We start from the raw sequence: 455,799 nt of genomic DNA, 5'->3' as shown, positions 1-455,799 counted from the left end.
CACGTAGGCGCCGTAGGGCACGGCGAACGCGGCCACCGAGACGACGACCGCGCGGATGCTGCGGGCGAGCAGTTCGCGCTTGAGGAACAGCGCGACGACGATCGGGTACGCGCCGGCGTAGATGATCCCGTCCGGCCGGGTCAGCGCGGCGGCCATGGCGATCAGGCCGGTACCGATGGCGACCTGGTGGTTGAGCAGCTTGCCGCTCTGGACGGCGCGCAGGCAGAGCACCGCGATCGCGGTGACGGTCAGCGCGTAGAACGAGTTCTCCAGGCCGGAGAAGCACCAGATCACGAACGACGGGATCGCGGCGAGCGCCGCCCCGGCGACGAAGGTGATCAGGGCGGGCCGGCGGCTGAGCGTCTTCGCGCCGAAGTAGAACAGGACCAGGATGCCGAGGCAGCAGGCCAGGGCGAGGGCCTTCGGGAACAGGATCTGGTCGTTGACGCCGAAGATCGTGCCGTGGTCGAACAGCCCGACGAGCTTGCCGAGCGCGAGCAGGATCATCCAGGTCGGGTTGGAGTAGCCCTCGACCGGCAGGGCGCCGGGCTGCAGCACCGGGCCGAACCCGTCGGCGACGTCACGCGAGTAGGCGAACGTGATCGCCGCGTCGTCGATCAGCCAGTTGCCGTAGAGCGAGGCGTGCGCGGCGATCAGCGCGGTGCCCCCGAGGATCGCCGCGACGGCGGCCAGCTTGGGCCGCCACCCCCGGCGGGTGTCCGCCGGACCGGCCGGCTGGGGCCGATCCGGCTCCGGCTCGGCCAGTGGTCGCGCCTCGGTCGTCTCCGCCACACTCATGCCTCAGGTCCTCCCACGCCTTCGGTCATCCCCCGGACCGGCCGTCAGGCGAACAGGGCGTCGAGCTTGGCCCTGACCCGGTCGAGGTCTTCGCTGTATTTCAGGACCGCACCGAGCGTTCTCGCCGCTGATGCCGCGTCCAGTTCGTCACGGTGGAGAGTCATCAGGGCTTTCGCCCAATCGAGTGACTCCGCTACTCCAGGTGGTTTCAGCAGGTCCATTTGCCGGAGCCGTTGCACCGCTTCAGCGACCTGACGAGCCAGAACTTCACCTATTAGCGGGATCCTACGGCGCAGGATCGTGACCTCTCGAACCAGGTCCGGGTGTTCCAGCCAGTGGTAGAGGCACCGCCGCTTGAGCGCGTCGTGCACCTCACGGGTCCGGTTGGAGGTCAGCACCACCAGCGGCGGCTGCTCCGCGCGGACCTCGCCGTACTCGGGGATGGTCACGGCGTACTCGTCGAGCAGCTGCAGGAGGAAGGCCTCGAACTCGTCGTCGGCGCGGTCGATCTCGTCGATCAGCAGCACGCACGGGGCGCTGATGAGGGCCTGCAGCAGCGGCCGGGCCAGCAGGAACCGCTCGGTGTAGAGGGAGCGCTCGGCGGTCTCGACGTCGATGCCCCCGCTCGCTTCGAGGGCGCGCAGGTGCAGGAGCTGCCGCGGGAAGTCCCACTCGTAGAGAGCCTGGGCGGCGTCGATGCCCTCGTGGCACTGGAGGCGCACGAGCGGCCGATCGAGCGCGGTGGCCAGCGCGAGGGCGAGAGCGGTCTTGCCGGTGCCGGGCTCGCCTTCGCAGAAGAGCGGACGCCCCATCCGCAGGGCGAGGAACCCGGCGGTGGCGAGCCCGTCATCGGCGAGGTAACCGGTCCGATCCAGCGCGGCGGCGAGTTCTTCGGGTGAGGCGAGCGAGTCGGTCACGAACTCGATCGTAGGGGTCGGCAAGCTTCGGCGCGGTTTACGGCCGAGGGGGCTCGGCAGGTCGGGGGGTTAGGAGGGTCGCGGCGAGGTGGTGAGGCTGGGTGGGGCGACTGCGGTCGGGTGGGCGACGGGGTCGGCCGCGGCTGCGACGGCTCGGCAGGTCGGAGCGGTTGTGCAGGGAGCACCGCGGGCAGCCGCGGCAGTGACAGGTCTGCGGGGTGGTGATGCCACGCGGGATGGTTGCGGCCGAGTGAGCGGCGGAGTCGGCCGCGATTGCGACGGCTCGGCAGGGTGCTGCGGATGCGCAGGGGCATCGTGGGCGACCGCAGCTGCGACGGCTCGGCAGGCCGGAGCGGTCGTGGAGGCACGGGCGACCACAGCGGTGACAGTCACCACGGTGGCGCCAGTGGCAGCGAGGCCGCGGTGGCTGCGCCGAGCGAGGCTCGCGGGAGCGGTGCGGCGGGCGGGGGACGTCAGGCCGAGCCGGTGAGGCGGCAAGGTCGGGCGCAATCTCTCAGCGGGGACGGCTCGGCGGGACAGCAAGGTCGCCACGGGGTGGTGGAGGCTGACTAGGTATCAGGTTTTGTCGCCGGGGCCGGGCGGCGCAGGTCGCCCTGGACTGCACAGATCGCGCGGGTCGGCCGATGTCGGGCGGAATGGCTCCGGGGCGACCCAGGCCGGGCTCGTCGGGCCAGGTCAGCCGAGATTGCTGAGCTTGCTGAGCAGCTTGTGCGCGGGATTGCCGCCTGCCGTACGAATGGCTGGGTTCGGCAGGTCCGCGCGGTGGTCTGGGTCGCGGCTGCTGCCCAGGTCGCACCAGCTTGGGCGGGGTCAGCCGGGTTGCTAGAACTTGCTGGGTTCGGCGGTCCGCGCGGTGGTCTAGGTTGCGGCCGCTGCCCAGGTCAGGCGGGTCAGCCGGTTGGTAGGGCTTGCTGAGTTCGGCAGGTCCGTGCGGTCGTCCACATCGCGGCCGCTGCCCAGATTGGGTGGGTCAGGCGGGGTTGGTGGGACTTACTTGGTCTGGCAGGTCCGCTCGGTGGTCTACGTCGCGGCCGTTGCCTAGGTCTGCGCACTCGATCAGTGTCAGGTCCTTGCGGGTTGCCAGCCAGTCTCGGGCTCCTCGGTCGCCTTCCGCCGTTTTGGCTATTTCTGGCCACCAGGTGCGGCCCAGTAGGACCGGGTGGCCCGGGGTGCCCTCGTAGGCTGCGCGGGCGACCGTGTCGGCGGTTGCGTTGGTTGCTACCCGGGTGAGGATTTCGGGGCCTACCCAGGGGAGGTCGACCAGGTGGACCAGGGTCGCGATGGGGCCGTCGAGTCGGTTCAGCTCCGCCAAGCCGGTGCGTAGGGAGGCGCCCATTCCGGTTGCCCAGTCTTCCGCTACTACCGCCATGTCGGGGTTTGGCAGCAGGGCTCGGACCTCGTCGGCTGCTGCGCCTATGACTACTCGGATCGGGGTGCAGCCTGCTTCCTCCATGATCCGTAGGGCGCGTTGGACCAGGGGTTCGCCGTTCAGGGCGGCCAGGGCCTTCGGGCCTCCGAATCTGCGGCCGGCGCCTGCGGCCAGTAGGAGGCCGGCTACCTGCTCAGCCATGGGCTCGGCCTGGGGCTCCTGCCGACAGGTCCGACTCGATCGCGCGAGCTGTGGCCAGCAGGGGTGGGACCAGGTCGCGCTCCACCGACTCGGCCGTGGTGCGGCTCGCGTGGGTCGAGAGGTTGACCGCCGCTACCACCGTGCCTCGGCGGTCGTGGATCGGGGCCGCTACCGAGCGGAGGCCCTCCTCCAGTTCCTGGTCGACCATGGCCCAGCCCTGCTCGCCGACTCTGGCCAGCTCGGTGCGCAGGCGGTCGGGTGAGGTGACCGTGCGGTCGGTGAGGCGGTCCAGCCTCGCGACCACCAGGTACGCCTCCAGCTCCGCGGCGCTGAGACCGGTCAGGAGGACGTGCCCCATCGACGTCGCGTGCGCCGGGAAGCGGGTGCCCACGTTGATGCTCACCGTCATGATGCGCGAGACCGCCACCCGCGCCACGTAGACGATGTCCGTCCCCTCCAGCACCGAGACCGAGCTCGACTCGTGCACGTCGGCCGACAGGTGCTCGAGGTGGGGCTGCGCCACCTCGGGCAGCGTCATGCTCGACAGGTACGAGTAGCCCAGCTCCAGGACGCGGGCGGTGAGCGAGAAGTACTTGCCGTCCGTGCGGACGTAACCGAGGTCGGTCAGCGTCAGCAGGAACCGGCGGGCCGCGGCGCGGGTCAGGCCCGTCGCGCGGGCGACGTCGCTCAAGGTGAGTTCGGCCGCGCCCGCGTGGAACGCCTTGATGACGGCCAAGCCGCGCTCCAGCGACTGCACGTGGTGGGCACCGCGGTGGGCGGGCTCGCCGTCCAGTTCGACGTCGAAGGGGGGCAGACTCGCGTCCATTCCGAAACCCTATCCGGCGTCGGCGGGCAGGGCGCTCGGCTCGCCCAGCTCGGCCAGGGCGCGCTGGGCAATGGCGAACGCCGCGTTCGCCGCCGGCGCGCCCGCGTAGACGGCCGTGTGGAGCAGGACCTCGCCGATCTCGGCCGCGGTCAGGCCGTTGCGGACCGCGGCCCGGACGTGCATCGGCAGCTCGTTGTGCGCGTGCAACGCCGTCAAGGCCGCCAGTGTGACGCAGCTGCGGGTGCGCCGGTCCAGGCCGTCACGGGACCAGACCGTGCCCCACGCGCCCTCGGTGATGTAGTCCTGGAACGGGCGGCTGAACTCGGTCGTGCCCGCGACCGCGCGGTCGACGTGCTCGTCGCCCAGCACCTCGCGGCGCACCTTCATGCCCTGCTCGTGGCGGTCGTCGGTCACGCGGTTGTCTGTCACAGTGCCTCCAGGTGCTCGAGGATCAGCCTGGTGAACTCCTCGGGCTGCTCGTAGCTGCCCAGGTGCGCAGCGTCCGCCACGACCTCCAACCGCGCGCCCGGGATGCCGTCGGCGATCGGGCGGGAGTGCTCCTCCGGCGGGGTGGCCGGGTCGTCGGCGCCCGCGATGACCAGCGTGGGGGCGGCGATCTTCGGCAGCACGTCGAGCAGGTCCATCCGCTCGATCGCGCCGCAACAGGACGCGTAGCCCTCGGCCGGGACCTCGGAGATCATCGAGCGCAGGAACGCGGCGCGGTCGGGGTGCCGTTCGCGGTACGCGGGCGTCAGCCAGCGGCCGACACCCGCGCCGGCCACGGTCGCCGTGCCCTCCGCGCGGACCGTGCGGGCGCGGTCCGCCCACATCTCCGGCGGGCCGAGCTTGGCGGACGTGCAGCAGAGCACCAGGCTCGCGATGCGGTCGGGCGTGTGGACGCCGAGCCACATGCCGGTCATCCCGCCGAGCGACAGCCCCACCAGGTGCGCCTTCGCGACGCCGAGGTCGTCCAGCAGCGCGAGGAAGTCGGCGCCCAGGTCGTCGAGGTCGTACGGGCCGGGCGGCACCGGCGACGCGCCGTGGCCGCGCGTGTCGTAGCGCACCACGCGGAAACCGCGCTCCAGCAACGGAACCACCTGGGGTTCCCACATCCGGAGGTCGCTGCCCAGCGAACCGGCGAACACCACCACCGGCCCGTCTTCGGGGCCTTCGACGACCCGGTGCACCGGTACGGCGTTCACGTTCCCATCTCCGTTCATAGGGCGAAGAACACCGTCTCACCGTCGCCCTGCAACCGCACGTCGAAGCGGTAGCCGTCCGCGGTCTTCGCGGCGATCAGCGTGTCGCGCCGCTCCGCCGGCACCGTCGCCAGCGTCGGGTCCGCCGAGTTGTCCTGGTCCGCGAAGTAGATCCGTGTGACGACCCGGTTGAGCAGGCCGCGCGCGAACACCGACACGTCGATGTGGCGCGCCTGGGTGGTGCCGCCCCCGCCGGGCAGCGGGCCCGGAAGCAGGGTCAGGATTCCGTACGTGCCATCGGTTTCCGTCGGGCAGCGGCCGAAGGCGCGGAACTCGTCGGACGCCTCGCCGCGAGGGTCGTCGGGGTGGTGGAAGCCGCCTTCGGGGTCGGCCTGCCAGGTCTCGATCATGGCGTCCGGAACCGGGTCGCCGGCGCCGTCGTGCACCGTGCCGCGGATCCAGAGCGCGCCGGGGGTGCCTTCCGGGACGACGTACGGGCCGTCGGGCCAGGGCAGGCCGATCGACAGGTACGGGCCGACGGTCTGCGAAGGGGTGGGGAGCAGCCTGGGCATCAGTCCTCGTCCTCTTCTTCCTCTTCGAACACCGATGCCTCGCGCCCGCGCAGCACGATGTCGAACTGGTAGCCGAGCGCCCACTCCGACTGCGTGATCTCGTGGTCGTACCGGGAAACCATGCGCTGCCGGGCCTTCTCGTCCGGGATCGAGTTGAAGATCGGGTCCTGGGAAAACAGCGGGTCGTCCGGGAAGTACATCTGGGTGACCAGCCGCTGGGTGAACGCCGAGCCGAACACCGAGAAGTGGATGTGCGCGGGGCGCCAGGCGTTGTCGTGGTTCTTCCACGGGTACGCGCCGGGCTTGATGGTGGTGAAGGTGTAGCGCCCGTCGCTGTCGGTGAGTGCGCGCCCGACGCCGTCGAAGTTCGGGTCGAGCGGGGAGGGCCAGCGATCGCCGGTGTGCCGGTAGCGCCCGCCCGCGTTCGCCTGCCAGATCTCGATCAGCGAATCGCGCACCGGACGGCCGTCGCCGTCGAGCAGCCGGCCGGTGACGATGATCCGCTGACCCTGCGGCTCCTCCGCGTGCCGGCGGGTGAGGTCGTTGTCGTGCTCGCCGAGCCGGCCGGGGCCGAGCAGCGGGCCGGTGACCTCGGTCAGCATCTGCGGGAGCAGCACCAGCGGTTGCCGCGGGTACCGCAACGCCGTGGACCGGTAGCCGGTGAAGCCCAGCGGCGGGTGCGTGCCTTCGGGGTCCGGCCCGTAGTGCGGCAGCTTGAGTTCGGTCGGAGCAGCCATGGTGCCTCCCTTACCGGCCTTCGAGGACGACGGCCAGGCCCTGGCCGACGCCGATGCAGATGGCGGCGAGTCCCCAGCCCCCGCCGCGGCGGTGCAGATCGTGCGCCAGGGTGCCGAGGATGCGGCCACCGGACGCGCCGAGCGGGTGGCCGATGGCGATCGCGCCGCCGTGGGTGTTGACGATCTCCGGGTCGAGCTTCGGCCAGTCGCGCAGGCACGCCAGCGACTGCGCGGCGAAGGCCTCGTTCAGCTCGACCGCGGCCAGGTCGTCCCAGCCGATGCCGGCGCGCTCCAGCGCGATCTCGGCCGCGCGCACCGGGCCGATGCCGAAGACGTCCGGGTCGACCCCCGCCGCGCCGCGGCCGGCGATCCGGGCGAGCGGCGCCCGGCCGAGCCGGTTCGCCGCCGCTTCGTCACCCAGCAGCAGCGCCGAGGCGCCGTCGTTGAGCGGGGACGCGTTGCCCGCCGTGACGGTGCCGTTTTCCTTGCGGAACGCGGGCTTGAGCTTCGCCAGCTTCTCCGGGCTGGAGTCCGGGCGGATGCTCTCGTCGCGGGCCAGGTCCACGCCCTCGACCGGGACGACCAGGTCGTCGTAGAAGCCCTCGTCCCAGGCCTTGGCGGCATTGACGTGGCTGCGCGCCGCGAAGGCGTCCTGCTCATCACGGCCGATGCCGTACTGCTCGGCGAGCTTCTCGGTGGACTCGCCGAGGGAGATCGTCCAGTGCCCCGGCATCGCCGGGTTGACCATGCGCCAGCCGAGCGCGGTGTTGTAGAGGGTCTGGTTGCCCGCCGGGAACGCCTTCTCCGGCTTGGGCATGACCAGCGGCGAGCGGGTCATCGACTCGACGCCGCCGGCGACCACCAGGGACGCGTCGCCGACCTGGATCGACCGGCTGGCCTGCATCACCGCGTCGAGCCCCGAGCCGCAGAGGCGGTTGACGGTGTTGCCGGGGATGCTCGTCGGCCAGCCCGCGAGCAAGGTGGCCATGCGGGCGACGTTGCGGTTGTCCTCGCCCGCGCCGTTCGCGTCGCCGAGGGTCACCTCGTCCACTGTGGACGGATCGAGGTCGTTGCGGGACCGGATGGCCCGGAGCGCGGTCGCGGCGAGGTCGTCCGGCCGGACGCCGGCCAGCGCGCCGCCGTAGCGGCCGAACGGGGTGCGGAGCGCGTCGAGGACGTAGACGTCGGTCATGCGGTGGCCTTCCGGGTCACTTGCTTGCCTTTTCGAGGTCTCGCAGCACGGCCAGCTCCTCTTCGGTGGGGGCGGGGGTGACCGTGAGGTCGTCCGCGACCTTCAGTGTCCACCCGGTCGCCGCCACCGCGCGCTCCAGCTCGACGCCCGGGTGGAGCTCGGTGAGGGTGAGCTCCGCGGTCTCCGGGTCGGGGCGCAGCAGGCCCAGGTCGGTGACCACCAGGGTCGGGCCCCGGCCCGGCAGGCCGAGGCGTTCGCGGTCGCCCTTGCCGGTGCCGTGGCCGAAGGACGTCACGAAGTCGACCTTCTCGACGAACGCGCGGGGGTTCTGCCGGAGCACGACGAACACCTCGCGGCAGGACGCGGCGATCTCCGGGGCGCCGCCCGCGCCGGGCAGGCGGACCTTCGGATCGTGGTAGTCCGAGCCGATCACGGTGGTGTTGATGTTGCCGAACTTGTCCAGCTGGGCGGCGCCGAGGAAGCCGACGTCGATGCGGCCGGGCTGGAGCCAGTAGTTGAAGATCTCCGGGACGCTGACCACGGCGTCGGAGGTGTCGGCCAGCTCGCCGTCGCCGATGGAGAGCGGGAGACGGGACGGCTTCGCGCCGAGGCAGCCGGACTCGTAGATCAGGGTCAGGTCCGGGGCGTGGGTGCGGCGGGCCAGGTTGGCCGCCTTGCTCGGCAGGCCGATGCCGACGAAGCAGGACATGCCGTCGCCGAGGGCGCGGGCGGCCGCGACGCTCATCATCTCGTCGGCGGTGTAGTCGGTGGTCATGCCGTTGCCTCCGCGGTGGAGCCGGTGTCGGGGGTGGTCGCGGTGGGGACCGGGGCCGTGGGCGCCGCCTCGGGGAAGGAGGCGGCGACCGCCCGGCCGGACGGGGTCGCGCGAGCCGGGTCCACGCCAGCTCGGCTGAAGACCGCCGCGCCGGAGAAAGGGGCCGTGACCTCGCCGCCGAGCGCCCGGGAAGACGTGACGCCGGTGGGCTGCGCCGGGGAGAACCTACGCTCCACGGCCGGGGTGGGGGTCACGCCGTTACCCCGGTCAGGTCGTTGAGCCACTTCGTGAACGCCTCGCGATCGCGGCCCACTTCGTCCCAAGCCTGGTAGGCCGAGTTGTCGCGTTCGTAGTAGCCCGCCGCGTAGGACGGCTTGGCGCCGCCGGGGACTTCCGACACCGCCGTGACCACCCAGCCCGGGAGGATGACCGCACCGGGGCGGGGTTCCAGGTCGTCGACGATCTCCTCCACCGTGACCAGCGAGCGTTTCGCCGCCAGGACCGCTTCCTTCTGGACGCCGGTGATGCCCCACATCTGGACGTTGCCCGCGCGGTCCGCGCGCTGGGCGTGGACGATCGTGACGTCCGGGTTCAGGGCCGGCACCGCTGTCAGCTGCTCGCCGGTGAAGGGGCAGGTGATCGGCTTGATGGTGTCGGTCTGTGCCGGGAGATCCGTGCCTGTGTAGCCACGTAGGACCGCGAACGGGAGGCCCGACGCGCCCGCGACGTAGCGGTTCGCCATGCCCGCGTGGCTGTGCTCCTCGATCTCGAGGGGCACCGGCCAGTCGTGCTGGACCGCGTCGCGGAACCGGTGCAGCGAGCCGACGCCGGGGTTGCCGCCCCACGAGAAGATCAGCTTGCTCGCGCAGCCGGCGCCGATGAGCTGGTCGTACACGATGTCCGGGGTCATCCGCACCAGCGTGAGGTCACGCCGCCGCTGGCGGATGATCTCCTGCCCGGCCGCGACCGGGATGAGGTGCGTGAAGCCCTCCAGCGCGACGGTGTCGCCGTCGTGCACCAGCCGGGCCACGGCCTCTTCCAGCGACAGCAGCTCCGCCATCCCGCACTCCCACCTGTTCGCATCACGCACACTCGTTCTGTCATCGAACATAACACGATGGCCGGGGCGGCGACCAGACGTCTTCCACCCAATGGATGACGCAGGCACGACGAAGGGGACTTTTCCCGCCGTTCGCGCGAAAAAAGTCCCCTTCGAGAACAACGATCAGCCGATCCGGACCAGCCGCGAGCCGTGAGCCGGAACAGCCGAAGCGGTCCACGAACCCCGGAACCGGCCGAGATCCGTCCGGGCGACCAGGTCACGCACCGGGCTCGACCCGTGACCACCGAGGTCCACCCGGATGTCCGCCGGTGCCGGACCCAGGTTGTAGACGGCCACGTACGTCCGGCCGTCCGGGGCGCGCTTCCGCCACACCTGCAGGTCGCCGCCGGTCACCTGGGTCGGGTAGGACCCGGCCTGGTCGACGCGGATGACCTCGGGATTCGTCAGGATCGACACCGCGGCGGAGTCCAGGAAGCAGATGTCTCCCCCGACGTACAGCGGCGAGGACGCCATCGACCAGAACGTCATCACGCTCTGCCGTTCGACGTCGGAGATGCCGTCCTGGATGCCGCTGCCGGTGTTGTTGCTGATCGGCATCGAGTCCAGGTCCGGGCGGTATTGGGGCCCGAACACGCCCTGCCACGAAGGCAGGTCCGCCCAGCGTGCCTTCACCGAGCTGTCCCAGGAGGACACCGTGTCGCAGTAGCACTCGACGTCGGTGTCGATGCGGACGCCGTTGGCGTGGGGAGCGAGCGCGGGCCCGATGGATCGCGGCACCGGCCACGCGCTCGCCGTCAGCCACATCGGCCGCCGCGCGTGATCGATGGCCGCGGACCAAGCCCTGATGTCGGCGACGTTGTCTGCGGTCGTCCCATCGACCTTGACGAAGTCGACGCCCCAGGACGCGAACCGGGACACGATCGAGTCGTAGTACTTCTGCGCGCACGGGTTCCCGAAGTCGACCTTCCAGTTGCCGCCCCAGCCGTTGGACGGGGTCAGCGGCCGGTACGCGATGTCCTGCGCGTGGCACGACGTCCCGAGGATGGGCGCGTTCTTGTCGTAGACCTCCTTCTCGAGCCCGGTCACCGCGTACAGGCCGAGCTTCAGCCCGCGCGAGTGGACGTAGGAGGCCAACGCGGGGATCCCGGACGGGAACCGGCCCGGGTCCGGCGTCGGAATGCCGTTGACGTCGGTGTGGAACACCCACGCGAGGTCCGCGTTCCAGCCCGAGTCGATGTTGACGTTGGTGTAACCGGCGGACTTGAGCTTGCCCGCGAGGGCGTCGGCCGCGTCGCGGATGTGCCCTTCGTTCAGCCACGAAGTGCCGTAACCCGCGCGGGTCGACGACTCCAGGCTCCAGCTGCTCCAGCCCATGAACGGCTTGACGAACGGCGTCCGCGCGTCGGCCGTGGGCACCAGGAAAGCCAGAAACCCCAGTACAGCGACAAAAACGGAAAGGAGACGCTTCAAGAGAGACACTCCTCGGGTGGGGAAAGGGGGACTACTCCTTCAGGCCGCTCGCCGCGATCCCGCTGACGATGAACCGCTGTGCGACCAGGAACATCGCGACCAGCGGCGCGATGGTGACGAGCGCGCCGGCGAACAGGGCCGGCAGGTTGACCGACTGCGCGGTCAGGAACGTCGAAAGCGCGATCTGCGCGGTCCACGACGACGGGTCCTGCCCGATCACCAGCGGCCACAGGAACGCGTTCCAGCTTTCGATGAACATCAGCGCGCCGAGCGACGCGATCATGCTCCCCGAGTTCGGCAGCACGAGCCGCCGGTAGACGCCGAGGTAACCGAGGCCGTCGAGCCGGCCGGCCTCCTCGATCTCGGCCGGGAACCGCAGGTAGAAGTTGCGGAAGAGGATCACCGTGAACGCGCTGAACAGGTTCGGCGCGATGATCCCCCACTCCGTGTTGACCCCGCCCAGCGAGCCGACGACGACGAACGTCGGCACGAACGTGACCGACTGCGGGATCATCAGCGTGACCAGCACGTACGTGAACACCGCACGCCGTCCCGGCACGTTGATCCGGGCCAGCGCGTAGCCCGCCATCGAACCGAACAGCGTGCCGACCGGTGCGGTCACGATCGCGACCAGGAACGAGTTCCACAACGAGTGCGCCATCGGGACCGACGCGTCGGCGAACAAGTCGCCGAAGTTGACCCACGACAGCGGGTCCGGCAGCCACGACCAGTCCGGCGAGGTGACCTGCTGGCGCGTCATCAGCGCGTTGCGCAGCATGATGTAGAACGGCAGCAGGAAGATCACCGCGAGCACCGAGGCCAGGACGTACTTCGGAGCTTTCCGGGGAACTGTGAGGACGGCCATCAGTCCTTCTTCCCGAAGCCGACGAACCGGCCCTGCAGCAGGGTGATCACGACGATGAGCACGGTCAGCAGGAATGCGCCCGCCGAGCCGACGCCGTAGTTCTGGTCGCCGAGCGCGGAGTCGTAGAGGTAGACCAGCGGCGGCTTCACCGGCGCCGTCGCGGTGCCGGACAGCCCGGTGCCGAACAGGTTGTAGAACTCGTCGAACGCCTGGAACGCCGCGATCAGGATCAGCAGGAGCACCGCGACTGAGGTGTTCCGCAGCTGCGGCAGCGTGATGTAGCGGAAGGCTTGCCACTTGGTCGTGCCGTCCAGCTCCCCCGCCTCGTACAGCGACGGCGAGATCGCCTTCAGCCCCGCGAGGAACAGGATCATGTACAGCCCGACCTGCAGCCACAGCCGCAGCGTCACCACCGCGACCCAGTACACCGGCGGGCTCGTCTCCGACAGCCACGGCACCGGCTCGGCGCCGAACAGCCCGCCGAGCACGTTCGCGACGCCCGAGGGCAGGCCGTTGAACAGCGCCATCTTCCACACCAGCGCGGCGACGACGTACGACACCGCGGCCGGGATGAGGAACACCGTGCGGAAGAACGCCTTGCCGCGGCGGATGCTGTTGATCAGCACGGCGAGGCCGAGCGACGCCACGAAGGTGATCGGCACGATGAACACCGTGAACAGCGCGATCGTCGACAGCGACGTCAGGAAGGCGTCGTCGCCGAGCAGGAACGCGTAGTTGTCGAAGCCGATCCAGTGGCCGATGGTGATGGTGCCGCGGGCGTCGTTGAAGCTGAGCAGGAAGCTCCACGCGATCGCGACGTACTTGAACAGCCCCAGCCCGAGCACCACCGGGCCGGTCAGCACGGCGAACGCGCCGATCGCGCGCCAGTCCCGGCGGCGACGGCATGGTTTCTTCGCCGCCGCCGGGACGGCCGGGGCCTCCATCACGGCCGTCATCAGGCCAGCTGCTTGTCGACTTCGGCCTGGGCCTTCTTCGCCGCGTCCCCCAGCTCGGCCGCCGGGTCCGCCCCGTTCGCGATCTTGGTCGCGGCCTGCAGGAACAGCGTCGCCGACGCCTTGTTCCACAGGCCCGAGTAGGACTTGCCGTTCTGCTGCGAGATCGTGACGGCGTCCTTCGCGGGACCACTGGAGAACTCGGTGGTCTGCGCGGCGACCGGCTTGCGGGCCGGGATGTGGAAGCCGTACTTGACGCACCAGTCCTTCTGCAGATCGGCGTTCTTGATCCACAGCCAGTCGATGAACTTCTTGACGGCGTCGAGGTTCTGAGATTTCGCATTGGCCAGCTGGTACCAGCCGCCGACACGCGCGACCTGCTTGCCGGCGTCGCCGAACTTCGGCCACGCGACGACGCCGAAGTCGTCACCGAGGGCCTTCTTGACGTCCGGCAGCGACCACAGGCCGCCCCACTGCATCGCGGTGGCGCCGTTGGCGAACGCGCCCGGGTCGGACCAGTCGGTCGGGTAGCCCTGGAGCAGGCCGCCGGTGTCGTGCAGCTGCTTGAGCCCGGCGATCGCGGCGACGGCTTCGGGAGCAGCGAACGCGACCTTCTTGCCACTGCTGTCGAAGAAGTCCGCGCCGGACGACCAGAGCAGCAGGGTCGCGGCCTCGCCGACGCCGTCGGTGCCGACGTACAGGCCCTTCTGCTTGCCGGTGTTCAGTTTCCGGGTCGCGTCGAGCAGCTCGGCGAACGTCTGCGGCGGCTGGACGCCCGCGGCCTGCAGCGCGCTCTTGCGGTAGTACAGCATCATGACGTCGTCGATCATCTTGACGCCGTAGATCTTGTTGTCCACCGTCACCGTGTCGAGCGCGGCCGGGCTGAAGTCGGCCTTGGCCGGCGCGATGACGTCGTCGAGCGGCGCGAGCAGGCCGTTCTTGACGTTCTGGTACCGGAAGTCGCCCAGCTCGAACAGGTCCGGCGCCTGCGCGGTGAGCATCGCCGAGTTGAGCTTGGTCTCGTAGTCGCCGGCGATCCAGCTGACGTTGAGCGCGATGTCCGGGTTGGCCTTGGTGAACTCCTGCGCGTACCGCTGGACCGCTTGCTGCGTCCCGGATTCGCCGTACGCGTGGTACCACTGCTGCAACGTGACCTTCGCGCCCGAAGCGGCGCCCGCGTTCTTGTTCAGCGGGTCCGTGGTGCAGCCCGCGAGGGCCGCTCCCCCGGCGAACAAGACGGAACCGACCAGGAAGCTTCGACGATTCATGGGGCTCACGGAGATTCTCCTTAGACGCTCTCGGCGACGAAAAGACTCTGGATGGCGACGGCGGCCGCGCCCCGCGCCCACTCCTCGAACGGCAGCGGCCGGATGACCAGGCCGCAGCGGGCGGCGCTGCCGAACGCCTGGACCGCGAAGGTCCGGCGGATCTGGTCCTCGAACAGGTCGTAGGTGGCGACGCCTTCCCCGGAGACGACGACCCGTTCCGGGCCGAACAGGTTGACCAGCGCGGCCAGGCCGAGCCCGATCGCGTGGCCCGCCGCGGCGAACACCTCGCGCAGCGGCTCGTCACCGCCGCGGGCGCGCGTCACGGCGTCGTCCATGGTCAGCGTGGGTTCGCCGGAGACGTCACGGGCGCGCAGAAGGATCGCTTCGGTGGACGCGATCGCTTCGACGCAACCGCGGCCGCCGCAGTGGCAGAGCGGGCCGCCGTCGGCGACCGGGATGTGCCCGATCTCGCCGGCGACGCCGTGCGCGCCGCGGACCAGCGCGCCGTCGACGACCAGCGCGCTGCCGATCCCGGTGCCCACGGTGACCAGGGCGAACGATGACGCGCCGACGCCCTCGCCGAACCACTGCTCGGCCACGGTCAGCGCCTTGACGTCGTTCTCCAGCGTCGTCGTCAGGCCGGTCGCCTCGTCGAGCAGCTCGGCGAGCGGGACGTCGCGCCAGCCGAGGAACGGCGAGTAGCGGACGATCCCGGACGCGCGGTCGACGTCGCCGGACACCGCAACGCCGAGGCAGTAGGCGCGCTCGCGGAGGTTGCTGGTGCCGTCCGGCGTCGGCCCGGCCAGCAGCTCCCCGACGAGGTCGGCGAGCGCCCGCACGACGTGCTCGACGTCGTGGCCGGCCAGCGCGTGGTGGGCGGTGGCGCGGACGTCGGCGCGCAGGTCGGTGACGACGCCGATCAGGTCGTCGCCGGTGATCTTGACGCCGACGAAGTACTCGCGGTCGGGCCGGATGGCGAGCGGGTTCGCGGGCCGCCCGGCGCCCGGCGTCGTCCGGCCTGCGGAGGCGAGTTCTTCGAGGTAACCGGCGTCGATGAAGGGCCGGGCCGCCTTGGTGACCGCGGCGGAGGAGAGCCCGGTGCGCCGGGCGACGTCGACGCGGGAGACCGGCCCCTCGGTCAGGACCGTGGTGAACACGGTCGCGGCCGCGGGACTGGTGATCGGCGCCCTTGCCGGTGCACTGCGAGGCATGGCCGGAAGGGTAGGCAGGATTAATTAACTTCGTCAAGAATTTATTTTTCGGCTGGTCGTGCCTACGCTCAGGACCATGTCGCTCGTGGAACACGACCCCGCGCACCGGCTGTGGCTGCTGCGCACCCCGGAAAGCTCCTACGCCTTCCGGCTCGACGCCGACGACCGGCCGCGGCACGCCCATTGGGGGCCGCCGCTCACGCTGGCGCAGGCCACGCAGGTCGCCGAGCGCCGCAACCCGGCCGAGAGCAGCTTCGACGAGCCGGGCGACGAGCGGCCCGAGCTGCCGGCCGAGGGCGGCGCGTTCTTCGGCGTCGCGGCGCTGGCCGTGCGGTTCGAGGACGGGACGTCGGCGCTGGAGTGGCGTTACGCGGGGCATTCACTCGAGAACGGCGCCCTGGTGGTGCAGCTGGCCGACCGGCACTACCCACTGGAACTCTCGCTGCACTACCGCGTCCGCGGCGATGTCATCGAGCGCTGGACGACCTTGCGCACCACCGGGGACGCGGAGATTGCCTTGCTGCGCACGGATTCCGCGTCCTGGACGCTCCCCCGGCGCGACGGCGCACGGCTGAGCCGGACGTCCGGTGCGTGGAGCGCCGAGTACGGCGTGCTGCGCGAACCGCTGCCCGTCGGCGAAACCACGCTGACCAGCCGCCGCGGGGTATCCAGCCACCAGGTCAATCCCTGGGTGATGCTCGACGCCGGCGACGCGACGGAGACGTCCGGCGAGGTCTGGTCGACCGCGCTGGCGTGGAGCGGCAGCTGGCGGATCACGGTCGACCACACGCACACCGGCCGCGTCACCTGGACCGGCGGGTTCGGGCACGAGAACGTCTCTTGGCGGCTGAAGCCCGGGGAGACCTGGGAGACGCCGGTGTTCGCCGGGCTCTACGCGGCCGACGGCTTCGGTGGCACGAGCCGGCGCTGGCACGCCTACGTCCGCGAGTTCGTCCAGCCGCACTCCGGCGAGCTGCGGCCGATCGTCTACAACTCCTGGGAAGCGACCGGCTGGGACGTCGACGAGCAGACCGAAACACACCTCGCCGAGGCCGCGGCGAAGCTCGGCGCCGAGCTGTTCGTGATGGACGACGGCTGGTTCGGCGCGCGCGTCGGCGACGCCGCCGGCCTCGGCGACTGGACCGCCAACGAGCAGCGCTTCCCCGCCGGGCTCGGGCCACTCGTCGACGCCGTGCACGCGCACGGGATGAAGTTCGGGCTGTGGGTCGAGCCGGAGATGGTCAACCCGGACAGCGACCTCTACCGCGCGCACCCCGACTGGGTGCTGCACATGGCGAACCGCACGCGCACGACGTTGCGCAACCAGCTCGTGCTCAACTTCGCCCGCCCGGACGTCGCGGACTGGGCGCACAAGTGGCTCGACAGGCTCGTCGGCGAGCACGGGATCGACTACCTCAAGTGGGACATGAACCGCGCGTTCACCGAGGCCGGGTGGCCCTCGAGCGCGGATCCGGGACGGCTGTGGGGCGAGCACGTCCGCGCCGTGTACGCGATCTTCGACCGGCTGCGGGCCGAGCACCCCGGCCTGCGGATCCAGGGGTGCGCGGGCGGCGGCGGCCGCACCGACCTGGGGATCCTCGCGCGCACCGACGAGATCTGGGCGTCGGACAACACGGACGCGGCCGACCGGATCACCATCCAGCACGGCTACGGCCAGCTCTACCCCGCCGGCACGATGTCGGCCTGGGTCACCGACAGCCCGAACCCGACCACCGGCCGGGAGGCGCCGCTGAGCTTCCGGTTCCACGTCGCGATGGCGGGCGTGCTCGGCCTGGGCGGGGACCTGCCTCGCTGGAGTGCCGCAGAACTCGCCGAGGCGACAGCGCTCGTGGCGCTGTACAAGGAGATCCGGCCCGTGGTGCAGCACGGCGAGCTGTACCGGCTGGCCGATCCGGCGCGCTCGGCGCTGACCGCAGTGCAGTACGTCTTGGGTGGTGACGTCGTGGTGATCTTCTGGCGGCGGCCCGCGGAGTTCGCGCGGCCGGTCACGCCGCCGCGCCTGGCCGGGCTCGATCCGACGGCGCGGTACCGGGACCAGGATGGCGTCGTGCACCACGGCGCGGTGCTGCTGAGCCACGGGATCGACGTCGCGCTGCCGGGGAGCGGCTACGCGAGCGCGGTGGTGCGGCTGACCAGGGTCTGAATACCCACGCCGACCGGAGTCACCAGGACGGGTGAGCAGGATTGACTTTCACCGGCTGCGCGTCGAATGTGAAAGGTCTTCACTTCGCCGCTCGCCAACGGAGGCAGCATGCGCAGGCGCCTGTTCACCCTTCTCGCCGTGCCCGCGATCGCCGCGCTCGCCTTCGCCGCCCCGGCGTCGGCGAGCACCAGCTACCACGAGTACGTGGCGCTGGGTGATTCGTGGACCGCCGACGTCTTCGTCACTCTCCCGCCCACGACGCAGTTCACCCCGCTCGACTGCGCTCAGTCCACTTCGGACTACCCGCACGAGGTGGCCGGCGCGCTCGGCGTCGAAACCTTCCGCGACGCGAGCTGCGGCGGCGCCGCGACGCCCGACTTCACGCAGCCGCAGAAGCTGCCGCTCGGCGGGACGAACCCGCCGCAGTTCGACCGGCTCACGCCGACCACCGACCTGGTGACCGTCGGCATCGGCGGCAACGACATCGGGCTCGCCTCCGCCGTGACCAAGTGCCTCAACCTCCTGCCGGTGAGCACGTGCAAGGCGAAGTTCACCGCGGGTGGCGTCGACCAGCTGGAGAACGCCGTCGCGGCGACCGAGCCCAAGATCGCCAACGCGCTGCAGGCGATCCACGCGCGCTCGCCGCAGGCGCGGGTCCTGCTGGTGAACTACCTCGCCGGGCTGCCCGCGAGCGGGAAGGGGTGCTGGCCGGTGATCCCGATCGCCGACGGCGACGTCGCCTACCTGCAGGCGAAGTTCCTCCAGATGAACGCCATGCTCGCGCGGGTCGCCGGGGCCAACGGCGCCGAGCTCGTCGACACCTACACCCCGACCGTCGGGCACGACGCGTGCCAGGCGCCCACCGTGCGCTACGCCGAGGGCCTGATCCCGGTCTCGGTGAGCAACCCGCTGCTGCTGGCCTTCCCCTTCCACCCCAACGGCGCGGGCGCGGCGGCGCAGTCGGAGATCGTTCTCGGGGCGGTCCAGCGCGGCTAGGCGGTGTCCTGCAAGTCTGCTCGATGGGCCGCCTGGGCGCGAAGACCGCGAGCTTGACTTGCAGGACACCGCCTAAGCTGTCCGGGTGCCCAAGTTCGTGGTGACCCGGTGGATTCCCGACGACGCGGTGGCGGTGCTCGCGGAAGCGGGCGAGGTCGTGGTGTCCCCGGCGGACCGGCCGCTTTCGCCCGCCGAGCTGCACGAGTTCGCGGCCGGCGCGGCGGCGGTGGTCGGCATGCTCCACGACCGGCTCGACGGCGCGCTCGCCGACGCCGCCGGGCCGGATCTCAAGGTCGTCGCGAACGTCGCGGTCGGTTACGACAACGTCGACGTCCCGGCGCTGGCCGGACGCGGCGTCGTCGTCACCAACACCCCGGGTGTGCTCACCGACGCCACCGCCGACCTCGCTTTCGGCCTGCTGCTCGCCGTCACGCGACGCCTCGGCGAGGGTGAACGGCTGCTGCGTTCGCGCACGCCGTGGTCGTTCCACCTCGGTTTCCTGCTCGGCGCGGGCCTGCAGGGCAAGACGCTCGGGATCGTCGGGTTCGGCCAGATCGGCCGGGCGATGGCGAAGCGGGCCGAAGCGTTCGGCATGTCGATCGTCTACACCGGACGCTCGACGCAGGGTTCCGTTTCCTTCGAGGAACTCCTGGAGCGCTCGGACGTCGTCTCACTGCACTGCCCGCTGACGCCGGAGACGCGGCACCTGATCGACGCCGCCGCGTTGCGCGCCATGAAACCCGGCGCCTACCTGGTGAACACGACCCGCGGCCCGGTCGTCGACGAGGCGGCCCTCGCCGACGCGCTCGAGGCCGGGGAGATCGCCGGCGCCGCGCTGGACGTCTTCGAGCACGAACCCGACGTCGAACCGCGGCTGCTCGGCCGCGACGACGTCGTGCTCAGCCCGCACCTCGGGTCGGCCACCGTCGAGACCCGCACCGCGATGGCCGTGCTGGCCGCCCGCAACGTCGTCGAAGTGCTCAGCGGGCGTGCCCCGCTGACGGAGGTGAAGCCGTGACCCGCGTCGTCATCGCGCCGGACAAGTTCAAGGGCAGTCTCACCGCGGTCGAGGCCGCGGAAGCCATCGCGCTCGGCGTGCGGGACGCGCTGCCGGACGCCGAGATCGTCACCTGCCCGGTCGCCGACGGCGGCGAAGGCACCCTCGACGTGCTGGAAGCCGCGGGCGCCCGGATCGTCCGGCTGACCGTCCGCGGCCCGCTCGACGAACCGGTCAAGGCGCGCTACGCCGTGCTCGACGGCACCGCCTACGTCGAGTCGGCGCGCGCGTGCGGCATCGAGTTCGTCGAACCCAGCCCGGAAACGGCACTGGCCGCGCACACCTGGGGCGTCGGCGAACTGCTCGGCGACGCGCTCATGCACGGTGCGACGCGGCTGGTCCTGACGGTCGGCGGCACGGCCAGCACCGACGGCGGCGCCGGCATGCTGAGCGCGCTCGGCGCCGGCGTGCTCGACGCGTTCGGCGCCCCGGTCGGCCTCGGCGGCGGCACGCTGTCGCGGGTCGCGTCGACCGAGCTGACGCCGGTGCGAGAGCGGCTCGACGGCGTGCGTGTCGCGGTCGCGACGGACGTGACGAACCCGCTGCTCGGCCCGGACGGCGCGGCGGCGGTGTTCGGGCCGCAGAAGGGCGCGGGCCCCGAAGAGGTGGCGGCGCTCGACGCGGCGCTCGGCCGCTGGGCGCATGCGCTGCAGGTGGGCGGCGCGCCGGACGTGTCACGGGTACCGGGCGCGGGAGCGGGCGGCGGCGTCGCGGCGGGCGCGATCGCGGGCCTCGGCGCGACGGTGGAGTCCGGGTTCGACCTGATCGCCGGGCTGACCGGGGTGGACGCCGCCCTCGACGGCGCGGACCTGGTCATCACGGGCGAGGGATCACTCGACGAGCAGAGTCTCAACGGCAAGGCCCCGGCGGGGATCGCGGCACGCGCCCGGCCGCGCGGGGTGCCGCTGATGGCGCTGGCGGGGCGGATCCAGCTCGACGAGGCCGGGCTGGCGAGCCTGGGCGTCATCGCGAGCAGCGCGTTGATCGACCACGCGGAATCCCTGGACCACGCGCGGGCGAACGCGGCCGAGCTGCTGCGTGTGCGGGCCGCGATCCTGGTCAGCGCCTGGCGGGCTCGCTAGCCGGTCTGCCGCGGCTGGTCGTGAGTGGTAATGCGGGTTCTAACCCGCATTACCACTCACGACCGCGGTCAGCTCGTGTGCTGCGGCAGCACGGCGAAGGCCACTCCGCCGGCGTCGTCCTCTTGGACGTCGAGCACCTTGTCGTCCAGGAGCGCCGCTGCCTGGGGTTCGAGGAACACCTTCGGTCCCTCGTCGGCGCCGAGCACGCTGTCACCCTCCGCGGGTTCCGGCGCCACGGACAACGCCAGCTGGGCGCTTTCGCCCTCGGCGTTCTGGACCGCCAGGCGGAGCCCGGCGTCCCCGTCGCCCTGGCTGGTCAGTGCGGTGATCGCCTCGGCGGCGGCTTCGGTCACGGTCAGCATCTTCGGCCTTCCCTTCGTCGCGGTCCGGTGCACTGGGGTCCCACGCTAAATGCGCCCGAACGGACGCGCAGCGTGAGCGGATCAGCCCTGTCTCGCCTCGCGGATGGCGTCCGCCACGGAGCCGCCCGCGTAGTCCGCCCGCTCGCCCGGATCCGGGTTCGCGTGGCGGTGGGGCACCTCGTCGTCGGGGACGACCTGCTCGTAGTCGGCCGGCGCGTCCTCGACGGTTTCGTCGAGCTCGGCCGCCGGGGTGGCCGCGAGCGGGCGGTCCGGGATCGGGTCCGGCTCGGTGTCCGGCTCCTCTTCCGCGAGGCGCAGGTCGATCGGCTCGCCCTCGCGGACCTCTTCGGGCGTGGTGCCGTACCGGTCGGCGGCGCTCCAGTGCTCGGGCGGTTCGACGCCCTCTTCGAGCGGGTCGACGCGCAGCTCGTCCTCGTCCAGCGCCTCGCTGGGGCTCAGGCTGTCCGATTCGGCCGAGTCGCGGTCACTCACTGGTTTCTCCCGGCGTAGAGGAAGTAGTCAACGGAATAGTCATTGCCGGGGACCTACCCGAGGTGCCGGGGCCCGAAACGCCCGCGGTGTCACCGGGATCACATTTCTTCAACGGGTTTAACATATTCACAAGTTTGTGAAGGCGGAGTAGCTTCGGATCATGGCCACCACCAGGTGCGCACCGGAACACCGGCTCATCGCCACCGACCCGGACCGCCACCACGAACTCGGCACGCACGCGGCGTGGTACGTCGTGGCCGGCGTCGTGACGACCGGCGTCCAGGCGGCCCTGTTCCTCCTGCTGCGCGACCGGCTCGGCTCCCAGGTGGCGAACCTGGTCGCGATCGCGCTGACGACGGTCGGGAACACCGAGTTCCACCGCCGCGTCACCTTCGCCGGGCGGCAGAGCAACGCCGGGAAGCGGCACCTGCAGGACCTCCTCACCTTCGCCTTCTACGCCGGGTACGGCTCGGCGGTGCTGGCGATCCTCGACGCGGTCGTCGACCGGCCGACGTCGTGGGAGGAGACGGGCACGCTGCTGCTGTCCAGCCTGGTCGGCGGGTTCGTGCGGTTCGCGGTACTGCGCTGGTGGGTCTTCGCGCACCGCAGCGAAGAGGCCGAGGCCGCGCACACCGGCTAGCGTGCCGACGTGGCCCCGCGAGAAGACATCAAGCCCCACGAGGGCGGCACCGAACCGGACTACCGCTTCACGCTGGCCAACGAGCGCACGTTCCTCGCCTGGCTGCGCACCGCGCTCGGCCTGCTCGCCGGCGGGGTCGCCGTGCACCAGCTCGTGCCCGCCCCGGCCGGGGCCAGCGCCGCGCTCGCCGGGCTGTGCGTGGCCCTGGCGGCCGTGCTCGCCGCGGCGGCGTACCCGCGCTGGCGGCGTGTGCAGATCGCGATGCGGGCCGGTGAGCCGCTGCCGCGCAGCCTGATGATCGTGGTGCTGACGGCGGGCCTGTTCCTCCTCATCCTCACGGCGGCCGTCCTGCTGGCGCTGTCGTGACGGCCGCCACACCGTTCGGTCACCGTCCGTGGTGCCCTGAAACCGGCGTCTCAGGCCGGCCCGGCGCCCCCGGACCCGTCCCGGCCGCCGGCTTATTGGCAGTCGGATTATCGGCCGTTCGCGACTACTCCGGTCTCACCGCACCGGCGGCACCGTGACTACCCCCGCCGGTGCGCAGGCCGAGCGGACCGGGCTGGCCTGGCGGCGAACCGCCCTGGCCTCCGCCGCCTGCACCCTTCTGCTGCTCCACTCGGCCGCACTGCGCCACTGGGGCCTCGCACTCCTGCCCGTTCTGCTCTCCGCGGCGACGTCCGCCCTGCTCGCGGGGGTCGGCGCGACCCGCGAACGGGCGTTGCGTGCGGCCGAACCGGTGGCCATGCCCCGACTACTGCCCGCCGTGACGTCGCTCGCCGTGACCTTGACTGCCACGTCCGTGATCGCGCTCCACTGACGGGTGAAGTCGGCACATCCTGAAAGCGATTAATCGCAATGTGAGGCGTCTGGTCGCGGTTGCATCACGGTCGCTCCTGCGAACGGGGTATTGGTGGTTGAAATCTGGACTGATGGGCCAGGAGGTGCTTACGATTACCCAGCGTCGCACGGAGCGCAGGTGGGACCGGATCTCCGGGAGTACCTGCGATCACACCGTTACGGAGAGTTGAACCCCCGGCAGCGACGGTCGAGGGTCGGCCGGGGAGACGACCATGACTGCACCGTCCAGGACCACCGGGGAATCCGCCACGGAGGTTCGCGATTATCGCACTCCGGAATCATTGCCCCGACCTGGTGGGCGACTGACCAAGGAGGACCTCGACCCGCTCGTCAAAGACGCGGGCGAGGGCAATCCCGCCGCCATCCACACCCTGCTCAAGATGATCGAGCCGGTGGTCGTGCGGTACTGCCGCGCCCGGATGGGCGGCCGTGACCTCTCGTACCTCTCGGCGGACGACGTCGCCCAGGAAGTGTGCCTCGCGGTGCTGAAGGCCCTCCCGGACTACCAGGACCGCGGCGGTTCCTTCCTCTACCTCGTGCACGCCATCGCGGCGAACAAGGTCGCCGACGCCTACCGCGCCGTGGCCCGCGACCGCTCCGAGCCCGTTCCCGAGCTCCCGGAGCGGCCGCTGATCGGCAACGAGCCGGAGAACCGCGCGCTGTCGCTCGACCTCGGCGCCCGGCTCGGCCGGCTGCTCGCCACGCTGCCCCGGGTGCAGCAGGAGATCCTCGCGCTGCGCATCGCCGTCGGCCTCTCGGCGCAGGAGACCGCCGAAGCGCTCGGCATCTCCGCGGGCAACGTGCGCGTGACGCAGCACCGCGCGCTCGCCCGGCTGCGCGGCATGATCAGCGACGACGAGTTCTAGGACCAGACCAGACCTTCACGCCGCGGGCGTGGGACCTCCTGTACCCCCTGGGGGAGGTCCCGCGCCCGCATCCATGTGTTCAGAGGCCGTAGACCTCGCGCGCGTTGTGCTCGAAGACGCCAAGGCGTTCCGCGTCCGACAGGGACCCGGTCAGCGAGACCGCCGCGTCCAGGACGACTTCGTAGGACGCCGCCAGTTCGCAGACCGGCCAGTCCGAGCCGAACAGCAGCCGCTCGGGGCCGAACGCGTCCAGCACGTGGTCGACGTAGCGGCGCAGGTGCGCGACCTCCCAGCCCGACCAGTCCGCCGCCGTGACCAGGCCGGACAGCTTGCACACGACGTTCTCGCGCTCGGCGAGCGCGGCGATCGCGCCGGCCCACGGCTCCCACTCCCCCGCCGCGATCGGCGGCTTCGCCGCGTGGTCCAGGACCAGCCGCAGCCCCGGCAGCCGCAGCGCCACCTCGCTCGCCGCCGCGAGCTGCGCGGGCCGCACCAGCAGGTCGTAGACCAGACCGGCGTCCCCGACCGCGCTCAGCCCCGCCACGATCTCCGGGCGCAGCAGCCAGTCGTCGTCCGGCTCGTCCTCGACCTGGTGCCGGATCCCCACCAGCGGCCCCCGCGACCGCAGCGCGGCCAGCCGGTCCGTGACGTCCGGGGCGCGCAGGTCGACCCAGCCGACGACGCCCGCGACCACCGGTTCCGCCACGGCCGTCGCGAGGAACTCCGCGGTCTCCTCTTCCGACGACACCGTCTGGACCAGCACGGTCGCGTGCACCCCGGCCGCCTTGGTCACCGCGCGCAGGTCGTCGGCCGTGTAGGGCCGGCGGATCGGGTTCATCGCGCCCCCCGCCAGCCACGGGTACGCCCGCCGCGACGGGTCCCAGAGGTGGTGGTGCGCGTCGATCATGAGACTCCTTCGGCGATGACGGCGTCGGCGCGCAGCAGTCCCGCGTCGACCAGTTCGGCCCACAGCTCCGGCGGCACGACGGCCCCGGCACGCCGCGCGTTCACGCTCACCTGTTCCGGATCATGCGCGCCGACGACGACCGACGCCACCGCGGGATGGGCGATCGGCAGGGCCAGCGCGGCCTCGGGCAGCTCGACGCCGTGCCGCGCGCAGATCTTCGCGATCAGCTGCGCCCGCTCGACGAGCTCGGGCGGCGCCTCGGCGTAGTCGTAGACCCGGCCGGGTTCCGCGGTGGCCAGGATGCCGGCGTTGAACACCCCGCCGGCCACCACCGTGACGCCGCGCTCGGCGCACAACGGCAGCAGCTCGTCCAGCGCGGCCTGGTCGAGCAGCGTGTAGCGCCCGGCCACCAGCACGACGTCGAGGTCGGTGCGGCGGACGAACTCCCCGAGCATCGGCGCCTGGTTCATCCCGGCGCCGAACGCGCCGATCACGCCCTGGTCCCGCAGCTCGCGCAACGCCGGGAAGGCACCACGCAGGGCCTCCTCGAAGTGGTCGTCCGGGTCGTGGACGTAGACGACGTCGACGCGGTCGAGGCCCAGCCGGGTGAGACTGTCCTCGAAGGAGCGCAGGACGCCGTCGCGGCTGAAGTCCCAGCGGCGCTTGTAGGCGGCCGGGACGGCGAAGCCCTCGTCGTCCTTCTCCCCCGCCCCGCCCGGGTTCGGCTCCAGCACGCGGCCGACCTTCGTGGACAGCACGTACTCCTCGCGCGGGAACTCGCGCAGGGCCGCGCCGAGGCGGGCTTCGGACAGCCCGAGGCCGTAGTGGGGCGCGGTGTCGAAGTAGCGGACGCCCTCGTCCCACGCGCGCCGCACGGCCGCGGCCGCCGTCTCGTCGGTGATCGCGTGGTACAGGTTGCCCAGCTGCGCGCAGCCGAGCCCGAGCGGGGACAGGGAGAGGTTCACGCGGTCACTCCTTCACCGGCAGTTCCCAGACCAGCCCGATGCCGGTGTCGTCGCCGGAGTAGTCGTCCTCCACGGCCAGCAGCTCGGCCATCCTGGCCTGCCACGGGACGTTCGCGGGGTGCTCCCGCAACGCCGCGCGCATCGCCGCGTAGTCGTCGACTTCGAGGACGTGGAAAAGGTCGAGGCCGTTACGCCAGATCCGCCAGGTGCGGACGCCGGCCGCGCGCAGCGCGACGTCCAGCTCGGGCGGGATCACGGCGTGGACGGACTCGTACTCGGCTTCCTTGCCGGGTTTCAGCTTCGTGTGCAGGGCCACTCTTTGTGGTGCGGGATCGTGGGTCATGACCACTCCTTCGCCGGGACATGGCACGCTGGGGAGTAACACCCAAACATCCGAGGTCTGTTGCAGGGAAGGGCGGACACGATGCCCGTCACCGATGTCGCGATCGACAAGATCAAGGACATGATCATCTCCGGCGAGCTGGCACCCGGCGACCGGCTGCCGAAGGAGGCCGAGCTGGCCCAGCGGCTCGGGCTTTCGCGCAGCTCCCTGCGGGAGGCCGTGAAGGCGTTGTGCCTGATCCGGGTGCTCGACGTGCGCCAGGGCGACGGCACGTACGTCACCAGCCTCGAGCCGAACCTGCTGCTCGACGCGATGACGTTCGTGGTCGACTTCCACCGCGACGACACCGTGCTCGACTTCCTCGCCGTGCGGCGGATCCTCGAGCCGGCCGCGACCGCGCTGGCCGCGCTGCACATGAGTGACGACGACATCGCGGAGCTGGGCACGCTGCTCGGGGAGCTGGCCGACTCGCCGACCGTCGAGGCCCTCGTCGCCAACGACCTCCAGTTCCACCGCAAGATCGCCGACGGCTCCGGCAACCCGGTGCTCTGCTCGCTGCTCGACAGCCTCTCCGGGCCGACCGCGCGGGCCCGGATCTGGCGCGGCCTCACCCAGGAGGGCGCGGTCGCGAAGACCCGGGAACAGCACTCGGCGATCTACGAGGCCATCGCGGCCCGCGAGCCGGAACTGGCGCGCTCGTGGGCGACCGTGCACGTCGCGGGCGTGGAGCAGTGGCTGCGCAACGCACTGGGCACGGCCGACGACCCGACGTCGGACGCCGCCGCCGACCTGCCCGCCGCGGAAGCTTCCTAGCCGCACTCGCAGCACCTCCTCGTCCCCACTCTCGTGAGTGTTTAGGGCGGTTAGAACCGCCCTAAACACTCACGAGAGCCGCGGCAGACCCTGGAACGTCGGATGATCACGCTTTTGGACTCAGGTCTGGGGCTTTCCACCCGCGTACCGGGCGATGATCAGCGCGACCAAGATGATGGCGCCGTAGATGGCGCCCTGCCACTCCGCCGTGACGTGCGCGTAGTTGAGCAGGCTGGACACCGACGACAGCAGCAGGACGCCGGTCAGCGCGCCGACGAGCGTGCCCTTGCCGCCGTCGAGCGAAACGCCGCCGATCACCGCGGCCGCGAAGACCTGCAGGATCAGCCCGGAGCCCTGGTTCGCGCCCAGCGCGCCGACGTAGCCCGTGTACGCGAGCCCGCCGATCGCGGCGAGGATGCCGGCGACGACGAACACCGCCCACGCGATCCGGTCGACGCGCACCCCGGCCGCCCGCGCGGCTTCGCGGTTGCCGCCGATCGCGTACAGCGCGCGGCCGACGCGGTGGTAGCGCAGCACCCAGCCGGCGACTGCGAACAGCACCGCCGCCAGCCACACCGACATCGGCAGCCCGGCGAACGTCGTGGTCGCCAGGTTCGTGAACGAGTCCGGCAGGTTGAACAGCGTCTTGCCCTTGGTCGAGCCGACCTGCACCCCGCGCAGCACGGTGAGCATGGCGAGGGTGACGATGAAGGCGTTCAGCTTCAGCTTCACGATCAGGAAGCCGTTGACGAACCCGACGAGCGCGCCGCACAGCGGGATCACCAGCAGGCCGATCGCGGTGGGCAGTTCGACGCCGAAGCCGGCCGACGCCGCCGGGATGACCACCATCGCGCCGAGCGCGGGCGCCAGGCCCATGGTGGATTCCAGCGACAGGTCGAACTTGCCGGTGATCAGCACCAGCGACTCGCCCAGCACGACCAGCGACAGCGCGGCCGACGCGGTCAGGATGCTGACGATGTTGCTCCAGCCGACGAACGTGTCGTCGACCAGGCCGCCGATGACGAACACCACGACGAGCGCGGGCAGCAGCGCGAGTTCCCGCAGCCAGAGGGCCTTGCGACGCCGGGGTGGCGCGGGCAGCTCCGTCTGGGGATCGGTCATCACGTCGGTCACGACAGCTCGACTCCTTCGATGTCGGCCACGAGGTCGCCGTCGGACCACCCGGCCTGGTGCTCGGCGACCACGGCCCCGGCGCGCAGCACCAGGACCCGGTCGCTCAGGCGCAGGTCGTCGAGCTCGTCGCTGACGATCAGCACACCCTTGCCCTCGGCGCGCACCCGGTCGACGACCGCGAGCAGCGCCTCCTTCGACTTCACGTCCACCCCGGCCGTCGGGTTGATCAGCACGACGACCCGCGGGTCACTGGCCAGCGCCCGGGCGAGGACGACTTTCTGCTGGTTTCCGCCGGACAGGTCCGACACCGGCTGCTCGGCGCTCGCGGCGACGATGCCGTAGTCCGCCAGTGCCTGGGACGCCTTCGTGAACCGCGTCTTCGGCGACGCGAGCCCGCCGCGGCCCATCTTGTCCAAAATGGACAGTGTGGCGTTGTCCATGATCGGGTGCTCCAGCACCAGGCCTTCGTGGTGCCGGTCGCGCGGCACGCAGCCGATCCCGGCCTTGAGCGCCGTCGGGATGTCGCCCGGCCGCAACGGCTTGCCGTCGACGCGGACCGTGCCCGCCGACGGGCGCCGCAGGCCGTAGACCGTCTCGGCGACCTGGTGCTTCCCGCTGGCGTTGCTGCCCGCGAGCCCGACGACCTCGCCCTGGTGGAGCCGGAAGGAGACGTCCGAGAAGCCGTCGCCGGACAGGCCGTCGACCGCGAGGATCTCCGGCGCGTCCGCCTCCAGGGCGTCCCGCGTGGCGGCGTCGCGGACGGACAGGCCGCCCGGTTCGCCGGTCATCGCGTCGACCAGCTCGGCCCGGCCGACTTCGGCGACCGGCGCGGTCAGCACGTGCTTCGCGTCGCGCAGCACCGTGACCGCCTGGCAGACCTCGTAGACCTCGTGCAGGTGGTGCGAGATGAACAGGAACGTCACGCCGTTCGCCTGCATCTGGCGCATCCGCTCGAAGAGCCGCTCGATGGCCTGCTTGTCCAGCTGCGCGGTCGGTTCGTCGAGCACGATGAACCGGGCGCCGTAGGACAGCGCGCGGGCGATCTCGACGAACTGCCGGTCCTCGACCGACAGTTCGCCGGCCGGGGTGTCGACGTCGACGTGCACGTCCCACGACCCGAGCAGCTCGGTGGCCTGCCGCCGCAGCTTCTTCCAGCCGATCGAGAACCCGCCGCCCGCCTGCCGGTTCAAGAACAGGTTCTCGGCCACCGTGAGCTGCGGGACGACCATCGCGTGCTGGTAGACGCAGGCCACGCGCGCCTTCCAGTCGTCCTGCTTGGTCAGGGGCGGGGCCGGCTCGCCGCCGAACTCGACGTGCCCGGTGTCCGTGGCGGACAGGCCGGTGAGGATCGAGACGAGCGTCGACTTGCCGGCCCCGTTGCGACCGACGAGCGCGTGCGACTCGCCCGGGTGCACGTCGAGGCTGACGTCGTGCAGCGCCACGGTCGGGCCGTAGCGCTTCCCGACGCCGCGGGCGCTGACCACCGCGGTGGCGGGCGGCGCGATCACAGGTTGTTCCCCCACAGGGCCTTGTCGTCCACGTTGGCCTTGGTGATGACGGGCGCGGGCAGCTGGTCCTCGATGATGCCGGGGCTGATCTCGACGATGGTGCTGTCGTGGTCGGTCGGGCCCGGCTTGAACGTCTCGCCGGCCATGGCCTTCTTCAGCCAGTACAGGCCGTACTTCGCGTACGCGTCGGCGGGCTGGGACACCGTGGCGTCCAGCTCGCCGGCCCGGATCGCGGCCAGCTCCTGCGGGATGCCGTCGTTGGACACGAGCACGATGTGCTTCGGGTCGCCGACCGGGAAGAACAGGTTCTTGCGCTTGAGCGCCTGCTCGGTCGGGGCGAGGTAGACGCCGCCGGCCTGCATGTAGACGCCCTTGATGTCCGGGTTCGCCGTCAGCATGCTGTCGAGGCCGGAGGACGCCTTGTCGGCCTTCCACTCGGCCGGGATGTCCAGCACCTGGATGCCCGGGTACTTCTGCGCCATGCAGGCCTTGAAGGCCTCCGAGCGGTCGCGGCCGTTGACCGAGGCGAGGTCACCCTGGATCTGCACGACCTTGCCGGACTTGACCTTCTCGCCGATCGCGTCGCACGCCTTGGTGCCGTAGGCCTTGTTGTCGGCCCGCACCACCATGGCGACCTTGCCGCTCTCGGGGGCGACGTCGACCGCGACCACCGGCACGCCCTTGTTCTCCGCCTGCTTGAGCCCGGCGACGATCGCCGCGGAGTCCAGCGGCGTCACGACCAGGCCCTTGACGCCCTGGTTGAGGAACGTGCCGATGTCGGTGATCAGCTTCGCCGGGTCGCTGTCGGCGTTGACCGTCGGGAGGACGTCGACGCCCTCGGTCTTCGCCATCTGCGGCACGTAGTTGTTGTAGGCCTGCCAGAACGGCGAGGTCAGCAGCGGCAGGGTCGCGCCGACCTTGCCGCCGGTGTCGCCCCCGCCCGCACTCGGTGCGGCCGCATTGTCCTTAGTGGACCCGCAGGCGGCCAGCACCAGGCCGCAGACGGCGGCCGTGGCGGCCACCTGGATCACCCTGTTGTGCACCGCATCCTCCTTGATGACAGCGAAAAGTCTTATTGGGGTTGCACCGGACCGCGCGGGCGCAGGCCGTACATGCCGCCGTCGACCGCGAGCGCGGTGCCGGTGGTCGAAGCGGACAGCGGGCTGGCGAGGTAGACGATCGCGCCCGCGACCTCGTCGGCGGTGACCAGCCGGCCCATCGGCTGGCGCGCGGCGAGCGCCGCGCGTTCGGCCGCCGGGTCGTCGGCGGAGTCGAGCAGCCGGCCCACCCAGGGGGTGTCCGCCGTGCCCGGGCACACGCAGTTGACGCGGATCCGGTCCGGCAGGTGGTCGGTCGCCATGGCCAGGGTCAGCGAGAGCACCGCGCCCTTGCTGGCCGAGTAGAGCGCGCGGCTGGGCAGGCCGGCCCAGGCCGCGATGGAGCAGGTGTTGACGATCGCCGCGGACGGCGAGTTCCTGAGGTGCGGCAAGGCGGCCCGGGCGAGCCGGACCATGCCGACGACGTTGACGTCGAACACGCGGTGCCACTCGTCGTCGCCGTTGGCGGTGACGTCGCCCTGCGCGCCGATGCCGGCGTTGTTGACGAGGATGTCCAGGCGCCCGAAGCGTTCCACGACGGCGTCGACGGCCGAACGCACTTCGTCGTCCGAGGAGACGTCACAGCGGAAGCCTTCGTCACCCGGTTTCAGATCCAGGACGGCCACCTGCGCGCCGCGCTCGGCCAGCAGGGTGGCCGTCGCCAGGCCGATCCCCGAGGCGCCTCCGGTGACGGCGGCCACCAGGCCCTCGAATTCACTCACTTGCGGTCTCCGTCCACTCGGGACCGTCCGGGAAGCGGAACCGGCGCAGTGTGGCGTCGTGCATGCGCGCGGAGAACCCGGGGGCGGTCGGGGCGAGGTACCGGCCGCGCTGCACGACGGCCGGGTCGGTGAAGTGCTCGTGCAGGTGGTCGACCCACTCGATGGTGCGGTCGGTGTCAGACGCCGACACCGCGACGAAGTCGAACAGCGACAGGTGCCGCACGAGCTCGCAGAGCCCGACACCGCCGGCGTGCGGGCACACCGGCACGCCGAACTTGGCGGCCAGCAGCAGGATCGCCAGGTTCTCGTTGAACCCGCCGACGCGGGCGGCGTCCAGCTGCAGCACGGAGATCGCGTTGGCCTGCAGGAGCTGCTTGAACATCACCCGGTTCTGGACGTGCTCACCGGTGGCGACGCGGATCGGCGCAAGCGCTTTCGCGATGGCGGCGTGACCGAGGATGTCGTCCGGGGACGTCGGTTCTTCGATCCAGTACGGGTCGTACGGCGCGAGCGCGGTCATCCAGGTGATCGCGGCGGAGACGTCCCAGCGCTGGTTGGCGTCGACGGCGATGCGGATGTCGTCGCCGACGGTCTCGCGGGCGAGTTTCATCCGGCGGACGTCGTCGTCGAGGTTGCCGCCGACCTTGAGCTTGATCATGTCGAAGCCGTCCGCGACGGCCTGTTCGGACAGCCGCACCAGCTTCGCGTCGGCGTACCCGAGCCAGCCGGGTGACGTGCTGTAGGCGCGGTAGCCGTGCGCTTCCAGCTGCGCGACCCGCTCGACCCGACCCGGCTCGGCGGCACGCAGGATGTCGAGGGCTTCGGCCTCGGTGAGCGCGTCGGACAGGTACCGGAAGTCGACCAGGCTGACCAGCTCTTCGGGCGTCATCCGGGCCGCGAACTTCCAGACCGGGAGGCCGGCGCGGCGCGCGGCGAGGTCCCACGCGGCGTTGACGACCGCGCCGACCGCCATGTGCGCGACGCCCTTTTCCGGACCCAGCCAGCGGAACTGCGAGTCGCCGACGAGCGTGCGCGAGAGGTCGCCGAGTGCGGCCGCGTCCGCCGGGACGTCCCGGCCGACGACGTGCGGCGCGAGCGCGCGGATCGCGGCGGCCTGGACGTCGTTGCCGCGGCCGATGGTGAACGCGAGGCCGTAGCCGTCCGGGCCGCCGTCGGTGTGCAGCACGACGTAGGCCGCGGAGTAGTCCGGGTCGGGGTTCATCGCGTCCGAGCCGTCGAGCTCCCGCGACGTCGGGAACCGGACGTCGAGGACCTCCATGCCGATGATCTTCGCCATGGTCAGGCCTGCCTCGCGGTCTGGCGCTGCCGGCCGAGGCCGTCGATCTCCAGCTCGATCACGTCGCCGTCGCGCAGGTACGGCTTCGGGTCGGGCTGCCCGAGCGCGACGCCTTCGGGCGTGCCGGTGTTGATCAGGTCGCCGGGGCGCAGCACCATCACCTGGCTCAGGTGGTGGATGATCTCGGCCACGGAGAAGATCATGTCCTTGGTCGACGAGTCCTGCTTCTTCGCGCCGTTGACCCACAGCCGCAGGCCGAGGTCCTGCGGGTCGGGCACCTGCGCCGCGGGCACGAGCGCCGGGCCGAGCGGGTTGAAGTTCTCGCAGGACTTGCCCTTGTCCCACTGGCCGGCGCTGAACTGGAACGCGCGCTCGGAGACGTCGTTCGAGACGACGTACCCCGCGACGTGGTCCAGGGCCTCCTCGACGCTGTCGAGGTAGCGGGCGGTCGTGCCGATGACGACGCCGAGCTCGACCTCCCAGTCGGTGCTGACCGACTTGCGCGGGATGAGGACGTCGTCGCCGGGGCCGACCACGACGTCCGGCGCCTTCATGAACACGACGGGCTCGGTGGGCGGCGTCGCGCCGGTCTCCTCGGCGTGGCGGCGGTAGTTCATCCCGATGCAGACGACCTTGCCCGGCTGGGCGATCGGCGAGCCGACGCGCAGGGCCGTGACGTCCTCCGCCGGCAGCTCCCCGGCGGCGAGCGCGGCGGCCACCCGGGCGAGACCGCCGGTGGCGAGGAACCCGCCGTCGACGTCGGCGGTCAGCCCGCTCAGCCCGTAGGTCGTACCGTCGTCGGCGCGGACGTACGGACGCTCGCTTCCCGGCTCTCCGAGGCGTACCAGCTGCACGGATGTTTCCCTTCACCAGCCCGACCAGACATCCGATGTATATCGCAGACGAGGTCTCCGATCCAGAGCCATCGCACAATCGGCGGGAAAATGATCGGATCAGTGTCGGTGGGAGCCCGGTCGAGCACGGCGTGTCACCAGTCACAGGCGGAATAGGCCCGGTGACCACGTCGCTGCTCCTCGGTGTAACTGGAGGAGGCGCATGACCGACACGGCGGAACCTGCCGCGCCCACCCGGCGCGCGCAGCTGAAGTTCGTCCTGATCCTGGGCGGGCTCTCGGCGTTCGGGCCCCTGTCCATCGACATGTACCTGCCGGCGCTGCCGCAGATGGCGGGCGACCTGCACGCCGCGGACACGACGGTGCAGCTGACGCTCAGCGCGTTCATCGTCGGCCTCGCGGTCGGCCAGCTGGTGCTCGGGCCGCTGTCGGACGCGCTCGGCCGCCGCGGGCCGCTCCTCGTGGGCCTCGTCCTGTACGTCGTGGGCTCGGTGCTGTGCGCGGTCAGCCCGGACGCGTGGCTGCTGGTCGCGGCCCGGGGTGTGCAGTCCCTCGGCGCCGCCGCGGGCATCGTGATCGCCCGCGCCGCCGTGCGCGACCTGTACTCCGGCACCGCGATGACGAAGTTCTTCTCGACGCTGATGCTGGTCAGCGGCCTGGCCCCGATCCTCGCCCCGCTGATCGGCGGCCAGCTGCTGAACTGGACGTCGTGGCGCGGGGTGTTCGTCGTGCTGACGGTGTTCGGCGCGCTGCTGCTGGCCGTGGTCGCCTTCGCGATGCCGGAGCCGCTGCCGGTGTCCCGCCGCTCACCCGCGCGTCTGGGCCGGGTGATGAAGACGTACGGGCGGCTGGCGGTGGACCGGACGTTCGCGGGTTACGCGCTGGCGTCCGGCCTGCTGTTCGCGTCGATGTTCGCCTACATCTCGGGGTCGTCGTTCGCGCTGCAGGGCGTGTACGGGTTGAGCCCGCAGGCCTACAGCGTGGTCTTCGGCGCCAACGGCGTCGGCATCGTGCTGGCGGGTCAGCTCAACGGCCGGCTGGTGGGCCGGGTTCCCGAGCGCACGCTGCTGCTCGCCGGTCTCCTCCTCGGCGCGCTCGGCGGCGTCCTGGTGCTGGTGTCGGCGTTGGCGCACCTGCCGCTGGCCGCGCTGCTGGTGTCGTTGTTCCTGCTGGTGTCGAGCATCGGCCTGGTGATGCCGAACGCGAGTTCCCTGGCGCTGGCCGAACACGCCCGCTCGGCGGGCGCGGCGTCGGCGCTGCTGGGCGTGCTGCAGTTCGTGGTCGGCGGAGTGGCCACACCACTGGTGGGCTTGGGCGGCCCGGGAACGGCCGTCCCGATGGCGGCGACCATCGCCGGGTTCGCGTTGCTGGCGCTGGTGGCTTTCCTGACCCTGACCCGGCCGCCGGTCAGGCCGGATCCGCTGTCGTGAGCCGGCTGTTCTCCCTCGAGCTGTCGTCGATCGAACCCAGGTCGACGCGCATGGCGTTCGTGAGCAGCTCGAACGCGTCCACGGCAGGGTCCCACACGTCGTCGAAGTTCCGTCCCCGCAGCTTCATGTCCGGCCGGGCGAGCCAGTCCCGGGTCGCCCGGAGCCGGCCACCGAAGCCGCGAGCCGCCGACGTGACGTCTTCGGAAGCGACGATGGCGCACGAGGTGACCAGGTCCTGCAACCTGCGCAGCGCCCCGGCCAGCTCGAGAACGGTCTCCGCGTTGCCCTCGGACCGATCGGAACGAGAGACGGAAAGCGCGGTCACGGCGTCCGCGAACACCTGGGTGATCTTCAGGTAGATCTCCGACCTCAACCCGAACAGGAGCTTCCGGCGTTCCAGCTCGCGCTGGTGCTCGAGCTCCTGGGCGAACCGCTCCCGTTGCTGCTCCAGCTCGGTCGCGGATCTCTTGTTCGCGCTTTTCGTCGTCAACCACGTGGTGATCGACGCCGTCAGGAGGGCGACCACCGCTGTCATGCCGGCGACAGCGATGGTCAGCCAAGCGGGAGTGTTGTTCATCTGGGCAGGCTTGACCCTCAGCCGAGGTCCGCGAGATCGCCCGTCTCGAGCTGCTCCGCCGTCACCTTCGTGCGGCCGTCGACCAGCGCGCTCAGCGCGTCGCCGTCGTCCCACATGTTCACGTTCATCGCCGCCGCCACTTCGCCGTCGCGGAGCCAGAACGCCGTGAACTCCCTCGACGCGAGGTCGCCCCGCACCACCAGCTCGTCCGCGGCCGGGTCGGCCAGGCCGCGGTACTCGCAGCCCAGGTCGTACTGGTCGGTGAAGAAGTACGGCGACGCCAGGTAGGGCTCGTTCTCCCCCAACAGGTTCTGCGCCACGTGCGTGCCCTGGTCCTTCGCGTTCTGCCAGTGCTCCACGCGGATGCGGCGGCCGTAGCGCGGGTGGAAGTGGGCCGCGATGTCGCCGACCGCGTAGACGTCCGGGGCCGCTGTGCGCAGGCCCGCGTCCACCGCGACGCCGCCGTCGTCGGACAGCTCCAGGCCCGCCGCGTGGGCCAGCTCGATCCGCGGGGCCGCGCCGACCGCCACCAGGACCACGTCCGCCGGCAGCTCGTCGCCGTTGCCCAGCTTGACGCCGCGGACGCCGTCCGGGCCGCCCGTGATCTCCGCGACCTGCTCGCCCAGGCGCCAGTGGACGCCGTTTTCCGTGTGCAGGTCCCGGAACACCCCGCCGATCGTCTCGCCGATGACCGTCGAGAGCGGGACCGCGACCGGGTCCACCACCGTGACGTCCGCGTCGTGCGAGCGGGCGGCCGCGGCGGCTTCCGAGCCGATCCAGCCGGCGCCGATCACGACCACGCGCTCCGCCTCGGCGAACGCGGACCGCAGCTTGAGCGCGTCGTCGAGGCTGCGCAGCGTGTAGAGGCCCGGCAGGTCGCCGCCGGGGACGGGGAGGGCCTTCGGGCGCGAGCCGGTGGCCAGCACGAGGCGGTCGTAGCGGTGCTCGCCGCCCGCGTCGTCCAGGACCAGCCGCGCGCCCAGCTCGACGCGGGTCGCCGTGACGCCCGGGGTGAACCGGATGTCCTTCTCCGCGTAGTACTTCTCTTCGTGCACCCAATCGGGTTCGTCGGTGGTGCCGAGCAGGACGCCCTTAGACAGCGGCGGCAGCTCGTACGGCCGGTGCGGATCGGCCCCCATAAGCAGGACTTCGCCGGTGTAACCGCGTTCGCGCAACGCGGCCGCGGCGGACGCACCGCCCAGGCCCGCTCCGACGACGACGATCTTCCGCGGCTCCGACATCCTGACCTCCACCGGCGACAGCAAATCCTGGCGCGAACCTACTCCGGAACCCGCCGCACCACATCCCGGTACGCCGGAACCCCTCGTTCCGCAAGGGAAAACTCGCGAGTAGGCAAATCGGGTGAACCGGCGTCATGGCCCCGTGGCGCGGGTCTCCCACCCCCGCACGAAGCAGAACGTCGAGGGAATCGGAGGCGACGACCATGAGTCGGGGCGAGTGGTCGGTCACCTGCCGGGATCTGGCCGGCAGGCGCAGGGACGTGACGGTGTTCGTCAGCAACGACAAGGTGGTGCTCGTCGCGCCACCGGGCGAGGCGGCGGTGCTCGGGCCGCTGGACGTCGGACGGCTGCGAGCCGCCCTGCGTGACGCCATCGTGGCTACGGCGGACGACAAGGTGGAAACCTGACAACTACCGTTCCTACTTTCCAGTAGGTTAGAGTCGGCCCGACGACGTCGAGTGCGAGGGGCCGGCCATGACCACCTACTTCGTGACGGGCGCGACGGGTTTCCTCGGGAAACGCCTGGTCGCCCGGCTGCTGCGGCGACCGGAGACGGCCGCGGTGTACACGCTCGTGCGTGAGACCTCGCGGGAGCGGCTGTCGGTGCTCGCGGAGGGCTGGGCGAACGCCGGCAAGCTGCACCCGGTGGTCGGCGACCTGACCGAGCCGCGGCTGGGCGTCGACGCCGACGGGCTGCCGCACCTGGACCACGTCGTCCACCTCGCGGCGGTCTACGACTTCACCGCGGACGAGGAGACCAACCGGCGCGCCAACGTCGAGGGCACCCGCCACCTGCTCGCCTTCGCCGCGACAGCCGGGGCGGGGCTCGTGCACCACGTCTCCTCCATCGCCGTCGCGGGCGACCACGCCGGGCGCTTCACCGAGGCCGACTTCGACCTCGGCCAGCACTTCGGCTCGCCGTACCACGCGACGAAGTTCCAGGCCGAGAAGCTCGTCCGCGAGCAGCCGCTGCCCTACCGCGTCTACCGGCCCTCGGCCGTCGTCGGCGACTCGCGCACCGGCGAGATGGACAAGATCGACGGCCCGTACTACTTCCTGCCCGCGATCTCGCGGCTGGCGGCGCTGCCCCGGCGTCTCCCGCTCGCCGCGCCCGACCTCGGGGCGACCAACCTGGTGCCGGTCGACTACGTCGTCGAGGCGATGGAGTACCTGATGCACCGGGACGCGCCGGCCGGGGCGACCTACCACCTCGCCGCCGCGCGCCCGCAGTCGCTGAACTCCGTCTACAACGCCTTCGCGCGCGTCGCGGGCGGGCCGGCGATCCGGGCCGTGCTGCCCGCGAAGCCGTCGAACGTGCTGCGGCGGGCGGGCACCCGGCTCGCGCACGCGGCCGCCGCCGGGGTCGACCGCGTGCCCGGCGGGCGCGCGACGCGGGCCGCCGTCCTCGACGAGCTGGGCGTCCCCCTCGAAGTCCTGCCGCACCTGAGCACCGAGGTCGTCTTCGACACCGCGCGCACGACGACGGCGCTGTTCGGCAGCGGCGTCCAGCTCCCCGAGCTGCGCGACTACGCCGCCCCGCTCTACCGCTTCTGGCAGGAGCACCTCGACCCCGACCGCGCCCGCCGCACCCACGGCCTGGCCGGGCGGACGGTATTGGTCACCGGCTCGTCGTCCGGCATCGGCCGCGCGTCGGCGCTCGCCATCGCGCGCAAGGGCGCGAAGGTGCTGCTGGTGGCCCGGCGCGCCGACGAGCTCGACGACGTCCGTGGCGAGATCGCGGCCGCCGGCGGCGTCGCGGCGGCCTACCCGTGCGACCTCACCGACGGCGACGCGGTCGACGCGCTGGTCAAGGACGTGCTGAGCGACCACGGCGCCGTCGACATGCTGGTCAACAACGCCGGCCGGTCGATCCGGCGCTCGGTTTCGCTGTCCACGGAACGGTTCCACGACTACGAGCGCACGATGGCGATCAACTACTTCGGCCCGGTGCGGCTCATCCTCGGGCTGCTGCCGTCGATGGCGCAGCGGCGCTTCGGGCACGTCGTCAACGTCACCACCATGGGCCTGCAGACCGACACCCCGCGCTTCTCCGCCTACTTGGCTTCGAAGGCGGCGCTGGAGGAGTTCGGGCTGGCCGCCGGGCGCGAGACGCTCTCGGACGGCGTCACCTTCACCTCCGTCCGGATGCCGCTGGTGCGGACGCCGATGATCGCGCCGACCGGCTACCGCGGGATCCCGTCGAGCAGCCCGGAACGCGCGGCCGCGCTCGTCGTCAAGGCCCTCGAAGAACGTCCCGCGATCCTCACCTCCCCGAAGGACGGGCCGCCGAGCTGGCGACGCTCGTCGCGCCGCGGCTCTCCCGCTTCGCCGCGCACCTCGCCCACCGGGCGACGCGGGAGTCGGCGCCGGAGGCCCGCGGGCTGCCGGGCCGGCCCGCGCCGGCGGCCGTCGCGGCGGCGATCACCCGCGTGATCTGGCGCCGTCGTGGGTGATCGGTGCGAATTTCCGGCAAAACCCTGGCACCGCGGCGACGGTACTTCTACCCTCGCGCGAGTCTCGTTCATCAGGACGAGCGTGAACTGGGGAGTTCGAAATGCCGGAACGCAGTACTGGGGAACGCACCGCCTTCGCGGATCAGACCGCCGCGATCGGCACCGCCCGCACCACGACCGGGTGACGTCTTGTGAGTGTTCAGGGCGGTTAGAACCGCCCTGAACACTCACGAGCAGGTGGGGGCGGGTGGTCCGGCCGGTATCCGCGGGCGGCCCGGCCGCTACCATCGCTTCCCGGGTGTGATCGGGAGCGGAAGGCGGGCGGCGTGGACGTGGCGAGTCCGGTGCGCGCCACTGCTTCCCCGGAGCCCGCTCCCGCGGAGCGCTCCCGGCCGCTGCTGCGCTGGAGCGTGCACGCCGCCTGGGTCGTGCTGCTCGCGCTGGCCACCGAACTGCGCGTCGGCCGCTTCGGCTTCCACCCGTCCGACCAGGGCTTCATCCTCGCCCAGGCGTGGCGGGTGCTGCACGGCGAAGTGCCGCACGCCGAGATCATCTCCGCGCGCCCGCTCGGTTCGGCGGTGCTGCACGTCGCCGACTTCGCGCTGCCGATGCCGTTGTTCTTCGGCTCGAGCTTCCTGTCCATGATCGAGATCATCGTGGCGACCATCGGGTTCGCCGCGCTGGTCACCCGCCGCCGGGTGCTGGCCTGGGGGCCGGGCATGACGGCGATGGTCGCGGCGGCGTCGCTCATCAACCTCAACGCGTTCCCGCTGATGGCCTGGCACACGGTCGACGGCATCGCGCTCACCGCGTGCGGCGCCTGGGCCCTGGACGCGGGCCTGCGCGGCGGCCACGCGTTCGCCCGGCGCGGCGGCCTGGCCCTGCTCGGCTGCGCGGTGTTCGTCAAGCAGAGCTTCGCGCTGGCCGCGGTGATCGGCGTGTTCTGGCTGCTGCTGCACCCGTCGACGCGGGCCGGCGCGCTGCGGACGGCGCGCTGGTGGCGCCGACTGGTCCTCGACCTGCTGTCCCTCGGCGCGCCCGGGCTGGCGTACGTGGCCTGGGTGAGCCTGGGCGGCGGGTTCGCGGAGATGGTCGAGCAGCTCACCGGCGGCGTGCCCGCGTACGGCCAGCGGCTGCTCGGGCTGTGGCTGGAGGACCCGGAGGTGCTGACCCGGGCGCCGGTGCGGGAGCTGAGCTTCTTCGCCGCGATCGCCGTGGTGCTGCTCGCGGTCCGGCTGCCGGGCGACCGGCTCGGCGCGGCCGGCCGGGTGGCGTCCTGGGTGCTGGTGCTGGCCGGCGCGACGGCCGTGGTCCTGACCGTGGTCGACGGCCGGTTCACCGGCTCGTCGCGCTGGGCGGACGTGCTGTGGTGGATCGTCGCGGTGAGCGTGCTGGTCAACGCGGCCGTGACGCGCAAGGTGCCGTGGGCCGGGCTGCTGGTGCTCGCGACCGGGTTCATGACCAGCCTGTCCTGGGGCAACGACACGCCGACGCTGCTCACCGGGACGCTCGCGCTGACGGCGTTGCTGCTGCTGAGCGCCGTGGTCCCGCCGCGGCCGCGGCTGGCGCGGCGCTGGGTGACGGCGACGGCGGGCCTGACGGCGGTGGCGGTGTGCGGCTGGGTCGTCGTCGCGCGCCACGACCAGGCGGCCTACCTCGACCTGAGCCACGACAAGCTGACCGAGGACCTCGGCGCGGTGACCCCGGCGATGAGCGGGATCCGCACCAACCCCTCGACGTTCACCTACGTCCGGCAGATCCGCGACTGCCTGGCGGAGTTCCCGGCGGCCCGCACGGCGATCCTGCCGGACAGCTCGTTCGCCTACCCGGCGTTCGGCCTGCGCAACCCGTTCCCGCTGGAGTGGCCGCTGCCGCTGGAGATCGTCGGCGACGCCCCGCAGCGCATGCTCGCGGAGGCCGACGACCTCAACCGCGAAGGCGACTACCTGGTGCTGTTCCAGACGGACTCGATCCGGCAGCTCGCCACCGGCGGCCCGGTGCCGGCCCAGATCCCGCTCGACACCCCGGTGTTCGACTACCTGGGGCTGGAGAAGGCGATCCAGGCGAAGCTCACCGGGCGCGCGGTGACCTGCGGCAGCTTCGTCGGGAAGTACGCGCGCTGAGTCACCCGCCGGCGATCTGCTCCTGGATCCAGCCGGCGACGACGTCCACCCGCGCGATGACCTCGAGCCCGGGCTGGGGGCACGCCGGGCCGTCGTTGACGATGGCCACGAGGGTGCCGGTGCGGTCGTCGTCGGAGGTGAAGAACGGGCCGCCCGAGTCGTCCTTGCACGGGCTGTTCTCGACGGTCCGCGTCACGACCGGCGCGGCTTCGAGGGTGGTCTGCCGGATCTTCGCGACGGTGAACTGACCGCGCTTGAGGTGGTCCGAGGGCGCGACGACGGTGGCCGACACCGAACCCCAGCCGATGAACCGCAGCGGCTGCCCCTTCGACGGCGGCTCGGTCGCCAGCTTCAGCGGGGTGATCCCGGTGATGGGCGCGCTGAGCTTCACCACGGCGAGGTCGTTGACCGCGGACTGCCGGACGTCGACGACCTGCGCCGACTCGCCGCCGGTGTCGCTGTCCTTGAGCTTCCCGAGCGTCACGGTCATGTCGTAGCGTGGCTTGCCCCCGACCCGGACGTCGTTGACGTCGTGGAAGCAGTGCCCGGCGGTCACGACCCACCGGGCGTCGATGAGCGAGCCGCTGCAGGCACCGCTGCGGACACCGCCGCCGGGGACCGGGATGTCCGTGGAAGTCAGCTTCGCGTTGAACGGCAGGATGGGATCCGGCACCGGACGACTGAGCACCGGAGTCGTCGGGCTACTCCCGGTAGTACTGCTTTCGGTCACCGCGGTGTGCCGCGGAGCGTCGGCGCTCGCGATCAGCGACGCGCCGAAAGTGGTGTAAGCGCAGGCCAGCCCGGCTCCCACGACAGCCGCGACAGCGGCAGCCCCCAGCCTCGGCCCGCGGCGGCCGCGCGATTTCTTCCTCACTCTTATGAGTACGTACGCCAGGCCGAGATGGTTGCGTGATCTAGTCCACGAGCAAGTCGTCGGGCGTGCCGGACGCCAGCTCGGCGAGGACTTTCAGGGCCGCGTCGAGTGTTTCGGGAGGCGGCGCCGACACCGCGATCCGCACCGCGTTCGGCGCGTGACCCGGCAGCACCGCGAACGCCGACGCCGGGGACAACGCGATCCCGCGCCGCGCCGCCGCCGCGACGAACGTCTCCGCGCGCCACTGCTCGGGCAGCACCCACCAGCGGTGGTACGACGCCGGGTCGCCGTGGACGTCGAACCCGGCCAGCCGCTCCGCCAGCACCGTGGCCCGCGAAGCGGCGTCCGCACGCTTCGCCGTCTCCACCTCCGCCAAGGTGCCCGTCGCGATCCACTGCGTCGCCGCCTCGACCGCGAACCGCGGCGCCGCCCAGCCGCCCGAGCGGACCGCCGACGCCAGCCGGGCCGTCCACGCCGGCGGCGGCACCAGGAACCCCGCCGTCAGCCCCGGCGCGACGCGCTTGGACAGGCTGTCCACGAACACCGTCCGCTCCGGCGCGAACGCCGCGAACGGGCGGACGTCGGCGCGCAGGAACGTGTAGATGCCGTCCTCGATCACCGGCAGGTCCAGCCGCGTCACGACCTCGGCGAGGGCCGCGCGCCGGGCCGCGGGCATCGTCGTGCCGAGCGGGTTGTGCAGTGTCGGCTGGACGTACAGCGCCCGCACCGGGCCGGCCGCCAGCAGCGCCGCGGGCACCAGGCCGTCGTCGTCCGTCTCGATCGGCACCAGCTCCACGCCGAGCCGCGCGGCGACGCCCTTCACCACCGGATACGTCAGCGACTCGACCGCGAGGCGTTCCCCCACCGGCACGAACGCGGCGATCGCCGCCGCGATGGCCTGGCGGCCGTTGCCGGTGAACAGCAGCGTCGCCGGGTCCGGGTGCCAGTCGCCGCGGGTGAGCAGCGCGGCCGCCGCGTCGCGCGCGACCGGGGTGCCCGCGGCGCCGATCGGGTGCAGGGCCGCGGTCAGGACGTCCTGGCGCAGCAACGGTTCCAGCGCGCGGGCGAGGCTCGCGGACTGACCCGGCAGCACGGCGAAGTTGAGCTCGAGGTCGACGCGGGCGTCGCCGGGCTCGGCGAGCGCGGGTTCCGGCGGCGGCTTCGCGGCCCGGATGAACGTGCCGCGGCCGACCTCGCCGACGGCCAGGCCGCGCCGGACCAGCTCGCCGTAGACGCGGGCGGCCGTGGAGTTCGCGATGCCGCGCTCCCGTGCGAAGCGGCGCTGCGGCGGGAGCCGGTCGCCCGGGCGCAGGCGGCCGGCTTCGACGTCGGCGGCGAGAGTGTCCGCGACGACGCGGTAGTCGTCCATGTCCACCTTCCTCCCCGGCCGTCCCGGTCATGATCCCACCGGCGCGGATCCCGCTAGGTTGGGTCCCATGAGCGACAACACCTGGGCCGCGGTCGACGACTACTTCGCCGCCGCCGTGCTGAGCCCCGATCCGGTGCTCGACGCCGCGCTGGCCGATTCCGCGGCCGCCGGCCTGCCGTCGATCGCCGTCGCCCCGAACCAGGGCAAGCTGCTGAACCTGCTGGCCCGCCTCGCCGGCGCGCGGTCGATCCTGGAGATCGGCACGCTCGGCGGGTACAGCACGATCTGGCTGGCCCGCGCGCTCCCGGCCGGCGGCCGGCTGGTGACCTGCGAGTACGAGCCCAAGCACGCCGACGTCGCGCGGGCGAACCTGGCGCGCGCGGGCTTCGGCGAAGAGGTCGTCGACATCCGGGTGGGCGCCGCGCTGGACACGCTGCCGACGCTCACCGGGCCGTTCGACTTCGTGTTCATCGACGCCGACAAGGCCAACCTCGACAACTACGTCCGCGAGGCGCTGGCGCTGTCCCGGCCGGGCACGACGATCGTCGTCGACAACGTCGTGCGCGGCGGCGCGGTGGTCGACGCCGGGAGCACCGACCCGAACGTCCAGGGTGTGCGGCGGATGGCCGAGCTGATCGCCGCCGAACCCCGGCTGGACGCGACCGCCGTCCAGACGGTCGGCGGCAAGAGCTACGACGGGTTCCTGCTGGCCCTGGTCCGCTGAGCCGTCACCGCCGCGGGCGGATCTCCGGCGGCGGCGCGAGCGCCACGCCCCGCTTCGCGTCGCCGAGCGGCCGGATCGGCTGCCCTTCGTGTGCCGCGGCCATGAACGCGCGCCAGATGTCGGCCGGGACGACGTCGCCGGTGAGCTTGGCGCCGGTCGCGTCCTTGAGCAGCCGGTCGTCGTCGGAGCCGATCCAGACCGCGGTCGCCAGCTGCGGCGTGTAGCCGACGGCCCAGGCGTCCTGGTTGTCCGGGGAGTTGCCGTGCTCGGCCGCGCCCAACCGCAGCGCCGCCGGGCGCCCGTCCGGCAGCGACGTGCCCAGCGTCGCGGTGACATCCTCGGCGACGCGGCGGCTCGCGTCGCCGTCGTCGTCGAAGGCGGGCCGCGCGGTGTCGGTGTGCTCCCAGACGACCGCGCCGCTCTCGTCGCGCACCTTCGCCACGAAGTGCGGGGTGGCGCGCTGCCCGTCGGCGGCGAAAGTCGCGTACGCGCCCGCCATGTCCAGCGGCCGCAACGGGTACCGGCCGATCGCGATGCCCGCGCCGATCAGGAAGCCGTCCTTCTCCCGCATGGTCGGCACGCCGTCGACGGCCTCCGGGATGCCCGCCTGCCGCGCGGCCTCGCTCAGCGCGTCCGGGCCGAGTTTCCTGGCCACGGCGATGAACGGGCCGTCGGCCTGGGACTGCATCGCGGCGACCGGCGTGCACTTCGGGCAGACGACCGGGTACTGGAAGCTCTCGCCGAGGAACTCCTGCTTCTCCGGCGACGGGAGCGGCTGGTCGAGGCCGTACCCGCCGCGCAGGGCCGCGGCGAGCGTGAACGGGTAGAACGCCGAGCCGGCCGCGTGCGGGGTGCTCGCGTAGTCGCGGACACCCTGGTCACCGCCTTGGTAAGCGCGCACGGCGCCGGTCTTCGGGTCGACGGCGACGACGGCGCCGCGGAACTCCTTCGGCTCGCCCTTCAGCCTGTCCTGCAACGCTTTCGTCGCGGCGGCCTGCGCGGTCCGGTCCAGCGTCGTCTCGACCGTCATGTTGCCCTGCTGGAGCCGGCCGAGCGGGAAGCCGTCCTGTTCGAGCTCGGCCAGCACCTGCTGCTTGACGTGGAATCCGTCGTAGGTGACGCGGCCGGCGCGGGTTTCCGACGGTGGCTGGACCTCCGTGCCGGGGTAGGCCATGCTTTCGTCGCTCTTCACGTAACCGCGCTCGACGAGCTTGTCGTGCACGTACTGCCAGCGCCGCGCGGCGTGCGCGTCGCCGGAGGCCGCCGGGTCGTGCACCGACGGCGACTGGATCATCCCGGCCAGGAACGCGGCTTCACTCCAGGTCATGGAGTCGTCGAGCTTCTTGCCGAAGTAGGCGTTCATCGCCGCGGCGGGCCCGAACGTGCCGCGGCCGAAGGAGATGATGTTGACGTAGCTCTCGAAGATCTGTTCCTTGCTCTGTTCCTGGGTGATCTTGGTGGCCAGCACGAGCTCGGCGAACTTGCGCCCGACCGTGGCGTCGTCGTCGCCGGTGGATTTCTTGATGTACTGCTGGGTGATCCCGGACCCACCGCCGACGCCGGTCAGGAACGCGCGGCCGATGCCGGTCGGGTCGAACCCCTGGTTGTCCCAGAAGGTCGGGTCCTCGGTGGCGATGATCGCGTCGCGCAGCTTCGAGGGCACCTGTGCGTAGGGCACGAACATCCGGTCGCCGTCGGCCGGAATCACCTTGAGCAGCGGCGATCCATCGGAGTAGTTCAGCACGACGGTCTTGTCGAGCCCGGCGAGCACCTCCTGCGGGCTGCGCACGTCGAGCACGAGGTAGGCGATCCAGAACGCGATCAGCGGCACACCGACGAGGAGCCCGAAGCTCCAGTAACCGATCCGCCGCATCCGCCGCCATCGCCGGCGCCGCGGGGTGTCGGGCTTCGCTTCGGCGTCATCGGCACCGTCGGGTTCCGTCGTCGTCGAGGTCACGAATGGATGACGTCCGGTCGAGTGAAAAGGTTCTGTGGAGAATTAACGGAGTTGTTCGAATCCTGTCAAGACGGCGTGGGCGCCCATGGCCGATCTTGAGCCCTCCGCAGGCTGGCCGAGCCGCCCGCACAGAACAAGGACCTAGACGACAGACAGTCCTTCCTGTAAGTTCCTGTAGAACTAGTACTTACAGGAAGGACGAGCATGGTTCGAGTCACCGTAGGAGGGCGCCCCCTCGATCTGAATCACGAAACCGTGTTGACCGCGATGCGCGAGGTCGCCGCCGAACCGATCCGCGAACATTTGGTCGAGGTTGGGCACACAGTTTTCCCGCCGAAGCAAGTGTTCGCCGTCGTCACAGGTTGGGAGCGGACGACCTACACCACGATGGAAGCCCAACGAGTTCTGACGAAAGTTGGCTTTGTATGCCGTCGCGCGGGACAAGCCGCAGATGGGCGACCAGCTTGGCTCACCCAGCCTGCGCTCGAGACTTCACCAGAGGAGCGAGTCGCGGCACTGGAGGCGGCTTTAATAGTGACTCAGGAGGCCGTTGCCCGGCTGTCGAGCCGCGTCGCCGAACTTGAGAGCAAAATCTGAGAACAGACGACACACAGCATGACCATGAAATAGTTATCTGGTCCGATCGAGCTGAGTCTATTACCTAAGGCGTTCGAGTCAGGCCAGGAAGGCGCGCAGCAGCGAAGCCGTTCCCTCGATGTGCTCCGCCATCGCGTGGCGGGCCGCGACCGCGTCGCCGGCCAGGATTGCGTCCACTATTGCCTCGTGCTGGGCGTTCGAGTGCTCCAGGTTCGGCTGCAGCAGCGGGATCCGGTCCAGCAACTGGTTCACCCGCGTGCGTGCGTCGGCCATCGCCGTGGTCAGTGAGCCGGATGCCGTGACCTCGGCGATCGCCAGGTGGAGGCGGGAGTCCTTGCGGCGGTAGTCGTCGAGGTCGGCGCCCGCCGCCTCGGCCAGGGTGCCCGTGAGGTGCTGGCGGTCGGCCGGGCTCAGCGAGCGGGCCGCGGCCATCTCCGCCGCGCCCGTCTCCAGCACGTAGCGCAGGCTCAGCGCGTCCTCCAGCACCACGGAGTCGACGGCGACCGCGTCGGGTGCGTGTTCCGGCGGGCCGGGGAGGGTCTCGTTCACGAACGTGCCGCCGTAGCGACCTCGACGTGACTCGACGTAACCGGCGTCGGAGAGTGCGCGGATGGCCTCGCGCAGCGTGACGCGGCTGACCCCGAGCCGTTCGGCGAGCTCACGCTCCGACGGGAGCCGCTCCCCCGCGCCGACCACGCCCAGCCGGATCGCCTGCAGCAGCCGCTCGACGGTCTCCTCGAAAGCGTTGCCCGCGCGGACCGGCCGGAACAGCGCTTCGCCGGCATTCACCACCGAGGTCGACTCCATCCCGCGAGTTTAGGCCGCGGGCCACGGTGGCCGGATGGTTCACCCGCCGCGCGCGACCCGGGCACGCTGGGTGTCCGTCACGGTACGCCTCGCACCTTCGAAGTGGACCGAGGCTCGCGCGGCGATCACACTGTGTTCGCGGTGCGAAAAACCTGTGGAACCGAACGGGCACAGTCGGCGACGATGGGCCGCACGACACCGATGAGCGACGCAGGGGGCGAGCCGGTGCACTTTCTGATGGCCGAAGATCTGGTACACGAGCGCGAGAACGAGTTGCGCCACGGCGTGCGCAACCGTCCGCCGGGCCGGGCGACACCACGCCGCCACACCGGAACCCGGCGCCAGCAGTTCGGCTGGACCCTCGTGGAGGTCGGCCTGCGGCTGGCCACCGAGTCCGACGACGAGGCCCGCCGCAACTGACCTGTCAGCACTCGATGACGTTCACCGCCAGGCCGCCGCGGGCGGTTTCCTTGTACTTCACGCTCATGTCGGCGCCCGTCTCGCGCATCGTCTTGATCGCCTTGTCCAGCGTCACCACGTGACTGCCGTCGCCGCGCATCGCCATCCGGGCCGCGTGGATGGCCTTCGACGCGCCGACCGCGTTGCGCTCGATGCACGGGATCTGCACCAGGCCGCCGACCGGGTCGCACGTCAGGCCCAGGTGGTGCTCGACGCCGATCTCCGCCGCGTTCTCGACCTGCGCCGGGGAGCCGCCGAGCACCTCGGTCAGCCCGGCCGCCGCCATCGCGGACGCCGAACCGACCTCGCCCTGGCAGCCGACCTCGGCGCCGGAGATCGAGCCGGTCTGCTTGAGGATCGAGCCGATCGCGGCCGCCGTGAGCATGAACGTGACGATGCCGTCGTCCGACGAGTGCCGGATGAACCGCTGGTAGTAGTGCAGGACCGCGGGGATGATCCCGGCGGCGCCGTTGGTCGGCGCGGTGACGACGCGCCCGCCTGCGGCGTTCTCCTCGTTGACCGCCAGCGCGTAGAGGCTGACCCAGTCCATCGCGTACAGCGGGTCGTCCAGGCCGTCCTCGGCCAGCAGCTTCTCGTGCAGCGCCCGCGCCCGGCGCGGCACCTTCAGCCCGCCCGGCAGCACGCCTTCGTGGACGCAGCCGTTGCGGACGCACTCGGCCATGACCGCCCAGATCCGCAGCAGGCCGTCCCGGACCTCTTCGCGCGAACGCCACGACAGCTCGTTCGCCATCATGATCTCGCTGATCGGCAGCCCGGTCGACGCGCAGTGCCCGAGCAGGTCCGCGCCGGTGCGGAACGGGTACGGCACCGGCGTCGCGTCCTCGACGAACACCGCGTCCGTCTCGTACGACTCATCGCGGACGAAGCCGCCGCCCACCGAGTAGTACGTCCGCTCACGCAGCAGCGAGCCGGACGCGTCGAAGGCCCGGAAGATCATGCCGTTCGGGTGCGCCGGCAGGGACTTGCGGCGATGCATGGTGAGATCGGTGTCCTCGTCGAACGCGATCTCGTGCGTGCCGCCCACCTTCAGCCGGCCGGACTCGCGGATCTCCGCGACGCGCACCGGCACGGTGTCGGTGTCGATGGCCTCGGGACGCTCACCCGAAAGCCCGAGCAGGACGGCTTTGTCGCTGCCGTGGCCGAAGCCGGTCGCGCCGAGCGAGCCGAACAGCTCGGCCTGCACGCGCGCGGTCCGGCCGAGGTCGTCGCCGAGACCGTCCACAAAGGTCAGTGCCGCGCGCATCGGGCCGACGGTGTGGGAGCTCGACGGCCCGATACCGATGGAAAACAGGTCGAAGACGCTGATCGCCATTGATCCGCCTCTCCTATCTCGCCAGCAGGGAGCTGGCTTCTTGCGCGGCCGGCCCCTGGTCGGTGAGGTGCCGCAGGTTCTCCGGCAGCTCTTCACCGCGGTGGGCCTTGGTCTGGGCGTAGAGCCGTCCCGCGCGGTACGACGACCGCACGAGCGGCCCCGCCATGACGCCCGCGAAGCCCATCGCCTCGGCGGCGTTCGAGTGCTCCACGAACTCCTCCGGCTTCACCCACCGGTCCACCGGGTGGTGCCGCGGCGACGGCCGCAGGTACTGCGTGATCGTCAGGATCTCGCACCCGGCGTCGACCAGGTCCTGCATCGCCGGGGCGACCTCGTCCGGGGTCTCCCCCATGCCGAGGATCAGGTTCGACTTCGTGACGAGCCCGAACTCACGCGCCTTGGTGATGACGTCGAGCGACCGCGCGTACCGGAAGCCGGGACGGATCCGCTTGAAGATCCGCGGCACCGTCTCCACGTTGTGCGCCAACACCTCCGGACGCGACCCGAACACCTCGGCCAGCTGTGCCGGGTCCGCGTTGAAGTCCGGGATCAGCAACTCGACGCCAGTACCCGGGTTCAGCGAGTGGATCTGACGGACGGTCTCGGCGTACAGCCAGGCCCCACCATCCGCAAGGTCGTCACGAGCCACGCCGGTGATCGTCGAGTACCGCAGCCCCATGGCCTGGACGGACTCCGCGACCTTCCGCGGCTCCGTCCGGTCCAGCTCGGCCGGTTTACCCGTGTCGATCTGACAGAAATCACACCGGCGCGTGCACTGGTCACCACCGATGAGGAACGTCGCCTCCCGGTCCTCCCAGCACTCGTAGATGTTGGGGCACCCGGCCTCTTCACACACCGTGTGCAGGCCTTCGCGGCGCACCAAGCCCTTCAGTTCGGTGAACTCCGGGCCCATCCGCACCCGCGTCTTGATCCACGGCGGCTTCTTCTCGATCGGCGTTTCGCTGTTGCGGATTTCCAGGCGCAGCAGCTTCCGGCCCTCGGGCAGAGCGCTCACCGGGACAGGTCCGCGTACAGCGGGTGCTTCTTGGCCAGGGTCTCGACGCGGTCGCGCAGCTTCGCGCGGAGGGCGTCGTCGAAGTCGGGCTTGAGGGCCTCGGCGATGACGTCGGCGACCTCGGTGAAGTCCTCGGCCTGGAAGCCGCGGGTGGCCAGCGCCGGGGTGCCGATCCGCAGGCCGGAGGTGATCATCGGCGGGCGCGGGTCGAACGGGACGGCGTTGCGGTTGACCGTGATGCCGACCTCGTGCAGCCGGTCCTCGGCCTGCTGACCATCCAGAGTGGACTGGACGAGGTCGACGAGCACCAGGTGGACGTCGGTGCCGCCGGTCAGCACACGCACGCCGGCCGAAGCGCAGTCCTCCTGCGACAGCCGCGACGCCAGGATGCGGGAGCCGTCCAGGGTGCGCTGCTGGCGCTCCTTGAACTCCTCGCTCGCGGCGATCTTCAGCGCGACGGCCTTGGCCGCGATGACGTGTTCGAGCGGCCCGCCCTGCTGGCCGGGGAACACCGCCGAGTTGATCTTCTTCGCCAGCTCCTGGCGGCACAGGATCAAGCCGCCGCGCGGGCCGCCGAGGGTCTTGTGCGTGGTCGTGGTGACGATGTCGGCGTGCGGCACCGGCGACGGGTGCAGGCCGGTCGCGACCAGCCCGGCGAAGTGCGCCATGTCCACCATCAGCTTGGCTTCCACCAGGTCCGCGATGCGGCGGAACTCGGCGAAGTCGAGCTGACGCGGGTACGCCGACCAGCCGGCGATGATCAGCTTCGGCTTGTGCTCGACGGCGAGACGCTCGATCTCGGCCAGGTCGACGATGCCGGTCTCTTTGTCGACGTGGTAGGCGACGACGTTGTAGAGCTTGCCCGAGAAGTTGATCTTCATCCCGTGCGTCAGGTGGCCGCCGTGCGCCAGGTCGAGGCCGAGGATGGTGTCGCCGGGCTTGAGCACGGCGAACATCGCGGCGGCGTTGGCCTGCGCGCCCGAGTGCGGCTGCACGTTGGCGTGCTCGGCGCCGAACAGCGCCTTCGCGCGGTCGATCGCGAGCTGCTCGACGACGTCGACGTGCTCGCAGCCGCCGTAGTAGCGGCGGCCGGGGTAGCCCTCGGCGTACTTGTTGGTCAGCACCGAGCCCTGCGCCTCGAGCACGCCCACCGGGGCGAAGTTCTCGGAGGCGATCATCTCCAGGGTCGACTGCTGGCGGGTGAGCTCGTCGGCGACGGCCGCCGCGACCTCGGGGTCGACGTCGGCGAGGTGGGCGTCGAAGGTCGTCATCAGCTCTCCTGGGTGAGTGCGGCGTAGGCGGCGGCGTCGAGCAGCTCGGGGACGTCACCGGAGAGACGCACCTTGAGCAGCCACCCTTCGGCGTACGGGTCCGAGTTGATCACCTCGGGGGTGTCCGACGTGGTGCCGTTGACCTCGACGACCTCGCCGGAGACCGGCGCGTACAGCTCGCTGACGGACTTGGTCGACTCGACCTCGCCGAACACCTCGCCCGAGGTGATCGTGGCGCCGACGTCGGGCAGCTGGACGAACACGATGTCACCGAGCGACTCGGCGGCGAAGGCGGTGATGCCCACGGTGGCGACGTCACCTTCGACGTTCAGCCACTCGTGTTCCTTGGTGTACTTCAGGTTCTCGGGGATGCTCACGGTGCAAGAGTCCTTTACGCGCGGGAGTAGAAGGGCAGGGCGACGACCTCGACGGGCTCGATCCTGCCCCGGATGTCGACGGAAAGTTCGGTGCCGGGCTCGGTGTACGCCCGATCGACGTACGCCATGGCGATCGGGTGACCCAGCGTGGGCGACAGCGCCCCGCTGGTGACCTCGCCGATCACAGTGCTGTCCACGCCATCGGCCAGCAGCTTGTAGCCGTGACGCGGAGCGCGGCGCCCCTGGCCCTTGAGCCCGACGCGCACGCGCGGGACGTCGGCCTTGGACCGCTCTTCCAGGGCCGCGCGGCCGACGAAGTCGCCCGGCTTCTCGAACTTGACAACGCGCCCGAGCCCCGCTTCGAATGGGCTCTGGCCGAGGGTGAGTTCGTTGCCGTACAACGGCATCCCGGCTTCGAGGCGCAGCGTGTCGCGGCAGGCCAGCCCGGCCGGGACGAGCCCGTGACCCTCACCGGCCTCGGACAGGATGCGCCACACCGCCGGGGCCTCGTCGGCCGGGACGAACAGCTCGAAGCCGTCTTCGCCGGTGTAGCCGGTGCGGGCGAGCAGGACCTCGTGGCCCTTCACGACCGCCGGCACGCTGGCGTAGTACTTGAGCGCGTCGAGGTCGGCGTCGGTGACCGTACCGAGGATCTTGACGGCGTTCGGGCCCTGGACGGCGATCAGCGCGGTCGTCTCCGACTGGTCGTCGACGACCGCGTCGAAGCCCGCGACCCGCTCGGCGAGCGCGTCCGCGACGACCTTCGCGTTGCCCGCGTTGGCGACGACCAGGTAGTGCTCGTCGGCCAGCCGGTAGACGACCAGGTCGTCGAGCACGCCGCCGTCGGCGTCGCAGATCATCGTGTAGCGCGCCCGGCCCGGCTTGACCCCGGTGAGGTTGCCGACCAGCGCGAAGTCCAGGACGTCGGCGGCCTGCGGGCCGGTGACGTGGATTTCGGCCATGTGCGAGAGGTCGAACAGCCCGGCCGCCTCGCGGACGGCCTTGTGCTCGGCCAGCTCGCTGGCGTAGCGGACCGGCATGGACCAGCCGGCGAAGTCGGTGAACAGTGCACCGAGTCCCTTGTGGACTCCGTGCAGGGACGTTTCGCGAGACATGTTCGCCTTCCGTGGGTGGGGTCGTGAGTGCGTAACAGTGTTAGAACACTGTTACGCACTCACGACCCGTACTCGCTGAGGGGCGGGCAGGAGCAGACCAGGTTGCGGTCACCGCGGGCACCGTCGATGCGGCGGACCGGCGGCCAGTACTTGTTCTTGCGCGACACGCCCGCCGGGAACACGGCCAGCTCGCGGTCGTAGGCCTTGTCCCACTCGCCGACCAGCGTCTCGGCGGTGTGCGGCGCACCGCGCAGCGGCGACGACTCCGCCGTCCAGGTGCCCTTGGCGACCTCGTCGATCTCGCCGCGGATGGCGATCATCGCGGCGATGAACCGGTCGATCTCGCCCAGGTCCTCGGACTCGGTCGGCTCGACCATCAGCGTGCCGGCGACCGGGAACGACATCGTCGGCGCGTGGAAGCCGTAGTCGATGAGCCGCTTCGCGACGTCGTCGACCGTCACGCCGGTCTCCTTGGTGATCTGGCGCAGGTCAAGGATGCACTCGTGCGCGACCAGGCCGTCCTGGCCCGTGTAGAGCACCGGGTAGTGCGGGGCGAGGCGCGAGGCGACGTAGTTCGCGGCCAGCACGGCGACCTTCGTCGCGGCGGTCAGGCCGGGCGCGCCCATCATCCGGACGTAGGCCCAGGAGATCGGCAGGATCGACGCCGAGCCGTAGGGCGCGCCGCTGATCGGGCCGACGCCGGTCGCCGGGCCGGCCGCCTCCAGCAGCGGGTGGTTGGGCAGGAACGGCGCGAGGTGCGCGCGCACCGCGACCGGGCCGACGCCGGGGCCGCCACCGCCGTGCGGGATGCAGAAGGTCTTGTGCAGGTTCAGGTGCGAGACGTCGCCGCCGAACTCGCCCGGCTTGGCCAGGCCCAGCAGGGCGTTGAGGTTCGCGCCGTCGACGTACACCTGGCCGCCGCCGTCGTGCACGATCTTGGCCAGCTCGTCGATCGAGTGCTCGTACACGCCGTGCGTCGACGGGTAGGTCACCATGATCGCGGCGAGCGTGTCCCGGTGTGCGTCCACTTTGGACCGCAGGTCGGCCAGGTCGACGTTGCCCTCGTCGGTGCACTTGACGACGACCACGCGCATCCCGGCGAGCACCGCGGACGCGGCGTTGGTGCCGTGCGCCGACGACGGGATCAGGCAGACGTCGCGGGCGTCGTCGCCGTTCGAGCGGTGGTACGCGCGGATCGCGAGGAGCCCGGCGAGCTCGCCCTGGCTGCCCGCGTTCGGCTGCAGCGACACCTTGTCGTAGCCGGTGACCTCGGCCAGCCACTCGGCCAGCTGCGCGACGAGGACGTGGTAGCCCTCGGCGTCCTCGGCCGGCGCGAACGGGTGGATGCCGGCGAACTCGCGCCAGCTGATCGGCTCCATCTCGGTGGTGGCGTTGAGCTTCATCGTGCAGGAGCCGAGCGGGATCATGCCGCGGTCGAGCGCGTAGTCCTGGTCGGACAGCCGGCGCAGGTAGCGCAGCATCGCCGTCTCGGAGCGGTGGCTGCCGAAGACCTCGTGGCCCATGAAGCCGCTCTCGCGGGCCAGGCCGTTCGGCAGCGCGACGCCGTCCCGCGCGTCCTCTTCGACGCCGAAGGCCTTGAGGACCTTGGCGGTGATCGCGGGGGTGCTGACCTCGTCGAAGGCGACGCGGACGTGGTCGGCGTCGACGTGGCCGAGGTTGACCCCGGCCGCGCGGGCGGCGGCGTGGACGTCGGCCGCCTGGCCCGGGACGTGCGCGACGACGGTGTCGAAGAAGGACTCGTGCACGACCTCGACGCCGGTCTTGCGCAGCGCGTCGGCGAAGCCCGCGGCCAGGCCGTGGACGCGCTGGGCGATCCGCTTGAGGCCGTCCGGGCCGTGGTAGACCGCGTACATCGCGGCCAGCACGGCCGGGAGGACCTGCGCGGTGCAGATGTTGGACGTCGCCTTTTCGCGGCGGATGTGCTGCTCACGCGTCTGCAGCGCGAGGCGGTAGGCCGGGTTGCCGTCGGCGTCGACCGAGACGCCGACCAGGCGCCCGGGCAGCGAGCGCTCGAGCCCGGCGCGGACGGACATGAACCCGGCGTGCGGGCCGCCGTAGCCGAGCGGGACGCCGAAGCGCTGCGTCGACCCGGCGGCGACGTCGGCGCCGAACTCGCCGGGTGAGGTGATGAGCGTCAGCGAGAGGAGGTCGGCGGCGACGGTGAACAGCGCGCCCGCGGCCTTCGCCGACTCGGAGATCGCGTGGTAGAAACCGCGGCCGCGCAGCACGCCGGACGCGCCGGGGTACTGGACGACGACGCCGAAGAAGTCCTCGGGCAGCCCGGTGAGCAGGTCGCGGACCTCGACCTCGATGCCCAGCGCCTCGACGCGGGTCCGCACGACGGCGATGGTCTGCGGCAGGCACTCGGCGTCGAGCACGACCTTGTTCGACTTCGACTTGGACGCGCGGCGCATCAGCGTGACGGCCTCGGCGACGGCGGTCGACTCGTCGAGCAGGGACGCGTTCGCGGTGGCCAGCCCGGTCAGGTCGGCGACCATCGTCTGGAAGTTGAGCAACGCTTCGAGGCGGCCCTGCGAGATCTCCGGCTGGTACGGCGTGTAGGCCGTGTACCAGGCGGGGTTCTCGAGCACGTTGCGCCGGATCACGCCGGGGGTGACGGTGTCGGAGTAGCCGAGCCCGATCATCTGCGTCATCGGCCGGTTACGCGCGGCGAGCGCGCGCAGCTCCGCGGTGGCGTCCTCTTCGGACGCGGCGGGCGGCAGAACCAGGTCGCGAGTGACGCGGATCGCACTCGGCACAGCCGCTTCGAGCAGCGCGTCGAGGGATCCGTAGCCGCACTCGGCGAGCATCTTGGCGCGTTCGGCCTCGGAGGGGCCGATGTGGCGGGCGTCGAACTGCGTAGAGGTGATCGGGAGCTCCTCGGGCCGGGCACCGGACACAACGGTGCGCTGGGAACTCCCCCTCTGTCATGGCACCTGAGAGTTTCACCGTGTGAGACACGGCTTTCACCTTGGGTGAGGCGCGGGTGCGCCTGCTTTCCAGAGTGGCCTCGCACGAAGCGGTAGCAGGTACCTGAGAGATTCCGGGGAGTTTGCTCCTTCGGTGCCCCACTGACTTCGTGAGGGCTCTCCCGCCTCGGCTCGACGGCCCGATCTGCAGTTATGGCGGCTACCGTACCTGCCGGGTTCAACCCCCGTCTACTTCACCCGGCCAACACCACACCAGCCCTCGAGCCCGCCTCGACCGCCCCTGGCCCGAACGGGATCAGCGGCCGGTGACCCGCCGGGTGACCGCGCTAGCCAGCGCCGGTGGGCGGCGGACCCGGCCCGAGGGCAGCACCAGCCGTTTCAACGGCCCGCCCAGCGGGACCGGTGGTAGGCCCGCGCCCAGCAGGACGTGCTCCACCACCTGCTCCGCGAGCCACGCCACCGAGTCGTTCAGCCGATCCAGGGACGGCCGGTCGCCGTCGAAGACGTCCGTGTCGTCCAGGACCACCTCGAAGTACTCGCCCGGCAGCCGGGCGACCACCGCGTCGACGGCCGTCTCGATCGCGCGGGCGCCGTCCGCCGGGTCGGTGAACCCCGCCTCGAGCAGCGGCTCGCGGTAGATCCGGGCGGCGCGGGCGCGCATCCGCGGGCCGTAGCGGACCACGACCGGGAGCCGGCCGGTCAGGTCCGGCACCTCGAGGCCGTGCAGCAGCATGATCGGCGGCACCGCGTGCACCAGCCGCGGCGCCGGCTCGGCCAGCTCGCGCGCGGTGATCCGGAGCCGGCCGGCCATCGCGTCCGGCAGGCCGAAGTAGCGGAAGTCGACGTTGCCGAACCCGAGGCCGTCCGCGACCAGCGACGCGAGCAGCTCGCCGTAACCCCAGATCGGCGACAGCACCACGACCGGCGGCGCCGTCACGAACGGCGGCGACGGTGACGGCGGGCGGGACGCCTCCTGCTCGGGCACCTGGATCACCAGCCGCGGCGGGTCGTCCCAGTCGTGCGGCTCGGCGACCCGCCAGTACAGCCCGAGCGGCTGCCAGAGGCCGCCGAGGATCTCGTGTTCGATGATCCGGCGCGCTTCGGCGTCGGGGTGCGGGAAGTCGCGGGGCGGCACGATCCCGACGTAGTGGTGGTAGGTGACACGGATCTCGTCGCCGCGGGTCGCCGAGCGGATCCGCATCTCCCAGTCGATCGGCGACGCGGCGATCGCGTTCGCCACCTGCGTGCCGGGCGAGGAGTAGACGAGCGCCGTCGCCTGCCGCAGGAAGTCCCCGGCCCGCTCGATGCCTTCCCGCAGCGACTTCGCGGCCTGCGCGACGTGCACCGGCGTGGCCAGCGACTCGGGCAGCACACCGGCGACGCGGAGCAGCTCGGCCTCGCCGAGCCCGGTGACCTCGGCGAGCTGCGCCCAGTGGTCGAAGACGGTCACCTTCGGCGCGTGCCGGTGCTCGACCCAGCTGCGCAGGGTGGACGTCGGCACGCCGATCCGCCGCGCGGCCTCGTCGAAGGAGAGCCCCCGCGCCCGGATCCCGGCCCGGACCGCTTCCGCCCACTCGTCGGCGCGCCAGTGCGTCACCTCACAAAGCTAACGAAACCCGCTAGCTTTGCGCGGGGACAAACCGCCCGCACCGCGTCGACGCTGGTGAGCATGACCACCACCGTCCTCGCCCTGACCCTGATCGTCGGCGTGCTCACCTTCGCCGCCGGGGCGTTCCTCGCCGCCGAAACCGCGGTCCGCGTGCTTCGCCGCCGGGAAGCGCGAGTCGCCGCCGAGCGGAAGTCGCTCAACGCCGCGTGGAAGTACCTGCGGGAGGTGTACGGCCTCAAGAAGGCGTGGTTCCCCGGCGAGAAACCCGCCGGGAACCGCAAGCGCCGTTAGATCGGGGTGACGTACGCGCCGGAGATGCCGCCGTCCACCAGGAACTGCGACGCCGTGATGAAGCTGGCGTCGTCGCTGGCCAGGAACGCGACGGCAGCCGCGATCTCGTCGGGCTCGGCGAACCGGCCGACCGGGACGTGGACCAGGCGCCGCGCCGCGCGTTCCGGGTCCTTCGCGAACAGCTCCTTGAGCAGCGGCGTGTTCACCGGCCCCGGGCACAGCGCGTTGACGCGGATGTTCTCCCGCGCGAACTGCACGCCGAGCTCGCGGCTCATGGCGAGCACGCCACCCTTCGACGCGGTGTAGGAGATCTGCGACGTCGCCGCGCCCATCACCGCCACGAACGACGCCGTGTTGACGATCGAGCCCTTGCCCTGGCGCTGCATGTAGGGCAGGACCGCCTTGCAGCACAGGTAGACCGACGTCAGGTTGACGCGCTGGACCCGTTCCCAGGCCTCGATCCCGGTGGTCAGGATCGAGTCGTCCTCGGGCGGCGAGATGCCGGCGTTGTTGAACGCGACGTCGATCGAGCCGAACTGCTCGGCCGTGGTCCGGTAGAGGGCTTCCACCTGCTCGGCGTCGGTGACGTCGGCCTGCACGAACAGGCCGTCGACCTCGTCGGCGGCGGCTTTGCCGGATTCCGGCGTCAGGTCGGCGATGACGACCTTCGCGCCTTCGCTCGCCAGACGGCGGGCCGAGGCGAGGCCGATGCCGCTCGCGCCGCCCGTGATCACCGCGACGCGGCCTTCGAAACGCTGGACCATTACTCCTCCGTGCTGATGAAAACGTTCTTGGTCTCGGTGAACGCCGTCGGGGCGTCGGGGCCCAGCTCACGGCCGAGGCCGGACTGCTTGAAGCCGCCGAAGGGCGTCCAGTAGCGCACCGACGAGTGCGAGTTGACCGACAGGTTGCCGGCCTCGACGGCGCGCGCCACGCGGAACGCGCGGCCGGTGTCGCGGGTCCAGATCGAGCCGGACAGGCCGTACTCGGTGGTGTTGGCCTGGCGCACCGCGTCCGCTTCGTCGGTGAACGGCACGACGGCCACGACCGGGCCGAAGACCTCGTCGGCCGCGGCCGGGTGCCGCAGGTCCGGCGGGGTCAGGACAGTCGGCGGGAACCAGAAGCCAGGGCCGGCCGGCGCGGTGCCGCGGAACGCGACGGGCGCGTCGTCCGGCACGTAGGACGCGACCTTCTCCCGGTGCGCCGCGGAGATCAGCGGCCCCATCTCGGTCTTCTCCTCGGCGGGGTCACCGACGACGACGCCGTGGACGGCGGGTTCCAGCAGCTCCATGAACCGGTCGTAGACGCTGGCCTGCACCAGGATCAGCGAGCGGGCGCAGCAGTCCTGGCCGGCGTTGTCGAAGACGCCGTAGGGCGCGGTGGCCGCGGCTTTCTCCAGGTCGGCGTCGGCGAAGACGACGTTCGCGTTCTTGCCGCCCAGCTCCAGCGTCACGCGCTTCACCCGCGCCGCGCAGCCGGCCATGATCTGCTTGCCGACCTCGGTGGAGCCGGTGAAGACGACCTTGCGCACCGCCGGATGATCCACGAACCGTTGTCCGACAACGGATCCCTTGCCGGGCAGCACCTGGAAGACGTCTTCCGGGATGCCGGCCTCGCGCGCCAGCTCGCCGAGCCGGATCGCGGTGAGCGGGGTCAGTTCGGCGGGCTTGAGCACGACGGTGTTGCCGGCGGCGAGCGCGGGCGCGAACCCCCAGCCGGCGATCGGCATCGGGAAGTTCCACGGCACGATCACGCCGACGACGCCGAGCGGCTCGTGGAAGGTGACGTTGACCCCGCCCGGCACCGGGATCTGCTGCCCGATCAGGCGTTCCGGCGCGGCGGAGTAGTAGTTGAGCACGTCGCGGACGTTGCCCGCCTCCCAGCGCGCGTTGCCGATGGTGTGCCCGGAGTTCTCGACCTCCAGCCGCGCGAGGTGCTCGATGTCCGCCTCGACGGCGTCGGCGAAGCGGCGCAGCAGCCGCGCGCGGTCGCCGGGGGCGACGTCGCGCCAGGCCGGGAACGCCGCCTGCGCACCGGCGATCGCCGCGTCGGTCTCGTCGGCGCTGGTCAGCGCGACCGACCGCACCACCTGCTCGGTGGCGGGGTTGATCACCTCGAAGCTGGTCATGCCCTCTCCTTGCTCGCCGCGACCAGGGCCTGGAACAGCCGGACGTCGTCGGTGTGCTGCTCGGGGTGCCACTGGACGCCGAGCAGGAAGTCCTCACCCGGCGCTTCGGCGGCTTCGATGGTGCCGTCGGCGGACCAGCCGACCGGATCGAGGCCGTCGCCGAGCCGGTCGATCGCCTGGTGGTGGTAGCACAGGGTCTTGGTCTCCGGCCCCAGGATCCGCGCGGCGCGGCTGCGGCCGGCCAGCGTGACGACGCCCTGGCCGAACGTCGCCGGCGCGGGCTGGTGCTCGGTGGATTCGCGGGCCTCGGGCAGGTGCTGGACCAGGGTGCCGCCGAGGGCGACGCTGATCACCTGCAGGCCACGGCACACGCCGAGCACGGGCTTCCGTTGGCGACGCGCCGCGTCGAACAGGCCGAACTCGAACGCGTCGCGCTGCGGACGGACGTAGGTCTTGGGGTGCTGCGTCTGGCCGTAGCGCTGCGGCTCGACGTCGGCGCCGCCGGTCAGCACCAGGCCGTCCACTGTGGACATCAGCCGATCGTACGCGTCACTCATCGGTGGCAGCAGCACCGGGATGCCGCCCGCGGCGACGACGCACTCGACGTAGACGCGGTGCAGCAGCGCGACTTCCGTGTCCCACACGAGGAACTTCGCGGGCTCGAGGTAGGTGGTCAGCCCGATGATGGGCTTAGAGGCGCTCGAAGCCACGAACCCGCTCCCAGTCGGTGACGGCGGCGTTGTACGCGTCCACCTCGATCTTCGCCGCGTTCAGGTAGTGCTCGACGACGTCCTCGCCGAAGGCCGCGCGGGCCAGCTCGCTGCCCGCGAGCGCGGCGGCGGCTTCGGGCAGGGTGGTCGGCACCGTGTCGCGGCCGGAGTTGTAGGCGTTGCCGGTGAAGGGTTCTTCCAGCTCCAGCTCGTTCTCGATGCCGTGTAAACCGGCCGCGATCAGCGCGGCGACGGCGAGGTACGGGTTGACGTCCCCGCCCGGCACGCGGTTCTCGACGCGCAGCGACTCGCCGTGCCCGACGACGCGCAGCGCGCAGGTGCGGTTGTCGGTGCCCCAGGCGATGGCCGTCGGCGCGAAGCTGCCGGGCACGAACCGCTTGTAGGAGTTGATGTTCGGCGCGAGGAAGTAGGTCAGCTCGTGCAGCGCGGCCAGCTGGCCGGCGAGGAAGTGCTCCATCAGCTTCGAGAAGCCGTGCTCACGGTCCCCGGCGAGCACCGCGCCGCCTTCGGTGGCGCGCAGGCTGATGTGAATGTGGCAGGAGTTGCCCTCACGCTCGTTGTACTTCGCCATGAAGGTGAGGCTCTTGCCCTCCTGTGCGGCGATCTCCTTGGCGCCGTTCTTGTAGACGCTGTGGTTGTCGCAGGTGGCGAGCGCGTCGGTGAAGCGGAAGGCGATCTCCTGCTGGCCGGGGTTGCACTCGCCCTTGGCGGACTCGGGGTAGAGCCCGGCGCCGGCCATGTCGTTGCGGATGCGGCGCAGCAGCGGCTCGAGGCGCGCGGTGCCGAGCATCGAGTAGTCGACGTTGTACTGGTTGGCCGGCTTGAGGCCGTGGTAGCGCTTGTCCCAGGCGGCTTCGTAGGTGTCGTCGAAGACGATGAACTCGAGCTCGGTCCCGACGAAGGCGCCGAGCCCGCGCTCGGCGAGCCGCTCGAGCTGGCGGCGCAGGATCTGGCGCGGCGACACCGACACGGGCCCGCCCTGCACGCGCTCGACGTCGGCCAGCACCAGGGCAGTGCCCTCCTGCCACGGCACCAGTCGCAGGGTTTCGAAGTCGGGCCGCAGCACGAAGTCGCCGTACCCGCTGTCCCACGACGAGAGCGCGTAGCCGTCGACGGTGTTCATGTCGACGTCCACGGCGAGCAGGTAGTTGCAGGCCTCGGTGGCGTGCCCGACGACCTCGTCGAGGAAGTACTCCGCCGCGCAGCGCTTGCCCTGGAGCCTGCCCTGCATGTCCGTGATCGCGACGAGCACGGTGTCGATCGTGCCCGCCTCGACGAGCTCCCGGAGTTCGTCGAGGGTGAGCATGCCTCGCCTGCGTGCCATCAGCTACCCCAAAGGTTTGATGCGAATCCTTTGCCGGTCCTTCCTACCCTGGTGGCGCGCGACGGGTCAACCCTCGAAAAGGTATTTTCTTGACCCATTACAGTGACGTTCTCGCGGCGTGGTGGAATGTCCGGGATGCCCGGCTGAGAAGAGTCTGTGAATCCCGTCCGACCGGGAGGAATCCGGGGTACTCCCACGTTGTACGGGGCAAGAGAGGTGAGATCGATGACCACAGCATTCACGCAGAGCACGATCGGGCAACAGCAGCAGGCCCGGCCTCAGCTGCCGACCCTGCCCACGGGCTGGCCGATCGGTTCGTACGAGTCCTACGAGCAGGCACAGCGCGCGGTCGACCACCTCGCGGGCACGGACTTCCCGGTCACCGACGTCACGATCGTGGGTGTCGAACCGCTGCTGGTCGAGCGGATCGCGGGCAAGATGTCGTGGAGCAAGGTCCTGAGCAGCGCGGCGATGTCGGGCGCGATGTTCGGCCTGTTCCTCGGCCTGGTGCTGAGCCTGCTCAACCCGGGAGCCGGCCTGGTCCCGATCGCGATCGGCCTGATCGCCGGTCTGGGGTTCAACCTGCTGTTCGGCGCCCTGGGCTACGCGACGAACCGCAACAAGCGCGGGTTCATCTCGCAGAGCCAGCTGGTCGCCCGCAGGTACGACGTCCTGTCCCAGCCACGCAACGCGGAGAAGGGACGTGCGCTGCTGGCCGACCTGGCCGCCCGAAGCGCATTCGGCCACTGACGGGTTTCCTTTCGAAGGCCACTTCCCAGATAGGGAGGTGGCCTTCGGCGTGTCCCCGCTCGGGGTGGCCTTCGGCGTTCCCTCGGCAGGTGACCTTCGGCGCGTCCCCCGGGTCGCTCCCGCGCTGAACTGTCGGTGCCCGCCGGTAACGTGGGAATTCAGGGGGTGCTCGATCAGCTCACCCGTCTCCCACCTGCGCGCCGTAGTCGGCTGGTGCCGCGTTCGACCGTTCGCACCCCGTTGAACGGCTGCCGAGCGCGTCGGCGGGCTCGCGCCAACGGTGGATTCCGGCCTCCAGCGGCGCGCCCATCAGCTCCGCGGCCGCGGGTCATGCGCGCTCGCCCAGCGACTCCGGCCCCAGGCGGCGGACTCGCGCCAGACTTCCGACCCCAAGCGGCGGCATGCGCGCCACCGGCGCGGCCATCAGCTCCACGCCCCGCGGGTCGTGCGCACTCGCCCAGCGACTTCCAGTCCCAGGCGGCGGTCTCGCACCAACGGTCACTTCCGGACCCCAGCGGCGGCACGCGCGCCAGCGATGCGCCCATCAGCTCCGCGGTCCGCGGGTCGTGCACGCTCGCCTAGCGACTTCCGGTCCAGGCCGCGGGCTCACGCCAACAGCGACTTCCGGACGCAAACGTCACCGATTCGCCGGAGCCAGACCGCGACCACCAGGAACCGTCGGTGCCCGCCGGTAGCGTGGGAAACGGGGGCTGCTCAGGTGCCCGACGAGACCGTCGGGGTGCCGGGGGCGTCCTCCGGGTCCGGCAGGTCCGCCGGGCGGCCCGAGCGCAGCAGGTCACCCCAGCGGGAACGGTCGTGGTGCGCCGCCGGGGTCGTCGTCAGGAACTCGCGCAGGATCTCCAGGAACCGCTTCGGGTCGGAGCGGTGCGGGAAGTGCCCGGCGCCCTCGAACAGCACCAGCTTGCTGCCCGGCATCGCCTGGTGGGCACGCAGCGCGTGGCCGCTCGGCACGACGACGTCGTCCGTGCCCCACACCAGCAGCGTCGGGATTCCCTCGGTCAGATAGCACCGATCGAGCATGTTGACGACCTGGCCGCGCCAGTCGACGACCGAGCGGAGCGTCCGCAGGAACGCCGTCCGGCTGCTCGGCTGGAGCAGGCGGACGTAGCGCGTCAGCACGTAGTCGAGGTCCGGGCCGAGCCCGAGGCCTTCGGAAATCCGCAGCAGCTCGGCGAACCCGCGCATCGCGGCCAGCGCCGGCTTGGTGCCCAGCAACGGCATCACCAGCCCCGCGCCGGGCGCCGCCGCCAGGCGCAGCAGCGGGTGGACGCTCGCGCCGACCCCGCCCGAGCCCACCAGCACCAGGCGTTCGCAGCGCTCCGGGAACTGGTACGCGAACTGCATCGCGACGCCGCCGCCGAGCGAGTGCCCGACCACCGTCACGCGGTCGATGTCCAAAGTCGTCAGCAGGTCCCGCATGCCGCACGCGTAGGCGGCGACCGAGTAGTCCGCGCGCGGCTTGGCCGACGCGCCGTGGCCGAGCAGGTCCGGCGCGATCACCGTGTAGTCGCTCGACAGCGACGCCAGCAGGTCCAGCCAGGTCGACGAGTCGTCGCCGATGCCGTGCAGGAACAGCAGGGCCGGCCCGCGCCCGGCCATCCGGTACGCGCGCTCGTACCCGTGGACCACCCGTATCCGTGGGGCGAAGGTGTCCGCCCCGATCCCCGTGAGTGCCGGCACCCACCCAGATCACCACGCCGGCGTTCGCGGCACGTTTCGGGCAGGTTCGGATCGGGTGAACGCCAGGAGCGGCCCCGACCTCCGCTCCTGGCGTCCGTTTCCCCCTACCTCGTCGGCGTCGTCGTGGGTGGCGCCGTGGGCGCCGACGTCGACGAAGGAGCACTGGGTGAAGGCGGCGTCGTAGGCGACGCCGTGGGTGGCGTCGTCACCTTCGGGATCGCCGCGCTGAACGGCACGTTCGGGTCTTCGCGGCAGGCGGAGCGGTAACCGTTGTAGCCGTCGAAGTTGCCTTGGTCGTCGGTGACGCCCTGCTGGATCCGCGGGCGCGGGAACCGGTTGTCCGAACCGATCTTCTCCTTGGTGCCGGACGAGCGTTCACAGGCGTAGCGGGTCAGCGTGATCGGCCGGCCCTCCTCGTCGTAGAGGTAGACCTCGGTCAGCGGTTTGCCTTCGGCGTCGAAGGCGTAGACGTTGCCGATCGACTGACCGCCGTAGGACAGCTGGTCGTTGCCGTACGGGTCGGACGACGACGGGTAGTACGACGACGCGCTCTGGTAGGCGTTGCGGTTCGAGATGAGGTCGACCGCGGCACCGAACCCGCCCAGTGACCCGCCGATGACGAACGCCGACACCGGCACGGCCACCCACAGCAGCCGCCGGTCGGCCCGCACCCGCGGCCCGGCCCACACGATCGCGACGCCCGCGAGGAGCAGGAACGGCAGGAGCAGCACCGCGTCCCGGTCGCGCAGCATGAGCAGCACCCCGAAGGCGAGCAGCGCGAGGGCGCACAGCACCCACCACGCCGGCTTGAGCGAACCGAGGTAGCCCAGGAACTTCCCGCCGTCCTCCTGCTCGCGCACCTTCGTCAGCGAGCCGCGCAGCCAGGCGAGCTCCGGCAGTGCCAGCACCGGTTCGACGCCGCCACGCAGCAGCAGTACCAGGCTGATCAGGAACACCGGGGCCACCACCAGCAGGCCGGCGAGGACGTCGGGATTGACGCTGACGGCGGCGCCGAAGGCCAGCAGGGCGAGCGCCACCGCGCAGAGGATGAGCCCCCACAACGCGATCCGCGGCTTCACCCGGCTCGGTGACGCCGGCGCCGCGGTCAGCACGGTCGTCGCCCCCTCCGCGGCCGGCGGATAACCGCCGGACGCCCGCAGTTCGGCCGCGTAACTCTCGGGCGTGCCGAGGCGTTCGATGAGGGCCTCGACGCGCGCGCCCTCCCCCAACTCGGCTTCCAGTTCCGTCAGGTGCGGGCGGACGTCTTCGAGGATTTCTTCGATCTCGCTCGCGGGCAGGTCGGCGAGCGCGGTCCGGACCCGCGCCAGATACACCCGCACGGCGGTCGGCTTGTCGCTCATGCTGCCTCTCCCAAAAGCACGTTCATCGTCGAAGCGAAGCTGTGCCAGGTCTTGCCCGACTCCGCCAGGCGGAGCCGGCCCGGCTCGTTCAGGCTGTAGTACTTGCGGTGCGGCCCCTCTTCACTGGGCACCACGTACGAGGTGAGCAGGCCGGCCTTGTAGAGCCTGCGCAACGTCCCGTACACCGACGCGTCCCCCACCTCTTCGAGGCCCGACGCCCTGAGTCTTCGCAGGACGTCGTACCCGTAACCGTCTTCCTCGCGGAGCACCGCGAGGACAGCGAGGTCGAGCACACCCTTGAGCAGCTGACTGATCTCCACTGCACCCTCCAGTCGTACGCTTAGGAAGGTACCACGCATTGCGCAGTAGTGTGCACGGCGGAGGGGCGCCGCGAGGTCAACCGGGGTCGACCGGCCGCTCGAAGAAGGACTCCAGCACGACGATCGTCTGCGTCCCGGTGACGCCGTCGATCGTGAACAGCCGTTGCAGCGCCGCCTGCAGCTCCTCGGTCGACGCCGTCCGCACCTTCACCAGCAGCGACGCCGGACCCGCGACGACGTGTGCCTCGATGACCTCGGGCAGCGCTTCGAGGGCAGCCTTCACCGAGCTGTCCCCCATCCAGGCGTTGGCTTCGACGAGGACGAACGCCGCGACTCCCCGGCCGACCGTGGCCGGGTCGACCTCCACGGTGGTCCGCCGGATCACGCCCTGTTCGCGCAGCTTGCGCACGCGCTCGTGGGCCGCGCCGGCCGAGAGCCCGACCGCGCGCCCGAGCGCGGTGTACACCTGAGCCGCGTCCCGCTGGAGTTCCGCCAGCAATTTCCGATCCACGTCATCCACCTCTTGACCATACCAGGTTCGGTGTACGATGATCGAAGCAGGATGACATTCGGACTCGGGAGGTGAGAGATGGATCTGGTCAAGGCGGATTTCCAGGTGCTCGACGAGCGGTTCACACCCGTCAACGGCGACGAGTGGATGCAGCGCCTGCACACCGGCTGCCGCTGGACCGAGGGGCCGGCGTACTTCCCGGCCGGGCGCTACCTGGTGTTCAGCGACATCCCGAACAACCGCACGCTGCGCTGGGACGAGACGACGGGCCAGGTCGGCGTCTTCCGGCAGCCGTCGGGCTACGCGAACGGGCACACGGTCGACCGGCAAGGCAGACTGATCAGCTGCGAGCAAGGTCCCCGGCGGGTGACGCGCACCGAGCACGACGGGTCGGTCACCGTGCTCGCGTCACACTTTCAGGGGAAGAAACTGAACAGCCCCAACGACGTCGTCGAGCACTCCGACGGCTCGATCTGGTTCACCGACCCGAGTTACGGCATCGACAGCGACTACGAGGGCTACCGCGCGGAGAGCGAGATCGGCGCGTGCCACGTGTACCGCGTCGACCCGGCGGACGGCGAGGTGCGCATCGTCGCCGACGACTTCTCCCGCCCGAACGGGCTCGCCTTCTCGGCCGACGAGTCACTGCTGTACATCGCCGACACGCGCCAGGAACCCAGCCACATCAGGGTGTTCGACGTCCGCGCCGACGGCACGCTGACCGGCGGCGACATCTTCGGAACCTGCGACAGCGGCGGCTTCGACGGCGTACGAGTCGACAGCGAGGGCAACGTCTGGGCGGCGGCGCACGACGGCCTGCACTGCTTCGCCCCGGACGGCACCCGCATCGGCAAGCTCCGGATGCCGGAGGTCTGCTCGAACTTCACGTTCGGCGGCGAGAGGAGGAACGAACTGTTCGTTACCGCATCAAGCTCGCTGTACACGCTACGGGTGACGGTGAACGGCGCCCGCTACCCATGAGCCCCGGCGGCTGTCCTGGCTCGGCGGCGGCGGCAGGCGCGGCCGGAGCAGGGCACGTGAACGCTGCGGTTCGGAGTTGGGTTCGGCAGCACCTCATAACCAGGGCCGAAGCCGACACCCGCGGGCGGGCGGCTGAGAACGCAGCAGCCCGAACCTCGTTCGGCGGCACCCGTAGCTGAGACCGAGTTGACACCGCGCGTGGTGGGGTCAGCTGAGCGCGGCTGACCGAATCTGGTTCAGCGGAGGCCGATGTGGCTGGAGCCGACAGGAGGCGGGCCGGCTGAGCGGCGAGGTCCGGACCGGTTCGGCGGGAGCTGGCGTGGCTGGAGCCGACGAGCGGCAGGTCAGCTGAGTGCTGCGGCTCGGACCGGGTTCGGCCGGAACCGGCGCACGGAGCTGGCTGGCGACAGGCAGCGGGACAGCTAGGCACCGCGGCCCGAACCTCGTTCGGTTGGAACCGGCAACTCGAGCCAGTGGGCGACACGAGACGAAGTCAGCCGAGCACCGCAGCCCGAACCGGGTCCGGTTGGAGCCAGCGGCTGGAACCGACGGGCGACACGTGGCGGGGTCAGCTGAGCACCTCGACCCGAACGTGGTCCGGTCGGAACCAGCTACCGAAACCGGCGAGCGACAGGAAGCGGGACAGCTGAGTGCCGCTGTCCGAACCGAGGTCGGCTGGAACCGGCAACTCGAGCCAGTGGGCGACACGAGACGAAGTCAGCTGAGTGCCGCGGCCCGAAGCGGGTTCGGTTGGAACCCGCGACCGGAGCCGGCGGGCGACGGGTGGCGGGTCAGGTGAGTGCTGCTGTCCGGACCTCGTTCAGCAGCGCGTTGCGGCGCCAGGCTCGGCTCACCCGGACGAGCCAAGCTGCCTCGGCTTGGACGTCTGCGTCCACGTCGGCGATGTGCTTTGGCTCCTCGTCGGCCGGGGCGAACTTGTGGCCTTTGCGCTCTGCCTCTATCGCCGCTGCCAGGGTGACTGCCTCCACCGTTGCCGCGACATCGGCTTCCGGGACTCCTGCGCGGCGGGCTTCCTCCTCCGCGCGGGCCGGGAGCTGTGGGTCGAAGTGGGCGCGTAGGGCCAGGTGGCCGTCGCGGATTTCGATGACCCTGCGGTACAGCGCGAACTCGGGGCCGCTCGTCAGCTCGTGGCCCGGATTGAGTGCGATGCCCGGGACGGCCGCGTGCAAGGCCGTCCACAGGGGCTCGATGCGGCGGTACGCCCGGTACGCGCGCACCCGGCCCAGCACCGATGACACCGCCGGCGACCACGCGCTCAGCGTCGCCCCGGCGGTGAGGAAGCTGACCGTCGTCGCCGCGAGGACCGAGGACAGCACGTCCTCGCGGGCGCCGATCCTCGCTGTCCGGAGCAGCTGGCGGACGTCGTCGACGTCCCAGAACGTCCAGGCGAACGCGGCGCCCACCCCGCCCACCAGCAGCCAGAGCCCGGCGCGCAGCGGGCCCGGCTCCGCGTGCCACGCGCTGCGGACGAACACCGTGATCAGCAGGCCGAGGCTGATCAGGCCGTAGGCCAGGAACACGCCCTGGTTGGCGAGCGCGAACGGCAGACCGGCTTTGGAAACGACCATGTCGTCGCCGTCGCGTTCCGGCCCGGACAGCGCGTAACACACCGCTAGCAGCACCATCGCCGCGCCGGTGAACAGCGCGTGCGGGGCGAGCCGGGCGCCTTCGCCGCGCCACACCGACTGGCTGAAGGCGACCGCGAAGCCGATCGCGGCGAACTTCAGCTCGTCACCCACCAGTGGCGCGACCCAGTCGAACACCGGGCCCTGGCCGACGAGGGCCTCCATCGCCGGGGTCAGCACGACGATCCCGGCGGCGATGCAGATGCCGAACCCGGCGAGGAACCACATGGTGCGCACCGGCTGGCTGCGGCGCGCCTCGACAAGCTTGTACCCGAACCCGGCGAATCCCACCAGGCACAGGTGATAGGCCAGCGTCTCGATCACGGCGTACGGCGGGGGCCGAACAGCGAATCGAAGCGTCGGACGCCGTCCGGGACGTCGGCCGCCGGTTCGCGCGGCTCTTCGGGCCGCACGACGCGCTGAGCGAGCAACGTCGCGACCAGTTCCGCCTCGCGCTCCTCGACCTCGGTGTAGGTGGTGCGGCCCAGGACCCGCCGGACCAGCTCGGGCGAGAGGTTCGGCATCAGCTGCCGACCCGCGGCGGCGTCGATGGCCGCGCCGTCGGCGCCGGCGCCGGAACCCGTGTGCCCGCACAGCAGGTGCCCGACCTCGTGCAGCAGGATGTGCCGCCGGTGCAGGGCGGTCGTGTTGGTCGGGTAGAGGATGTAGTCGGCGCGTTCGGTGCTCATCAGCAGCCCGCACGGCGCGCCTTCGGGGGCGCTGACCGGCATCAGCTCGATCGGGCGCCCGCGCACGGCGGCCAGGCCGGCGACGAACGCCTCGGCATCGAACGGTTCCGGAAGGCTGACGGCGTCGGCGACCTCACGGGCACGCCGCCACAACGCACGGCCCGGTCTCCGCGCGGAGAGCCGCGATGGTCGTTCCGCCACGTCAGCCCTCCTCGCATCACGCCGCCACGGCCGGATTCGTCGCGGCAGGCGATGGCGAGAGCCCGCTCCGGGATCCGGTTTTCGTCCGCACCGCCATGCCGACCCCGCGAACCTACCGCGACAACGGGCGCCTCGGGGCCACCACGTCAGTTCTCACCTCACCGCGAGGCCCGAAGTGTGCCCGCGCGGCCCCGAACGACGACGTTGGCTCTCCTCGCGACGCCTTAGTGGCCCGCCGCCGAGCTGATGCCGCGCCAGGTCCCCGACACGACGCCCGAAGTGTGCGTGCGGACCCGAGCCATGACGCAGTGGCACTCCCCCGCAACGCCTCGCCCGACGCATCCACGCAGCCCGAACAACGACGCATCGGCACTCCCTCACGACGCCTTAAGTGATCCGCCACCGAGCTGACACCGCGCCAGCTCCCCGACACAACACCCGACGCAGCCCCGAACGACAACGCATCGGCACTCCCCCGCGACACCTCAAGCGGGTTACAGCCGAGCTGACGCCGCATCCGCTCCCCGACCAGCTCCGACGTGTGCCTGCGGTCCGAGCGATGACCCATTGGCACTCCTTCGGGACGCCTCAAGTGATCCGCAGCTGAGCTGACGCCACGTCGACTCCCAGACACAACACCTGGTGTGCACCCACGCAGCCCCAAGCGATGAGACATTGGCTCTCCCCGCAAGGCCTCGAGTGGTCCGCGGCCGAGTCGACGCCGCGCCAGATCACCGACACAACGCCCGACGCGTACCGACGCAGCCTCGAGCGATGACGTGTCGGCTCTCCCTCACGACGCCTCAAGTGGTCCGCGGCCGAGCTGACCCCGCATCCGCTCCCGACTCAACCCGCCGACGGGTGCCTACGCAGCCTCGAACGAAGACGCAGTGCCTCTCCTCCGCGATGCCTCGAGTGGGTCCGCGGCCGAGTTGGCGCCGCGTCAGATCACCTACACAACGCCCGATCTATACCCACGCGGCCCCGAGGGGTGACGTAGTGGTTCTCCTGGGCCGCCCAGGTAGCGATGCCGTCGCGAAGCCTGGAGGTCGCTGTTCAAGGCAGCGACGCATCACCACACCCGAAGTGCGCCCGGCGGCTCGTCCCCACGTGACGCTCGGGGTGCTTCCGTCGCGACGTCGAAGTGTGGTCGCGCGGTGGGTCAGTTGTCCTTCTTCGGGGCGCGGCTTGCTTCCCTGCGGGCTATTGCGTCGATCATGTCGCTGATCGTGTCCAGGCCGTCCGCTGACAGTGTCACCGCTCGCAGGGCCAGGTCGCGGACGCCCGCGTCGCGTAGGGCGCCCAGTAGGGCCAGTTCGTCGGCTATCTTGCGGCTCTGCTCGTCGTCGAAGAAGTAGGCCGGGGGGACTCCGAAGAACTGGGCCAGGGCTTCCAGGTGACGTTTGGTCGGGTTGGTGCGCCGGCCGGTGCGCAGCTGCCACAGGTAGGTTGTCGAGAAGCTTTCGCCCGTGGCCTCGCGGCAGGCCGTCGCGACCTCCTCGTTGCTGTACGGCTCGCGATCAGACCTGCGGACCACGTGGAACAGCTGGTCGACCTTGTCGGCCAGCGTCGACTTGCCGGGCTCCTTGACCACGTTGCACTCCCTCAGCTACCAGGCGTATTCATCCTAGCTGAAAGGCGAACACCTTTTATCAACGCGAGTTCGCCCTCGGCCGGGGCTGGCACCGCGGGCACGAGAACGACGACCTGTTCATGAACGGCTCCCGCCGGATCGGCGAGCCGCAGCGGTGGCACGGCAGGCCCTCCTGGCCGTACGCGTCGAGCGAACGGTCGAAGTAACCCGACTGCCCGTTGACGTTGACGTACAGCGCGTCGAACGAGGTGCCGCCCTGGCCCAGGGCCGCGTTCATCACGTCCGACGCCGCGGACAGCAGCTCGCGGCACTTCGCGACGGTGAGCTTCTCCGTCGGCCGCGCCCAGTGCAGCTTCGCGCGCCACAACGCTTCGTCTGCGTAGATGTTGCCGATGCCCGATACCAGGGTCTGGTCTAACAAGGCGCGCTTGATCTCGGTGCGGCGGGACCGCAGGGCCTTGACGGCCGTGTCGAGGTCGAACGCCGGGTCCATCGGGTCGCGCGCGATGTGCGCGATCGTGCCGGGCAGCAGCACGCGCTCGCCGATGTCGGTCAGGTCGTCGAGCACCAGGCCGCCGAAGGTGCGCTGGTCGACGAACCGCAGTTCCGGCCCGCCGTCGTCGAAGCGCAGCCGGACGCGCAGGTGCTTCTCGTCCGGCGCGTCTTCGGGCTGGACGAGCATCTGCCCGCTCATCCCGAGGTGGGCGACGACGGCTTCCTTGTCGGACAGCTCCAGCCACAGGTACTTGCCCCGCCGCCGCGCGGCTTCGACGCGGACGCCCTTGAGCCGCCGGGTGAAGTCGTCCGCACCCGGCACGTGCCGGCGGATCGCCCGCGGGTGCAGGACCTCGGCCTCGCGGACGGTCCGGCCGGCGACGTGCGCTTGCAGGCCCACGCGGACGACTTCGACCTCGGGAAGTTCGGGCATGACGTCATTGTGCCCGGGGGGTACGACACTTTTCGCAGGGGCGGTGCCGAGGGCAAAAGAAATCCGCCTGTCTCCCGGAGGATTCGTGGCGGATGGCCACGAACGCCTCTGGGCTACAGGCGGATCAGGGGAACGCGAGGCTTCAGGCGTCCCCGGTGTCCTTCTTCTCGGCCTCGAGCTCGGCCGACAGCGAGCGCCAAGCCGTCTCGGCGGCCTTCTGCTCGGCTTCCTTCTTCGTCGAACCCGAACCCGTGCCGAGGGGACGGCCGCCGATGAGGACGGTGGCCGTGAACTCCTTGCGGTGGTCCGGGCCTGTGTCCTCGACGCGGTACTCGGGCACACCGAGACCGGCCGACGCCGTCAGCTCCTGCAGGCTGGTCTTCCAGTCGAGACCGGCACCGCGCAGCGGAGCTTCGGCGAGCAGCCCGTCGAAGAGGTGGTGCACGAGCTTGCGGGCGATCTCGATGCCGTGCGCGAGGTAGACGGCACCGATCACCGCCTCCAAGCCATCGGCGAGGATGCTCGCCTTGTCCCGGCCGCCGGTGAGCTCTTCGCCCTTGCCCAGCAACAGGTGCGCCCCGAGCCCGCCCTCGCCCAGCCCGCGCGCGACCCGGGCCAGCGCGTGCATGTTGACGACGCTGGCACGGAGCTTCGCGAGCTGACCTTCGGGCAGGTCGGGGTGTGTGTTGTACAGGTGATCGGTGACGACCAGGCCGAGCACGGCGTCACCGAGGAACTCCAGCCGCTCGTTCGGCGGCAGGCCCCCGTTTTCGTACGCGTACGAACGGTGGGTCAGCGACAGAACGAGTAGCTCGGGGCCGAGTGTGACTCCGAGCGCTTCGAGCAACGCCGCCGAATCGGCTGGTGGTCCCCCGGGCGTCTTGCCCCCCATATCGGCTACCCGATCAGGCGGGCTCGACGACCTGGCGGCCGTTGTGCTGGCCGCACGACGGGCACGCGATGTGCTGGAGCTTCGGCTGCTTGCAGGCGCGGTTGGAGCAGGGCACCAGCTGAACCGGAGCCGCCTTCCACTGGCTGCGGCGGGCGCGCGTGTTGGATCGCGACATCTTCCGCTTCGGGACGGCCACGAGTAGATCTCCTTAAGACGGTCTGCTCGCGGTGCGAGCGAACTTTCCTCACCGACGAGCTGGACGCTCGTCAGGCTTGCTCTTGCTCAGCGGGGTCCTGCGCAGGCTTTTCGCCCGCATTCTCGTCGAAGCGCTCGACCAGTGCGGCCCACCGAGGGTCTATCTTCTCATGCCCGTGTCCGGGCTCGAGATCGGCCCACTTGACGCCGCAGCCGATGCAGAGCCCGGCGCAGTCTTCGGTGCACAGCGGCGCCAAGGGCAGCGCCAGGACGACGGCGTCGCGGACGGTCGGTTCGAGGTCGATGCGGTCGTCGACCAGCCGCGGGATCTCGTCCTCGTCGGTGGTCTCCTCGGTGACCGAGCCCGGGTAGGCGAACAGCTCCTGGACCTCGACCTCGACCTCCTCGACGACCGGGTCGAGGCAGCGCGCGCAGTTGCCCTTCGCGGTCGCCGTCGCGGTGCCGCTGACGAGCACACCTTCGACGACGGACTCGAGCAGCAGGTCGAGCCGGAGCTCGGAGCCGGCGTCGATGGTGATGACATCGGGGACGCCCAGGGGCGTCTCCACCGGCACGCTGCGCTGGAGAGCGCGGCTGAGACCGGCGTGACGGCCGAGCTCACGGGTGTCGATCACCCACGGGCTGCGGCCATCGAGCTGGGGGGTCTTGTTCTCGGACATCCAGTCCAGAGTACGCACGGGGTGCCGGCCCGTTCGAGCTGGCACCCACGCACGTCACCAAGCGGCCGAGAGGCTCGTCACACCTGATAGTCGTAGAGCGTCGGGCGGCCGCCGCTGTTGGGCAGGTTCGCCGGGGAACGCAGGTGGTTGCGGCCCGAGTCGACGGTGCGCAGCGTCGTCGCCAGCAGCTCCGAGAACTCCGCGAGCTTGCCGTCGACGTACGCGTCGCAGTCGCCGCGCTGGCGGTCCGCTTCCGCGTGCGCCTCGTCGACGATGCGGGCCGACTCGGCGTGCGCCGCCTGGACGACCTCCGTCTGCGCCACCAGCCGGGACTGCTCGAGGCGGCCGTCTTCGATGGCGCGGTCGTAGGCGTCGCGGCCGGCCTGGATCATCCGCTCCGACTCGCCGCGGGAGCGGTCGGTGAGGTTCTGGTACTCGGCCTGGCCCGCCGCGACCGTGCGATCGGCCTGGTCGTGCGCGTCGGCGAGCATCTGCTCCGCGCGGGCCCGGGCGTCGGCCAGGATGCGCTCGGCCTCGTCGGTGGCCTCGGCGATCGCGCGCTCGGCCTCGGAGTTCGCCCCCGCGACCGTCTCGCCTGCCTCCTTGCGGGCGGCGTGGATCAGGTCGTCACGCTTGTCCAGCACGTCCTGGGCGTCGTCGACCTCCGCCGGCAGTGCGTCGCGGACGTCGTCCAGGAGTTCGAGGACGTCGCCGCGGGGCACCACGCAGCTGGACGTCATCGGGACGCCGCGCGCCTCCTCGACGATGGTGACGAGCTCGTCGAGCGCCTCGAAAACCCGGTACACGGCAACTCCAATCCCCTGTCGCTGGGACCAGTCTGCCCTCATCCGGCGCCGAAGCGGTGAAGGCGCACGGCGCCGGGCGTGTCCGCGCTTCACGACAGGGTGAACGCCGGATCGGTGATCACCTTCACGAGCTGGTCGTGGGTCGCGCCGGGTCTCCCCCGTCCGTGTCCCGAATGACCACGGACGAGGGAGTCACCGCGTTCAGGCGTTCAGGTCGACGGCCTTGAAGGTGACGTAGCGGTCGGGGGTGTAGGCCAGCTCGCCGGCCTTGCCGGAGATCACGCGGTCGTTCGTGCCGACGGCGAACAGCTTGTAGTAGCCCGCCGCGCAGGCCGGGAGCACGCCTTCGCGGTTCTCGTAGGTCGTGCCGGTGGACGCGCCGCCGCGGACGTTGTCCACCACGGTCTTCGCGGCCGCCGAGAGCTGGGAGTAGCCGATCTTCGCCAGGCCGGAGAGGTTGCCGCACTGCGACGGCGTGCCGCCACCGCCGATGTCGACGACCTGGAAGGTGGCGTAGTGGTCGCCGGTGTAGAAGTACTCGCCGCCGCTGCCGGTCACGATGCGGCGCGTGCCGCGGTTGCTCGCGCCCGGGGTCGGCACCGTGTACTCGTGGTAGTAGCTCGTCGCGCAGGACGGCAGGATGCCCTCCCGGTTGTCGAACACGACGCCGTCGTTCTGCGGGTAGGGGAACGGCCCGCCCTTCTTGATGAGGTTGTAGGTCGTCGTGGCCTCGGCGGGCAGCGACGAGAGCGCTTTGTGCGTGAACCCGGCGAGGTTGCCGCACTGGTTCTGCGCCGCGACGGCGGGTGCGCTGGTGACCGCTTCGGCGGCGGTGACCCCGGTGAACAGCGTGGCCAGGAGCGCGAAGACAACCGCGACCAGGCGAGATCGGGAGTTGGTCATTTTCGGACCGTAACCCGATCGAGTGATCGTCAGAAGACGGGAATGTGAACTCCGCCGCTGCCGGCCCGAAGTCCCGACGTTCGTAGGGGGCCGATCGACGGGAACCGGACGCGCGGGGCTCTCTTGTGGAGCGTCAGCGGCCGAGCGCGGGGAACTTCGCCGACAGCCGCTCGTAGACGATCTCGGGCACCAGGTGCTCGATGTCGCCGCCGAGGGCCGCGACCTCCTTGACCAGCGAGCTCGACACGAACCCGTACGCCGGGTTGTTCGCCATCAGCAGCGTCTCGACGCCGGTGAGCTCGCGGTTCATCTGCGCCATCTGCAGCTCGTAGTCGAAGTCGCTGACCGAGCGCAGGCCCTTGGCGATCGCCGCGATGTCGTTGTCGCGGCAGTAGTCGACCAGCAGGCCTTCCCACGAGTCGATCCGCACGTTCGGCAGCTTCGAGGTGATCTCGCGCAGCATCTCCAGGCGCTCTCCGAGTTCGAAGAGGCCCTTCTTGCTCTTGTTCACCCCCACCGCGACGACGACCTCGTCGAACAGCCTGCTCGCCCGCTCGATGATGTCGAGGTGCCCGTTGGTGGCCGGATCGTAGGAACCGGGACAGACCGCACGCCGCATGGCGCGGACGCTACCGTGCCCGCGCGCTCCACGCGGGGTGGTTCACACCACAGCCGCGAATTCCGCCCAGTACACCGCCGTGTCGCCGTACTTCTTCGCGCGCGAGGGCTCGAAACCGGCCGGCCAGTCCGGCTCGCCGTCACGCGCGGCGCGTTCGACGACGACCAGCGCGCTCTCGCCGAGCCAGCCGCCCTCGGCCAGCGCCGCGAGGACCTTGCCGAGGGCCGCGGCGTCCACGGCGTAGGGCGGGTCGGCGAGCACCAGGTCGTAGGCCCGCGGCGCCGGCGCGGCGACCACCGCCTCGACCTGGCCCGCGCGGACCGTGCCGCCCAGGCCCACCGTCGCGACGTTGGCGCGCAGGACGTCGACGGCGCGCCGGTCGGACTCGACGAACAGCGCGCCGGCGGCGCCGCGGGAAAGCGCCTCCAGGCCGAGCGCGCCGGAGCCCGCGTAGAGGTCGAGCACGTGCGCGCCGTCCAGCTCACCGGCCGTCCCGAGGGCGTTGAACAGGGCCTCCCGCACGCGTTCCGACGTCGGCCGGGTGCCCTTCGGGGGCACCTTCAGCCGCCGGCCGCCCGCCGTTCCGGCCACGATCCTGGTCACCCCCTGATTGTGCGGGGATGACACGGAGCACGGATGGCCGGGACATTGGTGAACCCGCCGGACGCAACGCGTAGAGTCGTTCTTCGCCCTCGGAGGCGATCCAGAGCTGTCAAGGAGCCATGCGTGTCGGAACCTCGGGTCAGACGGGCCGAGATCGCCATCGAACAAGCCCACGTCGATCACGTCTACACCCGTCTGGACGAACTGCGGACCCAGGCCGAGGCGATGCGCACCAAGGGCTACGAGCTCGGCCAGGGCGCGCAGCGCGAGGCGATCTTCGAGCAGGCGTCGATGCTGTTCGAGCGCGACATGATGGTGTACCACGCCAACCAGACGCTCCAGTCGCTCGACGCCGAGTACGAGGGCCTGGTGTTCGGCCGGCTCGACCTGCGCGAGGACAACGAACGCGTCTACGTCGGCCGGCTCGGCATCCGCGACGCCGAGTTCGACAACCTCGTCACGGACTGGCGCGCCCCGGCCGCGGCGGCGTTCTACCAGGCCACCGCCGAAGAGCCGATGGACGTCGTGCGCCGGCGGGTGATCCGCTGCTCCGGGCAGAACGTGCTCGACGTCGACGACGACGTGCTGATGGCCGACGCCGTGCCCGAGGACATGCAGATCGTCGGCGAGGGCGCGCTGATGGCCGCGCTGGGGCGCTCGCGCGGCGAGAAGATGCGCGACATCGTCGCGACCATCCAGAAGGAGCAGGACGAGGTCATCCGGGCGCCGTGGCGCGGCGTCACGGAGATCACCGGCGGGCCGGGCACCGGCAAGACCGCCGTCGCCCTGCACCGCGCCGCCTACCTGCTCTACCGCCACCGCCGTCAGCTCGGCGGGGCCGGCGTGCTCGTGATCGGGCCGTCCGGGGTGTTCACCAGCTACATCTCGCGCGTCCTCCCCTCGATGGGTGAGACGAACGTCGAGCTGCGCGCGCTCGGCGAGGTCCTCGACGGCCTGGAGGCGACGCGGCAGGACGCGGCGCCGCTGGCCGCGATCAAGGGCTCGCTGCGGATGCGGCGGGTGCTGCTGCGCGCGCTGCGCGACACACCGCCGGACGCGCCGGAGGAGATGCGGATCGTCTACCGCGGCGAGGTCCTCAAGCTGGACGCGCGCGAGCTGGAGAAGGTGCGTCGCAAGGCCCACACGCAGGGCGCGCCGCCGAACCGGTCGCGGATCCGGGCGGCGGAGATGCTGCTGGACGCGCTGGCGACGAAGGCCGAGGGGTACGCGAAGGCCGACGGCAAGCCGTTCGAACGGGCCGACCTGGTCTCCGACCTCGGCGAGCGGATCGAGTTCCACCGCTTCCTGGTCGTGTGGTGGCCGGTGCTGTACCCGGCGCAGATCCTGAAGTGGCTGGGCGAGGAGAAGCGGCTGGCGGCGGCGTCGAAGGGCGTGCTGAACCGGCCGGAGATCTCGCTGCTGGCCGCGGACCTCGCGGACCGCTCGCGGGGCTGGTCGATCGCGGACGTCGCGCTGCTCGACGAGCTGCGGGTGCTGCTCGGGCCGCCGCCGAAGCGCAAGCGCCGTCAGGTGGTCGAGGGCGAGGTCGAGCGCGGCGGGGGCGGCACCACCCGGCCCGAGCACTACGACGAGTACTCGCACGTCGTCGTCGACGAGTCGCAGGACCTGTCGCCGATGCAGTGGCGGATGGTCGGGCGGCGCGGGAAGTACGCGAGCTGGACGGTCGTCGGCGACCCGGTGCAGAGCTCCTGGCCGGACCCGGCGGAGGCGGCGCAGGCCCGCGACCAGGCGTTCGGGATCAAGACGACCCGGCGGCGGTTCACGCTGCGCACGAACTACCGGAACTCGGCCGAGATCTTCGACCTGGCGGCCAAGGTGGTGACCGGCCACGCGGAGGCGGGCGAGCTGCCGGTGGCGGTCCGCAAGACGGGTGTCGAGCCGGACGTCCGGCCGGTCGAGCCGGCCGGCCTCGCGTCGGCGACCCAGGCGGCGGTGAAGGAGCTGCTGGGCGCGGTCGAGGGCACGGTCGGCGTGATCACGGCGATGGATCGCGTCCCGGAGGTCGCGGGCTGGCTGGCGGACCAGGCGGACGAGCGGCTGAAAGTCGTCGGCAGCCTGGATTCGAAGGGCCTGGAGTACGACGCGGTGGTCCTGGTCGAGCCGATCGACCTGGTCACGGAGTCGACGACCGGACGCCGGGTGCTGTACGTGGCGCTGACCCGCGCGACGCAGCAGCTGACGGTGCTGGCCTCGAACCCCGACTGGATCCCGGCGGGCTGAGCCGCTCGGTCTGGCGCTCCCGGGGAGCGGCGAGGTCGGGCCCGAGCGGACACGGCGGGGGCGGGAATGGCTCGCGTGGCCTGAAGCGGAACTCACGTGATCCGGGCCGGAACTCGCGTGATCCGAGGCGTGACTCGCGTGATCACGGGCGGAACTCGCGTGATCCGGGCCGGAACTCGCGTGATCCGAGGCGTGACTCGCGTGATCACGGGCGGAACTCGCGTGATCCGGGGCGTGACTCGCTTCCTCGCGGATCCCAGCCTGCTTTGCGCGAGAAACGCTGAAGGGCTCCTTCGAGGGGCGGGAGGCAACTTCCCGTGCCCTTGAAGGAGCCCTTCAGACCCCCGGTGAGCGAAACGTTCGTGGGACGCGTCCGTCCGAGGGCATGTCTAGTCGATCCGGGTTGTTCGGTGTCCGCGAGCGGCTACCGAACAACAATGCCGAACAATGTCGTTACGCCGTTCAGGTGCACGGCGGGGCGTAGTCCAGGCCCGGCAGGCTCGCCGTCCACTCGTCCGGGGTGATGCGCGGGGCCGCGATCGCGCAGATCCGCTCGGCCGCGCGATCGGGATCCGTTTCCTGCACCCGGACCGTGCCGTCCGCGATGGCTGCGGCGAGCGTGTGACCGTCCGGGGCGTACCGCACGGCGTAGACGCGGTCGCGTTCCTCCGGCAGGACCGCGCGCGGCGCCGCCGTGTCGACGTCCCACAACCGGATCGTGCGGTCGTAGCCGCCGGAGGCGAGGGTGTGGCCGTCGCCGCTGAACGACACCCCCATCACGATGTCGGTGTGCCCGGTCAGCACCGCTGCCGGGCGCGCGGGGGCGACGTCCCACAGCCGGACCGTGCGGTCGGCGCTCGCCGTGGCGACGCGCCGGCCGTCGGGGCTGAAGGCGATCGAGAAGATCGTGTCCGTGTGCCCTTCGAGCTTCGCCAGCGGCTTCGGCGCGCGCGGCGCCGAGACGTCCCACAGCCGCGCCGTGTGGTCCCAGCCCGCGGTGGCCAGGGTCCGGCCGTCCGGGCTGAACGCGAGGGTGTGGACGTCGTCGACGTGGCCTTCGAGCCGCGCGATCTCCACCGGGTGCGCGCGGTCGGCGAGGTCCCAGAGCCGGGCCGTGTGTCCTTCGCCCGCGGTGGCCAGGAGCCGGCCGTCCGGGCTGAAGGCGACCGCGTCGATGTCGTCACCCGGCCGCGAGAACACCACCGGCGGCCCGGGTTTCGCCGGGTCGGTGATGTCCCGCAACGTCATCGTGTGGTCCCAGCTGCCGGTGGCCAGCGTCCGGCCGTCGGGGCTGATCGCGACGCCGCAGACCGCGTCGCCGAAGCCGTCGATCGTGGCCAGGGGACGCAACGTGCCCAGGTCGCGCAGCCGCACCGTCTTGTCGTAGCCGCCGGTGACGAGCAGGCCGCCGGGGCCGAAGTCCACGTCGCACGCCTTGTCCGTGTGCGCGGGGACGGCGGGGCCCGGCAGGTCCCAGAGCCGGGCGGTCTGGTCGTCGCTGGCCGTGGCGAGGGTGCGGCCGTCCCGGCTGAACACCGCCGAGCCGACGGCGCCGGTGTGCCCCGGCAGCGGCGCCAGCTCGCGCGGCCGCCGCGGGTCGGCGACGTCCCACAGCCGCGCGGTGCGGTCGAACCCGGTGGTCGCGAGGGTGCGCCCGTCGGGGGTGAACGCGACCGACCGCACGATCGCCTTGTGCGCGAGGAGCGCCGAAAGCTGCGCCGGCCGGGCCGGGTCCGTGACGTCCCACAGCCGCGCGCTCTGGTCGGCGCTCGCCGTCGCGAGCGTGTGGCCGTCGGGGCTGAAGGCCACCGAGTGCACGACGTCGGTGTGCCCGGTCGCGACGCCGAGCGGGCGGCGGCCGGCGACGTCCCAGAGCCGCGCCGTCTTGTCCGCCGACGCCGAGGCGAGCAGCTTGCCGTCGGGGCTGAAGGCCAGGTTGTTGACGTACGACGTGTGCCCGGTCAGCTCCCCCACCTGCTTGCGGCTCGCGGTGTCGTACAGCCGGAGCGTGCCGTCGACGTCGCCGGTGGCCAGCAGCGGACCGGCGGGGCTGAACGCGACCGCGTACGCCTTGCCCTCGTGGCGTTCCACGACGACGCCAGGCCCGGGCCGGTGCGGGTCGGTGACGTCCCAGACCCGGACGGTCCCGTCGAAGCCCGCGGTGGCGACGGTCCGGCCGTCGGCGGCGAAGGCGACGTTGTTGACGTTGCCGGTGTGCCCGCTCAGCGTGGCGAGCGGCGCCGGGTGGTGCGGGTCGTGGACGTCCCACAGCCGGGCCGTGCCGTCCCAGCTCGCGGTGGCCAGCACCTGCCCGTCCGGGCGCAGGGCGACGGTGTTGATCCGGCCGGTGTGCCCGGTGAGCCGCGTCGAATACGGCGTCGCGAACACGCCGAGGACGGCGCCGCGCGCATCGGCGGCCGGGTCGAGGCGGTACGCGGCGAGGGCGAGCTGCGCGGCGAGCGCGGGGTTGGTGGCGCGCATGGCCAGCGCCTGGCCGGCGACCTTCTGGGCGAGCGCGCTGTTGCGCTGGCCGGTGGCGGTGGACTCGGCGCGCACCGCGTAGGCCGTCGCGCCGACGGCGAAGACCAGCAGCACGGCCAGGAGCGCGACCAGCTGGCGCAGCCGCCGCGTGCGACGGCGTTCCCGCTGCTGCTCGGCGTGCTCGACGGCGAGGCTGGCGTCGAGGAACCGCCGTTCCCGCTGGGACAGCACGGAGTCCTGGCGCGCGGCCCATTCCCGCGCGATCGCGAGCCGGGTGCCGCGGTAGAGCCAGCCGGGGTCGCGCTCGACGGACTCCCAAGCGTCGGTCGCCTCGGTGAGCTGCCGGTGCACGCGCAGACCTTCGCGGTCTTCGGTGAGCCATTCGCGCAGCCGCGGCCAGCCGCGTATGAGGGCCTCGTGCGCGATGTCGATGCCGGTGTCGTCGAGGGTGACCAGCCGGGCCGCGGCCAGTTCGGCGAGGACGACGGCGGTGTCGTCGTCCTCGGTGTCGAGCTCGTCGCGGCTGAGCCGGCGCTTGGTGTCCTCGGTGCCCTCGCCGAGCGCGGTCATCCGGAGGAAGATCTGCCGCGCCAAGCGTTGCTGGCGCGCGGAGAGCGTGGCGAACGTGCCTTCGGACGTCTGCGCGACGGCCCGTTCGATACCGCCGGTGGACTCGTAACCGGCGAGGGTGAGCGTGGTGCCGCGACGACGTCGCCACGTCTCGAGCAACGCGTGCGAGAGCAGCGGCAGCACGCCGGGCTGGCCGGTGGCGTCCGCGACGAGCCGCGAGACGAGGGCGTTCTCGACGCGGTAGCCGGCGTCGACGGCGGGGCGCGAGATCGCCTGCCGCAGCTCTTCGGTCGTCATCGGGCCGAGGAGGACCTGCGCGTCCTGCATGGCTTCGGCGAGGTCCGCGTGACGCGCGCAGTGGGTGTAGAAGTCGGTGCGGATGCCGAGCACGACCCGGGTCCGGCTGCCGGGTTCGGTGGTCGCGGTGACCAGCGCGGCGAGGAACGCGGCGCGCTCGCCGGCGTCCTGGCAGAGCGTGAAGACCTCTTCGAACTGGTCGACGACCAGGACGACGTCTTCGCCGCCGCCGTCGGCCAATTGCCGTGCGGCGAGGCCGAGGTTGCGCGGGTGGGCGGTGAAGTCGTCGAGCAGCGCGCCGGGCGCGACCCCGAGCGCGGCGGCGAACTTGACCGCGCACTCCTGCAGCGGCCGGGCGCCCGGGGTGAGCAGCACGACGTGGCCGCGGACGGCGGGGAGGAGGCCGGCGCGCAGCAGCGAGGACTTGCCCGAGCCGGACGCGCCGAGGACGGCGAGAAAACGCTGTCTCGACAGGCGGGTGGTGAGCTTTTCGACCAGCCGTTCCCGGCCGAAGAACCGGCTCGCGTCGGCGGCCCCGAACGCGGCCAGGCCGACGTACGGCGGCGATTCCCCGGTTTCCGGCTCGGCTGGTGAATCGGCGCCGCTCCGGTCGTCCGCGACCTCGTGCCAGCGCTTTTCCCAGTCGCCGGCGGTGCCGCCGCAGGCGCGGACGTAGGCCAGAGTCACGGCCAGGCTGGGGAGTTTCCGCCCGCCGGCGGCCTCGGAGAGCGTGCCGGCCGAGTAGTGCGCGCGCCGGCCGAGCTCGCGGTAGGTGGGATTCCCGGCGCTCTCGCGCAATCGCCGGAGATCGGCGGCGAAGTCGGTGAGCAGGTCGTCCCCGGGATCCAGCGGTCGCTCCGGACGCGGCACCCGTCCTCCTTTGCGGTTCCGGTGCGCCACACGGTATCCGGTCGGACATGCCTCAGAGGGAAAAGGCGGATTTCACAATCGGCGCCGGACTTCCTGCTGGTCGACGCCGAGCGCGGCGAACAGGTCCGCCGCCGGATCCGGCGGGGTCACCGACAACAGCGCCCGCAGCAGTTCCACCGGATCCCGGCGGCGTGGCACACCGCGGATCGCCTCGTTGACCACCGCCCGGGCGTTCGACGTCAGCGCTCCCGGCGTCAGCTTCGCGCGTCGCCGGGGGGCGGGTGCCGGGCGGAGGCCTTCGACGTCGATGCCCAGGGCCGCCAGGGCTTCGCGGTCCAGGCGGTCGAGGGCGGCGTGGGCCGCGGCCAGGTCGACGCCGAGGGCCCGCGCGCAGTCGGCGTTGTGGAGCAGGCCGAGCAGCAGGTGTTCGGTGCCGAGCCGGCGGTCGCCGCGACGGCGGGACTCTTCGAGGGCCTCCGCGACGACCGAGGCGAACGGGCTCTTGGTGATCATCCGGCCCTCACTTCCCGTGCTTCGTGTGCACCGACTGCCGGGCCACGCCCAGGGCGTCGCCGATCTGCTCCCACGACCAGCCGCGGTCCCGGGCGTGCGCGACCGCCGCCGTCTCGACCTGCTCGGCGAGCCGGTGCAGCGCGCCGACGGCCCGCAGCGCGACCGCGGGGTCGGTTTCGGAAACCCGGCCCGAAAGCTCTTCCGCCTCCATGGCATGTCAGTCTAGCCTGACACCAGACGTCAGTTCAAACTGACAAGAGGAGAGACGTCATGGATGTAGCGGTGATCGGAGCGGGCCCGGTGGGCCTGATGCTGGCGGCGGAGCTGCGGCTCGGCGGGGTCACGACCGTGGTCCTCGACCGGCGGGCGACGCCGGACGAGCGGCCGCGCGCGAACGGGCTCGGCGGCCGGATCGTCGAGCAGCTGGACCACCGGGGGCTGTTCGAGCGGTTCGCGGCCGAAGCGGCGTTCGCCGGGCCGTTCCCCGGGTTCCCGTTCGGGCCGGTGCCGCTGGACTTCACGAAGCTCGGCAGCCCGCCGCTGCGTGGGCTGATGCTGCAACAGCCGCGGATGGAGGCGCTGCTCGCCGAACGCGCCGTCGAACTCGGCGTCGAGATCCGGCGCGGGCACGAATTCGTGGACGTCGATACGGTTCGCGGCCCGGACGGCGAGTACCGGCCGGCCGCGCAGTACGTCGTCGGCTGCGACGGCGCGCACAGCCGCGTCCGCGCACTGGCCGGCATCGGGTTCCCCGGCACGACCGACGACGAGCTGCTGCGGTTCGGGCACTTCCGGACGGACCAGCCGTTCGACCTCTTCACCACGGCCCACGGCCTGCGCCGGGGCTGGAACCGCCGTCCGGCCGGGCGGGTGCTGGTGACGTCGCTGACGCCGGGTGTGGTGATCGTCGGCGTCCGGGAGGTGACGCCGGAGCCGTCCGGCGAGCCGACCCTCGACGAGTTCCGGGAGAGCGTCCGGCGCGTGCTCGGCGCCGACCTGCCGCTGGGCGAGCCGCTGTGGCTGTCGCGGACGGTCAGCCAGGCTCGGCTCGCCGAGCGCTACCGGGCCGGGCGGTTCCTGCTGGCCGGCGACGCCGCACACCTCTTCCCGGCCGGTGGTTCGTCGCTGAACGTCGGGCTGCTGGACGCGGTCAACCTCGGCTGGAAGCTCGCCGCCGTCGTCCGCGGCGAAGCCGGTGACGATCTGCTCGACAGCTACGGTTCCGAACGCCGTCCGGTGGCCGCGCGGACGTTGACCCAGACGCGCGTCCAGGCCCTGCTCGAACGGCTGACCGGCGAGGACGGCGACGCGCTGCGGACGCTCTTCGGCGAGCTGGCCGCGTTCGAGGAGCCGACACGGCACCTCGCCGGGCTGCTGCGCGACGCCGACGACCTGCCGTACGTCCCCGACCTGGCGCTGACCGTCGGCGGCGAGACGACTCGCGTGGCGGAGATCATGCGGGCCGCCCGGACCGTGCTGTTCGACTTCGCGGACCGCGCCGACCTGCGGGAAGCCGCCGGATCGCGCGTGAAGATCGTCACAGCCACCTGCGCGGCGGCGACGGAGGACGCGCTTCTCGTGCGTCCGGACGGCGTCGTGGCGTGGAGCGGCGGCGATCCGGCGGCGTTGCGGGAAGTTATCGGGACACCGGGGCGTTGACCCCGGTTGTGAGCTCACTGCCTGATGTGCCGCTGTCCGTGCTCGATCTGTCCCCGGTGTCCGAGGGGATCAGCATCGGGGAGACGTTGCGCAACACCCTCGACCTCGCCCGCGCCACCGAGCGGCTGGGCTTCAACCGCTACTGGCTGGCCGAGCACCACAACATGCCCGGCATCGCCAGCTCGGCGACGGCGGTGCTGATCGGGCACGTCGCCGACGCGACCGAGCGCATCCGCGTCGGCTCCGGCGGGGTCATGCTGCCCAACCACGCGCCGCTGGTCGTCGCCGAGCAGTTCGGCACGCTGGAGGCGTTCCACCCGGGCCGCATCGACCTGGGCATCGGCCGCGCGCCGGGCACCGACCAGCGGACGGCGCTCGCGCTGCGCGGGCCGGGCGGGCTGTCGGCGGAGAACTTCCCGGAGCACCTGCAGGAGCTGATCGGCTACTTCACCCACTCGGAGGCCCGCGGGGTCAACGCCGCCGTCGCCGAGGGCAACCAGCCGCCGGTCTGGCTGCTGGGTTCGAGCGGCTTCAGCGCGCAGCTCGCCGGGCGGCTCGGGCTGCCGTTCTCCTTCGCGCACCACTTCGCCGCGGAGAACACCATCCCGGCGGTGCAGCTCTACCGCGACAACTTCCGGCCCGGCGCGCTCGACGAGCCGTACGTGATGCTCGGGACGTCCGTGGTCGCCGCCGAGACCGACGAGCGCGCCCAGTTCCTGGCCGGGCCGTCCGGCCTGACGTTCCTCAGCCTGCGCCGCGGCCGGCCGATCGCCATGCCGACGCCCGAGGAGGCGGCGGACTACCCGTACACCGAGATGGACCGCGCGTTCCTCGCCGACCGCTTCGGCTCGAGCATCATCGGCTCGCCGGAGACGGTCCACAAGGGACTCCAGCAGCTCCTCGACGACACGGACGCCGACGAGCTGATGATCACGACGATGGTCCACGGCCACGCGGACCGCGTCCGGTCCTACGAGCTGATCGCCGGCCTCAAGTCCTGACGGGCTTCCGGCGGACGCGTGATCCGAGGGTCGACACGCGTGATTGAGGAGCCGACTCGCGTGATTGAAGGGTCGACACGACGCGGCATCGCCCGCACCGCCGTGTCGACCTCCTGATCACGCGTGTCGACCTCCTGATCACGCGTGTCGGCTTTGCGATCACGCGGGCCGGCGTTCCGGACAACTCCGGCGAACACGCGTACCTGGAGGGTCGGGTTGTGTGGCTGGACGGACGTCGCTCTTGCACCTACCCTGCCGGGCAATCTTCCGGCAGGGTTGATGTGTCGTCCGTTCGGGTAGACGTGCGTGCCGGGAATGGGCCGGACTGTGCAGGGGTGAACAGTGCGTGAGCCCGGAGCCGTAATTTCCTTTCCTCGGTTGACAACAAGATCCGGGCCGTTTGTCAGTAATCGACAAGAAATGCGCGGTTACCAGGCCGTGACCGCGTGATCATGCTCAAGTTCTTGTCTCCCAGCAGGGCCGTGGTTAGCGTACCGACCAGTAGGAAACGGCACGGTGACCCCCGAGACCGTGAATGGCCGACATGAGATAGCCCGTTCGGACCAGTTCATTTGCTCACCTCGGGTGTATTCGTCGTGCCCGCGAAACACTGGGGAGGCACTCGAATGGCCGAACGGACGACGACGACGTCGTTCCCCGGGGCCGCCGCACTGCGGCAGACCGGGCGGCTTTACGCGCTCGGCCTCGACGTCGTCCGGCTGACGTTCCGGCGTCCCTTCCAGACGCGCGAGCTGATCCAGCAGTTCTGGTTCATCGCGAGCGTCTCGATCCTGCCGACGGCCCTGGTGTCGATCCCGTTCGGCGCGGTCATCGCGCTGCACATCGGGTCCCTCACCACGCAGATCGGCGCACAGTCGTTCACCGGCGCGGCGAGCGTGCTGGCCATCATCCAGCAGGCCGCCCCGATCGTGACGGCCCTGCTCATCGCCGGCGCCGGCGGCAGCGCGATGTGCGCCGACCTGGGCTCGCGGACCATCCGCGAAGAGATCGACGCGATGGAGGTGCTCGGCGTCTCGCCGGTCCAGCGCCTGATCGTGCCGCGGGTGCTCGCCGCGATGGGCGTCGCGATCTTCCTCAACGGCATGGTGAGCGTCGTCGGCGTGCTCGGCGGCTACTTCTTCAACGTCGTCATGCAGCACGGCACCCCGGGCGCGTACCTGGCGAGCTTCTCCGCCCTCGCCCAGCTCCCCGACCTGTGGATCAGCGAGATCAAGGCGCTCATCTTCGGCTTCGTCGCCGGGGTCGTCGCCTCCTACCGCGGGCTCAACCCCAAGGGCGGGCCGAAGGGCGTCGGCGACGCGGTCAACCAGTCCGTGGTCATCACGTTCCTGCTGCTGTTCGTGCTGAACCTGGTGCTCACCACCGTCTACCTGCAACTCGTGCCGCCCAAGGGGAGCTGAACGTGACCACCACGGAAGTCCCCAAGTCCGCGCGGGTGCGCGAAGCCGTCGACCGCCGGTTCGGGTTCCTCGACACCCTCGGCGACCAGATCCTGTTCTTCCTGCGCGCGATCGCCTGGATCCCGCGCGCGCTGCGCCGCTACCTGCGCGAAGTCGTCCGGCTGCTGGCCGAGGTCAGCTTCGGCAGCGGCGCGCTCGCCGTCATCGGCGGCACGATCGGCGTGATGATCGGGATGACCGTCGCCACCGGCACGGTCGTCGGCCTGCAGGGCTACTCCGCCCTCAACCAGGTCGGCACGTCGGCGTTCGCCGGGTTCGTCTCGGCCTACTTCAACACCCGCGAGATCGCGCCGCTCGTCTCCGGCCTCGCGCTGAGCGCCACCGTCGGCTGCGGTTTCACCGCGCAGCTCGGCGCGATGCGCATCTCCGAGGAGATCGACGCGCTGGAAGTCATGGGCATCCCGAGCGTCCCGTACCTGGTGACGACGCGGGTGATCGCCGGTTTCCTCGCCGTCATCCCGCTCTACGCGATCGGCCTGCTCTCGAGCTACCTCGCCTCGCGGCAGATCACCGTGTGGTTCTTCGGCCAGTCCGCGGGCACCTACGACCACTACTTCCTGCTGTTCCTGCCGCCCGGCGACGTGCTCTGGTCGTTCGGCAAGGTCCTGGTGTTCAGCGTCGTCGTGGTCTTGGCGCACTGTTACTACGGCTTCCGCGCGAGCGGCGGCCCGGCCGGCGTCGGCGTCGCCGTGGGCCGTGCGGTGCGCACCGCGATCGTCGCGATCAGCGTGCTCGACTTCTTCCTGTCCCTGGCCATCTGGGGCGCGACGACCACCGTGCAGGTGGCCGGATGAGACGCGATACCCGCCGGAAGGCCGGGGTCCGCACCGCCGGGGTGCTGTTCCTGGTCGTGATGGGCGTGCTGGTCACGCTGTCCATCAAGGTCTACGACAAGGACTTCGTCGCCACGGTGCCGGTGACGCTCAAGGCGAGCCGCATCGGCAACCAGCTCTCCCCCGGCGGCCAGGTCAAGGCCCGCGGCGTGCTGGTCGGCGAGATCCGCGACGTCAAGGCGACGCCCGAGGGCGCCGAAGTCGCGCTGGCGCTGGAGCCGGACAAGGTGTCCCTGCTGCCCAAGGACGTCTCCGCGTTGCTGGTGCCGAAGACGCTGTTCGGCGAGCGGTACGTCCAGCTGTCCATCCCGGACGGCGACCGGGGCCCGCACCTGAGCGCGGGTGACGTCATCGCGCAGGACCGCTCGGCCAACGCGATCGAGCTGGAGCGGGTGTTCGACAACCTGCTGCCGCTGCTCAAGGCCGTCCAGCCGCAGAAGCTCGCGACGACGCTGACCGCGGTGTCGACGGCGCTGCAGGGCCGCGGCGAGCAGCTCGGGCAGACGATCGACACCGCCGCGAGCTACCTCAAGGAGTTCAACCCCAACCTGCCGCAGCTGACCTCGGACATCCGGGACCTGGCGACGGTTTCCCAGGTGTACGGCGACATCGCGCCCGACCTGCTCGACGCGCTCACCGCCTCCGCCGTCACGCTCAACACGGTCAAGGAGAAGCAGGCGGATCTCGCCGGGGTCTACCAGCAGGTGACGTCGTCGTCGCAGGAGATCACCACGTTCCTGCAGAACAACCACGACAACCTCATCTCCCTGGCCGCCGACAGCCGCGCGCCGCTGGAGATCGCCGCGAAGTACTCCCCCAGCTTCGCCTGCACCCTCGCTTCGCTGAACGCCCTGAGGGGATCCATGGACAAGGTGCTCGGCGCGGGCACGAACGAACCGGGCCTGCACGCCGAGGTCGCGGTGACCGCCGACAGCGGCAAGTACCTGCCCGGCAAGGACGACCCGCGCTTCACCGACGGCGGCGAGCCCCGCTGTTACCCCTCCGGCGTCGCCCCGACCGCCGGCACCGCCGCGGCCACCCCCGGTGCCACCGGCCACCCGCTGCTGCCCGGCGGCCAGGGTGACCTCGGCGTCGCGAACTCGCCGCAGGAACAGCAGCTGCTCGCCACCCTCGTCGCGCCGTCGATCGGCGTCCCGGACGCCCAGGTGCCCGGCTGGAGCAGCGTGCTCGTCGGCCCGCTCTACCGCGGCACGGAGGTGAAGCTCAAGTGAGGAACATCGCCTCCCCGCTGATCAAGAGCCTCATCTTCATCGTCGTCACCGCGCTCGCCACGACGTTGCTGGCCATCTCCATCACGAACTCCGGCCTCGGCGACTCGAAGCCGTACTCGGCGAAGTTCCTCGACGCCACCTCGCTCAACGTCGGCGACGACGTGCGCATCTCCGGCGTCCGCGTCGGCCAGGTCGAGTCGCTCGACATCAGCGACCACAACCGGGCGCGGATCGGGTTCTCCCTCGACAGCGGCCGCCGGCTGCCCGCCGACGTCCACGCGGTCATCAAGTACCGCAACATGGTCGGGCAGCGCTACATCGCGCTCGAACGCGGCACCACCGGGACGCGGGACCAGCTGCCCGAAGGCGGCGAGATCCCGCTGGACCGCACGACGCCCGCGCTGGACCTGACCGACCTGTTCAACGGCTTCAAGCCGCTGTTCCAGGCGCTCTCGCCCAACGACGTCAACGAGCTCTCCGGCGAGATCGTCCAGGTGCTGCAGGGCGAAGGCGGCACCGTCGAGAGCCTGCTCGCCCACACCGGCTCGCTGACCACCACCCTCGCCGGGCGCGACCAGGTGATCGGCGAGGTGATCGGGAACCTCAACACGGTCCTGAAGACGGTCAACGGCAAGGGTGACGCGCTCGCGAACCTCGTCTCCACGCTGCGGCAGCTGGTGTCCGGGCTGGCCGGCGACCGCGCCGCGATCGGCGACGCCATCAGCGGCATCGGCGACCTCACCCAGTCCACCGCCGGGCTGTTCGAGCAGGCCCGCCCGCCGCTCAAGGCCAGCATCGCCGGGCTGCAGGGCGTCGCCGGGAACCTGGCCCAGAATCAGTCCGATGTGGACGGTTTCCTGACCAACCTGCCGGTCAAGTTCACCGAGATCGGCCGGGTCGCCTCCTACGGCAGTTGGATGAACTTCTTCCTCTGCCGCGCCACCCTGGAAACCACGCCCCAGCGCGGTGTCTACGTCCCGACGCCGAGGTGTGAGTCGTGAAGTCCTTCAAGGAGCGCAACCCGCTCGTCCTCGGCGTGCTCGGCAGCGTCGCGCTGGCCGCGCTGCTCACCGTCACGTTCAACTACGACAACCTGCCGATCGTCGGCGGCGGCACGACGTACGAGGCCGAGTTCTCCGAGGCGGCCGGCCTGCAGGCCGACGACGAGGTCCGGATCGCCGGCATCAAGGTCGGCGAGGTGCGCGACGTCGCGCTGGCCGACGACCACGTGCTCGTGTCGTTCCGGGTCAAGGACGCCTGGGTCGGCGACCGCACGTCCGTCCAGATCAAGATCAAGACGTTGCTGGGCCGCAAGTTCCTCTCCCTCGACCCGAGCGGCGACGCTGTGCAGAACCCGGACCAGGCGATCCCGCGCACCCGGACCGTCACACCCTACGACGTCACCGACGCCTTCAACGGCTTGGCCAACACCGTCGGCTCGATCGACACCAAGCAGCTCGCGGACAGCTTCACGACGTTGTCGGACACCTTCCGCAACTCCCCCGAGCACGTCCGCAGCGCGCTCGACGGGCTGTCCCAGCTGTCGAAGACGGTGTCGAGCCGCGACAGCCAGATCTCCGAGCTGCTGGCCAACGCCCGGACGCTGACCACGACCCTGGCGAACTCGAACGACGACTTCGAGAAGCTGATCGACGACGGCAACCTGCTGCTCACCGAGCTGAACCGGCGCCGCGACGCGATCCACGACCTGCTCACCGGCTCGGCCCGGCTCGCCGACCAGCTCAGCGGGCTGGTGCAGGACAACACCGCGCAGCTCAAGCCGGCGCTGCAGGCGCTCAACCAGGTGACGGACCTGCTCAAGCGGCAGAACGACAACCTGACCAAGGGCCTGCAGCTGGCCGGGCCGTACTTCCGCGTCGTCACCAACACGACCGGCAACGGCCACTGGATCGACGCCTACCTCTGCGGCCTGCTGCCCGAGAACCACGACCCGTGCGTCCCGCCGAAGAACCCGGGAGGGACCAAGTGAGCGCGCTGACCACCACCAGGGCCGGGGTCCTGACCAGCCGGTTCATCGCCGCCGCCCTGCTGCTCGCGCTGGTCGTCACGGCCGCGCTGTGGTGGGTGTTCGCCGGCAGCGGCCAGCACCACGTCACGGCGTTCTTCTCCCGCGCGGTCGGCGTCTACCCCGGCTCCGACGTCCGCGTGCTCGGCGTCCGGATCGGCGAGGTCGACGCCGTCACCCCGCGCGGCGAGCAGGTGCAGGTCGACATGAGCGTCGACGGCTCGGTCGGCGTCGCCCAGGACACGACGGTCCTGGTGATCGCGCCCAGCGTCGTCGCCGACCGCTACGTCCAGTTCGCCAAGCCGGCCCGCGGCGGGCCGCGGCTGCCGGACGGCGCGTCGATCCCGGTGCAGCGCACGGCGACGCCGGTGGAGCTCGACCAGCTCTACGCCAGCCTCGACTCGCTGACCAAGGCCCTCGGCCCGAACGGCGCGAACTCTCAGGGCGCGCTGTCGGACCTGCTGAAGACCGGCGCGGCGAACCTGCAGGGCAACGGCCAGGCGTTCAACGACAGCGTCAAGAACTTCGCGCAGCTGGCCCGCACGCTGGCCGGCAACTCGGGCGACCTGTTCGGCACCGTCGACGAGCTGCAGCAGTTCACGACCATGCTCTCGACCAACGACCAGCAGGTCAGCAGCGTCAACCAGCAGCTCTCGCAGGTGTCGGGCACGCTGGCCGCCAACAGCGGCGAGCTGGCCCACGCCCTCGACGGCCTGGGCCGCGCGCTCGGCGACATCCAGGGGTTCATCCGCGACAACCGTGGCGCGCTCAAGGCCAACGTGGACAACCTGGTGACGACGACGCAGACGCTCGTCGACCAGCGCGCGTCGCTGGCCGGCACGCTCGACGCCGTCCCGCTGGCCGTGACGAACGTGCTCAACGCGGTCGACCCGGACACCGGACGGCTGCTCGGGCGCGCGAACCTCGACTACTACCAAGAACTTCCGCTGCCGGTCACCGGCGACGTCTACACCAACGGGGGTGGGCGATGAAGCGGGCCCTCGCCGCCGCGGTCGTCGGCTGCCTCCTGCTCACCGGCTGCTCGTCGGGTGAGTTCAAGGGCGTCTACGACCTGCCGCTGCCCGGTGGCGCCGACGTCGGCGCCCACCCGTACGACGTGACCGTGCAGTTCGCCGACGTCCTCGACCTGGTGCCGCAGGCCGCGGTGAAGGTGGGCGACGTCCCGGTCGGGCGCGTCCGGGAGATCCGGCTCGGCACCGACGGCTGGACGGCCGAGACCGTGCTCGAGGTCAACGGCGACGTCGTGCTGCCCGCCAACGCCGTCGCGCGGCTGCGCCAGTCCAGCCTGCTGGGCGAGAAGTTCGTCGAGCTGGCGCCACCGGACGACACGGCGACGGCGTCGACCGCGGGCCCGCGGCTCGCGAACGGCGCCACGATCACCCTCGACCGCACCAACCGCAACCCCGAGTTCGAAGAGATCTTCGGCGCGTTGTCCCTGCTGCTCAACGGCGGCGGGATCGGGCAGCTGCAGACGATCAACCGCGAGCTGTCGAAGGTGATGGACGGCAACGAGGAGCAGATCCGCTCGTTCCTGGGCGGGGTCGACAGCCTGATGACCGACCTGGACGCGCACCGCTCGGACATCACCGAAGCGCTCGACGGCCTCAACCGGCTGTCGGCGACGCTGGCCAACCGCCACGAACAGGTGTCCGGCGCGCTGACCGACCTGACGCCGGGCCTGCAGTCGCTGACCGAGCAGCGCACGCAGCTCGTCTCGATGCTGCAGTCGCTCGACCGGCTCTCGACGGTGGCCACCGACGTCGTCGACCGCAGCCGCGACGACCTGGTCGCCGACCTGCGCTCGCTCGCGCCGATCCTGCAGCAGCTGGCCAAGGCCGGGGACGACCTGCCGCAGTCGCTGCAGATGCTGCCGACGTTCCCGTTCCCCGACTCGGTGCTCCCCGCGGTGAAGGGCGACTACATCAACGTCTACACGTCGATGATCCCGGCGGCCGGCGTGCCGCTGCCGCCGCCCGGCCAGGGCGTCCCGCCCGGCCTGCCGACGCTCCCGCTGCCGAGCGGCGAAGCCCGCGTCTCCGGAGGCCGCTGATGCTGACGCGCAGAGTGCGGATCCAGGTGGTGCTGTTCGTCATCATCGCCCTGGCCACCACGGCGTTCGTGGGCGCGAACTACGCGGGTCTCGGCCGGTTGTTCGGTTCCGGCAGCTACACGGTCAAGCTGGAACTGGCCGAAGGCGGCGGCCTGTTCACCAACGGCGAGGTGACCTACCGCGGCGTCGCCGTCGGCCGGGTCGGCGAGCTGCGGCTCACCACCACCGGCACCGAGGCCGACCTGCTCATCGACGACGGCGCCCCGCCGATCCCGGAGAACTCCCAGGCCGTGGTGGCGAACCGGTCCGCGGTCGGCGAGCAGTACGTCGACCTGCAGCCGCGCACGTCCGACCGGCCGTACCTGGCCCAGGGTTCGGTGATCCGGCGCGAGTCGACGACGCTGCCGCTGCCGGTGAACAACCTGCTGACGGACCTGGACTCCTTCACCGCGTCCGTGCCGACGCAGGACCTGCGCACGGTGGTGAACGAGCTCGACGACGCCCTGCGCGGCGCCGGCCCGGACCTGCAGACGCTGATGGACTCGGCGACGACGTTCACCCAGGAAGCGAGCACGCACCTGCCGCAGACGTCGAAGCTGATCGGCGACGGCGCGACCGTGCTGCGCACCCAGGTCGACTCCGCGGCCGAATGGCGCTCGTTCAGCAGCAACGCCAAGGTGTTCGCCCAGCAGCTGGCCAGCTCGGACGGCGACCTGCGGCGGCTGATCGCGACCGCGCCGCCCGCGGCGTCCGAGCTTTCGAGCCTGCTGAAGGAGAACGACCCGGGCCTGCCGATCCTGCTGGCCAACCTGCTGACGACGTCCCGGGTGTTCGCCACCCGCACCGACGCCGAGCAGCAGTTCCTGGTCAACACGCCCAAGGCCGTCGCGGCCGTCGGCTCGGCGCTGAACGACCAGGGCAACGCGCTGCGGATGGGCCTGGTGCTGAACTTCGACAACCCGCCGCCGTGCCGGCAGGGCTACGAGGACACCCCGCACCGGGCGAGCACCGACGTCTCGCCGCTGCCGTTCCGGACCGACGCGGCGTGCACGCTGCCGTACGGGAACGAGAGTTCGGTGCGCGGCACGCAGAACGCCCCGCACCCGGCCGTGCCGGCTCCGGCCGTGCCGGGCGGGCTGACCGGCCCGCTCGGGTTCGGCACCCAGGCGACGTCGACGAGCCTCGAGGAGATGCTGTGGCTGCGGTGAAGTTCCTGCCCTTGGTGCTGGTGGCGGCGGCCGCGGTGTTCGCGGGCGGGTCGGGCTACGCGTGGTACTCGGCGTCGAACGACCCGGCCCTGACCTACGGCGCCGCCCGCGACGACGCCCTCTCCAGCGGCCGGACGCTGGTGACGGAGCTGAGCAGCCTGGACTACCACGACGTCGACGGCGGTCTCGGCCGCTGGCTGGCGGCGTCGACGGGCCCGCTGCACGACCAGCTGGCCCACACCGACGACACGACGAAGAAGACCCTCGCGGCGAACGCCACGGTGGCGACGGGCCGCGTCCTGGACGCGGCGTTGAGCGAGCTGGACGAGCACGCGGGCACAGCGAAGCTCCTGGCCTCGGTGGAGATCACGATGGCGAAGCAGGGAACGGCCCCGGCGGTCAAGCGCAACCGGTTCGCGGCGGCGCTGACGCGCACGCCGGACGGCTGGAAGCTGAGCGCGCTCGACCAGCTGCCGGTGGGTGCGTGATGAGCCGGACAGAAGAGATCACGGCGATCGAGGAAGCCGACGAGCGCGACCTCGTCACCGAGCCCGACACCAACACCGACGCCGACGCCATCGAGACCGAGACCGACGACTACGACGTCGTCCCCGAGGCAGCTGATGCGGACGAAGCGGATTCCGCCGAAGCGGCACTTTCACGTGAAAGTGCCGCTTCGACCCGGCGGCCGGCCTGGCTGCGGCTGCCCGCGCTCCTGCTGGCCGCCGCCCTCCTGCTGACCGGGGCCGGCGTCTGGTTCACCCTCGAAGCGCGGTCCGCCTCGGGGAACCCGGCCGCCGACAACCTCGCCCTCACCGACGTCGGCGCCACCGCCGACGTCACCTCGGCCGTCACGCTCGCCATGAACCGGATCTTCTCCTATTCCTACGACAAGACCGACGTCACCGAGAAGGCCGCCGCGGCCGTGCTGCGCGGTTCAGCGAAGGATTCCTACGACAAGCTCTTCGCACAGGTGCGTGAGAAAGCACCCCAGCAGAAACTCGTGCTCACTTCACGCGTTTCGGCGATCGCCGTGCAGGATCTCCGGAATGGTCACGCGCGGTTACTCGTCTTTCTCGATCAATCAGCCGTCCGGGCCGACAACAATGCGACCGACAGTGCCGCGGCCCAGCTTTCCGTGACCGCGGAACACACCGGCGACGGCTGGGTCGTCACCGAACTCGAACCGCGCTGAGGCCGTTCCACCGAATAGCGCACTTCACCGGTTCCGGAAGCATCCGGAACCGGCCGGGAAAATCGCAAGGGAGAACAACTATGTCCGTGGCAACGCAGCTGAAGAGACTGGCTGTGCTCACGTCGGCGGCCGCCGTCGTGCTGACCGGGGTCGCCGTGACGCCCGCGTCGGCCGACATCATTCCCATCGCGGTGTCCTACAAGGTCACCGGCTCCACCACGGTCAAGAAGACCGGCAGCGCCATGAAGCTCGGCCCGGGCAGCCTCAAGGGCAACCTGCTGATCGACGACCAGACCGGGTCGGTCGGCCTCAGCGCCGACCTGGCCCTGCCGCCGGCGCAGGCCGACATCTCCCTGCTCTCGGGCATCTTCCGCATCAAGGCGAAGGTGAAGGTCACGCCGCTCGGCCCGGCCACCGGCACGATCGCCGACGGCAACATCGTCACCAAGGCCAAGGCCAACATGGAGATCTACGACATCTGGGCCGGCCCGATCGTGCCGATCATCCCGCTGCCGACCGTGCCGGGCAGCTGCAAGACGAAGACCCCGCTCGACCTGACGCTGTCCGCGCAGGACGTCGACATCACCGCGCCCTCGTTCACCGTCAAGGGCACCTACACGATCCCCGAGTTCACCAACTGTTTCATCGCCGACATCGCACTCGGCGCGCTGATTTCGGGGCCGGGCAACACGATTTCGCTCGACCTCGCCAACGACGCCACCTGATCCGGCCGCGGGTGGCGGGCTTCCGGGCCCGCCACCCGCAGCTTCAGCAGGCCGCGGCCGGGTCCTCCTTGAGCGCGAAGCTGTCGTTGTCCCCGGCGGACACCCCGAAAACCGGGCCGCACCAGATGAACGTCGACTCGCCGACGACGTTGGAGCCCCAGCTCACCACCGTTCCGTCGGCCTTGTAGGCGACGTTGTGGTTGAACCCGGCGTCGACGCCCACGACGCCCGACAGGGCCTCCGGCGGCACCTCGGTCTGGTGCAGGCTGTCGCGGCCCCACGCGTAGACGCGGCCGCCCTTGAGCGCCAGGCTGTGGTTGAACCCGGCGGACACCGCCGTGACGCCGGACGTGAGCCCGGCCGGCACCGTCGCCTGGCCGTAGGTGTTGCTCCCCCAGGCCAGCACCCCGCCGTTCTTGATGGCCAGGTTGTGGTCGCCCCCGGCGGAAATCGCGGTGACGCCCGTCTGCGCGGCGGCCGGCACGTCGGTCCGCGTCCCCCAGCTCACCACCAGCCCGCCCTGCTTGAGGGCCAGGCTGTGCATGTTGGACGTCGAGATCGCGATGACGCCGCTGCTCACCGACGCGGGCAGGGTGGTCTGGCCGTACCAGTTGTTCCCCCAGGCCAGGACCTTCCCGCTCTTGAGGGCCAGCTCGTGCCCCCAGCCGGACGCGATCTGGCTGACCCCGGACGTCGCCGCCGCGGGGATCTGGTTGGCGCCCCAGTTGTTCGCGCCCCACGCGAGGACCGCGCCGCCCTTCAGCGCCAGCGCGGTCGTGCTGCCCGCCGACACCGCGGTGACCCCGGTCAGCGCGTCCGGCGGCGGGATCGTGACGTCGTAGTCCGGCTTGCCCCAGGCGAGCACGCCGCCCACGGTGGCCGCGTTCGCGGGCAGCGCGCACAGCGACGCCGCCATAACCGCGGACACCGTGAATACGGCTCCGCCGAGCGATAGCCGTCCACAACGGGAAGTACCGGGCACGGTAGCCTCATTTCTCCGGTTTCGTTATCCGGGATTGCCTCGGCAAGATCACAAATGGTAGACCGTTCGGCACAGCGGTTCGCCGCCGTGACCGCACTTTGTCACAATCCGCCAAATCCGTGACCGAGCCTACGCGGCGGGACACAAGAAATCGATACACCCGCACGGGCCCTCACCCACGCAAGGACGAAGTCTTGTTCCGTACTGAACTGGCGAGTAGCCTCGATTTCGGCAGATGGACCTCCACCTCGCACGCCGGTGAATCGCGTCCCGCCACCCGGGGCAATGGGGTCGGGTGAACGCGATGGGGGCACGGCGGCGAGAAATCGATCAGCCAAAGCCGAGACTGAACTGAATCAAAGGAGATGAAGCCATGTCCCGACTCAGCAGGCTGTCCGCCGGTATCGCCACCACCGCGACCGCCATCGGCGCCATCGCGGTGCTGACGGCCGGCGTCGCGTCGGCCGCGACGATCACCTACACCGCCGGCGGCTCGACGCCCGTCACGTACAACTGCACCTTCCCGGGCATCTCGCCGCAGCCGGTCACGGTCGTCGCGCACCTGGACGCCCCGAGCTCGGTCGTGCACAGCACCTCCGTCACCCCGACCAACGTGAACGGCACGGCGACGATCAGCGCGACCGTCCACTCGCTGCTCACCGCGGTCGGCTACGACGGCATCCGGGGCACGGCGTCCGTGCCGGTCTCAGTGTCGTCGGGCACGCTGTCGCAGCCGGCGGCGACCGGGCTGAACATCCCGCAGGTGATCTACCCGACCGGCGGGGCGATCACGGTGAACATCGCGCAGGTCGCGACCTCCAGTATCCCGACCTACACCGCCCCGGCCGCCGCGGGCACCTCGACGCTGTCGCTGACGAGCTCGCTGTCGGCGGCGCTGGAGTTCCACAAGAAGTCCACCGGCGCCTGGACGCCGTGGGCGATGAGCTGCACCCTGAAGGTGACGAGCCCGGCGCAGAACACCGCGTTCAGCCCGAGCATCACCGTCTCCTGACGCGACGTCCCGGTGCGGGCCCCCTCGACGGGCCCGCACCGGGACTTCCCGTCCCCGCTCGCGAACCACCCGAGGAACCCGATGCCCCGTCGAGTCCGGCCCCGCACCCTCACCGTTTCCGCGCTGGCGGCCGTCGGCCTGCTGTCGGCGGTGAACGGCGCGCTGACGGGAGTCGGCTCGGCCGCGCCCGCACCCGCGGTCCCGCCGGACACGAACGCGAAGACGTCGGTGACGGTGACCTGCCCCTTCGCCGATCCGCTCGGCGCGCGCAAGCTCACCACCGAGACGGCGGCCACGCTGCCGGCGCAGGCGAAGACCGGGACGTCGGCGACGATCCGCGGGTTCGCCACGAAGCTCACCCTCCCCCGCGACGTCGCGCTCTCCTTCCTCCCGGCCGGGGCCACCGCCGGGTCGCTGCAGGGGAGCCTGGACGTCGACCTCGCCGTGCACCAGGGCGACCGCGCGGACAAGGTCCCGGTCCCCCTCACCGTGGCGGCCACCCCGCTGCCGGACACCGGGGACGTCACCCTGACCGCCACCGGCGCCGTGCCGGAGATCGCGCTGAACACCGTCGGCGCCGTCACCTTCGACGTCACCGCGCCGACGCTCTCGCTGACGACGGTGCCGCCGGCCGGCACCGTGGCCACGCAGCCGGCGCCGCTGATCGCGTGCACCCTCGATCCCGACCAGCAGACGACGCTGGGCAAGGTGCTGGTCCTCCCGCCGGTGAAGCCGGGGACAGCGGCGAAGAAGCCGGCCGCGGCCGCCGCCGAAGCCCCCGCTCCGGGCGATCCGCCGACCGAGGACGAGTTCGCGGTGCCGCTGAGCCTGGTCACGATCATGACGAGGTCGACGGTCAAGAAGCTCGGCGCGACCGTCACCGCCGATCCGTCGTTCCTGATCAACGGGCTGTTCATCCTCAACCTGAACGACGGCAGCTCGCGGGTGACCGGGTCGACCACCTTCAACCGGGCGACCACGTCGTTCCTCGGCTTCGGTTTCGTGCCGACGACCGCGACCGTGGAGTTCCTGCCGGTCGACTACCGCAACAGCAAGATCATCGAGGTCGCCGGGAACATCACGACCGACCCGGACACCGGGGCCACCTTCCTGAACACCACGCTGCAGGTGATGGCCCGCCTGAGCAACGCGAAGGTCAACGGCGTCCCGCTCGACCTCGGCCCCGACTGCGTGACGGCGCAGACGGTGACGCTCACCCTGGACGGCCCGTACGAGGCGTTCGGGGTCGGGCACATCCAGACGGACCCGGAGAAGGGTTTCCGCCTGCCCGCATTCACCGGCTGCGGCACCGGCGGGCAGGACCTGTCGCCGCTGCTCACCGGCATGAGCTCCGGCGACGGCAACCAGGCCTACGTGGACACCTACAACCTGGTGGTGTGCACGGATCCGGACAGCACCCAGTGCCCGCCCGGCTCCAACGGACCGCCGCCGGACGCGCTGAAGGCGGCCGCGAAGCACGCGGAGAAGGCCGTCAAGAAACCACACTGAGGGGGAAGCTCATGAGGGGGCTCGGAACGGCCGTCGTCGCGGCACTGCTCGTCACCGGCGTGACGGCGGGAACCGCGAGCGCGACCACGCTGGCGAAGACCGGCTCGCTGACCTACAACTGCCCGTTCCCGGGCATCACGCCCCAGCCGACGACGGTGGCCGCGAAGCTGTCGGTCACCGATCCCCACCCAGGCCTGCCCTTCACGGTTTCGCCGTCCCTCCAGCAGACCTTCCCCACCAGTGTGCGAACGCTGCTGAACGCGATCGGTTACGACGCGGTGCGCGGGTCGCTCAGCGCGGCGTTCTCCGTCACCGACGCGACACCGGCGGCCGGAGTGATCGCGGGCGGTTTCCCCGCTCAGCCGTTCACCACCGTCACCGTGACCGGCGCGCCGCAGACGTTCACCGCCGGCACGGCCGGTTCAGTCGGCTTCTCGCTGGGCGCGAGCGTGAGCGGGCTCCTCGAGTTCCACAAGGCGTCCACCGGGGCGTGGACCCCCTGGACGGCGAACTGCACGCTCAAGGTCACCAGCCCGGCGCAGAACACGGCGTTCACGCCGAGCGTCCCGATCACCTGACCCGGGAGGAAACCGTGAAGATCCGCCGCCCGCTCGTCCTGGCCGCCGCGACGGCCGCCGTGCTCGCCGGAACGGCCGCGCCGGCCGGGGCGGTCACGACGACGTTCCACTCCGCCTCCGGCGTGGCCCACAACTGCACGTTCCCCGGGATCGCCGCGCAGACGCTGTCCGCGGTGGAGCAGTTCGACGGTCCCGGCTCGATCCCGCACGGCACCGCTCCCGGGATCACGAACATCTCCGGCAGCCTCGGCATGACGACGACCCTGAAGAACCTGCTGCACGCCGCCGGGTACGACGGCGTCCGCGGCAGCGGCATGATCCCGGTGAAGCTGACGGGCGCCACCGTGACCTCGAGCACGCCCGGCGTGATCGCCCCGACCATCTGGAGCGGCACCACGGCGGCGATCACCTTCACCGGCGGCGCGGAGACGTTCTCGGCCGTCTCGGGGGCCAGCTCGGCCACGTTCGCGATGAACCCGCCGTTCAGCCTGGCCCTGGAGATGCACAAGTACACCACCGGCACCTGGACGCCGTGGACGATGAACTGCTCGCTGAAGGTGACCAGTCCCGCGCAGAACACGGCGTTCAGCCCGAGCCTGATCATCACCTGACCGCGGCCACCGTCCACAGGGGAGCAACCACGACGGTGCGCCGTGCCCGGACCACGGTTCTCGCGACCGTGACGGTCTTCGCCGCGGCCGCGGGGCCGGCCCGGGCGAGCACGATGCAGCTGTCGCCGCACCGGGTGCCCGGCACCACGGGACCGACGGGTTACGCGCCGACCTGCACGCAGCAGCCCGGCCAGGACGGCGCGTTCACGCCGGCCCTGCCGATCCGGCAGCACCCGGCCGCCCGCCGCGGCGAGCAGCCACTACCGCTAGCTCGGCGTCCACTGTGGACGGATCGCGCCCGTGCGCGGGACCGGCAGCAGGTCGCTCACCGGGTAGCGCAACGGCAGCGGGGCCGCGCCCGCGCGCAGCGCCAGCTCCATCTCGAAGCGGGCGCCCGGGTCGCGGAGGCTGTCGCCGAAGGTCGCCTGGAGCTGGCGCATGCGGTAGCGGACCGTCTGGGGGTGGACGCCGAGGCGTTCCGCGATCTCCACCACGTTGCCCTGGCTGTCCAGCCACGCCCGCAGCGTCTCCAGCAGCCGCTCCTGCTGCTTGCCCGTCATGTCCGCCAGCGGCGCGAACAGGCGGTGCCGCAGCGTGCCGACCAGGCCCGTGTCGGAGTTGACCAGCAGCGTCGCCAGGTGCTCCTCGGCCCGCAGCACCGGGCGGGGCACCAGGACGCCGCGTTCGGTGAGCTGCAGCGCGTTCCGGGCCCAGCGCAGGGAGTCCGCGACCGAGGCCAGCGGCACGCACGGACCGATCGAGAGGCGGCAGTCCGGGAGCGCCACCTGCAGCGTCGCCAGGCGGGCGCTGCCCAGCTGGCCGGGCACGACCAGCTTCGGGTCGGGGGTGTCGAGCTCGGCGAGGACGTCGGCGTCCAGGCCCGCGTGCCGCCGGGCCGGGGCGACGCCGTCGGCCGGGCAGACGGCCACCGGGGTCGCGTCGGTCGGGACCGTCCAGCCGATCAGCTGGGCCAGCTCGGCGATCGCCTTCGGTGACGCGGGCGGCGTCTCGAGGATCAGGTGCAGCAGCTTGCGGCGCCAGGTGTCGAGCGCGCCCGCCGTGCGTGCCTTCGCTTCCAGGTAGCCGTCGAGCGCGACGGAGGCGAGCTCGTCCATGAACGCCAGCATCGCGTCGGCCAGCTGGGACATCACCGCCGACGAGAGCCCGCTCCGCCGTCCGACGCGCATGATCCGCCGCCACGACACCCGCGCGCCGACCCGGTAGGCCGACTGCAGCGTGTCGAGGCTGCGGCCCTCGCGCATCTCGTTCTGCCCGAGGCGGTGGTGCACGTCGTGGGACTGTTCCTTGGACACCGTCGGGTCGGCGATCTGCGCGACGAACAGCGTGATCGCGTATTCGACGCCGGCGCGGATCGACTTGCCGTAGGGCCCGTCGAGCGGGCGGGCGTAGGCCGGGATGGTCGCGCGGATCTCGTCGACGATCTCGGCGGCGAGGCTGGCCAGCTCGGGCCGGAGGATGTCGGCGAGCTTGCGGGGCAGTGCCGCGGGTGGTGCCGGATGGTCGAATCCGCGCTCGACCGACATCGCAGCTCCTTTGCTCCGCCCCAGAGGCCCCGCTCCACGCGCGGCCGAGCACCCCGCGTCCGATGCGGGGTGACACCGGACACATCGAAAAACTAGCCCGGAACGTGTCACACCTTCGAAGGGAAACCGATTTCTTGTCATCTTCGTGACAAGTTCACGGGGACTCCATGCGCAACGCTGACAACTACCCCGCCGACTGCACCCGGATGTACGTACGAACGGACGAACTCCGCGCCCGCCGCGCACCCGGACACGGCCGCTTGTATCGTGTGGTTGATACAAGCGGGAGGTACGACATGGCGTGGGACAACATGCTCGCGGTCGGGCTCTTCATGGGCCTGGTCGGCCTGGTGATCCTGATCATCCTGTGGCCGAACGACAAGCGCGGGGCCCGCCTGCTCGTGCGCTGGGGGGTGCCGGACCCGGACGCCGCTGAAGTGGCGCTGGCCGTCCGGTACCTCAAGCGGCGCCGGTTCTGGTACCCGTGGCTCTACCTGGCGCTCCCGCTGCTGTTCGGCGGCAACAACGACGGCGCCTCGATCGCCGGCACCCTGCTGCTCGGCGGCCTGATCGCCGAACTTCTGGCCCAGCGGCCCACGCGTGGCCCGCGGCGGGAGGCGGTCCTCGTCCGGCGGCGGCTGCTGGACGTCGTCCCGGCCTGGGCCCTGGTGCTCAGCGGGCTGGCGTCGGTGTCCGCGATCGCGCACCTGGCCCTGATCACGCAGTGGAAGCTGCTGGCGGTGGCCGCGGGCACGACGGCCGTCTGCTGGGCGATCACCCTGCTGGCCGTGCGGCGCCCGCCGGCCGGGGAGCCGCGCGCCGACCTGGCGCTGCGCTGCCGCAGCGCCCGCGTCGCGATCGGGCTGGGCATCGGCACCTGCACGGCGATCGGCTGGACGCAGGGCAACCTCGGCTCGCTCCTGATCGTCGTGGTGGGCATCGCCGCGTTCCTGGCCGTCACCGCCCCGTTGAAGAGGCTCCCGGCTCTCGCGTGAAGATCGTCGTCGACACCGAGAACGGCCTGGCGCCCTGGCGGCAGGTGCACGACCAGATCATCCGCGCGGCCACGGCGGGCGCGCTCCCCGAGGGGACGCGCCTGCCGCCGATCCGCCAGCTGGCCCGCGACCTGGGCCTGGCGTCGGGCACGGTGGCCCGCGCGTACCGCGAGCTGGAGGCGGCGGGCTGGGTGGAGACGGCGCGGGCCCGCGGCACGGTGATCACGATCCCCACGGACCGTCCGGACCCGGCGGCCCTGCTCCTGGCCGCGGCGGCCGAGTACGCGACCCGGGCCCAGGACCTCGGCGCGAACCTCGACATCGCCCTCGACGCGGTCCGCAAGGCCTACCCGTCGTGAGTGGTAATGCGGGTTAGAACCCTAATCACCACTCACGAGAAGCCGGCCCAACGCAGCCAGAACCGGCTGAAGGACCTCGACCTCGCCTGAGTTGCCCACGCACTCGGTGACGCCCGCGCCGACGACGTCGTAGGCCGCCAGCGCGTCCAGCGACGACACCAGCCGCGCGATCGTCCACCCGTCCGGCTCGGGGTAGTTGAGGCCGCCGAACTCCGACGGATCCAGCACGTCGAGATCCACGTGGACGTACAGCTTCTCCGCGCCCGCCAACGCATCGACCGACGTGACCGCCAGCCCACGCGCAACCGCCGCACGCTCCTCCGGGTCGAACACCCGCGTCCCCAGCAGCACCGCGCGTCCCGGCTCCAGAGCCGGCGCCGCCGCGAACTCCGGGTCGCCCTCACCGAGCAGCGACCGCAGCACCATCCCGTGGAACGCCCCCGACGGCGACGTCGACGCGGTGTTCAGGTCCGCGTGCGCGTCGAACCACGCGACGCCCAGGCCCGGGCCGTACCGGTACCGGGCGACGCCGATCGGGACCAGCTCGACGCCGCAGTCGCCGCCGATCGTCAGTACCGGTCCACCGGGCGCCTCCAGCGCGGCCAGCTGGGCCGCGCGGTTGGGCCCGGTCAGCACGGCCCGTGACGCGATCCCACCGTCCACTGAGGACAGTTCACGGGACTGCGGGACGTGGTGCACGGGCCGGCCGAGCACGTGCCCGGCCAGCTCCGCGAGGGCCACGCAGCCCCCGGGCAGGTCGCCCGCCCGAGGGCCCACCGCGCCTTGCCGCTGCGGTACGGCGTTGATCAGCAGGGTCACTCCAGGACGAGCAGGAGGTCGCCGCCCTCGACCTGCTGGACGGCGTTGATCGCGCGCCGCGCCACCTTGCCGCCCGCGGACGCCGTGATCGACGCCTCCATCTTCATCGCCTCGATCGTCGCGACCGTGGCGCCGGCCTCGACCGTGTCACCCTCGTTGACCTGCAGCGTGACCACGCCGGCGAACGGCGCCGCGACCTGCTTCGGGTTGCCCTTGTCCGCCTTCTCGGTCGCCGGGATGTCCGACGCGATCGAGGTGTCGCGGACCTGGATCGGGCGCAGCTGGCCGTTGAGCGTCGACATCACCGTGCGCAGGCCGCGCTCGTCGGCCTCGCCGATCGCCTCCAGCTCGATGAGCAGCCGCACGCCCGGCTCGAGGTCGACGGCGTACTCCTCCCCCGGGCGCAGGCCGTAGAAGAAGTCCTTGGTGGGCAGCACCGAGGTGTCGCCGTAGGCCTCGCGGTGCGCCTCGAACTCCTTGGTGGGGCCGGGGAACAGCAGCCGGTTGAGCGTCCGGCGGGGGTTCTCCTCCAGGGCCTTGCGGTCCTCTTCGGACAGTTCCTGCACCGGCTTCGGGTCCGCGCGGCCTTCGAGGGCCTTGGTGCGGAACGGTTCCGGCCAGCCGCCCGGCGGGTCGCCGAGCTCGCCGCGCAGGAAGCCGATCACCGAGTCGGGGATGTCGAACTTGTTCGGCTCCGCCTCGAAGTCGGCCGGGGAGACGCCCGCGCCGACCAGGTGCAGCGCGAGGTCGCCGACGACCTTCGACGACGGCGTCACCTTCACCAGGTGCCCGAGGATCTTGTCGGCCGCCGCGTACATCGCCTCGATGTCCTCGAAGCGGTCGCCCAGGCCCAGCGCGATGGCCTGGGTGCGCAGGTTCGACAGCTGCCCGCCGGGGATCTCGTGGTGGTAGACGCGCCCGGTGGGCGAGGCCAGCCCGGCCTCGAACGGCGCGTAGATCTTGCGCACGCTCTCCCAGTACGGCTCCAGCTCGCCGATCGCGTCCAGGCTCAGCCCGGTGGTGCGGTCGGAGTGGTCGGTGGCCGCCACGATCGAGGACAGCGACGGCTGCGACGTCGTGCCCGCCATCGACGACACCGCGCCGTCGACGGCGTCCGCGCCCGCGTTGATCGCCGCGAGGTAGGTGGCCAGCTGGCCGCCCGCGGTGTCGTGGGTGTGGATGTGCACCGGCAGGTCGAACTCCTTGCGCAGCGCGGTGACCAGCCGGGTCGCCGCGGGCGCGCGCAGCAGCCCGGCCATGTCCTTGATCGCCAGGACGTGCGCCCCGGCGCCGACGATCTGCTCGGCCAGCTTGAGGTAGTAGTCGAGCGTGTAGAGCTTTTCGCCCGGGTCCGACAGGTCCGAGGTGTAGCAGAGCGCCACCTCGGCGACGGCGGAGCCGGTCTCGCGCACGGCTTCGATGGCCGGGCGCATCTGCTCGACGTCGTTGAGCGCGTCGAAGATCCGGAAGATGTCGATGCCGGTCTTCGTGGCCTCCTGGACGAAGGCGTTGGTCACCTCGGTCGGGTACGGCGTGTAGCCGACGGTGTTGCGCCCGCGCAGCAGCATCTGCAGGCAGATGTTGGGCACGGCCTCGCGCAGCGCGGCGAGCCGCTCCCACGGGTCCTCGGCGAGGAACCGCAGCGCGACGTCGTAGGTCGCGCCGCCCCAGCACTCCAGGGACAGCAGCTGCGGCACGGTGTTCGCGACGACCGGCGCCACCGCCAGCAGGTCCTTGGTGCGGACGCGGGTGGCGAGCAGCGACTGGTGCGCGTCGCGGAACGTCGTGTCGGTGACGCCGATGTGCGGCGACTCCCGCAGCCAGCGCGCGAAGCCCTCCGGACCGACCTCGACGAGCTTCTGCTTCGAGCCGGCGGGCGGCTGCGCGTCCTTCGCGAGCTTCGGCAGCTTCAGCGTCGCGTCGGGCGTCTTCGGGCGCTCGCCGTGCGGCTTGTTGACCGTCTGGTCGGCGAGGTAGGTCAGCAGCCGCGTGCCGCGGTCGGCGGAGTGCCGCGCGGTGAGCAGGTGCGGCCGCTCCTCGATGAACGACGTCGTGACGCGCCCGGCGCGGAAGTCCGGGTCGTCGAGCACCGCCTGCAGGAACGGGATGTTCGTGGCCACGCCGCGGATCCGGAACTCGGCGACGGCGCGGCGCGCGCGGCCGACGGCGGTCTCGAAGTCGCGCCCGCGGCAGGTGAGCTTCACCAGCAGCGAGTCGAAGTGGGCGCTGATCTCGGTACCGGAGAAGGCGGTGCCGCCGTCGAGCCGGATGCCGGAGCCGCCCGGCGAGCGGTAGGCGGAGATCATCCCGGTGTCCGGGCGGAAGCCGTTGGCCGGGTCTTCGGTGGTGATGCGGCACTGCAGCGCGGCGCCGCGCAGGTAGATCTTGTCCTGGCTCAGGCCCAGGTCGTCGAGGGTCTGGCCGGAGGCGATCCGCAGCTGCGACTGCACGAGGTCGACGTCGGTGACCTCTTCGGTGACCGTGTGCTCGACCTGGATGCGCGGGTTCATCTCGATGAAGACGTGGTTGCCCTGCTTGTCGAGCAGGAACTCGACGGTGCCGGCGTTGCGGTAGCCGATCTGCTTCGCGAACTTGACCGCGTCGGCGCAGATCCGGTCGCGCAGCTCGGGGTCGAGGTTCGGCGCCGGGGCCAGCTCGACGACCTTCTGGTGGCGCCGCTGCACCGAGCAGTCGCGCTCGTAGAGGTGGATGATGTTGCCCACGGCGTCGGCGAGGATCTGCACCTCGATGTGCCGCGGCTCCACGACGGCCTTCTCGAGGAACACCGTCGGGTCGCCGAAGGCGGACTCCGCCTCGCGCGCCGCGGCCTCGATGGACTCGCGCAGCTGGGCCGGCTCCAGGACGCGGCGCATACCGCGCCCGCCACCACCGGCGACGGCCTTGACGAACACCGGGAAGCCCAGCTCGTCGGCCGCCGCGACCAGCGCGTCGATGTCGCTGGAGGGCTCGGACGAGCCGAGCACCGGGACGCCGGCCTCGCGCGCGGCCTTGACCGCGCGGGCCTTGTTGCCGGTGAGCTCGAGGATGTCGGCACTCGGGCCGACGAAGGTGATCCCCGCTTCTTCGCACGCGCGCGCGAGATCGGGGTTCTCCGACAGGAAGCCGTAACCCGGGTAGACGGCGTCGGCCCCGGCCTTCTTGGCCGCGGCGACGATCTCGTCGACCGAGAGGTAGGCGCGCACGGGGTGACCCGGCTCGCCGATCTCGTACGCCTCGTCGGCCTTCAGCCGGTGCAGCGAGTTGCGGTCTTCGTGGGGGAACACGGCAACCGTGCCGGCCCCCAGTTCGAAGCCGGCGCGGAACGCGCGGATCGCGATCTCACCGCGGTTGGCCACCAGCACCTTGCGGAACATGCCCGGTCCTTCCCGTTTGGATCGGTAGTCAGCGCACGTTACCCGGTTTTTCCCGCTGGGCGGGAGCTGCATACCAGGTGATGGACATCATGCGCGTGGAAAGATTGGCCGATCAGCGCTGGTGGCACCTCCCTGCCGGAGTCTCAGGACGCCTGCGGCACGTAGAGCAGCCGGTTGGCCGTGCCTGCCGGGACGCCCTTCAGCGCGTCCGGCGTCGCGGCCTGAACGAGGGCCTGGTCCACCTGCGCGGGCGTCGAGCCGGGGTGCTGGGCCAGGTAGATCGCCGCCGCGCCGGCCGCGAACGCCGCGGCCACCGACGTGCCCGACTCCGGGCCCGCGGTCGTGCCGCCCGCGATCGGGCTCGGAACGGCGACACCCGGCGCGTACAGATCGACGTCCTGGCCGAAGTTGGACGCCTTGTCCGGGTGGTCCTGGTCGTCGATCGCCCCGACGGTCAGGGCCTCGGTCACCCGGCCCGGCGAGAAGCCGCTCGCGTCCGCCGTCTCGCTGCCGGCCGGGACGGCGATCGGCAGCACCGTGGCCAGCCGCTTCACGGCCGCGTCGAGCTGGTCGTTCGGGACGCCGCCGATGCCGAGGACGGCGACCGCGGGCTGCCGGGCGTTCTGCGCGACCCAGTCGAGCCCGGCGATGATCTGTTCGGTCGCGCCGCCGCCGTCCTTGTCGAGCACCCGCACCGGGACGATCTGCGCACCCTTCGCGACGCCGTAGGCCTGGCCCGCGGCGATCCCGGCGAGCCGGGTGCCGTGGCCGTTGGTGTCGGTCGTGTCGGTGCCGCCGCCGAGGAAGTCCCGCCCCGGCGCGACGCGGCCCTGGAAGTCGGGGTGCTGCGCGTCGACGCCGCTGTCGATCACGTAGATCGTGACGCCGGCCGCGTCGTCGCCGTAGCGGTAGGCGTGGTCGAGCCCGGTGCGCTGGTCGATCCGGTCCAGCCCCCAGCTGGGCGGATCCTGCTGCACTCCCCCGGCGGCGGCCGCCGGCGCCTGCCCGGCGAGCACGATGGCCACGGCCGCGAGAACACCCCGTCGTTTCCTCATGATCAGCGTGGTACCCGCGAGCCGGGGCAGCGACAACTCAGGGCTGTCGCCCGATCGGCTGATTCCGGCGGGCCCGGACCGACTGGACCACGGCGACGATCGCCAGCACTACCAGCGCCATCGCCGCGATCACCTGACCGGTCTGGGTCAGGGACGAGTGCTCCTGGATCGCGTCGAACGTCGGCACCATGACGCCTGCCAGCGCGGCGATCCCCACGGCCAGGACAGCGCGGCCCACCGCGGCCGGACGCAGGATCGCGGCGGCGCCGGTGACCGCGACGGCCAGCAGCGCGCCGAGCACGAAGTACGCCGCCGCGCGGCCGCCGTCGTCGGAGTCGTAGACGGTCAGCTCGACGAGCTGGGTGATCCAGCCGGCCGCGATCGTCACGCCGAGAGCGATCACCGCCCAGGCCGTCCGGCCTTCGACCTTGGCGGCGCGCAAGGCGTCCGCGGGGTTCCGGCGAAGCACCGTCAAAGCACCCGGCGCCACGGCCACCAGCGCGATGTGGCCGAGCAGCTCGAGGGTGAAGCCGGCCGCCAGACCACTGTCCTCGTAGGGCTGCGAGAGGGTCGTCGCCTCGCCGAGGAAGCGCGCCAGCCCGAAGACGGCGGCGAGCGCGGCACCGAGCAGCACCGCGGGACCGGTCCGCGCCCTGGTCCGCGGCACCAGGGTCAGCACCACGCCGAGCAGCGCGCACGCGGCCACGAACGTGACCACCTGCTGCATGCCGGGCCGGTACTGGCCGAGGAGGTAGCCGTGGCGGTACTCGAGGAACATCCCGGTGACCACCAGCACGACGCCGACGAACGCGGTGACCGCGGCGAACCACCCCGCCGGATCCACCGCGGCGGCTTTCCGCGCGGCTGCCCCGGGTTCGGGTGCCGGGTCCGCTTCGGGTGCGGGCACCGCCGCCGCCGGCTCGGGCTCGACGACCGGCTCGGGTGACGGCGGCAGGACAGCCACCGCGGGCTCGACCGTCGGCTCCGGCTCGGCCACCACGTCGGCCACCGCAGGCTCGACCTCCGGCTCCGGCTCGGCCACCGGCTCGGGCACGACCTCCGGCTCAGGCTCCGGCACCGTCTCGATCTCCACCGCGACGACCGTCTCGCCCGTGAGGCCGGTGACCACGACCTTCCCCCGCCGCACTCCCGATTCCCCGGCCATCACCGACAGTTCCGCACCGTCCGCCGTCTCCACGACCTGGATCCACGCGTGCGACGCCTCGAACCGCACCTCCCGGGCCACCGGCGGCCCGGACGCCCGCACCGTCTCGACGACAACCGAACCCGGTGCCGCCGCAAGACGCACCGCCGGCGGATCGACCCGGACCGCGGCCCGGCCGAGTGCCTCCTGCGCCGCCTCGGCGACGTGCTGGACGTCCGTCGACGACATCATTTTGAGCGCCTCGAACGCTCCCACCGCGACCTCGAGGTTCGCGCTCGTCAAGCGGCGGCGCAGTTCCGCCACCGCGCCCAGCCTGGTGAACGGGTTCTCCGCCGCGATCGCGGCGGCGAGGTCGGCCGGGACCGGGGACGGCTTGACGCGGCGGCGCCGGCTGCGGGCCAGGTACAGCTCGCCCTGCATCTCGATGTCGCGGCTCGGCGTCTGCTTCGGGTTGCGCTCGCGCACCCGGTCGAACAGGTACTCGTACAGCTCGCCCAGCGCGATCCAGCCGTCCTCGTCGCGGTCGGCCTCGCCCGTGCGCAGGCCCTCCACCAGCGCGGAGGTGAACACCGACGGCTGCGCGACCCCGCCTTCGGCCAGCCGGGCGCCTTCGAAGGCGTACTCGATGGAGTTCGACGCCGTGATCACCGCGCGGCCGCGGCCGCCGCGGAAGCTGTCCAGGACGTTCGCGTCCCCCGACGCGCGCACCGCGACACCCTGGCCGAACGCGCCGCCGTAACAGCAGTCCAGCAGCAGCACGACACTGCGCGAACGGCTCTGCTTCAGGCACTGCTGGACGAAGTGCGCGGGCACCGCCGTCGAGCGGAGCCGGTCCGGGCGGGTGTTGCGGGCGGCGAAGAACAGCTGGCCGGAGTCGTCCTTCAAGCCGTGGCAGGAAAAGTGCAGCAGGAGGACGTCGTCGGGACGGCCCTCGGCGCAGAGGTCCTCGACCTCCGCCTGCACCACGTGCGCGGTTTCGTTGCGCACCACCCGGACTTCGAAGTCGCTGATCGCGCGGTCGGACAGCACACCGGCGAGGGCGTCCGCGTCCGCCGCGGGTGAGCCCAGCCGCTGCAACCCCGCGTTGTCGTACTCGCCGTTGGCCACGATCAGCGCGCGCCGCCGCCCCGCCATACCAGGCAGGAAACGCTCGCGGACCGGGTCGCGGCAAGCAGCCGAACGGGCACACGTACCCCGCGGCGGTCCGGTGAATGGTTCCTGCCCTTTCGGGCGGGCATACTGGACGGCACTAACGCAACGGGAGTGGCACTTGGAGACCATCGGCACGCAGCGCCCCGGCGGCCGCACCGAGCGGACCCGTCGCGCCGCCCTCGACGCGACCCTGGAGCTGCTCGGCGAGCGCGGGTACGCGGAGCTGACGGTCGAGGCCGTGGCCGAACGCTCCGGCGTGCACAAGACGACGCTGTACCGCCGCTGGGAGTCCGCCGAAGGCCTGGTCGCGGCGGCGCTGCTGATGGGCACCGAGCAGGAGTGGGCCGCGCCGGACACCGGGTCCCTCGAAGGCGACCTGCGCGAGGTCAACCGGGAGCTGGTGCACTTCTTCACCGAGCCGGGCCTGCGCGAGCTGCCGATCGCGTCGATCTCGGCGGCGTTCCTCTCGACCCGCGCGGCGGCCGCCCTGGAGGAGTTCTACGTCGACCGCCACGCGCGGTCGGCCCCGATCGTCGAGCGAGCCGTGGCCCGCGGCGAGGTTCCGGCCGGGACGGACGCGGTCGAAGTCGTGCGCGTCGCCTGCGGGCCGGTCTTCTACCGCCTGTTCGTCTCCCGCGAAGGCGTGACGCCGCGAGACGCCGACGTCGCCGCGGCGGCAGCGGCGGCCGCCGCGAAAGCCGGGGTGTTCGTCACGGCAACGGACGGCTGAACCGCAGCTCCTCCAGCGAAACCGCGCCGCCGTCGATCGTCTCGGTGCGCGTGCCGCCGTCGAGCGACCAGCCCGCACGCTCGTAGAACGCCTTCGCCCAGGCAGCGGCTCATGCTTCGAGGTGCAGGTCGATCACGTATAGCGCGCCGTCGTCCGGTCCGTCGCGGCGCGGGCCGAACGCGGCGGACCCGACCACGGCCGAGTCTTGCACCACCAGCACGCGGCCGCCGGCGCGCAGGGAACGCGCCCACTCCGCCGTCCGGTTCTCGACCGACCTGCGGGTGAGGAAGTCCGCCGGCATCAAGCGGCGGGCCGGACCACGGCGGTCACGACTTCTCCAGGTACTCCGCGCGCTCGACGTCGACGACGTCGGCGACCATCTGGGCCAGGCCGGGGAACTTCGAGATCGCCGGGTCCTTCTCGACGATCTCCTGCGCCCGCGCCCGCGACTCGGCGATGACGTCTTCGTCCCGCAGCAGGGAAAGCAGCTTCAGCGTGGACCGTTTCCCGGACTGCGCGGCGCCGAGGATGTCACCTTCGCGGCGCAGCTCCAGGTCGAGACGGGACAGCTCGAACCCGTCCGTGGTCGACTCGACCGCCGCCAGCCGTTCGCGGGTCGTCGTGCCGTCGAGGGCTTCGGTGACCAGCAGGCACAGCCCCGGCACGCTGCCCCGGCCGACGCGGCCGCGCAGCTGGTGCAGCTGGCTGATCCCGAACCGGTCGGCGTCCATGATCACCATCGCCGTCGAGTTCGGCACGTTGACGCCGACCTCGATCACGGTGGTGGCCACGAGCACGTCCAGCTCCCCCGCGGCGAAGGCGCGCATCACGGCGTCCTTGTCGTCCGCGGGCATCCGGCCGTGCAGCACGGCGAGGCGCAGGCCCTTGAGCGGCCCCTCCACCAGCTGCGGCGCGATGTCGAGGACGGCGACCGGCGGCCGCTTGTCGCTCTTGTCCGACGGCGGCTCGTCGCCGATCCGCGGGCACACGATGTAGGCCTGGTGCCCCTTGGACACCTCTTCGGTGACACGCTGCCAGACGCGGTCCATCCACGCCGGCTTCTCCGCCACCGGGACGACCGTCGTGCTGATCGGCGACCGGCCGACCGGCATCTCGCGCAGCGCGGAGATCTCCAGGTCGCCGTAGACGGTCATGGCGACCGTGCGCGGGATCGGCGTCGCGGTCATCACCAGCACGTGCGGGCTCGTGCCCTCGGCGCCGCGCGTGCGCAGCGCGTCGCGCTGTTCGACGCCGAAGCGGTGCTGCTCGTCGACAACGGCCAGGCCGAGGTCGGCGAACTGCACGGTCTCCTGGATGAGCGCGTGCGTGCCGACGATGATGCCGGCCTCGCCGCTCATGGCCTCCAGCAACGCTTTCTTGCGTTCCTTCGCGCCCATCGACCCGGTGAGCAGCGTGACGCGGGTGGCCTTCTCGGCCGCGCCCAGCTCGCCGGCCTGCGCGAGGTCGCCGAGCATCTCGCGCAGCGACCGCGCGTGCTGCGAGGCGAGCACCTCGGTCGGCGCCAGCAGCGCGGACTGCCGGCCGTTGTCGACCACCTGCAGCATCGCCCGCAGCGCGACGATCGTCTTGCCCGAGCCGACCTCGCCCTGCAGCAGCCGGTTCATCGGGTGCTCGGTCGCCAGGTCGGTGGCGATCTCGTCGCCGATGCCGCGCTGGCCCGCGGTGAGGTCGAACGGGAGCCGCTTGTCGAAGGCGTCCATGATCCCGCCGTCGACGTGCGGGTTCGCCTTGGCCGGGCGGGAGATCGCGGAATGCCGGCGCTGCGCGAAGATCAGCTGCACGGCCATCGCTTCGTCCCACTTGAGGCGCTTGCGCGACGCCTCCAGGTGCGCCCAGTTCTCCGGGCGGTGGATGCCGCGCAGCGCGTTTTCGAGGTCCCCCAGGTGCTGGAGCCGCAGCAGCTCCGGCGGCATCGGGTCCTCGTCGACGTCGAGGACGTCGAGCACCTGGCGGACGCACTTGGCGATCGACCACGTCGGCATGCCTTGCGCCGCCGGGTAAACCGGGATGATGGCGGCCAGGAAGTCGTCCATCGCCTCGGCTTCGCGATCGGCCTCGAACAGCTCGTACTCGGGGTTGGTCAGCTGCAGGGTGTCGCGGAACGCCGAGACCTTGCCGGCGAACAGGCCGGACTTGCCCGGCACCAGGTCCTTCTCCCGCCAGGCCTGGTTGAAGAAGGCGCACGTGAGCCGGCGCTTCCCGTCGGTGATCACCATGTCGATGATGGTCCCGTTGCGGGCCTTCATCCGGCGCTTGCTCACCTTTTCGATGCGCGCCAGCACGGTCGCGTGCTCGCCCAGCTCGAGGCCGGCGATGTCGGTGAGCTCACCCCGCTCGGCGTAGCGGCGCGGGTAGTGGCGCAGCAGGTCGCTGACCGTCTCGATGTCCAACGCCGTGGCGAGCGCCTTCGCCGTCTTGGCACCCAGCAGCAACGGCAGCTTGTCGCGCAGTCCGGCCATCGCTATTCGACTCCCATCAGCAGCACGGCGTCCGCCTGCCCACCCGCGTACCCGGCCAGCTCCACCTCGGGGTGCTCCACCCGAAGCTGCTCCGCGAGCTCTTCGGCGACCCCCGGCGGCGCGGCCGCCCCGCTCAGCACCGTCACCAGTTCCCCGCCCAGCGCCAGCATCCGGTTCAGCACCTTCATCGCCGCCGCGACGAGGTTGGTCTCCGACGCCGGGGCGGCCTCGATGAGCACCACCTCGTCGTCGACCAGGCCGACCACGTCGCCGGACTGGGCCCGGCCCACCCAGGTTAGCGACTCCTCCTGCGCGATCCGCAGTTCGCCACGCCTGGTCGCGGCGGCCGCCTCGGCCATCGCGACGACGTCGTCGTTGGTGCGGCGCCCGGCGTCGTGCACGGCCAGCGCCGCGAGCACCTGCACCGGCGACGTGCACGGGATGACCACGACGTCCCGGTCGGCGGCCATCGCGTGGCCCGCCGCGGTGTCGGCCGCCGCGGTCAGCGCGACCCCGCCCGGCAGCACCGTGACGTGCCGGCCGGCGGCCTCGTTGAGCAGGCCGATCATGTCCTCGACGCTCGGCGTGGTGCCTTCGGGCACTTCGAGGACCGGGATGCTCTCGGCGCGCAGCACCTCGGCCAGCCCGCCGCCGTGCACGACGGCGACGACGGTGCGGTCGATCCCGCCGCCCGGCTCGATCGGCGTCGGCGTGAGCAGCGGTTCGACGCGGATCCGGCGCGGCCGCCCCAGCGTCAGCCCGGCTTCGATGGCGGCGCCGATGTCGGCGCAGTGGACGTGCACGGCGTGGCTGCCCGAGCCGTCACCGGCCACCGTGACGCTGTCGCCGAGGCCGCCCAGCTCCTTGCGCAGGATCGGCAGGCTCGCTTCGTCGACGCCGTCCAGCAGGTACATGACCTCCCAGGCGTAGACCTCCTCCGCCACCACCGGCACTTCGAGCGCGTGGTCCTGCTCGACCGCGGTGCCGGTGAGCACCCCGACCAGCGCGTCGAGCACGGCGACGAGCCCGCGGGCCCCGGCGTCGACGACCCCGGCCTTGGCCAGCGCGGGCAGCTGGAGCGGCGTCTTCTCGAGCGCGTGCGCGGCTTCCTTCGCGGCGGTTCGCGCCACTTCGCCGAGCTGACGCGTATCGCCGCGGACGGCGAGGGCGACGGCGTGCAGCACGGTCAGGATGGTCCCGGCGACCGGCCGGCTCACGGCCCCGGTGGCGACCTCGTCGGCGTGCCCCAGCGCGGCGGCCAGCCACGGGCCGTCCAGCTCGCCCTCGGCGCGGTCGGCCAGCCCGCGCACGACCTGGGAGAGGATCACGCCGGAGTTGCCCTTGGCCGAGGCGACGGCGCCGCGCGCGAGGACCCTCAGCGCGTCGGCGGCGGTTTCCGGCGCGGCGACGTCGAGCTCGGCGGCCGCGCCGGTCATCGTGAAGAGCATGTTGGAGCCGGTGTCGGAGTCCGCCACGGGGTAGACGTTGATCCCGTCGATGGCCGGCCGCAGGCTCGCCAGGCTGCGCACACAACCCGCAGCCCAGGCCGACACCGCCGCCGCGTCCAGCACCCGCACCCCGTGACCTCCTCGCCGTTCCCGGGGCGAGCGTATCGACCCCGTGCGGAACCCGGCGGAGCCACTGGTTACTATGGTCGAGTTGCCCAGTCCGTCTGGGCTCATTTCTATGACCCAGATCCAAAGGAGTTCGACGTGGCTGCCGTGTGCGACGTCTGTGGCAAGGGACCCGGCTTCGGCAAGTCGGTCTCGCACTCCCACCGGCGTACCAACCGCCGGTGGAACCCGAACATCCAGACCGTCCACGCCAAGGTGGGTATTTCCCAGCGCAAGCGCCTGAACGTGTGCACCTCGTGCATCAAGGCGGGCAAGGTCGTCCGGGGCTAAGGCGAAACTTAAAGGTGGCGAGTGCTCGTGGAGAGCACTCGCCATTTTTTTCGCCTTAGGTGTCTTCTGGGGGTCGAACCCCCAGGCCCCCGCCAGGGGGCAAGCCCCCTGGACCCCCGGCGGGGTCACCTGAGCGGTCAGCTCACTTGTAGAACTCCACCAGCAGGTCGCGCAGGGACTCCGGGTGCTGCAGCACTCCGTGGTCCTGGCCCGGGAGGGTCTCGTGACGGGCACCGGGGACCGCCGACGCCGCGACGCGGGCTCCTGACTGCAGCTTCTCCGGGCTGGCGCCGCCGCCGATCACCAACGTCGGGGCCGTGATGCGGGCCAGGTGGTCCTTGCGCGGGTGGGCACCCGGGCCGCAGATCTCCAGGTCGTACGGGAGCGTGTGCGCCAGCGAGGTGAACCAGCCCCACACCGGGGCCCGCTTCATCCCTTCGATGACCTCCGGCGGGGTGCCCGCGACCTCGAGGAACGTCGCCGCCGCGCCGTCGCGGTCGCCCGCGGCGATCTGCGCGGCCACCTTCTCCGTGACGTCGGGGCGTGACTCCGCGTCGGTCGCGTACGGCGGTTCGTACGCCACCAGCTTCTCGATCGCCAGGCCCGCTCCGGCCGCCTCCAGGGCCAGCACCGCGCCCGACGAGTGGCCGAACACCGACGCCGAGCCGCCGACCTCGGCGATCAGCGCCGCGATGTCCTCGATCTCCCGCTCGACCGCGTACGGACCGGTGTCACCGCTGTCGCCACGACCACGGCGGTCGTACGCGATCGTCGTGAAGTCCGCAGCCAGGACGTCGGCCAGGCCGGCGACCGTGGTCCGGTCGTTGAACGCGCCGCCGACCAGGATCACGGGCGCGCCCGTGCCGCGCTGGTCGTAGGCGATGGTCGTGCCGTCGGCCGATGTGACGATCATGTGCCCTCCAAAGGTTTCCCCCTGGTCGGAGCCGTCACTCCGATCCGGACACCGAACCTACGGGAGCTTCCAGTCGACCGGCGCGGCACCCTGCTGCTCCAGCAGCTCGTTGGCGCGGCTGAACGGGCGCGACCCGAAGAAGCCGTTGTGCGCCGACAGCGGGCTCGGGTGCGCCGACTCGATGCACGGCACCTCGCCCAGCATCGGGCGCAGGTTGCGGGCGTTGCGGCCCCAGAGGATCGCCACCATCGGCTCGGACCGGGCCGCGAGGGCCTTGATCGCCTGCTCGGTGACGTCTTCCCAGCCCTTGCCCTGGTGCGAGTTCGACTTGCCCGGCTGCACCGTCAGCGCCCGGTTGAGCAGCAGGACGCCCTGGTCGGCCCACGGCGTCAGGTCGCCGTTGGCCGGCAGCGGGTGGCCGAGGTCCTCGGCGTACTCCTTGTAGATGTTGACCAGGCTCTTCGGGATCGGCCGGACGTCCGGCGCCACCGAGAAGCTCAGGCCCACGGCGTGCCCGGGCGTCGGGTACGGGTCCTGGCCGACGATCAGCACCCGGACGTCGTGGAACGGCTGCTTGAACGCCCGCAGCACGTGTTCACCCGCCGGGAGGTACGTGCGGCCCGCGGTGATCTCCGCGCGGAGGAACTCCCCCATCGCGGCGACCTGCGGCGCCACCGGTTCCAGGGCCTCGGCCCAGCCTGCCTCGACGATGTCCTGCAGCGGTCGTGCGGTCACGGGCGGCGAGCTTACCGGCCGTGGCCGCCGTCACTCGCGCGGGTCGAGCCGCCGCAGTTCGACGCGGAACCGTTTCGCCCGCTCGACGTACGAATCCACCACGAGAGCGATGCTCTCCGGCCCGAAGGACTTGTTCTCCCGCGTCTTCGCGGGCACGCCGAGGGCGATCTCGCCGGACTTGACGTACGAGCCGTACGACAGCACCGCGCCCGCGCCGACCATGCCGCCGTCCTCGACCACCGTGCCGTTGAGCACCACCGAGCCGGACGCGATCAGGCAGCCGGTGCCGATCTTCGCGCCCTCGATGTGCACCGCGTGCCCCACCGCCGACGACGGCCCGAGGATCGTCGGGTGCTGCTCGGTGCAGTGCAGGACGCAGCCGTCCTGGACGTTGGAGCGCTCGCCGATCTCGATGTACCCGTGGTCGCCGCGCAGCACGGTCTGCGGCCACACCGACGCGTGGGCGGCGATCCGGACGTCGCCGATGACCGTCGCGTCCGGGTGGACGTAGGCATCGGGGTGGATCGTCGGTTCGAGCGAACCGAGCGCGTAGATCGGCATGCCGCCTCCGGTGACTGCGGTTTCACGTGCAATGCGATTGGATCACGTCATCGACCCGAGGCAGCACACCCGTCCGAGAAGCACGCTCCTCGTGCTCCTGCTCGTCGTGCTGACCTGGCTGTTGAGCGCGCCCGTCGCGTCACCGGCAATGGCGAACGGCCTGGCCACGACGCCGCCGATGGGCTGGAACAGCTGGAACCAGGTCCGCTGTTACGACCTCACCGAGGACGTCGTCAAGCAGGCCGCCGACGCGCTCGCGGACGACGGCCTGCGCGACGCCGGGTACCGCTACGTCGTCGTCGACGACTGCTGGCAGGCCCCCGCGCGCGCCGCCGACGGCTCGCTGCAGGCCGATCCCACGCGGTTCCCGCACGGCATCGCCGACCTCGCCGACTACGTCCACTCGCGCGGCCTGCTGTTCGGGATCTACGCCGTGCCGGGCAGCCGGACCTGCGCGATGGCCAACGACGCCTACCCCGCGGCCGGCATCGGCTCGCTCGGCCACGAGCGGCAGGACGCCGAGACGTTCGGCCGCTGGGGCGTCGACTACCTCAAGTACGACTGGTGCAATGCCGACACGGTCGACGGCCTGGACCGGCGGGCGGCGTTCGAGAAGATGCGCGACGAACTGGCCGCGCTCCCCCGCCCGATCGTCTACGCGATCTCCGAATACGGCGTCTCCAGCCCGTGGACCTGGGCGCGGCCGGTGGCGAACCTGTGGCGGACCACCTACGACCTGACCCCGACCTGGGACTCCGTGCTCGCGACGATCGACCAGCAGGCCGCCGTCGCCGTCCACAGCGGCTCGCCCGGCGGCTGGAACGACCCGGACATGCTGCAGGTCGGCAACGGCACGCTGACCGCCGACGAGGCCCGCGCGCACTTCAGCGTCTGGGCCGTGCTGAACGCGCCGCTGTTCGCCGGGACCGATCCGGCGAAGCTGGGCGACGACGACCTCGCGACGCTGGGCAACCCCGAGGCGATCGCCGTCGACCAGGACTTCGCGGGCGGCCAGGGCCGTCAGCTCGCGGCCGGGCCGGGCTACCAGGTGTGGGGCAAGCCCCTGTCCGGCGGCGGGTTCGCGGTGGTGCTGCTCAACACCGGCACCACCACCGCGACCGTGTCCGCGACGCTCCCGGGCGCCTGGAACGTCCGGGATCTCTGGGCCCACCAGGACGTGGGCACCGCGGTCTCCGCGTCCCTGCGCCCGCACGCCGCGGCCCTGCTGAAGCTCACGCCCCGCTGAGGTCCTTGGCGTAACACCGGCTGTCCGGCTCGTTCTTGTAGATGCCGAAGCCGGGGATCTCGACGTAGCCCGATGACGCGTAGAGCGCGATCGCCTCCGGCTGCTTGGTGCCGGTTTCCAGCACCGCGCGCTTGCGGCCGGACAGCGCCGCCGTGCGCTCCAGCTCGAACAGGATCATCCGCGCGAACCCGCGACCACGGGCGGAATCGGCGACGTACATCCGCTTGAACTCGGCGTCGCCGTCCTGGAAGTCGGGGGCGGGGCCGTCGTGCGCGCGCCACGCTCCACAAGCGACGGCTTCCTCGCCCTGGTAGCCGATGAGGAACAGGCCCTGCGGCGGGTCGAACTGCGCGGGGTCCATCGGGGTGGCGTCTTCGTCGCCGTAGCGCTCGACGTAAACCTGTTGCACCGCGGCCATGAGCTTGGCCGCGTCGGGGTGGTCGTAGGGGACCGGAACGATTCTCACGTTCGCAGAGCCTAGATCAGCGCCAGTGGGTCCAGCCGCCTTCTCGCGTCGAAGGCTTGCCGTCCACGGTGATCCCCGAGTCCGGCATGGTCGCGACGCCGATGGTGCGCCAGCCCTCCGGCAGTTCGGCGAACGACGGGAACGTGGCCACCAGGGCGTGGTCCTCGCCGCCGGTGAGGACCCAGTCGAGCGGGTCCGCGCCCAGCGCGGCGCCGACCTCGGTGAGCCGGGCGGGGACGTCGAGGTCGGCGGTGCGGACGTCGATGCCGACCCCGGACGCCTCGGCGATGTGCCCCAGATCGGCCAGGAGCCCGTCGGAGACGTCGATCATGGCCGTGGCCCCGGCGAGCGCGGCGCGCGGCCCGGCTTCGTACGGCGGCTCCGGGGCGCGCTGGGCGTTGACGACGCCGACCGGGGACCGGAAGCCGCGGCCGAGCACGGCCAGGCCCGCGGCGGCCCAGCCGAGCTTCCCGCAGACCGCGACGACGTCGCCGGGGCGGGCCCCCGAGCGCGTCACCGGTTCGCGGTCGCCGAGGTCGCCGAGCGCGGTGACGCTGATCACGAGCTGGTCGGCGCGGACCATGTCGCCGCCGGAGACGCCGACGCCGGCGCGTTCGGCCTCGGCCCACATGCCGTCGGCCAGCGCGGTGATCACCTCGCGCGGGGTGTCGGGCGGGCAGGCGATGCCGACGAGGACGGACGTCGGCGCGGCGCCCATGGCGGCGATGTCGGCCAGGTTGACCGCGACGGCCTTGCGCCCGACCTGCTCCGGGGCGGACCAGTCGAGCCGGAAGTGCACCCCTTGCACCAGGACGTCCGTGCTGGCGACCACGCGCCCGTCGGGGGCGGCGATCACGGCGGCGTCGTCGCCGGGGCCGAGCAGCGTGCCCGGGGGCTGGCGGCGTCCTTCCGTGACGGCTCGGATGAGCGCGAACTCCCCGGTCTCGGCGACCGTTGCGTCGTTCGGTGACACCGGTCACCTCTGCTTTCTCTACCGGGACAAAGATCGATCACCGATAGTCGGATGCCCTATGTTTTTGCGTGAGCTGGCGATACGTTGCTGGCTGAGAACGTTCCTGCTCCCAAGTTCCTACCCTGAGCCGATCGATCCCGACGAAAGGGCGCGCCGTGGTCCACGCATACATCCTCATCCAGACCGAGGTCGGCAAGGCGGCCGCGGTGGCGGCCGAGATCTCGAGCATCCCTGGTGTGACCAGCTCGGAGGATGTCACCGGCCCGTACGACGTCATCGTGCGCGCGGCCGCCGACAGCGTGGACCAGCTGGGCCAGCTCGTGGTCGCGAAGGTGCAGAACGTGGAAGGCATCACGCGGACGCTGACCTGCCCGGTCGTGCATCTCTGAGCAGTGGTGTAGTGGTCCGGTGCCTGACTCCGACACCGGCGCCCCACCCAGGGTGGTGCTCGTCACCGCGGCCGCGCTCGCCGTGGCCCTGGCGGTCGCCGTCGCCGTCTTCGCCCTGACTCACCGTTCTCCGGATCCCGCGGCCGGCCCGTTGCCGCTGGTCTCCGTGCCCGCCCCGGCGGCGGCGTCCCCGGCGTGCAAGACGCTGCTGGGCGCGGTGCCGACCGAGCTGACGTCGAACGGGTCATCGCTCTCGCTGCGCACCCTGGCGGACCCGGCCCCGCCGGCGACGGTGGCGTGGGGCACGACCGACCCGCTGGTGCTCCGGTGCGGGCTGGACCGGCCGCCGGAGCTGACCCCGACGTCGCAGCTGAGGCTGGTGAACGGCGTCCAGTGGCTGCAGGTCCCGGGCGACGGCGCGTCGACGTGGTACGTGGTGGACCGCGAGGTCTACTCGGCCCTCACGGTGCCGGACAGCGCCGGAACGGGCCCGTTGCAGCAGATCTCGGACACGGTGGCCGCGAAGCTGCCCGCGCGCCCGCTGCGGTTCTCCTGAAAGCCGTGAAGGTCTCCTTCCCGGCTCTTATGGCCGGTAAGGAGGCCTTCACGGCTTTGGGCTAGCGCAGGCCGGTGCCGCGAGCGATCGCCGTCTCGATGAGCGTGGTCAGCAGGGTCGGGTAGTCGACGCCGGTGACCTCCCACATCTTCGGGTAGGCGGACTTCGTCGTGAAGCCGGGCATCGTGTTGACCTCGTTGATGCTCGGTTCGCCGTCGGCGCCCACGAAGAAGTCGACGCGGGCGAGGCCCTGGCAGTCCAGCGCGCGGAAGGCCTCGACGGCCATCGCGCGGAGCTTCTCGGTGACGGCGTCGTCGAGCTTGGCCGGGATGTCCAGCTCGGCGTCGTCACCCAGGTACTTGGTTTCGAAGTCGTACCAAGCGTTTTCGTCCTCGGACAGGACGCGGATCTCGGCCGGGAGCGACGCCTCGACGCGGCCGTCCGGGAACTCCAGGACACCGCACTCGACCTCGCGACCGACGACGGCCGCCTCGACGAGAACCTTCGGGTCGGTGGCGCGGGCCAGCTCGATGGCGGCGTCGAGGTCGTCCCAGGACGTCACGCGGCTGATGCCGACCGAAGAACCGGCGCGCGACGGCTTCACGAACACCGGCAGGCCGAGCTGGGTTTTGGCCTCGTCGTCCAAAGTGGACTGACCCCGGCGGAGTGCGGCGAAGGTGCCGACCGGAAGCCCTTCGGCGGCCAGGAGCTTCTTCGCCGTCTCCTTGTCCATGGCGGCCGCGCTGGCGAGCACGCCAGGGCCGACGTACGGGATGCCGGCGAGCTCGAGCAGGCCCTGGATGGTGCCGTCCTCGCCGAAGGCGCCGTGCAGCACCGGGAAGACGACATCCACCTGGGACAGCAGCTCACTTTCCCGCCCCGGCTCGACGGCGACGAGCCCTTGGCTGGAGGGATCCCCGGCGAGCACGAGGCTCTTGCCGTCTTCGACGGAAGGCAGCTCACGGCCGCGGATGGCGAGCTGCGCGGAGTCGCCGGTCCCGAGCACCCAGCGCCCTTCACGAGTGATGCCGACCGGGACGGCTTCGAACCGCTCCGGGTCGAGGTTCCCCAGGACACTGCCCGCGGACAGGCAGGAGATGGTGTGCTCGCTACTGCGCCCGCCGAACACGACCGCCACCCGGATCTTCTCGCTCATGGTGAGCCACCGTACCCGGTGACCTCGACGAACACCCCAGCCCCGTGCGGCGGGCGAGACCCTCAGAGCGCCGAACGCAACCCTCGTGGCCCAGGGACGTCGTTACCTACGAGGGGCATTGTCAGCGCAGCAGCAACACCGATGTCAGCAGCAACACCGGCACCAACACCAGCACCAACGCGGCATCGCCGCGCCGAGCGCCTCCCGCGCAGCCGACTCGCCCTTTGCGGGCCGCACGCGAGTGTTGGCCGTCCATGAGTGTCAGCCTTACGCGAGTGCCGGCCATCCGTGAACGGCCCGACTGACCCGCCCGACCCCCTGGCCGGCCTGTGCATCCGCTCGGCTGGCCCGCCCGCCCGAACACAGCGCCCGCCCTCCCAGGGGGTCCATCCCCGCTCCAGCGTATCCAGGCCGACCGACGAAAATTCGGAAAAGCCCTCGCCAGGGCCCGGTTATCCACATCACGGCCAGGTTGTGGACAACGACTGGACCGCCGCCCGGCACCCGGCCGCCATCACGCGGGCTCAGAAGGTCGACACGCGTGATCAAAGCCGGAAACTCGGCGCTTGAGAGCGGAGCAGCGTGACGGCAGGCGAGACTCGCGTGATTGGGAACGGAACTCGCGTGATCGGAGCCGGAACTCGGGTGCTTGAGAGCGGAGTCGCGTGACGGGCGGCGAGACTCGCGTGAGTGGGGACGGAACTCGCGTGATCGGAGGCGGAACTCGCGCTGCTGGAGACGGAACTCGCGAACGTGGGCCGGCGGCGGACTGCTGGCGAGCCGGCCGCCCGCAAACCGTCAGCGCAGCAGCGAGACCAGTGTCGGCAGCGCCGAGACCAGTGCCTCCCGCGTGCATCCCGCGTACCCGATCGCCACTCCGTGCGCCGTCGGGACTCCGGCGAAGTGCCGCGCCAGCCCGTCCAGCCGGATCCCTCGCCGCTCCGCCGTCGCGATCACCGACGCCTCCACCTCAGCCGACGGGAACGGGACCACCAGGTGCGCCCCGGCGTCGTCGCCGCGGAGGGGGATTCCTGCCGTTGCCAAGGCGCCCGCCAAGAGCGTTCGGCGCTCCGCCATCTCGCGGCGGATCTTGCGCAGGTGCCTTCCCAGGTCTCCGTTGCGCGCGAACTCGTACAGCACCCGCTGCCCCGCCGGCGACGGCCGCGTGCCCGTCAGGTCGCGGTACGCCAGCACCGCCGACGTGATCGCCTCCGGCGCCACCATCCAGCCCGCGCCCAGCGTCGGCGTCAGGATCTTCGACGTCGTCCCCAGGTGCGCGACGACGTCCGGGGCAAGCGAGGCCAGCATCGGCAGCGGCGCGACGTCGAAGCGCAGCTCGCCGTCGTAGTCGTCCTCGATCACCAGCATCGACGACGCCCGCGCCCGCTCGACCAGCGAAACCCGCCGCGCCGCGCTCAGCCGGCTGCCCATCGGGTACTGGTGCGCCGGCGAGCAGTACACCGCCCGCGCGCCCGCCGGGATCGCCTCCGGCCGCAGCCCCTCCTCGTCCACCGGGACGCCGACGACCCGCATGCCCGCCCGGAGGAACGCCTGCACCGCGCGCTGGTAGCCGGGCTCCTCGACGGCCACGACGTCGCCGCGTTCCAGCACCGCCGAGGCCAGCTCGACCACCGCGGCGGTCGTCCCGCCGGTGGCCAGCACCGAACCCGCCGCCAGGCCGCGGTGGCGCAGCAGGTGCTCCGACACGGCCGCGCGGTACTCCGGCAGGCCCGCGCGGTGGGCGCGGATCAGCGGGTCCGGGTCGGCCGCGGCCCGCCAGGCCCGGCGCCACGCCGCGCGGTCCAGCCCGGCCGCCCACGGTGTGCCCGGCCCGAGGTCCAGCAGCGACGGCGGCTCGACCTCGGCCGAAGGCGCGACGCCCGGCGCCGGGACCTCCGAAGCCGAAAACGACGGCGGCGTCGTCACGTACGTCCCCGAGCCGTGCCTCCCGGCGATCCAGCCCTCCGCGTGGAGCTGCTCGTACGCGGCCGACGTCACCGTCCGGCTGACGCCGAGCCGCCCGGCCAGCGCGCGGGTCGACGGCAGCCGGTCGCCGCCGCGCAGGTGCCCGGACGCCGCCGCCTCGCGCAGCGCGTCCGCGAGCTGGACGGCGAGCGGCGTGACGGACGCGCGGTCGAGGCTGACCGGGAGCGCGGTGTCGGCGTGGGTCACGGGGACCTCCTCAAGTGGACTTCCCAAGTGTACGAGAAGTGGACGTTTTCCGATGCCACTGCCGGGAGAGACGCTGGTCGCATGCTCTCCACCACGCCCCGCACCACGCTCGGCCGCAAGAAGAACCGGGCCGTCACCGACCGCGCCGTGCTGCACGCCGTGCTGGACGACGGCCTGATCTGCCACCTCGGCGTCGTCCGCGACGGCGTCCCGCTGGTCCTGCCCACCGGCTACGGCCGCGACGGCGACACGCTCTACCTGCACGGTTCCACCGGCGCGTCGAGCCTCCGGAAAGCCACCCAGGACCTCGACGTCTGCGTCACGGTGACCCTGCTCGACGGCATCGTCTACGCGCGGTCGGTGAACAACCATTCGATGAACTACCGCAGCGCCGTCATCCTCGGGAAGGCGAAGCTCGTCACCGACGCCGAGGCGAAGATGCACGGCCTCGAGGTGCTCACCGACCACCTCGCGCCGGGTTCGTGGGCGCACGCGCGGGAGGTCAACGCCAAGGAGTTCGCGGCGGTGAGCGTGCTCTCCCTCGACCTCGCCGAGGCGTCGGTGAAGATGCGCGCGGAAGGTCCCGACGACGAGCCGGACGACGTCGGCGCGGACACCGCGTGGGCCGGGGTGCTGCCGGTGCGGACCGTCTTCGGCGCGCCCGAGCCGTCGGCCGACCTCTCCCCCGGCTGGGTGATTCCGCCACACGTCACCGATCGGGAGTAGCACGCTGTCGATCCGCGCGGTGGCCGTTCGTATAGGCGGCGACAGACCGAAGCGGAAGGAAACCCCATGCGCGAACTCAGCGTCACTATGAACGTCACCCTCGACGGCGTCGTCCAGGGCCTCGGCCGGCCCGACGAGGACACCCGCGGCGGCTTCACCCACGGCGGCTGGGGCGGCCGCTACCAGGACGAGGTCCTGGGCCAGGAGATGAGCCAGGGCATGGGCAAGCCCGGCGACATGCTGTTCGGCCGCCGCACCTGGGAGGACTTCATCGGCGCGTGGGCCGGGCAGACCGACGGGAACCCGTTCACCACGCACATGAACGCCGCCACCAAGTACGTCGCTTCGACCACTTTGGACGACGTCGGCGCGTGGCAGAACTCCGTGCTGCTGCACGGAGACGCGGCCAAGACGGTGGCCGAGCTGAAGGCCACGCCCGGCAACGACCTGTCGGTCATCGGCAGCGCCGCGCTCGTGCGCGCGCTGCACGCGGCCGGGCTCGTCGACCGCTACACGCTGCTGATCCACCCGCTGACGCTCGGCCGCGGCGCGCGGCTGTTTGACGACGCCGCGCCCTTCACCGAGTTCACGCTCACCCGCAGCGTCGCGACCACCAAGGGCGTGATCATCGCCTACTACGATCGGCGCAAGTCCTCGTGAGTGGTAATTCGGGTTAGAACCCTAATTACCACTCACGACCGGGCCAGCGGGAGCCGGACGGTGAAGGTCGTGCGGCCCGGGGCGGACTCGACCGAGACCGTGCCGCCGTGCGCCGTGACCAGGGACTGCACCACCGACAGGCCGAGGCCGGTTCCGCCGCCCGAGCGGGTGCGGGAGTCGTCGACGCGGAAGAACCGGTCGAAGATCCGCTCCTGGTCGGCCGGCTCAATGGCGGCAGGCCCGGCGTCGGTGACCCGCGCGACGGCCCCGGCGCCCTCGACCGCCACCGCGACGTGCACCGCGGTCCCCGGCGGCGTGTGCACGGCCGCGTTGGCCAGCAGGTTGTCGAGCACCTGCCGCAGCCGCACCGGGTCGGCGTCCACAAGCGCCGGATCCAGGGAAGTCGTCACCGGGTGGTCGGGCCGGCCGGCGGCGAACGCGTCCGCCGCGTCGCCGGCCAGCTCGGCCAGGTCCGTCCGCTCGGGACGCAACGGCGTCTCGGCCGCCCGCGCGTCGAGGCGGGCCAGCAGCAGGAGGTCGTCGACGAGCACGGTCATCCGCGCCGTCTCCTCGCGGATCTTGCTCAGGTGCGCTTCGCGTTCCGCCGGCTCGTTCGCGGCCGCGTAGCGGAACAGGTCGGCGTAGCCCCGGATCGACGTCAGCGGGGTGCGCAGCTCGTGGGACGCGTCGGCGACGAACCGGCGCAGCCGCTCGTTCGCCTCGGTCTTGGCCGCCAGTGACGTGTCGATGTGCGCCAGCATCACGTTGAACGCCGTCCGCAGCTCCTCCACCTCGACGCCGCCGCCGCTGCCCGACGCGCGCACCGGCAGGTCGGGGTTCGCGGTGAGGTCGTGGGCCGCGATGTCGTGCGCGGTGCCGGCCATGTCGGCCAGCGGGCGCAGGCCGCGGCGCAGCACCAGCCGGCCGACGACCACGAGCACCGCCAGCGCGAGCGCGAACGCGCCCACCTCGACCCAGACCAGCTGCCGGACGGTCCCGTTCAGGTCCCCCTGCGGCGCGGCGCTCAGCAGCACCGAATCGGTGTCGACCGGGCAGGCCCGCACCCGGTAGGGGCCGTCGTCGTAGAGGTAGATGTCGCGGGTGACGTCGCCGCCGACGGCGTCGGCGGCGATCTTCGCCAGCTGCTTGCCGTCGCCGGGCAGCATCCCGCCCGGCTCGGGCGTCGCGACGCCGTCGCGCACCGAGTACAGCGCCGAGTACCAGGAGTAGACCGACTGCGGCGAGCCGTGCGTCTCGCGCAGCGTCGGCACCTGGGTGTTCTGGCTCTTGGACAGCTGCTCGTCGAGGCGCCGGTCGAGGTAGCCGTGCATGATCCCGACGGTCGTGACGCCGACGGCGGCGAACACCACCAGGGCGAGCGCGCCGAGGCCGAGCGTGATGCGGGTGCCGAGCCGGGTGCGCCGCCAGGCCCCGTACCACCGGCGGAAGAAGCCCCTCACCGGTTGACCTGACGCACGACGTACCCGACGCCGCGCACGGTGTGGATCAGCGGTTCGCCCGCGCCCGCGTCGATCTTGCGACGCAGGTGCGAGATGACGAGTTCGACCACATTGGACCGGCCGCCGAAGTCGTACTCCCAGACGTGGTCGAGGATCTGCGCCTTCGTCAGCACCGACGGCGAGCGGCGCATCAGGTAGCGCAGCAGCTCGTACTCGGTCGGCGTCAGCTCGGCCGGCGCCCCCTCGCCGCGGCGGACCTCGCGGGTGTCCTCGTCCAGCGTCAGGTCCCCGACGCGCAGCACGGCCCCGCGCGCGGCGGCCGGGAGCGCGGCGCCGGTGCTGCGGCGCAGGACCGCCCGCAGCCGCGCCATCAGCTCCTCGACGGAAAACGGTTTCACCAGGTAGTCGTCACCCCCGCGGGTGAGCCCGGCGATCCGGTCCGCCGTCGCGTCCTTGGCCGTGAGGAACACCACGGGCACCGCGCTGCCGTTCGCGCGCAGCCGGTCGAGCACCGTGAAGCCGTCGAAGTCGGGCAGCATCAGGTCCAGCACCACGATGTCCGGCGCGAACGCCGCCGCCTCGCTCAGCGCGGCCTTGCCGGAGCCGGCCGTGACCGCCTGCCAGCCCTCGTACCGGGCGACGGTGGCGACGAGGTCGGCGATGTGCGGCTCGTCGTCGACGACGAGCAGGCGCACGGGTTCGGAGGGCTGCACCACCCCATCTTCTCCCGGCGCGCGAGCGGGCGGCGAGGCGGTGACGCGGGCCGACAGGAACCCGACAGCCGGCACCCAGACTCGCCACAGGCTCGGTGACGAGGCTGGCCTTCGTGAACCGAACCGACGAGGGATCCGTGTGACCAGCATGACGCAGACCGCCGAGGCCACGCGCCCGGCGATCCGCCCCCGGATCGCCGCGAAATCCGGCCTCTTCCTCCTCCTGGGCGCCAACGTGGCCGCCGTGACCACCCTGTTCGCGCAGGCCGGGCTCTCCGACGACGTGCTGATCAGCATCGGCAGGCTCGCCGGGCTGTACGGCGCGCTCGCGATGGCGTTCCAGCTGCTGCTGGTGGCCCGGCTGCCCTGGCTGGACCGGCGCATCGGCATGGACCGGCTCACGACGTGGCACCGCTGGACCGGCTTCACGATCCTGTGGACGCTGCTCGCGCACCTGGTGTTCATCGTGTTCGGGTACGCCGAGGTCGAGCACCACGGCGTCGTCGACGAGCTGGTGGACATGGCGAACCAGCTGGAGGGCATCCTGCGCGCGCTGGTCGCGTTCGCGGTGATCCTCATCGTCGGGGCGGCGTCGGCGAAGTTCGCGCGCCGGCGGCTGGCCTACGAGACGTGGCACTTCATCCACCTCTACACCTACGCGGCGGTGTTCCTCGCGTTCACGCACCAGATCGCGCTCGGGACGTCGTTCGCCGGCTCGCCGATGGCGAAGAGCTACTGGTGGACGCTCTGGCTCGGCGCCGGCGCCGCCGTGCTCGCCGGGCGCGTGCTGCTCCCGCTGTGGCGGAACCTGCGTCACCGCCTGCGCGTCACCGCCGTCGTTTCCGAGGCCCCGGACGTGGTTTCGGTCTACATGAGCGGCAAGCACCTCGACCGGATGCCGGCCCGCGCCGGCCAGTTCTTCCTGTGGCGGTTCCTCACCAAGGACCGCTGGTACCAGGCCAACCCCTTCTCGCTGTCCGCCGCGCCCGACGGCCGCACGCTGCGCCTGACCGCGAAGGCCCTCGGCGACGCCAGCGCGTCGCTGCGCAACCTCCGCATCGGGACGCGGGTGTTCGCCGAAGGCCCGTACGGCGCGTTCACGACGATCCACCAGCAGCGGCCCGACGCGCTGCTCGTGGCGGGCGGCGTCGGCATCACGCCGATCCGCGCGCTGCTGGAGGACATCCAAGGCCACGTCGTCGTGCTCTACCGGGTGCGCACGCAGGCCGACGCGGTCCTGCTGCCCGAGCTGAACCAGCTGGCCAAGACCCGCGGCGCGATGGTGAGCGTCCTCACCGGACCCGACCAGGCCGTCGGGCCGCGCGGCACGATGCTCGGCCCGGCGAACCTGCACATGATGGTGCCGGACGTGCACGAGCGCGACGTCTTCGTCTGCGGCCCGCCCGGGATGACGTCGGCCGTGCTGCGCAGCCTGCGGGAGCTGCGCGTGCCCAAGGCCCAGGTCCACGCCGAACGCTTCAGCCTCGCGGCCTAGGGGGACTCGTCATGAAGAGAACCATCTTCGTCGTCGCGCTGTCGATCGCGGGCTTCATCGCGGTCTGGCGGTTCGAACCCGGGCCGCCGGTGCAGAACACCGCCGTCGCCCAAGCGCCGCCGGCCGTCGTCGCACCGTCCACTCCGGCTCCTACAACGGCGCCTTCACCGTCCACTTCGGCCGGTGGCCCGACCGGTGGCACGTCGAACTCCCCTGCGACGTCCGCGCCGCCGCCGTCCACTTCGGACAGTGCGAAAGCGACGGTGACCACGCAGGGTACGGCCGAGTGGAGCACCTACGGGACCGTGCAGGTCCAGGTGACCTTCGCCGGGACGCGGCTGGCCGCGATCACCCTGCTGCAGGCGCCGGACGGCGGGCGCGCGCTGACCGCGTTGCCGAAGCTGCAGGAAGAGGCGATCAAGGCGCAGAGCGCGAAGATCGACACGGTGACCGGCGCGACCGAGACGAGCGAGTCGTACAAGACGTCGCTGCAGGCCGCCATCGACGCTCGGGGCAACTGATGACGAACCGCGTGGAACAGGTGATGGGCCTGCCGATCTCCCTCGACCTGCGGGACAGGGACGACACCGGCGACTTCGCCGACGTCGTCGACGACGTCTTCGCGTGGTTCCGCGACGTCGACGCCCGGTTCAGCCCGTTCAAGCCGGACAGCGAGGTCAGCCGCTACGACCGCGGCGAGCTGCCGGCCGAGGACCTGAGCGACGACCTGATCGAGGTGCTGGAGCTCTGCGCGTACTACGAGCAGCTCTCCGGCGGCGCGTTCCGGGCGCGGCTGCCCGGGCGCGGCCTCGACCCGTGCGCGGTGGTGAAGGGCTGGGCGGTGCAGCGCGCCGCCGACATGCTCAAGGCCGAAGGCGCGACGACGTTCTGCCTCAACGCGGGCGGCGACGTCGTCACGGCCGGCGAGCCCGAACCCGGACGGCCGTGGCGGGTCGGCGTCCGCCACCCCGAGCAGCCCCTGGCCGTGTGCGCGGTGCTGGAGTCGCGCAACGGCGCCATCGCGACGTCGGCGGCCTACGAGCGCGGCTCGCACATCCTCGACGGCCGCGACGGCACCCCGGCGACCGGCCTGATGAGCGTCACGGTGGTGGCCGGCGACCTGGTCACGGCGGATGCGCTGGCCACGGCGGCGTTCGCGATGGGCGCGGAGGGCATCACGTGGGCGGCGGACCGGCCGGGCTGCGAGATCCTCATCGTCGACGACAGCCGCCGCATGCACCGGACCGCGGGGCTCGCGGTCGCTTCGTAAATCGAGTCGCTCCGGCGTGGACACTCGGCCAGACTCGGGGCATGCCTTCCGCCGTGCTGAACGTGTCCGTCGACTGCGCCGACCCGTACACCCTCTGCCAGTTCTGGAGCCAGGTCACCGGGAAACCGATCCCCGACGGCGACCACCCGGGTGACGACGAGGTCGGCATCGAGCTGTCCGACGGCACCGCCTTGCTGTTCCTGAAGGTGCCGGAACCGAAGACGGTCAAGAACCGCCTGCACCTGTGCCTGCAACCGGACGTCCCGCGTGACGAAGAGGTCGCACGCCTGATCGGGCTGGGCGCCACGCTGGTCCACGACCGGCGCAACGAGGACGGCACCGGCTGGGCCGTGCTCGCCGACCCCGAGGGCAACGAGTTCTGCGTGCTGCGCAGCAAGGCCGAGCGCGCGGCGACGTCGTGACGGACTCGTTCGCGGCCTCTTTCGGGGTGAACAAGGCCAACTGGGACGACCGCGCGCCGCTGCACGCGTCCTCACCGGACTACAACTTCGCGGACTTCGCCGCCGATCCGGCGTACCTGAGCGCCGTCGTGCGGTTCGACCGGCCCCGGCTGGGTGACATCGCCAGGCTGCGCGCGGTGCACCTCCAGTGCCACCTCGGCACGGACACGGTGTCGCTGTCCCGGCTGGGCGCGCGGGTGTCCGGGCTCGACTTCTCGGGCGCGGCGCTGACCGAGGCGCGGCGGCTGGCCGAGGCGGCGGGCGCGGAGATCGACTACCACGAGGCCAACGTCTACGACGCCGTCTCCGTGCTGGGCGCGGAGGGCTTCGACCTGGTCTACACCGGAATCGGCGCCCTGTGCTGGCTGCCGTCGGTGGCGCGCTGGGCCGAGGTCGTCGCGGGCCTGCTGCGGCCGGGCGGGCGGCTGTTCATCCGCGAGGCGCACCCGATGCTGCAGACGCTCGACGAGACCGTCGACCCCGCGCTGCCGCGGTACCCGTACTTCGAGCAGGCCGAGCCGCTGGTGTTCGACGAGCCGGGCACCTACGTCGAGGTCGCCGGCGCACTGACCCACACGGTGACCCACGAGTGGAACCACTCGCTGGGCGAGATCGTCACCGCGCTGCTGGCCGCCGGGCTGACGCTGACCGGGCTCACCGAGCACGACAGCGTGCCGTGGAACGCCATCCCGGGCCAGATGGTGCACGACGAGGCCGTCGACGAGTGGCGGCTGAAGGACACGCCGCAACGGCTCGCGGCGAGCTACACGCTCCAGGCCGTCAAGTGACCGTGATCGCGGTCGCCACCCTGGGCGGCACCATCTCGATGGCCCCTTCCGGCGGCTCCGGGGGCGCGGTGCCGCGGTTCGGCGCCGCGGAGCTGCTCGCCGGTCTCGGCGACCTGCCGTTCGAGGTGCGCGCGGAGACCTTGGCGGGCATCGGCAGCGCGTCGCTGGACTTCGCGACGCTGCTGCGCTGCCGCGACTGGGGGCTGGCCCAGGACGCCGACGGTTTCGTGGTCGTCCAGGGCACCGACACCCTCGAGGAGACGGCGTACTTCCTCGACCTGTGCTGGCCGTCGGAGACCCCGGTGGTCATCACCGGCGCGATGCGCAACGCGGGCCTGCTCAGCCCGGACGGCCCGGCGAACCTGCGGAACGCGCTGACCGTCGCGGCCGATCCCCGCGGCCGGGGGCGCGGCGCGATGGTGACGCTGAACGACGACGTCCACGCGGCGCGGTGGGTGCGGAAAGCGCATTCGAGCCACCTGGAAGCGTTTTCGTCGGCGCCGGCGGGCCCGCTCGGCATGGTCGTCGAGCAGGCGGTGCACTGGTTCCACCCGTCGCCGCCGCGGCCGCCTGTTCTCTCCGGCGACGACTTCACCGGGCTGGTGCCGGTGGTCGAGTCCGGTCTGGACGACCCGGGCGCGGTGCTGGAGCTGGTCGCGGCGGATCCGCGGGTGCGCGGGGTGGTGCTGGCCGCGGCGGGCGCCGGACACGTCTCGGCGGGCGCGGCCGACGTCGTCGAGCGGCTGGTTCCGCGGCTGCCGGTGGTGGTCGCGTCCCGGACGGGCGCCGGGCCGACGCTGCGCTCGACGTACGGCTTCCGCGGTTCGGAGTCGAGCCTGATCGCGATGGGCGCGACGATGGCGGGCTGGCTGGACGCCCGCAAGTCCCGGATCCTGCTGGCCACGCTGCTGGCGGCGGGCGCCGACCGCACGCGCATCGAGCAGGAGTTCCGCCTCCGCGGCGACCTCGGCTGACCCTGGCAGGTCAGTCGCGGATCGGACCGCTCAGCGGGTCCAGGTGGTACGGGCGCATCGCGCGGCCCGCGTCGCGGTAGACGTGGACCGAGACCGCCGGGTCCGGGCCCTCGTTGCGGACCTCGTGCACGTACCCCGGGCCGAACACCCGCGACTGCCCCGCGGCGAGCGCGTGCAGCTCGGTGATCGCGCGGCCGTCGGGCGCGCGGCGGGCGACCGCTTCCGTCAGGTGGCCGCTGACCACCGTGAACGCGCCGCTGGCGATCGCGTGGTCGTGCAGGTCGGTGCGCTGGCCGGGCAGCCAGCTCATCAGCCACACCTCCTGCTGCTCGTCCTGGGAGACGAGCGTCGCGTAGCGCTCTTCCGGGTCGTAGCGCAGCAGGTGCTTCCAGCGGTCGCGATCGGCGGCGACCTCCAGCGCGACGCGCACGGGGTGGCGCAGCGCGGGGTTCTCGGGACGCAGCAGGGTGTTGTCCGGGACGGCGAACATGAGGGTCCTCACGGGAGAAAAGGGGTGTCGAGCTGGGCCGGGGCGGGGTTCACCGACAACAGCGACACGCACACATGACGGCGCGGAGGTCGTGACGACCCCGCGACTCGATCATGGTTGGCGCGAACATGGCGCCTACGGTTCCAGCCACCCGGAGACCGGTCAAGCGGCTCCCAGCATCCGGGCGGTACGTGCCCCGCCCGCCCGGTGCCGGAAGGCCGTGAAGGCCTCCTTCCCGGCCTTTAGCGCCGGTAAGGAGGCCTTCACGGCTTTTCGCTTTACGACCACTCGTGTTTTTGGGAGCGGCCCAGCAGCTCCGCGCCGGCCTGGCGCGGGTCGACGCCTTCGTGGCAGACGCGGTGCATCGCGTCCGTGATCGGCATGTCGACACCGAGGCTCCGCGCGAGTGCCCGGATCGACGAGCACGACATGACGCCTTCGGCGACCTGCCCGCCGGCGGCGGCCTGGGCCTGCTCCAGCGTGTCGCCGCGGCCGAGGCGCTCGCCGAACGTCCGGTTGCGCGACAGCGGCGACGAGCACGTCGCGACCAGGTCGCCGACCCCGGCGAGCCCGGCGAACGTCAGCGGGTCGGCGCCGAGCTTCGCGCCGAGCCGGGCCATCTCGGCCAGGCCGCGGGTGATGAGCGTCGCCATCGTGTTGGTGCCGAGGCCGAGGCCCGCGGCCATCCCGGTGCTGAGCGCGATGACGTTCTTGCACGCCCCGCCCAGCTCGCAGCCGACGACGTCGGTGTTGGTGTAGGGCCGGAAGTAGGAGTTGGCGCTGGCGCGCTGGATCGCGACCGCGCGCTCGTGGTCGGCGCAGGCGAGCACCGACGCGGACGGCTGCCCCGCGGCGATCTCCTTGGCCAGGTTCGGCCCGGTGACGACGACGACCTCGCCGGCTGGGATTTCGACGATCTCGGCGATCACCTCGCTCATCCGCTTGAGCGTGCCGAGTTCGACGCCCTTGGCCAGGCTGACGAGGATCGTGTCGGCCGGCAGCAGGGGCCGCCACTCCGAGAGGTTGGCCCGCAGGCTCTGGCTGGGCACGGCCAGCACCACGGCCTCGGCGCCGTCGAGGGCCTCGGCCGGGTCGGCGGTCGCGGTGATGTTCACCGGCAGCGCGACGTCCGGCAGGTACGCGGAGTTGGCGTGGCGCTCGCGGATGTCCGCGGCGACCTGCTCGCGGCGCGCCCACACGGTGACGTCGCGCCCGGCGTCGCCGAGGACCTTCGCGAACGCGGTGCCCCACGAACCGGCGCCGAGCACGGTGACCCGCTGGACGTCGGCGCGCATCAGGCGGTGTCCCCCGGCTTCGCCGGCGGCGGTTCTTCGTGCCGGATCTCGCCGAGCAGCCGGGTCACGTCGTCCATCATCACCTTCGTGACCTCGCGCAGTTTCGCCGCGCTGCGCGTGTTGCCGCCGCGGTAGGCGGACAGGTCGAGCGGGTCGCCGACCGAGTGGGTGACGGTCTTGCGCGGGAACGGCGTGAACTTCTTGGTGTAGCCGTTGAAGATCTGGCTGGTGCCCCAGCGCGCGATCGGGATCACGGGGACGTCGTTCTGCAGCGCGAGCCGGGCGGCGCCGGTGAAGGACTCCTTCGGCCAGCCGGCCGGGTCCTTGGTGATGGTGCCCTCGGGGTAGATCACGACGAGCTTCCCCGCGGCGAGCGCGTCGTGGGCGGCCTTGAGACTGTCACCGGCGGCGGCCGAGCCCCGCGAGACGGGGATTTGCCCCGCGCCGACGAAGATCTTCCCGAAGATCGGCGTCCGGGTCAGCGACTCCTTGCCGAGGAAGCGGGGAACGCGCTTCTGACGGTGCACGAACACGGCGTCGACGACGGGGTCGAGGTGCGAGATGTGGTTCATCACCAGCAGCGCGGGCCCCTGCCGGGGAATCTTCTCGGTCCCGGCGTACACCCGCCGCCCGATCCCGGTCACCGGGTAGAACAGTACGGCGGCGAGCCCCACCCAGAAGCCGCCCTTTTCACGCCGGGCCACAGTCTTCCTCCTCCACAGCTCAAGTCCACCCTTGATCCTGCCGCGCCGGCCTCAGAGCGGTCCAGGGAGGGTGGCCGACGGCCCCCGAACCCAGGTGAAACACCCCGACCAGCACAAGTCGGCAGGACCCGGCTGAGCGGACCGGGCTGAGCGGGCTGGGCGGGCTGGGCGGGCCGGGGCTGGGCCGGGTGGGCCTGGCCGGGCTCGGCCGGCCAGGTGGGTGGGCCGGGCCGGGCCGGGTGGGCTCGGCCCGGCTGGGCAGGGTCGCCCGGGGTGGGCGGTGGGGTGCCTCCCGGAGCGGCCCCCGGCCCCCGGAGCAGGCGGCGGTCTCGGCGCTGGTCCACACCTGGCAAGGCTGCGCGGGCTCGGGGTCGTGAGTGTTTAGGAGGGTTAGAACCCTCCTAAACACTCACGACCAGCCGCGGCAGACCGGGACAGCAGACCTAAAGCGCGCCCCCGCGGCGGCCGAACGAACCGCAGATCCCCAGCAACAGGCCCAAATTCGCCGCCATTCCCGCCCCCGGACAGAGCCCACCCTCCCTGGGGGCCACCCCGTCTCAAGCGTATCGACCGGCCCGGACGAAACCCGCCTCGCACGCACCCCCGGCCTGGAGTTGTCCACATCACGGCGAGCCTGTGGACAACCGCCCCGCTCGCGCCCCGGCCGTCGGGGTTTCGGGTAAAGATGGACGGGTGGACGTGGACCTGGTCGTGCCGATGAAACACCCTCGCGATGGCAAGTCGCGGCTGCGTGGTGCCGTGGACACCGAGCGCCATCCCGGGCTGGTGCTGGCGCTCGCCGCCGACACGCTCGCCGCCGTGGTCGCCACCGCGAACGTGCGGCGGGTGTTGCTCGTCGCCGCCGATCCCGATGCCGTCGCCGAGCTGCGGGACCTCGGGATCGAGATCGTCGGGGAAGGAGGCGGAAGAGGCCTCAACCAAGCCTTCCGGCACGGGGCCGACCTGCTCCGGCGGGACGACCCGGGCGGCGTGGTCGGCGCGCTGCAAGCCGACCTCCCCGCACTGCGGGCCGGCGATCTCTCGGCCGCACTCGTCGAGGCCGCGGGGCGGCGGGCCTTCGTCGCCGATCGGCAGGGCACCGGCACCACGCTCCTGCTGGCCGCCCCCGGCGCGCCGCTCGACCCGCGGTTCGGGCCCGGCTCCGCGCGGGCGCACGAGGCTTCCGGAGCCGTCCCGCTCCGGGGCGGGCTGCCGTCGCTGCGCAGTGACGTCGACACGCCCGAAGACCTCGCCCACGTACGGACCCTCGGTGTCGGAAAACACACCACCGCCCGGCTAGGGGAACCATGCGCCGCACCCGGCTGAGCTGTTCATCTGACCTTCACCACGCTCGGAGCAAATCCGCGTGGCTTAGTGAAGAATGGGTCCCGTGAGCACAGACGACGGCAGCACGCCCGCACCGCGGAGGCGACGGAACACGACGACCGGGTCTTCGGAAACGCCGAAGGAAGCACCGAAGAAGACCCCCGCGGCCAAGAAGGTCCCGTCGAAGTCCACCGCCCGCGACACCGCGGCCCGTGCCACCGCCGGCAAGGCCAGGGTGCGCAAGAGCACGCCCGCGGCGTCGACCCCGCGCCGCCGCAGCGCCGCGCACGGCAACGCGCGCGGGGCCGAGGAGTTCCGGGCCGTCCCGTCGGCGCCGCCCGCCGTCACCACCACCTCGCCGACCGCGGCCGAGACGCTGCCGGACGACCGGTACTTCAACCGCGAGCTGTCGTGGCAGGACTTCAACGCCCGCGTGCTCGCGCTGGCCGAGGACGAGTCGCAGCCGCTGCTCGAACGGACGAAGTTCCTCGCCATCTTCGCGTCCAACCTGGACGAGTTCTACATGGTCCGCGTCGCCGGCCTGAAGCGCCGCGACGAGACCGGCCTGCTGGTGCGCAGCGCGGACGGGCTCACCCCGCGCGAGCAGCTGGACTACATCTCCAAGCGCAACCAGGACCTGGTCGAACGGCAGACCGGCGCGTTCGAGAAGCACCTGCGCCCGCGGCTGGCCGAGCACGACATCCGGATCGTCGGCTGGACCGACCTCACCGGCGCCGACCAGCTGCGCCTGTCCAGCTACTTCTCCGAGCAGATCTTCCCGGTGCTGACGCCGCTGGCCGTCGACCCGGCGCACCCGTTCCCCTACATCTCCGGCCTGTCGCTCAACCTCGCCGTCACGGTCCGGGACCCGGAGGGCGGCACCGAGCGGTTCGCGCGCGTGAAGGTGCCGAGCAACGTGCCGCGGCTGATGCGCGTCGAAAACGAGCGCACCAGCCGCACCGCGACCTTCCTGCCGCTGGAAGAGCTGATCGCGGCGCACCTCGGCGAGCTGTTCACCGGCATGGACGTCACCGAGCACCACGTCTTCCGCGTCACCCGCAACGCCGACTTCGAGGTCGACGAGGACCGCGACGAAGACCTGCTCCAGGCCCTCGAACGCGAGCTGGCGCAACGCCGGTTCGGCCCGCCGGTGCGCCTTGAGGTCGCGCTGGACATGAGCGAGCACATGCTCGAGTTGCTGCTGCGCGAGCTGGACGTCGACCCGGCGGACGTCGTCGAGGTCCCCGGCCTGCTCGACCTGACCTGCCTGCACCAGCTGTCCGGGGTGGACCGCAAGGAGCTCAAGGACCGGCCGTTCGTGCCGGCGACGCACCCGGCGTTCGGCGAGCGCGAGACGCCGAAGAGCGTCTTCGCGACGCTGCGAGAGGGTGACGTCCTGGTCCACCACCCGTACGACTCGTTCTCCACGAGCGTGCAGCGGTTCATCGAGCAGGCCGCGGCCGACTCGAAGGTCCTCGCGATCAAGCAGACGCTGTACCGGACCTCGGGCGACTCCCCGATCGTCGACGCCCTGATCGACGCCGCGGAGGCGGGCAAGCAGGTCGTCGCGCTGGTCGAGATCAAGGCCCGGTTCGACGAGCAGGCCAACATCACCTGGGCGCGGACGCTGGAGCGCGCGGGCGTGCACGTCGTGTACGGCCTGGTCGGGCTGAAGACGCACTGCAAGGTGTCGATGATCGTGCGCCAGGAGGGCTCGACCATCCGCCGCTACTGCCACATCGGCACCGGCAACTACAACCCGAAGACCGCGCGGCTCTACGAGGACATCGGCCTGTTCACCGCCGACCCCAGCATCGGCGCCGACGTCACCGACCTGTTCAACGTGCTCACCGGCTACTCCCGGCAGGACACCTACCGGACGATCCTGACGTCGCCGCACGGCATCCGCCGCGGCATCGTGCGCGCGATCGGCGAGGAGATCGAGCTGGCCAGGGCCGGGCAGCAGGCCGGCATCCGGATCAAGTGCAACTCGCTGGTCGACGAGCAGGTCATCGACGCGCTCTACCACGCGTCGCAGGCCGGGGTGCCGGTCGAGATCGTGGTGCGCGGGATCTGCACGCTGAAGCCCGGCGTCGAAGGCCTGTCCGAGAACATCCACGTCCGGTCGATCCTCGGCCGGTTCCTGGAGCACTCGCGGATCTTCAACTTCCGCGCCGGCGGCACGCACTGGATCGGCAGCGCGGACATGATGCACCGCAACCTGGACCGGCGGATCGAGGCGCTGGTGCGGGTCAAGGATCCTAAGCTGACGCGCCAGCTCGACGACATCTTCGACTCGGCGTTGGACCCGGCGACACGCTGCTGGGTGCTCACCGCGAGCGGCGAGTGGTCGCCGTTCCCGGCCGACGGTTCGCGGGTGCGCGACCACCAGCTCGAGCTCGCCAAGCTGCACGGGGCCGCCGGATGACCGAAGAGGTACGGGCGGCCGGCGCGGTGCTGTGGCGCCTCGCCGGGAGGGTGACCGAGGTCGCCTTGGTCCACCGCCCGCGGTACGACGACTGGTCGCTGCCGAAGGGAAAACTCGATCCGGGCGAGACGACGGCCGAGGCCGCCGTGCGGGAGGTCCGGGAGGAAACCGGGTTCCGCGCGGTCCTGGGCCGGTACCTGGCCCGGACGTCCTACCCGGTGCCCGCGAAGCACGGGTCCGGCACGGTGCCGAAGACCGTCGACTACTTCAGCGCGGAAGCCGTCTCCGGCGCGTTCGAGGACAACGACGAGGTCGACGAGCTGCGCTGGCTGGCACCGACCGCCGCGGAGAAACTGCTGACGCGGCACGAGGACGTGCGCGTGCTGCGCGCGTTCTGCGAGCTGCCGGTCGGGCTGACGACGCTGCTGCTGGTGCGGCACGCGAAAGCCGGCAAGCGCGACGGCTGGAACGGCGACGACGACCTCCGCCCGTTGTCCGAAGCGGGACTGCGGCAGGCGGCGGGACTGCGCCGGGTGCTGGCGTTGTCCGGCCCGGACCGGGTGCTCTCGGCGCCGCGGCTGCGCTGCGTCCAGACGGTGCACGGGATCGCCGAGGACATCGGCGCCGAGGTGCGGCACGAACCGCTGCTGTCCGAAGAGGGTTACTGGCCGGACCCGGTCCTGGGTGTCGCGCGGCTGCTGGCGATCGCCGGTGACGGCGGCACGCCCGTGGTGGCCAGCCAGGGCGGCGTGATCCCGGACCTGGTGAGCGCGCTGGCCGACCGCGACGGCGTCGAGCTGAGCGCGGCGCGCGGCGGTGTGGTGCCGAGCAAGAAGGGCTCGTTCTGGGTCCTGTCGTTCCGCCCGCCGACGGCCGAAACCGGCCCGGTGCTGGTGGCGGCGGACTACCACCCGAGCGCGCTGCCCGCCCCGGCTCCCAGCCGGCACTGAGCCGATCGACGCCGTCGAAGACAGCGCCGTGACAGTGGATGTTGGTGTACTGGTTCCGGTCCCCCGCTGGGCCGCGCCGGGCTAGGGGTACGGCGCGTCCTTCGCCGGGGGCTCTTCTGGTGGCACCGTGGCCAGCAGTGCCTGGATCTCCGGAACGCGGGGATCTCCGAGGCGCTGGCTGGCGGCCAGCGCCTCGGCCCAGTGGCCGCCGGCCTCGCGCGGCCGGCCCGTGTAGAGCTTGAGCCGGCCCAAGGTGATCTGGACGTCGATGGTGCCGTAGTCGGCGTTGAGCTCCTTCAGCTCGGCGAGCGCGTCGAGCCCCGCTTTCTCCGCTTCGTCGTGTCTGCCGGCGCCTTCGAGCGCTTCGGCGACGTTCCCGAGGGCCAGCGCCGCGTGGTAGCGGTCGCCGAGATCCGCGAAGGCTTCGTGTGCGGCCTGGGCGGCTTCGGCCGCGTGGTCGTAGTCGTGCAGGCCGATGCGGCTCGCGCTGACGTTGAGCAGCGCGTGCGGGACGAAGGCGCGCTGACCGCGGTCGCGCGCGAGGTCGACGGCCTTGAGGGCGTAGCGCTCGGCTTCCGCGTACTCCGCGCGGACGTAGTAGGCCCCGGACAGGTTGGACAGGATCGCGACGGTCAACGCCGTCCCGTTGCCGGTCTCGGACGCCGTCCGCGCTTCTTCCAGCGCTTCGAGGGCCTTGTCGGGCTGGAGGGTGCGCAGGTAGGCCGAGCCGAGGTTGTTGGCGCTGTACTGGAGTCCGGTGTTGTCGCCGGCGTCGCGCGTGGCCGCGACGGCGATGCCGGCCGTCGCGATCCAGTCCTCGCGGTCGTGGCGTTCGGCGAAGAACCCGCGCAGCAGCCAGGCGAGCTTCCACGCGTGGGCGACCCAGCCGTGCTGCGCGGCGACGCCGACGAGCGCGGTCAGCGCCGGGCGTTCGGCGGTGTACCAGGCGATCGTGTCCTCGTGCTGCGCGAACCGGACGGCCGGCAGCGGCACGGGTTCGAGCGTGATGTCGTCGGTGAGCAGGTCGGGCCGGACGAGCTTGTTCGCCTCCGCGACGCCGGCGAGGTACCAGTCGACCAGGCGCCGCAGCGCCGCCTCCCGTTCCGGCGCGGTCGTTTCCGTCTCGACGAGCTCGCCGGCGTAGACGCGCAGCAGGTCGTGGAACTGGTAGCGGTCGGTGCTGGGCTGGTTGAGCAGGTGCGCGGCGGCGAGCTGGTCGGCGAGCTCACGCGCTTCGCGCAGGCCGGCGCCGGCGAGCGCGGCGGCCGAGGAGAGGCTGAAGGCCAGGCCCGGGTGCAGGCCCAGCAGCCGGAAGAACCGGGCGGCGGCCGGGCGCAACGCCTTGTAGGACCAGGAGAACGCCGCGCGCAGGTCGGTGCCGGCGTCCTGCGGGTCGCGCAGGGTGTCCAGCCGCAGCTTCTGGTCGCGCAGCTCCTCGACGATCCCGGCCAGCGAAACGCCGGAGAAGCGCGACGCGCGTTCGCCCGCCAGTGCCAGCGCCAGCGGGAGCCGGCCGCAGAGCTGCACGAGCTCCGCGACGGCGTCGGGTTCGGCCGCGATGCGCTGCGGCCCGACGCTCCCGGCGAGCAGCGCCTCGGCGTCGCGGTCGTCGAAGGAGCGCAGGGCGATGCGGCGCGCGCCGTCGCGGGCGACCAGGCCGCGCAGCTGGTTGCGGCTGGTCACGACGACGAGGTTGCCGGTGCCGGGCAGCAGCGGGCGGACCTGGTCGGCGTCGCGGGCGTTGTCGAGCAGCATCAGCGTGCGGCTGCCCGCCAGCCGGCTGCGCAGCAGGCCGGAGCGTTCCTCCACTGTGGAAGGCCACGTCTCGGGCGGGACGCCGAGCGCGCGCAGGAAGCCGGCCAGCGCCGTCTCCGGCGTGACGGGGGTGCCCGCGGAGTGCCCGCGCAAGTCGAGGAACAGCTGGCCACCGGGGAACCGGTCCCGGACGCGGTGGGACCAGTGCACGGCCAGCGACGTCTTGCCGACGCCGGCGGTGCCTTCGATGACGACGATGCCGGACGCGCCGCCGGGCGGGAGGCGGTCCAGCTCGGCGAGTTCGGGGCCGCGGCCGGTGAAGCCGGCGACGTCGAAGGGCAGCTGACGCGGGACTTCGGTGCGGGCGGCGGGTTCGGCGTCGGCGGCGAGCAGCTCGGCGTGCAGGCGGCGCAGGTCTTCGCCCGGTTCGACGCCGAGCTCGTCGGCCAGCAGCGCGCGGAGCCCGGCGTAGCGCGACAGCGCCTCGGCGCGGCGCCCGGACCGGGCGAGCACGCGCACCAGCCGTTCCCACAAGGATTCCCGCAGCGGGTGCTGCGAGACGAGGTCGGTGAGCTCGGCGATCAGCCGGGCGTCGGGGACGAGCCCGCCGTCGAGGTCGATCCGCTGCTCGACGGCGAACAGGTACCGCTCGGTCAGCAGCGGCCCCCATTCGGCCGTCAGCGCGGGCGATCCGACGCCTTCGAGCGGGGAGCCGCCCCAGGTGCCGAGGGCGGTGGTGAGCAGGGTGCGGCGGTGCGCGGGCTCGGTGGTGGCCGCGGCCTGGTCCAGGGTGCGCAGGAAGCGCAGGGCGTCCACCCGGGACGGGTCCACGACCAGCCGGTACCCCTCCGGCTCGGTGACGACGGTGTCCTCGCCGCACAGGCGGCGCAGGCGCATCACGTACGTCTGCAGGCTCCCCCGGATGTGCGCGGGCGGCGCTTCGCCCCAGACGCCGCGCGCGAGGGTGTCGATCGAGACCAGGCGGCCCGCGGCCAGCGCGAGCGTCGCGAGCAGCGCGCGCTGGCGGGAACTGGTGAGCAGGACCGCTGAACCGTCGACGAGCACCTGGAAGGAACCGAGAAGCCGGATGTCGATGGTGGTCGCCCCCAGGTTCGCCTAGCTCGGCCGGCCCGCCCGACGCGGGTTCCGAGAAACGCAGCGTGGCATCACTCGGCCGGGCGCTCAAGCGACTTGGCGGAATTGATCGGAACCGGTCCCGGCGACGCGAGAGTAGCCCGAGTGGCGGTGTGCGTGTTCCTTTCGGGAAAGGCGTCCTCGCCGTGAGTAACTCTTACGACACACGCGAATACGGCTCATGTTTCCGCAGAGTCGGCTCACGTACCGGAAGGGTCGGGGCGGGATTGCTTCTGGCGCACCGGGGGTGCGAACCAGGCAGGGCCCCGCGCTCGGTTGCGCGGGGCCCTGCCTGGGAAACTCGGTTGCCGCGGGTCAGCTCTTCTTGGCCGCGGTCGACGTCCGCCTGGCCGGTGCCTTCGCCGCGGTCGTCTTCGCCGCGGTGGTCGTCTTGGCCGCTGTGGTCGTCTTGGCCGCTGTGGTCGTCTTGGCCGCTGTGGTGCGGGTGGCGGCGGGCTTGCGGGCGGTGGTGGTCTTCGCCGCCGTCGCCTTCGGGGCCGCCTTCGCCCTCGTGGTGGTCGTCTTCGCCGGTGCGGCCTTGGTGGCCGTCGCCTTGGCCGCGGCGGGCTTCGCCGCTGTGCGGGTCGTGGCCGGCTTCGCCGCGGTGGCGCGGGTCCGCGTGGCCGTAGCCCGTGCCGTGGCGGGCTTCGCCGTGGCCGCGCGGGGTGTGGTGGCCCGCGTGCTGGTGGCCTTGGCCGGCGCGGACGCCTTGGCCACGGACGCGCGCGTCGTCGTGGACGCCGCCGTGGCGCGCCGGACCGGAGCGGCCTTGGCCAGCTTCTTCGCGCCGGAGATGACGTCCTTGAAGGTCGTCCCCGCGCGGAAGGCGGGCACGTTGGTCTTCTTGACCTTCACGGCCTGACCGGTGCGCGGGTTGCGCGCGGTGCGAGCGGCGCGGGCGCGCTTCTCGAACACGCCGAAGCCGGTGATGTTCACCTTCTCGCCCTTGTTGACCGTCCGGATGATGATGTCGACCAGACCGTCAACGGCCTGCGAAGCCACCTTCTTGTCGCCCAGACGCTCCGACAGCGCCTCGATCAGCTGGGCTTTGTTGGCCATCCAGTCCTCCAAGAAGGAAGTACCCGTCCACGGCCACCTCGGCCGACTAGCGACACGGTATTACCAACGCAGCACAAATTCCAACGGCTCGCGGAAACCTTCCCTTGCCCCGGGACGGGTTCCGCCTCGCGGACGAGCCCCTTGACGGGGCGCCGGAGGGCCGTTGGAAGCAGTGTGGCAGCGAGCCGCGGAGGGCGGGATTCCCGTTGCGGGGCAAGGGATCCCGCCCCCGCGGCCGGCCGGAGCCGGGCTAGCCGGCGGCGATCGGCGTGGTCGTCGGCTTCCAGGACGGACGGGTCGTCTCGAAGCCGTCGATCTCACCGGCATGGCGCAACGTGAGAGCGATATCGTCGAGTCCTTCGAGCAGCCGCCAGCGGACGTATTCGTCGATCTGGAACGGCGCGGTGAAGTCCTTGGCCCGCACGGTCTTGGTCTCGAGGTCCACCGTGACCTCGGTGCCGGGCTCGTTCTCGAGCAGCTTCCAGAGCAGTTCGACGTCGTGCTGCTCGCACTGGGCGGCCACCAGGCCGCCCTTGCCGGAGTTGCCGCGGAAGATGTCGGCGAACCGGGCGGAGATGACGGCCCGGAAGCCGTAGTCCATCAGCGCCCAGACGGCGTGCTCGCGGGAGGAGCCGGTGCCGAAGTCCGGTCCGGCGACGAGCACGCTGCCGGCGTTGAACGGCTCCTGGTTGAGGATGAACTGCTCGTCGCCGCGCCAGGCGGCGAACAGGCCGTCCTCGAAGCCGGTCCGGGTGACCCGCTTGAGGTAGACCGCCGGGATGATCTGGTCGGTGTCCACGTTGGACCGGCGCAGCGGGACGCCGACGCCGGTGTGCTGGGTGAACGGTTCCATGGTGGGAGCTCCTCTCGGGAGATCGGCAGTGGTCAGCGGGTGGCGGTGACGAGGTCTTCCGGCGACGAGAGCGTGCCGCGCACGGCCGTCGCGGCGGCGACCAGCGGCGAGACCAGGTGCGTCCGGCCGCCCTTGCCCTGCCGGCCCTCGAAGTTGCGGTTCGACGTCGACGCGCTGCGCTCGCCCGGCTTCAGCTGGTCCGGGTTCATGCCGAGGCACATCGAGCAGCCGGCCTGCCGCCACTCGGCGCCCGCCTCGGTGAAGACCGTGTCGAGGCCCTCCTCCTCGGCGGCCTTGCGCACCCGCATCGAGCCGGGGACGACCAGCATCCGGACCGAGTCCGCCACCTTGCGCCCGCGCAGCACCTCGGCCGCGGCCCGCAGGTCCTCGATCCGGCCGTTGGTGCAGGAGCCGAGGAAGACGGTGTCGACCGAGATCTCGCGCAGCGGCGTCCCGGGCTTCAAGTCCATGTAGGACAGCGCTTTTTCAGCGGCGATGCGGTCGTTCTCGTCCGGGATCTGCTCCGGGTCGGGCACCTCGGCGCCCAGCGGGAGGCCCTGGCCGGGGTTGGTGCCCCACGTCACGAACGGCGTCAGCGCGCTCGCGTCGAGGTGCACCTCCTCGTCGAACTCCGCGCCGTCGTCGGTGCGCAGCTGCCGCCAGTTTTCGACCGCGGCGTCCCAATCGGCGCCCTTCGGCGAGTGCGGGCGGCCCTTGAGGTACTCGAACGTCGTCTCGTCCGGGCCGATCATCCCGGCGCGGGCGCCGGCCTCGATCGACATGTTGCACACGGTCATCCGGGCTTCCATCGACAGGGCTTCGATGGCCTTGCCGCGGTATTCGAGGATGTAGCCCTGGCCGCCGCCGGTGCCGATCTTCGCGATCACCGCGAGGATGACGTCCTTGGCCGTGACGCCGGGGCGCAGCTCGCCGTCGACCGTGATGGCCATCGTCTTGAACGGCCGCAGCGGCAACGTCTGGGTGGCCATGACGTGCTCGACCTCGGACGTGCCGATGCCGAAGGCGATGGAGCCGAACGCGCCGTGCGTGGACGTGTGGCTGTCGCCGCAGACCACCGTCATGCCGGGCTGGGTCAGGCCGAGCTGCGGGCCGATGACGTGCACGATGCCCTGCTCGGCGTCACCCATCGGGTGCAGCCGGACACCGAACTCCTTGCAGTTGCGGCGAAGGGTGTCGACCTGCGTGCGCGAGACCGGATCGGCGATGGGGAGCTCGATGTCCACGGTGGGGACGTTGTGGTCCTCGGTCGCGATGGTGAGGTCGGGGCGGCGCAGCGGCCGCCCGGCCAGCCGGAGGCCGTCGAAGGCCTGCGGGCTGGTCACTTCGTGCAGCAGGTGGAGGTCGATGTAGAGCAGGTCCGGTTCGGCGCCTTCGCCTCGGCGCACGAGGTGGCTTTCCCACACCTTCTCCGCGAGTGTGCGGGCCTTGCCGGTCGGGCTGGTCATCTCCGGCTCCTTCCACGGTTCATTGTGGTGGTGGAACTCGGGCGCACACCTGCGGAACTGGTGCGAGCCGCGAAGGGAGGGCGCAGCTCGAGTTCGGGTTTCCCAGATGCTGGACTTCCCAAAGTGCGGGACGCTAGTATCGGGTCGTGGGACAGCATAGCGGTATCGGAGTACTGGACAAAGCAGTGGCCGTTCTGCAGGCGGTCGCCGACGACCCCTGCGGCCTGGCGGAACTGTGCACGCGGACCGGGTTGCCGCGGGCGACCGCGCACCGGCTCGCGGTCGGTCTCGAGGTGCACCGCCTGCTGCGTCGCGGACCGGACGGACGCTGGCGCCCGGGCACGGCACTGGCCGAACTCGCGGGCGGCTCGACCGACCCGCTGCTCGACGCCGCGGGCGTGGTCCTGCCCAAACTGCGGGACGTCACCGGCGAAAGCGTGCAGCTGTACCGGCGTGACGGCGTCCAGCGCGTGTGCGTCGCGACGGCCGAACCGCCGTCGGGTCTGCGCGACACGGTCCCGATCGGCTCCCGGCTGCCGATGACGGCGGGCTCGGGCGCGAAGGTGCTGGCGGCGTGGGCGGATCCGCACACGCAGCGCACGATCCTGGCGGACGCGGTCTTCGGCGAGCGCACGCTGCTGGAAGTCCGCCGCCGCGGCTGGGCCCAGAGCGTGGCCGAGCGCGAGCCCGGAGTGGCGAGCATCTCGGCGCCGGTCCGCGACTCGGCCGGCACGGTGGTCGCGGCGGTCTCGGTGTCCGGCCCGATCGAGCGCATCGGCCGCAAGCCGGGCGCCCGCTGGGCCGCGGACCTCCTCGCGGCGGCCGACGCGCTCCAGGAACGTCTCTGACGTCACTCCCGCCTCAGGAGTCACACAAACGCCGTGAGGGGCACCTTCAGGGACTCAGCGTCCCTGAAGGTGCCCCTCACGGCGTTCGGGGTTAGGCCTGGCCCGTTTCGAAGCGGGCGACCTTGCCGTCGCGGACCGTGAAGCTCCAGCGGGTGCGCATCGCGCCCCACGTCGCGTTCGAGTAGCTCGCGACGAACGAGCGGCCGTCGTCCTGCGCCTTCTCGACCGTCAGGTGGCCGTCGCTGGCGAAGATCTCCCGCTCGGTCCAGTCGCCCAGGTCGCGCTCGGTGCCGTCGTCGGACATCGTCGCGTCCGGGGTCAAGGCGGCCTGGAACGCCGTGCGGTCGCCCGCGTTCAGCGCGTCCACGAAGGCGCGCACCGCCGGGTCGCCGATCTGGTCCGTCATGGCTTCATCCCACCAGGCGGCGGCCCGGCGTGCACCTTTTCGGGGGAACCTGGCCGCGGTGGCGTATTCGGTGACCGCGGTCACGTCTCCTTCCCGACGGAACCATGGAGGGGGCACACCATGTCCACCACGCTGTCCACCACGCTGAACCGCCGGGCGCTCGCGATGCTGCGGGCCGTCGGGGCCGGGCGGGCCGAGCTGACCTGCAGCTGCGAACCCGACCTGCGCGTCGACGGCCTGCCGTGCTGCGACCAGGCGACCGCGCACGACCTGGCCCGCGCCGGGCTGATCCGGCCGGCGCTCGGCCCGGCCGTCGCCGTCGGGCAGTGGGCGCGCGCGGAGCTGACCGACGACGGCCTGCTCGCGCTCGGCGCGGCACTTGCCGCCTGAGAGGCAACCGTTCGCCCGCCTCGCGCGTGTACGCGGCAACGGAGCACCGCGAGGGGGAAACATGAGGATCGCCGTGGGCCTGCTGGGCGTGGGCCTGGCCCTGACCGCCTGTACCGGACCCGGGGCGGAACCGGCCGCCCCGACCGTGACGGTGACCTCGCCGTTCCCGGTGGCGCCGACCGCGGATCCGGCCGTCCTGAGCTGGGTGGACGGCTTCTGTTCCGCGATCAACGGCTACCGCGTGCGCAACAACGCCGAGACCGGGCCGCCCGGAGCCCCTCCGACGACGGTCGCCGAGGCGCAGAAGGCGCTCTCCGCCCAGCTGGGCGGGATCGCGAACCGGACCGGCGAGGTGGTGGACAAGCTGGCGGCGCTGCCGCCGGCCCCGGAGCCGCTGGCGGAGCAGGTCCGGACGGCGTTCGTCACGAAGTTCACGACGTCCCGGGACCGCGCGGCCTCGGCGAAGACCGAGCTCGACCGGGCGAAGCCGGGCGACCAGGCGTCCCAGGACCCGGCGGGCGACGCCCTCGACCTGGCCCAGAAGGACATCGACGGCGTCTACGACCCGGTGGCCCCGCTGGCGGAGTCACCGCAGCTGATGGCCGCCGCCGCGGCCGCACCCGGCTGCAAGGCCTAGCCCGCGCGGGTCGCCCCGAAGTCCGTGAATGCCACATTCACGGACGCTAGGTCCCTCGATGTGGCATTCACGGACTTGCGTGGGTCAGCGGTGCAGGGACGCCTGCAGCGGCAGGGAGCGGGACGAGTCGCCCACCTGGATCGTGAAGCCGCCGTGGACCGGGCGCCACGCCTTGTCCCAGATCGAGAAGTCGCGGGCGTCCAGCTTGATCGTCACGCACCGGGCCTGCCCCGGCGCCAGCTGCACCCGCTCGAAGCCCTTGAGCTGGCGGGGCGGTTCGCCCGCGGCGGCCGGGAAGCCCAGGTACAGCTGCGCGACCTCGGCACCCCCGCGGTGGCCGGTGTTGCGGACCGTGAACGTCGCCGTCGCGCCGTCGCCCGTGTTCCGCACCGACAGGCCCGAGAAGGCGAACGTCGTGTACGACAGGCCGTAGCCGAACGGGAACAGCGGCGCCTTGCCCTGCGCGTCGAACCAGCGGTAGCCGACCTGCAACCCCTCCGAGTACGACGCCACGCCGTCGACGCCCGGGAACTGCTCGGGTGTGTTCGCCGGGGTGTCGGCGTCCGCCGCCGGGAACGTGATCGGGAGCTTCGCCGACGGGTTGCTGTCACCGAAGAGCACGCCCGCCACCGCCGCGCCGTCCTGCTGGCCCGGGTACCAGGCCTGCAGGATCGCGGGCACCGACGACGCCCACGGCATCAGCACCGGGCCACCGCTCTTCACCACGACCACCGTGTGCGGGTTGGCCGCGGCGACCGCCGCGACGAGCGCGTCCTGGTTGCCTTCGAGGGCCAGGCTCGGGCGGTCCTTGCCCTCCAGTTCGTTGTCGCCGACCATCACGACCGCGACGTCGGACGCCCCGGCCAGCGCCGCCGCCCGCGCCGGGTCGCCGCCGTCGTCCAGCGTCACCGCGGCGCCCGGAACCCGCTGCCGGAGGCCCGTCACCGGGTCCACTGTGGACGTCGGGATGACGGCGGAGCTGCCGCCACCGCCGGTCTTCGCCTGGGTCGCGAACGGCCCGATCAACGCGATCGACCGCACCGAAGCGGAGTCGAGCGGCAACTGCGCGTGCTCGTTGCGCAGCAGCACCATGCCGCGCTCGGCGAACTGCTTCGCGGCCGCGTCGTGCTCGGCGGTCGGCAGCGGCGTGAGCACCGGCGGGTGGTCGAACTGGCCGAAGGCGAACATCGTCCGGAACCGCGGCAGCAGCAGTTCGTCGACGCGCTGCTCGGTGACCTGCCCGGCGAGCACGGCCTGCTTCAGCTTGTCGCCGTACCAGGTGCCGTCGATCATCTCGAGGTTCATGCCCGCGTTCGCCGAGCCGACGGTGCTGTGCGCGGCGCCCCAGTCGGACTGCACGAACCCCTTGAAGCCCCAGTCGTCACGCAGCTTTCCCTGCAGCAGCGCGGGGTTCTCGCACGTGAAGACGCCGTTGATCTTCGGGTAGGCGCACATCACCGACCCGGCCCGGCCTTCGGTCACCGCCTGTTCGAAATGGGGCAGGTAGATCTCGTTGAGCGTGCGTTCGTCGATGTGCTCGTCGATGCTCTGCCGCTGCGTCTCCTGGTTGTTCGCCGCGTAGTGCTTGACCTCGGCGATGGTGCCGTTCTCCTGGATGCCGCGGATGTCGGCGGCGGCCAGCGCCCCGGCGAGCACCGGGTCCTCCCCCATCCCCTCGAACGTCCGGCCGTTGCGCGGGACGCGCGCGATGTTGATGTCGGGCGCCTCGGACACGTTGTGCGCGAGCGCGCGGGTCTCACTGCCGATCAGCCGGCCGTAGCGGCGCGCGGCGTCGGTGTCGAACGTCGAGGCCAGCGCCATCGTGGCGGGCAGCGCGGTCGCCGGTTTCTGCGGCTTGTCGTCGGCCGGGCCCATGCCGGCCGGGCCGTTGGCGATCCGGAACCCGGGCACGCCGAGGCGCGGGATCGGCGGCACGAACCGCTGGTGCTCGGCGTCGGGCTGCAGGTGCAGCTGGGAGATCTTCTCGTCCAGCGTCATCGCCGCGACCAGTTGCGCGGCCCGGCGGTCGGGCGGCTGACGCGCGTCGCGCCACGGTTGCGCCGCCGCCATCCCGGTCAGCGGGACCGTCAGCGAAATCCCGAGTAGCGCGGAAAGAACCAGGCGGCCGTAACGCATCGAGTCTCCCTCGCCACTGAACGGGACCAAGCCGGGGAGAAGGTAACGCATACGTGGCAACAAAACATAGACTCGATGGTCGTTCACGTACATGAACATCCCCGGGACTCAACCGTTTTCGCGGCTCACGCGTGGAGGAGGCGAGGAACGAGGGAGGACGCAGGATGCTCGAGAAAACACTGATCGGCGTAATGGTGGCGGGCGCGGCGACGCTGACCCTGGTGGCCCCGGCGAGCGCGGCCGGTGAAGTCAGCTGGGGACTCACCGCACAGGTCGAACCCGGCGGGCGGATCGACGCGGAGACCCACGCGGCGATCGGCAACGGCTGCAGCCCGCGCACGGCGGTCACGTCGAAGGGGTTCGCCGCACCGCTGCAGTTCACCGAAGGCGGCAACTGGGGCCGGGCCGGCGGCCACACCACGGCGATCAAGACCCCGGGGAAGTACACCGCGACGTTCACGTGCTCGGACGGCCGCGTGGCGACGGGCACGTTCACCATCCTGGGCACCCCGCCGCCGACCACCACGACCAAGCCGAAGCCGACCACCACGAAGCCCAAGCCGCCAACGTCGACGTCGGCCAAGCCCGCCAAGCCGGTGAAACCGCAGGTCGCGGTCAAGCCGGCCGGCGCGCCGCAGACCGGGGACGGGTCGCTGAGCTGACCCTCCACAAAGGACCCCCGGGCCGGCCGCATCCCCAGTCGGCCGTCCCGGGGCCCCGGCTCAGCGTGAAGCGGCCAGCCGCAGCGCCCGGTAGACGAACTGCTGGTCGCCGAGCCGGTGCCGCAGGTCGCGCTCCAGCCCGGCGATCGGGTACAGGTTCTGCGGCGCCCGCGAGTCCTTGTACGGGACCGACGCGAAGCGCCCCAGCACCGACTGCGTGACGTTCGCCAGGTCCGTCACCTCTTCGCGCGCGAGGTGCGAGGCCGCCTCGACGCGCACCACCCCCGACCACGGCGGGCCGCCGTCCGAGGGCAGGCGCAGGTACCACGAGTGCCGGACCCACGTCGTGCCCATCAGGAACACCGGCGTGCGCTGGTGCGGGGTGAGCTCGCCGACCATCGCGTTGAGCTCGCCCGGCAGGTACGTCGTCTGGTGGCTCTTGATGAACCCGACGGCCCGGGGCAGGTGCGTGCGGCCGCTCAGCGGGCCGTCGACGACGAGCAGGTCGTGGGCGACGTGCCCGGCGATCGCCCGGCGCGCCTGTTCGGCCGTCTCCAGCTCGACATCGGCCAGCTCGCTCTGCAGTGCCGACGACAGCACCACGGCGAGGGGCTTGTCGTCCTTGGCCGTCGCGCGGAAGGCCTCGTACCGCCCGGCCGTCGTCTCGATGCCGGCGGCCTCCGGGGCCACGGTGAACAGCCCGCGCCGGACGTTGGCGCCGATGACGTGGGCCCGGCCCGCGCAGCAGCACACCACCCCGGCCGCGTAGGACGCGCAGATCCCGATGGACGCGGAGTTCGCGCCGTCCGGGTCGTCGATCCAGACGCGGGCGTCGATGCGGCGGACGCCGTCCACGAACAGCACGGCGTCCGGCGGCGACGGCACCGGCGACGGGTCGATCGGCGCCCACTCGGCCGCCGGGACCTCGACGTCGAGCTCGACCTCGGCCTGCGACCGGGCGAGCTCCTCGGCCTCCATCGAGCTGCCGTACCCCGGGTCCCAGGCGTCGATGTTGAAGCTCATCCCCGCCACCGCGGTCATGCGCCCTCCCTGGTGATGTGCGAGCCGCTGCCGTCGCGGGTGACCAGGAACCGGACCGGCACGCGCTCGGCCAGCGCCGGCACGTGCGTGATCACGCCGACCATCCGCGTGCCGGAGGCCGACAGGTTCTCCAATGTGGACGCTACGACGTCGAGGGTCGCCTCGTCGAGCGTTCCGAAGCCCTCGTCGAGGAAGATCGACTCCAGCTTGGTCGCGCCGGCCACGGCCATGGCGCCCAGCTGCGACGACAGCGCGAGGGCCAGCGCCAGCGACGCCTGGAACGTCTCCCCGCCCGACAGCGTCTTCACCGGGCGGCGGGCGTCGGCCTCGTTGTGGTCCACCACCAGGAAGTCGCCCTTGTCGTGGGTCAGCTCGAACTGGCCGCCGGACAGCTCCAGCAGCGACGCGGACGCCTCGGCGACCAGCGTGTCGAGCGCCCCGGCGATCAGCCAGCGCGGGAACTTGTCCGAGCGCAGGAGATCCGCGAGCAGCTTCGCGACCTGCGACTCCGACTCCGCGCCCGCGATGTCGCCGCGCAGGCCTTCGACGTGGGCCACCCGCCGCCGCAGCTCGGTGTGGTCGGCCTCCGCGCGGGCGCGCGCGGTGGCCAGCGCCACCGGCACCCGGTCGCGCACGGGCCCCGCCGGCAGGGTGATCCCGAGCGCGGTGACGTCGTCGGCGACCTGCTGTTCGGCCCCGCGCAACGCTTCCGCGGCGGATCCCTCGGCGGTCTCCGCGGCGGCCAGCCGCGCACGGCGTTCGGTCGCCTGCCCGGCCGCCCAGTCCGTCAGCGACGTCCACGCGTCCAGCAGGCTTTCGCCGTCGATCGGCGGCGCGCCGAAGCCGACGAGGGGATCGCGCGCCCGGGACAGCTTCTGCCGCTCGGCCTCGACTTCTTTGCTCACGCGCGCCTGGCCGTCGATGGCTTGCTTCGCCGCGGCACGCGCTGTGCGCAGCTCCGCGTCGGCGGCACGCGCGGCTTGTTCGAGCGACGCGACCTGCGCCAGCCGCGAAGTGACGACGTCGGCGGACGGCGCTGCGGCGAGCGTCACGACCAGTTCGTCACGGCGGCGCGTGGTGGTGTCCAGCCGGGTGCGTGCCGACTGCTCGGCCAGGCCCGCGTCGTTCGCCTGCGTGCGGCGGGTTTCGGCGGTCCGCTCGGCCGACGCGAGGTCGTCCGCCGCGACGACGGCTTCCTTGCCCGCGGCTTCGGCGGCCGCTTCGAGCGCCCCCAACGCGGTGCGCCGCGCCTCGAGCGCCGTCGCCGCCCACGCCGTGAGGCGCTGCCAGCCCGCCGCGACGTCGTCGGCGTCGATCCCCGGCGCACCCAGCTCCACCAGCGGATCCCGGGCCGCCCGCAGGGCTTCCCGGGCCGCCACGGCCGACTTCTCGACGACTTCGGCGGCACGCTGGGCCGCCGTGCGCTCGGCGCGGGCCGCCGCCAGTTCGGCGTCGGCGGCGCGGGCGGCCTCGATGACGCGGGCGCGGGCGTCGAGCGTCGCGGACAGCCACTCCCCCCGCTCGCGCACCGCGGCGATGAGATCGGCGAAGTCCTGCTCGGACGCACCGGCTTCGACCGGGCGCAGCAGCAGAGCCGACTCCGGCGGGCCGTCGACGTCCGCGAGGGCCACGCGCAGCTCTTCCGCCTGCGCGGCCGCCGAAGCGGACTGGTCGGCGTCGCGGTCCACGGCCCGTTCCAGCTTGCGGACGGCGGTTTCGGCCGCCGCGCGCCGCTGCTCCGCCTGGTCCTGGCGCTCGCGGGCCTCGGCGAGGTGGGCGTGGCCGTCGTGCGCCGGCACGGCCGAGACTTCCTGCTCGCACACCGGGCACGGGTGCCCGACGGCGAGCCCGGCCCGCAGGACCAGCGCCTGCCCGGCGCGTTCGGCGTCGGTCACCGCGGTCCGGGCCGCGGCGAGTTCGGCGTCGGACGCGGTGAAAGCCGTCCGCGCCGCGTCGAGTTCCGCGCGGCGGGCCGCGTGCTCCGGCAGGGCTTTGCGCTGGGTCTCGGCCACCGTGTAGAGGGTGCGGGCGTCGGTGCGGGCCGCGGTGAGCGCGGCGCCGTCCGGCTGGGCGGCCAGCGCGGCGCGCGCTTCGGCGTCGGCGGTCTCGGCCGCGGTCAGCCGGGATGCCGCGGCCGTCACGCGCTTCGCGACGCGCGCGGACTCCGCCGACAGGTCACCGAGATCCGCCGGCGGCCGCAGCCCGGCCAGCCGGTCCCGCTCGCCGCGGACGCGCGCGGCGTCGGCGGCGGCGTTCTCGGCGGCCCGCGCGGTGGTGTCGTGGGTCTTGCGGGCCGCGTCGACGATCGCCACCGCGTCGGCCACCGCCGTCGCGGCGGTGTCTTTGGCCTGCGACGCCGTCTTCGCGCCTTCGGCCAGGCCGGGGAGGGCCTCCTCGGCGGCCACGAGTTCCGTGCGGGCGGCGCGGATCCGCTCCAGCTCGCCCCGGTCGGGCGCGGCGGCCAGCGCGGCGCGGGCCGCTTCGTCCGCCGTCTCGGCCGAGTCGAGGGTGCTCCGCGCGGCCGTGGCCGCCTCCGCCGCGGTCCGGCGCCGGGCTTCGAGATCTTCGACGCCGTCAGGGCGTTCGAGCGCGTCGAGGACCGCGAGGTCCCGGGTGAGCGTGGTGACGAGCTGCCGGGCTTCGTCGTGCGCGCGGGTCGCGTCGGTCAGCCCCGGCAACGCCGTTTCGACCCGCGCGTCCAGTTCGGCCAGCGCGGTCATGCGCGCGGCCAGGGCTTCGACGGCTTCCCCGGTGGCGTCGGCGTAACTGCCGAGCTGCTCTTCCAGGACCTTCGCGCGCTGCGCCTGCTGCTCGGCGGTCACGTTGGCGCGGCGGCCGATCCGCTCGTAGACCTCCAAGCCCAGCAGCTTGATGAGGATCTTCTGCCGGTCGGCGGCCTTGGCGTGCAGGAACTCCGCGAAGTCGCCCTGCGGCAGCGCGACGCAGGTGCAGAAGTGCTTGAACGTCAACCCGAGCAGACGTTCGATCGCCGGCGTCACCTCGGAGTCCGCGGCGACGGCGTCGGCCTCGTCGTCCGGGCCGCCGAGCGCGGCGTTGTCGGCGAGCCGTTCCAGACGGACGTTCTTCACGCTGACCGTGGGTTTCTTGCCGCCGCTGCGGCGGACTTCGCGCACCACGTGGTAGCGCGTGCCGCCCGCGTCGAAGACCAGCCGCACGGTCGCGCGGTTCGCCGTCGGGGCCAGTGCGGGCGCCACGAGACCCTCGTGGTCCCAGCGGGCGACCGAACCGTAGAGGGCGAAGGTGAGCGCGTCGATGACCGTGCTCTTGCCGGCGCCGGTCGGCCCCACGAGCGCGAAGTAGTCCGTGTCCTCGAAGCTGACTTCGGTCTTCTCGCGGAACGACGCGAAGCCGGTCATCTCCAGCAGTACCGGTCGCATGTCACACCCCGCTCGTCTCGTCGTCGTGCAGCCGCGCGAAGAGCGCCTGCACCCTCTTGTCCGCCACCGTCCGCTCGTCGCAGTACGCCGCGAACAGCTCGCCCGGTGACCGGTCCGCCACCGCGCGTTCGCCGCCCGACGCCGTGATCGGCGCCGCGAACTCCGGGTCGATGCGGATCTCCAGGGCGTTGGGCAGGGCTTCCTGGATCTCCTCGCGCAGCCCGGCCCGGGTTGCTTCCCGGACGTAGACGCGGAGGTAGTCCTCGCCGAACTCCGCGGCGCGGCCGACGAGTTCGGCCACCGTGCCGTGGACGGTGCGCAGCTTCCGCCCCGACGTCAGCGGGATTTCGGTGATCTTCGCCGGCGTGCTCGGCGTCACCTCCACCGACAGCACGACGCTCGTGTTGTCCTGTTCGCCGAAATCGACGGGCATCGGCGCGCCGCTGTAGTGCACCGGGCAGGCCGCGGGCAGCGACTGGCGCCGGTGCAGGTGCCCGAGCGCGACGTAGTGCGGGTCGGCGCCGAACGCCGTCGCCGGCACGTGGTACTCGAAGATGGACTGCGCCGCGCGTTCGCCGCCGCCCATCGCCCCGCCGGTCACGGTCAGGTGCGCCATGACGAGGTTGACGGCACCGTCGGTGAAGCCGGACTTGAGGTGCTCCAGGATGTCGCGCACACGCTGGTCGTACTGGCCGACGTTGTCCGCCGGGGTGCCGGCGAGCAGCTCGGCGGCGCGCACCGCGTAGCGCTGGGAAAGGAAGGGCAGCACGGCGACGTTGACGCGCTCGCCCGTCGACCGCGCGTCGAACGACACGACGCCACCGTCGGCGACCGGGCGCGGGTCGCCGGAGAGCTGGATGCCCGCGGCCCGCAGCAGCGGCCGGTACGCCTCGAACGTCGCGGCGTGGTCGTGGTTCCCGGCGATCGCCAGTACCTCGGCACCGGTTTCGCGCAGCGCCATCAGGGCCTGCACCACGAGTTCCTGCGCGGCGGCCGACGGCGCCGACGTCTCGTAGAGGTCACCCGCGATCAGGATCGCGTCGAAGGCCTCCTTCCGCGCGATCCGGACGATCTCGCCGAGCACGGCGCGCTGCTCGTCCAGGCGGTTGCGGCCCTTGAGCGTCTTGCCGACGTGCCAGTCGGAGGTGTGCAGGAACTTCACGCGGCGTCCTTCCGTTCTTCGCCTGTGGCCGGGGGGCTCAGAAAGGTGGTGGGTCGTCGCCGAACGGGTCGCTGCTGCCGCGCGTGGGCAGGCCCGCGAACGGATCGGCGTTCTTGGACGCGGCCGTCGTCGTCGGTACCTGTCCCGCCTCGGAAAGCCGCGTGGCCCAGGCCGGGAACGGGAAGCCGACCGCGATCGGCACCGGGATCTCCGGCTGGCTCACGAACATCGTGCCGGGCGTCGCGAGCGTCGCGCGGACCCGCTGGCTGGCCGGGAGGAAGCCGTACTCGGGGCGCGAGGCCTCCGCGGCGTCGAGGCGGCCGACGATCCGGATCGAGCTGTTGCTGACGATCCGGCGTTCGACCTCGGACGCGGTCTGCTGCGCGCCGATCAGGATCACGCCGAGGGAGCGGCCGCGCTCGGCGATGTCCAGCAGGACTTCCTTGATCGGGCTGCTGCCTTCACGCGGCGCGTACTTGTTGAGCTCGTCCAGCATCGTGAACAGCAGCCCGCCCGCGCCGGCCGCTTCCTTGCGCGCGGTCTCCGCGGCGAGCGTCACGCCGACGACGAACCGCTGCGCCCGCTCGACGAGGTTGTGGATGTCCACCACGGTCACCTGCTGGTTCTCCGTGGAGAGCTTGCGCGCGGCGTGGTCGGTGAGGTCGCCGCGGATGAGGCCGTTGAGCGCGCGCTGGCTCGAGCGCAGGCGGCGGATGAAGGCGTTGACCGTGCCCGCGCCGGTGACCGCACCGGCCCAGCTGGCCCGGGTTTCCTCGTCCGTGACGCGGTCGCAGATGACGTCGATCAGCTCGGCGTAGGTGCGGCACAGCACGCCGTCGACGTTGGCGGCGCCGTCCTTCCCGGCCGGCGTGGTGTCCAGCCGCAACCGGTTCGCGACCTGGTGGATGACCATCGTGTACTGGTTGCGCTCGTCCTCGGCGTCGGCGAAGACGTAGGGCAGCAGGTCGGTCGCGCAGAACTCCGCGATGGTCCACCAGAAGGCGCCGACGCCGGTGGTCCGCCCGGTGACGTAAGGCTTCCCCGTGGTGTCCGACGGCGTCGGCGGCGCGTAGAACCCGACCGAGGCGAAGGGCTCCGCGGGCAGCCCGAGCTTGGCGTACTCCTCCTGCAGCTTCGCGTCGAGGTGGATGTTCGGGGTGTCGAGGAACAGCAGGTCCTCGCCCTTGACCGAGAACACCAGGGCCTTGGCGTTGTGGGCGTTGGACAGGGCGCCGCCGCGGAAGATCGAGTGCAGCAGGAACAACGCGAACGACGTCTTCGTGGCGACGCCGGAGACCCCGCTGATGCTGACGTGCGCACCGCGCGTGCCGTCGAGGAAGTCCAGGTTGAGGAACACCGGTTCGCCGTCGCGGCCCAGGCCGACCGCCACCTGGCGGCTCATGTTGTCGAAGTACAGCGCCTGCGCGCGATCCTCCCCCACCGCACGGGAGACCACGGCGCCCGGCCGCGGCGGCACGTAGCACTCGGGCTCGACGCGGGTGGTCGCGATCTCGGCGATCTCCTGCACCTGCGCGGGCAGGACTCCGTCCGAGATCAGGAAGACGTCGCTGCCGAAGCTGGCGCCTTCGTGCCGCGCGCTCACCTGCGTCACGACGCCGTAGGAGACGACTTCGCCGCGCCCCGGCAGCTCCCGCCGTGTCACGACGACGTCGTCGAGCTGCAGATAGGCTTCCGGATCGATGGCCACGTGGAACTGCAGCGGCGTCGAATCCTCGGTGCCCGCCACCCGTCCGACCACGGTGGTGAGAGTCTCCTGGTCCACGGTTCTCCCTGTCCGCCCGGCGCTTCCTCCGGCCGCAGACTAGCCCGCCGGAAGTCCGCGGCCCCGGCCAACACGGCGTTGCGCCTTCCGCGGTACCGAGGACGTCACCGCCCGCCACGGCTGGGCCGAACGAGTGAGTTCACCCTTCGGGGAAGATCTTTTAGTCACCACAGGCATTTCGGGCGGCACCCGGCCGGGGTCCCGCACGCCGGAAAGGTCGTCCCGGCGGGGCGCGGCGTTACCGCCCGGCGCCGGGCTTCCCCCGGGCCGCCGTCCGGACTTCCGCTGGCTCCAGGGTGAAGCGGCGCCGGCGGCCCTCGCCGCGGGGTCCGGCGGGGCCTCGCGGGGGCCGCCGGCGGGCCCGCGATCCCCGATCGCAGCGCGGGATCGGGGCCGGAGTGGCCTCAGCCACACGCCGGACGCGCCCGGCGCGGCGTGTCGGCGAAAAAGTCTTCCGGGACCCCACCGGTCCTATATGGACGACCACTGTGGACGGCACCGGAACCGAGTTTTGCCTGCTCAGGGCCATGGTCGGCTTCCCGGGACCGTTGCGGGCGGGATCGGGCAAGCCCCTCTCAGGGGGCGGAACCCGCCCCCGTACAAGGAAATATTTCGACCCCCAGTTGGATTTTGTGCGGTATTGGTAATACCGTGTGCAGTGTCGGCCGAGATGGGCCGTGTACAAGTTCCACTATGGAGGACTGGAATGACGAACAAGGCCCAGCTGATCGAGGCGCTGTCTGAGCGTTTGGGCGACAAGAAGGTGGCTTCGCAGGCCGTTGACGGTCTGGTCGACATCATCATCCGGACGGTCAACAAGGGCGAGAAGGTGAACATCACCGGCTTCGGCGTGTTCGAGAAGCGCGCCCGTGCGGCCCGCACCGCGCGCAACCCGCGCACCGGTGAAGCCGTTCGCGTGAAGAAGACCAACGTCCCCGCCTTCCGCGCCGGCACCACCTTCAAGGACGTCATCTCCGGCACGAAGAAGCTGCCGAAGGCGACCCCGGTCAAGCGCGCGACCGCCGCCACCACCACCACGCGTGCGGCTGTCGCCAAGGCGTCCGCGCCGGCGAAGGCCACCAGCACGCGGGCCACCACGCCCCGCGCGGCCGCGGCCAAGCCGGCCACCGCCCGCGCGACGGCCACCCGCACGCGCGCCACCACGGCGAAGCCGGCCGCCAAGGCCACCGCGACCAAGGCGGCGACCGCCACCAAGGCCGCCCCGAAGACCGCGGCCGCCAAGGCCGCCCCGGCCAAGGCCACCGCCGCCAAGGCCACCACCACCCGGGCCAAGGCCGCGGCCAAGCCGGCCGCCACCAAGACCGCGGCGGCGAAGAAGCCCGCCGCAGCCAAGGCCCCGGCCAAGCGCACGTCGGCCGCCAAGAAGAAGTGAAGTAGCTTCTGACGCCGGAAGGGCCCCGCACCAGTGGTGCGGGGCCCTTCCGCATGTCCGGGGGTTGTTCGGGTCTGGGCGTCCGCGGCAGGGTCTGGCATCGCGGCCGGGTCCGGGCATCCGGCTGGGTCCGACATCGCGGCCGAGTCTGGCATCGCGGCCGGGTCCGGGCGTCCGGCAGGGTCTGGCATCGCGGACGGCTGGGCCTGGGAATCCGGCCAGGCCCCGGCATCGCGGCCGAGTCTGGCATCGCGGCCGGGTCCGGGCGTCCGGCAGGGTCTGGCATCGCGGACGGCTGGGCCTGGGAATCCGGCCAGGCCCCGGCATCGCGGCCGAGTCTGGCATCGCGGCCGGGTCCGGGCGTCCGGCTGGGCCTGGCGTCCGGCAGGGTCCCGACATTGTGGCTGGGCCTGGGCATCGCGGCGGGGGGCTGGGCCTACGGCCGGGGCTGGGCATCGGCTGTGTCTGGGCCTCCAGCCGAGCCCGGCATCGTTGGCCGGGCCTGGGCATCGTGGCCGGCCGGGCATGGGCATCGCAGACAGGCCCGAGCATCGCAGGCGGCTGGTTGAAAACGGGCCGCAGTCTGCATCTCGGCCGGGCTGCCGTGTGGCACTGGTCAGGGCTTGCGGGCGCTGCGGGCGCTTGCTCGGTCCTGGTCAAGTACTTGCGGTTCCATGGCACAGCGGCAGCTCGGCTTCGGGGTCGACGCGCGGTTCCCTTGGCTCAGCGACTGCTAGAGCCTGGTCAACACGTGCGGCTCACCGGTGCGAGGGCTGCCCGGTCCCGGTCAGCGCTACGGCTCCGCCGCTACGGCTCCGCCGCTACGGCACAGCTCGGTGCCGGTCAGTCCCTTGCGATTCTGCTGCGACGGCGGCCGCCGAGCCCGGCCGGTCCCTGCGGCTCCGCTGCCCCGACGACTGCCCAGACCCGGTCAGCTTTCGTGCGGGTTTCACTACTGCGCCGACCACTCGGGCCCGTCCAACTGGTGTGGTGCCGCTGACGCACTGGCCAATCGACTCGGTCGACGCTTGCGATCCCGAGGCGTGCGGCAACTACTCGGGCCCAGTCAGCGCCCGAGATACCGCTGGTGGGGCAGCCAATCGAGGTCGGTCAGCGCTTGCGGCTCCCTGCTGAGCCAGCAACTCGGAGCCGGTGATTGCCAGCGGTTCCCCTGGTGCAGCGGCTGCTCAGTCCCGTTCAGCGGGGCGGTACCGCTGGCGCGCTGGCCGATCGGCGCGCGCGGGTCCGCCGATGCGGCAGCAGCTCAAGCCCAGCCAACGCAGGGCCGCTGGTGCACCAGCCAATCGGTGCTGGTCGGTGCGCGCGGTTCCGCTGGTACAGCACCAGCCCAAGCCGGTCGGCGCGCGGCACCGCCGGAGCACCGGCCAAACGGTCCCGGTCAGCACGCGCGGTTCCACCGATGCGGCGGCCACTCGACGCCGTCGGTACCTGCGATTCCGCTGATGCACCGGCCAAACGGTCCCGGCCAGCACGCGCAGTTCCGCCGACGCGGCGGCCACTCGACGCCGTCGGTACCTGCGATTCCGCTGATGCACCGGCCAAACGGTCCCGCTCAGCACGCGCGGTTCCACCGATGCGGCGGCCACGCGACGCCGTCGGTACCTGCGATTCCGCTGGTACAACAGCAGCCCAGGCCTGGTCAGCGCGCAGCGCCGCCGGGGGCACCGGCCACTCGGTCCCGGTCAGGACCTGCAGCACAGCGGCGCAACAGCGGCCCGAGCTCGGCGGGCACGCACGATTCCACCGCTGCTACAGCAGCAGCCCCAGCACCGGTCAGCGTGGACGACAGGCGGGACAGCTCCGTCGCTCGCACGCCGTCTTTCTCCAGGTGGGCCAGTACCGAGCCGTGGCGGGGGTGCAGCTTTGCGAAGAGCTGCACCGCGAACAGCAGCCGCCCGGCCAGGACACCTGGATTCGGGTCGCGTGACCTCTCCGCTGACAGGGAGTGTGGTCAATTATTCCGCGGGCAGTGTGATGGGCGTATGGCCCGATCAGAATCCGGGTTCCCGGCCCGATTTGGAACGAGTCCGTTATTCGGCCGGTGCGAATGTCTCGCGAATGCCCGATGTCCGGGATGAAGCATCCCCCGAATTCTCGAAAGGTGACCGACCCGCGGCCGTCCCGACCGCGTCGCTCCGGTGCGTACCGGAGCGACGCGGCTCCGGTCAGGAGAAGGTGACCGGGATGAACACGTCCGCCGTGCGGTCGTTGGCCGACACGTGGTCACGGCGGGAGACGATCGCGCACGTCACCGACGGGTCGCCGCAGTCCAGGCCGGTGCCGGCCCGGGCTACGCGGATCCGCGTGGTGAACGTGCCGTTGGCCGCGATCGTCGACGTGCCGCCCGGTGAGTTCGTCACCCACGCGGACGGGCCGACGCCGGTGCCGCCCTGGCCGTCGCCGCCCGCGCAGGGGCTGGGCTTCACGCCGTAGCTGTAGTCCTCGGGCACCGCGCACAGCGCGACGTAGTAGCCGTTCAGCGCGCTGAAGCCGCTGCCCGTCACCGTGACCGTCTCGCCCGCGGCGGCGAGGCCGGTGGCGTTGGACGCGGTGAGCGCGAAGCCGTTGTGGGTGGCCGAGCCGCCGGCGGCGGACGCGGGTGCGGCGAGCGCGGTGGCGGCCGCCGCGGCGGTGGCGGTGACCAGAGCGGCGCGGAGCGCGGTGGATCTCTTCGACATGCGGGGATCGTCCCTTCGATCACGACGACGTAACAGGATTAGGTAAGCCTTACCTATCCATCGAGTAATATGGTTAGGCTTACCTAATGTTGTCAAGAGGGTTGCTCCTCGCTGCCGTCACGCTCGCCGTGGTGACCGGATGTTCCGTGCCACCAACGACTTCCGCCCCGGCGGGCGGGCCCGTCGCACCACTCGCCGCGCTGACGCCGTTGCCCGATCCGAAGGCGCAGACCGGCCCCAGCACCGTTGTCCTCGCCCAGCCGGACATCGGCGCCGAGCCGCCCGCGCAGCACCTGCCGGTCACCGTCACCGACCACCAGGGCACGAAGGTGACCGTCACGGACACCCGCCGCATCCTCGCTTTCGACATGGCCGGCACGCTCGCCGCGACGGTCTTCGGCCTCGGCCTGGGCAGTCACGTCGTCGGCCGCGACGTCTCGACCGGCTTCCCCGCCGCGCGGAAACTTCCGCTGGTCACCCGCAACGGCCACCAGCTCAACGCCGAAGCGATCCTCGCGCTGCGCCCGTCCGTGGTGCTGACCGACACCACGCTCGGCCCCTGGGACGCGGTCCTGCAGCTGCGCGACGCCGGGATTCCCGTGGTCGTCCTGGATTCCCGGCGCTCGCTCGACAACGTCGGCGCGCTCGTCCACGACGCCGCCGCCGCGCTCGGCGTCCCCGAAGCGGGACAACGCCTCGCGGACCGGCTGACCGGCGACATCACCGCCAAGCGCACCGAAATCACCCGGCTGGCCCCCGCCGACCCGGCGCGGAAGCTACGCACAGTCTTCCTTTACCTGCGCGGCCAGGCCGGCGTGTATTACCTGTTCGGCCGCGGGTCCGGCGCCGACTCGCTGATCACGGCGCTCGGCGCGGTCGACGTCGCGAGCGAGGCCGGCGTCGAGGGAATGCGCCCGGTGAACCCGGAAGCGCTGATCAAGGCGCGGCCGGACGTGATCCTCGTCATGACGAAGGGCCTCGAGTCGGTCGGCGGACCCGATGGCCTGCTGCGGGTTCCGGGCGTCGCACAGACGCCGGCCGGGCTGCACCGCCGGTTCGTCGACATGGCCGACAGCCAGATCCTCGGCTTCGGGCCGCAGACGCCGGGCGTGCTCGACGCGCTGGCCCGCGCCCTCTACGCGCCGGGGTCGGCCGGATGAGCCGTCCGGTCCGCGTCACCGCTTTGTTCGCCGGGCTCGGCGTCGCGACCGTGGTCGTGGCGTGCGTGTCCGCGGGCACCGGCCAGTTCGCCATCCCGCTCTCGGACGTCGTCGCGTCGCTGCTGCATCGGTTCGGGATCGGGCCGGGCCTGGCCGATCCGTTCGCCGAAGGGACGCTCTGGCAGGTCCGCTTTCCCCGGGTGGTGCTGGCGTTGCTGGTCGGCGGCGTGCTCGGCGTGTCAGGGGCCCTGATGCAGGGCCTGTTCGGGAACCCGCTGGCCGAGCCCGCCGTCGTCGGTGTTTCCGCCGGGGCCGCGGTCGGCGCCAGTCTGTCCATTGTGGCCGGCTGGGTGTTCCTCGGCGCCTTCACCACGCCCGCGCTGGGGTTCGCCGGCGGCTTGCTGACAACACTGGCCGTCTACGGCCTTTCGCGCTCGCGCGGCCGGTCGGAGGTGGTGACGCTCATCCTCACCGGCGTCGCGGTCAACGCCGTGGCGAGCGCGGTGATCGCGTTCCTGATGTTCTCCGGCGACCAGGCCGCGCGCGAGCAGATCGTGTTCTGGCAGCTGGGTTCGCTGGCCTCGGCGCGCTGGCCGTACGTCTGGTCGGTGCTGCCGCTGATGGCCGTCGGCGTCGTCGTGTCCCTGATGCTCGCGCGGCGGCTCGACCTGCTCGCGCTCGGCGAGCGCCCGGCCCGGCACCTCGGCGTGAACGTCGAAGCGCTGCGCACGACCGGGATCGTCGTGGTGGCCCTGATGGTCTCGGCGGCCGTGTCCTACTCAGGGATCATCGGGTTCGTCGGGCTGATCGTGCCGCACGGCGTGCGGATGGTCACCGGGCCCGGGCACCGCGTGCTGGTCCCGGCGTCGCTGCTGGCCGGCGCGTTCCTGCTCGGCGTCGCCGATCTCGCCGCGCGCACCCTGTTCGACTACGCCGACCTGCCGATCGGCATCCTCACCGCGCTGGTCGGCGGGCCGTTCTTCTTCTGGCTGCTGCTGCGGACCCGGCGCCGGGCGGGAGGCTGGGCGTGAAGGCCGCGGCCGAACTCGTCGGCGTCACCTACACGATCGACGGCAAACCCCTGGTGCGGGACGTCTCCCTCGACGTCCGGCCCGGCGAAGTCCTGGCACTGGCCGGGCCGAACGGCGCCGGCAAGTCGACGGCGCTGGCCCTGCTGGCCGGCGACCTGACGCCGGACGCGGGCACCGTCCGGATCGCCGGCGCCGACCTGACGTCCTGGTCGCTGGCGGAACTCGCGCGGCGCCGGGCGGTCCTGCCGCAGCAGCACACCGTGAGCTTCCCCTTCACCGTGGCCGAGGTCGTGCGGATGGGCCGGGCGCCGTGGCGGCGCACCCCGGCCGAGGCCGACGACGACACCGCCGTCGACGCCGCGCTCGCGGCGACCGACCTCGCCGGCTTCGCCGACCGCCGGTTCACGACGTTGTCCGGCGGCGAACAGGCGCGCGCGGCGCTGTCCCGCGTCCTCGCGCAGCACGCCGGCCTGCTGCTGCTCGACGAACCGACCGCGGCCCTCGACCTGCGCCACACCGAACAGGTGCTGACGCTGGCCGCGCGGCGCGCGAGCGAGGGGGACGCCGTGCTCGTCGTGCTGCACGACCTCGGGCTCGCAGCGGCGCACGCCGACCGCGTCGCGCTGCTGCGGGACGGCTCGCTCGTCGCGCTCGGGCCGCCGGCCGACGTGCTCACCGAGGCCGTGCTGAGCGACGTCTACGGCCATCGCGTCGAGGTGTTCCCGCACCCCAGGACCGGAAAGCCCGTTGTCCTGCCTTACCGATCGGCGAAGGAGAGCTGATGCGCAGATCCGCTGCGAGTGTGCTGGTGACCGGGCTGCTCCTGGCGACGGCGTTCCCGGCGCAGGCCGCCGGGGCGCGCGTCCAGGTGTCGCCGGCCGCCGCCGACCCGGACTACGCGACCACGCTGACCGTCCGCGGCAGCGGGTTCCAGTCCGTGCCGAAGGGGTACGGCGGGATCTACGTGCTGTTCGGCTGGGTCGCCGGCGGCGCGTGGCAGCCAAGCAAGGGCGGCGCCGCGGGCGCGACCTACCGGTACGTGCCCGACAAGGAGAGCAAGGACAACCGCGGCTTCCAGCGGTTCGTCGCGTTCCCCGGCAGCGACACGGCGTCGTCGGCCAACGGCGGGCAGCTCTCGGCCGACGGTTCGTGGAGCACGCAGCTCGTCGTGCCCGGCGCCCGGTTCCGCGCGACCGACCGCGACGGCCGGGTCGTCGACGTCGACTGCCTCACCGTCCGCTGTGGACTGATCACGGTCGGCGCACACGGCGTGGTCAACGCGAACAACGAGACCTTCACGCCGGTCACCTTCGCCGTCCCGACGAAGGCCGCGGCACCGCCCGCTCCGGCGCCGGCCACGACGGTCTTGCCGTCCACAAGCGACAGTCCAACACCGACGGTCGCGTCGCCGACGCCGTCGCCTGCGCCGTCGCCGAGCCCGGATCCGACCCCGACTCCGCAGCCCGCGGCCGCCGAAGCCCCGGCGTCACGCGGCGCGCTGTGGTGGGTGGTGTCCGCCGTCGCCCTGCTGGTGACGGCGGCCGCGCTCACCGTCCCGCCCCTCCTGCGGCGTCGCCGCGGGAGCTCCCCCGATCAGGAAGGAACCGATTCGTGAACCTGCGAAGATGGGCTGCCGTCGCGGTGGCCGCGGCAGTGCTCGGCGCCGTCGGTGCGCCCCCGGCCTCGGCCGCGACGGCCCCCGCCGTCACCGTCACCCCGGCCACCGGACTGGACCCCGCGGGCACGTCGATCACCGTCAAGGGCACCGGGTTCGCCCCGGACGCCAACGACGGCAAGGGGTTCGGCGTCCGCGTCGGCCCGGCCAAGGACGACGTCCGCACCCGCACCGCGACCGGGTTCCAGGTCAGCAAGCTGGTCAAGAAGGACGCGGTCGGCGTCCAGATCCCGCTGAACGCCGACGGCAGCTGGGAGCTGACCGTCCCGGTCAAGGCCGAGTACACCTCGGCCGGCGCCACCTACAACGCCGCGTCGCAGCCGTTCAGCGTCTACGTGTTCGGCTGGGACACCCCGGACCTGACCTGGGACAGCACGACCGCGCTGAAGTTCACCGGCGCCGGCGACCCGCCGCCCGCGGCCACGACCGGCCTGGACTGGGGCCTCAAGCAGACCTGGCGGTCCTACATCGAGCGGTTCGGCGGCACGGCGACGGCCGACCGGGGCGCCACGGCCACGCCGTCGCCCTACCGCTGGCCGGCGGGCCCGTCGACGTTCGACGGGAAGACCGGCAAGGGCTCGGTCGCCTTCGGCGGGCGCGTCACCTTCGTGCTGGAACCGCACCTGATCTGGAACTTCGAGCTGTCCAACCCGAAGGTCACCTTCGCCGGTGACGGCACGGGCAAGCTGAGCGCGACCGTCGGCTACTCCTTCTACGGCACCAAGGCCGCGCCCGAGCAGGTGCGGGCGCCGTCCGAAGTGGACTTCGCGGACCTGAAGTTCACGGCAACGCCGCGGCAGGAGGGTGGCAACGTCGTCGCCGACATCGCCTCGGCCACGCTCACCGAAGCGGGCGCGGGCGCGTTCGCCGGGTTCTACCCGGCCGCGGCGGACCTCGACGCGGGCAAGCTCGTCTTCCCCGGCAAGATCGGCGGCACCGAGCCCCCGGCCACGACGCCGCCGACGACCACCCCGCCGCCTTCCTCGACGACGACGCCGCCGTCGACCTGCGCGCTCTCCCCCGGCGCGCTCACGCGGGGAAACCTGTTGTGGGGCTTCAAGAAGAGCTTCCGCAGTTACGTCGGCGGCGGCACCGGCACCACGATCACCGCGACAGAGGGCGCGGAGGTCACGAACGTGGACGAGGTGGCCGGGAAGGCGATCCCGACCGGCGCGTACCGCTTCCCGCTCGGCAGCGGCCAGTACACCGCGGCGGGCGAGTTCACCGCCCGGTTCGGCGGCCAGGTCGCGTTCAGCTACCCCGCGCACTTCTTCACGCTGGTCCTGGCCAACCCGAAGGTCACGGTCGCCCAGGGCAAGGGCACGCTCTCCGCGGACGTCGAACTGCGGACGACCGCCGGAGCGCCGTCGCCGCCGGTGAGCAAACCGGGCGTGGCGCTGGCGAACCTCGACCTGGCCACGGCCACGACGACGCCGGGCGCGGGCACGCTCACGGTGTCGGCGATCAAGGCGGCCCTGACCAGCTCGGACGCCTTCGCGGGCTTCTACCAGGCCGGCGACGCGCTCGACGAGCCGACGGTCACGCTGGCCGCGAGCTGCGCGACACTCCCGCCGGCCGGCAACCCGGGCGGGCCGGGCGCTCCCGGCGGCTCGGGGACAGACCTGGTCCCGGACGTCGCGTTCCGGCCGGACAACCTCGCCTCGACCGGCGTCAGCCTGACGGGCGTCTACTGGGGCCTCGCGCTCCTGGCCGCGGGCGGTTCCCTGCTGCTGTGGACCCGTCGGCGCGCCATCCGCTCCACGAAGTGAACTGACGAGGGCCGGGCGCTGACGGGCGCCCGGCCCTTCTCGCAGTTCGCGTAGTCCAGCACGTTCTAGTACAGTACGTACTATGGCACCACGCGGACACCTCTCCCCGATCGCTGTCGCGGTCTTGGCCCTGCTGGCCGAGGAACCGATGCACGCGTACCGGATGCAGCAGCTGGTCAAGGAACGCGGCGTCGACCTGGTCGTCAACGTCCGCAACCGCTCCGGCCTCCACGCCGCCCTCGATCGCTTGGTGCGCGACGCCCTGGTCGAGGTCCACGCGGTCGAGCGCGACACGCGTCATCCGGAGCGCACGGTCTACGCCCTGACCGCAGCCGGCCGCGAGACGTTGCTGGCGGGCCTGCGGGAGACCGTCGCCACGCCGGCCGCGGAGTTCCCGCTGTTCCCGGCCGTCGTGTCGTTCCTCCACCTGCTCGACTCCGGCGACGTGCGGACGCAGCTGGACCTGCGGGCCGCGGAACTCGAGCGTCGCCTGACCGCGACGCAGGCGGTGCTGACCGCGTCCATCGAGCACCACGTCCCCCGGGTGCACCTGCTCGAACACGAGTACACCCGCGCGGTCACCGAGGCCGAGCTGGCGTGGGTGCGCGGGGTGTCCGCCGACCTCGCCGCCGGGACGCTCGCCTGGGACGCCTACTTCGTCCCGCGAAAGGAGCGATCATGACACCCAAGCCCGGCCTGCTGACCACCCTGCTCGAGATTGCGCTTTCATTCGGCCTCTATTACCTCTTTCGCGCTTTCGGCGTCGGCATCTTCTGGGCGCTCGTGATCCCGGCGATCGCGGTCGGCGCCGTCGCGGTGGCGGTCACGATCCGCCGGCGGCGCATCGACCTGATGGGGCTCCTGGTGCTCACCGAGCTGGCGGTGACGATCACGGTGTCCCTGGCGACGCAGAGCCCGCGCGTCGCGGCCCTGCGCGAAGTGGCTTACATCCTGGTCGGGGGCGTGTTCTGCCTCGTGACGCTCGGCCGGCGCCGGCCGCTCGCCCATACGACGGCGGCGTCGATGGCGAGCTTCGGCGACCCGACGCGGGAGAAGGCGTTCGAACTCGCGTGGACGGAAGAGCCGCGTTACCGCCGGTGGCAGCGGCTGCTCACGGCCACGCTCGGCGCGCTCATGGTGGGCGCCGGCGTGATCCGGGCGTACATCCTTTACGCCGCACCGGACAGCGGGATCGCGCACGCGGTCGACGTCTCCAACGCCGTGGGCACGGTGATGTGGGTGGCGGTGTTCGTCGTCCCCGCCGTCCTCATCCAGCCCGCGCGGCGGATCGTGCAGAACGTGCTCGAACGGCTGCAGGCCACGCCCTAGCGCCTGGCGGTCACTGGAACAGACCAATTTCGCCCCGGCTGAACCGAGCAAGATCTCCCGGCCCTATCGGCGGGTGCTAACGGCGCGCGATCCTCGGAACCTCCGTGCTGACCCCGGGATGTGGCCATGAAACGGATCGCCGTCCTCTTGCTCCTGGCCGTCGCCTGCTTGGTTCCAACGTCGAGTGCCGACGCCGGGCAGACCGGGCTGCGGGCCGCCGATCCGAGCGTGCTGCGCGTCGGCTCCACCTACTTCGCCGCGCAGTCCACCGGGGGCGGGATCGCCGTCCGGGCCGGCTCCTCCCCCGACGCCGCGGCGAGTGCGCCCGCCCGGCAGGTCTGGTCCGACACCCGGGGCCGCGGCGAGGTGTGGGCGCCCGAGATCGTCGTCGACGGCGGGCGGTTCTACATCTACTTCTCGGCCGGGACCGGCACCGCGCACCGGATGTACGTCATCAGCTCCGCCGTCGCCGACAGCGGGTACACCGCCGAGACGCAGCTCGCGCTGCCCGACGGCAAGTGGGCCATCGACGGCACGCTGTTCACCTTCGGCGGGCAACGCTGGTTCGTCTGGTCGGGCTGGGCGGGCGACACGAACGTCGAGCAGAACCTGTACCTGGCCCGGATGAGCGGCCCGACGACGCCGACCGGCGCGCGGTACGTCATCTCGCAGCCGCGCGAGAGCTGGGAACGCGTGGTGGGCAACCCCTTCATCAACGAAGCGCCCACGGCGATCAAGGACCCGAACGGGCAGCTGCACATCGTCTACTCCACCAACGGCAGCTGGAGCGACCAGTACTGCCTCGGCGAGGTCCGGCTGCGCGCCGGCGGCGACCCGGCCTACGTCTGGGACTGGTACAAGTCGAACGGCTGCCTGTTCGGCTCCCACCGCGAGACGATGATGGCCGGCTGGGACCCGACCCTGCACGTCGACGGGCCGGGCAGCCACAGCTTCGTCCTGCTGAACGGCGACATCGCGACGAGCCCGCCCGCCGGGCCGAAGTTCCCGCTGATGTACCACGCCGTGGCCAAGGGCACGCCGTACTCGTGGGCGAACCGCTACTGGTACTCCGGCACGTTCTGCTGGTGGGGCTCGACGACCTACCGCCGGGCCAACGTCCCGGGCGCGACCACCGACACCGGCTGGAGCCTCAAGTTCTTCGAGTGATCTGCCGGAGGTAGTTCACGTTGCCGGGCTGCGCGGTCTTGCCGGCAATGGTGGTCCGCCGCGCGTAGCCGGCCGCCGCTTCGGCCGGCGCGGCCGCGGTGACGACGCCGGGCGACAATGGTCTTCGACGGCGGGGAAAGGGCGGTGCGGACGTGGGAAAGCGCGTGCTCGGCGTCGACCTGCACCTCGACGTCGGGACCGGGCGCCGGGCCCTCGAAGCCGCGCTGCGGGATGCCGTTTCCTCCGGGCGGCTGCCCGCCGGGACCAAGCTGCCCGGCTCGCGCAGTCTCGCCCAGGACCTCGGGGTCGCGCGGGGCACCGTCGTCGAGGCGTACGCGCAGCTCGTCGCCGAAGGTCGGCTCGTCAGCGCGACCGGCTCCGGCACCCGCGTCGCCGATACCCGGCCGCCCGGGAAACCCGCGCCGGAGACACCGTCGCGGGCCGGTTTCGACCTGCGGCCGGGGCGGCCGGATCTCAGCCTGTTCCCGCGCGCCCTCTGGGCCGCCGGCGTTCGGCGGACGCTCGCCGCGGCGAGCCGCGAAAGCATGGACTACAGCGATCCCGCCGGGCTGAAGGGCCTGCGCGAAGCCGTCGCGACCTACCTCGCCCGCGCCCGGGGCGTGCGCGTCGACGCCGGGGCCGTCGTGGTCACCAGTGGCTTCACGCACGGGCTGGCGGTGCTGGCCCGCGCCCTGCGCGACACCGGCGTCCGCACGATCGGCACCGAGGATCCCGGGCTCGCCCACCACCGGTCCGTGATCCACGCGGCCGGGCTGGCGACCACTCCCCTGGCCGTCGATGCGGAAGGCGCCAGCCTCCCCGGAGACGCGGGCGCCGCCTTGCTGACGCCCGCCCACCAGCACCCGCGCGGCGTGGTGCTGAGCCCCGGCCGGCGGGCCGCGTTCCTCGAGTGGGCGCGCGAGCACGACGGGATCGTCGTCGAGGACGACTACGACGGCGAGTTCCGGTACGACCAGAACCCCGTCGGCGCCCTGCAGGCCCAAGCCCCGGACCACGTCGTCTTCGCCGGCAGCACCAGCAAAACGCTCGCGCCCGGGCTGCGGATCGGCTGGCTGGTCGTGCCCGGACGGCTGCGCATCCCCGTGCTCGACGCCGTCGCCGCCACCGGCGCCACGGTCGGCACACCCGCCCAGCTCGCGATCGCCGACCTGCTCGACCGCGGCGACTACGACCGGCACGTCCGCCGCGCCCGCCAGGTCTACCGGAAACGGCGGACCGAGCTGGCCGCCCGCCTCGCCCCGTTGGACGGCATCCCCGCCGGGCTCCACGCGCTCCTGCCGCTCGCGTCCCGGCAGGAGGAGAAGCGCGTGATCGACGCCGGTCTCGCGGCGGGCCTGCGGCTGCAGGGGATCAACGCCGCCGGCTACTGGCATTCCGCCGGCCGCCCCGAATCCGGGCTGATCATCGGGTACGCGACGCCGCCGCAGCACGCGTGGGGGCCGGCCTTGGACGCCCTGGCCGAGCTGCTCGCCGACGCCGCGATCAAGCCCTGGTGAACCCGGCCCGCCAGGACGTCCCGGCTGCCCAGCCCAGCTTCCGCGCGCGGCCGTTGGCGGCCCCGCGGGCCCACCCGGCGCGTTCGCCGTCCACGCGCCGGGGTTCCGGCGCACCGACGCCGGCACAGAAGACGGGCACCCAGTCGTGGCCCGCCGCGGGCTCGTCGTCGCAGACGTTGACCGCGCCCGACGGCCAGTCCAGCGCCGCGACGGCGGCCGTGGCGGCGTCGTCGACGTGGACGAAACTGGAGACATCCCCGGTGGCGGGCAGGTTTCCGGCCTGGGCGAGCTGTGTCATCAGGCCACCGGGTTCGTACCAGGTGCCCGGGCCGTGCAGCGTGCCGTAGCGGAGCACGACCCACTCGGGCAGCTCGGCGACGGCGGCCTCCAGCGACGCGACGCCGTCGACCGTGCCACGCCGTTCGGGCGCGGCGCCGAGGTCGAGCGGCGTGTCCTCGGTCGCGGGCCCGGTGCCCGGTTCGCAGGCCCACGAGATGCTCTGGGCGACGATCCGCCGGACGCCCGCCGCGAGCGCCGCGTCGACGAGGTTGCGCGTGCCGGCCGTGCGCACCTTCGCGTTGGCCGCGCGATCCCCGGCGCCGAGGTCGGTGAGCTGGTGCATCACGACGTCGGGCCGGGCGTCGCGGACCAGGGAGGTGAGCCCGGCGGCGTCGTACACATCACCGACGACGGCGGTCGCGCCCAGCGCTTCGACCTGCGCGGCGGAATGCCGCGTCAGGCCGACGACGTCGTGCCCCCGGGCGACCAGCGCGGGCACCACCCGGCGGCCGACGGCACCGGACGCCCCGGCGAGGAAGATCCGCATCACCGCCCCCTCTCCGCCAGCTCTTCGGCGCTGACGAACGTCAGCATCTCCTGGCCGGGCGCGCAGATCATCACCACGACGAACCGGCTCCACCGGTCGGCGAGGTGGTTCGCCGCCTGGTAGTGGATCACGTCGCCGCCGGGTTCCCAGAACGCTTCACCCGCCTTGATGACGCGTTCGGGCTCGCCTTCGAGTTCGAAGACCATCTCGCCTTCGAGCATGTACCCGAAAACGGGCCCGGAGTGCCGGTGCGGCGGCGTCCCCGCGTCCCCGGGCGGCAGCTCGATCGTGGCGGTCATCACGTGCGCACCGTCCGGAATGGACGGAGCCTGCGAGGCGAGCATCGTGAGCACGGAGTTCGTCCGCGGTGGTGCACCAGTCATGGCTCCCACGCTAAGCCCGGCGATCACCCGACGACTGGTCCACTTCCGGGTGCTCGGGTTGGACCGCTTTCACCCCGCCTGCCCGAACGCGTGAAGTTTCGCCACACCAGGTCGGGTGAACGCCCCGGCACGGGCAGCAGGTTGACGATCAGAGCCGGAACGTAGGCGAAGAGGTACGCCGCTCCCGCTCTCCAGTCCTCTGCCGCGGCTGGTCGTGAGTGTTTAGGGCGGTTAGAACCGCCCTAAACACTCACGACCGCGAAGTCGAACAACAGCAGTGCTTCGCGATACCGAACGCACCAGCCGTTACCCAGCCACTGACCGCTTTCAGCTCGCCTGCCCGAACGCGAACAGCCGCCGGTGCTCCCGCGGTGACACGTTCGTCGCGCGGCGGAACTGTGCTCGCAGGTTGGCCGCCGTGCCCAGGCCGACGGCCCGGGCGATCTCCTCGATCGGCCGGTCCGAGTTCTCCAGCAGCTCCTTCGCCTGCGCGATCCGCTGCTCGCGCAGCCACGACAGCGGCGGCAGGCCCGTCCGCTCGCGGAACCTGCGGTGGAACGTGCGCTCCGACATGCGCGCCCGCTCGGCCATGTCTCGCACGGACAGGTTCTCCCCCAACGCCGTGAGCAGCCACTGCTGGGCCCGCGCGATGACGTCGTCGCCGGGCGGCACCACCTTCTTCTCGACGAACTGCTGCTGGCCGTCCGGCGATCGCGGGGCCATCACGATGCGGCGCGAGACGTGCCGCGCCGCCGTGGCGCCGAGGTCGCGGTGCAGGACGTGCAGGCACAGGTCGACGCCGGCCGTCACGCCGCCGGACGTGAGCACCGTCCCGGTCTCGGCGACGAGCAGCGACCCGTCCACCGTCACCGCCGGGAACCGGGCCGCCAGCTCGTCGCAGAGCGACCAGTGCGTCGTCACGGTCAGCCCGTCGAGGACGCCCGCGGCCGCCAGCGCGAACGCGCCCGAGCAGATCGAGATCATCCGGGCGCCCCGCCGGTGCGCGGCGGCGGCGGCCCGCACCACCGCCCCGGGCAGCTCCCGCTCGGCGGCGCCCGCGTAGCCGGGCACGATCACCGTGGCCGCCTTGCGCAGCAGGTCGAGGCCGCCGTCGGGGACCACGGACGTCCCGCCCGCGACCGGCACCGGGCGGCCGTCGACCGACGCGGTCACGACGTCGTAGGCCTCCGGCGCCTCCCGCGCGAAGACGTGCAACGGGATCGCGTAGTCCAGCGGGAGCACTTCGTCGAGCAGGACGACGACCATCCGGTGACGGGTCATGGCAGGATCGTAGCGCTTGTAGGCAGTGCTGCCACTTCTCGACGGCGACGCGAGCGCCCAGACTTTCCGCCATGACCACCAAGACCATCGTTCTCGTCCACGGCGCCCTGACCGACGCCTCGGTGTGGCGCCACGTCTCCGCGACCCTGCAGGCCGACGGCCACCAGGTCATCGCGCCGGCCCTGCCCCTGCGTTCCCTGGACGGCGACGTCGCCTACCTGCGCCGGTTCCTCGACACGCTGCCCGGCCCGCTGGTCGTCGCCGGCCACTCCTACGCCGGCTCCGTCATCTCCGCGCCGGACGCGCTCACCCCGGCGGTGCGGGCACTCGTGTTCGTTGCCGCGTTCCAGCAGGACGCCGGCGAGACGGCCGGCGAGCTGAACGGCAAGTTCCCCGGCAGCCTCCTCGGCCCCGACAACCTGCTCTTCCGCGACTACCCGGGCGGTCAGGAGGCCTACCTGCGGCCGGCGATGTTCGCCCCGGCCTACGCCGCCGACGTCGAGCCGGCCGAGGCGCGGGTGCTGGCCGCCGCCCAGCGTCCCTTCGACCCGACGGCGCTCTCGCAGACCTTCGACCGGCCGGCGACCTGGCGGACGCTGCCGTCCTGGGCCGTGATCGCGACGTCGGACCGGTCGATCCCGACGGAAGCCCAGCGGTGGATGGCCGAACGGGCGGGCTCGACGATCACCGAGGTCGACGCGTCCCACGCGGTTCCGCTCTCGCAGCCCGAGGTGGTCGCCCGGGTGATCGCCGAGTCCACAAAGGACACTAAAGCTCCGTACTCCGGCTGACGTCTTCCCACCGCGCGAAGTCACGCCGCAGCGCCTCGATCTTGCCGTACGCCACCGTCAGGGCGGCCGCGCCGAGGAGCAGCCGCAACGGCGGCTCGTCGGCCGCCAGCGCGGTGACGATCGCCTCCGCGGCACGCGCCGGGTCGCCGGGCTGGCTGCCGTACGTCGCCAGGGTCGCTTCACGGCGTTTGCCGGCCGTCTCGGCGTAGTCGTCGATGCGGATCGGGGACTGCTTCATCGACGGCCCGGACCAGTTCGTGCGGAACGCGCCGGGCTCGACGATGGTCACGCCGATGCCCAGCGGCGCCACCTCGGCGGCCAGGGACTCCGACAAGCCTTCCACGGCGAACTTCGTCGCGTGGTAGTAGCCCGTGGCCCCGAAACCGGCCAGGCCGCCGAGGGACGAGACGTTGACGACGTGGCCGGAGCGCCGGGCGCGCATGCCCGGGAGCACCGCCTTGGTCACGTCGGCGAGCCCGAAGACGTTGGTGTCGAACAGCGTGCGCACCTCGGCGTCGTCGCCTTCCTCGACGGCGGCGAGGTAGCCGTAACCGGCGTTGTTGACCAGGACGTCGATCCGGCCGAACGCCTCCTCGGCCCGGGTGACCGCGGCGGTGACTTGCGAGGGATCGGTGACGTCGAGGGTGAGGGCGAGCGCGCGATCGCCGTGGCGGCCGACGAGGTCCGCGACGGTCCGCGGGTCGCGGGCGGTGACCGCCGCTCGCCACCCACGTTCGAGGACGTGGGTGGCGAGCGCGCGGCCGAGGCCGGTGGAGCAGCCGGTGATGAACCAGACCGGGGATTCGGTGAGTGTCATGGGATCCACGTTCGCCCCGGCCGGCCCCGGCCACCAGCCGTCGGGTCTTCCTGGGACCGCTGGTACCAGGCACGTCCGACGCCGGCGGCGCACACTGGACCCCATGGCGAACGCGGAATTCGGGCAGGCGGTGCGGCGCTGGCGTGACCGGGTCGCACCGGACACCGCCGGGCTGCCCACCGGCGGCCACCGGCGCGCGGCCGGCCTGCGGCGGGAGGAACTGGCCCTGCTGGCCGGGATCTCCGCCGACTACGTCACGCGGCTCGAGCAGGGCCGCGCGTCGCACCCGTCCGCCCAGGTCATCGAGACCCTGGCGCGGGCGCTGCGGCTGTCGCGGCCCGAGCGCGAGCACCTGTTCCACCTGGCCGGGCTCACGCCGCCCGGCCCCGACACCGTGCCCGCGTACCTCACCCCGAGCGTCCAGCGCCTGCTGGACCGGCTCACCGGGACACCCGTCGCCGTCTACGACGCGGCCTGGACGCTCCTGGTCGCGAACCCGCCGTACGCGGCGCTGCTGGGTGACCCGTCCGGGTGGCGTGGACACGAGCGCAACGCCGTGTGGCGCAACCTGATCGGCCCCGGCACCCGCGTCCGGCACACGCCGGAGTCGCAGCGGGCGATGGAAGCCATGCTGGTCGCCGACCTTCGGGCCGCCGCCGGCCGCTACCCCGCCGACCGCGGCCTGCGGCGGCTGGTCGCCGAGCTGCGCGCGCACAGCGACCGGTTCGGCGAGCTGTGGGACTCCGGCGCGGTCGGTCACCACGAGTCCGCGCGGAAGATCGTCGACCACCCGCACGCGGGACCCGTGACGCTGGACTGCGACACGCTCACCGTGGCCGGCAGCGACCAGCGCGTCATGCTCTACACGGCCGAACCCGGCACCGAAGACGCCGAACGCCTCGCGCTGGTCACCGTGCTCGGCACGCAGGCCCTCACGGGCTAGCTTTCCCGTACATGGCACACACCGCCCCGGTGACCAGCGCCTGCTGCGCGGCCCCGAGATCCGGCTCGAGGAGCCCTTGCTGCTCGGTGACGAACACCTCGGCCGTGCGCGTTCCCGTGCGGTCGGCGAAGAGGTCGGACCGGTAGCCCGGAATGCCGCCCATGTGGCCGGAACCGTCCGCACGGCGTGTTCAGCTGCGCGAGCCCCAGCCCGTAGCTCCCGGCCGGCGGATTCGCCGGGTCGACCGAGATCATCGTCGTCATCTCCCGCAGCTGTGCCGCCGGCACGAGCAACGCCGTGCGGAACCGGTCCCAGTCCCGCGCGGTCGACACGACCCCGCCCGCGGCGCCCGCCCAGTCCGGATCGATCCCCGTGACGTCGGTGTGCCCGTCGTGTTCCGGGCCGGCGGTCCGGGGCGCCGTAGTAAGTGTCCTTCAGGCCGAGCGGCTCGATGATCCGCTGCCGGAACAGCGTGGTCCGCCGTCCACGGCCGCAGCCGGATATCGGCCAGGCCGAGCCGCTTCTCGCCGACGAGCTGCAGCACCATGGTCTTGGTGTTCGACCCGACCCGCAGCTCGTCACCGGCACTCAGCCGGTGGTCGGCCGTGGTCCACGGCGCTTGCCGGGCCAGCTCGACCGGCGGCCCGTGACCGGCGTCGACGCGGACCACGACTCCCGGCGCACCCGCGTCCACCGTCCGCTGGACCAGCGCGGCCGGCCCTACCGGTGCGCGGCGATCTTGTCACTGGTCGTCACCCACACGCCGGGGTGGTTGACGATGTACGCCAGCGCCTGCTCGACGTACTTCACCCGGAACGCCTGCCCCGAGACGTACGGGTGCAGCGACAACGCCATCACCCGCCCGCCGGCCGCCGAGTCCGCGTAGAGCTGGTCGAACTGGTCCCGCACGATCTGGACGTAGTCGGGCCCCGTCATGCTCTTGACGTGGAACAGCTGGGTGTCGGCGAGCTCGAGGGTGTACGGCACGGACCGCAGGCCGGGGACGTTCAGCGCGTACGGCTGGTCGTCGTTGGTCCAGTCGAGCACGTAGTCGACGCCGAGTTCGGCGAGCAGCCGCGGGGTGTCGAACGTCTCGGTCAGCCCCGGGGAGAGCCACCCGCGCGGCCGCCGGCCGGTCGTCTTCTCGATGCTGTCGAGGATTCCGGTGAGGAACGCGCGTTCTTCGTCTTCGGCCATTCCGGTCTGCGGGAGCGAGTTCGACTTCCCGTGGGCGAACCAGGCCCAGTCGCGGTCCCGGCCCGCTTCGACGATCCGCGGGTACCGCTCGCCCGCGTCGGAGTTCAGCAGCGCGCTGGCCCGGATCCCCTGCCGGTCCAGGACGTCGATCAGCCGCCAGATCCCGACGCGGGCGCCGTAGTCGCGCCACCCGTAGTTCATCGGGTCCGGCACCAGCTTCGACGTCGCTTCGTTGAAGCTGACCGACGGGCGGTCGACGTAGAAGTGCTCGATGTTGAGGCCCACGTAGAACGCCACGCGGGCGTCGCCGGGCCAGCGCACCGGGGCGCGGTCGACGATCGGGTCGTAGCCGAAGAGTTCGATGTCCACGGCGCTCACCGCTCCAGCGGGACGGCGATGCCGCCGCCGTAGCGCCGCTGTTCGGCCTCGTCGAGCATCGCGGCCGCCACCGTGGCGCGGCTGACGCGCGCGGGGAAGAACCGCCGCGGCGCGGACTCCAGCGGCACCGTGCGCCGGGCCGGGCTCAGCTCGCCGTCGGACAGCGGCCCCGCGTGGAACACCGTGCCGCCGCCCCGGAGCACGATCGCGTCCGCCGTGGTGCGGTCGTCCAGCTCCTTACGCATGAACGTCTTCAGCAGCCCGCGGGTGAACGCGCCCGCGTGCGGAGCCGAGTCGCCGGTGCCGAACGCGGCGAGCCAGACGACGAAGTCGGGTCCGGCGTCGACGGCCGCGCGAGCACCCGCCGTCAGCACGCCCGGTGCACCGGTGATCCCCAGTCCGGACAGGACGGTCCGGGCGCCCTTGAGCGCGCGGCCGATGGAGTCCGGGTCGAGGACGTCACCCGCGACGCGTTTCAGCCGGCCGGACGGCGGCAGCGTGATCCGGGCCGGGTCGCGGGCGACGGCGGTGACGGTGTGCCCGCGTTCCAGGCCCTGCCGGACGAGTTCGGTCCCGGTGGCGCCGGTGGCGCCGAGAATCGTGAGTTCCATGGTGGTTCCCTTCAGTTCACTGTGGACAGAGTGGCCAGCGCCGCGGCGTGGAGCGCGGGCGCGCTGGCGAGGATGTCGGCGCTGCCGGGCCGCCACGGCTGTCCGGCGAGGTCGGTCACGGTCCCGCCCGCTTCGGTGATGAACAACGCGCCGGCGGCGACGCCGGGCAGCGTGGGCCGGTACTGCCAGAAGAGGTCGGCGTGCCCGGCCGCGACGAGCAGCATCGGGAACGTCGAGGGCACGGTCGCGCGGACCAGCAGCGCGGCGCCGAGCATCGTCGTGATCGACTCGCCGATGCGCCGGTAGGTGTCGCTCTGGCCGGCTTCGGCCTGGCCGGTGGTGGCGATGGCGGCCCCGAGCTCGGCCTTGGCGGACACGCTCAGACGCCGGCCGTTCGCGAACGCGCCGCCGCCGCGGACCGCGCTGTGCACGACGTCGGGGACGGGCTGGTACACGGCGGCGAGCACCGGGACGCCGTCGCGGAGCAGGGTCGCGCTGACGCACCACTCCGGCAGCCCGTGCACGTGGTTGACGTTGCCCTCGACCGCGTCCACGGCCCACCACTCACCCGGCGGCAGCTCGGTGGTCTCCAGCTCGTCGGTCAGCCACTTCGCTTGCGGCCGGGCCGCGGCGAGCGCGCGCCGCAGCTCGTCGTTCGAGGTCCGCTCGTTCTCCCCGGCCGCGGCGAGCAGGCCGGCGCGATCGGCGGGACGAGCGTCCTCGGAGTAGCGCGCCAGCAGGCGGCGACCGGCGTCCCGCACGGCGGCGATGGCGGCTTCGAGCACTGCGGCGTCCTCGATCGTGTTCTCCTGAGTGGTCATGACGTTCCTGTTCTGCCAAGGGGAAGAAGCTGTTGTCTCCGACCGTAGGCAGAAATGCCGATGACTTCAAATGAATGCTTTGCACTCGTTGATTTACCCAGACGCAATCCACATCGCCGGGTCCGCTGCTGGAGGGGCTCGCCATCGTGCTGATCGGCACCACCGGCGGGATCGGCCGGTTCGCGGCGCTGCGCTGGTGGGTCCTCCCGGTCCGCCGCCCCGTCTGAGCGGCCACAGTACGATCCGCGGCATGTACCTGGACCTGAACCTCCTGACGGCGCTGGACGCGCTGCTCGAGGAGGGCAGCGTCGCCGCGGCCGCCGATCGCCTGCACCTGTCGTCGCCCGCGATGAGCCGGACGCTCGGCCGGATCCGCAAGACGACCGGCGACCAGATCCTCGTCCGCACGGGCCGGACGATGACGCCGACGCCGTACGCGCTGGAGATCCGGGCGCAGGTCCGCGATCTGGTGCAGCAGGCCGAAAGCGTGCTCGCCCCCGATCGTGCGCTCGACCTCGCCGAGCTCGACCGGGTCTTCACGCTGATCTGCCACGACGCGATCACCACCGCGCTGGGCCCCCGGCTCATCGCCGCGGTCCACCGCGACGCGCCGAACGCCCGGCTGCGGCTGCTGGCGGAAGGCCGGGCGGACACCCAGGAACTGCGCCGCGGCCAGGTCGACCTGGAGCTCGGCAGCGCGGCGCCGGACTCCCCCGAGATCCGGTCGGAGCTGTTCTTCGAGGACCGCCTGGTGCTGGCCGTCGCGCCGGATCACCCCTTCGCCACGCGAAAACCGACCCTGCGCCGCTACGCCGAGGCGTTGCACCTGCGGATCACCCGCCGGGGCCGGCTCCACGACCCGATGGACGACGCCCTGGCCGAGCACGGTCTCGAACGCCGGGTCGTCGCCACGACCCCGACCACCACGTCGGCGCTGAGCGTCGTGCGGCTCGGCGAGTGCGTCGTGGCCGTGCCCGAACGCATGTGCGCGGGCATGATCGACGCGCTGGGCCTGGTGACCGTGCCACTCCCGATGCCCGTGCCCCCGGCGCCGCTGGTGGGTTCCTGGCACCAGCGCTACGAGAACGACAAGGCGCACCGGTGGCTCCGGGAGCGCGTCCGCGAAGCGTTGCGGGACCTCGGGTAGCCGTCGCCACGGCCGCCGAAAGTACGATTCCACCCCGCACATCTGATACCCCGGGTTGATCCCCGCCCGGCGAAACCGTGCCACGGTCGCGTCCTCCACACCTTTCGGGAGGACTTCAGATGCCAGGTATCCGAGCCGGACTGGTCGTGACGATCGCGGCCCTCGTGGCGGCCGCGACGCCCGCCGCGGCCGCCGACGACCCGCTCGCGCCCTACACCGGACAGCAGCTCACCTGGGGCGCGTGCGCGTTCACGCCCGCCGCCGACGCCAGACCGGCCGAGTGCGCGCTGGTCACCGTCCCGCGCGACTGGGCGAACCCCGCCGCGGGCGTCGACCTGCAGGTGTCGATCAGCCGCGTCGCGGCCACCGGGCAGCGGCTCGGCGCGCTCCTCGTCAACCCCGGCGGGCCGGGCGGGCAGGGCACCTCGCTCGCCGGCGCGCTGGCCGGCCTCGAACCGTCGGTGAACCAGCTCTACGACCTGATCGGCATGGACCCGCGCGGGACCGGCCGGGAAGGCAGCGACGACCACGGCTTCCAGTGCCAGGTCCCCACCGGGCGGCTGCCGGCCGGGCTCGACGCGCGTGACCGGTCGGCGCAGAGCATCGCGCTGCACCAGCAGTCGCCGCGCGCCATCGCCGAGGCGTGCCAGAGCAACGCGCTCACGCCGTACGTCACGACGTGGCAGACCGCGCACGACATGGACCTGATCCGCGCGCTGCTGGGCGACGAGAAGCTGAACTACCTCGGCTACTCCTACGGGACCTGGCTCGGCGCGAAGTACGCGTCGCTGTTCCCGGAGCACACCGGCAAGACCGTGCTCGACTCCAGCGTGAACTTCGAAGGCCGGCTGCAGGCCGACTTCGAGGCGTTCCCGGTGATCGACCAGCGGCAGTTCGACGACGTCTACCTGCCGTGGGTCGTGCGCCGCTACGGCGACCAGCTCGGCACGAGCGTCGCCGAGGTGAAGGCGAAGATCGAGCAGATCCGCGCCTTCTACAAGACCCAGGGCGTGGACGGCGACTCGTTCGACCGGATCTTCGTCGGCAACGGCAGCCAGTTCCAGTGGTACCTCGGCGTGCTGGTCCTGGTCCTCGGCGCGAACTCCCTGGAGCCCGGCGGCGCGGCTCCGGGCGGCGAGCTGGATGCGGTGTCCCGCAGCGCTTTCGGCGTCCCGGCGGCGCAGCTGACGGTCGCGAAGGTCGCGGCCGCCGTGCCCGACTACACCGCGGTCCCCGGCACCCGGTACGCCGTGGCGTGCGGTGACCAGCCGACGCAGTCCGCCGCCTGGTACAAGCGGCTCAGCGACCGGCAGGGCCCGCAGTACCCGTTGTACGGCTGGCTCTACGGCCTCAGCGAGCCGTGCGGGTTCTGGTCCGACGCGCCGCAGCACCCGCTGCCGAACCTGCCGGCGCAAGTCGCGAAGAACGTGCTCGTCGTCCAGGGCGAGTTCGACCCGCAGACGGGTTACGAGCAGGCGAAAGCGGCCTCGCGCGCGGCCGGCGTCCCGCTGGTGTCGGTGGACGACTCGCCGTTCCACGGCCAGTACGCCCTTTCCGGCAACCCGTGTGTCGACGGGATGGTGAACACGTTCCTCACCAGGAACTCCCGGCCGGGCAGCGCCACCTGCCCCGGCGTGCCGCTGCCGGACGAAGACGCCGTCCACCCGGTCACCGGTCCGCTGGGCGCCGCGCACAGCAGCCTCACCACGCGACTCGGCGACACGCATTCCGTGCTGCGCAAAGAGGTTCAGCGCCAGGTCAGCGCGCTGAACTAAACTCCCGGGACGGCTGCTTCGGGCGGGGCGGCCGTCCCGGGCTCAGCCCTGGACGGTCGGGCGGAGGACGATCTCGCCGATTTCGACGTCGTGCGGCTGCTCGATGGCGAACGCGACCGCGCGGGCGACGGCCTCCGGCGCGATGGCGAACTCGTCGATGCCGCGCTGGATCTCCGCCCGCACCTCGAGGTTGTCGATCGAGCCCGCGAGATCGGTCCGGACGAACCCGGGCGAGACCGCCGTGGTCCGCAGCACGCCGTCGGTCGACTCCTGCCGGAGGCCTTCCAGCAGCGTGCGAACGGCGTTCTTGGTGCCGGCGTAGACCGCCATCGTGGGCGTGATCTTCAGGCCGGACGTCGACACCGTCGTCACCAGGTGCCCGCGGCCCTGGCGCCGGAACACCGGCAGCGCCGCGGCGATCCCGTGCAGCACGCCGCGCAGGTTGACGTCGATCATCGCGGACCAGCCGTCGACGTCGAGGTCCGCCATCGGGCCGATCTTGCTGATGCCGGCGTTGCTCACGAGCACGTCGAGCCGGCCGAACTCCTCGACCGCCCGGGCGACGAGCCGGTCGAGGTCTTCCCGGACGGTGACGTCGGTGGTGCACACGATCGCGCGGCCACCCCGGGCGCGGATGTCCTCGGCGACCGCTTCGAGGCGTTCCGTCCGGCGCGCGCCCAGGACGACGGCCGCCCCGCGGTCGGCGAGGGTGCGCGCGATGGCCTCGCCGATGCCGCCGCTCGCTCCGGTGACCGCGACGACCTTGCCGTCGATCTCCGACATGAAGAGCCTCCTCGATGATTGATGTGGACAAGTGTCCGATTGTTTCGACGCTAGCGGACACTTGTCCACTTGTCCACCGGGCTCAGCTGTCCACCGGGCTCAGCGGACGGCGAACCCGCCGTCGACGGTGAGGATGCTGCCGGTGACCCAGGTATTGGCCGGCGAGACGAGGTAGAGCGCCGCGGCGGCGACGTCGGCCGGAAGCCCGATCCGGCCCGCCGGGTACGAGCGCCGGACGTAGTCGTCGTAGTCCGCGCGCTGGTCGTCGCTCATCGGGCCGAGGAAGCGCCGCTCGAACGCCGGCGTGCGAACCGACCCCGGCACGATGGCGTTGACCCGCACCCCGGCCGGCCCCAGCTCGCTGGCCAGCGCCTGGGTGAACGAGTTGAGCGCGCCGCGCGTCGCGGAGTACACCGACGCCGGGCGGCCGTCGACCATCTTCGTGCCCCAGTAGCTGGAGATGTTGACGACGCTCCCCCGCGCCGCGACGAGCCCGGGCAGCAGCCGCTGGACCAGCCGGAACGGCACACCGAGGTTGACCCGCACCATCGCGTCGAAGTCGGCGTCGGTGGTGTCCTCGAGGGACTTCAGGTGGGTGACCCCCGCGTTGTTGACGACGATGTCGACGGCCAGATCGGCGGGGAGCGCGGCCAAGGCGTCCGGCTCGGCGAGATCGACGGCGACGGTCCTGACGGACGCGCCGTGCAGCCGGGCCGCGACGGCGTCGAGCTTGCCGGGGTCGCGCGCCAAGAGGACGAGATCCGCGCCTTCCCGCGCGAAGGCGTCGGCGATCCCGAGGCCGATCCCCTCGCTGCCGCCGGTGATCAGCGCGGTCTTGCCGGTCAAGGTGCCCATGAATGCCCTGCTTCCCAGACGGAGAGTCGTTCTCCGTTTCACGGTAGCACTAGACGGAGAGCGGTTCTCCGTCTAGTGCTAGGCTCGGGAAATGGCCCGGGAGATGCGATCCGACGCGCGCCGCAGCGCCGAGCTGGTGATCGCGGCCGCGCGGACGGCCATCGCCGACCACGGGCTGGCGGTGTCGACCAACGAGATCGTCAAGCGCGCCGGGGTCGGGCCCGCGACGTTCTACCGGCGCTTCCCGTCGCGCCACGCGCTGCTGGAAGCGGTGCTGCTGGAAGTCGTCGGCGAGCTGGTGGAGCAGGCCCGCGAGGCAGCGTCGGCCGTCGATCCGTGGACCGGCTTCGCCGAGCTGGTGCGCGCGCTCGCGTCGGCGCAATCGGAGAACAAGGGCCTGTCGGACGCCCTGGCGGCCGAGCCCGGGGAGAGCGGCTCCGCGGTGGCCGAGGCGTTCGCCGTCCTGCGCGACCACGTCCGCGCGGTCACCGAGCGGGCCCGGGAAGCCGGCGCGCTCCGCCCCGACGTCGCCTGGCAGGACGTCCCGTTCCTCGCCGGCGCGGCCGCCGGGATGTCCCCGCACTGCCTGGGCCTCGACGCGGCGAAGAGCGGCCGCGACCGCGTCATCGCCATCACCCTCGACGGCTTGCGCGCCCCGGGCCGCGACCCCCTACCGGGCGCCCCACCGACCTAGGCTTGGGTGCTCTGCCGCGGCTTGTCGTGAGTGTTTAGGGCGGTTAGAACCGCCCTAAACACTCACGACCGGAGCCGGTGCGCCTGCTCCCGGGTCTCGTCGTTCATCGGGAAGAAGCACTCGATGCGCAGCTCCTGCAGCGTCACGTCCTGCGGCGTGCCGAGCGTCGTCACCGTCGAGAAGTAGTCGAACCGCCGGTCCCCCAGCGCGTACCGGATCGGCACGATCGGCAGCACCGGCGTCGCCGCGTCCAGCGACCGCAGCGACTTCGGCACCCCGGGGTAGTCCAGCACCTCGTCGAGGATGCGCTGGGCCCGCTCGTCGGTGACGCCGCCGATCGCCTCCCGGCGCGCCCGCCGGACCAGGGCCTCGGCGACCTCCGGCCAGTTCGTCACGCGCTGCCGGACGCCGTCCGGGTGGAACATCCGGCGCAGCACGTTCGCCGGCCCGGGCGCGGCCTTCGGCTGCTCGTCCTGGAGGAGGGCGAAGAACCGGCGCGCGGCCGCGTTGGTGTGCCGGATGTCCCAGCTGCGGTCCATCACCAGCGCCGGGAACGGCTCCTGCTGCGCCAGGATCGTGTCGAGCGCGTCCCGGACGGCGGCGAGCGACGGCGCGTCCAGTTCGGACTCCGGGTACTCGGGCGCGAACCCGGCCTTGAGCAGCAAGGTGTTGCGTTCGCGCAGGGGCACGTCGAGCACCTCGGCGAGCTTGAGGACCATGGCGCGGCTGGGGTTCGCGCGGCCGGTCTCCAGGAAGCACAGGTGGCGGATCGACACGGCGGCCTCGGCGGCGAGGGCCAGCTGGCTCAGCCGCCGGGCGCCGCGCCAGTGTTTCAGCAGTGGACCGACGTCAGACACGGCTCGAGTATCCCGCGGTCCACGCGTGCGGGCGCACCGCCGCCTCCAGCGCGGGCCGGGCGAGGTTCGCGGTGTAGTTCGTCATCGCCGAGATCGCCACGCCGGTGATCACCTCGAACACCTGCTCCCCGGTGAAGCCGGCCGCGGTGAACGCCGCGACGTCGGCGTCGTCGAGGTGCCCGCGCTGCTCGATGAACGCGCGGGTGAGTGCCGACAGCGCCGCCATCCGCGGGTCCGCGGGCCGCTCGCCGCGGCGCAGGGCCTCGACGACGTCGGCGTCGACGCCGTCCGCGAGCGACTCCAGCGTGTGGAACGCGACGGCCCACTCGCTGCCGTTCGCGACGGCGTTGGTCAGCAGCAGCACCTGCCGCTCGTCCGGGCCGAACGTGCCGCCGCCGCGGAAGTGCCCGAACGCGGAGAAGAAGGTGTTCAGCAACGCCGGCGAGTTCGCCATCAGGCCGGCCGCGGCCGGGACGAACCCGAACGCTCCCTGCAGGACGGTCAAGGGCTCCTTCGCGACTTCGGGTGCGGTGTCGGCGGTGTGGATCGGGTAACTGGTCATGAACCGAGTCTGGGCCGGTCGCGGCGTCGATCCAATTCCCTGGGAGGTAAACGTGCTCGTGCGACAATCGCCGGATGGGCTTCACGTCAGCAGGGCAGGTCGACACGCCGACCTTGAGCGTCGCGTACGAACACTCCGGACCCACTGACGCGGTGCCCGTGATCCTGCTCCACGGCTTCCCTTATGACGTAAGGGCTTTCGACGAGGTCGCACCGCTGCTGGCCCGCCGCAACGCCTGGGTCGTCGCCCCCTACCTGCGCGGCTTCGGCGCGACGTCGTTCCGCGACGACGCCACCCCGCGGTCGGGCCAGCAGGCGGCGCTCGGCACCGACCTGGTCGAGTTCATGGACGCGCTGGGCATCGAATCCGCGGTCCTCGCCGGCTACGACTGGGGCGGGCGCGCGGCGTGCATCACCGCCGCGGTGCACCCGGAGCGCGTCCGCGGCCTGGTCACCGTCGACGGCTACAACGTCCAGGACATCGCCGCCGCGCACGAGCCCGGCAAGCCGGAATGGGAAGCCACGTACTGGTACCAGTACTACTTCCACTCCGAGCGTGGCCGCCGCGGGCTGGAGCGCAACCGCGAAGAGCTGTGCGAGTTCCTGTGGCGCACCTGGTCGCCGGCGTGGTCCGGTGCCGCCGCGGCGTTCCCCGCGAGCGCGTCCAGCCTGCACAACCCGGACTTCGCCGACGTCGTGATCCACTCCTACCGGCACCGCTACGGCCTCGTCGACGGCGATCCCCGTTACCAGGACCTGGAAGACGTCCTCGCGGGGCAGCCGCCGATCACCGTGCCCACCGTGCTGCTGGAGACCGGCGCCGACGGCCTGCTCGGCCCGAGCGCGGCCGGTGACCGGGAGTGCTTCACCGGCCGCCCGTACGAGCACCGGCTGCTGGCCGGGATCGGGCACAACGCGCCGCAGGAAGCGCCGGAAGCCTTCGCGGACGCCGTCGCGAGCCTGCTTTAGTCCTCAGTGGACAGAAGCCGCGGGAACAGCGCGCGGACGCCGTTCCGGAGGTCGTCGAGCGCGCCTTCGGTGCTCATCAGGTAGCGCAGCAGGGCTTGCTGGAACAGGCCGTCGAACAGCGCGTAGGCCTCCGACGGCGAGCAGTTCGGCGGCGTGCCGGCGAGGTCGGCGTACGCGCTGACGTTGCGCCAGATCATGTCCTGCAGGCTGTCGTCGATCTCGGCGACGTCGTCGCGGAAGGCTTCCTCGAACATCGACTGCGAGCGCAGGTCGTACCAGAGCCGGTGCATCAGCGGCGCGTCGGCGAGCGCGGCGGCCAGCCCGTCCGCGCAGGCCGCGGCGAGCTCGGCGGGCGTGGCCACCTCGCCGACGCCGCCCTCGTAGCGCTGCACGCAAGCGGCTTTGTAGCGCCGCACGCAGTAGGTGATCAGCTCGACCTTGTCGGCGAAGTAGTAGTGCAGCAGCCCGTGGGAGAACTTCGTGTGCTCGGCGATCGTGCGCAGGCTGGTGCGGGCGTACCCCAGGTCGGCGAGCGCCAGCAGCGCCGCGTCGGCGAGTTCCCGGCGGCGCTCTTCGAACTTGTCGACACGGGTCCGGCGCCTCACGGCGGCTGCGCTGGTCACGGGCCGAAGATACCATCGAGCGGTTCTCTGACCAATCGTCCAAGAAAATCTTGACATTCGTCCAAATGGCGGTCAAGGTCGTGACCAGCCGCCGGTGCCGCCGGCGGAGGTTTCGAAGGGACGACGATGTCTCTGTTCTTCTACCTGGAAAAGGGCGCTTCGCTCGACCCCGAGGCGCCTTGCCTGACCCTCGACGAAGTCTCGCTCTCCTACGGTGCGGTGATCGCACTCGCCGAGCGGGTCGCCCGGGCCCTGCGGCGCTCGGGCGTCGCGCCCGGGGACAAGGTCGGCATCCTCTCGGCCAACGACCCGACCGCGTTCGCCTGCGTCTTCGGCATCTCCCGGGCGGGCGCGGTCTGGTGCCCGATCAACCCGCGCAACGCCGCCGGCGAGAACGCGGAACTGCTGGACCTGTTCGACTGCACCACGTTGATCTTCCAGCCCGGCTTCGAGGAGCTCGTCGGCCAGATCGCCCCCAAGCTGCCGAAGCTGACCACGCTCGTCCGGCTCGGCGACGGCGACGACGTCGCCCCGGGCTTCGACGCCTGGCTCGACGCCGCCCGCGACGACCCCGCCGCCGCGGCCGCACCGCCCGACGACGTCGTCGCGCTGGTCGGCACCGGCGGCACGACGGGCCGCCCCAAGGGCGTCATGCTCACCGACCGCAACCTCGAGGTCATGTCGGCGATCACGCTGATGAGCTACCCCTTCGACGGGCGCCCGGTGTACCTCGCCCTGGCCCCGCTGACGCACGCGGCCGGCGTGCTGTGCTTCCCGATCCTCGCCCGCGGCGGCGAGGTCGTGATCATGGCGAAGCCCGACGTCGGCCGGTTCCTGGAGCTGATCGAGCGCCACCACGTCACCCACACGTTCCTGCCGCCGACGTTGATCTACATGGTGCTCGGCCACGAAGCGCTCGCCACCACGGATCTCTCGTCGCTGCAGTGCTTCTGGTACGGCGCCGCGCCGATGTCGACGTCCAGGCTGACCGAAGCGCTCGACCGCATCGGGCCGATGGCGCAGCTGTTCGGCCAATCCGAGGCCCCGATGATGATCTCGACGATGGCGCCCGCCGAGCACCGCCGCCCGGACGGCACCGTCCACACGGGACGGCTGGCGTCGGCGGGCCGGCCGTCTCCCCTGGTCACGGTGGCGATCCTCGACGACGACGGCAATCCGGTCCCGCGGGGCGAACGCGGGGAGATCTGCGTGCGCGGCTCGCTGGTGATGGCCGGCTACTACCGCAACCCGGAGGCCACGGCGGAGGCGTCCGCCCACGGCTGGCACCACACCGGCGACATCGGCTTCCTCGACGACGAGGGCTACCTCCACATCGTCGACCGCGCCAAGGACATGGTCATCACCGGCGGGTTCAACGTCTACTCCGCCGAGGTCGAGCAGGCCGTGATGGCCCACGACGCCGTCCGCGACTGCGCGGTGATCGGCCTGCCGGACGACAAGTGGGGCGAGCGCGTCACCGCCGTCGTCCAGCTCCAGCCCGGCGCCGACCTGGACGCCGGCGAGCTGATCGCGTTCGTCAAGGCCCGCATCGGCAGCGTCAAGGCGCCCAAGCAGATCGAGATCTGGCCGGAGCTGCCGCGCTCGACCGTCGGCAAGGTCCTCAAAGCCGACATCCGCTCCACCTTCACCGAACGCAGCAAGGAGGCTGTCCGACCATGAAACTCGCGCTCTACCTGCCGAACTTCCGGGACAAAGTGACCGTGCGGGAACTCGAGGACCTCACCGCCCTCGCCGAGGACCTCGACTTCGACTCCGTCTGGACGCTCGACCGGATCATCGTGCCGGAGTCCTCGGACCGCGGGGAAATGCAGTACCCCTTCGGGATGCTGGACGAAATGGGCAAGCAGCTCCCGGTGAGCTCGCGGGGCGAGTTCCTCCAGGGCATGCCGCTGCTCCCCTGGCTCGCCGCGAAGACGTCGAAGGTCCGGATCGGCATGAGCATCATCGACACGCCGTACCGGTCCCCCGGCGTCCTCGCCGCGGAACTGGCCACCATCGACCACCTCTCGGGCGGCAGGCTCAACGTCGCCGTCGGCTCCGGCTGGATGCCCGAAGAGTTCGCCGCCGCCAGCGCCGCGCACATCTTTCCCAAGCGGCACAAGCACGTCCGCGAAACCCTGGAGATCATGCAGGGCATCTGGACCAACGAGGTCTTCGAGTACCACGGCGAGTTCGCCGACTTCGAGCCCGCCGGGTTCGGGGCGAAGCCGGTGCAGAAGCCGCACCCGCCGATCTTCTTCAGCGGCCTCAAGGACCCGAAGCGCTCGGCGAGCCGCATCGCCAAGTACAACCTGTCGGGCTGGATCGGGATCCAGGACTCGCCCGAGGACATCCAGCGGTGGCGCACCGAGATCCAGCGTGAGCTCGACGAGCTCGACACCAAGCGGTCGGTCGACGACCTCGAGATCTCCAGCATGATCTGGTTCGTCATCACCGACGAGGACGTGGACCAGAGCCCGCTGGGCAAGGGCACCAACCTGCTCGTCGGGTCGGCGGCGCAGATCACCGACCGGCTCAAGCGCTACAACGAAGCCGGGCTGACGATGCCGTTCCTGTGGCCGCCGTTCCAGGACGTGCCGGTGGCGAAGACGCTCGACGACATGAAGCGGCTCAAGGAAGAAATCCTGCCCAAGATCGACGCGATGTGAAAGGGAACGAGAATGTCCGAGCTTGAGGGAAAGCGCGTCTTCGTCACCGGGTCCGGCGCCGGGATCGGCAAGGCCATCGCGACGCTGTTCATCGAACGCGGCGCCAAGGTCGTGGTCAGCGACCTCAACGCCGACTCGGCCAAGCAGGCGGCCGAGGAGATCGGCGCGGCCGGCGTCGCCAACTGCGACGTCACCGACGAAGCCCAGGTCCAGGCGGCGATCCAGCAGGCGGTCGACCTCCTCGGCGGCCTGGACGTCCTGGTCAACAACGCCGGGATCGAGGTGTCGTCGCCGCTGCTGCAGCAGTCCACGGAGAGCTTCGACAAGATCTTCGCGGTCAACGTGCGCGGCACGTTCGTGGCGATGAAGGCGGCGACCCCGCACCTGGTGGAGTCCAAGGGCAACATCGTCAACATCTCGTCGATCGCCGGCATCGGCGGCAGCCCCCTGCTGGGTTCCTACTGCGCGACGAAGGCCGCGGTCATCCAGCTGACGCGCGTGGCGGCGGTCGAGATGCGCCCGGCGGGCATCCGCGTCAACGCCGTCTGCCCGGGCTTCGCGGACACGGCCATGGTGGAGCGCCTGGTCCCCGACTTCGAGGCGGCGACCCAGGTCCCCTTCGGCGACCTGGTGGCGGCGAAGCAGGGCCGCCTGGGCACCCCGCAGGACATCGCGGAGGTGGCCGCCTTCCTGGCCTCCGACCGGGCCACCTGGATCACCGGAAGCCACTACGTCCTGGACGGCGGCCTGTCGGCGTCCCTGGTCTGAGGCCCGGGGCGGGCCCGGCCATCACTCGTTCGATTGACTCCAGAAAATCTGTGCCAGCCGGGGTAGACATTCCCGAGCGGGCGTGTGTAGTGTTCTGCTCATACCGAGAAAGACAACGTCAAGCAGGCGCGGGAGAGAACGTAACTACCCGCGAGGTGAGACAAGACGGTCAGGCAGGACGGAGCCGATCAAGGAACAGGTTCCGGCTGGTGCCCGTGCGGGTGACGTGTTCCCGCGAAGATCAGCAGTAGTAGTGGTTAGTGCAGGTGCAGGACCGGTCAGGTGGCCGGAGCCGATCGGTGACGGGGCTCCGGGCAGTGACCAGCGGCGTCAGCGTGCTGGGACCGATCAGGGAAAGGGTCCCGGCAGTGGCGTTCGCGGTAAGTGATGGTGCAGTACCCAGCAAGAAGAAATCCCAGGAGAGAAGGGAACGGAACCATCATTGGATCGCCCGCAGCGGCCGGGTAGTGCCGCGCGGGTGCCGCAGTCCCATCGAGTTCGGAGGTGGTGCTCGGTCACGAGTAAGCGATCCCCGCACAACCCGGCTTCACGCCGGACGCGGGTGCAGGAAGCCGTCGTTCGCGTCGGTTGACAATGGTGAAACCCAACCCTTGAGGACCCCGGGTGCCGCAGTGGCACCCGGGGTCCTTTGTGACGTGGAGGCAGAGTGATTCCTGACCAAGAAGGACCGGCCACGCCCAGCGGGGCCGACAAGTTCGACGACGAGCACTACCCCGCCTACACCATGGGCCGAGCCGCCGACATCCTGGGCGCCACCCAAGGTTTCCTACGCAGCTTGGGCGAAGCGGGCTTGATAACCCCCCAACGCTCCACCGGCGGCCACCGCCGCTACTCCCGCCACCAGCTGAGACTGGCCGCCCGAGTCCGGGAACTGGTCGACCAGGGCACCGCCGTGGACGCCGCGTGCCGCATCGTCAACCTCGAAGACCAGCTGCACGAAGCCCAGCGCCGCAACACCGAACTCCGCACCACCGACTGACCCGGCCGTGTAACGCCCCAGCCTCGACTCGGCCGGGGTCTTCGGATTCGTGGGGCAACGACGCCCCGGAAGCCGGCGCGGGGCGCGGTCAGCAGCTGGTCGGCGCGACTCCTCGCCGCGGAGGACCCAGCGTCTGGCTGAAACGCACTCACACGCCGAAGAGCGGACGCCTTCGGAGCCTGGTGGCCGCGCGTGAGCTAAGCCGGCGGTCAGCCGCAGCTCCGCCGCATCGGTCTCACTTACGGGCGCGCTCAAGGAGTAGCCGCAAGGAAGGCTGTCGTCGGCAAAGACGTCGGCGCAAGCGTTTCCGGGCCACCGGGCAACCACGGCGGCCTTCGTAGCGTGCTGGAGGCATGACGTCGTCGAAGTCCTGGCTGCCCGAAGCGGCCCTGTTGTGGCTTCCCCTGGTCGTGCTGATCGGCGGGCTCGCGGTGGTGTGGACCGGCGTTTCCATGGCCGCGGACGTGAACCGGTCGGCGGGGCTCTTCCCGGGGCGGGTCGTCTCGGTCGGGGTCCGGGAGCCCCCGACCGCGGACGTCGAGTACACCGGAACCGACGGGGTGACGAGGTGGCAGACCGTCGAGAACCACCGAGGGCGGCATGCTGTCGTTCTGGGCCGACAGGTGCAGATCCGGGTGTGGCCGGACGAACAGCGCGCGGAATTGGACGCCGGGGACAAGCACACCGGGCCGATCGTGGCCGGCAGCTTGCTGACTCTGCTCGGTGCGGGCGCCACCGTCCTGCTGTTCCTGTGGCATCACGGCGTGAAGATGGAGAGAACCCGGGCACGACTCGAAGAGTGGTGGTCGTTGTCGTTGTGGTGGCTGTCTCGTTGGCTGTGACGTCTCTTCCCTCTGCGCGCCGTCCCGGCGCAGCAGTGTCGCGGCCATGGACATCAGGTTCCGGTGGCCGGAGCAGTTCGAAGGTTTCGGTCGGGTCCCACCGCCGGACCCGGTCCACGCAAGCCAGTTCGCTGCGCTGCGGGACGAGGACTACGACCTCGTCCCGCATGGGCGAAGCCTGGGTGAACCACCGCCACGTGACGTGGCCGTCGGCCGGCCTGCTGGTCAGCCGAGGCCAGGCCGAGCCGCGCGTCTACGGCGTTGAACCGATCCGGATCGCCCGCCGAAGTGACCGGCCTGTGGTGGGCGGCCGCGGCCTCGAATTCCACACCGCATCGGGCCGGTTGGACAAGGTGGCTCTCTGGCCCCGGGGCAAAGCCGGCGAACAGCTGGCCGAGCTCGGCTGGCACTGAAGACGGCCGATCACTGCCGTGCGACGATTTCCAGGTAAACGCCCATGCCGCTGGGTCGAGCGGTCCCAGGCCTCCACCCCTGCCAATGAGCGAGTGTCGCCCCTCGCCGCCCTGTTTGGTCAGAGCAACTCCAGACGGATGCCGTCTCCGGTCCCGTCCCCATCGGGTCCGTGTTCGCGAATGATCCCGACGATCTCATCGAACAGCGTCGGGCCTTCGCCACGCTTGGCGTCGACAACCTCGGCTTGAATGGTCGGACGGTTCGACGGGTGGCAGGTGAGGAGAAGCTGCTCTCGCCTCCGGACCGTCGCCTCGTAGCCGAGCGCGGACCGAGATCTCCCCGAGTTGAGCCACCTCAAAACCCAGCCGTTGTCGGGTGTCCCGAAGCCGCCACCGAGGATGTCGTCGAAGGCGTCCAGATTTCCTCGCCACGTGTAGCCACAGAGCAGCCGTGAGAACTCGCGGGTGAACCCGTCGAAGTCGAGAAAGCAGGCACCATCGATGGTCAACACGGGAAGGTCGTCTCGATGGCCGGCCATGGTCCAAGCATGGCACGCAGTAGCGACGTCGGTGCGTGCCCGGCAGGCGAGACGTCCGGGCAGGGACCAGTTCCGCAGTGTGAAGGCCCGCTCGCCGAGTACTCTCGGCGCGGTGGGGAGCACGAAGATCAGCAGGATTTTGGTCTGGTCGGTAGCCGGGATCGGTGTGTCCACGGTGGTCTGGTTCACCGGAGACACCAGGCTCGCCGGTTACGGCTGGGCCATGAGCGGGGCCGGGCTTGCCTTCGCGCTGTGGGCGATGCGGCGGAAAGCTCACAACCCGAGCCCGGCCCGGTACCCGACGATCCGGGGACACCGGCTGTTCCGCCGGACCAGGACGCTGTCCTCGTGAAGGCCGCGAGTGCCCGAGTCCAGACCGCCCGGTGGGTCGCCGGCGTCGCCGCGGTTGTCGCCGTCGCGCTGGCGGTGGTCGCGCTGCTGCCGCAAGATCCGTGGCGCACGTCGCTCCTCACCTGGGCGGTCATCGCCGGGCTCGGTGCCGTGACCGCGCTGGTCGACTAGATGCGCTTCCGCTTCCGGCTCCCGGCAGCGTGGACGGAACTCCAGGTCCTCGGCCCTGCGGCGGCCAAGCCGTGGCAGCTGGCCCGGACACCCGACGGCACTGAGCTGGCGTTCAAGCTGACCTCGGCCGATGACGTCTTGACCCGCCACATCGAACAGACGGGCCGCCTCCGGGTGATGGGCGAACCCCGCATCGGCGGCCCGGTCCGGATCGCCGTCCCGGGCCACCCACTGCTGGGACTCGCATCGTTCAGCCTGCCCTGACCACCACCGCGGCGACCGGCGACCGGAGTCGAGCACGCCGACGCCGATTTCGACCACACCGCAACCAAAACCGGATCAACGCCGGATGGAGGCGCAGAGCCGGTCCCAGTTGCCCGAGGCGATCTTCAGCCGGTCCGCATCGCTCAGCCCCGCCTCTGCCAGAAAGGCACGCGCCCCGCCCGGCGGTGGGGCGACGAAGGGGTAGTCCGTCGAGAACAGGATCCGGTCAACGCCGGCCACCTCGGTCGCCCACCTCAGGTAGCGGCGGCTGAGGATGCCGCTCGGTGCCAGAAAGATGTTGGTACGGAAGTAATCGGAGACCGGCCGACGCAGCTCGGCCAGCTCGTTCAGGGAATCGATGCGGTCCAGGTAGAACAACACCATCTCGCCCCAGTGGCCGACGATCACCTGCAGGTCGGGGAAGCGGTCGAACACCCCGCTCAGGATGAGGCGGAGGACCTGCACGCCGCTGTCGTAGTGCCACCCGATGCCGTGCGTGGCGAGTGCGGCGTCGACACGCGGGCCGTAGCCGCTGTAGTAGGCACCGCGCACGGCAGCGGGCGGTGACTGCGGATGCAGGTGCAACGGCGCCTTGAGCGCGGCCGCCGCCTCGTAGATCGGCCAGAACTCGGGCTCGTCCATGTTGCGGTCCCTGGTACGCCCGAAGAGCATCGCGCCGTTGAGGCCCAGCTCGGTCACCGCGCGTTCCAGCTCGGCGGCCGCCGCGGCCGGACGCGGCGTGGCCAACGTCGCCAAGCCCTGGAAGCGGTCCGGACGGGCGCGGATCGCCTCGGCGAGGGTGTCGTTGGTGGCGGTCTGCAAGGCGACGGCGTCGGCCGGGATCAGGTTCTGCACGCCCGGGGTGCTCAACGACAACACCTGGACGTCGAGTCCCGCCTTCGCCATCGCGGCGAGCCGTTCGTCGCCGAAGTCGGCCAGCCGGCGGGCGGAATCGCCCCGTGTGGACGGCGTCAGCGACAGATCCTGCCACTCGGGTTCCAGCGCGCACCACGCGTCGACGACGCCGCGGGTCACGAAGTGTTCTTCCAGGCCAATGATTTTCACGAGCTCTCCTTCACGTGCCGAGGAGTTCGGGGACGAAGATGTCCTCGGACGTGAGCCGCCGCCGGGACAGCCCCTGCTCGTGGTGGTAGCGCAGGAAGGTGTCGACGGCCTTGCGGTTGGCGTCGAGGCCGTACGGCCACCAGTCCTCGCCCAGCAGCGCCCGGTTCTCCGCGAACAACTCGCTGAACCAGGGGGTGATCACGGCCATGTGCTGCTTCGCGGCGTTGGCCCGGTACTGCTCCTGCACGATCTCCTTGGCCTGGCCGAACGCCCGGTAGATCGACGCGGCCAGGCCGGGCACCTCGGCCAGTTCCCGGCGGATCGCGACGACGTGCATCATCGGGAAGATGCCGGTACGGCGGTAGTAGTCCCGTTCGACCGCTTCGTAGTCGACGAACAGCCGCCGGATCTTCTTCGTGGAGCCGTCGAGGAGGCTCTGCGGGACGTCGACCGAGAGCAGCGCGTCGATCTCGCCCGCTTCGAGCAGCGCGGCCAAGGTCTCCTCGTCGCCGGCGTGGCGGACGTCGACGCCGTCCGGGACGGGCTGCGGGATCCAGCCGAACGACGGGATCGGGTGGTCGGTGCCGCCGATCACCCAGTTCATCTTCTCGGGCGTCACGCCGTATTCGTCGGCGAGGATGCCCTTCACCCAGACACCCGGGTCGGAGCCGTACAGCGCGAACTCGCCGATCGTCTTGCCCGCGAGGTCTTCCGGCCGCTCGATCCCGCTGTCGGCGTTCACGAACAGGGCCGAGTGCCGGAAGTTGCGGTTCGGGAAGATCGGCAGGGCCAGGAACGGCGAGCCGGCCAGGTCGAACGAGCGCAGGAAGTAGGTCAGCCCGTACTCGGCGACGTCCAGGTCGCCCTCGGCCATGCGCTGGAAGACGTCGGAGATCAGCGGCGACGTCTCCAGGGTGGCGTCGATCGCGACGCGCCCGTCGAACAGCGGCTCGGTGTGCTCGTACCGGTAGACGCCCATGGTGAGCTTCGGGTCGGTCATGACAAGTCCTCCTTCGCCTCGCGGGCCGCTTCCGTGAACGACCTTTCATTTTGATGATGCCGCGCGCCCCCTGCTATCGTCAAGGCGAATGGTCATTCACGGAAGGAGGTGAGCCGTGCCCCGCATCACCGCCGAGCGCCGGGCCGCGAACCGGTCGCAGATCGTGGCTGCGGCCCGTCGCTGCTTCTCGCGCGACGGCTTCCACCAGACGTCGATGCCGGACATCGCCGCCGAAGCGGGCGTGTCGGTCGGCGCCCCGTACCGCTACTTCGCCGGCAAGGAGGAGATCATCCTCGAGATCGCCGGCGACGCCTTCCGGGTGATGTTCGATCCCGTCGAGCAGTTCGTCGACGCGGCCGGCGACGTGACGCTCGCCGACCTGGTCGCGGCGGCGATCGACCCGGTGAGCGGCGAGATCGCCGTCGACGAGACCGGCCAAGCCGTCCCGGTCGACGAGCTCCTGCGCTGCGCCGTCCAGGCCTGGGGTGAGCTGCTACGCCACGAAGGGTTGCGGCAGCAGGCCGAAGCGGGCTTCGAGGGCGTGCGCGGACGCATCGCGGACGCCCTCCGCAACGGCCAGCGGGCGGGCAGCGTCCCGGCCGAACTGGACCCCGACCGCGGAGCGCGCGTGGTCATGGCCGTGCTGCACGGTTTTGTCCTGCAGTACACGGCATTCGGGCTCGACGACACCACCGGCTTCGTCCGCGACGTCCGCATCGCCCTCGGCGACACCGGGCTGCTCCGCGAACGTCGCTGACACCCCGCTCCGGCGCGGTCAGAGTTTTGCGCTGAGAGAACGGAGTTCGGCGACCACGTCCTCGCCGGAGGGTGCGCGCTCGGGATCCACCAGCCACTGCAGCATGAGGCCGGTCATCAGCGCGAGCGGCACCGAGCCGCCGAGTGCGCCCCGGCCCTTTTGCTGCCCGCGGGCAAGGTGTTCGCGGACTTCGGGGGATCGTTCGGCTTGCACGAGGGCCTCGACCTGGGCGACCCACAGCGCCCGGTGGGTGGTGAAGGTGTCGATCAGGACCTGCCAGCCCTGCTCCGGGGTGTCGGCCGTGGCGCGGTCGGCGAGTTCGACGCCGAGTTCGTCCACCGCTTCCACCAGCGCCTGAGTGAGCAGCGCGTCCCGGGACCCGAAGTGGTAGCCGATGGCCGCGTGGTTGACCCCGGCGGCCGCGGCGATGTCCCGCACGGTGGTCCGCGCCCAGCCGCGTTCGACCAGGCACTGCTTGGCCCCGGCCAGCAAGTCCTCTCGGTTACCCATGGCCGGAGTGTACCCACCCGCTTAACCAAATGATTTATCCTTATGGATTGACCATGTGGATAAATCTCGGCTATGGTCAGGACCACGACCAAGCCGACCGGCTGATCCAGGGTGCGGGCCCAGCGCTCGCCTTCCGGTCCGGACGTCATCGCCGGCGAAGTCACGGGAACGCTTCTCCCGCATACGAAACAGTGCTGCAACCAGCCCAAGGCCGACGAGCCGCAATGACGCTCGGCGGCGCCTTCTGCTGCCGCCGACCCTCGCCGGCAGCTCCACATCCCCTGATGGCACCGCCATCGAGAAACCGAAATGAGGAACTCTGGTGAAGAATTCTGTTCGCAGGGCACGAAGATACGCGTGGTCCCGGCAAGTGGTGCTCGTGACCGCGGTCGCCGCGGCACTCACCAGTGGCGGCGTGGCCTCCGCGTCGACCGGCCCCGATCCGGTCGCGCCGAACACGGAAGGACAGGGGACGCTCGCCGCATCGCCGAGGGTCGCGGCCGCCGTCGGTGCGGATCTCTGCGCGCAGGTGGCGGTGAACGCCGGCTTCTCCGGGCACAACCTGCTCGTCGCGGTGTCCGTGGCCCTCGCCGAATCCGGCTGCAACCCCAGCGCCCAGGCCCACAACTCGAACGGTTCGACGGACTACGGGCTGTGGCAGATCAACAGCGTCCACGGCATCGCCGTGTCCTGCCTGCTCGACGCCCAGTGCAACGCCGGCGCCGCCTGGTCCATCTCCAACGGCGGGACGAACTGGGCGCCCTGGACCACCTACAACTCCGGCGCCTACCTGAGTCACGAAAGTGTGGCGCAGGCGGCGATCGACCGGCTCGGGTCGACGCCGCCCGCGCACCGCACCGGCAAGGTGTTCGACAACGTCCTCGACGGCAACGGCGCCTGGAGCGGCGCGGGCGTCTCCGACGGCGGCGGCAGCGTCTCGCAGATCGCGGTCGCCGCACTGCCCAACGGTTCCATGCACCTGGAAACCCTCAGCGGTGGCCTGGTCTTCGACAACGTCCGCAATCCCGACGGCAGCTGGAGCGGCGCGGCCATCTCCGACGGCGGCGGCACCGTCCAGCAGATCGCCGTCGCCGGCCTGCCCAACGGGTCCATGCACCTGGAGACGTTGACCGGCGGCAAGGTCTTCGACCACGTCCGCCGCGCCGACGGCAGCTGGGACGCCGTAACCCTCGCCGACGGCGGCGGCTCGGTCTCCCAGATCGCGATCGCCGCGTTGCCCGACGGCTCGATGCACCTGGAGACCCTCAACGGCGGCCGGGTCTTCGACAACGTCCTGCGGCCCGACGGCAGCTGGAGCGGCCCGGCCGTCTCCGACGGCGGCGGCACCGTGCAGCAGATCGCCGTGGCCGGCCTGCCCGACGGCTCGATGCACCTCGAGACGCTGACCGGCGGCCGCGTGTTCGACAACGTCCGCCTGCCCAACGGGAACTGGACCGGCCCGGCCGTGTCCGACAACGGCGGCACCGTCCAGCAGATCGCGATCACCGGCATGGTCGACGGCTCCCTGCACCTGGAAACCCTGACCGGCGGCAAGGTCTTCGACCACATCCGCAACGCCGACGGCAGCTGGGCCGCGCCGAGCATTTCCGACGGCGGCGGCAAGGTCTTCTTCATCGCCGTCACCGGAATGCCCGATCGGTCCATGCACCTCGAAACGCTCGTCTGACCGAACCGCGTCACGAACACGAGGAGAATACGTTGTTCACCAACACAAAGGGCCGGGCGAGACGGTCGGCGCTGGTCGTGATCGCCTGTGTCGCGGTCGCGATGTCCGCCGCAGGACTGCCCGCAAACGCTTCCACCACAACGGCACCCGCGGCAGCCGCACCGCGGACCACGGCCGCGGTCACCCGCCAGGCGATCGCCGATCTCGCCCACTCCAAGGTGGGCCAGGGCTGCGGCGGATTCGCCGACGCCGGAGGCAAGTCGGCCTGCGCCGATTTCTGGTGCGCGGTTTTCGCCGGCTGGATCTGGCGAGGCGCCGGCGTCAACCCGAGCCCGAACCTGTGGGTGGCCACGAGCGTCGGCGGCTGGGGCATGCAGAACGGCGTGTGGAAGCCGCGGGCGAACGGCACCATGGGCAACCCGGCCCCCGGCGACCTGGTCGTGTTCGGCGCGCCCAACGCGGGCGTCGGCGGGCACGTCGGCATCGTCTACTCGGTCAACTCGAACGGCACGATCACCACCGTCAACGGCGACTACGGCGGCAGCAGCGCGGCGCAGAACCACGTCGTCCAGGAGACGATCAACCCGATCACCGCGGTCTCCGGGGGCAACAGCTGGCCCATCTCGGGTTACGTCAGCCCGCCGGGCGTGTCCGGCGGCGGACCGACCACCGGCAAGGTGTTCGACAACGTCCTCGACAGCACCAGCAACTGGAGCGGCCCGGGTGTCGCCGACGGCAGCGGCCACGTCTCCCAGATGGCGGTCGCCACGCTGCCCAACGGGTCGATGCACCTGGAGACGCTCAGCGGCGGTGTCGTCTGGGACAACGAACGCAAGCCCGACGGCAGCTGGAGCGGCGCGGCCATCTCCGACGGCGGCGGCACCGTGCAGCAGATCGCCGTGGTCGGCATGCCCAACGGTTCGATGCACGTGGAGACGTTGACGGGCGGGAAGGTCTTCGACCACGTCCGCCTGGCCGACGGCAGCTGGACCGCCCTGACGGCGTCCGACACCGGCGGCACCGTTTCGCAGATGGCGGTCGCCGCGTTGCCCGACGGCTCGATGCACTTGGAGACGCTCAGCGGTGGCGTCGTCTGGGACAACGTGCTCGGGCCGGACGGCAACTGGAGCGGCGCGGCCATCTCCGACGGCGGCGGCAGGGTCCAGCAGATCGCCGTGGCCGGCCTCCCCGACGGGTCCATGCACCTGGAGACCCTGACCGGCGGCCGGGTCTTCGACAACGTCCGCCTGCCCAACGGAAACTGGACCGGCACGGCCGTCTCCGACAACGGCGGCACGGTGCAGCAGATCGCGATCACCGGCATGGTCGACGGCTCGATGCACCTGGAGACGTTGACCGGCGGCAAGGCCTTCGACCACATCCGCAACGCCGACGGCAGCTGGGCCGCCCCGACCATCTCCGACGGCGGCGGCAAGGTGCTGTCCATCGCGGTCACCGGAATGCCCGATCGGTCCATGCACCTGGAAACGCTCGCCTGACCCACCGAAAGGATCGGCTTGGGGCTCCTGACACCAGTGGTGTCAGGAGCCCCAAGCCGCGTCACCAGGCGTGAGCGACCCACAAAGCGGGCACGCCACGAGAAGACCCCCGCGACACGAAGGCGATCCCGAAGGTCCGTTCACACAGGGACTTCGACAGAGCCACAACGGCTGGAGGCGCCTGTCGATCGGCTTCCGGAAACAGCACAAGCCGCGGAAGATCTCCGACGCGATGATGCCCACCACGCAAAAAGCCTCGTTGACCAATGGTCAACGAGGCTTGCGTGGTAGCTGTTGTACCCCCGATGGGATTCGAACCCACGCTACCGGCGTGAGAGGCCGGCGTCCTAGGCCGCTAGACGACGGGGGCTTAGGAACTTCCCTGGTCTTCCAGGGGCTTTTCTGTTTTTCTTGCTGGAGAGAACTTACCAGAGGCGATTTCTCGCTCTGCAGGGGGGTCACTCTCCGCAGCTGGGGTACCAGGACTCGAACCTAGACTAACTGGACCAGAACCAGTCGTGCTGCCAATTACACCATACCCCAGTGAGGTACTTTGCCGACTTGAACTACCGGTCTGGCTCAGCACCGCACGAGAAGAAATACTAGAGCACGCCGTTCCGGACGGTGAACGCGGGGGTGTCACTGCGGCGCTGAGCGGGGACGCCGATCGTCGCGTACTCCGAAACCAGCAGCTCAGGCAGCTCGGCGAGGCCGGCTACCGTGTGGACGCCCTCGGGGGCGCGCTCGCCGATGCCGTCGCGGTCCAGCCAGACCGCGCCGAGGCCGGCGTCGCGGGCGCCGATCGCGTCCGTGTCGAGTTTGTCCCCGACGTGCACGGCCTGGGCGGGTGCGCAGCCCAGGCCGAGGCAGACCGTGTGGAACATCACCGGATCGGGTTTCGCCACCCCCAGCTCGCCGGCGATGGCTACGTGATCGAAGAACGGCGCCAGGCCGAGATCGGCGATTTTCTTGCGCTGGTGGACACCTGAGGCGTTCGTCACGGCGGCCAGGACGAGACCGGCGGCGCGCAGCCACTCCAGGCACTCGAGGACGTCGTCGAACAGCTGCCACGACGTGTCGAGCAGCTCGCGGCGGCGGCGTTCGAACGACCGCACCTGCTCGTCGTCGGCGAGGATGCCGAGCTCCGCCAGGAAACAGTCCGTGCGGCGCTGGTGCATGGTCGCGTAGTCGATCTCCCCCGCGACGACGAGCGCGACGTGCTCTTCGGTGATCAGGTCCCACAACGGCCAGAGATCACCCCGGCCGGTGAGGATGTGGAGGCTGCGGCGGATCGCGGCGGTGCAGTCGATGAGGGTGTCGTCGATGTCCAGGCACACCAGCCGGAGCGCCGGCGGCGCCCAGGGCTCGGGCGCCGCCTCGGCGGGGGCGGTTCGCGACGGGGTCCGGGGTGCCAAAGCGAAATCCACCCAGTGAGGCTAGGGCAACGGCAGCGTTCGCGACGCTGCCAAAGAGGTGATTGCCGCTCGCCTGTTCCGGCGTGGTCGCTCTACTCCCAGTTGGCGAACCGTCTTCTTTCGGTTATCCGACCATTGCGCGGCGCAGGCGTCCCAATGAGACGTCGCGGCCGAGCAGCTCCATCGATTCGTACAGCGGCGGGGAAACGGTCCGGCCCGTGATGGCGACCCGGACGGGCGCGAAAGCCTTGCGGGGCTTGAGACCCAGACCGTCCACAAGCGCGTCCTTCAGCGCCTGCTCGATGGCCGCGGTCTCCCACGACGGCAGCGCTTCGAGCGCCGACAGCGCGGCTTCGAGCACCGGCCGCGCGGGCTCGCCGAGGTTCTTCGCCGCGGCGTCCTCCTCCGGCGCGAAGGTCTCCTCGTCCGCGAACAGGAAGCGCACCATCGGAGACGCGTCCGCGAGAAGCGTCACGCGCTCCTGGACGAGCGGCGCGATCGCGTTCAGCCGCGCGACCTGCTCGTCGCTGGGCGAGTCCGGCAGGACGCCCGCCGTGACGAGATAAGGCGTCACCCGGCTCACGAACTCGGCCGCCGGCAAGGCCCGGACGTGCTGGCCGTTGATGGCTTCGGCCTTCTTGACGTCGAAGCGCGCCGGGTTGGCGCTGACCTTCGTGACGTCGAAGGCGGCGATCAGCTCCTCGGGGGAGAACACGTCGCGGTCGTCCGCGATGGACCAGCCGAGCAGGGCCAGGTAGTTCAGCAGCCCCTCGCGGATGAAACCGCGGTCGCGGAGGTTGAAGAGATTCGACGAAGGGTCGCGTTTGGACAGTTTCTTGTTGCCCTCGCCCATCACGTACGGCAAATGGCCGAACCGCGGCGTGAATTCCGCCACGCCGACGCGCTCCAGCGCCGAGTACAGCGCGATCTGCCGCGGGGTCGAGGGCAGCAGGTCCTCACCGCGCAGCACGTGCGTGATCTTCATCAGCGCGTCGTCGACCGGGTTGGTCAGCGTGTAGAGCGGGTCGCCGTTCGCGCGCACCAGCACCGGGTCCGGGATCGTGTTCGCCGGGAAGGTGATGTCGCCGCGGACCAGGTCGGTCCAGCCGAGGTCGGTGTCCGGCATGCGCAGCCGCAGCACCGGCGCGCGGCCCTCGGCGCGGTAGGCGGCTCGCTGCTCGTCGGTGAGGTCGCGGTCGAAGTTGTCGTAACCCAGCTTCGGGTCCAGGCCGGCCGCCTTGCGCCGCTCCTCGACCTCTTCGTTGGTCGAGAACGCCTCGTAGAGCTCCCCCGCCTCGAGGAGCTTCGCGGCGACGTCGGCGTAGGTCGCGCGCCGCTCGCTCTGGCGGTACGGCCCGTACTCGCCGCCGACCTCGGGGCCCTCGTCCCAGTCGAGGCCCATCCAGCGCAGCGCTTCGAGCAGCTGCTCGTAGGACTCCTGCGAGTCGCGCGCCGCGTCGGTGTCTTCGATCCGGAACACCAGGCTGCCCTGGTGGTGCCGGGCGAAGGCCCAGTTGAACAGCGCCGTGCGGATCATCCCGACGTGCGGGGCGCCGGTCGGCGAAGGACAGAAACGCGCGCGAACCACCGATGTCTCACTCATAGCCCGATCAGCGTATCCGTCGCCACATCGCTTGACGCACGGACCGGGGCGGGTGCATCCTCGCTTTATTCAACAGACGATGAAATAGACGGGGAGATGGTGGAGATGACCGAGCGCGCGGGGTGCGTCGTCGTGGGCGGCGGGCCGGCCGGGATGGTCACGGGACTGCTGCTGGCCCGGGCCGGCGTCGAGGTGACGGTGCTGGAGAAGCACGCCGACTTCCTGCGGGACTTCCGCGGCGACACGGTCCACCCGTCGACCCTGACCCTGCTCGACGAGCTGGGGCTGGGCGAAAAGTTCGACGCGCTGCCCCACAGCGAGATGCGCTCGGCGGGGTTCCCTCAGGAGAACGGCGAGCTGATGAAGCTGGCCGACTTCACCCGGCTGAAGGTGGCACACCCCTACGTCGCGATGGTGCCGCAGTGGGACTTCCTCGACCTGCTGGCCGAGAGCGCGCGCAAGGAGCCGACGTTCGTCCAGCGGATGGAGACCGAGTGCACCGGGCTGGTCCGCGAGCAGGGCCGCGTCGCCGGCGTCACCTACCGCACGGTGGCCGGGGAGACCGGGGAAATCCGCGCCGACCTGGTGATCGCCGCCGACGGCCGGTGGTCGCTTGCCCGCCGTGAAGCCGGGCTCGTACCGCGCGAGTACGACTGCCCGTTCGATGTCTGGTGGTTCCGGCTCTCCCGCGGCACCGACGACGTCGACGGCATGCTCCTGCCGCAAATGCGGGACCGCCGCTTCGCCATCCCGCTCCCCCGGCCGGGCTACTTCCAGATCGCCTACCTCGGCCCGAAGGGCGACGACCTGCGTAAGCAGGGCATCGAGGCGTTCCGGGAGAACGTCACGCAGATCCTGCCCGGGTTCGCCGACCGGGTGCCCGAGCTGACGACGATGGACGACGTCAAGTTCCTCGACGTGCGGATGAACCTGCTGAAGAAGTGGCACGTCGACGGGCTGCTCTGCATCGGCGACGCGGCCCACGCGATGTCGCCGGTCGGCGGCGTCGGCATCAACCTGGCGGTGCAGGACGCGGTCGCGGCGGCGACGCTGCTGGCCGAGCCGCTGCGGCGCGGCCGGCCGCGCGAGGCCGACCTGGCGAAGGTGCGTGGCCGGCGGCTGCTGCCGACGCTGCTGGTGCAGGGGCTGCAGCGGCTGCTGCACGGGACCGTGGTCCGGCAGGTCATGGCGGGCAAACGCAACGGCCCGCCGGCCGGGATGATCAAGCTGTTCGCCCGGTTCCCGCGGCTGTCGTACGTCCCGGCCCGGCTGCTGGGCCTGGGCCTGCGGCCGGAGCACGCCCCGGCCTACGCCCGCCGCCCGATGGAGCCGGTGCAGCGGTAGCGCGCCGGAGAGCCGTGAAGGCCTCCTTCCCGGCTCTTAGCGCCGGTAAGGAGGCCTTCACGGACTTCGGTCAGATGCTCTCGACCGGGTTGGTCAGGGTGCCGATGCCGTCGATGGTGATCGAGACGATCTGGCCGCCCTCGATCGGGCCGACGCCCTCCGGGGTGCCGGTGAGGATGACGTCACCGGGCAGCAGCGTCATCACGCCGGAGATGAACTCGACCAGCTCGGGGATCTTGTGCACCAGGTCGGAGGTGCGGCCGTCCTGCTTCAGCTCGCCGTCGACCTCCGAGCGCAGCGCCAGGTCGGACGCGTCGAGGGACGTCTCGATCCACGGCCCGAGCGGGCAGAACGAGTCGTAGCCCTTGGCGCGGCCCCACTGGCCGTCGGACTTCTGCAGGTCGCGGGCGCTGACGTCGTTGGCCACGGTGTAGCCGAGGATGGCGCTCGCGGCGCGCGCGGCCGGCACGTTCTTCACCGGCTGGCCGATCACGATGGCCAGCTCGCCCTCGAAGTCGACGCGGCCGACGCCGGACGGGCGGCGGATGGCCGCGTTCGGGCCGATGACCGAGGTCGACGGCTTGATGAACAGCATCGGCGAGGTGGGTACCTCGTTGCCGAGCTCGGCCGCGTGCTTGGCGTAGTTGCGGCCGACGGCGATCACCTTGGACGGCAGGATCGGCGCGAGCAGCCGGACGTCGGCCAGCGGCCACCGCTTGCCGGTGAAGTTGGGCTGGCCGAACGGGTGCTCGGCGATCTCCAGGACCTGGGCGTCGTCACCGTCCCCTTCGACCGAAGCGAACGCGACACCACCGGGATGAGCAATACGGGCTAGGCGCACGCGGCCAGTCTACGTGCGCGCCTCCCACGGCCTTCGGGGGTTCCGGGTGGCGGAGCCCCCGGCCCGGGCCGGGGGCTCGGATGTCACGGCCTCAGGCCACGGTGGTGCTCTTGTGGACGAGCGCGTCGCACAGGGCCAGCCAGCTGGCCTCGACGATGTTCCCGTGCACCCCGACCGTGGTCCACTCGCGCTCGCCGTCGGTGCTCTCGACCAGCACGCGCGTCACGGCGTCGGTGCCGGGGTGGCCCTGCAGGATCCGGACCTTGTAGTCGGCCAGGTCCACACTGTCCAACCAGGACAGGTGCGGGCTCAGGGCCTTGCGCAGCGCGGCGTCGAGGGCGTGGACCGGGCCGATGCCCTCGGCGGTGGCGATGACGCGCTGGCCGCCGACGTGCACCTTGACCGTCGCCTCGGAGACGACCTCGGCGTCGGCGCGGTGGTCGAGCACCACGCGGTAGGACTCGAGCTCGAACGGCGCCTCGACCGGGACGTCGGCCTCCTCGCGCAGCAGGAGTCCGAGGGAGGCGTCGGCGGCTTCGAAGGACCAGCCCTCGGCTTCGAGGCGCTTGACCTTCCGGAGCGCGCTCGTCAGCGCTTCGGGCCGGCCGGCAAGGTCGACCCCGAGCTCACGTCCCTTGAGCTCGAGGCTGGCCCTGCCGGCCATCTCGGTGACCAGTACCCGCATGTCATTGCCGACGGAAGACGGATCGATGTGGTTGTACAACAACGGATCCACCTTGATCGCGCTCGCGTGCAGTCCCGCCTTGTGAGCGAAAGCCGACGCCCCTACGTAAGCCTGGTGGGAGTAGGGGGCGAGGTTGGCGATTTCGGCAAGGGCATGGGAGACCCGGGTGAGTTCGGCGGCGCCTCCGGTCGGGAGGACGTCCATGCCGAGCTTGGTCACCAGGTTTCCCGTCACGGCGAAGAGGTCGGCGTTGCCGGCCCGCTCCCCGTAACCGTTGGCGGTGCACTGGACGTGCGTCACGCCGGCCTGCACCGCGGCGACGGAGTTCGCCACGGCGCAGGAAGTGTCGTCCTGACAATGGATCCCGAGCCGGAACCCGGTCTTGTCCTTGACCTCCCGGACGGTTTCCGCGAGCCCCAGCGGCAGCTGCCCGCCGTTGGTGTCGCAGAGCACGAGGACGTCGGCGCCCGCGTTTCCCGCGGCGTCGAGGATCCTCAGCGAGGTTTCGGGGGAATGCGCGTAGCCGTCGAAGAAGTGTTCGGCGTCGAGGAAGACCCGCCGGCCTTCTTTCGTGAGGAGCCCGACGGTGTCGCGCACCATGGCGCAGGCCTCGTCGACGTCGACCCGCAGGGCGCGTTCGATGTGCCGCAGATCGGATTTCGCGACGAGCGTGATGACCGGGGCCTCACTGTCGAGAAGGGCCTGGACCTGCGGATCGGCGTCGGCGGTGGTGCCGGCCTTGCGGGTCGAGCCGAACGCGACGAGCGCGGCGTGCTTCAGCTGCAGCTCGCCTTTCGCGGCCCGGGCGAAGAATTCCGTGTCCTTGGGCAGCGCGCCCGGCCAGCCGCCTTCGATGAACCCGACGCCCAGTTCGTCCAGCAGCCGCGCGACGGCCAGCTTGTCCTGGACGGAGTAGGAGATGCCCTCACGCTGCGCACCGTCGCGCAGGGTCGTGTCGTAGAGGTGGAAGGCATCGCCGAGGGGGGTATCGGCGGGCTCCTTGCGGGTCACGGTCTGTCTCCTCGATGCGATGGCGGCGGTTTCGGGCCGTCTCGGGCGGTTCCGAGCGGTTTCAGGCAACAAAAAAACCTCCCGCAGGGGTGCGAGAGGTTGCGCGCCGGGAGCTCTTGTGGAGCTATCGTCCGGCGCGCTCGATGATAATGATCGCGAAGCTGGTCACAGCCGCATCATGCCACAGGCTTTCGACGGAAGTCCACAACCTGGGCCAAGCTCCCACCATCCGGGAACGCCGCGCGCAGACATCCCCCGCCGCGCCCTAGGGGGCCGGCCCCGCATCCAGTTTATCGGCGCCCACGGACAGAACCGCCTGGAAGACCGTTCCGCGGCCGGGTTGTTCACATCACGGCGGTGCTGTAGACAACCCGCGACCGGCTGGCGTCATGCCCGGCACGAGCACCGCACGAGTGGCCCGCTCACGACCAAAACCGCGCCAACGGGCCACTCGCGCGGCCACACCGGCGTCACGAACGGGACGGTCGCCGCGAGACCTGCACCAGCGGACCGTTCCCGGCGCTGCCTGCGCACGAGCGGCCCGTTCGCAACGACACCTGCGCGCGGGCGACCCGTTCGCACCACTAAGCACGGCGCGAACGGTCCGTTCGCGACCGAACCCGCACCGACGGGCCACTCGCGCGGCCACACACAGCAGGAACGGCCCACTCGCGCAACCAGCCGGGCACAAGCGGCCCACTCGCGACCAAAGCCGCACCAACGGGTCACTCGCGCTACCCGCCGAGCATGAGCGGCCCGTTCGTCACCAGACCCGCACCGGCGGCCCACACGCGGCACCAGCGCGCGAAAGGGCCCGTTCGCACCACCTGCGCGCGAACGGGCCGTTCGCGACCGAAGCTGCACCAGCGGTCCACTCGCGACGCCGAAGCGCGAAAGGGTCGTTCGTGACACCAACCCTGCACGCGAGCGGCCCATTCGCGACGCCACCTGCGCACGAGCGGCCCGTTCGTGACGCCACCTACGCACGAGTGGCCCGTTCGCGACCAAACCGGCACCAGCGGCCCACTCGCGACGCCAGCGCGCGAAAGGCCGTCCGCCACACACAGACACACGAAAGAGCCCCGCACCGAATCGCGGTGCGGGGCTCTCCGTCAAGCAGCAGGCAAGTCTCAGCCGGTGCGCACGTTCGACGACACCAGCGCCGCCAGCCGGTCACCGACCGCCGTCGTCGCACCCGGCGACGCCTGGTCCCGGGTCGCCAGATCGAACGCCACCGACGCCTCGATGCGGCGCGCGGCTTCCTTCTGGCCCAGGTGGTCCAGCAGCAGTGCCACCGACAGCACCGCGGCCGTCGGGTCGGCCAGGCCCTGGCCCGCGATGTCCGGCGCCGAACCGTGGACCGGCTCGAACATGCTCGGGTTGCGGCGGGTCATGTCCAGGTTGCCGCTCGCCGCGAGGCCGATTCCGCCCGTCACCGCGGCCGCGAGGTCCGTGATGATGTCGCCGAACAGGTTGTCCGTCACGATGACGTCGAACCGGGACGGGTCGGTCACCAGGTGGATCGTCGCCGCGTCCACGTGCGAGTAGGCGACCGTCACCTCCGGGTGCTCCAGCGAGACCTCTTCGACGATCCGCGACCACAGCGACCCGGCGAACGAGAGCACGTTGGTCTTGTGCACGAGCGTCAGGTGCTTGCGCGGCCGGGCCTCGGCGCGGTTGAACGCGTCCGCGACCACCCGCCGGACGCCGAACGCCGTGTTGATGCTGACCTCGGTCGCGATCTCGTGCTCGGTGTCCTTGCGGATCAGGCCACCGGTGCCCGCGTACGGGCCTTCGGTGCCTTCGCGCACGACGACCATGTCGACGTCGCCGGCGTCGGCCAGCGGTCCCCGGACACCCGGGTACAGCCGCGCCGGGCGCAGGTTGACGTGGTGGTCCATTTCGAACCGCAAGCGCAGCAGCAGGCCGCGCTCCAGGATCCCGCTCGGCACCGTCGGATCGCCGACCGCGCCCAGCAGCATGGCATCGTGCTGGCGAAGCTCACCCAGCACCGACTCCGGGAGCAGCTCACCGGTCGCGTGCCATCGCGCGGCGCCGAGGTCGTAGTTCGTGATCTCCGCCGTAGGTGCCACTTCACCGAGCACCTTCAACGCCTCGGCGACCACCTCGGGCCCGATCCCGTCTCCTGGGATCACCGCGAGCCGCATCCACACACCTCCGTCGACCAGGCCACCGGACGCACCGATGGCCCACCGCAACAAAACGCCAGCAGCCGGAAGGTTACCGGCCGTAGACAAATGGCCGTAGCCGCACCACCCTTATGCCGCATCCTCCCGCAGGGTGAGACACCCGATTGGGTGAATAACAGTGGGGCGCCCCCGGCGGATACCCGCCGGAGACGCCCCTGAACCTGCACAGATCGATCTTCCGGCCCCCTAGTGGCGGCCCGCCCCGATCGGCTGACGGTCATTCCCCGGCCGGGCACCCTGGGCCGCGTCCACCTTGACCACGTTCGCCCGGTTCCCCGCGGCGTTGTGGTGCTCGATGGCGAGCAGCCCGAGCGCGTTGTCGGCCGCGGCCGACGCCGCGTTCCGGGTGACGACCAGCGCCGTGCCCGGCTTGGCGACGTAGCCCAGCGCGGCGTCGCCGCCGCCCTGGACCGCGTAGCCCGGCGCGAGCGCGTCGAACGACAGCGGCGTGCCGACGTAGTCGATCAGCCCGTTCGTCGTGCCCGGAGCGACGTAGAAGCCGCTGACGCCCACCGTGTAGGAGATGCGGTGGGTGTCGGCGGTCGCGTCGATGCCCAGCGCGGCCAGCGAAACCGGCAACGTGATCACGTTGGTGTCGAACACGTTGGTGTCGACGTCGCCGAGCTGCCCGTTGACGGCCTGGATGTCGACGGTCGGGAAGCCCGGGGTCAGCGCGACCGTGACCGCGATCAGGACGTCGGTCGCCGTCGCCTTGGTCACGTAGGTCTCGAAGTCCGGCGCGCCGTCCCCGGTGGTGTCGATGTCGACGAACGGCGACGTGTTGCTGCCGATGTTCGCCCAGTCGCTCCAGGTGGACAGGCCGAACGCGAGGATCGCGTTCTCCGGCTCACCCTGCGCCTTCGCCAGCGGAGCGGTGGAAGCCGCGCCGATGTAGCGGAGGTCGCCGCCCTTGGCGGTCCGGTTCACCGTGCAGTCGGTGACCACGTCCGCGTCGCACTCGGGCAGCTGCGGGGACTCCGCCTGCAGCTCGAGCACGCTGATCAGCGAGCGGTAGCGCTGCGCGCCGGTGCCCTGGTCGACGCCCTTGCCGCTCAGGTTCAGCACGGCCTGGGTGGCGTCGGGGGCGAACTTGACCGACGCCGGGGTCGAGATCGCCGAGACCGGCTTCGGCGCCGCGTAGACCGAGACCCGCAGCGGCACCTTGGCCCCGCTCTTCGGGGTGAAGGCGACGCGGCCGGAGGCGTCCGCGACGAACTGGCGGGCGAGCCCGGCCTGGACGGCCTGCATGGTCGGGTCCATGACCTTGCGCAGGGCCTTCGGGTCGGTGATCTTCAGCGTCACCTTGACTTTGGCGGTGCCGCGCGGCGAGAGCTTCACCGTCGGCGTGTCCACTGTGTACTCGACGCCAGGCAGTGCGTCGACCGCCTGGTAGGCCACCGAGTACTCGGCCGCCGTGATGCCCTTGTTGACCAGCTTGATCGTCTTCGACAACGTCACCGGGCCACCGGCTTCGACCGTCCCGAAGCTGACGCTGACCGCGCCCGGGTCGTCCTGGACGTAGGCGAGCACCTGGTTGTCCAGCGCCGCCTTGGCGTCGATCCGGCCGCTGCCGACGCGCTGCGGCGCGAAGGTGTGGCCGGCGCCGTCGGTGACGTCGTGGCCGGCGGTGTCGATGACCGAGGCCTTGACCTCCTCGACCGACCAGTCCGGGTGGGACTGGCGGACCAGCGCCGTGATGCCCGTGGTGTGCGGGGCCGCCATCGACGTGCCGGACAGCACGGTCCGGCCGTTGCCGCTGCCGCGGAACGCCGAGGTGATCGTGTCACCGGGGGCGGCCACGTCCGGCTTGAGCGCCGGGCCGCGAGTACCGCGCGAGGTGAACGAGCTCGGGGTGTCGACGATCTTCTTGTCGTACGTCTGGATCGACGCGCGACCGGTGCCGTAGAGGCGCACCTGCAGCGTGCCCGCGGTCAGCGACGCGCGCAGCGGCGCGGTCGCGGAGCCGGTGAACTGGAACATCGGGATCGCCGCGTTGCCCGCGATGCCCGCGCTGAAGTGCTCCAAAGTGGACGACAGGAGCGCGCCCTTGGCTCCCGCGGCCTGGGCGTTGTTCGCCCGGACGGCCGAACCGCACGCGCGGGTCGAGTCGTTGTCGTCCCACTCCAGCCAGACGAACTTGCCGGCCGCCTTCGCCTTGTCCGCCGCGGAGTACGCCGCGCAGCCCGCGTTGTTCGCCGCGGACAGCGCGACGACCGGAGCGGTCAGGTTGAGCGTGTCGTAGCCGGCGTAGCTCTGGCTGTACTGGCCGGTCTTCTGGCCCTTGGCCACGGCGGGCGCGGTGACCTCGGCGGCGTCGCGCAGGACGCCCGCGTCCCGCGTGCTGGCCACGGTCAGCGCCTCGGGCGTGTTGCCCGGCGAGCCGGCGATGTCGTTGATGTCCCCGCCGTTGCCCGCGGAGATCACCGGGAGGACGTTGTTCGCGGCGAGCTTGCGCACGAACAGCGAGTCCGGGTCGTCCGGCGCGCCGAAGTCGGAGCCCAGCGACAGGTTGACGATGTCGAGGTGGTCGGTGAAGTCGCCGTCGCCGTCCGGGTCGAGCGCCCAGTCGAGCGCCTGCGAGGTGACGTTCGTCGAGCCCGCGCAGCCGAACACCTTGATGGCGTAGAGGAGCGACTTCGGCGCCGTGCCCGGGCCGATCTGCATCGCGTCGACCTTCTTGGCGTCGAGCTTCTTGTAGTCGCCCTTGAAGGTCTTGCCGTCGGCGGTGACGCCGAAGCCGCCGATGGTGCCGGCGACGTGCGTGCCGTGCTCACCGCAGGCCAGCGGGTTCGGGTCCGGCGCCGGGGTGGTCTTGCCGGGCGTCGCGGCGTCGTAGTCGTTGCCGACGAGGTCGGTGCCGCCGACGACCTTGGCGCTCGGGAACAGCGGGGTCGGCTTGGTGCTGTCGACGCTCTTGTAGGCCGCCGGCGTGCCGGGGCCGCCGAAGTCGGCGTGGGTGTAGTCGATGCCGTCGTCGATGACGCCGACGCGGACGCCGTCGCCGAACTTGCCGGTCTGCTGCCACGCGGCGAGCGTGTTGGTCAGCTGCTCGGCGCTGGCGTTGGTCCGGGTCTTCGGCACGACGGTCCGCACCGAAATGACGTCGGCGCGCTTCGCGACGTCACGCAGCTTCGCGGCGTCGGCGGTGACGACGACGCCGGGGACGGCGTTGGCCGTCTGGGTGACGGTCTGGGGCTGGGCGCCGGCGGTGCGCAGCTGGCCGAGCACGGAGCTCACGGCGGCGGCGGTGTCGTCCTTGGCCGCGCGGGCCGCCCGCTTGGCGGACTCCTTGCCCTGGGGCTGCGCGGCGGTGAACGCGTCGACGGCGGGCTTCTTGGCCAGCTCGACGAACGCGGTGACGCGGCCCTGCGCGGCGGCCAGGCGCGGCTCGACCTTGCCCTGCAGCTTGGCGTCGTCGATCTTCGCCGGCGAGACGCCGTCGGCGAGCGGAGCGTCGGCCGCGCTCGCGACGGGCGCCCCGAGCGCGGCGGCCAGCACGACGGCGAAGGCCGCCGTCGTGGCGCGCGCGGGTAAGCGGGATCTGCTCATGAGTGGGCCCCTTACTCGAGGTCTGGACCCGAACCTGCCTGCCGCTCCTGGCACCCCCGACGGTGAAGCACGGCAACCGCGCCGTGCCCTCGACGACGCGTGGTTCAACCTCGCGGGGAGAACCTAATGCCCCAAAACACCTACTTAGGTAGGCAAAGAAGTCCGTTATGTGAATGTGATTGCCGATACTCTCGTCAGCCATGCACCGCTACGAGCCCCGGAACGACCTCGCGTTCAGTCTGCTGCGCAACGGTCCGGTGACACTGTTCTGGCGGCCGCGGCTGCTGACCGAGACGACGGATTGGCTGGCGGAGCACGGCTACCAGGTCACCCGGCTGAGCGCGCACGAGTGGACGGCCGATCACGACATGCACACCGCCGTCGCCGCGGCGCTCGACTTCCCGGATTACTACGGGCAGAACCTCGACGCGCTCAACGACTGCCTGCGTGACGTCATCGCCCGCGACTACGGGTGGTCGCCGGACTCGGCCGGGCTCGCGATCGTGTTCACCGGCTACGACGCGTACGCCGCGCGCAGTCCGCGGTCGGCCCAGATCGTGCTGGACCTCCTGGCGAGCCACTCACGGGTCGCGATGCTGTTCGGCCGTCCGCTCGTCGTCCTGGTGCAGAGCAACGATCCGGACATCCTCTTCGCACCGGTCGGCGCTTCGTCCGTGAGCTGGAACCGCGCCGAGTGGCTGAACGCGAACCGAGGGCCCGGAAACGCCTGAAGGCCCCCTCGCCGAATGCGGCGAGGGGGCCTTCAGGCCCGGAGACGTCAGCTGAAGTCGACGGCGCGGATCGTGTGCGCGCCCACCGCGGCGCCGATCGGCTCCAGCAGGTGCGCGTCGATGTGGCGGTCGACGCGCAGCAGCATCACGGCGTCGGAGCCGTCGGTGGTCTGGCTGATCTGCGCGGCCTCGATGTTGATGCCGGCTTCGCCGAGCAGCGTGCCGACGCGGCCCATCACGCCCGGGCGGTCCGGGTACTCGACCAGCAGCACGGTGCCCTCGGCGCGCAGGTCGAACCCACGGCCGTTGACCTCGACGAGCTTCTCGGCCTCGTCCTTGCCGGTGACCGAGCCGGACACCGTCAGCGTCGCGCCGTCGGCGTGCACCGCGCGCAGGGTGACCAGGTTGCGGAACTTGGGGCTCTCCGACTCCGTGGTCAGCTGCACCTGGACGCCGAGCTTCTCGGCCAGCTGCGGCGCGTTGACGAACGTGACCTGGTCCTCGACCACGCCGGTGAACACCCCGCGCAGCGCGGCCAGCTGCAGCACGCCGGTGTCTTCGTTGGACAGCTCGCCCTTGACGACGACCTCGACCGACGTCGGCGCCTTCGGGTTGAGCGCGGTGAGCAGCGTGCCCAGCTTCTGCACCAGCGACAGGTACGGGCGGACGTGCTCGCCGACCGTGCCGCCGCCGGAGACGTTCACCGCGTCCGGCACGAAGTCGCCGCGCAGGGCCAGCAGCGTCGACTTCGCGACGTCGGTGCCCGCGCGGTCCTGCGCCTCGGCCGTGGACGCGCCCAGGTGCGGGGTGACGACGACGTTCTCCAGCTCGAACAGCGGGCTGGACGTGGTCGGCTCGGTGACGAAGACGTCGACGCCGGCGCCGCCGACGTGGCCCGAGCGCAGCGCGTCGGCCAGGTCCTGCTCGACGATCAGCCCGCCGCGGGCGGCGTTCACGATGATGACGCCCGGCTTGGTCTTCTTCAGCGCGGCGGCGTCGATGAGGCCCTTGGTCTCCGGGGTCTTCGGCAGGTGGATGGAGATCGCGTCGGCGCGGGTCAGCAGCTCGTCGAGGGTGACGAGCTCGATGCCCAGCTGCGCGGCGCGGGCGGCCGAGACGTAGGGGTCGTACGCGATGAGCTTGGCGTCGAACGCGGCGAGGCGCTGCGCGAACAGCTGGCCGATCTTGCCGAGGCCGACCACGCCGACGATCTTGCCCTGCAGCTCGACACCGGAGAACGAGCTGCGCTTCCACTCGCCGCCGCGCAGGCTCTGGTCGGCGGCCGGGATGCGGCGCGCGACGGCCAGCAGCAGCGCCACGGCGTGCTCGGCGGCGGAGACGATGTTGGACGTCGGGGCGTTCACGACGAGGACACCGCGCTCGGTGGCGGCGGGCACCTCGACGTTGTCCAGGCCGACCCCGGCCCGGGCGACGACCTTGAGCTGGGACGTGGCGGCGAAGACCTCGGCGTCGACCTTGGTCGCGGACCGGACCAGGAGCGCGTCGGCGCTCTTCACCGCCTCCAGCAGCGCGGATCGGTCCGTGCCGTCGACGTGCCGGACCTCCACCTCGTCACCGAACACACTCAGCACGGAGGGGGCGAGCTTCTCCGCGATGAGGACGACGGGTTTGCTGGGCTTGCTCACGATGCGGCTCCCACTATCTGGTCATTTCCAGGACGCTCTGTGTCGACAGACGGTCTCAGCACGTCGTTGTGCGCCAGTCGAGCCGGAGTTTAACGCGCAGGAGCGCGTCCTGGCTTCCCACGGTGTTAACTCGCTCGTAATCCCTCGAAAACAAGGGCCAGCAGGCGCTGCATGCCCGCGTCGCCCGGCAGGTGCGGCCCCGCCCAGGATGCCGCGTGCAGCAACAGAAGCAGTTCGTGCGTGGTGACGTCCGCGCGCAGCTCCCCCGCCACCTTCGCGCGTTCCACCAACTGGGACGCCGCGTCCCGCATGGCGTGACACGAAGCGTACAAGCGGGACGTCTCGTCGTTGAGCGCGTCGGCGGTCAGCTCGGCCAGGCCCCGGAAGGTGCCGGTGGTGTCGCCGAGCCCGAGCAGCCACGCCTGCAGCGCGTCGAGGGGCGCCGGGTCGGTGAGCAGCTCGCGGGCCCGCTCGGCCTGGCCGTCGAACCGGGCCCGCAGGAGGGTCTCGAGCAGGGCGTCCCGGGTCGGGAAGTGCCGGTAGAGCGTGCCGATGCCGACGCCGGCCCGGCGGGCGATGTCCTCCAGCGACGCCTCGACGCCGTGTTCGGCGAAGGCGCGCTGCGCCTCCTCCAGGAGGCGTTCGTAGTTGCGGCGGGCGTCCGCGCGCATCGGCTTGACTTCGGTCATCGCCCTTCCGAGCTTACCGGGTAGCCAATCGGAGGCTGCCTCCGTATATTAACCGGAGGCAGCCTCATATTACTGGAGGGACGAGGATGACCCTGATCGAAGAAACCCGGGCCCGGCTCGGCGCCATCGGCGCCTGGCTGCCGAGTGCCCCGCTGGCCCCGCCGCCGGACGTCGAGCGCGCGGCCACCCGCCGGCTCGCCGAGCTCGGCTACCGCTCGGTCTGGAGCGGCGAAGGCCCCGGCTCGCGCGAGGTGTTCGCCCACTTCGGCGACCTGCTCGCGTCGGTGCCGGACGTCGTGCTCGGCACCGGCATCGCCAACCTCTGGGCCCGGCCGGGGGTGACCGCCGAGAAGGGCGGCGCCACGCTCGCCCAAGCCCACCCCGGCCGGTTCGTGCTCGGCGTCGGCGTCGGGCACGCGTTCCAGGCAGCGAAGGCCGGGGAGGCGTACCGGCCGCTCGACCGGATGCGCGCCTACCTGTCCGAAATGGACACCATCGCCGCGGAAAACCCTTCCCCGGTGGCGTTTCCGCGCGTGCTGGCCGCCGTCGGGCCGAAGATGCTGGCGCTGTCGCGCGACCACGCCGACGGCGCGCACCCGTTCGCCCAGCCCATCAGCCACACGCCGTACGCCCGGGAGATCCTCGGGCCGGACAAGCTGCTGATCCCGCAGCAGACGGTGCTGCTCGGCACCCGCGAGGACGCCCGCGAAAGCGTCCGGAAGCGGGTGGCGCTCTCGCGCGAGCACCACATCGAGGCCTACCTCGCGGGCTGGAAACGGCTCGGCTACACCGAAGCCGACATCGACGGCCCGAGCGACCGGTTCGTCGACGACCTCGTCCTGTGGGGTGACGCGGGAACCATCGCGAAACGCCTGGACGAGCTGCTCGACGCGGGCGCGGACCACGTGCTGCTGACGCCGTCCGCGGCCACGTTCGACTCCACTGTGGACATCCTGGCCGAGCTGGCACCGGCGGTGGTCCGGTGAGCGTCGGGATCTGGCAGTTCTTCGAGGACGCCCCGATCGGCGAGCTGCGGGAAACCGCCGCCGAGGTCGAAGAGCTGGGCTTCGACACGCTCTGGTTCGGCGAGTACGCCGGGCGGGAGGCGTTCACCCAGGCCGCGCTGATCCTGGCGGCGACCTCGCACCTCACCGTGGCCACCGGGATCGCCCGCTTCGACCGGCGGGCGCCGATCACGGCGGAGGCGGCGACGCGGGCGCTGGGCGAGGCCTACCCCGGCCGGTTCACCGTCGGGCTCGGCGGCCACTTCCCCGGCGCGCGCCCGATTTCGGCGATGCGCGAGTACCTGGCCGGGATGGACGCGGCCGAGCTGCCGGGACTGCCACCGCCGGCACCCCGCCCGCGCCGGCTGCTCGCGGCGCTCGGCCCGCGCGCTCTCGACCTGGCGGCCGAGCGGGCGGACGGCGCCCACCCGTACTTCGTCCCGCCGGAGCACACGGCGGTGGCGCGGGAACGCCTCGGCCCGGGCAAGTACCTGGCCGTCGAGCAGGCGGTGGTGCTGGACGCGTCTCCCGAGGCGGCCCGCGAAGCGGCCCGGGAGCACGTCGGCACGTACGTGAAGCTCGCCCCGCACCACCAGGCGAACCTCCGCCGGCTCGGCTTCACCGACGAGGACCTGGCCGACGGCGGCAGCGACCGCCTGGTCCAAGCCCTGGTCGCCTTCGGCGGCGAGCAGCGGGTGACCGACCGGATCCGGGCCCACCTCGACGCCGGCGCCGACCACGTCTGCGTCCAGGTCCTGGCCCGCACCAAGGACTCCTACCGCCAGCTGTCCACACTCGTCCCCTGACCGGCCCCGGATCTCGCGTGACCAGAACCGGAACTCGCGTGATCAGGGCCGTAACTCACGAGTGCCGGGCTCAATCACGCGAGTTCCGGCTTCGATCACGCGAGTTCCGGGCTCGATCACGTGAGATCCGCCGGGAGTCACGTGAGGCCCTGACCGGGGTACGCTGGCGGGACGCGGTGAGGGCCGCGTCCCGTCCGCGGAAAGGGCCGAGCCCACCCCCGCAGCACCGCACCACCAGCTCCGCACCTTCTTTCCTGCCCGGTGCCGGCGGACCACGGGCGCCCGAGGAAAGGAGGCACCATGGGCACGTTGCCCGCCAAACCCAGCCTGGACCAGCTGCGCAAACGCGCGAAAGACCTCGCGCGCGCCGAAACCGTGAAACTGTCCGAAGCGCAGTTCCGGATCGCGCGCGAGCACGGTTTCCCGAGCTGGCCGAAGCTGCAGGCGTACGTCCGGCGCGTCACCGAGCACGGCGAAACCCTGCAGCACCCGTACCACCAGGACGTCCACTACTACGCCGGGCGCGCGCTCGGTCTGCTCGCGTCCGCGGAAGACGAGACGCCCGGCGCGCGGGAGCCGTTCGACCGCTGGAGCCAGCCGGTCACCCGCGACGGCGCCCGCGTGGTCGTCGCCCGCGAACACGGTTTCGTTTCCTGGAAAGCACTTCACGAGCACGTCAAGTCACTTGTGGACAGTGGCGAGCCGTTCGCCCGGGCGTACCGCGCCGTCGAGGCGCGGGATCCCGACGCGCTGGCGACCCTCCTCGACGGGTTCCCCGGGCTCATCACCGCCCGCGGCACCAACGGCAACGACCTGCTCGGCATGGCCGGCGCGACCGGCGACGAGCGGCTCAGCCGGGTCCTGCTGGACCACGGCGCGGACCCGGCGCGCGGCAACGTCCACGGCTGGACTCCGCTGCACCAGGCCACCTACAGCAACCAGGCGCGGCTCGTCGACCTCCTGCTCGACGCGGGCGCGCCGGTCGCCGTCTCCGCGCGCGGAGACGGCGGCACTCCCCTGGTCGTCGCCTTGTTCTGGGGACACCGCAAGGCGGCGGAGAAGCTGGCGTCCCGGGATCTCGCCCCCGGCAACCTGCGCGTCGCGGCCGGGCTCGGTCACACGGCACTCTTGGACGAACTGCTGAAACCTGACGGGACCCTGGCCCCGGCCGCGGGCGCACACCGCGGCTTCTACCGCCCGCACAGCGGCTTCCCGGCCTGGCGCCCGGGCGACGACCCGGCGGAGGTCCGCGACGAGGCCCTGGCCTGGGCGGCCCGCAACGACCGCGCCGGCGCCCTGCGCACGCTCGTCGCGCGCGGCGCCCGCATCGACGCCGACGTCTACCGCGGCACGGCCCTGACCTGGGCGGCCGCGTCCGGCAAGCTCGCGGCGGTCCGGACGTTGCTGGACCTCGGCGCCGACGTGAACCACGCGGGCACGTTCGGCGGCCCGAACCACGGTGAAGGCGCCACCGCCCTGCACCTGGCGGCGCAGTCCGGGCACCTCGACGTGATCCGGGTGCTCGTCGAGGGCGGCGCCGATATCACCGCGCGGGACGCGCTGTTCGACAGCACGCCGGAGTCCTGGGCCGAGCACTGCGACCAGCCGGCCGCGAAGGAGCTGCTGGCTGCTCTGTAGACAACCGGAGTCTGTAGTCCGTATCGTCCAGGCGGACTACAGACTCCGTTTTGTCTTCTGGGAGGACCTTGTGAACTCACCCCGCGACGTGTTCGCCGCGCTGTCCGACGGCATCGGCGAAGGACGGTTCGGCGAGCTTTCCGCGCTCTACGCCGAGGACACCGTCGTCGAGCACCCCCAGGCCGTGCCGCGGCCGACCCGCATCACCGGCCGCGCGGCCGTCCACGAGCGGTTCGCCGGCCCGCTCGCCGGGATGGTCCGGCTCAAGCCCAAGAACGTCGTCGTCCACGAGACCACGGACCCCGAGGTGATCGTCGCCGAGTACGACTACGACGCCGAGTCGGTCGAGACCGGCAAGACCGACGTCACGGCCAACATCCAGGTCCTGCGGATCCGCGACGGCCTGATCGCCGGATCCCGCGACTACCACGACTACCTGCGGCTCGCCGCGATCCGCGACGGCGTCGGCCAGCTGCCGAAGGCGTACGAGCAGGCGCCGCCGCGGGAGCTCTCGCCGGTCACGCCGGAGAGCGCGGGCAGTGTGTTCGAGCGGCTCGTCCACGGCGTCGCGGGCGCGCGCTGGGACGAGCTGCCGGAGCTGTACGCCGAGGAAACCCATGTCACGCACCCGTTCCTGCCGGGCTCGGGCGTGGTGCGGACGCGCGACGAGCTGCGCGCGCACTTCGAAGCCGGGAAGGCGCTCAACCCCGGCTTTTCGGTCGCGGGCCTGGTCACCCACCAGAGCACGGACCCGGAGGTGCTGATCGGCGAGTTCGCCTACCAGGGCGAGTACGGCGGCCGGCCGGTGCGGATCGCGAACATCTTCGTCCTGCGGATCCGCGACGGCCTGATCGTCGAGTCCCGTGACTACGGCGACCACCTCGCCGTCGCGGGCGACACCGGGACGATCCCCGCGTTGGCCGCCCGCCTGGGTTCCTAGGCGCCGGGGAAGTCGAACTCGCCGTCGCGGACGCCCTTCACGAAGGCGTCCCACTCCGCGGGGGTGAAGACGAGGACCGTGCCGCCGGGGTCCGTCGACTTCCGCATCGCGACGTAGGTGACGTCGTCGGTGTGCGGGATGAACGCGTATTCGGCGACCTCGTCGAGCGCGGCGCCCTCGGGCTCGGCCCGGATCCACTCGGCCTCGGTGAAGTCCAGGTGGTGCCGGATGTGCGCCTTGTCGTCGGCCGGCTGCTCGCTCATACCACCAGCGTAACCACCCGGGCACCGAACGAAACCGCTCCCCTGCCCCGGAAAGCCGTGAAGGCCCCCTTACCGGCATCTTGCGCCGGCAAGGGGGCCTTCACGGACCTTGCGGAACTCAGGCGGTCTCGGTGATCGGCCGGTCCACCCACGACATCAGGTCGCGCAGCTTCTTGCCGGTCGCCTCGATCGGGTGCTGGTTGCCCTGCTCCTCGAGCTTGGTGAAGTTCGGCCGGCCGGCCTCGTCCTCGGCGACCCATTCGCGGGCGAACGTGCCGTCCTGGATCTCGCCGAGGATCTTCTTCATCTCTTCCTTGACCGCCGGCGAGATGACGCGCGGGCCGCGGGTCAGGTCGCCGTACTCGGCGGTGTCGGAGATCGAGTAGCGCTGGCGCGCGATGCCGCCCTCGTACATCAGGTCGACGATCAGCTTCAGCTCGTGCAGCACCTCGAAGTAGGCGATCTCCGGGGCGTAACCGGCCTCGGTGAGCACCTCGAAACCGGTCTGCACCAGCGCGGACGCGCCACCGCAGAGCACAGCCTGCTCGCCGAAGAGGTCGGTCTCGGTCTCCTCGGTGAAGGTCGTCTTGATGACACCGGCGCGGGCACCGCCGATGGCCGCGGCGTAGGACAGGGCGAGCGCCTGGGCGTTGCCGGTGGCGTCCTGCTCGACCGCGATGAGCGCCGGGACGCCCTTGCCGTCGACGAACTGGCGGCGCACGAGGTGGCCCGGGCCCTTGGGGGCGACCATGGCGACGTCCACGTTGGACGGCGGCTTGATCAGGTCGTAGCGGATGTTGAAGCCGTGCCCGAAGAAGATCGCGTCGCCGTCCTTGAGGTTCGGCGCGATGTCCTGCTCGTAGATGTGGCGCTGCTTCGTGTCCGGCGCCAGGATCATGATCAGGTCGGCTTCGGCCGACGCCTCGGCCGGGGTGAGCACGCGCAGGCCCTGCTCCTCGGCCTTCGCCCGCGACTTGGACCCCTCGGGCAGGCCGATGCGGACGTCGACGCCGGAGTCGCGCAGGCTCAGCGAGTGGGCGTGGCCCTGGCTGCCGTAGCCGATGACAGCGACCTTGCGCCCCTGGATGATCGAGAGGTCGGCGTCGTCGTCGTAGAAGATTTCCACTGCCATGGGGGTTACTGCTTCCTTTCGAGACTTACTTCTTTAACGCGGTGATGTGGCGGTGATGGAACGGGCGCCCCGCCCCACCGCGACCATGCCTGACTGCACCAGCTCGCGGATGCCATACGGCTCCAGCATCCGCAGCAGGGCACCGATCTTGTCGGACGTCCCCGTGGCTTCGACGGTGAGCGCCTCCGGGGAGACGTCCACCACCTTGGCCCGGAAGAGCTGGACGGTTTCAAGGACCTGGCTGCGCACGGTGTTGTCGGCGCGAACCTTCACGAGCAGCAGTTCGCGCTGCACGGCGGTCGACTGCTCCAGCTCGACGATCTTGATCACGTTGACCAGCTTGTTGAGCTGTTTGGTCACCTGTTCGAGCGGTAGCTCTTCGACGGCGACCACGATCGTCATGCGGGACACCTCGGGGTTCTCCGTGGGCCCGACGGCGAGGGACTCGATGTTGAAACCGCGGCGGGAGAACAGGCCCGAGACGCGCGCGAGCACACCCGGCTTGTTCTCGACCAGGACACTCAGCGTGTGGACGCTCATCTCAGCGCTCACCTTCCCCAGCGGCTTCCGCGGCGGCTTCGGTCGTCTCCACCGAAACCTCGTCGTCGTCGAACAGCGGCCGGATGCCCCGGACCGCCATGATCTCGTCGTTTCCGGTGCCGGCCGCGACCATCGGCCACACCTGGGCATCCTTCCCCACGACGAAGTCGATCACGACGGGGCGGTCGTTGATCTCCATCGCGCGGCGGATGGTGGCGTCGACGTCTTCCTTCGTCTCGCAGCGCAGCCCGGCGCAGCCCAGCGCCTCGGCGAGCAGCACGAAGTCCGGGATGCGGTGCTTGTGCGTGCCGAGGTCGGTGTTGGAGTACCGCCCCGAGTAGAAGAGGTTCTGCCACTGCCGGACCATGCCCAGGTTGCCGTTGTTGATGACGGCGACCTTGATCGGCGCGCCCTCGATGGCGCAGGTGGCCAGCTCCTGGTTGGTCATCTGGAAGCAGCCGTCGCCGTCGATCGCCCACACCTGGGTGCCGGGGACGCCGAACTGCGCGCCCATCGCCGCGGGCACCGCGTAGCCCATGGTGCCGAGGCCGCCGGAGTTGATCCAGGTGCGCGGGTTCTCGTACTTGACGAACTGCGCGGCCCACATCTGGTGCTGGCCGACACCGGCGGCGTACACCGCGTCCGGGCCGACGATCTGGCCGATCCGCTCGATGACGTACTGCGGCGACAGCGAGCCGTCGTCCGGCCACTCGTAACCGGCCGGGTAGTTCTTGCGCCAGCCGTCGGCCTGGGTCCACCAGTCGGTGAGGTCGGGCTTGCCGCCGTGGTCGAACTCGGTCTGCACGGCCGTGATCAGCTCGCCGATGATCTCCTTGCAGTCGCCCACGATCGGGACGTCCGCCTTGCGGTTCTTGGAGATCTCGGCCGGGTCGATGTCGGCGTGCACGATGGCGGCGTCCGGCGCGAACGACGAGAGCTGGCCGGTGACGCGGTCGTCGAACCGGGCGCCGAGCGCGATCAGCAGGTCGGCGCGCTGCATCGCGGCGACGGCGGCGACCGTGCCGTGCATGCCCGGCATGCCGAGGTGCTGCGGGTGCGAGTCGGGGAACGCGCCGCGCGCCATCAGCGTGGTGACGACGGGGATGCCGGTCAGCTCGGCGAGCTGCTTCAGCTGCTCGTGCGCCTCCGCCTTGATCACGCCACCGCCGACGTAGAGCACCGGGCGACGCGACTTCGCGACGAGCTTCGCGGCTTCGCGGACCTGCTTGCCGTGCGGGCGCAGCGTCGGGCGGTAACCCGGGAGGCGCAGCTCGGTCGGCCAGGAGAACGAGGTCATCTCCTGCAGCACGTCCTTGGGGATGTCCACCAGGACCGGGCCGGGTCGGCCCGTGGACGCCAGGTGGAACGCCTCGGCGATGGTCCGCGGGATGTCCGCGGGGTCCGTGACGAGGAAGTTGTGCTTGGTGATCGGCATGGTGATGCCGCAGATGTCGGCTTCCTGGAACGCGTCGGTGCCGATCAGCGCCCGGCTCTGCTGGCCGGTGATGGCCACGACCGGGACGGAGTCCATGTTCGCGTCGGCCAGCGGGGTGACCAGGTTCGTCGCGCCGGGGCCGGAGGTGGCCATGCAGACGCCGACCTTGCCGGTGGCCTGCGCGTAGCCGGTGGCCGCGTGGCCCGCACCCTGCTCGTGGCGGACCAGGATGTGGCGGACCTTCGTGGAGTCCAGCAGCGGGTCGTAGGCGGGCAGGATGGTGCCGCCCGGAATCCCGAAGACCACCTCGGCGCCGACGGCCTCGAGCGAGCGCACGAGCGACTGCGCGCCGGTGACGCGCACCGGGGTTCCCGCCGGTGGCGCCGGCTTCGGACGTGCTCCTGGCGCGCCGGGCGCCGGGCCCGGCTTCGTCGGGTTTGTGGCACTGGTCATCGGTTCTGCCTCGTGGGTCTCGGTGTCACTCGTTCGGGTCGGTTTTTGTGCGGTGGGGCCAGGAATTGCTTCCCTCGGGCAACAAAAAACCCTCGCCGACCGTAAGGTCGCACGAGGGTCGCGCGTCGACGCAGCGGAAAGACTTCCCTAAGCGTCGACGCGCTTGGGAAGTACGAGGCCGGTCAGCGGTGTCACGACGCTGACGCTAGTCCGAAGGTCTCTCAAGTGTCAACTCTGCGGGACGGAGAGTCCGCATCGTGGACACCGGCGCGGCGCGTGTCACGTACGCACCGACCCGGTTTCCCGTGCTCGCGCCGGGCGGTGCACCATTTCGGCGTGGCCGAAAAAGAGCAGGACACGGGCCGGAAGGCCGTCTTCCGCATCCCCCGCACGTCGTTCATGGCGATCGCGCTCCTGACGATCTGTGTGACGCCGATCGCCCTCGGGGAGATCCCGTACCTGCAGTGGCTGTACGTCTTCCCGATCGCGCTGGCGGTGTTCGTGATCCGTACCCGCACCGTCGCGACGCGCGAAGGCCTGGCGACGCGCACGATGTTCGGCCACCGCGACGTGCCGTGGTCGGCGTTGAAGGGGCTGGCGATCACCAAGCGATCCCGCGTCCAGGCGGTGCTGACGGACGACACGAAGGTGCCGCTGCCGACCGTGCGGACCCGGCACCTGCCGGTGTTGTCGCTGGTGAGCGAGGGCCTCGTCGCCGACCCGAGCGGGCTGCTCGACAACGAAGACGTCAAGCCGGCCAAGCCCGAGACGTCGCCCAGCGAGTAACCCCCACGGCGGCGCGGCCCCGTGAAGGTCTAAATTGGTAGGACCAGTTTCTGCGGAGCGTCCCGAACCTCCGCCTGGCCCCCATCCGACCTGGGAGTTCGCCGTGCCGCCTCTCCGTTCCCGGACCACCACCCACGGCCGCAACGCGGCGGGCGCGCGCTCGCTCTGGCGCGCCACCGGCATGACCGACAGCGACTTCGGCAAGCCGATCGTGGCGATCGCCAACTCCTACACGCAGTTCGTGCCCGGCCACGTGCACCTCAAGGACCTCGGCGAGATCGTCGCCGGCGCGGTCAAGGAAGCCGGCGGCGTCGCGCGCGAGTTCCACACGATCGCCGTCGACGACGGCATCGCGATGGGCCACTCCGGCATGCTCTACTCGCTGCCCTCGCGCGAGATCATCGCCGACTCCGTCGAGTACATGGTCAACGCGCACCAGGCCGACGCCCTCGTCTGCATCTCCAACTGCGACAAGATCACCCCGGGCATGCTCAACGCCGCGATGCGGCTGAACATCCCGGTCGTGTTCGTCTCCGGTGGCCCGATGGAGGCCGGCAAGGCCGTGGTCGTGGGCGGCGTCGCGCAGGCCCCGACCGACCTGATCACCGCGATCGCCGCGTCGGCCAGCCCCGACGTCGACGAGGACGGCCTCGACATCGTCGAGCGCTCGGCCTGCCCGACCTGCGGTTCGTGCTCCGGCATGTTCACCGCGAACTCGATGAACTGCCTGACCGAGGCGCTGGGCCTGTCGCTGCCGGGCAACGGCTCGACGCTGGCCACGCACGCCGCGCGTCGCGCGCTGTTCGAGGAGGCCGGCCGGACGGTCGTCGAGCTCTGCAAGCGCTGGTACGAGCAGGACGACGACTCGGCCCTGCCGCGGACGATCGCGTCGAAGGCGGCGTTCGAGAACGCGATGGCCCTCGACATGGCGATGGGCGGCTCGACGAACACGGTGCTGCACATCCTCGCCGCCGCCCGCGAGGGCGAGGTCGACTTCACGATCGACGACATCGACGCGATCGGCCGTCGCGTCCCCTGCCTGTCCAAGGTGGCGCCGAACTCCGACTACCACATGGAAGACGTCCACCGCGCGGGCGGAATCCCGGCGATCCTGGGCGAGCTGTACCGCGGCGGGCTGCTCAACACCGAGGTCCGCTCGGTGCACTCGCCCGACATCGAATCCTGGCTTTCCGCCTGGGACATCCGCGCTTCGTCGCCTTCTGACGTTGCGGTGGAACTCTTCCACGCGGCACCGGGCGGAGTCCGCACCACGCAAGCGTTCTCGACGGAGAACCGCTGGTCGTCCTTGGACACGGACGCCGCGGGCGGCTGCATCCGCGACGTCGAGCACGCGTACACGAAGGACGGCGGCCTGGCCATCCTGCGCGGCAACCTCGCCGAGAACGGCGCGGTGATCAAGTCCGCGGGCATCGACGAAGAGCTGTGGCACTTCGAAGGCCCGGCGCGGGTGCTGGAGAGTCAGGAGGAAGCCGTGTCGGCGATCCTCAAGAAGGAGATCCAGCCGGGCGAGGTCCTGGTCATCCGCTACGAAGGCCCCGCGGGCGGCCCGGGCATGCAGGAAATGCTGCACCCGACGGCGTTCCTCAAGGGTTCGGGCCTGGGCAAGAAGTGCGCCCTGATCACGGACGGCCGCTTTTCGGGAGGTTCATCGGGCATCTCGGTGGGCCACATCTCCCCGGAGGCGGCCGCGGGCGGCTTGATCGCGTTGGTCGAAAACGGCGACAGGATCGTCCTGGACGTCCACGAGCGCCGCTTGGAACTCCTGGTGGACGCGGAGATCCTGGCGGAGCGCCGGTCGAAGATGGAGACGGCGGAGAGGCCGTGGCAGCCAAAGGACCGCGAGCGCCCCATCACGGCGGCCCTGCGCGCGTACGCCCGCATGGCAACATCGGCCGACACGGGCGCGGTCCGCGACCCGAACAAGTAAGCCTCTACTTCAGCCGCCGAAGGCCGCCCCCGGTTTTCCGGGGGCGGCATTCGCGCTTTCCCGACCACGGTTTCCCTGGCGGACGGCCTTCGCGCGTTTTCCGGCCATAGTTCCCCCTGGCGGATCCACAGCTGGCCGTCCGAGTCGGAAGTTGTCCACAGCCCTCTATCGGGTCAGCACGATGACCACGACCGAGGCCGCCGCGGCCAGTAGCAGCGAGACCAGCCCGAGCGGCAACGGCCGCCGTCGCCAAGGCGTGTTCCGCTCCAGCGAAATCGGCCCGGCGCCGGTGAACAGCAGGCTCAACGCGCCAAGACCGAGCACCAGCTCCAATTCGAAGCCCTGGCCCTGCCCCTCGAAAAACCCGCCGTGGAACTTCGCGTAGACGGCGTTCGCGGCCACCCCCAGCAACCCCGCCGCGGCCAGCGGCGTGAACAACCCGACGACCACGAGCGCGCCGCCCGCGAGTTCCGTGATGCCGGTGATCCACGACAGCAGCGTCGTCTGCTTGTGGTAGCCGAACGTCTCCAGCATCCGCGCGAACCCGCCGACGCCCGGCCCGCCGAACAGGCCGAACAGGTGCTGCAGGCCGTGCGCCCCCATGGTCACGCCGATCGCCAGCCGCAGGATCAGCAGGCCGAGCCCGAGCCCGCCCTGGCGGGGACCGTCGTCGGCCGGCCCGTCGTCCTCGACACCCGACAGGACGCTGGTGGGCTGCTGCGAGAAGTCGTCTGCACTGGTCACGCGCGAAGGGTAGGGGATCCGCGCGGGCCTGGCGAGGCAGCGCGCCGCGCTCAGTACTCCCCGTGCACCAGGTTGTCCGGCAGCTCGCCCCCGGCGTACCGCGCGATCTCGGCCGCGGCGACGGCGTACGACCGCCCCCGCACGCCGCGCACGGCGCCGCCGATGTGCGGAGTCAGCAGCAGCCCCGGAACGGTCCACAGCGGGTGCCCGGCCAGCGGTGGCTCCGGATCGGTGACGTCGAGCGCGGCCCGCAACCGGCCCGTGGTCAGCTCGGCGACCAGGGCACCGGTGTCCACGACGCTGCCGCGCGCGACGTTGACCAGCACCGCGCCGTCCCGCATCTCGGCGAGGAAGTCCGCGTCGACCATCCCGCGGGTGCGCGAGGTCAGTGGCACCATCAGCACGACGGCGTCGTGCAGGCCGAGCAGCCCGGGCAGCTCCTGCACGCCGTGCACGCCGTCGCGGGCGGTCAACCCGACCATGGTGCAACGCGCGTCGAACGGCTCGAGCCGCCGCCGCAGGTGCTGCCCGAGGTCGCCGGCCCCGATCACGAGGACGCGCTTGCCCTGCAGCGTGTCGGCGGTCTGCCGCGCCCAGCGGCCCTCGCGGCGCGCGTCGGCGAAGACGTCGAGTTTGCGATAAATCGACAACAGCGCGGCGACGACCCACTCGGCGGTGCTGCCGCCGTGCGCGCCGCGGCAGGTGGACAGCAGGACGCCGTCCGGCACGTTGCCGACCCAGTCCTCGGCGCCGGCGGACAGCAGCTGGATCAGCTTCAGGTTCGGCAGCACGCGCCACAGCTCGTCGCCGGCGCGGTGCTTGCCGGGGATGAGCACCTCCGCCTTAGCGGCCTCGGGTGGCACCGGCTCGCCCCACTGGTAGCGCACCGGGAGCACCCGCGGCACCTCGGCCAGCACGGACAGCCCTTCGTCGTCGGGCACCAGCACGGTCAACGTCATGATCGCCACGGTAATCGAGGAGTACTCACCCATGGTTCACGCACCGGCCCCTAGGCTGGGCGATCATGCGAACCCGGTACCGGTCGGCCTTGCTGGCGATTCTCGCCTGCGGCGCCCTGCTGCCCGCCGGTTGTGCGCGGTTCGACGACACCGCGGCAGGCCAGACGTTCAGCCCAGCGCCGGTCGCGAGCCCCGAATCACCCCCCGAGGTGCAGGGTCCGGGCTCGGACTCCGGTGGCGACGGCAAGCAGGCCCGCCCTGGTCAGCCCGCCACGACGATCCCGCCGCCGCAGGGTTGCAAGGATTTCGACCAGACGGTGATCGCGACCTGCCTGGACACGGTGGCCGCGGTCGCCGGCCTGCCGGGCGACGGCTCCACGCCGAGCGCGCTCGCGGGCGAGCGCAAGAGCGGCCGCGTCCTGCTGGCCACGGCCGGCAAGGACGCCACGGAGTTCGCGAAGCTCGACGTCCAGGCGGCCGGCGACGGCGGCCTGACCGGTCTCGCGCTGTCGCCGTCGTACGTCGAGGACCAGCTCGTGTTCGCTTACGTGACGACGGCGACGGACAACCGCGTCGTCCGCTTCGCGAAGGGCCAGACGCCGAAGCCGGTGCTCACGGGCATCCCCAAGGGCGCGACCGGCAACCGCGGCTCACTGGGCACCGACAACCGCGGCGCACTCCTGGTCGCGACGGGCGACGCGGGCAACCCGAACGCGGCGGCCGACCCGTCGTCGCTGGCGGGCAAGGTGCTGCGGATCGACACGTCCGGCAAGGCCGCGGCGGGCAACCCGAAGGGCGCCATCGCGGTGGCGGCGGGCCTCCACGCCCCGGGCGGCCTGTGCGCCTCGGCCGACGGTGGTCGCGTCTGGGTCACCGACCGGCTGGCCGACAAGGACGCGCTGTACCGGGTCCAGACCGGCCAGCCGCTCACGACCCCGGCGTGGACGTGGCCGGACAAGCCGGGCGTGGCGGGTTGCGCGGATTTCGTCGACGCCAACGGCTCGGTCTCGGTGGGCACGTCCCTGGCCGGAAACCTGCAGAACCTCCCGGTGACGGCAGAGGGCGCGGTCAGCGGCAAACCGACGATCAGCCTCGACGGCAAGACGGGCAAACCCCCGATCACGTACGGCCGCCTCGCGGGCATCAGCATGATCAACCCCCAGCTGGCGGTGGCGGGAACGGTCAACAAAGACGGCGGCACCCCAGTCTCGAGCGACGACCGAGTGGTCCTGATCACACCAGCCACCTCCGGCGGCGGCAACGGCAAGGACTGACCTCCCGCCCTTTGTTCGACGCTGGTGCCACGGTCGTAGTCGCGCCCGAGACAACACCACCGGACCAGTCGCCCGGCGATCCGCTCGCTCCGGCTCAGCGGCGTCGTCGCCTGACCAACCACACCGCCGGCACCCGCATCCGCCCGCCTCAGCCGACCGTCATCCGATCCGGTTCAGCCCTGCCGTCGCCCAACGGACGACAGCACCAACATCCGCGCCTGCTTGCCCCAGCTGGGCGTCGTCAGGTCCGTCCAGCCCTGTCGTCGCTGATCGACCACACCACCGGCACCCACGGCATCGTCAGGTCCAGTTCAACCCTGTCGTCGCCGGACCGACCACGCCACCACCCGCGCCCGCTCGCGTCAGCCGACTGCCGTCAAGTCCAGCTCACCCACCTCGTCGCCCAACGGACCACCACCAGTAGCCGAGCAGCTGTCGCCAGCTCGCCGACCACACAAGCCAGCGGCTCCCGGTCAGGTGAGCGGCTTCAGCTCGACCCGTCGTCCCTCCGCGGACGACGCCAGCCCCGCCTCCGCGAGCTGCAGGCCCCTGGCGGCCGAGAAGAAGTCGTAGCGGTGTTGCCGTCCGGCGACCACGTCGCGGACGAACTCCTCCCACTGCGCCTTGAACCCGTTGTCGAACTCGGCGTTGTCCGGCACCTCGGCCCACTGGTCCCGGAACGCCTCGGTCGCCGGCAGGTCCGGGTTCCACACCGGCTTCGGCGTCGCCGACCGGTGCTGCGCGCGGCACCGCCGCAGCCCGGCCACCGCGCTGCCCTCGGTGCCGTCGACCTGGAACTCGACCAGCTCGTCGCGGAAGACACGCACCGACCACGACGAGTTGATCTGCGCGATCGCCCCCGACTCCAGCTCGAAGATGCCGTACGCGGCGTCGTCCGCCGTCGCCGCGTACGACTCGCCCTGCTCGTCCCAGCGACGCGGGATGTGCGTTGTCGCTTTCGCGGTCACGGCCGAAACCCGGCCGAACAGGTTCTCCAGCACGTAGTTCCAGTGGCAGAACATGTCGAGCACGATCCCGCCGCCGTCCTCGGCGCGGTAGTTCCAGCTCGGCCTCTGCGCATCCTGCCAGTCGCCCTCGAACACCCAGTAGCCGAATTCGCCGCGAACGGACAAGATGCGCCCGAAAAAGCCGCCATCCACCAGTCGCCGCAGCTTTCGCAGCCCGGGCAGGAACAGTTTGTCGTGCACGACGCCGTGACAGATCCCGGCGTCCCGAGCGAGACCCGCCAGCTCCAGCGCGGCCGTCAACGTATCGGCCAACGGCTTCTCGGCGTAGACGTGCTTGCCCGCGGCGATCGCCGCCCGCACCGCCGGCTCGCGCGCCGACGTCAGCTGCGCGTCGAAGTAGATCTGCGCGTCCTCCAGCGCGGTGTCGACGTCGGTGGTCCACGACGTCAGGCCGTGCCGGTCGGCGAGCTCCTTGACCTTGCCGGCGTTGCGCCCCGCGAGAATCGGCTCGAGCTGCGCGCGGCTGCCGTCCGGCAGCGCCACGCCGCCCTGTTCGCGGATCGCCAGCACCGACCGCAGCAGGTGCTGCCGGTACCCCATCCGGCCGGTGACCCCGTTGAGCAGCACTCCGATGGTCTGGTTCATCAACTACCGGCCTCCCACGTCGAAGATTCGTTCCCCGCCGTACGGCGCGGTCACACCGGGGATGTCGTATTCGGCGCGCCGGCCGCACATGCCGTAGCCGTCGGGGTTCGACGGCGTCGCGACCCGCACCCCCGATTGCTCGAGGTGACTCCCGTCGCCGTCGGCGAGCGCCTTGAGGTGCGCGCCGGTCGATTCGGCGGCCTTGAGCGCCCCCGCTCGCCACCGCGGCACCCACTCCCCGACCTTCGGCGCGACGAGCGCGACGGCTGCCCGGTGGAACGCCCGCAGCGGCTCCGGGTCGCCGTCGAGCAGCGCCTCGCGCAGCGGCAGGTAGCCGCGAATCGCCAGGTCACGGCGTCGCCGAGCGGCGTCGTCGGACTTCGGCAACGCCGCGGCCTCGGCGTAGGCGGCGGGGTCGGCGAGCACCGTGGGCGGGAAAGTGAACACGGCGTCGCCGGCCTCGGGCAGGCCGCTGTTCTGCATGAGCACGGTGACGCGCAGGTCGCCGCCCTGCACCATCCGGTGCACGATGCCCGGCGCGAACCACGCGATGACCCCGGCCGCCAACGGCGTCTCGACGTAGCCGTCGACGCTCAGCGTCTGCACGGCGCCGCGCCCACCTGTGACGACGTACGCCTCGGTGCAGGCGAGGTGCAGGTGCGGGCTGCCACCGCAGACGCCGTCTTCGGCCGCCCATTCGTAAGCCCGCAGGTGGGAGACGCCGATGCCACCCGGAAGGGGGAATTCGTCCATGGCTGCCTCTCAGAACCCGTGCGTGCCGAGGTAGCCGGTGACGCGATCGCGATCCCACGCACCATCGGCGACGACGACCCGGTAGCGGTAGGCGAAGCTCTCGCCCGGAGGCAGCAGGAATTCTTCGAAGAACGCCCACGAGATCGCCACGGTCGGCGTGTCCCGCGAACGGACGAACCAGTGCGACTCGTGGATCGAGCTGTCGTTCTCCGGGGCGTGCGCGAACACGAGCGTCGAATGCGCGTCGACGTCGTCGTGTTCGCCGACAAAGGCCAGCCAGGGCGCCTGCCGGCCCATCATCTCCTCGCCGCCCAGCTCGCCGGGCCCGAGGATGCGGCCCCCGCTGAACTCGCGCGGCCCACGCCAGTGCAGCCCGGTGTACCCGGCCATCTCGCGGCCAGCGGTGGTCGGGCTGCCGAACGCGAGCGGCATGTCGCGGATGTTGGTCAGCTCGATCGCCCAGTCGATGGCCCAGGCGCCTTCGTCCGGCTCGACCGAGTGAACGACGATGTCGCGCCGCTCTCGAGCCCACTCCTCACCGCTGTTGGCGACCCAGGTGAGCTGCTCGGTGAAGGTCAGCCGGTCGCCGTCGACGGTGAACCCGGCGAACTCGTCGTGCCGCATCGAGCCGACGCGATCGGGCAGGTCTTGGTACCAATCTCCAGGGACGTAGGTGTGGCCACCCCAGAAGTTCTGGCCGGACAGGTGACTCGACGTCATCTGCAGGCCCTTGTGCCAGCGGTGGTCGGCGGGGCGGTAACCGCTGACGCGCCGTCCGCCGAGGGTGCGCAGCGGATGGGTATAGGGCTTGCGGGACTCGTAGGCCACCGGGTCGGGTTTGTACACATAGGACATCAACTGGACCCCGCCGGCTTCGACGGCGACGTGGTCGCCGTGCCGGTGGGTGACGGTGATCGCCGCGCTCACACCCGCACTCCTTCCTGCTCCACGCCCTGACCGGCGCCGGCCATCGACCGGTAGAAGTCGTCACCTGGCCCGATCTCACCTCGGTGCACCCCGCCCCCGGTGAAAGCCGACTTGTATAACGCCGCGACGAGTTCCAGCACCCGCCGCCCATCCACCCCGCTGCACGGGGGCCGCCGCTTGGCCCGGAACGCGGCCAGGACCGGCGCGAACGCGGCGGTGTGCGAGCTGGCGACGTCATCGTCAGGCGGGCCGGCCCAGCGCGTCGTCCGATCGGCGACCACGTGCGGTGCCGGGGTGTAGCGCCAGTCCCTGCCGCGGTAGCCGTAGAGGTGGGTGAGCTCGACGGTCGCGTTTTCGCAGTCGATCCGGATCCGGCTCACTTCGTCCGGCGACAGGACGCTGTTGACCACGGTCGCCAGCGCGCCCGACTCGAACCGGACGAGCGCCGTGGAGACGTCCTCGGTCTCGACGTCGTGCACGAGCCGCGCGGTCATCGCCCGCACCTCGGCCCAGTCGCCGAGCAGGTGGAGCAGCAGATCCATCTGGTGGATCCCGTGGCCCATGGCCGGACCGCCGCCCTCGCTCGCCCACCTCCCCCGCCACGGCACGGCGTAGTAGCCGGCGACGCGGTACCAGGTCGTCTGGCAATGCGCGACGAGCGGACGGCCGAGTTCCCCGTCCGCGAGCAGCGTCCGGAAGTGCCCGGCGGCCGAGCCGAACCGGTGCTGGAAGACGAAAGCGGCGTAGGGCCCACCGTCCTGTTCGACGGCGGCGATCTCGTCGTACTCGGCGAGCGACCGGCACGGCGGCTTCTCACACCAGGCCCAGGCGCCGCTCTCGAGAACCTTCTTGGCCTGCTCGACGTGCAGTCCGGGCGGAGTACAGATCGAGACGAGGTCGGGTTCCTGCTCGGCCAACAGGGTGTCGAGGTCCAGGTACGGCTTGACGCTCGCGGCCGCGGCACAGAACGCGGCGGCACGCGCTTCGTCGACGTCCGCGACGGCCACCACCTCGACGTCATCACGATGGGCTTCGTACGCGGCCCAGTGACTTTTCGCGATCCCGCCGGCCCCGACGACGGCGACCCGTAAGCGCTTTCCGGTACGCAAGCTCGGACCTCCTCCCCTCCGCGGCGATGCCCGGCAACCGGCCTCCACGTCCCGACATCCCCGGAGTGCGGCCTTCTCGACCGTCGCAGAAAGCGCTTTCTCACGCAACAGGCCGTCCCACTGTCAACGTTGTCAGCGCCTGGTGCACAACCAGAACGGACGAGAACGCACCGGCTCAGACTGGTCGGCCACCGCACTTGTGGGGCCTGGCAACAGCGTCACGATCAGAATCAGCGGGCTGACTTTGCCGTCACGCACGGGTCCAGTAGGTCACCGAAACTGGCCACGACAGCCGACCTCAGGCGGATCGGCGAATGTTGCCGCCAGAGATCGACGGCGGGAGCGATCCGCGGACCTCGTCACTGCAAACCGACGTCAAGCGGATCCCAGCCCTTGCCACCGCAGGCCGACATCAGAAAGATTCGCGGGCTTCGCCACCGCACACCGAGAGGGTCAGACGGTCCACGGACCGTGCGCCCTCTTGCGGGTCAGCGGCTCTTGCCCCGCAGGCTGCGTTTCCGCGGCTGCCGGCTTTCGGCGCGCATCGCCCGCACGTCCAGGAAAGCGACCACCCCGGACGCCAGCGCGGCGAACATCCCCAGGAACCGGCCGAAACCCGGCCCGATGGCGATGCCGGCCGCCTCGAAGATGCCCCGTTGGTCGGCGTCGAACTCCCAGTCGAGCGTGAGCCAGCCGATCGCCATCAGCAGCACCGACGCCGCGGCTACGACCAGCCACAGGTGCGGCAGGCCGCTGACCCGCACGTTCCGGACTCGTCCGAACACGACCACGACCAGCCCGGCCAGCAGCAACGGCAGCGGCGGGCACCAGGCGAAGAAGCTCGAATCCCACGCGTCGCGCACGACCTGGTCGTGCGGCAGCTGCGAGAGGATGTCCTCGATGTCCGGCTTGTTGGTGCTGAGCGTGGTCCACGGGAGGAACGTCGACCCCAGCGCGAGCAGCCCGGCCGCCAAGCCGAGCCACTCGCGCCAGGTGACGCTCTTGACGGAAAACGGCTGTGTCATGAAAGCGGTCAGGAACCGACGCGCTCGATGATCAGCTCGCGGACCCGCTTGGCGTCGGCCTGTCCCTTGGTCGCCTTCATGACCGCGCCGACGATCGCGCCCGCCGCGGCCACCTTGCCGCCGCGGATCTTCTCCGCGACGTCCGGCTGCGACGCCAGGGCCTCGTCAATCGCCGCGAGCAGCGCCGAGTCGTCCGAGACGACCTTCAGCCCGCGCTTCTCGACGACCTCGCGCGGCGAACCCTCGCCGGCGAGCACGCCCTGGACGACTTCTTTGGCCAGCTTGTTCGTCAGCTCGCCGGACGTCACCAGCCCGATCACCTCGGCCACCTGGGCCGGGCTGATGGCCAGGTCGGCCAGCTCGACCTCGCGGGCGTTGGCCTCCTGGGCGAGGGTGTTGACCCACCAGCCGCGCGCCTCGTCCGGCTTCGCGCCGGCTTCGACCGTGGCCGCCACGAGGTCCACCGCGCCGACGTTCAGCAGATCACGCAGGGCTTCGTCGGAAAGCGACCACTCCTGCTGGATCCGCTTCCGACGCTCGGCCGGCATCTCCGGCAGCGTGCCGCGCAGCTCCTCGACCCATTCGCGCGACGGCGCGATCGGGACCAGGTCGGGCTCCGGGAAGTACCGGTAGTCCTCGGCGGTCTCCTTGGTGCGGCCGGGCGACGTCGAGCCGTCGGCCTCCTGGAAGTGCCGCGTCTCCTGCTTGATCGTGCCGCCGTCGGCGAGGATCGCCGCCTGCCGCGTCATCTCGTAGCGCACCGCGCGCTCGACGCTGCGCAGCGAGTTGACGTTCTTCGTCTCGGTGCGGGTACCGAACTCGGTCGCGTCCTTCGCCATGAGCGAGATGTTCGCGTCACAACGCAGCGAGCCCTGGTCCATCCGGACGTCGGACACGTCGAGCGCGCGCAGCAGGTCGCGCAGCGCGGACACGTACGCCCGAGCGACTTCGGGAGCCCGCTCGCCAGTGCCCTCGATCGTCTTGGTGACGATCTCGATCAGCGGCACGCCGGCGCGGTTGTAGTCGAGCAGCGAGTGCTCGGCACCGTGGATCCGGCCGGTGGCGCCACCGACGTGCAGCGACTTGCCGGTGTCCTCCTCCATGTGCGCGCGCTCGATCTCGACGCGCACGACCTCGCCGTCGTCGAGCGTGACGTCGAGGTAGCCGTTGAAGGCGATCGGCTCGTCGTACTGCGACGTCTGGAAGTTCTTCGGCATGTCCGGGTAGAAGTAGTTCTTCCGGGCGAACCGGCACCACTCGGCGATCTCGCAGTTCAGCGCGAGGCCGATCCGGATCGCGCCTTCGACGGCCTTGCCGTTCACCACCGGCAACGCGCCCGGCATGCCGAGGCAGGTCGGGCACACCTTCGTGTTCGGCTCGCCGCCGAACTCGTTGGCGCAGCCGCAGAACATCTTGGTGTTCGTGTTCAGCTCGACGTGCACTTCGAGCCCGAGCACCGGGTTGAAGCGTTCGATGACGTCGGCGTAGTCCATCAACTCGGCCACGGCAGTCACTTCGTTCCTCCCAGCTCCGGGACCTTGTGGACCAGCGAACCGCCGGCGGCGGCGTCGCGGGCGGCCTCGTAGGCGGCGCCGACCCGGTAGAGCCGGTCGTCGGCGAGCGCCGGGGCCATAATCTGCAGGCCGACGGGCAGCCCGTCCTCGTCGGACAGGCCGCTCGGCACGCTCATCGCGGCGTTGCCGGCCAGGTTCGACGGGATGGTGCACAAGTCGGCGAGGTACATCGCCATCGGGTCGTCGACGCGCTCACCGATCTTGAACGCCGTGGTCGGCGTGGTCGGCGAAACGAGAACGTCGACCTTCTCGAAGGCCGAGGCGAAGTCACGCGTGATCAGCGTGCGCACCTTCTGCGCCGAGCCGTAGTACGCGTCGTAGTAGCCCGACGACAACGCGTACGTGCCCAGCATGATCCGCCGCTTGACCTCGGCACCGAAGCCCTTTTCGCGCGTCAGCGACATGACCTCTTCGGCGCTGTGCGTGCCGTCGTCGGCGACGCGCAGGCCGTAGCGCATGGCGTCGAACCGGGCGAGGTTCGACGAGCACTCGCTCGGCGCGATCAGGTAGTACGCCGGCAGCGCGTAGGTGAAGTTCGGGCAGGACACCTCGACGACCTCGGCACCGAGCGCGCGCAGCTGCTCGACCGCTGCCTCGAAGGACCGCAGCACGCCCGGCTGGTAGCCGTCGCCGCCGAACTCCTTCACCACGCCGACGCGAACGTCGGACAGGTCGCCGTTCGCGCCCTGGCGGGCCGCGGCGACGACCGGCGGGACCGGCGCGTCGATCGACGTCGAGTCCATCGGGTCGTAGCCGGCGATGACCTCGTGCAGCAGCGCGGCGTCGAGCACCGTGCGGGCGCACGGCCCGGCCTGGTCGAGCGACGACGAGAAAGCGACGAGGCCGTAGCGCGAGACGCCACCGTAGGTCGGCTTGACGCCGACGGTGCCGGTGACCGAGCCGGGCTGCCGGATCGAGCCACCGGTGTCGGTGCCGATCGCCAGCGCGGCTTCGAAGGCCGCGATCGACGCCGACGAACCACCGCCGGAACCGCCCGGGATGCGGGCGTGGTCCCACGGGTTGTGCGTCGGGCCGTACGCCGAGTTCTCCGTCGACGACCCCATGGCGAACTCGTCCATGTTGGTCTTGCCGAGGATGACGACGCCGGCTTCGCGCAGCTTGCGCGTCACCGTCGCGTCGTACGGCGGGATCCAGCCCTCGAGGGTCTTCGACCCGCACGTCGTCGGGATGCCTTCGGTGGTGAGGACGTCCTTCAGCGCGAGCGGCACGCCGGCCAGCGGCGACACGGGCGCCTGGCCACCGGCGATGCCCTCGTCGACGGCCTTGGCCGCGGCCAGCGCGCCCTCGGTGTCGACGTGCAGGAACGCGTGGACGTGGTCGTCCACCTCGGCGATCCGGTCCAGGTGGGCCTGCGTGACCTCGACCGCGGACACCTCGCGCGTGTGGATCTTCTCCGCCAGTTCCGCGGCGGTCAGCTTGATCAGCTCGGTCACTGCTCTTCCCCCAGAATCCGCGGCACCCGGAACCGGCCCTCTTCGGCGGCCGGCGCACCGGCCAGGGCCTGCTGCTGGGTGAGCCCGGGACGGACGACGTCCTGCCGGAAGACGTTCGTCAGCGGCACGGCGTGCGAAGTGGGCGGCACGTCTTCGGCGGCGACTTCGCTCACCTTGGCCACCGAGTCCAGGATCTGGTCGAGCTGGCCGGCGAAGACGTCGATCTCGTCGTCGGTCACGGCCAGCCTGGCCAGCTTCGCGAGGTGCGCGACCTCGTCTCGGGAAATGTTGGGCACGCGGGTGACTCCCGGGTTGTGCTGTGCGGGTTGTCTCGGAAGCTGCAAGTCTATGGTGGCGGCGTGGGCGGACTCGACTGGGTTACGCCCGGCGCAAGCCGAGTGCCGTCCGGCGACACCGAAGTCCCGCCCGGCGGACAGTGGGTCCCGCGAGCCGGGTGGGTCTGTCACAATCGGCGACCGGCATCGAGCGTCCCACGGCAAGGCTGGGACGCCAGAGGTGAGAGGGGCGCGTGGTGTCGTTCCTGATCCGGGTCATCCTTCCGGACAGCCCGGGGACCCTCGGCGCGGTCGCCACGGCCCTCGGCACGGTAGGCGCGGACATACTCAGCGTGGACGTCGTCGAACGCGGCACGGGCGTGGCCGTCGACGACCTGGTCGTCGAGCTCCCGTCGGGCCGCTTGCCCGACGCGCTGATCACGGCGGCGGAGAGTGTCGAGGGCGTCGAAGTGGACGCGGTCCGCCCGTACGCGGGCGTGCTCGACACCCACCGCGAGCTCGAGCTCGTCGAAGAGATAGCCGCGCGGCCGAAGACCGGTCTCGACATCCTGGCCGAGGGCGTGCCCCGCATCGTGCGCGCGGGCTGGGCGATGATCGTCGAGTACTCCGAGACCGGCGCCGTCCGGCTGGCGTCGTCGAGTGCCGCGCCGGAAACTCCCATCACGGACCTGCCCTGGCTGCCGCTCGAGCGCGCGACGGTGCTCGACAGCGAGGAGGCCTGGATCCCGGAGACGTGGAAGGAACTGGGTACCGAGCTGGCCGCGACCCCACTGGGCAAGCCGGGCAAGGCGCTGCTGGTGGCCCGCCCGGGTGGACCGAACTTCCGCGCCGCCGAAGTCGCCCGGCTCGCTCACCTGGCGGGGATCGTCGCGGTCGTCCTCGACGGCTGACGCGAGGTAGACCGCGTCGCCCGAATCCGGCAACGCCATCCCGGCCACCCGGCCGGGTGGTTATGCGCGGCCGTTAACAGCTGGTCGTGCATTCGCCGATTTCGACGACGCCCCGAGATCGTCGCGGCGGCCGAATGCCGGAGCGGGTCACGCAATTGCCGGAAAGGGGCGACGTCTCTTCTCAAGACGTCGCCCCTTCGACAACAAACCCTTGTCACCCTCGCCCGGTCAGACGTCGATCTGATACGCGACCAGCGAGATGTGCGGGAACGGCCGCCAGTCGCGTTCGGGCAGCCGGGTGAACCCGAGACGTTCGTAGAGCCGGTGCGCGCTGCGCATCCCGTCAAGGCTGCTCAACACCACCCGGCGAAGCCCCAGCGTCCGGGCGCGATCGAGCACGGCCCTTGTCAGCGCCTCCCCGACTCCACGGCCACGCGCCGACGGCGCCACCGCGAGCATCCGGAACTCCAGCTCGCCCGGACGTGAAATCTCCGCGTACGCCGAACCCGGCCGCACGATCGTCACGCAGCCGAGCACGTCCCCCGCCTCACCGACGGCGACGAGCACCTCGGCCAGCTCGACCCGGCGCGCGACGTCACGCAGCACCGCGTCGTACCCGACGTCTCCGGTCAGATGACCGTCGACGTCGTAGGCCTGGACCGTGACCTCGCCGGCCGCCGCGTACTCCTCCGGCCGCGGTGGCCGGATTTCGACATCACCCATCCGTCTCCCCGGACTCGTCTTCGGTGGTTTCGTCGCCGACCGGCAGCGCCACCTCCCGCGCCGCCTCGGGCCCTTGCTCCAGCAGGACGCGGAAGCCGGCCTCGTCGAGCACCGGCACCTTCAGCTGAATTGCCTTGTCGTACTTCGAACCAGGCGAGTCACCGACGACGACGAACGCCGTTTTCTTCGACACCGACCCGGCCGCTTTGCCACCGCGGGCCATGAGGACCTCCTTGGCCTCGTCGCGGGAGAACCCGTCGAGCGAACCCGTCACCACGATCGACAACCCTTCGAGGTTGCGCGGGATCGACTCGTCGCGCTCCTCTTCCATCCGCACGCCGGAACGTCGCCACTTTTCGACGATCTCGCGGTGCCAGCCGACTTCGAACCACTCCTGGGTCGCGCGCGCGATGGTCGGGCCGACGCCGTCGACGTCCGCGAGCTCCTCCTCGGTGGCTTCCTCGATCCGCTCGACCGAGCCGAACTCGCGAGCCAGCGCCTGCGCGGCCGTCGGCCCGACGTGCCGGATCGACAGCGCGACGAGCACCTTCCACAGCGGGCGGTCCTTCGCCGCGTCGAGGTTGTTGAGCAGCTTTCGCGCGTTCGCGGACAACTCGCCGGCCTTGGTGCGGAACAGCTCGACCTCCGACAGGTTGTCCTCGTTCAGGTCGAAGATGTCACCCTCGTCGGCGACCACCCGCGCGTCCAGCAGCGCGACCGCCGCCTCGTAGCCGAGAACCTCGATGTCGAAACCACCGCGGCCGGCCAGATGGAAGAGCCGCTCCCGCAGCTGCGCGGGGCAGAACCGGGTGTTCGGGCAGCGGATGTCCTTGTCGCCCTCCTTCTGGTAGGCGAGCTCGGTGCCGCATTCCGGGCAATGGGTGGGCATGACGAACTCGCGCTCGTCGCCCGTGCGCGCGTCCACCACCGGCCCGAGGACCTCGGGGATGACGTCACCGGCCTTGCGGATGACGATCCGGTCGCCGATCAGCACACCCTTGCGCTTGACCTCTTCCCCGTTGTGGAGGGTGGCGCGCGCGACGGTCGACCCCGCGACCGTGACCGGCTCGGTAACCGCGAACGGCGTCACCCGCCCGGTGCGGCCGACGCCGACCTGGATGTCCAGCAACGTGGTGATCGCCTCTTCGGGCGGGTACTTGTACGCGATCGCCCACCGCGGCGCGCGCGATGTGGTGCCCAGCCGCCGCTGCAACGACACCTGGTCGACCTTGATGACGACGCCGTCGATCTCGTGCTCGGCGTCGTGGCGGTGCTCGCCCCAGTAAGCGATGTGCTCGGTGAGCTCCTCGGCCGTCGTCAGGACCTTGCTGTGCGGCGACACCGGCAGGCCCCACGCGGCCAGCGCGTCGTACGCCTCGGACTGGCGCTGCGGCTCGAACCCCTGGCGTTTGCCGAGCCCGTGGCAGATCAGCCGCAGCCGGCGTTCCTTCGTGATCTTGGGGTCCTTCTGCCGCAGCGACCCGGCCGCGGTGTTGCGCGGGTTCGCGTACGGCGGCTTGCCGGCTTCGACCATCTTCGCGTTCAGCTCGAGGAAGTCCTCGACGCGGAAGAAGACCTCGCCGCGGACCTCGACCAGAGCGGGCACCGGGAACTGTTCGGTGCCCGTGAGCGTCTCGGGCACCTGCTCGAGCGTGCGCATGTTCAGCGTCACGTCTTCGCCGGTGCGGCCGTCACCCCGGGTGAGCGCCCGGGTGAGATGGCCGTTTTCGTACAACAGGTTGATAGCCAGGCCGTCGATCTTCAGCTCGGCGAGGAACTCGGTCCGGCCGACCTCCTTCTCGACGCGCTCGACCCAGGCCAGGAACTCGTCCCGGTCGAACACGTTGTCCAGGCTGAGCATGCGCTCGAGGTGGTCGTACGCGGTGAACTCGGTCGAGAACGTGCCCCCGACCCGCTGGGTCGGCGACTCGGGGGTGACCAGCGCGGGGTGCGCGTCTTCGATCGCCTGCAGCTCGCCGAGCAGCTCGTCGAACTGCCCGTCGGAGACGATCGGCGAGTCCAGGACGTAGTAGCGGAACTGGTGGTTGCGCAGTTCCTCCGCGAGCGCGCTGTGGCGCTCACGCACGTCGGCCGGGACGTCGGTGACGTCCTCGGCGGCCTCCGGGGCGGCCACCGCCGCGATCTGGTCCTGGGGAAGGTCTGTGCTGCTCACGGGTGGTAACCCTAGTCGGCGGCACCGACATTTTCGGGCGTCCCGCCGCCGAGCCCGCGAACCAGTTCACGGAACTCCAAAAGGGTGATCGCGCCCGCCGGTTCGGTCTCCGCAGTCTCGACACGCCGTAGTCGTTCGGCGGCCAGACGTTCACCCAATGTGGCGTCGAGGGGCAGGAACGTCATGGTCAGCCGCGCGGCCTCGTCGAGGTCCCGGAACCCGGGGTGGAAGACGGCGACGTCGACGACGTCCTCGTCCACCTGCGCGACGACCCGGACATCGGCCAGCGAGATCCGGTACTCGCCGAGGTTGACGGTGACCTCGGTCGGATCCGGCACCGGCGGGACCGAGTCGTGGTACTCCCAGATGGCGTCGTCCGGCGGCGCGGCGGCCCGCCACGCGTCGGTGAACGGCCGCACTTCGGGGTCCTCCTGGCCGGTCACGACCAGGGCGTAGATCGACCGACGACCACGTTCGAGCGAGAAGTGCAGCCGGGGGTGCAAGGCCTCGACCAGCTGGCAGAGCTCGTGTTCGACCCGGTGCGGCTCGCCCTCGCCGAGCGCCGCGCTGACCATCGGGAGCAGGTCGTACCAGCCTTGCCAGAACGTCTCCGCGGCGACGGCCGGGTCCGCCGGCACGTGCTGCTCCGGCCACGCGGTGCGCGGGTCGGGCGGATCGGCGGCGGAGCTCTTGCGGCGGAACAGGCGCATGGCTATCGGTGGTCCTCGTTCGGTCGGCTTCCCCGCCACGTTACTTGGCGTGCCGCACGACGTCGGCGAGTTGCCAGATTCCGTCACCAACGTTCCGGCGGCTCCACGAAGGCCTTGCCCAGCTCGCGGGACAGCTCGAGAGCCCGGCGCATCCAGTCCGGCGTCGCACCGGCAAGACCGCAGGCGGGGGTCGGCACGGCGCGTTCGGCCAGGACGCTTTCGTTGAACCCGAGCCGGCTCGCCAGCCGGAACGGCGCTTCACCGACGTCCTTCAGGCTCAGCGGAGCGGCGGGTTCGGTGGTCGGGATCGCGCCCATGAACAGCGTCGCCCCGCCGTCCCACACCTCGCCGATCTCGTCGAGGAACGCGGCGGACACGCCGTCGAGCACCCGGAGGTCGAACGCCAGGCCGTCCGCGCCGGCCTCGCGCAGCAGACCGAGCGGCGGTTCCGCAGCGCAGCAGTGCACGATCACCGGCTGGCCGGTGATCGCGCGCGCCCCTTCGATGACGGTGGCGAGCAGGTCACGAGCCTCGGGTCCCGGCACCGCCGCGACGTTCCCGTAGCCGGACGGCGTCGACAGCCCGCCGGCCAGCACCGTGGGCAGCGACGGCTCGTCGAACTGGACGACCACGGGAGCGCCGATCCTGGACCGGACCTCCGCGACGTGCTCCGCGAGGCCGTCGAGCAGAGACGACGTGAAGTCCCGCAGGGCACCGCGGTCCGTGAGCACCCGGTGGCCGCGGGGCAGCTCGATCCCGGCGCCGAGCGTCCACGGCCCGGCGAGCTGGACCTTGAAGGCAGGTGGCGTGACCCCGGCCTTCTCCTTGGCCTCCTGCAGCGCGTCCAGATCCCAGCGAAGCAGGTCGACGGCCCGCCGGTGTTCGTGCCCCGGCCGGGCAGTGACGCGGTAGCCGCTCGGCACGACCTCGACGGCCAGGTCGACCAGCAGCGCCGCCGTCCGCCCGAGCATGTCCGCCCCGACGCCGCGCGCCGGCAACTCCGGCAGGTGCGGGAAGTCCGGCAGCTCGCCGAACACGACCGCCGCCGCTTCCGCGGGGTCCGTGCCGGGCATCGAGCCGATCGCCGTCGCAGCACCGCTGGGCCAAGCTTGTTTGCTCACAACCCCGGATTCTGGTCGACCACCGGCCACCGACACCGACCGGGCCACCGCACCGCACTCCACGGAGGCGGACATACGCCGCATTTCCCGTTACGTGGTCCGTGGGCGCGTCCGCGCGGATAGGCTGCCCGGTCATGACGAGTTCGCCACCGCAACCGGGCTGGTATCCCGACGCGCGGGACCCGCGGCTGCACCGCTGGTGGGACGGTCAGGCCTGGACCGCCAACACGCGTCCGGCCCACCAGGTCCCGCCGAGCGACTCCGAGCCGATCGAGCTGGACATCGAACGCGCCCACGACCCGTCGCGGATCCAGAACCAGGTCAGCCGCGCCACCCGCGGCCGCGGCAGCGCGCGCAACGGCGGCGGGACGTTGTTCACCGAGCCGGTTCTGGTGGTGAACCAGCGCGCCAAGCTGATCGAGATGGCCAACGAGTTCGGCGTCTTCGACCAGAACGGCACCCGGATCGGCGGAGTCGTCGAGGTCGGCCAGAGCCCGCTGAAGAAGGCGATCCGGCTCCTGACCAACTACGACCAGTTCCTGACCCACAAGTTCGAGGTCCGCGACGCCAACCACAGCACGGTGCTGAAGGTGACGCGGCCGGCCAAGGTGTTCAAGTCCCGATTCCTCGTCACCCGGGCCGACGAGTCGCCGATCGGCGAGATCGTCCAGGAGAACGTGTTCGGGAAGATCCGCTTCGGCTTCGTCGTCGACGGCCGTTCGGTCGGCGGGATCTTCGCCGAGAACTGGCGCGCCTGGAACTTCTCCATCCGGGACCACACCGGCAACGAGGTCGCCCGAGTGACCAAGACGTGGGGCGGCTTCATCAAGGCCGCCTTCACCACGGCCGACAACTACGTGGTCGAGATCCCTCACCCACTGCCGGATCCGCTGGCCAGCATGGTGGTCGCCGCGGCCCTCACGATCGACACCGCCCTGAAGCAGGACACCGACTGACCTAGTGACCGGTGTCTCATCTCCTCCAGGTGGACAGCGGACCCGGCACGGCTCAGGGTGAAGAAAGGCCGGGACGCCGGAGTCTCGCCGGGACGGAGGTCACCGTGGAACCGTTGCCGGAAAGCAGCGACCGGAACTGGACCGAACCGGGGATCTACGAGGTGTCGGCGGGCGTCTACCGGATCCCGTTGCCGCTGCCCAACGACGGCCTGCGCGCGGTGAACGTCTACGCGGTCACAGACGGCAAGAAGCTGGTCCTGGTCGACTCCGGCTGGGCGCTGGACGTGGCCCGTCAACAGCTGACGGACGCCCTCGGCGGGATCGGCGCCGAGCTCGCCGACGTCAGCGAGTTCCTCGTGACCCACGTCCACCGCGACCACTACTCGCAGGCGGTCGTGCTCCGCCGTGAGTTCGGTTCGAAGATCGCGCTCGGCCAAGACGAAGAGCCGTCGCTGAAGGTCTCGGGCAACCCTGAGCGATTGCCGATGGAAGCCCAGGTCGACCTCCTCTTCAAGGCGGGCGCCGGCGAGGTCGTCGAAGCGCTGGGGCGCGAGTTCGGCACGAACCGGCGTCATCGGGAAGCCGATCTGTGGGAAGCGCCCGACGAGTGGCTGACACCAGGACGCCGATCGATCATGCCGGGACGCGACTTCGACATCGTCGCCACTCCGGGACACACGAGCGGACACGTCGTCTTCGTCGACGACGCGGCCGACCTGTTGTTCTCCGGCGACCACGTGCTCCCGCACATCACCCCGTCCATCGGGTTCCAGCCGGTGCCGGCCGAATTGCCTCTGAACGACTTCATGGATTCGCTGCGCTTGGTGCGCTCCATGCCTGACCGTCGCATGCTTCCCGCCCATGGTCCGGTGTCGGAGAGCGTGCACACACGGGTCGACGAACTGCTGGAACACCACCGTGAACGCCTCGAGACCATGGGCGGGCAGATCGCTGCCGGCGCGAGCACGGCGTTCGAGGCTGCGAACCGCGTCGGCTGGACCCGCCGCAAGCGCAAGCTGTCCGAAATGGACTCGTTCAACCGGATGCTCGCAGTCCTGGAAACCGCGGCACATCTCGACCTGCTGGTTTCGCAAGGCAAACTGACCGCGCAGGTCGTCGACGGAGTCCTGCACTACTCGGTGATCTGAGAACTTCCTGCATACTGGGTGCAATGGATGTCATCAGACGTGCCAGGGCAACGGACATCGAGGCGATCGAGCGCCTGTTCGGCGCACCGGGCGGACCGCTGGCAACCGCACTCCGCGACCTCACGAGCACCCCGCACGTCACGCTGGTCGTAGCTGAGGACGGCAACGGCGTCGTAGGCACCGCGCAACTGACGGTGATGCGAGGCCTGGCCTGGGACGGGGCATCGCGGGGCCTGCTGGAAGGGATCCGCGCTGCCCGACGTGGCGTGACCAGCGCGCTGCTGAGCTGGGGTGTCGACGAAGCTCGCCGACGTGGGTGCACCCGGCTCCACCTGGACTCTGGCCTCGCTCGCGCCGACCTGCGGGAGTTCTACGCGCGTTTCGGATTCGAGCACAGTTATCAAGGGTTCACCCGCGCGCTGTGATACTGGCGCCGTGACCGACTACACCATCCGCAAGGCACGGCGTGACGACGTCGATGCGATAGTGCACATGCTGGCGGACGACCAGCTCGGCGCGACCCGTGACGACCCCACCGATCCAGCTCCGTACCTGCAAGCGTTCGACGTTATCGACGCGGACCCGAACCAGGTCGTGGTTGTGGTCGTGGCCGACGACAAGACTGTCGGAACCCTGCAGTTGACCATCATTCCCGGCCTGGCGAGGCGCGGTGCACTTCGCGGTCAAATCGAGGCCGTACGGGTCCGGGCCGATCATCGGGGTTCCGGCCTCGGCGCCGACCTCCTTCGATGGGCGATCGACGAGTCACGGCGGCGCGGGTGCGCCCTTGTGCAACTCACCTCGGACACCTCCAGAACGCAGGCGCACCGGTTCTACGAGCGCCTCGGTTTCGTGCCGAGCCACACTGGATTCAAGCTGAAACTTTGAACGAGCGGCCGACTCGTCCATCCACATAGGACCATTCACGGTCATCACCCACCCTGGATCTGGCGCTGCATAGGTCCATACACACCGACCATTCCGGAACCAGTCCCGGCGAGTCAAGTCACGGAGGGCACGAACGGACCGTTCGTGCCCTCCATCGCAATTTCGCCGAAAACTGCCGTACGGTCGCGCTCATGTCATCTTCGCGACCACTCCGCAAACTCGACCCCACGACCAATTCCCGGAACGCTCACGACAAGCTTCCCTTCATGCTGCAGACTGTCCGCGCAAGCCCGGATACGTTGCAGCGCATGCAAGACGACCAGGTCGTCGAGTTGATACGCGAAACCGATGCCGAGATCTCCAAGCTCCAGGCACTTCAACTGAGAGCGATCGCGGACCTCAGCGTGCGCCGGAGACGGGCACCCAGCACAGCTTCGGAAGTGGCCTTGGCCCTGTCCATAACGGAACACCGCGCCGGTGCCATTGTTTCCGCGGCCAACGCGCTGATCGCCCGGCTTCCGCGCATGCTCAACCTCATGGACGACGGCAGGCTGGACCTCTATCGCGCCATGAAGGTCACGGACGCCACCGCCTGGGTTTCCGGTGACTACGTGCGCATCGTCGACGAAGCGCTCGAAGACCGGGTTCCCGGACGGAACGCCACCCAGGTCCGTCGGGCGGCCGCGTATGCCGCCGCAAAGGCCGACCCGGAAGGTGCCGCGAGCCGGACCGAGCAGAAGCTCCTCGAACGACGATTCAGCCTGCACCACCAAGACACCGCCGTGACCCACCTGTCGATCAACAACGCTCCGACCGAGAAGGCGACCGCTGTCTATACCCGCATCGACCAGGCTGCTCGCGCCCTGAAGACGCCCGAAGAAGCGCGAACACTGGACCAGCTCCGAGCCGACGTCGCGCTGGATCTGCTCCTGAGCGGCACGGGTGGGCCGAGCGCACGAACCGAAGTGTTCTTGCACGTCGACCTGGCCACCTATCTGAGCCTGAACGATCTCCCGGTGACCTTGGCCGGCCGTGGTCCGATCGCACCCGCGGTCGCCCGCAACATCATCAGCGGGCCCGACACGACGTTGCGACGAGTGCTCACCGACCCGCGTACCGGCCAGGTGGTCGAGCTCTCGCCGAAGCGCTATCCGCTCGACTCGGCACATGACGAGTTCATCCGCGTCCGAGACCAGGAGTGCCGACAGCCTGGGTGCACGCGGCCCGCCCAGAGTTGCGGGATCGAGCCGACTCGAGCGTCAGGCGGGACCGAGGCGGTCGTGCACCAGCCGGTCACCTTCTGCTCCCGCCACCGCAAGTTGAAGAACCAGCCTGGGTGGGCTTACGAGGTCACTCCTGACGGGACCGTGAACGTTGCGACGCCGACCGGCGGAGTTCGCTCGACAACACCACCATCAATGCATCCGATCCGGCGACGAGCGAACCGGTCCTCGAAGAAACCTCGGAAATGACGAGGTCAGCGCGTGCTCGCGATCTTCGCGCTGCCCAGGACGATATCGCCGCCGTCAGAGTCTGGTCGGTAAAGCACGACGACCTGCCCCGGAGCGACCCCACGTAACGGTTCGCGTAGCTGCACGGTCATGGTGTCCGAGTCCACCTCGGCGACCGCATCGACGATTCCGCCGTGAGCCCGAACCTGGACCACGCACTCAGTCGGCTCCGTCAGCGGACGGCCACTGGGCCAGATTGGCCGGTCGGCGTCGATCACGTTGATCCCGAGGCCGGCTACGGAGCCGACCTTGACGGAGCCGGACACCGGCTCCAGGGACAGAACGTAGCGAGGACGCCCGTCCGGTGCCGGTGCTTCGATACCGAGACCCTTGCGCTGCCCGACGGTGAATCCGTGCACACCGGTGTGCTGGCCGAGCACTGCACCGGTTTCCGCGTCGACGAGCTCGCCTGGACGCTGCCCCAGCCGGTTCTCCAGGAACTTCTTGGTGTCGCCGTCAGGGATGAAGCAGATGTCGTGGCTGTCCGGCTTGTTCGCGACGGACAACCCCCGCTGCTCGGCCTCTGCTCGCACCTCGGTCTTCCAGGAGTCGCCGAGCGGGAACATCGCGTGACTGAGCTGCTCCGAGGTAAGGGAGGCGAGCACGTAGGACTGGTCCTTGCCACTATCCGCACTACGGCGCAGCTCGGGCACACCGTCAACTACGGACAGGCGCGCGTAATGGCCGGTCGCGACCGCGTCGAAGCCGAGTGCCATCGCCTTCTCGAGGAGAGCCTCGAACTTGATCTTCTCGTTGCAAGTGACACAGGGATTCGGTGTACGACCGGCGGCATACTCGCCGACGAACGTCTCCACGACTTCTTCGGTGAACCGCTCAGCGAAATCCCAGATGTAGAAAGGGATACCGAGAATATCAGCAGCTCGCCGGGCATCGTGCGAGTCTTCGATCGTGCAGCACCCGCGCGAACCAGTGCGCAGAGTGCCAGGTTTCGCCGACAGCGCCAGGTGCACGCCGACGACATCGTGCCCGGCATCAACCGCGCGTGCCGCGGCGACTGCCGAATCCACTCCTCCGCTCATCGCGGCCAAAACCCGCATTGCCTTACACCTCTTGCTTCTGGGTCTGCTTGCGCATTCCGGCGAGTCCGGCCTGCCTCGCACGTGTGACGACACCGCCGATCTCGGCTGCAACCGCCTCGACGTCAGCGGCGGTGGACGTGTGGCCGAGAGAGAATCTGAGCGAGCCACGAGCGGCCGCCGGGTCCGCGCCCATTGCGAGGAGTACGTGACTCGGCTGGGCCACGCCTGCGGTGCACGCCGATCCTGTCGAGCACTCGATGCCTTTGGCGTCGAGCAGCATCAGCAGGCTGTCGCCGGCGCATCCGGGAAACGTGAAATGGACGTGGCTGGGGAGCCGCTCGCACTCTCCACCATTGAGAACGGCGTCGGGCACCTCGCGTCGAATCGCTCCGATGAGCTCGTCGCGCAGTTCCTCGACGCGCTTCGCGTATTCGATCCGAGTGGAGATGCTGGACTGGACAGCAGCCGCGAACCCGACGATCGCCGGGACGTCCAGGGTGCCGGAGCGGACGCTGCGTTCCTGGCCGCCACCGTGCAACAGAGGTACGCAGGTCACGTCACGGCCGAGAAGGAGAGCTCCCACGCCGAACGGTCCGCCGAGCTTGTGGCCGGTCAACGTGAGCGCAGCTGCGCCACTGGCGGCGAAGTCGACTGGGACCGCGCCGACGGCCTGGACCGCGTCCGTATGCAGCGGGATGTCGAACTCGGCACAGACTGCGGCCAACTCGGCGATCGGGTTGATCGTGCCGACCTCGTTGTTGGCCCACATCACCGTCACCAGCGCGACGCTTTCAGGATCCGAGGCGATAGCGGCACGCAGAACCTCGGACGACACCCGGCCCTGGCTGTCCACGTTCAGCAACGTGATCTCTGCGTCGCAGCGGGCTTCAAGCCACTCGACGGTGTCGAGCACCGCGTGGTGTTCGGCAGCGCCGCACAAGATGCGGCGGCGCTGCTTCTGCTCGTCGTGACGAGCCCAGTAGATGCCCTTCAGCGCGAGGTTGTCGCTCTCAGTGCCACCGCCGGTGAAGATGACTTCGGAAGGGCGGGCGCCCAAGGCGTCGGCGATGGTCTCGCGGGCTTCTTCCACCATCCGGCGGGCTCGGCGGCCCGAGGAATGCAGCGCTGAGGCGTTGCCCACGGTGGACAGCGCCTCGGTCATCGCCGCTATGGCTTCGGGCAACATCGGAGTGGTCGCCGCGTGGTCGAGATAGGTCATCGCTCCTTCAGGGTAGTCCGCTCCAGTGCGTGACGAAGCGCACCCTGACCCTCGAAGTGGCCTGTCACACCTTCGACGGCCAACGTCCGGTCAGCCGCACGCCCAAGAGGGCGAGCGCTATCAAGGCGACTGTGAGCAGGGCCATCGCCGGCGACGGGTCGAGAACAGAGCCCACAGTACCGAGCAAGACGCCGCCCAGACCGATGAGCAGTGCCGATCCGACCCAGTCTGCGAGCTGCATCGCCGAGGTGTTGAACCCGCGTTCACCCTCAGGCGAGTAGCGGAGCAGGAGGACCGAGATCGCAGGCATCGCTATCCCCATTCCCGCGCCGCCGACCGCGCAGGCCACGAACGCCGTCCAGCCGGGGCACCAGGGCTGCGAGACCAGGCCGAAGCAGACCAGGCCGGCCGCCACGAGCCAGAATCCGGTGCGCAGGGATGCTTCTCTCGACCAGTTGAGGTATCGACCCTGGGCGGCAGATGCCGCGGACCAGCCCAGTGCCGTGATCGTCAGGGGCAGGCCGGCTAGGGCCGGGCTGTAACCGTGGACCGCGCTCATCGTCAGGGGTAGGTAGGCCTCCATTCCGGCGTATGCGCCTGCGATCAGTGCCCGGGAGGCGACGACGGTGGGGAGACCTCGGCGGGAGGTCAGTGTCCCCACCGGGAGCAATTTGCGGAGGGCGTAGCCGAGGGCCAATAGCCCGGCGGTGCCGTAGCCGAGTGCGAGGAGTGACTGGTGCTGTGCGGCCCAGGTCAGCGTGGCGATGCCCAGGGCGGCGATGATCGCCTGGACCACGCCTGCGCGGGGGCCGCCGGTGGCAAGGACGTGAGCAGGCAGGCGGCGGACGACCACCAGCAACATGGCCACGCCCACGATCACTAGCGGGACCAGGCCGAGGAAGACCCAGCGCCAGCCGACGCTGGCTGTCAGGACACCGGCCACAGACGGGCCGATGACCGCCGGTAGGACCCAGGCTGCGGCGTTTGCGGCGTAGATCACCGGGCGTTCGTAGTCGGTGAACGTCAACGCGATCAGGAGCGAGACCGAGACCAGGAGCAGTCCCGAGCCGAAGCCCTGCAAGGCGCGGCCGAGCAGGAGTGTCGGCATGCCTGTCGCCGTTCCCGCGACGAGCAGGCCGGCTGCGAACAGTGCCGGGCCGGCGAGCAGGGCCGGTGCTGGGCCGCTGCGGTCGCCGATGCGGCCCGACAGGACTGTGGCGACGACGCTGGAGATCAGGAAGATCGTGAACGGCCACGAGTACAGCGACAGGCCGTGCAGGTCGGCGACCAGGGTCGGCATCGCCGTCGCGACGCCCATGTTCTCGAAGGCGACCAAGGTGACCACGAGCAACAACGCGATCGTCGTCAGCCGGTGTTCCGCGCTCCAGAGCACACTGCGGCGGACGGGCGCGGGGTCGATGGTCGAGGTCATGATCAGCAGCGTGCAACCTCCAGCGCGCTGGAGGTCAAGCCGGTTTCAGGCGGTGTGGCGCGCCGTCGGCTCCAGGCGCAGGTCGCGCGCCAGGGCTGCGGCCTCGCCGCGGGAGCTCACGTCCAGCTTGTCCAGGATGTTGCGGACGTGGAACTTCACCGTGTGCTCGCTGAGCTGCAGCTGCTCGGCGATCTGCCGGTTGCGCAGGCCCTGGGAGATTCCCGACAAGACCTCGATCTCGCGGGGGTTGAGCCGGTCGAGCGGACGCAGCTCGGGCGGTTCGGCGACGCCGAGGGGCAGGACTGCGGTGACCGTCGTCCCCCAGCCCGGGACGGCGTCGACCTCCCAGTGGCCGCCCAGGGTGGTGAGCCGTTCCGTCAGGCCGCCCGCCGGGACAGCCGCGGCGACGTCGGGGCTGTCGTCGCGGACCGTGATGCGGACGACCGAGCCGTCCAGGCGCCAGGACGCCCGCAGGCGCGTGGTCGCCGGGCGGTCCAGGGCGGTGAGCACCAGGCCGCGGGTCAATGTCCGGGCCGTGTGGGCGATGTCCTGCGCGAGCGAGCCCTCGCCGACCGGGCTGACCAGGTCGACTTGGACGTCCGTGTGCCGCACCAGGTCGGCCAGCTGGTTCTTGAGCACGGCGAACGCCGCGCCCGCCGGTTCCGCGGACAGGGCCTGGTCGCGGTCGACGACACCCTTGAGCTCGAGCAGGGCGTCGGCGGCGAGGTCGACTGCCGTCCGGCGGGCGGCGGCGTCGGGGAGGCGGCTGGACCTGAGCACCGCCAGGAGGGTCGACAGGGCCGTCGCGTGGGTCTGGCCGAGGTCGGTGATCGCCTGGGCCCGTGCGGTGGCCGCGGCGAGGTTGCTGGCCAGGACCTCCGGGCCCGGGTCGGTCGCGCGCTGGCCGGCGTCCGTGCTGAGGATGTGCCACAGCCTGGCGGCCAGCTCCAGCTCGGCGGCCGGCGGCTCCGGCGACGAGGGCACCACGGCGAGCACCGCGCCCTTGCCGACCGGTGGCGACGACGCGAGCAGGACGAGACGGCGTTCGACGCCGCCCAGGACGCCGTCGACGACCAGGGCCGTGCCCGGCTCGCTGCGGTCGACCAGCCGCTGCAGCTCGACGCTCGTCAACGCCTGGGCGATCGCCGGATCGCCGACGACCTTGAGCGGGCTGCGCGGGCAGTCCCCCGTCTGCATCGCCGCGGCGCGGTGCGGGACCAGCTTCCCCAGCTCGATCGAGAACTGGGTGAGCAGCCGCGGGCGCGGCGCCGACAACAGCCGTTCGACGACGTCGAGCACGTGTCGCGGATCCGACCAGGAAGCGTCCATGGCTCCAACGTAGGCGTGCTCGCGCGTCGGCGGCCTGCTCGTCCGGCTAGTGAACACTGCTCGTCCGAGCGGTTCGGCGCGCCCGCCGGGCGAGTTGACTCGGTGGCGAGGACATTCGAGCATCGAAGGTCCCGAATCGAGGAGCGCAGACGACACCATGCGAGCTATCACCTTCGCCGAGTACGGCGGGCCGGACGTCCTGAAGCTGTCCGAAGTTCCGGTGCCGGAGCCCGGTCCCGGGCAGGTGCGGCTGGCCGTGCGGGCCGCCGGGATCAACCCGATCGACTGGAAGATCCGCGGCGGTGGAATGGCGCAGAACTTCCCGATCGCCTTCCCCCACACCCCCGGGCTCGAGGTCGCCGGGGTCGTCGACGCCGTCGGTGAGGGCACCGGTCTCTCCGTGGGCGAAGAGGTCTTCGGCTGGTCCGAGACCGGTGCCTACGCCGAATACGCCCTGGGGAAAACGCTTGCGCCGAAGCCCGCGGGACTCTCGTGGGCCGACGCCGCGGCGCTGCCCGTCGCCGGTGAGACGTCCCTTCGCGTCCTGAACCTGCTCGAGATCCGCGAAGGCGAGACGCTGCTCATCCACGGCGCCAGCGGCACGGTGGGCCGGTTCGCGGCGCAAGTCGCTGTCGCGAAGGGGCTGACCGTCATCGGCACTGGTAGTAGCCGGAGTCTCGACGACCTGAAGTCCCTCGGCGTCATCCCGGTCCTTTACGGCGACGGCTGGCCGGAGCGGGTCCGCGAAGCCGCGCCGGGCTCGGTCGACGCCGTTTTCGACACGTCCGGGCACGGTGTCCTGCCGGGCTCGGTCGAGCTGCGGGGCTCGCAGGACCGGATCATCACGATCGCCGACGCCGCGGCGTTCGAGCTGGGGCTGACGTTCTCCAGCGGTGGCGAGCAGTCGCGTGAGGTCCTGGAGGGGATCGCCGGCTGGTTGACCGACCGCGGGGTGACCATCGCGCACGGTAAGAGCTACCCGCTCGCCGACGCGGCCGCCGCCCAGACGGAGAGCGAAGGCGGGCACCCCGGCGGGAAGCTGACGCTCGCCGTCGGCTGATCGCGGACGAGCCTGTTGCCGGAGATCGGCAACACACGGAGCAGGCCTGCCGCCAGCCTTCAGTAATACGCGGAACGGGCCTGCTGCCGAAGGTCGGCAACACACGGAGCGAGCCTGCCGCCAGCCTTCGGCAATACGTGGAACGGGCCTGTTGCCGGCAATCGGCGACAGGCCCGTTCGCGAGCTGACCAGGGCCTGTCGCCGGATCGCGGCGACAGGCTCGGATCACTTCGCGGGAGGCGAAGCCAGGGAGGGCATGGCCTGGGCGGCCACGACCTGGGTCGGCGCGGTCTGGATGGCCCCGGCCCGGGGAGGCATCACGTCAGACGGTGCGGTCACAACCCGGGGAGCCACCGACTCGGGCGGCGTCGCCACAACCCCGCGAGCCACCAGCTCGGACGGCGCGGCCACAGTCCGGCGAGCCACCTATTCGGACGGCATGACCACAGCCCGGTGATCCGCCGACTCGGGCGGCGCGGCCACAACCCCGGAAGCCACCAGTTCGGACCGCGCGGCCACAACCCCGCGAGCCACCGACTCGGGCGGCGTGGTCGCGACCTGGAACATCGTCGCTTCGGACGCCGAGACCTCCACCGCGGCGGCCGGGGTCGGCACGACCTGCGGGCGCGGGGTCCGCCGGCGCTGCTGAGCCGGGATCTGCACCGTTCCCAGCGCGGAATGGACCGCCGCCTCGGCCAGTGCGGCCAGTTCGCGGCGGGTCTCCGCTCGGCCCGGTGCGATCTCCGGGCAGATGTGGACCTCGAGCACCAGGCCCCGCAGTGCCGCGACCCGGCGCAGGGACGCGATCAGCGACTCCGGGCCGATGAACGCCGGGTGGCTGGTCTCGCGGCCGTCGGCCAGGCGGTAGCGCAGGGCGATCGGGCGGACCGGGACGCCGCCGTCGATGGCTGCCTGGAACGTCGCGGTCGTGAAACGACCGGACGCCAGGCCGCACCACGTCGTACCTTCGGGGGTGACGCTCACCAGCGAGCCTGAGCGCAGCGCGTCGGCCAGCTCGGACATCGTCGTGGGCAGCGTCTTCAGCCGCTCGCGGTCGAGGAAGATGCTGCCGCCGCGGCGGACGAGTCCGCCGAGCACCGGCCAGCCCGCGATCTCCTTCTTGGCCAGCGCGCGCATCGGCCGCAGCGCATTGATCGCGACGATGTCCAGCCAGGAGATGTGGTTGTTGACCACCAGCGCACCACGGCCGGCGGGCGCGGTTCGGAAGTCGTCGCCGCCCCGGACGTCGAGGCGGACGCCGAAAGCGCGCAGCACGCCCCGGAAGATCAGGCGGACCAGGCGCTCGCGGCCGCGAGTGACCAGGAGCAGCGGCGACGCCAGCATCGCCGCGAAGACGACCACGATCGCCGAGGCGAACCGCAGCACCCGGCGCGGGAGGCCGACCACCGGGTCGCCCTCGGTGAGGCAGCCGTCGCCGCACGGCGACGTCGGCATCCAGGCGTGGCTCATGCTTGGTTCCCGAGGAAGAACTTCAGGTAGCGCTCGTTGACGTTCTGCAGGTCGAGCAGGACGAAGAAGTCCGCGACGCCGAAGTCCACGTCGAGCGCCGGCGGACCGCAGACCTTGGCGCCGAGCCGGATGTAGCCCTTGATCAGCGGCGGGAGCGTGGACCGCGCCGGGCGCTCGATCGCGGACGTGTCCCACGGGATCAATGGCGAGACGCGCGTCGCCTCGTCCGAGTAGTGCTTCGCGCGCAGGACGTCCCAGACGCCCGCGGCGAACGAGCCGCCGTCCACCAGCGGGACGGACGCGCAGCCGGCGAGGTAGCGGTGGCCGGAGAGCAGCATGTAGCGGGCGATCCCGGCCCAGACCAGGCTGACGACGGCGCCGCTGCGGTGGTCGGGGTGCACGCACGAACGGCCGGTTTCGACCAGGGAGGGACGCAGGGCGTCGAGCGCGGTCAGGTCGAACTCGCTGTCGGCGTAGAGCTTCCCGGCCTGGACGGCGCGGTCCGGCGGCAGCATCCGGTAGCAGCCGACGATGTCGCCCGTGTTGTCGTCTCTGACGACGAGGTGGTCGCAGAACTCGTCGAACTCGTCGACGTCGAGGCCGGGACGCGGGGAATGCAGCCGCGCGCCCATCTCTTCGGCGAAAACCTGGTGACGCAGGCGCTGCGCCGCGACGACTTCGTCGTTCGCGTGGGCGACGAGGAGGGAGTACCGAGGGGCGTCCGCCGGGAGCGCGGAACCCGCCTGATCAGTGCTGACGAGGAGCTGTGACGTCGTCATGGTCAAGGTGTACCCGGGCGTAGGAATCCGCGGAGAGTGCCATCCGATGACCGATTAGTGCACGTTCAGTTAATTGCGGGTTCTCAGGCTTCTCTCAGGTCCCGGAGACGCGCGAAGGGCCTTCCGGGAGCACCCGGAAGGCCCTTCGGGACAGCAGATCAGCCCTTGCGCTTCGCGACCGCTTCGGTCAGCTGCGGCGCGACGTTGAACAGGTCGCCGACGATGCCGAAGTCGGCGATCTCGAAGATCGGCGCCTCCGGGTCCTTGTTGACGGCGATGATCGTCTTCGACGTCTGCATGCCGGCGCGGTGCTGGATCGCGCCGGAGATGCCGAGCGCGATGTACAGCTGCGGCGACACCGTCTTGCCGGTCTGGCCCACCTGGAACTGCGCCGGGTAGTAGCCGGAGTCGACGGCGGCCCGGGAGGCGCCGACGGCCGCGCCGAGCGAGTCGGCCAGCTTCTCGACGACGTCGAACTTCTCCGCCGAGCCGACACCGCGGCCACCGGAGACCACGATCGAGGCCTCGGTCAGCTCCGGACGGTCACCACCGGTCACCGGCTCGACGCCGGTGATCTTGGTGGCCTTCGCCGCGTCGGTTGCGGGGATCTCGACGGTCTCTTCGGCCGCCGCGCCTTCGGCGGGCTCGGCCTCGACGGCACCCGGGCGGATGGAGACGACCGGGACGCCCTTCGACGACTTGGACTTCACCGAGAACGCGCCACCGAAGATCGACTGGTCGATCACGCCGTCGCCGTTGACGCCGACGGCGTCGTAGATCAGGCCGGAGCCGAGCCGGACGGCCAGGCGCGCGGCGACCTCCTTGCCCTCACCGCTGGCGGTGACGAGCACGGCGGCCGGGGAGGCCTGCTGCGCCAGCGCGGCGAGCACGTCCACCTTGGGCGTGACCAGGTAGTTCGCGGCGTCGTCACCTTCGGCGACATAGACCTTGGCGGCGCCGTGCGCGGCCAGCGACTCCTTGGCCTTGGCCGCGGTGCCGGTCGCGCCGACGACGACGGCCGACGGCTCGCCGAGCGCGCGGGCCGCGGTCAGCAGCTCCAGCGTGACCTTCTTGACCTCACCGTCGACGTGGTCGACGAGGACGAGTACTTCAGCCATTGTTCTACTTCCTCCTCGAACCGTTGTCAGATGAGCTTCTGGCCGACCAGGTACTCGGCGACCTTGGTGCCGCCGTCACCCTCGTCCTCGGTCTTCTCGCCGGCGGTGCGCGGCGGCTTCGGCGAGGCCTCGGTCACGGTGGACCAGGCGTTGGCCAGGCCGACCTCGCCCGCGTCGACACCCAGGTCGGCGATGGTGAAGGTCTCGACCGGCTTCTTCTTGGCGGCCATGATGCCCTTGAAGGACGGGTAGCGCGGCTCGTTGATCTTCTCGCCGACGCTGACCACCGCGGGCAGGGTCGCCTCGAGGCGGGTGAGGCCGTCCTCGGTCTCGCGGACGGCCTTGATGGTGGTGCCCTCGACGGTGACCTCACGCGCGTAGGTGACCTGCGGCAGGCCGAGCAGCTCGGCGAGGATCGCCGGGACGGCGCCGCCGCGGCCGTCGGAGGACTCGTTGCCGGCGATGATCAGGTCGTAGTTCTCGACCTTGGCGATCGCGGCGGCGATGACCTTCGCGGTGGCGATGGCGTCGGAGCCGTGCAGGGCCTCGTCGGAGACGTGGATGGCCTTGTCGGCGCCCATGGACAGCGCCTTGCGGATCGCGTCGGTCGCGCGGTCGGGGCCCACCGAGAGCACGGTGACCTCGCCCTCGCCGGCTTCCTTGATCTTCAGGGCTTCTTCGACGGCCTTCTCGTTGATCTCGTCGAGAACGGCGTCGGCGGATTCGCGGTCAAGGGTGTGGTCGGCCCCGCTGAGCTTTCGCTCCGAGTAGGTGTCCGGTACCTGCTTGACCAGGACGACGATGTTGGTCATGGGTCTTCTTCGACCTCCCGGTTGTGGCCCGCGGGCGCGCCACGGGTCAGTGCTCTACTGGCCGGTAGATTAGGGCCATTCCGCCGCCAGGACCCGCCGAGGTGACGCCATTCACCTGGATGCGCAAACTAGTGGGACCATCGTCCCGGTAGTCGACCGGTTACCCCACCTGAACCGCCGTTCGTCCGATCGGACCAACTACGGCCTACTCCCAGTAGGCCATTAGGGGTTAACCTCCGGCACCATGCCAGCGCGCATCGCCGTCATCACCGACTCCAGTTCGTGCCTTCCCGACCTCGTCGCCGCCCGCTGGGCCATCGGCGTCGTGCAGATCCAGCTCAACATGGGAAGCCACTTCGACGACGAAAACCGCTTCGACCGCGGCAAGGTCATCGACACCATGAGAGCCGGCCAGATGATCACCACCTCGCCCCCGGACCCAGGGGCGTTCTTCTGGACCTACCAGGAAGCCGCCGCCTCCGGCGCCACCGCGATCGTCAGCGTCCACCTCTCCGGCCGGATGTCCGACACCGTCCGCGCGGCCCGGGAGGCCGCCCAGCAGGTCCGCATCCCGGTGCACGTCCTCGACAGCCGCACCACCGGGATGAGCCTCGGCTTCGCCGCGATCGCCGCGGCCCGGGCGGCCGCCGTCGGCGGGGACGCCGCCCGCGTCATCGAAGCCGCCGAACGCCGGTGCTTCACGAGCACCGAGTTCATCTACGTCGACACGCTCGAATACCTCCGCCGCGGCGGGCGGATCGGCGCCGCGCAGGCGACGCTCGGCACAGCGTTCTCCATCAAGCCGCTGCTCACGGTCAAGGACGGTGAAGTGGCGCCGCTCGCCCGCGTCCCCGGCACGCGGCGGGCGCTGGCCAAGATGGTCGAGCTCGCCGTGCGGAAGTCCGGTGGCTTCCGCGTCGACATCGCCGTGACGCGGTTCGGCGCCGGCGACCACGAGCTCGAGATCGGCCGGCAGATCGAGCGCCGCGTGTCCGGGATGGCCGAGAGCATGGTTGTCGAGGCGAGCGCGGTCATCGGCGCGCACCTCGGCCCGGGCGCACTCGGCATCACCGTGTCGCCGGTGGACTGACCCGGCGCCCGGGGATCAGCAGCAGCACGATCGGCACCACGACGCCGAGCCCGGTCGTCACGACGATGAGCACCTGGTCGAGTTGCTCGAAGTGCGACACGTGGCCGAGGTGGTAGAGGAAGTGCGGCAGGCCGAACAGCACCGTCGCGACGGCCGCCAGCCGCGCCACGGCTGTGGTGCCGATCACGGCAGCCCCGATCAGGAGGGCCGCGAGGGCCAGGTTGAGCCCGCCGAAGTCGCGCAGGAGGTGCTCGTTGAAGGGCCCGTCCATCGAGACCCAGCCGGTGCGGAAGCCGGGAAAGTCCTGGTAGAAGCCGGCCGGGGTGACCAGTGGCCAGATTCCGGTCACGGCTTCGACGACGCCGAAGAACACGAGGAGTACGCGGGTGATGGTCCGTTGCATGACCACGGAACGAGACGGCCGCGCCGGACGTGACACCGCTAGGGTCGCGGAGGTGACCACCCCAGCCACCCGGGCCGAGGCGCTGCACCTGACCGGCGAACGGACCGTGCCCGGCATCGCCGTCGAGAACTATTGGTTCAGGCGCCACGAAGCCGCGTACCTCGCTCTGCTCCCCCACTGCGTGGACGCGACGGTGCTCGAAGCCGGCTGCGGCGAGGGCTACGGCGCCGGTCTTCTCGCGACCACGGCCCGTCGGGTGCTCGCACTGGACTACGACGTGCCGACCACCGAGCACGTCGCTCGCCGCTACCCCGAGGTCGCCGTCGCGCGCGCGAACCTGGCGTACCTGCCGCTGCGGGACGCCTCGGTGGACGTCGTGGCCAACTTCCAGGTCATCGAGCACCTCTGGGACCAGGGCGGCTTCCTCGCCGAGTGCCGACGGGTGTTGTCGCCAGGAGGAAAACTGCTGGTCACGACGCCGAACCGGCTGACCTTCACCCCGGACAGCGACACGCCGCTGAATCCGTACCACACCCGCGAGCTGGCGCCGGCCGAGCTGGCCGGGCTGCTGGCCGACGCCGGTTTCGACGTCGTGACACTGCACGGCCTGCACCACGGCGAGACCGTCCGCGCGCTCGACGAGCGGTACGGCGGTTCGATCATCGACGCGCAGCTCGACGTCGTCATGGGCGAGCTGCCCGGGCAGGCCGTCTGGCCGGCGGAGCTGCTTGCCGACGTCGCCGCGATCGAAGCCACGGGGTTCGACATCCACGGCGACGACCTCGACGCGAGCCTGGACCTGATCGCCGTGGCGGTGCGCCGATGACGGACGACTACGAGGGCACGTTCTGCCTCGTCCTGCACAGCCACCTGCCGTGGCTGCCGCACCACGGGACCTGGCCGGTCGGCGAGGAATGGCTGTACCAGGCATGGGCGCATTCGTACCTGCCGATGGTCGACCTGCTCGAACGCTTCGCCGCCGAAGGCCGCCGTGACGTGCTGACGCTCGGCATGACACCGGTGCTCGCCGCGCAGCTCGACGACCCGTACAGCATCCGCGCCTGCCACGACTGGCTCGGCCACTGGCAGCTGCGCGCCCAGCACGCGTCGACGCTCTGGCGCGGCGACCCGATCCTGCGCGAGCTCGCGGCGGCCGAGCACCGGACCGCCGTCCGCGCGGCCGAAGAACTCGGGACGCGCTGGCGGCACGGCTTCTCCCCGATCCTGCGGTCGCTGGTCGACAACTCGACCATCGAGGTGCTCGGCGGGCCGCTGGCCCACCCGTTCCAGCCGCTGCTGGAGCCGCGGGTGCGGGAGTTCGCGCTGAACGCGGGGCTCGCCGACACGGCGTTGCGGATCGGCTCACGGCCCGAGGGGATCTGGGCGCCGGAGTGCGGCTACGCGCCTGGTCTGGAAAACGACTACGCCGCCGCGGGCGTGCGGCGGTTCATGGTCGACGGGCCGTCGCTGCGCGGCGAGACCTGGGCCGCGCGGCCGGTCGGCGACAGCGACGTCCTCGCCTTCGGACGCGACCTCGAGGTCACCTACCGCGTCTGGTCGCCGAAGGCCGGCTACCCCGGGCACGCCGCGTACCGCGACTTCCACACCTGGGCGCACGAGGTCGGGCTCAAGGCGTCGCGCGTCACCGGCAAGACCGTCGAGCCGGCCGACAAGGCGCCGTACGACCCGTCGCTCGCCGCGGACGTCCTGGGCCTGCACGTCAAGGACTTCGTCGACACCGTCGTGACGCGGCTGCGGTCGCTGAAAGCGCAACACGGGCGTGAGTCGCTCGTGGTCGCCGCGTACGACACCGAACTGTTCGGGCACTGGTGGCACGAAGGACCGGCCTGGCTGGAGGGCGTGCTGCGCGCGCTGCCCGAGGCCGGGGTGCGGGTCACGACGCTCAAGGGCGCGCTCGAAGCCGGGCACGTCGGCCCGCCGATCGACCTGCCCGCGTCGTCGTGGGGGTCGGGCAAGGACTGGCGCGTCTGGGACGGCGAGCAGGTCAAGGACATGGTCGAGGCCAACACGGCGCTGCAGGAACGGCTGCTGGACCTCGTGGCCGGTTTGGACACCACGGCCCGGGACACCGTCGCCGACCAGGCCGTCGCCGAGGCGATGCTGGCCCTGGAGAGCGACTGGGCGTTCATGGTCACCAAGGACTCCGCCGCCGACTACGCGCGGCGCCGGGCCGCCGTGCACACCGAACGCTTCGACGCGCTGGCCGGCGCGGTGCGCCGCGGCGACCGCGGGCAAGGCGAGGAGCTGGCCGCGGCCTACCGCGCCGACGACGGACCGTTCGGGCACCTCGACGCCCGGGCTTTGAAGCACAAGTGAAAGGGACTCATCGGATGGGGATCCACGAAATTCCGGTCAAGACGCTCGACGGGCAGGACAGCTCGCTGGGTGCGCTGGCCGGCAAGGCGCTGCTGGTGGTCAACGTCGCGTCGAAGTGCGGCCTGACCCCGCAGTACTCCGGCCTGGAGCGGCTGCAGGAGCGCTTCGGCGCCCAGGGCTTCTCCGTGGTCGGTTTTCCGTGCAACCAGTTCGCCGGGCAGGAGCCGGGCAGCGCGGACGAGATCCAGACGTTCTGCTCGACGACCTACGGCGTCACCTTCCCGCTGTTCGAGAAGATCGACGTCAACGGCGACGACCGGCACCCGCTGTACTCGGAACTGACGAAGACGGACGACGCCGAGGGCGCGTCCGGCGACGTCCAGTGGAACTTCGAGAAGTTCCTCGTCGGCGCCGACGGCGAGGTCCTGGCGCGGTTCCGGCCGCGCACCGAGCCCGAGGACGAGGCGGTCGTCAAGGCCATCGAGGCGGCCCTGCCCGCGTGACGGCGGCCCGGGGCATGCTCCCCCGGCGTCACCGGAATTCACCGGATCGACGGGTTTCAGCGGCCGTTCGGGTATCACGGAAACACGCCGGAAAACGGTTTCCGTGAGCCGGACGGTCGAACCGCGGGTGATCAGCCTGCCGTTTTCCCCTTCTCGCGTCGAATACTTTTGATGACGCCATTCCGGCGTCGTCGTGTGCGAGAAGGGATCACCCGATGAGCACCTCCAGACGCCGGGCAGCGCTGGCAACGTTCCCCGTGGCACTCGGGCTGCTGCTGGCCGGGCCCGCGGTGGGCGCCGCCTCGGCCGCGCCGGTCGCGGCACAGCCGGACGCGGCCGGCCAGGCTCGCGACTGCCTGCTGTGCGTCGGTCACCACCACCATCACCACCACGGGCACATCAACATCCTGGGTCTGCACCTGGGACTCTGGTTGCACCTGTAGATCCCGGCTCGCCGTGCCGGGGCGGTGGCCTCCCGCCCCGGCACGTTCACAGGCCGAGCTGAGCGCGTCCGACGTCGTCGAGGTCGTCGGCGGTGGCGCGGCCGGTCCAGTTCACCTCGTAGTCTTCCGGCGCGAAATCGCCCGGGCTCGCGCCGGCCAGAAACGCGCGGCCGCACTTTTCGGCGTACGCGGCGTTCTTCGCGCAATGCGGGCTCGCCGGGATGTACATGACGTTTCCCCAGCGGTCCGGATTGGTGCCGTCGGCGACGGCGTGGATGACGTCGCCGTGCCACCAGACCGTGTCGCCCGGTTCGACGGCGGGGATCGAGGTCAGCGCCGGCAGCAGGTCGTCGTGGTACTTGTCGCCGACGGGCAGGGCCTGGCCGTTGGCCGCGCCGCAGAGGTCGTCGTCGGGGATGTCGTCCTGGAGCGCGCGGAGCAGGACGTACGCGATCGCCGACGGGATCGGCACGACCTGCAGGACGCCGTCGCCCGGGCGCATTTCCGACAACGCCGTCCAGCCCTGGAAGGTGCGGAAGGCCGAGCACATGACCGTGGACGGGAATTCGTCCACTTCGGTGCGGTAGGCGCCGTCCCACGGGTCGTACTCCGGCCAGTTCCCGGCGAAGACGTGGCGAAACACCTGCTGGTAGGCGGGCAGCAGCCAGCGCTCGACCGAGCCGGAGTCGGTGTGGGCCGAGAGCCCGAGCGACGCCGAACCGGGCGCGCGGCGGCGGATGCGGTCGGGGTAGGCGGTGTCGCGATCGGGGTCGAACCAGACGCGGCCTTCGGACTCGTGCCGCCAGAAGGAGTTGAGGAACCGCCGGACGGCGACCATGTGCTCGTGCTGGCGGGCCTGGATCTGCGGCTTCGACCAGTAGACCGGGTAGATCTGCGGCTGGCCGGACGCGAGCCCGGCGAAGACGTCGTCGGCCGGGCCTTGGTAGGTCCCGGCGAAGTCGTTGCCGGCGAGGTACGCGGCGAGCTCGGCGTCCCAGGTTTCGGCCGTTTCGCGCCCGAAGGTGCCCTTGACGACGGCGCAGCCGCGCCGCCGGACGGCGTCCACGGTCCGCTGCGGCACGGTCCCGTCGGCGATGTCGCGAAACCGGACGACGGGGAAAGCGTCCTGGTCGGCGGCGACGACGTCGACCTCCCGCCGCATCCACTCCCGGACTTCGGCGAACGCGCCGGCGACGTCGCCGACCCGGGCGCGCAGCTCCTGTTTGGTCCGCGCGACGGCCTCGGACATGTTCGCCGGCAGCTCGGTGGTGGTCATCGGTTTCCTCCGCGATCTTTTGGTTAGGACTCCTTACTAGAATGCTCTCGCTACGGTAACCCCGTCCGTTCCCGGCCACAAGAGGTGCGATGTCCGACCCCGACCGGCCGCTCCCGCGCCTGGCGATGCTGCGGGCCATGACCGACCGCGCGGTGCTCGACCACGTCTTCGTCCACAACCGGACCACGCGCGCCGAGCTGGCCGCGACCACCGGGATCTCGAAGCCGACGATCTCCGAGTCCGTCCGGCGGCTCGAGACGGCGGGCGCGCTGCGGGCCACCGGCACCGACCAGACCGGCCGCCGCGGGCGGATCGCGACGTTCTACGAGCTGGCCGCGGACGCCGGCCGGGTCGTCGCCGCAGAGGTCAACCAGCAGGGCATCCGGACGGTGACTACCAGCCTGACCGGCACAGTTCTGGCGACCGACCACCACGCTCCTGATGGTCGCCCGATGACCACGGCGGTCCGCGCCGCCCTCGCCGCCGCGAGCGCCGGTGGGTCGGGACCGGTCCGCGCGACAGCGGTCTCGGTGGCCAACCCGGTCGACCCGGTGACGCACGAGGTCGTCGCGCTGCCCGGGTCGCCGTTTCCCGAGGGCACGATCCGGGCCGGCGAGATCGGCCGGGACGTCCTGCTCGACAACGACGTCAATTTCTCGGCACTCGCCGAACGCCGGGAGGGTGCGGCGCGGGACGCGAAGAGCTTCGCCTACGTCTACGTCGGGGCCGGGCTCGGCGTGAGTCTCTACGTCGGCGACCAGCTGGTCCGCGGCGCGCACGGCCTGGCGGGCGAGATCGGCTACCTGGACAGCTCGGGAACAACGCTCGCCGAGACGCTGGCCGGTCAGGGTTTCGGCAGGTCGGACGCGCCTTCGCTGGACGTCGACGCGATTCTGACCACGCTCTCGCGCGCGGCCTCCGGCGACGGCGTGGCCGTCGAGCGGCTACGACTGCTCGGCGCGACGCTCGGCCGGGCCGTGGCCGCGATCTGCACCATCGTCGACCCGGACGTCGTCCTGCTGGGCGGCCCGGCCGGCAGCCGCCCGGGCCTGGTCGCCGAAATCCGCCGAGCGGTCACGGCGGCCACACCGGGGCCGGTCCGGGTGGAGGCGGGCACGGTCACGGACTCGGCGGCCTTGCGGGGCGCGCTATTGTCCGCACTCGACCACGGCCGCGACGCCCTGATCGCGGCGATCGCCGAAAGCTAGCCGCGGCCGCGCGGCCCTGTCGGCTGTCGGCTGTCGGCTGTCGGCTGTCGGCTGTCGGCTGTCGGCTGTCGGCTGTCGGCTGTCGGCTGTCGGCTGTCGGCTGTCGGCTGTCGGCTGTCGAAGAGGAGACAACAGCCTGACGACGAGATGGTCTCCGGGCGTTGCCCGAATCGAACGACAGCCTGGCGGCGACACCACCTCCGGGTGGGTGGCCGAAGTCAGACCAACGCCCGGCCGCGACACAGCGCCTGAGCGTTGCCGAAGTCAGACGACGGCCGGGCGAGGGCACATCACCCGGGCATTGCCGAACGCTGACGACAGCCCCAGCGGCGTCGCGTCCAGGTGTTGCCAGAATCAGTCGGAGCCTGCGTCGATCACCGCGCGGACGCACTTCGCTACCACCGCCGGGTCGAGCTTTGTCACCTGGCGGTCGTACGTCAGCAGGCCGTTGACCTCGTTCTCGACGTCGGTCGTCTGGGTGTAGATCGCGCCGGATAGGCCACGTTCCGCTATCACTCGCTCCAAGCGGGCGCTCACCTCCGCGTAGCGCTCGGTGAGCCGCTCCGGTGTCGGCGTCATCTCGTACGCGTTCGGTGGGCCGGGCCAGCAGTGACCGTCGAGGACCAGGCCTAGGCCGCCGTACTCGCCGTCGACTATCGCGCGGTTGTCCTGGACCGACGGCTCGCCCGGGCCGACGTACGTGTGGTCGTCGTAGACGTCGCCCGCGCCGGTGTCGGGGCGTGAGAAGCAGCAGTTGACGCCGCTGTTCGCGATCACCAAGCGGGTCGGGTCGAGCGTTTTGACCAGTTCCGCGACGCGGGCCGTGTCGTACTCGCCCCAGCCCTCGTTGAATGGCACCCAGCCGACGATCGACGGGACCGCCTGCAGTTGTGTGATCATTTTGATCAATTCTGCCTCGAACCGGTCCCGGGCCTGCGGGACGGGGTCCGGCGCGGGTCCTGGCGGGCCGTCGAACGACACCGTCAGCGATGGCATGTCCTGCCAGACGACCAGGCCGAGCCGGTCGGCCCAGAAGTACCAGCGGGCCGGCTCGACCTTGACGTGTTTGCGGACGAAGTTGAAGCCCAGCTCCTTCGTCTTTTCGAGGTCGAAACGCAACGCGTCGTCGGTCGGCGCGGTCGAGATGCCGTCGGGCCAGTAGCCCTGGTCGAGCGGGCCGTGGAGGAAGGTGATCCGGCCGTTGAGCGCGATTCGCGGACGGCCCTCGGCGTCGGGGACCAGACCGATCGTTCGGAGGCCTGCGTAGCCGCCGACTTCGTCCAGGACCGCGCCGTGGCGGTCCAGCAGCCGGACTTCCAGGGTGTAGAGGTGTGGGTCGTCGGGTGTCCAGAGTTGTGGTTCGGGAACGTCCACGCGGACCGGCGTCCCGGCTTCGCCCGAACCGCGGGCCACCTCGCCGTCGGTGGTCGAAAGCACGACCACCACCGTGGAGCCCCCTGTGACCTGCGGGAACACTGTGACGCCGGTGAGGTCCGGGGTCAGCTCCAGCCGTTCGACGCGGGCGGTGGGCACCGGCTCGAGCCAGACCGTCTGCCAGATGCCCGACGACGCCGTGTAGCAGATTCCGCCGGGGGCGTTGCGCTGCTTGCCGACCGGGAAGGGCTCGATGTCGGTGCGGTCCTCGGCGCGGACGGTCAGCTCTTGGGGACCCGTCGGCCGCAGGACGTCGGTGATGTCCGCGCTGAACGCCGTGTAGCCGCCCTCGTGCGTCGCGACGAGCTGGTTGTTGACCCAGACCTGGGCCTTCTGGTCGACGGCGCCGAAGTGCAGCAGGACGCGGTCGCCGCGCCAGCCGTCCGGGATCTCGACTAGGCGGCGGTACCAGAGGACTTCGTCGCGCCGGCCGATTCCGGACAACGCCGACTCCGGCGGGAACGGCACCAGGATCCGCTCGGCGTAGCCGGACGGTCTCGGCTCGTCCGTGGCCGCCGGCCAGCCCGCGTACTCCCAGACGCCGTTGAGGTTCAGCCAGCGGGGCCGGGTCAGCTGGGGCCGCGGGTACTCGGGCAGCGCGTTGTCCGGGCCGACTTCAGCGGACCAACGGGTCGGCAGGACGGGGTCGACGCGGCGCCAGCCGGTGTCTTCGGGGGAAGTCATCCCGGCCGATGATGGCAGAGCCGCGGCCACGAGCCAGTGATCGACGTCACAGGCGAAGGGGTCCGGTGGACCGCCGCCGGGCTCTTGCGACTCGCGAGTAACCTCTGCCCATGCGTGTGCTGATGCTGTCCTGGGAGTACCCGCCAGTGGCCATCGGCGGCCTGGCCAGGCACGTGCACGCGCTCGCCTGTCACCTGGCCGGACAGGGTCACGAGGTCGTCGTCCTGTGCCGGCACGCCGCCGGGACCGACGCCGGGACGCACCCGCGCAGCGACCGCGTCGTCGAGGGCGTGCGGATCATCCGGGTGGCCGAAGACCCGATGCACGTGACCTTCGAACGCGACCTCGTCGCCTGGACCCTCGCCATGGGGCATGCCATGGTCCGCGCCGCGCAGGACCTGCTGCGGAGCTGGCAGCCGGACGTCGTCCACGCGCACGACTGGCTGGTCGCGCACCCGGCCATCGCGATTGCCGAGGCCGCGCGGGTGCCGCTGGTCGGCACCGTCCACGCCACCGAGGCCGGCCGGCACTCCGGCTGGCTGTCGCACCCGCTGAACCAGCAAGTTCACTCGGTCGAGTGGTGGCTGGCCAACCGCGCCGACGCCGTGATCACCTGCTCGCAGGCCATGCGCCGCGAGGTCGCGCACCTCTTCGAGATCGAGGCCGACGACGTCACGGTGATCCACAACGGCATCGAGGAACGCGGCTGGCAGGTGCCGGCCGACGAGATCGCCCACGCCCGCGAGGTCTACAGCCCGGCCGGCGCGCCTCTGTTGCTCTATTTCGGCCGGCTCGAATGGGAGAAGGGCGTCCAGGATCTGCTGGCCGCGCTCCCCCGCATCCGGCGGCGCCACCCCGGCACGCGCGTGGTCGTCGCCGGGAAAGGACGACACTTCGACGAGCTCGTCGAGCAGTCGCGGAAGCTGCGGGTGCGGCGCGCGGTCGACTTCGTCGGGCACCTGTCCGACCGGGACCTGCGCGCGGCGCTGGCCGCGGCCGACGCCGTGGTCCTGCCCAGCCGGTACGAGCCGTTCGGGATCGTCGCCCTGGAGGCCGCGGCCGCGAAGGCGCCGCTGGTGGCGTCGACCGCCGGCGGGCTCGGCGAGGTCGTCGTCCACGGTGAGACCGGGCTGGCGTTCAGTCCCGGCGACGTCGGCGCACTGGCCGACGCCGTGACGGCGGTGCTGAACGACGCCGACGCGGCGGCGCGGCGGGCCCGGGCCGCGCAGGCCAGGCTGGCCGCCGACTTCGACTGGGGCCGGATCGCCGAGGCGACCGTCGCGGTCTACCGGCGGACGAAGGCAGGCGAGCCGGTGGAGCTGCCCCGGCCGAAGATCGCCACCGGCAACGCGTTCGAACCGGTCGCGGCCGGGATCCCGGAACTGTAGGTAGCGGCCGCGTCAGAAGTGGCGGACCTGGACGCGGTCCGTGTGGGCCGCGGGCACGGCCGTGGCCGCGGCGGCGACGGACGCGCAGGCGAAAAGGGCGACGAGCGCGACAAGGACAGCGCTCAACTTGCTGGTCATCGGGACTCCTCGGGGAGCAGTGGCGCGACAGGCACCACGCAGCGAGCATCCGCGCACCCTCCCGGCGAAACAATAGGGAGAACACCACGGGCGGCTACGCATTCGCCTTCCGTGACCGGTTCGCCCGTCAATGGACGCCGGTCAGGATCCGGACCCGGACGTGTTCGACCACCGGGCCGTGGGGCTCGACCGCGCACCGGACGCGGTCGGCGAACCCGGGCCGGGACGCCGGGGGCGGGAGCTGGTCCGGGCTCATCGCCGAAAACACGCCACCGGCGATCTCCTCGACGGTGAGCGTGGCCGAGTAGTCGACAACCCGCAGGTCGACGGCGTATCCGGCGGCCGAGAGGGCGTCGCGGTAGCGCTCCTGGCTCGCCGTGTCCGTGCCGCACGTCCGGTGCAGCGGGACGCCGAGCTGGTCGGACAGGACCTGTCGCAGCGCCGCCGACCAGGCGGCGTCCTGGAGCCACAGCGGCTCGCCGTTGGTCACCACCACGACACCGCCGCCGGCGCGCAGGAGCGGGCGCGCCGCCGCGAACAGCCGTTCGTGGTCCATCCAGTGCAACGCCTGCGCCACCGTCACCGCGCCCAGCCGGCCGGGGCCGATGGACGCCGTCAGGGCGCCGAGGTCGGTGTCCGCACCAAGCAGCCAGCTGACGTTCGGCTCGGCCGTCGCCCGGCGGGCCTCGGCCAGCATGTCCGGTTCCGGGTCCATCCCCAGCACGGCGCCGGTGCGCGGCGCCAAGGCGCGGGTGAGCTGGCCGGTGCCGCAGCCGAGGTCGAGCACGACGTCGTCGCGCGTGAGACCACACGCGCTGACCAGGGCGTCGGCGACTTCGGGCGGGTAGCCGCGGCGGAACCGCTGGTAGTACTCGCTCACTTCGCCGCCGAACGCCGGTGCCGTCATGACCCCGAGGATGCCGTCGGAAGCGGCCGGGCGGATGTGGTTCCGCTGCGGGCGGAAGCGGCTAGAAGACCGGCAGCAGGACGCCGTGCTCGGACTCCGGGCGCGGGCCGAAGATGCGGCGATCGGTCTCGGCGATCGGGACGTCGTTGATGCTCGCCTCGCGGCGGCGCATCGGGCCTTCGTCGCTGAACTCCCACAGCTCGTTGCCGTAGCTGCGGAACCACTTGCCGGCCGCGGTGCGGGACTCGTACTGGAAGCGGACGCCGATGCGGTTGCCGCGAAACCCCCACAGCTCCTTGCGCAGCGCGTAGTCCAGTTCGCGCTCCCACTTCGCAGTCAGGAACTCGACGATCCGCGCGCGCCCGACGACGTGCTGGTCGCGATTGCGCCAGACCGAATCCTCGGTGTAGGCCAGCGAGACCCGCTCGGGGTCGCGGGTGTTCCAGGCGTCCTCGGCGGCCTGGACCTTCTGGCGGGCGGTGTCTTCGTCGAACGGCGGGAACAGCGGGCCCGGGGTCATGGACGGCTCCTTCCGAAACCCGGAGAACGGCCGTTCTCCGAACTGCCGCTAGAGTAGAGAACGCTCATTCTCCGCACCAGAGGCAGGTGACATGGATCCCACGGAGGCGACCGGCCGGTTGCTGGAGGCCGCCGAGGAGCTCTTCTACGCCCACGGCGTGCAGGCGGTCGGGATGGATGCCGTCCGTGCGCGCTCCGGCGTCTCGCTCAAACGGCTCTACCAGTGCTTCCCGGCCAAGAACGACCTGGTCGAGGCCTACCTCCTGCGCCGCGACGAACGCTGGCGGCGGTCGTTGCGCGAATTCGTCCACGCCCGCGGCGACGACCCGCTCGCCGTGTTCGACTGGCTGCACGACTGGTTCCGCGAGCCCGGCTTCCGCGGCTGCGCGTTCGTCAACTCCTTCGGCGAGTTCGGCGAACCGGCGCCCGGGATCGCCGCCGCGATCCGCAAGCACAAGGACGAGCTACGCGCCTACCTGCGTGGTCTCGTCGCCGACCACACCACCGCCGACCAGCTGTTCTCGCTCGTGGAGGGCGCGACCGTGCTCGCCGCGATCACCGGTGACCCGGGCGAGGCGAGCACGGCCCGTGCGGCCGCGAAGGTCCTCCTGGCCGCTCAGGGGTAGGGCGTCAGCCGGGCGGCGAGCTTCGGGCAACGACGACGGGAACACGCTGCGGCAGACCGGGCGTACGCGGTGTTTTGACGTCGTGAACGGCACGACCGGGCCGTTCGCACCGCTCACTCGTGGCAGTAGCCGAGCTGCTCGTCCCAATCCGCGCCACGCCCGTGCGGGGTGAGGTCGAACAGGTTCCACACCGGCTCGATCGTCCCGACGTGGCGCGGGTCCTGGCCCGGTTCGGCCGGCTCGTACAGCAGCTCCGAACCCCAGAAGTGCCGGATCCCGTCGTCGTCGCGGCGGAAGACGTTGAGCATCGGGCGCGGGCTGCCGTCGGCCGCTTCGCCGTGGTAGTCGCGGCTGAACGTGGTGCCCGCGCACGAGAACAACCGCAGCCGGCGCCAGCCGCGTTCAGCGGCGAACGTCCGCAGGTGCCCGATCGGCGCCCGCGCGACGACGGCGAAATCGGCGTGGGGCGAGAAGTGCTCCACGGCGCCGTCGAGCTGGTCGAGCAACGCCGTGCAGGACGGGCACGGGCCCTGCTCCAGCGTCAGCTGCGCGCTTTCCCCCGACGTCGGACCGGGCCGGTCGTCGTCGGGATCGCGCGGGAACATGTAGTGGTAGACGACCAGGGTGTCGTGGCCCGGCGAAAACAGGTCCGACAACCGCACTTCGCCGTTGTCGCCCTGGAGGACGTAGTCCTCGGGCACCAGACCGCCGGGTGGCAGGTCGCGGCGTTGGACAGCCACCGCCTCCAGTTCGCGACGCAGCGCGGCTTCCCGTTCGAGCAGGCGATCACGCGCGGCGCGGTACTCGGGCGACTCGCCCGGGAAGCTCAGGCTCATCCGGGAAACCTACGCGTGAAACTGGTCCGACGGCGGGGAGCCACCGCCGTCGGACCAGTTCCGGACCACACCATCCCGAGATGGGTGTGGTGCCGGCCGTCCCTCGTCAGGTAGGGACGGCCGGAGCTCGAAGCACTCTCGACCGCTGAGAGCGCATCAAGCACTGCCCTGCTACCGGGCGTCCGTGAGGTACCGCGCGTAGGCACCGGTGGTGAGGAAGCTCGGCAGTTTCTCGCCGAGCGCGGTCTCGGTGAAGATCTGGTACGCGTCGCCGAGGCGGTGGCCGTCGCCGAGTTCGGCGCGGACCGACGCCAGCTCGTCGTCCAGGAACTCGACCGCCAGCTCGCGGGTCAGCGCGGTGCCGTCCTCGAGCTTCGTGCCGTTGCGGATCCACTGCCAGACCTGGCAACGCGCGATCTCCGCGGTGGCCGCGTCCTCCATCAGGTTGTGGATCGCCGCCGCGCCGGTGCCGCGCAGCCACGCGTCGATGTAGCGCAGCGCGACGTTGATGTTCGCGCGGACACCCGCCTCGGTGACCTCGCCGCCGGCGCTCGCGACGTCGAGCAGGTCTTCGGCGGTGACGTCGACGTCCTCGCGGAGCTTGCCGAGCTGGTTCGGCCAGCCGCCGAGCACACCGTCGAACACCTCGCGGCAGACCGGGACCAGGCCGGGGTGCGCGACCCAGGAGCCGTCGAAGCCGTCGCCGGCCTCGCGTTCCTTGTCGGCGCGGACCTTCTCCAGCGCGGTCGCGGTGACCTCGGGGTCCTTGCTCGGGATGAACGCGGCCATGCCGCCGATGGCGTGCGCGCCGCGCTTGTGGCAGGTCCGCACCAGCAGCTCGGTGTAGGCCCGCATGAACGGCACGGTCATGGTGACCTGCGCGCGGTCCGGCAGCACGAAGTCGGCGCCGTGCGCGGCGAAGTTCTTGATCATGCTGAAGATGTAGTCCCAGCGCCCGGCGTTCAGGCCCGCCGCGTGCTCGCGCAGTTCGTAGAGGATCTCGTCCATCTCGAACGCGGCGGTGATCGTCTCGATCAGCACCGTGGCGCGGATCGTGCCGCGCGGGATGCCGAGCTCGCGCTGCGCCAGCAGGAAGACGTCGTTCCACAGCCGCGCTTCGTGGTGGTTCTCGAGCTTCGGCAGGTAGAAGTACGGGCCGACGCCGCGGGCCACCAGCTGGCGGGCGTTGTGGAAGAAGAACAGTCCGAAGTCGACCAGGCTCGCCGACACCGGACGGCCGTCGATGCGGATGTGCTTCTCCACCAGGTGCCAGCCGCGGGGCCGCGCGACGATCGTGGCCGGGTCGTCCCCGATCGTGTACTGCTTGCCGGCTTCGGTGGTGAAGTCGATGTTGCGGCGGATAGCGTCGAAGAGGTTGAGCTGGCCGTCGATCACGTTGTGCCACGTCGGCGACGTCGCGTCCTCGAAGTCCGCCAGCCAGACCTTCGCGCCGGAGTTCAGCGCGTTGACCGTCATCTTGCGGTCGGTCGGGCCGGTGATCTCGACGCGGCGGTCTTCCAGACCCGGCGCGGTCGGCGCGACGTTCCACGACTCGTCGTCGCGGATCCGGCGGGTCTCGGGCAGGAAGCCGAGCGGCTTCTCCCCCGACTGCAGCTCCTCGCGGCGCACGCGGCGGGCGTCGAGCAGCTCGCGCCGGCAGCCGGCGAACGTGTTGTCGAGCTTGGCCAGGAAGTCGAGTGCCGCCGGGGTGAGGATCTCGGCGAACCGGCCCTCGACCGGACCGGTGACCTCGATGCGGTAGTTCAGTCGATCAACCATGGGGTGCCTCCGCGAGCAGAGCTGTGCAGGGAAGGGAAGGGAAGTGGGGGTCACGGGCCGGCGGCGCAGGGGTCGCCGCCGGCCCGCGAAGAGCGTCAGAACTGGGCTTCCTCCGTGGAACCCTTCAGCGCCGTGGTGGAGCTGGTCGGGTTCAACGCGGTCGCGACCTGGTCGAAGAAACCGGTGCCGACCTCGCGCTGGTGCTTCGTGGCGGTGTAACCACGGGCCTCCGACGCGAACTCGCGCTCCTGCAGGTCGACGTAGGCGGTCATGCCCTCACGGGCGTAACCGTGCGCCAGGTCGAACATCGAGTAGTTCAGGGCGTGGAAGCCGGCCAGCGTGATGAACTGGAACTTGTAGCCCATGTGGCCGAGCTCGCGCTGGAACTTCGCGATCGTGGCGTCGTCCAGGTGCTTCTTCCAGTTGAACGACGGCGAGCAGTTGTAGGCCAGCATCTGGTCCGGGAACTTCGCCTTGATCGCCTCGGCGTACTTGCGCGCCACCTCGAGGTCCGGCTTCGAGGTCTCCATCCAGAGCAGGTCGGCGTACTGGGCGTAGGCCAGGCCGCGCTCGATGCACGGGTCGATGCCGTTGGTGACCTCGTAGAAGCCCTCGGCGGTGCGGCCGCCGGTGAGGAACTGCTGGTCACGCTCGTCGACGTCGCTGGTCAGCAGCGTCGCGGCCTGCGCGTCGGTGCGGGCGACCACGAGGGTCGGGACGTCGAGGACGTCGGCCGCGAGGCGCGCGGCGTTCAGCGTGCGCTCGTGCTGCTTGGTCGGGATCAGCACCTTGCCGCCTAGGTGGCCGCACTTCTTCTCGGACGCGAGCTGGTCTTCCCAGTGCACGCCCGCGGCGCCGGCCGCGATCATGCCCTTCATCAGCTCGAACGCGTTGAGCGGGCCACCGAAGCCCGCTTCCGCGTCGGCGACGATCGGGGCGTACCAGTCGATGTCGGTGTTGCCTTCCGCCCAGTTGATCTGGTCCGCGCGGCCCAGCGCGTTGTTGATGCGGCGGACCACGGCCGGCACGGAGTTGGCCGGGTAGAGGCTCTGGTCGGGGTAGGTCTGGCCGGCCAGGTTGGCGTCGGCCGCGACCTGCCAGCCGGACAGGTAGATCGCCTGCAGGCCGGCGCGGACCTGCTGGACGGCCTGGTTGCCGGTGAGCGCGCCCAGCGCGTGGATGTAGTCCTCGGTGTGCAGGAGGTCCCACAGCTTCTCCGCGCCGCGGCGGGCGAGGGTGTGCTCTTCGACGACGCTGCCGCGCAGCTTGACGACGTCCTCGGCCGAGTAGGAGCGCTGCACGCCCGCCCAGCGGGGGTCGTTCGCCCACTTCGCGGTCAGCTCCGCGGCCGCCTGCTTGGCCTGTTCGGTCATCGGACTCTCCCGGTGTTGCGAAGTTTGCGATTGCTCGCCTTGCTTGGCCTGACCCTCGCACGCCAGTGGAAATCCGATCCAGTCGTCCAATTTGCCAATTTGTGCGAAGGGTACGTACGCTCTTTGCAAAGGTTGCGAATCGCTGGTTCGCAACAGCCACGAAAATCCGCGTTCTTGACCGTTCACGTAACCGTTCAGGACCGGAAACCTTCCGGAAAGGCGGGCTCGGATGGAGAAGACTTTCGCCGGAGCGCGGCTGCGGCACCTCCGCGAAAGCCGGGCGATGAGCCAGGCCGACCTCGCCCGTGTGCTGGAGATCTCACCGAGCTACCTCAACCAGATCGAGCACAACTCGCGCCCGCTGACCGTGCCCGTCCTGATGCGGATCACGCAGGCGTTCGGCGTGGACACCGAGTTCTTCGCCAACAACGACACGTCCCGGCTGGTGGCCGACGTCAAAGAGGCGCTGCTCGACGAGTCCCTCGGCGTCGACGTCACGACGAGCGAGCTCAACGAGCTGGCGACGAACCTGCCGGCGATCGCGCAAGCCCTCGTCAAGCTGCACCGCAGCTACCGCAACGCCGTCGAGAACACCGCCGCGCTGACCACCGAAAACGGCCTGGGCCTGCACGGCAGCGCAGCGTCGGCGCTGCCGCACGAAGAGGTCCGCGACTTCTTCTACGAGCGCGAGAACTACGTCGCCGAGCTGGACGAACGCGCCGAGAAGATGGCGGCCGACATCCCGCTGCAGCGCGGCCAGGTGCTCAGCGCGTTGAAGGACTGCCTTTCCCAGCGCTACGGCGTCGAAGTGACCAGCGACGGCATCGACGAAGCCGCGGGTCAGCAGCACCGCTACGAGCCGCTCAGCCGGACGTTGCGCCTCGCGCCGAGCCTGCGCGTCGGGCAGCAGGCGTTCCGGATGGCTTCGCAGATCGCCCTGCTCGAGTACGACGACCTGATCACCGAGCTGGCCGATTCGTGGGCGTTTTCCGGCCCCGCCGCGCGCTCCCTGGCCCGCGTCGGCCTGGCGAACTACTTCGCGGGGGCGCTGATCCTCCCCTACGGACCGTTCCTGGCCGCGGCCGAGCGGTTCCGCTACGACATCGAGCGGCTGTGCGACCACTACGGCGTCGGCTTCGAGACCGTCTGCCACCGGCTGTCCACCCTGCAGCGGCCCAAGCACCGCGCGGTGCCGTTCTCCTTCGTGCGCGTCGACCGGGCCGGGAACATGTCGAAGCGGCAGTCCGCGGCCGGCTTCCACTTCTCCCGCGTCGGCGGTGCCTGTCCACTGTGGAACATCTACGAGGCGTTCACCCAGCCGGGCAAGATCCTGACCCAGATCGCGACGCTGCCCGACGGCAAGAGCTACTTCTGGATCGCGCGGACGATTTCGCGCAACATCGGCGGCTACGGCAGCCCGGGAAAGACGTTCACGGTCGGTCTGGGCTGCGAACTGCGGCACGCGGGACGGCTGATCTATTCGACGGGCCTGGACCTGGACGAACCGGCGGCCGCCACCCCGATCGGCATGGGCTGCAAAGTCTGCGAACGCCCGGCTTGCTCGCAGCGCGCGTTCCCGACGATCGGCAAGCAGCTCACGGTCGACGAGAACACCAGTACGTTCGTCCCGTACCCGGCCGTGCCGAAGGGGTAGGGGCACCCGGTCGGGTTTCACGCGCGAGTCGTACATTCAACCAGGTGCACGACATCGACACGGTGACCGCGGCGACCATCGAGAACGCCGCCGCGCGGCTGGCCGGGGTGGTGACCCGCACGCCGCTGGAGCCGAGCGCGCGGCTGTCGTCCCGGGTGGACGCCCAGGTCTGGGTGAAGCGCGAGGACCTGCAGACCGTCCGGTCGTACAAGATCCGCGGCGCCTACAACTTCATCGTCCAGCTGGACGACGTCACGCGCGCGCTCGGCGTCGTCTGCGCCAGCGCCGGCAACCACGCCCAAGGCGTCGCGTACGCGTGCCGCCGGCTCGGCGCGAACGGGCGCGTGTACGTCCCGGGGACCACGCCGCGGCAGAAGCGCGAACGCATCGCGACGCTCGGCGGCGCGCACATCGAGGTCATCGTCGTCGGCGAAACGTACGAAGACGCCTTCGCGGCCGCCACCGAGGACGCCGAACGCACCGGCGCGACGCTGGTGCCGGCGTTCGACGACGTCCGGACCGTCGCCGGCCAGGGCACGGTGGCGCTGGAAGTGATCGAGCAGCTCGGCTTCGTCCCCGACGTCGTGGTCGTCCCCGTCGGCGGCGGCGGGCTGCTCGCCGGCGTCGGCAGCTTCCTGCGGGAACGGCACCCCGGCGTCCGGGTCGTCGGCGTCGAACCGGCGGGCGCGGCCTGCATGGCCGCGGCGCTCGACGCCGGGCACCCGGTGCGGCTGCCCGAGCTCGACACGTTCGTCGACGGCGCCGCGGTGCGCGTCGCCGGCAGCGTCACCTACCCGCTGATCCGCGAGAGCGGCGCCGAGCTGACGTCGGTCGCCGAGGGCGCGATCTGCACCGAGATGCTGGCGATGTACCAGTCGGACGGCATCATCGCCGAGCCCGCGGGCGCGCTCGCCGCGGCCTCGCTCGGTTCGGTCGTCGACGTCGAGCCCGGCCAGACGGTCGTGGTCGTGGTCTCCGGCGGCAACAACGACGTCAGCCGCTACAGCGAGATCCTCGAACGCTCGCTGATGCACGAACAGCTGAAGCACTACTTCCTGGTCGGGTTCCCGCAGGAGCCGGGCGCGCTGCGGCGGTTCCTGGAGCAGGTCCTCGGGCCCGAGGACGACATCACCCGCTTCGAGTACGTCAAGCGCACCAACCGCGAGCTGGGGCCGGCGCTGGTCGGCATCGAGATCCCGCGCTCGGCCGACCTGCCAGGACTGCTGGCCCGGATGGACGCGAGCCCGCTGCAGGTGGAGCGGATCGAGCCGGGTAGCCCCCTCTTCCACTTCCTGCTGTGAGCGCTGTGGTCCACTAGACGGATGGTTGTGAAGGTCGACGGAGTCCGCAGTATCGAAGCGTTGCGCGAAAAGGTCCACGAGGGTGCGGAGCCCGAGTACCTGCTGTTCTACGGCCACGCGCCCTCCAAGACGGGGCGCGCGACGGCGAGCTGCCTGAGCCAGTGGTGGGTGGACCCGTTCGAGGCCGGCGGCGTGCGCTACCCGTCCGCCGAGCACTACATGATGGCGGGCAAGGCCGAGCTATTCGGCGACCACGAGAAGGCCGAGCTGATCCGGCAGGCACCCGACCCGAAGACGGCGAAGGTCCTCGGCCGCGAGGTCGCCGGGTACGACAACGAGACGTGGGAGCGGCACCGCTACGACATCGTCGTCGACGGCAACCTGGCCAAGTTCGGCGCACACCGCGACCTGCGCCGCTTCCTCCTCGGCACCGGCGAGGCCGTGCTCGTCGAAGCGTCCAAGAAGGACCTGGTCTGGGGCAGCGGGCTCGCCCGTGAGGAGAAGAACTCGGACAAGCCGGACTACTGGCGCGGGCTGAACCTGCTCGGCTTCGCGCTGATGGAGGTCCGCGAGCAGCTGCGCAACCGCTGACCTGCTCCTGGGGCGCCGGAGTTTCGCGGGTCGTGCTGCGGGGTGATCGGCCGATGATCACCGCCGAACGGCCAGGGGTTTCGAGGATGGGCTCGCGGGCTTCTGGCGTTGGCCGAAGACGGACCACGGTCGCGGCGGTCGAGGTGCGGGCGATTCACGACCACAGCTAAGTCTCGGCCGCGGCTGGTTTCGGCCGCGGCTGGTTTCCGGCCGCGACTGGTTCCGGCCGTCTAGCCCACACGCCCCTCGTCGATCCGCGACGACGGCGGCGGCCTTCAGATGCGGTCGGTTTGCGTCCATGCCGGGCCGCTCGGCTGACGTCGGGTCCGGACCACGCTCCGGCTGGTCCGGCGCCGGTCGATCCGTGACCACCCACGCCCCGGAGCCGTGGTCGTGGACTCGACCACGGGGTGAATCCACAGGTCAGGCTAGGCCGACGAACATCGTCCGGTGCAGGTCTCCCACGTGGTCGCGGGTTATCCGGGTCGCCGCGTCCCTGTTGCCCGAGGACAGGGCCTTCACCAGCTTCGCGTGCTCGTGGTTCGACTCGCGCAGCTTCTGCAACGGGTACGGCAGGTAGAACCGGTACAACTCCGTGAGCACCGCCTCGTACTGGCGGACCGCTGCCGGAGGGCCTGGTGCGGCGACCGTCAGGTGGAACTCGGCGTCCAGTTCGTGGAACTCCGCCCAGCCCGTCGCCGTGTCCATCCGAGCGACCAACGCCCGGAGGCGCTCGACGTCCGGGCGGCGTCTGGCCACCAGCTGGACCAGACCGCTCTCCAGGACCAGGCGGTGGTCGATCAGCTCGCGGACCTCCGCGGCCGACTCGCGGTAGGCGCCGACCTCGCGGACCCGCTCCGCCGGTGGGTGCTCGGCGACCAGGGTGCCGCCGCCGCGGCCTCGGCGTCGCTCGATCAGGCCGTCTTCGGCCAGGCACTCCAGCGCCCGGCGCACCGTGATCTCGGCGACGCCCAGAGCCTGGGCGATGTCGCCGTTCGGCGGCAGGCGCTCCCCCGGTTTCAGCAGGCCCAGCTCGATGGCGAGGGCGATCCGGGCGCGGACGGTGTCCAGCGCCGACAGCCGCCGGATGCCGGTCAGGGCGGGGGCGTCCAGGTCTGCCGTGGCCATGAACCCGACGGTACCGCACAAATTGCTCATCTTGAGCACTCTTGTTTAAGTGTTCAAGGTGGACTATTTTCCGTCCATGCCGCGACCACTCCCGATCGCTCTGGTGCAAGCGCCGCCCCGGCCCGGCTCGGCCGGGTTCGCGGGCGAGGTCGAAGCCGTCCTGGGCCGGTTTCCGGACACGCGCCTGGCCGCCTTCCCCGAGCTGCACCTCTGCGGCGTCGAGGGCGAGGGCGACGAACGCACCGCGCAGCTGCGGGCCGCCGCCGAGCCGCTGCACGGGCCCCGGACGATGGAGCTGGCGGAACTGGCCGGTGACCTGGGGATCTGGCTCGCTCCGGGCACCGTTTGCGAAGAAGGCGACCACGGCGAGCTGTTCAACACCGCCCTGGTCTTCTCGCCGCAGGGCGAGCTGGCCGGCTGGTACCGGAAGGTCTTCCCGTGGCGGCCGCACGAGCCGTACGACCCCGGCACGGAGTTCGTCGTCGCCGATCTGGCCGACGCCGGGCGCGTGGGCTTCTCGATCTGCTACGACGCGTGGTTCCCCGAAGTGACCCGCCACCTCGCCTGGATGGGCGCCGAGGTGGTGCTCAACCCCGTCCAGACCACGACCCCCGACCGCGCGCAGGAACTGGTCCTGGCGCGGGCGAACGCGATCGTCAACCAGGTGTTCGTCGCCAGCGTGAACACGGCCGGGCCGTTCGGCATGGGCGACAGCCTGCTCGTCGGGCCGGAGGGTGACGTCCTCGGCGCGCTGCCCGGGCCCGGCGAAGGCGTCCTCGCGCACACGATCGACCTCGACGAGGTGGCGCGTATCCGACGCGACGGCACCGCGGGCACCAACCGGATGTGGGAGCAGTTCACCCCGGCCGACGCGCCGCTGCCCCTGCCGCTCTACCAGGGCCGGATCGACCCGGACCGCTGGCGTCCACGAGAAGGAGACGACCGATGACCTCCACGGCCGCGGCCCCGGCCGCCCTGCAGCGCCGCCTCGGCCTGCCCGGCGTCGTCCTGTTCGGGCTCGCCTACATGGCGCCGCTGATCGTGCTCGGCACGTTCGGCATCGTCGCGACGACGACCGAGGGCACGGTGCCCTCGGCGTACCTGCTCGCCCTGGTCGCGATGCTGTTCACCGCGGCCAGCTACGGGAAGATGGCCGCCACCCACCCCGTCGCCGGCTCGGCCTACACCTACGTCCGGAAAGCGGTCGACGCGCGCGCCGGGTTCCTCGTCGGCTGGGCGGTGCTGCTCGACTACTTCTTCCTGCCGATGGTGATCTGGCTGATCGGTGGCGCCTACCTCTCCGCCGAGTTCCCCAGCGTGCCCAATTGGATCTGGTTGATCACTTTTATCCTGCTGACGACGATCCTCAACGTCCTCGGCATCAAGATCGCCGAAAAGGCGAACTTCTTGCTGATGGCGTTCCAGATCCTGGTGATCGGCTTCTTCGTCGTGCTTTCGATCAAGCAGGTGCTGCACGTCGGGGACGCGCTGGCGAGCTCGCAGCCGTTCTTCCACCCCGGTGCCACGCTGGGCACGATCTCCGGTGGCGCCGCGCTCGCGACGTACTCCTTCCTCGGGTTCGACGCCGTGACGACGTTGACCGAGGAGACGATCGAGCCGCGCAAGACGATCCCCCGCGCCATCCTCCTCACCGCGCTGATCGGCGGCGGCATCTTCATCGTGCTCGCCTACTTCACCCAGCTCGCCCACCCGGGCAGCGCGTTCACCGACGAGTCGTCCGCCGCGTTCGAGATCGCGACGACGATCGGCGGCAACCTCTTCGCGTCGTTCTTCCTCGCCGGCCTGGTCGTCGCGCAGTTCGCGTCCGGGATCGCCGCGCAGGCGAGCGCATCGCGGCTGATGTACGCGATGGGCCGCGACGGCGTGCTGCCGCGCGTGTTCGGCAAGCTCCAGCCGAAGTTCGCGACGCCGGTGTTCGGCATCGTCCTGACCGGGATCGTCGGGCTGGTCGCGCTGGCCCTGGACGTCAGCACGTCGACGTCGTTCATCAACTTCGGCGCGTTCACGGCGTTCACGTTCGTCAACGTCAGCGTGATCGCGACCTGGCTGCGCGACCGGTCCGGGAAACGGGTACTGACCTGGGTGGTCTTCCCGATGATCGGCGCCGTGGTCGATCTGTGGCTACTGGTCAACCTGGACGGCATCGCGCTGATCTTCGGCGTGGTCTGGCTGGCGATCGGCATCGTGGTGCTGGCGGCGATCACCCGCGGCTTCCGCCGGCCGCCGCCGGAGATGACCTTCGAGGAGTAGTCAGCCGCCCGGGCATTCGGTGCCGCCGCCGCTGCGCTCGACGCAGTGGCGCGGCCCCGGTGGCGCGGGCGGCGCGTGGCGAACGTGGCCGGCCCAGTTCATCCCGGCGACCGCGACGGCCACGAGAAGGCAGATCCCGAAGAACCACGTCCACCCTCGGCGCCGCGTGGCCGCCGCGACGACCACGCCCACCAGCGGCAGCCCGGCGCCGAGCCAGGCCGCCCAGGTCAGGTAGCCGTCGCCCTCGTGCGTGCTCGTGCCGAACACCGGGAAGCTCGCCAGGAACCCCTGCAGGACCAGGAACGGGACGACGAGCAGCAGGCCCACCGCGCACAGCGCCAGGACGACCGAGGCCCAGAGCGTACGGACTTCCCCCACCCGGTCAGTATGGCCGGATCGACGATGACGGGCCTGAGTGGTTCTACTGCTCGCCGAGGGTTTTCTGCAGGGCCTTGCTCGCCTTGCGGGCCATGTCCGCGACGGCTTCGCGGCGCGCGGTGTCGGCGGCGTAGTCGTCTTCGCGGTTGCGCACGACGCGGGCCGGCATGCCGACCGCGATCGAGTAGTCCGGGATGTCGCCGCGGACGACCGCGTGGGCGCCGAGCACACAACCGCGGCCGATGCGGGTGCCCTTCAGGACGCTGACCTTGGTGCCGAGCCAGGTGTCCGGGCCGATGCGGACCGGCGTCTTGACGATGCCCTGGTCCTTGATCGGCACGTGGATGTCCGAAATGACGTGGTCGAAGTCACAGATGTACACCCAGTCGGCGACCAGGGTGGCCGCGCCGAGCTCGATGTCGAGGTAGCAGTTGATGACGTTCTGGCGGCCGAACACGGACTTGTCGCCGATCCGCAGCGAACCCTCGTGGCAGCGGATGGCGTTGCCGTCGCCGATGTGGACCCAGCGGCCGATCTCCAGCCGGCCGTAGCCGGGGCGGCAGTGGATCTCGACGTCCTTCCCGAGGAACAGCATCCCGCGCAGGATGATGTGCGGGTTGGCGAGCCGGAACTTGAGCAGCCGGTAGTACCGGACCAGGTACCAGGGTGTGTACGCGTGGTTGCGCAGGACCCAGCGCAGCGAGTCGGCGGTCAGGAACTTCGCCTGCCGCGGGTCGCGGCGCGCCTGCCGCCAGGCCCGCACCCGCGAAAGAGCGGGCGCACCCCACATCGACGTCATGCCGGTGACCGTAACCTGTGTGCGGGACGGGTTCACAGGCAAGGGGAGCTGGATGGGCACGAAGCTGATCATCGACACCGACCCGGGCGTCGACGACGCGCTGGCGATCGCGCTGGCCGCGGTCTCGCCGGACGTCGACCTCCTGGGCGTGACGACCGTGTTCGGCAACGTGCCCCTGGACAAGACCACGGCGAACGCGCGCCGGCTGCTGGAGCTGTTCGGCCGCACCGACGTGCCGGTCGCGGCCGGCGCTGCCCGCCCGCTGGTCTACTCGAAGCCGCGTGACGCGAAAGAGGTCCACGGCGGCGACGGCCTGTCCGGCCACGCGGACACCCTGCCCGAGGCGACCCGGCCGCTCGACGAGCGGGACGCCGTCAGCCTGATGCTCGCGCTGCTCGACGCGGCCGACGAGCCGGTGACCATCGCGCCGATCGGGCCGCTCACGAACATCGCCGCGCTGCTGGCCGCCCACCCGGGCGCGCGGGAGAAGATCGCCCGGCTGGTGGTCATGGGCGGTGGGGTCACTTTCGGCAACAGCACCGCGGCGGCCGAGTTCAACATCTGGAGCGACCCCGAGGCGGCCCGGCGGGTGCTGGTCGAGGAGGACGTCCCGGTGGTGCTGGTGCCGCTGGACCTCACGCACCGGTGCGCCGTCGACGCCGAGTGGCTGGCGAAGCTCGCCGCGTCCGGGCCGATCGGCGCGACGCTCGAGGGGCTCACCTCGACCTACCGCCGGCACTACACGCGGATCTTCGGCGAGGACCGGATGGTCATGCACGACGCCGTCGCGGTCGCCGAGGCGATCTCGCCCGGGATCCTGCACACCGAGACCTACCGCGTCGACGTCGACTGCGGGCTGGGCCCGGCGCGCGGCCAGACCCTGGTCGACCGGCGACGGCTCGGCGAAGAGGATCCGCAGTTCTCCCCCGGCCGGCTGATCGAGGTCGCGTTGGACACCGACCTCGACGGCCTGCGCGGCTTCGTGCTGGACCGGCTGACCGGAGCCGCGCGGTGAGCGAAGAGCCCGTGGTCGTTCCGGAGAACACGCCGCCGCCGCGCCGCCGCCGCGCCGGGATCGTGGTGGCCGCGGTCGTCGTGATCGCGGCCGCGCTGGTGGTCGCGATCCAGTTCGCGCCGAAGCAGGAGACGGCCGAGAACGCCGCCGCGACGGCCGCGCCGACGCCGTCGGTGGTCCCGACGGTGGTCCCGAAAACGACCACGCCGCCGCCGACGCAGCCGAAGCTGCCGCAGGCGAGCGAGTTCGACGAGTGGGCGTCGAAGACCAGCCAGTGGCTCGACATCCCGCTGCGCGCGATGACCGGTTACGCGCAGGCCACGGTGACGCTGACCAAGGAGATCCCGGGCTGTCACCTGTCGTGGGTGACGCTGGCGGCGGTCGGGAAGGTCACCTCCGACCACGGCCGCGCGCAGGGCGGGCAGCTGGGTGCCGCCGGCGTGCTGAGCAAGCCGCTCGGCACGGTCGAGGTGCGCGACTTCTACAACAAGGTCGTCTCGACGGCGAACGCCGCCGGGCCGATGCAGCTGTCGCCGGCGATCTGGGGGAAGTACAAGACGAGCGCGTCGGGCGGCACCCCGGACGTGCAGAACATCGACGACGCGGCGCTGTCCACCGGCCGCGCGCTGTGCGCCGACGGCCACGACCTCTCCCAGGGGCAGACCTGGTGGGACTCGGTGAGCGCGCTGCAGTCGGCGCCGCTGTTCCTGCACCGGACGCTCGCGACGGTCAACGTCTACGGCACGGTCGGCCAGGGCTCGGCGGCGCCGAACGCCGCGGTGCTGAGCGCGGTCAACTTCGCCATCGACAAGATCGGCCTCCCCTACATCTGGGGCGGCAACGGCACCGGCGGCGGCGACCCGGGCTTCGACTGCTCGGGCCTGACGACGGCGGCGTACGCAAGCGCGGGCGTCAAGCTGATGCGCACGGCGGACACGCAGTACCGCAGCGTGGCGCACGTGACCGAGCCGCAACTGGGCGACCTGATCTTCTACGGCGAGCCGACGACGAAGATCCACCACGTCGGTCTCTACATCGGCAACCAGCAGATGATCGACGCGCCGCAGACCGGCCAGGCCGTGCAGGTCCACACGTACCGCAAGGACGGCGACGACTACGCGGGAGCGGGCCGCCCGACCGCCTGATCCCCGATGCGCGGGCCGGCGACCCTTGGTTGCCGAACGAACCGCGCCGCGCGTCGCTGGGTGCAGCGCGCGGCGTGGCTCGCGCGGCTATTGACGTCCCTGGCTCGCGACGTCGAGGAGCGTCTTCGCGGCTACCGTCGCTCCGTCGTCGCGGATTGTGCTCGCCACCGCTTGGGCCTGGGTCCGCATCTCGGGCGTCAGGGCCGTGGTGAACGCGGCCGACAGTGACTCGGCCGTCGGGGTCGGGCCCTCGTGCGCTACTCCGATGCCCAGCCCGGCCACCCGCTCCGCCCAGTACGGCTGGTCCGCGATCCGGGGTACCACCACTTGGGGCGCGCCCGCGCGGGCGGCTGTGGTCGTGGTGCCCGCGCCGCCGTGGTGGACGACCGCGGCCACCCGGCGGAACAGTGCCTGCTGGTTGACCTCGCCGACTACGAAGCAGTCCTCGGCGTCGTCGATCGCGGTCAGGCCGGCCCAGCCTCGGCCCAGGACCACCCGGCGGCCCTGGGCGCGGGCCGCCTCGGTGGCTTCGCGGGCGATGCCCTCCGGGGCGTACGCGGCCATGCTGCCGAAGCCCACGTAGACCGGCGGTTCACCGGCGTCCAGGAACGCCTCCAGGTCCGCCGGCAGCGGCCGGTCGTCGGGCAGGATCCACGCGCCGGACTGCACGAGGTCGAGGTTCGTCATGCCCTCGGACGGGCACAGCGCCGGGTCCGCCGCCAGCCACGGCCGGTCGGTGAACACGTGGTCGCGGACGTTGTCCACCGGCGGCAGGCCGATCGCCGCCCGCCGGCTGTTCAGCTCCGGGCCGTACAGCGCGTTCACCCGCTCGGCGTCCTGCGCCCACCGCACCTCGAGGTCGGTCTCCTCCTCAGGCGACGGCGTGCCCGGCCGCATCCCCGGCGCGAACTGCCGCGACGGCAGCCCGAAGATGTGGAAACACGCGTACACGTACGGAATCCCCCGCTTTTCGGCCACGTCCCGGGCGCCGGCCGGCAACAGGCCGGTCGCCAGCAGCACGTCACATTCCCCGGCCACCGCGCCGAGCGTTTCGAACCGCGCGGCGACCAGCGCGGGAGCGAGCTTGAACGCGTCCGCTCCGGTCGGCGGTTTCGGGTTGGCGACCACCGAATGCACCGTCGGCCCGAGCGGCACCAGCGGGACCCCGGCCCGCTCCAGCAGCGCCACGAAATCGTCGTCCGGCGGCGCCGCGACCAGCGCCTCCGCCCCCAGCTCCCGCAACGCCACCGCGAGCCCCACCAGCGGTTCGACGTCCCCGCGCGATCCCCACGTCGTCAGCAAAACACGCACTTAAGAATCCCCATTTCCCCTGTTCACGACCTACGGCGGGCCATTCTGCGGCATCACCCCGGCCTTGCCGCAAGCCCCGGGGTCGGCTATAAATTGAAGGGGGCGAGGAAATACTTCTTTCGCGTGCGCGATTTCCGTTCAGCCGAGATGATCGTTCGCACCGCTCACCCAGCCGATGTAGCGCTCCGCGGACCGGCGCACCGCGCCCTTCGCGTCGCCGAGCACCGTCCCGCCCAGCAGGCCGTACAGCCGATCGAACTCGTACGGCTCGAGCCGGTCGACGATCCGCCGCACCAGCCCAGCGGAGAGCGGGATCTTGTTCGGGTAGCTGCGCATGAACGTCACCCACCCCGCGTCGACGACGGGCACGATCGTGTCGCCGGTCAGCAGCACGCCGCCGGTGTCGGTGCCGACGTGGGCCACGGCGGCGCCGGGGAAGTGGCCGCCCGCCTCGACGAGCGTCACGCCGGGCAGGACCCGCTCGGTGCCGGACCACTCCCGCAGCACCGGGTCCTCGCGCCGCACCCACCGCCGGTCGGCGGCGTGCACCAGCACCGGGACGCGCCCGAGGCGGTGGCTCCAGCTGACCTGCGAGCCGTACATGTGCGGGTGGCTGGCCACGATCACCGCGGCCCCGCCCAGCTCCTCGATCTTCGCGACCAGGGCCGGGTCGAGGTGGTTCGGCGGGTCCCACAGCAGGTTGCCACCGGACGTCTGCGCCAGGTGCGTCCACTGGCCGATGCCGAACGGCGGTTCGCGGTTGAACCGGTGCAGGCCCGGTTCCAGTTCGTGGTGCACGACTTCGCGGCTGTCGGCCGCGAGTTTCTCCAGGGTGGTCCACACCTGCCCGGAGGCTGGCACCCATTGCCGTTCGTCCGCGCAGATCGCGCACGCGCCGGCCGGGGGTTGTTCGGTGTCGGGGTGCTCGACCCCGCAGGTTCCGCAGATCCAGATCGTCATGGCGCCAGTCTTGAAGCTCCAGCAAGGTCGAGGTCAAGGAAAGAAGTCAGCAGCGGCACCAGGACGTCCGGGCGGTCCAGCGAGACGATGTGCCCGCAGTCCTCGACGAGGTGCGCCGTGAGGTCGTCGGCGATCGGCCGCAACTGGTTCGCGAGGGTGTCGCCGACCGGGTGGGCGCCGATCGCCAGGGTCGGCACCGTGAGACGGCCGGCCTCCGCGATCTGCGCGGCACTCGCGGGCATGGCGCGGTAGTGCTCGAACGCGCACCGCAGTGACTCCCGCCCGGTGTACGCGGCGACGAAGTGCTCGCGGATCTCCGGTGGTACTCCACGGCCTCGCGTGCCGGCATCGAGGAACCAGCCGATGTAGTCCGCTTCGTGGCCGGCCAGGACCGTCTCGGCGAGGCCGGGCACGGCGTGGAAGCCGAACCACCACGGCGGACCGCCGGCGAGGAAGGCTTCGGCGCCGGGCAGCCGGCCCAGCAGCGACTCCATCAGGACGAGCCGCCGGACGCGCTCGGGGCGTCGCAGCGCGAGCAGGAACGCGGGCGGGGTGCCCGCGTCGATGCCGACGACCGCCGCCGTCGGCTCGCCCAGCGCGTCGAGGAGGGCTTCGGCGTCCAGGGCGAGGTTTCCGGCGTCGTAGCCGCCGTCGGCGCGCGTGGTCGCGCCGAGACCACGCAGGTCCGGCGCGAGGACGCGGTGGTCGCGAGCCAGGTGCGGGATGACCTGTGACCAGAGCCGCCAGGTGTGCGGGAAGCCGTGCAGCAGCAGGACCGCGGGCCCTTCCCCGGCGTCGGCGACGTTGATCTCGATGCCGTTCGCTTCGACCCGATACTCGCGCACGCTGTCTCCTCAGCAGTTACCATTGGTTACTACCAAACGATAGGTAACAGCGTCCGAAGAGCCAAGAAGGCACTTTCACGACAGGTGGTGAGCTCCAGGTGACCCCTTCCGGCCGAGGCGACCTCTTCGACCCGAAGTGCCCGACGCGCCGGCTGCTGGACCGGATCGGCACGAAGTGGACGTCGATGGCGGTCAAGGTGCTGGCCGAGGCCGAGCCGGACGAAGTGCGGTTCGCCGAGCTGCAACGGCGGATGCCGGGTGTCTCGCAGAAGATGCTGTCGGTGACCCTGCAGAGCCTGACGCGCGACGGCCTGGTCGCGCGCCGGGTGGAGGCGACGGTGCCGCCGAAGGTGCACTACCGGCTGACGGATCTGGGCCGGTCGCTCGAAGTGCCGCTCGCCGCGCTGCGGGACTGGGCGGAGGAGAACATGGTGGCCGTCGACCGGGCGCGGGACCTCGACCCGGGATGACGCACGACATTCACCCTTGCCCCTGACATCGATGTCAGGTTTTACCGTAGCTCGCATGACCGACATCCACGGAACGCACGACGCCCGCTTCGACGACGTCCGCGCCGCGCTCGAGAAGAACGTCGACTCCGGTGACGAACTGGGCGCGTCCCTCGTCGTCGACCTCGACGGCGACGTCGTCGTCGACCTCTGGGGCGGCTTCCGCGACCAGGCGCGCACTCTGACCTGGGACGAGCACACCATCACCAACGTGTGGTCGACGACGAAGACCGTGACCAGCCTGGCGGCGCTGATGCTCGCCGACCGCGGCGACCTCGACGTCCACGCGCCGGTCGCGCGGTACTGGCCGGAGTTCGCGGCCAACGGCAAGGAGAACGTCGAGGTCCGGCACCTGCTGTCGCACACTTCCGGCGTCTCCGGCCTGGAGCAGCCCGCGACGGTCGAGGACCTCTACGACCTGGCGACGTCGACCGCCCGGATGGCCGCGCAGGCGCCGTGGTGGACGCCCGGGACGGCTTCGGGCTACCACGCGGCGAACTTCGGGCACCTGGTCGGCGAGGTCGTCCGGCGGGTGAGCGGGAAGCCGTTGAAGGCGTTCGTCGCCGAGGAGATCGCCGGGCCGCTGGGTGCCGACTTCCAGATCGGGGCCGCCGAGGCGGACTGGGGCCGGATCGCGGACGTCGTCCCGCCGCCGCCCGCGGAGTTCGACCTCGTGGCCCTCGGCGCGGACAGCGTGATCGTCAAGACGCTGACCGGGCCGGTCATCGACGCGAACGTCGCGAACACGCCGGCGTGGCGCCGCGCGGACCTGGGCGCGGTGAACGGGCACGGCAACGCGCGGTCGGTCGCGCGGATGCTGTCGGCGCTGGCCCGCGGCGGCACGGTCGACGGCGTCCGCCTGCTCGGCCCGGACACGATCGACGTGATCTTCGAGGAGCAGGCCAACGGCGTCGACCTCGGGCTCGGCGTCCCGTTGCGCTGGGGCATCGGCTACGGGCTGCCGCTGCGGGAGGCGGTGCCGTGGATCCCGGACGGCCGCATCTGCTTCTGGGGCGGCTGGGGCGGTTCGATGATCATCATGGACCTCGACCGGCGGCTGACGATCTCGTACATGATGAACCGGATGGGCCCGGGCGTCATCGGTTCCGACCGCAGCGGCACGTACGTCCAGGCGGTGTACGACGCCCTGGGATGATCCCGGCATGGACTCGGGGACGACCACGCAGCTGATCACCGTGGGCGCGACGCTCGGCGGGGTCGTACTGACCCTGCTGACCACGACGTTCGTGGAGGGTCGCAAGCTGAAGGCGACCCAGCGGACCGAAGCGTTGAAGCGCGCGGCGGACCGCGCCACCTGGCTGCGCGACGAGCGCGTCAAGGCGTACGCCGGCCTCTCGACGGCGAGCGAGGAAGCGTTCCAGCTGATCCGGGCGGAGTTCCCGGAGCTGCTGAAAAACCGGGACGTGATCGAGGACAGGTGGCGCGAACGCCGCGGCGAGCTTCGCAAGGCCTACAACCAGGTGGAACTCTTCGGCACCGACGAGCCGCGCCGGCGCGGCAAGGAACTGTGGAAGGCCGCCCGCGGTGGCGTGAACGCCGTCCTCGCCGAACTGGACGCTGAGGAACCGGTGGTGCGCAAGGAAAGCCTCGACCGGGTGCTGACCGGGATCAGCGAAGCGGGCGAACGGTTCCTGGAGGCGTGCCGCGCCGACGTCCAGGGCACGGCCGAGGAGCACTGACCCTTCGTCAAGCCGGGCCGGCGAGGCCGATCAGGTTGCCTTCCGGGTCGGTGAAGTGGGCGACCACCAAGTCGCGGCCCGGCGCGCGGTCCGGGCCCATGCGGCGCGTGCCGCCCAGGCGTTCGGCCTGCTCCAGCGCCGCCGCGACGTCCGGGACGCCCACGTAGAACACCGTCTGCCGCGCGAAGGACGCGCCGCCGCCGACGCCGCCGGGGATGCCGTCCGTGTCCACGAAGCCGTAGTCGCCCGGCTCCGACACCTGGTCCGACACCGGGCCCGACGTGTCGAACTCCCAGCCGAACAGCTCGCCGTAGTACCCGCGCAGCCGGGCCGGGTCGGTGCCGATGATCTCGAAGTGCACGACCGGAGAGGCCATGACCGGTTCCTTCCGCTCGACGTCCAGAGCCTCACCGTAGGCCAGGGTAGTTGTTAAAAACAACCTCAAGGTTGTAAATTAGCGTCATGCCGACCAGTCGCAGCTACGGAGACGCGTGCGCCACCGCCCGCGCGCTCGACGTCGTCGGAGAGCGGTGGGCGTTGCTCGTCGTGCGTGAGCTTCTCCTGGGGCCGCAACGGTTCTCCGACGTCCGCCGCGCGCTGCCGGGCGCCAGTTCGAACCTGGTCACCGACCGGCTTCGCGAGCTTGAAGGCCGAGGCGTCGTGACCCGCCGGACGCTGCCGCCGCCCGCGGGTTCGACCGTCTACGAGCTGACGGCGTGGGGCCGTGAGCTGGAGCCGATCGTGCTCGCGCTGGGCGCGTGGGCCGCGCAAGTCCCGCTCCCCCGGGATGCGACGCTCGGTGCGACGTCGGTGCTGCTGTTCCTCCGCGGCTCCGCGCGCCCACGCGGGAACGCCTGCTACCGCGTCGAACTGGACAGTCGCGTGTGGACAGTGCGCACCGAACCCGGGCGGCTGACCGTCGAGCCAGGCGAGCCGAACGGTCCGGACGCCGTCGTCCGGACCGACCCGCACACCCTCAACGCGCTGCTCGAAAAGCCCGGCGGCCTCGACGCCGCGCTCGCCGACGGCCGCGTCACGATCGAGGGTGACCGGAAAGCCGTCCGCCGGCTGCTGCGCGAGCACGAAGCCTGAGCGGTCAGCCGAAATCGGCGGCGTGGTCCGCGGCCCATTCCGCGAAGTCACGCGCCGGGCGGCCGGTCACGTCCTGGACCGTCTCCGTCGTCGGCTGGGGCCGGTCCACCAGTGCCGCCAGCCGCCGGATCCGCGCTTCGACGACGTCCGCCGAACCGACCGCGCCCAGCCCCCGGGCTTCGAACGCCGTCGTCAGCTCACGGCGGTAGTCGTCGAGGTCCTGGACTTCGACGCGCACCGGACGGCCGGTGGCGAGACCGATCAGCTCGGCCTGGCGCCGCACCGTCAGCGATTCGGGTCCGGTCAGCGTGTGCTCGGCGCCGAGGTGCCCGGACGCCGTCAGCGCGCACGCGGCGACGGCGGCGATGTCGGCCTCGTGGATCAGCGCCGAGTGCGAGCCCGGGAACGGGTCGCGCACCACTCCGGCCGTCCGGATCGGCTCGGTCCACAGCAGCCGGTTGGCCGCGAACCCGCCCGGACGCAGGAAAGTCCACGGGATTCCCGCGTCGCGCACCGCCTGTTCGGCTTCGCCGTGGGCGCGGGTGATGGCGTCCTCCGACGTCGGGTCGGCGCCCGCCGCGGACAGCAGGACCACCTGCGCCAGGCCGCCCGCGCGGGAGAGGAACCCGCCGAGCCCGGCCGTCCCGGCGTAGAGGAACGCCTTCGTGACGCCGTTCAGCGCCGCGTCCCAGCTCCCGGGCCGGGCCAGGTCCGCCGCGACCACGTCGACGCCGTCGGGCAGCCGGGCGCGGCTCGGGTCGCGGCCGGCCGCGCGCACGTCCTGCCTCGCGTCGAGCAGCTGTCCCACCAGCGCGCGGGCGACGTTCCCGCGGGCTCCGGTCACCAGAATCGTCATGCGTCCAGGCTCGTCCCGATCCGGGTGACCGGGGTAGGCCAACCGGTACCACCCCGGGCCGGGGTGATGATGACACGGTGGACAGCGTGGAACTGAGCGGTTTCCTGCGCAGCCGCCGCGCGCGGCTGCAGCCGGGCGACGTCGGGCTCGTGCCCGGCCCGCGACGCCAGACGCCGGGGTTGCGGCGCGCGGAAGTCGCGCTGCTGGCCGGGATCTCCGTCGACTACTACGTGCGGCTCGAGCAGGGCCGCGGGCCGCGGCCGTCGGAGCAGGTCCTCGCCGCGCTCGGGCGGGCGCTGCGGCTGACCGGCGACGAGCACACCTACCTGCGGCGGCTGGCCCACCCGGCGCCGGTGACGCCGCCGCGCGCAGTGCCCGCCAACGTCCTGCGGCTGCTCGACCGCCTCGACGACGTGCCCGCGATGGTGATCGACGCCGGTTTCGACATGGTCGCCTGGAACCGGATGCTCGTCGCGCTGATCGGCGACCCGGCCGGCTGGCCGGCGCGGCGTCGCAACCGGCTGCGCCGGCTGTTCGACACCGGCGACACGATCACCGGCAACCGGCTGGACCTGGCCCGGCTGTGCGTCGCGGACCTGCGCGCGGGCGGCCGGTACCCGGCCGATCCGGCGGTCCGGTCGCTCGTGGACGAACTGCGGGGAACGAGCCCGGAGTTCGCCCGGCTGTGGGCCGAGCGGGAGGTCGCGGTGCAGCGGACGCTGACCAAGCGGACCGTCCACCCGGTGGCCGGCGCGCTGGAGCTCGACTGCGAGATCCTCGCGGTGCCGGGACACGAGCACCGGCTGCTCGTCTACACCGCGGCGCCGGGCACTCCGTCGGCCGAAGGGCTGCGGCGGCTGGCTTCCCGCAGTGAAGGCGCCAGCGCGAAGATCCCGAGCGTCACCACGACCGCCGACGACAACGCCCAGTGCAGCCCGACCCGCGTCGCCAGCGCGCCGACCAGGACCGGCTCGACCAGGAACCCCAGGTAGCCGCAGGCGGCGACGGCGGCCACCGCCTGGCCCGGCTTGTCCGCCTGCTTGCGGCTCGCCACGCTCCACGCGATCGGCACGATCCCGGCCACACCGAGCCCGACCACCGCGAATCCCAGGATCACCGCCACCGGCCACGGCGCGAGCAGGACCACGGCGAACCCCAGTACCGCGACCAGCGTCGCCGCGCGCGCGAACCGCACCGCGCCCGTCCGGGCCACGACCCGGTCGGCGACCAAGCGGATCGCGATCATCGTCGTCGAGAAGGCGAAGTAGCCCAGGGACGCCAGCGCGGGCGTCGCGCCGGTGACGTCGGCGAGGTACACCGCACTCCAGCTGTTGACCGCGCCCTCGGCGACGAACCCGCAGAACGCGATCACGCCGAGCGGCACCAGCGCGCGGCCCGGCCACGCGAACGCCGCCTCGCCCTGGCCGCGGTCGGCGCCGGTGAGGAACCGCGTGCGCGCCGCCCACAGCGCGAGCGCGAGCAGCACCGCGCCGGCGATCGGGAAGTGCACCGACACCGGGACGTGCGTGGCCTCCATCAGCGCGTCGACACCGGAGCCCGCGAGGCCGCCGATGTTCCAGAAGGCGTGGAACCCGGCGAAGATCGGGCGGCCGTAACCGTCCTCGACGCGGGCCGCGTGCGCGTTCATCGCGACGTCGAGCAGGCTGTTGCCGACGCCGAGCACCACCAGCGCGGCGACGAACACGGGCGCGGACCAGGCGAACGCGACCAGCGGCAGGCCGGCGCACAGCACGACGGCGCCGAGCACGACGGCCGCGCGGCTGCCGATCCGGGCGAGCAGCGCCCCGGCGCCGAGCAGCGCGAGCACCGACCCGGCGGCCAGCCCGAACAAGCCCGTCGCCAGCTGCCCGGTGCTCAGCCCCAGCTGCGCCTGCACCGCCGGCACCCGCGCCAGCCAGGTCGCGAACGCCGCGCCGCAGACCGCGAACACGACCGAAACCCCGAGCCGGGCGCGCTTCAGCTCCCCCGTCATGCGGCCACCCTAGCGATCCTCGCAATCTCGGAAACTTGGCTCAAAAACGGTTAAAGTGCGGTGTTCGCTCCGTATTTGCGGCTTCTGGAGGTCGGATGCTGTTCCGTGTGCTCGCCCTGACGACCGTGCTGCTCGCCGGCACGACGACCGCCGCCGGGGCGTCGACCCGGACGCTCACCGTCGAAGGCGCGGTCACGACTCCGGCGTCCTACACCGCTTCGCAGCTGAAGGCCCTGGGCGAAACGACGTATCCGCGGGTCACCGGCGTCGACCTGACCAAGGTGGTCGCCGCCGCGACGCCGGTTCTGCCGCCGGGGAAGAACACCGCGCTGCGGGTGACGGTGACCGTCACCGGCGCCGCGCACCGCTCGGTCACCTTCGCGCTGGCCGAGCTGGACCCGGCGTTCGGCAACCACCCCGCCGTCCTCACCATCGGCCGCGAGACCGACCTGGTCGTGCCCGGCGACCGGGACCGCAGCCGCCGCGTCGACGACGTCCGGTCGGTGCGGATCGCCGTGTCGAACGCCGCGGCGGCCGAACGGGCGGTGCGGATCACGACCGCGCACCGGTCCGTCACGCTGCCGCCGTCGCTGCTGAAGCTGCTGCCGTCCCGCACCGTGACGGCGACGTTCGCCTCGGGCGCCGGCCAGCAGACGCACACCGAGACCGGGCCGTCGCTGCGGCTGGTCCTGCTGGTCGCCGGCGTGCTGCCGCGGCCGGACACGGCCGTGGTCGCGGTCGGCGACGACGGGTACGGCGCCGCGGTCACGCTCGCCGAGGAGTCCGCGGGCGGCCGTCCGCTGCTGCTGTCCACTGTGGAGGACGGCGCCGCGCTCGCACTGCCGCGGCTCGTCCCGCTCGGCGACGTCAAGGGCGGCCGCTACGTCTCCGGGGTGACGGCGCTCGACGTGCGCTGACGTCAGCCGTGGTGCACCGGCCTGCGCCGCCTTCATGTCCCTGGCACGCTGCCTGGCTTGACCGCACCCGTATAGTCGGAACCGACTAATAGGGAGCGACTGAAGACCATGGCAGCTCGCAAGATCCGCAACACCCTGGCGCTCGCCCTGCTGGGCCTGCTGCTGGAACGCCCGATGCACCCGTACGAAATGGCGTCCACGCTGCGCGAACGGCACAAGGACTCCAGTTTCAAGATCAACCCCGGGTCGCTCTACGACACCGTGGAGTCCCTGGCCAAGCACCGCTGGATCGAGCCCGTCGAGACGGTCCGGGAGGGCAACCGGCCGGAACGGACCGTCTACACGCACACCGAGCTCGGCCGGCAGGAGTTCGTCGCCTGGCTGGACGAGCTCGTGCGCGTGCCCGTCGACGAGTACCCGAAGTTCGTCGCGGCGGTCAGCTACCTCGGCGCGCTCGGGCCCGACCGCGCCGCCGACGCGCTGGAAGAACGCGCCCGCCACCTCGCCGCCCGCGTCGAAGGCGCGGAGACGGCGCTGGCGGACACGGTCGGCCGGGGCGCGCCGCGGCTGTTCATGATCGAGGTCGAGTACGTCCGGCACGCGTGGCAGGCGGAGCTCGACTGGGCGCGCCGCACGGCCGCCGAAATCCGCAGTGGCTCCCTGCCCTGGCCCGAAACCTCCTGAGGGGAAGGCCGTGCCCGATCTCGAAACCGACGTCCTCGTCGCCGGCGCCGGACCCGCCGGCCTGCTGCTCGCCGCGGAGCTCGCGCTGGCCGGCGTGCGCGCCACCGTCGTCGAACGGCATCCGGAAAAGCCGCCGTACTGCCGCGGCTTCAACCTGAACTCGCGGTCGCTGGACCTGCTGGCGCGGCGCGGGCTGGCCGAAGGCCTGGTCGCCGAGGGACACCAGGTGCCGCACGCCCCGGCGACCGGGATGCCCGAGCCGCTGCTGCTCGACGGCACCACCACCGACCACCCGTTCTCCCTCGGCATCCCGCAGACCCGCGTCGAGGAGGTCCTGGAAGCCCGCGCGCTCGACCTCGGCGCGGAACTGTTGCGCGGCCACGAACTGCGGAGCTTCACGCAGGACGCGGCCGGCGTCACCGCGGAGATCCACAATGGACTGACCGTCCGGGCGCGGTACCTCGCCGGCTGCGACGGCGGCCGCAGCACCGTGCGCAAGCGGGCCGGGATCGGCTTCCCCGGCGTCGACGCGCGGTGGTTCGCGCTGCTCGGCGACGTCGAATGCGAACTGCCGTACGGGGTTTCGGCCGGCCCGGACGGCCGGACGCTGTTCGTCATCCCGCGGCCGGGGTACGTCCGGATCATCGTCCGGGAGGACGACCCGCCCGCGGACAAGGACACGCCCGTCACGCTCGACCGGCTCCAGTCCCAAGTGGACGCCGTGCTCGGCCGGCACGTCGAGCTGCGTGAACCACGCTGGCTGACGAGGTTCGGCGACGCGGCCCGGCTGGCCGAGCGCTACCGCGAAGGCCGGGTCCTGCTGGCCGGCGACGCCGCGCACATCCACCCGCCGGCCGGCGCGATCGGCGTCAACGTCGCGCTCGACGACGCGTTCAACCTCGGCTGGAAGCTCGCCGCGACGGTGCGCGGGACCGCGCCCGAGGGCCTGCTCGACACCTACCACGCCGAGCGGCACGCGGCGGGCGAACACATCCTGGCCAACACCCGCGCGCAGGTCGCGCTCTCGGAAGCCGCCGCGGCGGAACCGCTGGCCGACCTGATGCGCCGCGTCGCCACGCACCCCGCGGGCAAGCTCGCGCTGGCCGAGATCATCACCGGCCTCGACGCTCGCTACGAGCCGCCCGGGCACCCGTGGCTCGGCCGCCTCGCCCCGGACCTCCCCCTGCGGGGCGAGGTGAGCCACCTCGCCGCGCTGCTGCACCCCGGCCGTCCGGTGCTCCTCGACCTGACTCCCGAGCGCGCCTTCGCCGCGTGGGCCCCGGGAATCGACGTCGCCGCCGCACAGTCCACTTCGGACATCGGCGCGCTGCTGCTGCGCCCGGACGGCCACGTCGCCTGGCTGACGACCGGCTCGGACGACACCGGTCTGGCCGAAGCGATCCACCGCTGGGTGGGCGACATCCCGATCCCGGCGACAGCGTAAGACGGGTCAGCGCGGGCGGTTCAGCACCGCCCGCTGCTGACGTCGACCGGCGACCGGGAACGTGCTGTGCGGGGCGAACCCGAGTTTCGCCACCACCCGGCCCGACGCCGCATTCGCCGGTTCGTAGATCGCCAGCAGCCGGTCGGCGAAACCGGACGCGAAGACGTGGTCACGCACGGCCGTCGTCGCCTCGGTCGCGTAACCGCGGCCCCAGCACGGCTGGGCGATCCACCAGCCCAGCTCCACCGCGGGATGGCCGAGGCCCGACTCGATGTTGTCGCGGCACACCACCGACACCACGCCGTCGAACGAGCCCGGCGCCGCCGACACCGCGAACCAGCCGAAGCCGTGCTCGGCCCAGTGCTCGAGCGTCGCGCGGTGCTTGGCGAGCGTGTACTCGCGGGTCCACGGCTCGCCGGTACCGACGTACCGGACCGTGTCGGGCACCTGGGCCAGCGCGAACAGGTCGTCGAAGAAGGGTTCGGACCACGCGTGCAACGTGAGCCGTTCCGTGGTGAGCCGCACCACGACGAGTCTAGGACTCGTGCAGCAGCACGGCGATTCCGTCGAGCTGGACCCGCAGGCCGAACTCGAACGCCTCGTCGAGGTCGACGTCGGCCAGCCCGGTGATCGTGTCCGCGAGCGCCGGGAACCGGCCCGACTCGAGGTGCCCGGCCAGCGCCGCCATCTCGGCTTCGAGCCGCTGGGAGCCGGTGATGCCGGTGTCCTGCTCGGTTTCGACCTCGATGGCGTGGCTCACCGCGAGGCCGCCGACCCAGCCGTTGAGCGTCATGATCACCTGCAGCTTCGTCCGCCGGTGCAGCCCGGTGCCGGCCAGCGCCCGCAGCATCCAGTCGACCAGCCGCAGCCCGCTCGGCACCACCGGCGGCCGCACCAGCGAGTTCAGCATCACCGGCGCGAGCCACGGGTGCCGCCGGTAGGCCCGCCACTGCGTCCGCGCGGCCAGCTCCAGCCGCGGCCGCCACCGCGCCGGGCCCGGCTCGGGCAGCTCCTCGGCGCCGAGCGCGGTGTCGGCCATCAGCCGGACCAGCTCGTCCTTGTCCGGGACGTGCCGGTACAGCGCCATCGGGCCGACGCCGAGCTCGGCCGCGAGCCGGCGCATCGACAGCGCCCCGCGGCCCTCGGCGTCCGCCAGCGCGATGGCGGCCCGGACGAGCCGCGCCCGGCCTAGCGGCGGCTTCTGCGGGGTCCGATCGCTCACCACGGTGCCGCTGCCCGGCACCGCGCGCACCCAGCCCTGCTCGCCCAGCACGGTCAGCGCCTTCGCCGCGGTCGCCATCGCCACGCCCCACTCGCGCACCAGCGACCGGGTGGACGGCACCCGCTCGCCGGGCCGCAGCTCACCGGCGGTGATCCGGCGCCGCAGGTCCGCCGCGATCCGCAGGTACGGCGCCTGCTCAGCCACGAACACCCCTCGATCCGTACTAGAACACTTCACGCTGGCGACTAGAACACTTCCAGGGTACTCACCCATTCTTGGCAGCAAGGATTGCCGGGTCTTCGCGCTGGTCCATACGGTGCCGATACAGCGTAAGAGACAGGGGGACGGCATGACCACGACAGAGAAACCGGCGAGCCCGAGCGGGACCCGGCGCGCCACGCCGTGGTGGCGCCGGCCGTGGGTGTTCCCGCTGGGCCTGATCGTCACGGTGTTCCTGGTGTACTCGCTGCCGCCCTACCTCGGGCTGGACCCGGCGGAGTCGCGGATCCCGGCCCCGGACGGCGTCGGCTGGTACTACCCCGTGCTGGTCACGCACATCGGCTTCGCGACCGTCGCGATGGTGACCTGCTCGCTGCAGATCTGGCCGTGGCTGCGGCAGAAGCACCCGGCCGTGCACCGCCGCACCGGCCGCGTGTACGTCTTCGCGGGTGCCATCCCGGCGTCGATCGCCGGGCTCGCCATCGCGGTCGCCGCGCCGTTCGGGCCGGTCGGCGCGGTGTCGAACGTGCTGCTGGCGACGCTCTGGTTCGGCTGCACCGTGCAGGGCTACCGGATGGCGCGGGCCCGGCGCTTCGCCGACCACCGCCGCTGGATGATCCGCAGCTTCGTGCTGTGCATGTCGATCATCAGCAACCGGATCTGGGCGATCGTCTGGTCGGTCGTGCTCCCCGGGCAGCTGGACACGACGTTCGGCGGCAGCGAACTGGCGCTGGGCCAGGCGATCGCCGGGCTCACGACGTGGACCGGCTGGGTGATCCCGTTCCTGATCGCCCAGTGGTGGCTAGACCGGGGACGCCGGCGCGCGACGGTGTGAGAACGGGCGGAACCGGTCGTGAGGGCCGGTTCCGCCCGTCACCCGCCGTCATGCCCCCGAACGGCCTATGGTCCGGACCACATTAATGGTCTATACCAATTAGGTCCGGAATTCCCGCCGCCGCGCTGCTTGTCGTGGAGGTCTCCCCATGCGTCTCCCCCGTCTCCGTCCCCTCCTGGCCGCCTTGGGCGGTCTGGCCGTCCTGGCCACCGGGTTCGCGGCACCCGCCGGCGCCGCGGCCGGCTCGCCGATCCCAGTCGGCCCCTACATCGACATGGGCGCGTGGCCGACGCCCAGCCTCTCGGCGATGTCGGCCGCGAGCGGCGTCAAGGGCTTCACGCTCGCCTTCGTCAACTCCTACGGCTGCAAGGCCAGCTGGTTCGGCGCGTACGACCCGCGCACGGCGTGGCAGAAGGACGAGATCACCAAGATCCGCAACGCCGGCGGCGACGTCAAGATCTCCTTCGGCGGCGCGTCCGGCATCGAGCTGGCCCAGGCGTGCACCACGTCCGCCCAGGTCGCGGCCGAGTACGACGCGGTCGTCAAGGCGTACGGCCTGAAGTACGTCGACATCGACGTCGAGGGCGCGGCCGTCGCGGACCCGGCATCGATCACACGCCGCTCGCAGGCGCTGAAGACGTTGCAGACCAACAACCCGGGCTTGAAGATCTCGCTGACCCTGCCGGTGCTGCCCAGCGGCCTCGACGCGAACGGGCTCAACGTCGTCAAGGCCGCCAAGGACGCCGGGGTGAACCTGGACCTGGTCAACATCATGGCCATGGACTACTACCAGGGCGCGGGCGACCAGGGCGCGAAGGCGATCTCCGCGGCGAAGGCCACGCAGGCGCAGCTGAAGTCGCTGTACGGCCTGAGCGACGCGGCGGCGTGGAAGAAGGTCGGCGTCACCCCGATGATCGGCGTCAACGACTCGCAGAACGAGATCTTCTACCAGAAGGACGCCAAGGCGCTGGTCGCCTTCGCCAAGACGGTCCACCTGGGCATGCTGTCGTTCTGGGAAGCCGGCCGCGACGCGAACGCGTGCACCGGCGCGCTGTACAAGTGCACGAACGTGCCGCAGGCGAAGTACGAGTTCGCGAAGATCTTCGCGGGCTACACGGGCTGAGTCACCACTGAGTCACCAGCTGAGTCACCACCGGGCGGCGTCCGCGAGCAGTGCGTCCCGCACCGCCGCGGGCCCCGCCCGGCAGCGTGAAGCTCATCAGCTCCATCCCTCCCGTCCGTATTCCGCCTTCCATTCCGGTTTCTCGGTCAGCCGTTCGACTTCCCGAAGTTCGCCCGCGGAGTGCATGCCGCCAGCCGGTTTTCGTGGTCCTATACGTTCAAGATCCCCGACTGACGGAGAAGCCGTGCCCGAGCACACCGCGTCTCTGCCTGACGCGCTTCGCGCGGACGTGGAGACGCTCTGGGACTTCCACGACATGCACCACGAACGACACCCCACGGACGTCGGTATCGGACTCGGAAGCCACGACCTCGGCGTCGCCGACTGCGCGGCCGGGCTCTTCAAAGCCGAGTTGTTCCCCGTGATCGTCTTCACCGGCGCGAATGCCCCGACCACGATCGAAAATTTCCCCCGCGGTGAAGCCGTTCACTACCGGGAACGCGCCATCGAACTCGGAGTACCGGCGCAAGCCGTGCTCGTCGAGCCCAACGCGCGAAACACCGGAGAGAACATCATCTTCACGCGGCAAGTCTTGGCGGACCACGGCACCGAAGTCAGCTCTGTCACCCTGGTCTCCAGGCCCTACCAGCAACGACGCGCCTACGCGACTTGCCGGAAGCTCTGGCCGGAAGTCGACGTCACCTGCGCATCCCTCACCCTGCCGCTCGACGAATACATCGCCGGCATCGGAGATGTCGACCGCGTGATCGCCATGCTCGTCGGTGACACCCAGCGAATCACGGTTTACGCCGAAAAGGGATTCGCCATTCCTCAAGCAGTACCCAATCACGTGCGCGACGCCTACGACCGGTTGGTCTCGGCAGGATTTACCCAACGGCTCGTTTGAAAGCGGCTACACGGGCTGAGTCACCACCGGGCGGCGTCCGCGAGCAGTGCGTCCCGCACCGCCGCGGGCCCCGCCCGGCACGGTTCGGTTCTGGTCACCACGAACAGCGTGTTGATCGGCGGTTCCGCCGGGTCCAGCAAAGCGACCAGCGCACCCGAGGCCAGTTCCGCCGCGCACAGGTACCGCGGCAGCACGCTGACGCCGAAGCCGGCGAGCACGCACGTCAGCACGCCCCGCAGGTCCGGGACTACCACCGCGGGCCCCGCCGGCGGCCGGACGCCCAGCACCGAGCGCCAGTAGCGGCGGATGATCGGGAGGTCCTCGGCGTACGCCACCAACGGCGCCGTCCGCGGGTCGCCGGTGAAGCCGCGTGGGCCGACCAGGACGAACTCCTCGTCCGTCAACGGTGTTGCCGCGAAACCGCGGCCGCGGGGGCGGATCGTCGAGACGACCAGGTCGAAACGGCGCTGCGCCAGCCCGGCCAGCAGGTCGTCGGCCAGGCCGAAGCTCACCCGCAGCTTGAGACCGTCGGAAACCAGGTCCGCGAGTGCGGGCAGGACGCGGGCCGTCGTCAGCTCGGCCGGTCCGGCCAAGTGGACCGGCACCGCGAAACGGTCGGCGGGGCCCAGGGCGACGTCGGTCAGCGCGTCGACGTGCGGGGCGATGCGGGCCGCGAGTTCGTCGGCCGCCGACGTCGGCGTGACGCCTCGTGTGCGGCGGACGAACAGCTGCCGGCCCAGCTCCGCCTCCAGGGCCCTGACCTGCGCGGTCACCGTCGGCTGGGACAAGCCCAGTGACGGTGCCGCGCCGGTCAGCGAGCCCGCGCGGTGGACCGCGAGGAACGTCCGCAGCAGGTCGAGGTCCAGGTCAGTCCTCGATCAGCTCGATCGAGTCCACGACGTTCGGGTAGAACGCGACGTGGTCCTTGATCGACGCGACCGCGTCGTACGGCTTCTCGTACGTCCAGATCGCGTTTTCCGCCTTCACGTCACCGGCGTTCAGGCTGTAGTAGTTGCTGTCGCCCTTGTACGGGCAGTACGTCTCGTGGTCGGTCCGCTCCAGCACGCTGAAGTCGACGTCCGCCCGCGGGATGTACTGCGCCGCCGGGTAGTTCGACTCCTGCAGTGTCAGCGCGTTGCGGCTGTCGGCCACCACGCGCCCGCCCGCCTTGACCACCACGCGGGCCTTGGTCGGCTCGACGGTGATCGGGTGGTCCGGTCCCGGGACCAGCACCTTCTTCTCCGGCATGTCAGCTCCTCGACGAAGTCGTGTACTGGGAGCAGCACCCGGGACCCGGCGGTTATTCCGGGTCAGGGCAGGTAGTACATCGGGTTCGGCAGCTTGATCGGCCGCAGCGCGTGGCCGCCTTCGAGGTCGCTGAACTGGTCACCGACGTTCAGCACGATCTTCGCGCCGGTCGCCTCGATGTGCGCCCGCGTGCCCGACTTGTACTGCACGGTGTTGCAGGTCAGGCCGCACGGCAGGTAGTCCGGCGCGGTCACCTTCGGCTTGAAGAACGCAGCCGTCGGGGTCGGGTAACCCTCGTTGGCGAGGTTCTTGAGCGACTGCGGGCCCTGCAGCTCGTTGCGGCCGGTCAGGAAGTACACCTTCACGCCGTGCTGGGCGGCCCAGTTGGTCAGCTCCAGCACCGGCTTGTTCACCTCGAAGGTGCCGTTGTCGATGGCTTGCTGCTGCTTGACCGGGTCGAAGCCGAAGTCGTTGTCGGCCTCCCAGCCGTAGGTGACCTCGGAGGTGTCGTCGACGTCCAGCACGATCGCCGGGTTCTTCACCCGGCCCAGCTGCTGCTGCAGGTAGCGCTTCGCGTCGGAGACGACGTTCTTGGTGTCCTTTACGAACTTGCTCGTGTCGGAGTAGTGGTGCTTGCCCGCGGCGTCGAGGTAGTCGCCGTAGTACGCCTTGACGTCGTTCTTGACCTGGCCGATGTTGGCCGGTTCCTTGGCGCGGGCGGCGGTGGCGTCGTCCGAGCCGGCCAGCGCGGTGGCCCCCGAAGCGACGGTGGCACCGATCGCCGCGGCGGCGGCGAGCTTGACGAGACCTGACCATTTTCCGGACACGGCGACCCTCCAGTGAAGACTTGGCGACTCGGGGAACCTACGTCACGTTCACCCGGAGTTCCACCCTTCGTTGGTTCCTGTTCACTTAGACCCGCTCGGCGCGGCACACGAACGCCACCGGAGCGCGGCCAATCCGCGTCAAAACCACCGATGCTTCCGCGGAGCCGCGTGGTTTCAGCCTGCGGCGCAACGCGTCCGGGTCGACGTCGAGGCCGCGGATCAGGATCTCCAGCCGGCCGACGTCGTGTCGCTTGAGGACGGACTTCAGGGACTTTTCGCTGTACGGGCCCTGCTCCAGGACGCGGAACGCGCGCACGCCCGGCGGCGGTGTGTCACCGGTCAGGTACGCGATGCGCTCGTCCAGCTGCCACAGCCCGTGCCGCGCCGCGTAGTGCCGGACCAGCCCGGCCCGCACGACCGCGCCGTCCGGGTCGACGATCCACTCCCCCGGCTCGCGCGTGGGCAGCTCGTCCGGTTCGGCGTCGGTGACCGTCCACTGCGTCCCGTCCGAGCGCAGCACGCTCGCCCGCCGGGTGACGCCGGTGCCCAGGCCGCGCCACAGGCAGGACTCGCGCACCTGGCCGTCGAGGGACACCAGTTCGACCTCGTCCGCCCACGGCACGATCGCGAAGTCCAAGCCCGGCGCGCACTTCACCGACAGCGGACGCCCCGGGTACGCGTCGACCAGGCCGTCGAGCGGCGGCGTGAAGTCCGCGGGTTTCCAGGCCCGCCGCCCGGCCGCGTCACGTCGAGCCGGATCGGCGACGACCACGGTGTCCCGGCTGACCGGCTTCAGCGCGTCGGCTTGGACGAGCCCGAACGAGACACCCGCGGTGACGCCGTTGTGCCGGGCCATGGCCAGCCGCACCGGGTCCACATCGGACCCGAGCGCGCGCCGCGCCACCCGGGCAATCTCGACCAGGTCCGCGCCGACCGAGCACGTGACGTCGTGGACGTCGAGGCCGGCCAGGCGCCGGGCCCGGTGCCGCGCGACGAGGGACGCGCTCGCCTGCTGGAGCGCGTCCGTGGTGAACAGCCAGTCCACTCCGGACAGCTTGCCGACGGCTTTCCGGCGCAGCACGGCGGTTTCCAGCACCGCGGCCGCGTGCTCTTCGCCGACCAGGCGGCGCACGGCGGCGACGTCGGCGATGCGGTCGGTCAGCGGCCGCGCGGAAGTCTCGGCGAGCGCCGCCTCACCCGCGCCGGAGCGCAGGTAGACGACGTCGTCGAGGCTGAACGCGTAAGGCACTTAGGACGGCCGCTTGGTCCCGGTGATCATCACGTTGTAGAACAGCTCGCGCGGCAGCACCTTCGACAGCAGCTTCTTGTCCACAACGGACAGCCGCAGCCACAGCTTGTAGGCGAACAGCCGCCAGCGGACGGTCAGCTTCTCCTGCGGCACCGCGGCTTCGAACGTCCGGATCGGCCAGCCGGCGAGCGCCGCGGCGAACTCCTCGGTGACCGCGCGGACGTCCTGGGCGCCGGCGCCGCGGGCCCACGACTCCAGCTCCGACGGGTCGAAGGTGTGGATGTCGACCACGGCTTCCAGCGCGGCCGCGCGCGAGGACTCGTCGAGCTCCTCCTGCGGCCGGCGCCAGCCGCTCAGCGCGGGCAGCTTCGTCACGTTGGTCGTCAGGAACCAGGTGAGCTGGCCGAGCTTGCGGGCGTAGGTGTCGCCGATCTTGGTCGGCTCACCGGCGAACACGAACCGCCCGCCCGGCTTGAGCACGCGCAGCACCTCGCGGAACGCCGCCTGGACGTCCGGGATGTGGTGCAGCACCGCGTGCCCGACCACCAGGTCGAACGTGTTGTCCTCGTACGGGATCCGCTCGGCGTCGGCGACCCGGCCGTCGACGTCGAGGCCGAGGCTCTCGGCGTTGCGCAGCGCGACCTGGACCATGCCGGGCGAGAGGTCGGTGACCGAGCCCTTCTTGGCGACGCCGCCCTGCATCAGGTTCAGCAGGAAGAAGCCCGTGCCGCTGCCCAGCTCCATCGCGTGCTGGTACGGCTGGCCGTCATCACCCGCGACGGCGTTGAACACGTCCGTCGCGTAGGAGATGCAGCGCTCGTCGTAGGAGATGGACCACTTCTCGTCGTAGGTGCCGGCTTCCCAGTCGTGGTACAGCACGTTCGCGAGCTTGGGGTCGGCCCAGGCGGCCTGGACCTCTTCCGCGGTGGCGTGCGGGTGCGGTGCCGGGTCGTTCACGTCGGTCAAGGCGTCATTTCCCTTCGAAAGTGGCCTTGCCGGGGCCGTTCTCGATGAACGACTTCATGCCGTTCTGCTGGTCTTCGGTCGCCCAGAGCGCGGCGAACAGGTGCGACTCGAGCTTGAGCCCGTTCGCCAGGTCGGTGTCGAGACCGCCGTCGATGGCCGCCTTCGCCGCGCGCAGTGCCACGGCCGGGCCGTTGGCGAACTGGGACGCCCACTTGTGCGCGGCCGCGTAGACGTCGTCCGGGGCGACGACCTCGTCGACGATCCCCAGCCGCAGCGCCTCTTCGGCCTTGACGAACCGTCCGGTGTAGACGATGTCCTTGGTCTTGCTCGGGCCGATCAGCCGGGCCAGGCGCTGGGTGCCGCCCGCGCCGGGGATGACGCCGAGCTGGATCTCCGGCTGGCCGACCTTGACGTTGTCGCCGGCGACGCGGCGGTCCGCGGTCAGCGCCAGTTCGAGGCCACCGCCGAGGGCGTAGCCGGTGATGGCGGCGACGACCGGCTTCGGGATGTTCGCGATCGCGGCGAGCGTCCCGGTGAGGGTGGCGCCGAACTTCGCGATCTGCGGGTAGGTGCGGGTGGCCATCTCCTTGATGTCCGCGCCGCCGGCGAAGGTCTTCTCCCCGCCGTAGAGGATGACCGCGCGGACGTCGTCACGCTCGGACACCTCTTTGGCCAGCTCCGCGAGCTCGGCGGTGACCTGGGCGTTCAGGGCGTTGACCGGGGGCCGGTCGAGCCGGATCGTCCCGACGCCGTCCTTGACCTCCAGCGATACGAACTCTCCCACGCCCATCCTCCTCATTGACGATCTGCCAGCACGCTACCGGCGGGTAAGGACAGCCTAGCGACGGCGGGCGAAGAAGCGATCCCCGGAGCGTTCGAGCACCAGGTCCTGGTCGAACGTCTTCGAGAGGTTTTCGCTGGTGATGACGTCGTCGACGAGGCCGGACACGACCGCGTGACCGTCGCGGAGGAGCAACGCGTGGGTGAACCCCGGCGGGATCTCCTCCACGTGGTGGGTGACGAGCACCATCGCCGGCGCGTCCGGGTCGAGGGCCAGCGCGGACAGCCGCGCGACGAGGTCCTCGCGGCCGCCGAGGTCGAGGCCGGCGGCCGGCTCGTCGAGCAGCAGCATCTCCGGGTCGGTCATCAGGGACCGGGCGATCAGGGCCCGCTTGCGCTCGCCCTCCGACAGCGTGCCGAAGGTGCGGTCGGCCAGCTGCCCGATGCCCAGCGCGCCCAGCAGCTCGGTCGCGCGGGCGGTGTCGAGGGTGTCGTACTCCTCACGCCACCGGCCCACCACGGCGTACCCGGCGCTCACCACGACGTCCTTCACCAGCTCGTCGCCCGGGACGCGCTGGGCGATCGCGGCGGAGGTGAACCCGATGCGGGGGCGCAGCTCGAAGATGTTGACCTTGCCGATGCGCTCGCCGAGCAGGTCGAGCTCGCCGGTGCTCGGGTGCAGCTCGGCCGCGGCGAGGCGCAGCAGGGTGGTCTTGCCCGCGCCGTTCGGGCCGAGCACCACCCAGCGCTCGTCGAGTTCCACGGACCAGTCGAGGCCGGCGAGGAGGTCGTTTGTCCCGCGGCGGACGCCGACACCGGCCATCCGGACCACGAGGTCGTCAAGTTCGCTGGGCTGGATCGGCTCGCTCACGAAGCCCATTCTGTCTGCCGTCGCGCGCGCGTGCGCACCCGCCCGGGTGAGACGGCCGATCGGCAGGTCGGGGACGTCCACGAAGTGGAACTCCGCACTCCGGAAGTGCCCGGCGCGGCGCGGCTGTGGCAGGATCACGGACATGTCAGCCGACGCGCCCGTGACCCCGGTGACCCGGGGCTCGTTCTGGCGCCGTCGCACGATCGACCTGCTCCTCGTCGCCTCGGCCGGGTGTACCCCGGCACGGCTCCGCTGACCCCGCGCGTCCTTTTCCCGACGTGCGGCCGGTGCCGTGCACGCCCCCGCGTCCCGATCACCTTTCGCGTCCGAGGAGCCCCGCGTTGACCACTTCCATCACCCGTCCCGCCGTCGAGATCCACCCGCAGCTGACCGACCCGCTGCTGCCCGAGCTGCTGCACCCGTCGCGGCTGCTGTGGACCCCGCGTGAGCTGGCGGACCTGACCGCCACCGTGACCACCGAGCTGACCGCGAACGTCAAGGCCATCCTGCGGTTCGACGAGGACCGCCGCTGGTGGGCCCGGCTGGCGCTGACCGACGGCGTCGAGCTGTGGCTGCTGTCGTGGCTGCCCGGCCAGCACACGAAGCCGCACGACCACGGCGGCGCGTCCGGCTCGTTCACCGTGCTGCAGGGCGAGCTGAACGAGGAGTACCGCTACCCCGGCGGCCCGATCCGAAGCCGCACGCACACCGCGGGCGACGGCATCGGCTTCGGCGCCGGGCGCGCCCACCAGGTCACCGGCATCGGCGACCGGCCCGCGGCCAGCGTCCACGCGTACTCACCGCCGCTGGTGGCGACACGCGAGTACACGACGCTCGCGGACGTTCCGGCCGAAATCCCGCCGCTGCCCGCTATCGTCCGCCGATGAGCGCCATCGACACCCTCCTGGCCGCCGCCCGATCCGGCCTGGAGCGGGCGACCCCGGCCCGGGCCCACGAGCTGCAGGAGGCGGGCGCGCTGCTCGTCGACATCCGGCCGCTCGCCAACCGCGAGGCCGAGGGCGAGATCCCCGGGGCGGTGATCGTCGAGCGGATCCACCTGGAGTGGCGCCTCGCGCCCGACAGCGACTGGCGGCTGCCCTCGGTGACGCCGGACTCGACGGTGATCGTGCTGTGCAACGAGGGCTACTCGTCGAGCCTCGCGGCGGCCGACCTGCAACGGCTGGGCCTGCCGCGCGCGACGGACCTCGAAGGCGGCTTCCGGGCCTGGGCGTCCGCCGGCCTGCCCGTGCAGACCGGCGGAAGCCCGGCGGTTCCCTAGGTTTCGTCAGCTCAGCGCGGGCGCGACCTGTGCGGCGAACAGGTCGATGCCGGCGCGGTCGTACGCGGCTTCCGGGAAGTTGAAGATCGCGTAGGACATGCCGAGCTCGCCCATCGCGGCGAGCTTTTCGGTGACCTGCTCGGGTGTACCGGTGGTCGGGCTGTTCTCGAAGTTGGCGAACCACCGCTCGGCCGCGTCCGCCGGGGTGTACTTGTGCAGGTGGGACTTCAGCCACGCCAGCTTGTCCTGGACGTCCTTTTCGGTCTCCCCGATCACGACGTTGTGGTTGACCGAGCGGACGATCGCGTCGAAGTCGGTACCGACGTCCTTGCAGTGCTGCGCGAGGATCTCCGACTTCCGGGTGAACGTCTCGGCGTCGCCGCCGAAGTTCGTGTACTTCGCGTACTTCGCCGCGATCTTCAGCGTCTTCTTCTCACCGCCGCCGGCGATCCACAGCGGGATCCCGCCCTCCTGCGGCGGCAACGGGCGCAGGATCGCGCCGTCGGTCTGGTAGTGCTTGCCGTCCAGTGTGGACGTCCCGGTGGTCCAGAGGTCCCGCATGATCTGGACGCCTTCGTCGAGCTGCCCGAGCCGTTCGCCGGCGCCCGGGAAGCCGTAGCCGTAGGCCCGCCACTCGTGCTCGTACCAGCCGGCCCCGATCCCCATCTCGACGCGCCCGCCGGCGATGGTGTCCGCGGTCGCGGCGACCTTCGCCAGGTAGGCGGGGTTGCGGTACCCCATGCAGGTGCACATCTGCCCGAGCCGGATGGTGTCGGTCGCGGCGGCGAACGCCGAGATCAGCGACCACGCCTCGTGCGTGGCCTCCTCCGTGGGTACCGGCACGGTGTGGAAGTGGTCGTAGACCCAGATCGATTCGAAGGGCCCGGCTTCCGCGTGCTTCGCGAGGCCGAGCATGGTCTTCCAGTGGTCCGCGGGCTCGATGCCGGCGAGGTCGATCCGCCAGCCCTGCGGGATGAAGAGTCCGAAGCGCATACCCCCAACTTAACGCGACCGACGCCGGGACGCGGTGTGGTTTTCGGCGCTGCCCGGCTGGAGCAACTCCAGGTCAGCGGCAGGCTTTCCCGGCGCGGGCGAGAAAGCCGTGAAGGACTCCTTACCAGCTCTTACGGCCGGGAAGGGGGCCTTCACGGCTTTGCTCAGGCCAGGATGACGCGGGCCAGCTCCGCCGGTGTCGCCAGCAGGCCGTGCTTCGGCAGCACTCGGACCGTGTAGCCGATCGCTCCCGGCTGGGGGAGCTTCAGGCGGGCCGCGAAGGCGCCGATGCCGTCGCCCTCCATCGGGACCGTGACCGGGTCGCGCAGCTCGTCGTCGTCGACCACCCGGCCGACCACCGCCTGGATGTCCACTTCGGACGGTTGCAGGCCGGCCAGGTCGATGCGCGCGCGGATCGTCACCTCGGTGCCCACCACCAGCGGCTCGGTCGCCTCGACCTGCAGCTCCGAGTCGAAGATCTTCACCCGCGGCCACGACACCTCGATCTTGGTGCGGTAGTCCGCCAGCGACAGCGCGCCGCGGTAGCCGTCGCCGGTGGCCGCCGCGACCGTGCGGGACGCCGGGAGGTACCCGTGGTCGACGTACTCGCGGACCATCCGGGAGGCCTGCACCCGCGGGCCGAGCGTCTCCAGCGTGTGCCACACCATCGACAGCCAGCCGGTGGGCACGCCGTCGGCGGACCGGTCGTAGAACAGCGGCGAGATCTGCTGGCCGAGCAGGTCGTAGAGGGCCGCGGCCTCGAGGTCGTCGCGGCGCAGCGGGTCGGCGACGCCGTCCGCGGTCGGGATCGCCCAGCCGTTGCTGCCGTCGTAGCTCTCGTCCCACCAGCCGTCGCGGATGGACAGGTTGAGCCCGCCGTTGAGCGCCGACTTCATCCCCGACGTCCCGCACGCCTCCAGCGGCCGCACCGGGTTGTTCAGCCAGACGTCGCAGCCGCGGTAGAGGTAGCGCGCCATCGACATGCCGTAGTCCGGCAGGAAGACGATCCGGTGCCGGACGTCCGCGCCGTCGACGAACCGGACGATCTGCTGGATCAGCTGCTTGCCGTTCTCGTCGGCCGGGTGCGACTTCCCGGCGACGACGACCTGGATCGGCCGGCGCTCGTCGAGCAGCAGCGTGCGCAGCCGGTCCGGGTCGCGCAGCATCAGCGTGAGCCGCTTGTACGTCGGGACGCGGCGGGCGAAGCCGACCGTCAGCACGTCCGGGTCGAACACCGAGTCCACCCAGCCGAGCTCCAGCGGGGACGCGCCGCGCTGCAGCCACGCCGCGCGCACCCGGCGCCGCACCTCGAACACGAGCTTCTCGCGCAGCTCGCGCCGCAGCGCCCACAGCTGGGCGTCCGAGACGCCTTCGCGCAGCGGCTTGTCACCGGAGTCGAGGCCCCACTCGCGGCCGAGCAGCGTGCTCAGCTCGCGCGCCACCCACGTCGGGCCGTGGACGCCGTTGGTCACCGACGAGATCGGCACCTCGTCGTGGTCGAACCCGGGCCACAGCCGGGAGAACATCTTGCGCGTGACGCGGCCGTGCAGCTGCGAGACGCCGTTCGCGCGCTGCGCCAGCCGCAGGCCCATGTGCGCCATGTTGAACAGCCCGGGGTTGTCCTCGGCGCCGAGCGCGAGCACGCGCCGCGGGTCGATGTCGGGCACCAGCCGCCCGTCGGCGAAGTAGCGCTGCACCAGGTCCACCGGGAACCGGTCGATGCCCGCGCTGACCGGGGTGTGCGTGGTGAACAGCGTCCCGGCGCGGACCGCGGGCATGGCCTCGTCGAACGCGAGGCCGTCGGCCTGCACGATCTCGCGGGCCCGCTCCAGCCCGAGGAACCCGGCGTGGCCTTCGTTGGTGTGGAACACCATCGGCTGCGGGTGGCCGGTGATCTCGCAGTACTTGCGGACGGCGCGGAAGCCGCCGATGCCGGCCAGGATCTCCTGCCGCAGCCGGTGGTCGGCGTCGCCGCCGTAGAGCCGGTCGGTGACGCCGCGCAGGTCGTCGTCGTTGGCCTCGGTGTCGGTGTCGAGCAGCAGCAGCGGCACCCGCCCGACGCGGGCCTGCCAGATCTGCGCGCACAGCTCGCGCCCGCCCGGCATCGCGACGCCGATCAGCACCGGCCGCCCACCCACCGTCAGCAGCTCGAGCGGGAACGCGTTGGGGTCGATGACCGGGTAGTGCTCGACCTGCCAGCCGTCGAGCGAGAGCGACTGCCGGAAGTAGCCGTTGCGGTAGAGCAGCCCGACGCCGACCATCGGCACGCCCAGGTCGGACGCGGCCTTGAGGTGGTCGCCGGCGAGCACGCCGAGGCCGCCGGAGTAGTTCGGCAGGGCCTCGGTGACGCCGAACTCCATCGAGAAGTAGGCGACGGCCGGCGGCAGGCCGGCGTCGTCACGCTGCTGGTACCAGCGCGGCTCGGACAGGTAGTTCTCCAGGTCCGCGGCGGCGACGCGGGCCCGGGAGAGGAAGTCTTCGTCGACGGCGAGCTCGTCGAGGCGGGCCGGCGGCAACGCGGTGAGCATGCGCAGCGGGTCGCGGACGGCGTCGAACAGCTCGGCGTCCATCGACGCGAACAGGTCGCGCGTCGGCGGGTGCCACGTCCAGCGCAGGTTGGTGGCCAGCGCGCCGAGGCCGGAAAGGGACTCCGGGAGGCTGGCGCGAACGGTGAACCGGCGGACTGCACGCATGGACAGCGACGATATCGGGCCGCCCCGCGCGCTGCTCGGGGAGTACTTCGGGGATTACGCGCACACGCCCCGTAAGCCCTGGGTATGGTCCTGCCCGTCGGGTACGGGCAGGCTGGGAGTGGAGCGAGTGAAGATGACCTCAGGGGGAGGACGGCGCGCGCTGGTCGCGTTGCTCGCGATCGCGGCGGTCGCCGTGAGCGGGTGCAACAGCAAGAGCGGCTCCGGGAGCGGGCCGGTCAAGGACACCGGCGCGGGCTCCGTCGCCGGGCTGCCGGTGACGCACTTCGAGAGCGGCCTCAAGTCCGGCGCGCCGACCCCGAGCCTCGACGTCCGCAACGCCGACGGCGGCGAGGACGACAAGCTCGCCACCGCCGCGATCGACGACGTCCAGACGTACTGGGGCGAGATGCTCCCGTCGGACTTCGGCGTCCAGTTCGAGCCGGTGAAGTCGCTGCTGTCCTACGACGCGAACACCGACACCGAGGAAACCGGCTGCGGCAGCGTCAAGAAGCTCGTGAACGCGTTCTACTGCCCGACCGACGACTCGGTGGCGTGGGACCGCGGCGTGCTGCTGCCGATGCTGCGCAAGCGGTTCGGCCCGATGTCGGTCGTCGTCGTGCTCGCGCACGAGTTCGGCCACGCCGTCCAGTACCGGCTCGGCGACAAGGCCGGGATCACCAAGAGCACCCCGACCGTGGTGAAGGAGCAGCAGGCCGACTGCTTCGCCGGCGGCTACTTCCGCTGGGTCGCCGAGGACAAGAGCAAGTACTACCAGGTGTCGACGTCCGAAGGCCTGAACCAGGTGATGGCGTCGATGTTCCTGATCCGCGACCAGGCGGGCACCAGCGCCGCCGACCGCGGCGCGCACGGCACCGCGTTCGACCGCACGTTCGCGTTCCAGGCCGGGTTCGAGAAGGGCCCGAAGGAGTGCGCGGCGATGAACACCGACAACGTCAAGGCCCGGCTCACCGAGCGCCCGTTCGACAAGGGCGACACTGGCAAGGGCGACGCGAAGTTCAACGACCAGGCCGTCGAGCTGCTGAAGAAGAGCCTCGACGAGGCCTTCAAGGGCGCCGGCGTGGCCGCACCGGAGATCAACGACGGCGGCAGCTGCAACACGACGGCCCCGGCGTCCTACTGCCCGGACGACAACTCCGTGAGCATCGACCTGGCGAAGCTGGCCGAGCTGGCCCAGCCGATCGACCGCGAGGCCGAGATGAAGGGCGAGGACCCGGGCGGCATGGGCGACTTCGCGGCGTTCTCCGAGGTCGCGTCGCGGTACGCGCTGGGCATCCAGAAGGGCGTGGGAGCGTCGATCGACAACCCGAACGCGGGCCTGCGCACGTCGTGCCTGGTGGGAGCGTGGGCGGCGTTCACGAACCGCCCGGGCGACCTGCGCCTGTCGGCCGGCGACCTCGACGAGGCGATCGCGGACCTGCTGCAGCCGGAGAGCCTGGTCTCGGCGGACGTCAACGGCAAGCGCCCGGACAGCGGTTTCGACCGGGTCGAGTCGCTGCGTCGCGGGTATCTCGAAGGCTCGTCGGTCTGCTCGAAGCAGTACGGCTGAGGTTCCAAGCGGCAAAAGCCGTGAAGGCCTCCTTACCGGCTCTTATGGCCGGTAAGGAGGCCTTCACGGCTTTCCGGGCTCAGAAGAGGGCGCTCGCCAGGTCGCGGCGGGCCTTCATGACCCGGTCGTCGGCCGGGTCGAAGAGGTCGAACAGCGCCACCAGGTGCTCGCGCGCCTTGTTGCGGTCGTCGCCCGCGGTGCGGCGGACCACGTCGATCAGGCGCTTGAAGCTCGCCTCGACGTCGTTCTCCGCGATGTCCAGGTCGGCCGCCGCGAGCTGGGCGTCCAGGTCGGCCGGGTCCGCGTCGGCCTTCGTGCGGGCGTCCGGGTCCGCGGCCTCCGCCCGGGCCGTGAACTTGACCTGGGCCAGCGCGTTCTTCGCCAGCTCGTTGGCCGGTTCGACGTCGAGGATGCGCTCGTAGGCGGCCTGCGCGGCGGCGAAGTCGCCCCGCTCGAAGGCCTCCTCCGCCTCGGTGAAGCGCGGGTCCTCCGGCTCCTCGACCGGGCCGCCGCCGTTGGCCTCCGCCTCGCGGATCGCCGGCAGCTTGTCGCGCAGGGCGTCGAGCAGCGCGTTGATCCACTTGCGGATCTCGGGCTCGGGCAGCGCGCCGGAGAACGCGTCGACCGGCTGGCCGCCGCCGATGGCGACGATCGTCGGGATCGACTGCGCGCCGAACAGCTGCGCGATCCGCGGGTTGGCGTCGACGTCGACCTTCGCGACGATCCAGGCGCCGCCGGACTCGCCGGCCAGCCGCTCCAGCACCGGGGACAGCTGCTTGCACGGGCCGCACCACTCGGCCCACAGGTCGACGATCACCAGCTGGTGCAGGGACCGCTCCACGACGTCGGTCTGGAACGTCGCCTCGGTGACATCGATCACGGCCCCGGACGACGGGGCCGGCGGGGGTGCGTCACCCTCCGGGCCGGGGCCGCTCGCGGGCGGGGCCGGCGGCCGGCGCGCCGTTTCGGCACGGGCCTTGAGCGCGGACAGGTCGACCGCGCCGGACAGGGCGGCGGACAGGGCCGCTGACTTCGCTGCAGATCCGCGTGGTTGTGTCACGGTTCCATCCTGGCACGCGCGCCGGAGTGTTTCACCGGGTGCCCGGCACGTCCGCTTGGCAGGACGGCGTGGCTGGGGCAGGCTCGGCCGCGTGCACATCCGGCGGGACGTCAAAGTGGGGCTTTCGATCGCCGCCGCCGTCCTCTGGATCGGCGCGGTGACGCTGCTGATCGTGCACGAACCGGACCCGGGCGCGGCCACCCCCGCCGAGCTGCGCGACCGCCTGGCCACCGCGCTCGCCGCCCACGATTCGGACGCCCTCGCCGGCCTGCTCGACTACCCCGGCTCCGGCGCGGACGACTTCGCCAAGGACTACGTCGAGGTGCTGGCCGGCAACGGCGTCCACAGCGTCACGGTCCGCCTGGCCCCCGACGAGCGGGCCCCGACCCGCGCCACGGTCGACGGCGTCCTCGCCGACGGCCGCCCGTTCAGCTACCCGCTGACGGTGACGACCGACGACGGCCGCTGGACGGTCGCCTTCACCCCGCCGCTCCCGTAAGCCCGTCGTGAGTGTTTAGGGCGGTTCTAACCGCCCTAACCACTCACGAGCCGTCGCGGAGGTGGGCTTCGATCCGGTCCACCTTGGCCTCGAGCTGGTCGGCGAAGCCGGGGCGGATGTCGGCCTTCAGGACGAGCCCGACGCGGGCCGAGCCCTCCCCCGCGGCCTCGACCGCGCGCTTGACGACGTCCATCACCTCGTCCCACTCGCCCTCGACGTTGGTGAACATGGCGTTGGTCGAGTTGGGCAGCCCGGACTCGCGGACCACCTTCACCGCGCGGGCGACGGCCTCGCTGACTCCGCCGTCCGGCTCCCCGCCGGACGGGCTGACACTGAACGCGACGATCATGCTCGGAAGTCCCTTCTTCGGTGCTCTTTCCGCCGGTCGGGCGACACGCGCCGGTACCCGCTGGTAACTTCGCGTGTCATGAACCGTCCGCTGCCGTTCGACCCGATCGCCCGCGCGGCACAGCTTTGGGAGGCCCGGATCGGGCCCTCCGGCACCATGGCCGCGGTCACCGGCGTGATGCGGGTCCAGCAGATCATCCAGTCCGCGGTGGACGGCGCGCTCAAGCCGCACGGCCTGACCTTCGCCCGGTACGAAGCGCTGGTGCTGCTCACCTTCGCCCGCAGCGCCAGCCTGCCGATGCGGGTGATGGGCGAGCGGCTCCAGCTGCACCCCACCAGTGTCACCAACATAGTCGACCGGCTGGAGCGCGACGGGCTCGTGAAGCGCGTCGCGCACCCGACCGACCGCCGCACGACGCTGGTGGAGATCACCGCCGAGGGCCGCAAGCGCCGCGAGACCGCGACCGCGGCGGTCACCGAGATCGACTTCGGGCTCAACGGGCTGACCGAACGCCAGACCGAGCAGCTGACCGACCTGCTGACGAAGGTGCGCCGCGCGACCGGGGACTTCACCGAGTAGCCGCCCGCACACGAAGAAAGGCCCGCGTCCGAAGACGCGGGCCTTTCTCACGTACTGGGATCAAGCGGCGACGGGCTCGCGCACCTGGAACAGGCCGACACCGCCGTGGGTCAGCCGCTGCGGGCCGTCGAGCTTGCCGTTGCGCAGCGCCCACTTCTCGAACAGCCAGGTGAACAGCGGCGGGATGCTCGCGAGCAGCGCGAGGACCAGGGTCTTGGGGCGCCAGCCGAGCGGCTTCGCCACGGACAGGGAGACGACCACGTACAGGACGAAGATCACGCCGTGCACCATGCCGATGACGGGCACGCCACCCTCACCGGAGGAGTGCACGACATACTTGAGGAACATCCCGACAAGCAGCGCGGCCCAGGAAAGGGCTTCGGCGACTGCGGCCACGCGGAACACTAGAGCGGCCTTGCTGGACACTGCTTCCTCCTGTGGGGTCTCACCACTTTGGTCCTGACACACGAAAAACGCCCGACACACCGTCCAAGGCGGACTGCCCCGGACGTCAACGGCGTTGTCGGACGTGCTGGTACCCAGTGTGAGGCGTGACGGCGCTCACCGGAACACCGGGGCCCGTGACCCTGCTCACGAACGTGGCCCGGACCCCTGTCCATTGTGGTCCGGACCACGTTCGCGAGCGGTGCTATCTAGTCAGAACACGGAGAAATCGGTGCTGAGGACGGCGAAGTCCCCCACGTCGCCTTCGCGGCGTCGGTGGTCAGGCCGAAGTCCAGCGTCGTGCCGCTCTTCAGCTGCTCGAGACCGACGTACACCTTGTCGGACCGCTTCGAGCCGACCTCGAGGCCCGAGACGTACTGCAGCTTCGAGCCGTCCGCGCCGGGCGCCTTGATCGTGACGTCGCGGCCGTTCCGCAGGTGCAGCACGGACCGCTCGAACCGCGGCGCGTTGAGCACGAAGTTCCCAGTCCCTGGGACGGCGGGGTAGAGCCCGAGCGCGCTGAAGACGTACCAGGCCGACATGGTGCCGAGGTCGTCGTTGCCGGTGACGCCGTTGGGCGCGTTCGTGAACAGCGTGTGCGCGGCCCGCACGACCCCGGACGTCTTCGCCGGCTGCCCGGTGAGCGCGTACATCCACGGCGAGTGCAGGTCGGGCTCGTTGTTCGGGTTGTAGCGGAACTGGTCGTAGTAGTCGTACGGCCCGACGACCCAGTTCTCGCGGACCGCCGCCGCCGGGTCCTTCACCAGCTCGTCATAGGCGAAGAAGTCGTCCAGCCGCTTCCCGGTCGCCGCCGGGCCGCCCATCCGCCGGACCAGGCCGGGGACGTCCTGCTGGACCAGCCACTGGTACTGCCAGGCCGTGCCCTCGTGGAAGCCGTCCTGGCTCTGCGGGCTGTACGGCCCGGTGGCGGGGGTGAACCAGTCGCCGCCCGCGACCTTCGGCCGGAAGAAGCCGGTGAAGCCGCGGTCGGTCTGCGACGCGTCCCAGAGCGTCCGGTAGGTCCGGGCCTGCTCCGACAGCGCCGCCGCGTCGGACTTCTTGCCGAGCGCCGCCGCCATGACCGACAGCGAGCAGTCGCCGAGCGCGTACTCGAGGGTGGCCGACGCGCCGTGGTTCGGGTCGGTGTCCTGCCCCTTCTTGGGGAAGTCCGGGTCGTATTGGACAAAACCGTCCTGCTGGTAGCTCGCGTTGCCCGAGCGGCCCTGGAACGGCGACGACGCGGGCGGGATCTGCGTCGAGTTCTGCAGCAACGCCTGGTAGGCGCGCATTTCGTTGCCCGAGAGCGCGCCGAACCGCCAAAGGTCCACCAGGAACGGTGTGACCGGGTCACCGGTCATCGTGTTCGTCTCCTGGCTGGCGTACGCCCACCGCGGCAGCCAGCCGCCCTGGTCGTGGATGGCCAGGATGCTCTTGGCGATGTCCTTCGCGCGGTCCGGCCGCAGCAGCGCCAAGAGCTGGTTCTGCGTGCGGTAGGTGTCCCACAGCGAGAAGAAGTCGTAGTACGTCCAGCCGATCGCGCGGTGGACCTTCTTGTCGAAGCCGTAGTAGCGGCCGTCGGCGTCGTTCGCGGTCAGTGGCTGCAGCAGTGTGTGGTAGAGGGAGGTGTAGAACACCGTCCGGTCGTCGGGCGCGCCGCCCTTGATGTCCACACTGGACAGTTCCCGCCGCCAGGTGCGCTGCGCGTCGGCCTTAGCCGCGTCGAACGACCGGATGTGCTCGGCCGCCAGGTTGACCCGCGCGCCCTGCGCGTCCACCTGGGAGATCGCGGTGGTCGCGGTGACCTGGCCGCCACCGCCGAAGGTCAGCCACGCGCCGCGCAGGCCCGCGCCGCCACTCGACTCGCGCGAACCGGGCGTGCCGCCGGTCGGCGACCACGTGCCCGAGGACTTGAACGGCTTGTCGAACTTCGTCGTGAAGTACGTCGTGTAGGACTTGCCGCCGCAGAACGCCTGCGACTCGACCGTGCCTTCGACGGTCCGGTCGTCCACGACCCGGATGCTGCTGCCGGTCACCGGCTCCTTGTCGTTGGCCTGCCCGACGTTGACGAAGACGTTGGCGTCACCCGGTTTCGTGAAGGTGTACCGCTCGACGCCGGCGCGGGTCGCCGCCGTCGTCTCGACGTCGACGCCGCCGTAGCCGGTCAGGTGGACCTTGTAGTAGCCGGGCTTGCCGACCTCGCCGTCGTGGGTGAACGGCGCCGCGTACTTCGTCTGGTCGAAGGTCGCGGCCTTCGTCGTGTCGAACGCCTTGCCCGGCCCGATCTCGCCGGTCGTGGGCAGCGTCGAGACGAGGCCGCCCTGCTCCCAGCAGCCCGCGCCGGACAGGAAGAAGTGGCCGAAGCCGCGGATCGCGGTGTCGGTGTAGCGGTAGCCGGCGTAGTGCGAGGTGATGGGGCTGACCTGCGTCATCCCGAACGGCGCCGACGCGCCGGGGAACGTGTTGCCCTCGTCCTGCGTGCCGATGAACGTGTTGACGGCGTCGAGGGCGTCCCCGCCGGAGGCCGAAGCGACCGCGGGACTCACCCCCGTCGCCACGACGGCGAGCGTCAACGCGCCCGCCAGGACCTTGCTCCTCATCGAGCTTCCTCCCTGAAACGACGAAAAGCCGTGAAGGCCTCCTTCCCGGCCATAAGAGCCGGTAAGGAGGCCTTCACGGACCACAACTGCTAACCGACGGCGATGGCGAAGACGTGCAGCACGCCGCCGCTGACGTTCGACGGCAGCGTCACGCTGGCCACCGTCTTGCCCGCGTCGAGGGTGATCGGGTTCGTGCCGAACACCATCGTGCGGATCTGCTGCGGGTCAGTGCCCGAAGCGTTGCGGTACGGCGTCGACAGCACGATCCGGTTGCCGAACGACGGCTGCGCGCCGCCACCGCCGAGCGTCCAGTCGGACGTCCCGATCGTGGCGGTCGACTTGCTGCCATCGGTGTAGGTGATGGTCAGCGTGCCCTGCGCGTTGCCGTTCGAGCCGGCGCCGAGCAGCGCGAGCCGGGTGCCCGTGCCGGTGACGTTGACCGTCTGGCCGTTCGCGACCGCGTTGTCGGGGTCGCCGACCGGGAACGACGGCCAGGTGAACTTGATACCGTCACTGGTCACCGTGCCACCCGGGGTGGCGCCGGCCGCGGCCAGCGCGTCGGCCGAGTAGCTCCAGCCGCCGCCGTCGAAGTTGGCCGCCGACGAGTCGGAGTCCGGCGAGATGCCCGCGTTGTCGACCGTGGCCAGCCAGCTGTTCGGCTGGGCGACCAGCACCGTGAGCACCGCTTGCGTCGAAGCCACACCCGGTGCCGAGAACGTCACCGGGATGCGACGCGCACCGTCGGCCAGCCCCGCCGGCACCGAAACCGTCAGGTCGGCGTGCGCCTTGCCGCCCGCCGGGACGGCGATGCTGCCCGTCGCCGGCGTCAGCGTGATCCCGTCGACGCTGCCCGCGGTGTAGGTCCAGGTCCGGGCCGTGCCGGAGAGGTCCTGGACGCCGACCGACGCCTTCGACGTCGAGCCCGCCGGCGTCACCGCGCGCGACGGGTCCACAAAGGACAGGCTCGGCTTCTCCTGCTCGCGGAACGACGGCGGCGCGTCGGCCGCGGCGCTGCCCCACGAGGTGGCCGTGGCGGAGCGGGTGTAGTCGAGCGTGCCACCGCTGGAGATGAGCGCCTCCGGCAGCCACGCCTTCGACGACGCGCCGCCGTTGACCTTCAGGCTGCCCACGTAGTCGCCGGTGCCCGGCGCGTTGACGGTGATCTTCTTGCCCGCGCCGGTGGTGAGCACGGCGTGCTCGAAGCGCGGGGTGACGAGCAGCGTCTCGGCGCGGCCCGGGATCTCCGGGTAGATGCCGAGCGCGGACCAGACGTACCAGGCCGACATCTGGCCGAGGTCGTCGTTGCCGATCAGGCCCTCGGGACGCGGGTTGTACAGCTCGTCCATCGAGCGGTGCACGATCGCCTGGGTCTTGGCCGGGGCGCCGGTGTAGGAGTAGACGTACGGCGCGTTGGAGTTCGGCTCGTTGCCCATGAAGGCGTACGGCTCCTGCGTGCCCGCGTTCAGCTTCGTGAAGAAGGTGTCCAACCGGGACTGCGTCGCCGCCGGGCCGCCGAAGGCCGTCACGACGCCGCCGAGGTCGTAGGGCACCATCCACTCGTACTGCGCGCCGTTGCCCTCGACCCAGCCCTGCGAGCTGGCGGGGTCGTAGGTGCCGGCGAACGAGCCGTCCGCGTTGCGCGGCTGCAGGTGACCGGTGCCCGGGTTGTAGAGGTTCTGCCAGTTCTGCGCGCGCTTCATGAACGTCGTGTACGTCGCGCTGTCCCCGAGCCGCTTCGCGAACTCGGCGATGGAGAAGTCGGCGCTGGTGTACTCGAGCGTGTCCGCGCCGGCGCCCGGCACATAACCGAGCTTCTGGTAGTCGTCGAGGCCCGGCCGCTCGGTGTAACCCTGCGTCGGCTGGGTGGCGCCCTTGATCATGAGCAGCAACGCCTTCTGGGCGTCGAAGTCACGCGCGCCGAACGCGTACGCGCTGGACACGATGATGTGGTACGGGTCGCCGTTCATCACGCCGGTGTAGTCGTTGGCCACCGTCCAGCGGTCCCACGACCCGCCCTGCTCGGCGTAGGCCATCATCGACCGGACGATGTCCGAGGTCTCCTTCGGGTCGATCGTCGCCAGGAGGGGGGCCTCCGAGCGGTAGATGTCCCAGCCGGAGAAGTTCGTGTACATCGCGTGGCCCTTGTCGGCCTTGTGGATCCGCCCGTCGAAGCCCGGGTACTGGCCGTCGACGTCGGAGAAGACGTTCGGCTGGATCAGCGAGTGGTACAGCGAGGTGTAGAACGTCGTCAGGTCGGCGTCCGAGCCACCGGTGACGGCGATCTTGCCGAGCTGGTCGTTCCACGCCTTGCGCGCGGACGCGGCCACGGTGTCGAACGACTTCTTCGTGTTCTCGGCCTTGAGGTTGGCCTTCGCGCCGTCGACGGACACAAAGGACAGTCCGACCTGGACGTTCACCTGCGCGCCGTTGAGGTTGGCGAAGGTGACGTACCCGCCGCTGCCCGGGCCGGACACGGTGGTGTCCTGCTGCTTGGCCTTGGCCGGACGCGCGATCGAGGCGCCGACGCCGTTGGGCTGCGCGACCTTCGCCCTGGCGCCACCGGTTTCGGCGGACTTGCCCGGCGTCACGGCGCCGTTCTTCCAGGTGCCGATCGACTCGAACGGCGTGTCGAACTTGGCCGAGAAGTAGACGCGGTAGCTGTTCTGCGCGCCGCAGAACCGGCCGCTCGTGGCCCAGCCGCTGATGGTGTCCTTGCCGAGGGTGATCGACGCGTCGTCGGTGCCGTTGACCGAGCCGGACGTGTTCACCAGCAGCGTCGAGGACGCGCCGGCCGGGTAGGTCAGCCGCGCCGAGCCGGTGCGCTGGGTCGCGCTCAGCTCGACCTTCGCGCCGCTGTCGAGGGTGACGTCGTAGGCGCCCGCCGTCGCGTGTTCGTTGGCGTGCGAGAACTTCGACGTGTAGTGCGCGGGGTCGGTCGCCGGGGACGTCGAGACCTCGCCGACGAACGGGATGAACGGGATGTCCTGGTAGGTCGAGCAGCCCGCGCCCGAAAGGTGCGTCAGGCTGAAGCCGTTCAGCGCGTTGTCGTCGTAGAAGTACCCGCCGGGCTGGGACTTCACCGTGTCCGGGCTCCACTGGACCATGCCGAACGGCGCGACCGCGCCGGGGAACGTGTTGCCGGCACCGCCACCGGTGCCGTGGTCCTCGCCGCCGGGCCGGGTGCCGACGAACGGGTTGACCCACTTCGCGAAATCAGTCGCCTGAGCCGCGGCAACGGGCATCGCGGGGGCCACCGCGGCCACTACTGCCAAGCTCAGGAAGGTTAAACCGGCTCTCCAGCGCGCTCGCGCCATCGCCATCGCCTCTCCACCACATCAGCGCGACCAGAGGGTGAATGACAACCTTGTCGCGCGCTCGGTCGAACCGGGCCACCTTGGGCAGCGGCTCACGAGACAGTCAAGGGTGCTGTCAACACCTGTCCACTTCCGGACAAGCTGATCAGCCGTCTGACCTACAACTTCCGTAGTCGAATCGGCACAATCCGCGCCCAAGGCGTTGACAAGCACCGGGACCTTGGCGTTCAATCCCGTGCACTATGACAACGTTGTCTCCACCCGGCCGGGACCGGGACGGCAGCACGCGCACCGCGAGCCGCCGGGCCACGATGAGCGATGTGGCCAGGCTGGCGGGCGTGTCCATCAAGACCGTCTCGCGCGTGGTCAACGACGAACCGGCGGTGCACCCGGACACCGCCGAGCGGGTCATGGCGGCCATCGAGCAGCTGGGTTTCCGGCGCAACCTCGGCGCGCGCAACCTGCGCCGCGGGTCGACCACCGGGACCATCGGGCTGATCGTCGAGGACGTCGGCAACCCCTTCTACTCCGAGCTGAACCGCGCGGTGGAACGCATCGCGACGTCGTTCGGCCGGCAGGTGCTCACCGGCTCGTCCGAGGAGAACTCCGACCGCGAGCGCGAGCTCGTGCTGGAGTTCTGCGCGCGGCGGGTGGACGGCATCCTCGTCGTCCCGGCCGGCCTGCAGCACGGCTACCTGGTGCCGGAGATGCGCGCGGGCACGCCCGTGGTGTTCATCGACCGCCCGGCGGGCGACATCGTCGCCGACACCGTGCTCGTCGACAACCTCGGCGGCACCATCGAAGCCGTCACGCACCTGGCGAAACACGGCCACCGGCGGATCGCGTTCCTCGGCGACAGCCCTGACATCTTCACCGCGGCCGAGCGCCTGCGCGGGTTCCGCGAGGGCTGCGTGCGCAACGGCATCTCCTACGACGAGTCGCTGGTCTCCATGCGCACGCCGACCCAGGAGGGCGTCGGCGACGCCGTCAAGCGGCTGCTGCACGGGCCCGACGCCGCCACCGCGGTGATCGCGGGCAACAACCGGGTCGCCGTCCACCTGCTGCGGGCCCTGGCCCACGCCGAGTACCGCCCGGCGATGGTCGGCTTCGACGACTTCGAGCTGGCGGATCTGCTCGACCCGCCCGTCACCGTGATCGCGCACGACGTCAGCGCACTGGGCCACGCCGCGGCCGAGCTGCTCTTCGCCCGTGTCCAAGGAGATCAGTCCCCGCCGAGAAAGGTCGTCCTGCCCGTGCATCTCGTCGCCCGTGGTTCCGGTGAGGTCGCCCCGTGACCCTCGAACCGATCCGGCTTCCGGCCAACCAGCCGCCGCAGTTCTACCGCGGGGGCGACGCCATCGCGGCGTTGCGCGGCGCCTCGCCCGACAAGAAGTTCGGCCCGGAGGACTGGGTCGCCTCGGTCAGCACCATGTTCGGCCAGGAGACCAACGGCCTGACCCGGCTCCCGAACGGCGCCTGGCTGCGCGACGCCGTCGAGGCCGACGCCCCGGCGTGGCTCGGCGCCAAGCATGTCGAGGCGCTCGGGACGTCGACCGGGCTGCTGGTCAAGCTGCTCGACGCGGGCCAGCGGCTGCCGGTGCACTTCCACCCTTCCGACGCGTTCGCGAAGCAGCACTTCGACTCGCACTTCGGCAAGACCGAGGCGTGGATCGTGGTCGGCACCTACGGCGACGACCCGCGCGTCTACCCCGGCTTCAAGGAGACGCTCACCAAGGACACCGTGTCCGAGTGGACGCGGGAGCAGGACGTGCCGTCGATGCTGGGGGCGCTGAACAGCGTCCCGGTGACCGCGGGCGACACCGTCTACATCCCCTCCGGCCTGCCGCACGCGATCGGCGAGGGCGTGTTCGTCGTCGAGCTGCAGCAGCCGACGGACTTCTCGCTGACCATCGAGTGGCGTGACTTCCTCGCTTCGCCGGAGAAGGGCCACCTCGGCCTCGGCTTCGACACCGCGATCCAGGCGCTGGACACGTCCGGCTGGGACGCCGAGCGCCTCGAGACCATCATCAAGCGGACCGCGGGCGACACCGCGGCCACGGTGGATCTGCTGGCCGCCGGATCGGAGCGGTTCTTCCAAGCCGAGCAGCTTCGCACGACCAAATTGACAACGTTGTCACTCGACCCGTCGTTCGCGGTGCTGGTCGTCCTCGACGGCGCGGGCACCCTGCGCACCGAGCACGGCGGCGAGCACGCGCTGGCGAAGGGCGACACCTACGTGGTCCCGTTCGACGCGGGCCAGACCGAGCTGGCCGGCACCGCGACGGTGATCCGCTGCCGCCCGCCGGCCCTCGAAGGGCGGACCGGATGAGCGAAATCCTGCTGGACGCGGTCGACCTGACCAAGCACTACGGGTCGGTCGAGGCGCTGCGCGGGGCGTCGTTCCAGGCCCGCGCGGGTGAGGTGACGGCGTTGATCGGCGACAACGGCGCCGGCAAGTCCACCCTGGTCAAGTGCCTCTCCGGCGCGGAGCAGCCGACGTCGGGGAAGATCCTCCTGGACGGCGCGGAGGCGCACTTCGACTCCCCGACGACGGCCCGGCGCCTCGGCATCGAGACCGTCTACCAGGACCTGGCCGTCGCTCCCGAGCTGGATCCGGCCGCGAACCTGTTCCTGGGCCGGGAAATCCACCGCAAGGGGATCCTCGGCAAGCTGGGCATGCTGGACAAGGCCGAGATGCGCCGCCGGGCGATCGAGGAGTTCCAGCGGCTCGGCGTGACGCTGCAGAGCACCGACGTCCCGATCGGCTCGCTGTCCGGCGGGCAGCGCCAGAGCGTCGCGGTGGCGCGGTCGGTCGTCTGGGCGTCGAAGGTCGTGTTCATGGACGAGCCGACAGCCGCGCTGGGTGTCGTGCAGCGCGAGCGCGTGCTCGACGTCATCAAGAAGGTGCGCGACAAGGGCATCGCCGTCGTGCTGATCAGCCACAACATGCCCGAGGTGCTGTCGGTCGCCGACCGCGTCGAGGTGCTCCGGCTCGGCAAGCGGGTGGCCCGGTTCACCGGGTCCGACACCAAGCTGGAAGACCTCGTCGCCGCGATGACCGGCGCCCTCGTGCAGGAGGAGGCGGCGTGAGCGCCCCGGCCCCGGAAATCCAGTCCACTGTGGAGGAAGGCTTCGGCAAGCGCCCCTTGGGGAAACGCCTCGTCGGTGCCAACACCTTCTGGATCGCGCTGGTGCTGGTGGCGCTGATCATCGTGTTCAGCGTGCTCGCGCCGGACGCGTTCCCGACGGTGTACAACTTCCAGCTGCTGCTCATCGAGACAGCCGTGCTGCTGGTGCTCTCGGTCGGCATGACGTTCGTGATCATCACCTCCGGCATCGACCTGTCGGTGGGCTCGGTGCTCATCTTCGCGGGCATGGTCGGCGGCAAGACGATGGAAGCCATGTCCGGCGGTGACGCCGGCGGCGCGGGCTGGGGCGTGATCGTCGTCGGGCTGGTCGTCGCCATCCTCGCCGGGACGGCGTGGGGCCTGGTCAACGGCTTCCTCATCGCGGTCGCGGGCATCCCGCCGCTGATCGTCACCCTCGGCACGATGGGCGCGGCGCTCGGCGCGTCCCTGCTCATCAACAACGGCAGCGACGTGCGCACGGTCCCGGTGGTGCTCAACAAGCAGCTCGGCTACGGCACGTCGTTCGGCGTCGTGCCGAACCTGGTGCTGATCGCCGTGGTGATCACGCTGATCGGCGCGTGGCTGCTGCACACCACGAAGTTCGGCCGCTACACCTTCGCCATCGGCTCCAACGCCGAAGGCGCGCGCCGCGCCGGCATCGGCGTCACCGCGCACCTGATGAAGGTCTACACGCTGACCGGCGTGCTGGCCGGGCTCGCCGGGTTCCTGTCGCTGGCCTACTACAACTCGACCACCATCACCGGGCACACCAGCGACAACCTCAACGCCATCGCGGCGACGGTGATGGGCGGGACGAGCCTCTTCGGCGGCGTCGGCTCGGTGCTCGGCACCGTGATCGGCGTGTTCATCCCCGCGGTCCTGAAGAAGGGCTTCAACATCACCGGCGTCCCGGACTTCTGGCAGATGATCGCGGTCGGCGCGGTGCTGATCGCGGCCGTCTGGTTCGACCAGCGGCGCCGCCGCCAGCGCAACTCCCGCTGACCCCGCTCCCGAGACTCCCGAGTTCCCCCGAGTACAAAGAGGTGCTTCCGATGAACTTGACCAAGACGCTCGTCGCGGCCGGGGCGCTGGCGTCCGCCGCCGCGCTGCTCACCGCGTGCGGTTCCGGCACGGTGGGCGACACCGGCGGGGGCAGCAGCCAGGCCAACTCGGCCAACGCCAAGAAGCTGGCGCTGATCCCGGGCGTGCAGGCCGAGCCGTTCTACATCTCGCTGCAGTGCGGCGCGCAGGCCGAGGCCAAGAAGCTCGGCTACGAGCTGACCACGCAGGCGCCCCAGAAGTTCGACGCGCCCCTGCAGACCCAGCTCGTCAACGCGCTCGGCGCGAACCCGCCGGCCGCGCTGCTGATCGCGCCGACCGACGACACGGCGATGCTCGCGCCGATCCAGCAGGTCAAGGCACGCGGCACGAAGATCGTCGAGGTCGACACCTCGCTCAAGGACACGAGTGTCGCCGAGTCGTCCGTCTCGTCGGACAACGCCGCGGGCGGCAAGCTCGCCGCGCAGACCATGGTCAAGCTGGCCGCCGGCAAGAGCGGTTCGGTGCTGGTGCTCGACACGATCGCCGGCACGTCGACGACGGCCGCTCGCGTCAAGGGCTTCGAAGAGGAGCTGAAGAACACGCCGGCCCTGAAGTCCATCGGCGTCCAGTTCACCCAGAACGAGCCCGACCAGGCCGCGTCCAAGGTGACGGCCGCGCTGGCCGCCAACCCGGACCTGATCGGCGTCTTCGCGACCAACCTCAACACCGGTGAAGGCGCGGCGACCGGCCTCCGCAACTCCGGCAAGGTCGGCGCGGTCAACCTGATCGGCTTCGACGCCAGCCCGTCCGAGGTCGAGGGCCTCAAGAGCGGCCAGTACCAGGCCCTGATCGCCCAGGACCCGGCGTCGATCGGCACCCAGGGGGTCGACCAGGCCGTCGCGGCGCTCGAGGGCAAGCCGGTGACGCGGAACCTGACCGCGCAGCTGCACTCGATCACCAAGGACGACATGGACGCCAACTCTCAGTACTTCTACAAGCAGAGCTGCTGATCCCTTCCGGTCCGTCAGAGGCCCCGTGAGAGGTGTGCGCACCACTCACAGGGCCTCTGAGCTGGGCTTTCCCTCCCTGCCGGTCACCGTGGTGGGGGAACCGTTCACCGCATGACCCATTCCCCCGGACGGCCGACTTCCGTCACACTGGCTGCACATGCATCAGCACATGCATGTGTCGCCGGGAGGGGTGCGATGAACTACGAACGGCCGGCTGTGCACCGGACGATCTTCGCGGTGGACGTGGAGGGGTACGGCGACCCGCGCCGGACCACGCCGCACCGCCTGGCGCTGCGCGAGGGCCTCTACCGGGCGCTGCGCCGGGCCTTCGACGACGCCGGTGTCCCGTGGGCGGGCTGCCGGACCGAGGACTGCGGCGACGGCGTCTTCGTCCTGGCCCCACCGGAGATCCCCAAGGGGCCGTTCGTCGAGTACCTGCCCAACGCGCTCGCCGTGGCGCTGCACCGCCACAACCGCACGCACCACGCCGAGGCGCGGATCCGGCTCCGGATGGCGCTGCACGCGGGCGAGGTCGCTTACGACGACAACGGCGTCACGGCGCCGGCGATCAACCACTCGTTCCGGCTCCTGGAGGCGCCTCCGCTGAAGAAGGCCCTCAGGACGTCGCGGGGCGTGCTCGCGCTGATCACGTCGGCCTGGTTCTACGAGGAGGTCGTCCGGCACAGCGACGACCTCGACCCGACGACGTTCCGCCCGGTGCGGGTGGCGGTGAAGGAGACGCGCACGACGGGCTGGATCTCACTGCCGGACCGGCCCTTCCCGAGCCGCCTGGCCGAGGTACCGGCCCCCGCGAGCGGCGAATACAGCACGTGGCGCCGCTTCCGGCGGCACGCCAAGGTGCTCGCCGACCAGGACGAGAGCCTCTAGCCGACGGACGGCACCGTAGGATCTACTGCCCTGGACACCGTCGCCGAGGGGAGCCCGATGACCGCGCTGCACCTGCGGGCGGCGTCCCGTGCCGATCCGCTGCCGGTGCTCGCCGCGGCCCGCCGGATCACCGACGACCTGCGCGACGGCCTCTCCGGCACCCGCGCCCGCCGCGCCGCGCACGGCCTGCGGCGGCTGTTCGGCTTCCCCGGCGTCGGCCTCACCGACCTGTCCGGCGTGCTGCTCTGGTCGGGCCGTCCCGGACCGGACGACGTCGTCGCGACGGTGCTGGACGGCGTCCTGCACAGCGAGGAACCGGGCTCCGCCGACGACGTCCTCGTGCTGCCGCTGCACGCCCACGACGAGCTGGCCGGGGCGCTGCTGGTCGTCGGCGACGTCCGGGACGCCGTCGCCGGCCAGGCCGCGGACCTCGTCATCCGGGCGCTGGAACGCGGCCGGCTCGAAGCGTCCGCGGAACAGGCCGCGCAGGCCGAGCTGCGTGCGCTGCGGGCCGAGATGTCGCCGCACTTCGTCTACAACGCGCTCACCGTCATCGCGTCGCTGGTGCGCTCGGATCCCGACCGCGCGCGCGATCTGATGCTCGACTTCGCCGACTACACGCGCTACAGCCTGGCCCGGCACGGCGAGTACACCGTCGTCGCCGAGGAGTTCCGCGCGATCGAGACGTACCTGGCGCTGCAGCGCGCGGTGCTGGGCGAACGGCTGCGCGTCCAGGTGCGGGTGGCGCCGGAGATCCTCGCCGTCGCCGTCCCGTACCTCGTGCTGGAACCGTTGGTGGAGAACGCGATCCGGCACGGCATCGAGCCGCGTCCCGAGGCCGGGCTGGTCCAGGTGCACGGCCAGGCGGAAGGGAACGACTGCGTGATCTTCGTCGAGGACGACGGGGTCGGCATGGATCCGAAGCGGGCCGCGGACCTGCTCGCCGGGCGCGTCGGCGAGGACGACCCGGCCGGTCTCGGACTGGCCAATGTGGACAGACGGCTGCGGGACGTCTACGGCGCCTGGTACGGCCTCACCGTGGAAACCGAGGTCGGGGCGGGCACCCGGGTGATCGTCCGGGTGCCGCTGTTCCAGCCGGGGGTGCTGCCGTGACGGGCCTGCGCGTGCTCGCCGTCGACGACCTGCCACCCGCGTTGGACGAACTCTGCCGGATGCTGCGCGAAGCGCCCGAAGTCGGCGAAGTCGTCGGCGCGAGTGACGCGCTGAAGGCGTTGAAGCTGCTTCAGGCCGACCGGTTCGACGCGGTGTTCCTCGACATCTCGATGCCCGGGCTCGACGGGCTCGAACTGGCGTCGCTGCTGGCGAAGCTGAGCGAGCCGCCGGTGATCGTGTTCGTCACGGCGCACGACGGCCACGCCGTCACCGCGTACGGCATCGGCGCGGTCGACTACCTGCTCAAGCCGGTCCGGGCCGAACGCCTGGCCGCCGCGCTGGCGAAGGTCGGCCGGATGGCGACGCCGTCTTCGCGCTCGACGCCGGACGCGATGGCCGCGCTGCCGGTCGAGTCCGGCGGCCGCACCCGCTACGTCCGCCGCGACGACGTCCTGTTCGTCGAGGCGCACGGCGACTACGTCCGGCTGCACACGCGCGGCGGCGTGCACCTGGTGCGGATGCCGATCTCGCGGCTCGAGGAGTACTGGGAGGGCACCGGGTTCAGCCGGGTGCACCGCGGGTTCCTGCTCGCCGTCGGCGCGGTGCTGGAGCTGCGCAGCGACAGCGCGGGCGGGCTGCTCGCGCACACCGAGGCGGGCGACGTCCCGGTCAGCCGGCGCCACGCCCGCGACCTGCGGGACAGGCTGCTCGAAGCCGCCCAGCGCGGCCGGCTCGGACCGGGCGCGCGATGAGCAGGATCCGGCGGGTGGCCGTGACCAGCCCGCAGACGCGCCTCGCCCACGCACGACGTCGCTCACGCGGCCGCTGGCGGGTCCCGCGGCTGCCACCGGCGGAGACCCAGCGCGCCACCGCGCTGTACCGCGCGCAACGCCGGCACGGCCTCCCCGCGCTGGTGCTGATGTTCGCGTTGCTGCTGGGCCTGCCGGGCGTGTTCGCGATCTTCCCCGGCCTCGACTCCGTGCGGCTGCTGGGGATCCCGCTGTCCTGGCTGATGATCGCGGTCCTGCCGTACCCGTCGATGGCGCTGCTGGCGCGCTGGCAGCTGCGCCGCGCCGAGCGCATCGAGGACGAGTAGTGGGCGTCGCGCTCGCCGTCGCACCGGTCGTGCTCATGACGCTGCTGATCGGCGTCCGCGGGGTCGCCGCGATGCGCACGACGTCGGACTTCCTGGTGGCGTCCCGGCGGATCTCGCCGCTGGTCAACTCGGCCGCGGTGTCGGGTGAGTACCTGTCGGCGGCGTCGTTCCTCGGCGTCGCCGGGCTCGTCGTCAAGGACGGCATCGGCGCGCTCTGGTACCCGGTCGGCTTCACCGCCGGCTACATCGCGATGCTCGTGCTGGTCGCCGCGCCGATGCGGCGCTCGGGCGCGCTGACCGTGCCCGACTTCGCCGAAGCCCGGCTCAACTCGCCCGCCCTGCGCCGCCTCGCCGCAGTCGTGGTGCTGGTGATCGGCACGATCTACGTCGTCCCGCAGTTCCGCACCGCGGGGCTCGTGCTGACGGCGGTGGGCGGGACGCCGTACTGGGTCGGCGTCGTGCTGGCCGGCGCCGCGGTCAGCGTCACGCTCGCACTGGGCGGGATGCGCGCGGCGACGTACGTCCAGGCGTTCCAATTCGTGCTCAAGCTGTTGCTGTTCTTGATCCCGGCGATCTGGCTGGTGCTGCAGGCGGGCGCGGTGAACCGGGCCGACGCGCTGAACCCCGTCGAGTTCACCCACTTCACCCGCGAGACGCCGGTGAAGTTCGAGGTCGACGTCACCATGGTGATCCGCGAACCGACCGCCGTCGAGCGCAACGGCGTCGCGGAAACCTTGCCGCCAGGGGAGTTCACCGCGCACAGCCAGGACGTCGTCGTGTTCGGCGAAGGCACGGCGGTGCCCGCGGTCCGCGGCGGCGCGCCGCTGGGCGGCCCGGACTGGCGGCGCCCGCTGCTCGACCTCGGCGACCAGGGCTACCCGCTGCTGGGCACGTGGTCCGTGCTCATCGCGACCATGCTCGGCACGATGGGCCTGCCGCACGTGCTCATGCGCTTCCACACCAGCCCGGACGGCCGCGCCGCGCGCCGCACCGCCGCGATCACCGTGGCCCTGCTGGGGATCTTCTACCTCTTCCCCGGCATCTACGGCGTCCTCGGCCGCGTCCTGGTCCCCGGCCTGTACCTCTCCGGCGCGACCGACACCGTCGTCGTCGCCCTGCCGTACCAAGTGGACAGTGGCTGGGCCGGCGGGTTCTTCACGGCGTTGCTGACCGCGGGCGCGTTCGCCGCGTTCCTGGCGACGTCGCTCGGGCTGCTGCTGGTGATGTCCGGGGCGCTCGCCCACGACCTCGTGCCGGGTGGGCTGCGCCGGCTGCGGTTCGCCGTGTTCGGCGTCGCCGGCGTGATGGTGCTGCTGGCCCTGCGCTCGGCCGAGCTGGACGCCGGGGTGCTCGTCACGTGGGGCTTCACCGTCGCCGCGTCGACGTTCTGCCCGCTGCTCGTGCTCGGCATCTGGTGGCCGCGGCTGACCGCGGCGGGCGGCATCGCCGGCGTGCTGACCGGGCTGCTCGCGTCGTCCGGCTCGATCCTGTTCGCCCTCGCCGGCCCGCAGCTGCACGGCTGGGTGGCGATCCTGGTGCAGCAACCGGCACCCTGGTCGGTACCGCTGGCGTTCGGCGTAATGGCGTTGGTCTCCCTGCGCGGCCGGCCCCCGCTCTGGGCGACGTCGGCGATGCTCCGCCTGCACCTGGACGAACCCCGTTCGGCCAGGCCGCGCGACCGTTCGTCAACCGTTCGTCGTCTCGCGAGGTTGTTGAGCCGCTGATTCTTCACGCGGGCCTTACTCCTCCCTACGGTGACGCGGACCACATTTCGCAATGCCGCAAGGGAGCAGCATGAGCACGACGGAACCCGGCGGACCCCCGGAAACGGCCGACGCCATCTGGGAACGCGCGCACGAAAGCACCGAGTTCCGGGAGCTGCGCAGCCGCCTGCGCCGGTTCGTCTTCCCGATGGCGGCGTTGTTCCTGCTCTGGTACCTGCTCTACGTCCTGCTCGCCGACTACGCGCACGGCTTCATGAGCACGAAGGTCTTCGGCAACGTCAACATCGGCCTGATCTTCGGTCTCCTGCAGTTCGTCTCGACGTTCGTGATCACCGGGCTCTACGTCCGCTACGCGAACCGCCGTCTCGACCCGATCGCGGAGAAGATCCGCGAGGACATCGAAGCCGACAGCACGAAGGGGGAGCAGGCGTGATCACCACCATCGCCGCGGGAGTCGAAGGCAGCAACCCGCTCCTCAACATCAGCATCTTCGGTGTGTTCGTGATCATCACGCTGGTGATCGTGTTCCGGGCCAGCCGCAACAGCAAGACGGCGTCGGACTACTACGCCGCCGGCCGCGCGTTCACCGGCCCGCAGAACGGCATCGCGATCTCGGGTGACTACCTGTCCGCGGCGTCGTTCCTCGGCATCGCGGGCGCGATCGCCATCTACGGCTACGACGGCTTCCTCTACTCCATCGGTTTCCTCGTGGCCTGGCTGGTCGCGCTGCTGCTGGTGGCGGAACTGCTGCGCAACACCGGCAAGTTCACGATGGGCGACGTCCTGGCGTTCCGGATGAAGCAGCGGCCGGTCCGGGCGGCGGCCGCGACGTCGACGATGGTCGTGTCGTTCTTCTACCTGCTGGCCCAGATGGCCGGCGCGGGCGGCCTGGTCGCGCTGCTGCTGGGCATCGAGGGCAAGACCGGCCAGTCGCTGGTCATCGTCATCGTCGGCGTGATCATGATCGCCTACGTGCTCATCGGCGGCATGAAGGGCACCACCTGGGTCCAGATCATCAAGGCCGCGCTGCTGATCGTCGGCGCGCTGGTGATGACGCTGTGGGTGCTCGGGAAGTACGGCTTCAACTTCTCGTCGCTGCTGCAGGGCGCGGTCGACAAGGCGGGCAAGACGGGTGAAGCGCTGCTCGGCCCGGGCAAGCAGTACGGCGCCACCGGAACGTCCAAACTGGACTTCTTCTCCCTCGGCATCGCGCTGGTGCTGGGCACCGCGGGCCTGCCGCACGTGCTGATGCGCTTCTACACCGTGCCGACCGCCCGCGACGCGCGTCGCTCGGTGGTCTGGGCGATCGTGCTGATCGGCGTGTTCTACCTGTTCACGCTGGTGCTGGGCTACGGCGCGGGTGCACTGGTCGGCCCGGACAAGATCAAGGCCGCCCCGGGCGGCGCGAACTCGGCCGCACCGCTGCTCGCGCTCGAACTGGGCGGGCCGGTCCTGCTGGGCCTGATCGCGGCGGTCGCGTTCGCCACGATCCTCGCCGTGGTGGCGGGCCTGACGATCACGGCGTCGGCGTCCTTCGCCCACGACGTCTACGCCAGCGTCATCAAGAAGGGCAAGGCCACGCCGGGTTCGGAGGTGAAGGTCGCGCGGATCACCGCGCTGGTGATCGGCGCGGTCGCGATCCTCGGCGGCATCCTGGCCAACGGGCAGAACGTGGCGTTCCTGGTCGCGCTGGCGTTCGCGGTGGCGGCGTCGGCGAACCTGCCGACGATCCTCTACTCGCTGTTCTGGAAGAAGTTCAACACCCAGGGCGCGCTGTGGTCGATCTACGGCGGTCTGGCCATCACGATCATCCTGATCGTGTTCTCCCCCGCCGTCTCCGGGAAGCCGATCGACGCCAAGACGGGCAAGAGCGCGTCGATGATCCAAGGCGTCGACTTCCACTGGTTCCCGCTCGACAACCCGGGTCTCGTCTCGATCCCGATCGCGTTCTTCCTCGGCTGGCTCGGCACGGTCCTGTCGAAGGAGCACAACGCGAAGAAGTACGCCGAGATGGAGGTCCGCTCCCTCACCGGCGCGGGCGCCGAAAAGGCCGTCTCCCACTGACGGCCCGCCCGACACCGAAGGCCGCCGCGAGGGTGTTCCCGATCCCCTCGCGGCGGCCTTCGGCCATTCCCCGGTCAGTACGGCAGGGTGCCCTCGGCGACCTCGGCCAGCGTGTCGGCCAGGAACTTCCGGGTGCGGCCCCACAGGCCGCCGCCCAGCGAGATCCGCGCCACGCCCAGCTCGGCCAGGCCGGCGATGCCCGGGCTGCCCGGCCACGCGGGCGCGTTGACCGCGCCGCCGACGCCCTGCACGAACTCCGCGAGCACGTCCGGCGTCTGCAGGTGGATGGGGTAGACGCAGTCGGCGCCGGCCGCGAAGTAGGCCTTCGCCCGGGCGACGTTGCCGGCCAGCACGTCACGGGGGTCGCTCGCGCCGCGGAAGGCGTCGACGCGGGCGTTGATCACCAGGGCGTCACCGGCCGCTTCGCGCAGGGCGGCGATCCGGTCGGCCTGCACGGCCACCGGCCGGACCTGCCCGGTGGCGCTGTCGGTGTCCTCGAAGTTGAGGCCGACGGCGCCGATGTCCAGGAGCCGGCCGGCCAGTTCGGTGCCGGACAGACCGTAGCCGGACTCGGCGTCCACCGTGACGGGCACGCCGACGGCCTTCACGATCCGCGCGGCGGCCGCGAACATCTCGTCGACCGGCGCCTGCTCCCCGTCCGGGAACCCGAGAGCGGCCGCGACGGCGACCGAACTGGTCGCGATCACGGGGAACCCGGCGGCCTCGACGGCCTTCGCGGTGTCGGCGTCCCACGCGTTCGGCAGGACCAGCGGCGTGCCCGGGACGTGCAGGGCCTTGAGCGCGGCGGCGCTCACGCGTCACGCTTCGGCAGCGGCGTGTGGCTGGTGACGGCCACCCGGTTCCAGCTGTTGATCGCGATGACCTGCCACGCGACGGCGCGGTACTGGTCCTCGGTGAACACCCGCACGGCCTCGTCGTAGACGTCGTCGGGGACGCTCTGGGTCGCGGCCAGCTTGGTCATCGCCTCGGTGAGGGCGAGGGCGGCCTGCTCCTGCTCGGTGAACAGGGTCGTCTCGCGCCAGCCGTCGAGCACGAACAGCCGCCGCGGCGACTCACCCGTCTCGAGCGCGTCGCGGCTGTGCATGTCGAGGCAGAACGCGCAGCCGTTGAGCTGCGAGGCGCGCATCTTCACCAGGTCCATCAGCTTCTGCTCGACCCCCGCGTCGGCGGCGGCCTTGTCCACCTCGGCCTGCACGTTCGCCAGTGCCTTGTAGATCCCGGGCGCGTGCCCGAGTCCGATTCGCTTCGTCATGGTTTCACGCTAGCCCGAACTGGCCCACGAGTATGGTCCAGTCACATGGCAGATTCGTGGACCAGTTCCGGCCTCGACGTCCACCTCGACTGGCAGCCGGAAACCGGGCGCACCGGCCTGGCCACGGCGATCCGCGCGGCCATCCGCGAGGGCCGCTGGCAGCCAGGCGCAACTGTGCCGTCGACCCGGGCCTTGGCCCAGGACCTGGGCATCGCCCGCGGCACGGTCACCCGTGTCTACGCCGACCTCGCCGCCGAGGGCTACCTGCACACGGCCCAGGGCGCCCCGACCCGCGTCGCGACGGCGGGCGCGCTCCCCCAGTCCGCGCCCCGGCCGGCACCCCGCGACCCGGCCCCGCGCTGGGACCTGCGGCCGGGCCGCCCGGACCTGACGGCGTTCCCCCGCCAGGCCTGGATCACCGCGACCCGCCGAGCCCTGCTGCGCACCCCGGCGGCGGCGTTCGGCTACGAGTCGGAACTGGGCGCCCCGGAGCTGCGCGACACGCTCGCCGCGTACCTGGCCCGCAGCCGCGGTGTGGTCGCGGACCCGGCGCGAATCGTGGTGTGCCACGGCTATTCCCACGCGATCGCCGTCCTGGCCCGGGCCCTCGCGGATCTCGGCATCGCCGAGATGGCGTTCGAAAACCCGTCCCTGCGCATGTACCGGGACATCGCGGCGGCGCAAGGCCAGCGAATCGTCGGCATCGACGTCGACGAACACGGCATCGACGTGTCCGCAGTGGACAGTCCCGCGGTGGTCGTCACGGCGGCACACCAGTACCCCACCGGCGTGACCTTGGCCCCCCACCGCCGCACCCAGCTGACCCGCTCGGGCGCCCTGATCCTGGAAGACGACTACGACGGCGAGTTCCGCTTCGACCACCAGCAGGTCGGCGCCCTGCAGGCCCTGGCACCGGAACGGGTCATCTACGCAGGCACAGCAAGCAAAACCCTGGCCCCCGCACTCCGCCTGGCCTGGCTGGTACTACCACGTTCCCTGGTAGAGCCAGTCCGCGCGGCCCTATCGGACAGCGGCTCCCGCCCAGCCATCCTGAACCAGCTGGCCCTGGCGGAGCTGATCGACTCGGGCGCCTACGACCAGCACATCCGCCGCAGCCGAGCGGAATACCGAGCCCGCCGCACGCACCTCCTTGCGGCCCTACCGGACTCAGTACGCCCCCACGGCATAGCAGCGGGCCTGCACCTCCTGCTGATGCTCCCCCCAGACGGCCCCACAGAGACAGAAGCAATGGCAGCCTGCCGCCGCCGAGCAATCGGCATAGAGGGCCTAGGCACCTACTGGATGACCCCAAACCGCCCAGGGGGCCTGATAGTCGGCTACGCAGCACCCCCCAAACACGCCTTCAAAGGAGCAGTCCAGACGCTGACAGAAGCCCTATGGGAAATCAACACCTAACCCCACCCACCAGCCACGCCCCGCGCCCCACCTCCCAGCCGCGGACCAACCCCTCCAGGCACGCGAGCCGACCCTCTGGGCACGCGACCCGACCCTCCAGGCACGCGACCCGACTCCCAAACACGCGAGTCGACCCTCCAATCACGCGTGATGCCTCTCCAATCACGCGTGATGCCCGTTCAATCACACGAGATGCCTCGCCGATCACGCGAGTCTCGCCGCCAATCACGCGAGTCCCGCCTCTGATCACACGAGTTCCGGCCCCAATCGCACGAGCCCCGGCCCAGCCATCCCCGGCTCCGGCCCGGCAACTCCGTCCCCGGCCTCAAAACACGAGTCCCGGCTGCAGCCACCCCCGACTCCGGCCCGGCCACCCCGGTCCCGGCCTCAGCATCACGAGTCCCGGCCCCAACCACGCCAGTCACGAGCCCAATCACACGAGTTCCGGGCCCAATCACGCCAACCCCACTCAGCCACCCGAGTTTCTGGCCCCGCCAGCCGAAGCCCGACCCCAATCGCGCCGGTTGCGGACCCGACCACGCCAAACCGCCTCAGCCGCCCAAGTTTCTGGCCCCAACCACATGAATTCCGGCCCCACTCACACCGGCGCGGGCCCCGCCCACACTAGGTCCGCCTCAGCCTCGCGAGTTTCCGGCCTCAACCACGCGAATCCCGGCCCCAATCACGCCAGTGCGGGCCCGACCACGCCATCCGCTTAAGCCGCGCGAGTTCTGGCCTTAACTGCGCGAGTTCCGGCCTCAATCACGCGAGTTCCGGGTCCAACCACATCAGGCCGGCCCAACCAGAAGAGTTCCGGGCTCAACCGCGCCAGATCGACCGAATCACAAGAGAGTTCCGAGCCCGACCACACCAGACCAATCGCGCCGGACCCGCCTCAAATCACGCAAGCTCGCACCGAGCCCGCGGGCTACCCCGTCGAGGTGGCCCGCGGTACCCGTCAGAACCAGCAGTCGGGCCGCACGCGCAGCAGTTCCGTCTTCAGCACCGGCGTCCCGTCGACCGGCGCCGGGTCGTCCGCGGTCGGCTGAATACCGCCGGCGGCGACCTTGTCCAGCGTCCGCAGGCCCGCGGCGCCGACCGTGCCGAACACCGTGTAGTCCGGCCGCAGCGCGGAATCGCCGTACACGACGAAGAACTGCGAACCGTTCGTCGCCGGGCCCGCGTTGGCCATCGCCAGCAACCCCCGCGCGTAAACCCGGCGCGCACCGGTCGGGTCGGTCGGTGCCGGCGGCAGGTCCACCGGCAGCTCGTCCTTGTACTTGTAACCCGGCCCGCCCTCTCCGGTCGCGGTCGGGTCGCCGCACTGCAGGACCTTCAGCGTCGGGTACGACGTCAGCCGGTGGCACACCGTGCGGTCGTAGAACCGGTGCTGCGCCAGGTGCAGGAAGCTCTGCACCGTGCACGGCGCCTTCGCGCGGTCGAGCCGCAGCGGAAGCGCGCCCTGGCTGGTCGGAACTGCGACGTCGACCTTGCCGCGGTCCGGGGTGTGCCGCGGGTCGGGCGGCAGCGGCACCGGCCGGGAAGCCGGCTCGTCCGGCGTCTCGGTGTACTGGCAGGGGCCGTGCGTGGTCTTCGGCGGTGGCGCGGTGTCGTCCGCGGCGGCGACGCCGCTCCCGGCCGCGAACAACGCGCCGACCGCCAGCGCGGTGACCAGTGCTTTCTTCATCCTGCACGCCCTCCCAGTGATCGCCCGGTTCCGGAGCGTCCCGCAGTCTAGGGCCCGGCACCGACAAGAAGAACCGGCAAAAGTCGCCCATGTCATCTACTCGGGTGAACCGCGGCGCCGGACCCCGGAAATTGTCGGACCCCCGGAGCACGATCTCGATCACGCGGCAAAGCGCCGCCCGGCGAAGGGGGAAGTCATGACGGTCCACGTGGTCAACCGGCGAAGAACCACCGTGGCGGCAAGCCATCCCGGCGCGCTGATCGCGGACGTGACGTCGCGCGGACCGGAGCCGTGGGTGCGGTTCAGCCCGTTCTACCCGCACGGCGGGATCCCGGTGCCGTACTCACCGGGCGTCGAGAGCGCGTCGGTCGAAGGGATCTGGCAGGCGCTGAAAGTCTTCCGCGGCACCGGAATCGACGTCGGAAAGCTGGGCGTGACGTCGATGAAGGGTCTGAAGCACACGGTCCGCAAACACGGCGAGGTGGTGGGTCACCGCACCGGCGTCGAAGGCTCGGAGCTGCTGGCGTACGAACAGGCCCGGAGGCGGATCTACCTGCCGTCCTACCGCTGGGTCCTGGAGAACAAGCTGGCCGACCTGGTCGGCGAACTCCGCGAAGCGAGCGCGGAGCGGGACATCGTGCTGCTGGACTACACGACGAACGGCGAGGTCGAGAACCTGTCGAAACCGTTGTCCCACGCGGCATTGCTGAGAACGCACCTGACCGGGGAGTGGCCGTGGGCGCTCTGATCCTCCGGCTCATCAGCCGCGTCGTGCGCCGGTTCCGTCCGGCCGCGGAACCCGCACTAGCTCCGCAGGTCCGCGATCAGCGCGTCCGCGGCGGCGAACGGGTCCAGCTCCCGGGCGACAACCCGCTCGGCCACGCCCGCCAGCCGGCCGCCACCACGCAGGTCGGTCAGCTCGGCCCGCAACTGCCGGAGCGCGATGGCCTCCACCTCGTCGCGGGCCCGCGCCACCCGGCGGCGCCCCAGCTCGTCGTGGGCGACCAGCCAGTCGTGGTGCTCGGCCAGCGCGCGGACGACGTCGTCGACGCCCTCACCCTTGGCCGCGACCGTCCGGACGATCGGCTGGCGCCAGCTCGGCCCGCGGATCTCCCGGCGCGCCAGCGAGATCATCTGCTTGAGGTCGTGCACCGTGGCTTCCGCGCCGTCGCGGTCGGCCTTGTTGACGACGAAGACGTCAGCGATCTCCAGCACCCCCGCCTTGGCCGCCTGGATCCCGTCGCCCATGCCCGGCGCGAGCAGCACCACGGTGGTGTCGGCGAGCTTCACGACGTCCACTTCAGACTGTCCGACCCCGACGGTCTCGATCAGCACCACGTCGAAACCGGCGGCGTCGAGCACGCGCACGGCCTGCGGGGTGGCCCACGAGAGCCCGCCGAGGTGCCCGCGGGTGGCCATCGAGCGGATGAACACGCCGGGATCGGTGGCGTGCTCGGTCATCCGGATCCGGTCGCCAAGCAGCGCTCCGCCGGAAAACGGCGAAGACGGATCGATCGCGAGCACCCCGACCCGCTTGCCCTCCGCGCGCAACGCCGTCAGCAAAGCCGACGTCGAAGTCGACTTGCCGACGCCGGGCGGGCCGGTGAGCCCGACGATCCGGGCCCGCCCGGTGTGCGGCGTCAGCGCTCGCGCGATCTCCGCGACACGCGGGTGGGCGTCCTCGACGAGCGAAAGCAGCCGCGCGACGGCACGGGATTGCCCGTCCCGCGCGCGGCCGACCAGGTCGTCGAGGTCGAGTGCGGCGATCACCTACGCGGACGGCACCCGCAGCAGCAGGGCGTCGCCCTGGCCACCGCCACCGCACAGCGCGGCGGCACCGAGGCCACCACCGCGGCGGCGCAGCTCGTGGATCAGGTGCACGGCCAGCCGCGCCCCGGACGCCCCGATCGGGTGGCCGAGCGCGATGGCACCACCGTTGACGTTGACCTTCTCCGGGTCGATGCCGAGCTTGTCGGTCGACACCAGGCCGACGGCGGCGAACGCCTCGTTGATCTCGATCAGGTCGAGCGCGTCGGCGGTGAGCTTCTCCTTCGCCAGCGCGGCGAGGATGGCGTTCGACGGCTGCTCGTGCAGGCTCGCGTCCGGACCGGCGACGACCCCGTGCGCACCGATTTCGGCGATCGCCGTAAGGCCCAGCTCCTCGGCCTTGGCCTTGCTGGCCACGACCACCGCGGCGGCGCCGTCGGAGATCTGCGAGGCGGAGCCCGCGGTGATGGTGCCGTCGGCGGCGAAGGCGGGGCGCAGCTTCGCGAGGCCTTCGGCGGTGGTGTCGGCGCGGACACCCTCGTCGGTGTCGATGACGACCGGGTCACCCTTGCGCTGCGGGATGGAGACCGGCGCGATCTCGTCGGCGAAGTAGCCGTTCTTGATGGCTTCGGCGGCGCGCTGGTGGGAGCGCGCCGAGAACGCGTCCTGCTGCTCGCGGGTGACGCCGTAGCGGGAGTTGTACTTCTCCGTCGAGGCGCCCATGGCGACCTGGTCGAAGGCGCAGAAGAGACCGTCGTGGGCCATGTGGTCGACGAGGGTGGTGTCGCCGTACTTGAAGCCGGAGCGGGACTTGGGCAGCAGGTGCGGCGCCTGGGTCATCGACTCCTGGCCACCGGCGACGACGATGTCGAACTCGCCGGCGCGGATCAGCTGGTCGGCGAGCGCGATGGCGTCGAGGCCGGAGAGGCAGACCTTGTTGATCGTCAGCGCGGGCACGCTCATCGGGATGCCCGCGGCGACCGCGGCCTGGCGGGCCGGGATCTGGCCGGCGCCGGCGGTCAGCACCTGGCCCATGATCGTGTACTGCACCGCGTCCGGGGCGACCCCGGCGCGTTCGAGGGCCGCTTTGATCGCGACCCCGCCCAGCTGCGCCCCCGTGAGGTCCTTGAGGGACCCCAGCAGGCGCCCGATCGGTGTACGGGCGGCACCCAGGATCACGGAACCGGACACGGCGTCCTCCAAGCTTCGGCGCATGGGCAGTTCGCTCGACCATACCCGGGGGGTGGGCTTCTTGATGGAGCCAGTGTGAGGCGGGGCACGCGACGATTCCGGCTCGACGCCGTGCCGCGGCCGCCTATCCTGCCTCCATGAATGACGCCCTGCGGCCGTTCGTGACGGCCATCGACCACGTCGGCATCGCGGTCCCGGACCTGGACGCGGCCATCGAGTTCCACCGCGCGCACTTCGGTCTCGAAGTGGCGCACGAGGAGGTGAACGAGGAGCAGGGAGTGCGTGAGGCGATGCTGCGCGCGCCCGGCACAGCGGGCACGGAGACACAGATCCAGCTGCTGGCCCCGCTGCGCGACGACTCGGCGATCGGCAAGTTCCTGGCGAAGAGCGGGCCGGGGCTGCAGCAGCTGGCGTACCGCGTGTCCGATGTGGACGCAGCGGCGGCGGCCCTGCGCGATCAGGGCCTGCGCCTGCTGTACGCGGAGGCGAAGCGCGGCACGTCCAACAGCCGGGTGAACTTCGTCCACCCGAAGGACGCGGGCGGTGTCCTCGTGGAGCTGGTAGAGCCGGCCAAGGACGACTCCGCGCACTAGCGCGGACGCGGAACCCCGCCCGGCACAACAGTCCGGCGCGAGATCGCGCGCAAGACACAACGGGGGCGGGGCGGGGCGGGGCGGGGCGGGGCGGGGCGGGGCGGGGCGGGGCGGGGCGGGGAAGCCTGACTCACATCGCCGACCGTGCGCCACCCGGCAGCCGACCGATGCAGCACGCGAAGCCGACGGTTCTATCGGCGCCGCAAGGCCCGGTCGGCCGCCGCTCGCAGGGCCCACGCGCGCCAAGCCCGCCCACTCCGCGCCCATTCCGGACGACCCACTCCGTCCGGAGTGGGTCGTGCTCTCGGTTTCGCGCCGGACTTGGTGTGCCGGGGCCCACTCCGGGCGGCGGCTCAGGTCGGGCGGCTCAGGTCGGGCCTGTCCCGGCTCCGCTCGGCGGGCGCAGCCTCGGCGGGCGCAGCCTCGGCGGGCGTGGCGCCAGGCGATGCGGCCTTGGCTGCGAGCGACTCCGCGATGAAGGTGAGCTCGCCGTCGAACTCGGCGGGAAGGTCGTCGTCGGAGTGACGGGCCGTCGCGTGCCGGTGGCTGACCGCGCGGGCGAGCAAGCCCGACGCGCGGTCGACGTCGGCGTTCGACAAGTGGCCGCCGGTGGCCGCCAGGATCACCGAACGGACCTGCCGTACCAGGACCTGGAAGCGCGCGTGGAGAGCGTCGCGGACGACGTGGTGGGTGTCAGCCTCGCGCCACAGCAGGTGCGAGAGCCCGAGTGACCGGCTGAAGCGGTGGTCCAGTTCACGGACGAGCCGGCGAAGGCTGCCCGCGAGGTCGCCGGGGACGACGACCGCGGCCGGTTCGATGCGCTCGTCGGGCAGCCGCTCGACGAGCGCGGTGAGCAGGTCGGCCTTGTGCCGGAAGTAGTAGTGCACCAGGCCCTTCGGCACCCCGGCCCGCTCCGCGATGCGGGAGGTCGGGGTGGCGTCGAAGCCGGACTCGGCGAAGAGCGCCTCGGCGGCGCAGAGGATGCGCTCTTTCGCCGAATCCTCGGTCATTCCGGTGCCTCCTGGTCGTTCGGTGCCGGTCGTTCGGGGCCGACCCCGCAAGTTGAGCGGTCTGCGCCGGGCGCCCTGTGCGGGACGGCCGGCGCAGACCGCTCAGTGTCGGCCACTCAGTGCGACCGCTCAACTGCCAGTCGGTCAGCGTCGGCCCCTCAGGCACCGGCCACTCAAGCACCGGCCACGGCCGCTGGGCGTCGACTGTCCGTGGGCGGGTCAGTGTTGGCCCGCTGTGCGGTGCGCCGCGGTCGCTACCGGCATCGCCGCCGCGCCGGCGATGACCGTCAGCACTCCGGCGATCCAGGACGTCCTGGACGCGCCGTCGAACGACGTGTAGCCCAGCACCCACGGTGCGATGAAGAACAGCACGCCGAGGGCTATCTGGATGCCTTCGCCGTAGACCGCGCCCGGCACCGCTAGCGAGGCCAGGCCGTCCAGGGCGATCAGCGCTCCCAGGACGACCAGCGTCCACATCGCGGTCGTGTCCGTGCTCAGCCAAAGGGGTGAAAGAGCGGCTACGGCCCCGATGACGACCTCGGCCCAGTCGTGGGGGCGGGTCCATGCGTGCGTGGAGACTTCACTCATTCGTGCTCACCGCCGTCGGTGATCCTGCTGGTCGGGTGGGTGTTTCCTGCTTTGATCGTGCGCTTTGACTGGCCAGCCGGTCAAGAATGCTCCGTCACAGTTCGAGGTGAATTCGTGCTGCTCGTCTCGTACAGTTGTGGACGCGAGTTACCGGCGAGTAATTTCTGCCGCCAACGCCGTTGACCCCGGAGGAATCAATGACGCAGCTCGGCGAGATCCAGCAGGCCATCCTGAACGGCGAGTCGGCCGCGGTCGGCTCGTTGCCCGTGCCGGAGAGCTATCGAGGGGTGACCGTCCACGCGGACGAGGTCGACATGTTCGACGGCCTCGAGAGCCGGGACAAGGATCCGCGCAAGTCGCTGCACGTCGATGACGTGCCCGTCCCAGAACTCGGCCCCGGTGAGGCGCTGGTCGCGGTGATGGCGAGCGCGATCAACTACAACACCGTGTGGACGTCGATCTTCGAGCCGATCCCGACGTTCAAGTTCCTGAAGAAGTACGGGAAGCTCTCGCCGTTGGCGAAGCGGCATGACCTGCCGTATCACGTGGTCGGGTCGGACCTGTCCGGTGTTGTGCTGCGCACCGGGGTCGGGGTGCACACCTGGAAGCCGGGCGACGAGGTGGTCGCGCACTGCCTGAACGTCGAGCTGGAGAGCCCGGACGGGCACAACGACACGATGCTCGACACCGAGCAGCGGATCTGGGGCTTCGAGACGAACTTCGGTGGCCTCGCCGAGGTCGCGTTGGTCAAGGCGAACCAGCTGATGCCGAAGCCGGATCACCTGACCTGGGAGGAAGCCGCCTCGCCCGGGCTGGTCAACTCGACGGCCTATCGGCAGCTGGTCTCGCGCAACGGCGCGGACATGAAGCAGGGTGACGTCGTCCTGATCTGGGGCGCGTCGGGTGGGCTCGGGTCGTATGCGACGCAGTACGCGTTGAACGGCGGCGCCATCCCGGTGTGTGTGGTGTCGAGCCCGGAGAAGGCGGCGATCTGCCGGAAGCTCGGTGCGGAGCTGATCATCGACCGCAGTGCCGAGGCCTACAAGTTCTGGAAGAGCGACACCGAGCAGGACCCGAAGGAGTGGCAGCGTTTCGGGGCGAAGATCCGGGAGCTGACCGGCGGCGAGGACCCGGACATCGTGTTCGAGCACCCGGGCCGGGAGACGTTCGGTGCGTCGGTCTACGCGGCGCGCAAGGGCGGGACGATCGTGACCTGCGCGTCGACCTCGGGATACATGCACCAGTACGACAACCGGTACCTCTGGATGAACTTGAAGCGGATCGTCGGCTCCCATTTCGCGAACTACCGCGAGTCGTGGGAGGCGAACCGGCTGATCGCGAAGGGTCTGATCCACCCGACGTTGTCGAAGACGTATGCGTTGGAGGAGACCGGGCAGGCCGCGCTGGACGTGCACCGCAACGCGCACCAGGGCAAGGTCGGCGTGCTCGCGCTCGCACCGCAGGAGGGCCTCGGCGTCCGCAACGAGGAGAAGCGCGCGAAGCACCTCGAAGGGATCAACGCGTTTCGCGGCGCCTGAGCGGGAAAGGGGCCGGATCGCGGCGTCGGGATCCGCCTGGATCCGGCCCGATCCGGCAAGATCCTTTCGCCGCATCGGGCGGTACTTTCGGCGCAGGCCCCGGGTGCTCACCCTTCCGTGACCCGGCTGCGACTACGGTAGGCGCATGAGCCTTGGCGATGAACGGGAGCTTGTGCCGCTGGGAGCCGGCTTCGACGTGGCGAAGCGCGGGTACAGCCGAGCACAGGTCGACGAGCACCTCGAACGGCTGGACGCCGACCTGAAGATGCTCACCGCGGATCGGGACGCCGCCATCGCGCAGGCCGGCGACCTGGCCCGGCAGCTGGAGATCGCGCGCGGCGAGATCGCGGACCTGCGCGGGCAGGTCGACCGGCTGGCCCAGCCGCCCACCAGCGTCGAAGGCCTCTCGGAGCGGCTGCAGCGGATGCTGCGCCTGGCCCAGGACGAGTCCGCGGACACGCGGGCCCGCGCCGAAGCGGAGGCCGGCCACATCCGGGCCAAGGCCGAGACGGACGCGAGCGCCATGCGCGCCCGCTACGAGCAGCTGCTCACCGAGCTCGACCTGCGCCGCAAGGAGATGGAAGCGGAGCACCGCAAGGTGCTCGAGGACGCCCGCGCGCAGGCCACGGAGATCACCGGCAAGGCCGAGGCCGAGCGCACGAAGCTCGACACCGAGTCGTCGGACCGCCGCACGAAGGTCGAAGAGGACTTCGAGATCGCGATGGCCGCGCGCCGCAGCGAGGCGATGCGGGTGCTGGCCGAGCAGGAAGCGGCGAGCAAGGCCGAGGCCGCGCGCCGCGTCCAGGAGGCGACGCAGGACGCCGCCGACATCCGCACGAAGATCCTCGACGAGGAGAAGTCAGCGAAGGCCGAGATCGACCGCCGTCAGCGGGAGTCGGTCGCGGACGCGAACAAGCGCCGTCAGGACTCGCTCAACGAGGCCAACGCCCGCCTCGCCGAAGCTGCGGACGAGGCCCGGCGCCGCGTCTCGACGGCGACCGACGAGTCGAACCGGCGGATCACCCAGGCGAATGAACGCGTCGACTCGCTGCGCAAGGTCCGCGGCGGGCTGGCCGAGCAGGTGCGCGCGGCGCGGGCGGTGCTCGCCGAGGCGCACACCGTCCTCGGCGACGACGTCAAGGTGCCCGCGGAGGTCACGGCCGATCTGAAGGCGGCGGACCTGAAACCGGACCAGCCGGCGGCGGAATCCGACACCGGGAAAACCAAGCCGGTGAACGACGTCGAGGAGACCATCCGGATCCGGGCCTCGGACGTTCCGAAGCCGAAGCCGGCGGCGAAGCCCACCCCCAAGCCCACACCGAAGCCCAGTCCGCGGCCAAGCGGAGCGCAGAAAGCGACTGGCGAGTAACCTTCGACCCGACACGAGCTCGGACGAGCCCGCGCGGTCGACGCCGACCGTCATCGTCCCTGCTCACGCGGGATCACGTGGAGGTTTTGCGCATGGGTGCGGCATATCGGACCGTGGTGGTGGGCACGGACGGCTCGGAGTCTTCGTTCGCGGCGGTGGACCGCGCGGCGGCGGTGGCCGGCGACGCGGGGGCGACGCTCGTCATCACGTGCGCGTTCTACCCGGCCAGCAAGACCGACGTCGACAAGGCCCAGGACGTCCTGGGTGACGAGGCTTACCAGGTCGTCGGCTCGGCGCCGGCCGAGGACACCCTGCAGTCCGCGCGCGACCGGGCGGTCCGCGCCGGCGCGGAGAAGATCGACACGGTCGCGGTGAAGGGCGACCCGGTCGAATCGCTGCGCAAGGTCGTCCACGAGCGTGAGGCGGACCTGCTGGTCGTCGGCAACCGCGGGCTGAACACGATCGCGGGCCGGATCCTGGGCTCGGTGCCGTCGGAGGTGGCGCGCAAGTCCGGTGTGGACGTGCTGATCGTCCACACGACCTGACGTGACCGATTCGGGCGAAGGGCTTCAGCAGCGGCTCGAGCGGATCCTGCTCGGCGGCCGGCGGAAGTACACCCGGCTCGAAGTGGCCGAGAAGGCCGGCGTGCCCGACGATCGGTCGCGCCGGCTTTGGCGTGCGCTGGGGTTCGCGACCGTCCCCGACGACGAGGTGGTCTTCACCGACGCCGACGTCGAGGCCATGCGGACGGCGGATCAGCTGGTGCGGTCGGGCCTGATCGACCCGAGCATCGAGGTGGCGGTGACGCGCGCGCTCGGCCAGCACCTGTCGCGGCTGGCCGAGTGGCAGGTCGACATGCTGTTCGAGCTGATCAAGGAGCAGCCGGAGCTGGGGCGCAGCGAGCGCCAGGTGGCCCGGCTCGTCGACCGGCTGCTGCCGGAGCTCGAGCAGGTGCAGAACTTCGTCTGGCGCCGGCACCTGGCGGCGTACGCCGGCCGGGCGTTCGCGGCGCCGGACGAGAACCTCGAGACGCGCACCCAGGTGGTCGGGTTCGTCGACATGGTCGGCTACACGCGCCTGACGCGCCAGATCGACGAGGACGAGCTGAGCCGCGTGCTCGACGTGTTCGAGCTGCTGGCGACGGAGACGATCGCCGAGCACCACGGCCGCGTGGTGAAGATGATCGGCGACGAGGTCCTGTTCGTCGCCGACTCGGCGGTGGCCGCGGCGGAGATCGCGCTGGCGTTGTCCGAGCGCACCTCGGCGGACGAGAGCATCCCGGCGGTCCGCGCGGGCATGGCGTCCGGCCGCGTCTTGAACCGCTTCGGCGACGTCTACGGCTCGGTGGTCAACCTGGCGGCCCGCCTGACGTCGGTGGCCCGCCCGGGCACGATCCTGATCGACCGCGAGCTGGCGACCGAGCTGGCGGAGGAACCGGCGTACGAGCTGCGCCAGCGCCGCCCGGTGACGGTCCGCGGCTACAACCGCCTCCGCCCCTCGGCGCTGCGCCGCGCGCCAAAGGTCCCGACGGGCGCCTTCGCAAGCTCACAACAGCTGGCGGCGGAGATGCTGGGCCTCACGGAGCCGAAGACCGCGGAAGACGAGACCGCGCTTGTCGGCGAGGACACCGCCGAGACGCCCCGCTCACGCCGCCGTCGCCGCCGGCGCATGCTCTGACACACCTCACCACCAGCCGAAACTCCCCCACCGCTCCCAGGGGGGCGTCCCCAGGTCCAGTCTAGTGGCGACCACCGTCCGGACCCGGGGAAACGGGTCTGAAGGGCCGAGTTGCCCACAAGTGAGCGTGCCTGTGGACAACACAGGTCTCAGGCGTCGTAGTCCACTGTGACTGTCTCCGAGACCGGGTATGACTGGCACGTCAGGACGAAACCCGCCGCTACCTCGGCCTCCTCCAGGGCGAAGTTGCGGCGCAGGTCCACCTTGCCCTCCGTGACTCGCGCTCGGCAGGTGCCGCACACGCCGCCCTTGCAGGCGAACGGCAAGTCCGGGCGGTAGCGCTGGGCGCCGTCCAGGACCGAGGACGTCCTGGGCAGTGTCATCGTCGAAGCGCGGCTGTCCAGGACCACCCGGACTTCCGAGGATTCTCCGGCGACCTCGGGGTCCACGTGCGCGACCGGCTCCGGCGGGGTGTCCACGTAGAACAGTTCCTGGTGGATTCGTGCGCGCGGCACGTCAAGCGATGTCAGCAGCTCCTGTGCGCCCGTCACCATCTCGAACGGGCCGCACAGCCACCAGTGGTCCACTTCGGACACCGGGACCAGCGAGGAGAACAGCTGCCGCAGCTTCGGGACGTCCAGGCGGCCGGTGAACAGCTCTGCCTCGCGGGGCTCGCGGGACAGGACGTGGATCAGCTCCAAGCGGGACGGTGCGCGGTCCTTCAGGTCCGCCAGCTCGTCCGCGAACATCACCGTGTCCGTGCGGCGGTTGCCGTACAGCACCGTCACCGTCGCGTCCGGGGTGGCCAGCAGCGACGACACGATCGACAGCACCGGCGTGATGCCCGAGCCCGCCGCGATCAGGACGTGGTGGCCGCCCTGCGTCAGGTCCGGCGTGAACGAACCCGTGGGCGGGGCGACCTCGATCGTGTCGCCCGCGCGGACGTCGTTCAGCAGCCACGACGAGAACAAGCCGCCCGGGACCAGGCGGACGCCCACTCGCGGCGCCTTGCCCGCCGCCGCGCAGATCGAGTACGAACGGCGCTCATCGCGGCCGTCCACCGAGCGGCGCAGCGTCAGCGACTGGCCCGGTTTGAAGTCGAAGTCCGAGGCCAGCGAAGGGGGCACGTCGAACGTCACGGCGACGGCGTCGTCGCACAAGCGCGCGATGCCCGCGACCTTCAAGGGGTGAAACGCCACCTAGATCTCCTTGACGTGCTCGAAGGGCTCCTGGCACGACCGGCAGCGCCGCAGCGCCTTGCACGCCGTCGCGCCGAAGCGGGACTGCTCCTCCGTGTCCGCGGACCCGCACAGCGGGCACGGCACCGACGACACCGGCGCCGACAGCGTCAGCGGGATCGGGCCCGACCGCCGCGGCGCCGCGCCCGGCGGCGCGATCCCCGCCTCGGCCAGCTTGCGACGGCCTTCCGACGTGATCCAGTCCGACGTCCACGACGGCGCCAGCTGCGTCCGGATCTCGACGTCCGCGTAGCCCGCGCCGAGCAGCGCGTGCTCCAGGTCGTCGCGCATGGTGTCCATGGCCGGGCAGCCGGTGTACGTCGGCGTGATCGCGACGACGACCCGACCGTCCACTTCGGACACCGAGCGCAGCACGCCCAGGTCGGCCAGCGTCAGCATCGGCAGCTCGGGGTCGGTGACGGTCGATGCCACCGCGGTGGCGGTCACCATTTCGCGTCCGGCATCGCCCGGGCCACGCTCTGCAGCTCGGCCAGCAGGAGTCCCAGCTGTTCGGTGTGGACGCCGTCGCGGCCCGTCCGGCCCGAGACGCCGGCGATGTCACCGGACGACGGCCGCCTCAGGGTCGACGCCAAAAGCACCTGGTCCAGCACCGCATCGAACTCGGGCCGCAGCGAAGCCGCGTCCACCAGTTCCAGCGGGTGCGTCCGGAACAGCTCGCCGATGTACGGCCACACCGCGTCGAGCCCCTCCTGCATCCGCTCGTGCGACAGCGGCGTGCCGTCGCCGAGCCGGACCAGCCACTGCGCCGCGTAGTCGCGGTGGTAGGCGACTTCCTTGACGCCCTTGTCCGCGATCGCCGCGAGCACGGGGTCCACCGACGACACCAGGCGCTGCAGCAAGGCCAGCCGCCACGTCGAGAACACGAACAGCCGCGCGATCAGGTGCCCGAAGTGCCCGCCGCCCAGCTCCGCGAGCCGGACGTTGCGGAACTCGCGCTCGACGCGGTCGAACGCGAACGAGTCTTCCGAGCGCGAAGAGCCGTCGGCTTTGCCGGCGCGAGCCAGCAGCAGCCGCGCCTGGCCGAGCAGGTCGAGGCCGATGTTCGCGATCGCGACCTCGTCCTCCAGCTCGGGTGCGTTCGTGCACCACTCCTGCAGCCGGTGGGAGAAGATCAGCGCGTCGTCGCCCAGCATCAGGCAGTACGCCGCGAGCTGGGCACCATCCACACCGGACGGCACCGAAGTGTCCACACCGGACAGCGGGTCCTCGAAGCCGGTGCCGAACGCCCAGCGGGCGTCGTTCTCCTCGGTCAGCGACTCGTAGACGTTGTCGAAGCTCATATGTGCGGCACCTCCTCGGGGATGTCGTAGAACGTCGGGTGCCGGTAGACCTTGTCGCCGCTCGGCGCGAAGAACGGGTCCTTCTCGTCCGGCGACGACGCCGTGATGTCGGAGGCGCGCACGACCCAGATCGACACGCCTTCGTTGCGCCGCGTGTACAGGTCACGCGCGTGGTGCAGCGCCATCTCGTCGTCGGCCGCGTGCAGCGAGCCGACGTGCACGTGGTTCAGCCCGCGCTTGCCCCGGACGAACACCTCGTACAACGGCCAGTCGTGCTTGACCGGCCCGGGCGCGGCGGGAACGCCCTCGAGCGGGACGGCCCCGTGGCCGCCTTCGGCAGTCAGGTCGCTCACTTGCGCTCCTCTTTCTTCGCCGCGTGCGCCACGGCGGCCTCGCGAACCCACGCGCCGTCGTCGTGCGCGCGACGCCGGTGCGCGACGCGCGACGCGTTGCACGGGCCGTTGCCCTTCAACACGTTCTTGAACTCGTCCCAGTCCACGGCGCCGAAGTCGTAGTGCTCGCGTTCCGAATTCCACTTCAACGCAGGGTCCGGGAACGTCACGCCGAGCGCGGAAGCCTGCGGCACCGACATGTCGACGAAGCGCTGCCGCAGCTCGTCGTTGGTGTGGCGCTTGACCTTCCACGCCATCGACTGCGCGGTGTTCGGCGAGTCGGCGTCCGGCGGCCCGAACATCATCAGCGACGGCCACCACCAGCGGTTCACGGCCTCCTGGACCATGTCCCGCTGCTGCTGGGTGCCCTTCATCATCGTCATCAGCAGCTCGTACCCCTGCCGCTGGTGGAAGGACTCCTCCTTGCAGATGCGGATCATCGCCCGCGCGTACGGCCCGTACGAGCTGCGGCACAGCGGCACCTGGTTGCAGATCGCCGCGCCGTCGACCAGCCAGCCGATCACGCCGACGTCGGCGAAGGTCAGCGTCGGGTAGTTGAAGATCGACGAGTACTTCTGCTTGCCGGTGATCAGCTTGTCGGTCAGGTCCGCGCGGTCGGCGCCCAGCGTCGCCGCGGCCGAGTACAGGTAGAGCCCGTGGCCGGCCTCGTCCTGCACCTTGGCGAGCAGGATCGCCTTGCGCCGCAACGACGGCGCGCGCGTGATCCAGTTGCCTTCGGGCTGCATGCCGATGATCTCGGAGTGCGCGTGCTGCGCGATCTGCCGGATCATCGTCTTGCGGTAGCCCTCGGGCACCCAGTCGCGCGGCTCGATGCGCTGGTCGCGCTCGATGGTGTGCTCGAAGAGCTCTTCGAGGTTTTCGGCTACCGCTGTCACGGCTGCTCCTTCGACACGAGGGTCAGGACGTCGTACTTCGCGACCGAGTCGCCGTCCTGGTTGGTCACGTCGGCGTCCCAGTGGACCTCGCCGTACTCCTGGTCGATGCGCGGCGTGATCTGCTTGGCGGTGAGCGTCACGGTCAGCGCGTCGTCCACCTTCACCGGCGTCAGGAACCGCAGGTTCTCCAGGCCGTAGTTGGCCAGGACCGGGCCGGGCTCGGGTGAGACGAACAACCCCGCCGCGAACGAGACGACCAGGTAGCCGTGCGCGACGATCCCGCCGAACAGCGGGTTCGCGGCCGCGGCCGCGGGATCGGTGTGCGCGTAGAACGTGTCGCCGGTGAACTCGGCGAAGTGGTCGACGTCGGACTGCAGGACCGTGCGTGGCCCGGCGACGACGGAGTCGCCGATGCGCAGCTCGGTCAGGGACTTGCGGAACGGGTGGACGTCGCTCTCGGTGCGCGGCGCGCCGGCGACCCAGCGGCCGGTCACCGCGGTGAGCACCGCCGGCGAGCCCTGCACGGCCGTGCGCTGCATGTGGTGCAGCACGCCGCGGATCCCGCCCATTTCCTCGCCGCCGCCCGCGCGGCCGGGGCCGCCGTGCACCAGCTGCGGCATCGGCGAGCCGTGGCCGGTCGACTCCTTGGCGTCGTCGGCGTCCAGGACCAGCAGGCGGCCGTGGTAGGCCGCCGCGCCGAGGACGACCTCGCGGACGAACTCCTTGTCGGCGCTGACGATCGAGCCGGCCAGGCTGCCGCCGCCGCGCGCCGCCAGCTCGATGACCTGCTCGGTGGAGGTGTAGGGCAGCAGCGTCGAGACCGGGCCGAACGCCTCGACCTCGTGCGGCTCGGAGCGCTCCGGGTCGGCCTTGAGCAGCACCGGCGAGAGGAACGCGCCGCGCTCGGCGTCGGCGTCGACGACGTCGACCTTCTCCGGGTCGCCGAACACGATGCTGCCGGCGTCGAGCAGGGCCTTGAGCGAGCGCCGGACCTCTTCGCGCTGCTCCAGGCTGGCCAGCGCGCCCATCCGGACGCCCTCGGCGGTCGGGTTGCCGACCGTCACCTTCGCGAGCCGAGCGGACGTCGCCGCGGCGACGTCGTCGAGCAGCTCGGCCGGGACGAACGCGCGGCGGATGGCCGTGCACTTCTGGCCCGCCTTGACCGTCATCTCCGAGGTCAGCTGCTTGACGTAGAGGTCGAACTCGGTGGTGCCGGGCCGCGCGTCCGGGCCGAGGATCGAGCAGTTCAGCGAGTCGGCCTCGGCGTTGAAGCGGACGGCGTTGCGGATGATCGCCGGGTGCGCGCGCAGCTTCTGCGCGGTGGACGCCGAGCCGGTGAACGACACCAGGTCCTGCGCGGTCACGTGGTCGAGCAGATCGCCGACGCTGCCGGCGACGAACTGCAGCGAGCCCTCCGGCAGGATGCCCGACTCGACGATCAGCTCGACCAGCCGGGCGGTCAGGTAGGCCGTCTGGCTCGCGGGCTTGACCAGGCTCGGGACACCCGCGAGGAACGCGGGGGCGAACTTCTCCAGCGGACCCCAGACCGGGAAGTTGAACGCGTTGATCTGGACGTCGACGCCCCGCAGCGGGGTGGCGATGTGCTGGGCGACGAAGGTGCCGCCCTTGCTCAGCGGCTCGACGGCACCCTCGACGTAGACGGTGGCGTTCGGCAGCTCGCGCTTGCCCTTGGAGGCGTAGCTGAACAGGACGCCGATGCCGCCGTCGATGTCGAACTTGGAGTCACCCAGCGTGGAGCCGGTCTTCGCGGAGAGTGCGTACAGCTCCTCGCGGTGCTCGCGCAGGTGCGAGGCCAGCGCCTTGAGCAGCGCCGACCGCTGGTGGAACGTCAGCTCGCGCAGCGCCGGGCCGCCGACCCGCCGGCCGTACTCGAGCGCGCCCGCGAAGTCGACGCCCGCCGAGGAGACCCGGGCGACCTCCTCGCCGGTCGTGGCGTCGTGCAGCGGAACACCGTCTTCCGCCGCCGTGTGCCACTCGCCCGAGACGTAGCTGCGCAGCAAACCCATCGAGTCCGACCTCTCCACCGAATTACCTACCGGACGTTCAGTAATTCCATCGTAGCCGCTGGCCGCCGAGATCGGAAGGCCCCGGCGCTTGACACCGGCCCGGACCTCTGCCTTTACTGAGGCGCACCACCGGATGACCGTCCATTCGGTCAGTCAACGGAGGGGTGCATTGACCAACGCCGCGCACACCATGTTCGCCGCCGACGAGGCGTCCCGCGCGCTGGGCATCGACCTCGTCGAAGCGGGTGACGGGCGCGCGGTCGCGACCATGACGATCACCGCGTCGATGGTCAACGGGCACGACATCGCCCACGGCGGGTACGTCTTCCTGCTCGCCGACACCGCCTTCGCTTGCGCCTGCAACACCCACGGCCCGGTCACCGTCGCCGCGGGCGCGGAGATCTCCTTCGTCGCCGCCGGCCGGCTCGGCGACCACCTCGTCGCGACGGCCACCGAGCGCACCCGCTACGGCCGCAACGGCATCTACGACGTCACCGTGCACCGGGAGACCCCCGCGGGACCGGAAACCGTCGCCGAATTCCGCGGCCGCAGCCGCGTCATCTCCGGGAAACGGGAAGAAGCATGATCGAGGCGAACATCTCCGCCGACGAGCTGGCCGCGCTGCAGCTCGAGCGTCTGCAGTGGACACTCCGGCACGCCTACGCGAACGTGCCCGCGTACACGAAGAAGTTCGACGACGCGGGTGTGCACCCGGACGACTGCAAAGAGCTCGCCGACCTGGCGAAGTTCCCGTTCACCACCAAGCAGGACCTGCGCGAGAACTACCCGTTCGGGATGTTCGCCGTGCCGCAGGACCAGGTGCGGCGCATCCACGCCTCCAGCGGCACGACCGGCAAGGCGACCGTCGTCGGCTACACCGAGCAGGACATCGACACCTGGGCCACGGTGATGGCCCGGTCGATCCACGCGGCGGGCGGGCGGCCGGGCCACAAGCTGCACAACGCGTACGGCTACGGCCTGTTCACCGGCGGTCTCGGCGCGCACTACGGCGCGGAAAAGCTGGGCTGCACGGTGATCCCGGCGTCCGGCGGCATGACAGCGCGGCAGGTGCAGCTGATCACCGACTTCCGGCCCGAGATCATCATGGTGACGCCGTCGTACATGCTGACGCTGCTCGACGAGTTCGAGCGCCAGGGCGTCGACCCGCGGGAAAGTTCCCTGCAGGTCGGGATCTTCGGCGCCGAGCCGTGGACCGAGCAGATGCGCGCGGAGATCGAAGAGCGGTTCGCGATCGACGCCGTCGACATCTACGGGCTGTCCGAGGTGATGGGCCCCGGCGTCGCGCAGGAGTGCGTCGAGACGAAGGACGGCCTGCACATCTGGGAGGACCACTTCTTCCCCGAGGTGATCGACCCCTTCGACGAGCACGTGCTGGGCGGCGGCGAGACCGGCGAGCTGGTGTTCACGTCGCTGACCAAGCAGGCGCTGCCGATCATCCGCTACCGCACGCGTGACCTGACCGCGCTGAACCCGGGCACCGCGCGCCCGGCGTTCCGGCGGATGGACAAGGTCACCGGCCGCACCGACGACCTGATCATCCTGCGCGGCGTCAACGTCTTCCCGACGCAGATCGAGGAGATCGTGCTGCGCACGGCTTCCCTCAGCCCGCACTTCCAGCTCGTCCGGTCGACGCGCGGGCGGCTCGACCACCTCACGGTGCTGGTCGAGGCGCGCCACGACGCCGTCGCCGAGGACCGGGTGCGCGCCGCCGCCGAGCTGGTGACCGGCGTGAAGGACGGCGTCGGCGTGACGGTGTCGGTGGACGTCGTCGACCCGGACACCCTGGAGCGCTCGATGGGCAAGATGCGGCGCATCGTGGACCAGCGGGAGAAGCCGTGACGGCGCCCCGGCGCGGACGTCCCGGCTACGACCTCGAATCGCTGCTGCAGGTGGCGGTGAAGCTGTTCAACGAGCGCGGTTACGACGGCACGAGCATGGAGGACCTCTCCCGCAAGCTCGGCATCACGAAGTCGGCGATTTACCACCACGTGCCCAGCAAGGAAGAGCTGCTGCGGCTGTCGGTCGACCGGGCCCTGGACGGGTTGTTCGCCGTCGCCGAGGAGACGGCCCGGCTCGACGGGCGGGCGGTCGACCGGCTGGAGCACCTGGTGCGCGGCAGCGTGCTGGTGCTGGCCGACCGGCTGCCGTTCGTCACGCTGCTGCTGCGTGTCCGCGGCAACACGAAGGTGGAACGCGCCGCGCTCGCTCGCCGGCGCGAATTCGACCTCCTGGTGACGGACCTGGTGAAGCAGGCCGAAGCCGAGGGTGACATCCGCCCGGACGTCGACCCGGCGGTCATCGCACGGCTGATCTTCGGCATGGTCAACTCGCTGATCGAGTGGTACCGGCCCCGGCGCGGCTCGGCGGCGGAAGTGGCCGACGCGGTGTGCAAGGTGGCGTTCGAAGGCCTGCGCACGCCCTCGTGAGTGGTAATGCGGGTTCTAACCCGCATTACCACTCACGAGGGCCGCGGCAGGTCATCGCCGGAGGCTTCCTGGGGCGGTCGCCCCGCTTGCCAGAGAAGGGCATCGCGCAGCTGCTCGATGAGTTCTTCGTCGTCCGATTCGGAAGGGTCGACGCCGAGCGGGATCCAGCGCTCGGCCACTTTCGACCCCTGGTCGAAACTGGTGATCACGATTCCGGAGTACGACAAGGACTCTTCGTCGGCGCAATCGCCGTCCGGGAGCGGTTCGTCCGGTTCGAAGGCGTCGTCGAAGCTGACGTGACGATGCTGCAGGCGGACGCTCACCCAGCGTCCCGCCGGCCGGATCGGCGCGTCGTCTTCGATCATCTGCTCCTCCCCCGGCACACGGACCCCCTGCCGTCTCGTCGTGTCCGGACGCCGGGAAGTTACCGGCGGGTTGTTCCGGTTCCGTAACGGCAGCGGCTGACGCGCGACTTCGGTTGCCCGCCACCGGAGTCACTCTCTTGACGTGAAGTCAATTACTTGTTGACAGCGTGCCGCTCCCCGGCGAGGCTGAGCGGATGACCAGCGGAACGCGGCCCCGTCGGCGGCTCGAGCCCGCCGAGCGGCGCGCCGAGATCCTCGCGGCCGCGCGGCACCTGTTCGGCGCGGGCAGCTACGCTTCGGTGTCCACTTCGGACATCGCCGCCGCGGCCGGGGTGGCGCGCCCGCTGATCAACCACTACTTCGGCGGGAAGCGCGAGCTGTACCTGGAAGTGGTGCGGCAGCTGATGATCGTGCCCGCGCCGGTCACCGAGGCGCTGCCGGACACCACGATGGAGCAGCGGCTGGCGATCGGCGTCGAGCGCTGGATCGACGTCGTGGACCGCAACCGGGACGCCTGGCTGACCGTGATCGGGCCGGAGTCGGCGGGCCGCGACCCGGAGATCGAGCGGATCATGCTGGAGGCGGACGAGATCGCCGCCGACCGCGTGCTCGAAGCCGCGCTGATGACGGACGTGACCGAAGGCCGCGAAGAGCTGCGCGCGATGATCCGCTCGTTCGGCGGGATGCTGCGGGCGGCGTCGCGGGAATGGCTCATCCGCGGCACTCTGGACCGGACGGCGCTGCGTACGTTCCTCACCGATTCGATCCTCAACCTGCTGAAAATCACCTACCCGGCGGTGCTTGCCGAGCAGCGCGGAAGCGCCGGGCGAACGCGGCGGGCGTCATCCCGGTCCAGCGCTTGAACGCGTAGATGAAGCTCGACGCCTCGGCGTACCCGAGCCGGTACGCGACGTCCTCGACGGACAGCACGCCGGTGTCGAGCAGCTCTTCGGCCAGCGCCTGGCGGACTTCGTCGACCAGCGCGCGGTAGTTGGTGCCGGCCTCGGCCAGGCGCCGCCGCAGCGTGCGCGTGCTGAGCGTGAGCTGGCGGGCGATCTCGTCCATCCCGGCGTCGACGCCGCCGAGCCGCACCAGGCGTTCGCGCACCTGCTGGGAGATCCCGGACCGCTGCCGCCGGCGGGCGACGAGGGCCTCGCACTGCGCGGCGCAGAGCGCGACGGTCTGCTCGTTGGCCTGCGGCAACGGCAGCGTGAGGAACGCCGGGTCGAGGGTGGCGCGGCAGGCGTCGGCGCCGAACCGGGGCTCGACGCCGAACGCCGTCCGGTAAGCGTCCACTGTGGACGCTTCGTGGCGGAAGCTCAGGTCGTCCAGCGCGATCTCGGGCAGCAGGTCGCGCATCACGGCGAAGATCGCGGACAGGTCCCGCAGCACCAGGAACCGGGCGACGTCGGCGGGCACGCGGCTGTTGTCGAGCTCGATGGCGATGCGGTCGCCGTCGGCCACGACGTTCGGGATGCAGAACGCGAAGCTGAGGTCGAAGTAGCGCAGTGCCAGCAGCATCGCGTCCCGCAGCGTGGGGCTGCTGATGCAGGCGAACCCGAAGATGCCGAAGGTGGTGACGCGGTAACGGCGCCCGAGCTCGAGGGCCGTCGCGTCCGAACCGTCCAACGCGGCCAGCGCGCGGACGACGGCCAGCTCCTGTCGCGCGTCGACCTGGGCCGCCGGGTCGGCGAGCAGGTCCGCGGACAACGACGTCGCCGCGAGGAGCCGGCCGGCGGCCAGGCCGCGGTCGGCGGCGAAGCGGGTCATCAGCTCGATGCTCGCGGTGCCGCGCGGGAAGTCCCAGTCCCCGACGGCGGGGGCGGCGAACTCGGCCATGGCCGGAAGTATGGATCACGCCCGGCGAGGGAGCGAATCGAGGACCGGAACTGTCCGGGGTGATCGTTAGGCTGGCGCTGTGACGACGTTGAGCCGACGGGCGCTGAACCGCGCGACGCTGGAGCGCCAGCTACTGCTGCGCCGCGCGAAGCTGTCCGCCTTCGACGCGGTGGCGCACCTGGCCGGGCTGCAGGCGCAGGCGCCGTTCCCGCCGTACTACGCGCTGTGGGCACGCCTGCACGGCTTCCAGCCGGCGGACCTGGCGGAGCTGCTGGAGAGCCGCCGGGTCGTCCGGATCGCGCTGATGCGCGGCACGGTCCACCTGGTGACCGCGGCGGACGCGCTGGCGTGGCGGCCGGCGGTGCAGGTGCTCTACGACCGCGACCTCAAGCAGAACACCCTGCACGCGCAGGCGCTGACCGGGCTGGACCACGACGTCGTCGCCGCGGCCGCGCGGGAGCTGCTGCTCGACGCGCCGCTGTCGAGCACCGCGCTGGGCGCCGAGCTGGCGCGGCGGTGGCCGGACGTCCCGACGGCGTCCCTCACCCACCTGGCCCGCGGCCGGCTGCCGCTGGTGCAGGTCCCGCCGCGGGCGATCTGGGGCAAGGCCGGCCAGACGACGTACGCCTGCCTGGACGAGTGGGTCGGCGCGCCGCTGCCCCCGCCGTCGCCCGCCGCGCTGATCGCGCGGTACCTGCGCGCGTTCGGCCCGGCGTCGGTGGCGGACGTCCAGACGTGGGCCGGCATCACCCGGCTGGGCGAGGTCACGGCGGAGATGGACCTGCGCCGCTACCGCGACCCGGACGGCCGCGAGCTGCTGGACCTGCCGGAGCTGTCCGTGCCGGACGAGGACGTCCCGGCGCCGCCGCGGCTGCTGGGGCCGTTCGACCAGACGATCCTGTCGTACGCCGACCGCACCCGGGTGATCGGCGACGAGCACCGCAAGCGCGTCATCACGCAGAACGGCCTGGTCAAGGGGACGCTCATGACGGGTGGGTACTTGCGCGGGTTCTGGGAACTCCGGAAAGACCGCAAGGCGGCGGCGGTGGAGCTGACGCCGTTCGAGAAGCTGCCGAAGCGGGACCTGGAGGCGCTGGAGAGCGCGGCGGCGCGGCTGCTGAGCTGGGCGGAGCCGGGCGCGGCGACCCACGACGTCCGGGTGCTGGCCTGAGCGGCGCCGTGGCCGGAAATCTCGATCGCGTGACCGCTCGTGTCCTGTTGTCACAGGCTCCGGGTGGGTAGCTTTCTTCAGCATGACTGGTTCGGCGAAGGGGCCGTCGGTGCTGATCGCAGGCACCGGGTTCGGCGGCATCGGCACGGCGATCGAGCTCAAGCGTGCCGGGTTCTCCGACTTCACGATCCTGGAGAGCGCGGCCGGGCCCGGGGGCGTCTGGCGGGACAACACCTACCCGGGCGCCGCCTGCGACATCCCCTCGCCGCTGTACTCCTACTCGTTCGAGCCGAACCCGCGCTGGCCGAAGCGGTTCTCGCACCAGCCGGACATCCTGGCCTACCTGCGGGGTGTCATCACGAAGTACGGCCTCGAGCCGCACATCCGGTACGGCGCCGAGGTCACCGAGGCCGTGTTCGACGACGGCGTCTGGCGCGTCGCGACCAAGAGTGGCGACACCTACACGGCCGACGTCTTCGTGCCGGCCGTCGGGCAGCTGTCGCGGCCGGTCCTGCCCACCATCCCCGGGCGGGACCGGTTCGCGGGAGCCGCCTTCCACTCGGCGCGCTGGGACCACGACGTCGACCTGCGCGGGAAGCGCGTCGCCGTCATCGGGACCGGGGCCAGCGCCGTCCAGTTCGTCCCCGAGGTGCGGAAGCACGCCGACCGGGTGACCGTCTTCCAGCGGACGCCGCCGTACGTCATGGCGAAGTCCGACCCGACCTACCGCGGCTGGCAGCACTGGCTGTTCGAGCACCTGCCGCCGACGCAGCTGCTCGGCCGGCTGCGGATCTTCCTGCTCGCCGAGTACGCGACGTACGCGATGACGCGCCACCCCGTGCTGGCGAAGATGTTCGAACTGCGGACCGCGCAGCTGCGCCGCCGGCACATCGAGGACCCGGAGCTGCGCGCGAAGCTGAAGCCGAGCTACCCGCTGGGCTGCAAGCGGATCCTCTTCACCAACGACTACCTGCCCGCGCTCGCGCAGCCGAACGTCGACGTCGAGACGGCGCGGATCAGCGAGATCACCGAGAAGGGCGTCCGGACCGAGGACGGCGTCGAGCACGAGGCGGACGTCATCGTCTACGGCACCGGCTTCGCCGCGACCGACTTCCTCGGCCGGATCGAGGTGCGCGGACTCGGCGGCCGGACGCTCGAGGACGCGTGGTCCGGCGGCGCACGGGCCTACCTCGGGATCTCCGTGCCCGGCTTCCCCAACCTGTTCTGCGTCTACGGGCCGAACACCAACCTCGGCGCCGGCTCCATCATCTACATGCTCGAACGCCAGGCGCGGTACATCCGTCAGGCTGTAGAACGGTTGGCCCGTCCCGAAGTGTCCACGCTGGACGTGCTGCCGGAGGTCGAACAGCGCTACGACGACGAGGTGCAGGCGCGGCTGGGCCGGAGCGTGTGGAGCGCGTGCACGAGCTGGTACCGCCAGGCCGACGGCCGGGTGACGACCAACTGGCCGGGCCTGGTCACCGAGTACGACCGCCGGACCAAGCGGTTCGACGTCGCCGACTACCGGGTGGCGTGATGGACTACGACGTCCTGGTGATCGGGTCGGGGTTCGGCGGCAGCGTCACGGCGTTGCGGCTGACCGAGAAGGGCTACCGCGTCGGCGTGCTGGAGACCGGCCGCCGGTTCGCCGACGACGAGTTCGCGAAGACGTCGTGGCGGCTGCGGAAGTACCTGTGGGCGCCGAAGCTCGGGTGTTTCGGCATCCAGCGGCTGACGCTGCTGAAGAACACCTTCGTGATGAGCGGTTCGGGCGTCGGCGGCGGTTCGCTGGTGTACGCGAACACGCTGTACGAGCCGCCGGACGAGTTCTACGCCGACCCGCAGTGGGCGCACATCACGGACTGGAAGGACGAGCTGGCGCCGTACTACGACCAGGCGAAGCGGATGCTCGGCGTGGTCGAAAACCCGGCGACGACGGCCGCGGACCGGGTGCTGCGCTCGGTGGCCGAGGACATGGGCATCGGCCACACCTACCGGCGCACACCCGTCGGCGTCTACTTCGGACAGTCCGGAGTGGACCCGTACTTCGGCGGCGCGGGACCGGTCCGGCAGAAGTGCACGCTGTGCGGCGAGTGCATGACGGGCTGCCGCGTCGGCGCGAAGAACACGACCGTGAAGAACTACCTGTACCTGGCCGAAAAGGCGGGCGCGGTGGTGCATCCCCTGACCACGGCTGTTTCCGTCCGGCCGATCGAGGGCGGCTACGCGGTGGACACCGTGCGCACCGGACGTCGGGCTCGCCGGACGTTCACCGCGTCACAAGTGGTCTTCTCGGCGGCGTCCCTCGGTACGCAACGGCTGCTGCACCGCTTGCGGGACAACGGGACTTTGCCTGATCTGTCACCGCGTCTCGGCTTGCTGGCGCGGACGAACTCCGAGGCCGTGCTGGCCGCGCGGTCGCTTCGGGACGACACGGACTACACGCGCGGCGTCGCGATCACGTCGTCGATCCACCCGGATGCGGTGACGCACGTGGAGCCGGTGCGGTACGGGCGCGGCAGCAACTTCATGGGCCTGATGACGACGGTGCTGGTGGACGCTCAGTCCGGGCGCCGGCGCTGGGTGCTGGGGGCGCGCGAGCTGTGGCGGCAGCGGCGGAACGTCGTCAAGCTGCACAACCCGCGGCGCTGGTCGGAGCGGATGATCGGGCTGCTGGTGATGCAGACGCTCGACAATTCCGTGACGACGTACACGAAACGCGGCCTGTTCGGCCGCCGCATGACGACGAAGCAGGGCGCGGGCTCGCCTAGTCCCGAGTGGATCCCGGCGGGCCACGAGGTGACGCGCCGGGTGGCGGAGAAGATCGGCGGCCTCCCGCAGGGAGCGTGGACGGACCTGGCGAACATCCCGATCACGGGCCACTTCATCGGCGGCTGCGCGATCGGGGACTCGCCGGCCACCGGAGTGGTCGACCCGTACCAGCGGCTGTACGGCTACCCGGGCCTGCACGTCGTCGACGGCTCGGCGATCACGGCGAACCTGGGCGTGAACCCGTCTTTGACGATCACGGCCCAGGCGGAGCGGGCAATGGCCTTCTGGCCGAACGCCGGCGAGGCTGACCCACGCCCTTCGCTGGGCGCGGGATATCGGCGGGTGACGGCGGTGGCGCCGCGGAAGCCGTTGGTACCTGCGGAAGCGCCTGGCGCGCTGCGGCTGCCGCTGGTGCCGCGGTAAGCCGAGCGTTCGCCGTGCCGCGAGTGGAAGATTCCCGCCCGGTGGAGGCGGTTCAGCAGCGCGCGTGGATGTGCGGCTCCCCCGATGTCGCCAGTTTAGCCGGGGTCACCGACAGTTTCGGCCGTCAGCTCGGTCGTCACCGCGACGTACGCGCGGATCGCTTCGTTCTCCTCCGCCGCTCGCCAGACCGGGACCGCGATCATCGGTGGGATGCCCGTCACCGGGACCACCTTCAGGCCCGGGAACGGGTAGCGCTCCAGTAGCGACAGCACCGTGATGTGCAGGCCGATGCCGCGCGCCACCAGGGAAAGCATGTCCTCGGCGCCGATGCGGGTGCGGCCGATCAGCTGGGGGACGTCGTCCTCCGTGCGGGGGATCGGGCGGCCCGACGGTGTTCGCGGCGGGGCCCATTGGTCTCGGGCCGCCGGGTTCAGCGTCTTGCTCGGGTCCAGCAGGCGGTAGTCCGCGATGTCCTCCAGGGTCACCGAAGCCCGCGTCGCCAGCGGGTGGTCCTCGCGCATCAGGAGACCTCGCGGCAGGGACAGCAGCGGCGGGCCCGTGCGCAGGTTCGGCAGGTCGAACGACCGCGTGTCGCCGCCCGGGGACCAGTGCAGGACCAGGTCCAGGTCGCCCTCGGCGAGCAGGTCGTGCTCGGTCCAGCGGGCGCCGATGCGGGTCGGGGTCAGGCTCACCCGGCACGCCGGGTGGCGGCGCTCGAACTCCTGCGTCAGCCGCGTCACCAGGTCGCCGCCGAGGCTCGCGACGTACCCGACGCGCAGCCGGCCGCTGATCCGCCGGCCGGACACCCGCGTCTCGGTGAAGATCGCCGCCAGCTCCGCCACGCCCGCGCGGGCGCCCGTGCGCAGCCGCTCCCCCAGCTCCGTCAGCCGGACGCCGGTGTCGTCGTGCACCACCAACGGGCCGCCGATCTCGGCCTCCAGTTCGCCGATCTCCTTCTCCAGCGCGTCCGCCGTGCTGCGCACGCGCCAGGCCGCGGACTCGAAGTCGCCTTCGCGCGCCACGATCAGCAACGTCGCGACGGCGCGGATCGCGGCCAGCTCGATCAGCGACCCCGTCCGCACCTCCTCGCGCGCGGCCGGCGGCGGTTCCAGCCCCGGGTCGCCCGCCAGGATCCGCCGGTGCAGCCCGCGCAGCACCGGCCCCGGGTCGGCGCCCAGGTACTCGGCGAGGCGACGGCGGACGCCCTCGAAGTGCGCGAGCGCGTCGGCCTGCCGTCCGCTGCGGTAGTAGGCGAGGATCAGCTGCCCCGCGAGCCGCTCGTCGAACGGGTGCTCGGCGGCCAGCCGCGGCAGCGTCGCCAGCAGCGCCGCGTGCCGCCCGAGCCGCAGCGAGACGTCGTGGCGGTCCAGCCGGGCCGCGAACCGCTCGGCTTCCAGGCCTTCGCGGACGCCGGTCAGCCACGGCGAGTCCAGCCCGGCGAACGGCTCGCCGCGCCACAGCGCCAGCGCTTCGTCGAACAGCGTGGCCGCGGCGACGTCGTCGGACGCCGCTCGCGCGCGCGTCACCTTGTCCCGGAACCGGTGCAGGTCGACCGACGCCGGGTCGACGCGCAGCACGTAACCGTGCGGGGTCCGCTCGATCGCGCACCCGGCGGCGCGCAGCCGCGAAAGGTAGCTCCGGAGCGTCGCCGTCGCGCGGTGCGGCGGGTTGCCGCTCCAGACGCGGGTGACGAGCTGGTCCGGCGTCACCGGCCGGTTCGGGTCCGCCAGCAGCGCCGCGAGCACGTAGCGCTGGCGCGTGTGCCCGACGTCGAGCGCGGCCCCCTCGGATTCGGCTTCGAGGGTGCCGAGGACGCCGAACCGCATCACCGAACTCCTCCCTGGACCTACTCAGACCCGCTCCGACCTGCGGATTCCACGTTTCCGCAACGATCACACACGGACCGTCCTGCAGTCTAGGTGGCGCGGGCGCGCGGCCGGGGGGTCTGCGCGCGCCGGCTGGGGGTGCCGTGAAGGGGCCCTTCCGGACGAGCGTCCGGAAGGGCCCCTTCATGACGTATGCGTCACGGCAGGCCGGCGAGCCCAGCGGACACGGTGTTCGCGAACGCGTACCCCGCGGTCGCGTCCCAGTTGATCGACCACGTCATCGCGCCGCGGATCGTCGGGTAGGTCGCCGACGGCTTGAACGAGCCGCACGACGTGCCCTTGGCCAGGCAGTTCAGCGCCGAAACCGTGTTCGCCGGCGCCTGGTAGCCGCCCCCGGCCGCCTGCGACGACGCCGGCAGCCCGAGCCCGACCTGGTCGGCCCGCAGGCCGCCCTGCAGCTGGATGCAGGCCAGCGCGGTCAGGAAATCGACCGTGCCCTGGGCGTAGACGCTGCCGTTGCAGCCGAGCATGGTGCCCGAGTTGTAGTACTGCATGTTGACGATCGTCAGGATGTCCTTGATGTTCAGCGCCAGCTGGAAGTAGCCGCCGCCGGTGGACTGCATGTCGATCGTCTGCGGCGCCATCGTGATGACCTTGCCGCCGCCGTTGTAGATGCTGCGCAGCGCCTGGCCCATGTAGGTGGCGTTGACGCCGTTCTCCAGGTCGATGTCGACGCCGTCGAAGCCGTAGTTCGTGATCAGCGTCTTGATCGAGTTGGCGAAGTTGTTCGCCGACGACGAGTCGCCGACGCTGATCGTGCCGTTCTGGCCGCCGACGGAGATGATGACCTTCTGGCCGCGCGCCTGGACCGTCTTGATGTCGGCCTTGAACTGCGCGTCGGTGTAGCCGCCGAGCTGCGACGACAGGCCCGAGTCGAGCGTGAAGCTCACCGCGCCCGGCGTGCCGGTGGCGTCCGCGAAGGACACCGCGATGATGTTGTACTTCGTCGGGACGTCGGCCAGCTTGAGCGCCTTCGCGCCGTTGTAGAAGTTCTGCCAGTAGCCGGTGAGGACGTGCTTGGGCAGGTCACCCTGGGTCGGCGGCGGCGTGGTCGTCGTCGGCGGGGTGGTCGTGGTCGGCGGCGTCGTCGGGGTGGTGGGGGTCGTCGGCGTCGTCGGAGTGGTCGGCGTCGTCGGCGGCGGGGTGCCCGGGCCGTCGAGGCTGACGTCGTCGGCGAAGTAGGTCGGCTGGCCGTACCAGCCGTGCAGGTAGACCGTCAGCGAGGTGCTGGCGCCGGTCGTGAAGCTCAGCGAGAGCTGCGTGTAGCCGCTGGTGCCGGGCGTCCACGTGCTGGTGGTCGCGGATCCGGAAACACCCAGGTAGACGTAGCTGCCCTGCACCCAGGCGGACAGCTTGTAGGCGGTGTTCGCCGCGACGGTGAGCGTCTGCGAGCACTGCGCGGTGTCCGACGACGTCGGCGTCGCGCTCAGGGCGCGGCTGCCGCTGTGGACCGGGGTGCTCACCGCGGTCGGGGCGGCGGTGCAGGTCCACCCCGCGGTGCCGGATTCGAAGCCGGGGTTGGCGAGGATGTTGGCCGCCGAGGCGTTGCCGGCGAGCACGAACGTCACGCCGAGACACAGCGCGACCGCGGAAAGTAACGATAACAGGGCTAGACGGGCTTTGGGGACCACGGGGCGACCTCCACTGGTCGTGAGGCAGGTCACCACAAAATGGACTAGACCAATCTCGTTGTCAAGGAGCCCCATCCGAAAGTCGGGGTGGTCGGAACGGCAGAATGTACGGATCGGATCCACCCGAGGGCGAAGCAGGAGCGTGTTGCAGTGAGCGTGTCGGTCGAGCAGAGGATCGCCGAAGAACTGGGCGTGCGCGAAGGACAGGTCAAGGCCACCGTCGAGCTGCTCGACGGCGGTTCGACCGTCCCGTTCATCGCGCGGTACCGCAAGGAAGTCACCGGCATGCTCGACGACGCGCAGCTGCGCACGCTCGAAGAGCGGCTGCGCTACCTGCGGGAACTCGACGAGCGCCGACTCGCCGTGCTCGATTCGATCCGCAGCCAGGGCAAGCTGGACGAGGCCCTCGAGGCCTCGATCCTCGCCGCGGACACGAAGTCGCGGCTCGAGGACATCTACCTCCCGTTCAAGCCGAAGCGCCGCACGAAGGCGATGATCGCGCGCGAGGCGGGCCTCGAGCCGCTGGCCGACGGCCTGCTGAACGACCCCACCACGGACCCGCACGCCGCGGCCGCGGTGTTCGTCGACGCGGACAAGGGCGTCGCGGACGCGCAGGCCGCCCTCGACGGCGCCCGCTCGATCCTCGTCGAGCGCTTCGCCGAGGACGCCGACCTCATCGGCGACCTGCGGGAGAAGATGTGGGGCCAGGGCCACCTCGTGGCCAAGGTCCGCGGCGGCAAGGAGGAGGACGGCGCCAAGTTCTCCGACTACTTCGACTTCTCCGAGCCCTACACCAAGCTCCCCTCGCACCGGATCCTCGCGATGCTGCGCGGCGAGAAGGAGGAGGTCCTCGACCTCACGATGCTGCCGGCCGAGCCGACCGACGAGCCGCAGGTCGGGCCGACCGACTACGAGACGCGCATCGCCGCGAAGTTCGGCGTCACCAACGAGGGCCGCCCCGGCGACAAGTGGCTGAACGACACCGTGCGCTGGGCGTGGCGCACCAAGATCCTGCTGCACCTGGGCATCGACCTGCGGATGCGGCTGCGCCAGGCGGCCGAGGACGACGCCGTGCGCGTGTTCGCGTCCAACCTGCGCGACCTGCTGCTCGCCGCCCCGGCCGGCACCCGCGCCACGATGGGCCTCGACCCGGGCTTCCGCACCGGCGTCAAGGTGGCCGTCGTGGACGCGACCGGCAAGGTCGTCGACACCCACGTCATCTACCCGCACCAGCCGGCCAACAAGTGGGACCAGTCGATCGCCGAGCTGGCCGCGCTGTGCGCGCGTCACCAGGTCGACCTGGTCTCGATCGGCAACGGCACGGCGTCGCGCGAGACGGACAAGCTCACCCAGGAGCTGATCAAGAAGCACCCGGAGCTGAAGCTGACCAAGGCGATCGTGTCCGAGGCGGGCGCGTCGGTGTACTCGGCGTCGGCGTTCGCCTCGGCGGAACTGCCGACCATGGACGTCTCGCTGCGCGGCGCGGTCTCGATCGCCCGGCGGCTGCAGGACCCGCTGGCCGAGCTGGTGAAGATCGACCCGAAGTCGATCGGTGTCGGCCAGTACCAGCACGACCTGTCCGAGGTCTCGCTGTCCCGCTCGCTCGACGCGGTGGTCGAGGACTGCGTGAACGCGGTCGGCGTCGACGTCAACACGGCGTCCGCGCCGCTGCTGACCCGCGTCTCGGGCATCACGACCGGGCTGGCGGAGAACATCGTCTCCCACCGCGACTCGAACGGCCCGTTCCGCTCCCGGACGGCGCTGAAGGAGGTCGCGCGGCTCGGCCCGAAGGCGTTCGAGCAGTGCGCGGGCTTCCTGCGCATCCCGGACGGCGACGACCCGCTCGACTCGTCGTCGGTGCACCCGGAGGCGTACCCGGTGGTCCGCCGGATCCTGACCACGACGGGCACGGACCTGCGCGCGCTGATCGGCAACACGCGCACGTTGTCGTCGCTCCGCCCGGCCGACTTCGTCGACGAGACGTTCGGCCTCCCGACGGTGACGGACATCCTGGCGGAGCTGGACAAGCCGGGCCGCGACCCCCGCCCGGCGTTCAAGACGGCGACGTTCGCCGAGGGCGTCGACAAGATCGGCGACCTGAAGCCGGGCATGCGCCTGGAGGGCGTCGTCACGAACGTGGCGGCGTTCGGCGCGTTCATCGACGTGGGCGTCCACCAGGACGGCTTGGCGCACGTTTCGGCGCTGTCGAAGAACTTCGTGAATGACCCGCGCGAGGTCGTGAAGCCGGGCGACATCGTGAAGGTGAAGGTCCTCGAGGTCGACGTGCCGCGCAAGCGGATCTCGCTGACGCTGCGGCTGGACGACGAGCCTGGCGCTCCGTCCGGCAACCGCGGCGGCGGCGGTGGTCGTGACCGGGGTCAGCAGGGTGGCGGCGGCGGCGGTCAGCGCCGGGGCGGTTCCGGTGGCGGCGGCGGCCAGCGCGGCGGCAGTGGTGGCGGCAAGGGCGGCAACTCCGGCTCCTCGAGCAGCAGCGGCTCGATGGCGGACGCGCTTCGCCGGGCCGGCTTCGGCAAGTAGGCCAGTTGTCCCCAGGTCCGGCACGATGTGGACAACTTCGTGCGCCGGCGCCCGTGTGAGCGAGTTTGTCGCCGGGCGCCGATAAACTGGACCTGGGGACGCCCCCCTGGGAGCGGTGGGGGGTGCTCCCAGGGGGATGCCCGTCGTCAGAAGGGGAAGCCGTGGGCCTGTTCTCTTAGGGTCACCCACTGCCACTGCGTGAACTCGTCCCAGCTGTGGCCCGAGCCGAAGCGGCTTCCGTTGCCCGAGGCTCCCGTGCCGCCGAAGGGCGCGAACGCGTCGTTGTTCAGCGTCTGGTCGTTCACGTGGACGATGCCCGTGCGCAGGCGGTCCGCCACCGCTCGGCCGCGGTCCACCGAGCCCGTCTGGATCGCTGCCACCAAGCCGTATTCCGTGTCGTTCGCCACCGCTACCGCTTCGTCCTCGTCGCGGACCACGACCACCGGGGCCACCGGGCCGAAGATCTCCTCGCGGAACGCCGGCATCGACGTTGTCACGCCCGCCAGGACCGTCGGCTCGTAGAACAGGTCCGTGTAGGAACCACCGGCGCGGACCGTGGCGCCTGCGGCCACCGTTTCCGTGACAATACGGTCTACATTGGACAGCTGGCGAGCGTTGATCAGCGGGCCCAGCGCGACCTGGCCGGTGAACGGGTCGCCCACCGGGAGCTTCGCCGCCCTCGCCGCCAGGCGGTCCAGGTACTCGTCCGCCACCGACTCCATGACGATGTGGCGGCCCGCCGTCATGCAGACCTGGCCCTGGTGCAGGAACGCGCCCCACGCGCCCGCCGAGCTGGCCGCGTCCAGGTCCGCGTCGTCCAGGATCACCAAGGCGTTGTTGCCGCCCAGTTCCAGGCTGACCCGCTTCAGCGTCCGCCCCGCCGCCTCGCCGACGCGCCGTCCCACCGCCGTCGAGCCGGTGAACGAGATCGCCGCGACGCCCGGGTGTTCCGTCAAGGCCGCGCCCGGTTCCGCGTCGCCGGCCAGGACGTGCAGCAGGCCGGAAGGCAGGCCCGCCGCTTCGAAGAGACGTGCGATCAGCGTGCCGCCCGCGACCGCTGTGTTGACGTCCGGCTTCAGCACCACGGCGTTGCCCAGCGCCAGCGCCGGCGCGACCGCCCGCACCGACAGGATCTGCGGGAAGTTCCACGGGCTGATCACGCCGACGACGCCCAGCGGGATGCGACGCGCGATGCTTTCGCGGCCGGCCTCGCTCGTCGGCAGCAGGTGGCCCCACGGCTGCGTCGGCAATGCGGCGGCCTCCCACAGCTCGGCCAGCACCAGGTCGACCTCGAACGCCGCCTTGGGCGGGATCGCGCCGCCCTCGCGGACCAGCCAGTGCTCGAACTCGGCGCGGTTGTCCTCCAGGACCCGCGCGGCCTTGCGCAGCAGCGCCGCGCGCTCCGGACCCGGCGTCGCGGCCCAGGCCGGTTGCGCCGCGGCCGCCCGCTTCACGGCGTTGTCGATGTCCTGCGCTTCGGCCAGCCCGACCTCGGTGAGCACCTCGCCGGTGGCCGGTTCGGTCACCGGGAGCGTCCCGCCGTGGGCCGGCACCCAGCCGCCCGAAAAGATCTTCCCGCGCCAGTCGACGTCGTCCAGCATGCGTTCCTCCCGCGTTCCGACAGAGCTTCCAGCCTGGTCGCGGCAGCGGCGAGCGCGTTGATTCTGCGGGTCACGGTGTTAGCCTGATCAGGTCAGCGACGACCCCGGGCGGCACCATGACCTTCCCCGTGTACCACCGCGGCGAGGCCTGGCGGGAGCGGCTCGGCGGCGCGTTCAGCGAGCTGTTCCCCGAGCGCCTCGACAGCTCCGAGCCCGCGGGTGACGTCGTCACGACCCCGCTCGGCGACGTCCACGTCTACACCGTCGCGGGCACCCCGCAGGTCGTCCGCCGCTCCCCCGGGACGATCCGGCAGAACCCTTCCGACCTGCTCAAGGTGTGCGTCCAGGTCCGCGGCCGCGCGACGGTCGTGCAGGGCGACCGCGAGATCGTCGTCGAACCCGGGCAGCTCGCGCTCTACGACACCGGCCGCCCGTACGCGCTGCGGCTCGAAGGCGAGTGGATCTCCGCGGTGATGGCCTTCCCGCGCGACGTCCTGCACCTGCCCACCGCCCGCGCGATGGAGCACGCCTTCCCCGCCACGAACGGGCCTGGCGCGGTGTTCGCCGACTTCGTCTCGGCGTCGGTCGCCCAGGGCAGCCACCTCTACGCGGCCGCCGCCAGCCGCCTCGGCGACGCCGGGCTCAGCCTGCTGGCCGGCACGCTCACCGAGCACGTCAGCGTCGACGAGATCCCCGACGCGCTGCGCGCCCGCGTGCTCGACCACGTCCAGCGCCACCTCGACGACCCGCGGCTGTCCCGGGCGACGGTCGCCGCCGCGCACGGCATGTCGCCGCGCACGCTGAACCGGCTCTTCGAAGACGAGCCGCACACCGTCACCGACCACATCCGCCGGCTGCGCCTGGACGCCGTCCGCCGCGACCTGCGGGATCCGTTGCTGGCCAACAGAAGTGTCGCGGCGATCGCGTCGCGGTGGTGCTTCGTCGACGCCGCGCACTTCAGCCGGGTGTTCCGCGCCGAGTTCGGGGAAAGCCCGTCGGCGTTCCGGCTCACTTCAGCGCGACCAGGCCCACCACGAACAGCCCCGCCGGGACCACCGCCGCAGACAAGCTGATCAGCCACGTGCCGCCGCGCCAGCCGACCGGCGACGCGTCGAGCACCATGCCGCGCACGAGCGCCGCCTCGACGACCGCCGTCAGCAGAAAACCGAGGCCCACGCTGAAGATCGACGCCGCGCCGACGAAGAACAGACCCGACGTCGACGCCGCGGCGAGCGGGGCCGCGACCTCCCAGCGCACCAGGCCCGCGCTCGCCGCGAGCAGGGCCAGCAGGAGCACGAACGCGACCAGGAACCCGACCCGCGCGCTCGTCTGGTGCTGGCCGCGGGTGAACAGCCAGAACCCCGCGTCGAGCGCCGCCACGACCACGGCGAGCGCCACGAAACCGGCACGGAAAGTCAGCACGTGATCACTCTAGTGTCCGGACGCCGCTACCGGTCGTGAGTGGTAATGAGGGTTAGAACCCTCATTACCACTCACGACAACCGGCACCGACCGCTCAGACGAAGTGGGCTTCGACGTGGCCCAGCGTGCCGAAGTCGGCGAGCACGTGGCCGCCCGCGTGGATCGGGCACGGCGGGGTCGCCGTGCCGGTCGTCACTACGTCGCCCGGGCGGAGGCGGTGGCCCGTGCGGGCCAGTTCCGTCGCGAGCCAGTGCAGCGCCAGGCGCGGGTCGCCCAGGACGAGGCCGCCGTGGCCGCGGGCGAACTCCGCGCCGTCGGCGTGCAGGACCACCGCGTGGCCCGGCAGGTCGAGGTCGCGCCAGCCCGGTACGGCCCGTCCTTCGACGAACCGGCCCGCGCACGCGACGTCCGCCAGCAGCTGCGGGCCGCCCGCGTGCCGGTGGTCGGTGTAGCGGCTGTCCGGCATCTCGAGCGCCAGGAACATCGTGTCGACCGCGTCGAGCACCCCGCCGAGCGACGGCGCCGGGCCCGGGTCGGCCTTCAGCCGGAAGGCGAACTCCGGCTCGGCGACGCCCATCGTCATCGTGTCGGCCGGCACCGGCGGGCCTTCGAGCTGGTGGAACCGCTCGAACAACGCGCCCGGCAGCGGCCCGGGGACACCGAGGTGCTGCTGGGCGTACGCCGTGGTCGCGGCGATCTTCCAGCCGCTCACCGGGCCGGCCAGCGCGGCCAGCGCGGTCTGGGCCGCCATGCCCTCGGCGGCGTCATGCGGGCGGACGTCGGCCGGGAGCCCGTCCAGCCGCTCGCCGGTGCGCCACGCGTCCCAGAGCAGCTCCGCCGCCCGCTCGTGCTTCACGCCCGTGATCTTGCCAACCGGAACACCGGGTGTCGATCGGCTTCCGTCTGGAACGCCTCGACGGGGCCGCTGCCCTTGGCGTCGAAGTACGGCGCGGTGACCGGGATCTGCCGCACGTAGGCCTGCAGCACCGGCGCCGCGGTGGCGGCGTCGGCCTCCTCGACCTCCCACGTCTCGGTCTTGCGGCCGCGGCTCAGCCGGGCGACGGCGTCGGCCCGCAGGTTGTGCACCCAGGCGACGGCGCCGTAGGGCGCGACGAGCCACCGGTCGCCGCCGACCTCGACGACGTTCACCGGTGTCGTGCGCTCGAGACCGCTCTTGCGGCCCTTCGTCGTCAGCAGCACGCCGCCCTTGCCCGCGGCCGGGACGCCGCGCGCGAGCAGCGGCTTCACCAGCGCGTTGACGGTCTTCCGCAGCGTTCCCAGCCGGTACTCCCTGGCCATCATGGGTGCATAGCGTAGGCCCCGGAGAGGTCGCGGACGAGCGCCCAGACGGCGTCGAAGCGCTCGGCGTCGACCACCGGCTTGCGCAGCGCCGCCAGCGCGACGGCCTGCTGGGCCTCGGTCGAGCTCGGCTTCCCGTTCAGGTCCACCGCGGCGAGGCTGAAGTCCTGCACCAGCACCGCGAAGATCTGGTCGACGACCTGTTCGTCGAGCCCGGTGATGCCGGCCTGCTCCAGGATCAGCTGGCCGTAGACGACGAGGGTGAACAGCTCGGTGAGCGCGAGGCCGAAGTCGAGGTCGGCCTGCTGGGCCTCGTCCGGCGTCGCCTCGGTGAGCAGCTTCACCAGCGCGCCGGCCTGCTCGGTGAACAGCGCGACGTTCGGGATGTGCGACGCCTGCGCGTACGCGGCCCGCCAGTCGTGGAAGCGGACCTTCGACAGCCCGCGCGCCGGGCCCTGGCGGAAGAGGAACTCGTCGTCCGCGGCGTCGGTGCGGGTCGGCACCGGGGCGTACTCCTGCGGCGAGAACAGGTACGCGGGCATGAACTTCGCGATCAGCGCGAGGTTCACCGCGACCGTGCCTTCGAGCTTCGGCAGGCCGTCGATGTCGTTCTTGGCCATCGCGAGGTAGGTGTCGGCCTCGAAACCCTTGGCCGCCACGACGTCGGCGACCAGGCCGATGACCTTCTGCGCCTCGGTGGTCACCTTCATCTTGGTGATCGGGTTGTAGAGCAGGTAGCGGCGGTCGTCCGCGTGCGCGCTGCGGAAGTAGTCGACAGCGCGGTCGGAGAACAGCTTCATCGCCGTCAGCCGCGCGTAGGCCTCGACGAACTCGCGGCGGACGTGCGGGAAGTTCGTGACCGGCTTGCCGTAGAGGACGCGGTTGTGCGCGTGCGTGATGGCCTCGTACAGCGAGTGCGTCGCCATGCCGATGCCGCCGAAGCAGAGGTTGAACTTCCCGATGTTGACCGTGTTCAGCGCGGCGCTGAAGGCCTCGGCGCCGACGTGCAGGAGGTCCTCGGCGTGCACCGGGTAGTCCTCGAGCCGGAACTCGGCGACGTACATCTGCGACGGCACGACGTTCTTCACCACGTGGTAGTTCGGGTGCTCGGCGTCGGCGTAGAAGAAGACGTACTGGTCCGGGCCCTCGACGCCGTCGATCCGGCCGAACACGGCGACCGTGCGGGCGACGTTGCCGTTGCCGATGTAGTACTTCGAGCCGGTGGCGCGGTAGCTGTCGCCGTCCTTGGTCAGCACCAGGTCGGAGGAGTAGATGTCGGCGCCGTGGTCCTTTTCGGACAGTCCGAACGCGCCGACGCCACCGGCGTCCAGTGCGTCCGCCGCGCGCTTGCGAGCGACGTCGTTGCCGCTCTGCCACACCGGTCCCAGGCCGAGGATCGTGACCTGCCAGGGATACCAGTAGTTCAGCCCGTAGAACCCCAGGATTTCCGACAGCGCGGCGACGCGGCTGGTGTCCCAGCGCTTGTCCGGGTTGCCGTCGGCGTTCGCGGCGGGGGTCAGGAAGGTCGAGAACAGGCCCTCCTTGCCGGCGAACTCGAGGAAGTCCGCGTAGAAGGTGCGCGCGTGGTAGTCCTCGGCCAGCTTCGCCTTGCCGCGCTGCTCGAACCAGTCGATGGTGGCCCGGAGCAGCCGGCGCGTTTCGGCGTCGAAGTGGGCCGGGTCGTACTCGTGCGGGTTCAGCAGCATGGGGTGAGCCTCCTTGATTACCGACCGGTAACTTAGCAAGGCGATCCTGGTGCGGGCAATCTCACTAGGAGTACGTCACTCGCGTTGGGTACACTGATCTTGCGGGCCGCTCAGTTCTGCCTCGGCCCGCTGCTGTTGTCGACTACCACGCGCCGCGGCCGTTGACCGGTCTGCGCCGGGCAGGACAACCCTTCTCAGGTTATGGAGACCAGGGCGCAGCCGCGCCCGCATGCACTTATGAGCACATTCGCTGAACTCGGCCTGCCCACCACGCTCGTGGACGCGCTGGCCGCTCAGGGCGTCACCGAGCCCTTCCCGATCCAGGCGGCGACCCTGCCGCACACCCTCGCCGGGCGTGACGTGCTCGGCCGCGGCCGGACCGGCTCCGGCAAGACCTACGGCTTCGTGCTGCCCGTGCTGGCCCGCCTCTCGGCGGGGCCGACGCGGCGCAAGCCCGGCCGTCCGCGCGCGCTGATCCTGGCGCCGACCCGTGAGCTCGCGACGCAGATCGAGGCGTCCATCCTGCCGCTGGCCAAGCCGCTGGGCCTGCGCACGACCACCATCTTCGGCGGCGTCTCGGCCAACCCGCAGATCACCAAGCTGCGCGACGGCGTCGACATCGTCGTCGCCTGCCCCGGCCGGCTCGCCGACCACATGCGCTCCGGGCACGTGAAGCTCGACGCCATCGAGATCACCGTGCTCGACGAGGCCGACCACATGGCCGACCTGGGCTTCCTGCCCGAGGTGCGGCGGATCATGGACGCGACGCCGTCCCGCGGCCAGCGGATGCTGTTCTCCGCGACCCTGGACAACGGCGTCGACGTGCTGGTCAAGCGCTTCATGAGCAACCCGATCACGCACAGCGTCGACTCGGCGCAGTCGCCGGTCTCGACGATGGAGCACCACGTGCTGCACCTCGAGGAGACCCACCGGCTGCCGGTGCTGGTCGACCTCACCGCGGCGCCGGGCCGCACGCTCGTGTTCACCCGGACGAAGAGCCGCGCGAAGGCGCTGACCCGCAAGCTGGTCGCGTCGGGCGTCCCGGCCGTCGAGCTGCACGGCAACCTCGGCCAGAACGCGCGCACGCGCAACCTCGAGGCGTTCTCCTCGGGCGCGGCCAAGACGCTGGTCGCGACGGACATCGCGGCCCGCGGCATCCACGTCGACGACGTCCGGCTGGTCATCCACGCCGACCCGCCGGTCGAGCACAAGGCGTACCTGCACCGCTCGGGCCGCACCGCGCGCGCCGGCGCGTCCGGCACGGTCGTCACGCTGATGACCGACGAGCAGGTCCGCGACGTCCGCGACCTCACCCGCAAGGCCGGCATCAAGCCGACCACCACCCAGCTCGGCCCGGGCCACCCGCTGCTGGCGGAGCTGGCCCCGGGCGAGCGGTCGTTCACGGCGGCGCCGAAGCGGCCCCCGGTGGACAACCGCCCGAAGAAGGTCACGGCTTCGGGCGCGGCCCGCCCGGCCCGCGTGCGCGACGGCGACGAGCGCCCGGCCCGCGGCGGACGCCACGGTGGCGCGGGCGCGCCGAAGGAGAACCGCGGCGGCCAGCGGGCCCGGGCGAACTCCCAGTCCCGCCGCGACGACCAGCCGCGTTCGGACCGCCGCACGCAGTCTTCGGAGCCGGGCCGCGGTTCGGGTTCGGGCCGCAGGTCGGGCGCGCCGGCGGCGGCCGGAGCTTCGGGCTCAGCCGACCGCCGCGGTTCCGGCGGCGGCGGTCGCCGTGGCGGCGCTCCTGCTGCGGGCGCCGGCGCCGGCCGGTCTGGTGGCGCGGCGGCGTTCTCCTCGGGCACCCGCGCGGGCGCCCGCCGAGGCCGCTGACCTTCGCAGATAGCTGATATCGACCCCCGGGCTGCGGCCCGGGGGTCGTTGTCGTTTGCACGGGCCGGCGCCGGTGGGTGGCCGAGGCCGGGCATCTGACTCCGGATCAGAAGGACCCCCGCACGTGGCGAGACACCGGCCCATGGCCGCATTCGCCCCTGGGCTCCGGCCCGGGTCGGATCGTCTGCACGGGCCGGCGCCGGCGGATGGCCGACGCCGAGTACCTGACTCCGGATCAGAAGGACCCGCTCGTGGCGAGGCACCGGCCCACGGCCGCACTCGTCCCCTGGGCTCCGGCCCAGGAGTCGAGTCGTCTGCACGGTGACGCAGCCGGCGGATGGCCGAGGCCGGGCATCGGGCTCCGGATCAGGAAGGACCCCGCTCGTGACGAGGCATCAGCCCACAGCCGCATTCGACCCCTGGGCACCGGCCCATGGGGTCGAGTCGTCTGCCCGGCGCCGGGCATCTGACCACAGACCAGAAGGCCCGCTCGCGCGCATCCCGCCCGCGTGAAGCATCGGCCCGCCACCGCGCCAACGGCTGTTCAGGCCCACCCTCGCGAAGGCAGCCCCCACCCAATCCCTGGGGGGCGGCCCCTGTCCAGTCTATCGGCTCTGACCTGCGAAAACCGTCGTCCGCGAAATCTGTGGACAACCGGACCCGATGTGGACAACTCCGCGGCGGGCCGGGTTGCGCGGCGATCACCGGGGTGCGGCCGCGGCCGTGGCATGCTCACGGCCATGGAGGACACGGAACTGGTGCAGACCGGGATCGGCCTGCTCGCGTCGGTCTACCGGCTTCGGCGGAACCTGCGCGACGGCAACGACGAGTCCGGCTCGAGCGGGTACCCCGAGCTGCTCGAAGGGGCGTTCGACTTCACCATGACCGCGGACATGAACGTCCCGGAGGAGCACGTCGCCGACGTTCAGCACATCGTCAACCAGGCCGTCGACCAGCTGGCGCACCGTCAGGAGGCCGTCATGCGCGGGCTGCTGATGGGGTTCGTCAAGGTCGTCGAGGCCTATGAGGAAGAGCAGCCCGAGCCAGACGTGCTGGAGGTCCTTCAGCAGCTTTCGCTCGAGGTGGCGACCGCCCCGCCGGAGGACTGACCGACCGGGTGGGTCAGGATCCGGCCCGTCCGGGGGCCGCCGACGCCGTCCAGGCCGTGCCACTCCTGGGCCACCAGGTACAGCGTGTCCTCGCTCAGCGCGCACGCGAAGCACCCGCGATCCAGCTCCACCCGCTCCAGGACTTCGCCGCCTTCGCGCACCCGGGTGCACGACTTGCCCGGGACGTCCGCCACCCAGATCGCGCCCGACGCGTCGAGGGCGATGCCGTCCGGGACGCCGTCGCCGAGGTCCGCCCACACCCGGCGCTCGCTCAGCGCACCGTCCGGTGACACTGTGAACGCCGTCAGCCGGTTCGCGTACGACTCCGCCACGACCAGCGTCGAGCCGTCCGGGGTCAGGGCCATACCGTTGCCGAACGCGATGTCGTCCGCGACCTGGCGAGCCACGCCGGCCGGCGAGACGTGCCAGACGCCGCCGGGGCGGAAGGGCTCCCCCGCCATCAGGTCGAAGCCGCCGCCGTTGACGTAGCAGCCACCGTCCGAAGCCACCACGATCTCGTTGAAGCCGGTCGAGCCCAGGTCGGCGTGGGTGGACAGGGAGCCGTCCCGGGACAACCGCAGCAGCAGGCCCTGCGACGACGAGACGATCAGCGGGTCGCCGTCCAGGAAGCCGAAGCACATCGGCATCGTCGGGAAGTCCGCGCGGAACACCACCTCGCGCTCGCCCGCCGGCGTGACCGCGACGATCTCGTGCGCCAGCCAGTCGGCGAACCACAGCCGGCCGTCGTGCCAGCGCGGGGACTCGCCGAACGCGATCCCGTCGATCAGCACCCCGGTCATCGCCACACCCCCAGCACCAGCGCCACGACCACGATCTTCACGAGCCAGTCGCCCGCGTGCAAGGCGGCCAGCCGCACCGGCACGTTCTCGTGCAGCACCGACCCGGCCAGGATCAGCACCGGGAAGCCCACCCAGAGCACCAGCGCCAGGCCGAGCGCACCCGCGACGCCGTCGACGCCGACCGCGGTGCTCAGCCCGGCGAACACCGTGACCAGCGCCAGGGTCCGGACGAACTCCGCCGCCATCTTCCACGGCGCGGGCCGCTCGGGCGCCGCCTCGCTCAGGCCGGCCCAGACCGTCCCGAACGCCGTGTACCAGGCGGAACTCACCACGAACCCCGCCACCGAGGCCACCAGCACAGCCACGACACCCATCGCCATCTCCTTCGCGCAGGACCTGCTTGCGAAGGGGACGTCGACGCCGTCGGCGGCGCTTCGACACGCCGCGCGGAAAAGTTTCTAGAGCGACGACGTGAGCCCGCGGGCCCGCAGCACCGAGCGCTCCAGCGGGCGGAACACGATCAGCTCGATCCCGACGCCGACCAGCAGGATCAGGAAGATCGCCGCGATCACCGTCTCGATGCTGTTGAGCGAGGAGCCCTGGTTCAGGTACGCGCCGAGGCCGACGCCCAGCTGCGGGGACAACGCGATCAGCTCGGCCGCCATCAGCGAGCGCCACGAGAACGCCCAGCCCTGCTTGAGCCCGGCGAGGAAGCCCGGCAACGCCGCGGGCAGCAGGATGTGCCGGGCCGACGACAGCCGGCCCGCGCCCATCACCTGGCCGACGCGCGGCAGGATCGGCGGGATCTGGTCGATGCCCGAGACCAGGCCGTTCGCGATCGACGGCACCGAGCCGAGCAGCACGACGAAGTAGATCGCGCCGTCGTTGATGCCGAACCACAGGATCGCGGCCGGCACCCACGCCACCGACGGCAGGCTCTGCAGCCCGGTCAGCAGCGGGCCGATCGCGGCCCGCACCACGCGGACCTTCGCGACGAGCAGCCCGAGCGGCGTGCCGAGGACGACCCCGGCGACGAAACCGAGCGCGGCGCGGTGCACCGACGTCCAGACGAACCCGAACACCTCACCGGTGACGACGTGGCTCCAGAACTCGTCCCAGACGGCGATCGGCGCGGGCAGCTGCGTCTCTGGCCAGAACGCCGCGGCCCACAGCAGCTGCCAGACGACGACCAGCACGACGAGCGCCAGCACCGGGGGCAGGAAACCCCAGGCGAACCGCTTCCAGAAGCTCGGACGGCGGTCGCCGACCGGGGTGTCGAGCGAGTCCAGTCCGGCGCCGACGGCGTCGAGGTCTTCGACGTCGGGGATGTCCCTGGCGGGCCGGTCAAGCTGCGGCATGGGTGCTGATCACCTCTCGCAGGTGCCCGGTGATCTCTTCGGTCAGCTCCTCGGCGTCGGCCAGCGGCACGTCCACCCACTCGCGCACGACCCGCCCGGGCCGCGACGACAGGAGCACCACGCGCTGCCCGAGCCGGACCGCCTCGCGCACGTCGTGGGTCACGAACAGCACCGACGTGCCGGTGCTGCGGTAGACGCGCAGCAGCTCACCCTGCAGGACGTCGCGGGTGATGGCGTCGAGCGCGGCGAACGGCTCGTCCATCAGCAGCAGCGCCTGCTCCGGGTCGCCGCCGACGCGCAGGGTCGCGGCCAGCGCGCGGGCCAGCGCGACGCGCTGGCGCATCCCGCCGGACAGCTCGTGCGGCCGCTTCGCCCCGGCGTCGGTCAGCCGGACCAGGTCCAGCAGCTCGGCGGCCTTCTCGCGGCGCTCGGCCCGGCCGAAGCCGGCCAGGCGCAGCGGCAGCTCGACGTTGCGCGCGGCGGTCAGCCACGGCATCAGCGCGGCCTCCTGGAACATCACCGCCGGCCGGGACGTCGTGAGCGTGATCTCCCCCGCCGACGGCGCGTCCAGGCCCGCGACCAGGTTCAGCAGCGTGCTCTTGCCGCAGCCGGACGCGCCGAGCAGGCAGACGAACTCGCCCGGCGCGACCGTCAGGTCGACGCCGTCCAGCGCGACCACCGCGCGCCCGCCCGTGCCGAACGTCTTGCGCACACCGTCCAGCCGGACCGCGGCCGTGCCGGTGTGCCCGGTCCGGCCACTCGGGAGGGTCGTGGTCATCGCAGGCTGCCTCTCCGGATCACTTGATGAGCTCGGGCGCGTTCACGGCGGGCTGGTTCTGGGCCTTGAGGACGTCGTTGAGCGGGCCGAAGTCGGCGAAGCCCTTCAGTGCGACGACGCTCTTCACGACGCCCGCGGTCACCGAGTCCTGCGCGAGCTGCGGGAACTCGGCGGGGATCGGGTCGGAGGTCAGCTCGATGTTCGAGAACGCGCGGTCGATGACCGCCGGGCTGAGGCTGCTGCCGGCCAGCTCCTTGAGCGCGCCGTTGACGACGGTCTTCGCGTCCGCCGGGTTGGCCTTCGCCCAGTCGATCGCGGCCAGCTGGCCCTTCAGCACGGCGCGGACGGTGTCCGGGTGCTCCTGCAGGAACTGGCTGCGCACGATGACGACGGTGGTCGGGAACCGGCCACCGGGCCACAGGTCCTTCTCGTCGACCAGGACCTTCGCGCCGGCGTCGAGGACCAGCCGCGACGACCACGGCTCGGGCAGCCAGCCGCCGTCGACCTCGCCCTTCTTGAAGGCGTCGAGCGTCTTCGAGTTGTCCAGGTTGGTGATCTTGACCTGGCCGGTCAGGCTCTTGCCGGCGAGGAACTTCTTGAGCGCGACGTCCTGGGTGTTGGCCAGCTGCGGGGTGGCGATGTTCTTGCCCTTGAGCGCGTCGACGCTGGCGATGTCCGGCTTGACGACCAGCTGCGCGCCGCCCGAGACCGCGCCGGAGATCAGCTGGATGGTGCCCTTGGACTTGGTGAAGGCGTTGATCGCCGGGCCGGAGCCGATGTAGGCGATGTCGAGGGAGTTGCCCAGCAGCGCGTTGACCTCGTCGGGGCCCGCGTTGAACGTCTGGGTGGTGAGCTTGGTCGAGCCCAGCTCTTGCTTGAAGAAGTCCTTCTTGACGCCGATCAGCGCCGGGGCGTGCGTGACGTTCGGGAAGAACCCGAGCCGGACCTCGGTGGCGGCGCCCGCGTTGGCGGCGGGGGCGGTGTTCTCCGCGGCGCGGGAACAGCCGGCGAGCACGCCCACGACGGTCAGGGCGGCGAACGCCGAGGCCAGGAAGCGGGTTCTGTGGTGGGAGCGCACGTCAGCGTCGCCTTTCACGGGGTCGATGTCGGGGGCGAGGTTCGCACGGTCACCCACTGGGGCGCATAGCCATCCGCATCCCGGGAAAACGAGTGAGATTCCTTGACATCGACGATTCATGCGCCTAAGTGCAACCTCCTGGGCCGCTCGCGCGTGGTGCTCACGACGACTTCCGAGGGGGAGCTGTGGAACCTGACGCGCGAAACCGGCTGACGAGCCAGCTGGTGCTGCTGATGTGGGCGGCTCTCGGACTGGGGCCGATCGGCGCCGACTGGCTGGAGACCACGGGCCTGGTCGAGTGGCCGGCCGTGGGGGCGGTCGCCGCGGCCCCGCTGCTGGGTCTGCTGGCCGGCCTGGCGGTCTGGGCGCTCTCCGGGAGGCCGCGCCCACGGGCCGCGTTCCTGCCGGACTGGGCGGCGGTGCCGTCCCTGGCCATCGGCCTGACGGGCCTGGTCACCGGCACGGCGTCGCGGGGTCACCTGTTCGTGTTGATCTTCCTGACGGTGCCGGCGTTGATCATTCTGCTGGTCGTCGCCATCGAATTGCGAAATGCGGGCAACCGGACGCGTCATCCGGACGTGGTACAGGTGACCACGGACTTGGGAGGGATGACATGACGAGCACCGCACACCGTGCCGGCCAGGGGGCCACCATCCGCGTGGCGCTGGTCGTTCTCTTCGTCGGGCTGGGCCAGGCGTCGTTCGAATGGCTCCGGTCGCTGGGGATGGACGCCGTGACGAGCATGGTCGTCTGGGCGATCCCGGTCGCCACCGCGGCGGCCGTTTCGCTCGTGCTGTGGCTGGCGTCGGACCGCGCGTTCGCGCTGCGGACCTGGCTGCCGGTCAGCTTGTGCATTCCGGTGTACCTGGGCGGCCTCTTCGGCCTGGCGACCGGCACGGCGAGCCTGGTGGCCTCGATCGTCAGCGGCGTCGGCCTGGGGATCACGGTCGTCGCCGTGGCCGGCCTGTACCGGGCCCGCCGCCAGGACGACGCCCGCGAACCGGCCCGCCAGTAGCGGATGTCCGTGAAGGCCTCCTTACCGGCTCTTATGGCCGGTAAGGAGGCCTTCACGGCTTTTCAGCGACGCAGGAGCAGGGAGACGTCGCCGAACTCGTGCCAGAGGTAGCGGCGCTCCACCGCCGCGTCGTAAGCCCGCTGGACCAGCTCCGGGCCGGCCACGGCCTCCAAGAGCAGCAGGTGGGACGCGTCCGGCGCGTGCAGGCCCGTGACGATGCCGTCGACGAACCGGGCCGGGCGGTCCGGGCCCAGGACCAGGTCCGTCCAGCCCTCGGCCGCGCCGACCGCACTGCCGTCGAAGGCCGACTCCAGGGCGCGGGCCGCCGTCGTGCCCACCGCGATCACGCGGCCGCCGCGGGTGCGGACCCACGAAACCAGCGCGGCGGTCGTCGCGGGGACCCGGAAGCGCTCGGCCTGGGGCGGCTCGCCGGTCTCCAGCGACGACACCCCCGTGTGCAGCAGCAGCGGCGCGACCAGCACGCCGTCGGTCACCAGGCGGGTGACCAGCGCGTCCGTGAACGGCCGGGCCGCCGACGGCATCTCGGCGCTGCCCGGCTCGCGGGCGAACACCGTCTGGTAGTCGCTCAGCGGCCACGCGCGCGGGACGTAGCCGTAGCGGATCGGACGTCCGCTCGCGGCCAGCAATCCGGGCACCAGGACCGACGCGGCCGCCCGCCACAGCCGTGCCTGACCCGGGACGTGCTCGGCGAGCAACGTCAGCGACGCGCCCCCGGGCAGGTCCAGGCGCTCTCCCGGCCGGCCGTCGAGCAGCGGGCCGCCGGGGGCGCGCAGCTCGACCACCCACGCGCCGTCGGCCAGCTCGGTCGAGAAGTGGACGACGACCGTGTGCCCGCCGCGCCGCGCGTCGACCGCGGCCGGCAGGGTGCCGGACGTGTTGACGACCAGCAGGTCGCCCGGCCGCAGGTGATCGCCCAGCGCGCTGAACACCGTGTGGTGCACCGCGGACGGGCTCGCGACCAGCAGGCGGACCTCGTCGCGCGCCACCCCGCGGGCTTCCGGTGGCGCCGACGCCGAGAGTTCGCCGGGCAGCTCGAACCGGACGCTCATGCGGGCACCAGCAGGTCGGCGGCGCGGTAGCGGCCGCTGGCCGGACGCTCGTCGAGCAGCCGCAAGAACGCCGGGACCGCCGTCCCGGGTAGCGGCCGGTCGGAGATGTCCTCGCCGGGGAAGGCGAGCTGGTGCATCGCGGTGCGCAGGTCGCCGGGGTCGACCGCGTAGACGGCCAGGTCCGGGTGCTCCGCGCCGAGCACGGCGGTGAGCTGGTCGAGCGCGGCCTTCGCCGAGCCGTAACCGCCCCAGCCTTCGTAGGCTTCGACGGCGGCGTCCGAGCTGACGTCGACGATCGTGCCGCCGGTCTTCGTCAGGGCGGGCAGCAGCAGCTGGGTCAGCGCGAGCGGCGCGAAGACGTTCACGCGGTAGACGTTTTCCAGCTCCGCCAAGGGATAACGGCCCAGCGGCGGCAGCGGGCTGACGCCGAGCGTGCTGGCGTTGTTGACGAGCAGGTCGAGCCCGGAGCCGACGGTGGCGGCGAGTGCGGCGCGGTGGTCCGGGTCGGCGACGTCGCCGGGGACGGGCGTGAAGCCCGCCTCCCGGGCCGCGGCGGTCAGCGCGGCCGCGTCCCGGCCGTCGCCGACGACCGTCCACTTGCGACTCACCAGGGCCGCGGCGAGGGCCTTCCCCAGCCCCGCCGAGGCGCCGGTGATCAGTGCGACTGGCATGGTTCCTCCTTGCAGGGGTACCACACCATCGTTGAACCTCTACATTAGTCGAGGTCAACAGGACGGCGGCCGCGCAGCAGGAAATACGCTGCCAGCGAAACGACGAGCCCGACGTAGTAGGCGAGATCGGCGCCGTGCAGGGCCGCGGCGACCGGGCCGGTGTAGAGCGACGTGTTCATGAACGGCACCGCCGCGCCGAAACCCGCGACGAACGCCACGACGGCGGCCCAGGGACGCGTGGTCGTCGCGGCCCGGACGTCCACGGATCGGCCGCCGCGGGTGCGCCGCAGCCAGTCCGGGAGCACGACGCCGAGGAACGGCGGGATCCAGTAGCTGACGAACAGCAGCACGTTCTGGAACTTCGCCGCCAGCTCGCCGCTGTGCATCCAGAGGATCAGCGCGAACGCGAGCACCGTGACGAGAACCGCCGACACCGGGCGCCGCAGCCGGACGCCGACGGTCTGCAGCGCCAGGGATCCGCTGTAGTCGTTCATCGCGTTGGACGACACGGCCGCGAGCGCGATCACCGCGAGGGCCAGCGAACCGAGGAAACCGCCGCCGAGCAACGTCGCGACGCCGGTCGCCGTCTGGTCGCCCAGCGACGACCCGAGCGCGAGCCCGAGGCCTTCGCCGATCGCGTACGACGCCGTCAGACCGAGCAGGGTGAACCAGAAGACGCCGCGCGACGACGTGTCCGCGGGCAGGTAGCGGCTGAAGTCCGAGGCGTACGGCGCCCAGGAGATCGCCAGCGACAACGCGATCGTCGAGAACAGCACGACGGCGCCGGTGTGGTCGCCGCCGGTGGCCGTGTCGGCCGTCGCGATCGGGTGTCCGGAAAGGACTTTCACGGCGAGCGCGGCGAACGCGAGCACCAGCAGCACGCTCATCACGGCCTGCACGCGGTGGATGAGCGCGTAGCCGAAGACGCCGAGCGCGCACTGCAGCACCAGCACGATCAGCACCGCGGCCCAGAACGGCAGCCCGGTCAGCTCGGCCAGCGCCTCACCGCCGAACAGCCCGACCAGCGCGTCCCAGGCGATGGAACCGAGCCACTGCACCAGGCCGGGCAGCACGACGCCGCCGCCGAACGGCAGCCGCGCGAGCGGGAGCTGGCCGGTGCCGGTGCGCGGGCCCCAGGTGGACAGGTAGGCCACCGGCAGCGATCCGAGGACCGTGCCGGCGAGCATCGCGACCAAACCCGTCCAGAAGCCGAGGCCGAGCGACGCGGCGAGGGTGCCGGTGAAGACCGCCGTCATGGTCAGGTTCGGCGCGAACCACACGCTGAACAACCGCCACGGCCGCCCGAACCGGTTGCTCTCCGGCACCGGCGTGATGCCGTGGGTTTCGATCGCCAGGTCCGAGCCCCCGGCGGGCATCCGCCCGCCGAAGACCTCGGCGTCGAGACCGCGTCCGCTCATGTCCTGCCTCCACTCGGGTGATCGAGGCAACCCTAGGGGATGCGTGATCACCCACCGGCCCGGCGAGCCCGCGATGTGCTTCGACGGTCAGTGGTGGTTGGTGTGGAAGGCCCAGGCGTCGGCGACGATGTCGCGCAGGTCGGGCCGGCCGGGCTGCCACCCCAGGTCCTTCCGGGCCTTCTCGCTGCTCGCGACGGTGACGACCGCGTCGCCGTCGCGCCGAGGGGCGAGCACCACGGGGATGGGGTGCCCGGTGACCTCGCGAACCGCTTCCACGACCTGCATGTTGGTGTAGCCGTTGCCGTTGCCCAGGTTGTAGATCTCGTGCCGGCCGGGCTCGATCGCCTCCAGCGCGAGCACGTGCGCCGTGGCCAGGTCCGCGACGTGGATGTAGTCCCGCACGCACGTGCCGTCCGGGGTCGGGTAGTCGTCGCCGTACATCTGCAACCGCTCCCGCTTGCCCGCCGCGACCTGCACCACGATGGGGATGAGGTGGCTCTCCGGGTCGTGCCGCTCGCCGAGGTCGCCGACCGCGCCCGCCGCGTTGAAGTAGCGCAGGCTCGTCGCGCCGAGGCCGAACGCCGCGGCTTCCGCGGACAGCATCAGGTCGACCATGAGCTTGCTGGCCGCGTAGGGGTTGCGCGGTTCCACCCTGGCGGTCTCGTCGAGCTTCTCGTCGCCCTCGCCCCGGTACATTGAACCGGTCGACGAGAAGATCAGGCGCCGGACGCGCGCCGCGCGGGCCGCTTCCAGCAGCGCGAGGGAGCCGCGCACGTTGACGTCCCAGTAGCGATCCGGCCGGGCAACGGACTCCGCGACCTCGATCCGCCCCGCGAAGTGGAGCACGCCGTCGAAGCCCGCTTCGGGCGTCAGCACCCGAGCCGCGTCGTGCACCGACAGCTGGTGGAAGGCCACGCTGTCCGGCACGCTCGCGCGGTGCCCGGTCGACAGGTCGTCGAGCACCTCGACCTCGTGCCCGGCCGCCAGAAGCGCTCGGGTCACCACACTCCCGATGTAGCCCGCACCGCCCGTGACCAGCAGTTTCACCGTGAAATCCTCCCTCGCCGAATGGTCAGGGGAGCTTAGCGACCCGGCCGGCCACGGGTGCGCGGCGCCGCACCGTGCCCGGACGGCCGCGCGGTGTAACGCGGCGGGCCGAACGGGCGAATCACGGTTAGCCGTCCGGGAGGGGTTCGCGTGGTGCAGCACCCCCGGACCGTCGTGCTGACCGGGCTGCTGAGCCTCGGCTTCGGCCTCGGCGTCACCGCGCTGACACTCAAGGTCGCCGACGGCAGCCACTCCGCGCTCGACACCGCGCTCAGCACCACCACCGGGTTCCTGTTCCTGCTCGCCGGCGCGGTCGCGCACGTGCGGCGGCCGGCCAACGCGATCGGCGTGCTCATCGCGCTCGTCGGCGTCGCGTTGTTCCTCGAAGACCTGCAGTTCACCGCGAACCCGGTGCTGTACACGCTCGCCGTGCCGCTGCGGGCCGCGTCCAGCCCGGTGATCGCGCACCTGGTGCTCGCCTTCCCGCAAGGCGGGCTCCGGTCGCGGTGGGAACGGCTGCTCGTGGCCGCGTCCTACCTGGTCGTGCTCGGCCTGGGGGTGCTCGGGCTGCTGTTCAGCGACGACCCGCGCGACCTGCCGGCGATCTCCGCCGACCACGACGGCCACGGCCTCGCCGACCGCGTCCTGGGACTGGCCGCCGCGGTGATCAGCGCCGGCGTCCTCGTGGTGCTGCTGTACCGGTGGCTGACCGGCCGGCTGCCCCAGCGGCGGCTGCTGTCGCCGGTGATCGCGATCGCCCTCGTGGGCGCCGCGACGTCGGCGGCGGGCACCGCGCTCGGGGACGCCAGCCCCCTGTCGGAGCCGCTGCTCGGGATCTACCGGATCGCGTTCTGCCTGTGGCCGCTGGCGTTCCTGGCCGGCGTGCTGCGCGCCCGCGTCGGCAACGCCGAGATGATCCGGCTGCTGCTGGAGCGCGACGGCACCGGGCTGGCGGCGCTGGTGCAGGACGACGAGGTGTGGAAGGACAGCCGCTCGATCGACGCGCTCAACGCGGCGGCCGGGCTGGTGCTGGACAACCAGCGGCTCACCGCCGAGCTCGAACAACGGCTGGCCGAGGTGCGCGCGTCGCGGGCCCGGCTCGTCGCGGCCGGCGACGAGGAGCGCCGCCGGCTGGAACGCGACCTCCACGACGGCGCGCAGCAGCGGCTGGTCAGCGTCGTCCTGCTGCTGCGGATGGCCAACCGCCGCGCGGAGCTGCCGCCGGCGGTCGGCGAGCTGCTGACGAGCACGGTCGACGAGCTGCAGACGGCGATCACCGAGCTGCGCGAGCTGGCCCGCGGCATCCGCCCGGCGATCCTCACCGAGGCGGGCCTGGTCGCGGCGGTGCGGTCGCTGGCGGACCGCGTCCCGATGGAGGTGGCGCTCTCGGTGGGCACGGTTCCCCGCCTCGACGCGGCGGTGGAGGCGACGGCCTACTACGTCACGTCGGAAGCGCTGACGAACACGTTGAAGCACGCGCGGACGGGCCACGCGGACGTCCGCATCGCGGTGGCCGGCGCCCAGCTGCGGGTCGAGGTGACGGACCGGGGCGTGGGCGGCGCGGACCCCGGCGGCGGCTCGGGACTGGCCGGGCTGCGCGACCGCGTCCAGGCCCTGGGCGGCGAGCTGTGCGTGGAGACCTCCGGGGAAGGCACGACGATCCGCGCGGCCATCCCCCTCGCAACGCGGCCCGAAACGCCGTGAAGGCCTCCTTACCGGCCGTAAGAGCCGGTAAGGAGGCCTTCACGGACCTCGATGGAGCTGACTAGACGAGGAGCAGGAACAGCAGCCCGCTGGGCGAGCCGAGGCCGGTCACGTCGTCGTAGCCCTTGGTGGTGTGGATCGTCAGACCCTGGTAGTCGAACGTCCGCACCGAGCGGAGCAGGCCGTCCGACGCGTCGACCGAGTTCGCGTAGTCGACCCGGGCCACCGCGGCGTCCACGTGCTGCACGTCGCTGATCGCCTTGGTGCGGGAGGTCAGCTTGTAGATCACGGGGTTGATGAAGCCGTGGTGGAAGTGGTCGAAGCTGTCGGCCACCGCCATGATGCCGGCGAACACCGGCGACGCGAGGCTCGTGCCGCCGATCCGGTACTGGTCGTAGTGCGCACCCTCCGGGAAGGTCTGCGTCTGGCCGACCAGGAAGCCGGTGTTCGGGTCACCGATCGCGGAGATGTCCGGAACCACGCGGCCCTTGTTGCCGGCCGTCTGGTTCTTCGTGGACAGCGAGTCCGGCACGACTCCCTTCTGGTAGAAGGGCTGCGGGAACAGGCGGCTCGTGCCACCACCGGAACCGGAGGTGTAGGCGAACGGCCCGAACGCACCGTTGGTGATCGTGGACTTGCTGGTCTCCCAGCCGGTCTCGAACAGCCGCTGGCCGTTCTTGCCGACCGCCAGCGACGTGCCGCCGACCGCGGTGATCCACGGCGCGGAGGCGGAGAAGTCCGGCGACGGCGTGCCGAGGCGCGCCACCTCGTCACCGTTGTCGCCCGAGGAGAAGTAGACGCCGATGCCCTCGAGGACCGCCTGCAGCGAGATCTGGTTGAAGACCTTGACCTCGTCGGCCGGGATGTCCTCGCCGGTGTCGCCGTAGGAGTTCGACACGATGTCGGCCTTGTGGCCGGCGATCACATAGTTCAGCGCCTCGTCGAGCGCGTTGTCCTCGCAGGACTCGCCGCCGACGTAGAGGATGTTCGCGCCCGGGGCGAGCCCGTGGGCGGCCTCGACGTCGAGGGTCTCCTCGCCGTACCAGCCCGCCGCGTCACACTGGTCCGGCGGCTCGAGAACCGGGTTCGCCGGGAAGACGTGCTGCGAGAACTGGCTCTGCTTCAGCGGGTGCTGCGGGTCGTTCTTCTTCGCGTACGTGCTCGCGTCGGCGTAGATCGTCGGCGAAGCGAAGGCGTCCACGATGGCGATCGTGGTGCCGTGGCCGTCCGCGCCGAACTTCGCGGCCTGGTCGACACCGTAGGCCGAGCGGAGCTGGGCCGGGGTGTAACCGCAGGGCGCGTAGGTCAGCTGCTTGCCGTTGTAGGCGGGGTCGGTGGTGTCGACCTTCTCGCCGTAGTAGGAGCTGCACGGCGGCGCGTTGCGGAAGCCGGGGCCGGGCGCGACGTCCGACGGCTGGACCGACTTGGTCGCCTTGCCGGAGTCGATACCGTCGGTGTGGTCCGGCTTGAACAGGTTGGTCGCCTGGTCCACGCCGACGACGCCGAGTACGTCGCTCGCCAGGTTCGCGGGCACCGAAAGGTTCTTGTCGGCGGCGCGGAGGGTCTGGCCCTTGACGCTGTACTTGCCCAGCTTGACGCCGAACGCGTTCTGCGTCTGGCCGGCGGTGCCGGTGGCCTCGACGTAGGCGCGGTTCGACGGGATGTCGCCGATGCTGAAGCCGCTGCCGGTCAGCCACGCCTTGACGGCGTTGACCGTCGCGTCGCTGGCGGCGAAGCGGTCCCGCACCTGGTCGGTGCTCAGGAACTGGCGGTAGGTCTTGCTGTCCGGGTCGGACACGGCCTGGGCCAGCGCCTCGGCTCCGGCGTTGTCGCGCTGGTTCAGGTAGACGCGGAAGCTCAGCTTCGCGGCGGGCGCCGTGTCGGCGACCTTCGCCTGCGCGTTCGCCCACAACGGGTGCGACTGCGGAATGTCCTGACGCCCCTGTGCCGACGCCGCTGCCGGCATGGCCGCGGTGAGACCACCCACCACCGCGAGCGAAAGGAGCAGGGTGGAGCTTCTTCGCACAGAAATCTCCCTCTTCTGAATCGGCCCGGGTAACGGACCTAGAACACCGGACGAGACTAGATCGGGGTTCCGGCCGCGGGGAAGTACTTGCGGAACCGTTATCTGGTCGCGAATTCACCGGATCCGGAGCGCGGGACGGAAATCCGATTTGTCGTCCGAAATACGCGAGGATTGCTCCGCGATGCGCGGTAAGTCCGTTTCGTGGCCGTATTACGGACCACGCGATCGGAGTACCCGCCACCTACGAAAGTCGGTTGCTCCGTCCACTCCGGACAGTCCCGCGATGACGGCACTTAGGCCGTCAGCCACCGGCTCGGCCGGGATCCGGGTCCGGCCGCGGGCCGACGTCAGACCTGCGCCGCCAGTCGGCGATCCACTTCCACCGGGGAATCATCGTCGCCACCGCGAGCCCAGTGCACCGATCTCGAACTGCAATTCCGCCTCGCCCGCCAGCACGACACCTCGCGGACCCCGGCCACGAAAATGTGGCTCGGCCAGGTCACCAGCACGCCCGGTTGACCACCGACACCGGCGCCGCGAATCCGCCGACCGCCCTATCGCCGACATGCCGATCCGGGACCGGCCGCGGGCCGGCGTCAGGCCTGCGCCGCCAGCCGGCGATCCACTTCCACCGGGGAAAACACCGACTCCACCACCATCGCCACCGCGCCGCCCACCGCGAGCCCGGTGCCGCCGATCTCCACCTGCAGGCTCTGCGTCGCCCGCGGCAACGCGCGCCGGTACAGCACCTCGCGGACACCCGCCACGAAATGCGGCTCGGCCAGGTCGCCCGCGATCACCAGGACGCCCGGGTTGACCACCGACACCAGCGTCGCGAGCACCTCGCCCACCTGGCGGCCCGCGAACCCGGCCAGCCGGACCGCCGCCGGTTCGCCGGCCAGGATGCGGTCGCGCACGCCCGAGCCCGACGTCGTCGGCAGGCCCTGCTCGGTCAGGCGCGCGGCCAGCGCGCCGCCGCTGGCGACCGCCGCGAGGCAGCCCTGGGAGCCGCACATGCAGCGGGCCTCCGGGAACGCCGGCAGCCGGATGTGCCCGATGTCGCCGGCGCCGCCGTCGACCCCGCGGTAGACGTCGCCGCCGATGACCAGGCCGGCACCGATGCCGGTGGACACCTTGACGACCACCAGCGCGGGCGACTCCGGGTGGCGGGCGCGGTGCTCGCCCAGGGCCATCAGGTTCGCGTCGTTGTCGACCAGCACCGGGGCGCCGAACCGCTCCCCCAGGTACTCGTCGATCGGGTAGCGGTCCCAGCCCGGCATGATCGGCGGCTGCGTGACCCGCGCCTGCCCCGGCTCGACCGGCCCCGGCACGGATATCCCCACCCCGCAGACCGGCAGGTCGACGTCGGCGAGCAGCTCCTCGAACCACTCCGCGATCCGGCCGAGCACGGGTTCCGGGCCGTCGGCGACGCGCACCGGGCCCTCGCGGCCCCCCAGCCGGCGTCCGGACAGGTCGGTCAGCGCGACCTCGGCGTGCATCGTGTCGACGCTCGCGGCGAGGACGACGGCGTGCCGGTCGTCGAACCGCAGCTGCCGCGCGGGGCGGCCGCCGGTGGAGTCCTCCTGCCCGCCCTCGGCCAGCAGACCCGCCGACTGGAGCAGGTCGAGCCGCGCGGTGAGCGTCGAGCGGGACAGCCCGCTGCGCGTGAGCAGGGCCTTGCGCGTGGTCGCCTGACCGGTCCGGACCAGTCTCAGCAGCTCACCGGCGCTGGTCGGCGTGGTCATCCGGGCCCCCTTCGCTGTGGGTCACATCATCCCAGGGCCTACTTTTGTCCATTGACAAGACATAAGTAGGAGATAGATTGGACACATGGACGTAACATGGGGGTCCGCTGAGGCCGTGCTGGCCGAGAACTGGATCGGCGCGTCCACCGTGCCTTCGCGCGGGCTCTACCCGCACCAGTGGAGCTGGGACTCCGCCTTCATCGCCTTCGGCCTGCGCCACCTGGCCCCGGAGCGCGCCCGGCGCGAGCTGGTGACGCTGTTCTCCGCGCAGTGGCGCGACGGCCGCGTCCCGCACATCCTCTTCAACCCGGACACCCCGCCCGAGGCGTACTTCCCCGGCCCCGCGTTCTGGCGCGCCGGACGGACGTCCGGGCTGATCCAGCCGCCGGTGCACGCGCGCGCCGTGCTGGCCGTGCACCGCGCCGACCCGGCGGGTTCCGGGGCCGAGACGTTCCTCGCGACGCTCTACCCGAAGCTCAAGGCCTGGCACGGCTACCTGCGGACCTACCGCGACGCGGGCGGGCGCGGGCTCGCCTCGATCGTGCACCCGTGGGAATCGGGGATGGACAACAGCCCGGCGTGGGACGGCCCGCTTTCGCGCGTCACGCCCGCCGACCCGGCCGGGTTCGTCCGCCGCGACCTGGAGCACGGCCACGCCGCCGACCGCCCGAGCGACGAGGACTACGGCCGCTACGTCCGGCTCGCGTCGGCCTACCGAGACAGCGGCTACCTCGACGCGCGCTGGGCCGACGTCGACGGCGGCTTCACCGTCGAGGACCCGGGCCTCAACGCGCTGCTGGCCGACGCCGAGCTCGCGCTCGCCGAGATCGCCGAGGTGCTCGGCCTGCCCGCGGCCGCCGCCACGCACCGCGACAGCGCGGCCCGCGTCGCCAAGGCGCTGCAGGAAACGTTGTGGGACAGCGCGTCCGGCTTCTTCTTCGCCCGCGACGTCCGCACCGGCGAGCGCACCCGCGAGTACACCTGCGCCGGGCTGCTGCCGCTCGTGCTGCCGGACCTCGCCGTCGCGCCCGCGTTGCTGGCCACCGCCACCGGCCCGCGCTTCCGGCTCGGCCAGGTGCACGGCGTCCCGAGCTACGACCTGACCGCGGCCGACTTCGACCCGGGCCGCTACTGGCGCGGCCCGTCGTGGTTCAACGTCGGCTGGCTGGTCCGCCAGGGGTTGCTGCACCACGGCGAGCACGCGCTGGCCTCGTGGCTGCGCGACGACCTCGTCGAAACGGCCACGCGCACGGGTTTCGCGGAGTACGCGGACCCGTTCACCGGCGCGGGCCACGGCGCCCGCTCGTTCGGCTGGACCGCGGCGCTCACCGTGGACCTGATGTCCACCACCGGCTGACGGCCGGCCCAGCCGCGTCGGGGGCGGGTGGGCCGGCCGCCGCTTCACGACTACGTGAATTATTGACACACTATTTCCGTTTCGCCCGACGATCGATTACCTCTTCGCTCACACTGAGTCATCAGAGCCGGTGCACCAGATCCAATACGGGCCACACCAGAGGAAATCTGAACGCGCACGGTAGCAAGTTGACAAATACATGACAATTCGCAGCCAGCCACACAAGATCAATTCCTATCACTCATTCGGGTGGTTGTTGTACCCTCGCAAATGAAGGAGCATTTGATGCTTGTGATTCAGATGCCGCAGCCGAGGGGATCAGTCGATGTCGGTAGAAGCCAGTTCCAGCGAATGGCTTCGCGTCAAGCTACCGGAGAAGATCACCACCGCGACAGCGTCAGCTCTCTTGGCCAAGAGGACCCCCGCCGAGCGAGACGCACCTCTCGATCTTGATCTCACCAACGTCGCAGTGGTCGACATCACCGGCCTGATGATAGTCCTTTCGGCACTCAACGAGCGCAGTTCCGCCGGTCTGGAAACACGGATTTCGTTGCCCCGGCATCCCGAAGCGATCAATTTGCTCCTCGATTCCGAGTTCCCTTCGGCGGCCGCGATGGTGACCCGTCCACAGCTCGGAACGCTTCACTGGACCGACGGCGCCTTGCCGCTACGCGACCAGGTACGACTTCTTCTGCGCCCTCCGCCGAGCCGACCTTCCAGCACCGCCTACGAGCGACTTCGCGACGAGCGCTTCTTCGGTTTCTTGACTTACTCTTTCCAGGCGGAGCCGCAGGTCGCGTCGATCATCACGACCGAATGGTCCCGGTGGCGTGGCCCGCTGATTCTGAGCTTCCTCGACACCGCGCTCACCCATCACGGTGCCGAGATCGCCCGGGTGGTGATCTACGAACTGCTGACGAACGCCGTACTCCACCCGGAGGGAGATCTGCTGACTGTCGGCTCGTGGGTCGACAGCACTGGAGGCGACCGAGCGAAAGAACTCGTCATCTCGGTGTGGGACAACGGCAAGAGCATGATTGGGACGCTCCGCAACGGCTTATCGGAAAACCGGCCGATCCGGGTCGCCGAGGCGGCAGTCGACGACACCTTCGTCGTCGACGCGTCGGCCTGGCAGCCAAGATGGCCGACATACACCGCTCGCTGGACGCCCGGGCGAGACGCCGCGGACGAAGAACTGCTCCTAGCCTCAGTCTTCCCTGGAATATCCCACCGGCAGGCGAAGGCCCCACCGAACCCGGTACTTCGAGGACGAGAGTTCCCCCAGGGATACGGCTTGCATGCCTTGTACCGGTGTGCGGCAGACCTCTTCGGGGGCTCACTGGAGATTCGCACCGGCAATCAGCAGCTGAACCTCGTCAGTACCCGGCGGCACCGCCATCGCGGAGTCCGCCGGTACCGAGCCCATGTCGCGCGCGTACCAGGTCAGCCCTTCCACGGGAACCTGTTGACCGTGCGTATCCCGCTGCGCCATGCCCGGTAGTCCACGACGATCCTGGCAGTTGGAAACGGAAGTTCTCCGGGTCGGCCCCATAGCTTCCGAACGAGTAGAAGAAGGCCGGCGTCGGTTTCACGAGTGGCTGGCGAGACGGCTGGTGAGCGCGGTCTCGGTACGCCGGGCCGCGACTTTCACGCGGTACATCCCGGCCGACGACATCCGGAATTCCGTCCTCCCCTCGACCGAGATCCTAGGCTTCACCACCTCCGAGGCAGACCGTGAAATCAAGATCATCGACTGCTCTGGAAATCGCTACGGTGACCTCGGAGAGAATTTCCTGCACTGGGTCGCACTGTGCGCAACCAAGTTCGCGACCAAGCCCGACCAGATCAGCGTCGTGCTGCTTCCAAGCTTTCCCCACAACGCGTTCAGCCCGTTCTGGACCCCCATAGTGGGCATGTCGGCCGATTCCGGCACCGTCGTGGTTGTGAACAAGACGGGCCAGCTGGAGCGGCACGGTCACCCGCGACCACTGACGCCCCCCGACCCGGAGATCTTCCAGGACAAGTACCGAGGGCTCAACGGAACACCTCGGCAAGACTTCGAGGACAAGATCATCCGCCGCATCGGGCACTTCGAGATCAGCAAGCTGTACTGCAGCCACTTCTTCTTCGACGGCTCTCTTGCGGTCGCCGAACTGGCCGACGTGCTCGGTGACGCCATCACCAAGCTGACCGGGAAGCGGACAGCGAGAACGACCCTCGTCGTGCCGGAGACGACCGACGCCTGGATGGAGCAGGCTGTCGCAGCCACAGCCAACCGGCTAAACGTCCCCTGGATGAAGTGGCCGGAAGATCCAGGACAGATCCCCGAGCCGTTTCCCCGGACGACCTACATGTTCCTTCTCGACTTCATCAACACGGGTGCGACGTACACCAAGGTCGTCCGGCAGGCACGCGAGGCGGACTACAAACTGCACCAGTACTCCGTGGCGGCTTTCATGTCCCCGGACTTCCACGCCGAGGGCAATGGCCTTCCCGCGGTCCACGCCATCAAGCACGTCGCGGCCGAGCGCGTCAGCCGTGAGCAGTGCGACCAATGCGCGCTGAGACTTCCTCACACCGACAAGCACCGGGACGATTTCGCCGGGCTTCGGTCGTACGACGCGTGGTACATCCTCACCAGTGTCGCGTGGATGCGTGAAGGGTACGGTCCTCCCGAATCCCATCGATGGCGCCATTTTCCGCCGTTCGCGACGATTTTCGAGAAGTTCGGCGACTGCCTGGCCTACAAGCTGGAACTGGTGATGCAGGACGTGGCACCTCCCGGCGTGGTGATCGTCTGCCCGGAAGAACCTGCCGTGCAACTGCTGATCCGCCGGATGCAGCACTGGGCGGACGACAGGATGGTCGCGGTCCCGCTTCCGCGAGAGGCACTGAACGAAGCCGGCCAACGGGGTCTCACAGCGATTCGCAGGCTCGCGGAAGGAACCGGCCGGGGGCGGCAGCTGGAACACTTGTCGCAACAACGGGCGAGCGTAGTGATGCTGGACGAGATCAATGCCTCGAACGGGACAGCGCACCAGATGTTGCAAATCCTCAAGGCATTTCAGATCCAACCGCACGCCTACACGCCGATCTTCAATTTCGTCCCGGCCGAGCAGCTCGACGGGGTCCCGATCCACTCACTCTACGAGCTCCCCAGCCCGCGCCGGGTGTGGTCGTGACCGGCCCGCGATCACCACGCCGACGACGCGAACGTGCCGAAGAATCGATGGCGTCGATCGCGCACTTCCTCCTCCGGGAGACCGACGTGCACCGCCGTATCCTCATGGTGCGCGACTACGCGAACCGGGCGAGTACGCTACCGGCCGGTGAGCGAGCAGGATTCGACGTCACCGTGATCGAGTCGTTCCTTCCTCCGATGCCGGACACGATGCCACCACGGCGTCATCCCGCTCCCGCCGAGGACATGCGGGAAGTCGACATCCTCGTCCTCACTGTGCAGCCCATCGAGCTCAAGGCGGCGCTGGCCGCGTTGAAGATCGACCGCGGACCGGATGTGGTGCACCGCGGCCGCCCCTACTTCCACACACGAGTCCCGTTCACAGCGGCCGGATTCGCCGATCCTCCCGCCGATCTGACCGTCGCGGTGACGGCCATCGGCGAGGCCTACGGCCTGTACGCCCAGCACGCCGTCGACGAGATCGCCACCTTCTATCGGGCCAGTGTATGGGTCCTCGCCGGAATGGCGGCCGGCCTGGCCGAGCACACCAGGAAAGCCGACGTTTACCTCCCGCAGACAGTGTGGTGGTATGAGCCCGGCCGCCAGACTCCCGACCGCTTCGAGCCCCGGCCGGAAGTTGCCAGTCGCGGTCCGATGAACCTGCAGCTCGTGCGCTTCGACCCCTCCGGTGTGGCTCTGCGCGATCGTCTCGCGGCAGCGATCGCCGAGTTGCCCGATCGCCACCGACCGCCTGACCTGCCGGCGGACTTCGCTCCTCGAGTGTCGGTGCTTTCCGACGCGGTCGCTTCCGGTGACAAGCTGCTGCGCGACGGCGAGCAGCTGGTCAAACTCCACGAGAGCAATCAGCGCATTGTCCTGGGCGATCAGGAGTCCTACGGATTCGCCTTCGCCTGCCGGGACATGGATTGGATCATTGCGCGGGGCATCGCCGACTTCGGGGACCAGGAGAAGGACTCGTCCTACCAGTACCTCGCGACTCTGCTTGCCGTGCACACTGTCCTCGAGTTCCTGGAGCGCGACTACATCCCACCCGGCTTCGCCATCCCGGGTGAGGAGCCCGGCCAATCATGATCCAGTTCCCGGGGCGTCTGCAAGACACCACGTGAAATGTGTGGTGTGCTGGAGAGATGGACGCGGATCCGTTCAAGGCCGACGTGACCTACGACGACGTGTACGTCCTGTTCCTTGACGCGTCCGGGTACTCCAGCATAGTGGGCCGCAACCCGCGGGACCGGGCCGCGCACGCGTTCGACCTACTGCGGGAGCGGCTGATCGCCAGAGTCGAAAAGACGGCTCGAGACCTCGGCTGTGCCCGCGCCGAGCTGTGGAGCTGGCGAGGCGACGGCGGCTTCTTCATTCTGCACGATGACAACGAGAGCGTGACGCGGGACGTCACGCTCGATGCAGGCCACGCGATCCTGACCGAAGACGTCCCGCGGTTACGGGAAGAGCTCGCGCAGGCCGAGTTCACCGGTGAGCTACGCCTCCGGTTGGCCGTGCACAAGGGAGCCATCCGGCTGCCCGGCGACCGGCTCGCTTCGATCCACTCACCACACATCAACTTCGCCGCGCATCTGGAAGAGGCCGTCCCTCCAGACCGGCTGGCCGTCTCCGATGCAGTGCACCGGGTAGCAGGCCCGTTCATGGATCGGCTCGAGTGGGTCGGCGTTTTCGAAGGACAGCAGATCTACCTCATGCGTACCGGCGATGAAGTAGAGCCGGGCAGGCGGGCGTGGCTGCGAGCAACTGGACTGCCCGGCAATGTGCGTGTCCACGCCTATCCCCGCCGACCCAGCCAGCAGGACAAAGCTCACCTGGTCAGCACCGCGTCCCGGGACCTGCTGGATTTGGGCACCACGCTCAACTCCTGTTCGAACCGGATGATCACAACCGATAGGCCCGCGGTCTACCGTGACGCGGTGCTCGAGTTCCTCCGGCGCGGCGGGACATACCGCTGTGTACTGCTCGACCCGGCCAGCGAGGCAACGGCGATCTTCTCACGACTGCGTGGCGAGCAGCTCGCGCCCAAGATCAAGGAATCACTGAAGCGTTTCGCGCAGTTCAAGGAACGCCACGCCGGGGACGCCGACCGATTCGAGGTCCACCAAGCGAGCGAATTCCCCGGTATGGCCGCGCTGTGCGCGGATTCCGGACCGCACAGCTTGATCCTCTACTCACCCTATCTGCTCGGTATCGGGCCGACGGCGTCCGTTCTCGATCGAGCGGACATGCCCCACTATTTCGCGACCGCCGACTCCGGTGAGCTGCATCGGACCTTGGAGGCTGCCATCACCCAAGCCACCCGGCCGGGCGTTCTGGAAAGAGTTCTGTGAACGGCCGGTGATCAGGCAGTAGCCGTGGTGTGGTCCGAGCTCATCGGTCTTGTTGATCCGCAGCCACTCGTAGCGCATCGTCGCTCGGAGTCGCTTATGTGCTCGTCCCTGCGGGCCCAGCAGGTCGGTACACGCAGGCTCGCGACATCGACATCCTGAGGAAAGAGTTCCCCTCCGGCCTTCCACGCTTGACCAGGGGACCCGCACCACCCCCAGCCGGGTGCGGGTCCCCCGTTGTGCGATGGTGCGGTGCTCCGGTTTTCGTGGCGGCGAACCGGTCCTGACACCGAAGACCTCTGCCGGCTTCGGTGTCCTATCAGGATTTTCGCAGTCTACCTTCGCGAAGCCCGCGGCGAACGTGCATTTTTCATGGTCCACACCGTGAATCCCGCATCAGCCGAAACCTACGCCGGACGACAGCAGGCCGAACGCCCGATCGGCGGCGGCGACCGCGTCCGGATGGCGCTGCTCCGCGGGAATCCCGTTCGCGACGGCGTCCATGTTGGCCGTCGACAGCAGCCGGCGGACCGCCGCGATCTGGGCCGCCGCCAGTTCGGCGTCCAGTGACGGCACGTTCGCTTCCATCAACGCCAGTGCCAGTGCCGCCTCCCCCGCGGAGACGAACTCCGCCAGCCGCGCCACCAGCGCCGGGGTGCCGGTGACCAGCCGGAACACCGCGACGACCTCGAGGGCGTCGCACAGGCCGGTCACCGGTTCGCGCTCGGCGAGGCCGCGCAGGAACGCCTCCCGCAGCGCCGCCAGCGGCCCCTGGCCCGGGCGGCGGGCGCGGACGACGTCCGCCGCGTCCGTCTCGTGGTCGGCGAACCGGTGCAGCACCAGGTCCTCCTTGCTCGGGAAGTAGGCGAAGAGGGTCCGCTTGGACACCTCGGCCACCCGCGCCACCTCGGCGACCCCGACGGCGTCGAACCCGCGCTCCAGGAAGAGCGTGATCGCCGCCGTCGAGATCGCCGCCCGCGTGCGGAGCTTCTTGCGCTCCCGCAGGCCCAGTTCATCGGTCACGTCACTCAGCGTAGCGCCCGGGGGTCAGACCTTCTGCAGGCCAGGCGTCCCTGCTTGCACTACGTAGCTGGCGTCGTTCTTGATGACCACCTTCGCCGGGTCGTAGACGCTCGTGTCGGACGTCGTCATGAAGTCCGCCCGCGTCTGCGACGGCGTGGCCGTGACGCGGACGTAGCCGCGCTCGCCCTTGCAGTACTTGACGTGCGGGTTGTTCGCCAGCCAGGCCGCGCTCGGCGGGGTCGCGGTGTCGCTGTTGCTCGTCACCGACGTCGTGACGAGCTCCGAGCCGATGAGCGGGTCGCTGTGGTCGAAGTAGTCCAGCCGCAGGTCGGCGGCCCAGTGCCGGTGGACGTCGCCGGTCAGCACGATCGGGTTGGCCACCTTCCGGTCGACCCAGCCCTTCGCGATCCGGTCGCGTGAAGCCTCGTAGCCCTGCCAGGAGTCGGGGCTCTCGCAGGTGGCCTTGTTGCCGTCGCCGTCCCGCGTGGCGAAGAAGACCTGCTGGGCGAGGAAGTCCCACGTCGCCGGGTGCGACTCGAACTGCTTGAGCAGCCACGCCTCCTCCGTGGCCCCCAGGATGCTGCGCGAGGTGCTGCGCATGTCGGTGCAGGAGGGGCCCGCCGAGCCGGACGGGTCGGCGACCTGGGCGTTGCGGAACTGGCGGGTGTCGAGCATGTGGAACCGGGCCAGGTTGCCCCACATGAGCTGGCGGTACAGCTGGATCGACGAGCCGTTCGGCTTCGCGGTCGAGCGGATCGGGGTGTGCTCGTAGAACGCCTGGAACCCGGCGGCCTTGCGCGCGGCGGGCGCGGGCGAGGTGGTGCCGTTCCAGTTGTTCATCACCTCGTGGTCGTCGAAGACGACGATCCACGGCGCGATGGCGTGCGCGGCCTGCAGGTCGGCGTCGGTCTTGTGCTGCCCGTGGCGGGCGCGGTAGATCGCGAGCGTGGTCGCGTCGTCGGCGACGGCGAGGCTGCGCGGGTTGCGCTCCGCCGCGGCGCGGCCCGACTTCTTCTCGTAGATGTAGTCGCCGAGGAACAGCACCAGGTCCGGGTCGTCGGCCACGACGCCCTTGTACGCGTGGTAGTAGCCCTCCTCCCAGTGCTGGCAGGAGGTGAAGCAGTACTTGAGCTGGTTGACGGCGGCGCCCGCGGCGGGCGCGGTGCGCGTGCGGCCGACCGGCGAGATGTAGCCGGAAGTCTTGAAGCGGTAGAAGTATTCACGCGCGGGCTGCAACCCGACGGGTTCGATGTGGACACTGTGCGCGGACGCGCGGACCGCGCTCGCCGAGCCGCTCTGCACGATCGAGCTGAACGCCGCGTCGTTCGCGATCTCCCAGTCGACCGCGTACGTCGCGTCGGGCATGCCGCCGAAACCGTCCGCGTTCAGCGGCGCGGGCGCGAGTCTCGTCCACAGCACCACGCTGTCGGGAAGCGGATCGCCGGAGGCGACGCCGAGCTGGAACGGATCGTGGATGGCGGGCGCGGCCGCCGTGGTGCGGGCGTTCGCCCAGGACGGCAGGGCCGCCGAAGCCGCCGTGGCGGTGACCGCGGCGAGGCCGCCGAGCAGCACCTTGCGCCGGTTGACCTGACTCATGTCGGGAAGTCCTTTCGGGGAGGGGGAAGACGCGGTCAGGCGGCGAAGTCGGTGATGCCGTCGCTGCAGGACTTCAGGTCCGGCTTGCCGGTGGTGTAGTTGGCGACGCAGACCTTGTAGAAGACCCAGCCGCCCTTCGCGACGGTGACGGCCTTGTCGACCTTCGTGCCCTCGCCGCCGGAGTTCCAGACGTAGAACGGGCCGGCGCCGCCCTTGAGCCAGTAGGTGACGACGGCGGAGTAGCCGTCGGCATCGGTGTCGTAGACCAGGAAGTGCGAGTCGGACGAGCGGTACTGGCCCTCGCCGACGCAGGCGTCGGCGCACTGGCCGCTGCCCGTGCCGACGCCGCAGTCGGGCGCGACCCGCGTGTCGGAGCCCGTGTTGACGTAGGTGTCGGAGACGTAGCCGCCGAGCGCGGGCACGTAGTCCCACAACGTGCTCGTGCCGAAGGTGCCGGTCACGGACGTGCCGGTGGTCTGGCAGTCGATGCTCACCGACGCGCCGTTCGCGACGGTCTTGACGGCCGTGGCGCTCGTGGTGGGCGCCCGGCGGACGTTCAGCGGGTCGCCCGCGGTCTTGATGGTGCCGGTCGCCGCGGCGGACGCCTCGAGCGCGCCGCCCACCGAGAGCGTGCCCACCGCCGTGAGAATGATCCCTAAGCCGGCGATACGCCGGAGGTTCAAACGCTTCATGGCGGGAGCGTGACGCACTCCGGTACACGTCCCATACAAAGCGCCGGACCCGCGCGCAGACACTCCGAATGGATCTATCGGGCCCGGTGGCCGGGAAATAGCATCCGGGCATGGGGGAACTCATCGGGCAGGTTGAGGCCACCTCGCTTACCATCCGCGTCCTCGGGCCGCTGGAGGTCACCGCCGCCGGGCGGGTGATCGCCCTCGGCGGCCCGAAGCCCCGGCTGCTGCTGGCCGCCCTGGCGCTGCAACCGAACGTCGTCGTGTCCACCGAGGTGCTGGTGGAGGTGCTGTGGCCGGATTCGGCGCCCCGCTCGGCCGCGGCGAACATCCGGACCTACGTCCATTCGCTGCGACGGCGGTTCGCCGAGATCGACCCCGGCCTCGGCGAGCGGATCAGCAGCCGGGCCTCCGGCTACCTGCTGACCGCGTCGCCCGGCGAACTGGACCACCTCGCGTTCACCGCGGCGGCGGGCGACGCGCGGGAAGCGCTCGACCGCGGGGACGCCGAAAGCGCTCTCACGGTGCTCGACCGCGCCGAAGGCCTGTGGCGCGGCGAAGTTCTCGAAGGGCTCCCCCACGACCACAGCTGGGGCGCGACCGTCGCCCGGCTCGCCGAGCTGCGGCTTTCGGTGCAGGAACAGCGGCTGCGCGCGCGGATCGACCTCGGCCGCGGCGGCGAGGCCGTCGCCGAGCTGCGCGGCCTGGTCACCGAACACCCGCTGCGGGAAGAACTCTGGGCGCAGCTGATCGTCGCGCTGCGCGCCGCGGGCCGGACCACCGACGCGATCGACGCGTTCGACGCGGCCCGGCGGGTGCTGCGCGAGGAGCTCGGTGCCGAACCCGGTGCCCGGCTGCGGGAGCTGCGCGCGACGCTGGTGGTGTCCGAGAGCGTGCCTGCCACGCGCCCCGCCGACCTCGCCCCGATCTGCCAGCTGCCGCTCGACCTGCCGGACTTCACCGGCCGCGACGACGTCATCCGCGAGGTCGTCGCGCTGATGAAGGAGCGCGCCGAGCGCAACGCGCCCGCGGTGATCGTGCTGTCGGGCGCGCCCGGCGTCGGCAAGTCCGCGGTCGCCGTCCGCGTCGCGCACGCCGTCCGCGACGACTTCCCCGACGGGCAGCTGCACGTCGACCTGGCCGGCACGTCGTCGTCACCGCGCGCGCCGATGGGCGTGCTCGCGGAACTGCTGCACGCGCTGGGCATCCCGGACGCCGGCCTGCCGCGCGAGCCGGCCGAACGGGCCGCGCTGCTGCGATCGCGGCTGGCCGGGCGGCGGATGTGCGTCGTGCTCGACGACGCCGGCAGCGCCGCGCAGGTGCGGCCGCTGCTGCCCGGCGCCGGCGCGTGCGCGGTGCTGGTGACCAGCCGGCTGCGGCTGCCCGGGCTCGCCGGGGCGAAGCCGGTGGACGTCGACCTGCTGCCCGAGGCCGACGGCGCGCGGCTGCTGGAGGGCATCGTCGGCGCCGAGCGCGTGGCCGCGGAACCGGAGAGCGCCGCGGCGATCCTGCGCCAGTGCGGGCACCTGCCGCTGGCGATCCGGGTCGCCGGCGCGAAGCTCACCCACCGGCCGGGTTGGACGCTGCGGCTGCTGGCCGACCGGCTGCGCGACGAACGCCGGCGCCTCGACGAGCTGCGCGTCGGCGACCTCGCCGTCCGCGCGAGTGTGACGCTCTCCTACGACCTGCTGCCGCTGTCGGCGGCGACGGCGTTCCGCGGGCTCGGGCTGCTCGGGCCGGTGCAGTTCCCGGCGTGGGCGGTCGCCGCGGTGCTGGGCCGCCGCGAGGCCGACGACGTGCTCGACGTGCTCGTCGACGGCCACCTCGTCGAGCTGGTCGGCTCCGACGCCGCCGGGCAGCCGCGTTACCGGCTGCACGACCTGCTGCGTGTGTACGCCGTGGAGCTGGCCGAGCAGAGTGATCCCGCGAAGACGCGCGCGGGGCTGCGGCGGGTGCTGGAGGGCTACCTCGCGCTCGCGCTCGAAGCCGCGCGGCTCATGCCGATCCACTTCTTCGGCAGGTACCGCGACGACGAGCTGCCCCGGCCGCAGCTACCCGCCGACGTGCTGCCGCCCGAGACCGCGGCGTGGTTCGCGGCCGAGCGGCCCACCAGCGTCGCGGCCGTCTCGCTGGCCGCCGGGCACGGGTTCGACGACCTGGCCTGGCAGCTCGCGTCCGCGTTGACGCCGTACTTCGACCTGCGCGGCCACCAGGACGACTGGCACAGCACGCACACCATCGCGCTCGCCGCGGCCCGGCGCACCGGCTCGCTGCGCGCCGAGGCGATCGTGCAGCGCAACGTCGGTCAGTACCTGCTCTACCAGGACGAATACGCCCGGTCGCGGGTGGCGTTCGAGGAGTCGAAGGCGCTGTTCGAGCGGGTCGGCGACGCCCAGGGCGTCGGCATCGCGCTGACCGGGCTGGCCACCATCCTGCGCATCGAGGGCGAAGGCGACCGCGCGCTCGACCACTGTCACGAGGCCCTGAAGGTGTTCGCCGAGGCGGACGACCGGCACGGCGAAGCCGTCGCCCGGATCAGCGCGGGCGCGGTCTGGATGGCACGCGGCTGCTACGCGGCCGCGAAGCGCTGGTTCACCGACGCGCTCGAGCTGTCGGCGGCGATCGGCGACCGGCACCGCGAGGCCCACGCGTTCAAGCGGCTCGGCCTGCTCCACCAGCACCAGGGCAACCTGGCCGCGGCCCGCGAGCACGTCGACCGGGCGATCGCGATCTTCACCGACCTCGGCGACGACCACTGCGTCGGCTACGCGAACCAGAACCTCGGCGAGCTGTGCCTGCACAGCGGCGACTTCGCGCACGCCCAGCTGCTGCTGGTGAACTCGCTGTCGGTGCACCGCCGCAACGGCGACCGGCGCTCGGAGGCGGAGGTGTCGCAGCTGCTCGGCGAGCTGCACCAGGCCCTGGCGCAGCCGGACCGGTCCCGGGAGTACTCGGAGCGCGCGCTGGCGCTCTGGCACGAGCTGTCGACGCGGCCGCCGGACCCGGCGCCACCCGCCGAACCCCCGCACACCGTCTCCGCCTGACCGCTCGCCACCTGCCGCTTGCCGCTTGCCGTGAGGGGCACCTTCAGGGCATTGGACGCCGGCCGATTCGCCTGCGAGTGACTTTGTACGGATCATGTATGGGCCCCCGCCAGGCTTTGCCACGTTCGAGTGAACGAGGGCGAAGGGAGACCGGGGATGATCCGGATCAGGAAGACCGGCCGCGTGACCGCGGCGGTACTGGCCGCGGGAGCGGTGACGGCGCTGGCCGGAGCCCCCGCCCAGGCGGCGACCGCGGCGGCGAACGGCTGGAGCGCCGACCTGTCCACTGTGGACGGCGACGACGTCAACGTCACCGGCGCGGGCGGAACGCTCACGCTGGCCGACCCGGCGTGGCACAGAACCGCGCGGGTCTTCGCGGGCAGCGAAGGCAGCCTGCTCCTGCCGGAGCACGCGCTGAGCGGCCCGGCCGACCGCGTCAGCGCGGCGGTCGGCGCCGACGTCCCGGCCGGCACGAGCGTCGAGGTCGACGTCCGCGGCCGCACCGGCGTGAACGACTGGACGGAGTGGGCGCCCGCGGGCACGGCGCTGGGGGCGAGCGTCGGTTCCGTGCAGGTGCGGATCAGCCTGCACAGCACCACCGACGGCGTCGCCCCGGCCGTCCGGAGCGTCGCGCTCAGCGCGGACTCCATCCCGCGGGTCGACGCGCTCGCCGCGACGACGCCGTTGACCTACAAGGTCTACGGCACCCGCGAGGGTCTCGTCGGCGGCACCACCGCCAACGGCCACAAGATCGTCAGCCACGACCACTTCGTCTCGTTCCCGTCGGTGAAGTCCGTGTCCCCCAAGGGCACCGGCAACTACACCGCGCGCGTCTGCCGCACCGACGGCAGCAAGTGCGAGTACGCGCCGGTGTGGGAGGTCGGCCCGTGGAACATCCACGACGACTACTGGAACCCGGCGTCGGTCCGCGCGGAGTTCAAGGACCTGCCGCAGGGCAAGCCCGAAGCGCAGGCCGCCTACCTCGACGGTTACAACGGCAAGAAGGACGACTCGGGCCGCACGGTCCTGAACCCGGCGGGCATCGACCTCGCCGACGGCGTGTTCTGGGACGGCCTCGGCATGTCCGACAACGGCTACGTGAACGTGACGTACCTGTGGACCGGCTCCGGCCCGACGGGCGTGGTCGGCACCGCGGGCGACCCGCTGAACGTCCGGGCGAGCGCCAGCACGTCGGCGGCGGTCAAGGGCCTCGCGGCGAACTACGCCAAGGTGACGATCGAGTGCTACACCACCGGCGACACGGTCACCGGCAAGTTCGGCACGAGCAACATCTGGGACCGCATCGGCGCCGGCCACTACGTGTCGGACACGTACCTGCAGACCGGCTCCGACAGCCCGGTCGCCCCGCACTGCTGAGCGGCCCGCGGCTCGAGTGAGCCTCGATCGTCGCGTGGTTGACTGCCCTCACCCCCGCGACAACAGCGAAGGCCCGGCATCCCCCGCCGGGCCTTCGCCCATTTCGCGCAGTGTGTATTCCGCTCTCCGGGACATCAATTCACAACCGTGAACAACGATCCGCCGGGTGTACAAGCACATGTCCGTTGTGTAAAACTTCCGGCACCTGGAGCATTTCCCCACACGGAATGGCGGGCACCTTGTGAGCGTTACCCGGAGAACCCTGCTGACCACCGCGGCCGGTGCCGCGGTGGCGGTGAGCGCCAGCACCTCCACCACGGCGTCGGCGAGTACCCCTGCTGCCGTCGACCAGGCAACCGTCACCCGGACGCTCCGCCAAGCGGCCGACTACGCGGTGGCCAAGCTCCGCGCCGTGGCCCCCGGGGTCACCGCGTTTCCGACCGGCACGAAGTTCGAGAAATGGGCATATTCGCAGAATGGCGACTGGGTCGGCGGATTCTGGCCCGGTCAGTTGTGGCTGGCGTACCTGCACAGCGGCGACGAACAATTCAAGACGCTCGCGCTGGCGTCCGCGGACAAACTCGCGCCGCGGCAGTTCGACACCGGTACACACGATCTCGGCTTCCTCTTCTACCCGTCGTGGGTCACCGCGTGGCGGCTCACCGGCGACGAGAAGTGGCGGGCCGGCGCGGTGCAGGCCGCGGCGTCGCTGATCAAGCGCTTCAACCCGGCCGGGAAGTTCATCCGCGCCTGGGGCGCGCTGACCGACCCGAAGGACGCGGGCCGCGTCATCATGGACACGATGATGAACCTCGACCTGCTGGCTTTCGCGAGCAAACAGACCGGCGATCCGCAGTACCTCGACGTCGCGATCGCGCACGCGAAGACCGCGCAGCGCAACTTCGTCCGCCCGGACGGCTCGACGCCGCACGTGTTCGACTTCGACCCCGTCACCGGGGCGCCGATCGGGCAGAACACCGTGCAGGGCTACAGCCCGACGTCGTGCTGGTCGCGCGGGCAGGCGTGGGGGATCTACGGGTTCACCACGATCTACCGGCGCACCGGTGACAAGGAGTTCCTGACGACGGCCCGGCGCCTCGCGGACTACGCGCTGTCGCGGCTCACGCCCGACAACGTGCCGGTGTGGGACTACCTCGCCCCGCAGGCGCCGAACGACATCAAGGACGCCTCCGCCGGCGTGGTCATGGCGTGCGGGCTGCTCGACCTGGCCGAGCAGACGCACCGCCCGCAGTACCGGGACAGCGCGCTGCGGATCCTCGACGCGACGTCGAAGACGTGCCTGACGACGAAGTCGGCGCGGGCCGAGGCGACGGTCGCGCGCTGCACCCGCAACCGCCCGGCCGAGGACGGCATCGAGATCTCGCTGCCGTACGCCGACTACTACCTGCTCGAAGGCATCCTGCGGGTGCTCGACCGCGCCAAGGTGGACCGCGCCGTCGACCTGTCGAGCCGGTAGGACCCGACCGGGGAGGCCGCCACCTCCCCGAGGCCGTCAGTGCTGGTGGTGGGCGTGCACCTTCGCGTGCCCGAGCCCGCGGCCGATCATCCACTTGTTCACCGGCACCGTCACGACGAACGCGATCGCGAGCGAGAGCACCAGCGAAAGCCAGAAGAGCACGCTGGCCAGGCCCGCGTCCATCGCCCCCGGGATCGCCACGACCACCGTGTTGTCGATGACCTCCATGACCGCGATCGACACCGTGTCCGCGGCCAGCGCGACCTTGAACGCCGCCGCCAGGTCCAGGCCCGACTTGAGCACGCCGCGCATCGTCAGGCCGTAGCCGAAGACGAAGGCCAGCACGATCGACAGGACCACCGTCGCCGCGTTGTGCAGGTCGAACGCCGTGCCCAGCACCATGCCGAGCACCTCACCGATGGCGCAGCCGGTCAGGCAGTGCACCGTCGCCTGAACCGCCGTCGCCCACGAAGCCCCGTGCTGTTCGCTCATGCCTGCGACTATACCCCCAAGGGGTATCGACGTGCTTGTCTCGCCGGCCACACCGCGGGCGAGCACGCACAGCGACGTCCAGCTCGCCGCCGTGCTACCCAGAGTGCTATCCAGTGTCGCTCAGCGTAGCGAACGCCGCCGACCAGGCGTTCTCCCGCCGGAAAGCCGCCAGGTAGAACTCACTTTCGTAACCCTTTGCGCACATCCCGTTGACCACAGTTACCCGGGGCCCTACGTTCGCCGTGGGTCTCCACCGCGCGCAGACCGTCCGCAAGCAGTGAGGAATGGGTGGGGATGCGAGGGCCGACGAGGACGTCCCGGCTGATCGCGACGCTGCTGTTGAGCGTGGCGTTCGCGCTCGGCGGCTGCTCGGAACAACTCGGCAGCACGCCGCCACCGGCACCGACGCGGATCGTGTTCGTGCCCAAGATCGCCAAGATCCCGTACTTCGAGGCGATGAACAGCGGCGGCATGGAGGCCGCGAAGCAGCTGGGTGTCGAGTGGACGATGACCGCCCCGGCGTCGGTCGACCCGGCCGCGCAGGTGACGATCCTGCGCACGCTGATCGCGCGGAAGGTCGACGTCATCGTCGTCGCGCCGAACGACCCCGCCGCGCTCGCGCCGGTGATCGCCGAGGCCCGGGCGAAGGGCATCCACGTGCTCACCTCGGACACCGACGCGCCGGGCACGCAGCGCGAGGTGTTCGTCAACCAGTCCAGCGCCGAGGGCATCGGCACCGCGGTCACCGACGCGCTGATGGCGAAGACCGGCGGCGCCGGCAAGTACGCGATCGTCTCGTGCGGCCCGGCCGCGGCGAACCTCAACAGCTGGATCTCGGTCCAGAAGGAGTACACGGCCGCGCACTACCCCAAGGCCCAGATCGTCGAGACCGTCTACGCCGGGGAGGACGAGGACGCCGCGACGGCGCTGGCCAAGCAGCTGATGACCCGCTACCCCGACCTGACCGGCCTGGTCGGCGAGTGCACGACGTCCGCGCCGGGCGTCGCGAAAGCCGTGAAGGAACAGCAGAAGATCGGCCAGGTGTTCACCGTCGGCGTCGGCACGCCGCAGTCGATCAAGCCGTACCTGCTCGACGGCTCGTGCTCGCAGTCGGTGCTGTGGAACGTCGAGTCGCTGGGCTGGCTGACCGCGTGGACGGCCAAGCAGGTGGCCGACGGCAAGCCGCTGAGCCCGGTCAACAAGGTGAGCCTGGAGTTGCCGGCGGTGAAGTACGACGCCCCGTCGAAGACCGTCCTGCTGGGCGATCCGCTGCTCATCACCGCCGACAACGTCGACCAGTTCAAGTACTGATTCCTACCGGACGTCGATGGTGACCGTCGCGGTGCTGGTGACCGCCGGGAGCCGGGTCGTGTCGACCGCGAGGTACTCGCCGTCGTCCTGACGGCCGTCCGGCAGCGTCTTCGCGTGCAGCGCGTACGGCGGCGCCGCGTTCGTCACGCCGTCGATGCCGAAGTCGTTGTCGTTGCTGATGACCAGGGTCCGGCCGCCGTCGGTGGTGGCGACGCCCTCGACCTTGTCGTGCCCGAAGAAGCCGCCGGCCGGGTCGAGGCCGGTCACCAGCGCGCCGACGTCGAGCGAGAGCTTCTTGCCCACCGGCGTGATCCCCGCCGCGGCGAGGTCCTTGATCGCGTCGGCGGTGGTGTCCTTGCCGACGTAGGCGTCGATGCTCTTGCCGCCGACCAGCACGCCACCCTTGACGGCGTCGTAGCCCGCCGCCCGCGGCCCGACGTCGGTGGCGCCGGCCAGGTCGATCTCGAAGAGCTTCTTGTAGGCACCCGGTTCGAGTTTGCCGTCCCGTTCGTCCACCAGGAAGCGGGTCGCCGACAGCGCGGTGATCTCGCTGACCGCGGTGCCCGTCGTGGCCGGGTCGTCGAGCAGGTAGAGGTACTCGTGCGTGGCGCGGGTGCGCAGGTCGACGGTGACGATCCGCAGCGTGGTGACGTTGCCCGGCTTCTTCGTCAGGTCCGGCTGCTGCAGCGCGGACTGCATGACGCCGACGAGCGTCCGGCCGTCGGGGGTCAGCGCGAGGCCTTCCATGCCCTTGTTCGGCACCCGGTACTTCAGCTCGGCCGGCAGCGAGCCGTCGAACGGCGAGAGCCGCTCGAGCGCCCGGCCGTCGCGGCCGAAGTGCGTGATGAACGGGCCGTACTCGTCGGACACCCAGAACGTGCCGTCGCGCTGGGCGACCAGACCTTCGGAGTCGTAGCCGTCCGCCGACTTCGGCAGGACGTTCCCGTTCAGGTCGACGATCTTCTCGCCGGTGTCGGCCTGCGGGCTGACCTGGCCGTTGTACGGCGTGCCGTCGGCGGCGCGCAGCGGGATCGTCTTCTCCAGCACGGCTTTCCCGTCGTGGAGCCGGAACTTCCCGATGGCCGGGGTGAACGCGGGCAGCGGCTCGATCTTGCCGCCGTCGGGCGCGTCGACGTTCGGGCCGCGGTCGGTGAGGCCGTAGAACTCGTCGCGGTTCCCGGGGACGGGGGTCAGCGCGGAGCCGTACGCACCGCCCTTGAGCTGGACGCCGCCGATCGTGGCGAGCGGCTTCAACGCGGTCGGGTAGAGCTTCACCGCGTCGGAAACGGTGTAGGTGAAGGAATCACGGCCGTGGAAGCCCGGTGCCGGGGTGTAGTGGAACGCGCCGTCGGCGCCAATCGTGACGCTGCCGTGCGCGGCCGCGGTGTGCCGGACGACGGCGGTGGCGCCGCGGTCGTTGCCGAGCACGTCGTCGTGCAGGGTCTGCCCCGCGCGGACGCGGTAGTGGTCGTCCTTCGCCCGCGGCCCGTGCTCGTGCGCCGAGGCCGGCCCCGCGGCGGCCAGCGGCAGCGCCAGGACCGTGGCCACCAGGGCGATTCGTACCCGCTTCATCGGTTTCTCCTCCTCCGGCGCGTGACTGCGCCGGAGGAGGAGTCTGAGTGGCCGAAGTGGACAACGCCCGTCTTCGAGGAGGCCGTGGCGTTAACGGTGCCGCCGGGTGGTCTGCCGCGGCTGGTCGTGAGTGGTAATGAGGGTTCTAACCCGCATTACCACTCACGACCCGGGCACAGCGCTAGCGGTGGCGGCGGGCCGCGGCGACCGCTCCGGCGCCCAGCACCAGGATCAGCGTCGTGAGGCCCCAGCGGCGCTTCTCCTTCGTCCGCACGGCGGTGTCCTGCGCCACGGGTTCGGCTTTCTTCGTCGGGACAGCGTGCGGTTTCTTCGTCGGGGACGCCGGGGCCGGCGGCGCCGTCGTGGGCTCTTCCCGCGGTGACGCGGTCGGTGGCGGCGGCGCCACCGCGACCGGTTCCTCCACCGGTGGCGGCTGCGACGGCGGAGGCTGCTCCGGCGGGGACTTCGGTTTCGGTTTCGGCGTGGGGGTCGGCGTCGGCGGGTTCGGCGGCGGCGAGTTGGGCGGCGGGCTGTTGGGCGGGGGCGTGTTCGGGGGGGGCGTGTTCGGAGGCGGGGTGTTGGGCGGCGGCTCGGTGGGCGGCGGCGTGTTCGGCGGCGGCTCGGTCGGCGGCGGCGGGGGCACCGCCGCCTCGGCGTAGCAGCCGGCCGCGTCACCGCTGGCCAGCACCGGGCCGGTCGAGATCTCGACCGGCGGGCCCGAGCCGTCGCGGGGCAGGCGGTACGTCACGCTCCGGCGGCCCTCGTGGTTGGCCGTCGCGTAGATCGCGCCCGGGCCGAGGACGACCGAGCCGTACGCACCGCCGCTGGGCAGCTGCAGGCCGGGCACCACCGCGACCTTGCCGGACGACGGGTCGACCGTCACCACCGAACTGTCGCCGCGCGACGACGTCGAGACGCCGTACAGCAGCCCGTCCGCCGGGTCGTAGGCGAAGTCGTCGACGCCGTCGGCCAGCGACACCGGCCGCAGCGACGTCCGGTGCACGACGCGCACGTAGTCGGCGCTCGCCGGGTCGACGTCCACTGTGTACAGATCGCTGTTCTGCCGGACGTACCAGCGGTTCCCGGCCACGACGCCGGCGGTGGCGCCGGTGACCTGGCTCCACACCGGGTGCGGCGTGCCCGCCTTGCCGACCACGCCGAGGTCGGTGACCGCGCCGGTCCGGCTGATGCGCACGGCGTGCGCGCCGTCGTGGTAGCGGCCGGCGCGGGTGCCGTCGGCGACGCCGTACACCACGTCCTGCGCGGGCGCGTAGCCCATCGCGTTGATCCAGTACCCGACCTCGGTCAGGCGTTTCGTGAGGCCGTCGGGCAGCGACAGCAGCCGCAACGTCGTCGGCGCGCCGCTGCGTTCGTTCTCGGCCTGCAGGATCGTGCAGCCGTTCGGGGCCGGGGCCGCCGGGCGCTTCGGCGACGAAGGAGCGAGCCACCCCGTCGCCGCGAGCAGTGCCGAAACCACCGCGGCGACGCCGAGCATCGCCGCCCAGCGGGCCCTCCCGCCGGTCAAGCCAGCCTTTCCAGCGCCGACTTGAACGCGTCCGGCGGGATGCTCGCGCCGCCGCTGAACGGGTTCTGCAGCTGGTAGATCGCGAACAACAGCAACGTGATCGTGCCGGCCAGCGTGGAGACGATGATGATGTGCGCGGCGAGCCGGGTGCCGCCGAAGAGGTTGGGCAGCAGGATCGCCGTGATGATGCTGCCGAGGACGAGCGCGAACCAGACGACTGCGCCGACCCCACCACCGCCGGCGTTGTTCAGCCGCTGCGTGCGGGACTGGTACACCGACCAGAGCTGGTTGCTGGCCTCGGTCTTGCGGTCGATCTGCCAGTCGCCGTCGACGTTCGCGGCCGCGACGGCCTGGCGCATCTGGTCCAGCTGCGTCCAGCCGGTGGCCGGGATCGCGCCGCCGTCGGCCAGGCGCGGCCACTCCTGCTGCTCGACCGTCTGCGAGTAGGCGGTGGCGAGCTGGCGCACGCGGTCCGCGGTGTCGGGCGGGAGCGCGTCGGCGGCCCAGGTGGCCGCCACGAGGCTGTCGGCCTCGGTCTGCGCGTCCTGGGTCGCGCCGCCCACCGAGTCGTAGAGCGAGATGAGCACGAACGCCATCAGCACCGCGTGCAGCCCGCCGACGATGGTGAACACCTGGCCGGCCGCGTCGTTGTTGTCGGCCCGCCCCTCGTCCCAGCCGAACCGCCGGACCAGGTACCCGATCACGGCGCCGACGAGCGCCGCGCCGACCACCCACAGAGTGCCGGCCAGGAAGATGTTCATCCGAGTCCTTTCACCCGCCGAACGCGGGACGCGCCGCCCGGTGAATTCCGCAACCGGACCCGCTCAAGTTAGTCAGCCATTTCCGGGCGGACAACTTGGTATTGTGGGAATCATCCGAGTGGCCGCACCCGCGCTCCGATTATCGCCGGTTCGGCCCAGTCGACCGGCACCGGGGTCCGTCTCGCCACCGCGTGGCGCTACTCCGAATTCCCCTTACGAGCAGGGAACTTTCCCGACCGAGTGACGCGCGGGCACCCGTCGTGACCAACTGTGGCCGACACCCCGCCGGCAGGTGTCCGGAATGGGCGGACCGGGGCCCGCTGAATATCCCGGTGACCCGATCGTGTCATTGTGCGGCTCCGCCCGGTTGATATGTTGATTTCGCGGCGCCGTCAACCGCGCATTATCGAAAATCGCAGGTCACAACTCCGCGCGCCGCAGGGCGGGCGCGCACCGACTCCGAACGAATGGGTGGTTCTCGCTGTGACTGTCACCGACCCGGTGGACTCCGCGACCGCGGAACAGGCACCTCTGAGCCTCGGCCGGGCCGCGGCCCGGACCCTGGCGACGACGACGAAGTCCGTCCCGCAGATGCAGGGCATCTCGTCGCGGTGGCTGCTGAAGCTGCTGCCGTGGGTCGAGGTCTCCGGCGGCGCCTACCGCGTCAACCGCCGGCTGAGCTACTCCGTGGGCGACGGGCGGGTCACGTTCACCACGACCGGCGCCGAGGTCCGCGTGATCCCGCCGGAGCTCGGCGAGCTCGCACCGCTGCGCGGGTACGACGACGAAGAGGTCCTCAACGAGCTGGCGAGCCGCTTCGGCCAGCACGAGTACGAGCCGGGTGACGCGCTCGTCGAGTTCGGCAGCCAGGCCGACCACGTCTTCCTCATCGCGCACGGCAAGATCACCAAGGTCGGCACCGGCGCCTACGGCGACCAGACGGTGCTCGGCACGATGGCCGACGGCGACTACTTCGGCGAAGGCTCGCTGATCAGCAGCGACGGGATCTGGGAGTTCACGGCGAAGGCCGTCACCCGGTGCACCGTGCTGAGCCTGCCGCGCCAGGTGTTCCAGGAGGTGCGGGACCGGTCGGAGACCCTGCAGGCCCACCTGGACGCCTTCGTCGCCGGTGGCGCGTCGGCCCGCAACGACCACGGTGAAGCGGAGATCACGCTCTCCGCGGGCCACGACGGCGAACCGGCGCTGCCGGGCACGTTCGTCGACTACGACAGCTCGCCGCGCGAGTACGAGCTGAGCGTCGCCCAGACCGTGCTGCGGGTGCACTCCCGCGTCGCGGACCTCTACAACCAGCCGATGAACCAGATCGAGCAGCAGCTGCGGCTGACCGTGGAGGCGTTGCGGGAGCGCCAGGAACACGAGCTGATCAACAACACCGACTTCGGGCTGCTGCACAACGCCGACTTCGCCCAGCGCGTCCCGACCCGCACCGGGCCGCCGACGCCGGACGACCTCGACGACCTGCTTTCGCTGGTGTGGAAGGACCCCGGGTTCTTCCTGGCCCACCCGAAGACGATCGCCGCGTTCGGCCGCGAGTGCAGCAAGGCCGGGATCTACCCGGACGCCGTCGACATGGGCGGGCACCAGGTGCCGGCGTGGCGCGGGATCCCGATCCTGCCGTGCAACAAGATCCCCGTCACCGAGACCCGCACCAGCTCGATCCTGCTGATGCGCACCGGCGAGCAGTCCCAGGGCGTCGTCGGGCTGCACCAGACCGGGCTGCCCGACGAGTACCAGCCGGGCCTGAACGTCCGTTTCATGGGCGTCTCGGAGCAGGCGATCATCTCCTACCTGGTCAGCGCCTACTACTCCGCCGCGGTGCTCGTGCCGGACGCGCTCGCCGTCCTGGAGAGCGCCGAGATCGGCCGGGAGGGCTGATGCCCGAACCCGCCACGCCACCCCGGAAGCCGGACGCGGAGCCCCCGCGTCCGGGCTCCGGCCTCCCCCCGTCGGCCTTCGGGCCGACGGGCCTGGGCACGGCCGCCGCCCGGATCGTGCCGAAGCCCGCGGGCGCCCGTCCTCCTGAAGCCCCAGAACCCGATCGGCGCGTGAAACCTTGACAGTCACCGAAGAACCGGCGCCGCCGCAGCTGTCGCTCGGCACCCGAGCGGCCCGCACGCTCAGCACCACCACCAAGTCGCTCCCGCAGATGCGCGGCATCACCCCGCGGTGGCTGCTCTCGCAGCTGCCCTGGGTCGAGGTCCCGGCGGGCAGCTACCGCGTCAACCGGCGGCTGACCTACACCATCGGCGACGGCAAGCTCAGCTTCTTCAACACCGGCGCCCGCGTCCAGGTGGTGCCCGCCGAGCTGACCGAGCTCGAGCTGCTGCACGGGTTCGGCGACGAGCAGGCCCTCTCGGCGCTGGCCGACGCCTTCGAGCAGCGCGAGTACGAACCGGGCGCGACGATCACGACCGCCGGCGACCCGCTCGACACGCTGGTGCTGATCGCGCACGGCAAGGTGACCCAGCACGGCCGCGGCGAATACGGCGACGAGACGCTGCTGGGCACCGCCGCCGACGGCGACCACTTCGGCGCCGACCTGCTCGCCCGCGACGACGCGACGTGGAAGTTCACCGCCCGCGCCAAGACCCGGGTGATCGCGCTGATCCTCCCGGTGGCCGCGTACGCCCGGCTCAACGGCCGCTCCGAGTCGCTGCGCGCGCACGTCGCCGAGATGGCCGGGCGGGAGCGCAAACCCCAGAACGCCCGGGGCGAGGCGAGCATCGACCTGTCCGCCGGCCACGACGGCGAGCCGATCCTCTCCGGCACCTACGTCGACTACGACCCGTCGCCGCGGGAGTACGACCTCGCCGTCGCGCAGACGATCCTGCGCGTCAGCAACCGCGTCACCGACCTCTACAACCAGCCGATGAACCAGCTGGAGCAGCAGCTGCGGCTCACCGTGGAGGCGTTGCGGGAACGGCAGGAGCACGAGCTGATCAACAGCACCGAGTTCGGGCTGCTGCACAGCGCGGACCTCAAGCAGCGGATCACCACCCGCAGCGGCCCGCCCACGCCGGACGACATGGACGAGCTGCTCACCCGCCGCCGCAAGACCCGGTTCTTCCTGGCGCACCCGCGCGCGATCGCGGCACTCGGGCGCGAGTGCACCGCACGCGGGCTCTACCCGGCGACGACGGTCCTCGACGGCCGGCGCGTGAGCGCGTGGCGCGGCGTGCCGATCCTGCCGAGCGACAAGATCTCGGTCACCGACGCGGGCACGACGTCGATCATCGCGATGCGTACGGGCGAGGACGACGCCGGCGTGATCGGGCTGCGGCCGGCGTCGCTGCCGGACGAGTACCAGCCGGGCCTCAACGTGCGGTTCCTGGGCATCAACGAGCGCGCGGTGACGTCGTACCTGGTCAGCGCCTACCACTCGGCGGCCGTGCTGGTGCCGGACGCGCTCGGCGTGCTCGGCGACGTCGAGGTCGGGCGCTGATGACGACCTTGGACACGCGCACCGCGGCCCGGCCGCTCTCCGACGTCCTGACCTGGAGCAAGAGCCTGGTCGACGCGGCGACGCGGACGGCGGCCGAGCGGCTGCCGGAGTCGATGCGGCGGATCGCGGGTTACCACTTCGGCTGGTGGGACGCGAACGGCGAGCCGACGCGGGGTGACGGCGGCAAGGCCCTGCGCCCGGCGCTGGTGCTGCTGTGCGCGGAGGCGGTGGGCGGGGACGCGGCGGACGCCGTCCCCGCCGCCGTCGCGGTCGAGCTCGTGCACAACTTCTCGCTGCTGCACGACGACGTCATGGACGGCGACACGACCCGGCGGCACCGGGCCACGGCGTGGACGGTGTTCGGCACCGGGCCGGCGGTGCTCGCCGGGGACGCGTTGCTGTCGCTGGCGTTCGAGCTGCTCGCGCCGAGCGGCGTCGCGAGCACCCGGCTGCTGTCGGCCGGGGTGCTCGACCTGCTCGACGGCCAGGCCGCGGACCTCGGCTTCGAGCAGCGCGACGACGTCACCCCGGGCGAGTGCGTCCGGATGGCGGAGGGCAAGACAGCGGCGCTGCTGGGCGCGGCGTGCACGCTCGGCGCGCTGGCCGGGCAGGGGAAGCCCGAGGACGCCGAGCGGCTGGGCGCGTTCGGCCGGTCGATCGGGCTGGCGTTCCAGCACATCGACGACCTGCTCGGCATCTGGGGCGACCCCGACGTCACCGGCAAGCCGGTGTACTCGGACCTGCAGAACCGCAAGAAGTCGCTGCCGGTCGTGACGGCGCTGTGCTCCGGCACGCCGGCGGGCGCCGAGCTGGCCGAGCTCTACGCGCGAGCGGACCCGCTCGACGACGCTTCGCTGGCCCGCGCGGCCACGCTCGTCGACGAGGCCGGCGGCCGCCAGTGGAGCCAGGCCCAGGCCGAGGCGTTGCTGGCCAAGGGCCTCCGCGACCTGGCCGCGGTGAACCCGAACCCCCGAGCAGGCGCCGAACTCGCCACCCTGGCCCGCCTGATCACCACCCGCACCCACTGAAACCCGTCACTCGCGTGACCAGACCCGTGATTCGCGTGATTGAAGCCGGAACTCGCGAGTTCCGGCTTCAATCACGCCAGTTCCGTCTCCGATCACGTGAGTGACGGGTTACTTGCCGGGGCGGGTGAGGCCGTCTTTGTCGGCTCCCAGGGACAGGATGTTCTTGTCCGTGTCGCTCAGGGCCTTCGTGACCTGCGTTGACGCCGGGGATGTCGACAAGTCGAGAAGGCGGATGGGGGCGTCCAGCTTGATGAGGGTCGGGACGTACTCGGCCTTGTCGACCTTCCAGCGGTCGCCGTCGCGGACGAAGCGGAACCGGGCCGCCGCGCCCTCCTCGGTGTCGCCGCGCGGGTCGGAGTGGCGGGCGACGCTGTTGCCGAGGCCGTAGGCCACCCACTTGTCCCCCACCTTCTCGAACGGCTGCACCACGTGCGCGTGGTGGCCGACGATCAGGTCGATGTCGGCCGACCCCAGCAGCTTCTTCGCCTGGCTGCGCTGCTCGGCCGTGGGGTCGTGCTGGTACTCGACGCCCCAGTGCAGGCTCGCGATCACGACCTGCGCGCCCGCCTCGCGCGCCTTCTTCGCCGCCGCCAGGACGTCGTCGACGTCGATCTGGTTGGCCAGCCACGGCTTCCCGGCCGGCACCTTGATCCCGTTGAAGCCGAAGGCGTAGGACACCTGCGCGACCTTGACGCCGTGGACGTCCAGGATCAGCGGCGTCGCCGCTTCCTTCGCCGAGCGGGCCGAGCCGGTGTGCTTGAGACCGTTCGCGTCGAGCGCGTCCAGGGTCCGCTCGACGCCGCCGGCGCCCTGGTCGATCGTGTGGTTGGACGCCGTCGAGCAGGTGTCGTACCCGGTGTCCTTGATCGCGGCCGCGATCTCCGGCGGCGCACTGAACGACGGGTACCCGCTGTAGGGCCCGCCTTCGGGCGCCAGTGGCGTCTCGAGGTGGCAGATGCCGAGGTCGGCGCCGGAGACCAGCGGCTTGATCCCGGCCAGCAGCGGCCGGTAGTCGAACTTGCCGTGCCCGTCGGCCTCGGCCTGGTCCGACAGCGCCGGGTGGATCAGGACGTCGCCGGTCGCGACGACGCTGAACGACCCGTCGGGCGCCGGAGCCGAAGCCTCCGAAGACGACTCCGGGAACGGCGTCGGCGCCGGGCCTCGCTGCTGCGGCGGGCTGCTGCAGGCGGCCAGCAGGACGGCGGTCCCGGCGAGCACGGCGACGCGGTAGCTCGTCATCGATCCCCCTTGTGACGTGGTCCGGTCATCCTCCCAGTCGGGCGAATCCGACATCTCGGGGGCGACGTCCTCCGTCAACCAGCGCAACAGTCGACAACACCGATCACAACACTCCCACCGGACAGCTACCGGACAACGCGCAGGTCGAGCGGTAATTAATACGATTAATGGCCGGGCCCGAGCGACACGGCGATCACACAGAGTAGATCTCGCTCCGCTAACTGCCAGGCCGGAGCGTCTTGACGTCACCCGAACGAGTGTCTTGTAATACGAGTCACACGGCGTTCACGCGCCCGCAACACTCACCCCCGGCCCCCATGGGAGCACTCGATGTCCACATACCCGCACAGGTCACGGACCTGGGGCGTTGTTGGTTGTTGTTTGATTGCCGGTGCCATGTTGGCCGCCTGCTCCTCCGGCAAGACGGAAGCACCGGCGTCGCAGCAGGCGCCCGCCAACGGCAAGATCACGCTGTACTACCTGCAGAAACAGGGCGACCAGCAGTACTTCGTCGAGCAGGCGCAGGGGGCGCAGGAGAAGGCGAAGGAGCTCGGCGTCGAGCTCAAGGTCGTCAACCTCGGCCAGGACGCCAACAAGGCGATCACCGAACTGGACGCCGCGGTCGCGCAGGGCGCCAACGGCGTCGCCATCGTCGTCCCCGACCAGGCCATCGGCCCGCAGGTGATCGACAAGGCGAAGAGCGCGGGCATCCCGATCATCGCCTCGGACGACGTCATCAAGGACGGCTCCGGCGCGAAGGCCCCGTTCGTCGGCTTCAACGGCAGCCAGATGGGCGACTCGGTCGGCACCGAGGCCGGGAAGCTGTTCAAGGCCGCCGGCTGGACCGCCGCCGACACCAAGATCATCAGCGCCTACAAGCAGGACCTCAGCGTCTGCACCGACCGCGTCAACGCCGCCAAGTCCGCGTTCGCGAAGGCCGGCGACCCGAGCATCCCGGTGATCGACGTCGGCACGGACAACTCGCCGGTCGACGCGCAGAACCGCTCCGGCGCGGTGATCGGCTCGAACCCGGGCGTCAAGCACTGGGTCGTCTGGGGCTGCAACGACGAGAACGAGACCGGTGTCGTGACGGCACTGGCCAACTCGGGCGTGCAGGCGAACAACATCATCGGCGTCGGCCTCGGCGCGTACCTCACCTGCAAGGACTGGGCGGCCGGCAAGGACACCGGCAACAAGTCCGCGCTCTACATCTCCGGCGCCGAGGTCGGCCGCTCGGCGATCCAGGTGCTGGTGGACAAGGTGAAGAACGGCAAGGAGCTGCCCGCCGAGACGATCGCGAAGACCACGATCGTCAACAAGGACAACTACAAGCAGGCCGGCGTCAACTGCACCTGACCGAACTCCCGTGCCCGTCACTTTCACGTGAAAGTGACGGGCACGGGTTCCACCGCTCGAAGGGCGATCATGTCCAGCTCTGCTCCCGCGCTCGCCGTCGAGGGCATCGGCAAGCGTTTCTCCGGGGTCACCGCCCTCGACGACGTCTCGCTGGAGTTCCGCTCCGGCGAGGTGCTCGCGCTGATGGGCGAGAACGGCGCCGGCAAGTCGACGCTCCTGCGTGTGCTCTCCGGCGACCAGGGCCCCGACGACGGCCGGCTGCTGCTCGACGGCACCGAGGTCACCTTCGACACCCCGCGCGCGGCGATGGCCGCCGGGGTGCGCGTGATCTACCAGGAACCCGAGATCATCCCGCACGTTTCGGTGGCGGAGAACGTCTTCGTCGGCGAGCTCCCCGCCAAGGCGCGGGTCTTCAACCGCCGCACGCTGCTGAAGGCGACGCAGGACGCGCTCGCCGAGTACGGCTTCGAAGGCGTGCTCAACCCGGCGACGCTCGGCGTCGCGCTCTCGGCCGCCCAGCGGCAGATCGTCGAGATCCTGCGCGTGCTCACCGCGGACACCCCGCCGAAGGTGATCGCCTTCGACGAGCCGACGTCGTCGCTGTCCGAACACGAGGTGGACGCGCTGTTCCGGCTGATCGGGCGGCTGCGCGACAACGGCGTCGCCGTCGTCTACGTCTCGCACCGGCTGAAGGAGATCTTCCGGCTCGCCGACCGCGTCGCGGTGCTGCGCGACGGGAAGCTCGTCGGCGTCCAGCAGGCCGCGGACACCGACGAGGCCAGCCTGGTCCGGATGATGATCGGCCGCGACCTGTCCGCGCTCGAACGCCGTGTCACGCAGGACACCGGCGAAGTCGTGCTGAAGCTCGACGACGTGACCACCGACGACGTCACCGGCATCTCGCTGCAGGTCCGCGCGGGCGAGGTCGTCTGTCTGGCCGGGCTGGTCGGCGCGGGCCGCTCCGAGCTGGCCCGCGCGATCGTCGCCGACCTGCCGATCCGCTCGGGGACCATCGAGCTGGCCGGGAAACGGCTGCGCGCCCGCAACCCCGGCGACGCCGTCAAAGCGGGCATCGGCTTCGCGCCCGAAGAACGCAAGACGGACGCGCTGCTCATGCAGCGGTCCGTGCGCGACAACATCTCCATCTCCGTGCTCGACCGCCTTCGCCGCTTCCGCGTGGTGAAGCGCGCGAAGGAACGCGCGCTCGTCGAGGAGTACATCCGCGAGCTGCGCGTGCGGACGCCGTCGATGGAGCAGGAAGTCCGGAAGCTGTCCGGCGGCAACCAGCAGAAGGCCGTCCTGGCGCGGTGGCTCGCGCGGCGGCCGAAGCTGCTGATCCTCGACGAGCCGACCCGCGGCGTCGACGTCGGCGCCAAGGCCGAGATCTACCGGATCATCGACGGCCTCGCCGCGGAGGGCATCGCGCTGCTGGTCATCTCGTCCGACCTGCCCGAGGTCCTGACGCTGGCCGACCGCATCCTCGTGATGCGCGCCGGACGGCTGGCGGGCGAGATCGCCAGTGCCGACGCGACCGAGGAAGCCGTGCTGACCCTCGCCATCCCCGAAACCGAACCCGCAGTAGAAGAGCAGCAGGAGATCGGCGCATGAGTGAGCTTGCGAACGAATCGATCGACACAGCAGTAGCCGTGCCGAGCGTCAGCGAGGTCGGCGCATGAGTACCCCGACGCAGGAGAAAGCCATGTCCTCGGAGCCGGCCGCGCCGCAGCAGCCCTCGGTGGTCCGCCGGGTGCTGACCGGCATCGGCGTGCAGAACTCGAGCCTGATCATCACGCTCGTCGCGCTGATCGTGCTGCTGAGCATCCTGAACGACAACTTCCTGCGCACCAACAACCTGCTGCTGATCGGCAGCGCGATCACCATCATGGGGCTGCTCGCCCTGGTGCAGACGCTGGTGATCATCCTGGGCGCGCTGGACATCTCGGTCGGCTCGATGGCGGGGCTCGCCTCGGTCGTCTCGGCGATGGTGTTCACCTCGTCCGGCAACGCCGAGGTCGGCATCCTCGCCGCGGTCGGCGTCGGCATCGTCTGCGGCCTGGTCAACGGCATGATCATCATCTTCGGCCGGGTCAACCCGGTGGTCGCGACGCTGGCCATGCTGGCCACCTACAAGGGCATCGCGCAGGTCATCTCCGACGGCAAGTCGCAGGGTTACACCGGCGGCGACGACCTGTTCATCTTCCTGGCCAAGGGCGCCATCCTCGGCCTGCCGTCGCTGGTGTGGGTGTTCCTGATCGTCGCGGCCGCGCTGCACTTCCTGCTGAAGTACACCGACATCGGCCGCAACGTCTACGCGATCGGCGGCAACGACACCGCCGCGCGGCTGGCCGGCATCAACATCAACCGGTACATCATCGGCGTCTACGCGCTGGCCGGCGTGGTCGCGGCGGTCGCGGGCGTCCTGATCACCGCGCGCACCGGCTCGGGCCAGCCGGTGTCCGGGTCCGAGGGCCTGGAGCTGCAGGCCGTCACCGGCGCCGCGCTCGGCGGCACGATGCTCAAGGGCGGGCGCGGGTCGATCATCTCCACCGTGCTCGCGGTGATCATCCTGGGCGTGCTCGACAACGGCATGTCCGGGCTCGGCATCAACCCGTTCTGGCAGAACGTCGCGCACGGCGCCCTGCTGGTGATCGCCGTCGTGCTGCAGCAGCTGCGCAGCGGAGAGCGCCGCGTCGGCCTGCCCGAGTAGCGGTGAACCTCCACGCTCGGATAGTGGACGAGCTGGGCAGGCTCATCGTCGAAGGCGTCCTCGGGGACGGGCAGCCGCTCGTCCCCGAGGACCTCGGCCGGCGCTTCTCGGCGTCCCGCACGGTGGTCCGCGAAGCGCTGCGCGTACTGGAGTCGAAGGGCATGGTGACCGCGCGGCCGCGCGTCGGCACGTGGACGCTGCCGCCGGAGTCGTGGGACGCGATCGACCCGGACGTCATCGCCTGGCGCGTCAACGGGCCCGACGGCCGCAAGCACCTGCACGAGCTGCTGGAGCTGCGGCTGACCATCGAGCCACAGGCGGCCCGGCTGGCCGCGCACCACCGGCGCCCGGGCGAGCTCTCGGCGATGGCCGCGGCCTACGAACTGATGGCGGACGCGGTGGAACGCCAGGACACGGCGGCCTTCCACGACGCCGACTCGGAGTTCCACGCAGCCTTGATCCGCGCTTCCGGCAACGCGCTCATCGCGCAGCTACAGGTGCCCGTCGTCGCGGCTCTGCGGGCGCACGGCGAGCCGCTGGAGCTCGTCGCGCACTCCCGCGTGCTCACGCTGGTGCTGGCGAAGAACGCCGACGGGGCCGAATCCGCGTCGCGCCGGCTGCTGGAAACCGTTGCGCCGTACCGCTCACCGGCACCTTGACACGTCCAGCGGGAAGCCTGAACACTCGCTGCGACCCACCCGCCGCCACGACCTGCTGAGGAGGACGCTCCCATGCGTTTCCCGGGAATTCGCGGCTTCGGCGTGCTCGCGGCCGTGACCCTGACCGGCGGGCTGCTGTCCGCGCCGGTGGCCACCGCGGCCGCCGCGGACTGCGCCGTCGCGGACCAGATGGTCGCCGCCGGCGACTACTGGGTGGCCAACGGCACGAACCTCGACGCGATCGACTGGCAGAACGCGACGTTCCACGTCGGCAACCTGGCGCTGGTCCGGACCACCGGCCAGTCCAACCACAAGACGCTCCCCTGGGCCGAGGCCGCGAACTACCAGCTGCCGCAGGACCCGAAGCGGCCGTTCTTCCCGGACGACCAGGCGGCCGGCGAGGCCTACCTGGACCTCTACACGTACTTCCACCCGGAGATCTCGCTCGACTCGATCCGCACCCGGATTCGCGACGAGGTCGCCAGCGTGAACGCGGGTCACAAGGACTACTGGAACTACGTCGACGCGCTGAACATGGCGATGCCGTCGTTCGCACGGATGAGCGTCATCGACCAGGATCCATCCTATGTAGACGCGATGGACAAGCTGTTCAAGTCTTCGGAACACAAGCTGTTCAACGAGCTGACCGGCCTGTGGTACCGCGACGCGCGGTTCACCGGCTCGGGTGTGTTCTGGTCGCGCGGCAACGGCTGGGCCCTGGCGGCGCTGGCGAAGGTGCTGCAGGCCCTGCCCGCCACCGACCCGCACCGCGCGGAATACTTGCGGGTGTACAAGAAGATGGCGTTTTCGCTGTCCCTGCTGCAGCGGCGTGACGGCTTCTGGAACTCGGACCTGCTGAACCCGTTCGACCACGGCGGCCCGGAGAGCAGCGGCACGGCGTTCTTCGCGTACGGCATCGGCTGGGGCGTCAACGCGGGCATCCTCCCCGCCGCGAAGTACCGCCCGGTCGTCGACAAGGCGTGGACCGCGCTCTCGACGAAGGCGCTGCAGCCCAACGGCCTGGTGGGTTACGTCCAGGGCGTCGGCGACCGCCCGGCCACCGCGAAGGCCACGGACACCGCGGCTTACGGCGTCGGCGCGTTCCTGCTGGCCGGCCAAGAGGTCGCCGAACTCCAGGGCTGCTCCGCCGAGTAGCTCAAAAGCCGTGAAGGCCTCCTTACCGGCTCTTATGGCCGGGAAGGAGGCCTTCACGGCTTTTCACCGCAGGCAGTCGCCGGGTTCGCCGCGGCGTAGGGCCGGGTCGTCCTGGAGGAACGTTTTCGCGCGGCCGGGGCCGCTTGTGCGGTGCTCGAAGCGGACCGTGACGCGGCCGTGGCCTGCCCCCTGGACCCAGCCCGTGCCGTGCTCGTCGTGGACCACGTCGTCGCCTTGGCGCCAGGTCGACGGCGGTGGCGCGGGAGTCGCCGGGGCCGCGGGGGTGACCACCGTCGAAGACGGAGTTTCCGGGACGGCCAGGGTGAACAGCGCGTCCTGGTGCGGCACCGAAAGGCCGCTGTACGCGACGCCCGCCAGCCGGATGCCGCCGAACTCCGCGGGGTCCAGCAGGAGCCGTTCCGCCGTCGCGACCAGCTCCGCCAGGTCGTCCGTCGGCGCGGAGATCGTCTCGGAGCGGGTCACCGTGTGCATGTCGGTGTGCCGCAGCTTGATCACCACCGTGCGGGCCACGCGCTCGGCCTTGACCAGCCGCTGGTGCGCGCCCACCGCGATCCGCCGCACCTGCTCGCGCAGCGTCGCCAGGTCCTTGATGTCGATGTCGAACGTCGTCTCGGCGCTGACCTGCTTGGTCTCGCCGCGGTCGGCGACCGGGCGGTCGTCGAAGCCGGTGGCCAGCAGGCGCAGGTCGCGCCCGACCACGCCGCCCAGCGTGCCGACGGCGTCCTTTTCGGACAGTGCCGCCAGCTGCCCCAGCGTCTGGACGCCGATGAACCGCAGCTTGCCCTCGGCGACCGGGCCGATCCCCCACAGCGCGCGCACCGGCAGCGGCGCCAGGAACTCGCGTTCGGTGCCCTGCGGCACGACCAGCAGCCCGTCCGGCTTGGCCTCGTCGGAGGCGATCTTCGCGATCTGCTTCCCGTTGCCCGCGCCGATCGACGCCACCAGGCCCGTCTCGGACCGGATCCGCGCTCGCAGCGACGCGCAGAACGACGTCACCGCTTCGAACGAGGCACCCACGAGCGAAGGCGGCTCGGCGAACGCCTCGTCGAGGGAGATCTTCTCCAGCACCGGCGCCACCGACGTGACGACGGCGAAGACCTCCTGGCTCAGCCGCTCGTACACGCGGAACCGCGGCGGCACGATCACGCCGTTGGCCGGCAGCAGCCGCCGGGCCTGCGCCATCGGCATGGCCGAGTGGATGCCGAACGCGCGGGACTCGTAGCTCGCGCCCGCGACGACGCCGCGTGGCCCGGCGCCGCCGACGAGGACGGGACGCCCGGCCAGCGTCGGCCGGGTGAGCTGCTCGGCCGAGGCGTAGAAGGCGTCCAGGTCGAGGTGGATCACCCAGCGGGCCACGTCAGTCCCCGCCGGTCGCGTCCAGCAGCTGGTGCAGGGCCTTCGTGTAGCTCTCGAACGCGGCCCGCCCAGCGGCGGTCAGCCGGACCAGCGTGACGGGCGTGCGGTGTTCGTAGGCCTTGGTGATCTCGACGTACTCGGCTTCTTCGAGCTTGCGCAGGTGCGTCGAGAGGTTGCCGGCCGTCATGTCGAGCAGCTGCTGCAGCCGCGGGAACGTGATCTGGTCGTTCGAGTGCAGCCCGGCCAGCGCGACCGTGACCCGCAGCCGCGCCTGGGCGTGGATGACGGGGTCGAGCTGCGGCAGCGGATCGCTCATCGCCGGCCGCGTTTCTCACGCACGAAGTACACGATCGCGCCGAGCAGGAACCCACCGCCACCGCAGACGGTGAGCACGAGGAAGTTCGCCGGGTAGCCGACGAGGACGCTCAACGCGGCCGAGACGAGCATCCACGCGCCGAGGCCGTACATCATCCGGTCCTGCCAGATCGTGCCGCCCGCCATGTACATGACGCCCGTCAGCAGCAGCCACGTCCCGGTCCACATCAGGGAGATCTGGTCGGGGGTCAGCGTGCCGAAGCTCGTGATCCGGACGTCGACGACCGTCAGCCCGATCGACCCGAGGCACCAGCTCCAGCCGTACATCGCCCCGGTGATGCGGGACGGTCCCCGCAGCCCGCGCCCGGCGCGCGCGGTGACGTAGATCGTGTAGCCGACGGCGCCGAAGAACAGCACCGGGACGACGATGCCGCCGATCCAGACGGGCACGGCGTCACCGGATTGGGTGGCGTAGTAGGTGAAGCCCCAGCCGATCAGCCAGGCGAGGGCCCACGCCGCCAGGATGCGCGCCGGGCCCCCGCCCAGTTCCCGGCGCATCCGCCGGTTCTGCTGGGCGATCAGGTTCAGCGACTCTTCCGCCGACAACGGTTCGTCGTCCACCATGATCACCCTCCCGTGCAGACCCCGCGATACTGCACGGAAGTTAACACGCATTCACAGCCGCGCCGTGTCCAGCCGGAACCGGCGCACCACCACGAGGGCCGGGACGATCAGCCAGCCCGCCAGCACCAGCGCCGCCAGGCCCATCCCGCCCGCGTGGGCGAGCGGTTCCAGCCCGACCCGGCCGAGCCAGAACGTCGGGAAGAAGTGGGCGAGCGTGGCCATCCAGTCCGGCAGGACGTAGAGCGGGATCCACAGGCCGCCGAGCATGCCCAGCGGCATCATCAGCGCGCCGGTGACCGCGCCGACCGTGTCACCCTTGCCGAACAGGCCGATGGCCAGGCCGAGCACGGCGAACGGGAGCGTGCCGAGCCACAGCGACACCAGGACCAGGCCCCACTGCGCGGCGCTCATCTGCACCCCCATCGCCAGGCCCGCGGCGAACACCACCACGAGCACCGGCAGTGCGACGGCCATGGCCGAGATGACCTTGACGACCAGGTAGCCGGGGCCGCGCATCGGCGTCAGGCGCAGTTGCCGCTGCCAGCCGTCGGTGCGTTCCTGCGCCACTCTCGTGCCGGTGAACAGGGCGCCGCCGCTCGCGCCGTACGCGGCGAGGTTGATCATGGTCTGGACGTCCGCCGGGAGGCCGTTCGGCGCGACGAGCTTGCCGAAGATCGAGCCGAACAGCAGGAACATGGCCACCGGCATGCCGATGGTGAAGATGGTGAACTGCGGGCTGCGGACGATCCGCTTGATCTCCAGGCTCAGGTACGTCGTGTTCACGCGACGGCTCCTTCGGTCTCGTCGGCGGTGAGGGCGAGGAACGCCTCTTCCAGGCCGAGCGCGGTGATCTCGATGTCGGCGGCGAGCGGGTGCGCGGCGAGCAGGCCGCGGATCGCGGCGTCGGAGTCGGCGCAGGCCAGCTCGGCGCGGCCGGCGCGGATCTGCACGCTCGTGACGCCCGGGAGCGCGGCGAGGTCGCTCTCGCCGGCGCCGGGCACGACGGCCTTCAGCACGCGCCCGGACACCGCGGCCCGGACCTCGGCGACCGGCCCGTCGGCGACGACCTTGCCGTGGCGCATCAGCACGACGCGGTCGGCGTAGTCCTCGGCCTCGGCCAGGTAGTGCGTCGCGAACACCACGGTGCGGCCGGCGTCGGCGAAGGCGCGGATGGACGCCCAGAAGGACCGCCGCCCGTCGACGTCCATCGCGGCGGTGGGCTCGTCGAGCACGAGCAGCTGCGGGTCGCCCGCCAGGGCGAGCGCGAACCGCACACGCTGCCGCTCACCGCCGGAAAGCTTGCCGCAGCGGCGTTTCACGAGGTTCTGGAGGCCGGCCCGGGCGATCACCTCGGCCGCGGGCAGCGGCTTGGCGTGCGTCGAGACGACCAGCGCGACGATCTCGCCGACGGTGACGTCCGGCAGCAGCGCGCCGTTCTGCATCATCGCGCCGACCAGCCCCCGGTCGACGGCCTCGCGCGGGCTCCCGCCCCCGACGACGACCTCCCCCGCGTCCGGCTTGGTCAGCCCCAGCAGCATGTCGACGGTGGTCGACTTGCCCGCGCCGTTCGGCCCGAGCAGCGCGACGACCTCCCCGCGCGCCACCTCGACCGACACATCGGCGACGGCCGTGACCGCCCCGAACCGCTTGGTCAGGCCGTGGAGCGCGAACGCCGGTCCGGTGTCCATGGGTCCCCCTTCGTGAACTTTGAATCGCAAAGTCGCTATGGACTTTGTAACACAAAGTCCGCTCAACTTCAAAGCCCCCGGTGCGGGAGAGCGCACAAAAGCGGGGTGCCGGGCCCTGGGCCCGGCACCCCGCTTTCAGCGGTTACCGCAGGTCAGCCGGTGAACCGACCCGAAACCAGACCCTGCGTGTCGGCCTTGGCCGAAGCAGCCGGAGCCGGCGCCGGGGGCGTCGGCTGGGGCAGCGGGGCGCACTCGACGTCGGCCGTGCGGCCCGGCTTGCGGGCCGGGAGGGCGCCCGTCGCCAGGTAGTCGGCGATCTTGTTGTCGACGCACGCGTTGCCGCGCGGGGTGATCGCGTGGCTCGTGCCACCCGGCTCGGCGATCAGCGAGGCACCCGGGAAGCGGCTGCGGACCTCGAGGCTGCCCGGGAACGGCGTCGCCGCGTCCAGCGTCTCGTCGATCATCAGCACGCTCTGCACGCCGTGGCCGTCGACCTTCGTCGGCGTGCCCGGCTTCACCGGCCAGTTCAGGCACGGCGCGTTGTACCAGGCGTTCTGCCACGTGAAGTACGGCGCCTTGGCGAACGTCTTCCAGTTGTCGGCCTTCCACTGGTTCCAGCTCGTCGGCCACTGGACGTCCGAGCACTGGACGGCGAGGTAGACCGCGTAGCCGTTGTCGTCGCCGAGGCCGCCGAACGCCTCGAACAGCGACTTCATCGTCGCCACGTCACCGTTGTTGACGAACTTCGACAGCGCGTCGCCGAGCAGCGTCCAGCGCAGCTGGTAGTAGGACGCCTGCTGGATGACGTCGATCAGCTCGTCCGAGCCGATGACCCCGCCCGCGGGGTGCAGCGCCAGCTTCAGCAGCTGCTCGTTCACGACGCGCTGCACCGCCGGCTGCGTCTTGCCCAGGTGGTAGACGTCGTCGTGCTGGGCGAGCCAGCCGAACCAGATCCGGATGTTGACGTCGAACGCGACGTCCTGGTTCAGGTTGTCGCCGTACCAGACGCCACGCGGGTCGACGGTCGAGTCGAGGATCATCCGGCGCACGTTCTGCGGGAACAGCGTGCCGTAGACCTGGCCGAGGTAGGTGCCGTAGGAGTAGCCGTAGAAGTTCAGCTGCTTCTGGCCCAGCGCCTTGCGGATGGAGTCCATGTCCTTGACCGTGTCGGTCGTCTTCATGTTCTGCAGCAGCGCGCGCGAGTTGTTCTTGGCGCACGCGTCGGCGTAACCCTTGGCCTTGGCCAGCCAGGTGCGCTCGAGCTGCGGCGTCACCGGCACGTACTCCGGCCGGTCGTAGGTCATGTAGTTCGGGTCGCACGACAGCGCGGGCTTGCTCGCGCCGACCCCGCGCGGGTCGAAGCCGATCCAGTCGTACGCGTCGCCCGCGTGGTTCGGCACCTTCGGGCCGCGGGTGGCCAGCAGCAGGCCGGAGCCGCCGGGGCCGCCCGGGTTGGTCAGCATGACGCCCTGGTACTGGGCGTCCGCGACCTTGTGCTTGACGCGGCTGACGGCGAGCTGGACCTGCTCGCCGTTCGGCTTCGAGTAGTCGAGCGGGACCGCCAGGTACCCGCATTCGGCGCCGGCGGTGACCAGCGTCGGGTCGGTACACGGCCCCCAGGCGATCGACGCGGCGGCCGGCGCGGGCGCGGCGGTCGCGGCCGGCGCGGCCACGAGCGCGGACGCCAGTGCGGCGGCGGCCACCGCGGCGATTACAGCACGTCTCACTGTTTTCTCCCTTTTCAGCTCCGACGAAAGCGGGTGAACCCTAGACCCGCCTCCGGGCCGCAGGTACCGCAAACGGTTGCCCGTCGGCGAATGCCCTACGAAAGGAGGAAATCGGGTGGCGCGCCGAATCGGACATCCCGTACGGTGCCGGTCATGATCTACTTCATCCGCCTCCGCCGCGTCTGAGACGGCGTGACCGCAGGACCGCCCGCGTACCGGGCCGGTCCCCCTTCACCTGCGCGCCGTCTGCCCTTCTTCCTCTTGAAGGAGACTCATGCTGCGCAAGCACATCGTCATGGTCGGCTGCACCGCGCCGAGCCACGTCTACCCGTCGCTCGGCGTCATCACCGAGCTGGTCCGCCGCGGGCACCGCGTGTCCTACGTCGTCGGCGCGCCGCTGGCCGGGCTGGTGTCGCCGACCGGCGCGTCCGTGGTCGAGCACCCGACGAGCTTCCCGCTCGGCGAGGCCGCCGTCTGGCCGGACGACCCGGCCGACGCGATGCGCGTCTTCCTCGACGAGGCGATCGCGATCCACCCGCGGTTGACGTCGGTGTTCGACGAAGACCGGCCCGACCTGCTGCTGTACGACATCGGCGGCCTGGGCGCGCCGGTCCTCGGCGAGCGGTACGGCGTCCCGGCCGTGCAGCTGTCGCCGACGCTGGTGGCCTGGGACGGCTACGACGAGGACATGGCCGAGGTGCTGGCCCCGATCAAGGCGTCACCGTCCGGTGTGGACTACGCCGCGACGTACACCGCGTGGCTGCGGGCGAACGGGATCTTCGCGGACGCCTGGGACTGGATCGGGCACCCGCCGCAGGTCCTGTCGCTCATCCCGCGGGCGATGCAGCCGCACGCGGATCGCGTCGGGGACCACGTCCGGTTCGTCGGGCCGTGCCTGGACCCGTCCCGGCTGGCGGACCGGTCGTGGAAACCACCGGCTTCGGGACGTCGTGTGCTGCTGGTGTCGTTCGGCACGGCGTTCAACGACCAGCTCGACGTCTACCGGGCGTGCGTCGAGGCGTTCGCATCGGATTGGCACGTCGTGATGTCGATCGGCAAGCACGTCTCGCCGGACGCCTTGGGACCATTGCCATCCTCGGTGGAGGTGTTCGAGAGCGTGCCGCAGCTGGCCGTACTGGAGGCGGCGTCGGCGTTCATCACGCACGCCGGCATGGGCGGCGCGACGGAGTCGCTGTGGTTCGGCGTCCCGACGGTCGCGATCCCGCAGGCCGCGGACCAGTTCGGCAACGCGGCCCAGCTGGAAGCCCTCGCCGTCGGGCGGCACCTGCCGGCTTCCTCGGTGACCGCGGCGTCGTTGCGGAAGGCGGTCGACGAGGTGTCGTCGTCACCTTCCGTCGCTTCCCGGCTCGCGGAGCTGAAGGCGGAGATCCGCGGCCACGGCGGAGTAGCCGCGGCGGCGGACGCGGCGGAGTCCTACTTGGACTGACGGCGGAGGAGATTGGCGACGCCGATCACGAGGAAGACCACGAAGATCATGGCGAGCAGGAGGATCAGCGCACCGCCGACACCACCGAAGCCGAGCGCCGTGATCAGGACGAGGACGAGACAGGCGGTGCCCAGGTAGAACCGCGCGTCGCGGGCCGGACCGCGACGACCGGGGATGGCGGGATCCGGCGGGATCGTGCCTCCGGCGGACGGTCCCGCCGGTTTCGACCGAGCTGCTCGCGGTACCGGGGTCGTCGCCGGCGGCTTCGAAGCCGGAGTTGTCCTTGCCGGAGTCGCCCTTGCCGGAGTTGTCGTCGGCGGCGGTTTCGGAACCGGAGTCGTCCTTGCCGGAGTCGTCCTTACCGGAGTTTTCGGCTTCGGCGCCGATGGTGTCGTCTGCGGCACCACCGGTGCCGGCTTCGGGGCCGGTGGCGCGATCCCGGGCGCGGCTCCGGCTTCCGGCTCCGCTTCGGGCACTTCGGCAGCCGACGGCTGCTGAAGCGCCGAGGTCGCCGCGACCTGGGCCACCTCGTCGGCCGAGCCGACCGGAACACCCGGCGAAACCGCCGCCTCGACCGGTGGCGGCGGCGTGCCCGCCGTGACCCGCGTCGCCTCCTCCGCCGCTCGCGCCCACGTCCGGGCCGTCGCCGAGACCATCCGGCTGTCGTCGTCCACCAGGCGGCGGATCTCCTTCTCCGTGCGGGCCTTCACCACGCTGTTGCCCACCCGGTTGAGCCGCACCAGACCCTCCAGCGCCGTCAGGCGGTCCGCCGCGATCGGGCTCGCCAGGCCGTGCCTCAGGTACTCCGGCAACGCCCAGTGCGGGTTGCGCGCCAGCACGATGCGACCCTCCACATCGGACTGGTGCTTCGGCCGCTGCCGGGGCATCTCCGCCACCACGTGCTCGTGGACGTAGCTGTACAGCTCGTCGACCGTGACGTCGCCGTCGCCGTCGAGGTCCGCGCTGCCGTCGCGCAAGCCCGCCACCAGGTGCCGGGTGAACACCGAACGGGCCGCCGAGCCCACCACCGAATCGCCCTCGAACGAGTACTGCGTCGCGTCCGATGCCGTCAGCACCGCGCGGCCGCGGCCCTGGAACCGCTCCAGCGTGTGCACGTCCGTGCCCGCCTTCGCGAGCTTCCCCGACGGGAACGCGCCGCTGTAACAACAGTCGAGCACCAGCACCTTCTGCCGCGACGCGCAGCCCGCCATCGCGCGGTCCACCTGCTCCGCCGCCAGCGCGGTGAACATCAGGCTGTCGCGGCGGGTGTTGGCCATCGCCAGGTAGAGACTGCCGTCGTCGTCCTTCACGCCGTGGCCGGTGAAGTACAGCAACGTCAGCTCGTCACGGCGGCGGCCGCGGTAGAACTCGCCGATGGCCTCGCCGACGACGTGGTGCGGCTGGTCGACCAGCGTCGTGACCTCGAAGCCGGCGATCTCCGGGTCGCTGAGCACCTCCGCCAGCGCGCGGGCGTCGCCGCCGGGCGCGGTCAGCCGCCGCAGCGCCGGGTCGGTGTACGTCTCGGTCGCGATCAGCAGCGCGTGCCGGGCGGCCACGGCCCTAGCCGTGCCGTCGGACGAAGGCGTCGATCAGCTGCTGCCGCTCGGCCGCGGTGGCGCGTTCCAGCTCGACGGTGTCGCCGTCGACGGTCACCGTGATCCGGTGCTTGCCCGCCTGCCGCCCCAGCCACTCGCGCAGCGTCTCGACCAGCCCGGGGAACACCCCGCCGGCCGCGCTGAAGGCCACCACGAGCGAGCCGATCGTCACCGGGTCGGCGGCCTTCGCCCCGGGCGGCGGCTCCCCGGCCGGGACGGCGGCGAGCACGTCGAGATCCAGCTCGGCCAGCTCGGCGCGCAACCGCCGGGCCAGCCGGTCCAGCTCCTCGGCGTCGGCCTCGTCGTCCGCCTCCAGCCGCAGCAGCGCCCGCCGCGTGTCCGGTTCGGTCATCGCCACATCGTCCGCCCCGCCGGGGGCGCGGACAAGGTCCAATCGGGCAGGCTCAGGCGCGGATTTCGTTGAGGTAGTTGTAGATCGTGTAGCGCGTCACGTCCAACCGCCCGGCGAGGTGGTCGACCGCGTCCTTGATCAAGAAGTACCCGGCCTCGTCGAGTTCGCGCACCACACCGGCTTTGTGGCGCTTCTTCATCAGGTCCACCGGGATCCCGGCCTTGCCGATCGCCCGGTCGACCAGGAACCGTTGCAGGCTGTCGACATCCGGTGGGAAAGTCTCCGGCTCGCCGTTGCCGCCCGTCGACGCGGCCGCGTCGACGCTGTTGACGCACAGGCAGCCGACCGCGACACCGTCGGCGTCACGCAGGAAGAGCGTCGACGAGCGGATCGCGCGGCCGTCCGGGCCGTGGGTGCGGTAGTTCGTCAGGTCCTGCGTCGTGCCGCGGCGGACCAGGCCGAGCAGCAGGTCGGTCATCGGGCCGCCCACGTTGCGGCCGGTCAGGTCGCCGGCGATCGCGACGATCGAGTCCGGCAGCCGGCTCAGGTCGTGCAGCAGCACCTCGTTGCCCGGGCCGAGCATCGCCGCGAGCCCCGGGATCGCCGGCACCAGCGCGGTCAGCACCTCGTGCGTCGTCGCGCCCGCGGCCGGGATGGCCAACGGCTCCCGGGGTTTGGTCAGCGTCTCCAACGCCTCGCGGAGCAGGTCCGCGGCGGCCGCCGGCGTGGACGCGTGCGGCGACAACCGGACGTGCTCGGGCCGGACGGTCGCGGCGATCCCGGCGGTGGCCAGCGCCGCGCCGACCTGCTCGGCCGGGTGGCCGGGCAGCGTGAACGCCAGGATCCCGGCTCGCCGTTCGGTCGCCGAGACGACCTCGGCGCCGCAGGAGGCCAGCACCTCCTCGAAGGACCCGATCCGCTCGGCGATGCGGGCGGCGATGGCGCCGACACCGGCGTCTTCGACCAGCTCCAGGGCCTCGGCGAACGCACCGGACGTGATCGGGCTGAGGTTGGAGATCGACCAGGCCTGGGCGGTGGTGTCCGGCGGGTGGATCTCGTCGTCGAACAGGCCGGGGTCACGCGCGCCGGTCCAGCCCGACAGCACCGGGTCCATCCGGTCGAGCGCCCGGTCCGACAGCACCGCGAAGCCGGTGCCCCAGCCCGCTCGCAGCCACTTCTGGCCGCCGACGACCAGGACGTCCGCGACCTCCCACGGCGCCTCGATGACGCCGAAGCCCTGGATGCCGTCGACGACCAGCAGCCGGTCGCCGACGACGTCGCGCAGCGCGGCGAGGTCGGCGCGGAAGCCGGTGCGGAAGTCGACAGCGCTGACGCTGACGGTGGTGATCTCCGGCGTCAACGCCTCCGCGACGTGCTCGGGCGTCACGTAACCGCCGGTCAGGCGGCGCAGCTTGAGCCGTCCGGCCTGTTCGGCGCGGGCCCACGGGTAGGTGTTGGCCGGGAACTCCGCGGCCGACACCAGGACCTCGCCGCTGCTGTGGAACGCGGCCTGGAACAGCCCGAGGCTCGTGTTCGGCAGCAGGACCGTGTGGTCGGTGTCCGAGCCGGACAGGCGTGCGGCGGCGGCCTTGGCCCGGATCTCCTGCCGCATCAGCTCGTCCACAGTGGACGGACCGGCCGTGGTGGCCTGGTCGAGCAGCGCGGCCGTCGTGTCGAGCACCGCGTGGGACGGCGGGCCGAACCGGGCGAAGTCGAGGTAGCCGGCGGGCTCGTCGAACTGGAGCAGGTACCGGGGCGAAATCCGCGTCACGCGAGGATCCTCGCCAGGAACTGCCGGGTGCGTTCGTGCTTCGGCGCGCTCAGTACCTCACTCGGCGGCCCGGTCTCGACGACGGCGCCGTCGGCCAGGAACACCACCTCGTCGGCGGCCTCCGCGGCGAAGCTCATCTCGTGCGTCACGACGACCATCGTCATCCCCTCCCCCGCCAACGTACTCATCACTTCGAGCACCTCGCCGACCAGCTCCGGGTCCAGCGCCGACGTCGGCTCGTCGAACAGCATCAGCTTCGGTTTCATCGCCAGCGACCGCGCGATCGCGACGCGCTGCTGCTGCCCGCCGGACAGCTGCGCCGGGTAGGCGTCGCCGCGGTGGGCGAGGCCGACGCGGTCGAGCAGCTCGAGGCCCTGCTTGCGCGCCTCGTCCGATTTGCGGCCCAGTACCCGGATCGGCCCCTCGACGACGTTCTCCAGCGCCGTCCGGTGCGCGAACAGGTTGAACCGCTGGAACACCATGCCGATGTCGCGGCGCTGGCGGGCGACGTCCCGTTCGCGCAGCTCGTACAGCTTGCCGCCGCGTTGCCGGTAGCCGATCGGCTCGCCGTCGACCCAGATCTGGCCCGCGTCGATCGTCTCCAGGTGGTTGATGCAGCGCAGGAAGGTGCTCTTCCCGGCGCCGGACGGCCCCAGCAGGCAGACGACCTGTCCCTTGTGGACCTCCAGGTCGATGCCGCCGAGGACTTCGGTGTGGCCGTAGGACTTCTTGACGCCGACCGCGCGCAACAAGGGCTCAGACACGGGCACTCCTCACCAGCGGCACGCCGCGCAACGCCTTGCCGGCGCGGGAAAGCGGCCCGCGGTCGGCCTGGCCGAACGCGCGTTCCAGGTAGTGCTGGCCGACCCCGGCGACGGTCACCACGACCATGTACCAGACGGCCGCGGCCAGCAGCGTCTCCATGACCAGCAGGTTGTTCGACGAGATGTTGTTGGCTGCGTGGATCAGCTCGGTCACGCCGATCACCGACGCCATCGACGTCCCCTTGAGCATGTTGATGAAGTCGTTGCCGGTCGGCGGGATGATCACGCGCATCGCCTGCGGCAGCACGACCCGGCGCAGCGTCGCGGCCGGCGTCATGCCGATCGACTTCGCTGCTTCCGTCTGTCCGCTGTCGACGCTGTTCAGCCCGGCCCGCACGATCTCGGCCATGTACGCGCTCTCGTTGAGCGCCAGGCCGAGGAACGCCGCGGTGAACGCGCTGATCAGCACGTTCGTCTGCGCGTCGACCAGGAACGGGATGTGGATGACGGGGAAGACGAGCGCCAGGTTGTACCAGAGCAGGATCTGCAGCAGCACCGGCAGGCCGCGGAAGATCCAGATGTAGCCGGCGGCGAACCACCGGGCGACCGGGTTGGCGCTGCGGCGCAGCAGGGCGATGACGATGCCCAGCACGATCGCGACGGCCTGCGACAGCACGGCGAGGACGACGGTGTTGAGCAGCCCGGTCGCCATCACCTTGAAGAAGACGAAGTCCGGGACCTGGCTCCACTCGATCTGCGCGTTGCCGAGGGCGACGCCCAGCAGCACGAGCAGCGCGAGGATCACGACGGCGGCGACCCACCGGCCCCAGTGCCGGAGCCGGACGATCGGCAGTGGTTCGATCCCGGCCGGTTCAGGAGCCGCCATTGATCGCGACCTCCTTGATCGCCCCCTGGTCGACCCCCCAGGCCTGCAGGATCTTGCCGTAGGTGCCGTCGGCGACGAGCGCCTGCAGCGCCTTCTGCACGGAGTCGGTCAGCGGCTTGTTCTGCTTGTTGACGCCGATGCCGTAGGGCCCGCCTTCGATCGGCTCACCCGGGACGACCTCGAAGAACTTGCCGTCCCCCGCCGTCTTCGAGATGTAGACGGCGCTGGGCAGGTCGTTGAGGATCGCCGCGACACGGCCGGTGCGCAGCTGGTTCTGGTTCTGGTTGTCGCTGTCGGTCGCGGTGACGTTGACGGCGGGCTTGCCGGCCGACGTGCACTTGGTGCTCTGCGTCGCGGCGAACTTCTGGTGACTGGTCCCCTGCACGACGGCGACGTTCTTGCCGCACAAGGCGTCCGGCCCGGTGATGCCGTCCGGGTTGCCCTTGCGGGTCATGATCGTGATGCCGGAGGTGAAGTAGTCGACGAAGTCGATCTGGGCCTGGCGGGCTTTGGTGTCGTTCATCCCGGCCATGGTGAGGTCGATGCGGCCGGACTGGAGGCTGGTGATGAGCGAGCCGAAGGCCATGTCCTGGTGCGTCACGGTCACCCCGAGCTTGGCGGCGATCGCCTTGGCGAGATCAACCTCGTACCCGATCGGCGTCTTGCCGTCGGCGGCGTAGAAGTTGTTGGGCGCGGACTGCAGGTTCGAGGCCAGATGCAGCACCCCGGCCTGCTTGACGTTCGCCGGGAGAGCGGCGTTGAGCTGCGCGTCCTTCTGCACACCTTGGACGATCGCGGCGGTATCGGGAATGCCCCCGGACGCGGGCGCCCCGGGAGCCTGCGACGTCCCGCCGGCACCGTCTGGGCCACCACCACAGGCGGTCACCAGGACGGCCAGGCTCGCGAGCAACACCGCCTGGACTGCACGGGAACGGGACATAGCGGACCTCCACTGTTCGGCTGACGGGAACGGTACAACTCGTTGTTGAAGAGGTCAACTGTCTGTTGAAATCTGGTTGGGTCGGCCACTGTCCGTCGCGAAGGGGCCGCTCGCGACTGTCGGGGTGCGCGAACGGCCCGCTGGCGACGGTCGTTGGGGGCGCGCGAATGGCCCGTTGGCGACGGCCGGCAGGGCCCGAACGGCCCGTCGGCGACCACCGCACGATGCGAACGGCCCACTGGCAACGACGGGTTGCGCGCGAACGGCCCGTCGATGACCACGCCACCGAGGCACGAGCGGCCCGTTGATGACGGTCGGCAGCGCACGAACGACCCGTTGATGACCACCGAGGGATACGAACGGCCCACTGGCGACGGCAGGTCCCGCGCGAACGGCCCGTCGATGACCACCACCGAGGCACGAACGGGCCACTGGCGACAGTCGGCGGCGCACGAACGGCCCGTTGCCGACCATCGAGGGGCGTGAACGGCCCGCTGGTGACCATCACCCAGGCGCGAGCGGGCTCCTGGCGACAGTCGGCAAAGCTCGAACGGCCCGCTCTCGACCACCGCCGAGGCGCCAACGGTCCGTCCGTGCCCAGCGGAGGTGCGCAAAGCGCACGAACGGGCCGTTCGCGCACCTGGACCAGCGAGCGGCAGTCAGCACGAATGGCCCGTTCGCGACCGAAACAGCACGAACGGGCCGTTCGCGCAGCCGACAGGCGACCAAGCGCGCGGGTGGCCAGGCGAGCGAGTGATCAGTCGAGCGGGGCTAGCGACCAAGCGCGCGAGCGGCCGACCCGAGCGACCAGGCGACCAGGCGAGCGAGCGGGTGAGCCACCAGGCGACCGATCGAGCCCAAACCCGCCGGTGCTAGCTTCGCGCCCATGAGTCTGCGGATCGGCATCCTGGGTGCGGCCCGGATCGCACCCACCGCCCTGATCAAGCCCGCCGCCCACCACTCCGATGTCGAGGTCGTGGCCGTCGCCGCGCGGTCGGCTGATCGGGCGCAAGCGTTTGCGGCCAAGCACGGCGTCGGCCGGGTGCATTCGTCCTACGAAGCGTTGGTCGCCGACCCGGGTATCGATGCCGTCTACAACCCGCTGCCCAACGGTCTCCACGGCCGGTGGACGAAGGCGGCGATAGCAGCCGGCAAGCATGTCCTCTGCGAGAAGCCCTTCACCGCCAACGCCGCAGAAGCCCGCGAGATCGCCGACCTGGCCGCGGCGTCCGATCGCGTCGTGATGGAGGCCTTCCACTACCGCTACCACCCCCTCGCCCTGCGGGTGGAGGAGATCGTGGCGTCCGGCGAGCTGGGTGAACTCCAGCGCGTCGAGACCGCCTTGTGCTTCCCGCTGCCCAAGTTCTCCGACATCCGCTACGACTACGACCTCGCGGGCGGCGCGACGATGGACGCGGGCTGCTACGCCGTCCACATGGCCCGCATCTTCGGCGGTGAAACCCCGGAAGTCGTTTCGGCGCAGGCGAAACTGCGCGACCCGCGGATCGATCGCGCGATGACGGCCGAGCTGCGGTACCCGTCGGGCCACACCGGGCGGGTCACCTGCTCGATGTGGTCGTCTTCGGTCCTCAAGATCAGCGCGAAGGTGACCGGCTCGCAGGGGTCGCTGAGCGTGCTCAACCCCGCGTCCCCGCAGGTGTACCACCGTCTGACGGTCCGGGCCGGCGGCGCCCGCCGCGTGGAGCGGTTCCCGCGGCGGGCGTCGTACGCCTACCAGCTGGACGCCTTCGCGGCGGCGGTGCTGGAGGGTACGCCGGTGAAGACGTCGGCGGAGGACGCGGTGCGGACGATGACCGTGATCGACGCGATCTACCGCGCGGCCGGGCTCCCCGTGCGCGAACCGAGCTGAGCCCGGACGTCGGCGAGGGCGAAGCCGAGCAGGTTCAGGCCCCGCCAGCCGCGGGGTTCCCGGTCCGCGGGTCGTCGGCGGCCAAGTAGCGGCCGAGATCGGGGTGCTGGGCGAACTTCGCGACGTTGCCGTCGACGACGATCTCGCGGCGGGCACCGACCCACGTCGCCTCGTCGAAGCGCCGCACGCGACGGCCGAGGTCCTTCGCCCGCTTGGGGTGCACCGCGGCCGCGACCTGGGCGGCCACCTCGTCGTCGCCGAAGAGTTTCGCCTTGCGCCACATCATGTAGTGCTCGGCCGTGGCGAACCGGACGTCGTCGACGACGAACGGCGACGGCCCCCACTGGCTGAGACACCCGGAACCGGCCCCAACCAGCCGCCCCGCACCCGAAATACCGGTGCGGGACGGCCGGTGCGACTAAGCGGCCACGTAGTTGCCGGTCAGGATGAGCAGCACCTGGACCGTGATGCCCGTTCCGTAGTAGTCCGTCGAGTCCGGGGCGAACGCCGCGATCGACGTCCACAGCTTGTCCAGCCACGCCTGGCTGCCTGGGTCCGTCATCGCCGCCACCGCGAACGGCGCCGTGAAGCACGGGTGCTGGCCGCTCTCGGTCTTCGTGCCCGACAGCGAGTAGCCGCTCTGGATCTTCGACGGGTCGCCGCCCGTCGCGGACTTGATCCACGTGTTCATCTTGCGGACCTGCGCGGCCGCCGCGCTGCCGGACGCCGAGATCGCGTCCGCGCCGAGGCGCCACGGGTCGCGGCAGGCGTTCCAGCTGTACTTGCCGTCGTACTCGCCCTCGAGGAAGTCCGCCGGCGCCGGCTTCGGCGTCGAGTTCGTGTTCACCACGAAGTCCGGCAGCAGCCCGGTGTTCGGCGCGTACTGCGACTGCAGCTGGCTCACCGCGGTCTCCGACCGGGTGCGCACGGAGTCCCAGAAGCTGTCGCCGGTGGCCTTCGCGAACGCCCGCAGGTGCCCGGGCATCCAGTCCGACGAGCGCGAGCTGTTCTTGTACTCCGCGTCGTTGCCCCAGTCACCCAGCAGCGTGAACTTGGTGCTGTTGCTGACCTCGCTCTTCTTGATCGCGTTGATGATCCGGACGGCCTCGGCCTTGTAGTTGACCGACCCCGTGCTGCCCCACTTCGTGTCCGCGATCAGCAGGCCGTACGCGATTTCGAGGTCGCCGTCGGTGGCCGAGTCGCTGCCGTTGACGCTCTTGCAGTTCGCGTCCTGCTCGGCCGCGTGCAGGTCCTTGTTGTTGACCGACGGGTGGGCCTTGACGAACTTCACGATCCCGTCGACGATCGCGCGGGCCTGCGGGTCCTTGTCGGCCATCATCGCCGAGATCGTGACGCCGTAACCCTCGCCCTCGGCCACGAACGAGTGGTCGGCGTCCTTCGACAGCACGGCGTAGGTGCCGCTGCCGCACTTGGTCGTCAAGAAGTTCTTCTTCCAGAAGTCGTAGTACTTCTGGAGCACCTGGTCCTGCGTGGCCTGCGAGACCGAGGGCCGCAGGGTTCCCGGCACGTACGGGGTGCCGGCCGCGGACGCGGTCGTCGGCACGCTCAGCAGCCCGGCGGCCAGCGCGGCCGTGGCCACCACCGCCCGGACGATCTTCTTCATCGCTCCTCCGTAAAGGACATCGTTTCGGCTGCGGCGACAGCGGGTCCGAGCGTGACAGAAAGTTCAAGAGCTGGTCAAGACTGTTAGGAAACTTTCCTTACAATTACCGTGAGTGGTTTCACGGCCCCCCGCTCGCCCGGACGGACTAGCGTGGAGGCATGGAGATCGACCGCGGCGCGGACTTCCGCGCCTTCTGGACCGAACGACGCCTGGCGTCCCTGACGACCGTCCGCCCGGACGGCACCCCGCACGTCGTCGCGGTCGGCGTGACCGTCGACTTCGAAGCCGGCCTCGCCCGCGTGATCACGTTCGACACGTCCGTCAAGGCACGGCTGATCCGGGCCGCGGGCGCCGACGGGATCCCCGTCGCCGTCTGTCAGCTCGACGGCCCGAAATGGTCCACATTGGAGGGACGAGCGGTGCTGCGCGACGACCCGGAATCGGTGCGGGACGCGGAAAACCGCTACGCCGCACGCTACCGGCAGCCGAAGCCGAACCCGCAGCGGGTCGTCCTCGAAATCACCGTGAACCGGATCCTCGGCAACGCTTGACCCGGCTTGTCGTGAGTGGTTAGGGCGGTTAGAACCGCCCTAACCACTCACGAGCCGCGGGAGTGCACCAGCCGCGTGTACTCGGCCAGCAGCGCCGCCAGCTCGCTGTGCTCCCCCGCCGACGCGAGCTGCTGGTGGCCCACCAGCATCGCCATGCCCAGCGACGTCAGCGTCCGGGCCAGCTCGCGGTCGCCGACGATGCCCGTGACCGCCTTGCCGACCGTCCGGACGCGGGCCTCGTCGACGCGTTTCTGCACCGCGCGCACGCTCTCGTCGTTCATCCCCCACGCCCGGATGGCCGCCTCGGCCTCGTGGTGCAGGCCGAGCGTCAGGTCCATCAGCGCGGCGAAGTCCGCCGACGGGCCGCCGGTGCCGAAGTCCCGTTCGCGCAGGATCAGCACCTGCCGGTTCTCCCAGTGGTCCAGGAGCTGCTCCACGAACCCCGGCCAGCCGCCGAAGTGGTGGTAGAACGACCCGCTCGTGACGCCGAGGTCGCGGCAGAGCCGGCCGACGTTCAGCTCGGTGAACCCGTGCTCCGCCAGCGCTTTCAGCGCGGCCTCGAAGTAGGCCCGCCGCGTGACCGGCGGCATCAGACGTTCCGGCTCCGGTCCCGCCAGTACGGCTCGCGCAGCGAGCGCTTCAGGATCTTGCCGGTCGCGTTGCGCGGCAACGCTTCCACGACGTCGACGCTGCGCGGGCACTTGTAGTGGGCCAGGTGCTCACGGCAGAACTCCATGAGCTTCTCGGCGTCGAGCTGCTCGCCGGCGACGATGGCCTTGACCTGCTCGCCCCACCGGTCGTCCGGGACGCCGATCACGGCCACCTCGGCGACGCCGGGGAACTCCGCGACCACCCGCTCGACCTCCGGCGAGTAGACGTTCTCGCCGCCGGTGATGATCATGTCCTTGACGCGGTCTTCGAGGAACAGGAACCCGCCGTCGTCGAGGCGGCCGACGTCGCCGGTGCGCACCCAGCCGTCCACAACGGTCTCCGCGGTCGCCTCGGGATTGCCGAGGTAGCCCGCCATCCGCTGGTCGGTGCGGATCCAGACCTCACCGGCGACGGCGTCTTCGAGCGTGACGGGGTCGACGATCCGGATGTCCACTCCGGACAGTGCGGTGCCCGCGGAGGCCAGCCGGTCCGGGCGGGAGTCGTCGCGGTGCGCCTCGGGGTCGAGCGCGGTGACCGCGCCGGACAGCTCGGTCATGCCGTAGACCTGCGCGAACCTGACGTCCGGCCAGGCGGCCAACGCCTTGCGCAGCAACGGAAGCGGCATCGGCGATGCGCCGTAGCAGAGGTAGCGCAGCTTCGAGAACGCCTGCATCGCCTGGTCGCCGGCCTGCGCGATGCCGGCGACGACGGCGGGCACCAGGAAAGCGTGCGTGATCCCGGCCGCCAGCGCGGCGAACAGCGAGGCCGCGTCCGGCTCGCGCGTCAGGTAGGACGGTTCGCCGTACAGGAAACCGGAAACCGCGTAGCAGCTGCCGCCGACGTGGAACAGCGGCATCGCGACGAGGTTGACGTCGCCCGGCCCGATCGGGAACGCGGTGCCCGCGGCGAGGCCGTGCGAAAGGATGCTGCGGTGGGTCAGCACTGCGCCCTTGGGGAAGCCGGTGGTGCCGCTGGTGTACATGACCAGGACGCCGTCGTGCTCGTCGAGTTCTTGCGACGCAGCGGGTTCCGCGGACAGCAGCGGCTCGTACTGGTCCTCGTCGCCGCCGACGACGACCACGCGCTCGACGGCGGGCAACCGGTCCCGGACCGCTTCGACGGCGGGCAGCAGCTCGGCGCCGACGAAGACCACCTTGGCGCCGGCGTCGGCCAGGACGTAGGCGAGTTCGTCGCCGGAGAGCCGCCAGTTGACCACGGCGTTCGCGGCGCCGATCCCGGCCGCCGCGAAGGTCGTCTCCAGGCAGGCGGGGTGGTTCTTGTCGACGAACGCGACGCGATCACCGTGCCCGATCCCGGCCGCCGCCAGCGCACCCGACAGCCGCCGGACGCGCTCGTCGAGCTCCGCCCAGGTCCACGCGCGGTCGCCGTAGACGAGCGCGGTGTCCGTGGCGCGTTCCCGCGCCCAGTGCGCGAGAAGCTCGCCGAGCAGCCGGACCCGGGGGCGGTGGTCATCGGGCATGGCGGGTTTCCCTTCGGGCCGACGCTGGACCGTAGACCGCTCTATGGTGCGTCGCGCCCGGACGCGCGTCAAGGCCGGACAGGGATCGCCGGTTCAGGTGAGCGGTCGGTGTTTTCCTTGCCGCGTCAGCCGAACAGGGCCAGCAGCCCCTCGGTCGACCGGACCACGACGTGTGCCGCGGTGCGTTCCGCGTGGGGGCGGTCCGGGCGCTCGGCCTCGTGGCGCCAGCGGCGCAGCGCGTCCAGGCTCGAGTCGTAGATCTCGCCGGGGTCCGCGTCCGCTTCCAGGCCGAGGCGGTCGGCCGGGGCGGTGCCCTGGGCTCCGAGCAACCGCACCGCTTCCTCGGCCGGCTCGCCCGACAACGCCGTGCGGCCGCCGCGGATGTCGGCGATCAGGCGCAGCTCGCGGAAGTCGTGGGCGGCCGCCGCGAAGCGCTCCACTCGCGACACCAGGCGGTCGCCGCCCGCGCGGGGTTGCGCCGCCAGCAACGCTTCCAGGCGGATCACCGCCGTCCGCGCCTTCAACGCTTCGGCCCGTGCGACGAAACAGCCGGCCAGGGTGTCGCGCAGTTCGCCGAGACCGCTGCGGCGGACCAGCTCCGCCGAGAGCTTGACGCGGTCGTCGCAGCCGGTGCGGATCAGTGTCAACGCCAGCCGGACGCCGAACATGCCGAACCGCACGATCAGCGACCGGCGCGTCTCCACCGGGATCGGGCCGGGGAACGCCGGGTCGGTGAACGAGTCCACCGAGAGCACGTGCCGTTCCAGCTCCTCGCGCGGCACCGCGGCGAACGCGGCCAAGAGGTCGAACTCGTCGTCACGCAGCGAACGACCGCCGTAGGCCAGCTGCCCGGCGACGGCGATCACGCCCAGGAACCCGGTGCACAGCGGGTCTTCGCGCCACGCCCGCCGCGCGAGCTGCTTCGCCGTGAGCAGCGCGTCGATCCGGCCCGCGCCGATCTCGTCGGCCCGCGAGAGCACCAGCACCGAGTTGACCGCGCTCTGCCGCGCGAACGCCGAGCCGCCCGGCGGGTGCGCGGCGGCGAGCTCGTCCGGCTCGAGGTGGCGCACCAGGCGGACCGTCGCGTCGGGGAAGTCGTCGGCCGGGCCCGGGTCGTCGAGCAGCACGAGGTCGCGCAGCGCCCGCGTCGGCCACTCGCCCAGCGCCGCGGAAAGGGTCGTCTTCCCGGACGACGGCGCCCCGGCGAACGCGACACGCAGCGGTTGCTCCAGCCGGTGCTGGCAGTCGAGCAGCAACGCCGACGCGCGCGGGTCGTCGCGGTAGAGCCCGGCCGCGGCGGCCAGCAGGTCGCGGACGTCCTGGGTCACGCCGAAAGCTCCCGCCGCGTCGTCCGGCCGGCGATCGTGCCGAGCTCGCCCGCGCGCTGGTGCAGGCCGGCGAGCCGGTCGATCTCGCGGCGGATGTGCACCGTCCGCCGCTCGCGCTCGGCCGTGCCGGCCAGGATCGTCTCGCGCTCGTGCGTCAGGTCGTCCGCGAGCTCTTCGGCCAGGCCGGTGAAGTGGTCGCGCAGGCGTCGCTGCACGACGCGGATCGCGTCGCGGCATTCCTTGCCGAAGCGCAGGAAGACGTCGTCGACGTGCCGTTGCGCGGCCTGCTTGGCGACGGCCTGGCGGCGCTGCAGCCGCATCCCGCCCTCGTCCTTGATCGTCTTCGCGGCGAACGCCGCGCCGGCGCCGAGCGAGACCGGGTTGATCAGCGGCAGCCCGGCGAGGCTGGTCACCAGGCCGAACATCAGCACGCCGCCGTACGACCCGCGCAGGCCGGTGAACGCCTGCTGGCCGACCTTGAACTTGTCGATCTTCGGGCGGCGGACGTCGTCGAGGGCGTCGATGCCCGGGCCGTCGAGCCGCAGGTCGGGCAGCGCGCCCTCGTACTGGGCGCCGAAGCAGGCCGCGGTCGCCTGCGCGATCCACTCGGCCCGGTCGGCGAGCCAGTTGTAGTTGGTGTCGACGGCTTCGGCGAGCGCGCCGTCCAGCCACGGCGCGAACTCGTCCCACACCTTCGCCGGGTCGCCGTCGTCGAAGGTCTGGTCGATGGTGTTCACGATCTTGCGGGTCCGCTCGCGCAGGTCGTACTCGGCGTCGGACAGCAGGTCGGTGATCTCGTCGGACAGCAGGTTCTGCCAGCGGGTGTTCTGCCGGCGCAGGTCGTCGGCCCGGCGTTGCGCCCGCTGCAGCAGCGCGGCCTGGCCCAGCCCGGCGTCCTGCCCCGCGGCATCCGCGCGGTCGCGCAGGGATTCGACGAGTTCCGCGGCGGCGGCGCGCACGCCCACGGCGGCGAGCAGCGCGCGGGACTGCTCCGGCGGCCGCGCGGCCTGCTCGGCGATCCAGGACAGCAGCTCGGGGAAACCCGAGCGGGCGTTGAGATCGGCGTCGCCCGCCTTCGCCGCGGCCTGGCGCACGACGGCGGACACCG

Annotated in this window: 423 protein-coding genes, 2 tRNA genes, 4 pseudogenes and 1 riboswitch (2 of these 430 cut by a window edge); of the genes and pseudogenes, 188 read left to right on the top strand and 241 right to left on the bottom strand. The window is 71.2% G+C overall.

From position 1 onward, the window contains the following. The 16 genes from OHS58_RS47175 to OHS58_RS47100 form a co-directional block, all read right to left on the bottom strand. Positions 1–798 carry the start of a hypothetical protein gene (locus OHS58_RS47175; protein WP_326955287.1) on the bottom strand. It extends 969 nt beyond the left edge of the window, so only the first 798 of its 1,767 coding nucleotides appear in the window; the start codon lies at positions 796–798; its stop codon lies beyond the left edge, outside the window. Positions 799–842: 44 nt separating this feature from the next. Continuing rightward, positions 843–1,715, bottom strand: coding sequence for an AAA family ATPase (locus OHS58_RS47170; RefSeq protein WP_247062263.1), 873 nt, complete (start codon positions 1,713–1,715; stop codon positions 843–845). 991 nt (positions 1,716–2,706) lie between these two features. Next, a complete protein-coding gene (locus tag OHS58_RS47165; protein ID WP_328646587.1) occupies positions 2,707–3,306 on the bottom strand; it encodes a nucleotidyltransferase family protein in 600 nt (199 codons plus the stop codon). Then, the gene (locus OHS58_RS47160) at positions 3,299–4,132 is read right to left on the bottom strand and encodes an IclR family transcriptional regulator domain-containing protein (protein ID WP_326947086.1); all 834 of its coding nucleotides are present in this window, start codon (positions 4,130–4,132) and stop codon (positions 3,299–3,301) included. The genes OHS58_RS47165 and OHS58_RS47160 overlap by 8 nt, the downstream gene beginning before the upstream one ends. A gap of 9 nt (positions 4,133–4,141) precedes the next feature. After that, the gene (pcaC, locus tag OHS58_RS47155; RefSeq protein ID WP_328649975.1) at positions 4,142–4,546 is read right to left on the bottom strand and encodes a 4-carboxymuconolactone decarboxylase; all 405 of its coding nucleotides are present in this window, start codon (positions 4,544–4,546) and stop codon (positions 4,142–4,144) included. Positions 4,547–4,557: 11 nt separating this feature from the next. Beyond that, a complete protein-coding gene (pcaD, locus tag OHS58_RS47150; RefSeq protein ID WP_328646586.1) occupies positions 4,558–5,334 on the bottom strand; it encodes a 3-oxoadipate enol-lactonase in 777 nt (258 codons plus the stop codon). Positions 5,335–5,348: 14 nt separating this feature from the next. Beyond that, positions 5,349–5,903, bottom strand: coding sequence for a protocatechuate 3,4-dioxygenase subunit alpha (gene pcaG, locus OHS58_RS47145; RefSeq protein WP_328646585.1), 555 nt, complete (start codon positions 5,901–5,903; stop codon positions 5,349–5,351). After that, on the bottom strand, positions 5,903–6,640 hold the full coding sequence (gene pcaH / locus OHS58_RS47140) for a protocatechuate 3,4-dioxygenase subunit beta (RefSeq protein ID WP_326947082.1): 738 nt from the start codon (positions 6,638–6,640) through the stop codon (positions 5,903–5,905). Before pcaH ends, pcaG begins: the two co-directional genes overlap by 1 nt. 10 nt (positions 6,641–6,650) lie before the next feature. Next, the gene (locus tag OHS58_RS47135; protein ID WP_328646584.1) at positions 6,651–7,832 is read right to left on the bottom strand and encodes a thiolase family protein; all 1,182 of its coding nucleotides are present in this window, start codon (positions 7,830–7,832) and stop codon (positions 6,651–6,653) included. Between the two features lie 16 nt (positions 7,833–7,848). Next, complete coding sequence (locus OHS58_RS47130; protein WP_326947080.1) at positions 7,849–8,607, bottom strand: CoA-transferase subunit beta; 759 nt, start codon at positions 8,605–8,607, stop codon at positions 7,849–7,851. A gap of 250 nt (positions 8,608–8,857) precedes the next feature. Then, positions 8,858–9,667 (bottom strand): CoA transferase subunit A, encoded by an 810-nt coding sequence (locus tag OHS58_RS47125; protein ID WP_328646583.1) that lies wholly within the window; start codon positions 9,665–9,667, stop codon positions 8,858–8,860. Positions 9,668–9,832: 165 nt separating this feature from the next. Then, positions 9,833–11,149 (bottom strand): glycoside hydrolase family 27 protein, encoded by a 1,317-nt coding sequence (locus OHS58_RS47120; protein ID WP_328646582.1) that lies wholly within the window; start codon positions 11,147–11,149, stop codon positions 9,833–9,835. A 22-nt stretch (positions 11,150–11,171) separates the two neighbouring features. Then, positions 11,172–12,005: a carbohydrate ABC transporter permease gene (locus OHS58_RS47115; RefSeq protein WP_326955297.1), complete on the bottom strand. Its 834-nt coding sequence runs from the start codon at positions 12,003–12,005 to the stop codon at positions 11,172–11,174. Continuing rightward, positions 12,005–12,961 carry a carbohydrate ABC transporter permease gene (locus tag OHS58_RS47110; protein ID WP_328646581.1) on the bottom strand — a complete coding sequence of 319 codons (957 nt, stop codon included), beginning with the start codon at positions 12,959–12,961 and terminating at the stop codon, positions 12,005–12,007. The genes OHS58_RS47115 and OHS58_RS47110 overlap by 1 nt, the downstream gene beginning before the upstream one ends. Next, positions 12,961–14,226 carry an ABC transporter substrate-binding protein gene (locus OHS58_RS47105; RefSeq protein ID WP_328649974.1) on the bottom strand — a complete coding sequence of 422 codons (1,266 nt, stop codon included), beginning with the start codon at positions 14,224–14,226 and terminating at the stop codon, positions 12,961–12,963. Before OHS58_RS47105 ends, OHS58_RS47110 begins: the two co-directional genes overlap by 1 nt. Before the next feature lie 20 nt (positions 14,227–14,246). After that, positions 14,247–15,437 (bottom strand): ROK family protein, encoded by a 1,191-nt coding sequence (locus OHS58_RS47100; RefSeq protein WP_328646580.1) that lies wholly within the window; start codon positions 15,435–15,437, stop codon positions 14,247–14,249. A 76-nt stretch (positions 15,438–15,513) separates the two neighbouring features. Between OHS58_RS47100 and OHS58_RS47095 the strand changes: the two genes are divergently transcribed. The 4 genes from OHS58_RS47095 (at position 15,514) to OHS58_RS47080 (ending at position 20,736) form a co-directional block, all read left to right on the top strand. Next, positions 15,514–17,601, top strand: coding sequence for an alpha-galactosidase (locus tag OHS58_RS47095; protein WP_328646579.1), 2,088 nt, complete (start codon positions 15,514–15,516; stop codon positions 17,599–17,601). A gap of 108 nt (positions 17,602–17,709) precedes the next feature. Further along, complete coding sequence (locus tag OHS58_RS47090; RefSeq protein WP_326947071.1) at positions 17,710–18,597, top strand: SGNH/GDSL hydrolase family protein; 888 nt, start codon at positions 17,710–17,712, stop codon at positions 18,595–18,597. An 85-nt stretch (positions 18,598–18,682) separates the two neighbouring features. Beyond that, a complete protein-coding gene (locus OHS58_RS47085; protein WP_328646578.1) occupies positions 18,683–19,615 on the top strand; it encodes a 2-hydroxyacid dehydrogenase in 933 nt (310 codons plus the stop codon). Further along, positions 19,612–20,736: a glycerate kinase gene (locus OHS58_RS47080; protein ID WP_326947069.1), complete on the top strand. Its 1,125-nt coding sequence runs from the start codon at positions 19,612–19,614 to the stop codon at positions 20,734–20,736. The genes OHS58_RS47085 and OHS58_RS47080 overlap by 4 nt, the downstream gene beginning before the upstream one ends. Before the next feature lie 68 nt (positions 20,737–20,804). On the opposite strand, the gene OHS58_RS47075 is transcribed toward OHS58_RS47080, so the two are convergent. Both OHS58_RS47075 and OHS58_RS47070 read right to left on the bottom strand, forming a co-directional pair. Beyond that, the gene (locus tag OHS58_RS47075) at positions 20,805–21,098 is read right to left on the bottom strand and encodes an iron-sulfur cluster biosynthesis family protein (protein WP_247062237.1); all 294 of its coding nucleotides are present in this window, start codon (positions 21,096–21,098) and stop codon (positions 20,805–20,807) included. A gap of 81 nt (positions 21,099–21,179) precedes the next feature. Then, positions 21,180–21,590: a hypothetical protein gene (locus OHS58_RS47070; RefSeq protein WP_247062236.1), complete on the bottom strand. Its 411-nt coding sequence runs from the start codon at positions 21,588–21,590 to the stop codon at positions 21,180–21,182. Between the two features lie 160 nt (positions 21,591–21,750). Here OHS58_RS47070 and OHS58_RS47065 point away from each other — a divergent pair, with 160 nt between their 5' ends. From OHS58_RS47065 to shbA, 4 genes are all read left to right on the top strand, one after another. Continuing rightward, positions 21,751–22,230: a GtrA family protein gene (locus tag OHS58_RS47065; protein WP_328646577.1), complete on the top strand. Its 480-nt coding sequence runs from the start codon at positions 21,751–21,753 to the stop codon at positions 22,228–22,230. Positions 22,231–22,239: 9 nt separating this feature from the next. Further along, entirely contained in the window at positions 22,240–22,596 is a 357-nt protein-coding gene (locus tag OHS58_RS47060) for a YidH family protein (RefSeq protein ID WP_328646576.1), read from the top strand. Between the two features lie 154 nt (positions 22,597–22,750). Continuing rightward, a complete protein-coding gene (locus OHS58_RS47055) occupies positions 22,751–23,047 on the top strand; it encodes a DUF202 domain-containing protein (RefSeq protein ID WP_328646575.1) in 297 nt (98 codons plus the stop codon). Between the two features lie 253 nt (positions 23,048–23,300). Continuing rightward, complete coding sequence (gene shbA, locus OHS58_RS47050) at positions 23,301–23,954, top strand: RNA polymerase sigma factor ShbA (protein WP_247062228.1); 654 nt, start codon at positions 23,301–23,303, stop codon at positions 23,952–23,954. A 79-nt stretch (positions 23,955–24,033) separates the two neighbouring features. On the opposite strand, the gene OHS58_RS47045 is transcribed toward shbA, so the two are convergent. The 3 genes from OHS58_RS47045 to OHS58_RS47035 are packed head-to-tail and all read right to left on the bottom strand — an operon-like array spanning position 24,034 to position 26,169. Further along, positions 24,034–24,861, bottom strand: a complete 828-nt coding sequence (locus OHS58_RS47045; RefSeq protein ID WP_328646574.1) for an amidohydrolase family protein — start codon at positions 24,859–24,861, stop codon at positions 24,034–24,036. After that, entirely contained in the window at positions 24,858–25,826 is a 969-nt protein-coding gene (locus OHS58_RS47040) for an aldo/keto reductase (protein ID WP_328646573.1), read from the bottom strand. The genes OHS58_RS47045 and OHS58_RS47040 overlap by 4 nt, the downstream gene beginning before the upstream one ends. 4 nt (positions 25,827–25,830) lie before the next feature. Next, positions 25,831–26,169, bottom strand: coding sequence for an L-rhamnose mutarotase (locus OHS58_RS47035; RefSeq protein ID WP_326947063.1), 339 nt, complete (start codon positions 26,167–26,169; stop codon positions 25,831–25,833). Positions 26,170–26,250: 81 nt separating this feature from the next. On the opposite strand from OHS58_RS47035, the gene OHS58_RS47030 reads away from it, so the two are divergent. Then, positions 26,251–26,982 carry a FadR/GntR family transcriptional regulator gene (locus OHS58_RS47030; protein WP_326947062.1) on the top strand — a complete coding sequence of 244 codons (732 nt, stop codon included), beginning with the start codon at positions 26,251–26,253 and terminating at the stop codon, positions 26,980–26,982. Positions 26,983–27,102: 120 nt separating this feature from the next. Here OHS58_RS47030 and OHS58_RS47025 read toward each other — a convergent pair whose 3' ends face one another. From OHS58_RS47025 to OHS58_RS47000, 6 genes are read right to left on the bottom strand one after another with little or no spacing between them, the layout of a single operon-like run. Then, positions 27,103–28,116 (bottom strand): ABC transporter permease, encoded by a 1,014-nt coding sequence (locus OHS58_RS47025; protein WP_326947061.1) that lies wholly within the window; start codon positions 28,114–28,116, stop codon positions 27,103–27,105. Continuing rightward, entirely contained in the window at positions 28,113–29,624 is a 1,512-nt protein-coding gene (locus OHS58_RS47020) for a sugar ABC transporter ATP-binding protein (RefSeq protein ID WP_328646572.1), read from the bottom strand. The genes OHS58_RS47025 and OHS58_RS47020 overlap by 4 nt, the downstream gene beginning before the upstream one ends. Beyond that, the gene (locus tag OHS58_RS47015; RefSeq protein ID WP_328649973.1) at positions 29,621–30,655 is read right to left on the bottom strand and encodes a sugar ABC transporter substrate-binding protein; all 1,035 of its coding nucleotides are present in this window, start codon (positions 30,653–30,655) and stop codon (positions 29,621–29,623) included. The genes OHS58_RS47020 and OHS58_RS47015 overlap by 4 nt, the downstream gene beginning before the upstream one ends. Before the next feature lie 41 nt (positions 30,656–30,696). Further along, entirely contained in the window at positions 30,697–31,443 is a 747-nt protein-coding gene (locus OHS58_RS47010; RefSeq protein WP_326947059.1) for an SDR family NAD(P)-dependent oxidoreductase, read from the bottom strand. Then, a complete protein-coding gene (locus tag OHS58_RS47005) occupies positions 31,436–32,740 on the bottom strand; it encodes an enolase C-terminal domain-like protein (protein WP_328646571.1) in 1,305 nt (434 codons plus the stop codon). Before OHS58_RS47005 ends, OHS58_RS47010 begins: the two co-directional genes overlap by 8 nt. A gap of 2 nt (positions 32,741–32,742) precedes the next feature. After that, complete coding sequence (locus OHS58_RS47000) at positions 32,743–33,594, bottom strand: fumarylacetoacetate hydrolase family protein (RefSeq protein WP_328646570.1); 852 nt, start codon at positions 33,592–33,594, stop codon at positions 32,743–32,745. Positions 33,595–33,796: 202 nt separating this feature from the next. On the opposite strand from OHS58_RS47000, the gene OHS58_RS46995 reads away from it, so the two are divergent. Then, positions 33,797–35,023 (top strand): multidrug effflux MFS transporter, encoded by a 1,227-nt coding sequence (locus OHS58_RS46995; RefSeq protein WP_328646569.1) that lies wholly within the window; start codon positions 33,797–33,799, stop codon positions 35,021–35,023. On the opposite strand, the gene OHS58_RS46990 is transcribed toward OHS58_RS46995, so the two are convergent. Both OHS58_RS46990 and OHS58_RS46985 read right to left on the bottom strand, forming a co-directional pair. Then, positions 35,001–35,600: a hypothetical protein gene (locus tag OHS58_RS46990; protein WP_328646568.1), complete on the bottom strand. Its 600-nt coding sequence runs from the start codon at positions 35,598–35,600 to the stop codon at positions 35,001–35,003. The two genes, OHS58_RS46995 and OHS58_RS46990, sit on opposite strands and share 23 nt — an antisense overlap. Before the next feature lie 17 nt (positions 35,601–35,617). Then, complete coding sequence (locus OHS58_RS46985; protein ID WP_328646567.1) at positions 35,618–36,841, bottom strand: NAD(P)/FAD-dependent oxidoreductase; 1,224 nt, start codon at positions 36,839–36,841, stop codon at positions 35,618–35,620. Between the two features lie 203 nt (positions 36,842–37,044). Here OHS58_RS46985 and OHS58_RS46980 point away from each other — a divergent pair, with 203 nt between their 5' ends. The 3 genes and pseudogenes from OHS58_RS46980 (at position 37,045) to OHS58_RS46970 (ending at position 41,417) form a co-directional block, all read left to right on the top strand. Next, positions 37,045–37,248 (top strand): hypothetical protein, encoded by a 204-nt coding sequence (locus OHS58_RS46980; protein WP_247062208.1) that lies wholly within the window; start codon positions 37,045–37,047, stop codon positions 37,246–37,248. A 67-nt stretch (positions 37,249–37,315) separates the two neighbouring features. Next, positions 37,316–39,294, top strand: a pseudogene (locus tag OHS58_RS46975) (SDR family oxidoreductase). Between the two features lie 326 nt (positions 39,295–39,620). Beyond that, complete coding sequence (locus tag OHS58_RS46970) at positions 39,621–41,417, top strand: hypothetical protein (RefSeq protein ID WP_328646566.1); 1,797 nt, start codon at positions 39,621–39,623, stop codon at positions 41,415–41,417. Position 41,418: 1 nt separating this feature from the next. Here OHS58_RS46970 and OHS58_RS46965 read toward each other — a convergent pair whose 3' ends face one another. Together OHS58_RS46965 and OHS58_RS46960 are read right to left on the bottom strand one after the other, a co-directional pair. Beyond that, positions 41,419–42,090 (bottom strand): S1 family peptidase, encoded by a 672-nt coding sequence (locus OHS58_RS46965; RefSeq protein WP_328646565.1) that lies wholly within the window; start codon positions 42,088–42,090, stop codon positions 41,419–41,421. A 241-nt stretch (positions 42,091–42,331) separates the two neighbouring features. Beyond that, positions 42,332–43,660, bottom strand: a complete 1,329-nt coding sequence (locus OHS58_RS46960; protein ID WP_328646564.1) for an aminotransferase-like domain-containing protein — start codon at positions 43,658–43,660, stop codon at positions 42,332–42,334. A 67-nt stretch (positions 43,661–43,727) separates the two neighbouring features. Here OHS58_RS46960 and OHS58_RS46955 point away from each other — a divergent pair, with 67 nt between their 5' ends. Then, positions 43,728–44,384, top strand: coding sequence for an O-methyltransferase (locus tag OHS58_RS46955; protein WP_328646563.1), 657 nt, complete (start codon positions 43,728–43,730; stop codon positions 44,382–44,384). 4 nt (positions 44,385–44,388) lie between these two features. Here OHS58_RS46955 and OHS58_RS46950 read toward each other — a convergent pair whose 3' ends face one another. Further along, positions 44,389–46,341, bottom strand: a complete 1,953-nt coding sequence (locus OHS58_RS46950; protein WP_442875504.1) for a transglycosylase domain-containing protein — start codon at positions 46,339–46,341, stop codon at positions 44,389–44,391. Positions 46,342–46,545: 204 nt separating this feature from the next. Between OHS58_RS46950 and OHS58_RS46945 the strand changes: the two genes are divergently transcribed. Further along, positions 46,546–46,938, top strand: coding sequence for a hypothetical protein (locus OHS58_RS46945; protein WP_328646562.1), 393 nt, complete (start codon positions 46,546–46,548; stop codon positions 46,936–46,938). Between the two features lie 78 nt (positions 46,939–47,016). Here OHS58_RS46945 and OHS58_RS46940 read toward each other — a convergent pair whose 3' ends face one another. Further along, positions 47,017–47,745, bottom strand: coding sequence for a FadR/GntR family transcriptional regulator (locus OHS58_RS46940; protein WP_247062196.1), 729 nt, complete (start codon positions 47,743–47,745; stop codon positions 47,017–47,019). A 183-nt stretch (positions 47,746–47,928) separates the two neighbouring features. Between OHS58_RS46940 and OHS58_RS46935 the strand changes: the two genes are divergently transcribed. Further along, a complete protein-coding gene (locus tag OHS58_RS46935) occupies positions 47,929–48,165 on the top strand; it encodes a hypothetical protein (protein WP_328646561.1) in 237 nt (78 codons plus the stop codon). 4 nt (positions 48,166–48,169) lie between these two features. Here OHS58_RS46935 and OHS58_RS46930 read toward each other — a convergent pair whose 3' ends face one another. From OHS58_RS46930 to OHS58_RS46900, 7 genes are all read right to left on the bottom strand, one after another. After that, entirely contained in the window at positions 48,170–49,537 is a 1,368-nt protein-coding gene (locus OHS58_RS46930; RefSeq protein WP_326947047.1) for an L-serine ammonia-lyase, read from the bottom strand. Positions 49,538–49,550: 13 nt separating this feature from the next. Next, the gene (gene lipA / locus OHS58_RS46925) at positions 49,551–50,552 is read right to left on the bottom strand and encodes a lipoyl synthase (RefSeq protein WP_328646560.1); all 1,002 of its coding nucleotides are present in this window, start codon (positions 50,550–50,552) and stop codon (positions 49,551–49,553) included. Beyond that, positions 50,549–51,823, bottom strand: coding sequence for a serine hydroxymethyltransferase (gene glyA / locus OHS58_RS46920; RefSeq protein WP_328646559.1), 1,275 nt, complete (start codon positions 51,821–51,823; stop codon positions 50,549–50,551). Before glyA ends, lipA begins: the two co-directional genes overlap by 4 nt. Then, entirely contained in the window at positions 51,823–52,200 is a 378-nt protein-coding gene (gcvH, locus tag OHS58_RS46915) for a glycine cleavage system protein GcvH (RefSeq protein WP_247062187.1), read from the bottom strand. The genes glyA and gcvH overlap by 1 nt, the downstream gene beginning before the upstream one ends. A 14-nt stretch (positions 52,201–52,214) precedes the next feature. Then, a complete protein-coding gene (gene gcvT / locus OHS58_RS46910) occupies positions 52,215–53,315 on the bottom strand; it encodes a glycine cleavage system aminomethyltransferase GcvT (RefSeq protein WP_328646558.1) in 1,101 nt (366 codons plus the stop codon). Positions 53,316–53,374: 59 nt separating this feature from the next. Next, complete coding sequence (gcvP, locus tag OHS58_RS46905) at positions 53,375–56,206, bottom strand: aminomethyl-transferring glycine dehydrogenase (protein WP_328649971.1); 2,832 nt, start codon at positions 56,204–56,206, stop codon at positions 53,375–53,377. Positions 56,207–56,346: 140 nt separating this feature from the next. Next, positions 56,347–56,440: riboswitch (glycine riboswitch) on the bottom strand. 121 nt (positions 56,441–56,561) lie between these two features. Then, positions 56,562–57,863, bottom strand: coding sequence for a helix-turn-helix domain-containing protein (locus OHS58_RS46900; RefSeq protein WP_328646557.1), 1,302 nt, complete (start codon positions 57,861–57,863; stop codon positions 56,562–56,564). Positions 57,864–57,935: 72 nt separating this feature from the next. Here OHS58_RS46900 and OHS58_RS46895 point away from each other — a divergent pair, with 72 nt between their 5' ends. Next, the gene (locus OHS58_RS46895; RefSeq protein WP_326947042.1) at positions 57,936–58,166 is read left to right on the top strand and encodes a hypothetical protein; all 231 of its coding nucleotides are present in this window, start codon (positions 57,936–57,938) and stop codon (positions 58,164–58,166) included. Here OHS58_RS46895 and OHS58_RS46890 read toward each other — a convergent pair. From OHS58_RS46890 to OHS58_RS46875, 4 genes are read right to left on the bottom strand one after another with little or no spacing between them, the layout of a single operon-like run. Beyond that, positions 58,163–58,930 (bottom strand): 3-oxoacyl-ACP reductase, encoded by a 768-nt coding sequence (locus OHS58_RS46890; RefSeq protein ID WP_247062178.1) that lies wholly within the window; start codon positions 58,928–58,930, stop codon positions 58,163–58,165. The genes OHS58_RS46895 and OHS58_RS46890 overlap by 4 nt on opposite strands. Continuing rightward, positions 58,930–60,294, bottom strand: a complete 1,365-nt coding sequence (locus OHS58_RS46885; RefSeq protein WP_326955329.1) for an aldehyde dehydrogenase family protein — start codon at positions 60,292–60,294, stop codon at positions 58,930–58,932. The genes OHS58_RS46890 and OHS58_RS46885 overlap by 1 nt, the downstream gene beginning before the upstream one ends. Then, positions 60,291–61,004 (bottom strand): gamma-glutamyl-gamma-aminobutyrate hydrolase family protein, encoded by a 714-nt coding sequence (locus OHS58_RS46880; RefSeq protein WP_328646556.1) that lies wholly within the window; start codon positions 61,002–61,004, stop codon positions 60,291–60,293. Before OHS58_RS46880 ends, OHS58_RS46885 begins: the two co-directional genes overlap by 4 nt. Continuing rightward, positions 60,985–62,349 (bottom strand): glutamine synthetase family protein, encoded by a 1,365-nt coding sequence (locus OHS58_RS46875; RefSeq protein WP_247062172.1) that lies wholly within the window; start codon positions 62,347–62,349, stop codon positions 60,985–60,987. Before OHS58_RS46875 ends, OHS58_RS46880 begins: the two co-directional genes overlap by 20 nt. Before the next feature lie 225 nt (positions 62,350–62,574). On the opposite strand from OHS58_RS46875, the gene OHS58_RS46870 reads away from it, so the two are divergent. Continuing rightward, positions 62,575–63,099 carry a general stress protein gene (locus OHS58_RS46870; protein WP_247062170.1) on the top strand — a complete coding sequence of 175 codons (525 nt, stop codon included), beginning with the start codon at positions 62,575–62,577 and terminating at the stop codon, positions 63,097–63,099. 714 nt (positions 63,100–63,813) lie between these two features. Here OHS58_RS46870 and OHS58_RS46865 read toward each other — a convergent pair. The 4 genes from OHS58_RS46865 to OHS58_RS46850 form a co-directional block, all read right to left on the bottom strand. After that, complete coding sequence (locus OHS58_RS46865) at positions 63,814–64,749, bottom strand: alpha/beta fold hydrolase (RefSeq protein WP_328646555.1); 936 nt, start codon at positions 64,747–64,749, stop codon at positions 63,814–63,816. A gap of 155 nt (positions 64,750–64,904) precedes the next feature. Continuing rightward, positions 64,905–66,161 carry a DUF1700 domain-containing protein gene (locus tag OHS58_RS46860; RefSeq protein WP_328646554.1) on the bottom strand — a complete coding sequence of 419 codons (1,257 nt, stop codon included), beginning with the start codon at positions 66,159–66,161 and terminating at the stop codon, positions 64,905–64,907. Continuing rightward, positions 66,158–66,481, bottom strand: coding sequence for a PadR family transcriptional regulator (locus tag OHS58_RS46855; RefSeq protein WP_323331770.1), 324 nt, complete (start codon positions 66,479–66,481; stop codon positions 66,158–66,160). The genes OHS58_RS46860 and OHS58_RS46855 overlap by 4 nt, the downstream gene beginning before the upstream one ends. 76 nt (positions 66,482–66,557) lie before the next feature. Continuing rightward, positions 66,558–66,992 (bottom strand): Lrp/AsnC family transcriptional regulator, encoded by a 435-nt coding sequence (locus OHS58_RS46850; RefSeq protein ID WP_326947037.1) that lies wholly within the window; start codon positions 66,990–66,992, stop codon positions 66,558–66,560. 78 nt (positions 66,993–67,070) lie between these two features. Here OHS58_RS46850 and OHS58_RS46845 point away from each other — a divergent pair, with 78 nt between their 5' ends. Further along, entirely contained in the window at positions 67,071–67,973 is a 903-nt protein-coding gene (locus tag OHS58_RS46845; RefSeq protein WP_328646553.1) for an SMP-30/gluconolactonase/LRE family protein, read from the top strand. Between the two features lie 791 nt (positions 67,974–68,764). Here the strand turns inward: OHS58_RS46845 and OHS58_RS46840 are convergent. The 11 genes from OHS58_RS46840 to rsmD all read right to left on the bottom strand — a co-directional run bounded on the left by OHS58_RS46840 (position 68,765) and on the right by rsmD (position 77,729). Continuing rightward, positions 68,765–69,943, bottom strand: coding sequence for an MAB_1171c family putative transporter (locus tag OHS58_RS46840; protein WP_328646552.1), 1,179 nt, complete (start codon positions 69,941–69,943; stop codon positions 68,765–68,767). Further along, on the bottom strand, positions 69,940–70,461 hold the full coding sequence (locus OHS58_RS46835; RefSeq protein ID WP_326951809.1) for a hypothetical protein: 522 nt from the start codon (positions 70,459–70,461) through the stop codon (positions 69,940–69,942). The genes OHS58_RS46840 and OHS58_RS46835 overlap by 4 nt, the downstream gene beginning before the upstream one ends. Before the next feature lie 1,210 nt (positions 70,462–71,671). Further along, positions 71,672–72,103 (bottom strand): helix-turn-helix domain-containing protein, encoded by a 432-nt coding sequence (locus OHS58_RS46830; RefSeq protein ID WP_326955335.1) that lies wholly within the window; start codon positions 72,101–72,103, stop codon positions 71,672–71,674. Between the two features lie 58 nt (positions 72,104–72,161). Next, positions 72,162–73,031 (bottom strand): bifunctional DNA-formamidopyrimidine glycosylase/DNA-(apurinic or apyrimidinic site) lyase, encoded by an 870-nt coding sequence (gene mutM / locus OHS58_RS46825; protein ID WP_328646551.1) that lies wholly within the window; start codon positions 73,029–73,031, stop codon positions 72,162–72,164. 142 nt (positions 73,032–73,173) lie between these two features. Beyond that, complete coding sequence (rnc, locus tag OHS58_RS46820; RefSeq protein ID WP_247062160.1) at positions 73,174–73,923, bottom strand: ribonuclease III; 750 nt, start codon at positions 73,921–73,923, stop codon at positions 73,174–73,176. A gap of 13 nt (positions 73,924–73,936) precedes the next feature. Continuing rightward, entirely contained in the window at positions 73,937–74,119 is a 183-nt protein-coding gene (gene rpmF, locus OHS58_RS46815) for a 50S ribosomal protein L32 (RefSeq protein ID WP_247062158.1), read from the bottom strand. A 70-nt stretch (positions 74,120–74,189) separates the two neighbouring features. Further along, a complete protein-coding gene (locus tag OHS58_RS46810; RefSeq protein ID WP_326947033.1) occupies positions 74,190–74,798 on the bottom strand; it encodes a YceD family protein in 609 nt (202 codons plus the stop codon). Positions 74,799–74,875: 77 nt separating this feature from the next. After that, positions 74,876–75,604, bottom strand: a complete 729-nt coding sequence (locus tag OHS58_RS46805; RefSeq protein ID WP_247062153.1) for a DivIVA domain-containing protein — start codon at positions 75,602–75,604, stop codon at positions 74,876–74,878. Positions 75,605–75,805: 201 nt separating this feature from the next. After that, positions 75,806–76,507, bottom strand: coding sequence for a ribonuclease domain-containing protein (locus OHS58_RS46800; RefSeq protein ID WP_328646550.1), 702 nt, complete (start codon positions 76,505–76,507; stop codon positions 75,806–75,808). 133 nt (positions 76,508–76,640) lie between these two features. Next, on the bottom strand, positions 76,641–77,126 hold the full coding sequence (coaD, locus tag OHS58_RS46795) for a pantetheine-phosphate adenylyltransferase (RefSeq protein WP_247062151.1): 486 nt from the start codon (positions 77,124–77,126) through the stop codon (positions 76,641–76,643). Between the two features lie 42 nt (positions 77,127–77,168). Further along, positions 77,169–77,729, bottom strand: a complete 561-nt coding sequence (rsmD, locus tag OHS58_RS46790; protein WP_328646549.1) for a 16S rRNA (guanine(966)-N(2))-methyltransferase RsmD — start codon at positions 77,727–77,729, stop codon at positions 77,169–77,171. A 123-nt stretch (positions 77,730–77,852) separates the two neighbouring features. On the opposite strand from rsmD, the gene OHS58_RS46785 reads away from it, so the two are divergent. Next, positions 77,853–79,970: a HelD family protein gene (locus OHS58_RS46785; protein ID WP_328646548.1), complete on the top strand. Its 2,118-nt coding sequence runs from the start codon at positions 77,853–77,855 to the stop codon at positions 79,968–79,970. Positions 79,971–80,432: 462 nt separating this feature from the next. Here OHS58_RS46785 and OHS58_RS46780 read toward each other — a convergent pair whose 3' ends face one another. The 3 genes from OHS58_RS46780 to OHS58_RS46770 form a co-directional block, all read right to left on the bottom strand. Beyond that, complete coding sequence (locus tag OHS58_RS46780; RefSeq protein ID WP_442875503.1) at positions 80,433–84,188, bottom strand: nSTAND1 domain-containing NTPase; 3,756 nt, start codon at positions 84,186–84,188, stop codon at positions 80,433–80,435. Positions 84,189–84,260: 72 nt separating this feature from the next. Continuing rightward, positions 84,261–84,701, bottom strand: a complete 441-nt coding sequence (locus OHS58_RS46775; RefSeq protein WP_328646547.1) for a Clp protease N-terminal domain-containing protein — start codon at positions 84,699–84,701, stop codon at positions 84,261–84,263. 7 nt (positions 84,702–84,708) lie between these two features. Beyond that, on the bottom strand, positions 84,709–84,912 hold the full coding sequence (locus tag OHS58_RS46770; protein WP_247062147.1) for a hypothetical protein: 204 nt from the start codon (positions 84,910–84,912) through the stop codon (positions 84,709–84,711). Between the two features lie 59 nt (positions 84,913–84,971). Between OHS58_RS46770 and OHS58_RS46765 the strand changes: the two genes are divergently transcribed. The 13 genes from OHS58_RS46765 (at position 84,972) to OHS58_RS46705 (ending at position 98,132) form a co-directional block, all read left to right on the top strand. Continuing rightward, on the top strand, positions 84,972–86,360 hold the full coding sequence (locus OHS58_RS46765; protein WP_328646546.1) for an FAD-dependent monooxygenase: 1,389 nt from the start codon (positions 84,972–84,974) through the stop codon (positions 86,358–86,360). Positions 86,361–86,386: 26 nt separating this feature from the next. After that, entirely contained in the window at positions 86,387–87,361 is a 975-nt protein-coding gene (locus tag OHS58_RS46760) for an LLM class flavin-dependent oxidoreductase (protein WP_328646545.1), read from the top strand. Positions 87,362–87,987: 626 nt separating this feature from the next. Further along, on the top strand, positions 87,988–88,782 hold the full coding sequence (locus tag OHS58_RS46755; protein ID WP_247062143.1) for an MlaE family ABC transporter permease: 795 nt from the start codon (positions 87,988–87,990) through the stop codon (positions 88,780–88,782). A 2-nt stretch (positions 88,783–88,784) separates the two neighbouring features. Continuing rightward, entirely contained in the window at positions 88,785–89,636 is an 852-nt protein-coding gene (locus tag OHS58_RS46750) for an MlaE family ABC transporter permease (RefSeq protein WP_326947026.1), read from the top strand. After that, positions 89,633–90,907 (top strand): MCE family protein, encoded by a 1,275-nt coding sequence (locus OHS58_RS46745; RefSeq protein WP_326955345.1) that lies wholly within the window; start codon positions 89,633–89,635, stop codon positions 90,905–90,907. The genes OHS58_RS46750 and OHS58_RS46745 overlap by 4 nt, the downstream gene beginning before the upstream one ends. After that, entirely contained in the window at positions 90,904–91,908 is a 1,005-nt protein-coding gene (locus tag OHS58_RS46740) for an MCE family protein (RefSeq protein ID WP_328646544.1), read from the top strand. The genes OHS58_RS46745 and OHS58_RS46740 overlap by 4 nt, the downstream gene beginning before the upstream one ends. Continuing rightward, positions 91,905–92,897, top strand: coding sequence for an MCE family protein (locus OHS58_RS46735; RefSeq protein WP_326947023.1), 993 nt, complete (start codon positions 91,905–91,907; stop codon positions 92,895–92,897). Before OHS58_RS46740 ends, OHS58_RS46735 begins: the two co-directional genes overlap by 4 nt. Then, complete coding sequence (locus OHS58_RS46730; RefSeq protein WP_326947022.1) at positions 92,894–93,925, top strand: MCE family protein; 1,032 nt, start codon at positions 92,894–92,896, stop codon at positions 93,923–93,925. The genes OHS58_RS46735 and OHS58_RS46730 overlap by 4 nt, the downstream gene beginning before the upstream one ends. Then, positions 93,922–95,004: an MCE family protein gene (locus OHS58_RS46725; protein ID WP_326955347.1), complete on the top strand. Its 1,083-nt coding sequence runs from the start codon at positions 93,922–93,924 to the stop codon at positions 95,002–95,004. The genes OHS58_RS46730 and OHS58_RS46725 overlap by 4 nt, the downstream gene beginning before the upstream one ends. Then, entirely contained in the window at positions 95,004–96,212 is a 1,209-nt protein-coding gene (locus OHS58_RS46720; RefSeq protein ID WP_326947020.1) for an MlaD family protein, read from the top strand. Before OHS58_RS46725 ends, OHS58_RS46720 begins: the two co-directional genes overlap by 1 nt. Further along, a complete protein-coding gene (locus tag OHS58_RS46715) occupies positions 96,200–96,700 on the top strand; it encodes a hypothetical protein (RefSeq protein ID WP_328646543.1) in 501 nt (166 codons plus the stop codon). Before OHS58_RS46720 ends, OHS58_RS46715 begins: the two co-directional genes overlap by 13 nt. Beyond that, entirely contained in the window at positions 96,700–97,407 is a 708-nt protein-coding gene (locus OHS58_RS46710; RefSeq protein ID WP_328646542.1) for a hypothetical protein, read from the top strand. Before OHS58_RS46715 ends, OHS58_RS46710 begins: the two co-directional genes overlap by 1 nt. Positions 97,408–97,487: 80 nt before the next feature. After that, the gene (locus OHS58_RS46705; RefSeq protein ID WP_326947017.1) at positions 97,488–98,132 is read left to right on the top strand and encodes a hypothetical protein; all 645 of its coding nucleotides are present in this window, start codon (positions 97,488–97,490) and stop codon (positions 98,130–98,132) included. 43 nt (positions 98,133–98,175) lie between these two features. Here OHS58_RS46705 and OHS58_RS46700 read toward each other — a convergent pair whose 3' ends face one another. Further along, entirely contained in the window at positions 98,176–99,048 is an 873-nt protein-coding gene (locus tag OHS58_RS46700; RefSeq protein ID WP_328649969.1) for an RCC1 domain-containing protein, read from the bottom strand. Between the two features lie 439 nt (positions 99,049–99,487). Here OHS58_RS46700 and OHS58_RS46695 point away from each other — a divergent pair, with 439 nt between their 5' ends. The 4 genes from OHS58_RS46695 to OHS58_RS46680 all read left to right on the top strand — a co-directional run bounded on the left by OHS58_RS46695 (position 99,488) and on the right by OHS58_RS46680 (position 102,824). Further along, positions 99,488–100,126 carry a DUF6801 domain-containing protein gene (locus OHS58_RS46695; RefSeq protein ID WP_326947015.1) on the top strand — a complete coding sequence of 213 codons (639 nt, stop codon included), beginning with the start codon at positions 99,488–99,490 and terminating at the stop codon, positions 100,124–100,126. 81 nt (positions 100,127–100,207) lie between these two features. Next, positions 100,208–101,635: a DUF6801 domain-containing protein gene (locus tag OHS58_RS46690; RefSeq protein ID WP_328646541.1), complete on the top strand. Its 1,428-nt coding sequence runs from the start codon at positions 100,208–100,210 to the stop codon at positions 101,633–101,635. Positions 101,636–101,646: 11 nt separating this feature from the next. After that, on the top strand, positions 101,647–102,213 hold the full coding sequence (locus tag OHS58_RS46685; protein ID WP_328646540.1) for a hypothetical protein: 567 nt from the start codon (positions 101,647–101,649) through the stop codon (positions 102,211–102,213). A gap of 14 nt (positions 102,214–102,227) precedes the next feature. Then, on the top strand, positions 102,228–102,824 hold the full coding sequence (locus tag OHS58_RS46680) for a DUF6801 domain-containing protein (RefSeq protein ID WP_328646539.1): 597 nt from the start codon (positions 102,228–102,230) through the stop codon (positions 102,822–102,824). Between the two features lie 266 nt (positions 102,825–103,090). Here the strand turns inward: OHS58_RS46680 and OHS58_RS46675 are convergent, their stop codons facing one another. Further along, positions 103,091–104,368 carry a PucR family transcriptional regulator gene (locus OHS58_RS46675; RefSeq protein WP_247062109.1) on the bottom strand — a complete coding sequence of 426 codons (1,278 nt, stop codon included), beginning with the start codon at positions 104,366–104,368 and terminating at the stop codon, positions 103,091–103,093. 296 nt (positions 104,369–104,664) lie between these two features. Between OHS58_RS46675 and OHS58_RS46670 the strand changes: the two genes are divergently transcribed. Together OHS58_RS46670 and OHS58_RS46665 are read left to right on the top strand one after the other, a co-directional pair. After that, a complete protein-coding gene (locus tag OHS58_RS46670) occupies positions 104,665–105,363 on the top strand; it encodes a hypothetical protein (protein WP_328646538.1) in 699 nt (232 codons plus the stop codon). After that, complete coding sequence (locus tag OHS58_RS46665; protein WP_326947009.1) at positions 105,360–105,722, top strand: GntR family transcriptional regulator; 363 nt, start codon at positions 105,360–105,362, stop codon at positions 105,720–105,722. Before OHS58_RS46670 ends, OHS58_RS46665 begins: the two co-directional genes overlap by 4 nt. 21 nt (positions 105,723–105,743) lie before the next feature. On the opposite strand, the gene OHS58_RS46660 is transcribed toward OHS58_RS46665, so the two are convergent. The 4 genes from OHS58_RS46660 to OHS58_RS46645 form a co-directional block, all read right to left on the bottom strand. Beyond that, positions 105,744–106,535, bottom strand: coding sequence for an arginase family protein (locus tag OHS58_RS46660; RefSeq protein ID WP_328649968.1), 792 nt, complete (start codon positions 106,533–106,535; stop codon positions 105,744–105,746). 2 nt (positions 106,536–106,537) lie between these two features. Continuing rightward, positions 106,538–109,915, bottom strand: coding sequence for a pyruvate carboxylase (locus OHS58_RS46655; RefSeq protein ID WP_326947008.1), 3,378 nt, complete (start codon positions 109,913–109,915; stop codon positions 106,538–106,540). Positions 109,916–110,058: 143 nt separating this feature from the next. Further along, positions 110,059–110,970, bottom strand: a complete 912-nt coding sequence (locus tag OHS58_RS46650; protein ID WP_326947007.1) for a S8 family peptidase — start codon at positions 110,968–110,970, stop codon at positions 110,059–110,061. 37 nt (positions 110,971–111,007) lie between these two features. After that, positions 111,008–113,269 (bottom strand): caspase family protein, encoded by a 2,262-nt coding sequence (locus OHS58_RS46645; RefSeq protein ID WP_328646537.1) that lies wholly within the window; start codon positions 113,267–113,269, stop codon positions 111,008–111,010. Positions 113,270–113,405: 136 nt separating this feature from the next. Between OHS58_RS46645 and OHS58_RS46640 the strand changes: the two genes are divergently transcribed. Continuing rightward, on the top strand, positions 113,406–114,017 hold the full coding sequence (locus tag OHS58_RS46640) for a TetR/AcrR family transcriptional regulator (protein ID WP_326955358.1): 612 nt from the start codon (positions 113,406–113,408) through the stop codon (positions 114,015–114,017). A gap of 109 nt (positions 114,018–114,126) precedes the next feature. On the opposite strand, the gene OHS58_RS46635 is transcribed toward OHS58_RS46640, so the two are convergent. The 3 genes from OHS58_RS46635 to OHS58_RS46625 are packed head-to-tail and all read right to left on the bottom strand — an operon-like array spanning position 114,127 to position 118,074. Next, positions 114,127–114,318 (bottom strand): hypothetical protein, encoded by a 192-nt coding sequence (locus tag OHS58_RS46635; RefSeq protein WP_328646536.1) that lies wholly within the window; start codon positions 114,316–114,318, stop codon positions 114,127–114,129. Positions 114,319–114,343: 25 nt separating this feature from the next. Beyond that, on the bottom strand, positions 114,344–116,497 hold the full coding sequence (recG, locus tag OHS58_RS46630) for an ATP-dependent DNA helicase RecG (RefSeq protein WP_328646535.1): 2,154 nt from the start codon (positions 116,495–116,497) through the stop codon (positions 114,344–114,346). A gap of 2 nt (positions 116,498–116,499) precedes the next feature. Further along, the gene (locus OHS58_RS46625; protein WP_328646534.1) at positions 116,500–118,074 is read right to left on the bottom strand and encodes a DAK2 domain-containing protein; all 1,575 of its coding nucleotides are present in this window, start codon (positions 118,072–118,074) and stop codon (positions 116,500–116,502) included. A 135-nt stretch (positions 118,075–118,209) separates the two neighbouring features. Here OHS58_RS46625 and rpmB point away from each other — a divergent pair, with 135 nt between their 5' ends. After that, positions 118,210–118,401, top strand: a complete 192-nt coding sequence (rpmB, locus tag OHS58_RS46620; protein ID WP_247062089.1) for a 50S ribosomal protein L28 — start codon at positions 118,210–118,212, stop codon at positions 118,399–118,401. 142 nt (positions 118,402–118,543) lie between these two features. Here rpmB and OHS58_RS46615 read toward each other — a convergent pair whose 3' ends face one another. From OHS58_RS46615 to OHS58_RS46605, 3 genes are read right to left on the bottom strand one after another with little or no spacing between them, the layout of a single operon-like run. Next, positions 118,544–119,314, bottom strand: a complete 771-nt coding sequence (locus tag OHS58_RS46615) for an alpha/beta fold hydrolase (RefSeq protein WP_328646533.1) — start codon at positions 119,312–119,314, stop codon at positions 118,544–118,546. Between the two features lie 57 nt (positions 119,315–119,371). After that, complete coding sequence (locus OHS58_RS46610; RefSeq protein ID WP_326947000.1) at positions 119,372–120,049, bottom strand: uracil-DNA glycosylase; 678 nt, start codon at positions 120,047–120,049, stop codon at positions 119,372–119,374. 30 nt (positions 120,050–120,079) lie between these two features. Continuing rightward, positions 120,080–120,610 (bottom strand): gamma carbonic anhydrase family protein, encoded by a 531-nt coding sequence (locus OHS58_RS46605; RefSeq protein WP_328646532.1) that lies wholly within the window; start codon positions 120,608–120,610, stop codon positions 120,080–120,082. A 91-nt stretch (positions 120,611–120,701) separates the two neighbouring features. Between OHS58_RS46605 and OHS58_RS46600 the strand changes: the two genes are divergently transcribed. Beyond that, positions 120,702–121,856: a glycoside hydrolase family 27 protein gene (locus tag OHS58_RS46600; RefSeq protein ID WP_328646531.1), complete on the top strand. Its 1,155-nt coding sequence runs from the start codon at positions 120,702–120,704 to the stop codon at positions 121,854–121,856. Here the strand turns inward: OHS58_RS46600 and OHS58_RS46595 are convergent. After that, on the bottom strand, positions 121,843–122,322 hold the full coding sequence (locus OHS58_RS46595; RefSeq protein WP_328646530.1) for a GNAT family N-acetyltransferase: 480 nt from the start codon (positions 122,320–122,322) through the stop codon (positions 121,843–121,845). The two genes, OHS58_RS46600 and OHS58_RS46595, sit on opposite strands and share 14 nt — an antisense overlap. A gap of 16 nt (positions 122,323–122,338) precedes the next feature. Beyond that, the gene (locus tag OHS58_RS46590; RefSeq protein ID WP_326946996.1) at positions 122,339–123,295 is read right to left on the bottom strand and encodes a thiamine-phosphate kinase; all 957 of its coding nucleotides are present in this window, start codon (positions 123,293–123,295) and stop codon (positions 122,339–122,341) included. 155 nt (positions 123,296–123,450) lie between these two features. On the opposite strand from OHS58_RS46590, the gene OHS58_RS46585 reads away from it, so the two are divergent. After that, positions 123,451–123,684, top strand: a complete 234-nt coding sequence (locus OHS58_RS46585) for an Lrp/AsnC family transcriptional regulator (RefSeq protein WP_125306405.1) — start codon at positions 123,451–123,453, stop codon at positions 123,682–123,684. A gap of 19 nt (positions 123,685–123,703) precedes the next feature. After that, positions 123,704–124,240 carry a DUF3515 domain-containing protein gene (locus tag OHS58_RS46580; RefSeq protein WP_326955364.1) on the top strand — a complete coding sequence of 179 codons (537 nt, stop codon included), beginning with the start codon at positions 123,704–123,706 and terminating at the stop codon, positions 124,238–124,240. Positions 124,241–124,301: 61 nt separating this feature from the next. On the opposite strand, the gene OHS58_RS46575 is transcribed toward OHS58_RS46580, so the two are convergent. From OHS58_RS46575 to pdxR (OHS58_RS46565), 3 genes are all read right to left on the bottom strand, one after another. Further along, complete coding sequence (locus OHS58_RS46575; RefSeq protein ID WP_328646529.1) at positions 124,302–125,396, bottom strand: D-alanine--D-alanine ligase family protein; 1,095 nt, start codon at positions 125,394–125,396, stop codon at positions 124,302–124,304. A 121-nt stretch (positions 125,397–125,517) separates the two neighbouring features. Beyond that, positions 125,518–125,652 carry a hypothetical protein gene (locus OHS58_RS46570; protein WP_328646528.1) on the bottom strand — a complete coding sequence of 45 codons (135 nt, stop codon included), beginning with the start codon at positions 125,650–125,652 and terminating at the stop codon, positions 125,518–125,520. A gap of 542 nt (positions 125,653–126,194) precedes the next feature. Continuing rightward, complete coding sequence (pdxR, locus tag OHS58_RS46565; protein ID WP_326955366.1) at positions 126,195–127,568, bottom strand: MocR-like pyridoxine biosynthesis transcription factor PdxR; 1,374 nt, start codon at positions 127,566–127,568, stop codon at positions 126,195–126,197. A gap of 81 nt (positions 127,569–127,649) precedes the next feature. On the opposite strand from pdxR (OHS58_RS46565), the gene OHS58_RS46560 reads away from it, so the two are divergent. Continuing rightward, on the top strand, positions 127,650–128,294 hold the full coding sequence (locus OHS58_RS46560) for a pyridoxamine 5'-phosphate oxidase family protein (RefSeq protein WP_326946992.1): 645 nt from the start codon (positions 127,650–127,652) through the stop codon (positions 128,292–128,294). A 66-nt stretch (positions 128,295–128,360) separates the two neighbouring features. After that, positions 128,361–128,954 (top strand): dihydrofolate reductase family protein, encoded by a 594-nt coding sequence (locus OHS58_RS46555; protein ID WP_328646527.1) that lies wholly within the window; start codon positions 128,361–128,363, stop codon positions 128,952–128,954. Between the two features lie 32 nt (positions 128,955–128,986). On the opposite strand, the gene OHS58_RS46550 is transcribed toward OHS58_RS46555, so the two are convergent. Beyond that, positions 128,987–130,414: a sensor histidine kinase gene (locus OHS58_RS46550; RefSeq protein ID WP_328646526.1), complete on the bottom strand. Its 1,428-nt coding sequence runs from the start codon at positions 130,412–130,414 to the stop codon at positions 128,987–128,989. Further along, the gene (locus OHS58_RS46545; RefSeq protein ID WP_326946989.1) at positions 130,411–131,127 is read right to left on the bottom strand and encodes a response regulator transcription factor; all 717 of its coding nucleotides are present in this window, start codon (positions 131,125–131,127) and stop codon (positions 130,411–130,413) included. The genes OHS58_RS46550 and OHS58_RS46545 overlap by 4 nt, the downstream gene beginning before the upstream one ends. Positions 131,128–131,275: 148 nt before the next feature. Here OHS58_RS46545 and OHS58_RS46540 point away from each other — a divergent pair, with 148 nt between their 5' ends. From OHS58_RS46540 to OHS58_RS46515, 6 genes are read left to right on the top strand one after another with little or no spacing between them, the layout of a single operon-like run. Beyond that, entirely contained in the window at positions 131,276–132,622 is a 1,347-nt protein-coding gene (locus tag OHS58_RS46540) for a ferredoxin reductase family protein (RefSeq protein WP_328646525.1), read from the top strand. Between the two features lie 11 nt (positions 132,623–132,633). Continuing rightward, complete coding sequence (locus OHS58_RS46535) at positions 132,634–133,143, top strand: FMN-binding protein (RefSeq protein ID WP_328646524.1); 510 nt, start codon at positions 132,634–132,636, stop codon at positions 133,141–133,143. Beyond that, on the top strand, positions 133,143–133,892 hold the full coding sequence (locus OHS58_RS46530; protein WP_328646523.1) for an FAD:protein FMN transferase: 750 nt from the start codon (positions 133,143–133,145) through the stop codon (positions 133,890–133,892). The genes OHS58_RS46535 and OHS58_RS46530 overlap by 1 nt, the downstream gene beginning before the upstream one ends. A 41-nt stretch (positions 133,893–133,933) precedes the next feature. Further along, positions 133,934–134,314 (top strand): VOC family protein, encoded by a 381-nt coding sequence (locus OHS58_RS46525; RefSeq protein WP_326946985.1) that lies wholly within the window; start codon positions 133,934–133,936, stop codon positions 134,312–134,314. After that, positions 134,311–135,141 (top strand): class I SAM-dependent methyltransferase, encoded by an 831-nt coding sequence (locus tag OHS58_RS46520; RefSeq protein WP_328646522.1) that lies wholly within the window; start codon positions 134,311–134,313, stop codon positions 135,139–135,141. Before OHS58_RS46525 ends, OHS58_RS46520 begins: the two co-directional genes overlap by 4 nt. Further along, positions 135,138–136,115 carry an asparaginase gene (locus OHS58_RS46515; protein ID WP_328646521.1) on the top strand — a complete coding sequence of 326 codons (978 nt, stop codon included), beginning with the start codon at positions 135,138–135,140 and terminating at the stop codon, positions 136,113–136,115. The genes OHS58_RS46520 and OHS58_RS46515 overlap by 4 nt, the downstream gene beginning before the upstream one ends. Before the next feature lie 10 nt (positions 136,116–136,125). Here OHS58_RS46515 and OHS58_RS46510 read toward each other — a convergent pair whose 3' ends face one another. The 3 genes from OHS58_RS46510 to OHS58_RS46500 form a co-directional block, all read right to left on the bottom strand. Continuing rightward, positions 136,126–136,605: a cysteine dioxygenase gene (locus tag OHS58_RS46510; RefSeq protein WP_326951806.1), complete on the bottom strand. Its 480-nt coding sequence runs from the start codon at positions 136,603–136,605 to the stop codon at positions 136,126–136,128. A gap of 278 nt (positions 136,606–136,883) precedes the next feature. Beyond that, positions 136,884–137,900, bottom strand: coding sequence for an NAD(P)H-dependent glycerol-3-phosphate dehydrogenase (locus OHS58_RS46505; protein ID WP_328646520.1), 1,017 nt, complete (start codon positions 137,898–137,900; stop codon positions 136,884–136,886). Then, complete coding sequence (locus OHS58_RS46500; RefSeq protein ID WP_326955376.1) at positions 137,900–138,604, bottom strand: lysophospholipid acyltransferase family protein; 705 nt, start codon at positions 138,602–138,604, stop codon at positions 137,900–137,902. Before OHS58_RS46500 ends, OHS58_RS46505 begins: the two co-directional genes overlap by 1 nt. A 693-nt stretch (positions 138,605–139,297) precedes the next feature. Between OHS58_RS46500 and cofC the strand changes: the two genes are divergently transcribed. Genes cofC through OHS58_RS46485 form a run of 3 tightly spaced genes read left to right on the top strand, consistent with a single transcriptional unit; the run spans position 139,298 to position 143,308 of the window. Continuing rightward, positions 139,298–139,930: a 2-phospho-L-lactate guanylyltransferase gene (cofC, locus tag OHS58_RS46495; protein ID WP_328646519.1), complete on the top strand. Its 633-nt coding sequence runs from the start codon at positions 139,298–139,300 to the stop codon at positions 139,928–139,930. 55 nt (positions 139,931–139,985) lie between these two features. After that, on the top strand, positions 139,986–142,358 hold the full coding sequence (locus OHS58_RS46490) for an RNA degradosome polyphosphate kinase (protein WP_326946980.1): 2,373 nt from the start codon (positions 139,986–139,988) through the stop codon (positions 142,356–142,358). Continuing rightward, the gene (locus OHS58_RS46485) at positions 142,355–143,308 is read left to right on the top strand and encodes an NUDIX hydrolase (protein WP_328646518.1); all 954 of its coding nucleotides are present in this window, start codon (positions 142,355–142,357) and stop codon (positions 143,306–143,308) included. The genes OHS58_RS46490 and OHS58_RS46485 overlap by 4 nt, the downstream gene beginning before the upstream one ends. A gap of 81 nt (positions 143,309–143,389) precedes the next feature. Here the strand turns inward: OHS58_RS46485 and OHS58_RS46480 are convergent, their stop codons facing one another. The 4 genes from OHS58_RS46480 to leuC all read right to left on the bottom strand — a co-directional run bounded on the left by OHS58_RS46480 (position 143,390) and on the right by leuC (position 149,575). Continuing rightward, complete coding sequence (locus OHS58_RS46480) at positions 143,390–146,128, bottom strand: AfsR/SARP family transcriptional regulator (protein ID WP_326955380.1); 2,739 nt, start codon at positions 146,126–146,128, stop codon at positions 143,390–143,392. A 384-nt stretch (positions 146,129–146,512) separates the two neighbouring features. Further along, positions 146,513–147,256: an HU family DNA-binding protein gene (locus OHS58_RS46475; protein ID WP_328646517.1), complete on the bottom strand. Its 744-nt coding sequence runs from the start codon at positions 147,254–147,256 to the stop codon at positions 146,513–146,515. Positions 147,257–147,506: 250 nt separating this feature from the next. Next, positions 147,507–148,109 carry a 3-isopropylmalate dehydratase small subunit gene (gene leuD / locus OHS58_RS46470; protein ID WP_247062055.1) on the bottom strand — a complete coding sequence of 201 codons (603 nt, stop codon included), beginning with the start codon at positions 148,107–148,109 and terminating at the stop codon, positions 147,507–147,509. A gap of 32 nt (positions 148,110–148,141) precedes the next feature. Beyond that, the gene (leuC, locus tag OHS58_RS46465; RefSeq protein WP_326946975.1) at positions 148,142–149,575 is read right to left on the bottom strand and encodes a 3-isopropylmalate dehydratase large subunit; all 1,434 of its coding nucleotides are present in this window, start codon (positions 149,573–149,575) and stop codon (positions 148,142–148,144) included. Positions 149,576–149,721: 146 nt separating this feature from the next. On the opposite strand from leuC, the gene OHS58_RS46460 reads away from it, so the two are divergent. Then, complete coding sequence (locus OHS58_RS46460) at positions 149,722–150,423, top strand: IclR family transcriptional regulator (RefSeq protein WP_163046815.1); 702 nt, start codon at positions 149,722–149,724, stop codon at positions 150,421–150,423. A gap of 91 nt (positions 150,424–150,514) precedes the next feature. On the opposite strand, the gene OHS58_RS46455 is transcribed toward OHS58_RS46460, so the two are convergent. Then, positions 150,515–150,829 carry a nuclear transport factor 2 family protein gene (locus OHS58_RS46455; RefSeq protein WP_328646516.1) on the bottom strand — a complete coding sequence of 105 codons (315 nt, stop codon included), beginning with the start codon at positions 150,827–150,829 and terminating at the stop codon, positions 150,515–150,517. 120 nt (positions 150,830–150,949) lie between these two features. Between OHS58_RS46455 and OHS58_RS46450 the strand changes: the two genes are divergently transcribed. Together OHS58_RS46450 and OHS58_RS46445 are read left to right on the top strand one after the other, a co-directional pair. Then, a complete protein-coding gene (locus OHS58_RS46450; protein ID WP_326955383.1) occupies positions 150,950–151,219 on the top strand; it encodes a hypothetical protein in 270 nt (89 codons plus the stop codon). A gap of 61 nt (positions 151,220–151,280) precedes the next feature. Beyond that, a complete protein-coding gene (locus tag OHS58_RS46445; protein WP_326946972.1) occupies positions 151,281–151,856 on the top strand; it encodes a hypothetical protein in 576 nt (191 codons plus the stop codon). Between the two features lie 84 nt (positions 151,857–151,940). Here the strand turns inward: OHS58_RS46445 and OHS58_RS46440 are convergent, their stop codons facing one another. Then, on the bottom strand, positions 151,941–153,992 hold the full coding sequence (locus OHS58_RS46440) for a glycoside hydrolase family 3 C-terminal domain-containing protein (RefSeq protein ID WP_328646515.1): 2,052 nt from the start codon (positions 153,990–153,992) through the stop codon (positions 151,941–151,943). A gap of 164 nt (positions 153,993–154,156) precedes the next feature. On the opposite strand from OHS58_RS46440, the gene OHS58_RS46435 reads away from it, so the two are divergent. Beyond that, positions 154,157–154,654, top strand: a complete 498-nt coding sequence (locus tag OHS58_RS46435) for a hypothetical protein (RefSeq protein WP_328646514.1) — start codon at positions 154,157–154,159, stop codon at positions 154,652–154,654. A gap of 60 nt (positions 154,655–154,714) precedes the next feature. Here OHS58_RS46435 and OHS58_RS46430 read toward each other — a convergent pair whose 3' ends face one another. From OHS58_RS46430 to OHS58_RS46415, 4 genes are read right to left on the bottom strand one after another with little or no spacing between them, the layout of a single operon-like run. Beyond that, complete coding sequence (locus OHS58_RS46430) at positions 154,715–155,695, bottom strand: hypothetical protein (protein ID WP_326955388.1); 981 nt, start codon at positions 155,693–155,695, stop codon at positions 154,715–154,717. Further along, positions 155,692–159,093, bottom strand: coding sequence for an SMC family ATPase (locus OHS58_RS46425; protein ID WP_328646513.1), 3,402 nt, complete (start codon positions 159,091–159,093; stop codon positions 155,692–155,694). The genes OHS58_RS46430 and OHS58_RS46425 overlap by 4 nt, the downstream gene beginning before the upstream one ends. Position 159,094: 1 nt before the next feature. Next, positions 159,095–160,255 (bottom strand): exonuclease SbcCD subunit D, encoded by a 1,161-nt coding sequence (locus OHS58_RS46420; protein ID WP_247062044.1) that lies wholly within the window; start codon positions 160,253–160,255, stop codon positions 159,095–159,097. 37 nt (positions 160,256–160,292) lie between these two features. Further along, positions 160,293–162,038, bottom strand: a complete 1,746-nt coding sequence (locus OHS58_RS46415; RefSeq protein WP_328646512.1) for an ATP-binding protein — start codon at positions 162,036–162,038, stop codon at positions 160,293–160,295. A gap of 706 nt (positions 162,039–162,744) precedes the next feature. Here OHS58_RS46415 and OHS58_RS46410 point away from each other — a divergent pair. Further along, positions 162,745–163,431 (top strand): HU family DNA-binding protein, encoded by a 687-nt coding sequence (locus OHS58_RS46410; RefSeq protein ID WP_326946966.1) that lies wholly within the window; start codon positions 162,745–162,747, stop codon positions 163,429–163,431. A 2,186-nt stretch (positions 163,432–165,617) separates the two neighbouring features. On the opposite strand, the gene OHS58_RS46405 is transcribed toward OHS58_RS46410, so the two are convergent. Next, positions 165,618–166,130, bottom strand: a complete 513-nt coding sequence (locus OHS58_RS46405) for a hypothetical protein (RefSeq protein WP_328646511.1) — start codon at positions 166,128–166,130, stop codon at positions 165,618–165,620. Between the two features lie 146 nt (positions 166,131–166,276). Here OHS58_RS46405 and OHS58_RS46400 point away from each other — a divergent pair, with 146 nt between their 5' ends. The 9 genes from OHS58_RS46400 to pdxR (OHS58_RS46360) all read left to right on the top strand — a co-directional run bounded on the left by OHS58_RS46400 (position 166,277) and on the right by pdxR (OHS58_RS46360) (position 175,778). Continuing rightward, on the top strand, positions 166,277–167,290 hold the full coding sequence (locus tag OHS58_RS46400) for a heme/hemin ABC transporter substrate-binding protein (protein ID WP_328646510.1): 1,014 nt from the start codon (positions 166,277–166,279) through the stop codon (positions 167,288–167,290). Then, positions 167,287–168,321, top strand: coding sequence for a FecCD family ABC transporter permease (locus OHS58_RS46395; RefSeq protein WP_326955394.1), 1,035 nt, complete (start codon positions 167,287–167,289; stop codon positions 168,319–168,321). Before OHS58_RS46400 ends, OHS58_RS46395 begins: the two co-directional genes overlap by 4 nt. Further along, on the top strand, positions 168,318–169,103 hold the full coding sequence (locus OHS58_RS46390; RefSeq protein ID WP_328646509.1) for a heme ABC transporter ATP-binding protein: 786 nt from the start codon (positions 168,318–168,320) through the stop codon (positions 169,101–169,103). Before OHS58_RS46395 ends, OHS58_RS46390 begins: the two co-directional genes overlap by 4 nt. Then, positions 169,103–169,936, top strand: coding sequence for a hypothetical protein (locus tag OHS58_RS46385; RefSeq protein ID WP_328646508.1), 834 nt, complete (start codon positions 169,103–169,105; stop codon positions 169,934–169,936). Before OHS58_RS46390 ends, OHS58_RS46385 begins: the two co-directional genes overlap by 1 nt. Continuing rightward, positions 169,933–171,765 carry an HtaA domain-containing protein gene (locus OHS58_RS46380; RefSeq protein WP_328646507.1) on the top strand — a complete coding sequence of 611 codons (1,833 nt, stop codon included), beginning with the start codon at positions 169,933–169,935 and terminating at the stop codon, positions 171,763–171,765. The genes OHS58_RS46385 and OHS58_RS46380 overlap by 4 nt, the downstream gene beginning before the upstream one ends. A gap of 82 nt (positions 171,766–171,847) precedes the next feature. Then, a complete protein-coding gene (locus OHS58_RS46375; RefSeq protein ID WP_328646506.1) occupies positions 171,848–172,447 on the top strand; it encodes a PadR family transcriptional regulator in 600 nt (199 codons plus the stop codon). Continuing rightward, positions 172,444–173,094, top strand: coding sequence for a VC0807 family protein (locus tag OHS58_RS46370; protein ID WP_328646505.1), 651 nt, complete (start codon positions 172,444–172,446; stop codon positions 173,092–173,094). The genes OHS58_RS46375 and OHS58_RS46370 overlap by 4 nt, the downstream gene beginning before the upstream one ends. A gap of 126 nt (positions 173,095–173,220) precedes the next feature. Next, complete coding sequence (locus tag OHS58_RS46365) at positions 173,221–174,261, top strand: glycoside hydrolase family 43 protein (RefSeq protein WP_328646504.1); 1,041 nt, start codon at positions 173,221–173,223, stop codon at positions 174,259–174,261. A 152-nt stretch (positions 174,262–174,413) separates the two neighbouring features. Next, on the top strand, positions 174,414–175,778 hold the full coding sequence (gene pdxR, locus OHS58_RS46360) for a MocR-like pyridoxine biosynthesis transcription factor PdxR (RefSeq protein WP_328646503.1): 1,365 nt from the start codon (positions 174,414–174,416) through the stop codon (positions 175,776–175,778). Here the strand turns inward: pdxR (OHS58_RS46360) and OHS58_RS46355 are convergent. The 3 genes from OHS58_RS46355 to OHS58_RS46345 form a co-directional block, all read right to left on the bottom strand. After that, positions 175,765–176,604, bottom strand: a complete 840-nt coding sequence (locus OHS58_RS46355; RefSeq protein WP_328646502.1) for an NAD-dependent epimerase/dehydratase family protein — start codon at positions 176,602–176,604, stop codon at positions 175,765–175,767. The two genes, pdxR (OHS58_RS46360) and OHS58_RS46355, sit on opposite strands and share 14 nt — an antisense overlap. Further along, the gene (locus OHS58_RS46350) at positions 176,604–176,987 is read right to left on the bottom strand and encodes a cupin domain-containing protein (protein WP_326955403.1); all 384 of its coding nucleotides are present in this window, start codon (positions 176,985–176,987) and stop codon (positions 176,604–176,606) included. The genes OHS58_RS46355 and OHS58_RS46350 overlap by 1 nt, the downstream gene beginning before the upstream one ends. A 327-nt stretch (positions 176,988–177,314) precedes the next feature. Further along, positions 177,315–178,268, bottom strand: a complete 954-nt coding sequence (locus tag OHS58_RS46345) for a GlxA family transcriptional regulator (RefSeq protein ID WP_328646501.1) — start codon at positions 178,266–178,268, stop codon at positions 177,315–177,317. Positions 178,269–178,339: 71 nt separating this feature from the next. Here OHS58_RS46345 and OHS58_RS46340 point away from each other — a divergent pair, with 71 nt between their 5' ends. Then, the gene (locus tag OHS58_RS46340) at positions 178,340–179,059 is read left to right on the top strand and encodes an alpha/beta fold hydrolase (protein WP_328646500.1); all 720 of its coding nucleotides are present in this window, start codon (positions 178,340–178,342) and stop codon (positions 179,057–179,059) included. On the opposite strand, the gene OHS58_RS46335 is transcribed toward OHS58_RS46340, so the two are convergent. Beyond that, positions 179,037–179,876 (bottom strand): oxidoreductase, encoded by an 840-nt coding sequence (locus tag OHS58_RS46335; RefSeq protein WP_328646499.1) that lies wholly within the window; start codon positions 179,874–179,876, stop codon positions 179,037–179,039. The genes OHS58_RS46340 and OHS58_RS46335 overlap by 23 nt on opposite strands. A 103-nt stretch (positions 179,877–179,979) precedes the next feature. Here OHS58_RS46335 and OHS58_RS46330 point away from each other — a divergent pair, with 103 nt between their 5' ends. Next, on the top strand, positions 179,980–180,819 hold the full coding sequence (locus tag OHS58_RS46330) for a helix-turn-helix transcriptional regulator (protein ID WP_328646498.1): 840 nt from the start codon (positions 179,980–179,982) through the stop codon (positions 180,817–180,819). Here OHS58_RS46330 and OHS58_RS46325 read toward each other — a convergent pair. From OHS58_RS46325 to OHS58_RS46310, 4 genes are all read right to left on the bottom strand, one after another. Further along, positions 180,809–180,982: a hypothetical protein gene (locus OHS58_RS46325; protein ID WP_326955407.1), complete on the bottom strand. Its 174-nt coding sequence runs from the start codon at positions 180,980–180,982 to the stop codon at positions 180,809–180,811. The two genes, OHS58_RS46330 and OHS58_RS46325, sit on opposite strands and share 11 nt — an antisense overlap. Before the next feature lie 557 nt (positions 180,983–181,539). Beyond that, the gene (locus OHS58_RS46320; RefSeq protein WP_328646497.1) at positions 181,540–182,385 is read right to left on the bottom strand and encodes a polysaccharide deacetylase family protein; all 846 of its coding nucleotides are present in this window, start codon (positions 182,383–182,385) and stop codon (positions 181,540–181,542) included. Between the two features lie 5 nt (positions 182,386–182,390). Then, positions 182,391–183,005, bottom strand: a complete 615-nt coding sequence (locus OHS58_RS46315) for an NAD(P)-dependent oxidoreductase (protein ID WP_328646496.1) — start codon at positions 183,003–183,005, stop codon at positions 182,391–182,393. Positions 183,006–183,016: 11 nt separating this feature from the next. Beyond that, on the bottom strand, positions 183,017–183,826 hold the full coding sequence (locus OHS58_RS46310) for an inositol monophosphatase family protein (RefSeq protein WP_326955410.1): 810 nt from the start codon (positions 183,824–183,826) through the stop codon (positions 183,017–183,019). Between the two features lie 250 nt (positions 183,827–184,076). On the opposite strand from OHS58_RS46310, the gene OHS58_RS46305 reads away from it, so the two are divergent. Beyond that, a complete protein-coding gene (locus tag OHS58_RS46305) occupies positions 184,077–184,973 on the top strand; it encodes a LysR family transcriptional regulator (RefSeq protein ID WP_328646495.1) in 897 nt (298 codons plus the stop codon). Positions 184,974–185,092: 119 nt separating this feature from the next. Then, positions 185,093–186,748 (top strand): alpha/beta hydrolase, encoded by a 1,656-nt coding sequence (locus tag OHS58_RS46300; protein WP_328646494.1) that lies wholly within the window; start codon positions 185,093–185,095, stop codon positions 186,746–186,748. A gap of 42 nt (positions 186,749–186,790) precedes the next feature. Here the strand turns inward: OHS58_RS46300 and OHS58_RS46295 are convergent, their stop codons facing one another. After that, on the bottom strand, positions 186,791–187,531 hold the full coding sequence (locus OHS58_RS46295; protein ID WP_328646493.1) for an SDR family oxidoreductase: 741 nt from the start codon (positions 187,529–187,531) through the stop codon (positions 186,791–186,793). A 99-nt stretch (positions 187,532–187,630) separates the two neighbouring features. After that, entirely contained in the window at positions 187,631–188,386 is a 756-nt protein-coding gene (locus OHS58_RS46290) for an SDR family NAD(P)-dependent oxidoreductase (protein WP_326955414.1), read from the bottom strand. 91 nt (positions 188,387–188,477) lie between these two features. On the opposite strand from OHS58_RS46290, the gene OHS58_RS46285 reads away from it, so the two are divergent. After that, positions 188,478–189,080 carry a TetR/AcrR family transcriptional regulator gene (locus OHS58_RS46285; RefSeq protein WP_326955415.1) on the top strand — a complete coding sequence of 201 codons (603 nt, stop codon included), beginning with the start codon at positions 188,478–188,480 and terminating at the stop codon, positions 189,078–189,080. Between the two features lie 62 nt (positions 189,081–189,142). Here OHS58_RS46285 and OHS58_RS46280 read toward each other — a convergent pair whose 3' ends face one another. Both OHS58_RS46280 and OHS58_RS46275 read right to left on the bottom strand, forming a co-directional pair. Continuing rightward, entirely contained in the window at positions 189,143–189,937 is a 795-nt protein-coding gene (locus OHS58_RS46280; RefSeq protein ID WP_328646492.1) for a helix-turn-helix domain-containing protein, read from the bottom strand. Next, entirely contained in the window at positions 189,930–190,499 is a 570-nt protein-coding gene (locus OHS58_RS46275; RefSeq protein ID WP_328646491.1) for a carboxymuconolactone decarboxylase family protein, read from the bottom strand. The genes OHS58_RS46280 and OHS58_RS46275 overlap by 8 nt, the downstream gene beginning before the upstream one ends. Positions 190,500–190,573: 74 nt before the next feature. Between OHS58_RS46275 and OHS58_RS46270 the strand changes: the two genes are divergently transcribed. Next, the gene (locus OHS58_RS46270) at positions 190,574–191,467 is read left to right on the top strand and encodes an alpha/beta fold hydrolase (protein WP_328646490.1); all 894 of its coding nucleotides are present in this window, start codon (positions 190,574–190,576) and stop codon (positions 191,465–191,467) included. Here OHS58_RS46270 and OHS58_RS46265 read toward each other — a convergent pair. Beyond that, complete coding sequence (locus OHS58_RS46265; protein WP_326946935.1) at positions 191,464–192,090, bottom strand: TetR/AcrR family transcriptional regulator; 627 nt, start codon at positions 192,088–192,090, stop codon at positions 191,464–191,466. The genes OHS58_RS46270 and OHS58_RS46265 overlap by 4 nt on opposite strands. 126 nt (positions 192,091–192,216) lie before the next feature. On the opposite strand from OHS58_RS46265, the gene OHS58_RS46260 reads away from it, so the two are divergent. From OHS58_RS46260 to OHS58_RS46235, 6 genes are all read left to right on the top strand, one after another. Next, positions 192,217–193,770 carry an acyl-CoA synthetase gene (locus OHS58_RS46260; protein ID WP_328646489.1) on the top strand — a complete coding sequence of 518 codons (1,554 nt, stop codon included), beginning with the start codon at positions 192,217–192,219 and terminating at the stop codon, positions 193,768–193,770. After that, complete coding sequence (locus OHS58_RS46255; protein WP_326946933.1) at positions 193,767–194,759, top strand: LLM class flavin-dependent oxidoreductase; 993 nt, start codon at positions 193,767–193,769, stop codon at positions 194,757–194,759. Before OHS58_RS46260 ends, OHS58_RS46255 begins: the two co-directional genes overlap by 4 nt. 12 nt (positions 194,760–194,771) lie before the next feature. Continuing rightward, a complete protein-coding gene (locus OHS58_RS46250; RefSeq protein WP_247062000.1) occupies positions 194,772–195,527 on the top strand; it encodes an SDR family NAD(P)-dependent oxidoreductase in 756 nt (251 codons plus the stop codon). Positions 195,528–196,194: 667 nt separating this feature from the next. Further along, a complete protein-coding gene (locus OHS58_RS46245; RefSeq protein ID WP_326946932.1) occupies positions 196,195–196,527 on the top strand; it encodes a MerR family transcriptional regulator in 333 nt (110 codons plus the stop codon). A gap of 353 nt (positions 196,528–196,880) precedes the next feature. Then, complete coding sequence (locus OHS58_RS46240) at positions 196,881–197,369, top strand: hypothetical protein (RefSeq protein ID WP_326946931.1); 489 nt, start codon at positions 196,881–196,883, stop codon at positions 197,367–197,369. A gap of 167 nt (positions 197,370–197,536) precedes the next feature. Next, the gene (locus OHS58_RS46235) at positions 197,537–197,782 is read left to right on the top strand and encodes a hypothetical protein (protein ID WP_328646488.1); all 246 of its coding nucleotides are present in this window, start codon (positions 197,537–197,539) and stop codon (positions 197,780–197,782) included. A gap of 119 nt (positions 197,783–197,901) precedes the next feature. On the opposite strand, the gene OHS58_RS46230 is transcribed toward OHS58_RS46235, so the two are convergent. Continuing rightward, complete coding sequence (locus OHS58_RS46230) at positions 197,902–198,510, bottom strand: hypothetical protein (protein WP_328646487.1); 609 nt, start codon at positions 198,508–198,510, stop codon at positions 197,902–197,904. On the opposite strand from OHS58_RS46230, the gene OHS58_RS46225 reads away from it, so the two are divergent. Genes OHS58_RS46225 through OHS58_RS46215 form a run of 3 tightly spaced genes read left to right on the top strand, consistent with a single transcriptional unit; the run spans position 198,488 to position 199,107 of the window. After that, positions 198,488–198,673: a hypothetical protein gene (locus OHS58_RS46225; RefSeq protein WP_328646486.1), complete on the top strand. Its 186-nt coding sequence runs from the start codon at positions 198,488–198,490 to the stop codon at positions 198,671–198,673. The genes OHS58_RS46230 and OHS58_RS46225 overlap by 23 nt on opposite strands. After that, on the top strand, positions 198,670–198,843 hold the full coding sequence (locus OHS58_RS46220) for a hypothetical protein (protein WP_328646485.1): 174 nt from the start codon (positions 198,670–198,672) through the stop codon (positions 198,841–198,843). The genes OHS58_RS46225 and OHS58_RS46220 overlap by 4 nt, the downstream gene beginning before the upstream one ends. Then, a complete protein-coding gene (locus OHS58_RS46215) occupies positions 198,844–199,107 on the top strand; it encodes a hypothetical protein (protein ID WP_328646484.1) in 264 nt (87 codons plus the stop codon). It begins immediately after the preceding gene. Between the two features lie 75 nt (positions 199,108–199,182). Here OHS58_RS46215 and OHS58_RS46210 read toward each other — a convergent pair whose 3' ends face one another. Further along, the gene (locus OHS58_RS46210; RefSeq protein ID WP_328646483.1) at positions 199,183–200,172 is read right to left on the bottom strand and encodes an amidohydrolase family protein; all 990 of its coding nucleotides are present in this window, start codon (positions 200,170–200,172) and stop codon (positions 199,183–199,185) included. 10 nt (positions 200,173–200,182) lie between these two features. Continuing rightward, positions 200,183–201,172 carry a PhnD/SsuA/transferrin family substrate-binding protein gene (locus OHS58_RS46205; protein ID WP_328646482.1) on the bottom strand — a complete coding sequence of 330 codons (990 nt, stop codon included), beginning with the start codon at positions 201,170–201,172 and terminating at the stop codon, positions 200,183–200,185. A gap of 115 nt (positions 201,173–201,287) precedes the next feature. Here OHS58_RS46205 and OHS58_RS46200 point away from each other — a divergent pair, with 115 nt between their 5' ends. Beyond that, positions 201,288–201,929 (top strand): TetR/AcrR family transcriptional regulator, encoded by a 642-nt coding sequence (locus OHS58_RS46200; protein ID WP_328646481.1) that lies wholly within the window; start codon positions 201,288–201,290, stop codon positions 201,927–201,929. Positions 201,930–201,947: 18 nt separating this feature from the next. On the opposite strand, the gene OHS58_RS46195 is transcribed toward OHS58_RS46200, so the two are convergent. Continuing rightward, entirely contained in the window at positions 201,948–202,439 is a 492-nt protein-coding gene (locus tag OHS58_RS46195) for a TetR/AcrR family transcriptional regulator (RefSeq protein ID WP_326955428.1), read from the bottom strand. 370 nt (positions 202,440–202,809) lie between these two features. On the opposite strand from OHS58_RS46195, the gene OHS58_RS46190 reads away from it, so the two are divergent. Next, positions 202,810–204,126, top strand: a complete 1,317-nt coding sequence (locus OHS58_RS46190; protein ID WP_328646480.1) for a hypothetical protein — start codon at positions 202,810–202,812, stop codon at positions 204,124–204,126. A gap of 32 nt (positions 204,127–204,158) precedes the next feature. Then, the gene (locus OHS58_RS46185; protein WP_328646479.1) at positions 204,159–205,625 is read left to right on the top strand and encodes a CHAP domain-containing protein; all 1,467 of its coding nucleotides are present in this window, start codon (positions 204,159–204,161) and stop codon (positions 205,623–205,625) included. 297 nt (positions 205,626–205,922) lie between these two features. Here OHS58_RS46185 and OHS58_RS46180 read toward each other — a convergent pair. From OHS58_RS46180 to gltX, 4 genes are all read right to left on the bottom strand, one after another. Next, positions 205,923–205,995, bottom strand: a tRNA-Glu gene (locus OHS58_RS46180). A gap of 101 nt (positions 205,996–206,096) precedes the next feature. Then, a tRNA-Gln gene (locus tag OHS58_RS46175) sits at positions 206,097–206,168 on the bottom strand. Between the two features lie 59 nt (positions 206,169–206,227). Beyond that, positions 206,228–206,962, bottom strand: coding sequence for an HAD family hydrolase (locus OHS58_RS46170; protein WP_247064033.1), 735 nt, complete (start codon positions 206,960–206,962; stop codon positions 206,228–206,230). A 202-nt stretch (positions 206,963–207,164) separates the two neighbouring features. Continuing rightward, positions 207,165–208,643, bottom strand: a complete 1,479-nt coding sequence (gene gltX / locus OHS58_RS46165) for a glutamate--tRNA ligase (RefSeq protein WP_326955431.1) — start codon at positions 208,641–208,643, stop codon at positions 207,165–207,167. A gap of 105 nt (positions 208,644–208,748) precedes the next feature. On the opposite strand from gltX, the gene OHS58_RS46160 reads away from it, so the two are divergent. Next, positions 208,749–209,987: an FAD-dependent oxidoreductase gene (locus OHS58_RS46160; protein WP_328646478.1), complete on the top strand. Its 1,239-nt coding sequence runs from the start codon at positions 208,749–208,751 to the stop codon at positions 209,985–209,987. Between the two features lie 70 nt (positions 209,988–210,057). Here OHS58_RS46160 and OHS58_RS46155 read toward each other — a convergent pair whose 3' ends face one another. The 4 genes from OHS58_RS46155 to OHS58_RS46140 all read right to left on the bottom strand — a co-directional run bounded on the left by OHS58_RS46155 (position 210,058) and on the right by OHS58_RS46140 (position 218,283). Further along, positions 210,058–210,828 carry a fumarylacetoacetate hydrolase family protein gene (locus OHS58_RS46155; RefSeq protein WP_326946892.1) on the bottom strand — a complete coding sequence of 257 codons (771 nt, stop codon included), beginning with the start codon at positions 210,826–210,828 and terminating at the stop codon, positions 210,058–210,060. Between the two features lie 91 nt (positions 210,829–210,919). Next, on the bottom strand, positions 210,920–212,524 hold the full coding sequence (cimA, locus tag OHS58_RS46150; protein WP_328646477.1) for a citramalate synthase: 1,605 nt from the start codon (positions 212,522–212,524) through the stop codon (positions 210,920–210,922). 1,130 nt (positions 212,525–213,654) lie between these two features. After that, complete coding sequence (locus OHS58_RS46145) at positions 213,655–214,692, bottom strand: 3-isopropylmalate dehydrogenase (RefSeq protein WP_247061922.1); 1,038 nt, start codon at positions 214,690–214,692, stop codon at positions 213,655–213,657. A 228-nt stretch (positions 214,693–214,920) separates the two neighbouring features. After that, entirely contained in the window at positions 214,921–218,283 is a 3,363-nt protein-coding gene (locus OHS58_RS46140; protein ID WP_328646476.1) for a S8 family peptidase, read from the bottom strand. 200 nt (positions 218,284–218,483) lie between these two features. Between OHS58_RS46140 and OHS58_RS46135 the strand changes: the two genes are divergently transcribed. After that, positions 218,484–219,014 carry a barstar family protein gene (locus OHS58_RS46135; RefSeq protein WP_326946889.1) on the top strand — a complete coding sequence of 177 codons (531 nt, stop codon included), beginning with the start codon at positions 218,484–218,486 and terminating at the stop codon, positions 219,012–219,014. A 47-nt stretch (positions 219,015–219,061) separates the two neighbouring features. Here the strand turns inward: OHS58_RS46135 and serA are convergent, their stop codons facing one another. Together serA and OHS58_RS46125 are read right to left on the bottom strand one after the other, a co-directional pair. Next, the gene (gene serA / locus OHS58_RS46130) at positions 219,062–220,660 is read right to left on the bottom strand and encodes a phosphoglycerate dehydrogenase (RefSeq protein WP_326946888.1); all 1,599 of its coding nucleotides are present in this window, start codon (positions 220,658–220,660) and stop codon (positions 219,062–219,064) included. 125 nt (positions 220,661–220,785) lie between these two features. After that, a complete protein-coding gene (locus tag OHS58_RS46125) occupies positions 220,786–221,349 on the bottom strand; it encodes a TetR/AcrR family transcriptional regulator (RefSeq protein WP_328646475.1) in 564 nt (187 codons plus the stop codon). 86 nt (positions 221,350–221,435) lie between these two features. On the opposite strand from OHS58_RS46125, the gene OHS58_RS46120 reads away from it, so the two are divergent. The 4 genes from OHS58_RS46120 (at position 221,436) to OHS58_RS46105 (ending at position 225,737) form a co-directional block, all read left to right on the top strand. Next, the gene (locus OHS58_RS46120) at positions 221,436–222,335 is read left to right on the top strand and encodes a TIGR03620 family F420-dependent LLM class oxidoreductase (protein WP_328646474.1); all 900 of its coding nucleotides are present in this window, start codon (positions 221,436–221,438) and stop codon (positions 222,333–222,335) included. After that, the gene (locus OHS58_RS46115; protein ID WP_328646473.1) at positions 222,332–223,159 is read left to right on the top strand and encodes a TIGR03620 family F420-dependent LLM class oxidoreductase; all 828 of its coding nucleotides are present in this window, start codon (positions 222,332–222,334) and stop codon (positions 223,157–223,159) included. The genes OHS58_RS46120 and OHS58_RS46115 overlap by 4 nt, the downstream gene beginning before the upstream one ends. A 300-nt stretch (positions 223,160–223,459) precedes the next feature. After that, complete coding sequence (locus tag OHS58_RS46110; protein WP_328646472.1) at positions 223,460–224,797, top strand: ankyrin repeat domain-containing protein; 1,338 nt, start codon at positions 223,460–223,462, stop codon at positions 224,795–224,797. A gap of 70 nt (positions 224,798–224,867) precedes the next feature. Beyond that, a complete protein-coding gene (locus OHS58_RS46105) occupies positions 224,868–225,737 on the top strand; it encodes a nuclear transport factor 2 family protein (protein WP_328646471.1) in 870 nt (289 codons plus the stop codon). Here OHS58_RS46105 and OHS58_RS46100 read toward each other — a convergent pair. The 4 genes from OHS58_RS46100 to OHS58_RS46085 all read right to left on the bottom strand — a co-directional run bounded on the left by OHS58_RS46100 (position 225,734) and on the right by OHS58_RS46085 (position 229,470). Further along, a complete protein-coding gene (locus OHS58_RS46100) occupies positions 225,734–226,000 on the bottom strand; it encodes a DUF397 domain-containing protein (protein ID WP_326955438.1) in 267 nt (88 codons plus the stop codon). The genes OHS58_RS46105 and OHS58_RS46100 overlap by 4 nt on opposite strands. Positions 226,001–226,118: 118 nt before the next feature. After that, positions 226,119–227,132 carry a ketol-acid reductoisomerase gene (ilvC, locus tag OHS58_RS46095; RefSeq protein WP_326946881.1) on the bottom strand — a complete coding sequence of 338 codons (1,014 nt, stop codon included), beginning with the start codon at positions 227,130–227,132 and terminating at the stop codon, positions 226,119–226,121. 33 nt (positions 227,133–227,165) lie between these two features. Next, a complete protein-coding gene (ilvN, locus tag OHS58_RS46090; RefSeq protein ID WP_003080760.1) occupies positions 227,166–227,672 on the bottom strand; it encodes an acetolactate synthase small subunit in 507 nt (168 codons plus the stop codon). A 1-nt stretch (position 227,673) separates the two neighbouring features. After that, on the bottom strand, positions 227,674–229,470 hold the full coding sequence (locus OHS58_RS46085; RefSeq protein ID WP_326951805.1) for an acetolactate synthase large subunit: 1,797 nt from the start codon (positions 229,468–229,470) through the stop codon (positions 227,674–227,676). Between the two features lie 426 nt (positions 229,471–229,896). Here OHS58_RS46085 and OHS58_RS46080 point away from each other — a divergent pair, with 426 nt between their 5' ends. Both OHS58_RS46080 and ilvD read left to right on the top strand, forming a co-directional pair. Further along, positions 229,897–230,346 carry a PH domain-containing protein gene (locus tag OHS58_RS46080; RefSeq protein WP_328646470.1) on the top strand — a complete coding sequence of 150 codons (450 nt, stop codon included), beginning with the start codon at positions 229,897–229,899 and terminating at the stop codon, positions 230,344–230,346. Positions 230,347–230,449: 103 nt separating this feature from the next. Continuing rightward, the gene (gene ilvD, locus OHS58_RS46075) at positions 230,450–232,294 is read left to right on the top strand and encodes a dihydroxy-acid dehydratase (protein WP_328646469.1); all 1,845 of its coding nucleotides are present in this window, start codon (positions 230,450–230,452) and stop codon (positions 232,292–232,294) included. A gap of 165 nt (positions 232,295–232,459) precedes the next feature. On the opposite strand, the gene OHS58_RS46070 is transcribed toward ilvD, so the two are convergent. Together OHS58_RS46070 and OHS58_RS46065 are read right to left on the bottom strand one after the other, a co-directional pair. Further along, a complete protein-coding gene (locus tag OHS58_RS46070; RefSeq protein WP_328646468.1) occupies positions 232,460–233,038 on the bottom strand; it encodes a DoxX family protein in 579 nt (192 codons plus the stop codon). A 50-nt stretch (positions 233,039–233,088) separates the two neighbouring features. After that, entirely contained in the window at positions 233,089–233,997 is a 909-nt protein-coding gene (locus tag OHS58_RS46065; protein ID WP_328646467.1) for a 2-hydroxyacid dehydrogenase, read from the bottom strand. 65 nt (positions 233,998–234,062) lie between these two features. Here OHS58_RS46065 and OHS58_RS46060 point away from each other — a divergent pair, with 65 nt between their 5' ends. After that, the gene (locus OHS58_RS46060; RefSeq protein WP_328646466.1) at positions 234,063–235,271 is read left to right on the top strand and encodes a PQQ-dependent sugar dehydrogenase; all 1,209 of its coding nucleotides are present in this window, start codon (positions 234,063–234,065) and stop codon (positions 235,269–235,271) included. 473 nt (positions 235,272–235,744) lie between these two features. Here OHS58_RS46060 and OHS58_RS46055 read toward each other — a convergent pair whose 3' ends face one another. The 8 genes from OHS58_RS46055 to gatC all read right to left on the bottom strand — a co-directional run bounded on the left by OHS58_RS46055 (position 235,745) and on the right by gatC (position 244,022). After that, a complete protein-coding gene (locus tag OHS58_RS46055; protein ID WP_328646465.1) occupies positions 235,745–236,884 on the bottom strand; it encodes a Gfo/Idh/MocA family protein in 1,140 nt (379 codons plus the stop codon). A gap of 3 nt (positions 236,885–236,887) precedes the next feature. Beyond that, positions 236,888–237,637, bottom strand: coding sequence for a cupin domain-containing protein (locus OHS58_RS46050; RefSeq protein ID WP_328646464.1), 750 nt, complete (start codon positions 237,635–237,637; stop codon positions 236,888–236,890). A gap of 9 nt (positions 237,638–237,646) precedes the next feature. Further along, on the bottom strand, positions 237,647–238,564 hold the full coding sequence (locus OHS58_RS46045) for a PmoA family protein (RefSeq protein WP_328646463.1): 918 nt from the start codon (positions 238,562–238,564) through the stop codon (positions 237,647–237,649). Continuing rightward, a complete protein-coding gene (locus tag OHS58_RS46040) occupies positions 238,561–239,673 on the bottom strand; it encodes a Gfo/Idh/MocA family protein (protein WP_328646462.1) in 1,113 nt (370 codons plus the stop codon). The genes OHS58_RS46045 and OHS58_RS46040 overlap by 4 nt, the downstream gene beginning before the upstream one ends. A gap of 488 nt (positions 239,674–240,161) precedes the next feature. Next, positions 240,162–240,698, bottom strand: coding sequence for a hypothetical protein (locus OHS58_RS46035; RefSeq protein ID WP_326946871.1), 537 nt, complete (start codon positions 240,696–240,698; stop codon positions 240,162–240,164). Between the two features lie 8 nt (positions 240,699–240,706). After that, on the bottom strand, positions 240,707–242,212 hold the full coding sequence (gene gatB / locus OHS58_RS46030) for an Asp-tRNA(Asn)/Glu-tRNA(Gln) amidotransferase subunit GatB (RefSeq protein WP_247061889.1): 1,506 nt from the start codon (positions 242,210–242,212) through the stop codon (positions 240,707–240,709). Further along, complete coding sequence (gene gatA, locus OHS58_RS46025) at positions 242,209–243,726, bottom strand: Asp-tRNA(Asn)/Glu-tRNA(Gln) amidotransferase subunit GatA (protein WP_328646461.1); 1,518 nt, start codon at positions 243,724–243,726, stop codon at positions 242,209–242,211. The genes gatB and gatA overlap by 4 nt, the downstream gene beginning before the upstream one ends. Continuing rightward, complete coding sequence (gene gatC, locus OHS58_RS46020; RefSeq protein WP_247061885.1) at positions 243,723–244,022, bottom strand: Asp-tRNA(Asn)/Glu-tRNA(Gln) amidotransferase subunit GatC; 300 nt, start codon at positions 244,020–244,022, stop codon at positions 243,723–243,725. The genes gatA and gatC overlap by 4 nt, the downstream gene beginning before the upstream one ends. Positions 244,023–244,258: 236 nt before the next feature. Here gatC and OHS58_RS46015 point away from each other — a divergent pair, with 236 nt between their 5' ends. After that, positions 244,259–244,912: an amino acid-binding protein gene (locus OHS58_RS46015; protein WP_326951804.1), complete on the top strand. Its 654-nt coding sequence runs from the start codon at positions 244,259–244,261 to the stop codon at positions 244,910–244,912. 228 nt (positions 244,913–245,140) lie between these two features. Here the strand turns inward: OHS58_RS46015 and OHS58_RS46010 are convergent, their stop codons facing one another. The 4 genes from OHS58_RS46010 to OHS58_RS45995 all read right to left on the bottom strand — a co-directional run bounded on the left by OHS58_RS46010 (position 245,141) and on the right by OHS58_RS45995 (position 249,639). After that, positions 245,141–245,635, bottom strand: coding sequence for a GNAT family N-acetyltransferase (locus tag OHS58_RS46010; protein ID WP_328646460.1), 495 nt, complete (start codon positions 245,633–245,635; stop codon positions 245,141–245,143). After that, positions 245,628–247,808 (bottom strand): NAD-dependent DNA ligase LigA, encoded by a 2,181-nt coding sequence (ligA, locus tag OHS58_RS46005; protein WP_328646459.1) that lies wholly within the window; start codon positions 247,806–247,808, stop codon positions 245,628–245,630. The genes OHS58_RS46010 and ligA overlap by 8 nt, the downstream gene beginning before the upstream one ends. A gap of 11 nt (positions 247,809–247,819) precedes the next feature. Beyond that, positions 247,820–248,518 carry a hypothetical protein gene (locus OHS58_RS46000; RefSeq protein ID WP_328646458.1) on the bottom strand — a complete coding sequence of 233 codons (699 nt, stop codon included), beginning with the start codon at positions 248,516–248,518 and terminating at the stop codon, positions 247,820–247,822. Between the two features lie 83 nt (positions 248,519–248,601). Then, positions 248,602–249,639, bottom strand: coding sequence for a methionine synthase (locus OHS58_RS45995; RefSeq protein ID WP_328646457.1), 1,038 nt, complete (start codon positions 249,637–249,639; stop codon positions 248,602–248,604). 134 nt (positions 249,640–249,773) lie between these two features. Between OHS58_RS45995 and OHS58_RS45990 the strand changes: the two genes are divergently transcribed. From OHS58_RS45990 to OHS58_RS45970, 5 genes are all read left to right on the top strand, one after another. Further along, the gene (locus OHS58_RS45990; RefSeq protein ID WP_326946866.1) at positions 249,774–250,595 is read left to right on the top strand and encodes a phospholipid scramblase-related protein; all 822 of its coding nucleotides are present in this window, start codon (positions 249,774–249,776) and stop codon (positions 250,593–250,595) included. A gap of 104 nt (positions 250,596–250,699) precedes the next feature. After that, a complete protein-coding gene (locus tag OHS58_RS45985) occupies positions 250,700–251,743 on the top strand; it encodes an MBL fold metallo-hydrolase (protein ID WP_328646456.1) in 1,044 nt (347 codons plus the stop codon). A gap of 23 nt (positions 251,744–251,766) precedes the next feature. After that, positions 251,767–252,168, top strand: coding sequence for a GNAT family N-acetyltransferase (locus tag OHS58_RS45980; protein ID WP_328646455.1), 402 nt, complete (start codon positions 251,767–251,769; stop codon positions 252,166–252,168). A 10-nt stretch (positions 252,169–252,178) separates the two neighbouring features. Then, on the top strand, positions 252,179–252,631 hold the full coding sequence (locus OHS58_RS45975; protein ID WP_328646454.1) for a GNAT family N-acetyltransferase: 453 nt from the start codon (positions 252,179–252,181) through the stop codon (positions 252,629–252,631). A 266-nt stretch (positions 252,632–252,897) separates the two neighbouring features. Then, positions 252,898–254,103: a DUF222 domain-containing protein gene (locus tag OHS58_RS45970; RefSeq protein WP_328646453.1), complete on the top strand. Its 1,206-nt coding sequence runs from the start codon at positions 252,898–252,900 to the stop codon at positions 254,101–254,103. Positions 254,104–254,108: 5 nt separating this feature from the next. Here OHS58_RS45970 and mnmA read toward each other — a convergent pair whose 3' ends face one another. The 4 genes from mnmA to OHS58_RS45950 form a co-directional block, all read right to left on the bottom strand. Then, positions 254,109–255,200 carry a tRNA 2-thiouridine(34) synthase MnmA gene (mnmA, locus tag OHS58_RS45965; protein WP_326946862.1) on the bottom strand — a complete coding sequence of 364 codons (1,092 nt, stop codon included), beginning with the start codon at positions 255,198–255,200 and terminating at the stop codon, positions 254,109–254,111. A gap of 4 nt (positions 255,201–255,204) precedes the next feature. Continuing rightward, on the bottom strand, positions 255,205–256,401 hold the full coding sequence (locus OHS58_RS45960) for a cysteine desulfurase family protein (RefSeq protein WP_328646452.1): 1,197 nt from the start codon (positions 256,399–256,401) through the stop codon (positions 255,205–255,207). Between the two features lie 64 nt (positions 256,402–256,465). After that, positions 256,466–257,833 carry an MFS transporter gene (locus OHS58_RS45955; RefSeq protein ID WP_328646451.1) on the bottom strand — a complete coding sequence of 456 codons (1,368 nt, stop codon included), beginning with the start codon at positions 257,831–257,833 and terminating at the stop codon, positions 256,466–256,468. A gap of 45 nt (positions 257,834–257,878) precedes the next feature. Beyond that, positions 257,879–259,162: a response regulator transcription factor gene (locus OHS58_RS45950; protein ID WP_326946859.1), complete on the bottom strand. Its 1,284-nt coding sequence runs from the start codon at positions 259,160–259,162 to the stop codon at positions 257,879–257,881. A 157-nt stretch (positions 259,163–259,319) separates the two neighbouring features. Between OHS58_RS45950 and OHS58_RS45945 the strand changes: the two genes are divergently transcribed. Next, positions 259,320–260,222, top strand: a complete 903-nt coding sequence (locus tag OHS58_RS45945) for an NADP-dependent oxidoreductase (protein ID WP_328646450.1) — start codon at positions 259,320–259,322, stop codon at positions 260,220–260,222. 609 nt (positions 260,223–260,831) lie between these two features. Here OHS58_RS45945 and OHS58_RS45940 read toward each other — a convergent pair. The 4 genes and pseudogenes from OHS58_RS45940 to OHS58_RS45925 all read right to left on the bottom strand — a co-directional run. Next, positions 260,832–261,692 (bottom strand): annotated as a pseudogene (locus OHS58_RS45940) (lysophospholipid acyltransferase family protein); the annotation flags it as partial. Next, positions 261,689–262,471, bottom strand: a complete 783-nt coding sequence (locus OHS58_RS45935; RefSeq protein ID WP_328646449.1) for a GNAT family N-acetyltransferase — start codon at positions 262,469–262,471, stop codon at positions 261,689–261,691. The gene OHS58_RS45935 and the pseudogene OHS58_RS45940, both read right to left, overlap by 4 nt. 158 nt (positions 262,472–262,629) lie before the next feature. After that, positions 262,630–263,589: an electron transfer flavoprotein subunit alpha/FixB family protein gene (locus OHS58_RS45930; protein ID WP_247061854.1), complete on the bottom strand. Its 960-nt coding sequence runs from the start codon at positions 263,587–263,589 to the stop codon at positions 262,630–262,632. Positions 263,590–263,615: 26 nt separating this feature from the next. Beyond that, entirely contained in the window at positions 263,616–264,401 is a 786-nt protein-coding gene (locus OHS58_RS45925) for an electron transfer flavoprotein subunit beta/FixA family protein (protein ID WP_326946856.1), read from the bottom strand. Between the two features lie 244 nt (positions 264,402–264,645). Here OHS58_RS45925 and OHS58_RS45920 point away from each other — a divergent pair, with 244 nt between their 5' ends. Beyond that, complete coding sequence (locus OHS58_RS45920; RefSeq protein WP_328646448.1) at positions 264,646–265,491, top strand: DegV family protein; 846 nt, start codon at positions 264,646–264,648, stop codon at positions 265,489–265,491. On the opposite strand, the gene OHS58_RS45915 is transcribed toward OHS58_RS45920, so the two are convergent. Next, positions 265,469–265,894 (bottom strand): hypothetical protein, encoded by a 426-nt coding sequence (locus tag OHS58_RS45915; protein WP_328646447.1) that lies wholly within the window; start codon positions 265,892–265,894, stop codon positions 265,469–265,471. The two genes, OHS58_RS45920 and OHS58_RS45915, sit on opposite strands and share 23 nt — an antisense overlap. A gap of 52 nt (positions 265,895–265,946) precedes the next feature. On the opposite strand from OHS58_RS45915, the gene OHS58_RS45910 reads away from it, so the two are divergent. From OHS58_RS45910 to OHS58_RS45895, 4 genes are all read left to right on the top strand, one after another. Further along, positions 265,947–266,720, top strand: coding sequence for a class I SAM-dependent methyltransferase (locus OHS58_RS45910; RefSeq protein WP_328646446.1), 774 nt, complete (start codon positions 265,947–265,949; stop codon positions 266,718–266,720). Further along, positions 266,717–268,231 carry a glycoside hydrolase family 57 protein gene (locus OHS58_RS45905; protein ID WP_328646445.1) on the top strand — a complete coding sequence of 505 codons (1,515 nt, stop codon included), beginning with the start codon at positions 266,717–266,719 and terminating at the stop codon, positions 268,229–268,231. Before OHS58_RS45910 ends, OHS58_RS45905 begins: the two co-directional genes overlap by 4 nt. 14 nt (positions 268,232–268,245) lie before the next feature. Beyond that, the gene (locus OHS58_RS45900; RefSeq protein ID WP_328646444.1) at positions 268,246–268,734 is read left to right on the top strand and encodes a glutathione peroxidase; all 489 of its coding nucleotides are present in this window, start codon (positions 268,246–268,248) and stop codon (positions 268,732–268,734) included. A gap of 215 nt (positions 268,735–268,949) precedes the next feature. Beyond that, complete coding sequence (locus OHS58_RS45895) at positions 268,950–269,177, top strand: hypothetical protein (protein WP_328646443.1); 228 nt, start codon at positions 268,950–268,952, stop codon at positions 269,175–269,177. 46 nt (positions 269,178–269,223) lie between these two features. Here OHS58_RS45895 and OHS58_RS45890 read toward each other — a convergent pair whose 3' ends face one another. Next, a complete protein-coding gene (locus tag OHS58_RS45890; protein WP_328646442.1) occupies positions 269,224–270,453 on the bottom strand; it encodes a YbiU family protein in 1,230 nt (409 codons plus the stop codon). An 89-nt stretch (positions 270,454–270,542) separates the two neighbouring features. Between OHS58_RS45890 and OHS58_RS45885 the strand changes: the two genes are divergently transcribed. Beyond that, positions 270,543–271,661 (top strand): ROK family transcriptional regulator, encoded by a 1,119-nt coding sequence (locus OHS58_RS45885; protein WP_328646441.1) that lies wholly within the window; start codon positions 270,543–270,545, stop codon positions 271,659–271,661. A gap of 354 nt (positions 271,662–272,015) precedes the next feature. Here OHS58_RS45885 and OHS58_RS45880 read toward each other — a convergent pair whose 3' ends face one another. Next, entirely contained in the window at positions 272,016–273,779 is a 1,764-nt protein-coding gene (locus tag OHS58_RS45880) for a glycoside hydrolase family 2 protein (RefSeq protein ID WP_328646440.1), read from the bottom strand. Between the two features lie 110 nt (positions 273,780–273,889). On the opposite strand from OHS58_RS45880, the gene OHS58_RS45875 reads away from it, so the two are divergent. Next, positions 273,890–275,167, top strand: coding sequence for a glycosyltransferase family 4 protein (locus OHS58_RS45875; RefSeq protein ID WP_328646439.1), 1,278 nt, complete (start codon positions 273,890–273,892; stop codon positions 275,165–275,167). Between the two features lie 12 nt (positions 275,168–275,179). On the opposite strand, the gene OHS58_RS45870 is transcribed toward OHS58_RS45875, so the two are convergent. The 3 genes from OHS58_RS45870 to OHS58_RS45860 all read right to left on the bottom strand — a co-directional run bounded on the left by OHS58_RS45870 (position 275,180) and on the right by OHS58_RS45860 (position 276,732). Then, positions 275,180–275,305, bottom strand: a complete 126-nt coding sequence (locus OHS58_RS45870) for a hypothetical protein (RefSeq protein WP_256475969.1) — start codon at positions 275,303–275,305, stop codon at positions 275,180–275,182. 127 nt (positions 275,306–275,432) lie between these two features. Next, on the bottom strand, positions 275,433–276,212 hold the full coding sequence (locus OHS58_RS45865) for a class I SAM-dependent methyltransferase (protein ID WP_328646438.1): 780 nt from the start codon (positions 276,210–276,212) through the stop codon (positions 275,433–275,435). Positions 276,213–276,273: 61 nt separating this feature from the next. After that, positions 276,274–276,732, bottom strand: coding sequence for a nuclear transport factor 2 family protein (locus OHS58_RS45860; protein WP_328646437.1), 459 nt, complete (start codon positions 276,730–276,732; stop codon positions 276,274–276,276). 91 nt (positions 276,733–276,823) lie between these two features. Between OHS58_RS45860 and OHS58_RS45855 the strand changes: the two genes are divergently transcribed. After that, on the top strand, positions 276,824–277,357 hold the full coding sequence (locus OHS58_RS45855; RefSeq protein ID WP_328646436.1) for a TetR/AcrR family transcriptional regulator: 534 nt from the start codon (positions 276,824–276,826) through the stop codon (positions 277,355–277,357). Between the two features lie 113 nt (positions 277,358–277,470). On the opposite strand, the gene OHS58_RS45850 is transcribed toward OHS58_RS45855, so the two are convergent. From OHS58_RS45850 to aceA, 3 genes are all read right to left on the bottom strand, one after another. Then, positions 277,471–278,193, bottom strand: a complete 723-nt coding sequence (locus OHS58_RS45850; RefSeq protein ID WP_328646435.1) for a DUF899 family protein — start codon at positions 278,191–278,193, stop codon at positions 277,471–277,473. 171 nt (positions 278,194–278,364) lie between these two features. Beyond that, positions 278,365–279,972: a malate synthase A gene (gene aceB, locus OHS58_RS45845; RefSeq protein ID WP_328646434.1), complete on the bottom strand. Its 1,608-nt coding sequence runs from the start codon at positions 279,970–279,972 to the stop codon at positions 278,365–278,367. Between the two features lie 95 nt (positions 279,973–280,067). Continuing rightward, complete coding sequence (gene aceA, locus OHS58_RS45840; protein WP_247061830.1) at positions 280,068–281,345, bottom strand: isocitrate lyase; 1,278 nt, start codon at positions 281,343–281,345, stop codon at positions 280,068–280,070. A 229-nt stretch (positions 281,346–281,574) separates the two neighbouring features. Between aceA and OHS58_RS45835 the strand changes: the two genes are divergently transcribed. Genes OHS58_RS45835 through OHS58_RS45825 form a run of 3 tightly spaced genes read left to right on the top strand, consistent with a single transcriptional unit; the run spans position 281,575 to position 284,891 of the window. Next, positions 281,575–282,999, top strand: coding sequence for a short-chain fatty acyl-CoA regulator family protein (locus OHS58_RS45835; RefSeq protein ID WP_247061829.1), 1,425 nt, complete (start codon positions 281,575–281,577; stop codon positions 282,997–282,999). 44 nt (positions 283,000–283,043) lie between these two features. Further along, a complete protein-coding gene (gene ilvA, locus OHS58_RS45830) occupies positions 283,044–284,300 on the top strand; it encodes a threonine ammonia-lyase IlvA (RefSeq protein ID WP_247061828.1) in 1,257 nt (418 codons plus the stop codon). Positions 284,301–284,321: 21 nt separating this feature from the next. Continuing rightward, positions 284,322–284,891, top strand: a complete 570-nt coding sequence (locus OHS58_RS45825) for an NADAR family protein (RefSeq protein ID WP_247061826.1) — start codon at positions 284,322–284,324, stop codon at positions 284,889–284,891. Positions 284,892–285,314: 423 nt separating this feature from the next. Here OHS58_RS45825 and OHS58_RS45820 read toward each other — a convergent pair whose 3' ends face one another. Next, a complete protein-coding gene (locus OHS58_RS45820) occupies positions 285,315–286,019 on the bottom strand; it encodes a FadR/GntR family transcriptional regulator (protein WP_328646433.1) in 705 nt (234 codons plus the stop codon). A 76-nt stretch (positions 286,020–286,095) separates the two neighbouring features. On the opposite strand from OHS58_RS45820, the gene OHS58_RS45815 reads away from it, so the two are divergent. Both OHS58_RS45815 and OHS58_RS45810 read left to right on the top strand, forming a co-directional pair. Then, entirely contained in the window at positions 286,096–286,968 is an 873-nt protein-coding gene (locus OHS58_RS45815; RefSeq protein ID WP_328646432.1) for a carbon-nitrogen hydrolase family protein, read from the top strand. Continuing rightward, positions 286,965–288,290 carry an APC family permease gene (locus OHS58_RS45810; protein ID WP_328646431.1) on the top strand — a complete coding sequence of 442 codons (1,326 nt, stop codon included), beginning with the start codon at positions 286,965–286,967 and terminating at the stop codon, positions 288,288–288,290. The genes OHS58_RS45815 and OHS58_RS45810 overlap by 4 nt, the downstream gene beginning before the upstream one ends. Here the strand turns inward: OHS58_RS45810 and OHS58_RS45805 are convergent, their stop codons facing one another. Together OHS58_RS45805 and OHS58_RS45800 are read right to left on the bottom strand one after the other, a co-directional pair. Then, positions 288,291–288,668 (bottom strand): DUF6234 family protein, encoded by a 378-nt coding sequence (locus tag OHS58_RS45805; RefSeq protein ID WP_328646430.1) that lies wholly within the window; start codon positions 288,666–288,668, stop codon positions 288,291–288,293. It lies immediately after the preceding gene. 43 nt (positions 288,669–288,711) lie between these two features. Continuing rightward, positions 288,712–289,467, bottom strand: coding sequence for an acyltransferase (locus OHS58_RS45800; protein ID WP_326946835.1), 756 nt, complete (start codon positions 289,465–289,467; stop codon positions 288,712–288,714). Between the two features lie 52 nt (positions 289,468–289,519). Here OHS58_RS45800 and OHS58_RS45795 point away from each other — a divergent pair, with 52 nt between their 5' ends. After that, positions 289,520–290,482 carry a nucleoside hydrolase gene (locus OHS58_RS45795; RefSeq protein ID WP_328646429.1) on the top strand — a complete coding sequence of 321 codons (963 nt, stop codon included), beginning with the start codon at positions 289,520–289,522 and terminating at the stop codon, positions 290,480–290,482. 11 nt (positions 290,483–290,493) lie between these two features. Then, entirely contained in the window at positions 290,494–291,627 is a 1,134-nt protein-coding gene (locus tag OHS58_RS45790; protein ID WP_326959841.1) for a C40 family peptidase, read from the top strand. 87 nt (positions 291,628–291,714) lie between these two features. On the opposite strand, the gene OHS58_RS45785 is transcribed toward OHS58_RS45790, so the two are convergent. The 3 genes from OHS58_RS45785 to OHS58_RS45775 all read right to left on the bottom strand — a co-directional run bounded on the left by OHS58_RS45785 (position 291,715) and on the right by OHS58_RS45775 (position 294,743). After that, a complete protein-coding gene (locus OHS58_RS45785; RefSeq protein ID WP_328646428.1) occupies positions 291,715–292,938 on the bottom strand; it encodes a glycosyltransferase in 1,224 nt (407 codons plus the stop codon). Positions 292,939–293,076: 138 nt separating this feature from the next. Further along, positions 293,077–293,898, bottom strand: coding sequence for a hydrolase (locus OHS58_RS45780; protein ID WP_328646427.1), 822 nt, complete (start codon positions 293,896–293,898; stop codon positions 293,077–293,079). Continuing rightward, the gene (locus OHS58_RS45775) at positions 293,895–294,743 is read right to left on the bottom strand and encodes an alpha/beta fold hydrolase (protein ID WP_328646426.1); all 849 of its coding nucleotides are present in this window, start codon (positions 294,741–294,743) and stop codon (positions 293,895–293,897) included. Before OHS58_RS45775 ends, OHS58_RS45780 begins: the two co-directional genes overlap by 4 nt. A 98-nt stretch (positions 294,744–294,841) precedes the next feature. On the opposite strand from OHS58_RS45775, the gene OHS58_RS45770 reads away from it, so the two are divergent. Genes OHS58_RS45770 through OHS58_RS45760 form a run of 3 tightly spaced genes read left to right on the top strand, consistent with a single transcriptional unit; the run spans position 294,842 to position 296,952 of the window. After that, positions 294,842–295,213: a winged helix-turn-helix transcriptional regulator gene (locus tag OHS58_RS45770; protein ID WP_326946830.1), complete on the top strand. Its 372-nt coding sequence runs from the start codon at positions 294,842–294,844 to the stop codon at positions 295,211–295,213. 55 nt (positions 295,214–295,268) lie between these two features. Next, entirely contained in the window at positions 295,269–296,408 is a 1,140-nt protein-coding gene (locus tag OHS58_RS45765) for a serine hydrolase domain-containing protein (protein ID WP_328646425.1), read from the top strand. Positions 296,409–296,415: 7 nt separating this feature from the next. Further along, the gene (locus OHS58_RS45760) at positions 296,416–296,952 is read left to right on the top strand and encodes a hypothetical protein (RefSeq protein ID WP_328646424.1); all 537 of its coding nucleotides are present in this window, start codon (positions 296,416–296,418) and stop codon (positions 296,950–296,952) included. 7 nt (positions 296,953–296,959) lie between these two features. Here the strand turns inward: OHS58_RS45760 and OHS58_RS45755 are convergent, their stop codons facing one another. Continuing rightward, on the bottom strand, positions 296,960–297,328 hold the full coding sequence (locus tag OHS58_RS45755) for a VOC family protein (RefSeq protein ID WP_328646423.1): 369 nt from the start codon (positions 297,326–297,328) through the stop codon (positions 296,960–296,962). An 86-nt stretch (positions 297,329–297,414) separates the two neighbouring features. Between OHS58_RS45755 and OHS58_RS45750 the strand changes: the two genes are divergently transcribed. Further along, positions 297,415–298,044, top strand: coding sequence for a winged helix-turn-helix transcriptional regulator (locus OHS58_RS45750; RefSeq protein ID WP_328646422.1), 630 nt, complete (start codon positions 297,415–297,417; stop codon positions 298,042–298,044). 4 nt (positions 298,045–298,048) lie between these two features. Here OHS58_RS45750 and OHS58_RS45745 read toward each other — a convergent pair whose 3' ends face one another. Beyond that, positions 298,049–298,900, bottom strand: a complete 852-nt coding sequence (locus OHS58_RS45745; RefSeq protein ID WP_328646421.1) for an NAD(P)H-binding protein — start codon at positions 298,898–298,900, stop codon at positions 298,049–298,051. A 77-nt stretch (positions 298,901–298,977) separates the two neighbouring features. Between OHS58_RS45745 and OHS58_RS45740 the strand changes: the two are divergent. After that, a pseudogene (locus tag OHS58_RS45740) lies at positions 298,978–299,700 on the top strand (helix-turn-helix transcriptional regulator); the annotation flags it as partial. An 11-nt stretch (positions 299,701–299,711) separates the two neighbouring features. On the opposite strand, the gene OHS58_RS45735 reads toward OHS58_RS45740, so the two are convergent. Next, a complete protein-coding gene (locus OHS58_RS45735; RefSeq protein ID WP_328646420.1) occupies positions 299,712–300,893 on the bottom strand; it encodes an MFS transporter in 1,182 nt (393 codons plus the stop codon). A 95-nt stretch (positions 300,894–300,988) separates the two neighbouring features. On the opposite strand from OHS58_RS45735, the gene OHS58_RS45730 reads away from it, so the two are divergent. The 3 genes from OHS58_RS45730 to OHS58_RS45720 all read left to right on the top strand — a co-directional run bounded on the left by OHS58_RS45730 (position 300,989) and on the right by OHS58_RS45720 (position 303,938). Further along, the gene (locus OHS58_RS45730) at positions 300,989–301,810 is read left to right on the top strand and encodes a hypothetical protein (RefSeq protein WP_328646419.1); all 822 of its coding nucleotides are present in this window, start codon (positions 300,989–300,991) and stop codon (positions 301,808–301,810) included. A 108-nt stretch (positions 301,811–301,918) separates the two neighbouring features. Then, on the top strand, positions 301,919–302,494 hold the full coding sequence (locus OHS58_RS45725; RefSeq protein ID WP_328646418.1) for a PadR family transcriptional regulator: 576 nt from the start codon (positions 301,919–301,921) through the stop codon (positions 302,492–302,494). Between the two features lie 10 nt (positions 302,495–302,504). Next, on the top strand, positions 302,505–303,938 hold the full coding sequence (locus tag OHS58_RS45720; protein WP_328646417.1) for an FAD-dependent monooxygenase: 1,434 nt from the start codon (positions 302,505–302,507) through the stop codon (positions 303,936–303,938). A gap of 6 nt (positions 303,939–303,944) precedes the next feature. Here the strand turns inward: OHS58_RS45720 and OHS58_RS45715 are convergent, their stop codons facing one another. Both OHS58_RS45715 and OHS58_RS45710 read right to left on the bottom strand, forming a co-directional pair. Beyond that, entirely contained in the window at positions 303,945–304,463 is a 519-nt protein-coding gene (locus tag OHS58_RS45715; RefSeq protein ID WP_328646416.1) for a GNAT family N-acetyltransferase, read from the bottom strand. A gap of 10 nt (positions 304,464–304,473) precedes the next feature. Further along, positions 304,474–305,370 (bottom strand): TetR/AcrR family transcriptional regulator C-terminal domain-containing protein, encoded by an 897-nt coding sequence (locus OHS58_RS45710; RefSeq protein ID WP_326955493.1) that lies wholly within the window; start codon positions 305,368–305,370, stop codon positions 304,474–304,476. Positions 305,371–305,509: 139 nt separating this feature from the next. On the opposite strand from OHS58_RS45710, the gene OHS58_RS45705 reads away from it, so the two are divergent. From OHS58_RS45705 to OHS58_RS45695, 3 genes are all read left to right on the top strand, one after another. Continuing rightward, positions 305,510–306,214, top strand: coding sequence for a DUF2306 domain-containing protein (locus tag OHS58_RS45705; protein WP_328646415.1), 705 nt, complete (start codon positions 305,510–305,512; stop codon positions 306,212–306,214). A 148-nt stretch (positions 306,215–306,362) separates the two neighbouring features. Next, positions 306,363–307,337 carry a chitinase gene (locus OHS58_RS45700; RefSeq protein WP_328646414.1) on the top strand — a complete coding sequence of 325 codons (975 nt, stop codon included), beginning with the start codon at positions 306,363–306,365 and terminating at the stop codon, positions 307,335–307,337. A 316-nt stretch (positions 307,338–307,653) separates the two neighbouring features. Next, positions 307,654–308,244: a YdcF family protein gene (locus OHS58_RS45695; protein WP_442875578.1), complete on the top strand. Its 591-nt coding sequence runs from the start codon at positions 307,654–307,656 to the stop codon at positions 308,242–308,244. 20 nt (positions 308,245–308,264) lie between these two features. Here the strand turns inward: OHS58_RS45695 and OHS58_RS45690 are convergent, their stop codons facing one another. The 7 genes from OHS58_RS45690 to OHS58_RS45660 form a co-directional block, all read right to left on the bottom strand. Next, positions 308,265–309,095, bottom strand: coding sequence for a LysR family transcriptional regulator (locus OHS58_RS45690; protein WP_328649967.1), 831 nt, complete (start codon positions 309,093–309,095; stop codon positions 308,265–308,267). A 16-nt stretch (positions 309,096–309,111) separates the two neighbouring features. Further along, positions 309,112–309,492: a DUF427 domain-containing protein gene (locus OHS58_RS45685; protein WP_328646412.1), complete on the bottom strand. Its 381-nt coding sequence runs from the start codon at positions 309,490–309,492 to the stop codon at positions 309,112–309,114. A 62-nt stretch (positions 309,493–309,554) separates the two neighbouring features. Further along, positions 309,555–310,319: an HAD family acid phosphatase gene (locus OHS58_RS45680; protein ID WP_328646411.1), complete on the bottom strand. Its 765-nt coding sequence runs from the start codon at positions 310,317–310,319 to the stop codon at positions 309,555–309,557. Positions 310,320–310,404: 85 nt separating this feature from the next. After that, complete coding sequence (locus OHS58_RS45675) at positions 310,405–311,568, bottom strand: class I SAM-dependent methyltransferase (protein ID WP_328646410.1); 1,164 nt, start codon at positions 311,566–311,568, stop codon at positions 310,405–310,407. Next, on the bottom strand, positions 311,569–312,534 hold the full coding sequence (locus OHS58_RS45670; protein WP_328646409.1) for a class I SAM-dependent methyltransferase: 966 nt from the start codon (positions 312,532–312,534) through the stop codon (positions 311,569–311,571). Positions 312,535–312,538: 4 nt separating this feature from the next. After that, positions 312,539–313,318 (bottom strand): enoyl-CoA hydratase/isomerase family protein, encoded by a 780-nt coding sequence (locus tag OHS58_RS45665; protein ID WP_247061786.1) that lies wholly within the window; start codon positions 313,316–313,318, stop codon positions 312,539–312,541. Positions 313,319–313,372: 54 nt separating this feature from the next. Next, positions 313,373–314,194 carry an ABC transporter ATP-binding protein gene (locus OHS58_RS45660; protein ID WP_247064023.1) on the bottom strand — a complete coding sequence of 274 codons (822 nt, stop codon included), beginning with the start codon at positions 314,192–314,194 and terminating at the stop codon, positions 313,373–313,375. Positions 314,195–314,526: 332 nt separating this feature from the next. On the opposite strand from OHS58_RS45660, the gene OHS58_RS45655 reads away from it, so the two are divergent. Together OHS58_RS45655 and OHS58_RS45650 are read left to right on the top strand one after the other, a co-directional pair. Then, complete coding sequence (locus OHS58_RS45655) at positions 314,527–315,072, top strand: cysteine dioxygenase (RefSeq protein WP_326955497.1); 546 nt, start codon at positions 314,527–314,529, stop codon at positions 315,070–315,072. Next, the gene (locus tag OHS58_RS45650) at positions 315,069–315,464 is read left to right on the top strand and encodes a rhodanese-like domain-containing protein (protein ID WP_326946810.1); all 396 of its coding nucleotides are present in this window, start codon (positions 315,069–315,071) and stop codon (positions 315,462–315,464) included. The genes OHS58_RS45655 and OHS58_RS45650 overlap by 4 nt, the downstream gene beginning before the upstream one ends. Positions 315,465–315,470: 6 nt before the next feature. On the opposite strand, the gene OHS58_RS45645 is transcribed toward OHS58_RS45650, so the two are convergent. Together OHS58_RS45645 and glgP are read right to left on the bottom strand one after the other, a co-directional pair. Beyond that, positions 315,471–316,457, bottom strand: a complete 987-nt coding sequence (locus tag OHS58_RS45645; protein ID WP_326946809.1) for an LLM class F420-dependent oxidoreductase — start codon at positions 316,455–316,457, stop codon at positions 315,471–315,473. 164 nt (positions 316,458–316,621) lie between these two features. Continuing rightward, entirely contained in the window at positions 316,622–319,150 is a 2,529-nt protein-coding gene (gene glgP / locus OHS58_RS45640; RefSeq protein WP_328646408.1) for an alpha-glucan family phosphorylase, read from the bottom strand. A 133-nt stretch (positions 319,151–319,283) separates the two neighbouring features. On the opposite strand from glgP, the gene OHS58_RS45635 reads away from it, so the two are divergent. Then, positions 319,284–320,717 (top strand): neutral zinc metallopeptidase, encoded by a 1,434-nt coding sequence (locus OHS58_RS45635; RefSeq protein WP_326946807.1) that lies wholly within the window; start codon positions 319,284–319,286, stop codon positions 320,715–320,717. 79 nt (positions 320,718–320,796) lie between these two features. Here the strand turns inward: OHS58_RS45635 and OHS58_RS45630 are convergent, their stop codons facing one another. Next, positions 320,797–321,777, bottom strand: coding sequence for a tetratricopeptide repeat protein (locus OHS58_RS45630; RefSeq protein ID WP_326955499.1), 981 nt, complete (start codon positions 321,775–321,777; stop codon positions 320,797–320,799). Between the two features lie 91 nt (positions 321,778–321,868). Here OHS58_RS45630 and OHS58_RS45625 point away from each other — a divergent pair, with 91 nt between their 5' ends. Next, entirely contained in the window at positions 321,869–322,276 is a 408-nt protein-coding gene (locus tag OHS58_RS45625; RefSeq protein WP_326955500.1) for a hypothetical protein, read from the top strand. A 43-nt stretch (positions 322,277–322,319) separates the two neighbouring features. Here OHS58_RS45625 and OHS58_RS45620 read toward each other — a convergent pair whose 3' ends face one another. Next, positions 322,320–322,625 carry a thiamine-binding protein gene (locus OHS58_RS45620; RefSeq protein WP_328646407.1) on the bottom strand — a complete coding sequence of 102 codons (306 nt, stop codon included), beginning with the start codon at positions 322,623–322,625 and terminating at the stop codon, positions 322,320–322,322. 78 nt (positions 322,626–322,703) lie between these two features. Here OHS58_RS45620 and OHS58_RS45615 point away from each other — a divergent pair, with 78 nt between their 5' ends. Next, a complete protein-coding gene (locus tag OHS58_RS45615) occupies positions 322,704–323,204 on the top strand; it encodes a MarR family winged helix-turn-helix transcriptional regulator (protein WP_247061729.1) in 501 nt (166 codons plus the stop codon). A 60-nt stretch (positions 323,205–323,264) separates the two neighbouring features. Here OHS58_RS45615 and OHS58_RS45610 read toward each other — a convergent pair whose 3' ends face one another. The 3 genes from OHS58_RS45610 to OHS58_RS45600 all read right to left on the bottom strand — a co-directional run bounded on the left by OHS58_RS45610 (position 323,265) and on the right by OHS58_RS45600 (position 329,565). After that, positions 323,265–323,630, bottom strand: coding sequence for a DUF3817 domain-containing protein (locus OHS58_RS45610; RefSeq protein WP_247061728.1), 366 nt, complete (start codon positions 323,628–323,630; stop codon positions 323,265–323,267). Between the two features lie 227 nt (positions 323,631–323,857). After that, complete coding sequence (locus OHS58_RS45605) at positions 323,858–326,245, bottom strand: GH92 family glycosyl hydrolase (protein WP_328646406.1); 2,388 nt, start codon at positions 326,243–326,245, stop codon at positions 323,858–323,860. A gap of 89 nt (positions 326,246–326,334) precedes the next feature. After that, the gene (locus tag OHS58_RS45600; RefSeq protein ID WP_328646405.1) at positions 326,335–329,565 is read right to left on the bottom strand and encodes a GH92 family glycosyl hydrolase; all 3,231 of its coding nucleotides are present in this window, start codon (positions 329,563–329,565) and stop codon (positions 326,335–326,337) included. Between the two features lie 305 nt (positions 329,566–329,870). Between OHS58_RS45600 and OHS58_RS45595 the strand changes: the two genes are divergently transcribed. The 12 genes from OHS58_RS45595 to OHS58_RS45540 all read left to right on the top strand — a co-directional run bounded on the left by OHS58_RS45595 (position 329,871) and on the right by OHS58_RS45540 (position 341,623). Beyond that, the gene (locus tag OHS58_RS45595; RefSeq protein WP_247064021.1) at positions 329,871–330,854 is read left to right on the top strand and encodes a LacI family DNA-binding transcriptional regulator; all 984 of its coding nucleotides are present in this window, start codon (positions 329,871–329,873) and stop codon (positions 330,852–330,854) included. Beyond that, positions 330,851–331,888 (top strand): class I mannose-6-phosphate isomerase, encoded by a 1,038-nt coding sequence (locus OHS58_RS45590; protein WP_328646404.1) that lies wholly within the window; start codon positions 330,851–330,853, stop codon positions 331,886–331,888. Before OHS58_RS45595 ends, OHS58_RS45590 begins: the two co-directional genes overlap by 4 nt. Next, complete coding sequence (locus tag OHS58_RS45585) at positions 331,885–332,649, top strand: ATP-binding cassette domain-containing protein (protein ID WP_326946799.1); 765 nt, start codon at positions 331,885–331,887, stop codon at positions 332,647–332,649. The genes OHS58_RS45590 and OHS58_RS45585 overlap by 4 nt, the downstream gene beginning before the upstream one ends. Beyond that, positions 332,646–333,689 (top strand): ABC transporter permease, encoded by a 1,044-nt coding sequence (locus tag OHS58_RS45580; RefSeq protein WP_328646403.1) that lies wholly within the window; start codon positions 332,646–332,648, stop codon positions 333,687–333,689. Before OHS58_RS45585 ends, OHS58_RS45580 begins: the two co-directional genes overlap by 4 nt. Positions 333,690–333,739: 50 nt before the next feature. Next, entirely contained in the window at positions 333,740–334,738 is a 999-nt protein-coding gene (locus tag OHS58_RS45575) for an ABC transporter substrate-binding protein (protein ID WP_326946798.1), read from the top strand. 195 nt (positions 334,739–334,933) lie between these two features. After that, positions 334,934–335,626, top strand: coding sequence for a hypothetical protein (locus OHS58_RS45570; RefSeq protein WP_326946797.1), 693 nt, complete (start codon positions 334,934–334,936; stop codon positions 335,624–335,626). 57 nt (positions 335,627–335,683) lie between these two features. After that, positions 335,684–336,739, top strand: a complete 1,056-nt coding sequence (locus tag OHS58_RS45565; protein WP_328646402.1) for a sensor histidine kinase — start codon at positions 335,684–335,686, stop codon at positions 336,737–336,739. Then, positions 336,736–337,491 (top strand): LytR/AlgR family response regulator transcription factor, encoded by a 756-nt coding sequence (locus OHS58_RS45560; protein WP_247061713.1) that lies wholly within the window; start codon positions 336,736–336,738, stop codon positions 337,489–337,491. The genes OHS58_RS45565 and OHS58_RS45560 overlap by 4 nt, the downstream gene beginning before the upstream one ends. Further along, positions 337,488–337,835 carry a hypothetical protein gene (locus OHS58_RS45555; RefSeq protein ID WP_247061711.1) on the top strand — a complete coding sequence of 116 codons (348 nt, stop codon included), beginning with the start codon at positions 337,488–337,490 and terminating at the stop codon, positions 337,833–337,835. Before OHS58_RS45560 ends, OHS58_RS45555 begins: the two co-directional genes overlap by 4 nt. Then, complete coding sequence (locus tag OHS58_RS45550) at positions 337,835–339,559, top strand: sodium/solute symporter (RefSeq protein WP_326955505.1); 1,725 nt, start codon at positions 337,835–337,837, stop codon at positions 339,557–339,559. The genes OHS58_RS45555 and OHS58_RS45550 overlap by 1 nt, the downstream gene beginning before the upstream one ends. A 70-nt stretch (positions 339,560–339,629) precedes the next feature. Next, positions 339,630–339,992: a DUF485 domain-containing protein gene (locus tag OHS58_RS45545; RefSeq protein WP_326946793.1), complete on the top strand. Its 363-nt coding sequence runs from the start codon at positions 339,630–339,632 to the stop codon at positions 339,990–339,992. Continuing rightward, positions 339,992–341,623, top strand: coding sequence for a solute symporter family protein (locus OHS58_RS45540; RefSeq protein ID WP_328649966.1), 1,632 nt, complete (start codon positions 339,992–339,994; stop codon positions 341,621–341,623). The genes OHS58_RS45545 and OHS58_RS45540 overlap by 1 nt, the downstream gene beginning before the upstream one ends. Before the next feature lie 74 nt (positions 341,624–341,697). On the opposite strand, the gene OHS58_RS45535 is transcribed toward OHS58_RS45540, so the two are convergent. Next, complete coding sequence (locus tag OHS58_RS45535) at positions 341,698–342,438, bottom strand: isocitrate lyase/PEP mutase family protein (protein WP_328646401.1); 741 nt, start codon at positions 342,436–342,438, stop codon at positions 341,698–341,700. Next, positions 342,435–342,896, bottom strand: coding sequence for a carboxymuconolactone decarboxylase family protein (locus tag OHS58_RS45530; protein WP_326946791.1), 462 nt, complete (start codon positions 342,894–342,896; stop codon positions 342,435–342,437). The genes OHS58_RS45535 and OHS58_RS45530 overlap by 4 nt, the downstream gene beginning before the upstream one ends. Positions 342,897–342,941: 45 nt before the next feature. Here OHS58_RS45530 and pdxR (OHS58_RS45525) point away from each other — a divergent pair, with 45 nt between their 5' ends. Further along, on the top strand, positions 342,942–344,312 hold the full coding sequence (gene pdxR / locus OHS58_RS45525) for a MocR-like pyridoxine biosynthesis transcription factor PdxR (protein ID WP_328646400.1): 1,371 nt from the start codon (positions 342,942–342,944) through the stop codon (positions 344,310–344,312). Between the two features lie 958 nt (positions 344,313–345,270). On the opposite strand, the gene OHS58_RS45520 is transcribed toward pdxR (OHS58_RS45525), so the two are convergent. Beyond that, on the bottom strand, positions 345,271–345,999 hold the full coding sequence (locus OHS58_RS45520) for a peptidylprolyl isomerase (protein ID WP_326955508.1): 729 nt from the start codon (positions 345,997–345,999) through the stop codon (positions 345,271–345,273). Between the two features lie 196 nt (positions 346,000–346,195). Between OHS58_RS45520 and OHS58_RS45515 the strand changes: the two genes are divergently transcribed. Then, a complete protein-coding gene (locus OHS58_RS45515) occupies positions 346,196–346,747 on the top strand; it encodes a DUF6939 family protein (protein ID WP_328646399.1) in 552 nt (183 codons plus the stop codon). A 56-nt stretch (positions 346,748–346,803) separates the two neighbouring features. Here the strand turns inward: OHS58_RS45515 and meaB are convergent, their stop codons facing one another. Together meaB and OHS58_RS45505 are read right to left on the bottom strand one after the other, a co-directional pair. After that, on the bottom strand, positions 346,804–347,769 hold the full coding sequence (gene meaB, locus OHS58_RS45510) for a methylmalonyl Co-A mutase-associated GTPase MeaB (protein WP_328646398.1): 966 nt from the start codon (positions 347,767–347,769) through the stop codon (positions 346,804–346,806). Further along, a complete protein-coding gene (locus OHS58_RS45505) occupies positions 347,770–348,957 on the bottom strand; it encodes an acetyl-CoA C-acetyltransferase (protein WP_328646397.1) in 1,188 nt (395 codons plus the stop codon). 137 nt (positions 348,958–349,094) lie between these two features. Here OHS58_RS45505 and mce point away from each other — a divergent pair, with 137 nt between their 5' ends. Then, a complete protein-coding gene (mce, locus tag OHS58_RS45500) occupies positions 349,095–349,550 on the top strand; it encodes a methylmalonyl-CoA epimerase (RefSeq protein WP_328646396.1) in 456 nt (151 codons plus the stop codon). A 353-nt stretch (positions 349,551–349,903) separates the two neighbouring features. Here the strand turns inward: mce and OHS58_RS45495 are convergent, their stop codons facing one another. Both OHS58_RS45495 and OHS58_RS45490 read right to left on the bottom strand, forming a co-directional pair. Beyond that, entirely contained in the window at positions 349,904–350,560 is a 657-nt protein-coding gene (locus OHS58_RS45495; RefSeq protein ID WP_328646395.1) for a TetR/AcrR family transcriptional regulator, read from the bottom strand. A 219-nt stretch (positions 350,561–350,779) separates the two neighbouring features. Continuing rightward, positions 350,780–351,148: an SPW repeat domain-containing protein gene (locus OHS58_RS45490; RefSeq protein ID WP_328646394.1), complete on the bottom strand. Its 369-nt coding sequence runs from the start codon at positions 351,146–351,148 to the stop codon at positions 350,780–350,782. A 197-nt stretch (positions 351,149–351,345) separates the two neighbouring features. On the opposite strand from OHS58_RS45490, the gene ccrA reads away from it, so the two are divergent. The 4 genes from ccrA (at position 351,346) to OHS58_RS45470 (ending at position 355,732) form a co-directional block, all read left to right on the top strand. Then, the gene (gene ccrA / locus OHS58_RS45485) at positions 351,346–352,686 is read left to right on the top strand and encodes a crotonyl-CoA carboxylase/reductase (RefSeq protein ID WP_326955514.1); all 1,341 of its coding nucleotides are present in this window, start codon (positions 351,346–351,348) and stop codon (positions 352,684–352,686) included. Between the two features lie 172 nt (positions 352,687–352,858). Next, positions 352,859–354,055 carry a chromosome segregation protein gene (locus OHS58_RS45480; RefSeq protein ID WP_442875577.1) on the top strand — a complete coding sequence of 399 codons (1,197 nt, stop codon included), beginning with the start codon at positions 352,859–352,861 and terminating at the stop codon, positions 354,053–354,055. A 92-nt stretch (positions 354,056–354,147) separates the two neighbouring features. Continuing rightward, positions 354,148–354,600 (top strand): universal stress protein, encoded by a 453-nt coding sequence (locus OHS58_RS45475; RefSeq protein WP_247061691.1) that lies wholly within the window; start codon positions 354,148–354,150, stop codon positions 354,598–354,600. A 1-nt stretch (position 354,601) separates the two neighbouring features. Continuing rightward, positions 354,602–355,732: an adenylate/guanylate cyclase domain-containing protein gene (locus OHS58_RS45470; RefSeq protein ID WP_326946781.1), complete on the top strand. Its 1,131-nt coding sequence runs from the start codon at positions 354,602–354,604 to the stop codon at positions 355,730–355,732. A 149-nt stretch (positions 355,733–355,881) separates the two neighbouring features. Here OHS58_RS45470 and paaE read toward each other — a convergent pair whose 3' ends face one another. From paaE to paaZ, 6 genes are all read right to left on the bottom strand, one after another. Continuing rightward, positions 355,882–356,931, bottom strand: coding sequence for a 1,2-phenylacetyl-CoA epoxidase subunit PaaE (paaE, locus tag OHS58_RS45465; protein WP_328646392.1), 1,050 nt, complete (start codon positions 356,929–356,931; stop codon positions 355,882–355,884). After that, on the bottom strand, positions 356,932–357,420 hold the full coding sequence (gene paaD, locus OHS58_RS45460) for a 1,2-phenylacetyl-CoA epoxidase subunit PaaD (RefSeq protein ID WP_326946779.1): 489 nt from the start codon (positions 357,418–357,420) through the stop codon (positions 356,932–356,934). It lies immediately after the preceding gene. Then, a complete protein-coding gene (gene paaC, locus OHS58_RS45455) occupies positions 357,414–358,271 on the bottom strand; it encodes a 1,2-phenylacetyl-CoA epoxidase subunit PaaC (protein WP_328646391.1) in 858 nt (285 codons plus the stop codon). The genes paaD and paaC overlap by 7 nt, the downstream gene beginning before the upstream one ends. Next, on the bottom strand, positions 358,268–358,534 hold the full coding sequence (paaB, locus tag OHS58_RS45450; RefSeq protein ID WP_247064017.1) for a 1,2-phenylacetyl-CoA epoxidase subunit PaaB: 267 nt from the start codon (positions 358,532–358,534) through the stop codon (positions 358,268–358,270). Before paaB ends, paaC begins: the two co-directional genes overlap by 4 nt. Positions 358,535–358,620: 86 nt before the next feature. Then, the gene (gene paaA, locus OHS58_RS45445; RefSeq protein WP_326955519.1) at positions 358,621–359,559 is read right to left on the bottom strand and encodes a 1,2-phenylacetyl-CoA epoxidase subunit PaaA; all 939 of its coding nucleotides are present in this window, start codon (positions 359,557–359,559) and stop codon (positions 358,621–358,623) included. Further along, positions 359,556–361,586, bottom strand: a complete 2,031-nt coding sequence (gene paaZ / locus OHS58_RS45440; RefSeq protein ID WP_328646390.1) for a phenylacetic acid degradation bifunctional protein PaaZ — start codon at positions 361,584–361,586, stop codon at positions 359,556–359,558. The genes paaA and paaZ overlap by 4 nt, the downstream gene beginning before the upstream one ends. 190 nt (positions 361,587–361,776) lie before the next feature. Between paaZ and paaI the strand changes: the two genes are divergently transcribed. Genes paaI through OHS58_RS45425 form a run of 3 tightly spaced genes read left to right on the top strand, consistent with a single transcriptional unit; the run spans position 361,777 to position 364,033 of the window. Next, positions 361,777–362,172, top strand: a complete 396-nt coding sequence (gene paaI / locus OHS58_RS45435; RefSeq protein WP_326959847.1) for a hydroxyphenylacetyl-CoA thioesterase PaaI — start codon at positions 361,777–361,779, stop codon at positions 362,170–362,172. Next, positions 362,169–363,446, top strand: coding sequence for a phenylacetate--CoA ligase PaaK (gene paaK, locus OHS58_RS45430; protein ID WP_326955521.1), 1,278 nt, complete (start codon positions 362,169–362,171; stop codon positions 363,444–363,446). Before paaI ends, paaK begins: the two co-directional genes overlap by 4 nt. Continuing rightward, positions 363,443–364,033, top strand: a complete 591-nt coding sequence (locus tag OHS58_RS45425) for a TetR/AcrR family transcriptional regulator (RefSeq protein ID WP_247061674.1) — start codon at positions 363,443–363,445, stop codon at positions 364,031–364,033. Before paaK ends, OHS58_RS45425 begins: the two co-directional genes overlap by 4 nt. A gap of 32 nt (positions 364,034–364,065) precedes the next feature. Here OHS58_RS45425 and OHS58_RS45420 read toward each other — a convergent pair whose 3' ends face one another. Then, positions 364,066–364,398: a hypothetical protein gene (locus tag OHS58_RS45420; protein WP_326946773.1), complete on the bottom strand. Its 333-nt coding sequence runs from the start codon at positions 364,396–364,398 to the stop codon at positions 364,066–364,068. A 194-nt stretch (positions 364,399–364,592) separates the two neighbouring features. Here OHS58_RS45420 and OHS58_RS45415 point away from each other — a divergent pair, with 194 nt between their 5' ends. Next, positions 364,593–365,261: a TetR/AcrR family transcriptional regulator gene (locus tag OHS58_RS45415; RefSeq protein WP_328646389.1), complete on the top strand. Its 669-nt coding sequence runs from the start codon at positions 364,593–364,595 to the stop codon at positions 365,259–365,261. On the opposite strand, the gene OHS58_RS45410 is transcribed toward OHS58_RS45415, so the two are convergent. Then, positions 365,182–366,237 (bottom strand): AraC family transcriptional regulator, encoded by a 1,056-nt coding sequence (locus OHS58_RS45410; RefSeq protein ID WP_328646388.1) that lies wholly within the window; start codon positions 366,235–366,237, stop codon positions 365,182–365,184. The two genes, OHS58_RS45415 and OHS58_RS45410, sit on opposite strands and share 80 nt — an antisense overlap. A gap of 79 nt (positions 366,238–366,316) precedes the next feature. Here OHS58_RS45410 and OHS58_RS45405 point away from each other — a divergent pair, with 79 nt between their 5' ends. The 3 genes from OHS58_RS45405 (at position 366,317) to OHS58_RS45395 (ending at position 370,603) form a co-directional block, all read left to right on the top strand. Further along, the gene (locus OHS58_RS45405; RefSeq protein WP_328646387.1) at positions 366,317–367,408 is read left to right on the top strand and encodes a winged helix DNA-binding domain-containing protein; all 1,092 of its coding nucleotides are present in this window, start codon (positions 366,317–366,319) and stop codon (positions 367,406–367,408) included. Between the two features lie 82 nt (positions 367,409–367,490). After that, positions 367,491–368,945, top strand: coding sequence for a flavin-containing monooxygenase (locus OHS58_RS45400; RefSeq protein ID WP_328646386.1), 1,455 nt, complete (start codon positions 367,491–367,493; stop codon positions 368,943–368,945). Further along, positions 368,945–370,603 carry a GMC family oxidoreductase gene (locus OHS58_RS45395; RefSeq protein WP_328646385.1) on the top strand — a complete coding sequence of 553 codons (1,659 nt, stop codon included), beginning with the start codon at positions 368,945–368,947 and terminating at the stop codon, positions 370,601–370,603. The genes OHS58_RS45400 and OHS58_RS45395 overlap by 1 nt, the downstream gene beginning before the upstream one ends. 95 nt (positions 370,604–370,698) lie before the next feature. Here OHS58_RS45395 and OHS58_RS45390 read toward each other — a convergent pair whose 3' ends face one another. Beyond that, the gene (locus OHS58_RS45390; protein ID WP_328646384.1) at positions 370,699–372,429 is read right to left on the bottom strand and encodes a BTAD domain-containing putative transcriptional regulator; all 1,731 of its coding nucleotides are present in this window, start codon (positions 372,427–372,429) and stop codon (positions 370,699–370,701) included. Between the two features lie 197 nt (positions 372,430–372,626). Next, positions 372,627–374,120 (bottom strand): chitinase, encoded by a 1,494-nt coding sequence (locus OHS58_RS45385; protein WP_328646383.1) that lies wholly within the window; start codon positions 374,118–374,120, stop codon positions 372,627–372,629. Positions 374,121–374,270: 150 nt separating this feature from the next. Here OHS58_RS45385 and OHS58_RS45380 point away from each other — a divergent pair, with 150 nt between their 5' ends. Continuing rightward, complete coding sequence (locus tag OHS58_RS45380) at positions 374,271–376,658, top strand: Tex family protein (RefSeq protein ID WP_328646382.1); 2,388 nt, start codon at positions 374,271–374,273, stop codon at positions 376,656–376,658. 146 nt (positions 376,659–376,804) lie between these two features. Here the strand turns inward: OHS58_RS45380 and OHS58_RS45375 are convergent, their stop codons facing one another. After that, positions 376,805–378,259, bottom strand: a complete 1,455-nt coding sequence (locus OHS58_RS45375; RefSeq protein WP_328646381.1) for a benzaldehyde dehydrogenase — start codon at positions 378,257–378,259, stop codon at positions 376,805–376,807. A gap of 116 nt (positions 378,260–378,375) precedes the next feature. On the opposite strand from OHS58_RS45375, the gene OHS58_RS45370 reads away from it, so the two are divergent. Further along, the gene (locus OHS58_RS45370; RefSeq protein ID WP_328646380.1) at positions 378,376–379,332 is read left to right on the top strand and encodes a helix-turn-helix domain-containing protein; all 957 of its coding nucleotides are present in this window, start codon (positions 378,376–378,378) and stop codon (positions 379,330–379,332) included. Here the strand turns inward: OHS58_RS45370 and OHS58_RS45365 are convergent. From OHS58_RS45365 to OHS58_RS45350, 4 genes are all read right to left on the bottom strand, one after another. After that, on the bottom strand, positions 379,268–379,681 hold the full coding sequence (locus tag OHS58_RS45365) for a hypothetical protein (RefSeq protein WP_328646379.1): 414 nt from the start codon (positions 379,679–379,681) through the stop codon (positions 379,268–379,270). The two genes, OHS58_RS45370 and OHS58_RS45365, sit on opposite strands and share 65 nt — an antisense overlap. A 94-nt stretch (positions 379,682–379,775) precedes the next feature. Next, complete coding sequence (locus OHS58_RS45360; protein ID WP_328646378.1) at positions 379,776–380,537, bottom strand: 2-keto-4-pentenoate hydratase; 762 nt, start codon at positions 380,535–380,537, stop codon at positions 379,776–379,778. Next, on the bottom strand, positions 380,534–380,983 hold the full coding sequence (locus OHS58_RS45355) for a nitroreductase family deazaflavin-dependent oxidoreductase (RefSeq protein ID WP_328646377.1): 450 nt from the start codon (positions 380,981–380,983) through the stop codon (positions 380,534–380,536). Before OHS58_RS45355 ends, OHS58_RS45360 begins: the two co-directional genes overlap by 4 nt. Next, positions 380,980–382,686, bottom strand: coding sequence for an acyl-CoA dehydrogenase family protein (locus tag OHS58_RS45350; RefSeq protein WP_328646376.1), 1,707 nt, complete (start codon positions 382,684–382,686; stop codon positions 380,980–380,982). Before OHS58_RS45350 ends, OHS58_RS45355 begins: the two co-directional genes overlap by 4 nt. Before the next feature lie 237 nt (positions 382,687–382,923). Here OHS58_RS45350 and OHS58_RS45345 point away from each other — a divergent pair, with 237 nt between their 5' ends. Then, positions 382,924–384,516, top strand: a complete 1,593-nt coding sequence (locus OHS58_RS45345; RefSeq protein ID WP_328646375.1) for a DEAD/DEAH box helicase — start codon at positions 382,924–382,926, stop codon at positions 384,514–384,516. 740 nt (positions 384,517–385,256) lie between these two features. Continuing rightward, the gene (locus OHS58_RS45340; protein ID WP_326946756.1) at positions 385,257–385,625 is read left to right on the top strand and encodes a hypothetical protein; all 369 of its coding nucleotides are present in this window, start codon (positions 385,257–385,259) and stop codon (positions 385,623–385,625) included. On the opposite strand, the gene OHS58_RS45335 is transcribed toward OHS58_RS45340, so the two are convergent. The 5 genes from OHS58_RS45335 to OHS58_RS45315 form a co-directional block, all read right to left on the bottom strand. Beyond that, on the bottom strand, positions 385,580–386,425 hold the full coding sequence (locus tag OHS58_RS45335; protein WP_328646374.1) for an SMP-30/gluconolactonase/LRE family protein: 846 nt from the start codon (positions 386,423–386,425) through the stop codon (positions 385,580–385,582). The two genes, OHS58_RS45340 and OHS58_RS45335, sit on opposite strands and share 46 nt — an antisense overlap. Further along, positions 386,422–386,799, bottom strand: a complete 378-nt coding sequence (locus OHS58_RS45330) for a DUF1761 domain-containing protein (protein WP_328646373.1) — start codon at positions 386,797–386,799, stop codon at positions 386,422–386,424. The genes OHS58_RS45335 and OHS58_RS45330 overlap by 4 nt, the downstream gene beginning before the upstream one ends. Positions 386,800–386,883: 84 nt before the next feature. Then, the gene (locus OHS58_RS45325) at positions 386,884–387,783 is read right to left on the bottom strand and encodes an ABC transporter permease (protein WP_328646372.1); all 900 of its coding nucleotides are present in this window, start codon (positions 387,781–387,783) and stop codon (positions 386,884–386,886) included. Next, positions 387,770–388,561 (bottom strand): ABC transporter ATP-binding protein, encoded by a 792-nt coding sequence (locus OHS58_RS45320; protein ID WP_247061646.1) that lies wholly within the window; start codon positions 388,559–388,561, stop codon positions 387,770–387,772. The genes OHS58_RS45325 and OHS58_RS45320 overlap by 14 nt, the downstream gene beginning before the upstream one ends. A gap of 19 nt (positions 388,562–388,580) precedes the next feature. Continuing rightward, positions 388,581–389,639 carry an ABC transporter substrate-binding protein gene (locus OHS58_RS45315; RefSeq protein WP_326959848.1) on the bottom strand — a complete coding sequence of 353 codons (1,059 nt, stop codon included), beginning with the start codon at positions 389,637–389,639 and terminating at the stop codon, positions 388,581–388,583. A gap of 185 nt (positions 389,640–389,824) precedes the next feature. On the opposite strand from OHS58_RS45315, the gene OHS58_RS45310 reads away from it, so the two are divergent. Further along, positions 389,825–390,256 (top strand): hypothetical protein, encoded by a 432-nt coding sequence (locus OHS58_RS45310; RefSeq protein WP_328646371.1) that lies wholly within the window; start codon positions 389,825–389,827, stop codon positions 390,254–390,256. After that, positions 390,253–390,654: a hypothetical protein gene (locus tag OHS58_RS45305; protein WP_247061644.1), complete on the top strand. Its 402-nt coding sequence runs from the start codon at positions 390,253–390,255 to the stop codon at positions 390,652–390,654. The genes OHS58_RS45310 and OHS58_RS45305 overlap by 4 nt, the downstream gene beginning before the upstream one ends. A gap of 62 nt (positions 390,655–390,716) precedes the next feature. Here OHS58_RS45305 and OHS58_RS45300 read toward each other — a convergent pair whose 3' ends face one another. From OHS58_RS45300 to galE, 4 genes are all read right to left on the bottom strand, one after another. Further along, a complete protein-coding gene (locus tag OHS58_RS45300) occupies positions 390,717–391,724 on the bottom strand; it encodes an S-adenosylmethionine:tRNA ribosyltransferase-isomerase (RefSeq protein WP_328646370.1) in 1,008 nt (335 codons plus the stop codon). Continuing rightward, on the bottom strand, positions 391,721–392,395 hold the full coding sequence (locus tag OHS58_RS45295; RefSeq protein ID WP_328646369.1) for an SDR family NAD(P)-dependent oxidoreductase: 675 nt from the start codon (positions 392,393–392,395) through the stop codon (positions 391,721–391,723). Before OHS58_RS45295 ends, OHS58_RS45300 begins: the two co-directional genes overlap by 4 nt. A gap of 44 nt (positions 392,396–392,439) precedes the next feature. Then, entirely contained in the window at positions 392,440–393,813 is a 1,374-nt protein-coding gene (locus OHS58_RS45290; protein ID WP_326955542.1) for a purine-cytosine permease family protein, read from the bottom strand. Between the two features lie 87 nt (positions 393,814–393,900). Further along, complete coding sequence (gene galE / locus OHS58_RS45285; RefSeq protein WP_328646368.1) at positions 393,901–394,860, bottom strand: UDP-glucose 4-epimerase GalE; 960 nt, start codon at positions 394,858–394,860, stop codon at positions 393,901–393,903. A gap of 153 nt (positions 394,861–395,013) precedes the next feature. Here galE and OHS58_RS45280 point away from each other — a divergent pair, with 153 nt between their 5' ends. Further along, entirely contained in the window at positions 395,014–396,564 is a 1,551-nt protein-coding gene (locus tag OHS58_RS45280; protein WP_328649965.1) for a sensor histidine kinase, read from the top strand. 61 nt (positions 396,565–396,625) lie between these two features. Here OHS58_RS45280 and OHS58_RS45275 read toward each other — a convergent pair whose 3' ends face one another. Together OHS58_RS45275 and OHS58_RS45270 are read right to left on the bottom strand one after the other, a co-directional pair. Next, positions 396,626–398,590: a S53 family peptidase gene (locus tag OHS58_RS45275; protein ID WP_328646367.1), complete on the bottom strand. Its 1,965-nt coding sequence runs from the start codon at positions 398,588–398,590 to the stop codon at positions 396,626–396,628. 596 nt (positions 398,591–399,186) lie between these two features. Continuing rightward, positions 399,187–400,335 (bottom strand): ROK family transcriptional regulator, encoded by a 1,149-nt coding sequence (locus tag OHS58_RS45270; RefSeq protein ID WP_328646366.1) that lies wholly within the window; start codon positions 400,333–400,335, stop codon positions 399,187–399,189. A gap of 85 nt (positions 400,336–400,420) precedes the next feature. On the opposite strand from OHS58_RS45270, the gene OHS58_RS45265 reads away from it, so the two are divergent. From OHS58_RS45265 to OHS58_RS45245, 5 genes are all read left to right on the top strand, one after another. Next, positions 400,421–401,692 (top strand): MGH1-like glycoside hydrolase domain-containing protein, encoded by a 1,272-nt coding sequence (locus tag OHS58_RS45265; RefSeq protein ID WP_326946744.1) that lies wholly within the window; start codon positions 400,421–400,423, stop codon positions 401,690–401,692. Positions 401,693–402,017: 325 nt separating this feature from the next. Then, a complete protein-coding gene (locus OHS58_RS45260) occupies positions 402,018–403,193 on the top strand; it encodes a hypothetical protein (RefSeq protein WP_328646365.1) in 1,176 nt (391 codons plus the stop codon). Between the two features lie 112 nt (positions 403,194–403,305). After that, positions 403,306–404,874, top strand: a complete 1,569-nt coding sequence (locus OHS58_RS45255; RefSeq protein WP_328646364.1) for a hypothetical protein — start codon at positions 403,306–403,308, stop codon at positions 404,872–404,874. Further along, positions 404,871–405,965 (top strand): hypothetical protein, encoded by a 1,095-nt coding sequence (locus tag OHS58_RS45250; RefSeq protein ID WP_328646363.1) that lies wholly within the window; start codon positions 404,871–404,873, stop codon positions 405,963–405,965. Before OHS58_RS45255 ends, OHS58_RS45250 begins: the two co-directional genes overlap by 4 nt. Positions 405,966–406,021: 56 nt before the next feature. Then, positions 406,022–407,227: a hypothetical protein gene (locus tag OHS58_RS45245; RefSeq protein WP_328646362.1), complete on the top strand. Its 1,206-nt coding sequence runs from the start codon at positions 406,022–406,024 to the stop codon at positions 407,225–407,227. 393 nt (positions 407,228–407,620) lie between these two features. On the opposite strand, the gene OHS58_RS45240 is transcribed toward OHS58_RS45245, so the two are convergent. Genes OHS58_RS45240 through OHS58_RS45230 form a run of 3 tightly spaced genes read right to left on the bottom strand, consistent with a single transcriptional unit; the run spans position 407,621 to position 410,535 of the window. Continuing rightward, positions 407,621–408,247: a TetR family transcriptional regulator gene (locus OHS58_RS45240; RefSeq protein ID WP_326946743.1), complete on the bottom strand. Its 627-nt coding sequence runs from the start codon at positions 408,245–408,247 to the stop codon at positions 407,621–407,623. Between the two features lie 24 nt (positions 408,248–408,271). After that, positions 408,272–409,843 carry an alkaline phosphatase D family protein gene (locus OHS58_RS45235; RefSeq protein WP_328646361.1) on the bottom strand — a complete coding sequence of 524 codons (1,572 nt, stop codon included), beginning with the start codon at positions 409,841–409,843 and terminating at the stop codon, positions 408,272–408,274. Positions 409,844–409,878: 35 nt separating this feature from the next. Then, complete coding sequence (locus tag OHS58_RS45230; protein ID WP_328646360.1) at positions 409,879–410,535, bottom strand: hypothetical protein; 657 nt, start codon at positions 410,533–410,535, stop codon at positions 409,879–409,881. Between the two features lie 110 nt (positions 410,536–410,645). Here OHS58_RS45230 and OHS58_RS45225 point away from each other — a divergent pair, with 110 nt between their 5' ends. The 3 genes from OHS58_RS45225 (at position 410,646) to OHS58_RS45215 (ending at position 416,433) form a co-directional block, all read left to right on the top strand. Next, the gene (locus OHS58_RS45225) at positions 410,646–413,579 is read left to right on the top strand and encodes an AfsR/SARP family transcriptional regulator (protein WP_328646359.1); all 2,934 of its coding nucleotides are present in this window, start codon (positions 410,646–410,648) and stop codon (positions 413,577–413,579) included. A 156-nt stretch (positions 413,580–413,735) separates the two neighbouring features. Further along, positions 413,736–414,956 carry a hypothetical protein gene (locus OHS58_RS45220; RefSeq protein ID WP_328646358.1) on the top strand — a complete coding sequence of 407 codons (1,221 nt, stop codon included), beginning with the start codon at positions 413,736–413,738 and terminating at the stop codon, positions 414,954–414,956. Between the two features lie 241 nt (positions 414,957–415,197). Further along, a complete protein-coding gene (locus OHS58_RS45215; RefSeq protein WP_328646357.1) occupies positions 415,198–416,433 on the top strand; it encodes a glycoside hydrolase family 88 protein in 1,236 nt (411 codons plus the stop codon). A gap of 36 nt (positions 416,434–416,469) precedes the next feature. Here OHS58_RS45215 and OHS58_RS45210 read toward each other — a convergent pair whose 3' ends face one another. Next, complete coding sequence (locus tag OHS58_RS45210; protein ID WP_328646356.1) at positions 416,470–416,925, bottom strand: DUF4396 domain-containing protein; 456 nt, start codon at positions 416,923–416,925, stop codon at positions 416,470–416,472. Between the two features lie 294 nt (positions 416,926–417,219). Between OHS58_RS45210 and OHS58_RS45205 the strand changes: the two genes are divergently transcribed. Beyond that, on the top strand, positions 417,220–418,236 hold the full coding sequence (locus OHS58_RS45205; protein WP_328646355.1) for an autoinducer 2 ABC transporter substrate-binding protein: 1,017 nt from the start codon (positions 417,220–417,222) through the stop codon (positions 418,234–418,236). Positions 418,237–418,239: 3 nt separating this feature from the next. Here OHS58_RS45205 and OHS58_RS45200 read toward each other — a convergent pair whose 3' ends face one another. The 3 genes from OHS58_RS45200 to OHS58_RS45190 all read right to left on the bottom strand — a co-directional run bounded on the left by OHS58_RS45200 (position 418,240) and on the right by OHS58_RS45190 (position 422,094). Next, positions 418,240–419,808 carry an esterase-like activity of phytase family protein gene (locus OHS58_RS45200; protein WP_328646354.1) on the bottom strand — a complete coding sequence of 523 codons (1,569 nt, stop codon included), beginning with the start codon at positions 419,806–419,808 and terminating at the stop codon, positions 418,240–418,242. A gap of 181 nt (positions 419,809–419,989) precedes the next feature. Further along, positions 419,990–421,333 carry a DUF6923 family protein gene (locus tag OHS58_RS45195; protein ID WP_328646353.1) on the bottom strand — a complete coding sequence of 448 codons (1,344 nt, stop codon included), beginning with the start codon at positions 421,331–421,333 and terminating at the stop codon, positions 419,990–419,992. Beyond that, positions 421,330–422,094: a bestrophin-like domain gene (locus OHS58_RS45190; protein ID WP_326946734.1), complete on the bottom strand. Its 765-nt coding sequence runs from the start codon at positions 422,092–422,094 to the stop codon at positions 421,330–421,332. Before OHS58_RS45190 ends, OHS58_RS45195 begins: the two co-directional genes overlap by 4 nt. Before the next feature lie 483 nt (positions 422,095–422,577). Here OHS58_RS45190 and OHS58_RS45185 point away from each other — a divergent pair, with 483 nt between their 5' ends. From OHS58_RS45185 to OHS58_RS45175, 3 genes are all read left to right on the top strand, one after another. Next, positions 422,578–423,990 carry a family 2B encapsulin nanocompartment shell protein gene (locus tag OHS58_RS45185; RefSeq protein WP_326946733.1) on the top strand — a complete coding sequence of 471 codons (1,413 nt, stop codon included), beginning with the start codon at positions 422,578–422,580 and terminating at the stop codon, positions 423,988–423,990. A 178-nt stretch (positions 423,991–424,168) separates the two neighbouring features. Next, positions 424,169–425,557, top strand: coding sequence for a family 2B encapsulin nanocompartment shell protein (locus OHS58_RS45180; protein ID WP_328646352.1), 1,389 nt, complete (start codon positions 424,169–424,171; stop codon positions 425,555–425,557). Then, on the top strand, positions 425,557–426,585 hold the full coding sequence (locus OHS58_RS45175; protein WP_328646351.1) for a family 2 encapsulin nanocompartment cargo protein polyprenyl transferase: 1,029 nt from the start codon (positions 425,557–425,559) through the stop codon (positions 426,583–426,585). Before OHS58_RS45180 ends, OHS58_RS45175 begins: the two co-directional genes overlap by 1 nt. Before the next feature lie 108 nt (positions 426,586–426,693). On the opposite strand, the gene OHS58_RS45170 is transcribed toward OHS58_RS45175, so the two are convergent. Further along, positions 426,694–427,824, bottom strand: coding sequence for a CapA family protein (locus OHS58_RS45170; RefSeq protein ID WP_328646350.1), 1,131 nt, complete (start codon positions 427,822–427,824; stop codon positions 426,694–426,696). Positions 427,825–428,205: 381 nt separating this feature from the next. Between OHS58_RS45170 and OHS58_RS45165 the strand changes: the two genes are divergently transcribed. The 6 genes and pseudogenes from OHS58_RS45165 (at position 428,206) to OHS58_RS45145 (ending at position 433,701) form a co-directional block, all read left to right on the top strand. Then, complete coding sequence (locus tag OHS58_RS45165; RefSeq protein ID WP_326946729.1) at positions 428,206–429,180, top strand: substrate-binding domain-containing protein; 975 nt, start codon at positions 428,206–428,208, stop codon at positions 429,178–429,180. Positions 429,181–429,294: 114 nt separating this feature from the next. Further along, a pseudogene (locus OHS58_RS48855) lies at positions 429,295–429,765 on the top strand (ATP-binding cassette domain-containing protein); the annotation flags it as partial. Positions 429,766–429,972: 207 nt separating this feature from the next. Beyond that, entirely contained in the window at positions 429,973–430,788 is an 816-nt protein-coding gene (locus OHS58_RS48850) for an ATP-binding cassette domain-containing protein (RefSeq protein ID WP_442792362.1), read from the top strand. A gap of 64 nt (positions 430,789–430,852) precedes the next feature. Beyond that, on the top strand, positions 430,853–431,887 hold the full coding sequence (locus OHS58_RS45155) for an ABC transporter permease (protein WP_247061612.1): 1,035 nt from the start codon (positions 430,853–430,855) through the stop codon (positions 431,885–431,887). 2 nt (positions 431,888–431,889) lie between these two features. Next, a complete protein-coding gene (locus OHS58_RS45150) occupies positions 431,890–432,546 on the top strand; it encodes a FadR/GntR family transcriptional regulator (RefSeq protein ID WP_328646349.1) in 657 nt (218 codons plus the stop codon). 72 nt (positions 432,547–432,618) lie between these two features. Next, complete coding sequence (locus OHS58_RS45145; RefSeq protein WP_328646348.1) at positions 432,619–433,701, top strand: glycoside hydrolase family 88 protein; 1,083 nt, start codon at positions 432,619–432,621, stop codon at positions 433,699–433,701. A gap of 63 nt (positions 433,702–433,764) precedes the next feature. On the opposite strand, the gene OHS58_RS45140 is transcribed toward OHS58_RS45145, so the two are convergent. The 6 genes from OHS58_RS45140 to OHS58_RS45115 form a co-directional block, all read right to left on the bottom strand. Next, positions 433,765–435,078, bottom strand: coding sequence for a DNA polymerase IV (locus tag OHS58_RS45140; RefSeq protein ID WP_328646347.1), 1,314 nt, complete (start codon positions 435,076–435,078; stop codon positions 433,765–433,767). A gap of 1 nt (position 435,079) precedes the next feature. Then, positions 435,080–435,394 carry a winged helix-turn-helix domain-containing protein gene (locus tag OHS58_RS45135; protein ID WP_326955560.1) on the bottom strand — a complete coding sequence of 105 codons (315 nt, stop codon included), beginning with the start codon at positions 435,392–435,394 and terminating at the stop codon, positions 435,080–435,082. Continuing rightward, on the bottom strand, positions 435,391–436,017 hold the full coding sequence (locus OHS58_RS45130) for a hypothetical protein (protein ID WP_328646346.1): 627 nt from the start codon (positions 436,015–436,017) through the stop codon (positions 435,391–435,393). Before OHS58_RS45130 ends, OHS58_RS45135 begins: the two co-directional genes overlap by 4 nt. 51 nt (positions 436,018–436,068) lie before the next feature. Next, positions 436,069–436,800: an ABC transporter permease gene (locus OHS58_RS45125; RefSeq protein ID WP_326946723.1), complete on the bottom strand. Its 732-nt coding sequence runs from the start codon at positions 436,798–436,800 to the stop codon at positions 436,069–436,071. Continuing rightward, positions 436,797–437,705: an ABC transporter ATP-binding protein gene (locus OHS58_RS45120; protein WP_326955562.1), complete on the bottom strand. Its 909-nt coding sequence runs from the start codon at positions 437,703–437,705 to the stop codon at positions 436,797–436,799. Before OHS58_RS45120 ends, OHS58_RS45125 begins: the two co-directional genes overlap by 4 nt. Before the next feature lie 152 nt (positions 437,706–437,857). After that, positions 437,858–439,432 (bottom strand): alpha/beta hydrolase, encoded by a 1,575-nt coding sequence (locus OHS58_RS45115; RefSeq protein WP_328646345.1) that lies wholly within the window; start codon positions 439,430–439,432, stop codon positions 437,858–437,860. 274 nt (positions 439,433–439,706) lie between these two features. Between OHS58_RS45115 and OHS58_RS45110 the strand changes: the two genes are divergently transcribed. Beyond that, a complete protein-coding gene (locus OHS58_RS45110) occupies positions 439,707–440,879 on the top strand; it encodes a macrolide family glycosyltransferase (RefSeq protein ID WP_328646344.1) in 1,173 nt (390 codons plus the stop codon). Here the strand turns inward: OHS58_RS45110 and OHS58_RS45105 are convergent. Genes OHS58_RS45105 through OHS58_RS45080 form a run of 6 tightly spaced genes read right to left on the bottom strand, consistent with a single transcriptional unit; the run spans position 440,867 to position 447,187 of the window. After that, positions 440,867–442,435 (bottom strand): caspase, EACC1-associated type, encoded by a 1,569-nt coding sequence (locus OHS58_RS45105; protein ID WP_328646343.1) that lies wholly within the window; start codon positions 442,433–442,435, stop codon positions 440,867–440,869. The two genes, OHS58_RS45110 and OHS58_RS45105, sit on opposite strands and share 13 nt — an antisense overlap. Positions 442,436–442,439: 4 nt before the next feature. Further along, positions 442,440–442,826: an effector-associated constant component EACC1 gene (locus OHS58_RS45100; RefSeq protein ID WP_326946718.1), complete on the bottom strand. Its 387-nt coding sequence runs from the start codon at positions 442,824–442,826 to the stop codon at positions 442,440–442,442. A 52-nt stretch (positions 442,827–442,878) separates the two neighbouring features. Next, positions 442,879–444,597: an aminotransferase class V-fold PLP-dependent enzyme gene (locus tag OHS58_RS45095; protein ID WP_328646342.1), complete on the bottom strand. Its 1,719-nt coding sequence runs from the start codon at positions 444,595–444,597 to the stop codon at positions 442,879–442,881. Further along, positions 444,594–445,361 (bottom strand): amino acid ABC transporter ATP-binding protein, encoded by a 768-nt coding sequence (locus OHS58_RS45090; RefSeq protein ID WP_328646341.1) that lies wholly within the window; start codon positions 445,359–445,361, stop codon positions 444,594–444,596. Before OHS58_RS45090 ends, OHS58_RS45095 begins: the two co-directional genes overlap by 4 nt. Then, the gene (locus OHS58_RS45085) at positions 445,354–446,247 is read right to left on the bottom strand and encodes an amino acid ABC transporter permease (RefSeq protein ID WP_326946714.1); all 894 of its coding nucleotides are present in this window, start codon (positions 446,245–446,247) and stop codon (positions 445,354–445,356) included. Before OHS58_RS45085 ends, OHS58_RS45090 begins: the two co-directional genes overlap by 8 nt. Then, entirely contained in the window at positions 446,234–447,187 is a 954-nt protein-coding gene (locus OHS58_RS45080; protein ID WP_326955567.1) for an ABC transporter substrate-binding protein, read from the bottom strand. The genes OHS58_RS45085 and OHS58_RS45080 overlap by 14 nt, the downstream gene beginning before the upstream one ends. Before the next feature lie 886 nt (positions 447,188–448,073). Between OHS58_RS45080 and OHS58_RS45075 the strand changes: the two genes are divergently transcribed. Further along, positions 448,074–449,057 carry a Gfo/Idh/MocA family protein gene (locus OHS58_RS45075; RefSeq protein WP_328646340.1) on the top strand — a complete coding sequence of 328 codons (984 nt, stop codon included), beginning with the start codon at positions 448,074–448,076 and terminating at the stop codon, positions 449,055–449,057. Positions 449,058–449,091: 34 nt separating this feature from the next. On the opposite strand, the gene OHS58_RS45070 is transcribed toward OHS58_RS45075, so the two are convergent. Both OHS58_RS45070 and OHS58_RS45065 read right to left on the bottom strand, forming a co-directional pair. Further along, positions 449,092–449,433 (bottom strand): NADAR family protein, encoded by a 342-nt coding sequence (locus tag OHS58_RS45070; protein ID WP_328649964.1) that lies wholly within the window; start codon positions 449,431–449,433, stop codon positions 449,092–449,094. 42 nt (positions 449,434–449,475) lie between these two features. After that, a complete protein-coding gene (locus OHS58_RS45065; protein ID WP_328646339.1) occupies positions 449,476–450,681 on the bottom strand; it encodes a glycosyl hydrolase family 8 in 1,206 nt (401 codons plus the stop codon). A gap of 158 nt (positions 450,682–450,839) precedes the next feature. Between OHS58_RS45065 and OHS58_RS45060 the strand changes: the two genes are divergently transcribed. Continuing rightward, a complete protein-coding gene (locus tag OHS58_RS45060) occupies positions 450,840–451,232 on the top strand; it encodes a TIGR03618 family F420-dependent PPOX class oxidoreductase (RefSeq protein ID WP_326955569.1) in 393 nt (130 codons plus the stop codon). A 47-nt stretch (positions 451,233–451,279) separates the two neighbouring features. On the opposite strand, the gene OHS58_RS45055 is transcribed toward OHS58_RS45060, so the two are convergent. The 4 genes from OHS58_RS45055 to OHS58_RS45040 form a co-directional block, all read right to left on the bottom strand. Beyond that, complete coding sequence (locus OHS58_RS45055; RefSeq protein ID WP_326946709.1) at positions 451,280–451,822, bottom strand: TetR/AcrR family transcriptional regulator; 543 nt, start codon at positions 451,820–451,822, stop codon at positions 451,280–451,282. After that, positions 451,822–453,363 carry a long-chain-fatty-acid--CoA ligase gene (locus OHS58_RS45050; RefSeq protein ID WP_328646338.1) on the bottom strand — a complete coding sequence of 514 codons (1,542 nt, stop codon included), beginning with the start codon at positions 453,361–453,363 and terminating at the stop codon, positions 451,822–451,824. The genes OHS58_RS45055 and OHS58_RS45050 overlap by 1 nt, the downstream gene beginning before the upstream one ends. A gap of 125 nt (positions 453,364–453,488) precedes the next feature. Continuing rightward, positions 453,489–454,691: a GTPase gene (locus tag OHS58_RS45045; protein WP_328646337.1), complete on the bottom strand. Its 1,203-nt coding sequence runs from the start codon at positions 454,689–454,691 to the stop codon at positions 453,489–453,491. Beyond that, a protein-coding gene (locus tag OHS58_RS45040; protein ID WP_328646336.1) for an isoniazid inducible protein IniA crosses the window boundary here: on the bottom strand, positions 454,688–455,799 show its 3' portion. Its footprint extends 670 nt past the window's final position; 1,112 of the gene's 1,782 nt are visible here — the last part of the coding sequence; its start codon lies beyond the right edge, outside the window; the stop codon is at positions 454,688–454,690. The genes OHS58_RS45045 and OHS58_RS45040 overlap by 4 nt, the downstream gene beginning before the upstream one ends.

The organism is Amycolatopsis sp. NBC_00348 (genome assembly GCF_036114655.1).
In the GTDB taxonomy this organism is placed as follows: Bacteria; Actinomycetota; Actinomycetes; order Mycobacteriales; family Pseudonocardiaceae; genus Amycolatopsis.
The sequence above is the reverse complement of the archived record's forward strand: the minus strand, read 5'-3'. Positions and strand labels throughout refer to the sequence as shown.

Bases quoted from the DNA above. Each gene is read 5' to 3' on its own strand.
- OHS58_RS45705 (WP_328646415.1), top strand. From the start codon at position 305,510: ATGACCACGACAGAGAAACCGGCGAGCCCGAGCGGGACCCGGCGCGCC.
- OHS58_RS47005 (WP_328646571.1), bottom strand. From the start codon at position 32,740: ATGGCGAAGATCATCGGCATGGAGGTCCTCGACGTCCGGTTCCCGACG.
- OHS58_RS45205 (WP_328646355.1), top strand. From the start codon at position 417,220: ATGCGAGGGCCGACGAGGACGTCCCGGCTGATCGCGACGCTGCTGTTG.
- OHS58_RS46490 (WP_326946980.1), top strand. From the start codon at position 139,986: ATGGGTCCCGTGAGCACAGACGACGGCAGCACGCCCGCACCGCGGAGG.
- OHS58_RS46345 (WP_328646501.1), bottom strand. From the start codon at position 178,268: ATGACCCGTCACCGGATGGTCGTCGTCCTGCTCGACGAAGTGCTCCCG.
- OHS58_RS45135 (WP_326955560.1), bottom strand. From the start codon at position 435,394: ATGAGCGATCCGCTGCCGCAGCTCGACCCCGTCATCCACGCCCAGGCG.
- OHS58_RS46125 (WP_328646475.1), bottom strand. From the start codon at position 221,349: ATGACCGAAGTCAAGCCGATGCGCGCGGACGCCCGCCGCAACTACGAA.
- OHS58_RS45355 (WP_328646377.1), bottom strand. From the start codon at position 380,983: ATGATGGCCAGGGAGTACCGGCTGGGAACGCTGCGGAAGACCGTCAAC.
- OHS58_RS45795 (WP_328646429.1), top strand. From the start codon at position 289,520: ATGGGCACGAAGCTGATCATCGACACCGACCCGGGCGTCGACGACGCG.
- OHS58_RS46770 (WP_247062147.1), bottom strand. From the start codon at position 84,912: ATGGAGGCGGAAGAGCTTTCGGGCCGGGTTTCCGAAACCGACCCCGCG.
- OHS58_RS45700 (WP_328646414.1), top strand. From the start codon at position 306,363: ATGCGTCTCCCCCGTCTCCGTCCCCTCCTGGCCGCCTTGGGCGGTCTG.
- OHS58_RS45605 (WP_328646406.1), bottom strand. From the start codon at position 326,245: ATGAGGAGCAAGGTCCTGGCGGGCGCGTTGACGCTCGCCGTCGTGGCG.
- OHS58_RS45895 (WP_328646443.1), top strand. From the start codon at position 268,950: ATGAGCACCTCCAGACGCCGGGCAGCGCTGGCAACGTTCCCCGTGGCA.
- OHS58_RS46325 (WP_326955407.1), bottom strand. From the start codon at position 180,982: ATGGGCGGCATTCCGGGCTACCGGTCCGACCTCTTCGCCGACCGCACG.
- OHS58_RS45730 (WP_328646419.1), top strand. From the start codon at position 300,989: ATGCTGTTCCGTGTGCTCGCCCTGACGACCGTGCTGCTCGCCGGCACG.
- OHS58_RS45815 (WP_328646432.1), top strand. From the start codon at position 286,096: ATGCCGCGACCACTCCCGATCGCTCTGGTGCAAGCGCCGCCCCGGCCC.
- rnc (WP_247062160.1), bottom strand. From the start codon at position 73,923: ATGGGGGGCAAGACGCCCGGGGGACCACCAGCCGATTCGGCGGCGTTG.
- OHS58_RS46385 (WP_328646508.1), top strand. From the start codon at position 169,103: ATGCGCAGATCCGCTGCGAGTGTGCTGGTGACCGGGCTGCTCCTGGCG.
- OHS58_RS47100 (WP_328646580.1), bottom strand. From the start codon at position 15,437: ATGCCTCGCAGTGCACCGGCAAGGGCGCCGATCACCAGTCCCGCGGCC.
- OHS58_RS46510 (WP_326951806.1), bottom strand. From the start codon at position 136,605: ATGTTCGCCGTCCCGGACAACACCCTGCTGCGTCCCGAGAACCCCGCG.
- OHS58_RS46525 (WP_326946985.1), top strand. From the start codon at position 133,934: ATGCCTTCCGCCGTGCTGAACGTGTCCGTCGACTGCGCCGACCCGTAC.
- OHS58_RS47065 (WP_328646577.1), top strand. From the start codon at position 21,751: ATGGCCACCACCAGGTGCGCACCGGAACACCGGCTCATCGCCACCGAC.
- OHS58_RS45170 (WP_328646350.1), bottom strand. From the start codon at position 427,824: ATGACGAGCTACCGCGTCGCCGTGCTCGCCGGGACCGCCGTCCTGCTG.
- OHS58_RS45585 (WP_326946799.1), top strand. From the start codon at position 331,885: ATGAGCGAAATCCTGCTGGACGCGGTCGACCTGACCAAGCACTACGGG.
- OHS58_RS45520 (WP_326955508.1), bottom strand. From the start codon at position 345,999: ATGAAGAAAGCACTGGTCACCGCGCTGGCGGTCGGCGCGTTGTTCGCG.
- OHS58_RS45725 (WP_328646418.1), top strand. From the start codon at position 301,919: ATGGCAGCTCGCAAGATCCGCAACACCCTGGCGCTCGCCCTGCTGGGC.
- OHS58_RS45920 (WP_328646448.1), top strand. From the start codon at position 264,646: ATGCCAGCGCGCATCGCCGTCATCACCGACTCCAGTTCGTGCCTTCCC.
- OHS58_RS45235 (WP_328646361.1), bottom strand. From the start codon at position 409,843: ATGAGTCAGGTCAACCGGCGCAAGGTGCTGCTCGGCGGCCTCGCCGCG.
- OHS58_RS46100 (WP_326955438.1), bottom strand. From the start codon at position 226,000: ATGAGCGAGCAGCCGGCCGACGACAAGGCGCACATCCGGCACCACCTG.
- OHS58_RS46215 (WP_328646484.1), top strand. From the start codon at position 198,844: ATGCGCTTCCGCTTCCGGCTCCCGGCAGCGTGGACGGAACTCCAGGTC.
- OHS58_RS46940 (WP_247062196.1), bottom strand. From the start codon at position 47,745: ATGGAGTCGACCTCGGTGGTGAATGCCGGCGAAGCGCTGTTCCGGCCG.
- OHS58_RS46240 (WP_326946931.1), top strand. From the start codon at position 196,881: ATGACGTCGTCGAAGTCCTGGCTGCCCGAAGCGGCCCTGTTGTGGCTT.
- OHS58_RS45295 (WP_328646369.1), bottom strand. From the start codon at position 392,395: ATGCCAGTCGCACTGATCACCGGCGCCTCGGCGGGGCTGGGGAAGGCC.
- OHS58_RS47045 (WP_328646574.1), bottom strand. From the start codon at position 24,861: ATGATCGACGCGCACCACCACCTCTGGGACCCGTCGCGGCGGGCGTAC.
- OHS58_RS45075 (WP_328646340.1), top strand. From the start codon at position 448,074: ATGAGTCTGCGGATCGGCATCCTGGGTGCGGCCCGGATCGCACCCACC.
- OHS58_RS45100 (WP_326946718.1), bottom strand. From the start codon at position 442,826: ATGACCGAACCGGACACGCGGCGGGCGCTGCTGCGGCTGGAGGCGGAC.
- OHS58_RS46670 (WP_328646538.1), top strand. From the start codon at position 104,665: ATGGCGTGGGACAACATGCTCGCGGTCGGGCTCTTCATGGGCCTGGTC.
- OHS58_RS45345 (WP_328646375.1), top strand. From the start codon at position 382,924: ATGAGCACATTCGCTGAACTCGGCCTGCCCACCACGCTCGTGGACGCG.
- OHS58_RS46235 (WP_328646488.1), top strand. From the start codon at position 197,537: ATGGGCGAAGCCTGGGTGAACCACCGCCACGTGACGTGGCCGTCGGCC.
- OHS58_RS47115 (WP_326955297.1), bottom strand. From the start codon at position 12,005: ATGGCCGTCCTCACAGTTCCCCGGAAAGCTCCGAAGTACGTCCTGGCC.
- ilvC (WP_326946881.1), bottom strand. From the start codon at position 227,132: ATGGCAGTGGAAATCTTCTACGACGACGACGCCGACCTCTCGATCATC.
- OHS58_RS45395 (WP_328646385.1), top strand. From the start codon at position 368,945: ATGGACTACGACGTCCTGGTGATCGGGTCGGGGTTCGGCGGCAGCGTC.
- OHS58_RS45410 (WP_328646388.1), bottom strand. From the start codon at position 366,237: ATGGCCGAGTTCGCCGCCCCCGCCGTCGGGGACTGGGACTTCCCGCGC.
- OHS58_RS46895 (WP_326947042.1), top strand. From the start codon at position 57,936: ATGACCACCACCGTCCTCGCCCTGACCCTGATCGTCGGCGTGCTCACC.
- OHS58_RS45400 (WP_328646386.1), top strand. From the start codon at position 367,491: ATGACTGGTTCGGCGAAGGGGCCGTCGGTGCTGATCGCAGGCACCGGG.
- OHS58_RS46935 (WP_328646561.1), top strand. From the start codon at position 47,929: ATGGGCCGCACGACACCGATGAGCGACGCAGGGGGCGAGCCGGTGCAC.
- pcaG (WP_328646585.1), bottom strand. From the start codon at position 5,903: ATGCCCAGGCTGCTCCCCACCCCTTCGCAGACCGTCGGCCCGTACCTG.
- pcaH (WP_326947082.1), bottom strand. From the start codon at position 6,640: ATGGCTGCTCCGACCGAACTCAAGCTGCCGCACTACGGGCCGGACCCC.
- OHS58_RS47105 (WP_328649974.1), bottom strand. From the start codon at position 14,226: ATGAATCGTCGAAGCTTCCTGGTCGGTTCCGTCTTGTTCGCCGGGGGA.
- OHS58_RS45800 (WP_326946835.1), bottom strand. From the start codon at position 289,467: ATGACGTCGATGTGGGGTGCGCCCGCTCTTTCGCGGGTGCGGGCCTGG.
- OHS58_RS45335 (WP_328646374.1), bottom strand. From the start codon at position 386,425: ATGACCGGGGTGCTGATCGACGGGATCGCGTTCGGCGAGTCCCCGCGC.
- OHS58_RS46270 (WP_328646490.1), top strand. From the start codon at position 190,574: ATGGGCTTCACGTCAGCAGGGCAGGTCGACACGCCGACCTTGAGCGTC.
- OHS58_RS45230 (WP_328646360.1), bottom strand. From the start codon at position 410,535: ATGAAGCGTTTGAACCTCCGGCGTATCGCCGGCTTAGGGATCATTCTC.
- OHS58_RS46140 (WP_328646476.1), bottom strand. From the start codon at position 218,283: ATGAGCAGATCCCGCTTACCCGCGCGCGCCACGACGGCGGCCTTCGCC.
- OHS58_RS45650 (WP_326946810.1), top strand. From the start codon at position 315,069: ATGAGCGCCATCGACACCCTCCTGGCCGCCGCCCGATCCGGCCTGGAG.
- OHS58_RS46260 (WP_328646489.1), top strand. From the start codon at position 192,217: ATGTCTCTGTTCTTCTACCTGGAAAAGGGCGCTTCGCTCGACCCCGAG.
- OHS58_RS47110 (WP_328646581.1), bottom strand. From the start codon at position 12,961: ATGACGGCCGTGATGGAGGCCCCGGCCGTCCCGGCGGCGGCGAAGAAA.
- OHS58_RS45760 (WP_328646424.1), top strand. From the start codon at position 296,416: ATGGACTCGGGGACGACCACGCAGCTGATCACCGTGGGCGCGACGCTC.
- OHS58_RS45990 (WP_326946866.1), top strand. From the start codon at position 249,774: ATGACGAGTTCGCCACCGCAACCGGGCTGGTATCCCGACGCGCGGGAC.
- OHS58_RS46410 (WP_326946966.1), top strand. From the start codon at position 162,745: ATGACGAACAAGGCCCAGCTGATCGAGGCGCTGTCTGAGCGTTTGGGC.
- OHS58_RS46615 (WP_328646533.1), bottom strand. From the start codon at position 119,314: ATGATCGTCACATCGGCCGACGGCACGACCATCGCCTACGACCAGCGC.
- OHS58_RS46060 (WP_328646466.1), top strand. From the start codon at position 234,063: ATGCGAACCCGGTACCGGTCGGCCTTGCTGGCGATTCTCGCCTGCGGC.
- OHS58_RS45565 (WP_328646402.1), top strand. From the start codon at position 335,684: ATGACCGCGCTGCACCTGCGGGCGGCGTCCCGTGCCGATCCGCTGCCG.
- OHS58_RS46010 (WP_328646460.1), bottom strand. From the start codon at position 245,635: ATGGGTGATGTCGAAATCCGGCCACCGCGGCCGGAGGAGTACGCGGCG.
- OHS58_RS46570 (WP_328646528.1), bottom strand. From the start codon at position 125,652: ATGGACGGCCAACACTCGCGTGCGGCCCGCAAAGGGCGAGTCGGCTGC.
- OHS58_RS46055 (WP_328646465.1), bottom strand. From the start codon at position 236,884: ATGAACCAGACCATCGGAGTGCTGCTCAACGGGGTCACCGGCCGGATG.
- OHS58_RS46330 (WP_328646498.1), top strand. From the start codon at position 179,980: ATGGCGAACGCGGAATTCGGGCAGGCGGTGCGGCGCTGGCGTGACCGG.
- OHS58_RS46885 (WP_326955329.1), bottom strand. From the start codon at position 60,294: ATGACCAGCTTCGAGGTGATCAACCCCGCCACCGAGCAGGTGGTGCGG.
- glgP (WP_328646408.1), bottom strand. From the start codon at position 319,150: ATGCGTGCAGTCCGCCGGTTCACCGTTCGCGCCAGCCTCCCGGAGTCC.
- OHS58_RS46755 (WP_247062143.1), top strand. From the start codon at position 87,988: ATGGCCGAACGGACGACGACGACGTCGTTCCCCGGGGCCGCCGCACTG.
- OHS58_RS46195 (WP_326955428.1), bottom strand. From the start codon at position 202,439: ATGGGTAACCGAGAGGACTTGCTGGCCGGGGCCAAGCAGTGCCTGGTC.
- OHS58_RS45615 (WP_247061729.1), top strand. From the start codon at position 322,704: ATGAACCGTCCGCTGCCGTTCGACCCGATCGCCCGCGCGGCACAGCTT.
- OHS58_RS45575 (WP_326946798.1), top strand. From the start codon at position 333,740: ATGAACTTGACCAAGACGCTCGTCGCGGCCGGGGCGCTGGCGTCCGCC.
- OHS58_RS45515 (WP_328646399.1), top strand. From the start codon at position 346,196: ATGACGGTCCACGTGGTCAACCGGCGAAGAACCACCGTGGCGGCAAGC.
- OHS58_RS46675 (WP_247062109.1), bottom strand. From the start codon at position 104,368: ATGTCGGTCGAGCGCGGATTCGACCATCCGGCACCACCCGCGGCACTG.
- OHS58_RS45850 (WP_328646435.1), bottom strand. From the start codon at position 278,193: ATGAGCCTGAGCTTCCCGGGCGAGTCGCCCGAGTACCGCGCCGCGCGT.
- OHS58_RS45865 (WP_328646438.1), bottom strand. From the start codon at position 276,212: ATGACGGCACCGGCGTTCGGCGGCGAAGTGAGCGAGTACTACCAGCGG.
- OHS58_RS47160 (WP_326947086.1), bottom strand. From the start codon at position 4,132: ATGGACGCGAGTCTGCCCCCCTTCGACGTCGAACTGGACGGCGAGCCC.
- mce (WP_328646396.1), top strand. From the start codon at position 349,095: ATGAATGACGCCCTGCGGCCGTTCGTGACGGCCATCGACCACGTCGGC.
- OHS58_RS47075 (WP_247062237.1), bottom strand. From the start codon at position 21,098: ATGCTGACCGTGACCGAAGCCGCCGCCGAGGCGATCACCGCACTGACC.
- OHS58_RS45915 (WP_328646447.1), bottom strand. From the start codon at position 265,894: ATGCAACGGACCATCACCCGCGTACTCCTCGTGTTCTTCGGCGTCGTC.
- OHS58_RS46860 (WP_328646554.1), bottom strand. From the start codon at position 66,161: ATGAGCGACAAGCCGACCGCCGTGCGGGTGTATCTGGCGCGGGTCCGG.
- OHS58_RS46650 (WP_326947007.1), bottom strand. From the start codon at position 110,970: ATGAGGAAACGACGGGGTGTTCTCGCGGCCGTGGCCATCGTGCTCGCC.
- OHS58_RS45765 (WP_328646425.1), top strand. From the start codon at position 295,269: ATGACCGACATCCACGGAACGCACGACGCCCGCTTCGACGACGTCCGC.
- OHS58_RS47165 (WP_328646587.1), bottom strand. From the start codon at position 3,306: ATGGCTGAGCAGGTAGCCGGCCTCCTACTGGCCGCAGGCGCCGGCCGC.
- OHS58_RS47125 (WP_328646583.1), bottom strand. From the start codon at position 9,667: ATGGCGGAGCTGCTGTCGCTGGAAGAGGCCGTGGCCCGGCTGGTGCAC.
- OHS58_RS45780 (WP_328646427.1), bottom strand. From the start codon at position 293,898: ATGACGATCTGGATCTGCGGAACCTGCGGGGTCGAGCACCCCGACACC.
- OHS58_RS46685 (WP_328646540.1), top strand. From the start codon at position 101,647: ATGAGGGGGCTCGGAACGGCCGTCGTCGCGGCACTGCTCGTCACCGGC.
- OHS58_RS46995 (WP_328646569.1), top strand. From the start codon at position 33,797: ATGACCGACACGGCGGAACCTGCCGCGCCCACCCGGCGCGCGCAGCTG.
- OHS58_RS46335 (WP_328646499.1), bottom strand. From the start codon at position 179,876: ATGACACTCACCGAATCCCCGGTCTGGTTCATCACCGGCTGCTCCACC.
- OHS58_RS46555 (WP_328646527.1), top strand. From the start codon at position 128,361: ATGCGCGAACTCAGCGTCACTATGAACGTCACCCTCGACGGCGTCGTC.
- shbA (WP_247062228.1), top strand. From the start codon at position 23,301: ATGACTGCACCGTCCAGGACCACCGGGGAATCCGCCACGGAGGTTCGC.
- OHS58_RS46765 (WP_328646546.1), top strand. From the start codon at position 84,972: ATGGATGTAGCGGTGATCGGAGCGGGCCCGGTGGGCCTGATGCTGGCG.
- paaZ (WP_328646390.1), bottom strand. From the start codon at position 361,586: ATGGGTTTGCTGCGCAGCTACGTCTCGGGCGAGTGGCACACGGCGGCG.
- OHS58_RS45750 (WP_328646422.1), top strand. From the start codon at position 297,415: ATGCCGACCAGTCGCAGCTACGGAGACGCGTGCGCCACCGCCCGCGCG.
- OHS58_RS45390 (WP_328646384.1), bottom strand. From the start codon at position 372,429: ATGCGGTTCGGCGTCCTCGGCACCCTCGAAGCCGAATCCGAGGGGGCC.
- OHS58_RS45735 (WP_328646420.1), bottom strand. From the start codon at position 300,893: ATGACGGGGGAGCTGAAGCGCGCCCGGCTCGGGGTTTCGGTCGTGTTC.
- OHS58_RS45130 (WP_328646346.1), bottom strand. From the start codon at position 436,017: ATGGTGGACGACGAACCGTTGTCGGCGGAAGAGTCGCTGAACCTGATC.
- OHS58_RS46700 (WP_328649969.1), bottom strand. From the start codon at position 99,048: ATGGCGGCGTCGCTGTGCGCGCTGCCCGCGAACGCGGCCACCGTGGGC.
- OHS58_RS45325 (WP_328646372.1), bottom strand. From the start codon at position 387,783: ATGCCGCAGCTTGACCGGCCCGCCAGGGACATCCCCGACGTCGAAGAC.
- OHS58_RS45300 (WP_328646370.1), bottom strand. From the start codon at position 391,724: ATGAGCGTCCGGTTCGAGCTGCCCGGCGAACTCTCGGCGTCGGCGCCA.
- OHS58_RS45900 (WP_328646444.1), top strand. From the start codon at position 268,246: ATGGGGATCCACGAAATTCCGGTCAAGACGCTCGACGGGCAGGACAGC.
- OHS58_RS45225 (WP_328646359.1), top strand. From the start codon at position 410,646: ATGGGGGAACTCATCGGGCAGGTTGAGGCCACCTCGCTTACCATCCGC.
- mnmA (WP_326946862.1), bottom strand. From the start codon at position 255,200: ATGCGGGTTTTGGCCGCGATGAGCGGAGGAGTGGATTCGGCAGTCGCC.
- OHS58_RS45420 (WP_326946773.1), bottom strand. From the start codon at position 364,398: ATGATCGAAGACGACGCGCCGATCCGGCCGGCGGGACGCTGGGTGAGC.
- OHS58_RS46250 (WP_247062000.1), top strand. From the start codon at position 194,772: ATGTCCGAGCTTGAGGGAAAGCGCGTCTTCGTCACCGGGTCCGGCGCC.
- OHS58_RS45930 (WP_247061854.1), bottom strand. From the start codon at position 263,589: ATGGCTGAAGTACTCGTCCTCGTCGACCACGTCGACGGTGAGGTCAAG.
- OHS58_RS46810 (WP_326947033.1), bottom strand. From the start codon at position 74,798: ATGTCCGAGAACAAGACCCCCCAGCTCGATGGCCGCAGCCCGTGGGTG.
- OHS58_RS46430 (WP_326955388.1), bottom strand. From the start codon at position 155,695: ATGACCGCGGTGGCGGGGATGAGCTTCAACATCGACGCCTGGGACCCG.
- OHS58_RS46355 (WP_328646502.1), bottom strand. From the start codon at position 176,604: ATGCGGATCTTCCTCGCCGGGGCGTCCGGTGCCGTCGGCCGCCGGGTG.
- OHS58_RS45370 (WP_328646380.1), top strand. From the start codon at position 378,376: ATGACCTTCCCCGTGTACCACCGCGGCGAGGCCTGGCGGGAGCGGCTC.
- OHS58_RS45060 (WP_326955569.1), top strand. From the start codon at position 450,840: ATGGAGATCGACCGCGGCGCGGACTTCCGCGCCTTCTGGACCGAACGA.
- OHS58_RS46870 (WP_247062170.1), top strand. From the start codon at position 62,575: ATGACCACAGCATTCACGCAGAGCACGATCGGGCAACAGCAGCAGGCC.
- OHS58_RS45210 (WP_328646356.1), bottom strand. From the start codon at position 416,925: ATGAGCGAACAGCACGGGGCTTCGTGGGCGACGGCGGTTCAGGCGACG.
- OHS58_RS46560 (WP_326946992.1), top strand. From the start codon at position 127,650: ATGCTCTCCACCACGCCCCGCACCACGCTCGGCCGCAAGAAGAACCGG.
- OHS58_RS46350 (WP_326955403.1), bottom strand. From the start codon at position 176,987: ATGACTGGTGCACCACCGCGGACGAACTCCGTGCTCACGATGCTCGCC.
- mutM (WP_328646551.1), bottom strand. From the start codon at position 73,031: ATGCCCGAACTTCCCGAGGTCGAAGTCGTCCGCGTGGGCCTGCAAGCG.
- OHS58_RS45555 (WP_247061711.1), top strand. From the start codon at position 337,488: ATGAGCAGGATCCGGCGGGTGGCCGTGACCAGCCCGCAGACGCGCCTC.
- OHS58_RS45945 (WP_328646450.1), top strand. From the start codon at position 259,320: ATGCGAGCTATCACCTTCGCCGAGTACGGCGGGCCGGACGTCCTGAAG.
- OHS58_RS47130 (WP_326947080.1), bottom strand. From the start codon at position 8,607: ATGACCACCGACTACACCGCCGACGAGATGATGAGCGTCGCGGCCGCC.
- OHS58_RS46475 (WP_328646517.1), bottom strand. From the start codon at position 147,256: ATGGCCAACAAAGCCCAGCTGATCGAGGCGCTGTCGGAGCGTCTGGGC.
- OHS58_RS47090 (WP_326947071.1), top strand. From the start codon at position 17,710: ATGCGCAGGCGCCTGTTCACCCTTCTCGCCGTGCCCGCGATCGCCGCG.
- OHS58_RS45635 (WP_326946807.1), top strand. From the start codon at position 319,284: ATGACCTCAGGGGGAGGACGGCGCGCGCTGGTCGCGTTGCTCGCGATC.
- OHS58_RS46535 (WP_328646524.1), top strand. From the start codon at position 132,634: ATGAAGAGAACCATCTTCGTCGTCGCGCTGTCGATCGCGGGCTTCATC.
- OHS58_RS45905 (WP_328646445.1), top strand. From the start codon at position 266,717: ATGACGGACGACTACGAGGGCACGTTCTGCCTCGTCCTGCACAGCCAC.
- OHS58_RS46395 (WP_326955394.1), top strand. From the start codon at position 167,287: ATGAGCCGTCCGGTCCGCGTCACCGCTTTGTTCGCCGGGCTCGGCGTC.
- coaD (WP_247062151.1), bottom strand. From the start codon at position 77,126: ATGCGGCGTGCGGTCTGTCCCGGTTCCTACGATCCGGCCACCAACGGG.
- OHS58_RS45175 (WP_328646351.1), top strand. From the start codon at position 425,557: ATGACGACCTTGGACACGCGCACCGCGGCCCGGCCGCTCTCCGACGTC.
- OHS58_RS46435 (WP_328646514.1), top strand. From the start codon at position 154,157: ATGCTCGAGAAAACACTGATCGGCGTAATGGTGGCGGGCGCGGCGACG.
- OHS58_RS46505 (WP_328646520.1), bottom strand. From the start codon at position 137,900: ATGCGCGCCGACGTCCAGCGGGTCACCGTGCTCGGCGCCGGTTCGTGG.
- OHS58_RS45685 (WP_328646412.1), bottom strand. From the start codon at position 309,492: ATGCCGGAGAAGAAGGTGCTGGTCCCGGGACCGGACCACCCGATCACC.
- OHS58_RS45290 (WP_326955542.1), bottom strand. From the start codon at position 393,813: ATGAGCGGACGCGGTCTCGACGCCGAGGTCTTCGGCGGGCGGATGCCC.
- OHS58_RS46875 (WP_247062172.1), bottom strand. From the start codon at position 62,349: ATGGCACGCAGGCGAGGCATGCTCACCCTCGACGAACTCCGGGAGCTC.
- OHS58_RS46065 (WP_328646467.1), bottom strand. From the start codon at position 233,997: ATGACGTTGACCGTGCTGGTGCCCGACGACGAAGGGCTGTCCGTGCTG.
- OHS58_RS46255 (WP_326946933.1), top strand. From the start codon at position 193,767: ATGAAACTCGCGCTCTACCTGCCGAACTTCCGGGACAAAGTGACCGTG.
- OHS58_RS46705 (WP_326947017.1), top strand. From the start codon at position 97,488: ATGTCCGTGGCAACGCAGCTGAAGAGACTGGCTGTGCTCACGTCGGCG.
- OHS58_RS45745 (WP_328646421.1), bottom strand. From the start codon at position 298,900: ATGACGATTCTGGTGACCGGAGCCCGCGGGAACGTCGCCCGCGCGCTG.
- paaD (WP_326946779.1), bottom strand. From the start codon at position 357,420: ATGGTGACCGCCACCGCGGTGGCATCGACCGTCACCGACCCCGAGCTG.
- OHS58_RS46285 (WP_326955415.1), top strand. From the start codon at position 188,478: ATGGCCCGGGAGATGCGATCCGACGCGCGCCGCAGCGCCGAGCTGGTG.
- OHS58_RS46145 (WP_247061922.1), bottom strand. From the start codon at position 214,692: ATGCGGCTCGCGGTGATCCCAGGAGACGGGATCGGGCCCGAGGTGGTC.
- OHS58_RS45260 (WP_328646365.1), top strand. From the start codon at position 402,018: ATGTCGGTAGAAGCCAGTTCCAGCGAATGGCTTCGCGTCAAGCTACCG.
- OHS58_RS46980 (WP_247062208.1), top strand. From the start codon at position 37,045: ATGAGTCGGGGCGAGTGGTCGGTCACCTGCCGGGATCTGGCCGGCAGG.
- OHS58_RS46050 (WP_328646464.1), bottom strand. From the start codon at position 237,637: ATGGACGAATTCCCCCTTCCGGGTGGCATCGGCGTCTCCCACCTGCGG.
- OHS58_RS46720 (WP_326947020.1), top strand. From the start codon at position 95,004: ATGCTGACGCGCAGAGTGCGGATCCAGGTGGTGCTGTTCGTCATCATC.
- OHS58_RS45860 (WP_328646437.1), bottom strand. From the start codon at position 276,732: ATGACCCCGGGCCCGCTGTTCCCGCCGTTCGACGAAGACACCGCCCGC.
- OHS58_RS46530 (WP_328646523.1), top strand. From the start codon at position 133,143: ATGACGAACCGCGTGGAACAGGTGATGGGCCTGCCGATCTCCCTCGAC.
- OHS58_RS46955 (WP_328646563.1), top strand. From the start codon at position 43,728: ATGAGCGACAACACCTGGGCCGCGGTCGACGACTACTTCGCCGCCGCC.
- OHS58_RS45055 (WP_326946709.1), bottom strand. From the start codon at position 451,822: ATGCCGCCGGTCACGCGGCGGGCCTACTTCGAGGCCGCGCTGAAAGCG.
- OHS58_RS46985 (WP_328646567.1), bottom strand. From the start codon at position 36,841: ATGTCGGAGCCGCGGAAGATCGTCGTCGTCGGAGCGGGCCTGGGCGGT.
- OHS58_RS46305 (WP_328646495.1), top strand. From the start codon at position 184,077: ATGTACCTGGACCTGAACCTCCTGACGGCGCTGGACGCGCTGCTCGAG.
- OHS58_RS45935 (WP_328646449.1), bottom strand. From the start codon at position 262,471: ATGACGACGTCACAGCTCCTCGTCAGCACTGATCAGGCGGGTTCCGCG.
- OHS58_RS45970 (WP_328646453.1), top strand. From the start codon at position 252,898: ATGCTGCAGACTGTCCGCGCAAGCCCGGATACGTTGCAGCGCATGCAA.
- OHS58_RS45600 (WP_328646405.1), bottom strand. From the start codon at position 329,565: ATGGCGATGGCGCGAGCGCGCTGGAGAGCCGGTTTAACCTTCCTGAGC.
- OHS58_RS46370 (WP_328646505.1), top strand. From the start codon at position 172,444: ATGACACCCAAGCCCGGCCTGCTGACCACCCTGCTCGAGATTGCGCTT.
- OHS58_RS46315 (WP_328646496.1), bottom strand. From the start codon at position 183,005: ATGGAACTCACGATTCTCGGCGCCACCGGCGCCACCGGGACCGAACTC.
- OHS58_RS47035 (WP_326947063.1), bottom strand. From the start codon at position 26,169: ATGACCCACGATCCCGCACCACAAAGAGTGGCCCTGCACACGAAGCTG.
- ilvN (WP_003080760.1), bottom strand. From the start codon at position 227,672: ATGAGCGTCCACACGCTGAGTGTCCTGGTCGAGAACAAGCCGGGTGTG.
- OHS58_RS46725 (WP_326955347.1), top strand. From the start codon at position 93,922: ATGAAGCGGGCCCTCGCCGCCGCGGTCGTCGGCTGCCTCCTGCTCACC.
- OHS58_RS46800 (WP_328646550.1), bottom strand. From the start codon at position 76,507: ATGACCAACTCCCGATCTCGCCTGGTCGCGGTTGTCTTCGCGCTCCTG.
- OHS58_RS45545 (WP_326946793.1), top strand. From the start codon at position 339,630: ATGAGCACGACGGAACCCGGCGGACCCCCGGAAACGGCCGACGCCATC.
- OHS58_RS46425 (WP_328646513.1), bottom strand. From the start codon at position 159,093: ATGCGACCGGTACTGCTGGAGATGACCGGCTTCGCGTCGTTCCGCGAG.
- OHS58_RS45155 (WP_247061612.1), top strand. From the start codon at position 430,853: ATGAGTACCCCGACGCAGGAGAAAGCCATGTCCTCGGAGCCGGCCGCG.
- OHS58_RS45810 (WP_328646431.1), top strand. From the start codon at position 286,965: ATGACCTCCACGGCCGCGGCCCCGGCCGCCCTGCAGCGCCGCCTCGGC.
- OHS58_RS45120 (WP_326955562.1), bottom strand. From the start codon at position 437,705: ATGGACACCGGACCGGCGTTCGCGCTCCACGGCCTGACCAAGCGGTTC.
- OHS58_RS45955 (WP_328646451.1), bottom strand. From the start codon at position 257,833: ATGACCTCGACCATCGACCCCGCGCCCGTCCGCCGCAGTGTGCTCTGG.
- OHS58_RS46375 (WP_328646506.1), top strand. From the start codon at position 171,848: ATGGCACCACGCGGACACCTCTCCCCGATCGCTGTCGCGGTCTTGGCC.
- paaC (WP_328646391.1), bottom strand. From the start codon at position 358,271: ATGAGCTTCGACAACGTCTACGAGTCGCTGACCGAGGAGAACGACGCC.
- OHS58_RS46605 (WP_328646532.1), bottom strand. From the start codon at position 120,610: ATGCCGATCTACGCGCTCGGTTCGCTCGAACCGACGATCCACCCCGAT.
- OHS58_RS46340 (WP_328646500.1), top strand. From the start codon at position 178,340: ATGACCACCAAGACCATCGTTCTCGTCCACGGCGCCCTGACCGACGCC.
- OHS58_RS46295 (WP_328646493.1), bottom strand. From the start codon at position 187,531: ATGTCGGAGATCGACGGCAAGGTCGTCGCGGTCACCGGAGCGAGCGGC.
- gltX (WP_326955431.1), bottom strand. From the start codon at position 208,643: ATGAGTGAGACATCGGTGGTTCGCGCGCGTTTCTGTCCTTCGCCGACC.
- OHS58_RS45620 (WP_328646407.1), bottom strand. From the start codon at position 322,625: ATGATCGTCGCGTTCAGTGTCAGCCCGTCCGGCGGGGAGCCGGACGGC.
- OHS58_RS45375 (WP_328646381.1), bottom strand. From the start codon at position 378,259: ATGCTGGACGACGTCGACTGGCGCGGGAAGATCTTTTCGGGCGGCTGG.
- ccrA (WP_326955514.1), top strand. From the start codon at position 351,346: ATGACGCAGCTCGGCGAGATCCAGCAGGCCATCCTGAACGGCGAGTCG.
- OHS58_RS46485 (WP_328646518.1), top strand. From the start codon at position 142,355: ATGACCGAAGAGGTACGGGCGGCCGGCGCGGTGCTGTGGCGCCTCGCC.
- OHS58_RS46930 (WP_326947047.1), bottom strand. From the start codon at position 49,537: ATGGCGATCAGCGTCTTCGACCTGTTTTCCATCGGTATCGGGCCGTCG.
- OHS58_RS46455 (WP_328646516.1), bottom strand. From the start codon at position 150,829: ATGACGGACCAGATCGGCGACCCGGCGGTGCGCGCCTTCGTGGACGCG.
- OHS58_RS45530 (WP_326946791.1), bottom strand. From the start codon at position 342,896: ATGACGAAGCGAATCGGACTCGGGCACGCGCCCGGGATCTACAAGGCA.
- OHS58_RS45570 (WP_326946797.1), top strand. From the start codon at position 334,934: ATGAACTACGAACGGCCGGCTGTGCACCGGACGATCTTCGCGGTGGAC.
- OHS58_RS46135 (WP_326946889.1), top strand. From the start codon at position 218,484: ATGCACCGCTACGAGCCCCGGAACGACCTCGCGTTCAGTCTGCTGCGC.
- OHS58_RS46290 (WP_326955414.1), bottom strand. From the start codon at position 188,386: ATGGGCACCTTGACCGGCAAGACCGCGCTGATCACCGGCGGCAGCGAG.
- OHS58_RS46710 (WP_328646542.1), top strand. From the start codon at position 96,700: ATGAGCCGGACAGAAGAGATCACGGCGATCGAGGAAGCCGACGAGCGC.
- aceB (WP_328646434.1), bottom strand. From the start codon at position 279,972: ATGGTTGATCGACTGAACTACCGCATCGAGGTCACCGGTCCGGTCGAG.
- recG (WP_328646535.1), bottom strand. From the start codon at position 116,497: ATGGCCGGACTGCGCGACAAGCTGCCGTTGCTGCTGGGTGCCAAGACG.
- leuC (WP_326946975.1), bottom strand. From the start codon at position 149,575: ATGACCAGCCCGACCGGCAAGGCCCGCACACTCGCGGAGAAGGTGTGG.
- glyA (WP_328646559.1), bottom strand. From the start codon at position 51,823: ATGACGACCTTCGACGCCCACCTCGCCGACGTCGACCCCGAGGTCGCG.
- OHS58_RS46690 (WP_328646541.1), top strand. From the start codon at position 100,208: ATGCCCCGTCGAGTCCGGCCCCGCACCCTCACCGTTTCCGCGCTGGCG.
- OHS58_RS46120 (WP_328646474.1), top strand. From the start codon at position 221,436: ATGACCCTGATCGAAGAAACCCGGGCCCGGCTCGGCGCCATCGGCGCC.
- OHS58_RS47135 (WP_328646584.1), bottom strand. From the start codon at position 7,832: ATGACCGACGTCTACGTCCTCGACGCGCTCCGCACCCCGTTCGGCCGC.
- OHS58_RS46450 (WP_326955383.1), top strand. From the start codon at position 150,950: ATGTCCACCACGCTGTCCACCACGCTGAACCGCCGGGCGCTCGCGATG.
- OHS58_RS45145 (WP_328646348.1), top strand. From the start codon at position 432,619: ATGCGTTTCCCGGGAATTCGCGGCTTCGGCGTGCTCGCGGCCGTGACC.
- OHS58_RS46745 (WP_326955345.1), top strand. From the start codon at position 89,633: ATGAGACGCGATACCCGCCGGAAGGCCGGGGTCCGCACCGCCGGGGTG.
- OHS58_RS46035 (WP_326946871.1), bottom strand. From the start codon at position 240,698: ATGACACAGCCGTTTTCCGTCAAGAGCGTCACCTGGCGCGAGTGGCTC.
- OHS58_RS46365 (WP_328646504.1), top strand. From the start codon at position 173,221: ATGAAACGGATCGCCGTCCTCTTGCTCCTGGCCGTCGCCTGCTTGGTT.
- OHS58_RS46000 (WP_328646458.1), bottom strand. From the start codon at position 248,518: ATGCGCCTGTTCCGCCGCAAGAGCTCCGCCGCCGATCCGCCCGACCCG.
- OHS58_RS45245 (WP_328646362.1), top strand. From the start codon at position 406,022: ATGGACGCGGATCCGTTCAAGGCCGACGTGACCTACGACGACGTGTAC.
- OHS58_RS45880 (WP_328646440.1), bottom strand. From the start codon at position 273,779: ATGACTTCCCCCGAAGACACCGGCTGGCGCCGCGTCGACCCCGTCCTG.
- OHS58_RS46960 (WP_328646564.1), bottom strand. From the start codon at position 43,660: ATGGACGACTACCGCGTCGTCGCGGACACTCTCGCCGCCGACGTCGAA.
- OHS58_RS45855 (WP_328646436.1), top strand. From the start codon at position 276,824: ATGGATCCCACGGAGGCGACCGGCCGGTTGCTGGAGGCCGCCGAGGAG.
- gcvT (WP_328646558.1), bottom strand. From the start codon at position 53,315: ATGTCTCGCGAAACGTCCCTGCACGGAGTCCACAAGGGACTCGGTGCA.
- OHS58_RS46845 (WP_328646553.1), top strand. From the start codon at position 67,071: ATGGATCTGGTCAAGGCGGATTTCCAGGTGCTCGACGAGCGGTTCACA.
- OHS58_RS45200 (WP_328646354.1), bottom strand. From the start codon at position 419,808: ATGAAGCGGGTACGAATCGCCCTGGTGGCCACGGTCCTGGCGCTGCCG.
- OHS58_RS46275 (WP_328646491.1), bottom strand. From the start codon at position 190,499: ATGACCAGTTACCCGATCCACACCGCCGACACCGCACCCGAAGTCGCG.
- OHS58_RS46445 (WP_326946972.1), top strand. From the start codon at position 151,281: ATGAGGATCGCCGTGGGCCTGCTGGGCGTGGGCCTGGCCCTGACCGCC.
- OHS58_RS45270 (WP_328646366.1), bottom strand. From the start codon at position 400,335: ATGACCACGCCGACCAGCGCCGGTGAGCTGCTGAGACTGGTCCGGACC.
- OHS58_RS45490 (WP_328646394.1), bottom strand. From the start codon at position 351,148: ATGAGTGAAGTCTCCACGCACGCATGGACCCGCCCCCACGACTGGGCC.
- OHS58_RS45755 (WP_328646423.1), bottom strand. From the start codon at position 297,328: ATGGCCTCTCCGGTCGTGCACTTCGAGATCATCGGCACCGACCCGGCC.
- OHS58_RS45950 (WP_326946859.1), bottom strand. From the start codon at position 259,162: ATGGACGCTTCCTGGTCGGATCCGCGACACGTGCTCGACGTCGTCGAA.
- OHS58_RS46775 (WP_328646547.1), bottom strand. From the start codon at position 84,701: ATGATCACCAAGAGCCCGTTCGCCTCGGTCGTCGCGGAGGCCCTCGAA.
- OHS58_RS45340 (WP_326946756.1), top strand. From the start codon at position 385,257: ATGGAGGACACGGAACTGGTGCAGACCGGGATCGGCCTGCTCGCGTCG.
- OHS58_RS45415 (WP_328646389.1), top strand. From the start codon at position 364,593: ATGACCAGCGGAACGCGGCCCCGTCGGCGGCTCGAGCCCGCCGAGCGG.
- OHS58_RS46310 (WP_326955410.1), bottom strand. From the start codon at position 183,826: ATGACCACTCAGGAGAACACGATCGAGGACGCCGCAGTGCTCGAAGCC.
- OHS58_RS45825 (WP_247061826.1), top strand. From the start codon at position 284,322: ATGGTTGTGAAGGTCGACGGAGTCCGCAGTATCGAAGCGTTGCGCGAA.
- OHS58_RS45980 (WP_328646455.1), top strand. From the start codon at position 251,767: ATGGATGTCATCAGACGTGCCAGGGCAACGGACATCGAGGCGATCGAG.
- OHS58_RS45645 (WP_326946809.1), bottom strand. From the start codon at position 316,457: ATGCGCTTCGGACTCTTCATCCCGCAGGGCTGGCGGATCGACCTCGCC.
- OHS58_RS46160 (WP_328646478.1), top strand. From the start codon at position 208,749: ATGACCGAGCGCGCGGGGTGCGTCGTCGTGGGCGGCGGGCCGGCCGGG.
- OHS58_RS47095 (WP_328646579.1), top strand. From the start codon at position 15,514: ATGTCGCTCGTGGAACACGACCCCGCGCACCGGCTGTGGCTGCTGCGC.
- OHS58_RS46655 (WP_326947008.1), bottom strand. From the start codon at position 109,915: ATGTTCCGCAAGGTGCTGGTGGCCAACCGCGGTGAGATCGCGATCCGC.
- OHS58_RS45320 (WP_247061646.1), bottom strand. From the start codon at position 388,561: ATGACCACGACCCTCCCGAGTGGCCGGACCGGGCACACCGGCACGGCC.
- OHS58_RS45190 (WP_326946734.1), bottom strand. From the start codon at position 422,094: ATGAACATCTTCCTGGCCGGCACTCTGTGGGTGGTCGGCGCGGCGCTC.
- OHS58_RS46945 (WP_328646562.1), top strand. From the start codon at position 46,546: ATGGTTCGAGTCACCGTAGGAGGGCGCCCCCTCGATCTGAATCACGAA.
- OHS58_RS45960 (WP_328646452.1), bottom strand. From the start codon at position 256,401: ATGACCTATCTCGACCACGCGGCGACCACTCCGATGTTGCCCGAAGCC.
- OHS58_RS45350 (WP_328646376.1), bottom strand. From the start codon at position 382,686: ATGCTGCTGAACCCGCACGAGTACGACCCGGCCCACTTCGACGCCGAA.
- aceA (WP_247061830.1), bottom strand. From the start codon at position 281,345: ATGACCGAACAGGCCAAGCAGGCGGCCGCGGAGCTGACCGCGAAGTGG.
- OHS58_RS45265 (WP_326946744.1), top strand. From the start codon at position 400,421: ATGGACGTAACATGGGGGTCCGCTGAGGCCGTGCTGGCCGAGAACTGG.
- OHS58_RS45875 (WP_328646439.1), top strand. From the start codon at position 273,890: ATGCGTGTGCTGATGCTGTCCTGGGAGTACCCGCCAGTGGCCATCGGC.
- OHS58_RS47030 (WP_326947062.1), top strand. From the start codon at position 26,251: ATGCCCGTCACCGATGTCGCGATCGACAAGATCAAGGACATGATCATC.
- OHS58_RS45870 (WP_256475969.1), bottom strand. From the start codon at position 275,305: ATGACCAGCAAGTTGAGCGCTGTCCTTGTCGCGCTCGTCGCCCTTTTC.
- OHS58_RS45820 (WP_328646433.1), bottom strand. From the start codon at position 286,019: ATGGCCACGGCAGACCTGGACGCCCCCGCCCTGACCGGCATCCGGCGG.
- OHS58_RS46540 (WP_328646525.1), top strand. From the start codon at position 131,276: ATGACGCAGACCGCCGAGGCCACGCGCCCGGCGATCCGCCCCCGGATC.
- OHS58_RS45110 (WP_328646344.1), top strand. From the start codon at position 439,707: ATGCTGCGCAAGCACATCGTCATGGTCGGCTGCACCGCGCCGAGCCAC.
- OHS58_RS46990 (WP_328646568.1), bottom strand. From the start codon at position 35,600: ATGAACAACACTCCCGCTTGGCTGACCATCGCTGTCGCCGGCATGACA.
- OHS58_RS45220 (WP_328646358.1), top strand. From the start codon at position 413,736: ATGATCCGGATCAGGAAGACCGGCCGCGTGACCGCGGCGGTACTGGCC.
- OHS58_RS45330 (WP_328646373.1), bottom strand. From the start codon at position 386,799: ATGGGTGTCGTGGCTGTGCTGGTGGCCTCGGTGGCGGGGTTCGTGGTG.
- OHS58_RS46110 (WP_328646472.1), top strand. From the start codon at position 223,460: ATGGGCACGTTGCCCGCCAAACCCAGCCTGGACCAGCTGCGCAAACGC.
- paaI (WP_326959847.1), top strand. From the start codon at position 361,777: ATGTTCGCCGCCGACGAGGCGTCCCGCGCGCTGGGCATCGACCTCGTC.
- leuD (WP_247062055.1), bottom strand. From the start codon at position 148,109: ATGGAACCGTTCACCCAGCACACCGGCGTCGGCGTCCCGCTGCGCCGG.
- paaK (WP_326955521.1), top strand. From the start codon at position 362,169: ATGATCGAGGCGAACATCTCCGCCGACGAGCTGGCCGCGCTGCAGCTC.
- pdxR (WP_328646400.1), top strand. From the start codon at position 342,942: ATGGCAGATTCGTGGACCAGTTCCGGCCTCGACGTCCACCTCGACTGG.
- OHS58_RS46405 (WP_328646511.1), bottom strand. From the start codon at position 166,130: ATGTCGAAGAGATCCACCGCGCTCCGCGCCGCTCTGGTCACCGCCACC.
- OHS58_RS46890 (WP_247062178.1), bottom strand. From the start codon at position 58,930: ATGGTCCAGCGTTTCGAAGGCCGCGTCGCGGTGATCACGGGCGGCGCG.
- OHS58_RS45085 (WP_326946714.1), bottom strand. From the start codon at position 446,247: ATGGCGGCTCCTGAACCGGCCGGGATCGAACCACTGCCGATCGTCCGG.
- OHS58_RS46635 (WP_328646536.1), bottom strand. From the start codon at position 114,318: ATGCCGGCGGACTTCCTCACCCGCAGGTCGGTCGAGAACCGGACGGCG.
- OHS58_RS46575 (WP_328646529.1), bottom strand. From the start codon at position 125,396: ATGAGCGAGAAGATCCGGGTGGCGGTCGTGTTCGGCGGGCGCAGTAGC.
- OHS58_RS45495 (WP_328646395.1), bottom strand. From the start codon at position 350,560: ATGACCGAGGATTCGGCGAAAGAGCGCATCCTCTGCGCCGCCGAGGCG.
- OHS58_RS45080 (WP_326955567.1), bottom strand. From the start codon at position 447,187: ATGTCCCGTTCCCGTGCAGTCCAGGCGGTGTTGCTCGCGAGCCTGGCC.
- OHS58_RS45065 (WP_328646339.1), bottom strand. From the start codon at position 450,681: ATGAAGAAGATCGTCCGGGCGGTGGTGGCCACGGCCGCGCTGGCCGCC.
- OHS58_RS46300 (WP_328646494.1), top strand. From the start codon at position 185,093: ATGCCAGGTATCCGAGCCGGACTGGTCGTGACGATCGCGGCCCTCGTG.
- OHS58_RS45885 (WP_328646441.1), top strand. From the start codon at position 270,543: ATGTCCGACCCCGACCGGCCGCTCCCGCGCCTGGCGATGCTGCGGGCC.
- OHS58_RS46440 (WP_328646515.1), bottom strand. From the start codon at position 153,992: ATGCGTTACGGCCGCCTGGTTCTTTCCGCGCTACTCGGGATTTCGCTG.
- OHS58_RS46645 (WP_328646537.1), bottom strand. From the start codon at position 113,269: ATGGCGGGGCGGCGGCGCGCGCTGATCGTGGCCAACGGCGAGTACGAC.
- OHS58_RS45305 (WP_247061644.1), top strand. From the start codon at position 390,253: ATGACGAGCACCGCACACCGTGCCGGCCAGGGGGCCACCATCCGCGTG.
- OHS58_RS45890 (WP_328646442.1), bottom strand. From the start codon at position 270,453: ATGACCACCACCGAGCTGCCGGCGAACATGTCCGAGGCCGTCGCGCGG.
- OHS58_RS45050 (WP_328646338.1), bottom strand. From the start codon at position 453,363: ATGCCCGATGACCACCGCCCCCGGGTCCGGCTGCTCGGCGAGCTTCTC.
- OHS58_RS45695 (WP_442875578.1), top strand. From the start codon at position 307,654: ATGCACCACGAACGACACCCCACGGACGTCGGTATCGGACTCGGAAGC.
- OHS58_RS46695 (WP_326947015.1), top strand. From the start codon at position 99,488: ATGTCCCGACTCAGCAGGCTGTCCGCCGGTATCGCCACCACCGCGACC.
- OHS58_RS46205 (WP_328646482.1), bottom strand. From the start codon at position 201,172: ATGACCGACCCGAAGCTCACCATGGGCGTCTACCGGTACGAGCACACC.
- OHS58_RS48850 (WP_442792362.1), top strand. From the start codon at position 429,973: ATGATGATCGGCCGCGACCTGTCCGCGCTCGAACGCCGTGTCACGCAG.
- OHS58_RS45925 (WP_326946856.1), bottom strand. From the start codon at position 264,401: ATGACCAACATCGTCGTCCTGGTCAAGCAGGTACCGGACACCTACTCG.
- OHS58_RS45835 (WP_247061829.1), top strand. From the start codon at position 281,575: ATGGAGAAGACTTTCGCCGGAGCGCGGCTGCGGCACCTCCGCGAAAGC.
- OHS58_RS45595 (WP_247064021.1), top strand. From the start codon at position 329,871: ATGAGCGATGTGGCCAGGCTGGCGGGCGTGTCCATCAAGACCGTCTCG.
- OHS58_RS45660 (WP_247064023.1), bottom strand. From the start codon at position 314,194: ATGGGCTTCGTGAGCGAGCCGATCCAGCCCAGCGAACTTGACGACCTC.
- OHS58_RS45475 (WP_247061691.1), top strand. From the start codon at position 354,148: ATGGGTGCGGCATATCGGACCGTGGTGGTGGGCACGGACGGCTCGGAG.